A 445881-nucleotide genomic window follows, 5' to 3' on the forward strand; every position below is an offset into this window, starting at 1 on the left:
CCACCCGGCTCAATCGAGCCAATCCGCTTGCTGGCAATCGGCCAGGCCAGTTCCGTCACCCGCGCAATGATCGCCTCGACGAGCGTGAACAGTGATCCGTTGGCGTCCCATGTCCGATCCAGCGCCGTGCGGCAGGGCAGCACCAGCTTGGCATAGCGCGACACTGGGCTCATCCATTCATCGGTGATCAGGATGATCTGCGCCCGCCGCGCCGCCAGTTCCCCCGCAGCTTCGAGCAGGCTGGGATCATAGCGCCGCACATCGAACAGTATGGCCGTATCGCCGGGGCGCACGTCGATCATCTGGTCGGCGCGGGTGGCCGGGCGGCCGTCGAAGCGGCGCATGCCGGGGCGGATCAACCGCAAATGCGCTTCCATATAGCCGGCCAGGAAATCGGTGAAGCGGCCGCCGCCCAGATAGCATTGGCCCTTGGCCTCGGCGATGCGCTGGCACACCGCCTCGAATTCCGACGGCGGGATCAGCCCGGCAGAACCGCGTAGATTATCGGCGGCTTGGCTCACGAACCGATCGAGGAAATGATTGTCGCCACCGGCACCGACATTGGCCGATTGGCCGCGCTGCAAGGGCGATTTGGCGCGCTCCTCCAGCTCATCGCGCAAAGCGCGCTGGAAATCGGGATAGGATTTGTAGCCCAATTGCGAGACGAAACGCAGCACGGTGGCCGAGCTGGCGCCGGCCTGCTGGCCGAATTCGGCGACGGGGGCCAGGCCCAGTGTGGGATAGGCGCCGAGCAGGCCGCGTGCTGCACGCTTTTCGGCTGGGGTCAGCCGGTGAATGGCATCGTGAATGCGCGCCGCGACGCTTTTTCCCTCCAAGATCGCCCCCCGTTTTCTGAAATTCAGATTTCAGTATTGACAGATTTTGCAATTACGGAACACTTGATACAGAAGTTAATTGGCCACGCGTAGAGGGAAAGTGGACGTTAGCGCAGAAAAATCGGTTCGAGTTCTCAATGCGCGGGGGCAATCGCCCTTCGTCATCGTATGCGACCACGCCTCCAATCAGCTGCCGGCCAAATATGGCGATCTGGGGCTGAGCCATGCCGAGCGGGTCAGCCATATTGCCTGGGACCCTGGCGCGCTGGCGGTGAGCCGCGAGCTGTCGCATTTGCTCGATGCGCCCGTGGTGCAATCCACCGTCTCCCGGCTGATCATTGACTGCAATCGCGATCTGGACGCGCCGGATCTGATCTGGACGCTGTCGGAGGCAACGCGAATTGCCGCCAATGAGAAAGTCGATGCGGAAGAGCGGCAATACCGCATCACCCATTTCCACAAGCCCTATCACGCCGCGATCGAAACCCTGCTCGAAGCGCGCCGCCATGCGGGGCAGGAGACGGTGCTGGTCTGCATGCATTCCTTCACGCCGGTCTATCATGGCGTGGCCCGACCCTGGCCGATTGGGCTGATCCATGGCACCGACACACGCTATACCAAAGGGCTGTTCGATGCGCTCAAGGCCGAAGCACCGCAGCTGAATATCGGCTGGAACGAGCCCTATGCCGCGCTCAACGGCGTGACGCTGACGCTGGAAAAGCATGGCGATGGCCGCGGGCTCGACGCCACCATGATCGAAATCCGCAATGACGAAATTCTCGAACCCGCCGGCGTGACCCTCTGGGCCGACCGGCTGGCCCGTTGTCTTGAGGCCGCACGATTGGCGCGGAAAGAGGCGATGGCAGTCTAGACTCTACCGGGGCTAACAATCAGGGGACGTGATTATGGCTGAGACAAGGAAGGTCGGCAGTGTCGCCTATGCGACACGCGACAAGGATTATTTCGAAAAACGTGGGCTCACCCGCTATGCGGGCATCTGGTCGCTCTGGGCGCTGGGCGTCGGCGCGGTGATTTCCGGCCACTTCTCCGGCTGGAATTTCGGCTTCATGACCGGCGGCTGGGGCGGCATGGTCGTCGCCGCCGGCATTATCGCCATCATGTATCTGGGCCTGGTCTCATCCATCGCTGAAATGAGCCCGGCTCTGCCCCATACCGGGGCAGCCTATTCCTTCGCCCGCACTTCGATGGGCCCATGGGGCGGCTTCATCACGGGCCTGTTTGAAAATGTCGAATATGTGCTGACCCCGGCGGTGATCGTCACCTTTATCTCGGGCTATTTCGGCTCGATTACCGGGCTCGACACCGCCTATTACCCGATCCTGTGGATCGTGTTCTTCGCCATCTTCCTCGCGCTCAACATCTATGGCGTGGCGCTCAGCTACAAGGTCACGCTGGTCGTGACGCTGATCTCGCTGGCGGGCCTGGTGTTCTTCTGGTTCAGCGCCTTCCCCCATATCGATTTCTCGCGTTGGGCGCTCAATATCGGCGTCGGCCCGGATGGCGCTGCGGTCGAATTGCCCGAGGGCAATGGCTCGTGGTTCCCCTTTGGCTGGCAAGGTGTTTTGGCCACCCTGCCCTTCGCGGTCTGGCTGTTCCTTGCCATCGAGCAGGTGCCGCTGGCGGCCGAGGAATCGGTTGATCCCAAGCGCGACATGCCCAAGGGCATCCTGCTCGGCTTCTGCACGCTGTTGTTGTCAGCGTTCATGATCGTGCTGCTCAACCCATCCATTGCCGGCGTCGGCTCGTTCAGCCTGGGCTCCTCGCTCGAGCCGGCATTGCAGGGTATCCGCGCCATCTATGGTGACGCTGCTGCGCCGATCTTTGGCATCGTCGCCCTGATCGGTCTGGTCGCTTCTTTCCACACCATCCTCTATGCGCAGGGCCGGCAGGTCTATTCGCTCAGCCGGGCGGGCTATTTCCCCTCCGCGCTGTCGGTGACCCATCCCAAATACAAGACGCCACATGTCGCCATGGTCTCGGGGGCCCTTTTGGGCTTGGCCGTGATGCTGGTGATCTGGTTCGTCAATGGCGGTGGCGGTGCCGGCGAAACCCAGCTGGGCGATGACATTATCGGCTCGGTGCTGCTCAACATGGCGGTGTTCGGCGCAATGCTGAGCTACATCATGCAGGCGCTCAGCTTCATCATCCTGCGCCGCAACCTGCCCAATATCGAGCGGCCGTTCCGCTCGCCGGTGGGCATTCCGGGCGCTGTGCTGACCATCATCATCGCTGCCGTCACCCTGTTCTACCAGCTCCAGGACCCGAACTTCTTCAAGGGCGTGATCTGGGTCGTGCTGTGGTGCGCGGTGGGCATCGTCTACTTCGCCATTGTCGGCCGCCACAAGCTGATCATGTCGCCCGAAGAAGAGTTCGCGCTGGAACACAAGGCCATTGCGTAAGGGCTAGGTTCTACTCCCGCTCGCGATGCCGGAGGGGCATTGCGGGCGGGCAAGCCACAAAAACAAACGAGGGAAATATGGCCTATTCACTGGAAGAGCTGCGCGAGGATGTCGCTGCCGGCAGGATCGATACCGTGCTCGTGGCCTTCCCCGACATGCAAGGCCGCATGATCGGCAAGCGCTTCCAGGCCGAGTATTTTCTCGAAACCGCCCATGACGAAACCCATGGCTGCGATTACCTCTTGGCCGACGACATCGATATGGAGCCGGTGCCCGGCTATGAGGCAGCCAATTGGGCCAAGGGTTATGGCGATTTCGTCATGAAGCCGGACCTGACCACCCTAATGAAGGCCAGCTGGCTCGAAGGCACGGCCATCGTGCTGTGCGATCTGAGCGATCATCACCATCACGAACCCATTCCGCATTCGCCGCGCGCCATTCTCAAGGCCCAGATCGAGCGGCTCTCGGCCATGGGCTATACCGCCAATGCGGCGACCGAGCTCGAATTCTACCTGTTCGACGACGATTATCGCACGATCAGCCAGAAGGGCTATCGGACGGCCCAGACGGCGGGAGACTACATCCAGGATTACCACATCTTCCAGACCACCAAGGAAGAAGGCGTGATGCGCGCCCTGCGCAAGCATTTGCAGGCCTCGGGCATTCCGGTGGAGAGCTCCAAGGGCGAGTGGGGCCCGGGCCAGGAAGAGATCAACGTTAGATATTCGGACGCGCTGACAATGGCCGACCGCCATGTCGTGCTCAAGAATGCCACCAAGGAAATCGCCTATGCCCAGGGCAAGGCCGTGACCTTCATGGCCAAGTGGGATTATGCGCTGGCCGGCTCGTCGAGCCATATCCACATGTCGCTGGCCGATAAATCGGGCAAGCCGTTATTCGTCGATGGCAAGGACGAGCGCGGCATGAGTGCGCTGATGAAGCATTTCATGGCCGGGCAATTGGCCTATGCCCGCGACATCACCTATTTCCTCGCGCCCTATATCAATAGCTACAAGCGCTTTCAGGCCGGCACATTCGCGCCCACCAAGGCGATCTGGAGCCCGGATAACCGCACCGCCGGCTTCCGCCTCTGCGGCGAACATTCCAAAGCCATCCGCGTCGAATGCCGCATGGGCGGGGCTGACCTCAACCCCTATCTCGCCATCGCCGCGCTGATCGCCGCCGGCATCAAGGGCATCGAAGACAAGCTCGAGCTTGAACCCGCCTTTGTCGGCGACGCCTATGTGACCAAGAATCTGCGCGAAATTCCCAAGACCCTGCGCGAAGCCATCGAAACACTGCGCCAGTCGAGCATGCTCAAAGAGGCGCTTGGCGAACAGGTGATCGGCCATTACGTGCATACGGCGGAATGGGAACAGGCAGAATATGATCGCCGCGTGACCGATTGGGAACTCAAACGCGGGTTCGAGCGGAGCTAGCGCGATCCACCCAAGCCCGTCCACCCCACCGGGCTCTTCCTCGGGCTTGACCCGAGGACCACTTTGACCGCACGCCAGTCCACGAGTGACCCTCGGGTCAAGCCCGAGGGCGAGCGCGGTGCTGGGGCGGAACGGTGCCACAAGTTTTAGAGGCCAATAGCATGACCGAAACGATCAAAATCATCTCGCCCATCGACGGCTCTGTCTATGCCGAGCGCCCGCTCGCCAGCGGCGCCGAAATCTCGGCCGCCGTCACCCGCGCCAAGGCGGCACGACTGGGCTGGGGGGAGCTGACCATTGCCGAGCGCGGCAAGATCGTTTCCCATTTCGTCGATGCGCTGCTGGGTATGAATGACGAGATCGTGCCTGAACTGGCCTGGCAGATGGGCCGCCCGATCCGCTTCGGCGGAGAAAAGCGGGGCGTCGAAGAACGCGCGCGCTATATGATCGACCTGGCCGCCGAAGCCCTCGCTCCGGCCGAAAAGACCGGCAAGGAAGGCTTTACCCGCTATATCACCCGCGAGCCGCTGGGCACGGTCATGGTCATTGCGCCCTGGAACTACCCCTTCCTCACCGCGGTCAATTCCATCATCCCGGGGCTGATGGCGGGCAATGCCATCATTCTCAAACATGCCAGCCAGACGCTGCTGGCCGGCGAGCGCTTTGCCGCTGCCGCGCGCCAGGCCGGCCTGCCCGAGGGCCTTTTCCAGAACCTGGTGCTTGGCCATGCCGATACCGAAAAGCTGATCGCCTCGGGGCAGATCGACCACATCAATTTCACCGGCTCGGTCGAGGGGGGACGCCGCATTGAGCAGGCCGCTGCTGGTACGTTTGCGACATTGGGGCTCGAGCTGGGCGGCAAGGACCCCGCCTATGTGCGCGAGGATGCCAATGTGGCCAATGCAGTCGAAAACCTGGTCGATGGCTCGTTCTTCAATTCCGGGCAGAGCTGCTGCGGCGTCGAGCGCATCTATGTGCATGCCTCGATCCACGACGATTTCGTCGCCCGCTTCATCGACAATGCCAAGGGTTGGACGCTGGGCAATCCGCTTGATGCCGACACCATTGTCGGGCCCATGGCGCGCGGCAGCTTCGCCGATCACGTCCGCCAGCAGACCGAAGAGGCCGTGCGCGGCGGGGCGACGCGGCATCTCAATTCCAAACATGCGCTCGACAAACCCGGCTCGCCTTATCTGGCGCCCGAAGTGCTCACCGGCGTCAATCACCAGATGAGCGTGATGCGCGAAGAGAGCTTCGGCCCGGTCGTCGGCATCATGAAAGTGGCCGACGACGCCGAGGCCGTCACCCTGATGAATGACAGCCCCTATGGCCTGACCGCCTCGATCTGGACGCAGGATCTCGACACCGCCGCCAAGCTGGGCGCCAAGATCGAGACCGGTACGGTCTTTGCCAATCGCTGCGATTATCTCGATCCGGCTCTGGTCTGGACCGGGGTGAAAGACACCGGCAAGGGCGGCGGCCTCAGCGAAATCGGTTACGCGAACCTTAGCCAGCCCAAGTCGTTTCATCTGAAGCGGGTTTAATTCCGGGGAGCCCCCACCGCTCCCCGTCCATCGTCACCACCGGGCTTGTCCCGGTGGTCAATGCCGCCGCCAGCGCGATCCCGCGATGGATTGCCGGGACAAGCCCGGCAATGACGGCGGTGCAGGGGCCAGTGGCCCCCAAACAACGAGGCCCAAAATGACCAAAGCCAACTGGAACTACCCCACCGCTATCAAGTTTGGCCCCGGCCGCATCGCTGAACTGCCCGAAGTGCTGAAGGCCACCGGCATTACCAAGCCGCTATTCGTCACGGACGCCGGTCTCGTCAATCTGCCGGTGACGCAAAAGACCATCCAGCTGCTGAGGGATGCGGGCATTCCGGTGGGTGTCTTCGCCGAGGTGAAACCCAATCCGATCTCGGCCAATGTGGAAGCCGGCATCAAGGTTTTGCGCGAGGGCGGGCATGATGGCGTCATCGCCTTTGGCGGCGGCTCTGGCCTCGATGTGGGCAAGGTCATCGCCTTCATGGCCGGCCAGACCCGCCCGATGTGGGATTTCGAGGACATTGGCGATTGGTGGACCCGCGCCGATCCCAAGGGGATTTTCCCGATCATCGCCGTGCCGACCACGGCAGGAACCGGCTCGGAAGTCGGCCGCGCCGGTGTCATCACGGACGAAACGACGCATACCAAAAAGGTCATCTTCCACCCCCTGATGATGCCAAAGGTGGTGATTGCCGATCCCGAATTGACGGTGGGCATGCCCCGCTTCATCACCGCGGGCACCGGCATGGATGCGCTGGCCCATTGCCTCGAAGCCTATTGCGCGCCGGGCTATCACCCGCTGGCCGATGGCATTGCGGTGGAAGGCATTCGGCTGGTGTTCGAAAACCTGCCCAAGGTCGTGGCCGACCCCAACGATGTCGAAGCACGCGGCCATATGATGAGCGCGGCAGCCATGGGCGCCACCGCCTTCCAGAAGGGACTGGGCGCCATCCACGCGCTGAGCCACCCGGTGGGCGCGCTCTATGACACCCATCACGGCATGACCAATGCGGTGTTCATGCCCTATGTGCTGATGGTCAATAAGCCAGTCATCGAAGCCAAGATCGCCCGGCTGGCCGCGTATCTGGGCCTGTCGCCAACCTTTGAGGCGTTCCTGCACGCAGTGATCGGCCTGCGCCTGCGGCTCGACGTGCCGCATACCCTGGCCGAGTTCAAGGTGGATGGCAGCAAACGCGAGTTGATCGGGGATATGGCGATTGTCGATCCCACGGCGGGGGGCAATCCGGTGGAACTGACCAAGGCGCGGGCGCTGGAGATTTTCGATCGGGCGATGGAGGGAAGGGTTTAGAATACCCCCTCCTAACCTCCCCCTGATAGGGGGAGGGATCTCTCCACTCTTGGAACCTGATCGAGTTCTAGCCACAAGGCGGTCCCTCCCCCTGTCAGGGGGAGGCTAGGAGGGGGTATCCTCCTACCCCACAATCTCCCGCACCGTCTCCGCCGCGCCCACATCGAACAAACTATCGAGGTGTTCCACCACATCGGCGCCGAACACCTCATTGTCGGCCAGATCGTCGCCGAACACTTCGGTCAGCCCGACCAGCCCCTCATACAGTTCCTCCGGATCGCCGCCCGCGCCGGCAGAAATCGCCATCATCCGCATGGCGAGCGGGTCGCGCACGTCGATATTTTCGCCCTTTTCGTCAATGCCCATGACATAGCGCATCCAGGCCGCCACCCCGAGCGATAGCCGCTCGATGCTCTGCCCCGTGGCCAGCCGGTCGCGGATGGTGCCGAGCAGGCGCTGCGGCAATTTCTGGCTGCCATCCATGGCGATCTGCCAGGTGCGGTGCTTGAGCGCCGGATTGGCAAACCGCTCCAGCAATTGGTCGCGATAGGCGCCCAGATCCGTGCCGGGCATATCGAGCGTGGGCATGACTTCCTCAGTCATCAGCCCATGGATCAGCGCCACAAAAGCCGGATCGCCCATGGCGTCGGAGACATATTCGTGCCCCGCCAGATAACCGAGATACGCCATGGTCGAGTGGCTGCCATTGAGCATGCGCAGCTTCATGCGCTCGAAGGGCTCGACATCCTCCACCAGTTGCGCGCCGGCGCGCTCGAAGGCCGGGCGCCCATCGGGGAAATTGTCCTCGATCACCCATTGAGTGAACGGCTCGGTCATGATCGGCCAGGCATCCTCCGTCCCGATCAATTCGGCCACCGTGGCGCGGTCAGCATCGGTGGTCGAGGGCACGATGCGGTCGACCATGGTGCCGGGGAAAGCCACCTTGTCGGCAACCCATGCGCCCAGCGCCGCATCGCGCAGGCTCGCCAGCTTGCTGACAATGCGCTTCACCGTCGCCCCGTTGGAAGGCAGATTATCGCAGCTCATAACCGCAAAGGGGGTGATCCCGGCCGCATGCCGCCGCGCCAGGGCTTCCACCAGCATGCCGGGGGCCGATTTCGGCGCCGTGGGATTGGCCAGGTCATAGACGATATCGGGATGGCGCTGGTCGAGCTCGCCCGTTGCCGGATCGTGGCAATAGCCCTTTTCGGTCACGGTCAGCGAGACGATGCGGATTTGCGGGCTGGCCATCAGCGCCAGCAGCTCCTCGCGCTCAGTATTGGCGTCGAGCACTTTCAGGATCGAACCGATAACCCGCGGATGGGTACCGGCAGCGTCGCGCACGGCAATGGTATAAAGCCCGTCCTGCGGCTGCAGCGCGTCCTTGGTATCGGGGCGGCGCAGGCTGGCGCCGACAATGGCCCAGTCGGGCTGGTCCTTGAGCAGGTCGTCGACATAGACCGCCATATGCGCGCGATGGAAAGCGCCGATGCCCAGATGGACAATGCCGGGGGTGATCGCAGCGCGATCATAATCGGGAACGGCAACGCCCTGCTTGATGGCGGCGAGGCTGGTGGCGCTAAGGCGCGTCATGAAAGTCTCCGGCTCTAAATCGGCGTCACTATAGAGGCCTTCCATCTTGTATGGAAGATCATTGACGAGCTAATACCCGTCCTACACACGATGTCATCCCCGCGAAAGCGGGGACCTCCGTTCCCTCACAAACAGAGGTTCCCGCTTGCGCGGGAATGACACCGTGGGTAAGCCACTTGCAACAGGGTAGGAGAGGCGGTTTGGCACAGCAGCGTTTCGTCAGCATCGGGGAATGCATGATCGAGATGAGCGGGGGCGAGGATCGCCAATACCGCTTGGGCTATGCGGGCGATACGCTCAATACCGCCTGGTATATGCGGGCGCTGCTGGGCCAGGATTGGTCGGTCGATTATTTCACCGGCTTGGGCGAAGACCGCTATTCCGACGATATCCGCACTTTCCTGCAAGCCCATGATATCGGCACCAGCCATATCCGCACCGTCGCTGGGCGTCGCCCCGGCCTCTACATGATCCACCAGGACAAGGGCGACCGGCACTTCACCTATTGGCGCGATACCTCGGCGGCAAAGCTTCTGGCCGACGACAAGGAAGCGCTGCACACAGCGCTGAACGGCGCCAGCATGGTCTATTTCTCGGGCATCACCCTGGCCATCCTCGCGCCCCGCGCCCGCGGCCGGCTGCTGGGCGCCATCGTCAGGGCGCGCGACGCGGGCGCAAAGATCGTCTTCGACACCAATCTGCGCCCGGCCCTGTGGACCAGCCCACGCGTCATGGCCTCGGTGCTGACGGCCGCCGCAACGCTCTGCGATATCGTGCTGCCCACCCACACCGATGAAGCTCCGCTGTTCGGCGACAAATCGGTGGAGGAAACCGCCGACCGCTATCTCGAACTGGGCGTCGAGGAAGTCGTGGTCAAGGACGGCGCCGGCGAGGCGCTGATCGCTACCGCCAGCGAACGCGTCAAGGTCGCGCCCAAGCCGGGCGCCAAGGTGGTGGATGCAACCGGCGCCGGCGACAGCTTTAACGGCGCCTATCTCAGCGCGCGATTTGCAGGCAAGTCACTGCAGGAAGCCGCCGAAGCCGCGCATCGCGTGGCCGGCGTGGTCATCGGGCAAAAGGGCGCTTTGGTCGATCCGAAGCTGGTGCGGTAGAGCTCAAAACGCCCGGCCCCCCTGCTCCTGCATATAGGCCAGCTCCGCCGCCGAACTCTGCCGCCCCAGTGCCGCATTGCGGAACGGAAACCGGCCGAAGCGGGCGATGCAGTCGCGGTGACCGCTCATGAAAGCGAGTTGCTCGGCATCGCCCAGCGCCGTGAACAAGCGCACGCCCTCCTCCTGAATGACCAGCGATTCGGCATGCATGAAGGGCATGTAGAAGAAGGCTCGCCACGCCGGTTGCACCGCCTGATCGGCTCCGGCGGCGATGGCCTCCTGCGCCAGCACCAGGGCCATCTTGTCCTGCGCGAAAGCTTCGGCCGAACCGCGATGCAATTGCCGCGAGAACTGGTCGAGCACGATGATTTCGGCCAGCCGCCCTTCCGATGTCCGCCGCCAGGTCCAGGCTTCGCCCCGCGCCACTTCGGCATGGCTTTGCGCAAACGCCTGCGCCAAAACCGCGTCGAATTCGGGCTTGCCGCCGAACCAATCGTCCTTGCCATGGTCGATGAACCAGAAGCGGATGACATCGTGACTGCTGCGCATGACCTGCTCCCCTAAACCGTGATGATCGCCTTGATCAGCCCCTCGCGTTCATGCGCCCATTTGGGCAGATTTTTGGGCACATCGTCCAGACTCGTGGCATGCGTGGCCAACCGGTCGGTGGGCACCTCGCCTCGCCGGATCGCCGCCATGACATGCTCGAAATCCTCGCGCGTGGCATTGCGCGAGGCGCGGATGGTGAGTTCGCGCCGGTGGATTTCGGGGTCTTCCCAGCTGAGGGTCCCCTTAACCACGCCAACCAGCGTCAGCGCGCCCCCATTGCGGCAATAGTGGATCGCCTGGTTCATGGCCGGAATGGCGCCGGTAGCGTCAAACACGGCGTCAAAGCCGCTGCCCATCTTGGCCTTGAACGCCTCGCCCTCGCGATCCGCCAGCGAAGCCGCACCAAAGCCAAAGCCGCGTGCCGCCGCAAGCTTATCGGCGGCGGCATCGAGAATGGTGACATCGGCGCCGGCAATGCGCGCGAAAAACGCCGCGCCCAGCCCGATCGGCCCGCCGCCCACCACCAGCACACGCCAGCCCGGCTTGAGTTCGGTGCGCCGCACCGCATGGGCGCCAATGGCCAGAAATTCCACCATGGCCGCATCGCGCAGCGACAGATCGCCCGCCGGATACAGGTTGGCCTCGGGTATGACGATTTCTTCGGTCATGCCGCCATCGCCGTGTACGCCGAGCACGCTCAGCGTTTCGCAGCAATTGGTCTTGCCTTCGCGGCAGGCCGGGCAATGGCCGCAGGGCAGATAGGGGTTGACGACCACCGGATCGCCGTCGCGCAGGCTTGCCGCGCCATTGGCATCGAGCACCACCCCGCTCAGTTCATGCCCCATGATGCGGGGATATTGCAGGAACGGATGCTTGCCTTCGTAGATGTGATAATCGGTACCGCAAATGCCGATATGGCGGATGCCGACCCGCACCCAGCCGGGCTTGAGCGCGGGCCGTTCGATCTCGATCAATGCCAGTTCGCCCGGCGCGGCGCAGGAAATGGCTCGCATGTCTGGTTCTCCCACCTCATTGGCGGGAGAACTAACATGTTAGCCTAGGCTTCGACCACAATTTTCAGCCGATTGCCGAACGGATCCTGCGTTTCCACACCGCCATCCACCTCGGCAATCGGCGCATTGGCCGCAGCCAGCCGGCTCTTGACGCCATCCAGCGTCGCCGCATCCGGCACGACGATGGTGAACCAGCGCAGTCCGGCCGAGCCGGCTTGCGGCAGGCCGGCATTGGGACCGGACCAGATGTTGAAGGCAATGGTGTGGGGCATGTAATCGAGCCCGACATCACCCATGCCGAAGGACTGGATCAACAGGAAGCCGGCAAAGCCGATGACGTCGCGATAGAAATCCATCGCCATATGCAGGTCGTTGACATGGACATGCACATGCCCAATCCGCGTGCCGGCCGGCATGCGCAGCGCGAGCACGGGGTTCTCGCCCAGTTCCGCCAGCAGACCATCGAGATCAATGGGGTCGCGGCCCGAATGCGGCTTGCCCTCCTTGGTCACGGCATAATGCCCCTTGTCGGGATCGCTCAACGTGCCGCGCCAGGGCGTCTCGAAGGTGATTTCGATGCCATTGCCATCGAGGTCCCACAGGTAAATCGCCTCGGACACCAGATGGTCGGTGGGCGAAATCCGCACATTGCGCTGCAAGGCCCGCACCGCCATCTGCGCCAGATCGACGCGATGCAGCACATGAATGGCGACGTGATACAGCCCGATCGTATGGCGCTGGCTGGACCGAACGGCGCCGGTTTCGAGCACGATCAGCGGCTTGCCGCCGGCGCCGAGAGTGAGCTCATTGCCCTGTTCGGCAATGAGATCGAGCCCCACCACATCCTGCCAGATGGCAAGGGCGCGGGCCCGGTCGGTAACGGCGATATGGACCGGACCCAGACGAGTGGTCAGCGGCAGGACAGGCTGGGACCGAACATCGGTCTGGATGCTGGCATCGATCACGATGGCCTCCTTGCATGGATGATTGAGCCTAGAGATAGGCGCCCCCAAGCCCGCCGGGCATCCCCAGTTCATCGAACAGTGTGATCGGTCTGGCTACGGATCGACGATAATCAGGGGATTTCGATGTCCTCGGCCAGCTTGACCAGCTCAAACCGACTGGCGCGGATGTCCATTTCCATGTGCCAGATGCCGGGCACGGGAATGGTCAGTCCCTCGATACGCCAGACGCCGTCCTGTTCGATGGCCGCGCGCTTGAACGGTTCAATGCCCAAAGCGGGTTCGGACAGCGTCACCGAAACCTCGATTGGCGAGATCGGCAGGCCCTCAAGGTCGCTCAGCCAGATGTCCAGAGCCACCGGCCCCGCCTGCCCCGGCGTGAGGCTGACCATGGCCATGGTCTTGGCGTCCATCAGGTGAAGCATCAGTGGCTCAGCGGGAACACTCGCCTCGACCGTGGCGAGCGCCCGCGGCGGCGGCGTGAAACGCCAGCCGGCCACGAGGCCCAGAATGAGGAGGATCAGCAGCGCTTCGAGCACGATGGATTGGCGCAGCCGCTGCCGCGCACTGGCGTCGCCAGCCAGAGCCGGCTTGGTCAGCCATTGCCGGTTCCACAGCGCCAGGCCAAACAGCACGGCAAGCAGACAGAGTTTTGCGCCAAGGATCAGGCCATAGGGCGCCAGCCAGTGCGGGCCGGGCCAACCCATCTGGATCGCCGCCAGCGTCACGCCGGAAACCACGATGGGCGCCACGGCAAAGGGCACGAAGCGGGAGAATTGCGCCAGCCCATGGTCCGCCGCAACACTGCGCTCGCGCAGCAACAAAAACAGCGGCAGCAGCGCGCCGACCCAGAAGATAATGCCCGCAATATGCAGGAACACGGCTGGCCGGGTGAGCCATTGCGGGCTGGCGGCGCCGGCATGGCCGCTCAGCGCCAGCGCCAGTGCCCCAGTGATCAGCGCAAGCCAGGCAAACACCGCCGATACCTTGCCCCTAGGCATGCACAGCGCAACCAGCGCCAGCAGAAATCCGACGCCGATGGCGAGAACCGTCGCGCCATAGCTGGTGGCAAAGCCGGTCGCCAAAATGCGCTGATTGGCGGACAGCAGCGGCAGGCCCAGCGCGTCGAGCCCTTGCAGCCACAGGCTGAGTGCGGCAGCCGGCAGGCCGACAATAACCAGGCCAATGGCGGTCCTTTGCGCCCCCGGCGGCAGGCCCGCAACCGAACCGAACACCGCCCCGCCAATGCCGGCGAACAGAGCGATGAACAGCACCGCCTTGCTGGCCCACAGGATCACAGCGACAGCGGGATCACTCACCTCTGCCGCAGCAGCCCCGGTGATCGTGCCAATGGAAAACACCAGCGAGCCACCAATCGGGTGGCCATCGGTGGACACGACCCGCCAGCTCAGAACATGGGTGCCCTGGGGCAGTTCAGCCGGCAGCGTCACCGCCACAATTTCCCCGCCGGTCGTGTCGGCAAGCAGGTCGGTTTTGCCGCCAGCGCTGTCGATCAGGCTGATGGCGAGCGGGCTGACCGGCTCGTTGAACTGCAGCTGCACCGCCTGCGGGGCGCTATCCAGCACGGCGTTTTCGACAGGATCGGTCGATAGCAATTGCGCATGCGCCCAGGCCTGCATTGGCGCAAGCAGGGCCAGCAGCAGGCCGAAAACAAGGATGATCCGTGAATGGCGCATGGCGCACTCCATGGCTGAACTCTGAGAGCCCCGATCAGTCCCCTCCCCCTTGAGGGGAGGGCTAGGGTGGGGGTTCTGCGGCCTTCACAAACTCTTTGCCTATGGAGGTTTCAGAACCCCCACCCTCAATCCCTCCCCTCAAGGGGGAGGGAAGCGGAGCGTGGCTTGCCTAGCTCACCGTAAGACCTGAATGTCGAAAGATCTTAATGCCCCACCGCATCCGCCGGCAGCAGTTCCAAACTCGGTGCGGGCATTTCGGCATCCTCAGCGCCGGTCACATCGATCCAGGCTTCCTCGCCGCTGGCGCATTCCTGCACCACGGGGAAGTAGAACTGGCCCGGCTCCAGCGTGCTGGCAAAAGTGCCACGGAACAAGAATTCGTCGTAGAATTCGTTGGGCAGGCTGCCGCCCGACCAGACGATTTCCTTGACGCCTTCGGTGACGGTCGTGCCATGATTATCATAGCTGCCGGCATAGGGGCCGGTGATGGTTTCCAGCGTCCAGCCGGCATGCGGCATGGGCTTCACATTGTAAAAACCCTCGGGGATCTGGATGCGCAGCGTGGTGGTCGCCTCGGTGCCGCAGCCATGCGGCACGCGGACTACGGCCTTATAGGTGGAGCCCAGCTTGGCCTCTTTCACTTCGAGCGTGACATGGGCAAAGGCGGGCACGGACAGGGCCGCAAGGGTTGCGACGGCGACGGCCGCGCGAGCAAAAATACGGATCATGATGATTTCCAGCAAAATAAAATGGTCTGATTGGCAGCAAAGCTGCCGCTTGGGTCAGGCCAAAGCTGGCGGCGCGCGCGCTTGCCCGATATGGGCGGGCAGAGCGAAGGCATCGGGCGCGGGTCGTGGCACATAGGCGACGACTTCGCCAATGCGGATGATCCCGACATGCAGCACTGCCGGCTCCACCGCCGCCAGTTCGTTCTTGGCAATGCCGGAGGCGGCGCATTTGACCGCGACCGTGGTCTTGTTGCCGTCGGCATCCTGGGCCAAGGGCGCGCAGATCGACCAGCCGCTATCGGTTGCAAAGCCGATGCTGGCCAGATCGCGCTGCAGGCCGGCGGCCTGATGCAGCGGCGCCAGGAGCGTCAGCACATAGATGGCCAGCACCGCAAAAGCGGCGCCCATCTCACGTGCTATGGTCCTGTTGCGAAACGGCATGCAAACCTTCCCCCGTGGTAAGGCTGTAGCGCGGGGCTCGCTCTGCCACAAGGCTGCAGATGTCGCAGGTGGCCTCGCGACGTCAGCTGAGGATATCACGGGCCATTGGGTGTCATCCCCCGAGCAAGCCCGATATGGTCGCGCCTCGATTTGGAGCATCCGACACACTTATGGCCGACCTCGACACCCGTATCGCCACCCAGATTGCCACTGAAATTGCGGCCCGCCCGGCTCAGGCCCTGGCGGCCATCGAATTGCTGGATGGCGGGGCGACCGTGCCCTTCATCGCCCGCTACCGCAAGGAAGTGACGGGCGGGCTGGACGATACGCAATTGCGCCTCTTGGCCGAGCGGCTGGGCTATCTGCGCGAGCTCGAGGCGCGGCGGGCGACGATTCTGAAATCCATCGAGGAGCAGGGCAAGCTGACGCCGCTGCTCACCGCCTCGATCATGGGCGCGGCGACCAAGGCGGAGCTGGAAGACCTTTACCTGCCCTTCAAGCCCAAGCGCCGCACCAAGGCGGAAATCGCGCGGGAGCGCGGATTGGGCCCACTGGCCGAGGCGATCCTGGCCGACCGTCGCGCCGATCCGGTGGTGCTGGCGGCTGCCTATATCAACCCCGAAGTGCCCGGCACCAAGGAAGCGCTGGAAGGCGCGCGCGATATCGTCATCGAGGGCCTGACCGAGAATGCAGCCCTGCTCGGGCGGCTGCGCCAACATATGCGCGACAAGGCCATGCTGCGGGCGCGCGTCGTGACCGGCAAGGAAGAGGCCGGCGCCAAATTCTCGGATTATTTCGACCATTCCGAGCGCTGGACCAAAGTGGCCGGACACCGCGCCATGGCCATGATGCGCGGCCGCGACGAAGACATGCTCAGCCTTGAAATCGAGGTCGATGCGGATGTGACCGATCCGGTCAAGCCGGTGGAACGGCTGGTGATCGGTGCCCTTGAAGCCCAGGGCCCCGGCGCCGGCGATGCCTGGCTGCGCGAGGTCGCCAGCTGGGCCTGGCGCACGCGGTTGCGCGTGTCGCTATCGGTCGATCTGATGGTGGAATTGCGCGAACGGGCCGAGGTGGAAGCCATCGCGGTCTTTGCCCGCAATCTCAAGGATCTGCTGCTGGCCGCCCCGGCGGGCGCCCGCCCCACAATGGGGCTCGATCCCGGCATTCGCACGGGCGTCAAGGTCGCGGTGATCGACGCCACCGGCAAGGTGCTCGATACCGATACGGTCTATCCCTTCCAGCCGCGCAACGATGTGACGGGCGCGCAAGCCAGCCTCAAGCATTTGATCGCCAAGCATAAGGTGGAGCTGATCGCCATCGGCAATGGCACCGGCAGCCGGGAGACCGAAAAGCTGGTGCTGGACCTGATCGAGCGCCTGCCCACCCCCAAGCCCACCAAGGTAATCGTCTCGGAAGCCGGCGCCTCGGTCTATTCGGCCTCCGAACTGGCCGCCGCCGAATTCCCCAATCTCGACGTCTCGCTGCGCGGCGCGGTCTCCATCGCCCGGCGCCTCCAGGACCCCTTGGCCGAACTGGTCAAGATCGAGCCCAAGGCGATCGGCGTCGGCCAATACCAGCACGATGTCGATCAATACCGGCTCAGCCGCTCGCTCGATGGCGTGGTGGAAGATGCGGTGAACGCGGTGGGCGTCGATCTCAACACCGCCTCCGCCCCGCTCCTCGCCCGCATTTCAGGGCTGGGCTCATCGGTAGCCGAGGCCATTGTCAGCCACCGCGACGCCAATGGCCCCTTCCCCACCCGCAAGGCCCTGCTCGAAGTCCCGCGGCTGGGCCAGCGCACCTTCGAGCAATGCGCCGGCTTTTTGCGCATCAGCAATGGCGCCGAACCCCTCGACGCCTCCTCGGTTCACCCCGAAGCCTATGGCGTGGCCCGCAAGATCGTCGCCGCCTGTGGGCGCGACCTGCGCAGCCTGATGGGTGACAAATCGGCGCTGGCCGGGCTCGATCCCGCCCGGTTCGTTGATGACCGCTTCGGCCTGCCCACCGTGCGCGACATTTTCCTCGAGCTGGAAAAGCCCGGCCGCGATCCCCGCCCCGCCTTCAAGACGGCGACCTTTGCCGAGGGTGTCGATGACATCAAGCATCTCAAACCCGGCATGCAACTCGAAGGCACGGTGACCAATGTCGCCGCCTTCGGCGCCTTCGTCGATATCGGGGTGCATCAGGATGGGCTGGTGCACGTCTCCCAATTGGCCGACAGCTTCGTTAGGGACCCCCATGCCGTGGTCAAGGCCGGCGACGTGGTCAAGGTCCGCGTTGTCGAAGTCGATGTGCCCCGCAAGCGCATCGGCCTGACCATGCGCCGCGAGATTGACGTCAATGCCCCGCGCGACACGCCCCGCGACAAGCCGGTCCGCCCCTCGCAGCGTCCGCCGCAACAGCCGAGCGGTTCATTGGGTTCGCTCGGCGACCGCCTCAACGAGGCGATGCGCAAAAGGGAGCGGTGATCGCCACCATTCCGCCACTTGCACGTTCCCTCCTGCGTGTCCTGCCGCAGGGGCGGGCAAGCGCAAGGAGATTTTCTATGACCAAGATCATGTACACCGCCAGGGCCACCTCAACCGGCGGCCGTTCGGGCCATGGCAGAACCGATGATGGCGTGTTGGACGTGACCCTGACCACGCCCAAGGAAATCGGCGGCGATGGCGCGCGCGGCACCAATCCCGAACAGCTGTTCGCGGTGGGCTATTCGGCCTGTTTCCTGGGCGCCATGAAGGCGGCTGCCCGCAAGAGCGGCGACACCATTCCCGAAGACGCCAAGGTCACCGCCGAAGTCAGCTTCCGCGACCGCGACGATGGCGAAGGCTTCTGGATCCAGGCGGCGCTCAAGGTGGACGTGCCGGGTCTCGACAAGGCCAAGGTCGAGGACATCGTCAAGCGCGCCCATGTCATCTGCCCCTATAGCGAGGTCAGCCGGAAGGGGTTCGAGGTGGATTTGCAGGTGGTGTGAGCCACTGCCCTTCCTTCTCCCCTTGAGGGAGAAGGTGCCCGAAGGGCGGATGAGGGGTCGCTTTCTAGGCTTCCGGCATGGGATGACGCAGCACCCCTCACCCTGTCATTTCTGCTGAACGCAGAAATGCCGTCCCTCTCCCTCAAGGGGCGAGGGAAAGAAACAACGCCGGGGCTCTCACCCCGGCGCTTCCTTATCAGGCTACATTGAGCCCCTTGGTCAGTTCCAGCGCCTGCCGCTCGAACAGCCGGCGATAGATGCCACCCTTGAGCGTGATCAGCTTGGCATGATCGCCTTCCTCGACGATGCGGCCCTTGTCGAACACCAGCAGCCGGTCCAGCGCGCGGACCGTGGACAGCCGATGCGCAATCACCAGGGTGGTGCGACCGACCATCAGCCGTTCCATCGCCTCCTGAATCTGCACTTCGCTTTCGCTGTCCAGGCTCGATGTCGCCTCGTCCAGGATCAGCACCGGCGCATCAGCCAGGAACGCCCGGGCGATGGCGACACGCTGCCGCTCGCCACCCGAGAGCTTGACGCCACGCTCGCCCACCATGGTCTCATAGCCCTTGGGCAGGCTCAGGATGAAGTCATGCGCATTGGCCTGCAACGCCGCTTCCTCGATCTCGGCGCGCGAGGCGCCGGGCCATGCATAGGCGATGTTCTCGGCCAGCGTGCGATGGAACAGGATGGGTTCCTGCTGCACGATGGCGAGCTGGCTGCGCAGGCTCGATTGCTGCACATCGGCAATATTGACCCCATCGATGGTGATGGCGCCGCCATTGACGTCATAGAGGCGTTGGATCAGCTTGACGAAGGTCGTCTTGCCCGAGCCCGAATGACCCACCAGCCCGACGCGTTCGCCCGGCGCAATCTTCACCGAGAAATCGCGATAAAGCGGGGTGGCGTGCGAGCCATATTGGAACGTCACATGGTCGAAGGCGATGGCGCCTTCCCCGATCTTGATCTTGCCCGAGCCCGGCTTGTCGGCAATGCCATAGGGCTGCTTGTCGAGCGCGACCAGTTCTTCCATGTCATTGACCGAGCGCTGCAGGTTGCGGATATGCTGCCCCACATCGCGCAGATGGCCCTGCAGCACGAAGAACATGGTGAGCACAAAGGTGATATCGCCCGGCGTCGCCGCGCCCTGCTGCCACAGCCAGAGCGCCGTGCCCAGAATGGCGGTCTGCATCACGGCCATCATCAGGCCCTGCGCGCCACCATTGAGCGTGCCGCGCTGCCAGACGCGACGCGTGCGCTTGCGCCATTTGCCCACGACCCGGCCCAGAATGCCCTCTTCGCGCTGTTCGGCGCCAAAGGCCTTGACCACCGAATTGCAGCTGACCGCATCGGCCAAAGCACCGCCCATTTTGGTGTCCCAGGCATTGGCGAGGGCACCGGCCGGCGCGACGAAGCTCATGGACAGCCACACCGTGACAGTCACATAGACCAGCGAGCCCAGGCCGACGACCAGCCCCATGACCGGCCAGACCGCGCCAAGGATGACCGTGGCGCCGATCAGCATGACCAGCGAAGGCCACAGCGCCACCAGCAGCACGTCATTGAGCAGGTCGAGCGCGCCCGAGCCACGCGTGATCTTGCGCACCGTGGAGCCGGCAAAGCTATTGGCGTGCCAGTCCGAGGAGAAGCGCTGCACCCGATGGAAGGCATTGGTGATGACGTCATTCATCATCTGCAGCGTGAAGGCGATCAGGCTGAAGAACACGAATTGGCGCAGGATCACCGAAGCCAGGTACAGCGAAGCCATGATCCAGAACGCGCTCAGCGCCTGGGCCCAGAAGGCTTCGTTCTGCCCGCTGCCGGAGGCGACGGCGTCCACCAGCCGCCCCGCAAAAACCGGGCTGAAGGCTTCCGCCAGCGTCGCCGCGAGCACGAGCAGGGCAATGCCAGCCGCCCGCAGGGGTTGCTTGGCCCAATGATGGAACGTGAAGCCGAGCACATTGGCGAATGCGTCGGCGCGGAAATCGAGTTTCTTGCGACTCATGGTGGTGACCCGGACGCCAAGCGCGCCGGCCCTTATGTGAAAGTCATGAAAGGCACAGCCGGGAACGGGACAAATATTCCCGTCAGATCAGAAATGGCTGCGATGGAAAAACCGCGGGCGGCTGGCCTTGTCGGCGGGCCGCGGATGGCAGGGACCTAACGGTGTGCCATGCCAAGAGGGGAAGCGGTAAACGGTACTGTCATACGACGCCTCCCTTGTTTGTGATCTGAAGCGGTAGACGATTACTAGCCAAACCGTTCGGCTTTGCCAACCCGGTTTTTCACCCCATTGTGACGGCCCACCAAAAGCCGTTGCAAAGATGCCGCAGTCGAGGATGGGGCAATGGGCCATTCAGGTGAGCGAGCGATCACCGCACTCGCCCCCACCCCGATGCGTCCTCGGACCCGCCCCGAGGGAAGCGAAGGGATGGGGCTCGGGAGCTCCCAAAGGCTGAATCAACAAAGTTCCAGGGGTGGAGTTAAGCGAGCCGCGATCCGCCTCCCTCCCCCTTGAGGGGAGGGATTGAGGGTGGGGGTGCCGAGCTATCCAAGGCTATCGAACATTTGGAGGGCACAGCACCCCCACCCTAGCCCTCCCCTCAAGGGGGAGGGGACTGGATCGAGGCTCTCCCAAAACGTCTTCCTAAGCCGCAAACACCGTAATCGCACCGGGCCGGATGATAAAATGCGCCGGCGTCTCGGTGACAATGTCCCCATCGGTATTGATCTCGCGCGGCTCGCGCGTCCGAATATCGAATTCGGTGCTCTTGGAGGTCCGCACCTCGTCCCAGGCACCGTGCTGGCCACGCCGGAAGGCGCCCAGCATCAGCCCGAATTTCCAGACGTTCTTGAGCTCAAGACTATAGAGATCGAGATGCCCATCCTCGATCGTGGCATCCTCATGGATCACCGTGCCGCCGCCATAATGCACGCCATTGCCCACCGCGATCTGCAGCGTCTTGACCGTCACCGCCGCGCCATCGTCGCCGATGGTCTGCGCCCGGAACGGCCGCGCCGAGGCCAGCACCCGAATAGCCGCCAGCCCATAGCCGAGCTTCCCCCAACGTTTCTTGGCTTCCGGTGTCAGCCCACGCGCCAGATCGGCGCTGAGGCCAAGGCTGGCGACGTTGAAAAACGGATGGCCATTGACTTCGCCAAGGTCGATGCGGCGCTGATGGCCCGCCACGATAATATCGGCCGCCTTAAGCAGATCGTCGGGAATGGCCAGCGTCCGTGCCAGATCGTTGGCCGTGCCCATGGGCAGGATGCCCATCGGCAGCCCCGTGGCGAGCACGCCCTTGGCCGCTGAATTGATGGTGCCGTCGCCACCGCAGACAATGACCAGATCGGCCTCGTGCCGCCGCCGGGCGATATCGGCTGACACTTCCTCGGGCGTTTCGAAGCGCTCGACCACCACGTCGATGCCACCCGCTTCAAGCCGGGCAATCACGGGCTCCAGCGCCGCGCCGCCACGGCGGGATTTGGGATTGACCAGCATCAGGCCGCGACGGCGGGAAGGCATGGCAGCTGTCATCAGGCAAAGATCCGGTGGCTTGTGGGCAGGTGCTCTAAATGGTTGGCCCGGCGAAATGTCACAAGAGCCGGCACATTACCATTTGGTCATCCGAACCGGGCATGTGGGGACCACCCTCACGCAACATTTTTTCCTATATGGCTGACATTGCCCACAAAGCAGCGCTAGGCTCAGCCTTCAGCGATTCAAAAACCAAGAGGCTGACGCCCAATGAGCTCCAATCCCATCGATCCCGTCAAACTGGACAAGCTGGCCCAGGTGGCCATCAAGGTCGGGCTGCAATTGGCCGAGGGCCAGGACCTGCTGATGACCGCGCCGATGAGCGCAGCGCCGCTGGTGCGCCGCATCACCGAGCATGCCTATAAGGCCGGGGCGGGTCTGGTCACCACCATCTATTCCGATGAGGAAGCCACGCTCGCCCGCTACAAATACGCCAATGACAAGAGCTTCGACAAAGGCGCCGCCTGGCTCTATGCGGGCATGGCCGAGGCCTTCAAGGCCAATACCGCGCGCCTCGCCATTTCGGGCGATAATCCGATGATGCTGGCCGGCCAGGACCCCGACAAGGTATCCCGCGCCAACCGCGCCAATTCGGCCGCCTATAAGCCGGCGCTGCAGCTGATCACCGGTTTCGATATCAATTGGAATATCGTCTCCTACCCCAATGCGGCCTGGGCCAAGCTGATTTTCCCCAATGACAGCGAAGAGATCGCGGTGGGCAAGCTGGCCGACGCTATCTTCAAAGCCTCGCGCGTCGATGTGGACGATCCGATCGCCGCCTGGAAGGAGCACAATGCCAATCTCAAAAAGCGCTGGAGCTGGCTCAACGGCAAGAATTTCGCCTCGCTTAAATATTCCGGCCCCGGCACCGACCTGACCATTGGCCTGGCCGATGGCCACCGCTGGAAGGGCGGCGCTTCGGAAGCCAAGAACGGCATTACCTGCAACCCCAATATCCCCACCGAAGAAGTGTTCACCACGCCCCACCGGCTGCGCGTCGAAGGCACTGTCAGTTCCACCAAGCCGCTGAGCCACAATGGCACGCTGATCGAGGATATGCAGGCGCGCTTCGAGGGCGGCCGCCTGGTCGAGCTCAAGGCCTCCAAGGGCCAGGATATTTTCAACCGCGTGCTAGACACCGATGAAGGCGCCCGCCGGCTGGGCGAAGTGGCCCTCGTGCCCCATTCCTCGCCAATCTCGGCCTCGGGCCTATTGTTTTACAACACCCTCTACGACGAAAATGCCTCCAGCCATATCGCCATGGGCCAGTGCTATGCCGATTGCTTCGTGGGCGGGAAGGAGCTGACCCAGGAGCAGATTTTTGCCAAGGGCGGCAACACCTCCAACATCCATATCGACTGGATGATCGGCTCGGACAAGATCGACATCGACGGCGTCCACGCCGACGGCAGCAGCGAGCCCGTCATGCGCAAGGGCGAGTGGGCTTAAGCATTCGTTCTTTGGTGTTTGCGGCGGCAGACCCCTCACCCGTCTCGGCCTGATGGCCGATCCACCCTCTCCCTCAAGGGGAGAGGGGAGGCAATGTGCCTGGCCTAAGCTCGGAGCCCAACCTTCTCCCCTTGAGGGAGAAGGTGCCCGAAGGGCGGATGAGGGGTCAGGCGCTATCAAGGCGCATTGAGCGTCGGCCAAACACCGGAGATAGCGACGATGGACGCCACGCCCTAGAATGCGCCTACCATGCGCCTAGTCCACCGCATCTATCGTGCGATCTTTGCCCTGTCCCTGCTCATCGTCGTGGTGGCGGGCGGGCTAGCGCTCGATATCTGGCGCTATGCCGGGCAATCCTCGACCCAAAGGGCCGATGCCGCGCTCGTGCTGGGCGCCGCGGTATTATGGGATCGCCCCAGCCCCGTGCTGACCGAACGCTTGCGCCATGCCAAATCGCTCTATGACACCGGCCAGGTCAGCCATATCGTGGTCACCGGCGGGCGCAGCCCGGAGGATAAGCTCAGCGAAGCCGAAGCCAGCCGCAATTGGCTGGTCGCCAACGGCGTGCCGGCCGGCGCGATCATCGAGGAAAACCAGTCGCGCACCACGATCGAAAATCTCGCTTTCGCCGCTCCGGTGCTGACCGAAGCGGGGCTGGCCAGCGTCCTGATCGTGTCCGATCCGCTGCATATGCGCCGCGCCATGCTGATCGCCGGCCGGGCGGGTCTCAACGCCCACCCCTCCCCCACTCCGACCAGCCGCTACCTCAGTTGGGAGACGACCATGCCGTTTCTCGCCCGCGAAGTGTGGTTCATGGGGCAATATCTGGTGGCGGGGCTGTGAGTGACTCTCAATGCTAACAGTCCGTTAACCCAAACGGGCCCGATGTGATGGCAAAACGGTGGTGAGGAGACCCCAATGCGCATTCTCGATACCCATCTGCACCTGGTTTATCCCCGTCAGTTTTCCTATCCTTGGCTGGCCGGCCAGCCGGTGCTCAACCGGGAGTGGACCCTCGAGGATTACTTTGCCGAAGCCGTGCCGCTGGGCATCGAATCGGCGCTGCATATGGAGGTCGATGTCGCCGAACAGGACATGCTGGCCGAGACCGAATTCGTGCTCGCTTTGCCCCGCATTATCGGCGCCATCGCCGCCTGCCGCCCGGAAAACCCGGCCTTTGTCGACCAGATCGAGCGGCTGTCCGAACATCCCCATGTCAAGGGCGTCCGCCGGATCCTGCACGAGGCGCCCGATGATCTCAGCCAATCCGATCTGTTCGTCGAAAACATCCGCCACCTACCCGATTATGACCTGAGCTTTGACCTCTGCGTGCGGGCGGACCAATTGGGCATCGGCAAAATGCTGGTGGAGCGGGCGCCCGACGTCTCGTTCATCCTCGATCATTGCGGGGTGCCCGACGTCACCGGCGCCGGGCTCGATCCATGGCGCGCCGACATCAAGGCGATTGCCAAGCTGCCGAACCTCAATGCCAAAGTGTCTGGAATCATTGCCTATTCCGGCCCTGACTGGACGGTGCAAACGCTGCGCCCCTATGTCGAACACATCATCGAATGTTTCGGCTGGGACCGGGTGGTGTGGGGCTCCGACCATCCGGTGGTCACCAAGACCGGCTCGCTCACCCGCTGGGTCGAGGCCAGCCGCGAGATCGTCAGCGGCGCCACCGAGGACGAGCAGGCCCGCCTGTTCCACCGCAATGCCGAACGCATCTACAAAGCCTGAATTTTGCTGTGCCGCCTTGATGACGTCACCGGACCGTTGCAGTCTGGTTGGTAACAAGAACAGGGATCACACCCATGACATCCATCGCCGACCGCATCGCCGTTTCCACCTGGTCGCTACATCGCATTCTGGGCAGCATTTATCCCCACGACCTGACCACCAACGCCATCGGCCCCGAAGACCAGCGCTATGGCGACGGCGAAGAACCGCTCCTGGGCCTCCCATCGGTGCTGAGTAACCATGGTTATCACCGGCTGGAACTGGTGTCGTTCCACCTGCGCAGCCGCGATTCGGTCTATCTGGGAGAGCTGCGCGACCAGCTCAAAGTCTCCGGCGTGACGCTGCAGACGCTGCTGATCGATGCCGGCGATATCAGCCATCCCGAACATGGCGCGCGCGATACCAAGTGGATTGCCGGCTGGCTTGAAGTCGCCAACGAATTGGGCGCCGAGAACGCGCGGGTAATCGCCGGCAAGCAGAAGCCGACCCGCGATGCGCTGGACCGCTCGGTCAAGGCGCTGACCACTTTGGCCGACGGCAATGCCGGCTCCAAGGTGCGGCTGGTGACCGAGAACTGGTTCGACCTGCTGGCCGAGCCGGCGCATGTGCATTACCTGCTCGACAAGCTGGACGGGCGGGTCGGGCTCCTGGCCGATATGGGCAATTGGACCGGCCCGGAGAAATATGCCGATCTGCAATCGATTTTCGGCCGCGCCGAATTGTGCCACGCCAAGGCCAGCTTCATCGATGGCGATCTGGACGAGGCGGACTATGGTCTGTGCATCGCTGCCGCGGAAGAGGCCGGATACAAGGGACCCTATACGCTGATTTTCGACAGCGAAGTGCCGGGGGAATGGCACGGGTTGGCGGCGGAACGGGATTTTGTGACGACGCGGCTGGAGGCATAGCCCCACACTGGGATCGGAGTACCCCCTCCTAGCTCCCCCTGATAGCGGGTGTTTACTCGGGACTCGCCCCGCCCACGGTGTCACCCCGGCGCAGGCCGGGGCCCATCCTGAGATGCTGCGGCGACAAGGTGTGTGAGCGGGGCGCCGGGATGGTGCTTGTCAGGCGATCTGGCGGCGAGTTTGGACAGCTCAGGATGGGTCCCGGCCTGCGCCGGGATGACACCGCGTTCTTGAAGGCGTCCAAAGTAAACACTCCCCCTATCAGGGGGAGGTTAGGAGGGGGTATCCCCTATTCCAACGGCTTCAAATCCGCCAACAGCGTCGGGATTAGCTCCGTCACCGTGGGATGAATATGCACCGCATGCATCATCGTCTTGTAGCTGAGCCCCCCGCCATCAATTGCAGCAGCGAGTGCACGATCTCGTCTCCGCCGATGCCCAGGATCGAGGCCCCAAGCACCTGTTCGCTCTCCGCATCGACCAGCACTTTCATCAGGCCCTGGGTTTCCCCGCGCTCCTTGGCGCGGCTGACGCGTGACATGGGCATGGTGCCCATCAGCACTTTGCGGCCCAGCTTGCGGGCCTCGGCCTCGGTGATGCCGATCCGGCCCAGCGGCGGGTCGATGAACAGGCCATAGACCGGAATGCGATTGGCGATGGACCGGCTGCCGCCATCGATCACATTGTCCGCGACAATCTCGAAATCATTATAGGACGTATGGGTAAAGGCGCCGCGCCCATTGATGTCGCCCATGGCCCAGATGCCCTTGACCTTGGTGCGCAGGTGATCGTCGACCGGGATATAGCCGCGCTTATCGGTTTCAATGCCGGCGGCGGCAAGGTTGAGATCGGCCGAATTGGGAGTGCGGCCCAGAGCGATCAGCAAATGGCTGGCTTCGACCGAGGACAGCCGCCCACCGGTATCGAGCGAGAGCAGCACGCCATTGCCGGCCCGGGCCACCGCCTGCACATTGGTGTTGAACAGGAAGGTGACGCCATCGGCCTCGACGATTTCGCGGATCGAGGCCGAGATATCCTCATCCTCACGGGCGGCGGGGCGCGGGCCGCGCTCGATCACCGTGACCTTGGCGCCGAAGCGGGCATACATCTGGGCGAATTCGAGCCCGATATAGCTGGCGCCGGCGATGAACAGATGGCTCGGCAGCGTGTCGAGATCCATCATGGTCGTATTGGTAAGATAGGGGACTTTATCGAGGCCCGGCCAATCGGGAATGCTCGCCTTGGCGCCGGTATTGATGAAAATCTGCGGCGCGGTCAGCGTGTGGCCATTGACCGATATTTCAGTGGGCGAAACGAAACTGCCCGAACCCTTGATATAGTCGAGCATTTCGAGGCTCCCCAGCCAATCGGTCAGGCTTTTGACCGAGGCCCCCACCACCTTGTCCTTGCGCGCCTTGACCGCCTTCATGTCCACAGTGACCGGCCCTTTGACGACCACGCCGAAATCCTTGGCGTGGCGCGCGCTCCAGGCGGCGCGGGCACTGGCGACCAGGGTTTTGGTCGGCGTGCAGCCATCGTTGACGCAGGTGCCGCCCAGATGCTCGCGCTCGATCAGCGCGGTCTTGCGCCCCGTGCCGGCAAGCCTGGCGGCAAGGAAAGGGCCGGACTGACCGGCGCCGATAATGATGGCATCGAATTGTTCGGACATGGCCGCCGCACCCCCACAGTCGAGCCAAGCTTATGGCGGAGTTGGCAAAGACGCCAGTGGGTGAACGGGCCGGCAATCGTCGCTGGTGTGCGCTCAACGCTTGACGAACCGCCCCCAAACCGGCGAACACCGCCCCATGAGCTTGCTTTCCCTCAAAGACGTGACCAAGGCCTATGGCGGCGTTCCGGCCCTTAGGGGTGTGGACCTCGACATTGCGCCGGGCGAAATTCACGCGTTGATGGGCGAAAACGGCGCCGGCAAATCCACGCTGATCAAAATTCTGGCCGGTGTCGTTTCTCCCGACCGCGCCGCTATCAGCCTCGACGGCAAGCCAGTTCATATCGACAGCGCCCAGCAGGCCCATCGCCTGGGCCTGCGCTTCATCCACCAGGAATTCAACGTCGTCCCCGCCCTGTCGGTGGCCGAAAACATCTTCATGGGCCGCGCCTATCCGCGCCGCGCCGGCGTGTTCGTCGATTGGAAAAAGCTCAACACCGCTGCACAGGCAACCCTGCTCAAGCTGGGCATCACCCATATCGATCCCCGTCAGAAGCTCGGCACGTTGACCCTGGGCGATCAGATGCTGGTGCGCATTTCCAGCGCCTTTGTCGGCGAAGCCGGCGCTCCCGCCCGCCTTTATGTGCTGGACGAACCCACCGCTGCCCTCACGTCAGAGGAATCCGAACGCCTCTTCACCGTGCTCCGCGAACTCCGTTTGCAGGGCGCTTCGGTGCTTTACGTCTCCCATCGCCTCGACGAGATTATGACCATTTGCGACAAGGCCACCGTCATCCGCGACGGCCGCAGCGTCGATACCGGCAAAATCGCTGACATCACCCATGACGACCTGGTCGCCCTGATGATCGGCCGCCGCGTCGAGGAAGCCTATCCGCGCCAGCTCACCCCGCCGCAAGACCACATCATCTTCACCGCCACCAACCTCACCATTCGCGGTCGCCCCCCCATCTCCCTCGCGGTCCATGCCGGGGAAATCCTGGGTCTGGCCGGTATCGCCAATGCCGGTCAGCGCGAAGTGCTGCGCGCCCTGTTCGGCGACCTCGCCCCCGCGAGTGGCACCATGGGCCTGGCCGGTCACGCCTATCGCCCGCGCAGCCCCGCCGATGCCTGGCGCGCCGGCATTGCCTATATCCCGCGCGAGCGGCGCTCGGAGGGGCTGATCCTCTCCCGCCCGATTTTCGAAAACACCACCCTGCCCCACCTCAAGGCGCAAAGCCGCTGGGGCACCTTCCTCATGCCCCGCCGCGAACGCCGCCTCACCGAGGAACGCGGCCAGCTCGTCCGCCTCAAATCCGCCGGGCCGAACCAGCGCGCCCGTGAACTCAGCGGCGGCAATCAGCAGAAGGTGGTTTTCGCCAAGGCCCTGGTCGGCGATCCGCGCCTGCTGCTGCTCGACGAGCCCACCCGCGGCGTCGATGTCGGCGCCAAATTCGATATCTATAGTGTGATCCGCGAAATGGCCGCCCGCGGCATGGCGGTCATCCTGGTCTCGTCCGACCTGCCCGAATTGCTCGGCATGGCCGACCGCATCGCCGTGATGCGCGATGGGGCCATTACCGATATCGTCGCGGCATCAGCACTGAGCGAAGAAATGCTCATCAACCTCACCTATGGTCGCGCTCAAGGGTAACAGTGTGTTAACATTACTTCGCCGTTACGGCACGCTTATCGGCTGCGCAGCGATCCTGATTTTCTTCTGGGTCAGCCTGCCCGATACCTTCATGACCGCGCGCAACTGGCTCAATATCAGCCAGCAATTGTCCATGCTGATCGTGGTCGCCGCCGGCATGACCATCGTCATGGTGATGGGCGATTTCGACCTCAGCGTCGGCTCGATGGCCAGCCTTGCCGGCATTGTCGTCGCGGTGCTTTTCACCTTCGACATTCCGGTCTGGGCCGCGGTTTCCCTCGCTTTATTGGTGGGCCTGGCGGGTGGCGCCATCAATGGCGCACTGATCAGTTTCATCGGCATCCTGCCCTTTGTCGCCACCCTTGCCACCCTCACCATGTTCTCCGGCGCCGCCTTCGTCGTCAGCGGCGGCAAGACCATTTCGGGCCGCGCCATCCCCGAGGATTTTTCCCAATTTTCCCGTGGGGGCATAGGTTTAGGCGAATGGGGCGGCGTCGCCGTCAGCATCCCCAATCTCACCATCCTGGCCCTCGCCGTGGTCGTTGTGGTCTGGGTCCTGCTCGAGCAAACCACCTTTGGCCGCCGCCTCTATGCCATTGGCGGCAATAGCGAAGCCGCCCATTTGAGCGGCGTTGCCGTGCGCAAACTCAAGCTCATCGCCTTCGCCCTCACCGGCAGCACGGCGGCGCTCGCCGGCATCATGTATGCCAGCCGCGTCGCCTCGGCCAATCCCACCCAGGGCTCCAGCCTCATGCTCAACGCCATTGCCGGCGTGTTCCTCGGCTCGACCCTCAGCGAACACGGCGAGCCGCGCATTCTCGCGACAATTGTCGGCGTCCTCATCCTGGGCGTGCTCGACAATGGCCTGACCCAAATGAGCGTCGACAGCTATGTCAGGCAAATCCTGGTTGGCGGCATCATCATCCTCGCCGTCTCGGCCAGCTCCCTCACCAAGCGCCTGCGCAGCCGATGAGCCTTTTCCCCAACGAAGCGGCCCTCCGCCTGCTCGAAACCCGCCGCTCGGTGCCCACCAGCCAATTGGCCGAACCCGCGCCGAGTGATGCGGAACTCGCCCGCATCCTCACCATCGCTACACGCGTCCCCGATCACGGCGCGCTCAGCCCCTGGCGCTTCATCGTCTTTTCCGGCGACGCCCGCCACCAGGTCGGCCAGCGCCTCTCCGCTGTCTATCGCCTTGAAAAACAAGACATGTCGCCCGAGCGCCTCGAGAAATTCGCTGACATCATGACCCGCGTTTTCACCTATGCGCCGCTGGTCATCCTCATCGTCTCCAGCCCCGCGCCCGACGCCAAGATCGCCTTGCTCGAACAGGAACTCTCTGCCGGCGCCGTGGCCATGAACCTGCTCAACGCCAGTCATGCCAGCGGCTATGGCGCGATCCTTCTCACCGGCTGGGCCGCCGAAAGCCGCAGTGCCGCTGCTATCTATGGCCTAGCCCCCCACGAGCACATTGCCGGCATCGTCCATATCGGCACTGCCACAGATATCCCCGCCGACCGAGCCCGACCTAAACTGGCGGACCTGGTCACCCATTGGACCGCCCCGGAATGACACCGCGCGGCGGTTCAGATAAAGCAAATCCATCCGCGACCAACGCGAAAGTGCCTGCCATGACCTCCGCCGCCGTCACTGTCGAAGATGTGCGCGCCACCTATGGCACCAAAGCCGCGCTTGATGGCGTCAGCCTCACCATTCCGCGGGGCTCCAGCTTCGCCCTGCTCGGCCCCAATGGCGCAGGCAAAACCACGCTGGTCAACATCCTGTGCACCCTGCGCCGCCCCGATGGCGGCCGCGCCGTGGTCGCGGGGGCCGATGTCGTGCGCCAGCCGACCAAGGCCCGCCGCTCCATTGGCGTCGTGTTCCAGGATTCAAGCCTCGATGACCGCCTCAGCGCCTGGGAAAATCTCGAATTCCATGGCCTGGTCTATGGCCTTGCGCCAAAAGTCCGCCGGGAGCGCAGCGCCGCCGTACTGGCTTTGGTGGAACTCGAAGACTGGCGCGACGAGATCGTGCGCAGCTTTTCCGGCGGCATGCGCCGGCGCCTCGAAATCGCCCGCGCTTTGCTGCACGAGCCCGAAATCCTCTTTCTCGACGAGCCTACGGTGGGCCTCGACGCGCAGACGCGCCAGCGCATCTGGCAATATCTGGACCAGCTCCGCCGCGAGCGCGAACTGACGGTGCTCACCACCACCCATTACATCGAAGAAGTCGAAAGCGCCGACATGGTCTGCATCATCGACCACGGCAAGATCATTGCCCAGGCGCCGCCCGACGACCTCAAGGCACAGTATGGCACGCGCTGGCTGCATATCCTGCCCCGCGACGCCGCCGCCACGGCAGCAATCCTCGCGCGCTATCCAAATGCCCAGCCACTGGGCAGCCATAGCCTGGCCCTCCCCGCCGACGAGAATGCCGTCACCGACGCTTTTCTTGCCGAATTCCGCGACAGCCTGTCCGAAGTCCGCTTTCAGGAACCGACGCTTGAAAGCGTCTTCCTCTCCCTCACCGGCCGCGAATTGCGCGACCGGGCCGATGGCCAGCGCGATGCCGAAAAGGCCGCCGGCAAGCGCGGAGGCCGCCGATGAGCAGTCCCATCATTCTCATGCGCGGCGTCTATGGCGTCTGGCTGCGCGAAATCATGCGCGCCACCCGCGACCGCGGCCAGATGATCGGCGGCGTCAGCCGGCCATTGATCTGGCTGCTGATTCTGGGCGTCGGCCTCAATCCCTATTTTCGTGGCGAGGTCTATGGGGAGGTGCGCTACGTCATCCCCTATACCTATCTGCAGTTCCTCTTCCCCGCCGTCATCGTGCTCAACATCATGTATACCTCGATCCAGTTTGCCGTTTCGGTGATCTGGGATCGTGAATTCGGGTTCCTGCGCGAAGTGTTGGTCTCCCCCATGCCCCGCGCGCTGATCCTTCTCGGCAAGGTGCTGGGCGGCAGCACCGTCGCCATGATCCATGGTGGGCTCGTGCTGATCCTGGCCCGCTTTGCCGATGTCACGCTGAGCCTGGAACAAATGGCCATGGCGCTTGGCCTCATGTTCGTTCTGGCCTTTGGCCTCACCTGTTTCGGCGTGGTGCTCGCCGCCCGGGTGCGCAGCTTTGAAGGCTTTGGCGTTTTCTCCAACACCATCATTCTGCCGCTGTATTTCACCTCATCCTCGGTGTTCCCGCTCGATCCAGCGCTGACCCGCACCCAGACCGCCACCGCCTACCCCGAATGGCTGGTGTTCCTGGTGCAGATCAATCCGATCACCTATGCGGTCGATGCCCTGCGTGGCGTTGTCATCGGCTTCAACCAGTTCCCCGCCATCTATGGCCCCGCTGTCATCTGCACCATGGCCGTGGTGTTCTTCATCATGGCGCTGATCGATTTCGGCCGCTCATGACCGCCAAGCGCCCGCATCGCTGGCTGCAGGCCGGGCTCAATATCGCCTTCATCGCGGCTCTGCTCACCGCCATCAGCTTCCTGCCGCCCGACACTTCGCTGGCCGACAGGCAAAAAGCGGGTGTGCTCAAGGTTTGCGTGCCGGCAAGCTATCCCCCGCTGATCACCGGCAATCCGGCCGAGCCCGGTTACGATGCTGAACTGGTGGCGGCCATTGCTGGGGAGTTGGGCCTTAGGTTGACGCTCAACACGCTGCCAGCCATCGGGCAGGATTTCAATCCGCGCAACTGGTTCCTCACCCGGGCGCAATGCGATCTTGTCGCGGGTGGGGTGGCCGATACAGCGCAGACGCGCGGGTTCCTGCAGACCATTCCCACCGATGCCGAAACCGGCTGGGTCGGCATCTCGGCCAATGGCGCCATGCCTGCCTCGGGCAGCGCTGTCGGCGTATTGCCCGGCACGTCCGGCCTCGATCGCCTCGCGCTATCGACCTGGCTACGGCAGCAAGGCCTGCGCGCCCAATTGCTGCGCAGCCCGGCCCAACTCCAGTCCTCGCTCGAAAGCGGCGCCATCGACGCCGCCATCACGGAGCGATTCGTTGCGGGAACGATCGATTTGAAAGAAAATACGTTCGGATTGTTCTGGTTACCCGAAAGCATCTTTCCACATTATCGAATGGCGCTTGGCCTGTGGAAGGGTGATCAGACGCTCAAGCGGGCGGTCGCCAACGCGTTGGACAACCTAGCGAAAACCGGTGCTTTGACCGCCCTGGAAGAGCGTTACGGACTGGGCGGGACGATAGCTTCCGCCGCGGAATAATGTTCACGCATAGCACTTTAAGCGCCTAAATATGGCCACGAAACCGCCCTGCAGTGGACGGATTTGACCAAAGTGTCATTGTGCTTTCGTGCCGCATGTGTAACGGTGGCGCATCACAATGAACCCCAGCGTTAACCGACTGAAGGCTAACGCCTTTTCGCATTGTGCTTTACAACTCATTGGGAGGGTACCGTGCCTTTCAGATCCAAGCGGATCACCGCCCCCGTCGCCTTGTTTGCACTTGCCGCCAGCGTGTTGAGCGCTGGTTCGGCCATGGCTGCCGGCTTCACCGCCGAACAAGCCACCGCCGGTAAGACTGCATTCGATTCCAACTGCGCCCAATGCCACGGCTTCCAGCTCGAAGGGCCCGATGCTCCGGGCCTTGCCGGGCGTGACGTGATGCAGAATTGGGATACTGCCGGCGGGCTTTACGACTTCATTTCGGTCGCCATGCCCCCATCCGCGCCGGGCCTGCTCGGCGAAGAGACTTATGTCAACATCGTCGCCTATATCATGCAGTTCAACGGCGCCGCGCCGGGTGATACCCCGCTCGCAACCGGTGACGCGATGTACGAAGTTTCGCTCGCGACCGAAACGGCCGCCGGCGCTGCCAGCATGGCCGCTGCCGCAGCCGACGCCGGTGGGGCCGCTGCGCCCGCGGACGCCGCTGCTGCTCCTGCCGTGCCGCAGGCCTTTACCTGGGGCAAGCAGCTCCCCGGCGGCCTCGCGCCCGCCGACATGGCTCCCACGGCCGACGCCGCTGCGCCGACTGTCCCGCAAGCTTACACCTGGGGCAAGACGCTGCCCACGGCCGGCAATTAACAACAGTCAACTAAGGCGTGCGTGAAGCGCGCTGACATATGGAGGTATCGATGAAAATCGATCTGATGAAGTCTCTGCTGGTGGCAACGACCGCGTTTATCGCGCTGTCCGCCCCTGCGCATGCGCAGGGCGTCAAGGCGGATTATGTTCCAGTCACCGACGAGATGCTGGCCAATCCGCCGGCCGAAGACTGGCTGATGTTCCGCGGCGCCTATAACAACCAGGGCTATAGCCCGCTCGACCTGATCAACAAGGACACGGTCGGCAAGCTGCAGCTCGCCTGGGCCTGGCCGATGGCCGAAGCCGGCATTCAGGAAACCGCTCCGCTGGTGCATGACGGCGTCATGTTCCTGCAGACCAACAACAATATCGTCGAGGCGCTCGACGCCAAGACGGGCGACTTGATCTGGCAATATCGCCATGTTCTGCCCCAGCTCCCCACCTCGTGGAGCTACCAGATCAACCAGGCCCGCCGCCAGAAGAACTCGATCGCGCTGTACCAGGACAAGGTGATCCTGACCACGGCTGACGCCAAGATCGTTGTGCTCAATGCCGCCGACGGCAAGGTTGCCTGGGAAAAGCAGGTCATCGACTACAATCTGGGCTATAGCTACACCGTTGGCCCGCTGATTGCCGATGGCAAGATCATCACCGCCATTTCCGGCTGCTCGATCGCCGGCACCGCTGGCGGCTGCTACATCTTTGCCCATGACGTGAATACCGGCGACGAGCTGTGGCGCTTCAACACGATCGACGATCCCAACAACCAGGCCCAGCAGGACAGCTGGGGCGGCGTTCCCGCTGAAAACCGTTGGGGCGGCACGCCTTGGACCACCGGCGCTTATGATCCGGAAACCAAGACCACGTTCTGGGGCATCGGCATGCCCGGCCCGTATTCCGAACTCATCCGTGGTTCGGGCGACGGCTCGGTGCTCTATACCAATTCGACCCTGGCGCTCGACGTCGAGACGGGCAAGCTGAAGTGGTACTACCAGCACCTGCCGCGCGATAACTGGGATCTGGACAGCCCGTTCGAGCGTATCCTGGTCGACCAGGAAGTCGACGGCCAGACGCACAAGCTGCTGATCACCGCAGCCGGCAAGAACGGCATCGCTTTCGGCCTCGATCGCGACACCGGCAAGTATCTGTGGTCCAAGGACACGGTCGTCCAGAACGTAGTCACCGGCATCGACCCGAACGGCACCGTTCACATCAACGAAGACCTGATCTCCAAGGCTGTGGGCGAAGAACACCTGGTTTGCGCCTCGGTTTCGGGTGGCAAGCTCTGGCAGGCCGGCGCCTATAGCCCGCTGACCCAGGCTTACTTCGTACCCCTGACCGAAGCCTGCAACACCGTTGCTCCGACCCAGACTGAATTCACGGCCGGTAACGCCGTAGGCGCCGTCAAGTTCGGTCCGCGCGTGCTGCCCGAAGGCATCACCGATGCCGGCTTGCTGCAGGCTCTCAGCATCAATCCCACCCAGGGCGATTCCAAGTGGCAGGCGCGTGAGCGTCCATCCATGACCAGCTCGGTTCTGGCCACGGCTGGCGGCCTGGTGTTCGGCGGCGACGCTGCCCGCGAAGTCAAGGCATGGGACCAGGAAACTGGTGACGTGGTCTGGTCGCAGCGCCTCAATGCGCCGATCGGTGGCTATCCGATGACCTACGAAATCGACGGCGAGCAGTATCTGGCGGTTCCCACCGGCTATTCCAACTCGGCCAGCTCGATTTCCTCGGCCTTCCCGGAAATCCCGCTGCCCACCGGTTCGGGCAACTCGGTCTTCGTGTTCAAGCTGCCAAAGGCCGCAAGCTAAAAATCAAGCAAAGAAAGGGGCTTCGGCCCCTTTCGTCTTTCTAGGCGCTGCAGCGCCATTCGTGACGGGACGCCGGCCTTCCTTGGACCGCCAGGCGACCAAGGAGAATTCGATGCTTCGTTATCTCACCCTGGGTCTGGCCCTGCTCATGGCCGGTGGCGTCTATGCGCAGTCTTCCGGCATTCCGCCCGAAGAGATGGACAATTCGCGGCGGCTGGCCGGCGACGCCATCAATGTGTGCTTCGATATCACGAGCCTGGGCCGCGCCTTTGACGAAGACGTCGCCAAGGCGATTGGCGATGCGCTGTTCCTCGAGGTCAATGTCGTGGAAGGTTTTGGCGGCTTCCCGCTCAATGGCGATGGCTTTCTCGATGAACTGACGCTGGCCATGAACAATACCTGCGACATGTTCATGGGCGTTTCGGTTTCGACCAATTCTCCGGTGTCGGACGCCTTCGCGCTGACCCGGCCCTATGCCACCATTCCCTTCGTCTTCGTCGTCGCTGACCCCGATTGGCAGAAGCTGGGCGACATTCCCAAGGATCGCAAGCTGGGCACCGCCATGGCGAGCCTGGGCGAGATGAACTACATCACCTGGGCGCAGCAACAGCCTGAGGCCGAGCGCTGGGTGCGCTATCCCTATGCCAATTTCGACCTGATGACGACGCGCGTGCTCGACGGCACCATTGCCGGCATGGTGCTGTGGCAGCCCGCACTGGCGCGGCTGTTGCAACAGCGCCCTGACGCCGCCGCCCTGCGTGTCATCGCCAATGACCCCATTCCCGCTGCCGAAGTGCGTGTCGGGGCGCTGGTGTCGAGCCGCAACAGCTTCCTGCGCAGCCAGGTCGATCAGGCCATCGATGCGCTGGTCGCCGATGGGACTATTGCCGGGTTCCTGGAAAAATACGGCTATACCGGGCATGCCGGCGAATAGGCCTGCAGCGGAGACCTATTCGGCGAGTGGTGCAATCGGCGTGGTCCGCGGCATGCGGTTCCAGGCATCGAGCGCGGCAATCTTATAGGCCTCAGCCAGAGTGGGATAATTGAAGGTATTCTCGACAAAATAATCGAGCGTGCCGCCCAGGTTGAGCACGGCCTGGCCGATATGGATCAGCTCGGTCGCGCCCTCACCCACAATATGGACGCCGAGCAATTTGCGGGTGTCGAGCGCGAAGATCATTTTCATCATGCCCGACTGCAGACCCATAATGTGGCCGCGCGAGGTTTCGCGGAAGCGGGCGACGCCACATTCGTACGGCGTGCCGGCGGCGCGGACCTGCTGTTCGGTGAGCCCGATGGTGGAAATTTCGGGCACGGCATAAATGCCATAGGGGAAAAACTGCGGCGCGGGCGGCATGGCGGCACCGAAGGCGTGCAGCGCCGCGATCCGGCCCTGCTCCATGGAAGTGGACGCAAGCGAGGGAAAGCCGATGACATCGCCAGCGGCATAGATATTGGGAATCTGCGTCTGGAAGGTCGCCGGATCGACCTTGAGGCGGCCGCGGTCATCAGGAACGACGCCACAGGCGTCCAGCCCCAGATTGGCCGTGGCGCCGACCCGGCCGGCGGCATAGAGCAGCATGTCGGAGCGGACGCGGCGGCCGTCGGTGAGGATGGCAATGGCCCAGCCCTGTTCATCCAGCTCGACGCGATCGACCTTGGCGCCCAGGCGAATGGTCATGCCGCGCTTGCGCAAATCGTGGGTGAATTCCTCGATGATCTCGCGGTCGATGAAATCGAGATAGTTTTCCTTGGGCTCGATCAGCGTGACGGGCACGTCCAGCGCCGAGAAAATGGTGGCATATTCCATGCCGATGACGCCGGCGCCCACCACGGTAAGGCTGCGCGGCACGCGCGGCTCGGTGACCAGGCTATCGCTATCGAGCACCGAATGATCGTTGAAGGGGATATTGGCCGGCCGGTAGGGTGCTGTGCCCACCGCGATGACAGCGAAATCAAAGCTGAAGGCGTGATCCTCCCCGGCGTGGTCGATGACCGTGATGTGGTTGGCATCGGTGAACCTGGCCATGCCGCCGAAAGTGCGCACGCCATTGCGGGCGAATTGATGCTCGAGCACTTCGATTTCGTAGTCGAGCGTCATGCGCAGGCGGGCGCCGAGGTCCTTGCCCTCGATATCCTTCTTGACGCGATAGGCGAGGCCATAAAAGCCGCGCTCGCGCCAACCGGACAGATTGAGCACGGTTTCGCGCAGGGTCTTGGAGGGGATGGTGCCGGTATGGACGGACACGCCGCCCAGGCGGAGGCGGTTTTCCACCACCAGCACGGATTTGCCCAGCTTGGCCGCCTGAATGGCGGCGCGGCGCCCGGCCGGTCCGCTGCCGATGACGACGAGATTATAGTGCTCCAAGCCCCTGCCCCGATTTGGTGTGTTGGTCTGCCCTAGCGGAGGAGTGTGACACTGCGATTGCGGCAGTGGCAATGGCGGGGTGGGCAGAGCAGGGATGCTTGGATTACTTCCAACCCGGCGGCGGGCCCAGATCGGGCAATTCATAGAAGGCGCGCACCACGTCCCAGCCCTGCTGGGCGGTGTCGACCACAGTGAACAAGTCCGGATCGGTGGGGGCGATGGTGCCGGCTTCGGCCAGCGCCTCAAAATTGATCACCTTGCCCCAGAATTCGGCGCCGAACAGCAGCAGCGGAATGCGCTCCATGCGGCCGGTCTGGATCAGCGTGAGGGTTTCAAAGAACTCATCGAGCGTGCCAAAGCCGCCGGGGAAAATAGCCACGACCTTGGCGCGCAACAGGAAGTGGATTTTGCGGGTGGCGAAATAGTGGAAATTGAAGCTGAGCTCCGGCGTGACGAAAAGATTGGGCGCCTGCTCGTGCGGCAGCACGATATTGAGCCCGATCGATTGCGCGCCCAGGTCCGCCGCGCCGCGATTGCCCGCCTCCATGACGCCGGGACCGCCGCCGGTGACCACGACGAATTCCTTGTCATCCAGGCTATTGGAGGTCATGGCCGCCAATTGGGCGAAGCGGCGGGCTTCGTCATAATAGCGGGAGGCGAGTTCGAGATTTTTCTTCTGCGTCTCGTTCTTGGCGGCCCAGGCCGGCTTGCCGGGCTCGGGAATGCGGGCGCCGCCGAACAGCACAACTGTCGAATTGATGCCGTGTTCGCGCAGGCGGTGTTCGGTTTTTTGATATTCGAGCTGGAAACGGATGCCGCGGGTATCCTCGGAGGTGAGGAAATCATCATCGGCAAAGGCGAGGCGGAAGGCCGGGGACTGGGTCTGCGGCGTCTGCGGGGCCCGCTTGGAGGCGGCAACGTCCTGCTCGGATGTGCGCAAGGGGGTGGGGCGGCGTTTGGCCATAGGAGCTCCGGCAGGTGCAGTCCGATTCGATGGGACCCGGATTACCCCGCCCGGCCATGGCGGTAAAGCGCAAGCTGGCGGCGCACGGACTTGTCATCGGCCCGTAACATTGCCGGACCATGACTGCCGTCCAGCGGCGCGATGGCGCCATGGAGATTGCTATGAAGACGCTGAGCGCATTGCTGTGTACCGTTTCGCTGCTAACAATAATGCCCGCAATGGCGGCCGACTGGAGTATTGCCGAGGTTACCCCGGTATTGCAGACGCCCGTGCTGACCGAAGCGGATGCCGACGCCGATGCGGATGATCCGGCCATCTATGTGCATCCCACCGATCCGGCGCGAAGCCTGGTGGTCACGGCGGTCAAGAATGGCGGCATAAGGGTTTATGAGCTCGATGGCACGCTCAAGCAGACGTTGCTGCCGGCCGAGGATGGGCGGATCAACAATGTTGACGTGGTCTATGGCTTTGCGCTGGCCGATGGCAGCAAGGCCGATATCATTGTGGGGGCCGATCGCGGGCTCGATATCATTCGCGTCTATCGCATCGATGCAGACGCGACCGAGCCGCTGAGCGAGATTACCGATCCGGCAGCGGCGCGGGCTTTCCCGACGCGTTACCTGCCGGACGCGACAGAAACCGAAGACAATCCGGTGGATGACCAGAACACCGTCTATGGCCTGGCGGCGTGGCATGACACGGCCAGTGGCACAGTGTGGGTCGTGGGTACGCAGCGGCATCAGCCCACGGTTGGCGTGTTCAAGCTGGTGGCGACCGCCGATGGCGTGCATGCCGAACTGGATCATGATTTCCGCGCCCCGGCGACGCAGAACGGGCAGGACCTGTTCAGCGAGAATGACGACGATGTCTTGCTCGATTTCAGCCCGCAATTCGAAGGCAGTGTGATCGACCGGACGACAGGCGTGATCTATGCGGGTCAGGAAGATGTGGGCATCTGGCAGGTGCCGGTCAGCGGGGGCGAACCCAAACTGGTCTATGCCACGCGCGGCTCAACCAAGAGCCCGTTCAACAATCCCGATAGCGTCATTTCGCGCGATGTCGAAGGGCTGACGATCTATTACGGCGCCGACGGCGTCAAATATCTGCTGGCCTCGAGCCAGGGCGGCGCGCATGGCGAAGGCGGGGTGGCCGACGCACCCTATGACGACAGCTTTGCGGCCTTTGCCATCGGCGACACGCTCGAACTGCTCGGCTCGTTCCGGGTCGCGGCGGCGGGCGCAATGGATGCGGTGCAGGAAAGCGACGGCGCCGACGTGACCTCGGTGAGCCTGCCGGGGTTCGAGAATGGGCTGTTCGTCACCCAGGACGGCTATGCCGGCGACCTCAATGGGCTGGATGGCGAAGTTGCCTCGAGCAATTTCAAATTTGTCGACTGGGCTGAGATCGCCAACAGCTTTACCCCGCCGCTGGTGGTGACCCCGGCGGCGTTCGATCCGCGGAAGTAGGCACCGCCGGGCGCGACATGCTCGCCCGGCCACAATTGCGCGCGCTTTGATGGGTCATAAGCCTGCTGTGGGAGCAGGGGCGGAGAGCTTGGGCCAGTTTACGAGTTTGGAAGCGCGCATCGACGCGGCGGCGCATGCGGTGCTGGCGCGGCTGCCGCGTGGGCGGCTGACCGATGGGGCGGTGGAATTTCTGGTCTTCGGACTGAAACAGGCTTGGGCGTGTCTGTTTGGCGGGCTGATGCTGGGGATGATCCTCGTCACTCGGCTGTGGTGGCCAGAGGTCGGGCTGGCGCGTTACGACTTCTGGTTTTTGGCGGCGCTGCTGATCCAGCTTGGCATGCTGGTGTTTCGGCTCGAAACACCGAGCGAAGCCAAGGTGATCCTGATTTTCCACGTGGTGGGAACTGGCATGGAGCTGTTCAAGACGGCGGCCGGATCGTGGATTTATCCCGAGGAGGCGCTGTTCCGGATCGGTGGCGTGCCGCTGTTTTCGGGCTTCATGTATGCCTGTGTCGGCTCCTACATGGCGCGCATCCAGCGGATTTTCGACATCCGGTTTTCGCACTATCCGCCAGTCTGGGCGACCGTGCTGCTGGGGATGGCCATTTATATCAATTTCTTTTCACACCACTTCATTGTCGATTTGCGTTGGGTGCTGTTCGCGGCCGTGGCCCTGCTCTATTTCCGCAGTTCCATGCATTACCGGGTCTTCCGCTTCCGCCACCGCATGCCCATGCTGCTGGCGTTCCTGCTGGTCGCGCTATTCATCTGGATCGGGGAAAATATCGGCACCTGGTCGCGCGCCTGGATCTATCCCGACCAGGCGGATGGCTGGTCGCTGGTCAGCTGGAGCAAGCTGGGCTCGTGGTATCTTCTAATGCTGATCTCTGTGGTGCTGGTGACGTTGGTGCATCCACCCAAAGCCTATCAACAGAACAGCTGAGGCCTTGCCAAGGGCACATTTTATTCGCATATAGCGGGCGGGAGGTTGGCGCGGACGTGTTCCTCGCCAACCGGGTCAGGTCCGGAAGGAAGCAGCCCCAACGAGACCTTCACGGGTCGTTGCCAGCCTCCTACTGTGTTTTCCTGTGGCGTTCGGTTCGGTAAAGCCGGTATGCACTTTTGCTGGAAACGCTGCCATGCCTATGATGGCCAAATGGCTTCAGGCAGATTCCACTCAACCGATGCGGAAGGGCACGATGGCTGACGCTGCGACATCGCCCTATCTCGTCCTCGCCCGCAAATATCGCCCGCGTGACTTCACCACCCTGGTCGGCCAGGACGCCATGGTGCAGACGCTGGGCAATGCCTTTGCACAAAACCGCATTCACCACGCCTTTATCCTGACCGGCGTTCGCGGCGTGGGCAAAACCACGACGGCGCGCATTCTGGCGCGGGCGTTCAATTATGAAGATGCCAGCGGGCCCCACCCTACGCTTGATCTGAGCGTGGAGGGAGAGCATTGCCGCGCCATTATCGAGGGACGGCATGTCGACGTCATCGAGATGGACGCCGCGAGCAATACCGGCATCAACGACATCCGCGAAATCATCGACTCGGTGAAATACGCCCCGGCCTCGGCACCCTATAAGGTCTATGTGATCGACGAGGTGCACATGCTCTCCACAGCCGCCTTTAACGGGCTGCTGAAGACGCTGGAAGAGCCGCCGCCCTATGTGAAATTCATTTTCGCCACCACCGAAATCCGCAAGGTGCCGGTGACGATTTTGAGCCGCTGCCAGCGGTTTGATCTCAGGCGCATCACGCCCGAAATCATGTCAAGCTATCTCGAATCGATCCTGGCGCAGGAAGGCATCGGGTTTGAGCCCGAGGCTTTGGCGATGATCGTGCGGGCCGGCGAAGGCTCGGCGCGCGATAATCTAAGCCTGCTCGATCAGGCCATCGCCCATGGCAATGGCACCGTGACGGCAGCAACCGTCAAGGCCATGCTGGGGCTGGGTGACCGAGCGCGGATCATTGATCTGTTCGAAGAGGTTTTGGGTGGGCGCATTGGCGAGGCCATCGAGACCATGCGAGCGCTCTATGACATGGGCGCCGATCCGCAGACGCTGATTGCCGATCTGGCTGATTTCACCCATTTGGTGACCCGCATCAAAGTGGTGCCGGCGGCGGCCGAGGATATGTCGCTGACGCCCGACGAGCGGGTGCGCGGGGCCGAATTTGCCGGCAAGCTCTCGATGCGGGCGCTGACGCGTGCCTGGCAGATCTTGTTCAAGGGGCATGATGAGGTGGCGCGGGCCAATAATGGCTTGCAGGCCGCCGAAATGGCGCTGATCCGGTTGGCCTATGCTGCCGACCTGCCCAGCCCCGATGAATTGATCGCCAAGCTGGCCAACCAGCCGGCGCCGGCCCCTGCCCTGCCGCAGGGCAATGGCATGATGCCACGTGGGCCATCGGGCGGCTCCAATGCCCTGCGGGTGGAAGCGCCGCAGATTGTGCGGACGGAAGCGGTGGCGCCGCAGCCGGGGCAGCCGCAGGCTTCGTTGCAGCCGCAAGTGGCACCCAGGCCCATCGCCGCGCCGGCTCTGGCCAGCGTGGGCAGCTACAAGGATTTGATCGCGCTGGCGGGCGCCAAGCGCGACATTATCGTGCGCATGGCGCTGGAAGGCTCGATGCGGCCGGTTTCGTTCGAGCAGGGGCGGATCGAGGTGGCGTTGGCCGATGGCGCCGACCCCGGCATTATCGCCACGCTTTCGGCGCGGCTGCAGGCCTGGACCGGCGAGCGCTGGCTGATCACCGTTTCGAGCAAGCCGCCGGAGGGGCTGACCCTCAAGCAGGAACAGGCCAAAAAGGTCGAGGCCGCGCATGCCGCGGCCCATGAAGACCCACTGGTCAAAGCCATTCTCGAGACATTTCCTGGGGCCAAGGTGGTCAATGTGACCGTGCGCGAAGAGGCCGCCGCAGCGGCGCCTGACGTGCCACCGCCCCCACCAGAAGAGGACGACGAATGAAAGACATTATGGGCATGATGAAGGCCGCCAGCGAGATGAAAGGCAAGATGGAGGCCATGCAGGCCGACCTCGCCAATCTCGTGGTGGAAGGCCGCTCGGGCGGCGGGCTGGTGGTGGTTTCGCTGTCGGGCAAGGGCGACCTGCGCGGCGTCAAAATCGATCCGAGCCTCTTCAAGGAAGATGATGTCGAGGTGCTTGAGGATTTGATCGTGGCCGCGCATGCCGACGCCAAGACCAAGAGCGAAGCCGAGATGCAGCAGCGCATGGCGGAAGTGACATCGGGGCTGCCGATCCCGCCGGGCATGAAGTTTCCGTTTTAGAATTTTGGGCTTTTGTCTGCGCGTTCTTCGTTCTCCCCTTGAGGGGAGGCCTAGTGGTTGGACGGCATAGCGCCACGACCTCGTGGTTCGACGGGCTCACCATGAGGTCTACGCGCGGAGCCGTATTCACAGTAGACCTCATCCTGAGCTTGTCGAAGGATGAGGTCGTGGCAAGGAATGAGTGGAATGGCTTCCGGCGGACCCGAGATTGAACAATTGATCCAGCTGCTGGCGCGGTTGCCCGGGTTGGGGCCGCGCTCGGCGCGGCGGGCTGTGTTGCAGCTGATCAAGAAAAAAGAACAGCTGATGATCCCGCTCTCGGCGGCGCTGGACCGCGCGGTAATTGCCGTGCGCAGCTGCGAAGTGTGCGGCAATGTCGATACGGTCAGCCCCTGCTCGATCTGTGCCGATCCGCGTCGCAATGAGAGCGGCATGTTGATCGTGGTCGAGGATGTGGCTGACCTGTGGGCGCTGGAACGAGCCGGCGTTGGGGCGGTCAAGTATCACGTACTTGGCGGCGTATTGTCGCCACTTGACGGCGTGGGGCCGGAAGACCTGACGATTGAGGCGCTGCTGGCGCGGGCAGCGGAATTCCGCGAGATCGTGCTGGCGGTCAATGCGACTGTCGAGGGGCAGACCACGGCGCATTACATCACCGATAGGCTGGCCGGAGCTGGTGCCAAAGTCACGCGCCTCGCTCACGGCGTACCGGTGGGCGGAGAGCTGGATTATCTCGATGAAGGCACGCTAAGCCAGGCGCTCAAGGCGCGAACCGAGATTTAGGTGCCCCTCCCCCGAAGGGAGGGGTCTGAGAAGTCCGTGGCCGGACGCGAACGGTGCCTCTGGCCCGCTGTGCGCCGTCCTAGTGCAGGTCCTTTTCCGGGTGGAATTCGTCGCTGCCATCCCAAGGGGTTTCCTCGATGGGGCCAAGGTCATCCTCTTCGAAGAATTCTTCTTCCGGATCGCCTTCAATGGCCTGGCGGCCTTCCTCGTCGTCTGGGGAAAGCATGTCAAGGCGGCCGTCGGGATCGCGGTCGAGCGGGGCATCGAGATCGGCAAAGTCATTGGTGTCGTCGGCATTGGCGATCGTGGCGCTCAATTCATCGATGGCGCGATCGAGCTCGTCCAGCATGGCCGCCGGGTCCTGATCGCCCCAGTCGCCGCTTTCGCGAATGCTCGTTTCCTCGCGCAATTCGCGTAAGCGCGCCAGCCGCTCCATGGCCGGACGGTCATCGCCATAGAGCAGATCTTCGATTTCGCTCTGGCTGTAAGGCTGGGCGATGCCGGGCTGATCGGCATTATCGAAATTGGTCTGTTGCGGCACCATGGTGCCGTGATGGTCGTGATGCTGAGCCATTATCGTCTCCCATGTTGAACAGCTTGCGTGGCTGAATAACGCGGGGCGCCGCCAGAGGTTCGACAGAAATGCGATAAAGTCAGGAGAGGTCGCCGGGCTCCTCGCCGACAAGACGCAGCACGCGGACATCCTCGGAACCGCCATCCCAGCCGGCGGGGAGCTGCTTGCTGGATTTGGCGCCCAATTCGCGCAGCATTTCCACCTGTCGCACGACGCTGCCCTTGCCAGACAATTGCCCCTTGGCATCAGCAAAGCTCTGCTGGGCGCGGTCGATATGGGTGCCCATCTTGTCCATGGTGGCCAGGAACCCCACGACCTTGTCGTAAAGGCTGCCGGCGCGGGAGGCGATTTCCTCGGCATTCTGGTGGCGCTTTTCGATGTCCCATACATTGCGCACGGTGCGCAACACGGTCATCAGCGTCGTGGGCGTGGTCAGCATGACGCCCCGGCTCATGCCGAATTCCACCAATTGCGGATCGGCCTGCATGGCCGTGGCCAAAGCGGATTCGATGGGCACGAACATCATCACGAAGTCCATCTTGGACTGCGCGTGGCGCTGATAGGTCTTCTCGCCCAGAGTGCGGATATGGGTGCGGATCGAGGTGATATGGGCCTGCAAGTGCTGCTGGCGGGTTTCGTCCTCGCTTGATGTATAGGCCTCGAAGGCGGTCAGCGAGACCTTGGAATCGATGACCAGCCGATCATTATTGGGCATCAGCACTTCGACATCGGTGCGGACGCGCGAGCCGTCTTCGGCGGTGTGGCTCTGCTGGGTGACGAATTGCTCGCCTTCGCGCAAGCCGGAGCGTTCGAGAATCGTCGAGAGGATCATCTCGCCCCAGGCGCCCTGCGACTGCGCATTGCCCTTGAGGGCGCGGGTGAGATTGTTGGCCTCGGTGGTGATCTGGATATTGCTTTCGTAGAGCTGGCGGATCTGCTCGCCCATGGCGGAGCGATCCTTGATCATATTGCTCTGGAACTCGACGATCTTGTCATTGAGCGGCTTGAGCAGCACATCGACCTGCTCGCGGTTCTGCTTGGAAAAGGTCTCGCTATGGGTCTTGAGCACGTCGCCGGCGATGGACTTGAACTCGTCGGTCATCTGTTGACGGGCTTCGAGAAAGCGCGCGAGATTGGCTTCGGCTTGCTTGGCCTGCTCGGCCATGCGGGCACGCAGGGCGGACACTTCGGTCAATAATTCGGCAGTTTTCTCGCGTTCCCTATCGAGCAGGTCGACGCCTCGCTCGCGCTCGACGCGCACCTGATGGTCGAGCGCCTGGATGCGGGCATCGCGATCGGCCAGCTGGTCGAGAAAGCTTGTGCGCAACTGCTCGGCGAGTTGACCGGCGGCTTCGGACGCGCGCTGCGCACTGGCCCGCATGACGGCAACCAGCACCACCACGAGCAGCAACGCCAGCACAATGACCGCGCCGATGGCGGCCTGCGCCTGGGTCACGGGAAAATCGCCGACAAGAAAAAGCACATTATCCATGCCCCTCTTGTACCGCGATTCGCGCGTTCGCGGAATGTTCCAGCTCAGGAGGGGTCCCGGGGGAATTGACCGGCGCCCGGCAGGGCGGTCAGCCAATGCTCGCGGCGGATGATCCAACCTTCGCGGGAGGGCACAAACGGGCTGGGCACGGCGTCGAGGGAGCCCAGCACGATTTCGGCACGGTCGTCGGACAGATGAAAGACCGGCGCACCGCACTGGGGGCAAAAGCTGCGGCCTTCATAGGTGGCATAGGCGCCGGTAGTGGAAAATCGCTGCCGCGGCCAATCGGCATAGGCCAGAAACGAGCTGCCAGTTTCGCGCCGGCAATCGGCGCAGTGGCAGAGCCCGACCACATCGGGTTCGCCTTCGAGCTGATAGCGAACGGCCCCGCAGCGGCAGCCGCCGGCATAAATCGGGTTCATCGGCGCTCTCCTGTAACTGCATCGGCAACGGGCTTGGCGCAGTGCGGTTCCGCTCCGGAGTTGACCCAGGGGCGGAAAATACCATATCGAAAGGCAAATCCTGTTTCGCTGGACATTCACCCATGGCTATCCGCCCCATTCTTGTCATTCCCGATGCGCGCCTGCGCGCCGTTGCCGACCCCATCATCGAGGTCGATGACGAGATCAAGACGCTGGCCAAGGACATGCTCGACACCATGTATGACGCGCCGGGCATTGGCTTGGCTGCACCCCAGATCGGGGTGATGAAGCGCATCGTGGTGATCGATCTGGCCCCTGAAGGGGAGGCTCCTGATCCGATGGTGCTGATCAATCCCGAAATCACCAAGTTTGGCGAGGAAATGCAGGTGACCGAGGAAGGGTGCCTCAGCATTCCCGAGCTGTTCTACGAGGTGGAGCGGCCCAATGCGGTGACGGTGAAATATACCGATCTGGATGGCAAGGAAGTCACCAAGGATGCCGAGGGCAAGCTTGCAGTGTGCATCCAGCATGAACTCGATCACCTCGATGGCGTGCTCTATATCGATTATCTGAGCCGGCTGAAGCGCGATCGGGTGATCAAGAAGTTCGACAAGGCTGCCAAGCGGATGGCTGGGTAGGTCTTCTGCCCCATCAGTCGTCAACCCTCGCCCCTTGAGGGAGAGGGTGGATGGCGCGCAGCGCCAGACGGGTGAGGGGTTCTTTCTGACGTCTCTGCCCTGCCCTAGCGTCGCTGACCCCTCATCCGCCCCTACGGGGCACCTTCTCCCTCAAGGGGAGAAGGAAGAAAGCGAGTGACTATGCGCGTCGTATTCATGGGTACGCCCGAATTTTCCGTGCCCACGCTGACCGAAATCGTCTCGTCGGGCCATGAAGTAGTGGCGGTCTATACGCGGGCACCCAAGCCGGCGGGACGCGGGCAGGCTGAGCGCAAGTCGCCTGTGCATGAGGCAGCCGAAGGGTTCGGCATTCCGGTGTTTACGCCGAAGTCCCTCAAGGGGCTGGACGAGCAGGGCGTGTTTGCGCTGCATGATGCCGATGTTGCCATTGTCGTGGCCTATGGGCTGCTGCTGCCCAAGGCGATCCTTGAGGCGCCGCGCATGGGGTGTCTTAACCTACATGGTTCGCTCTTGCCGCGCTGGCGGGGCGCAGCGCCGATCCAGCGGGCGGTGATGGCGGGCGACGCGCAAACCGGCATCATGGTGATGCAGATGGACGAAGGGCTCGATACCGGCGCAGTCGCTCTGGGCGAGGTCATTGCCATTGGGCCGGACATGACTGCGGGCGAATTGCATGACCAGATGATGCGGGTGGGCGCGGACCTGATGGGCCGCGCGTTGGCGGCGCTGGAGCGGGGGAGCCTGGACTTCAAGCCGCAGCCTGAGGATGGCGTGACCTACGCCAAAAAGATCGAAAAGGCCGAAAGCCGGATCGACTGGTCGTGGCCGGCGGATGAGGTGCACAACCATATTCGTGGGCTCTCGCCGTTTCCGGGGGCCTGGTTCGAGGTGGAATTGGGCGGCAAGCCGGTGCGGGTCAAGGTGTTGCGCTCGAGCCTGGCGGAGGGCTCCGGCGCGCCGGGGACGGTGCTGGGGGATTTGACCATTGCCTGTGGCAATGGCGCGGTGCGGCTGGTGCAGGTGCAGCGCGAGGGTAAGTCGGCCATGGATACGGCGACGTTCCTGCGCGGCATTGGGACCATGCCGGGGATCGTCCAGTAGCCATGCCGCGCTACAAGCTCACCGTGGAATATGACGGCACCCCCTTCTCCGGCTGGCAGCGGCAGACGAGCCGACCGAGCGTGCAGCAGGCGCTGGAAGAAGCGATCGAGCGGTTTTCTGGCGAGGCCGTGACGACGCAAGCGGCGGGGCGGACCGATGCGGGCGTGCACGGGCTGGGCCAGGTGGTGCATTTTGACCTCAGCAAAGATTGGGACCCGTTCCGCATTCGCGAGGCGCTGAACTATCATTTGCGGCCCGATCCGGTGGCGATCATCGAGGCCGAGGCAGTTGGGGATGAGTTCGAGGCGCGGTTTTCGGCCAAGGCGCGGCATTACGAATATCGGATACTGAACCGGCGGGCGCCGCCGGTGATCGAGCGCAATCATGTGTGGCATTTGCCCATGCCGCTCGATGCCGACGCGATGGACTATGCCGCCGGGATGATCCTGGGGACGCATGATTTCACCACGTTCCGTTCGGCGGAATGCCAGGCCAAGTCACCGCTGCGCACGCTCGACGCCTTTGCGGTGCGGCGGGAGGCGGAGCATATCGTGATCACGGCCAGCGCGCGAAGCTTCCTGCACCATCAGGTGCGCTCCATGGTGGGCTCGCTCAAGCTCGTGGGCGAGGGCAAATGGAAGCCGCGCGATTTACGAGCAGCGCTGGATGCGCGGGATCGCCAGCGCTGTGGCGCCATGGCGCCGTCGGGTGGGCTCTATCTGACGCGGGTGGATTATTAGACCGCTGGGGCCGGCGGGACGAAGAGGATCGCCACGACGGCAAGCGCCAGAAACACGCCGACGGCTTGCGAAACGAACAGGATGCCGATCTGCAATGGCGTCAGGGTGACGATGAAGCGGCCGATATTGATGAAGGTCGCCAGCGCCAGGATGACCACCAGGGCCAGAATGACGACGCCCAAGGGGCCGAGCAGGGTGGAGAGCAGCAGCAGGACCGCCGAGGCCAGGGTGACCCAGTTGGACGCCACCAGATAAGGCACGAAGCCATCCTGCCGGCCCATCTGGCGCAAAGCGAGGAAGCCGGTGGCGGCTTGGGCTGCAAAAAGCACGGCATTGACCACGATGGATTGGGTGGCAGCGCCCGCGGGCAGTGGCACACCGATCAGCACCGGGCCGAAGCCAGCCAGGGCGATGGCAATGGTGGTGGCGATGAGGCTGCCGATCAGGCCGCGCTGGCTGAAATCAAACCAGGTGGGGGCCTGCCGATCGCCGGTCAGCAGGGCAAAACAGCCACGCGCCGCGTTCTTGAGTTCTTCGAGAAAGGTCGAGGTCGATTGGGCCAAAAGCTGTCTCGGATGCTAGATGGGAGGAGTGGCAGGGTTGGACAGCATGTAAAGCGTCACCGGCATGGCGACAAGCAGCAGGACGGTCAAAACTGCAAAGGCCAGGCTTATGCCTATGCTCCAGGGGGTCGCGACACGGGCCAGGCGATAGAGCAGATAGCCCAAAACGACCCAGAGCAGCACGAGGACTGGGCCGCCGATCAGCGAGAGAATCGCCCCTACGATCAGGTAGAACACCAGCACGTAAGTGCCCGGCACCATCAGATCGAGCATGGGCTGAGGGGATTTGAGCATCGCCTTGGTGCCCTGGATGGCGAGGGCCAGCGCGACCAGCGACAGGCCCTGCACGATGAGCGCACTGGCAATGCCCGTCAGGCCCGGCATGCCGATATTCATCGAGGCAAAGGCCACGGCGAGGAAGGCAAAGAAGAAATAGATCAGGATGGCCGTGACCAGCCCGGGGGCGGTGAAGGCGAAATGGCTGCGCCAATCGGCCTCTCCGCGGGTGATCTTGACCCAGCCGGCAAAAGCATTGGCGAGAGCGGCCCAGAGCTTCATGCGGCGGGCCCCGCGAAAAAGCGCGTCATGAAAGCGCGGTAGATTTCGGTAAGGCCCGTGAGGTCATCCAGAGCAATATGCTCGTCGGCCTTGTGCATGGATGGGCCGACCAGGCCACATTCGACCACGGGGCCATATTGCGCGATGAAACGGGCATCCGACGTGCCGCCGCCGGTCGAGAGTTCGGGGCGGCGGCCGGTGATCGACTCGATGGTCGCTGAAAGGGTTTCGACATCCGCGCTGAGCGGGGAGAGGAAGGAGCGGGAGGGCGTGCCCGAGACCTCAAAGCCAATCCTAGTGCCATTGGCGTCGACGCTGGCGATGCGGTCGCGCACCCATTCGGCCAGGGTCTGGGGTGTCCACAGATCGTTGTAGCGGATGTTGAAGCGGACGGTGCCGCGCGCCGGGATGACGTTCGAAATGGGATTGCCGACATCAATCGTGGTGACTTCGAGATTGGTCGCGGGGAAATGTTCGCTGCCCTGATCGATCTGCGTGTCGCTGAGTGCGATGACGATGCGGGCCAAAGTGGGCAGCGGGTTGTTGGCCTTGTGCGGATAGGCCACGTGCCCCTGCGCGCCTTCGACGGTGATGAGGCCCGAGAAGGAGCCGCGCCGGCCGATCTTGATACTGTCGCCGAGCAAGGTGGCCGAGCTGGGTTCGCCCACAATGGCGAAATCGAAGCTATGCCCCTGGTCCTTGGCCCAGGCCATGAGCTTGTCGGTGCCGTTGATGGCGTCGGCTTCCTCGTCATTGGTGATGGCGAGCATAATCGTGCCCACGTCGGCGGGAATGGATGCTGCGGCAGCGATGAAGGCGGAGATGCCCGATTTCATATCGGCGGCGCCACGGCCATAGAGCTTGCCATCGGCCTCGCGTGGGGTGAACGGGTCGGCGGTCCAATCTGCGAGTTCGCCGGGCGGCACCACATCGGTATGGCCGGCAAAGAGCAGGCTTCGGCCGCCATTGCCGCGGATGGCGAAGAGATTGTCGACGGGATAGGAGCCGTCGCCCTCAAAGCGCAGGTGGGCGGTGGTGAAGCCCAGGCTGCTGAGGGCCGTGTCGAGCACGTCCAATACGCCGGCGGGTTCGGGCGTCACCGAAGGGCAGGCGATCAGGGCTTTGAGAAGCTGGACGGGATCGTCCGCAGCAATGTCAGTCACGAGACAATCCCGTCTGTTGATGATCAGGCCGTAGCCGGATTGGCCACCGGGTCGGCGCCATATTCGTTGCTGCCGATAGTGCCGCGCAGGAAGCCCAGTTGCACCAGCATGTAAAGGGCATAGACGCCGATTGCCAGCAGCAGGATGGAGAACCAACCGGCGGGCGCAGGAACCATGACGCCATTGCCGATATCGCTGGCGGTGATACCGATGCCCAGGGTTTGCAGCACCGAGCTCAGCAACGAGAGGCCGAGCAGGATTTTGAGATCGAGGCCATTATTGCCGCGATCCTGCCGGCGCTTGAGCGACAGGCAATAGCTCGGATAGAGCAGCAACAAAGTGACCAGCAGCGAGCCCCAGCCGGCGCTGCTTGCGCTGGGCCCGAGGCCAATTGCACCCAGCAGCAGCGTCAACACGATGCCGGCAACGCCCAATATGATCACGCCGATCCACCAAGTCTTGCGCGACACGCGGCCCGCCGTGGTGGTGTAGAGTGCCTGGAAATCCATGATGTCCCCCTCAGAATCATCGGTCCGGGCGGAAATGCCCGGCCGGGGGAGTTTAATTCAGAGAGGGACGTGATTCCTAGTCGCGCAGCAATTCGTTGATGCCCGTCTTGGACCGCGTCTGGGCGTCGACGGTTTTGACGATGACGGCGCAGTAGAGCGAGGGGCCCGGATTGCCGTTGGGGAGGGGCTTGCCTGGTAGGCTGCCCGAGACCACGACCGAATAGGGCGGCACTTTGCCGATGTGGATTTCGCCGGTGGCGCGGTCGACGATCTTGGTGGAGGCGCCGATGAAGACGCCCATGGAGATCACCGCGCCCTCGCCCACGACGACGCCCTCAACGACTTCGGAGCGGGCGCCGATGAAGCAATTGTCTTCGATAATGACGGGACCGGCCTGGAGCGGCTCGAGCACGCCGCCAATGCCGACGCCACCCGAAATGTGGACATTCTTGCCGATCTGCGCGCAGGAACCGACGGTGACCCAGGTATCGACCATGGTGTTTTCATCGACGAACGCACCGAGGTTAACGAAGCTGGGCATCAGGATGACGCCCTTGCCGATATGGGCGGAGTGGCGGACGATCGCGCCCGGCACGGCGCGGAAGCCGGCTTCGCGGAAGTGGTTTTCGCCCCAGCCTTCGAATTTGGTGGGCACCTTGTCCCAATAGGACGAGCCGCCAGGGGCGCCTTCGATGAGCTTGTTGTCATTGAGGCGGAAGGAGAGCAGCACGGCCTTTTTGAGCCATTGATTGACCTGCCACTTGCCGTCGATCTTTTCAGCGACGCGGGCCTGGCCGCTATCCAGCAGGGCCAGGGCGGTCTCGACGGCCTCGCGGACTTCGCCTTTGGTGGCAAGGTTGATCTCTGCGCGGGCCTCGAAGGCGGCGTCGATTGTGGCGGCGAGATCGGCGTGGGACATCAGTTCATCATCCTGGTGGGCGTTTGGGCGGACCATAGCGGGGAGCGGGATGGTGTCAATCTCGGAGCGCTGGTTAGGCCCTTTTCCCGCCGCAAAGGGACGGCTAAACAATTGTGGCAGAACTACTTGCCCGAGGGAGCATGGCGTGAACAAACAAGCAGTGATTATTGGCGTGGCGACGGCTTTTGGACTGCTTGGGACCCAGGCGCAGGCCGCCCGCATCCATGCAGAGACGGCGCCAGCGCTGAGCGAGACCGATACCTATGCGCTCGAAACGGCGGCAGCGGCTTGCAAGGATGAAGATTTTAACGCGCTGATGGGGGCCATGGCGATTTCCGAGGCGGTGCGCCTCAAATATAGCGCGCCTGAGATCACCGTGGTGAAGGACGGGACGACAAGCACTGTAGCGAGCGGGGACTATGCCGATTTTCCGATCGGCATGATGGACTATTATTATGTCAGCCGCGCCTCAATGCAGGCCTGGGACAGCAATCCGGATGCCGAGCTGGAATATCTGGATATGGAATTCAACCAGAGCCAGTACAATCAATGGGCCGTGGAGTGGCAGCATGTCCGCTTCGACGGCAATTCGGAGGGCGGAGACGATCAGGGAGAGATCGTGGAACGGTTCGGCGAGCCGGCTGTGCTCAGCTTTGAGCCGTTTGATGGGTGCTGGCGGTTGGTCGAGGATTTTCGCGGGCAGGGTTGAGGCCCGGCGAGTCTACTGCGGGATTGGAGTACCCCCACCTAGCCTCCCCCTGTCAGGGGGAGGCTCTCTCTAAAGAGACGCTATTTCAGCTCGTTCTTGGGATAGACGCCAAGCACGCGGAAATAGTCGGTGAAGAAGCCCAGTTCCTCGAAGGCATGCTGCACGCCAATATCGGAAGGGTGGCCCTCGATATCCGCGTAGAATTGAGTGGCGGTGAAGGCGCCGCCGACCATGTAGCTTTCGAGCTTGGTCATGTTGATGGAATTCGTGGCAAAGCCGCCCATGGCCTTGTAGAGCGCCGCGGGCACGTTGCGGACGCGGAAGACGAAGGTGGTCTTGACGTCGCCGGGAGCCGCCTCTTTTTGCTCGCGCGAGAGCACGAGGAAGCGGGTCGTGTTGTGCTCGGCATCTTCGATATTGGAGGCCAGCACGTTGAGGCCATAAATCTCGCCAGCAAAGCGGGAGGCGATGGCGGCGACGGATTTGTCGGCCTTCTCGGCGACTTCGCGGGCCGAGCCGGCTGTGTCCACGGCGTTGATGGTACGGAAGCCATGATCAGAAATGAATTTGCGGCATTGGCCGAGCGCGACCGACAGCGACTGTACCGCTTTAATATCGTCCAGCGTGGCGCCGGGCACGGCGAGCAGGTTCATCTCGACGCGCAGATAGGTCTCGCCGATGATGAAAAGACCGCTCTCAGGCAGCAGATGGTGGATATCGGTGATGCGGCCATAGAGCGAGTTTTCCACCGGCACGACGGCAAAGTCGGCCTTGCCGTTCTGCACGGCGGCAATGGTTTCCTCGAAGGTCACGCAGCCGATCACCTCGTCATGGGGGAAGACATTGGCGGCGGCGGCGTGGCTGAAGGCGCCCGGCTCACCCTGGAAGGCGATCTTTTTCGTCATGACACTGTCCGTAGGTCTATCGGCTGATGGCTTTTGAACCCGGGCGGATCGGGTGTCAATTCGGCCATGGGCGGGGCGGCACACGCCAAGAGGGTGGAGGAATTGTCGCAACCGGGCTTTGCCCTGTTGCACCTCACGCCTTTTTGCGACTATCTTCCGCGCGCGTCGGGCCCCTCCGTTGAGGCGATTTCCTTGTGGGACAATCGAAAGTTGGGTGGCACGGCTGACGTCCGCAGGGGATGGACCGGCAGGAAGACCAAATGAATTCGTTCGAGCTTAACAAGATCATGGGCGCCGTTCTGGGCACCCTGTTGTTTGTCATGGGTGTCGGTCTCGTTGCCGAAGCCATCTATCACCCTATCGAAGATCGCGGCCCGGGCTATGCCCTGCCCGAACCCGAGCCGACCACGGCTGTGGCCGAAGCCGGCCCGGCCGAGCCGGAAGTACCCTTGGGGACGCTGTTGGCCAGCGCCAGTGCCGAGCGCGGCGCGGCGGCGGCGCGGAAATGCCAGTCCTGCCACAATTTCGGTGAGGGTGATCCCAACAAGACCGGTCCCCACCTTTATGACGTGGTGGGTCGCCCTGAAGGCAGCGTGCCCGACTTCGCCTATTCGGACGGGATGAAGGCGCATCATGACGCCGGCGACACCTGGACCTATGAAAATCTCAACCACTTCCTGACCAGCCCGAAGGACTATGTCCCCGGCACGAAGATGAACTTTGCCGGCGTGCGTACCCCCGAGGAACGCGCCGACATCCTGGCCTATCTGCAGACGCTGTCGGCCAATCCGGTGCCGTTCCCGGCGGCGGAAGAAGCAGCGCCGGCTGCTGAGGAAGCAGCCCCTGCGGCTGAGCCTGCTCCGGCTGCCGAACCCGCCCCTGCAGCAGAGCCCGCTCCGGCTGCCGAGCCTGCTCCGGCGGCTGAACCTGCTCCTGCGGCGCCTGAGGCCGGCGCAGCAACGGAAACGCCCGAGACCACCCAGCCGGAAACGCCGGTGGAAGGCACGCCGACCACCACTGCGCCACCGCCTGCCACGACGGCTCCGGCTCCCACGACCCCACCGGCGCCAGCTACGCCCTAAACGGCCATTTGCAGGCCAATCGATCGGGCCGCGCCAGATTCTGGCGCGGCTTTTTTCATGTCAAAGCCGGGAGGCCAAAATGCTGCTATTGCACCTTTCCGATGTCGACGAGGCGAGCTGGGCGGAAAAGCTGCGCGCGGCACTGGCGCCCTATCCCGTGGTGCGGCAAAGCGATGCCTTCGACCCCAAGGACATCCGCTATATCTTTGTGTGGAAGCCCAAGCCGGGGGCGTTTGACGGACTGACCAATCTCAAGGCCATTTTGTCGCTGGGCGCGGGCGTGGATGCACTGCTCAAGCATCCCAGGCTGCCAGATGTGCCGGTGGTGCGGTTTGTCGATGAGGACCTGAGCCAGCGCATGAGCGATTATGTGGTGGCCCATGTCACCATGCATCAACGGCTCTATAGTCGTTTTCGCGCGGCGCAACTGGCACGGCGCTGGGACCAGCTCTATCCGCCAGCTGCCTCGCAGACTGCCGTGGGCATAATGGGCATGGGCGTATTGGGGCAGGATGCAGTCAAAAGGCTCAAGCCGCAGGGCTTTACCCTGCGCAGCTGGAGCCGCACGCCCAAGGCCATCGAAGGTGTGGAGGGATTTGCCGGGACCGAGCAGTTCGATGCGTTCCTGGCGGGCACCGATATCCTAGTCAACCTGCTGCCGCTGACGCCCGAAACCACGGGCATTCTCAACTATGAGACCTTTGCCAAGCTGCGGCGTGGCGGACTCCATGGGGGGCCGGTGATCATTAACGCGGCGCGAGGCGGGCATCAGCGCGAGGCCGATATCGTGCGGGCGCTGGGCGATGGCACTTTGGGCGCGGCCAGCCTTGATGTGTTCGAGACCGAGCCGCTGCCGCAGGAAAACCCGCTCTGGGCAATCGAGAATTGCTACATTACTCCACATATTGCGGCTATTTCCAGCGAAACGGCCGGGGTGGCCTATTATGCCGGCATCATTGCCGCGCATGAGGCGGGCAAGCCATTGATCAATGTAGTGGATCGGACGCGCGGCTACTGACGCGATTGTTATCCACTGGATGGCCCGCGGCGGGTGGATTTGTTAAGCGCAACACGGTCTGTTGTCGTTCCGACATCGCACACAGCCAGGGGGCCGGATGAGCGACGCCACGCCGCAGCCGCAGAAGATCAAGTTCTATGACCGCCTGAAACTGGCGACCAAGCACCGGCTGGCCGAGCCGATACTGGGGCTGCTGTGCTTTCTTGAAGCCAGTATCTTGCCGATCTTTCCCGAGATCATGCTGGCCCCAATGATCATCGCCGACCGCAAGCGGGCGTGGCGGCTGGCGACGATCTGTACGGTGACCTCGGTGCTGGGCGGGTTGGCCGGCTATGCGGTAGGCTATTTCCTGTTCGATACGGTGGGGCGCGCCATTATCGCCTTTTATGGCGCCGGAGACGGCTTTGCCTCGCTGATGCAGAGCTTTAACGACAATGGCCCGCTGATGATCCTGATCGGCGCGATCTCGCCCATCCCCTACAAGGTGGTGACCATCACCAGCGGCGTGGCGGGGCTGGATCTGTGGACCTTCATTTTCTACGGGCTGGTCGGACGCGCCACGCGCTATTTCGTGCCCTGCGGGCTGTTCTACTTCTTTGGACCAGCTGCCAACCATTTCATCGAAAAGCACAAGGCGATTGCCGGCTGGGCCCTGGTGGCGCTGACCATTATCGGCTTTGCCGCGGCGCCACTGCTATTTCCGAAATCTGGCGTGGCCGAGGTGGAAAGCGTGGTGGAAGCAATCGATCATACGCTGGGGGATCTGACGCCGGAGGGCTAACGGATCCTATCGCTTGAGCTGCAGGCGCCAGTATTGGCCATTCAGGTCGGCGCCAAAGGAATGATGCGGCTCTTCGCGTTCGAGAATGAAGCCGGCCGCCTGGTAGATCTTGCGCGCGGCGGCGAGGCAGTCCTGGGTCCAGAGCAGGATGCTGGAATAGCCCGAGGCGCGGGAGAAGCGGATGGCTTCCTCGACGAGGCGCTTGCCGATGCCGTGGCCGCGGAAGGCGGGTTCGACATAAAGCATGCGCAACTGGGCGACCGCCGGATCAGCGGCTGAGGGCACGATAAAGAGCGAGCCGGCCACCTGCCCCGCCATTTCGGCGACCCAGAGCGATTTGGGTGGCGTGGCGGGTGCGGCTTCGTACTCGGCATAGATGCGGGCGATCAGGGTCTCGAACTCGCCATTCCAGCCTTGCTCGAGGTGATAGAGCAGGCCTTGGCGGTGGATCAGCCAACCCAGTTCCCCAACGCGGTGAGGGCGCAGGATGAGCGTCTCGGCAGGGTCGGGCTCAGCCAGGATAGTGTGGATGCGACGCATTGAATCCACCAAGTCGCGGCGGAGAAAATTGTCCAGCGGAGCGAGCAGTTCGGCGGCGGCGCCGTCACTCCATTCGTTGAGCTGACGATAGATGCGATCGCCATCGGCGGTCAGCGCCAGCGTGCTGGACCGGCGGTCATCGCTATGTGGCACCATGGCGAGCAGACCCTGATCGATCAGCCGCCAGACCAGCCGGCTCATCTGCCCGCGATCCATTCCCAGATCCGCAGCAAGGCCGGCGGACGTGGTTGATACCCGCTTGCCGATTTCATGGATCAGCCGTGCCTCGGCCAAGGGATGAGGGCTCTTGTGCATGCCCTCATTCAGCAGGCCGATAACGCCCGTATAGAAGCGATTAAACGCTCGGATGGTCGCGATCTGTTGGCTTTGGTCCGGCTGCTCAGCCATAGATTTGCTCCATGTCGATGAATGACATGGTCAAATAGTTCGTTGTCAAAGTCAACTAGTTTGCGGGATAGCGCTGCTTGAGCACACCATAGACGGCGCGGATGCCATGGTCGGTGCCGCCTTGGGGACGACCGGGGCGGACTTCGGGGGCCCAGGCCATGATATCGAGATGCACCCAGGCCTTGGCCTTGCTGACGAAGCGCCGCATGAACAGGGCGGCGGTGATAGAGCCGGCAAAGCCGCCGCTGCCGGCATTGTTCACATCGGCGATCTTGGACGACATCATGCCGTCATAGGGGGACCAGAGCGGCATCTGCCAGAACGGATCATCGGCGAGCAGGCCCGCGGCCATCAGGTCGCGCGCCAAGGCGTCATCGGTGGAATAGAGCGCGGGCAGATCAGGGCCGAGCGCCACGCGGGCAGCGCCGGTCAGGGTGGCCATATCGATGAGGAGGTCCGGGCTTTCCTCGTCAGCCAGGGCCAGCGCATCGGCCAGGATCAGGCGCCCTTCGGCATCGGTATTGCCGATTTCGACGGTGAGACCCTTGCGGGAGGTGAGCACATCACCGGGGCGGAAGGCATTGCCGGCAATGGCATTCTCGACAATGGGAATGAGCACGCGTAGGCGCACCGCAAGGCCAGCCGAGACGATGGTATGGGCTAGGCCCAGTACATTAGCAGCGCCGCCCATGTCTTTTTTCATCAGCAGCATGCCGCTGGCGGATTTGATGTCGAGCCCACCCGTATCGAAAGTGACGCCCTTGCCTACCAGGGTTACCTTGGGATCGGTGTCGCGGCCCCAACTCAGATCGAGCAGGCGGGGTGCCTGGGGCGCGGCGCGACCCACGGCGTGGATCATCGGGAAATTAGCGGCGAGCAGGTCATCGCCGACAACGGACGAAACGCTCATGCCGCGGGTGATGGCGAAGTCGCGGATGGCGGCTTCGAAGGCCTCGGGACCAAGATCGTTGGCGGGCGTATTGACCAGATCGCGGGCGAGCGTGGCGGCCTCGACGAGACGGTCGATCTCAGCCGTGTCGGCGCCATCAGGCGGGGTGAGATGCGGGGCGGGTTCGGCCTTGCGGTACCGGGCGAAGCGATAGGCGCCGAGACGAAAGCCGACTACGGCCAGGACCGGGTCGCCAAAGGCGCCTTCGAGTTGATAGTCGCCGGCCGGCAGCGTTGCGCCGGCCAGGCCCATGACCAGCGCAGAGCGGCTGGCGGGCTCGCCAATGCCGAACAGATAGCCAGTCACCGCGCCATCGTCGCCTGGCAGCGCCAGCAGGCGCCCGCGCTGGCCGGAAAAGCCGTTGGCCATTGCCCAGGCAGTCCGTGCCGGCGGGAGGTCCGCCGCAGCGAGTTGCCCCTCTTCAATGACGATGATGGGCAGGGATTGGGCGTGCGACATGGCGGGCTCCGGCAGGGATTTTCCGGTGCATTTGTAGCGGGCGGGCATGGCGGCCACAACGGCGGAAATGCCGCTTTAACGGGCTGTTAGGGTTAATGATTTATTGATTGAGGCGGGCGAGGCTGCCCGAGGAGTGCCTAGCGTGTTGTCGTCATTGTCCCCCTTGTTCAAGCCCTTGCGCATCGTGCTGCTTGCTGGCGCGGCCATGGTGGCAATTTCGGCCTGCGCCGCTACGAGGCCTCCCACGTCGGCGCTGGGCTATGCAGCGGGGCAGCCGCAATTGGGCATTGCCGAACTGACGACGCGTTACCGCGCCAATCCCAAGGACAAGGGCACAATCATCACCTACTCCGCCGCCTTGCGCGCTGCGGGGCAGAGCGGACAGGCCGTGGCGGTACTCGAACAGGGCGTCGGCACTTATCCCAATGACCCCGATATCGCCGTGGCCTATGCCAAGGCACTGACGGCGGACGGGCGGTTCGAGCAATCGCTGGGCGTGCTCGATCGCGTCATCCGGCCGGATGCGCCGGACTGGAATGCGCTCCTGGTCAAGGGGGCGGCAATGGACCAATTGGGGCGCAATGCCGAGGCGCGGCAAGTTTATGGCCAAGCCCTGGTCATGGCGCCGGGCGAAGCCTCAATCGAGGCCAATCTTGGCCTCTCCTATGCCATGACCAACGAACTCGGCGCGGCCGAACAGCATTTGCGCCGGGCGGTGCAGATGCCGGGCGCGACCAGCAAGATACGGCAGAACCTGGCACTGATCGTGGGCCTGCAAGGCCGGTTCGATGAGGCGCGCAAGCTCTATGCGGCTGAGTTGCCGCCCGACCAGGTCGAGAGCAACATGGCCTATGTGCGCTCGATGCTGACCCAGCAGAACCGTTGGGATGCGGTTGCGAAGAGTTAGGCCTAGCGCTTGACCAGACCTGTCGCTCCTTCACCCCTTCAGTGAGCGGACAAGATGAGCCCGACCTTTTCAGTCGGCTAACCCATACCGCCGCTTGCTGCGCCGCCAGGTCCAAAAATCTTGATCGCGGCCGGGGCCAGGATGACGATGAACAGCACCGGCAGGAAGAACAGGATCAGCGGTACGGTCAGCTTGGGCGGCAGGGAAGCGGCTTTCTTTTCGGCTTCCATCATGCGTGCTTCGCGACCTTCCTCGGCCATGACGCGCAACGCCTGGCCGACGGAGGTGCCGTAGCGGTCGGCCTGGATCAGCGCGGTCATCACCGAGCGCACATTATCGAGCCCGATGCGGCGGCCCAGATTGTCATAGGCGCGGGTGCGGTCTTCGAGGAAGGACAGCTCGGCCGTGGTCAGGGTCAGCTCTTCGGCCAGTTCGGCGCTTTGCTGGCCGATCTCCCGCGCGACGCGCTTGAAGGCGTGTTCCATCGACATGCCGGCCTCAACGCAGAGCAGCAGCAGATCGAGGCAATCGGGCCAGGCGCGGCGGATGGAGAATTGGCGTTTGCTCGTCGTGTTCTTGAGCAAAAGAATAGGCAGATAGGAGCCGACAATGCCCGCCCCGATCGAATAGACCAGGTTGAGATAAAGCGGGCGGCCGCCGGGTGCGAGCACCATCAGATAGAGCGCGGCGAACAGGAAGATACCGAGCGGCGTGGCAAGGCGCATGAACAGGAACGTGGTCAAATGTCCCTGCCCGCGGAAACCGGCCATGGCGAGCTTGTCGACGGTAGCATCGTCCTGAAATGCTTTTTTCAGGTCGAACCGCTCGACCACTTTTTTCATGTAGGACTTGGTTTCGCCGGCCCGCCTGATGGAGCCGCGCCCTTCCCCGCCATTGGAGGCAAGACCCCGCAACCGGGCCATTTCCTCCGCGCGCATCTTGTCGCGCTCCAGCGCCACCCGGCGAATGCGCGTCTTCATTTCCGATCTGACGATGAAGGACGAGCCGAAGGTATAGACGATGGCGGCGGCGGAGATGGCCGCCAGAATGGCGATGAGCGATTCCCGCTGGGTCAGCATTTCGACGATGTTCATGACATGCTCCCCGCGCCTAGAAGTCGAATTTGACCATGCGTTTCATGACGAAAATGCCTGCGGAGAGCATGATCGCGCCGATGCCCAGCCAGATATGGCCCAGCGACGTGGTGACCAGCGGCTCGAGATAGCGGGGCGACACCACGCTGACGAGAATGCCCACCACGAAAGGCAGAGAACCGATAATGCCGGCCGAGGCCTTGGCCTCGGACGACATGGCCTTGACCTTCTGTTTCATCTTCTTGCGGTTGCGCAGCACGCGCGCCAGATTGCCCAGGGCTTCGCTGAGATTGCCGCCGGCCTGCTGCTGCACGGTGATGACCACGACGAAGAAATTGACCTCTGGCAGTGGCACCCGGTCGAGCAGCACCTGGACTGCTTCGGTCATAGACATGCCGAAGGCCTGCTGATCGAGCACCCGGGCGAATTCGGATTTCACCGGGTCCTTGGCATCCTTGGCAACGACGCGGATGGAATCGTTGAGCGGCAAGCCGGTCTTGACGCCCCGCACAATGGCTTCAACGGCATTGGGCAGTTCGTCGAGGAACTGATCCTGATATTTGCGACGCTTGCGGCCGACATAGAAGCGCGGCAGCAGATAGGCGGCGGCAAGCGCGAAAATGGCGGCGAAATAGAACGGCACCTGCACCAGCACCAAAAGAACGAACAGCACCACACCAAGGATAATGCTGTTGCGGATGAAGGCGGCAGGTTTGATGGTCATGCCGGCCTGGAACAGCAATTGAGGCAGCGTGAGACGCTTCTTGGCGTTGAGCGCGTCAGTCTGGGTCTTGAGCGCTTGCTGCACACTCTTGCGGCGCTGATCGCGGCTGCGCGCCGCGTCCACCTCCAGGCGATTGACCCGCAGGTCGCCCTGAAACGCCTTGCGCCGCTTGTCCGCAGTGCTGTCGCCCAGCGCCGAAGGGACGAGGGCAAAGCCGGCGGCGCCAACGGCAACCATGGCCAGGATGATGAGCAGCAGCGTGGTCATGAATCCAGCAGCTCACGCTGTTCGATATTGGAGCGCTCGAGCGCTTCGACGAGATTGGCTTCCTCGTTGAAATAGCGGGCGCGTTCGGCAAATTGCGGCTTGGTGATGCCGGTCGAGCGATGGCGGCCCATCAGCATGCCAGACTGGTCTTCGCCCATGATGTCGTAGAGGAAGATATCCTGGGTGACGATGACATCGCCTTCCATGCCCAGCACTTCGGTGATGTGGGTGATGCGGCGCGAGCCGTCGCGCAGGCGGGCGGCCTGGACCACGACATCGATGGACGAGGTGATCATTTCGCGGATGGTGCGGCTGGGCAAGGAATAGCCGCCCATGGTGATCATGGATTCAAGGCGGGACAGGGCCTCGCGCGGACTGTTGGCGTGCAGCGTACCCATGGAGCCGTCATGGCCCGTGTTCATGGCCTGCAGCAGATCGAAGCTTTCGGGGCCACGGACTTCGCCGACGATGATGCGTTCGGGCCGCATACGCAGGCAATTCTTGATGAGATCGCGCATGGTGATCTCGCCTTCGCCCTCAAGATTGGGCGGGCGGGTTTCCAACCGCACCACATGGGGCTGCTGCAATTGGAGTTCGGCGGAGTCTTCGCAGGTGATGACCCGCTCGTCTTTTTCGATGAAGGCGGTGAGGCAGTTGAGCAAGGTGGTCTTGCCCGAACCGGTACCGCCCGAGATCAAGACATTGGCCCGAACCCGGCCCAGAATGCGCAGCACTTCAGCGCCTTCGGGGGAGATAGAGCCATATTTGACCAGCTGGGGCAGGGTCAGCTTGTCCTTTTTGAACTTACGAATGGTAAGAGCCGCGCCATCGATGGCCAGCGGCGGCGCGATGACGTTGACGCGCGAGCCATCCGGGAGGCGTGCGTCGCAAATCGGAGAGCTTTCATCAACGCGGCGGCCCACCTGGGACACGATGCGCTGGCACACATTCATCAGGTGAGCGTCGTCTCGGAAGCGTACATTGGTGAGCTTCACCCTACCGCCCACTTCGATGTAGCAACGCTGGGAACCATTGACCATGATATCGGCAATGTCGTCGCGCGCCAGCAAGGGCTCGAGCGGACCATAGCCCAGAACGTCATTGCAGATGTCCTCGAGCAGATCTTCCTGCTCGGCGATCGACATGATGATGGATTTGAGCGCGATGATTTCGGCGACGATGTCGCGAATTTCCTCGCGCGCCGCATCCTGATCCATGGTGGCGAGCTGGCTCAGATCGATAGAATCGATCAGGGCGCTGAAAATGGCCGACTTGGTCTGGAAATAATCCTTGTCGCGCTGCGTATCGATCGGGGTGCGGACGTCGACCACTTCCTCGCTCGTGCGCATGCGAGCCGACATGGCGTCGCTGTCAACGCCGCGGCGCGGGGCCGGGGTTTCCGCGCGAAGTGGCATGGCGGGCGCCGGACGCGTTTCAGCCAGGCCCGGCGTATTGCCACCAAATGTCGTGCGCTTGCCAAACATGTTCGTCCTATCCGGCTGATCGGAACCCGATCAAGCCCGCTTCTTGAGGAACGAAGGCAGCTTCATCAGGCTCGATGACTTGCCTCCGGCGTGCGACACCTGCCGGCCCGTCACCTGCATGCCGATGGCGCGGTAGATGTCGTTGATCTTGTTGTTGGCAGCGACCTCGGCGATCATCTGCCCATTGTTGGCGGCAGTGCCGAACAGGGCCGCATCGAACGGAATGGCACCCAGCAACTGGCATTCGACCGAAGCGGCGAATTCGACGGAGCTGATCTCGGGGCGGCGGGGCATGCCCACCTTGTTGAGCACCAGATTGGGCATGGCCTCCGTCGGGCGCAGGGCCTTGATGGTGTCAGCCAGATTCTTGGCATTGCGCAGATTGGCCAGGTCCGGCTCGGCTACGATAACCACTTCGTCGACGGTGGCCAGGGTATGGCGGATCCAGGCATTCCAGGCATGAGGAATGTCGAGCACCACGACCGGCATGGTATTCTGGCTCATCTCGATGATCTGCTCGAATTCCCGCTCTTCGAAATCGAAGGTGCGGTCGAGCGTGACGGGAGCGGTCAGCAAGTTGATGTGGTTGGCCGCCTTGCTCATCAGCCGATCCAGCATGGTCTGGTCGACCTTCTGGTTGGCGAGCACCGCATCGGCTAGGCCATGGGGTGGGTCCTGATTGAAATTGAGCCCTGCCGTGCCGAAGGCCAGGTCCATGTCGAGGATGAGGCTATCCTGACGCAGCGCAGTGGCAATGCCCCAGGCGACATTATGCGCCACGGTGGAGCCCCCTGCCCCACCCTTGGCGGAGACAAAGCCGATGGTACGGCCGATAGGAGCGCCCCCTTCGGCCGCGAACAGGTCGGTGATGGCCGAGACGATCTGCGCCGAGGTGGCGGGCAGCACCACATATTCGGAAACGCCCGAGCGGATCAGTTCGCGATAGAGCGGCACGTCGTTGACATGGCCAAGCACGATAAGGCGCGTGGAGGCGTCGCAGACTTCGGCCAGCCGCTCCAGCGCCAGCGGAATCTCGGACGGCGAGAGCGCGGTTTCCACGATGATCAGATTGGGCGTGGGGTTGGATTTGTAGGTTTCGACGGCGCCTTCGATACCCCCATTGTGCGTGGTCAGCGCCACCTTGGACATGCGCCGGTCATGAATGGCGCTTTCCACCAATTGGGCGGTTTGAGAATGCTCGCAAAAGGCCTGGATGGTGATGCGCGGAATCAGGCGGGCGCCGGCCGAAATTTCGGCCGCGGCTTCTTCGCTCTTGGTTTTTTCGGGAGAGAGAAAACTCATCGTACTAAACTCCTGGGGCCGCGCTCAATCGAGCACGAAGCCGACAGATCCGTTGAAACCGCCGCGCATTTCGATATCGCCACCGACGCCGTAATTGCGCTCCATGCGGCCGAGGAAAATGGCTTCGGCATCACTGGCTGCTTCGAACTTGTCGGTGGGCAGAATGGGCTGCTGGGTCATCGGGGCGGCGAGATAGGGCGTGACGATGATGACCAGCTCGGTCTGGCTGCGCTGGAAATTGCGCGAGCGGAACAGGGTGCCCAGAATGGGGATATCACCCAGGCCCGGCAGGCCCGAAATCTGCTGGCGCAATTTGTCCTGGATCATGCCGGCAATGGCGATGGTCTGGCCCGGGCGCAGCTCGATGGAGGTCTTGGCGCTGCGATTGTTGAAGCCAGGGACGGTTTCGCCGCCGATATTGAAGCCGGTCTCGGCGATTTCGGAAACCTCGGTCTCGACCTCGAGCCCCACCACGCCATTGGACTTGATAGTGGGCGTGAATTTGAGCTTCACGCCAAAATCCTTGAGCGTATAGGTGCGGTTATTGGTGGCCGGATCGATGGCGGAGAGAATGGGAATTTGCCCGCCGGCGAGAAATTCGGCGGGTTCACCGGAAATGGCGGTGAGAACTGGTTCGGCCAGGGTGCGGAGCGCGCCGCGCTGTTCGAGCGCCCGCAGCTCGGCCGTGAGCGAGACATTGCCGGCCGAAAAGCCACCCGTAACGCCATTGGGTAGGGTGGACTGCGTGCTGTTAATGCCGGCGTTGAAATTGCCGATGGAGAGACTGCCAGAGAGGTTGATGCCAAGCTGCTTGACGGTATCGCGTGACACTTCAGCCACGGTGACCTGCAGCATGACCTGCTGGGAGCCGGAAATGTCGAGAATATTGGCCACGTTCAGCGGATCGCCCGCAAACTGGATGGCCACCTGTTCGGCGCGCTGCTTGTCGTCGGTCGACAGCACCGTACCGGTGAGCACAACGCGGTTGGTCTCATCACCCAGCGTTACAGATTCAACGCGGATATTGGAGCCGGGAATGACGCGGGCCAATGCCTCCTGGAGGGCATTGCCGACCTGGGATGGCTCCTTGATGACGCGGATATCGAGCACGGAAATCGTGCGGCCCTGATCGTCAAGGAAGAAGATATTGGTATCGCCACCCGAAATGCCCTGCACGATCGCCCGGGTGCGGGTGCGCATGATGGCGGCAGCCACAGTGGGCTGGGACACCACCACTTCGGCCACACCCGCGGGCAGATCGACGATGATGGATTTGTTGAGGTCGAGTTCCATTTGCCGCGTGCCGCCGTAGGCGGCGGACGAGATGGTTATCTGCGCCTCCTGAGCAGCCGCCGGCTGAAGCAGAGTGGCGCCGGCCAACAGCGCCATGACGGCCGAAGCCAGGAACTTGCGGGGCAAAACGGAAATGGATGTGAGCATGGTTGCCTCTCGCCCTACTGGGGCAACACTTGCGGCGCGGTGACGCTGGCCGGCACATTGAGGGGAGGAGTGTAGACACTATCGACGGGGAAACCTGTGACGGCCGGCGGATTGAAGGCCTGGCCGCCGCTGGTCGAGCGCACGCTTTGTTCCCGGCCGAAGCGGATCAGCCGGATCGACTGGCTGCCGCCGGCATCGGCCACGCTATTGTCCTTGAAATCAACCACCGAACGCAGGGTCAGGCTGAGTTCGCCACGGGTGGCGGCATTGATCAGCACCTCAGCCTGGGGCGGCAGCAATTCGAGCGTGGCAATGGTGGCGTTGTCGAACACGACTGGCGTGGGCGAACCTGTTGGTGTCTGTCCGACTTCGGTGCCGGTGACGCCCATCTCGCCCAAGCGCTTGCCGATGGCGAGCACCCGCACATTGGAGAGGATGACTTGGGATTGTTGGCCCATTTCGGTGGCGGTGGTCAGCACCACATCGACATGATCATTGGGGACGACGAAGCCACCAGCGCTGGAGACCGCCGTGACGCCGACCGAAACGCCGCGCATACCCTGGCCGAGAACGGCCGAGAGATAGCCCTGGTCGGCGCGGACCAGCTTGGCCTCGCGGATCGGCTCGCCGGGAAAAAATTCGAACCGCACCACGGCACCCGTCAATTGAGCGGGAGCATCGGGCATGGCGGTGGAGGTGACGTATTCGGGGCGTACGGCGCCCTCGGGCCAATCCTGCCATTCTAGATTTTCTGCAGTGAGGCGCTCGCCAATACCAACGGCGGCACGCGCCACCAAAACCTGGGCCTTGGCCTCCTGCCGCACCACTTCGCTCACGACCTGTTCGGGCGCTGGGCCACCGCGGGTCACCAGAAATGCGGCCAGCCCGGCGGCGACCACCGCCACAAGGATCAAGATGAGACGCGCCGGCTTCATGCCACACTCCGCTTAGGGACAGAGCCGTTCTGGCCCAATTCCACAATTGTGAGTGTGAACCCAAAGGGTCAAAGTTTGGTTAACCGGACGTTTGCGAATTCAGTTAACGGGATGTAAATTTTAGCGAATTTGGTAATGAACTGGAAAGCCCAAGTATTGGGCGCGCGGGCTTATTGATCTTTGTTGATTCACGACCTGCAAATCCCATCGAGGGGCCGAGCGGGTGGCGCCTATGCGGCCAAGCGCTCGAAAATGACTGAATTGGAATAGGTCATGAGCCCGGCCACTGCGAGGGCAATGCCGTAGGGAACGCCGGATTTGCGGTCGTGCAGGCGTTCGAGCCAGCGATAGCGGGCAAGGAACGGGGTAAGTGGCATCTGGCGCAGAGCCAGGATCAGCAGCGTCAGCGCACCGCCCAGCATTGCGGCATAAAGCAGGTAGGGTAGAGTGAGGCCGAAGCCGAGCCACAGCGCCGTCGCGGCTGCGAGCTTGGCGTCGCCACCGCCAACCCAGCGCAGCGCGAAAAACGCAAAGCCAGCGACCAACACGATCAGCGCCGCGACGACATGCATGGCGAATTGCTGCAGTGGCAAATTGACGGCCATGGCCGTGATGCAGAAACCGACAACCAACAACAGTACGAGCTTGTTGGAGATGCGCATGGTCAACAGATCGGACGAGGCCGCGAAAGCCATGCCGAGCGGAAAAAACAGCAATGCAATCGTGGCCATAGGGTCGTCCTCAACGGGCGAAAGATATTGAAGCGCCGCCAAACCATGCCGCCAAGCATGTTAAAAAACGGCAAAAGAAAGGGGAAGCGTGAAACGCTTCCCCTTGACGCTAAGGCCGGTGACAGCAGGTATCGCTGGTTTCTTTAGCCGCCAGCGGCCGGCGGTGCTGCTGCGGGGATAGTCTTGTTGAGCTGACCGGAGATACGAGTGAAGAGATTGCTAAGGTCGGTACCAAGCGCAGTTGCAGCGACAATGATGCCAACAGAAATCAGTGCGGCGATCAGGCCGTATTCAATTGCGGTTGCGCCGGACTCGTCCTTGGCGAAACGTGCGAAAATAGTCATTCCCAGGCTCCTTTAAATAACGTCATCGGGTGACGCCGTCGTTCGACACGTCACACATCGAACATGAGGCAAAAACTAGTCGTGACTTGTTGCAATTGAGTTAATCGGCCAGAGAGTCAGAGAGTGATTTTGGCGCCGATTTCCGTATGATAATCAAAGCGTTAATTAAATAGATGGCATTTTACCTGTCGCCATGCCGTTGGGCGTCAGCAAGTATAGGACGCGGCTATACTTATTCGCCTCAAGGCCACATAGCATTGCCCGGCCATCAACTCCGCGCATGCGAGGAATGCCTGCCAAACCCTTGTTTTCCGGGTGTTTGTCAAAAAATTCACCATTCCGATGGAAACTGGCATTCGTCGCGTTCCCGATAGCCGGATTGTCCCATGCGTTTGCCCCCTGCTTTTGCCGCCCTATGTCTGTTGCTGGCCAGCCTGGGCAGCGTCCATGCGGCTGACGGGCTGCCGATCGAGGTCAATGTCAACATGGCGCGCGTCTTGCGCATCAGTTCGCCCGCCGCCACAGTGATCATCGGCAATCCCGGTATTGCCGACGTGACCATCCAGGACCCGCTGACGCTGGTGCTGACCGGCAAAAGCTATGGGCAGACCAATCTGATCGTGCTCGACGCACAGGGTAATCCGATTGCCGACACCATGGTCGAGGTGGCGCAGATGCAGGCGGGCGTAATGACCGTCTATCAGGGGCAGAACCGCACGACGCTTTCCTGCGCACCCACCTGCCAGCCTGTGATCATGTTGGGTGACGACAATTCCTTTACGGCGCAGGCCCTAGCGTCGTCTCAGGTCGTACAGTCTGCTGCGCAGTAGGCTTTTAACCGCGGCTTAACCTTCCACGCGAACGAGGTCGCCCGCGGGCGCCTTCGTAACCAAGGATTAGCCAAAAGCCCCTAGCCTGCGGCGACCAAACGCATGTGGGCTCATGATCAAGTCAATTGCATCCCTGCTCGGCAGAGCGTCGCCGAGGAAAAGATGGCGTGCCTTTGCGCGCCATGAGGATGCAACGACGGTGATCGAATTTGCCCTGCTGGCAATGCCGTTCTTCGCCATCATGACGGCAATCTTGCAAACCTCGCTGGTTTTCATGTCCGGCCAGATTCTGGAAAGTGCGGTGCAGGATGCCAGCCGGATGATCCGCACCGGCCAGGCCCAGACCCGCAAGGACACGCTCGCCTCCTTCCGCAGCAATGTGTGCGACCGGCTCTATGGGCTGTTTTCCGACTGTTCTGGCCTGCATGTACGGGTGTCGGTGGTGTCCAATTTTCAATCGGCAACGGTCGAGCCGCCGGTGGACTGGACCTGCAAGACCGAGGACTGCGGTTGGACCAAGGATGAAAACTATACTCCCGGCGCTGGATCAAACGTGGTTCTGGTGCAGGTCTATTACAAATATCCGGTGCTGCTGAACCTCAACTTCCTGGGCGGCTCGCTTGGCCTGTCCAATCTCCATGACGGGCGGCGCCTGCTGGGTGCAGTCACCGTGTTCCGCAACGAGCCCTTCACATGATCGGCGCCCGGCGGATGCTCAAACGACTGCTTCGGCGCTTCGCCAAAGCGCGGGGCGGTGTAGCGGCGGTGGAGTTCGCGCTGATCGTGCCCTTCATGTTGCTGGTCTATCTGGGCACGACCGAAGCCGGCGCCCTGATCACCATGGATCGCAAGGTGCAATCGGTTGCCGGCGCGGTAGGGGACCTGGTGGCCCGTGAGAACGGGACAATTTCCGGCGCCACATTGCAGGATTATTTCCAGGCTTCCTCGGGCATCATGACGCCCTACATTACGACCAACATCAAGCAGATCGTCACCTCGGTGAAGGTGGAGGATGACGGCACCACGGAAGTGGCCTGGTCGCGCGAATATCTCAACGGCGTCATGAGCGTGGGGACGACCTACCCGCAGAACCAGCCTTACGGCCGAGCCACCGCCATGGCCAGCATGACCGATATCGCCAAGGGCAGCTATGTCATCGTTTCGGAAGCCAGCTATAGCTACAAGCCGCTTTACGGTTTTGTCTTCGACCAGGCGGTCAATCTCTATCGGCAGAGCTTTTACGTGCCGCGGTTCGGTGAGCCAATCGTTCTGAACTAGCCGTTGCACCCGCCTTCGGCGCGTGGCAAAAGCCAGCCAGATTCCTTCCTCCTGGTGACCTTCCCATGACCGATACGCTCGTCCCTGTTTTTGACCTTGGCGGCGTGTTCGTCGACTGGAACCCGATGTATCTGTTCCGCAAGCTCTTCGAGAGCGAGGACGATGCGCTGTGGTTCCACCAGAATATCTGCACTCTCGACTGGAATCTGGAATTCGACGCGGGTGAAATCTATTCCGAGGGCGTCGCCAAGCTGATCACCCGCTTCCCCAAATATTGGCGCGAAATCCAGGCGTTCGACCTGCGCTGGAAGGAAACGCTGGGTGAATTCATCCAGGGCACGATCGACATTCATGACGAGCTGATCGAGCAGGAAGTCCCCACCTTTGCTATTACCAATTTCTCCTGGGAGAAATGGGTGAGCTGCCTGGGCGAATGGCCGTTCCTTGAAAAATTCGATGGCGTGATCGTCTCGGGTCTGGAAGGGTTGGTAAAACCCGATCCGCGGCTTTATCGCGTGTTCTGCGAGCGCTATGGCCTGGCGCCCGAAAGCTGCGTGTTCATCGACGACAGCGAGCCCAATATCACCTCGGCACGCAAATTCGGCATGCATGGGATCCACTTCAAGGACCCGGTCATGCTGCGCAAGGAACTGATCGCGCTGGGACTGCCACTCAAGGCGAAGTAGGCCCTCTTGCCTCTCCTCTGAGGGGGAGAGGCAAGAGGACAGCGCTTATTTCGTGCCGTACATGCGGTCGCCCGCATCGCCAAGACCGGGGATGATGTAGCCCTTTTCGTTGAGATGGCTGTCGATGGAAGCGGTGAAGACCGGCACGTCGGGATGGGTTTCACCGAAATGCTTGATGCCTTCGGGGGCGGCGAGCAGGCAGAGGAAGCGGATATTGTTGGCGCCGCGTTCCTTGAGCTTGTCGATGGCGGCGGTGGCCGAGTTGGCGGTGGCCAGCATTGGATCGACCACAATGATCAGGCGATCTTCCAGGTTGGACGGAGCCTTGAAGTAATACTCGACCGGCTCGAGCGTTTCATGATCGCGATAGATACCAATATGGGCGACGCGGGCGGCCGGGACCAGATCGAGCATGCCATCGAGCAGGCCATTGCCGGCACGCAGGATGGAGGCGAAAACCAGCTTCTTGCCCTTGATGGCAGGCGACTGCATTTCGGCCATCGGGGTCTCGATGGGGATCATCTCGAGTTCGAGATCGCGCGTGACTTCGTAGCACATCAGATGGGCGATTTCGCGCAGCAGGCGGCGGAACCCCGCGATGGAGGTCTCCTTGTTGCGCATGATGGTCAGCTTGTGCTGGATCAAGGGGTGATCGAGGACGGTCACGCTGCTCATTGGATCACCTGTTCTTGTCGGGTTAGAGAAAGCTTTTGCCATGACGGCCGGGTGCGAGGCCGAGCCAATGGGCAATGGTTTCGCCAATATCTGCGAAGGTGGAGCGAATGCCAATCTCGCCCGCCGACACGCTTGGGGAAAAGAGCAGAATCGGGATCTGTTCTCGCGTGTGATCGGTGCCGGGCCAGGTTGGATCATTGCCGTGGTCGGCCGTGAGGATCAAGAGATCATCGTCCCTGAGCTTGGCGATCAACTCGGGCAGGCGGGTGTCGAAATATTCGAGCGCCGCCGCATAGCCGGGCACATCGCGGCGATGGCCATATTCACTGTCGAAATCGACGAAATTGGTCATGATGAACGCGTTATCGGCAGCCATTTCCATGGCCTCGAGCGTCTTGTCGAACAATTGGGGCAGGCCAGTGCCCTTGAGCTTATGAGTGACGCCATGGGCGGCATAGATGTCGGAAATCTTGCCGATGGCGAAGACCTGGTTTCCGGCTTCCTTGTTGCGATCGAGCAAGGTCGGCTCGGGCGGAGCGATGGCAAAGTCGCGGCGATTGCCGGTGCGCTTGAAGCTCTTTGCATCCTCACCCACGAAGGGGCGGGCGATCACGCGGCCGATATTGAGCGGCGCGGTGAACTCGAAAGCGATCTGGCAAATCTCGTAGAGCCGATCGAGCCCGAAATGGCTTTCATGCGCGGCGATCTGGAACACGCTATCGATGGAGGTGTAGCAGATCGGCTTGCCGGTGCGGATGCTCTCTTCGCCTAACTCTGCAATGATATTGGTGCCCGAGGCATGCTTGTCGCCCAGAATGCCGGGCAGCTTGGCGCGTTTAATGAATTCTTCGATCAGCGCGGGCGGAAAGGTCGGCTCGGTTTGCGGGAAATAGCCCCATTCGAAGGGCACCGGCACGCCGGCGATCTCCCAATGGCCGGAGGGGGTGTCCTTGCCCTTGCTGACTTCGCGGCCCACGCCGAAGCGGCCGCCCTTGGGCGTGGCGGAGAGGTTGGGCGGCAGGGTGCCGGTCGAAAGCTTTATGGCTGCGCCGATGCCGAGGGCATCGAGGTTGGGCACGTTGAGCGGACCGGCGCGTAGGCCAGCGCGATCGGCTTTGCCCGCGGCGGCGTGTTCGGCGATGTGGCCAAAGGTGTTGGAGCCGGTATCGCCATAGGCGGCAGCGTCGGGCGCGCCGCCAATGCCGACGCTATCGAGAATGCACAGAATGGCGCGGGGCATGGGCTTACTCCGTTGGCGCGAGGCGCGCGGCAATGAGATCGTGGCGCGGGGCGGTGTCACCCAGGCGATACGCAGATTTGAGGCGCGCTTCGGCGTCGGCGGCAGAGGCCTCGTCGCGGGCGTGGATGCGGGCGATGGGGGTTTGTGCGTCGGCCTGAGTGCCGAGGCCAAGGAGACGGTCGAAGCCGACTGTGTGATCGATGCTGTCGCTGGGCATGGTGCGGCCGCCACCTAGCGCGACGACGGCCATGCCGACGCCTTTGGTGTCGATGGCAGCGATAGTGCCCTGCCCCGTCACGAAGACGTCGCGGATGATGGGGGCCGGGGCGAGATGGGTATCCATGGCTTCGACGAAATCGGTGGGGCCGCCAAGGGCCATGACCATTTTGGCGAAGCGCTCGGCGGCGCGTCCGCTATCAAGAGCGTCATCGACCAGCTTGCGGGCGGCGGGGACGCTCTCGGCAATGCCAGTCATGGCGGCGACTTCGGCGCAGAGGGCGAGCGTGACTTCGCGCAGGCGGGCGTCCTGATGCTTGCCGGTGAGGAAGTCGACAGCGTTGCGGACTTCGAGGCCATTGCCGGCGGCGGAGGCCAGCGGCTCGTTCATGTCGGTGATGAGAGCTGATGTTTTGAGGCCCGCGCCATTGGCGACAGTGACGAGGCTTTGCGCGAGATTCCTAGATTTTTCCAGCGTGGGCATGAAGGCGCCCGAACCGGTTTTGACGTCGAGGATCAGTGCGCCGAGCCCCGCAGCGAGCTTTTTGGAGAGGATGGAGGCGGTGATAAGGGAAATGGATTCGACCGTCCCCGTCACGTCGCGGATGGCGTAGAGCGTCTTGTCGGCGGGGGCGAGATTGGCGGTCTGGCCGATAATGGCGCAGCCGACCTCCTTCACAACCTTGCGAAACAGAGCATTGTCGGGGCTGGTGGTATAGCCGGGAATGGCGTCGAACTTGTCGAGCGTGCCGCCGGTATGGCCCAGACCCCGGCCCGAGATCATGGGCACATAGATGCCGATAGCGGCCAGGATTGGCGCGAGCATGAGGCTGACATTGTCGCCGACGCCGCCGGTGGAGTGTTTGTCGGCCACGGGGCCGTCGAGATCGGACCAGTCGAGCACGGTGCCGCTATCGCGCATGGCCAGGGTCAGCGCGACGCGTTCTTGCATGGTCATGTCGTTGAAATAGACGGCCATGGCGAGGGCGGCGGCCTGGGCGTGGGAGACTGTGCCGTGGGTGAAGCCATGGATGAAGGCGGCGATCTCGTCGGCCGAGAGGGCGTGGCCGTCGCGCTTTTTGGCGATGACTTCTTGGGGGAGGAAGACCATGGATGGCTCTTTTTGTTTAGGGGATACCCCCTAGCCTCCCCCTGATAGGGGGAGGGACAGATCGAGTTTGCGGCACAATCTCATACCAACCACCGCGCGTTTCCTCCCCCTATCAGGGGAGGTTAGGAGGGGGTATTCCGATGTCCGGACCTAAGCCCCGTACGGAATCCAAACGTTCTTGACCTGCGTCGCCTTGCTCAGGAAGTAATCGCCCTCGAAGCGCCGATCGGCCAGATCGTAATAGAGGCCGCGGCTGGTCCAAGTCTGCTTGAGATTGGTGATCGAGGCCTTCTCGACCATGGCGGAGGCTTCGGCAGAGCCTGCGAACCACAAGCCGTCGACGCCGTCATGCTCGGCCAAGGTCTTGGCGAGAGTGACGCTATCGCCGGTGACGATGTTGATCACGCCATTGGGCACGTCGGAGGTTTCGATGACCTGGTAGAGGTCGGTGATGGAGAGCGGCGATTGCGCCGAGGGCACCAGCACGACCGTGTTGCCCATGGCCAAAGCCGGGGCGATCAAGGCGATGGAGCCGAGCAGCGGGCGCGATGGCGGGGCGACAATGCCCATGACGCCGAGCGGCTCGACCATGGCGGCGGCGACGGCGCGCAGGGGCGGATTGTGGACCGCGCCATCATATTTGTCGGCCCAGCCAGCAAAGGCGAAGAGGCGTTCGACGGAGAGGGCGACTTCGTTGGTGCCGTCCTCGCCAGTCTGCCCCTTGATGCGGGCGGCAAATTCGTCGCGGCGGTAGTCGAGATTTTCGGCCAGGAAATAGAGGATCTGCGCGCGGGTATGGGCGGCAGTGGTCGACCAGCTCAGGGCAGCGCGGGCGGCTTCGACGGCGTTGCGAATGTCCTTGCGATTGCCTTCGCCCACTTCACCAATGGTCTGGCCTTTGGGGTCGAGCACGGCGCGATTGTAGGCGCTGTCGGGGCGGGATTGCTTGCCGCCGATATACATCTTTGCTGTCTGATCGAGATGGCCGCTATCGAGCGGGTTCTCGGCCTTGGCTGGCGCAGGCTTGGCGGCAGGAGCGGCTTTGAGCTCCTTTTCCCAGGCTGGTTTCAAATAGGCACTCATGCCTTCGCGGCCACCTTCGCGGCCGAAGCCGGATTCCTTGTAGCCACCGAAGCCCACGGCGGCGTCGAAATTATTGGTGCCGTTGATCCAGACCACGCCGGCCTTGATCTTGGGGGCGATGTCGAGGGCCAGATTGATATTCTCGCTCCAGATCGTCGCGGCGAGGCCGTATTTGGTGTTGTTGGCCAGCGCCACCGCCTCTTCAGGTGTGCGGAAGCTCATGGCGACCAGCACGGGCCCAAAGATCTCCTCGGCCACCAGGGTATTAGCGGGGGAGACATTGGTGACGAGAGCGGGTTTCAGGAAGCAGCCCTTGGCGGGGACCGGGCCATCGGCCTCGTAGACGACTGCGCCTTCGGCCACGCCGCGCTTCATCAGATCGCGGATGCGTTCGACCTGCACCGGGGCGACCAGCGCGCCGATGTCGATGGATTTGTCGAGCGGATCGCCGACGCGCAGGCTCGCCATGCGCGTCTTGAGCTTGGCGATAAAGCGGGTTTCGATGCTTTCCTGCACCAGCAGGCGGGAGCCGGCGCAGCAGACCTGGCCCTGATTGAACCAGATGGCGTCGACCAGGCCTTCGATGGCGCTGTCGATATCGGCGTCTTCGAAAACGATATAGGGTGACTTGCCACCCAATTCGAGGCTGAGGCCCTTGCCGGTGCCGGCCGTGGCGGCGCGGATGGCTTTGCCCACTTCGGTGGAGCCGGTGAAGGCGATCTTGTCGATACCGTCATGAGAAACAATGGCTTGGCCGGTTTCGCCCTGCCCCGTGACAATATTGACCACGCCCTTGGGCAGGCCGGCACGTTCGCAGATTTCGGCAAACAGCAATGCCGTCAGCGAGGTGAATTCGGCGGGTTTTAGGATGACCGTATTGCCGGCGGCGAGCGCGGGGGCGATCTTCCAGGCCAGCATCAGCAGCGGGAAATTCCACGGGATGATCTGGCCGCAAACGCCATAGGGGACGGCGTCGGGGAATTCGCGGGAGAGGTGCTGGGCCCAGCCGGCGTGATGGTAAAAATGCCGTGCTACCAATGGGATATCGACATCGCGGCTCTCGCGGATCGGCTTGCCATTGTCCATGGTTTCGAGCACGGCGAAGAGGCGGGAATGCTTCTGGATCGCCCGGGCGATGGCGTAGAGATACTTGCCGCGCTCGTAGCCGGAGAGGGCCGACCACGGTTTGAAGGCGGCGCGGGCGGCTTTGACGGCGGTATTGACGTCTTCGGTCGTGCCCTCGGTGATATCGGCCAGTTTTTCGCCATTGGCGGGGTTATCGCTGGCAAAGGTTTTGCCGGGTTTGGTCCATGTGCCGTCGATGAAATGGCCGAATTTGCGCCCGTGGCTATCGAGCCAAGCATTGGCCTGATCGGGGCCTTCGGGGGCCGGACCGTAGTCGAGGGATTGGAAGACTTGCGCGATCTTGTTCATGTCAAACCATGGGCTGGCGGTAGTCAGCCGCGTAATGGCCGGTAAGGCCGTGTTCTAGCTGACGCTCGATATCGGTTAACAGACTGCTAGCGCCGAAACGGAATAAATGGGGTTGAAGGTAACGCGTTCCGAGCTCTTCCTTCATCAGCGCCATGTATTTCAGCGCGTCGCCAGCCGTCGCGATACCGCCGGCGGGTTTGTAGCCGATTTCGATGCCGGTCTCTTCATTGAACCAACGGATCATGCGGATCATGGTCAGCGAGGTGACGAGATTGGCATTGACCTTTTCCTTGCCGGTCGAGGTCTTGATGAAGTCGGCGCCGGCCATCATGCAGACCAGCGAGGCTTTGGCGATATTGGTTTGGGTGGCGAGCTCGCCGGTGCCCAGAATGGTCTTGATATGGGCGTCGCCGCAGGCCTTGCGGAAGGCTTTGACCTGATCGTAGAGCGCCTGCCAATCGCCGCGCAAAACCATGCCGCGTTCGATGACGATGTCGATTTCCTTGGCGCCATCGGCGACCGATAGCTCGATTTCCTTGAGCTTGGTTTCGAGGGGGGCCAGGCCATGGGGAAAGGCGGTGGAGACGGCGGCAACCGGAATGCCGGTGCCTTCGAGGGCATTCACCGCAGTTTTGACAAAGCTATGATAGACGCAAACGGCGCCGGGCAGGATGCGCAGGCCGGGGATATCGAGCTTGTCGAGAATATCGGTGCGCAGGGGATGGCGCGCCTTGGCGCAAAGGCGCTCGACGCGGCCATCGGTATCGTCGGAATTGAGCGTCGTCAGATCGATCAGCGTGATGGCTTTGAGCAGCCAGGCTAGCTGATAATCCTTTTTGACGGTGCGGCGCGCGCCGATGGAGCCGGCGCGGCGTTCGAGCGCCGAGCGGTTCATGCGAACGTTGCTGACCCAATCGAGATCAAGCGGGAAGCCCGGATTGCGCTTGTGCGGGGTATGGGGCTCGGGGTTGTCTACAACGCGTAGGCTCATAGTTCCTCCACCAGCGCTGGTATGAGCTTTTTCAGCTTCTCTGCGCCTTGTACCGCCATGGTCTTGGTGTGTTCATGGCTGATTTTCTCGCTCGAGAGACCCGCGCCCATATTGGTGATGGACGAGCAGGCCCAGACCTTCATCCCCAGGAAACGCCCGAGAATGACTTCGGGTGCCGTGGACATGCCCACGGCATTGGCGCCCAGGCGAATGGCCATCTGGATTTCGGCGACCGTTTCAAAGCTGGGGCCAGAATACCACAGATAGATGCCTTCGCCGACCTTGATATCGAGGCGCTCGCCCAACGCAATCGCCTTGGCGCGCAGATCGGGGGCGTAGCAATCGACCAGGTTGACGAAACGGCGGTCGGTGGGTTCACCGATCAGCGGGTTCATGCCGGCATAATTGATGTGATCGGAGAGCAGCATCAGATCGCCGGGGCGGAAGCGCTCGTCGAGCGAGCCGGCCGAATTGGTCAGCAGCAGGGTCTTGGCGCCGATTTCGGCCATGGCTTCGAGTGCGGGGCGCATGGCGGCGGCATTGCCGTGTTCGTAATAATGCTCGCGGCCGGTGAGGATGGCGATGCGCTTGCCGCCCATGGTGCCGATGAGCAGGTCGCGGCCATGGCCGGAAACGCCGCCGCCGGGGAAGCCCTTGAGCTCGGAATAGGGAATGGTGACCTTGTCAGCCAAGAGCTCGCCAATGGCGGAGAGGCCAGAGCCGAGCACGATGGCGGCTTCGATAGGTGCCTCACCGGCGATTTTCTTGATGGTCTTGGAGGCTTTGGTCATGGTGTGCTCGTGATTTCGGGGCTTTTTCCCTCCCTCCCCCTTGAGGGGAGGGTCGGGGTGGGGGTGTCGGCGGTTCCACATACATTATGCGCGAGGATGGTCCGACACCCCCACCCTGTCCCTCCCCTCAAGGGGGAGGGGACGCGTGCTGATAGCGCTGTATCCAACTGCTCATTTTCCCAGGAACTCGGGGCCGAAGCTGTGCGGCAGCAAGTCGCCCAGCGTCATGACCAGTGGGGTGCCGTCGACGCCGTGGGAGATGACTTCGACATCGAGGTCAGCGAACTCGCGGATGCGTTGGCGGCAGCCGCCGCAGGGGGTGACCGGGGTTGTGCCAGGGCCGGTGACATAGATGCGCTTGATACGTTTGCCGCCGCCGGCAAGCATGGCGGCGATGGCGCTGGGTTCGGCGCAATTGCCGACGGGATAGGCGGCGTTTTCGACATTGCAGCCGGCATAGATCTTGCCGTCGTCAGCAAGAATGGCGGCGCCGACATGGAAGTTCGAATAGGGCGCATAGGCCTTGGCACGCACGGCTTCGGCGGCGTCGAACAGGGTCTGGTCGGTTGGCAACAGGGGCATGTCAGCGCTCCTTGGTATAGGCGACGCCGCCGGCCTTGGGGCCCACGGCCTTGCCGATGAAGCCGGCGAGCAGGATCACGGTCAGCACATAGGGCAAAGCTTGAATGGCCTGGACCGGGATTTCCACTCCGCCCAGCCGCGCGCCTTGCAGGCGAATCTGCAGGGCATCGAGGAAGCCGAACAGCAGGCAGGTGAACATGGCGGGCACCGGCTTCCACTTGGCAAAGATCAAAGCGGCGAGCGCGATATAGCCCTTGCCGGCCGTCATGTTGTTGCCGAAGCCGGAACCCTGGGCGATGGAGAAATAGGCCCCGGCAATGCCGCAGAGCAGGCCCGTGATGATCACCGCCTGATAGCGCAGCTTGACCACCGAAATGCCGGCCGTGTCGACCGCCTTGGGGCTTTCGCCAACGGCGCGCAGGCGCAGGCCGAAGCGGGTGCGATAGAGCACATAGGCGGTGACGGCCACCATGAGGAAGGCGATATAGACCAGGATATAGTGACCCGAAATCAGCTCGTAGTAGATCGGGCCGATGATGGGGACACCAGCCAATTCATTGGCGAAGGGCAGGTTGATGGGCACGAAGCGCCCGCCTTCGCCAAGCGGTGGCGTGCGGCCGCCCTGGGAGAACCAGGTCTGGCCGAGGAACGTGGTGAGGCCCGCAGCCAGCATGTTGATGGCAACGCCGGCGATGAGCTGGTTACCGCGCAGGGTGATGGCGGCAACGCCTTGCAGGAGTGCGGTCGCCAGCGACACGCTCATGCCGGCGGCAAGGCCGATCCAGGCGGAACCAGTGATGGCGGCGACGGCGCCGGCGGCAAAGGCCGCCGCCAGCATCTTGCCTTCAAGGCCAATATCGAACAGGCCCGCGCGTTCCGAATAGAGCCCGGCCAGACACGCCAAGAGGAGGGGCGTCGAGAGGCGGATAGTAGCGTCCAGAATGGAGAGGATGGCAGGAAAATCCATGTCAGCTCTCCGTCTTGGCGGTTGAGGCGGCGACGGCGTCGGCCTTTTGTTCGGGCGAAAACAGCATGAAGGCGCGTTCGAGCGAGGGGCGGAACAGGCCTTCCATGGCGCCGGTGAACAGGATCACCAAAGCCTGGATCACCACGATCATTTCGCGGGTAATGCCGGGGATGACGAATTGCAGTTCCTGCCCGCCTTGATAGAGCGCGCCGAACAGCACGGCGGCAAGCGCAATGCCGATGGGATGGTTGCGGCCCATCAGCGCCACGGCGATGCCGACGAAACCAGCGCCGGCGACGAAATCGAGCACCAGCCGGTTTTGCACGCCCATGACTTCATTGATCGCCACCATGCCAGCGAGCGCGCCGGAAATGGTCATGGTGATCATGATCATGCGGGAATTGGAAATGCCGGCATAGCGCGAGGCCGTGGGGTTCTGGCCGAGCACGCGCATGGCATAGCCGAATTTGGTGTGCCAGATCAGGATATAGACCCCGATCAGCGCCGCTATGGCGATAACGATGGACAGGTTGACCGGCGAATAGCCGAAAAAGCTCATGAACTGGCGCAGTTGCGGCACGCGACCGGCTACGTCGATGGTTTCGGACTCCGGGGCCATGGTGCTGGCGGGCTTGAGCACGCGATTGACCATGTAGACCATCAGCGCGGCGGCGATGAAATTGAACATGATGGTGGTGATGACCACATGGCTGCCGCGCTTGGCCTGGAGCCAGCCGGGCACGAAGGCCCAGAAGCCACCGACGGCACCGGCCGCGATGACGGCCAGGGGCATGGCGATCAGCCAATGAGTCTGGTCGAGCGCCAAAGCCACGACGATGGCGCCGAGGCCCGCGACATAGGCCTGGCCATCGCCACCGATATTGAAGAGCCCGGCATGGGCGGCAACCGCCACGGCAAGGCCGGTGAAGATGAAATTGGTGGCGTAATAGAGCGTGTAGCCGACGCCCTCGCCATAGCCGAAGGCGCCATAGATGATGACCTGGATAGCGTGGAACGGATTTTCGCCGACAAACAGCACGACCAGCCCGGACACGATCAGCGCCAGCAGCAGATTGATGGCAGGCAGCAGGGCGACGTCGGCCCAGCGGGGTATGGGTCTGCGGGCGCTCATTGTGTTGCCGCTTCTTTATTGTTGATGCCGGCCATCATCAGGCCGAGTTCGCCTTCGGTGGCGGTGGCGGGATCGGCTTCACCCACGATGACGCCGTCGAACATGACGATGATGCGATCGGCCAGGGAGCGAATTTCATCGAGTTCGACCGAGACGAGCAGGATGGCCTTGCCCTCGTCGCGCATCTTGATGATTTCGTTATGGATGAATTCGATGGCGCCGATATCAACGCCGCGGGTGGGCTGGCCGATGACCAGCACGTCGGGGTCGCGCTCCATCTCGCGGGCCAGCACGATCTTTTGCTGGTTGCCGCCGGAGAAAAGCGAAGTCTTGAGATTGATATTGGCGGGGCGGACGTCGAACAGTTTGACGTGTTCGGCGGCGCGCTTTTTGGCAGCGCCGATGTCAAGGAAAGGCCCCTGCCCGTAATCGGGACTGTTCTGGTAGCCTAGAATGGCATTTTCCCATTCGGAAAAATTGGTGACCAGCCCCATGCGCTGACGATCCTCGGGGACGTGCGCGAGGCCGGCGGCACGGGCGCGGGCGGCGCCGTCATCGCCCTTGAGCGAGAGGGCATTGCCATTGAGGATAACGTTACCCGATTTCTGGTCGCGCATGCCCGAGACGGCTTCTAGCAGTTCGGACTGGCCATTGCCGGAAACGCCGGCAATGCCGACGATTTCGCCGGCGCGGACGGAGAAGCTGACATCCTTGACGCGGGTAATGCCCATATCGTCCTTGACGACCAGGTTCTGCACTTCGAGCAGGGTCTGGCCGGGCTTGGCCTCGCCCTTTTCGACGCGCAGCAGCACGCGGCGGCCGACCATGAGTTCGGCCAATTGCTCGGGGCTGGTTTCGCTGGTCTTGACGGTGGCGACCATCTGGCCCTGGCGCATGACCGAAACGGTATCGGTGATGGCCATGATTTCGCGCAGCTTGTGGGTGATCAGGATCACCGTCTTGCCCTGTTCGCGCAGGGTGCGGAGCACGCGGAACAGATCGTCGGCTTCCTTGGGCGTGAGCACGCCCGTGGGTTCGTCCAGGATCAGCGTTTCGGCGCCGCGATAAAGGGCCTTGAGGATTTCGACGCGCTGCTGCTGGCCCACCGAGATATCCTCGATGATAGCGTCGGGATCGACCTCGAGGTCGTATTCCTGCTCCAGCCGATCCAGCTCCTTGCGGGCGCGATCCAGGCTTGGCTTGAGGAAACCGGAATCCTCGGCACCGAGCACGATGTTTTCGAGGACGGAGAAATTATCAACCAGCATGAAATGCTGATGCACCATGCCGATGCCCAGCGACAAAGCATGACTGCTGTCGGTGATGGCCTGCACCTGTCCATTGACGCGAATGGTGCCGCTATCGGCGGTGTAGAAGCCATAGAGGATGGACATGAGCGTCGACTTGCCGGCGCCGTTCTCGCCTACAATGCCGTGGATGGTGCCGCGGGCGATGGATAGATCGATGTCCTTATTGGCGTGAACCGCGCCAAATCGCTTGTTGATCTGCTCAAGCTCGATCGCCCAGCCATTGGCCGGCGCCGATGCAGCGGCCGTTTCCGGCCGCTGCGGGTTCATGTGATCACCACTCATCCAGCTATGCTTAGAGCGGGCAGGTCGAGTCGGTGGTGTAGTCGTGGACCTCGATCTCACCAGCGATGATCTTGGCCTTGTAGTCTTCGGCGGCGGCGATCATTTCTGGGGTCAGCAGGGCCTTGTTATTGTCATCGACGGCATAGCCGACACCATCCTGGGCCAGGCCCAGAACCGTGAGGCCGGGCTTGAAGGTGGCATCGTCTGCCGCTTCGGTCAGCGCGTTCTTGACCGCAACGTCGACGCGCTTGACCATGGAGGTCAGCACCGAGCCGGGCTGCAGATAGTTCTGGTTGGAATCAACACCGATGGAGAACTTGCCGGCGTCCTTCATCGCCTGCAGCACGCCCAGACCCGAACCGCCAGCGGCGGCGAAGATCACGTCGGCGCCGGCATCAACGCCTGCCTTGGCCAATTCACCGGCGGTGACGGGGTCATTCCAGGCAGCGGGAGTGGTGCCGGTGTAGTTTTCGATCAGCTTGATGTCGGGATTAGCCGCCTTGGCGCCCTGGGCATAGCCACAATAGAATTTGTGGATCAGCGGAACGTCCATGCCGCCGACAAAACCAACGGTGCCGGTTTCCGACTTGAGGGCGGCGAGCACGCCAACCAGGTAGGAACCGGTGTGTTCGTCAAAAATGATCGACTGCACATTGGGCGCATCGACGACGGTGTCGATCACGACGAAATTGGTGTCGGGGAATTCAGTGGCGACAGCGGTGAGCGCGGCAGTCCAGGAGAAGCCGGCCATGACGATGGGATTGGCACCCTGGCCGGCGAAACGGCGTAGGGCCTGTTCGCGCTGGGCATCGTTCTGCAATTCCAGATCCAGGAAGGAACCACCGGTTTCCTTCTTCCATTCTTCGGCGCCGTTATAGGCGGCTTCGTTGAACGACTTGTCGAACTTGCCGCCCAGATCGTAGATCACGGCCGGATCGGCCAGCGCCGCGCCGGTCAGCATGGCGCTCAGCGCGACACCGCCTGCAAGGGCCTTGGTGAACATGTTGAATTTCATGAATAGTCTCCCTGTCTCGCACATGAGCGATGGCGCTTGCAGCCAACGGACAATCCCTGTGCGCTAAAGGGGATACAATCGTGCAAATGCCCTGCCCGCAAGAGGGAAAAAGGCAATTTTTTCCGATTGGTCAAAATTTGGGCGCATAGTCCACAGGCTAGGCGGCGTGGGTGTTTGCGCCCTGTGCAGGGTGACGCCCTAGCCGGCGTTCAGCAGGGAGGCGAACAGGTCGGCAAGGTTGAGATCGGCATAGAGCACCGCCAGCACGGCAAGCGCAGCGATGGCGAACAGAGCGAGCGTGTCTCGTGTGGGGGCGGTCATGAATGCCATCTGGCTGGTATTTGAGGGACTTTGTTAGTCCTTCAGTAACCCGGAAACGCGGCGCCAATTGTGATCCTTTGAGGGCAGAACAAGGTGTGGTTAAGTTCAGGTTAAGGCAATCCGATCCGTTAACCAGACAAAGGAGGGTCAGCGTTTTGAAACCATTGGGGATCGCTCTGGCTGCAACCCTGATCATCGGGCAGACGACGTCAACGGTGACCGCCGATGATGCACTGATACGGCAATTAATACTGCTTAACCTCTCAATCAGAGTTGTGGACACCTGCAACCTAGGCACGGGCACCACGTATCGACAGACGTTGGTTGGCCTCTTGGCTGAGGTCGAACCGTATGCGGAACCTGACGATCTTCTGGGTACGCGCGCGGCGGCGCAAAGGGTGGGTTTCGATTGTTCGCCAGCCAACTTACACGTTCAGCGCGTGTTGCGTGGGATCGAGAACATCAAGACCAATACGCGCTAGTGCGTCGGCAGTGGCGTGACCTTGGCGCCCATGGCGGCGCCGAAGCGTTCGAAGAAGCCGTCGATGACCTTCTGGGCGGAATTGCCGATAATGGCCTTGCCCAGTTTCATGATCTGGCCGGAGGCGCCGCCCTGGGCGGTGAACACCAGGTCGGTTTGCTCGCCCGCATCGCTCAGCACGATGTCGGCGGCCCCTTCGGCGAGGCCGAGCAGGCCCCCCTTGCCCTTGCCGGTGAGGGTGTAGCTTTTGGACGGCAGGATATTGGACAGGGTCAGCCCGCCCTTGAACACGGGGTGGATGACGCCGAGATTGACCTTGATCTCGAGATCGAGGGTCTTCTCGCTCGACCATTCGATCTTGTGGCAGCCGGGAATGGCGGCCTTGAGCATGGCGGTGTCGTTGAGCGCTTCCCAGACTTCTTGCCGGGGCGCGGCGATGATATAGTGGCCGCCAAAATCCATTATCGCGCTCCTGCCGGAGGGGATGATCCGGCCGCCCCATTGTGGCCTGAATGCCCGTAGAAACAAATACTTGCCGGCATGGTGGCCCCGCCGTTTGACGTGCGGCTTTTTCGCACCAATATGGCCTAAATAGTTGTGTCGCAGATATGTGGCAATTGTCATCCTGCAGCACAGGGTCAATCTATGACCTGAAGGCACGCATTCCGCCGCATCGGCGTCAGATCACGGGGAGCAAAACATGGCCAACGAAGTCACATCAGCACCAGCAGCCACTCTAACTGAGAAGCCGCTGCAGTATCTGGATAAGGCGGTCAATGCGATCCGCGACCTGGGCATCTGGCCCGAGCAGCAGGGCGAGCAGCCGATCAACGGCCTATTGAGCCAGATCACCGAACTGGATGAAACACGCGTCGTGCTGATCGGCCGCACGCTGAGCCAGGCCAGCGCCTTTAACGAGGTGGTGCGCGAGCAGATCGCCGCCATGAAGATCGGCGAGCGCTATGAAGAGATCACCAAGGGGTTCGATTCCATCCGCGACGATGCCAAGGGCATGGTCGACCAGCTGGCCGACAACAAGATCGACCTGCTGGAGCGCGCCTCCAATGTATGGATGAAGGTCAGCCGCGGCGATATCGCCCAGCGCTTCAACAAGATTCGCGATGTCTATCTCGACGTCACCAAGGACACCAAGGACCAGATCGACCGCGAGCAGACCATTCTCGAGGCCTATCGCGATTTCCGCGGCGCGCTCAAGCAATCCGAAGTGATGGCGCTTGAAGTGCTGGGCACCGCCGAAAAGCGGCTCGAAGAGAAGAAGAATATCCTACAGACCGCGTCCTCGGCGGTTGCCGCCTATGCCGGCACGGCTCCGGCCGATCGGGCACGGCTCGAAATGGATCGCGACGAGAAGCTCCGCGAGATGCAGAACGAGGAAAAGCGCTACCAGATCGCCAAGGACCTCTCGGACAATCTGACCATTTCCTACAATACGTCCGAAGTGGTGATGGCGCGGCTGATGCAGACGACCAATGCCAAGGAACGCGTCTACCAGCAGTCGATCAGCTTCTTCTCGACCAATGAGACCGTGCTGACCGCGCTCAGTGCCTCGTTCACCGGCATGTTCGGGCTGCATGAATCGACCGAGACGCTCAATGCCATGAAAGAGGGAATGAGCAAGAGCCTCGAGACCCTTTCCGAGATTGGCGACAAGGTGCAGGAAGAGGCCGTCAAGGCCGGCTATGGCCCCACCGTGCGCGCCGATGCAGTCAAGAAGCTGGTGGATTCGGTAGTCAATTTCCAGGAAAAGAGCCGCACCATCATCAACGAGATGCGGATCGCCTCGACCAAGAATTCGGCCGAAATTCGCGATGCGGTGGAAGATGGCAAGCGGCGCCTGGCGGCTTTGGCGGCCGATGGCAATGCCCTGCTGCTCGAAACCAAGAACTGATGCGGGGCCTGCCCCATAGGTGAGCTCAGCCATGAGTGATGTGACAGCGAAGCCCGCTGCGCCCCTCGATGAAGTGATGCTGGCGATGGATGTGGTGGATACACTGCGCCACCGCCAGGATCTGGCCACGCGCGAACTCGACGGGATTACCCGTGAGGCGCAACTCATCGACAAGTTGCGGGATATCTATCACCAGCAGGGCATTGAAGTGCCCGACCATATCCTCAAGGAAGGCGTGGCGGCGCTGGCGGAAAGCCGGTTCGTCTATGATCCGCCCAAGCCGGGCTTTGGCACGTCGCTGGCCCGGCTCTATGTGGGCCGCAAGAGATGGGGCAAGCCGGCCATGGCCGTGCTGCTGGCGCTGGTGGTGCTGTGCATCGGCTATTTCGGCGTGTGGCGGCCCTATCAGGCCGGGCAGGCCGAGCAGGCACGGGTGGAACTGGCCCAGGGCCTGCCGGCGCAGATGGATGGCCTGTACCAGACGATTTTTGAAGAGACCAAGGTGCAGACCGCCGTGGTGCAGGCAGAGGCCATCCGCAGCCGCGGCAAGGCCTTTGCCGCCGAGGCGAACCGGGCCGGCGCCGAGCAGGCGGTGGCTGATCTGACGGCATTGCGCGACACCTTGCGCCAGCAATATACGCTGCGCATCGTCAACCGCCCCGATGTGCAATCGGGGTTCTGGACGACGCCTGAAGTCAATATCGACGCGACCAATTATTATGTCGTGGTGGAGGCCGTCGATCCGTCCGGCAATGTCCTGTCGCTGCCGATTCTCAATGAAGAGAACGGGCAGACCGAGACGGTCAATATCTGGGGCGTGCGGGTGCCCGAGGCGGTTTACAACGCGGTGGCCGCCGACAAGCGCGACGACGGTATCATTCAGGCCAATGAAGTCGGCCGCAAAGCCGATGGTTTTCTCGAGGTGGAATATAACATGCCCGTTCTTGGCGGCGCGGTGACCCGGTGGTGACGCAATGAGCCTGCGCGGACCCGAAGCCCTGGCCTCGCTCGACGAAGCCATGCGCGACATTCGTCGCGAAGAGGACGAGATTTCCAAGCGCCTGGCCCGATCGGCCGAGCGCGTGGGCAAGATCCGCGAGAACGAGGCCGAACTGTTCCGTCAATTGGCGCAGTTGCGGCTGGATCCCTCCATCCAGAGCGAGCTGGACGGTCGGATATCGGCGGCCGAAGCCAAGGCCCGCGACATGCTTAAGGCGCATGCGCAGGATTTGAGCCGAGCCGAGCAGGCAGCGGCCGATATCGATGCGGCTTTGGCCAAGCTGACCGGCGAGCGCGCCGCAGCGCTCAAGGAATTGGAAGGCCATCAGGCCGAGCTCAAGGCGCTGGGCGACAGGCTGACGGCGACCATTGCCCAGGAGCCGGCCTTTGCCGCCAAACGGCAGGCGGCGCAGGAGCTGGCCGATATCGCCAACCAATCCATGCGCAAGACCGAGCGAGCCGAGACCGACCGCGAGGACAAGGGCAAGCCTTATCGCGACGACCCGCTGTTCATGTATTTGTGGGAAGCCGGTTACGGCACGGCCAATTATCGGGCCAATAATCTGATCCGCTATTTCGATGGCCTGGTTGCCGGGATTGTCGGCTTTGCCAAGGCGCGGCCCAATTTTGCCATGCTGAACGAAATTCCGCTGCGGCTGCGCGAGCATGCCGAGCGGCAGATCGAGAGCGCCAAGGCGGCCGCAGCCGAACTCGAGGCGATGGAAACCGCAGCGATCGACGCAGCGGGCGGCAAGCCGATCCGCGCCGCCCTGGCCAGCGTGCAGGAGCGGATCGACGCCATCGATGCGCAGATCGTCGCCACGGAAGACCAGCGCGACCAGACCACGCAGACGCTGGGCGTATTGGCCGAGGGCAATAACCCGGCTTTTGAAAGCGCCCTGGCTGAATTGGCCAATGCGCTGGCGCGGGAGGACATCCAGACACTGCTGGCCGAAGCACGGCGGACGCGAACGGGGCAGGACGACACGATCGTGGCGCAGATCGACGATGCGCGGGCCCGGGCTAAGGACGAGGAAGACGAGACGCGCGACCAGAAAGAGCGGCTCAAGACCCTGGCGGCGCGGCGGCGGGAGCTGGAAGACATCCAGTGGGAATTCAAGAAGCAGCGGTTCGATGATCCGCGCTCGAGTTTCCGGGAAGACCGGCTGGTGGGCGATCTGCTGAATGATTTCCTGCGTGGCGGCATTTCGGCGGCGTCCTATTGGGACCAGTGGCGGCGCAGCCAGAACTGGAACAGCTCATCGGAGTGGGGCGGCGGCGCGGGCCTGCCTAATAATGGCCGGCAACGCGCCAGCACGCCTTGGCCACAGGGCGGCGGTTTTCAATGGCCGGATAACAGCTTTGGCGGCGGCAATAGCAGTAGCGGCAAGAGCAAGGGCGGCGGCGGCTTTGGTGGCGGCTGGGGCGGTGGCGGCAGTTCCAGCGGCGGCGGCGGTTTTTCGCGGCCGCGTACCGGATCGGTGGGGACGCGCAAGCATGGCGGGTTCACGACGGGCGGCGGGTTTTAGGGCTGCGTAGCGCCCTGCCCCGATCAATTGACTGGCGGGGAGGCCATCAATTCCCAGACATTGCCTTCGGTGTCTTCGAAATAGGCGGAATAGCCCCATTCCGATTGGGTGCCGGGGGTGATGACCGAGCCGCCGGCGACCAGGACACGGTCCAGGATCGCGTCGACCGCCTCGGCGCTGTCGGCCTTGTGGCTGAGCACGAAGCCCGGTGTGCCGGGGACGGCGACATCCTTGCCGGCGGTTTGGGCGATCTGTTCGCGCGGGAACAGCACGAAGGAAAAAGCATCGTCGAAGAAGAAGGCGACATGGTCCTCCCCGGCCCCGATCTGCTCATCGGCGATTTCGAACAGAGCGCGATAGAAGGCGAAGGCGCGCTCCAGCTCGTCGACGCCGATGGTGATGATGGAAATCGATGGCTTCATGGGGCGGCTCCGGATTGGTCGGCATGAATACCCGGCCGAAGAGTGATCGGCCGGGTACAGGGATCAGGACTTTGCCAGCAGATTGCGCAGCTTGCCAATGGCGGTGGCGCTATCCTCGCCGTAAGCGATAGTGCCCTGGAATTCGCCCTTGGTATCGAGCAGGAAGACCGAGGCGGTGTGGTCCATGGTGTAGTCATCGCCTTCGAGCGGGATTTTGGCGGCATAGACGCCCCAGGCCTTGACGATCTTGGCGATTTCTTCCGGGCTGCCGGTGACGCCGGTGATGCGATCGGAGACCCAGCTGACATAATCGCCGAGGATTTCGGGCGTGTCGCGCTCGGGATCGACGGTGACGAAATAGGCCTGCAGGTTCTTGCCCTCATCGCCCAGGGCTTCGAACCAGGTGGACATCTCGGCCATGGTGGTGGGGCAGACTTCGGGGCAATGGGTGAAGCCGAAGAACAGCGCCGAAGGATGGCCCTGGAACATGGTCTGATCGACGGGCTGGCCACGCTGATCGACCAGCGAATAGGTGCCCCCGCCAAAGCCGGTCGAGGCCGTGGCGGTGGCGCCGGGCTGGCGCAGCAGGAAGGTGGCGCCGGCCAAAAAGACGGCCATGACGGCAACGCCGGCCCAGAGCAGGATGCGGATGGTTTTGAGACTCATGATGCTTCCTCAATGACCGGCGTGATCGGCGGGCGCAGCGGCGGCCGGGCTCAGCACAGGCAATTCCAGCTCGACAGTGCCGGCCTTTTCAAAGGTCAGCGTCACCGGGATAGTTTCGCCTTCGACGAAGCGCTGGGTGATGCCCATGAACATCAGGTGCAAGCCGCCGGGGGAAAGCGTGACGGTTTCGCCCGGGCCGATCTCAAGCCCATCGGAGAGCTTGCGCATTTTCATCACGTCGCCCTGCATGGCCATTTCGTGGATCTGCACGTCGGGGGACGCGGGCGAGGTGACCGAGACGAGGCGATCGGCTTCGGCGCCGGTGTTCTCGATGGTGAAGAAGCCGCCGCCCACTGGGGCATTGGGCAGGGTGGCGCGGCTGAAGGGCTGGGAAATGTTGATGGGACCCAGATGGGTGGTGCCATCATGCGCGAAAGCGGGGACGGATAGGGCGAGGATGGCCGCGAGGGCGGCGGAGAACAGAATTCGGATCATGATGTGGGTTTCCGGAAAAAGATCAGCTCGATTGGCCCCGATGGGGCCGGTGGATCAGAGCTGAACCGGAGGCGCCCTCGGCCCGCCCGGCGCGATTTGGCGCGGCAGGAGGATTTTGGCGTGTTGAGTAATGCCCGTGGGGACAGCGGCGATGATGGGCGTGCCCAGATCGAGGCTGGCAAAAACCGGCAGGACCAGATCGTTCTTGCCGATGCCAGCGGCGGGGCATTTGGCGATGGTGATGTCGCTGTCGCCGCTGGTGTCGGTGGCGGAGCAAAGCACCCAGCCGGTATTTATCGTTTCGTAGCCGAGCTTGGCAAAATCGAGCTGGCTGGCGCGGGCCTGGTGCAGCGGGGCCAAAATGGTCAGCAAATAGATGGCCAAGACGGCCAGGGCCGTCCCGAACTCTCTTGCCATGCTGCGCCGCTGGATCATGCACTCAGTCCTATGAGGTCGGCCGGTTCGGCTCAACAGCAATATTGTCGCGGCTAGACGGCAGGGGAGTAAGTTTCGCTGCACAGCGCAATGAAGCTTTTCATGGCGGCGGAAAGCGGGCTGGATTTGCGGCGGGCGACGAGCAATTGGCGCAGGGCCCAGGGCTCGGCCAGGGGCGCACAGACCAGATCCGTGCCGGCGAGCAGATGCAGGCTGGTGGAGCGCAGGAAGCCGATGCCGAAGCCGGCTTCGACCATGCGGACCAGAGCGGGGAAGCTTTCGACGCGTACGCTTTCCGCGAAGGGTTTGCCTGCCTTGGTGGCGGCGTCGCCCAGCAGGCGATCGAGCGAGCCGGCATGGTGACTGCCGACAATGGGGTGGCTCAGCACGGCTTCGAAGGCAATGTCCTTGCGCGGCTCGATGCGGTCGGCGAGGGGATGGTCGGGCGGGGCGAGGACCCAGACGCGGTCATCTTCGAAGGGTTTGATTTCGAAGCGCGTGAAATCGTAATTGTCGGAGACGATGGCGATATCCGCCCTGCCCTCGTCCAGCGCCACCAGGCCCTTGGCAGCGCCCATTTCCTGGATATCGAGGGCAATGCCGGGATGCTTGAGGGCATAGCGGGCGAGCAATTCGGGCAGCCGGCCGGTGAGCGCGGCGCTGGTGCAGGCCAGGCGCAGGCTACCGCGCTGGCCGGAGCCGAAATCGGCCATGACGGCATCGAGATCGGCAATGGCGCGCAGCACGGTGCGGCAGCCATCGGCATAGGCGGCGCCGGCTGTGGTGAGCTTGACGCCATGGGCGGAGCGATCGAACAGCACCACGCCCAGCCGGCTTTCGAGATCGGACACGCGTCGGCTGACCGCGGAGGTCGCAATGCCTTCGCGCTCGGCCGCCCGGCCGATGGAGCCGGTTTCGGCCAACAGCAGGATGAGGCGCGCGGTGACGCTATCGAATGGTGCCATGTCATCTCCCCAGATGGGCGGCACCATAACCACACTTGGTCCTTTAGATCACGAGCAAGATGCCGCGGGTGAGATAGAAAATGCCGATGGCGGTGACGATCAGGCGGGTCCAGCGCTTGAAATTGGCGTCGGTGAGGTGTTGCAGCACCCAGTGACCGGCGCTGGTGCCGGCAATGGCGAAGGGCGCGGCCAAGGCGACGGCCGCCCATTCGCCGGGGGCGAGTACCATGGTGGCGTTCCAGTAGAAGATGATCTTGCCCGCGTGATTGACCACCTGGGCGGCGGCCTTGGTGGCGATGATGGTGCGCCGGTCCATGGGGGTGCGGATGAAGAACATATCGATGGTGGGCCCGGCGACGCCGACGGCGAGGTTAATACCGCCGCCGAGCAAGCCGCAGATGAAGGCGTGATGGGGCTTGGACGCATCGAGCGCCAGCCAGGATTGGGGAATCCAGAGCAGGATGGGCAAGAGGCCAATGGTGATGCAGACGGTGGCGAGATCCGGCGTGTAGCGGACGATGAAGAGGATGGCGGCGGCAGTCAGCAGGCCCAACGTCATAATGCCGAGCACGCGCCAATCGATATAGGCGCGGGAGAAGAAGGCGCGCGAGCCATTGGCGATGAGCTGGATAATGCCCTGGACGGCAATGGCGGTGCCCACGGGCAGGATGAGCAGGAAAATGCCGAGCAGGATCAGCCCGCCGGCCATGCCGAAAATGCCCGATATCATCGATGTTGCGAACACCGCCACCAGCATGGCGGCGCCAATGAGCAGACTCATCTGACTTTTCCCAATGTGGCACTGTCATGCGCTGATCGCGCAGACGACGCCATGACGGATGCGGCAAGAGGGGATGCCCATGACAAAGCGCCGCCTGTGCTGCGGTTATCGAACGGACGGACGGACCCCGAGACGGCTTCCGCCTCGTAAGGGATAAAAAATGAGACGAACGTCGCCTCGGGGTGCCGGGACTTTTTCGGACGGCGCGATCGCAGACCCCAGCGTTTGCCGTAGCGCCCGCCCGATTGCCTCGTCCGCTCGACCCGGAGCGGAGCGCGACCTCCCCTCCCCCGGCTGGCCTCCGGACGCTCGTCGCTGCAGCGCCGCCCGTATCCCGGAAGATGGAGGGAGTATGCGGGAGGTTTTGGGGAGGGGGATAAGTTTTTTTGGGGGAGCGGGGTGGGGTGCTGTTCGCTCCTCTGCCCCTGCAATGGCGGCAGTGTGTACCCGGACGCCTCTAAAATCACGGTGTCATTCCGGCGGAGGCCGGAATCCATGTCCGCATCTCTCCACGACCATTGGCGTTGATGGATGGTCCACAGCATGGATCCCGGCCTCCGCCGGGATGACACCGTGTGTGGTACGAGTCCCGAGTGAACACCCCGGGCCTGAACACCCACCCTGTATCGGGGCCTTGGAGCCAACACCCCTATTGCAGCGAGGGGAAATAGTCCTTGGCGGTGGGGGTGAGGAGTTCGGGGATGTCGCTGAGCTTGGCGGTCAGCAGGTCTTCGCTGCAGGCGAAGTTGACGTGGGGGAGGCCTTCGAGGGTGAAGAGCACAGCATCGCCGGGGACAAAGCGCAGGGCGAGGTTGGAGGCGATGAGGTCGTTGATGCCGCACTCGTCCTCGAATTGTTCGTCGCCGCTCGAGACGCGATGGGCAATGACATAGTCGATCAGCTCCTGATCGGCACCCCAGTAATAATCCTGCGGTGCCTGGCGCGCAGCCGCCTGATCGATCTCGCCATCGGCGCCGCCGACCTTCATGGTCGCCACCCAGCCCTTGAATATATTGGCCAGGGCAAAGGGCTCGCCGGTCCTGGTATCGACGATATGGGTGTCGCTGTGATTGTTGGGGTGGGCGCCGGTGCAATAGGTGCTGCCGGATTCCACCCAATTGAGCACAGTGGGCGACAGATAGGAGAGCACGATGCTTTCCTCGTCATACTGGCCCAGCGTGCCCTCGTTCAGGCCCAGGGAATATTCATTGGCGCCGAAGCCCGCATAGACCTGGGCCATGCAGTCGAAGGCGAAGAAACTGAGCGCGGCGTGGCGACGTTCCAGCGCCTCGTTGGCCTGTTGGGTCGAGGAGCCGTCGGACAGGGACAGGATGCGCGGAAAGGGGAATTTGGTGCGCGGATCGGTGACGTAGCGGAAGGTGGAGCCTTCCAGCGTTTCACTGGCGCCCTCCGCCATCACCACTTCCATCTTGGCGAATTCGTAGGGCGCGGTGTGGGGGGCGAAGATTGCGCCATCGCCGTAGAACAGCTCGAAGGTGCTGTCGCGCAGGCCATAGGGGGTGATTTCGGCAGCCTCGGGCAGCGTGCGACGGCCGATTTCGGTGAGGGTGATGGGCAGGCTCTTGGACTTGTCCGTGGGCGTCCAGTCGCCGGTGAGGCTGCCATCGCCGGAGAGCGTCACCGACCAGATGCCGCCGGTGGGCGGCACGACATCGCCATATTGGTTCTCGGTGCAGGTGGTTTGCGTGCAGGGGGCCTCTTCCAGCATACTGATCGCGGTGCCGACGCTGCCATTGGCGTCGAGCGGGATATCGCCGCCCTTGGCCAGGTAGCTGTAGCGGCCGGTCAACTGCCCGGCGGCAGGCGCGACCAGCTCGGCCACGATGTCGTGGCCGCCCAGCGTGCCCTTATAGGTGACGGCCTCAAGGGCAAAGACGGGCGTGGTGGCGAGCAGCACGGCGGCGAGAATGGCAAGACGCATGGAGGGACCCTCGGAACTGGTTTGGCGAGTTTAGCAGGGGTGAGACGTTCGTCAGCCCCTGCTCCTTGGGGTGGCTCGCTAATATTTGTTGGTGGGGGAGCCCCGATGCGCCTCCCTCCCCCTTGAGGGGAGGGATTGAGGGTGGGGGTGCTGAGGTCACAACACATATCGAGTATTTGGAGGCCGCAGCACCCCCACCCCCGCTTTTCGCTAGCGAAAAGCTGAGCCCTCCCCTCAAGGGGGAGGGGATTGGATTGGGGCTCCCGAGCCGTCTGCTATCAGGTGCTGGCGGCCTTGGCGTTGGCCTGGGAAACCAGTTCGTCGGGGATGTCGTCAAAGCTGGCATAGTTCATGTTGTAGAGCTTGGCGTAGAGGCCGTGCTTTTCCATGAGCTGGTCGTGATTGCCGGTTTCGATCAGTTCGCCATTTTGCAGTACGATGATGCGGTCGGCGCCGCGGATGGTGGCGAGGCGATGGGCGATCACCATGCCGGTGCGGCCTTCGAGCAGGGTCAGCAGGGCCTTCTGGATCTGCCGTTCGGTGTAGGAGTCGATATTGGCGGTGGCTTCGTCGAGCACCAGGATTTTGGCGTCGGCGACCAGAGCGCGAGCAAAGCTGAGCAATTGGCGCTGGCCGAGTGACAGGTTGGAGCCGCGCTGTTCGAGCACGGCATCATAGCCGCCGGGCATTTGCATGATGAAGTCATGCGCACCCACCGCCTTGGCGGCAGCGATGACGTCGTCACGGGTGGCTGATGCCTTGTTGTAGCGGATGTTTTCGAACACCGTGCCGGTGAAGAGGAACGGCTCCTGCAGCACCATGGCGACCTGCTCGCCCAGGGATTCCTGGGTGACATCGCGCACGTCATGGCCGCCCACGAGAATTTCGCCGGACTGCACTTCGTAGAAGCGGTGGACCAGGGACATGGCCGAGGTTTTGCCCGAGCCGGTGGGGCCGACCAGAGCAACGGTTTCGCCCGGATTGACCTTGAAGCTGACATTCTTGAGCACCGGGCGATCTTCGCGATAGCCGAAGGTCACGTCCTTGAACTCGACCGAGCCGTCCATGTCGCCGGTCAGCACCTTGGCGTCGGGCTTGTCTTCGATGGAGACCGGCACATCGAGCACTTCGGTGATGCGGCGGCCCGAGGTCATGGCGCGCTGCATGATGGAATATTGCATGGTGAGCGAGCGGATCGGATCGAAAAAGCGCTGGATATAGAACAAGAACGCCACAACGACACCGATTTCGAGCCCGCCATTGAGCACGAGCGAGCCGCCGACAACCACGACCACCGCCATGGCGATACCGGTGAGGCTATCGACGATGGGGACCATGACCTGGGCGAAGCGCGAGCCGGTCAGCTGGGTCAGAAGGTTGGTGTGGGCCTTGTCGTCATAGAGATCGAAATTGACCTTCTGGCGATCCAGGTTCTGCACGGTGCGCACGCCATGAATGCCTTCGGCCATGGCGCCGGCAGTGACCGAATTGGTCTCGTGGGCGGCCATGAAGGCGCGCTTGGCCGGGGGCAGCCAGAAGATGCGCACGATGAAGAGGATCGGCATGGTGGAGAGGGTGAGCAGGCCGAGCCGGAAATCGAGCGTCAGCAGCACGACGACAATGCCGACCAGCAGCACCATATCGCCGACCGAAATCACCGAGGTTTCGAGGAATTCCTGCATGGAATTGACGTCACCCTGCAGCCGGCTCATCAGGCGGCCGACTTCGGTCTTGTCCATGAAGCTGAGCGAGACGCGCTGGAGCTGGGCGAACATGGCGCGGCGCATGTCGAACAGCACGTTTTCGGCGACCTGGCCAACTTCGGTTTCCTGGATATAGGAGGCGCCGAAATTGAACAGCACGGCCAATGCGAAGGCAAAGACCGCCCAGCCCAGATTGGCAGCGCTGCCGCCCTCGGTCATGCCGCTATCGATGGCCCAGCCGATGATCAGCGGGATGGCCAATTGGGTGATGGTGAAAACCAGCACCGCCGCTACCGAGAGATAGATGCGCTTGCGGTAGGGGTGCACGAAAGCCCAGATGCGCCGGACCGTCTTGGGATCATAGGCGGCGCCGAAGACCTCTTCTTCGATGCGGTGGCTACCGACACTGGCGCGCGGGGGGCGCTGGCCGGGAAAGGCTGCAACTTCGCGTTCTTCGTCCATCACGCTCATTGTGCGGCGCTCCCGATTTCGACGTCATCTGTGGGGCGGGTCTGCAAGTCATAAAGCGCGCGATAGCGGCCGCCCTTGGCCAGCAATTCCTCATGGCTGCCGCGTTCGACAATTTTGCCGCCCTCAAGGAAGAGGATGGTGTCGGCATGGAGCAGCGAGGACAGGCGATGCGAGATGATCAGGGTGACCCGATTGCTCGCATAACGCCTTATGGCGCTGCGGATGCGGTGTTCGGTGCCCGCATCGATGGCGGCGGTGGAATCGTCGAACACCATGACGGCGGGCTTGAGCACCAGGCTGCGGGCAATGGCGAGGCGCTGGCGCTGGCCGCCGGAGAGGGAGACGCCGCGTTCGCCCACCACGGTATCGTAGTCGGTGGGCAGGCCCATGATGTAATTGTGCAATTGGGCGCTTTCGGCGGCCCGCTCGATCTTGGTTTCCTTGGCCCAGGGATCGCCATAGGCAATATTGTTTTCGATCGTGGTGGTGAAGAGGAAGCTGTCCTGCTGCACCACGGCCACGGCGCGGCGCAAAGATTGCAGCGTCACTTCGCTCACATCCTGGCCGTCGATGGTGATCTTGCCGCCGCTCAGATCGTAAAAGCGTGGGATGAGATGGGCGAGGGTGGACTTGCCGCTGCCGGGGGCGCCGACAATGCCGATGGTCTGGCCGGCCTTGGCCTCGAAGCTCACACCATCAAGGGTGGGATGGGTGGCGCCGGGATAGGTGAAATGCACATCGTCGAATTTGAGCGTGCCCTTGGTCACCTTGAGCTCGGTGGCGCCCGGTTTGTCGTCGATTTCCAGCGGCTCATCGAGAAAGGCAAAGAAGCGATCGCCGCAGGTGGAGGCGCGAGCGAAGGAATTGACCATGAGGCCAAGCTGGCGCACCGGCATTTGCAGGATGGTCATGAAGGTGAGGAAGCTGGCGAGCGTGCCCACGCTCATATCGCCCGCAATGACCTTGTTGCCGCCGAACCAGAGCACGAGACCCATGGCGGTGAAGAAGGATGCGGTCATGGCCGAGGTGTTGCGCACGCGCACGCCGACGCGTTCATGAGCCAACTCAAGCGCTTCGGCCGAGGCGACGTTGAACTTGGTCATCTCGAATTTCTGGCCGGAAAAGGCGCGGACGACGCGAATGCCGGCGAGGTTTTCTTCCATGACGCGGGTGAGGCCCGAGAGCTTTTCCTGCAGCACCAGCCAGGTCTTGCGCAGGGTGAGCTGGGCGACCGAAGAACGCCAGGCGACGAAGGGCACAAAGCTCAGGCTCAGAAGCCCCAGCAGCACATCGGTGGTGAGCAGCATATAGGCGCCGACCCCGATCAGCACCGAGAGCAGCACGACGCGCACCATGCCGGTGGCGAAGAACATGCGCACGCCATCCAGATCAAGCAGGCCGATGGTGATGAGATCGCCGGTATGGACCTTGTCGTGATAGGAATAGCTCAGGCGCTGGATCTTTTCGTAAAAGGCCAGGCGCAGCTCGTAGCCGATATAATGGCCCACCGATTCCGAATAATAGTTCTGCAGCAGCGTGAAGATGCCGCGCGCCACCGAGACGCTGAGCAGTAGGACTGCGCTCCAGATCAGGGCTTGCTGGGCATCACCGCCGCCCACAGCCAAAATGCCCTGCGCCTGATCGACCGCATGGCCCAATAGGCGCGGGATCATCAGCTGCAAGACCGAGGCCACGATGGTCGCGCCGACGGCGGCACTCGCCTGCCAGGGATGGCGGAAGGAGAACTTGGCGATCCGCAGCAGGGTTCCCTCACCCTTTCCAGCGTGAGCGGCGGCCACATGGGCCCGTGCATCGCCGCGTGATCGGACGCGGCCAGCCTTATTGGTGGTCAAGGAAGTATCCAGACTTCAATATATAAATGTGTGGGTCCAGGCGAATGCGGGAGAAACGCATATTCGGGACTAGGACAAATCAACTCGCACCAATAGAAAACGCTCATTCGCGCTGCCATTCAAGATCGAATCTAAGCAAAAAATGCAAAGTCTGACCCCGATGGCGCGCAATGGCGCCTTCATTGCGGCAGATTGAGCTCCGGATAGATCAAAGCGGAGCATTGCCGGTTATTGGCATCGAGCTGGGCCTGCTCGGCGGCGGTGACCTGGCCGGTATAGATGGCGTTCCACAAATCGTCTTTTTCCACGCCCTCAAGGCCGCATTGGCAATAGGTGACGCAGAGCGGCGCAGAGGTGCCGCCCGTGGTGCAGGTCTGCTGGCAGGATTTGAGGAAATCGGCACTGCGCATGGCGATTTCGGGATGGGTCAGCGAGGCCAGCGGGAACAGCACGGCGAGCAGCAGCGGCTGATGCAGCAGATAGATCAAAAGGCTCCAGCGGCCGGCGCCCGCCAGCGTGGTGGCGAGGCGGTTTTTGGGCTGGATCGCGGCGAGCTTGTCGGCCAGCGGGGAGGCCAGCAGCAGGCGGGTGGCGATGACGCCGAGCAGGACGAGGCCAAACCAGGGGAAGATGGGGACCAGATCATTGGCGGGCGGCGGGACGGTCCAGAAGCCGAGGATGGACCAGGTCTTGGCGTTGAACAGGGGATCGGCATAGGCGAAGTGTGCCCCGATCACGATGGCGGCGACTATAGCCACCAGCCAGAGCGGGGCGCGCAGGAAGGGCAGCGCCATGATGCTGAACAGCGCGATGGCATGCAGCACGCCGAAATAGACGAAGCTATCGGGGAAGGCGAACCAGGTGGCGATGGTGATGATGCCGGCGCCGGCGGCGACGAAGGCCCAGCGCTTCCAGAAGGCGCGCCAGCGGATGGCTCGGCCATGGCCGAGTACCAGCCCGACGCCGACGAGGAACAGGAAAACCGACAGGATGGTGCGGGCGATCACCACCCATTGCGGATCATAGCCGACATCGGCAGCGATGAAGCGGAAATAGCTGAGGTCCCAGCACAGGTGATATGCGATCATGGCGATGATGGCGACGCCGCGGGCGATGTCGATAATGGCAAAGCGCGGGCGGGCTGCCGGGGCGGAGATGGTCATGCTTGCCCTCGGGCAGTGTTGGTCGGGGCGTACAATGACCGTTGTGCTGCGCCGGTTCAATCGTGAAAGTCGGTGACCAGGCGGCTCCAGTCTTCACCTAGCAGGCCTCCCAGATAGACATCGCCGCGCCGGGCGGCATCGACAATGGCGGGATCGCGGGTGGAGATGCAGTAGAAGCCGCGGGGCACGAAGCTTACGCCCTTGCGGCGGCATAGAGCTTCCATGAGGAAGGGTTGCGCCATGCCCTGCACGCCCACGCAGCCGATTGAATCGGCATGGGATAGCAGATCGGCGATGATGGCGCCCTCCTGCCCCGGACGGCTCAAAATGTTGAGCAGGCGCGCCACCCCGCCGGGGCGGGCATAGAAGGCGCTGCAGCCGGCGAGCGTGCCAGTTCCGTCGCGCACCTGCCGCAGGGTCAGCGGGCCGGTAATGGTGTTGAGCGCGGCCATGTCGAGCATCCAGCCCAGTTCGGGGGCGCTCCAGACGGGGTGGACGGCGAAGCGTTCGACCAGAGCCGGTGCAGCGGCGATGAAATCGGTCCGCGAGATGGTGGTCCCCTGCCCGTCTGATGGTGGCACGAGGCTGGGCATGAGGCGGCGGAGGGCGGCGTCAATCGGCTTGGCGAGCAGGCTGGCGAGGCGCGCCAGGGATGGCGGGAGCCTGGCGGCGGCGCGGTTGGCGAACCAGGCGGCGGGGCGCAGGACATGGCGCCAATCCAGACTCTGGATGGGCAGGACGTGGCCGCCCACCGCCTTCCAGTGATCGGCGCTGAGCGGATTGGCGCTGTCGGAGAAACAGAAGGCCTGATTGCGGGCGCGGATGGTGAGCACCATATCGGCGCCGCCGCGCGTGCGCTTGGCCGGGTCGGTCATGTAATTGCTCATCAGGCGGCCGGTGAGGACTTGGCCGTTAACGCGGACCTGCATGGGGATGACCAGCAAGGCGCTGTCGATACTGCCATCGGCATCGCGATGGACGAGGCTCCCTTCGGTCTCGCTATAGAGGGGGAGCCGAAAAAGCTTTCCTCGAAATACGCAAGGAATTCGGGGCAGGGCGCGGCGCCCTTGCGGAAGACGCGCTGGAACAGGGCCGCCACCTCGGGCACGTCGGCACGCTGCATCGGCGTGATGGCTTTGAGGCGCGTCATGATGCCGGCCTGGCTCCGATCTGGTGCAGGGTTTCGGCGACGGTCTCGATGGCCAGATCGCGGCGGCGCACCATATCGAGCACCGCGCCGAAGCGGGCGGGCGAGCAGCCGATGGGGCTGGGATCGGGGCGGACATCGTGGGTGTAAAAGATCAGCCAGCCGCCGCTGCGTTGGAGGCCATCGAGCAGCAGGCCGATGCTGTCGAGATCACCCGACACATCGTACAGCTCCTGGGCATGCAAATGGGCCAGATCGATCCAGCCGCGATTAATGCCGGGCTGAATGCCGCGCAGGCCGGCGAATCGATGCGCCAATAGGCGCTTGGCATTGAGCGACACGACGCCGAACGGGTAGGCGAAGGAGGTCGGCGCCTGCCCGCTCAGCGCCGCGATTGCCGATGTATTGGCAGCAACATCGGCAATGAGTTGGTCCGGCGCAACGCGCTGGACATTGATGTGGTTGCTGGTGTGTCCCCCAATTTCATGGCGATTTCTCGCCAAATTTGCGGCCACATCTGGGCCGGCGATCAGCTGGCCATTTTCGAAATCGCCAGCCAGTCGATCGGCAAAATAGAAGGTGCCGCGGGCTTTATGGGCTTCGAGCAGTGGCGCGGCATTGGCGGCGGCGGAGAGGGGGAAATCGTCGAAGCTGAACGAGACCACGGGCCGCTCCAGCGCTAGCCGGAATGGCCGGAACGGCACGGCGCGGGCCAGCCGCCGCGAAGCGCCGGCCAGAGGATCGGTCCAATCGATCATGGTGTGGTCTCGTGCATGGGAATGACGGCGGGCGCGAGCCCCATGCCGCCCAGCATGGCGGCAAAGGCTTCGACAGTTCGCTCGGTGGTGAAATCGGCGGCGCGGCGGCGCAGGGCGGCGTGATCGACGGGCTGGTCGAGAGCTTGCAGAATGGCCTCGGCCAGCAAGGCGGGATTGCCGACCGGCACCAGGGCGTGGCCGGGGCCCAGGATTTCGCGCGGGCCATGGGGGTCATCGCCATGGCGCTGGGCCATGGATGTCCAGAAGGCAATCGCGTCGGCAATGGAGGAGAGATAGGCGTCGGGCGGCAGGCCCCATTCGGGCGGGGGCACGGGCTCGTAGTGATCGGGGAAGCCGATGACGTGCCAATCGACGATGACGAAAAGGCCCTGGGCGCGGGCGGCGGCGATATCGGTGTCGAGATATTGCGCCATCAGGACGGGATCGTAGCGCCAATGGCCGGGATGGACGCTGATGCGCACGCAATTGGCGCCCCAATCCTGGGCGACGACGCGATAATCATCGAGCGAGCGGCCGGCGCGGATATAGACGGGGTCGCCCATGGCAATGCCGCAGAGGCGCAGCGGGGCGTCGTTCCAGAGCAGGCGATGGCCGGAGATTTCGATGCGGGTTGGTTGCTGGGCGGGAGCCGGCGCTGCCAGCCCGGCGAGGCCGGCGAGCACGGCGCGGCGGCGCATGATCAGCGTCCCCGCCAGCGATTGACCAGCATGCCCAGAGCGCCGCCGAGCAGCAGGCCGGCGACCAGGCCGAGCGGCAACAGTACGCTGGGCTTGGGCGGGAAGCTGCGCTCGGAGGGGGCGACGGCTTGCGAGACGACTTGCGCATTGAGCGTATCGAGGCGCGCCTGTTCGGCGGTTTCGCGCGAGCGGAGCAGCGCATCCTGATAGACGGCGCGGCTGGCTTCGGCCTCGCGCTCGAGCTGGCGCAGGCGGATGCGCTTGGAGTCCGTGGCTTGCAAATTTGCGGTGGCGCTGTCGAGCCTTGTGCGCAGGGCGCTGGCATTGTCCTGAGCGCGCTGCAGCGTCAGATCGGCGGCGGTCAGCAGGCGCACCACTTCGGCATCGAGCGCAGCGCGGGCGCCGGTGACGCGTTGTTCGGCGACGATCAGGCGGGGATGCTGGGTGCCCAGGGTGGTGCGGAGGGCGGCGGCGTCGGCATTGGCGGTTTGCAACTGATCGCGCAGCCGGGTGATATCGGCCGAGCCCATGGCTTCTGGTGCGGCGGCGGCCTGTTCGGGATTGGCGGCCAGGGCCTGCAATTGATCGCGTTCGACGCGGGCGGCGGCCAATGCAGTGTCGGCGGCGAGCAGGGCCTGATTGGTTTGCCCGACCTCGCCTTCGAGCAGGGACTGGGCTGATGTTTCGACAATGCCATTGGCCGTCTTGAAGCGCTCGACGGCGTTTTCGGCAGTTTCCAATTCGCTGAGCAATTGGGCCAGGCGACCTTCGAGCGCACCGGACGCGCGTTCGGCCTGGGCGGCGCGCTGGGTTTCGCGCAGGCCCAGATAGTTTGAGACCACGGCATTGGCGATGGCGGCGGCCTTGGTGGCGCTTTCGGATTCGGCGTAGATATCGACCACATAGGTGCGATCGAGCCGCACGACATGGACGGCCTTGGAGAGGGCCAGAACGGCTTTGCTCAGATCATCGCGCGGGGCATCGGAGGCGCCGCCGGCAAGGCTGTCGAGCAAAGCGCGCAGCGGATTGGCGGGTTTGCCGACAAATTCTGGATCGTTCTGCAGCCCCAATTGGGTGGCGGCGGCGCGCAGCACCGAATCCGAGGCCATGACGCGGGCCTGGCTTTCGATCAGCACCACACCGGCATCGCCCGAGGCGGTGGAGGGGGTCAGGTCACGCTCCAGCACCTGCAGGTTTTGCGGATCGATGAAAATCTGCGCGCTGGCGCGGTAGCTGGGCGTCAGGACTTGCGGGGCGACAAGCGCGAGGGCAGCGCAGCACAGGGCCCCTGCCCCGGCCCAATAGCGGGCGCGCCAGAGCCGGCCGAGATGGTCACTGAGCGCGGGGGAAACCGAAGAGACCGGGCGTACAAGGGTGGCCGTTTCGGTAACGATGTCGGAGCGAAACATGGATGCCACCAGTATGTCATGGTTAATGCATGATTAAACTGGAGGCATTGTTGCACCGGAGCAGAGCAGTGAAAAACACAAGCTGGTCCGGCGGTTAATCGTGTTGTGTGAATGTACTTACGTATGCATCGGGAATGTTTCTGACCCGTGGGGGCGCAAGAGCCGAGCAAAGCGTGCGCATGGCGGCGCCAAGGCGCCCACCGCCAGCTTGACTGAACTCATTATATCAATCATTCTCGATATATGGAATCATCGCACGCCCTCGACGTTTTTGCCGCCCTGTCCCAGGGCACGCGCCTCGACACGTTCCGCCTGCTGATGGAACACGAACCCCAGGGCCTGCCGGCCGGCGAAATCGCCCGGCGGCTCGATGTGCCGCAAAACACCATGTCCACGCACCTGGCCATTCTGGCCCGGGCGGGGCTCATCGAATCCGAGCGCCACAGCCGATCCATCGTCTATCGGGCGGTGGTTGACCGGGTGCGGGAGATCGCGAGCTTCCTGGTGCAGGATTGCTGCGGCGGTCGAGCCGAATTGTGCGCCCCGCTCATCGCCGAATTCACCCCGTGCTGCGCGCCGGCCGATCGCCGCCCCGAGGCGGGATAAATGGTGGATTTGCCGCGCCGTCTGGTTGCCGAAGCGCTCGGCACGGCACTGCTGGTGGCGACGGTCGTGGGCTCGGGCATCATGGCCGAGACACTGACCACCGATATCGCCCTGGCGCTGCTGGCCAATACCATTGCCACCGGTGCCATCCTGGTGGTGCTGATCACTATTCTCGGGCCGATTTCGGGCGCCCACTTCAATCCGGCGGTGTCATTGGTCTTTGCCTTGCGGGGAGACCTGCCGCGCCGTAACGCCGTGCTCTATGCCATTGTGCAGGTCGCGGGCGGCATTGTCGGGGCAATATTGGCGCATGCCATGTTCGCGCTGCCGCTGCTGCAGGCTTCCAGCACGGTGCGCAGCGGGGCGGCGCAATGGCTTTCCGAAGGGGTTGCGGCGTTCGGGCTCGTTGCAATTATCCTGGCCGGCATCCGGTTGCAGCGAAGCGCCGTTCCGATGCTGGTCGGGCTCTACATCACCGCGGCCTATTGGTTCACGGCGTCGACCTCATTCGCCAATCCTGCCGTGGCTATCGCCCGCGCGTTTACCGACACCTTTTCGGGTATTCGTCCAATTGACTTGCCGGGCTTCATTCTGGCGCAACTCGCTGGCGCCCTGGTCGCGCTAGCGCTGATGAGCTGGCTGCTGCGCGGTCTGGTCGGAGACGCCCTCCCCATCCATGTGGAAGAACAATCATGACCGTCACCATCTACCACAATCCCGAATGCGGCACGTCGCGCAATACGCTGGCGATGATCCGCCAGTCCGGGGTCGAACCGATCGTGATCGACTATCGCAAGACGCCGCCAGCGCGCACGAGGATCCGCGAACTGGTTTCCGCTGCCGGCCTGACATTGCGCCAGGCGATCCGGCAGAAGGATACGCCCTATGCCAAACTCGGCCTGGCCGGCACGTCCTTGTCGGATGAGCAATTGCTCGACGCCATCGCGGCGCACCCCATCCTGCTCAACCGCCCCTTTGTCGAGACCCCGTTGGGGACACGGCTGTGCCGGCCTTCCGAGTTGGTGCTGGATATTCTGGAGAATGCCGATATCGGGCCGTTCACCAAGGAAGATGGCGAGGTAATCATCGACGCTGAAGGCAAGCGCGTAACCGGGAGCGGGTCGGCTTGAAGTCGATCTAGAACATTATGACCGTGGCCACTTCTTCGCCGTCCAATGCCGCGGCCATCTGGGCGCTCGGGGTCACCCAGATCATCGGCTATGGCACGCTCTACTATAGTTTCAGCATCCTGGCGCCCGGCATCGCTGCCGAGTTCGGCGTGGCCATCGAGTGGATCTACGGCTGTATTTCGCTGGCGCTGCTGGCGGGTGGGCTGATCTCGCCCTATGCCGGCGGACTGGCGGACCGGCATGGCGCCGGGCGGGTCATGGCGGCGGGTTCGGTCGGTGCAGCGGCGGCGCTGATCGTGTGTGCGCTGGCGGGGAACGCCTTCGCCTTCCTCGCCGGCATGATCCTGGTCGAGCTGGCTTCCGCCTTCGTGCTCTATTCGACGGCTTTCGCCTTTCTCGCCCAGAGTACAGGCCCCAAGGCGCAGCGCAGCATTACCTATCTGACGTTGATCGCCGGCTTTGCCTCGACGATCTTCTGGCCGCTGACCAGCGCCATGCTGGGGGCCATGGACTGGCACCAGGTCTATTTGGTGTTCGCGGGCTTGAACCTGCTTGTCTGCCTGCCGCTGCATCTGTGGCTGTCGCGGTTTTCGCGGCTGGCCGCCGCGCGGATGCCGCAGCCGGCCGCGATTGGCGGGGTGGAGAACCCGGTCGACCAGGGCCTGGTCTTTGGCCTGGTGGTGCTCGGCTTTTCTCTGGCGGGGTTCATTTCGGCGGCGATCCTGTTCCATATCGTGCCGATGCTGGGCTCGCTCGGACTGGGCAATGCGGGGGTGCTGGTGGCTTCGCTGCTGGGGCCGGCGCAGGTGGCAAGCCGGCTGATCAATATGACATTGGGCAAGGAATTGCCGGCGACGGTACTTTCGATCATTTCGGCGAGCATGATGCCGCTGGCGCTGACCATCCTGGCGCTGACGGCGCCATCGATCGCCGGCGGCATCGGTTTTGCGGTGATCTTTGGCATGGGCACCGGGCTGTTCAGCATTGTATCGGGCACATTGCCGCTGGCGCTATTCGGCAAGGCCGGTTTCGGCCGGCGGCTGGGCTGGATCAGCCTGGGCCGGCTGGCGCTATCGGCCATCGCGCCATTCGCTCTGTCGGTCGCGCTAGGCGCTGTCGGACCAAAGCCCTCGATATGGGTTCTGGCAGTGGCGGGATTAGGATGCGTGGCGGTGTTTGGGGAAATCTGGCGCCGTTGCCGGCAGCCCCAGCGCGTGGCCGTCGTCTGACCCCGGCTTAAACGTCCAGATCGGACAGCACCGACAGGAAGGCTTCGCCGTAGCGGTCGAGCTTGGCCTGGCCGACGCCGGGCAGGTTGAGGATGTCGTGCAGGTGGCGCGGGCGGGCCAGGGCCATGGCGCGCAAAGTGGTGTCGTGGAAGATCACGTAGGGCGGCACGCCCTGCTGCTTGGCGATGCGCAGGCGCTCGTCGCGCAGGGCATTGAAAATGGTCATGGCGGGTTCGGCCAATTGCACGGCATTGCTGAGGCGCTGGCGCACTTCGGCAGCCTTTTTGGGGCGATCCTTGCGCAGCGTCACCACGCGCTCGCGCTTGAACACGGCGCGGGCGCCCTCGCCCAGGGTCAGCGCGCCATGGGCGGCGTGATCGACGACGACGAGGCCAGAGGCGGTGAGCTGGCGCAAGACCGATTGCCAGGTTTTGTTGTCGAGGTCCTGCCCTTGGCCGAAGACGGCCTGTTTGTCATGGCCGAAGCGTTCGACCTTTTCGGTGGTTTTGCCGACCAGCACATCGATGACATGGGCGGCACCGAAGCGCTGGCCGGTGCGGTAGATGGCGGCCATGGCCTTGATGGCGGCTTCGGTGCCATCCCAGCTTTCGACGGGGGAGCGGCAGGTGTCGCAATTGCCGCAATTGCCGGCATGGCCTTCACCGAAATGGGCGAGGATGGCCTTGCGGCGGCATTCGGCGGTTTCGCAGACGCCGAGCAGCGCATTGAGCTTACTATGTTCGACGCGCTTGACCTCGTCGGGGGCATTGCCCTCGTCGATCATGCGGCGGCGCTGCACCACATCGGCCATGCCATAGCTCATCCAGGCTTCGGCGGGTTGGCCGTCGCGGCCGGCGCGGCCGGTTTCCTGGTAATAGGCTTCGATGGAGGCCGGCAGGTCCATATGGGCGACATAGCGCACATCGGGCTTGTCGATGCCCATGCCGAAAGCCACGGTGGCCACCATGCAGATGTTTTCTTCCTTGAGGAAAGCATCCTGATTGGCGCTGCGCCGCTCGGCCGAGAGCCCAGCATGATAGGGTAGAGCCGGAATGCCCTTGCCCGACAGCCAATCGGCAATGTCTTCGACCTTGGCGCGGGAGAGACAATAGACGATGCCTGAATTGCCCTTGTGGCCGGCAAGGAAGGCCAGCAATTGCTCGCGCGCCTTGTCCCGCTCGATGATGGAATAGGAGATATTGGGGCGATCAAAACTGGTCGAGAAGACCTGGGCGCCTTCGAGGCCCAGCCGCTCGATAATGTCTTCGCGCGTGGTCGGGTCGGCCGTGGCGGTGAGGGCGATACGCGGCACGCCGGGGAAAAGCTCGGTGAGTTGCGCCAGATCACGATATTCGGGGCGGAAATCGTGGCCCCATTGGCTCACGCAATGGGCCTCGTCGATGGCAAAGAGCGCGATATCGAGCCCTTCGACCATATTGCGGAAACCCTGGGTCGCGACGCGCTCGGGCGCCACATAGAGCAGGTCGAGTTCGCCGCGCCGCAATTGGCCGCGAACCTGGGCGGATTCCTCCTGGGTCATCGCCGAATTGAGGGCGGCGGCGGCGACACCGGCCTGGCGCAAAGCCTCGACCTGGTCGCGCATCAGAGCGATGAGCGGAGAGATGACAATGCCGACGCCGGGGCGGCAGATGGCGGGGATCTGGTAACAGGCCGATTTTCCCGCGCCAGTGGGGAAGAGCACGACGGCGTCGCCCCCGCCCACTACGTGGCGGACCACATCTTCCTGTTGGCCGCGGAAGCTTTTGTGGCCAAAAATATCGCGTAGCACATCGAGCGGGTCGCGGGGGGCGCCCCGGCCTACCGCGCCAAACAGGTCGATGCTCGAATCCAATGCGCTCACCCGGTTCTTGAATCACAGCCAAGGGGTGAGCCGCAAGGCAATCACGCGGCTGCGCTGGGGAAAGGGTCAATTCGCCTACTGGCGCGGCAGCGGTTTGCTGAGGAAGGGGGAATTGCGCAAGACGAAGCGCCAGGGGGTTTCGACGCCTTTGGTGATGCCGATGCGGGGGCCGGTGTTGATTTCGGCGGGTTCACCGGGGAGGAGTTGGAAGGGTGGCGTATCGAGGGGCATTCCATTGTGGGCGATGGTGACGCCCAGGGCCTGGCAGAGCTTGCCGGGGCCGGAGCAGAGTTGGCGGGTGGGCAGGCCGCCGCGGCGTTCGGACATGAGGTGGGCGCCGTGCGTGGGCTCGAGCGCGCGGATCAGCACGGCGCTGCCCGGCTGGCAGACGAAGTTCAGGCACCAGTGGATGCCGTAGATTTTGTAGACATAGGCATGGCCAGGCGGGCCAAACATGGCCGCATTGCGCGGGGTCGGGCCGTTGAACGTGTGCGAGGCCGGGTCGGTCTGGTCATAGGCCTCGACCTCGACGAGGGGACCGCCGACGCCGTCGACCAGGAGAATTGTGCCGATGAGGTCGCGGGCGACGTCGAGGACGGGGCGGTCGAAGAAGGTGGTTGAGATAGGCTGCATCAGTAGACCTCATGGTGAGCTTGTCGAACCACGAGGTCGTGCCCGCATCGTGCCACGACCTCGTCCTTCGACAGGCTCAGGATGAGGTCTACTGAGAGTGAGTCGATCCGAGCTCGCAACGGTTCACTGAGCTTTCCTAATCCACCCGCCCGCGGGCGTCGACATGGACGGTTTCGACCACCTGATTGCCGGAGATCAGCGTCACGCTGTCGAAGAGGTTCGACACCACGCAGGCGTGGTTGGGGATGATGCGGAGCTTTTCGCCGATGGCGGGTTTGGTGGGGCAATTGGTGAGGTCGATGGTGCCGTGCTCTTCGCTGAGGCCCACGATGACGGCGTCGGGATAGGCCTCGATCAGGCCGAAGCCGGTCATGCCCAATGTATCGCTGGTGAGGGCCTTGGAGCCGGCGTCGATGATGGCGCGGTTTTCGGTGGGGCGGCTGACCACGGTGGCCAGGACCGTCAGGGCGCAGTCGGCGAAGCTGCCGACATTTTTGGCGACCTGGAAGCGGTCCATATAGATATAGGTGCCGGGGCGGTGTTCGGTGGCGGCGATGACCTCGTGGGCGCGCCAGATATCGGGTGTGCCGCCATTGGAGATGACTTCTGGTGGCAGATTGGCGGCGGTGAGGGCCGCCTTGGCGTCGGCCAGCCATTTTGCATTGGCTTCCACCTGGCCGGCGGCGGGATAGGTCATGAGGCCGCCGAAATGGAGGCCCGGCGATGCGGCGATTTTTTGGGCCAGCGCGACGGCTTCGGCGGGTGATTGCACGCCGCAGCGGCCCATGCCGGTATCGCATTCGACCAGCACGGTCAGCGGCTTGGTTGCGCCGGCAAAGGTTGCGGAGAGACTGGCGACGGTCTGGGCGCTGTCGGCGGTGACGGCGATGTTGATGCGGGCAGCCAGGGCCTTGAGGCGGGCGAGTTTGGCGGGGCCGATAATGTTGTAGGGCAGGAAGATTTCGGTGATGCCGGCATCGGCCATCACCTCGGCTTCGCCCAGTTTTTGTACGGTAATGCCCACCGCGCCCAGCTCGATCGCGCGCTTGGCGAAGCGGGGCAATTTGTGGGTTTTGATATGGGGGCGGAGCTTGAGGCCATGGGTGTCGGCATAATCCTGTACGCGCTTGAGATTGGCCTCGACGCGGTCGAGATCAATCAGGACGGCGGGTGTATCGAGTTCGGCTATAGCGCTCATTTGCCCCTCAGAACTTCATCGACGAAACGCAGATTGCCGGCGGTGAGGCCGGCATCGACGGTCAATGTGGTGCCGGTGATGCCCGACGCCGCATCGGAGCACAGGAAGATGGCGGCATTGGCAACCTCCTGCGGCAGGACCATGCGGCCCAGCGGATAATGGGGCAGGACATTGTCGAGCACGGTCGGGTCGGCGGCGAGGCGATGATCCCAGGCGGGGGTGCGGACGGAGCCGGGGCAGATGGCATTGGCGCGGATGCCCTGGGCGCCGCGTTCGACGGCCAGCGCGCGCGCATAGGCAATGAGCCCGGCCTTGGCGGCGGAATAGGCGGGGTTGCCGAAATGGGCGAGCCCGTTGACCGACGAGATGAAAACCAGGCTCCCTGCCCCGCGCTGCGCCATGGCTGTGACGATGGGGTCGGTCATGGCATAGGCGCCATTGAGATTAATGGCGATCTCGGAGGCCCACACATCGTCGTCGAGATGCTCGAGGGATTCGGCGCGGGTGAAGCCGGCATTGGAAACGACCGCATCGGGGGCGCCGTGTTCGGCAATGTAGCGCTCGATGGCCGCCCGGGTGGCCGCGGGGTCGGAGAGTTCGAACAGCACCTGCCCGGCGAGGTCGAGCCCGGCGAGCAGATCCGCATCGCGATCGGCGCCGATGACATTGGCCCCGGCAGCGCGGAAGCCGGCGACCATGGAGCGGCCAATGCCGCCGCCGGCGCCTGATATCAGCACGGTCTTGCCGTCGAGACGAAAGGGGGAAGCGCTCATGGCGTCAGGGTCCCTTATAGGCGACACAGTCGATTTCGACCTTGCAGTCCACCATCATATGGCTCTGCACGCAGGCGCGGGCGGGCGGATGCTCGCCGAAATAGCTCTTGTAGATGGCGTTAAAGCTCCAGAAATCGCGCGGATCATCGAGCCAGACGCCGCAGCGCACGACATGTTCGAGACCGAAGCCGGCTTCGTCGAGAATGGCGATGACGTTCTTGATGGTCGCATGGGTCTGCTCGACAATGCCGCCATTGATGATCTCGCCATCCTTCATGGCGACCTGGCCGGAGACATAGAGCCAGCCGCCCGCTTCCACGGCCCGGGCGAAGGGCAGGTTCTGGCCGCCCGCCCCGGACTTTTCCGCACCATAACGTTTGATCGGCATGAAGAGGCTCCCTTGCTGGATTTTCTGAAAGGCAATTTCACTGCTGACGACTTTATCGACCCGAAACCGACATTTCTCGTGTAAAATGACGGCGCGAATGTAAATTTCTTACGTGATTGCTGGTTATGCCTTGTGCTAGCTTGGCATGGCAGCGCCCCGGTGGGGATGCTCTTTTTATTGTCATTTTGCGAGTTCCAAGTGCGCGTCTTTACCGCCGCCCTGGCCACCGAGACCAATACGTTTTCGCCTATAGCGATCGACAAGCGCGCTTTCGAGGCCTCGCTTTACGCCAAGCCGGGCGAGCATCCGGCGACGCCGACGCTGTGCAGCGCGCCGATCACGGTGGGCCGCGAGGTCTGTACGCAGCTGGGCTGGACGCTGATCGAGGGCAGCGCCAGCTGGGCGGACCCGGCGGGGCTGGTGGCGCGCACGACCTATGAGGATTTGCGCGACGAAATCCTTGACCAATTGCGAGCGGCCATGCCGGTGGATGGTGTGGTGCTGGGCCTGCATGGCGCCATGGTGGCGCAGGGCTATGACGATGTCGAAGGGGATTTGCTGGCGCGGGTGCGCGAGATTGTGGGGCCGGATGTGCTGGTCTGCGCCGAGCTTGATCCGCATAGCCATCTCACCGCCAAGCGGGTGGCGGCGGCTGATTTTTTCGTGGTGTTCAAGGAATTTCCCCATATCGACTTTGTCGATCGGGCGCGCGATCTGTGGTCGATCGCGGTGCGGGCGCTCAAGGGCGAGATCAGTCCGGTGATGAGCGTGTTCGATTGCCGGATGATCGATGTGTTCCCCACCTCCAAGGAGCCGATGCGCAGCTTTGTGGATCGGCTCTATGGGCTGGAAAAGAGCGAGGCGGGCGTGCTGTCGCTGTCGGTGGTGCATGGCTTCATGGCGGGCGATGTGCCGGAAATGGGCACCAAGGTCATTGCGGTGACGGATAACCAGCCGGAGACCGGCGCGGCTTTGGCGGAAAAGCTGGGGCGCGAGCTGTTTGCCATGCGTGGCACCTTCATGGTCGCCCAAGTGGATGAGCATGTGGCGGTGGATGTGGCTGTGGCCGCGACCAAGGGGCCGGTGGTGATTGCCGATGTATGGGACAATCCCGGCGGCGGGCCCGCGGGGGACGCCACGGTGATCCTGGGCGAGCTGATTGCGCGGGGCGTGACCGACGTGGCAGTGGGCACGATCTGGGACCCCATTGCGGTGCAGATCTGCATGGCGGCGGGCGAAGGGGCGGAAATCGCACTGCGTTTCGGGGCCAAATCGGCGCCGGATACGGGCTCGCCGATCGACAAGATCGTCACGGTGCGCAAGCTGGTGCCCAATGCCGAGATGCGGTTTGGCGAGAGCTTTGCGCCCTTTGGCGATGCGGCCTGGATCAGCTTTGACGGGATCGATGTGATCCTTAATTCGACGCGGGCTCAGAGTTTTGATCCGAGCCTCTTTTCAGCCATGGGAATCGAGCCGACATCGCGGAAGATATTGCTGATCAAATCGACCAACCACTTTTACGACTCGTTCTCGCGGATTGCGTCGGAGATTGTCTATTGCTCGGCGGGCAAGCCTTACCCCAATAGTCCGGCGACGACGCCCTATCGCAAGGCGCGGCGGGATATTTGGCCGATGGTGGAGAACCCTTGGGGGTGAGACCTTTCCCTTCTCCCCTTGATGGAGAAGGTGCCGCGTAGGGACACCGAATTCGCGAAGGCGAATTTCGGTTGGGATGCGGGGTCTCTTTCTACGCTTCTGGCATGGGATAACGCAGAACCCCTCACCCTCGAAAATCCGCTGAACGCGGATTTCCTATCCCTCTCCCTCAAGGGGAGAGGGGAAGAAAGATCACTCCTCGGCCCAATTGCCGTACATGATCGGCATCAGGCCCGCGAGCGCGCTGAAGCGGGTCCAGCTTTTGCGGTCGGGGAGGGTCCAGCCGGCTTCGGCGACGGCGGAGAGGCGGGGGAAGACCAGGCGGTCGAAAATGGCGCGGTCGGTCATGGATTCGCTCCAGATGCAGGCTTGCACGCCCAGCAGATGCTTGAGCTGGTGTTCGGTCCAGCCTTCGCGCGACTCGAATTCGTAGGTTTCCTGCGGGCCCGACCAGCCGGCCCAACCGGCGCCGGGTTCGGCCCAGGCCTGGCCATTGGCCATGTCGAGATAATAGCGCTGGCCGGGGGAAACGACCATGTCATAGCCGCGTTCGGCCAGGGCCGCGTTGATCTCGACATTGCGCCAGCCGATCAGGAAGGTCTTGGATTTGTCGACCTTGTCGCCATGGCCGGCTTCTTCCCAGCCGCCGGTAATGGCGCCCTTGGAGGCGATGATTTCGTGCACGCGGCGGATGAATTCGGACTGCAGGAGCGCGGTGGGCGAACCCTCGATTTCGTCGGCGCCGTGGTGATTGCCCAGGACGTTGAGCTGGGCTTCGTGCTTCTTGCGCAAAGCCGGGCCGCCGAGCTTTTCGATCATGTCCAGCGCCAGGGGCGAACCGGACCAGGCGGCGAGCGGGACTTCGTCGGCGCCCAGATGGAAGATACCGGCGGGGAACAGTTCGAGCACCTCGTCGATTACCTTTTCCATGAAGGTGTAGACCGGCTCATAGGCAGGGTTGAGGCTGTTATTGGGGAAGCCCTGCACCGATTGGTATTCGCCGATCTCGTTGGGATCGCGCAATTGCGGGAGGGATTGCAGCACGGCATAGGAATGGCCGGGCACGTCGATTTCGGGGATCACGGTGATGGCAAGGCTATCGGCCAGAGCCACGATTTCGCGCACGACGGGTTTGGAATAATAGCCGCCGGTCGGCTGCGGGCCGGAGCCCAATAGCGGCGGCAGGGCCTTGCCGTGGCCGCGCCAGGCGCCGATTTCGGTCAGTTCGGGATAGGCATCGATTTCCAAGCGCCAGGCTTCGTCTTCGCTGAGGTGCCAGTGGAACTTGTTGAGCTTGTTCCAGGCCATGAGCCTGATGAGGCGGCTGACTTCGGCACCGGTATAGAACTGGCGCGCCACGTCGAGATGGCAGCCGCGATAGGTGAAGCCGGGCTCGTCGGTGATAGTGCCGCCGGTGGGGAAGAGGAAGGTCTGGGGGTAGAGCTTGGCGCCGCGCAGGATGTGGCCCAGGGTGACCAGGCCGTAGAACATGCCCTGGCGGGTGGTAGCGGAAACGGTGGCGGCATTGTCGGCGAAGCTGACTTCATAGGCTTCGGCGCCGAGGCCCAGCTTGTGCACGATCTGCACCGGCATGCCGGCTTCGGAGGCGGGGCGGACGATGGCTTCGACGGGGAAGAGGTCGGCGACCAGGGTTGCGAAGGCGGCGGCGGCTTTGGACGCATCCTCGCCCTGCGGTTGCAAGTCGAAGCCGGGCGGGACGATGCGGGCGCCGGTGGTGGCGACGGATTTGGGCCAGGGGATGATCGAGACGGGAACCGGCGCCTTGGCGGGCACCTTGAACTTCGCCGCGCCCTTGAGCAGCGGAGAATTGTGGCCCTTGCCCTGGGTGGGGGCGGTGGGCAGGGTGATGATGGTGCCGTCGGCGAGGGCCACATAGCCGGAATTGGCGCCGTCGCTCCAATGGCGCAAGCCATAGGAGAGGCCGCGGGCAATGGCTTTCCAGGTTTGGCCGGGTTCGAGCACGAGGCCGTCGGGGGGCGCAATCAGGGTGTGGTTGGAGAGGCGCTTGAGCAGCTTGCCGTTTTCGAGCGTGGCGTGCGGATCGATACGGGCGGGGCCGGAAAAGCCCAGTGTAAAGTCCTTGAGCGCGGTGTCGCCATTATTGGTGAGCTCGATGCCGTAAGCGAGGCTTTCGCCTTCGCTGGCAGGGGTCCAGGTGGTTACGAGCGACAAAGAATGGCCGGCAGTCATGGCATTATCCCGATGGCAAGGAGTGGAAGGAAAGCTCAGTCCCCGAGAGGCTGGGCGTCGTCGCCGTCGCGATTGACGACGAGCTGATGCTTGATGCGCCGCATGCTGGCGACGGCGGACGGGCCAAGGCGGGTGGCGACCGTCTGGGCCAGCACGTCGACCGTGGCCAAAAAGGCGTAGCGGCCGGGCGTTGGGCGCAGGATATCGATGTTCTCGTGCCAATTGACCGGCAGCAGGATGTCGGATTGGGCCGAGACCATGGAGGATGAGCGGGTGACCACGATGCGGGTCAGGCCATATTCACCGGCCACGGTGAGCGTCTTGGCCAGCTGCGCATTATTGCCGGAAAGCGAAAAGGCGACGATGACCGTACCGGGCGGGGCGGAGGCGGCGCGCATCATCTGCAATTGATGATCTTCGGTGGAGGCGACCCGCAGGCCCAGGCGGAACAGGCGCGTTTCGATTTCGCCGGCCATCATCGAGGAGGCGCCGCCCGAGCCGAAGGCCAGCACGAAATTAGACTTGGCAATGGCTTCACCGGCGCGTTCGACGGCAGCGAAATCGAGATGTTCGAAGGTTTCGTAGATGATGGACTGGATGCCGTTGACGACGCCCTGGGCGATTTCGCGCACATTGGAGGGGCTGGCGGCGGGCGAGAAATAGCGCTGCCCGACAAAGCGGGACTGGGCCAGCCGCACCTTGAAATCGGCATAGCTGTCGCAGCCCAGACGCCGGCAGAAGCGGGTGACGGTGGGCGGGGAGACATCGGCCTGCGCCGCCAGATCGACGATGGACATTTTGAGCACGCTGTCGACATCGGCGAGCACGATCTCGGTCAGAGCGCGCTCCGACCGCGTGAACGCGTTCTTTTCGGTCTGCAACAGACCGACGATATCCAACATGCTGCTCTCCCCCGACTCTTAAAGGCCTCTCAGTAAACGGCCAGGCCCTTTTCGTCGAACAGATGCGCCTGATGAATGGCAAAGCCCATTTTGGTGGGCTGGCCTTCTGCCACTTTGGGGTCGCCTTCGAACAGGGCGACGAAGTTTTCTCCGGCGGGCAGGTTGGCGTAGCTGACGGTGTGGATGCCCAGATGCTCGACGATCTTGGGCGTGATGGTGAGGGCGAAATCGCCGCCCTCCAGCGTCAGGTGCTCGGGGCGGATGCCCAGCGTGACCGACTGGCCATGGATTGCCTTGGACTGGCGCGGCAGGGCGATGGTGCCCAATTCGCCCAGATCGACCGTGACGGTCTCGCCATCGGCCGAGGTCACATTGCCGTTGATGAAATTCATCTTGGGGCTGCCGATAAAGCCGGCGACGAAGATATTGTCGGGCTTGTGATAGAGCTGGAGCGGGGAGCCCACCTGGGCGATCACGCCGGCATCGAGCACGACGATCTTGTCGGCCATGGTCATGGCCTCGACCTGATCGTGGGTGACGTAGATCATGGTGGAACCCAGGCGCTTGTGCAGTTCCATCAGCTCGATGCGCATTTCCGAGCGGAGCGCGGCGTCGAGATTGGACAAAGGTTCGTCGAACAGGAAAATCTTGGGCTGGCGCACGATGGCACGGCCGATGGCAACGCGCTGGCGCTGGCCGCCTGAGAGCATGCCGGGGCGATGTTGCAGGCGCGGCTCGAGCTGCAGCACCTTGGCAGCGGCATGCACGCGCTTGTCGACTTCGGCCTGGGGCAGCTTTTCGACGCGCAGCGGGAAGGCAATGTTTTCGTAGACGGTCATATGCGGGTAGAGCGCATAGGACTGGAACACCATGGCAATGCCGCGCTGCACGGGGGGCAGATCATTGACGACCTTGCCGCCAATGGAAATCTCGCCGGCGCTGACATCTTCGAGCCCGGCAATCATGCGCAGCAGGGTGGATTTGCCGCAGCCGGAGGGGCCGACAAAGACGACGAACTCGCCCTCGGACACCTCGAGGTCGATCCCCTTGATGATTTTGGCTTCGTTGAAGCTTTTCTCAAGGTGCTTGAGGCTGAGCTGGGACATGGCGTTGCGTCTCCGGGCGGCGGGGCGGTTCCCGCGGGCGGGTAGAAAGGGTGTCGGGATGGCCGCCGCCCGAAGGCGACGGCCGAACTTCAGGCTTACTTGTACTGCTCGAGTTCGCCGGCAGCCGTGGTGAGGGCAGCGGCGGGCTCGGCGGCGCCGGTCACGACGGACTGCACCATTTCGATCATCACGTTCTGCAGGCCGACATAGTCGGTCAGCAGCGGCTCGGGACCACCGAATTCGATGCCGTCGAGGAAGGGCGCCCAATAGGGCTTCTCGGCGAGCAGTTCGGCGGTCTGGGGCTCAAGCGGGCGGAGCGGGGTCAGGCCCTGGGCCATTTCGGCAGCCCATTGGCGTTCGCCCGAAGTCAGGTATTTGGCAAGGCTGGTGGCCTGCTCTTCAACGCCCGAGCCCTTGAACACGGCCAGCGAGTCGGTGATCAGCAGGGTGCCCGGACCCTTGGCGGATGGGCCAAGCGGCAGGGCGGCAACGCCCCAGTTCATGCCGGCTTCGGTGGCCAGATTGGCGGCGTTGGGCGAAGCATGGATCATGCCCAGCGTGCCGTCGAGCCAGATGGCGCGCACTTCGTTCTGCTCGTACGCGGTCGGGCCTTCTTCGGAATAGGCCGAGATGTCCTTGAGCGCGGTGAGGGCTTCCAGGTTCTGCGGCGAGTCGAGCACGATATTGCCATCGGCATCGATGACCTGGCCGTCATTGGTGTAAACCCAATGGAGGAACTGGTGCATGGTGTTGTCGAAGGTCTTGGCGACGACGCCGAAACCGTCAAAGTCGGTATTGTCTTCGATCTGCTTGGCGAAGGCGATCTCTTCCTCCCAGGTCTTGGGCGGGACCTCCGGGTCGAGCCCGGCAGCCTTGAAGACATCCTTGTTCCAGTAGAAGGCCTTGGTCGAGAAGGCGACCGGGACGCCCCACTGGGTGCCGTCGAAGGTGACGGTATCGGGCACGTAATTGTAATAGCCGGCCTTTTCCTCGTCGGTCATCGGCACGGGGACGATGAGATCGTTGAGGGCGAACTGCTTGAGGGTGCGCGAGCCGACATAGGCCAGCGCGACGGGCGTGCCGGCGGCAGCGAGCGTGGTCACCTTATCCTGGCACTGGCCCCAGCCCACGACTTCGGGCACGACCTTGAAGCCCGGATTTTCGGCTTCCCATTCCTTGAAATAGTCGGCGTAGCCTGCCGTGAGTTCGTCACCGCAGTTGATGAAGCTGATTTCCTTGACGTCCTGGGCGAATGAAGCGGGTGCCGAGGCCGCCAGGGCCAGCAGCGACACCGCGATTAGGCCGGTCGTTTTTTGCACTTTGTAGTCTCCCTTGTTGCACGCCCCGAAGAGCGCCTTCCCTCGGAGCAGGACCGAAATCCCGCTCCAAACTTGACAGCCTGACGGACCCTTCTTCCGCCCGGCCTTCCCCTATTGCTTCACGGCACCGGCGGTGAGGCCGGCGACGAGATAGCGCTGCAGGAACACGATGACGATCATGACCGGCAGGATTCCGACGAAACTGGCCGCCATCAACTCGTTCCACTGCACTTCCTGCTTGCCGAAAAAGGCGAAGAGCCCAACCGGCAGCGGCATGAATTCAGTCCGGGAATTGAAGGTCAGCGCGAAGATGAATTGCTGGGCATAGGCGCCGATGAAGGTCATGATCGCGACCACGACAATGCCCGGCATAGCCAGCGGCAGGATGACCCGGCGCAGGGTATATAGGCGGGACGCGCCATCGACCCAGGCGGCTTCGTCCAGCTCGCGCGGAATGCGCATCATATAGGTGCGCAACAGCCAGATGGACGAGGGAATGAGGAAAGCGGCGCCCGGCACGATCATGGCCCAATAGGTGTTGAGCAGCATCAGCTGTCGCATCAGGCGGAACAGCGGGATCAGCAGCACGGCGCCCGAGAACATGTTGACGGCCAGGAACATGCCCAGCAGGAGCCCGGACCCGGCAAACTGGAAGCGGGCAAAGGCATAGGCGGCCGGCACCACGATGATGACGACGATCAGCGTCACCACCGAGGAGATGAAGAAGGAATTGAAGATGTGCATGCCCAGCATGGGCACCGAGCGCCACATCTGGAAATAGGCGTCGAACGAGCCGTTCTGCGGAATGAAGTTATAGGGCGTGGAGAACAGCTGGCTCAGCGGCTTGAGCGAGACCAGGAAGCCTTCGATGAAGGGGGCCAGCACAAAGAACAGGAACACGGCCATGCCGGCATAGAGGGCGACGACCTCATACCACTTATAGCGGTCGATCATAGCCTTGGTGGAGCGGGCGCGCGGGCGGGTGGTGACCTGCGCCATGGCGCTAGCACTGGTGGCCAGGGGATTGGCGCCCGGGGGCAAAGCGGAGCTTGAGTTATCGGCACTCATTTGGCTTCTCCCTGCGAGAGTTTGCGGACCGCCCGGAAATAGACGAGGCAGAAGATCGACACGAAAATGCAGATCACCACGGCGCGGGCGGCGCCTTCGCCATATTTGCGGGAGCCGATGGCCGTCTTGTAGGTATCGATGATCATGGTGGTGGTGGAGCCGGACGGGCCGCCCTGGGTCAGGATCCAGATGATATCGAAGGAATTGAAAGTGGCGATCAGGCTGAGCAAGCTCATGGTCAGCATGGCCGGCATCATCAAAGGCAGGGTGATGCGGCGGAAGCGATAGGACCGGGATGCACCATCGGTCCAGGCGGCTTCATAGAGATCCTTGGGAATGGATTGTATGGCGGCCAGCAGATAGATGGTGACCATGGGCACCCCGATCCACACATCAGTGACGATGGTGGCCCAGAAGGCCGAGCTACCTTGCGCCAGGATCGGCCATGGCTTGCTGATGATGCCGAAATTCTGCAACAGGCCGGAAATCATGCCGAACTGGCCGTTATACATCCAGCCCCACATGAAAATGCCGATCGCCATGGGCACGATCCAGGGCGGCATGGTGAGAATGCGGAACACGGTCTGGCCGGGGATGGCGGCATTGAGCAGGGTAGCGCCCAAAGTGCCGATGATCATCTTGGTGGCGACCGAGAAGAAGGTCCAGATGAAGGTGCGCAGGATGACTTCAGTGAAATTGCCGGCGCCGAAAATGCGTTGATAATTGGCCCAGCCGACGAAATCATAGGTCGGGCGGAGGGCCGCATTGGTGAAGCTGAGGACCACCGTGTCGAACAGCGGATAGGCAACGATGATCAGGATGTAGATGAGGGCGGGAGCCAGTAAGGCCAGAGCGAAGAGGGAAGCGCTGCGAGTACCGGTCATCTACCTGCTCCTCAGCTCGCTCGGCCTAAAGCCGCATCGAATTGTTGCCAGATGGGCGTCATGTCCACCACCGATCGGCTCGCCATCGCCTTGTCCATGGAGAGCGCCAAGAGGCCCGCCTCCAATGCGTCCGTGACCGAGACCGGCAGGGGCGCGCCGTCCACGATATGCTTGAGAATATCTTCGGCCATCTGCTCGTCGGCGCCATAGTGCTGGCTGAGGCCGCTGGTCTTGTAGGTCGTGTCAACGAGGCGCTCGGACGTGCGCGAGTCCGTGACACGCAGGAAATTGCGGATGAAATCGCCTTCGGCCATGCCCTTGGCTCCCATCACTGCGAAGCGGCGGAAATCGTCTGGCACGTTCAGATTGGTATGAAAGGTCAGCGCGGCGCCATTTTCATATTGCACCATTGCCGTCTGGAAATCGATGATGTCGCCATCGCTGTCGAACACCTTGTCGCTACCCTGCCAGCCGGAGGGCTTGCGATGGTAGACTTCCATGTCGTTGATGCCCGTAACCTGGGGCGCATTCTTGGGCACGAAAGTGCGGCGGCCGCCAAAGCTGGAGACATATTTGGGGCGGCAGCCCATGACGCCATTATAGAGATCGAGATCATGGCAGCATTTTTCGAGCATGAAGCTGCCCGAATATTTCTCGTAGCGGCGCCAGTCGCGCATGAAGAAAGCGCCGTGATAGGGCGGGATATGCTCGGAGGCCTCGATGGAGGTGATGTCGCCCAATTGGCCCTCGGCCTGGGCCTTGCGCAGGTCCACATAGAGCGGGGCATAGCGCAGCACGAGACCGACCATCAGATTGTCGGAGCCGTATTGGGCGATCAGCTCGGCCAGCGCCATGGTGTCTTCGACTGAGGTGACCACCGGCTTTTCGGTGAAAATCTTGAGGCCGCGTTCGAGCCCGATGCGGATATGGCCGAGATGGAGGTGATTGGGCGAACCGACCATCAGCAGGTCGAGCTGCTCATTGTCGAGCATGGCCTCGAGGCTATCATATTGCTTGCCGACATTGACGCCGTGCTCGGTGGCATAGGGCAGGCCAGCCGGGGCGGGATCGACATAGCCGACGATGTTGAAATCGTCGCGCGCCACGGAGAACACCCGTGCCAGATAACCCAGACGATAGCCCAGACCGATAATGCCAACCCGCATAGATATACGCCCATCCTGTTCCCGCCATTCTCTGTTGGACTGGTCGGGTTTTCTGTAAACTATTTTCAAGATTAGGATCGTTCCGAACAGGATGTCAACACGAATCCGACACATCCACAATACCAATCTAGACCGCAGGTGGGCTTGCCCAAACCGGCGCCATTCTGCTGAAAACCTGAGCGATTTCACCGATTTTTCCGCATTTTTCGCTGTGGACAAGCGTGCCGGAAAAAGGCAGCATGCTCGGATTGGTATCTATGTACGTGCCTCAAAGCGGGCTTCGCACGGATGTCAGAAATGAAAATTTATAACAGAGTCAGGCAGAATCCCCGGCATTTGCCGCAGCGGCCTGCCTGAGGCCCGGGAGAGAGCCAGATGAGCCACACCACCAACCCCTTCCCCCATGACCCCGACCGCGGCGCGATCTGGACCATGCTGGTCGAGCGCGATATCGACGCCTTTGTCAGCGCCGACTGGAGCATGGTGGATGGCGACTTCGTGCGCGAGGGATTTCTGGGCATCAATGGCGGTGGCTCGGACAATCCCGATAGCTGGAAAATCGGCTTCCCGACGCTGGAGGCCTATCGCGACGAATGGCTGCGCCAGGCGGCAGAAAGCCAGAAGGTAAAATACGCGGAGGATCAGCGCCTCGCCATTTTCCGCAACACGACGCTGCAGCATATCGAGATCAATGGCGACATCGCCATCGCGCACAAGAAATTCGACGGCACGATCGCGCTGGCCGATGGCCGCAAGGAAATCATGAACTGGCAGACGCTGTATTTCTGCCGCAAGGTGGCCGGCGCCTGGAAGCTGACGGGCTTTGCCGGCTACCTCCCCTTCCCCATGGGCACTCCGCGAAAAGGCTGAACGACAATGGGGGGATGGAGCGTTCAGCGGCTGACCATGCTGGTGTTTTTCCTGCAGCCGATCGCGTTCGGCTCGTGGCTGCCGCGGATTCCGGATGTGCAGCAGGCGCTGGGGCTGGGGCCGGCGGCTTTGGCCTTTACGCTATTGGGCCTGCCCTGCGGCACGCTGCTGACGCTGCCCTTTGCCGGGCCGCTGGTCGGCAAGATCGGACCGCGGGCGGCAATTCTCTACGGCTTTTTCTTCTACGCTATCGCGGTCAGCCTGCCAGCCTTTGCGCCCAATCCGACGCTGCTGTTCGTGGCGCTGATGCTGGCCGGCTCGTCGATCTCGTTTCTTGAGCTGGGCCTCAATGTGCAGGCCGATGCGGTGGAGAAATCCACGGGCTCGCTGATCATGACCAAATCGCATGGTTTCTGGTCGGTGGGGATCATGGTGGGGAGCCTGATTGGCTCTGCGCTGGCGGCGATTGGGCTGGCGCCGCATTGGGCGATTTTGCTGGTGGCGGCGATCAATCTGCCGCTGGGCGTGATCGTGGCGCTGCTTCTGCCTCTGGTCGCGCCGGAAGGCGAAACGAAGACCGAAGGACAGCGCTCGGCCTGGGCCATGCCGAGCTGGGCGCTGCTGGGCATCTGCTTTTTCGTGTTCGGCATTACCATGACCGAGGGGGCAATGGCCGATTGGTCGGCGGTGTTCCTGCGCGAAGCGTTGGGCGCCGATGGCGGGCTGGCCGGTCTGGGTTATTCAGTGTTCGCCTTCATGGTGGCCACCGGGCGGTTTGGCGGGGACACGCTCAAGGCGCGGTTCGGGGCGGTCAATACGGCCCGCATTTGCGGCACGCTAGCATTGGCGGGGGCGGCGATCCTGTTCATTGCGCCCAATACGATTGCAGCCCTGTTCGGCTTTGCCATCATTGGCTTGGGCGTTTCGGTGGGCTTCCCACTGGCGGTGACAGCGGCGGCGAGCCTGACCGATCGGCCCTCCTCGTCCAATGTGGCGGTCTTGTCCTTCGTGGCGCTGTGCGGGTTCCTGATCGGCCCGCCGGTGATCGGCTTTATTGCCGAGCATGCCAATATGCGGCTGGGCCTGTTGGCGCTGGTGCCGGTGCTGCTTGTGAGCCTGCTGCTGACCGGGCGGCTGATGGTCAAGCAGCGGGCGGCGGATCACAATCCTGAAGCGGAAATTCCTGGAGTTCTTTGAGATGCGCATTGCCGTTGCCGGGCTGCATACCGAATGCAGCACCTATAATCCCGTGCTGGCGCGCGAGGCCGATTTTCGCGTATTGCGCGGCCCCGGCATGCTCAAGGATGCCTATTTCGATTTCCTGACGCATTTTCCGGCCGAGTTCATCACCATCCTGCATGCCCGCGCCATTGCCGGCGGGCCGGTGGAGCGCGGGATTTATGAGCGCTGGAAGGGTGAGATTCTTGAGGGGCTGAAGCAGGCCTTGCCGCTGGATGGGGTGTACCTCGCCATGCATGGCGCCATGTTTGTCGAGGGCATGTTCGACGCCGAGGGGGATTTCATTGCGGCGGTGCGGGCAGTGGTCGGGCCGGATGTGCTGATTGCGGCGAGTTATGATCTACATGGCAATGTCAGCCAGCGCATTGTCGATAGCCTGGATATTTTCTCCACCTATCGCACGGCGCCGCATATCGACGTGCCGGACACGATGCGCCGGGCGGTGACCATGCTGGTGCGGGCACTGCGGAGTGGGCAGCGGCCGGCCATCGTCTGGGCGCCGGTGCCGGTGCTGCTGCCGGGTGAGCGAACCAGTACTCAGGACGAGCCGGCGCGCAGTTTTTATACGCAATTGCAGGAGACCGAGGACCCGACCGGCATCTGGGATGCTTCGTTCCAGGTTGGCTATGTCTGGGCGGATGAGCCGCGGGCGACGGCTTGCGCGGTGATTACCGGCACGGACCGGGCGGCCATGGAAAAAGCTGCCTCGGCTTTGGCGCAGAATTATTGGGATATTCGGAGCGAGTTCGTCTTTGGCACCAAGACGGGCAGTATCGAGGAATGCGTTGATTGGGCTGTGACGTCGGTGAGTGGGCCGGTGGTGCTGGCGGAGTCGGGGGATAATCCGACCGGCGGCGGGGTGGGTGACCGGGCCGAAGTGCTGGCGGCGCTGATTGCCCGGAATGCGCAGGGCGTGGTGTTTGCCGGCATTGCCGACAGGGCGGCGACCGAAGCGGCTTATGCGGCGGGTGTCGGGGCGAAAGTCCAGCTCAAGATTGGTGGGAGTCTTGATCGCAGCAGCGTGCCGGTCACAGCGGAAGCCGAAGTGGTGTTCCTGCTGGAGACGGGTGAGGAGCGGCTGCGCGAGGCGGTGGTGCGGATTGGCGGGATCGATCTGGTGCTGACGGTGCGCCGGCGGCCATTTCACAATATTCCCGATTTCACGCGGCTGGGGCTTGATCCGCGGACGGCGAAAATTGTCGTGGTCAAATCAGGCTATCTGTCGCCCGATCTGGGGCCGATCGCCAATCCGAGCCTGATGGCGCTATCGCCGGGCGTGGTGGATCAGTTTGTCGAGCGGCTGGTGCGCAACCATAAAAGCGTCGCGCAATATCCGTTCGATAGGGAATTTGCCTATGCGCCGACGCCGATCTGGTCGGCACGGGCTTAGGCTGAAGCTGCGATCTGCCTCCCTCCCCCTTGAGGGGAGGGATTGAGGGTGGGGGTTCTGTATTCTCCACCGGCATCAAGTATGTTGGGGCCGCAGAACCCCCACCCTAGCCCTCCCCTCAAGGGGGAGGGGACTGGACCGTGGCTCCCCTAAGCCGCAGCCGTGCTGCTCTGCGTCCGCAGGGGGATGCAGAGCGGGCGGCCGTGGACGGGGTCGGTGATGACCATGGATTGCACGTCGAAAACGCGGGCGATGGTGGCTTCGGTCATCAATTCCTCGGGCGTGCCGGAGGCGGCGATGGCGCCGTCGCGCAGGAAGACCAAGCGGTCGGCATAGCGGGCGGCCAGGTTCAGATCGTGCAGGACGAGCACGACGGTGCGGCCGAAATCGGCATTGAGCTGACGCACGAGATCGAGGCAATCGAGCTGGTGCGCCATGTCGAGGTGATTGACCGGCTCATCGAGGCAGACCACATCGGTTTCCTGCGCCAGCACCATGGCGATCCAGACGCGCTGCAATTGACCGCCCGAGAGCGAACCGAGGCGGCGCTTGCGCAGATGATCGACGCCGGTGCCGGCCATGGCGCGATCGAGCGCCGCGGCATCGTCACCGCTCCAGGGCTGCATCATGGATTGATGCGGATAGCGGCCGAGGCGGACCAGCTCTTCCACCGTCATGTCGTCGGGCGCTGAGGGGCTTTGGGCGAGCAGCCCAATCTGGCGGGCCAGCATGCGGTCATTGAGGGTGGAAATATCTACATCGCCGAGCCGCACTTGGCCGCCGCTGGGCTTATGCAGGCGGCGGATGGCGCGGAGCAGCGTGGACTTGCCGCAGCCATTGGGGCCGGCGAGCACGGTGATCTTGCCCTTGGGGATGGGCAGGGACAAGGCGTTGAGCACGCTGATAGGGCCATAGGCCAGGCTGAGATTGTCGACCGAAATGCGGGTATCCATAGCGCTATCCGTCATGGCGTTGCCTGCCCATCAGCAAGAAGAGGAAATAGGGTGCGCCGATAACCGCAGTCACCGTGCCGGCGGGAACTTCGATGGGGGCAAAGGCCACCCGGACGATGAGATCGGCCGCGACCAGCATGATGGCGCCGAGCAGGAAGCTACCCACAAGACCGGCATAGACATTGCGGCCGACGAGGAGCCGCGCCAGGTGTGGCGCCATCAGGCCGATAAAGCCGACGCCGCCGACAAAGGCCACCGACACGGCGGTGAGCGCGGCGGCCAGCGCGAAGATCAGCACGCGAAAGAGCGGCAGATCGAGGCCGACGCCGCGGGCGGAGACTTCATCGAGATCGGCCGGGGGCAGCTTGCGGGCGGCGATGAGCGAGAGCAGCAGTAGCGGCAGCATGGCGAGGGCGGTGACCTGGATTTCGCTCCAGTTGATTTCGTTGACCGAGCCGGCAATCCAGCGCGCCGCCTGGCTGGTTCGATAGATGGGGCCGATCAGCATCATGACGATGGTGATGGCCTTGGCGACAGCGGCGATGGCAATGCCGAACAGCAGCAGGCGAATGGCCGAGGAGGCCTGACGGCCCGAGAGGATGAAGACCAGCGATATGGCGGCCAGCGCGCCCAGGGTCGCGGCGACCGGCTGGTAGGCGATGGAGGTGACCAGCGCATTGGATTCGTCGGACAGCAGGGCCAGGAAAATGACGACGCCCAAGGCTGCGCCATCGATGACGCCCAGCACGCCGGGGGAGGCCAGCGAATTGCGGGTGATTTTTTGCAGCAGGAAGCCTGCCGCCGCCATGCCGCCACCGGCAAGGGCCGCGATGACGACGCGCGGCAGGCGCAATTGCAGCACGATGAGGTTCTGGGTTTTCTCGCCGGCGCCGAGGATGACCCTGGTCACCTGATCGAGCGGAATCCAGGTGGAACCGAAGGCGACGCCGCTGAGCGCGAGCAGCACGAAGGCCAGCGCCATGAGGCCGAGCGCCGCCGGCGCGCGGGCCGGGGCGAGATTGGAGGTGAGGCCGCTCATGCTGCCCTCCGCTTGAGCAGGACCAGAAGGACCACGCCACCCACGACAGCGGTGATGGCGCCGACGGGGGCTTCGACCGGGTAGATGATGAAGCGCGCGGCGACATCGGCTAGCGTCGCATAGATGGCGCCGAGCAGGGCGGCGGCGGGAATTTGCCGGGCATGGCGCAGGCCGACAAGGCGGCGCGCGGCATGGGGCACGACGAGGCCGACAAAGGTGACGGGGCCGGCCATGGAAACAGCGGCGCCGGTGAGCAATGCGACCGACACGAAACTGCCGCCGCGCACCAGAGCCAGCGGTACGCCAAGGCTGGTGGCGGTGGAATCGTCGGCCTGCAGCGCATCCAGCGCCCGGTGCAGCAGCAACGCCAGTGCGGCGCCGATGAGGACGATGGGTGCGCCGGTCTGCGCCAGGGTCATGGGGCGATCGACGAAGGAACCCGAGAGCCAGAACAGCAATTGCTGCAGTTGCGCTTCATTGGTGGTGAGGATCATTTCGACGATGGAATGGCCAAGCCCGGCAATGGTGACGCCGATCAGCACGATGCGGATGGGCGACAGCCCCCCTGCCCCCGCCGCGATGGCAAAGACCAGAAAGCTGGTCAGCAGGGCGCCCAAAGCTGCCGACATGGAAAGCCCGAGCAGCGAGCCGACGCCAAAAGCGGTGCTGGCAACCACGACTGCCAGGGAGGCGCCGGCATTGAGGCCAAGCGTGTCGGGCGAGGCGATGCGGTTGCGCGACAGGGTCTGCACGATGACGCCGGCAATGGCGAGCGCGGCACCGACCAGTGGCGCGAGGACCGCGCGGGGCAGCCGCAGATTGGAGATGACCACAGCGGTTTCCGAGCCGTCAAAGGCGAACAGCGCCTGCCAGACCTGATCGAGCCCATAGAGCTTGAAGCCCAGCGTCAGGCTCATCAGCATGGCGGCGAGCAGGGCAATGATGAGCCCCACCCAGATTGCCGGAAACGGCAGGGCGGCGAGCACGGGACGGGAAGAGGCGTGGGCGAGGTCGGACAGGGGAAAAGACCAATAAGCTGATATTGACAGTCATACTAAATTCTGACTGTTTGCCCAGACCATTTTCTGATCCCTCATGTCAAGATTTAGGATTGTCATGTCCACTCTTCGCAACACATTCGCGGCGATGGCCTGCGCCGCCATTCTGGCACTGGCGCCGGGCGCCCTGGCCCGCGAAATCACCCACGCCATGGGCACAACCGAGGTGCCGGACAGTCCGCAGCGGATCGTTATCCTGACCAATGAAGGCACCGAAGCGCTGCTGGCCGTGGGCATCAAGCCCGTTGGGGCGGTGCAGTCCTGGGTGGGCAATCCCTGGTACGATCATATCGCTGATGACATGACCGATGTCACCGTGGTCGGCGAGGAATCGGCGATCAACCTCGAAGCCATTGCGGCGCTGCAGCCGGACCTGATCATCGGCAACAAGATGCGCCAGGAGAAGATCTACGATCAGCTCTCCGCGATTGCGCCGACCGTAATGTCCGAGCGCCTGCGCGGCGACTGGAAGGTCAATATGGCGCTTTACACCGAGGCGGCCGGCAAGGGCGAAGAGGGCAAGGCGGCGCTGGCGGCCTATGACGAGCGCATCGCCAAGATCGCCGCGGAGGCCGGTCCGCTGCTCGAGGAGAAAGTCTCGCTGGTGCGCTTCATGTCGGGCATGACCCGCATCTATTACAAGGACACTTTCGCCGGCCTGATCCTGAGTGAAATCGGCTTCAGGCGCCCTGCGTCGCAGGACAAGCCGGAATTTGCCGACGATGTGGGCAAGGAACGCATTCCCGATTTCGACGGCGATCGCCTGTTCTACTTCGTCTATGAAGTGGGCGATGGCGTTGCCGAGAAGGTGGCGGCGGAGTGGACCGCCGACCCGCTGTGGCAGAACCTGCCCGTGGTGAAAGCCGGCAGGGCCTATGCCGTTTCCGACACGATCTGGAATACGGCCGGTGGCGTCATCGCCGCCAACCTGCTGCTCGACGATGTCGAAAAACATTATGGGCTGGCCTCCACCCGCTAGAAATCCCTGGCCATCCGCGGCAAGCGGGTGGCCGTTTTTTATTCTATTTTGAGCTGATCCATGTTGAAGCACCTGTTCTCTGCCGGCCTGTTTGCGGCCCTGATGCTATCGAGCGCGCAGGCGCGGGAAATTACCCACGCCATGGGCGTGACCGAAGTGCCCGACCAGCCGCAGCGCGTGGTGATCCTGACCAATGAAGGCACCGAGGCATTGCTGCATCTGGGCGTGGTGCCGGTCGGGGCGGCGCAGAGCTGGGACGTTGACCCGTTTTACGACCATCTGGTGCCACTGCTGGGTGACGCGGTTTCGCTGGGCACCGAGACGGCGATTAATCTTGAACTGGTCGCCTCGCTCGAACCCGACCTGATCATCGGCACCAAGGTGCGCCAGGAAAAAATATATGAGCAGCTTTCGGCCATTGCACCGACGGTGATGTCGGAAACGATCGGGGAAAGCTGGCTCAAGAATTATCAATTCTATGGCGAGGTGCTGGGCCTGGGCGACAAGGCGGCGGCAAATGTCGCGGCGCTGGAAGTGCGCGCCAAGGAACTGGCGGCAGCCATTGGCGATGGTGTGAATGAAGAAATTTCGCTGGTGCGCTTCTCGCCGTCGCGCACGCGGCTTTATTTCCGCGGCAGCTTCCCCGGCGTTGTGCTGGATCTTGTCGGATTCAAGCGCCCGCCGGCGCAGGATCACACCGAGACCTTCACTGAGGTGCAGAAGGAACGCATCCCCGAAATGGCGGGCGATCGCATTTTCTACTTCTCCTCGGACAACGACAATAGTGAAGACAAGGCCAATATGGACGAGTGGCTGGCCGATCCGCTCTGGCTCAACCTTGAGGCGGTGAAGGCGGGCAAGGCGCAGCGCGTGGGCGAATTGGCGTGGAATGCCGGCGGCGGCATTTATTGCGCCTATATGATGCTGGACGATCTGGCCGATATCTATGGCGTGACCCTGCCGCCGCTTGGCCAGTAAATGGTTCGCCTGTTCTGCACCGATCTGGCCATTGCCAAAGGCGAACCCCAGGAGGGTATGGGGGCGCTAGCCGAGCGGCATTTGTTCATCCGCTGGCCCAAGGGCAAATGGCGGCGGCCGCGCTATATGGCCGCCGACATGAGCGAGGCGCTGCAAGGCGCCATGAAGGCGAGCATGGGCCATGGCCGCTATGTCGGGCTGGTCGATAGCGGAGACGGGACGGAGCTGGAGCTGCTGTCGTTTCCCGATGGACGGCGCTATGTGCCGGCCGATCAGGCGGAAGCGGCCGCGCTGGTTATCGCATGGGGCGAGGGGCAGGCGTTGCCGGGGGACGTGTTCGAGCGGCAGGTGATCTTGTGCTGCACGGACGCCAAGACCGATGCCTGCTGCGCGCGCTATGGTTTTCCGGTCTATAAGGCCCTGGCGGCGAGCACCGATGCGTTCGATGTGCTGCAATGCACCCATATCGGGGGGTGCCATTTTGCGCCCTCGGTGATCGTCATGCCCAATCGGGACCGCTATGGGCGGCTGACGCCGGCCGATGTGCCGGCCTTTCTCGATGCCCTGTCACGCGGGCAATATTTCCTCCCCGCCTTCAAGGGGCGCAATGGGTTGGATGAAGCACGGCAGACTGCCGAGATTGCGGCGATGCGCTGGGCCGAGGGGCATGGCTATGCCCAGGCCCAAGTGCAGTTGGATGAAACGGCCGATATTTCGGTCGATGACATGGATGTGCGGTTTAGTGTTGCGGGCATTGCGCTCAGCGTGGCGCTGACGCGGACGCAGTTCGACGTGCAGGGCAATTGCCGCGATATCGAAGCCGAGGCGTTCAAGCCGGTGGGGCGCTGGACCGTGAGCGGCGTCTCCGCCCGCTAATCTTGCGACTATTACGCAGCGGGCAAATCGCATTATAGTTGCCTCATCGAAACGATCAGGCCGCCTGTATCAAGGCAGGTGCTGACATTGTTGTTTGCCGAGAGGAGGGTCCGGCGACGCGTCAGGCCGCAAGCTTGCCGACCGCTATTTCTGATCAGCCGATTTTTTGCCAACAGGCCAGCCATTGCACTGACGAGCCGGCCCATAAACCAGACGGTGTCCAGCCATGACCGCTCCCGCCGCCAAGCCCGAATGGGCACAGAGCAAACACGACAAAGCCAATGCAGCGCGGATCGCGGCCGGTGAGAAACCGCGCCGCCGCCGCTGGCCATGGATCCTGCTGGCGCTCGTGGTGCTGGCGATAGTCGCCTTCATCGCGTTCAACATGCTGCAGCCGCCGCCCGAAGCGCCGGTGGAAACCGCTGCTGCCGAGACGGTGATGCAGGTCACCACATCCGAGGTCACCAGTGTGGCGCCGCAGACCCTGGCGCAGCAGGTCAAGGTCACCGGCTCGCTGGGACCGCAGCGGCAGACGCAGGTGGCCTCACAGGTTTCGGCGCGCGCCGTGGCCGTGATGGCGCGGCCGGGCGATGCGGTTAACGAGGGCGATGTGCTGGTGCAGCTCGATACCGAAAGCCTGCGCATCCAGCTCGACCAGCAGACCAGCACGGCGGCGGCTACGCGGGCCCAACTGGTGCTGGCCGAAAGCCAACTCTTGCGGACCACCGATCTGATCGAGCGCGGCTTAACCGCTTCGTCGGGGCTGGAACAGGCGCAATCGAGCGTTGATGCCCTGCGCGCCAATCTTGCGGCGCTCGAGGGTCAGGTGGAAGCGGCGCGCATTGGCGTGCAGAACGCCACCATCAAGGCACCGATGACCGGCATCGTTTCGGAACGCAGTGTCGAGCCGGGTCAGATGGTGGCGCAGGGCACGGCCGTTTTCACCATCGTCGATCTCACCACGATCGAGCTGACGGCAGCAGCGCCGGTCAGTGCCGGGGCATTGGTCAAGCCCGGGCAGAGCGTCGCCGTATCGGTGGAAGGCATTGCCAATCGCACCTTCGAGGGCAAGGTGGAGCGGGTCAATCCGGTGGCTGCCGCCGGCACGCGGACAATCCCGGTCTATATCACGCTGGACAATGCCGACGGGGTGCTGCGCGGCGGCATGTTCGCAGTCGGCCAGATCACGGTAGTCGAACAGCCCGATGCGCTGGCGCTGCCCAGCGGGGCAGTGCGCGAGGATGCCGAGGGCTTTTATGTGCTCAAGGTGGAGGGGGACAGTGTTGTTCGCCAGGGCGTGGAAAAGGGCAGCGAGTGGAGCGCGGGACGACTGATCGAGATCACTTCGGGGATCAGCGCCGGCGACATCATTGTCACGGCCGTGCTGACCCAGCTGGAGCCGGGCGATCGCATCGAGATGGTGGAGAACTGATCCATGTTCCTCACCCGTATCAGCGTCAATCACCCGGTCTTTGCCACCATGATCATGGTGGCCATGCTGGTGTTCGGCATCTACTCCTATCAGCGGCTGCCGATCGAGCAATTGCCCAATATCGACTTCCCCGTGGTCGCCGTGGTGGTCAGCTATCCCGGCGCCTCGCCGGAGGCGGTGGAAAACGACATCGTCAAGCCGATCGAAGAGGCGGTGAATACGATTGGCGGACTGGATAATATCCAGTCCACTTCGCAGTCCGGCCAGGCCATGGTGCTCATCTTTTTTGATATGAGCGTCAATTCGCAGGCCGCGGCGCAGGATGTGCGCGACCGGCTGGCGACTGTCGAGGCGGGTTTCCCCGACAATGCGGGCGATGCCCAGGTGTTGCGCTTCGATCCGGCCGAATTGCCGGTGATTTCGGTGGCGGTCAGCTCGCAAACGCTGTCGCCGCGCGACCTGACGGCGTTGACCGAGGATGTGATCGTCGCCCGGCTGTCCAATATTTCCGGGGTCGGCCGCGCCACCGTGGTGGGCGGAGTGCCGCGCCAGCTCAATGTGCTGGTCGATCCGGACAAGCTCAACGCGTTCAATGTGGGCGTGAGCCAAGTCATCCAGGCGCTGGATCAGGAAAACCAGAACCTGCCGGCGGGCTCGCTGACCCAGGGCAACCAGGTGCAGTCGATCCAGGTCGAGGGCCGGATCGAGCAGGCCAATGATTTCCTCGACATCATCGTGGCGCGCCAGGGCGGCCAGGCGGTCTATCTGCGTGACGTGGCAACCATCGAGGATGGCCAGGCCGACATTACCAGCATGGCGCTGCTCAATGGCCAGCCGGCTCTGGCCATCGATGTGGTCAAGACGCAGGGCGCCAATACGGTCGGCGTGGCCGAGGATGTGCGCGCGGCGATCGCCCGCATGCAGGCCGATGAATTGCCGGACGATGTGCGGCTCGAAATCGTGCGGGACAATGCCGTGCCGGTGGAAGATTCCTTCCATGCGGTGCAGAACATGCTGATCGAAGGCGCGGTGCTGGCCGTGTTCATCGTCTTCCTGTTCCTCAATTCGTGGCGCTCCACCGTCATCACGGGGCTGACGCTGCCGATCTCGATCATCGGGGCGATGATCGTGCTGTATTTCCTGGGCTTCACGCTCAACATGATGACGCTGATGGCGCTGTCGCTGGCGGTCGGCATTCTGATCGACGATGCCATCGTGGTGCGCGAGAACATCATGCGGCACCTGCATATGGGCAAGTCGCACCGGCAGGCGGCGCTCGATGGCACCAATGAAATTGGCCTCGCCGTGCTGGCGACCACGCTGTCGATCGTCGCGGTGTTCCTGCCGGTCGCCTTTATGGAAGGGATTTTGGGGCGCTTCTTCCTGCAGTTCGGCGTCACCGTTTCGGTGGCCGTGCTGATCTCGCTGTTCGTCGCCTTCACACTCGATCCGATGATGAGCAGTGTCTGGTACGATCCGGCTGCCCATCCCGATGCCAAGCGTGGCCCTATCGGCCGGGCGGTGGCGCAGTTCGATCGCTTCTTCCAGTGGATCGGGGAAGGCTATCGGGGCGTGCTGCGCTGGTGCCTCAAATTCCGCAAGACGACGCTAGCCATTGCGGTCGCTTCGTTTATCGGCACGTTCTTCCTGTTTCCGCTGGTGGGCGTCGAATTCGTGCCGGCGACGGATAATGGCGAATTCCAGGTCGATATCGAAACGCCGACGGGCTCGTCCATCGACTACACGGCCAGCAAGGTCCGCCAGATCGACGCGACGCTCAAGCGCTTCCCGGAAGTTGCGGGCACCTATGCCACGATCAATGCGGGCACGACGACGGGCGACAACAAGGCGACCATTGTCGTGACCATGGTCGAAAAGGCCGAGCGCAGCCGCAGTCCGGTGCAGATGACCGAGCCGGTTCGTCTGGCGCTGCAGCAAATCCCCGGTGTGGAGACCAGTGTGGGTGCCGCAGGCGGGTTGGGCGGCGGGGTTTCGGCGCCCATTTCGATAATCATGTATGGCGACAATTTTACCGTGCTCGACCAATTGGCGCGGCAATTGATGGCCAAGCTCGAGGCGATCGACGGGCTGATCGACGTCAAATCCAGCCTCGACGATGCCCAGCCGGTGCTGGGCGTGCGGATCGAACGGGACCGGGCCAGCGATCTTGGCGTCAACCTGCAACAGATCGGCGCGACGCTCGGGCCCATGCTGGGTGGGGAGGAAGTGACCGACTGGACCGCGCCCAATGGCGACAATTATACCGTGACCGTGCGGCTGCCCGAATGGGCGCGTGACGATGTCGAGACGCTGGGTTCGCTCCCCATCACCCAGAGCGGGGCCACCGGCTCCAATGCCATGGTGCGGCTCGACCAGGTGGCGCAGATCGTGCAATCGGAAGGGCCAGGGGAAATCCTGCGGCGGGACCTGTCGCGGCAGGTCAGCGTCACGGCCAACCTGTCCGGGGTGGAACTGGGCTCGGTGACGGCGGCGCTGCAGGCGGCGGTGGATAGTGTCGAAATGCCGGTGGGCTACCGCACCTCGATGGGCGGTGACGTGGAGGAACTGAACGAGACGGCGGGGGCCGCCGGATCGGCGCTGCTGCTGGCGGTGATCTTCATCTATCTGGTGCTGGCCAGCCAGTTCGGCAGCTTCCTGCAGCCCATTGCCATCATGGTGTCGTTGCCGCTGGCGTTGATCGGGGTGATGCTGGGGCTATTGGTGGGCGGCTCGACGCTCAACATGTTCTCGGCCATCGGCTTCATCATGCTGATGGGCCTCGTGGTCAAGAACGCCATCCTGCTGGTCGACAATGCCAACCAGCATGTGCGCGAAGGCTGGAACCTCTATGAGGCGCTGGTCGAGGCGGGGGCCACCCGTTTCCGGCCGATCATCATGACGACGCTGGCGATGATCTTCGGCATGCTGCCGCTGGCGCTGAGCCTGCATGAAGGCAGCGGGCAGAATGCGCCCATGGCACATGCGGTGATCGGGGGGCTGCTGAGCTCGACGGCGCTGACGCTGGTCGTGGTGCCGGTGATGCTGACCTATATCGACAGCTTCAGCCACTTTACCCGCCGGTTCCTGCCCAAGGCGCCGGATGATGCGGAAGCCAAGCACGCACCTGCGGAGTAATGGCTAGCCGTCGTCGCGCCCGAAACGTGACGGCGGCACCGCGCCCGTCCCCTCCTCGCGGTCGCGATAGAGGGCGGCGCGGGCCAGGAGCATCAGCGTTACCGGGGTGGTGACCGAGACGAAAATGAAGATCAGCACTTCATGCACCGACAGGCGCTGGCCGGTGATGGTGAAATAGAGCACCGAGCCGAGCAGGATGAACCCCGTGCCGAGACTGGTGCCCAAAGTGGGTGCGTGCACGCGTTCGTAAAAGCTGGAAAACCGCGCGAGGCCAATGGCGCCCACCAGGGTCAGGAAGGCGCCGGCCAATACGCAGATACCGACCAGAATGGCCAGCCAGAGCGGCAGATCGTCGGGGATCATTCGATCACCTCGCCACGCATGAGGAATTTGGCCAGCGCCACGGTGCCGACAAAGCCGAGCAGGGAAATGATCAGCGCGACCTCGAAATAGACCGAGGTGCCATAGCGAATGCCGAAGACGACCAGCAGCAGCATGGCGTTCACATAGAGCGCGTCGAGACTGACAATGCGGTCCTGGGCGCGGGGGCCCTTGATGACCCGGTAGATGGTGGCGACCATGGCCAGAGCCAGCATGACCTGGGCCGTCGTCAATGTCCAAAACAGGATGGCAGCGCTCATTGGAAAATCTCCAGCAGCAGCGCCTCGTAGCGGTGCTTGATGGTGTCGATCCATTCCTGCTCGTCGATCAGGTCGAGCACATGCACCAAAACGGTGCTGCCGACCGGATCATATTCCAGCCAGGCGCTGCCGGGCGTTGCCGTGACGATGCAGGACAGCACGGCGAGACCGCTTTTGTCCTTGAGCTCGAGCGGCAACAGCAGGAAACCGGATTTATGCTCGTCGCGCCGGCCGCGCAGGATGATCCCGGCAACCGCCAGATTGGACCGGGCGACATCGGCCAGCACCAGAACGATCAGCTTGACGATCTTGCCGGGGCGGCGGATTTTGGGGCGCTCAGGTTGCAATGCCGCCATGGCGTGGGTGGCGCCGAAGGCTATGAGGCCGCCGAGCAGGATGTGGCCGAGGCCGAGCGATTGCTGCAGCAGCAGCCACATCAGCAGCAGGCCAACAAAGAGCAGCGGATAGGGCAGAACGCGTTTCATGGCTTGGCCCCTAGGTCGACCACGACTGGAGCGCCCAGCACATCGGCGATATAGCCGGCGGGGGCATGGAGGGCATTCGCGGCGGCTTCGAGATAGGTCATGATCGGGCCGGCCAGCACGACCATGACGACGCAGAGGCCGAGCAGGACAACGACCGGCAAAATTTCGATGACGCGCACGGCGGCCGGGCCTTCCGCGACCGTAGCCCAGAAGGTGTTGATACCGGTGCGGGTGAGGGCGATCAGTGCGGCAAAGCCGGAGAAGATCAGGAGGCCCGCCAGCCACCAGGCCGAGGCGGAAATCTCGTTGACCGTCGCCAGTCCCTGCGGATTGAACATGGGCGAGATCATCGCGAATTTGGCAATGAAGCCCGAGAGCGGCGGCAGGCCCGAGAGGACCAGGGCGCAGACGGCAAAGCTGATGCCGAGCACGGCAAGTGCGCCGGGAATGACGACGCCGACCTCCTGCTCTTCGTCTTCCTCGTCATCGTCACCATAGGCTTCCATGGTGACGGCCAGAATATCGGCGCCTTCGACGCGGATGCGTTCGAGCAGCTCAACGAGGAGGAACAGCGCCGAGATCGCCAGGGTCGAGCTGACCAGATAGAACAACGCGCCGCTGACCACCCCGGCATTGCCGAAGCCGATGGCGGCGAGCAGCGTGCCGGAAGACATCAGCACGAGATTGCCCGAGAGGCGCGCGGTGGACTGGGCGGCGAGGGCGCCGATGGCGCCATAGGCGATGGTGGCCATGCCGCCATAGAGCAGGAAAGCGTGTCCGAAGCCGGCCGAAACGCCGGCCTGATCCCCGAAGACCAGGAGGGACAGCCGTAGCACCGCATAGATGCCGACCTTGGTCATGATGGCAAACAGCGCCGCGACCGGAGCGCTGGCCGCGGCATAGGTATTGGGCAACCAGAAGCCGAGCGGCCACATGCCGGCCTTGACCAGGAAGGCAATGCCCAGAATGCCGGCACCGGCTTCGAGCAGGCCGCGATCGGCATCGGCCACGTGGGCCACGCGGGCGGCGATGTCGGCCATGTTGAGCGTGCCGGTGACGCCGTAAATCAAAGCCGCGCCGATCAGGAACAGCGAGGAGGCGGCCAGATTGATGGCGATATAGTGCAGGCCGGCGCGAACGCGGGCCGAACCCGAACCGTGCAAGGCGAGGCCATAGGAGGCGGCCAGCAGCACTTCGAAGAACACGAAGAGATTGAACAGATCGCCGGTGAGGAAGGCGCCGCACAGGCCCATGAGCAGGAATTGGAACAGAGTATGGAAGCTGGGGCCGACGGCATGCCAGCGGGCCAGCGAGAAGGCCAGAGCGCAAAGGCCCAGAATGGCGGTCAGCAATACCAACAGCGCCGAGAGCCGGTCGGCCACGAGCACGATGCCGAAGGGCACCGGCCAATTGCCCAGCGGATAGGTGGCGTTGCCGACCCCGCCCGCCTGCCCGGCTTCGGCGGCGTGACGCACCAGCAGGATGGCGAGGATCAGCAGCAGCACAGTGGAGGCGAAGTTGATCGCGGCTTTGACCGGGCGCAGCCGGTCATCGATGAACAGCAGGATGGCCCCGGTCGCCAGCGGCAACAGGATGGGCAGGATGACGAGGTGGTCGAGCAGAAAATGCATCAGCGTTCCCGCCCATCGACATGGTCGGTGCCGGTAAAGCCGCGCGCGGCCAAGAGCACGACGAGGAAGAGCGCCGTCATGGCAAAGCCGATGACGATGGCGGTGAGCACCAGGGCCTGGGGCACCGGGTCGGTGTAATTGGCAGGGTCGACCAACCCGCCCTCGACCACGGGCGCTGCATCAATACGGAGGCGGCCCATGCCGAAGATGAAGAGATTGACCGCATAGGAAATCAGCGACAGTCCCACAATGACCTGGAAGGTCCGGGGGCGCAGCAGCAGCCACACCCCGCAAGTGGTGAGCACGCCGATGGCGATGGCCAGGATCAATTCCATCAGCGGACCTCCTCCGGCTTGGGCGGCGCTTCCTCGCGCACCACGGCCGGCCGCCGCGAGACGCGGGGAGCGCGGACCGATTGGTGGGCGAGCGCGATCAGGATGAGGACGGTGGCACCGACGACGAGGGTAAAGACCCCCAGATCAAAGATCAGCGCGGAGGCCATGGGCACCCGGCCGATAAAGGGGATTTCGGCATATTGGAAGGCCGTGGTCATGAAGGGATAACCGAACAGCCAGGAGCCCAGGCCCGTGGCCAGCGCGATCAGCAGGCCCATGCCGATCCAGCGGATGGGCAGGATCCGCAGGCGTTCTTCCACCCAGCGGGTGCCGCCGGCCATATATTGCAGGATGAAGCCGATGGACATGATGATCCCCGCGGCGAAGCCGCCGCCGGGCTGGTCATGGCCGCGCATGAAGATATGCAGCGCCAGCACGATGATGACCGGGAACAGCCATTGCATGATGACGGCGGGGATCATCAGATATTCGTTGATCGTGTCGCCGGAATTGCGATCGGGACGCTGATCGTCGAAGGCGTTCTGGATGCGTTGCTGCTCGGGCTTTTCGATGGAATCGGAAGCCGGACGGAAGCGGCGCAAGAGGGCGAAGACGGTGAGCGCCACAATGCCGAGCACGGTGATTTCGCCAAAGGTGTCGAAGCCGCGGAAATCCACCAGCATGACATTGACCACATTGGTGCCGCCGCCGAGCTTGTAGGAATTTTCGAGGAAGAAGTCGCCAATCCCCTGCCCTGCGGGCCGCGTCATGATGGCATAGGACATCAGCGCCATGCCGCAACCGGCCACGATGGCGAGGCCCAGATCTCGGATGCGGCGGAAGCGGGCCTTGCGCGAGAGCGTATCGTCGCTGTCGAACTCGACGCGCTTGGGCAGCCAGCGCAGACCGAGCAGGATCAGCACCGTGGTGACGATCTCGACCAGCAATTGGGTGACCGCCAGATCGGGCGCGGAGAACCAGACAAAGGTGATGCAGGTGACCAGCCCCGCGCCACCCAGCAACACCAGCGCCACCAGACGGTGGAACTTGGCCTGATAGGTCGCGGCAATGGCGCAGACAATGCCCACGCCCCAGACCAGCGCGAAAGCCGGATCGAACGGGGTGGGCGGCAGGGCCAATTGCCCGACGCCGGCGGACAGGGGAATGGCGGCAGCGATGACGGCCAGGGCCACCAGCAGAGCCAGTTGCGGCTGCAGGCGGCGCGTGCCGAGAAGTTTTTCCAGTGCCTTGGCCCATTTCCAGGAAATGGTGACCAGCACGCGCTCGAAAATGCGCTGCCCCTTGAGATTGCGGATCAGCGGGGGGCCTTCAATGCCGCGCGCCAGATATTTGTAGAGCGCCAGATACAGCAGCACGCCGCCGACCAGGGCGATGGCGCTCATGGCGAGCGGGATGTTGAATCCGTGCCAGATCGATAGGCTGTAATAAGGTGTGTCGGGGCCGACCACCGAGACTACGGCTGCGGCGAGGAATGGCGCGATGGTGATGCCAGGAATGATGCCGACCAAGAGGCAAAGCAGGACCAGGATTTCGATGGGCCGGCGCATCAATGCGGGCGGCTCATGCGGCACGCGATCAAGCCCCGTCGGGGCGGGGCCGAAGAATACGCCATGCACGAAGCGCAGCGAATAGACGACGCTGAACATGCCCGCGATGGTGGCGCCGATCGGCAGGGCCAGATTGACGAAGGGATTGGCGTCGCGCAGGGCCGTTTCGGTGAAGAACATTTCCTTGGAGAGGAACCCGTTCAGCAGCGGCACGCCGGCCATGGCGGCGCTGGCAACCATGGCCAGGGTCGCCGTGAACGGCATGAAGCGGAAGAGGCCGCTGAGCTTTCTGATGTCTCGCGTGCCGGTCTCATGGTCGATAATGCCGGCGGCCATGAACAGCGAGGCCTTGAAGGTAGCGTGATTGGCGATGTGGAAGATCGCGGCCACGGCGGCCAACGGACTGCTCATGCCCAAAAGCGTCGTGATCAGGCCCAGATGGCTGATGGTCGAATAGGCGAGCAGGCCTTTGAGATCGGTCTGGAAGATGGCGATATAGGCGCCCAGCATCAGCGTGGTGAGGCCGGCAAAGGTGACGATCCAGAACCAGGCATCGGTGCCCGCCATGACCGGCCAGAAGCGGACCAGGAGGAATACGCCGGCCTTCACCATGGTGGCCGAGTGCAGATAGGCCGAAACCGGGGTGGGCGCTGCCATGGCGTGGGGCAGCCAGAACTGGAAGGGGAATTGGGCGCTTTTGGTCAGGGCGCCCAGCAGCACCAGCAGCAGAGCCGGCACATAGAGCGGGTGCGATTTGATGAGATCGCCCGAGGCCAGCACGACATCGAGATCGTAGCTGCCCACGATATGGCCGATGATCAGCATGCCCAGCAATAGGCCCAGCCCACCCAGCCCGGTGACGGTCAGCGCCATGCGGGCGCCGTCACGGGCCTGAACCAGGTGAAACCAATAGCCGATCAGCAGGAACGAGGTGATGCTGGTGAGTTCCCAGAACACCACGAGCTGCACGAGATTTCCCGACAGCACCACGCCCAGCATCGAGCCCATGAAGGCGAGGAAAAACGCGAAGAAGCGCGGCACCGGGTCCTTGGGGGACATGTAATAGCGCGCATAGAGCACGACCAGGAGCCCGACGCCGGTGATCAGCAGGCAGAACAGCCAGGCAAAGCCATCGATGCGGAAGATGAGATTAAGGCCAAGCTCGGGAATCCAGGAGATTTCCTGGCGCAGCACGCCGCCATCGGTGACCTGGGGATACAGCCAGATGGTAACGGCGAGGCCAAATATAGCGACAGCGGCGGAGAGCCAGGCTTCGGCATTGCGCGCAGATTGCGGCAACAGGGCCGCCACAAGGCTGGCAATGAAGGGCACAACAACAATTGCGATCAGGAATATCGAAGACGCCATTGTCGCGTGGCACACTCATGAAAAAGGTGGATGGGACGGCTCCGGGCCGCAGGTTCTTGTTTCGCCTATGAATCTACTGCCGCGCAACTCCCAAATTTGTCGCGGCCGGTTTTTCTTTTGTGCGGCGCGGCGCCATAAGATCGGGGCAAGATTGCGCTTACCTTGCAATGCACCGGCTGGCGGCGCATAATCGGGGACGTTTTCAGCCATCATTGGCGACCTGATGCTGCCGGCATGCCGGTTGTTTAGCGATCCTTAAAACTTGCGAACGTTCTCGACCCCGCAGTGCATCTTGCCGCGGGGAACCTGCCGGGCATTCCGGCGCGGCCCTTGGCAAAGCGCCATGGACCAGCCGATCGTCACACAACAGCGCTGCGGGTAGCCGCACGGCACCCATTGGAGTCCAAGCCGACATGCACAAATTCAAGATCGGTGAGGTCCTCGACCTTCTGCCCAGCCATGGCAGCAGCTCGCGCCGGGCCGGGGAATGCAAGATCGTCGCCCTACTGCCCTTTGAAGGCCACGTCGTGCAGTACAAGGTGCAGGCCAAGACCGAGAGCCATCTGCGCATCGTCAGCGAGAGCGATTTGCGGCCGACCCAGTAGGCCTCAGGACCAGTCGGTATTCGGCTGATGCTGGCCTGCAGAAAATGCAGATATACGGGATATTAAGCCCAATCATCCGATAGTGGCCCTCGGGCCGGTTTAAGCGCGCCCATATTGAACTGGGCGGGCTTGGCCTTGCCGCGTTTTGCGACATGGCAGGCCAGCCGCGACGATTGCGCCGCGGGCGATTGCTAAAATTGCGCGCGGGGATTTGGGGAAATGCAATTCATTTGAGGGCTAGCTGACAAGCGCGTTGCGGGGCATCGGCCAAAATCCTGCTCACACATGCGCATCGCGACCCCTCGGGTGAGTTTCTGAGAGTGAGTTACTGATCGAATGCGCCTCATTATCGGCATCGTTATCGTCATCGGCAGCGTGCTGGGTGGATTTGCAGCCATTGGCGGCCACATGGCCGTGCTGTTTCAACCATTCGAATTCGTGATCATTCTGGGCGCGGCCATCGGCGCCTTCATCATCGGCAATACCGGGCCGGTGCTGAAGCAGACGCTGGGCTCGCTCGGCACCCTGTTCAAGGGCGCCCGCTATAACAAGGCGGCCTATGTGGAGCTGCTGGGCATGCAGTTCACCCTGTTCAAGCTGATCCAGGCCAAGGGCGTGCTCGCTATCGAGCAGCATATCGAAAATCCGCGTGAATCGACGCTGTTCAACCGCTTCCCCACCTTTGCCGGCAATCACCACGCGGTGGAATTCGTCTGCGACTACATGCGCATGGTGACCCTGGGCACCAACAACGTGCATGAAATGGAAGCCTTGATGGATGAGGAACTCGAGACCCATCATCAGGAGCGCCACCGGGTGGTCGGGGCCGTGCAGGCGCTGGCCGACGGCACGCCGGCATTGGGCATCGTTGCGGCCGTTTTGGGTGTGATCCACACCATGGGCGCGATCAGCGAGCCGCCTGAAGTGCTGGGCCATATGATTGGCGGCGCCCTGGTGGGCACGTTCTTTGGCGTGTTCGTGGCCTATGGGTTTTTTGCACCCTTCGCCCAATCGCTGCGCAATATCTATGAATCGGAAGACAAGTATTTCTTGTCGCTCAAGACGGGGCTGCTGGCCCATGTCGCCGGCAATCCACCGGTGATGGCGATCGAATTTGCCCGCAAGATGCTGATGTCGGAAAATCGGCCGACCTTTGCCGAAGTGGATGCCGCAACGGCCGCCCTACCGGCGGCGATCTAGGCGGAGACATAAATGGCCGATTACAGCAACCGCCCGATCATCATCAAGAAGGTCAAGAAGGTCGCACACGCCCACCATGGCGGCGCCTGGAAGATTGCCTATGCGGATTTCGTGACCGCGATGATGGCCTTCTTCCTGCTGCTCTGGCTGATCAGCATGACGACGCCCGAGCAAAAGCAGGGCCTGGCCGATTATTTCGCGCCGCCCAATATCAGCGCCAGCAATAGCGGCTCGGGCGGGGTGATGGGCGGTACGGCCATGGACAGCGCCGGCGCGCAAATGTCGGGCAGTGTCTCGACCGAGGCCAAGGCCGATGCGCCCAAGCCGCAGGACAGTGTGGAGAGCGGCGCAGCAAACGCGTCTAGCCAGAGCCAGGCGCAGGCCGATATCAAGGCCAGCCAGAGCCGGGCCTTTCACAGCGCCGCCGCCAGCATCAGGCAGGCCTGGCAGGCTATGCCCGACATTACCGAGATTGCCGACAATCTGCTGGTCGAGGAAACGCCGGAGGGGCTCAATATCCAGATCGTGGATCAGGAAGGCCGCCCGATGTTCCCCGAAGGCTCGAAGTTTCCCTTCGAGCTGACGCGCAAGGCCATAGCCGCGATCGCGCCGATCCTGCAGCAATTGCCCAACCAGATCAGCATTTCCGGGCATACCGCCGCCGGCGGGGTGTTCAGCAATCCGCGCTATGGCCCATGGGACCTGTCGAGCGACCGCGCCAATGTGGTGCGCTCGATCCTGAGCGAATTCGGGCTGGCCGATGACCGTATCGAAGCCGTCACCGGCCGCTCGACCTCGGACCCGTTCTTTCCCAACGATCCCTATATGGCGGCCAATCAGCGGGTGAAGATCACCGTGCTGTATGACGCGCCGCCGGTGCCGCCGGATATGGCGTTTTAAGAAGCAGTCTGGCGGATGGTTCGTCCGACCTGTTGGAGCGCGGCGAAGGCTGTCAGTCGCCGTTCGTGCCAGGCGGCTAGGTCAGGACTGGGCCGATAGGTTTCTCCGATTTGCGACATGGCGTGCATGGCGGCACCGATATCGGCATAGCGCCCGGCGGCCACCGCGCCCAGGATGGCAGAGCCCAGCAGCACCGGTTCTTCGGACTGCGTTGCGGCGATGGTGATGCCGGTGGCGTCGGCCAATATCTGGCGGACCAAGGCGCTCTGGCCGGCGCCGCCGCTGATGACGATGGTGTCGATGGATGTGCCCTGCTCCGCCATGGCGGCAAGGATCTGGCGGACGCCATAGCCTAGACCGCTTATACCGGCGAGATAGAGGCCGACCAGGCTATCCATGCTGCGGTCCATGCCGAGGCCCGCGATCACAGCCTTGGCTTCGGGGTCGGCGAAGGGCGAGCGATTGCCCAGGAATTCGGGCACGACGTGGATGTCGCCAATCAGCGCGGGTGCGGATGCGGCGCCGCCCCGGCGCTGGGCTTCTTCGGCGAGCCAGGCGACCAGCGACAGGCCCGCGGATGCAGCGGTCCGGCTGGCTTCGGGCGTGGCGGGATGGAATTGCGTCAATTGCTCGATGGCGGCGCCGGCAGCCGATTGCCCGCCTTCATTGAGCCACAGGCCCGGCATCATGGCCGAATAATAGGGGCCCCAGACGCCGGGGACGAAACTGGGTTGGGCTGTGGTGGCCATGGTGCAGGCCGAGGTGCCGAACACATAGGCCATGCGCGACTGCACATCGCCCGCCCCGCCCCGCGCGCCCACCGTGCCGATGCCGCCGGCATGGGCGTCGATCAGGCCAGCGCCGACGGCAATGCCTGACGGAAGACCCATAGCCTCAGCTGCGATAGGTGACAGCCCTTGCCCTAGCGCCGTGCCGCCTGGCACGACTTGGGTGCCAATGCGGGCAAAGCCTTCAAGAGCAAGACTGCCGAGGCCAATGGTCTCGAAATAGCCAGCCTCCCAACGGCCTTCATGGCCCAGATACGTCCATTTGCAGGTCAGCGTGCAGATGGAACGCGCCAGGCTCCCGGTGGCGCGCCAGGTCAGATAGTCGGCCAGATCGAAGAATTGCCAGGCGGACGCAAAGGTCTGCGGCATGTGCTCGGCCAGCCAGAGCAGCTTTGGAGTTTCCATCTCGGGCGAGATGGTGCCGCCGACATAGTCGAGCACTGTGTGGCGCGTGGCATTGATGCGCTCGGCCTGGCCGAGGGCACGGTGATCCATCCAGACGATGATATTGCGGTCGGGATCGCCGGAGGCACCGACGGGTAGTGGCTTGCCGCCTTCGCCCAGGACGACGAGCGAACAGGTGGCGTCGAAGCCGATGCCATGGATGGAGGCGGGATCAATCCCCGCAATGTCGATCGCCTCACGCACACTGGCGCAGACGGCTTGCCAGATATCCTCGCTGGACTGCTCGGCAATGTCGCCGGCTTCCAGATAAAGCGCGATATTGCGTTTGGCCGAAGCCAGCATGATGCCATCGGCGTCGAACACCCCGGCCCGGGCGCTGCCGGTGCCGACATCGACGCCGATAAAGTGTTCGGCCATATTTTTTACAGATCCGTGCTGTGGGGCAGAATGACGAGGTCGCGAATGGTCACGTTGCGGGGCCGCGTAAGCATGAACATGACGGCGGCGGCGATCTCGGTCGGCTCGATCAGCCCGCCGGCGGCGAGGGTTTCATCGAGCTTTTCCTTGGGCCAATCACTGAGCAAAGCCGTCACCACCGGCCCCGGCTGCACCGCGCCGACGCGGATGCCATGCTTGAACACCTGGCGCCGCACTGTATGCACGAAGGCCTGCACTGCGTGTTTGGAGGCGGTATAGATCGGCTCCCATACGACTGGCACCATGCCCGCTATGGAGCTGGTGACGATGATATCGCCGGTCTTGCGCTCGACCATATGCGGCAGCACGGCGTGGACGGTTCGGAACACGGCATTGATATTGAGGTTGAGCATGCGGTCCCAGGCATCGGGATCGCCATCGACCACTTCGCCGCCGATATAGGAGCCGGCATTGGCGTGGAAAATGTCGAGCTTGCCGGCTTTGTCGAGAATCGCGGGCAGCATGCCGGCAACGCTGGCCGGCTCGGTCAGGTTGACGACCAGCGGGATGGCCTGGGGGCCGAGTTCAGCGCAGATTTCGCGCAGCCGATCTTCGGCGCGATCGACGAAGAAGACCTGGGCGCCGGCCCCCACCAGGGCTTTGGCGCATTCCAGCCCGATCCCCGAGGCGGCGCCGGTGATCGCGGCGACTTTTCCTGACAAATCCTGGTCCATTTTCGTGTCTTTCAATGCTTTGGGGAGGGATGGCCGCTCAGGCGCGGCCATGGGAGGCGCGCGAACGGCGGGCCAGGGAGTCGACGATAACCGCGATGGCAAGGACGCCGCCGGTGATCATGTAGCGCAGCGAGGAGCTGAGATCGAGCAGGGTCAGCCCGCTGGCGATGGACTGGATGACGATGACACCCAGCAGGGCCGAATAGGCGCTGCCCCGGCCGCCGAAGAGGCTGGTGCCACCGATCACCGCTGCGGCGATGGCGTTGAGATTGACGTCGCCCGTGCCCGCCTGCTGGCTGGCGGAGGCGAGCCGGGAGGCGGCCAGAATGCCGCCCAGGGAGGCGAACATGGCGCAGAACACAAAGGCGCTCGTATAGATCGCCTTGACGTTGATGCCGGCGCGGCGGGCGGCTTCGCGATTGCCGCCAACGGCGGTCATGGAGCGGCCCCATTGGGTGCGGGTCAGCGCATAATTCATGCCCACGACCAGCACGACGAACAGCCCGAACATCCATGGCACGCCACGCGCCTGGTTGAGATAGGCCACGGCCAGTTCGAGCCCGATGGTGACCACGGCGGCGCGCAGGATGACGCCGGTGAGTGAGTGGGCGGAGAGCCCCGCAGCCCGGCGCCGGGCGGCCGTGCGATAGCCGGTGATCAGCATGGCGAGGCCGGGCAATGCCGCCAGGGCATAGGAGGCCCAGGCCGGCATGGTCAGCAATTGGCCGAAATTCACCAGCGGGGAGCCATAGGGCAGATTGATCGAGCCCGTACCGCCGAGCAGGTAAAGCTGGAGGCCCAGCACGGCGAGCAGGCCCGCCAGAGTGGCGACGAAACTGGGCATACCGAAGCGGTTGTAGAGTTGGGCATAGAGCAGGCCAATCAGCCCGCCGACGACGATGGCGGCGAGAATGGCGAGGGCCACGGGCCAGCCTTGATTGACCCAAAGCACACCGAGCAAAGCCGAGGAAAAGCCGCTGACCGAGCCGATGGACAGATCGATTTCGCCCACCATCAGCATCAGCACTACGCCCAGCGCGATGACGCCGACAGTGGAGGAATCAAAGAGCAGATTGACCAGGTTCGCGCTCGACAGGAAGACCGGGTTGAGCGCGGTGAAGACCGTCCAGATGACGATGAGGCCCACCACTACCGGCAGCGCACCGAGATCGCCGCTGCGCACCCGATCCCAAAAGGCGCGGATAGCGCCGCTGGCGCCTTCATCATGCCTGACCCGGATGTCGGCGCGATCGAGCGGGGTGGGGTTTTCCGTGCCGGTCATGGCCGTGCCTCCTCGTTAGTGCGTCGGCCTGCGCGGCGGGATACGGAATTGTCGGAGGCGCCGGTGATGGCGCCCACCAGGTCCGCATTGGAGGCATCGGGGTAGAAGACACCGCTATTGCGGCCCAGCCGCAGCACGACGATGCGGTCGGCGACGGCGCGGACGTCTTCCATATTATGGCTGATCATGACAACGCCCAGTCCCCGATCGCGTACGCGTTCGATGAGGTTGAGCACTTCGGCCGTCTGGGCCACGCCCAGGGCGGCGGTGGGTTCGTCGAGCAGGATGAGCTTGGGGTCGAGCAGCAGCGAGCGGGCGATGGCGACGGTCTGGCGCTGGCCGCCCGAAAGGGACGCCACGGCTTCGCGAACGCTGGGGATGCGCGCGGAAAGTTCGTTGAGCAGCTTCCAGGCGCGGATTTCCATGGCCACTTCGTCGAGCTGGAGCGGGTTGATCTCCTTGCCGAGGAAAATATTGGCGACGACGTCGAGATTTTCGCAGAGCGCCAGATCCTGAAACACGGTGGCGATGCCCAGCGACAAAGCCGCGGCGGGATTGGGCAGGCTCACCTCCTTGCCGCCGAAACTGATGGTTCCCGAGCTCGGGGCGTGTACGCCGGAGAGGATTTTGACCAAGGTGGATTTGCCCGCGCCATTGTCGCCCACCAGGGCCACGACCTCGCCGGCATTCACATCGAGGTCGATATCGGTAAGGGCGGATACGGCGCCGAAATTCTTGGAAATGCCGCGCAGGCTGAGCACCGGCGCCTGGGAAATATCTGTCATGGCTGGGCCTCAATGGGGAGCCGAAAGTCGATCCGCCCGGCCCCCCGGGATGAGGGCCGGACGGGGTGATTACTGAATGATCCCAAGGGCTTTGCAACCCTCGACATAGCGATCGACGCAGAGCAGGTCGGCCGCCACGATATTCTTGTCGATGATCTCGGCCTTCAGGTTCTCGGCAGTGACCACGGCCGGGGTGAAGAGCTGGGAGGGCGTGTCGTAAAGGCTCATTTCGGCCTTTGGCGTCTCGCCCTTGAGCAATTGCACCGCGACATTGGCGGCGGCGGCGGCGACGATTTCGCTGGGTTTGGAGATGGTATTGTATTGATCGCCCGCGATAATCAGCTGCAGGGCGGCGATGGTGGCGTCATTGCCGGTGACCGGGGGAACGGGGTCGACGCCGGCCGCTTTGAAGGCCGCGATAGCGCCGCCGCCAGTGCCGTCATTGGCCGCGACGACGCCGACGATCTGGCTGCCGAAGCGGGTGATCTGGCCACTGGCCCATTGCTGGGCCTTGGGCGGAGCCCAGTCCGGAGTGTCGAATTCGGCCAGGGTTTTGTAGCCGCTTTCAGCCAGACCAGCATGAATGCCGTCCTTGATCAGGCCGGCTGCGGCATCGGTCGGGGAGCCGTTAATCTGCAGGATTCCGCCGCTATCGGGTAACACACTGTTAGCTTTGAGATGCGCAACAAGCGATTCAGCGATCGCTTTGCCAATGCCTTCGTTGTTGAACGAGACATAGAAGTCGGCCTTGGCATCGGGGATGGGTCGATCATAGGCGATGACCTTGACGCCCTGGCTTTGGGCCAGCGAGACGAGCGAGGCGGCGGCGGCGGAGTCGACGGGGTCGAGCACGATGACCTTGGCGCCCTGGGTGATCACCGAATTGAACTGCTGCTGCTGTTTGGTCGCGTCGGCATCGGCGTTTTGATAGATGACCTTGCAGGTTTCGCAGAGCTTTTTCATCTCGGCGATGAAGCCGGGGGAATCGTGTTCCTCGTAGCGGGTCGAGGCCTGGTCGGGCATCAGGAAGGCGACAGTGGCATTGGCGATATCGGCGGCCTGGGCGAAGGCCGCCGTGCTGCCGAGCAGAAACAGGGCGGATGCCGCTGCGCTGCGTTTCCATGCGAATTTGGTCATGTGGTTTCCTCCATTTGCAGCCTTGGGCTGCGGATTTTTGAGACACGTGTTTGCTATCGCGGGGCGGTTAGAGCGCGCCCGCGTCTGGTCGTTCGGCAATATGGTTCTTCCTCCCTTGGTCCTCCGGTGATCAGGCGGCTTCGGCCGCTCTTGCATTGGCCGCCAGCAAGGTCCGGAAGCGGGAGGGCGGCATGCCCTTTTGCGTCAGGAACTGGCGGTTGAAATTGGACAGATTGTTGAAGCCCACCGCGTAGCAGATCTCGATGATGGGCATGGCCTCGTCGCTCATCAGGAGCTGGCAGGCCAGGTTAATGCGCAGCCGATTGACATATTGCACCAGCGCCATGCCGGTATGGCGGCGGAAGCTGCGCGAGAAGGCGCTGGCGCTTTGCCCGGCAATGGCGGCCAGATCGCTTTCGTTGAATGGCTCGGTGAGATGGCCCCCGATATGGGCCAGAACCTTGTTGATGCCCACCGACATATAGCCGGAGGGGTCGGGCAGATAGCGGGAGCTGGCCAAAGTCCTGATATCGCTGGCCCGGCTCAGGGCGCCCATGACGCCGATGAACAATTCGATGCGCCGCACGCCCTGGGCCTCGATCAGCTCTTCGAGAGCCGGGGCGATTTCGGCGGCGGTTTGCGGGGAGAAAAGAGCCCCGTGCCGGCTGCGCTCGAGCACCCGCTCGAAGGCGCCGAGCTCGGGCAAGACCTTGATCGTATTGCCGATGAAATCTTCGGAAAATTGCACGATGCGGCAGCGCAGCGGAACACTGGCGCCATCGGGCAATTCGCTGACCCAGTTATGCGGCAGGTTGGGACCGGTCAGCACCAGATTGCCCGGCTCGAATTCGCCGATGAAGTCGCCGACGAAATAGCGGCCACGGGTGGCCACGACGTGATGCAGCTCATATTCGGGATGAAAATGCCAGCGGACGGTGTGAAATGGATAGCCGTGCGACCAGGCCTTGAAGGACTCGCCGCGCCGGATCTGGACGACTTCGAGATCAGGTTCCATCCGTCTCTCCCCTGGCCTGCCAAAAGAAGCAACGCCGCTAGCAGGCCGGTTTGCCCGGTTCTCTGCATATTGGGAGCTTAGGCCCGCAAGGTCGCCGCCGCCACCACAGAGCAGGCGTCTCACCGATACTTTTTTGACCTTTATGGCTGCCAAACTGCCCCATGATGGTGGGTCAGGCCGTATTCCGGTACCGTTGGCGAGCCTCTTGACACTGCAAAATCAAAACTGCTAATGCGTAACACCAACAGCTAATACGAATTAGCGGATTGAGGAGATGGATGTGTCCGCATCGCGGCGGTTGACCCAGAGAGACATTGCCCAATTGGCCGGCGTCAGCCAGGCAACGGTGTCGCTCGTGCTCAACGAAGCCAAGTCCGCGCAGGGCCGTATTCCGCCCGAAACGCGCGAACGCGTGCTCAAGGCCATTCGCGATACCGGCTATGTCGCCGATCCGATTGCGCGCAGCATGGTCAAGGGCGCCAACCGCATTCTGGGCGTCTTTACCTATGAGCCCGCTTTCCCGATTGCGCAGGCCGACTTTTATACTCCGTTCCTGATGGGGATCGAGGAAGCCGCCGAAAGCCTGGGCTATGATCTGCTGCTGATGACCGCTTCGGCGCGCGACAATAGCGGCCGCAAGCGCATTTTCGGCGAGAGTGGGCGGCTGCGGCTGGCCGATGGCTGCCTGATCCTGGGCAGCCAGTTCGATCGCGATGAACTGGCTCAGCTGGTTGCCGGGGATTATCCTTATGTCGCCGTGGGCCGGCGCGATGATGCCGGCGGGCCGGTGCGCTATGTCGGCGCCGACTATATTGCCGCGACCAAGACCCTGGTCGACCAGGCGCTGGCCAAGGGGCACCGGCAGTTTGCCTTTATCGGCACGACGGGTCCGGCCGAATCCATCGCCGACCGCTGGCATGGCTTCCAGAGTGCAATCAAGGGCAGGGCCGAGCTGGTCCATGTCGATGCCATCGAGAATGGCGACCCGGCACGGCAATTGGCCGAGGTTCGCGCCAGCGGCGCAACGGTCGTGTTTTTTGCCGAAGTGCTGGAAGCCGTGGCCTTCGACAATTACGCCCGGGCACAAGGCGTCAAAATCCCGAGCGATCTTTCCATCGTGGTGCTGGGCAGCGGCACGCGCACCCACACCCTGCGGCTGCACCGCGCCTTCACCTGCTACGCCATTCCCCGCGAGGAAATGGGCAGGCAGGCGGCCGCCATGCTGGTGCAGACCCTGCTCGACCCCAGCCAGGTGCCGCAAGTGCTGCTGACCTGCGAAATCGTGGCGGGCGAAACGCTCGCTCCTCCCAATGCAAAGAAAGACAGTTTGAAGTGACAGAATACAACGCGGATATCCTGGTGGTCGGCGGCGGGCTTGGCGGCGTGGCGGCAGCTTTGGGCGCCTTGCGCAATGGGCGCAGTGTCATCCTCAGCGAGGAGTTCGACTGGATCGGGGGCCAGCTGACCAGCCAGGCCGTGCCGCCGGACGAGCATACCTGGGTCGAGCAATTCGGCATCACCGCCAGCTATCGCGCCCTGCGCACCGGCGTGCGGCAATATTATCGCGACCATTATCCGCTGAGCGAAGCCGCGCGGGCCGATCTGACACTCAATCCGGGCGACGGCAATGTCTCGCGCCTGTGCCACGAGCCGAGAGTGTCGCTGGCGGTGATGGAAGCCATGCTGGCGCCCTATGCGGCGGGCGGCAAGCTGACGATTTTGAAGCCCTATGTGCCCATTGCCGCCGACGTGGACGGCGACGTGGTGCGGGCGGTTACCCTGCGCCATCGCGACACCGGCCGCACGGTGACCTGTTCGGCGCGCTATGTCATCGATGCGACCGAATTGGGCGACCTGCTGCCGTTGACCGCGACGGAATATGTCACCGGCTTTGAGGCGCAGTCCGAAACCGGCGAACCCAGTGCGCCGGCCGAAGCGCAACCGCATAATCAGCAGGCCGTTTCGATCTGCTTTGCCGTCGACCATGTGGATGGCAACCATGTCATCGACAAGCCGGCGCGTTACGATCACTGGCGGCAGGTGGCGCCCGCATTCTGGGGCGGACCGCTGCTCAGCTGGGACTCGCCCAATCCGCGCACGCTGGAGCGCAGCCGGCGGTTTTTCGATCCCAATCCGGTCGACAATGCCACCCGCGAAGTGGCCGACCAGCGCGCCAGCGCAGGCGACATGAGCCTCTGGATTTTCCGCCGCATTGCCGCGCGGCACAATTTCCAGCCCGGCGCCTATGCCAGCGACATCTGCCTCGTGAACTGGCCGATGATCGACTATTTCGAAGCCCCAATCATCGATGTGACGCCCGAGCAATATGCCCAGCGGCTGGCCGATGCGGCGAGCCTGTCCTATTCCATGTTCTATTGGATGCAGACCGAGGCCCCTCGCCCCGATGGCGGCCAGGGCTTCCCCGGCCTGCGGCTGCGCGGCGACATTACCGGCACCGAACATGGCCTGGCCATGGCGCCCTATATTCGCGAAAGCCGCCGTATCCGGGCCGTGACCACCGTGCTGGAGCAGGATTTGTCGCTTGCCGTGCGCGGCGATCGTGGGGCGGTGCATTATCGCGACAGCATCGGGGTGGGCATGTACCGCATCGACCTGCATCCCTCGACCGGTGGCGACAATTACATCGATGTGGGCGCCTGCCCGTTCGAAATTCCGCTGGGCTCGCTCATTCCGCGCCGCATGACCAATCTGCTGGCGGCGTCCAAGAATATCGGCACCACCCACATCACCAATGGCTGCTACCGGCTGCACCCGGTGGAGTGGAACATCGGCGAAGTGGCGGGAATGCTGGCGGCGCATTGCCTTGACACCGGCCAGACCCCGCATGGCGTGCAGCAAGACGACAAGCGGCTGGCCGAATTCCAAAGCCATATCGAGCACCAGGGCGTGGAACGCCGTTGGCCCGATATTTCCGGCTATTAGCTAATACGCATAATCAGGGAGGATCTTTTATGCGCAGGACTATGCTGAAAACCACATTGGCCGCTCTGGCGGTGACGACGGGGCTGGTCGCCCCGGCCCTGTCGCAGGAATTGCGGATGGCGATCTGGAGTGCCAATGAGGCTCATCTGGCCTTGTTCAACGAGATCGCCGACGAATTCGAGGCCAGCCATCCCGGCGTTACCGTCACCTATGATTCCCTCGCATTCGAAGGCTATGTGACGACGCTGACCACCCAGATTGCCGGCGGCAATCCGCCCGACCTGGCCTGGCTGTTCGACACGACGGCGCCCGATTTCATGGCGGCCGGCGCGCTCTATCCGCTGACCGACACTTTCGCCAAGACCGAAGGCTATGACATTGCCGACTTCCCGCCCGCCACACTGACCGCCTGGTCGCGCGATGGGGTGCAATATCTTTATCCGTTCTCGACCTCGCCGTTTGGCGTGTTCGTCAACAATGACATGGTCAAGGCGGCAGGCGCCAAGACCCCGGCCGAGCTGATCGCGGCCGGGGAATGGACCTGGGACAATGCCATTGCCACGGCGGCGACGGTTGCTGCCACCGGCAAGCAGGGTCTGGTCGTCCGCGATTTCGACTTCAAGATCTGGGAAAACCTGGCCGAGATCTATGCCGGATGGGGTGCCCATCCCTGGTCGGAAGATACCAAATCCTGCGCGTTCAACAGCCAGGAAATGGTTGATGCCATGACCTTTATCCATGACGCTATCTTCGTGAAAAAGGCCATGCCCGGCCCCGGCGTTTCGGCTGACTTCTTTGCCGGCGACGCGGCGATGACCACGACCCAGATCAGCCGCGCTTCCTTGCTGCCCAAGGACGACAAGGCGTTTGATTGGGACCTGGTGCCGCTGCCTTCTGGCCCGATCGGGGAATATGCCTGGGTTGGCCGGGCCGGTATCGGCGTGCTGGCCAATGGCAAAAATCCCGAGCTGGCGGCCGAATTCCTCGCCTTCTTCTCATCCAAGGACAATGTGGCAAAGCTGGCCCGTTTCTTCCCGCCGGCCCGGCAGAGCCTGCTGACCGCCGACGTGCTTTCGGCGGCCAATCCGCTGCTGACCAAGGAGCAGATCGAGACCGTGGTGATCCGCGGTGTCGCCACCGGCCAGTCCACGCAGCAGGTGCCCAATTTTGCTCAATTGCAGCAGACGGTCCGGGCCGGTCTTGATGGGCTGTGGCAGCCAGAGGCGGATATCCCCGGCGTGCTGAATACGCTGTGCGATCGGCTCAATCCGCTGCTGGCGGCGAACTAAATACGCACTCGTCTCCCTTCCCCCTGTGGGGAGGGATCAAGGGTGGGGGTATAGTTCCGCAGACACTGCGTTTGTGACTCACCCCCACCCCCTGCTTTTCGCCAGCGAAAAGCTGAGCCCTCCCCACAAGGGGGAGGGAGAAGGAAGTTAGGTATGAGCATTGCCCTCGATACATCGCAGGCGCGGCGCAAGCGCGGGTTCTGGACCATGGCGCGGCGCGATGCGGCCACCGGATATCTGTTCATCGCGCCGCAGCTGATCGGCATCGTCATCTTCGTGCTGATCCCGCTGGGGCTGGTGTTCTGGTATTCGCTGCATGAATGGAACGTGCTGGCGGGCTCGTTCCGCTTCACCGGCGCGGCCAATTACGAGAAGCTGCTGAGCGATCCGGCCATTGGCGAAGTGATGAGCGTGACCGCCGTGTTCTCGGCGGGGCTGGCGCTGCTCAATATGAGCCTGGCGCTGGGGCTGGCGCTGCTGCTCAACCAGAAACTGGCGTTCATGACAGTGTTCCGCACGCTGTTCTTTTCGCCGGTCGTGGTGTCGCTGGTGGCCTGGACGATTGTCTGGAGCTTCCTGCTGCAGAGCAATGGCGGCATTAATGGCCTGTTGCAGATGATTGGCGTGGAAGGCCCCAATTGGCTGCGCAATCCGACCACGGCGATGATCTCGGTCATTGTCGTGCAGGCGCTCAAGAATGTCGGGCTCAACATGATCCTGTTTCTGGCGGCGCTGCAGGGCGTGCCGCGCGAGCTGTTCGAGGCTGCGCGGGTCGATGGCGTGCCGCGGTTCAAGCAATTCTATCGCATCACCCTGCCAATGATCAGCCCGACCATTCTGCTGGCGTCGATCGTGACCATTGTGGGGGCGCTGCAGGTATTTGCGCAGATCATGATCCTGACCCAGGGCGGGCCCGGCTTCTCGACCACGGTTCTGGTCTATTACCTCTATCAGCAGGCCTTCCAGTTTTACCTGTTCGGCTATGGCTCGACGCTGTCCATCGTGCTGCTGGTCATTGTCGGCGCGCTCACCTTCATTCAGTGGCAGTTGCGCAGAAAGTTCGTGTTCTATGAAAACTGAGCTCAGCCCCCGCGCGCAGGCGCTGGCCTATTTGACGCTTTGCGTGCTGCTCATCCCCTTCGTCTTTCCGACCTGGTGGATGGTCACTTCATCGGTCAAGCCGGTCAGCCAGATCTTTGCCTTTCCGCCTGATATCTGGCCGCGCGCCTTTGATTTTTCGTCCTATTCGGACGTGTTCAAGATTCAGCCTTTCGCGCTGCAATATTGGAATTCGGCCTATATCGCTGCCATCGTCACCGTGGGCACGATGATCGTGGCGTCGATGGCGGGCTATGCCTTTGCGCGGATCAAGTTTCCCTTCGCCAATGCCATTTTCATGGTGGTGCTGGTGGGGCTGTTGATCCCGTCCGAGGTGACGCTGGTGCCGCTGTTCCAGCTGTTTTTGAAATGGGGCATGATCAATACGCATTGGCCGCTGATCCTGGTGCCGATCTTTGGCGCCCCGGCGGTGTTTGCCACTTTCATCATGCGCCAGTTCTTCATTTCGCTGCCGGTGGAGCTGGAAGAAGCGGCGCGCGTCGATGGGTTGGGGCGGTTCAAGATTTTCTGGACCATCGCCCTGCCGCTGGCTCGCCCGGCTTTGGCTGCCGTCGCCATCTTCACGTTCCTCGGCAGCTGGAACCTTTATCTCGAGCCGATCGTCTTCATCTCGAGCGCCGACAAATTCACCCTGCCCCAGGCGCTGACGCAATTCACCGACGCCTATGGCGGGCCGATGTGGAACATCCAGCTCGCCGCCGCGACCATGACGGCCATTCCGGTCCTCATCGTCTTCATCGTCGCCCAGAAGCAGTTCGTCGAGGGCTTGGCTCATACCGGGCTCAAAGGATAATTCAATGGCACCCGTTACCCTTTCATCCGTCAAGAAGAGCTATGGCGAAGTCGCCACCATTCATGGCGTCGATATCGACATTGCCGATGGCGAATTCGTCGTGCTGGTCGGCCCGTCCGGCTGCGGTAAATCCACCCTGCTGCGGATGATTGCGGGGCTTGAGACCATTACCGGCGGCGAGATTTCCATCGGTGGCCGGGTGGTCAATGAGCTGGAGCCCAAGGACCGCGACATTGCCATGGTGTTCCAGAATTATGCGCTCTATCCGCATATGACGGTCGCCAAGAACATGGCGTTTTCGCTCGAGCATCGCGGCGGCAGCAAGGCCGAGATTGCCGAGCGGGTGAGCTGGGCCGCCGATATTCTGGGGCTCAAGCCGCTGCTGGAGCGGTTCCCGCGCCAGCTATCGGGCGGGCAACGTCAGCGTGTCGCCATGGGCCGCGCCATTGTGCGCAATCCGCAGGTTTTCCTGTTCGACGAGCCGCTGAGCAATCTCGACGCCAAGCTGCGCGTCGTCATGCGCGGGGAGATCAAGGGCCTGCACCAGCGGCTGGGCGTGACCACAGTTTACGTCACCCATGACCAGGTCGAGGCCATGACCATGGCCGACAAGATCGTGGTGATGAATGCCGGCCGCGTCGAGCAATTCGGCGCGCCGCTTGATCTCTATGACCGGCCGGCCAATCCGTTTGTGGCGGGCTTTATCGGCTCGCCGTCGATGAATTTTATCGAAGGCCAGCTCACGCCTGATGGCTTTGCGGCCAGGGGCGTCGTGCTGCCCCTGCCGCCCGGCCCGATTGCGGGCGAGGCGATTTATGGCATCCGCCCCGAGCATTTCGAGCTGGTCAGCGATGGCCTGCCCGCCAAAGTGCTGCTGGTCGAACCCATGGGGTCGGAAACCCAGGTCACCATGACGATTGGCGAACATCAGGTGATTGGGGTGTTCCGCGAGCGGCTGCGGGCCGCGCCGGGCGCGACCATCCACGTCGCCCCGCAATTGAACGCTGTGCATCTCTTTGACGCGGCGAGCGGCAAGCGGTTGAACTAGGCTATAAGCCTTATCGTCCGAGGGGACGAAACAGGGATTAGCTATGCCATTTAACGACCTTACCCATCCAGCGCTCGATGCCTATCGCAGCGCAGTGCAAGTGCCTGCCGATTTCGATGCCTTCTGGGCCGGGACGCTGAAAGAGGCCCGCAGCTTTGGCGGCGAAGCGGTGCTGGCGCGGCTTGATTCCCCGCTGCGGCTGATCGAGGCCTATGACGTGTCGTTTCCCGGCTTTGGCGGGCATCCGATCCGTGGCTGGCTGCTGCTGCCGACCAAGCGGCGCGATCCGCTGCCGCTGGTGGTGCAATATGTGGGTTATGGCGGTGGGCGCGGCTTTGCCCATGAGTTGCTGCACTATGCAGCGGCCGGCTTTGCCTATTTCCGCATGGATACGCGCGGCCAGGGCAGTGGCTGGAGCCCGGGGGAGACACCCGATCCCATCGGTAGCACGCCGCAAATTCCCGGCATGATGACCAAGGGAATTTTGAACCCGGCCGATTATTACTATCGACGCTTGTTCACCGACGCGGTTCGCGCGCTCGATGCGCTGCTGCCGCTGTCGTTTATCGACCCGGAGCGCGTTGGGGTGACCGGCGGCAGCCAGGGCGGTGGCGTGGCTCTGGCAGTGGCGGGGCTGGATTCCCGGGTCAAGGCGCTCTCGACCGATGTGCCGTTCCTCTGCGATTTCCCCCGCGCCGTACGCATTGCCGCGCGCGACCCCTATGGCGAAATCGCGCGGTTCCTTGCGACCCATCGCGACAAGAGCGATGCCGTATTCGACACGCTGCGCTATTTCGATGGCGTGTGCTTTGCCGAACGCGCCCGGGCGCCGGCACTGTTTTCGGCCGCGCTGATGGACAATGTCTGCCCACCCTCGACGGTCTATGCCGCTCACGCCGCCTATGGCGGGCCCAAGACCATGGTGGATTACGAATTCAACGACCATGAAGGCGGCGGGCCCTATCAGCAATTGCGGCAGTTGGCGTGGTTGCAGGAGGCGCTGGGGGTCTAGCGGGCGGGCGAAGCAGAGTTCCTTGTCTTCTGGGGTGCGGTCGCGGCATAGTCATGGCGCATATCGCACACCAGGAGAGGAAACTACGATGGGACTGTTCGACGATATCAAGGCCAAGATCTTTGGCGCCCCCAAGCCCGCAGCGCCGGTGAATACGACAGCCGCGGCGGAAATGGCCAAGTCGATCGGCCTGGCCGCCGCCAATCGGGTCGGCGCCTCGGTCGCGGGCGCCCCAGCCAAGCCGGCTGCCGCCCCGTCGGCAGCCGACACCCTGGTTGCGCAGGCAGCGCCGAGCGCTGCCCCGGCTCCCGCCGCTCCCAAAGTCGCGCCTGCCGCGGCCAGCGATGTGGATGTGGCGGCAATCCTCGATGCGGCAGTGGCCAAGAGCGGGCAGAAGCTCGACTGGCGCAAATCCATCGTGGACCTGCTGAAAGCGCTGGGCCTCGACAGCAGCCTATCGGCCCGCAAGAAGCTGGCGGCGGAACTGGCCTATAGTGGCGACACCGACGATTCCGCAAAGATGAATATCTGGCTGCACAAGCAGGTGCTGCAAAAGCTAGCCGCCAATGGCGGCACGGTTCCGGCCGATTTGCTGGATTAGACTTTTCGCCGCTTGCGCGATTACCTCCGTTCATCGTCATCACCCGGCTTGTCCGGGTGATCCATGCTACAGCGCACGCCGAGACATGGATTGCCCGGACAAGCCGGGCAATGACGATGGAGGGGTGGCTTGGGAGAGTGCCGAAACATCCTCAAGTGACACGCCCGCCCGTTTTCAGGCGACGTGGGACCGCCAGGCGATAACGCCTTCGGTGCGGGCCCGTACTTCCGGCGAGGCCAGGCACGTGGCGACGGCTTCGTAGCCGGCAGCGCCGGGATACGGCGCGACCAAGGTCGGCGGGTTGTGATTGGCCGGGCAGAGCACGATGGCCTCATCCGCACCCACTGCAGTCAGATCGAGAATGGCGCAGGAGCGGGTCATCAGGAAAAGCGGCCGCGCCTCGGGTCCACGGCGTCGCAAATGGGCGATCACCGCTTCCTGCGTGGCCTGATCCAGCCCCTGCTCCACCATGTCGACGACCAGAACCACCGGGCCTTCGATTTCGAGCCCCACGATGAGCGCGGTGAGCGCCGCTGATGGCGTGGCCCCATCCTCGGTTAGCCAGGCCAGAGCCTGCTCGACGCTGGCGTTCAAAGCTGTGTCTTTGGCCAGATGGCTTTCGGCCGTCTCGCCCGCGATGAGGCGATCCAGCCCGAGAAAAGCCGCGCCGGGCGTGGTTGCGGCAATGGCTTGAGCCAGCCGCGTCTTGCCGCTGCCCAATGGGCCGATGATGTAGGTGAGCGGCTTGATGGCTGCCAGTTCGAACCGCTCACCGCCCCAGGGCCAGGGCAGGTCGAGGGCGATTTCGATTTGGCTGGCCGGGCGCAATAGAGCCGGCAATTCCCCGGCGGCCGGGGCCTGTCCGCGGGCCAGATCAGCCCGGAGATTGCGGACTTTGTCGACCGTGCCGGCAAGCTGGCGCAGGCGGCTTTCGAGCGCGGCCTGGTGCGCAGCCAGGGCTGGTTCGAGGCAATCGGGCTCGCCATTGAAGACCTGGGCCACCTGAGTGAGGCTGAGACCGAGGGAGCGCAAGGCGGCGATTTCAGCGGCCTGGGCCATTTCGGCTGGCCCATAGGTGCGCCAATTTGCTGCTGTGCGGACCGGCGCCAGCAGACCGCGTTGTTCGTAAAGGCGCAGGGCCTTGGTTGATACGCCGAGCCGGCGGGCGGCTGCGGCGGCGTTGATAAATTGGGCGGAAGAGCTCACGACTCACCTCGCTATTGGCTGACCGCACCTGTTTGGGCCCGGTCCCAAGGGCCGGGTCAATAGGATTAGCGAGTGGGCCGCGACGCCTAGTGACCGACCGGGCCGGTGAGGTGGCGGTAGGCGCCGTGCCAATAGAGCAATGGCTGGGCTTCGCCGCGCACGGTGATGGCGCGGACGCGGCCGATCAGGATTGAATGGGAATGGCGGTCGATGGCTTCGTCGAGCTCGCAATCGAGCACGGTCAGCGCATCGGATAGGGCCGATGTTCCGGTGACCAATTCCTGCCAATCGGCGCCTTGGTAGCGCTCATTTCCCTTCACCCCGCCGCGGCCGGCGAAGCGGTCGGCGATGTGTTGCTGATCGTGCGCCAGCACGTTGACGGCAAAGGTGCCGTAGCGCTGCAGCACCGGCCATGAGGACGAATTGCGATTGAGGCTGACCAGCACCGAGGGCGGCTCGATCGAGAGCGAAGAGACCGAGGTGGCGGTGAAACCGGTCCGGTCCTCGCCGCGGCCCACCGTGATGACGCTGACCGCGCCGGCAAGATGGCGCATGGAGTCCTTGAACTGACCGACGTCTACGGCAAGCTGCTGCGGTGGCGCAAAGCTGGCGAAATCCAATATCGACATCGAAACGTCCTCTCTATTCTGCGGCCATTGCCGGGATTGAAACCGCCGCCAGATGCGGGGCACGAAGGGGAAGATTTGCAGTGCGGGTGGCGGCGGCTTCGGCCAGCAGCCAATCGCGGAACAGCGCCACATGGGGCAGCCGGGCCTTGTGCGGCGCGGCGGCGAAGAAATAGGAGAACTCCACCGGCTGGGGCGCGCCGAAGGGCGAGACCAGCCGCCCGGCGGCCAGATCGGCCTCGACCAGCCGCAGTTTGCCCAGGCCAACGCCCTGCCCAGCCAGAGCTGCGTCGAGCAGCAGGGAAGATTGGTTGAACCGCGTTCCCGGCTCCCCCAGGCGCAGGTCGACGCCATGGGCGCGCAGCCAAGATGGCCAATCGGGGCAGGACGCATCGCGCTCCGGGCCATCTTCGTGCAGGAGCGGCACGCCGAGCAGGGCATGGGGCCCGCGGGAGAGGCCATGCTGTTCGGCAAGGGCGGGGCTGCAGACGGGCAGCACGGCTTCGGAAAAGAGTTTGTCGACCGTAAGGCCGGGATAGGCACCAAAGCCGTAGCGGATGACGCAATCGGTGTCGTCGCGGGACGGATCGACCAGCTTGACCGAGGCATCGAGCAGCACTTCGAGATCGGGCGCGCGCCGGCGCAGCGCCGCGAGGCGCGGCACCAGCCATTTGCTGGCAAAAGAGGGCGCCACCGAAATCCTGATCGGCGCGGCTTCGCCCGCCGTGGTCAGGCGCGCCATGGTATCCAGCACGCGATCGAATGCATCGGTGAGGCCGGGCATCAGCGTCTTGCCCGTATCGGTCAGCTCGAGCTGGCCCCGATTGCGCAGGAACAGGGTCTGGCCGACATAATCTTCCAATAGGCGGATCTGCTGGCCGATGGCGGCGGAGGTGACATGCAGTTCATCGGCCGCGCGGGTGAAACTCAGATGGCGCGCCGTGGCGACAAAGGCCCGCAACGAGGTCAATGGGGGCAGCCGCGCCAGGGTTGGCGGCATGGATCGGACACGGGGGCGCGCTGCAATGTTCATGCACCCATAGCACCACAAAGGCGCGGCCAAGCACGAGAGCGGGCTTTGCAAATGCAGCGCGACCCAGACAAATTTCCTCGCCGCCAGCAGGGGTTCGCTAGAACACAATCCTAAAAACTCAGAATGTCTATCAATCTAGTAGAATTGAAGATGCTGCCGACTGCGGCAGTTCGGGTCCGGCTTGGGGCCGCGCTTTGGTGGCCAGGGCGACCACAACAATTTCTATCGGCAACGCATAATAGTCCTTTCTGGACTGCGGCGCGGCGGGCGGCGAGCTTGGCTTGATCAAACCGCTTTCGCCAGTGCGGAAGCTGCCGAACAGGATTTGGAATGGCCAAGGATAAAATTTTTCTCATTGCCCCGGCTTCACCGACCCCAAGCGGGACGATGGCCCGTTCATCTGCCCCTATTGCAACCAGATCGAGGGCATCCTCGCCAGTTTTCCCGAATTGGCCACCAAGCTCGAGGTCACGCGCCTGCCGTTTCCCCGGCCGCGCCAGCCGGTGATCGATCTGATCGGCGAGGATAATCAGGGCCTGCCGGTGCTGGTGCTTGGCGATAATCCTCCGGCCGACGCCAAGGTGGTAGGCGGTCAATATTTCATCAATGACACCAGCCGCATTCTCGCGCTGCTGGCCGAGCGGCACGGCTTCCCCAAGGTGCATTGATGGGCAATCCGCCCTGCCCCGGCTAGTCGCGCAGCAGGGGCAGGAGTTGGTCACCCTGCCGCTTTATTTCGGGCAGGTAGGGCGTGTCGGACAGCACGAATTGGGTGATGCCCAGATCGCGGTATTTGCGCAGCGAGCGGGCGACATCTTCGGCTGAACCGACCAGCCAGGTGGTGCCGGCGCCACCGCCGCCATATTTGCCGGGCGCGGTATAGAGATTGTCGTCGAGCACGTCGCCCTGGCTGTGCAGGTCGAGCAGCCGCTGCTGGCCGACGGCGGTGGCGCGCTTGTGGTCGTTCCAATTGGTGCCGCTGCCGGCGGCCATGGCGGCAACCTTGGCCTCGGCATCGGCCCAAGCCTCAGCCGTCGTGTCGCGCACGAGTGTGGTGATACGCAGCCCGAATTCGAGCGGCGGCAGGTCGCGGTCGAGTGTCTTGCTCAGGCCCTTGAGGCGTTCGATGCGCTCGCGCACACCATCGAGCGGTTCGCCCCAGAACAATTGGACATCGGCCTCGGTCGCCGCCACCCGCTCGGCCGCTTCGGAAGCGCCGCCGAAATAGAGTTTGGGGTGCAGCCGCTCGCCACGCGCGGCAATGCGCGGCACGACAGTGGAGCCGGCAACGGCAAAATGCTCGCCGTCAAAGCTGACATTCTCCTCGCGCCAGAGGCGACGCACCAGACGCATGAATTCCCTGGTGCGGGCATAGCGATGGGCCTGGTCGCCCTCGGCGTCGCCATAGGCGGCCAGATTGTCCTGGCCCGAGACGATGTTGATGCGCACGCGGCCGCCGGTCAGGTGATCGAGCGTTGCCGCAGCGGAGGCGAAATTGGCCGGCCGCCAATAGCCGGGCCGGATGGCGATGAGCGGTTCGAACGTGGTGGTGCGCGCGGCCAGCGCCGTGGCCAATGTGAACGTATCCGGGCGGCCCCAGCCGGTGCCCAGCAGGGCGCCGGTCCAGCCATGGTGTTCCAGCGCTTTGGCGTGGCTGGTCAGGGTTTGCAGGCTATTGTGATCGGCGGTTTCGGCATCGCCGCGGTGGCCGGCTTTGACGTCATTGGGGATGTACCACAGGAATTCGGATGTGCCGGTCATGCTGGGATTTGCCGCTCCAAAGTATCGGGCGCGCAGGCTAGCTGAGGGCGCCGATGCGATCCCGTCATTTTGGCTAGCGGGCGCACGAAGCGTTGCTTTGCGCTGGTGGGCAATCTTTGTGGGCAGCGAATTGGGCAACAACCGGCTCTATAAAGCGGCAAGTGGAGCATGGGGGCATCGAGCCGGCGAGCTCGGAGAAAACATCCATCCAAGCAGTTGAAACTTGGGCGCCGGACGTGCAGTTTTCCGCGCCTGTTCCGGAGATAAGCCGGCCCCACAAGGAGAAGATTCATGAAACTCTTGAACGTGCTGATCGCCGCCGGCTTGCTGGTCACCGCCACGCCGGTATTCGCCCAATCGGCGCTCGACGCCGTCAAGCAGGCGGGCGTGTTACGCATCGGCACCGAAGGCACCTATGCGCCCTTCACCTTCCACGATGCCAGCGGGGCGCTGGTGGGCTTTGACGTTGAAATCGGCCGCGCCATTGCCGCGCAGATCGGCGTCGAGCCTGAATTCGTCGAAGGGCCATGGGATGGGCTGATCGCCGGGATCGACGCCAATCGCTACGACGTGGTCATCAACCAGGTCGGCATCAATGCCGAGCGCCAGGCCAAGTATGATTTCTCCGAGCCCTATATCGCCTCCAAGGCGGCCCTGGTGGTGCGCGCCGACAATACCGATATTACCAGCTTCGAGAGCCTTAAGGGCAAAAGCGCGGCCCAGTCGCTGACCAGCAATTTCGGCAAGCTGGCCGAACAATATGGCGCGACCTTGGTGGGCACCGAAGGGTTCGACCAATCCATTGCGCTGGTCATCCAGGGCCGTGCCGATGCCACCATCAATGACAGCCTGTCCTTCTTCGACTTCAAGAAGCAGCAGCCCGACGCCAATGTGAAAGTGGTCGCCACCGCCGCCGATGCCGATTTCTCCGGTGTGCTGCTGGCCAAGGGCAAGCCCGAATTGCTGGCCGCGATCAACGAGGCGCTGGCCACGATCAAGGCCGACGGCACTTATGCCGAAATTTCCCAGAAGTATTTTGGCGAAGACGTCTCGCAGTAAGCGCCTGAACGCGTAGTATCCCGAAGGACCGGCCGATGATCGACCGGTCCTTTTGCATGACGGAAATCGCCTGATGCCACACTGGCTTTCCCTGATGATCGAAGCGCTGCCCTCCCTGCTGTGGGCATGCCTGCTGTTCACGGTGCCGCTGACGCTGTTGTCCTTTGCGCTGGGATTGGCCGTGGGCTTCCTCGCGGCGGTGACGCGGCTCTTTGCACCCTGGCCGCTGGCGGCTTTGGTTCGCTTCTATGTTTGGATCATCCGGGGCACGCCGCTGCTGGTGCAATTGTTCCTGATCTTTTACGGCCTGCCCAGTGTCGGCATCGTGCTCGATGCCTTTCCGGCGGCGCTGATCGGCTTCACTCTCAATGTCGGGGCCTACACCTCGGAAATCATCCGTGCCGTGTTGCTCGCCGTGCCCAAGGGGCAATGGGAAGCGGCCTATTCCATCGGCATGACCTGGCCGCAGGCTATGCGCCGCACCATCCTGCCCCAGGCCACGCGAATTGCCGTGCCGCCGCTGTCCAATACGTTCATTTCGCTGGTCAAGGACACCTCGCTGGCCGCCGCGATCACCGTGCCTGAGCTGTTCCGCGCCGGGCAGCGCATCGTCGCCACCAGCTATGAGCCGCTGATCCTTTATGTCGAGGTGGCGCTGATCTATCTGGTGGTCAGCTCGGCGCTGTCCAGCCTGCAGGGGCGCCTCGAGCACCGGTTTTCGCGCTATGGCGGCTCCATCGAGGCTGCGTCATGATCACGCTGAGCGACATCCACAAAAGCTTTGGCGACAATCACGTGCTCAAGGGCGTCAGCGTGGCCGTGCCCGAGGGCGGCGTGACGGCGCTGATCGGCGCCTCAGGCAGCGGCAAGAGCACGCTGCTGCGCTGCGTCAACCTGCTCGAAATGCCGCAATCGGGCGAGGTCCGCATCGACGATGCGAGAATCCAATTTGCCCCGGGCAATAAGATCAGCCGCGACGCCATCTTGGCGCTACGTCGCAAGACCGGCATGGTGTTCCAGAATTTCCAGCTGTTTCCGCACCTGACGGCGCTAGAGAATGTCATGGAGGGCATGCTGGTAGTGCTCAAATGGCCGCGCGAACAGGCGCGCAGCCGAGCCCTCGAACTGCTCGAGAAGGTGGGCATGACCGCCAAGGCCGATGCCTGGCCATCCAGCCTGTCCGGCGGCCAGCAGCAACGCGTCGCCATCGCCCGGGCCCTGGCGCCCGCGCCCAAGGTGCTGCTCTGCGACGAGCCGACTTCGGCGCTCGATCCACAACTGGCCGGCGAAGTCGTGGAGGTGCTCGCCCAGCTCGCCCGCGAGGGCACGACCATGCTGATGGCGACGCACGACTTGCGTCTCGCCGCCACCATTGCCAGCAATGTGGTGTTTCTCGAAAGCGGTGAAGTGGTGGAAGCCGGCCCGGCCAAATCAGTGTTCGGCAGCCCCAGGGACGAGCGGACGAAACGCTTCATCTCCACGCTGACCGCGCAGCATCCGGAACTCGGCGGCAACGCGCCGAAGGGGCCCTAAGGCCGCTAAAGTCGGAAAATTGTCAGTGAGAAAAGTGGCGCGCCCTAAGAGATTCGAACTCCTGACCCCCAGATTCGTAGTCTGGTGCAAGTCATTGATTATACTCATGTTTTGAGCAAATACCTGTATTTGGTCACGTTGAATTTCAATGGCTTAGCTTTCACCTGCAAACCAGAATACGCCCAAGCGAGTCTGGCACCGCACCAGATTTAAGCGCCTATCTGAACTTTTCCACTTGATCATTTAAGCGCTTTCGCCTATTGATTGGACATCGGCGCAGGGCCGGTGTTGGAGAGAGAAGATGGCGGTCACGAGTTTCCACAAGCCCACGGGTAAGTATCTCACCAGTTTCGGCAAGGATGCGAAGCCCGGCGACATGCCGACGATATCCGTGTGGAGCAAATCGAAGCTTCACCGCTACGGCTGGGCCAAACCGAACGATGGCAAGGGCGAACCGAAGATGTGTGAGTTTACCACCTACCTGCTTGGTGAACCGGTAGCCATTAGCGAGTGGGGTGAGCCTCTCTTTGAGTTGGATGCCTGTGCTCGCGCCTGCGCTATCGACTACGACGGGCAGCCTACCGCCGAGCGCGTGATGGAGTTGCACGCGCTGCCGACGCCAGATGCTTCCAACTTCGCATCCTACGCATAACAGGAGACGACATGAGCGACCTCAAGACAATCAAGATAGCAGGCGTCGAGCAGTGGCGCGAATACGACTTCGGCGGGCGAACCTACAGGATCGACCAGCCCGCAGAGGTGGCGTTCCGCGAGGGTGGCCAGACGCACCGCGTCACCGACGCAGATGGCATCGTTCACTGCGTCCCGGCTCCCGGCGTAAACGGGTGCGTGGTTCGCTGGATGGGCGCCGTCATCGCATAGAGCCACCACGCCGGAGGCGAGCGGGCTGCCCCGCAGAAGGAGAGAACGATGTACGAGATGCGCGAGAAGGACGGCCACGCGGTTGTGGTGGACCACAACGGCAAATCTATCGTCGATATCGTTGAGCAGTTTGACGAGACGATGGGCTGCAATGTCCTGACGCCGGTGTTCACCCCTGACATGGCATTCAATGTGGTGCGCGCGCTCAACGGCTACGAAGTAAAGGTTCGGTTGGTGGTGGATGCAAGCGGCGCAATTAAGGCGCTGTCTCGCGAGTGGGAGGAAGTAGGATGAGCAGTTCGCATATCATCGTGGTGGCACGTAACCATGTTACCGGCGCCGTGGAGTTGCCGCTGGGCGATACGACGCTATACGGAGGCGGTAGCCTTGTTGAGGATCCCCGCGGCATCGGCAGCGAGGATTCTGTGCTCGAGCATTGTCGCAAGCTGTATACGGAAGACTGGGTGCTGTCCCTCTACCGTCCATATGGCGGCCAGTACTCTGGCGCCAAGCCATCACCACCCACATCGACCTAGACCAACCCACCACCTAGAACCCTCAACCCCTGCCCGTCTGGACCACGGGCCACGCGATGATGATGGAGAGAGATGATGACCGAACAGGCCATGACAAGAAACCTTACCGCGTATGAGGCGCAAGTCCTCATTGGGACATCCATCTCGGGATGCAATATGCCTCCGGACAGGTTTTTCGATTTGACGGCTGCATGGTCGAAGTTGTTCGAGTCCGGCCTTATAGACCGCAGAGACGGACTGGCGATTGCTACAGATGCCGGGCGAGATGTCATATCCTGGATGCTGACAGCCGGACGGAGGATTTGATGGTCGACCTAAACGAGAACGGCAAAATGGTGGAAGGCAAGTTGAACGCTGCCGGATACGGCCTGCGCGATGCCAACCTGTCCATCGGCGGCATGATCGATCTCGGTCTGGTCGATGAGCCGATCCGGCTGACGGCCGAAGACTTTCGCACGGTGATGGATGGCATGGCGTCCCCGCCCAAGGATTGGCGCGCACCCAGCCGCATCGGCTTCGCCGTGCCCGCAGGGAAACGGGCGCACAAGACATGGAAGCGCCGCAAGGCGAGTGGGAGGAAGTGAAATGAAAACAGCTAAACCGGACGAATCACCGCCAACCGCGCTTCAGCGGCGCGAAGAGCAGGTTGCCCGCATTCAAAAGGCCGCAGGCGCAGCGGTGATTAAGAGCTACAGCCCACGAGACGTCGAAATGGACGTGGGAACTGTGGTGTGTGCGTTGCTGGATCGAATTGAAGCCCTAGAGGGGCGGGAAGCCGGGAGTGGGAAGTGATGGGCGGCAAGATGAACTGGAACGGCTCCGCAGGCGGTGCCATGGGCGGAAACGGCGTCCTCATGATCGGCGAGGACTATGTTGGTCACTTTTACACGGACGCCAGCGAGGGCATTGACGCAGATCAAGTGCTTTCCGACATTGCGCACCGCTACAACGTGTATGAGGACTTGCTCGATGCGCTGAAGGAACTGGTCGAGCACTTTGATGACGATGTGATGGGCCACAAGCGCAAGGATCAGGCGGAGATTGTCATCGCTCAAGCCGAAGGTCGATTCAAAGCATGACCCCACTCCCCCGCACCACCACACCCACACCACCCGCACGCCGTATGCGCCTCGCCCCAGGCGAACTCCCCATGACCGCAGCGCAATACCTGCTCTGGCGCGCTCGCCGCCGGCCGCGCCCCATCGATGTGCCCACACCCGCCAACGCCACAGCCGCAGTCACGAAGCTGCAGGGCGCGCCGTTCTGGCGGGATACGGTTGAGGCGGACGGCGCGGGTGACGTGGATGATGAGGTCGACGCTGCATACCTGGCAGCCATTTGTATGGCCCCAGCCGTGGTCGGTACAGCGCCGGGCCAAGTGCCTATGGAAGTGGCGCGACGGCTGCATTGGGCTGGGTTGATCCGTAAACAGAATTAAGCGTTTTCGCTTGAAATGGAGATTAGCATGTTCGTGGTATTCGATCTGGACGGAACGCTGGCTGACATCGGCCACCGAGTGCACCACGTTCGTGGTGGCAATCGGAACTATGACGCCTTCTTCGCAGAGTGCATCAACGACCTACCGAATGTTCCTGTTGTGGCAGCGCTCAACGCCCATTGGGATGCAGGACACCGTGTCGAGATTTGGTCAGCACGCTCGGACAAGGTTCGCGCCGAGACGGTCGATTGGTTGATCGCTCAGAAGATCGACCCACGCCTGTTGGTCAACATGCGGCCCGCAGGCGACAGCACGCGCGATGTTGAGCTCAAGCGCTCCTGGCTGCATGCCCTGCACCCCGATGAGCGACCCGACCTAGTCTATGACGACCGGCAGTCGGTCGTCGATATGTGGCGCGCCGAGGGGCTGGCTTGCTTCCAGGTTATCGCCGACTGGGAGACAGATGCGGCGCAGATCATCCCGCCGACGCAGGATCCGCTGCTAACGATTATGGTGGGACCGTCGGGTGGCGGGAAGTCCAGTTGGATTGCAGCGGCACGCCGCCCAGAGGAAGTCATCTCGAGCGACGCTTTGCGCTTGCTGTACACCGGTGGCGAGGGCGACCAGTCGAGAAACGAAGACGTGTTCGTCGCGCTCCATCGGCTTGCACGTGCGCGGCTTGAGTGCGGATTGCCGGTGACGATCGACGCAACCAACCTGCGCCGCAAGGACCGCTTGGCATGCGTTGCTCTGGCGCCGGCAGGAGTGGGCGTTCGCTATGTCGTGGTCAACCGCCCAATGGCGTTGAAGGTCCGCGACGCAGGCCGCCGTGCTGGCGTGGTCATGGCTGACGGCAAGTCGCTCATCGAGGCCCATGAGCAGCGCTTCCAATCGCAGTTGAAGGACATCTTGCGCGGCGACGGCCTGCCCCAGGTCACTGTGGTCGACGCCCGCATAACCGATCTGCAGGTGGCAGCATGAGATTCACGGGCGAAGATGTGCGGGCTTATCGCGACGAACACCAGTGCGGGGTATTCGAGGCCAAGGCAGCGCTCCGAAAAATCGAGATCGACACTCGTCTGCACAGTCTCATGCGTCACGCCAAAGGAGAGATGCGAGAGCTTATCGACATTGTTCGGGAGATGAACCGTTGACCCACCCTACCATCCGCCACCTAGACGACGTCTTGCCATCGATCGTCGGCCGCTCGGAATTTGTTCACGCGCATCGCGACGGCTATTCCGTGATCGACCACAACTTCGCCTTGGTGGATAGCTTCGACGATCCTATTCGACTGGAATGCCGCGGCATCAAGTTTGCGCCTTCCGGCGAGATACTGGCGCGCCCTCTCCATAAGTTCTTCAACATCAACGAGCGGGAAGCCACACAGGCGCACGTTCTGGACTTCAACCAGCCCCATACCATCACCGAGAAGATGGACGGGTCGATGATCCACCCGGCCATCGTCGACGGGGCACTGGTGTTCATGACACGCATGGGGCGCACGGACCACGCGATCAAGGCTGAGCGGCTGATTGACGACCACTTGGAGGCTGTGTGCTCGTCGCTGCTTTTTAATGGCGCAACCCCCATCTTCGAATGGACGGCGCCAGACAACCGCATCGTCGTACGCTACTCGGACTCGCGCCTCACGCTGCTTGCCATCCGCGAGACGGTGTCCGGATGCTACCTTCCGGCCGGTGAGGTGGAGGATTGGGCTGCCGACATGGGTGTGGCTCCAGTTCCACAGATGGCTCCAGGTTGGACCACCGGCGCCGAGTTCGTCGACTTCGCCCGTGCAGTCACCGGCAAGGAAGGGTTCGTTATCCGCTTTGCCGACGGTACGTGGGTGAAGGCCAAGGGCGATGATTACGTCCTCAAGCATAAGGCCAAGGAATCGATCCTGCAGGAGAAGAACGTACTGGCATTGGTACTGCGTGGTGAGCTCGATGACGTTATTCCACTGCTGGAGACTGAAGACCGCGCTGCGGTGGAAACCTACCGAACAGAAGTCGAGGCTGGCATACAACTCAACGCGCGATTCATTGCCGACCATGTTGCTGCCGGCGCAACGCTCGACCAGAAGACATTCGCCGTGGCGCACCTGCTATCCGTCGCACCCGAGCGCAAGGCTCTATGCTTCCAGGTCCGCGCAGGCACTGACGCCACAGAGGCGGTCAAGGGCGCATTATTGAAGGCGGTTGGTAGCCAGACAGCCGTCGATGCCACCAGGCACTTGCACGGCGCCCGTTTCGAACTCTAGCCAATACCACCCCGCACCCGCTCACAAGGCGGGTGCTTTTATTTCCGCTACCCATACCAACTATCCTCCCACACAGTGACCACCTTCTGGCGTGGCCGCCGCACCAGTAGCCGCCCAACATCGGCGGCCATGGGCAGGCGAATGCTCACCTGCACCCACTCACCCTTCCCACACGCAGAGCACCAACGGAACATGCCGTAGGCCGGCGTCTCTGGCGGATAGACCGTCACTAGGTCTGTGGCGAGGTACGCGCGCTGCCTGCGACACAGGGCGCAGCGCACCACGAACATCCTGTTATCGGCAACCAGATCGGCCAGCGTCACCTTTTCCAGGGTACGCCGCGAAGGCGTCATGCTCATTTCTTGATGGGGCGCCGAGTGCCGAGGGCGCGCTTGATCTCGGCTGCGCTGTAACCCGTCACCTGACGGATGTCTGCTGCGTCCAGTCCAGTCTCAGCCAGCCGTCGGATGTTCGCGGCTGGTGATGGCTTGATAGCAATGCTCAGCATTGTTGTTCTCCTTTCGTTCTGGTTATGCCACCAGTGCGAATTGGAGTCCAGACCTCTCCCAGCGCCTCGTCCGGGAGAGCCGCATTTGCCCTTCTATCAGTGCCGAGTTGGCGGGCAGAAGTAGACTACAACCTTGCGGTCGGACAGGTCCGGATCTTCAGGGAAGCTCATAACGGCAATGCGTGCTGTTGTCGGGCGCGTCTCGGACGGCGGCTGCGTGTCTTTAGGTGATTTCATGATTTCGTTCCAGATTTGGCTTGCTACGGCCGCTCCGATCAGCGGGATCGGAACCGGGGGTTAGCAACCTGCCTGGAAGACAAGCCGACACACTTTTAAGGATGAATCCTCTGGACATGGCGTGCCGCCCCCGGTATAGACGATACCGAGTTGCAGCGACCGCCAAGTCGCTACTTCTGCGCCTACGAGCCCGCCAAGGCTCTTGCGCTTCAGCAGAGAACCCCGCCAAGGGTATCCGCTTATTCCAGGTCAGGGTTGCTACGCCCGACCACAGCATACATGACCTACAATTAATGCATAGCTAAAAGCTGCCCTAACGGGCCGCTCCTGCTATTTTATTGCGTTGACGCGGAACTCGTTCTGGGGTTGAGGCCCTCCCCGCCCACTCAAGTAGGTCTCGCAACAGGGCATCCGACACGTGCGCATGCAACAGTGCATCAACTCCGTCGGTCTCAGTCATGTGGGTAGATTGAATTAGGCTACTAAGAAGCACCGCGGCTTCCTCATTCAGACGATCGATCTTCATTGGCATCTCAACTTAGTGGCGCCGGAACGGCCGGCAGCCGGGGGTTGAGAACATGCCGAAGAGACATGCCGATGGTTTTTGGCGCGGCGTTAGCCGCAGCTTGGACATGGCGCATCGCCCCCGGCCAAATGCCAGGACGGTGCGCACGCCAATGCGCAACCTGACCCACGAGGGGCATAACTTCGGCAAGCGACGACGCCTCTCGCTCACTGCCTATCTTCGGTCCGGGTTCTCACGCCCAAGCGTTGAATGGCAGCCAGGAGAGGCATACGCAAGTGGTATGGTTGGCTGTCGGGTAACAGATGCGTGCAGAGCGTCTAAGGGGTGCCTGTGCGCTTCCGCCATTTATCGGCCCATTGGCTGTGCGGTTCCCCTGAGTCGCCCATACCTTCGGAGTCCTCACAGTCTTCGCACTCCACCTCCCACAGGCAGAATTTTATCGTTGTATCCATGTCGATGCGAGCCGTGACCAACGTTCCGCCGCCTTTGATTGAAGTCATGTGGGCAGTCTTAATTATTTCACGAAGGATTTCTGAAGCTTCGTCATGGCTCTTTGCGCGGTAGTGACAGGAATGGCAGGCTGAAACTATTATTGGAGGGATTTCTATTGGATCATCAGAAATAGGCACGCGAGGCACTGTTATCATGAAGGCCTGCTGCTGTTATCGCCCCCGCGAAGTGATCCCATACGTGTGGGTATTTCTGGGGTAGTTAACAAGACAGGAACACTGTCATGCAAATGACATGTACGTGCGAACGCCCCAACCTTGAGGAAGGGGCGTTATGTGGTGGCGGTAAGCATGCCTATGGGTAGCGCCTTGTTACTGATACCTTAATCTGCGTAGCATACCGCAATGATGCACTATCGGGTATCACCAACCACCAAAAAGAACCTCATCAGCCCGAGCCTGCAACTCGGTCACCGTGCCCACATTGTGCAACACAACATCGGCATCAACACCTTGTTCAGAGGCGTGCCCGCCTGCAATGCCACCGCGACCCGTAATGGATAGCACCACACCGCCGACCTGGCGCACCATTTCCGCCTCGTTGTCGAATCGACAATCGTCGCACACGACTCGCCCGCCGTGGTCCAGGATATTGTTTGCCGTCGCGGACCATAGGCCAGTCCAGAACTCCTCGCCGATGGTGTCGCGCCCAAACTGAGTGCCGAGCTGCTGCATGAAGAACCGCGGCGTCTTTCCTTGAAGGATGGCGCATGGAAGTTCTTTGAGATCGCCTTCGATATGCGCTTCACCCAGACCAATGGCGCGGGCCATCGCTTTCAGCGGCCCGGCGAACTTCACCCGCGTGTAGCCGTGGCGCTCGATCAGATAGTCGGCAAGCGTGGACTTGCCGCTTCCTGCTAGGCCCGTGAGCGCGACGACCTTTGGCAGCTTGCCGTTGTCATTTGCAGCGGTGAGCGGCGGAAGGTGCCATTGTTCCCAGGCTCGGTCGTTCATTCGAGATGGCCGCGTAAAGGTGTTGTCGCCGGCCTGAGCGGCATCCGAGCTTGACACGCGGACATATCCGCCAGCCTTGGCGGCGCTGTTGTAATCAGGTGCGAACTCTACTCGTCCGACCGTCATTCCGTTTTCTGGTACGAGCATCTTCAATGCCTCCTCGTTTCCACTAAAGACCAGTATGTGGCCAAGTACTCCGCCTCCGCCTGTTCCGGCGTCCAGAACTGCAGTGTCACGCCCAGCCCAACAGCCGGGATATTCCACGGCTTGGAGGGTGGGGTCATGTTTTGGGTCATCTCGTCGACGAGGATACGGCTATCTGCATCATGAACGTGCGCCGACAACACCGGCTGCAAACCGAACCGCTCCGCAACGGCGAGCCAGACGCGCTGTTCCGCATCCTTGTACCCCGGAAGGAAAGGCTTCACCGGGCGCGGCACGTCGACCAGATAGGTTTCCGGATCGTCGTGGTGCAGCGCCTGTTCCGCCTCGTCATGCATTCCTTGCGCAATGAACCAGCGGGCCATCAGGACGGCATGTTCTGCCACCGAGTAGAAGCGCAGGCAGTGGCCGGCATATCGGCACTGCATCGCTAACGAGTGGGCGATATCCTCGATAAAGATTTCGGCCGCGCGTGGATCCATCGGCCAGAACTGGCGGCCGGTGAATGTCTGCATCCAGTCGCCAGTTCTATTGCCGTCCGTATATGATGCAGCGTTATTGCCGTCCGTATATCGCTCCCGCTCGGGTGCATTGTCGTTGCTGGCCTGCGTATGCTCCCGTGCGGGGGCGTCGACCGACCATGCCGGTACAGTCCAAGTAGGCTCCGCGCTCCTCACGTATCGCATCACACCGCCTCCTTACCGCGAGCCGCAGCCCACCAGGGCTTGAACAGTGACCACCACTCCTTGTCGGCCACAGCCGCACGCAGACCGGCCGCGATTCCGGCTGCGGCCAGCCAGACGATTGCCACTGGCAACAGGGCCAGCACGACGACTGCGGCGAGTCCGGCGAACAGCCAGGCCACGATGGCGCGCAGGGTTTTTGATTTGATGTTCCAGATCATGCGAGCAACACCGCGGCAAAGAGGAACCAGCCCCACCCTTCCTGCCCATTGGCGCCAAGGGCGATTGCCCCGATGACGCACAGGAGTGCAATACCATTTTGAATTGTCATGCTGCCACCTGCCCGCTGGGGCGCAAATCGGCAAGCCGCGATGTCTTAAGGACTTCCAAGTCGAGACCATCATCCAAGATGATGCAATCGATGTGCTTCTGAAGGCGCCGACCCAAGTGGTTGGCCATCTCAGCCAAGTGCATCCGTACCTCCCGGCGCAGGGGGCGGGATGACTTCAGCACCAGGACGTCGCCGTCCTCTGGCACCAGCTTGCGCACTTCGATTTCCAGTTCGTCGATGTTCATTCTGCAGACTCCTCTCTGCGGCGCTCACGGGCGCCATTCACCATTTCCAGTTTCGCGTTACCGCGATTCACAAGCGCTGGCACTCCAGTTGCGATCATCAACCGCGCTTCGTGTTCCATCGGGCCAAAGCGGTCGGTGAGGACGGCGCCGCGTTCTAGCGCCGCCATCTTCTTGCTCTTGGCGATGTCGAAATGTACCCACGACGCATCCATGCCGCGTAGCAAACGGACATCTTCCGGATAGCGTGCGTCTTGTCCCGTGGCTGCGGACAGCGGACGCTGAAGCCACTTGCGTTGCACTCCAATGGCGTCGACCATATCGAACAATTCGTCGAGCGTGTCGGCCCACATATGGCACATGACCATTCGGCCAAAGCCGGCTTCCATGTCGTCTACATAGACGCTCATGATTGCGGCCTCCCACTGTCGCCATACTGCTCCGCAACCCGCCAGACATTGGCGACCGGGTACTTGAAGACCGTCCCATCAACCGCGTAGACGCAGAAGAACGGCCCCTTGGTGTAGGTGTTCTTTGCCTCGTGCTCGATAACCTGGCTCGTCTCCGTCAGACTGATCTTGACTGTGATGCTCACACCGCCACCTCCATCTTGCCGTTATCATTCGCGGCCACAGGGCGGGCCAGCATCGGCAGAGAGACAGTCAGGCGGTCCACCTCCCCGAACTCACGATGCAGGGTTATGGCGACGGCTGTACGGGGTGACGTGAAGCCCATACCAGCGTGCCATGCGTCTTTTGCGGCAAGGGTGTTGAAGCTCTCCACCTTGACGCCATTGGCCACGCGCGCACGGTCGTGGTGGATATGGCCAGTGAATCCGTACCGAAACTCGGTCTCGCCCCACTCGCGCGACCAGTTGGTCGCCATGAAGCCCGCTAGGTCGGCCATCTTGAGCATGTCGCCATGCGTGGCACCGATCATCACCTTTCCGAAGCGCCGCATGAAGAATCGGCTCGGGTCGGTGTCGATCGTCACGCGCGGCTCATTGCGGAAGTGCGCCGCAATGGAGATGGCAAGCATCAGGCTGGTTTCGTCGTCGTGGTTGCCTGGCAGCTTGCGATAGGTCACATGGCCATGCTTCTGCAGGGCCAGTTCGATCATCTCGACCACGAGCTCGTAGCCGACCTGTAGCACGCGGGCGTACCGCGTATCGACGTCCAGCGGGTTGCCAGAGCGCGCCGTCTGGTTGCGGCTGTTGTCCGCGTGAAAATAATCTCCAACATCCAGGAGGATGGCGGTCTGGCTAGGTGCGGCACGTCCGACGAGGTTCTGCACCGCGCCGCGCAATTGGTCGCGACCAATGTTCACGTCGTAATCGACGCCAGTTTCCTTGGCCCAGGCATATAGACCGAGATGGACATCAACGATCGGATAGACCGTCAGTATGTCGGCAAGCGTATGCGCCGGAGCAGCGGTTAGTACGGCTGGCACATGGTCGGCGAACACAGCTTCGATGGCTGCCCGCAGATCATTCGGGCGGTTGTCGGCAGATGTCTTCTGCCATTGCTGGATCACACGCCCCTCGGCGTCGACAAGAGCCGACACGCCCTTGACGCTGTGGCCGGCGGGAACCTCCCACACTTCACCCGGAGCCTTGGTCTGCTTGATCCACGAGCCATCGTCCGCCTTGCTGGCGATCGACTTAATCGCATACCCCGGTAACGTCTCCTGCGGCCCCATCAAGCCGCGCTCTGCAGCATGCCGAAGCCGGTTCTGCAGCGTCTGGCGGGCAATGCCGAGCTCCGCAGCTGCCGCTGACTGGTTGTCGAAGTTGGCGCGGTAGGAGGCCACGGTTTCGATGAGGGTTTCGTGGGGGATGGTGGTCATAGTGTTCCTCGGATTGCGGCTGCGATTTTGGAGCCAAGAGGCGTTCCATAGTCAGAAATCATCGCGCAACGCTCACGCTCTGCGGCGATAGCTCCGGCGAATGCCGCCCGCAAAGCTGTATTCATCTCCGGCTCGCCGGCGGCCATGTACCCCATTGAGCCTTGGCAGGCCGCTGCCCACACATCTTCTGGAATGTCTTTCGGTCGGGTCATGCTGCCTTCTTCTCCTCAACCACGGCAAAGCCGGGAATGGTGCGCACGCCCGAACGGGCGGCCTCGTCGGCGATTTGCTGGCACAGGGCGGTGAACAGTTCGGGCGAGCGCTCGTACGCCCAGCCCAAGGCAGCCTCTTCGTCTTCGAGGCGGGCCACCCACTTGGTCCGCAGGCCAGTACCGGTAGTCGCGGCTTTTTCACTGCGCGCGGCGAACCGCTCCGCCTCCTTGGCGAAGCCAATGATTTCCTCGGCACGCTCTCGTTCTGCCAAATTCCCCGCACTGGCCTGCATCGCAGCCGTGGCTTCGGCTTGCAGAGCCTGCGCCTCCCGGCGAGCTTTGTCGGCCGCTGCGGCGGCAATGCGCTGCTGTTCAACGCGCCATGCAGTGAGCAGGACGCCGAGCGCATCCTTGCCCATGGCGACCTTGCCCTTCTTGGGCTGGACGTAGGGGTTGTACTTCGACTGGATGGCGTCGATTCGCGTGTCGAGTGGCGCCTTCTCCGCGACCCGCAGCGCTTCGGCTTCCTTGCCAGCCTCATGCAAGCCATCAAACAGAGCCGTGATGGCCTCCGCCATTTCCGGCGTGGTGATCGGTTCGCCGTCAGCGAAATTCTTTGCTTCTTCGTACAGGTCGTCGATCTTGGCGAAGGCGTCTGCCGGGTCGATGATAGGCGGGCCGCCGTTTGAGCCGCCAAGGACGGCTACACCCAATGGTTCAGCGGGCAAGCTCATGGACGCCCCCCAATGGCCCGTCCTTCAGACCGGGCGACGGCACGCTCATATGCTGCGGATGGGATGGTCATGCTGCGACCTGCTCGTCGGCGATGTAACCCAGGCGTGCAGCCGTATTGTAGAGGATGTCCCGCAGCGGCCCGGTAGCTCCGTACTTGTCGCAAGCCGCGCCTAGACGCATGCAGGAATCTTCGCCTCGCTCGCTTGCGGCCTTCCAGTCAAAGAACATCTCGACCACATCGAACAGGTCCATTCCAGAAATGCCGTTGGGGTAGTGTTCCGGGTGATGTGAATTGTTCGCTCGATGGTGGTCGATCATCTCACCAAGCATGCCAGTGCGCCGCTTGTATTCAGGCGTGCCGAACTGCGCAGGCCCTTCAGCGTCGATGACCGCTTGCATGCGCTCCAGCGGCTCCATTTCGATCGGCAAGAACTTGCTAGCGTCGTGACGATCGCCGCGTTTGATCATCTCAATGGCAACTCCGCCAAGAAGCTCACGAACGCGCGCGATGTGCTTGTGTGTAACGATTTGAGCCTTGGTCATATTCAATCTCCCCAAAAACGAAAAAACGCCCCCACCATTTCTGGTGAGGGCGCGATATCAACTACGACCCAACAGGCCGCAAATCTGTTCAGCAGGCACGATGAAGCCAATACCCGTAGCCGACACACCCACACCCAAAGGCAGGGTCAGAAGCGCGACATTGATGCCAATGACTTCGCCTGCGGAATTAAACGCGGGTCCACCACTCATTCCAGGCAGAATGACCATGTCTACGGGGGCAACACCAAGCCAATCGCTGCGCTTGGTGGCGGGGCCAACAATATGGCCATAGGTGGTGACGAACTCGACGGATAGCGGGTTGCCGCGCGCCGTAACTTCCTGCCCGACTTTGAGCGGAGCGCAGGACAGTGGTGAGGATGACAAGCCGGCGGGCGACGTGCGCAGCAGTGCAATGTCGCTGGCAGTGCTGGACCACAGGACTTCGGCGTCTCGGTACGTGCCGTCGTCTAATTTCAGGCGCACAGCGGCACCTTCGCGGGCGACGTGCGCAGCAGTGAGGATCAACCCGTCACCGATATGAACGCCGGAGCCGTGGCCCTTCTCTAGTTCCACCTTGACGGTGGACGATGGGATTACTGGTGGCTGTGCGTACAGGACGTTGGCCAGGGCAAGCACAATCAATGCTGCGACCGAAGGCAGGGTCACGGGAAACCACCACTGGTCCCATATGGGTGTAGCCACAAAGCTCGTCTTGCTATAAGCCATTCACGGTCTCCCAAAGGGGCTTAACTGTGAATAGCATGCGCCTAAATAAGCGAATGCGCTTATTGTAAATGTGCTATGGATGGCGATTTAGAGGCTTGCGGACGGTGCAAATCAAGGATTCGTTATGTGGTGCGCGACCTCGGCGACGTTGACGGTCGCTCCAACATACGGTCAATCCGCCCGTTCATGTTGGCGATTTGCGTTCCAACCTGCTCGATTGCACTCATGATCTGGCCGGTTTGCTCGCGCAACCCTTCCTTGCTCACATAGGTGGCGCTCACGTGAAGCTGATGCGCATGCAACTCCGTGCGAATTGTACTCGCAAGAGCCACGGCTGCTTCCCCGCGAATGTTTGCCTCTGACCTAACGTCCTTAATCAGGCCCCACATGCGCCAGAAGCCGCCGATGAAAAGGCCAAGAACGACAAGGCAGGCGCTCACAATTTGAAGAACTACACCCCAATCCATTACGCACCACCCCGCAAGCCAGAGTCGCGCTCGGCAATATAACGATTGAGTTCGGCGTGCCGCTTGGCGCAGTCCACCAGCGACAACCTATCGCGCCCCCAGTACCGTTCAATATCGCGCTGCGTCATGCTGCCCTCCGGCAAGCCTGACGGCGGCACGCACTGCTGAGTTGCATACGAATCCGGCGCGGCAAGTCGCGGTCGGTCAGGTGGCGCCACCAATGCGGTTGATCCTGCGCACGCTGTCAGCGCCAAGGCCAACACGATCAGCATTGGGATCGATATCAGCCTCATGGGACTGCTCCTGTAGTTGTCGTTCCATTTCGGATAGTTCACTGCGCAACTGCGCAATCCTTGCCGCCTCGTTAGCCTTGGCCTTGTCGTTGGCCTGCGCCTGGCGGTCGAGCTCAGCCATGCGCAGTTTTTGGAGCTCGTTTTCCCGCTCCGTGTACTTCTGCGACCACTCTACCGTGGCTTGTTCGTACCCCTGCCCGCGCGCGTACCAGTAGGCACCGCCCACGGCGCCAAGGCCCAGCAGGGCGACAACCGCCCACGCCGCGAGCGTACTGCCGCCCAGGAGGCTGGCTATGATTTTGATCATGCGGCTTCTCCGTCGGGTGGTGCCGTTGTGGTAACGGTGGTGGTTGCGGTCGTGATCGCGGCGTCGGGTGGCAAACCAGCCGACACGGCGATGTCTGTCGCATCGACAATGGCCTTGCGCTTGTTTCCGTCGTCCCAGACCGCCCCGAACACGTAGGATCCAAGAGTGGAGCCGGCCAACAGGATGAGCCCGTTCGCTATGTCTCTATGCAGGATGGTGTCATTACCCCAGATGGTGAGGTAGCCGACCACCAGGGCGCAAAAGATGAGGACGCCAGCAATGGCTATCCGGCGCCTCCACCATTCGAAGTCAGCAGTGGCGAATGTTACCGCAGGCGTGCGGGTTCGACGTGCCATTAGACGGCAGCCGCCTGGAAGTGCATGGCGTCAGCCTTGCTCCAGAGACCGCCCCACACCCAACCTTCGCGCGCAAAGATGTCGACCACTGCCTTGGGCATCATGCCTTTTTCCGGATCGTACTTCACACCAAAGCCGTTGCGGGCAGGGTCAAGATCGATAGCCGCTGCGAAAGCGTGGACCGACAGTCCGTTCTGCCCGCGCTTCTTGCGGAAGTTGTCTACGCCACCAAACAGGTGCATGCGCGCGGCTTCGATGTTGGCTTGCGTGCCGTAGTTCGTCTTGATCGCGGTGAGCGCACGGAGAAGGCTTGCCGCACATTTCTTGTGTACAGTGATCTTGCGGACGGGGTCGTTAAGCTTGCCGTCGCCATTGCCGTCCCACGCCAGGACCATTGCGTAGGGCGGGACGATCGTCGTTAGATTTTCGGCCTGCCACTTAGGGTCGCGAGCGCCATCGTTGTTGGAATCGGGATTGCCATAGAAGGCGTACATCCCGGCCTTGTTGGGCCAGTTTGCCATGGTAGGCTCCTCAATATGGGGGTTAGAAGGTCGTGAGTCAGTGCCGGCTGGCCGAGCTACGCGAGATGATGTGGGAACTTTGAGCCGCTACCCTGCTTGTTGGGATAGGAGGCTCAAATGCCGAAGAAACTAGAAGTCCGCGAAGGCGACCGAATACAGGTCTGGCTAAAGGTTGCGCGGGTGGCCGATGAGCTGGATATCGCTGGCCGGCAGATCGTGACGGTTGAGCTTGTGGGGCAGCGGTTTACGGCGGCGCTGGAGCATTTCAAGGCGGGTAGAGTCGAGAGGGGGAACAACTGGCCGAATTGAGAGAAAGACAGATTACCGGGTTCAGCGAGACAGATTTCGACCCATTGCAAAAAAAGATGAGACACCAGATATTAGTTGTCACACTCATGAGGGGATCAAGATTTGATGCAAAACGAAGCGGCGAAGGTCGCCAAAGCCATCGAGCTTGCCGGTGCCGGTACCACTGACGCGGAGCGCTATGCCAAGGCCGCCCTTGCTGCGTTAAGAGACGGAGACAAGGTGGGTGATCTGCTTCAGGTTAAGAAGATCGATAGGGATTATATTCTAGACAGCCTGTAAGAGCTCAGCCACACCGAACCCTTCTGCACCCATGTTGTTACCATTGTAGAAGCAAAGGGTCCGCCCCCCGGCATGCACAAGTCTGGGGTAGCAAAGGTGGCGCGAGTCGAACCCTTCGGAAGAAAGCTCAAGCCCGAAATTTTCGTCACGGCGCTCCCACCTAACACCATCGACTGAGAACGCCACGCCAGGGAAATAGTCTTCCCCGCCTTTGGTGCCCTTGGTGTAAAACATCATATAGCCGCGGCCGTGCCGGTAAACGGACGGCCGCCCGATCCGATACTCATCACCCTCATTATCCACGCATAGCGTGCCAGGTCGAGTGAAGGTAAGGCCATCTGGAGATGTTGTCGCCCAGATATTATACTGCGGGAAGGGCTTGCCTGCGATTAACTCCCATCCGTCACCCACTGCATACCACACTCGCCACTCGCCGTTTTCCTGAAGAGCGGTGTGTATGGCTCGGATCGCTGTAGCACCGTGCACTCTATCCATCACCGGCGCTTCAGAGAGACGCTGAAAAGTCTCTCCGTTGTCCGAGCTTTCTGCCGCTCCTGAGAACGCGAGAAACTTAGCTCGTTTAACCAGTTGAAAACCAACATAGTACATACGGAGCTTAACGCCCACTCTTACCACATCGCCCAAGATTACGCCGTTGTCATCAAAACAACCGTCCCTTCCCCTGTCGAGGACTGGCCTTTTGGAGACTCGCAGCACTTTCTGAGGGTCGCTCGCGCTAACGTCAACATAACCGATACGGCTTATACCTTCGCCGTCTCGGAATCCCGCATATACACGAATTTCATCTTCGCGAATCGCGTATGGCGTCGGAGTTAGCGCGGAGTCAACCGCCCAAGGCAATGAGCCATCTTGAGCAAATACATGGCCAAGCTTGTTCCATTTGAGCGTCATGTTCGCTTTTAGGCCGGTCGCAGTTTTTTTTCAAGCTATTGACGGCTAGAAGCTTCTAGCAGTCTCATGCAGATACCCAGCGCCAAATTCTCTAAGCGTGAGTGTGTAAGTAGGGCCGATTGCCCCGCTGACACTTCCCCTTAAAAACCCAACCCCCGTGCTCCCGCTCGCCAACGTAACGGTCCCAGCGCCCTTGTTGATGAAGATCACCTCCTGACCGAAAACTGCTCCCACTGCGCTAGCGACGGAAACTGTAGTTGTATAGACAAAAATGGGCGCAACTGGATACTTCAACAGGTCGATCGCCGTAACGCCATCAGCATTAACAAAAACCTTGGACGGACTCCCTTTGGCGATCATGTTTGGCGTATGATTGCGAAAAAACTTCGACACATTGAATGCGTTGTCCCCAAGCTTAGATGGGGTTTCGCCGTTCTCAATTATGTAACCGACCGTCTTCGTCGGCCCGGCAGCATTGTCCGCATAAAAGGTGTTGCCCTCGATGTCGCAGTTGGACACAAAGATTCCGGCGAATGTTGCTGTGCCGCTATCCGAGTATTGAAAGTAGCTATCCTTGATCTTCACACCGGAAAGAACGATCGAATTCTTGTCAGTGTTGATGTTGCGGAATTCGCACGAATTCACTTCACAAAAGGTGCCATCGATATACAAAGGGCGTTGTGAACGATCAGACCCACGCTCGAAGAATCCGCACCGATTGAAGCGAATACCCACACCGCCGACCTTGACGCCGTAGTCGATATTGGCTTCTGGTACGCCTGTCTCGATTGACGCCCACTCGACCGAATTCAACCCAAAGACGCAATCATTGAAGTCTATGGAAAGCCCGTTGATAACGTCGATCGTTGGAAATTCGGTATAATGACCCTCAGGTAGCCAAGGTTCAGGCGGGTACTCACCGCACTCAAAGTGTGCCCCATTGAACACCACATTGTTGGTATTCGTATCAAGGTACATCATGAATTCAGTGTCTTCGATGTGCAGGCGATCGAACACAAGAATGTTGCTCGATCCGCCACCACCGGCACCGGTAATAAAAAGCGACGCCGCTACACCCTTGGTCCCGCACTTGATAATTGATAGACCGCTGATCTTCATGTCCTGCATGTAGTCGAACGTCAGGCCATAAAGTGGAAAATCTTGGATTACGACATCATCGATCTGACCATCCCACCCACCGCGGCTCAGGCGGATACCAGACCCCGGACTGGAAAGTGCGGCGCCCTCTGCGATGATCTTGAAATCCCGCATGGTTGTCCCTGGTGCGTAACTGCCGGGGGCGGCACCGAAATCAAGCGCATAAGTGCTCGGCACCTCAGAGACGATCACAGACCCATAGCGATAATAGGTCGATGCCGGCCATTCAAACTGGCTCACTCTCTCGCCAACTAGATAGACGGGGTAGGTGCTACTAATCTTGGTCGTGATACGAGTTGACCCAGACGGAATGATAACGCCGATTCCGCGAGGAAATGCATAGTCGACGCACGCCTGAAACGCGGCAGAATCATCAGTGGTGCCATCGCATTTGCAGCCGAACTGGCGAAGGTTGACCATCCCGCCTTCAGATATTTCCCACCAGCCACCGTTACCGGCGTTGGTTGATCCGTCTGGCATGAAACGATCAGTTGATCGGATTTTTCCTGCATGGCTTGGCTGAACGGCGACTCGGCGATATAGGGATCGCCCGCCATCACCACCTGCATAGTAGCCGGTCAGTTCTATGGACTTTACGGCCAAATCGACAGTTGCAACTTCAACGCCGGCCTTGGAGTTATAGCGCGCCACCACGACGGTTTCTGCAGCGCCTTCGGCGGCATCGCGGGCCGCCTCAGCTGCCGCCTGGGCACTGGCTGCGTCGGCAGCACTCTGGGCTGCCGCGGCCGCGGCGCCTGCATCGATCAAAAGCTGATACTGGTTGGTGTCGTTCAGGTAGAACATCACCATCCCGGTCCACTCGCCGGCGGTAAGCGGGTTGCCCGCAAGGTTCACAACGGAGCGCGCGGCCCCACCCGAAATGGACAGCGTTAGGGCGCTTGTATTCGGAGTGACCACCTTGGCGAAGAAGATTTCAGTGGACGCGGGATTGACGCCTGCGCCAACGGCGCCAGTCTGCACCGTGCCAGAGCCCGACAGCACGACCTGGGCAACCGTGTCCGGGAAACCGCGTTCCCAAACCCAAGCAGCAGCTACCCGACTGTAGTAGCCATTCTTCGTCGCATCGGGATCATCGAGAACGATGCCCATGTAGCTTTCGGTGGGCGGCGTAACACCAGACAGCGCTGCGAACGTGTTGCGGGTTACCGAGAGGCCGCCACTGTTCTGAATTTGCTTTAGCAGTGCGCGAATTTCTGGCTTCTTTGGTTCCCAGTCGCCGCTGCTGGGGACTGACGGGGTATTCCAGTCGCGATAAACTTGATCGATAGACAGTGCCACTTCGGGGGCTCCAAATAAAAAGGGCCGCCCTAAAGGCAGCCCTGTGTTTCTGTGAATTTGGTTAGCTGGCGAAACTAAATCGCCTCGCCTTGGAAATATGTGGTAAGAACGCCGCCGGAGATTGTCTTCGTCCCCGCCCCTGCACCCGAATACCAAATCGTGAAAACATCGGTGCCGTTAGCGCTCACCACACAAGCGCCTTTTAACGTCGAATATTGCAAAATCTCACTTAGATCGAGGTACCTGTGGGGTGATCCGTTTTTGTAAACGACCAACTCATGTAGCGCCCCAACTGTGACCCCGGCGGTTACCTGCGCGCTTGCAGAAATGCGGTACCGACCCGCGGGAGGTGTCCAGGCGCTTGACGAAAAGTATGGCCCATCATCCCACTCTTCGGTGGAAAAGGTGAGTTGGGTTGCGGTGGCGCTTGGGATGCCTGCCTGATCGATAGCGTTCTTGTTGGCAGAGAAACTGACAGGCGCACCCGATGCGGGTGCGGCCCATGTCGGAGCGGTAGCGCCAACGTTCATGGTCAAGACCTGACCGGCCGATCCTTTGGATAACCGCACAGGGGTATCGGCAGCGCTAAAGTAGACGATGTCGCCTTGAACAAAATTCAACGCCTCAAGGGCAGTCAGGGTTGCGCCCTGCGCCTGGACATCAGTTCCGGGCACGAGAGACAGCGCCACCCGCATCGCTGCGTAGTTCGCCGCTTGATTGAATGACCTGGCGTTGGCCGACATGTCCATGATGTCGGAAACCTGGATGGTTACAGCACCGGTCTTGCCAGCCACGGAGAGCACTGCGTCGGTGTAGTCGGCCTTGAACCAATTGGCTGCGAATACTGTGGTACTGGCGTTATCGGTAATCGCTATCAGTCGATCGTTGAGCGCAAACGCAATACCGCCAACAGTGCCTGCAACCGACACGATGTAACTATCGCCCGCTTGCGCAACACCGGAGCCAGGGAATGCGCCCGTAGAGGCATCCCATGTACCTTTCAGGATTACCGCTGCGTCGAGTGCATTGACCCGAGTCTCTATAGCGTCAAGATCGACCGACTGGGTAACGGATATGTGTCCCAGTTTGGTGGAATGCGCCGTAAGGAACGATGCAGTTGTTCCAGCGAGCACAGCCGAATACGCCTGAACATCGACGCCGATCTCCAGGTTGACTGCGGCCTTGAACGCTGCCTCGTTTGCTGCAGCCATAATGCCGCGCATGAAAGCAGACAGCAGCGTTGGATCGATTGTCCAAGTAACCCCAGACCCAGAGACGACAATGTCGCCCTTATCACCGTCGGCGACGGACGGGCCGACTGGCCCAGTCTCACCCTGAATGCCTTGCGGGCCAGGGGCAGTGACCTCGATGACCGTTCGCTCGGCGACATGAACCTCTACAAGGTCTGTCATTCTGCGGCCTCAAATTGGTTCTGGTAGACCCGGATACCGCCGGTCAGGATTGTCTGCAGGCACCCATCAGGGGCCGTGATCCTAACCGCATATGTTGCATCGTTTATCTTGGGAATATTGTCAGTGGTGTTTGGCGTGCCGCCTACAGAGTTTCCATCAAGATGGAACTCGATAAGCCCCGACAACGCCGTAATGGCACCAGTCAACTCGACGCCCCCGGCAGCTATGCTGCCGAGAGCTTTATTGTAGGATGCAGGCCAGGTGATTGCCATTTCTGCTGTGTAACCAGTCAAGTTCACAACAACGTTGTCCGCCTTGTAAACCAAAGACAAGTCAAAGCAGTCGCCGCGGGTTAGGCTGGCGCTATAAGTCGCTCGATCTGTAATTTTCCTAACCCCTTATGTTACGACAACCGCGCCAGTTGGCACCGCAGAGGAAGATCCGCTGCCGCCATTTATGGCGACGACCCAGTAGTACCGGGTGCCTGCGGTTTCGGTCCTGGTCACAGAGAAATCGACGCCGGGCGAACCATATTCGGTCTGCACGAGCACCGAGCTGCCAAACACATTCGTGGTGCCGCGATAGATTCGGACACCGACTGAGTTGGAACTGGCGGAGTGCGTGGCGTTGATCGTGACAGTACCTGCGCCGCCCGCTCCCGACACGCCGGTAGGCGCAGCAGGATTGCTGATGTCTGGGGTAGCCGTTATATCGACGATATCTGTGTAGTCGCTATAGACCCCACCAGGAGACCTTGTGCGGGCGCGTACCTGATAAGCCGCCCCCGATGTGACAACTGTGCTTTGTGCAAAGCCTTGACCGTCAGTTACCGCCATGTTGCTCCATGCGGGCTCTCCGGCAACTCGGTACTCGACCTCCTGTGACAAGCTGGTGCGGGATGGTTCAGTCCATGTTGCTGGCAGGTATGGACCAACGGGCGATCCATCGATGATCAGGTTGGCAGCCGAGACATTGAAGTCCTCCGGCGGCACCAAGGCAATCGGTTCAGATGTATCTGGCGGAGATGCCGGCCCACTGCCTTCCTCCGTCGCTGCATCCCAACTGTAGGCGGAAGCACCTAGCGAGGTCACCGAAAGCTGAACACCGGACAAGTCGTCCAGTATCTTTACCGATTGGACAAGGAACGAGGTGTCGATACCCAGAGGCCCAAACTTGATGGTGACCGTTTCTTCGCCGAGAGCGTTCAGCCCATAGAAATTGGTGACGATTGTACCGACCCAAAGCGGATTGCTCTTGGCGGTGTGTATCTTCGCCAGCCGCCGCGCCTGCCCATGGTAGGGCACCATCGGCAGGTCTAGTTGCTCGGAGAGCACCCTGCCGCGTAGAGCGATGTTGGACTCATCAAGCCAACGCTCTCCCTCGCTATCCAGGTAATCCTGCGCCGGATCGACGTAGGTGATATTGAGTTCATTGAAGGCCGCGAGCGCCGATTGACCTTGGCGAAAATCTCCACTGATGATGTGACCTAGACTGGAATCCAGCGTCAGTGTTGGGGCAACCCACTTGCCGCCACGGATAGCCATCTTGCCTGCGCCGTTAATGTAGAGATCGGCGTCGCAGGCCTGACACATCCTCAACAGGACGGTGCGCATTTCCTCGTTGAGGGCGTAACCACCAGCCAGACGGTATCGCTTGTCCGAGCCACCCGCCTTAAGCGGTACCAACTCATCACAGAGGTTCGCGAATGCTTGAAATGACGCCAGATCAATCTGGCTCTCGAGCTTCCCCGCACCAACGGGGAAACCCGCACCATCAACGCCGGTCAAATAGTCATAGATGCAATCGGCTGGGTTGTCGGAGAAGATACGAGCGCCGGTGCGAACCGACTTGACCAAGGTGGCGTCCATGACGACGCGGACGCCAGGGTTGCCTTGGGGGTAAACCTCACCGATCTTGTCAGATGGAACCTCGTAAAAAATAGCGAGGCAATTGGCTACGCCGCGAAGGCGATGATCCGCTGTTACCTCTGGAAAGGCGCTGTCGAGGGCGGCATGGACAGTTTGTGAGGCAGTGCCTGTCTTGAAGTAAACACGGGCAACATATTGCTCGGTGGGGGATCCGCCGCCACCGGGGCCTGCGCTTCCCGATGGCGTATAATGGTATGGCGCTTCGACAACGTAAGAATTGGCATCCACTGTAACCAGCTGATCATTAAGCCAAATTTCACGTATGGCGGAGATTTCACCCTCATTGAGGGTAATACCGGAATAGAGGTATCCGTCTTTGTTTTCGAAGAACCAAAGCGCGCCGCCAACCTTGACGCGCCCATAAAAACGCCAACGCGGCCCAACCGACTGCCGAACAGTGGCCTGCCGTTCCTGCGCCTGCGGCGTATTTGGTTTGGGTGCAAACGCCGCGGTAAGGAGGGACGCCCCCAATAGGGCGGCGCCAATCAGTGCAGAGCCAACCAGCGTGGCACCGATACCGGAAATCGCACCGCCCCAGCCAATATTGACCAGGAAGGCGACACCAATGGAAAGGGGGTCTTGCGGCGGACGACTAGTCTGCGCCTCCCACTGTCGCGGGGGCCAACGGAACCACGTCATGAATGGACCACGCTCTCAAAATTCTGGGATTTGTTAGGAAGGTGACGCCGGTTTCTGAGCGCGCGGCCCAGCAAGCCTTGCCGGTGACGCGGCCAGTGCAAATGGCGCCGTAGGGGCGTCCGCCGACAGCGATGAGGCCGAAATCACCAGTGTTGGGAGAAGCGGTGCGCATAGCTCCCGCCTCGCGGGCAATACGGGTCACCAAGCGCTGTAGGCCGCGGTGTTGGAGCAGGACTGCATCTTTTTGCTCAGCCGTCCCGTAGGCGCCCCGCAGCCAATCGGCTGGGTCGGTGCCGTGAACGCGGAGCCACCAATCAGCGAGCATCAGGGAGCAGTCATCTCGACCCCATTCGAATGGCCGAGATGACTTCGCAATGAGGAAGGAAGTGAGGACGCGCTTGGTATCGGGCCGGTCGGGTTTGGCGTTCACCGCAATCACCCCCTCAGCCAATTCACAGTTTTGTAGAGCAGCGAGGCCATGAACTCGAAGCCACGGTCACCAGGCCAGCGAGCACGCTGATCGGTATCTGTGTAGAGACCCCAAGGCGCCCGCACCCGATCCACGAATAGCGTTTCGGCCGAGAGCGTGATCGATTGGTCCTTCACGCCTGCCACAAACGACAGCGTGTCCATCGTTCCGGCCCAGATGGCGATCGGCGTATCGAGCGCTGTGTAGGCAGAACTTAGGAACTGGAGGTGGACGGCGCAGGGCCGACCAGTAACCTCCGCCGCCGAATTGACAGCGATTGAAAGCAGGTTTGAGTCGACGCCCGACAACTTGAAGGTGGTCTGGGGGGCGCCGAGGCCACGACTTTGCTCGAGCCCAGAGACGGACCCCATCTCGCCGAAGCCCTGCCATTCATGTCCGCCGGCGGCAAGATAGCCATGGCCATCCCAAAAGCGCTGCGTTCCTGAGGCAAACTGAAATTCAAATAGCGTTGCCGCCTGCACGCGGTGCCCCGCGGCAAGTTCTGAAACGGTGAGGGGCAGCATTTAGCCTCCAAGGGGCTACTCGGAGCGCCCTAGCGCTTCCGTCAAATTCAGTTCGACTTCGCCAAACCGGCCCAGCCGTAACGGCATGCGGCCCATTTCATCAGTGTCCAAGACCCAGATGCTTTTGGCATCGAAGTCCACCGTGTCATCGACATCGACCGCAGCACGGAGCGGCGGCTTGAAGGTGATGTCGATGAACTCTTCCGTGGTGCCGGCTAGTTCCCAGTCGGTGACTATATGCAGCCATTCGTTCACACTGAAGAACACGCCGGCGGTCATCGCCCCCGCAAAGTCTGAGGCCAGGACGCGAACCGATGTTGCACCACGTGGTGCTGCGACTTGTACGGCGGACGTTGGCTGCGCGAGCGCATAGCCAGTGCCGTCACTAAAGAACGCGCCGTCGCTGTGTGGAACGCTGTCGCCAGGATAAGATGCCCCGATACTGCGACGGCCAATCCTGTACTGATCGCAAATTCTTGCGCGCAAATAATTAAATCTGCCGTCAAGCTTGGCGTTTACGGCCCGCCATGCACGCGCACGACCCACCGTGTTGATCGGCAAGATAATGCGCCACTTCCAAATGGATGTGAGCGGCGAGATTACCTGCTCCATGCCATTCAGCGCGACACCGCCGCTCCTGGTATTTGGCACCAGGAGCGGGTCGGTTCGGTCAGATATTGGAAGGCCAGCCAGCTCAATAATTTCGGGCATTACGCTGTCTTCTCTGTTAGGAACCGTATCTGGCCTGATACTCGGTGTTTGCCATTGGCGACTGCTGTAGGGAAGTCCGCACTGCAGCCCCGCCGATGCCGGGCGCGGCCTTGGCAACGCGGTCGTCGGCAACGCTAGTGACGAACGGCATGAGGCTGCCGCTGTTATCTACATCGACCCCGACGGAGATGCGGAGGCCTTGCTGACTGCGGCTGGAAACCGCCCCAGGTGAGCCGACATAACCGCCGTTGGCACAGCCCTTGGCTAGCCGTGACAGGTTGCCGACACCGAGACGTTCGGTTTGAGCTTTGGTGAAGACGTACTCCCCACGATGAACCACGCCAGCTGGTTCATTCTTGCCACCTGCCCCGGTGTATCCACCGCCGGCAAAGCCGAACAAGCCGCCAAGCGCGCCAAGCAGGCCGCCCCCGCCACCAAAGCCGCCAAGCAGGGCGTTGATCCCGATCTGAATGACCGAGTCCAGGATGCTTGCCATGGCGTTGCTGAGTGCATCCGCAGCGGACTTGCCTTCGCGCAGGTCAGAGATAAATCCCTGGATTGCCGACTTTCCCGCCTCGCCGAAGTCGGCGGCGATTTGCTTAATCTGCTCTTGGCTCTCGGCCAGTTTCGCCGCCTCAACGGAGGCATTGGCATAGCCAGTAGCCAGCTCGTCAATGGTGGCTTTCAGGGCTGGCGTAAGCTCGATGCCGGCCGCAGTCGCTGCGGTCTGAAGCTCCTGCGAAACCCGCAGTTTCTCAACTGCGAAGCCGTAGTCGTTGACCAGAGGATTAAGCGTTGCCTGAAGTGCTGTCTTTTCCTGCAGCAGGCGGTTTTCTTCGGCCTGCTTTTTGAGGATATCGTCCAGCTTTTCGCCGGGAGACGTTTTGGAGCCTGAGCCTTTTTTGTCAGATGCGGGGATCTTGTAGTCCGACAATGAAACCGGCTTAACGACAGCGGACGGCTTGGGTCGATTTGCCAACTGCTCCGCGCGCTGGCCTTCGATATTCGTACGAGACGTTTCACCTCGCTGCGCGGCCGCAACAGCCGCTGCAGTTGCAACTGCCTCACTGCGGACAGCGAAGAGCGCGGAAACCAAACCGCCGAGTTGCCCGATCAGCGGCCCGAAGTCCCCCGCCGCACCGATTGCATTGATCGCCTCTGCGGCGGTTTCAGCTGTGCCTTTCCCTTCCAGCAGCTGCTGGATGAAGTCGTCAACGACTGGCTCAAGCGCACCAAATTGGCTTGCACCGTTCAACGCAAACGAGGCTAGTGCTTGTTCGGCTTGCGCCGTGGCTAGTTCCGCGTCACTGACTGAAGCGCCGTAGCGATCGAAGCTGCCTGCGACAGAGTCTACGGCACTGCCGATGGCCTCGAATTCGCGGACTGTTCCGGCCAGAAGGTCGTCGCCGAACTCGTTTCCGACGCTACTAATGAAGTCCAGAAAGCGATTGATTGCTGGTGCGTTTGCATCCGCAGCCGTGCCAGCGCCTTCGATGGCGTTGGAAAGTTGCTGCAGCACGCCAGCGATGCGCGTCGAAGCGCCTGTCGCCGTATCAAATTTGCCAGCCGTGTCGATAAGGACGTTTTGCAGGCGGATAAAGCCCTGAGAAACAGTGAGTTCCGCGCCGGCGACCTTATTGGTGAGGATTGAAGAGCCGGCCTCGAACGAGCGGAAGAACGCCTCGCTTGAGACCTTTCCGTCCACAACCAACTGGCGGAGCTTGGCAACAGAACCGCCAGCCTCCTCCAGCCCTGCGGCGGCCGCCTGCGCAATTGGCAAAGCGCCTTCCAGGATAGAGTTAAACTCTTCGGCACGAACGATTCCACCGCCGAGTGTTTGGCTCAACTGCAGCAGCGCGCCGGAGGACTCCGCGGCGGACTTACCAGACACGCGGAGCGCCACAGCCACCTTGTCGGTAAAGCCCAGTAACTCCTCAGTCGAAACACCCAGTTCCTTCTGAACTAGGGACGCGCGGCCATACAATTCAACCAGAGCCTCAAGTGGCGCGGCATTGCGCTGCGCGCTCTTGAAGAGATCGTCGTAAACGTCGGTCAGAGCTTGACCCGACAACCCGGCTACTTTCAGGCTGTTTTCGATCCGCGTCGAGGCGTCGATTAAAGTCTGCGCACCGCGAATTGCTGCGGCACCGGCGAACGCGGTGGCGATGCCGCGGCTAAAACTGTTGAAACTGTTAGAGACGTTGCGATTCATCGCCGCAAATCGCGTCTCAATCGACTTCGCGGACCTACTTGAAACGCCAACTGCGCGCTTCATCTCGCGCTCGTAACCGGCGATTCTGGCCTCTAGCGAGACCAGCAGAGTTTGGATAGTATCTGCCACGGGGCGCCTCGCTGTGGGGCCGGCAAGCGGCGGATTTAATGGGGACGCAAAAGACGCGGCGCTACTGCGATGAGCACGGCAAAGTCCTTGCCGAACGCCAGACGCCGAACCATGTCCTCCACCTGTTGCTGGCAGTGGTAACAGTTGGCTTCTGGATTCCGGTTTGGATATTGCTGGCGCTCTTTGGGAAGTCGCCGTGGCGCTGCCCTGTGTGCGGCGAGCGTACTAGCTGGCGTTAGCCACCATCGCGTAGAACTCGTCTGCCGACGGCGCTTCTGGCTTCTCGTCTGATGAGTTGGCGGCCTTGTAGCCATCCACCATGGCAGTGAATTCCCAAAGGGACATGGCGTCCATGTCGCGCGGAGTCATTCCGAGGATGGGACACCATCCGATAAAGGCGGACCAGGCGATTCTTCCGTCTCTGGATTCTTCACCTGATCCGCTGGATTTTTTCCCACGGGGTCTTCGGGGTCGCCGACCAGCGCTTTCATTAGGATAGCCTGGGCATGCAGGCGGCTTTCAAGTAGCGGGCGGTTGTCAACATACCGAACGCACAGCAGGTGCGCGTCAGTTGGCTTCATGCCGCCACCGATAAGACCGAGGCGCATAACTTCCCGAATGTCGTCTATCTTCCAGTCTATACCGGCAAGACGCTGCAATACCCGGTTAGGCCCGGCGTCGCACTTGTCCTGCAACTCGCGAAGCTGGCCGATAGGGAGGGCGAACTTGTGCCGCCCATCCCCCCAGTCTAGGTCGATCGAGCTGTCGCTCATCTAGCGCTCCTCTCGCTGTTCACTAGGCGGCGGCGGGAACGGATACGACCTCGCCGTTGCTGGCAATTTCAACTTCGATTTGGGCGAGTTCGCCGATGTTGGCAGTAATGTTGAACGCCGTCAGAATGGCGCTCATGGCGTAATGTCGGCCGCCCTGTGCAACTGGCTTGTCGATCTTCACGCGAATGTTTTTGGCGGCGCCAGAAAGGAACCACTCTTCCCAGAGGTCGAGGCTTTCCGTGGCCAGAGTACCTGACCCCGACACGCCGGCGGAAAGCGCAGAAACGACGCGCTCAGTCCATACCGCAGCGTCTTCGTCGTCGCAGTCCGGCACGTTGAAGTCGTTTGATTCAGCGGAAAAGTTGATGCCCTTGGAAGTCAGTGCGCATGGCGCGACAAAGACTTCTGTCGGCGTGGTGCCATCGCCAAGTTGGATCAAGAATTTGCTACCGAGGACAGTAGTTGGGCGTGCCATTAAAATGGGCCTTTCAAACGAAAAAGGCCGCCCGATGGGCAGCCGCTATGTGGGGGTAAAAGTGCCGGGAGGCGCTAGTCCGCGGGCTGTGTTAGTGCCCGGAACGTTAGGACCACGTGACTGGTAAGTCCGTCAGGGTCGTTCAGATAATCGGCACGTTCAATCTCGAGCAGTTCAAGCGTATGGCCGACGAGCGGAAGTTCGGTGTTGTGCAGTCCTGCCCTAATGGCAGATGCGATGCGCTTTGCCTCGGGCCAGCCGACGGCACGAGACCAGATATGAACGGTCAACGACACGTCGCTGCCGTCGTAACAGTCCGCTTGGTTCGGCAATACCGAACCAGTGCCAAGATGCACGTATGGGAAGACCTTTGTGGCCGGCACACGGTCGTAAACGCGTGTCCCGGATTCGGTATTCAGCGCTTTAATGGCGGCCACGAAGGCACCCTGCAATGCGAGGCTAGGGTCAGTTGACATCAAACACCTGCTGCGGTGCGGGCCGCCTTACGAACTGCCGAGGTGGCACGGCTCTTGGCGCGCTTCTTGACGGCGCGATAGGCTGGCCAGAAGAATTGCTGGTCCGGCATGTTCGCCGTTCCATGCTCAACCGCCAGCGAGTAATCGTACCCGTTGCGTGTGGTTGCCTCGCCGCCCGCCCTGACTACCACCGACAAATCATGCTTGCCCGGCTCCTGCCGAATACTAGCAACCAGGTCACCGTCGTCTGTAGGCGCAAGCGACTTGGCTAGCGCCACCATTTCAGTGGCCGACTTCTCCAATACACCGCGGATTTCCACCCGCGTTGCCTTAGGGATAGCGCGCAGCTTTTTTTCAAGGGAGGACAGCCCGAATATCTTAGCCATCCGCCACACCAATCTCGACGTCAAAGTCGATGTAATCTCGACGGGGGCGGTGAATAGCGGTGCGGATTGAGTACACTGCGCCGGAGCGCGCGTCGACAAATCGCCAACCGGGGGTAATGGCTGCAGCGGCGGCACTGTATCGGGCTGTCACGATATAAGTGGCAACACCCTGCAGCCTACCAGCAATGACGGCCTCACCGCCCCTGCGAACCTCTACTGCGGCTGGGTGCTTTTGCGTTCCGACCCAGACGCCCTCCAAATTTCCATAGCCATCGTCGATTTCTTCGCGAGACTGGGCAATGAGAACTTCCCTAAGGGGTCCGGCTCCTGTCTTTTGCGCCATCATCGCCCCCTATTTCCACTGCCCTGCCAGCCGCTACCGCTGCATCGCCGCACTCACGGCGCACAGTTTGATTTCCTGGCTTGAACGCCAGCGTGACCTTCCCGAATTTCTCCGGAGGATCCCAGTCGAAGTTTTCAGTGAAGCGGACTCGCACAAGCGGCTCCTGTGACGCCTAGCGCCGATTATCGAGATTTGATTTTGATCCGGACGGACTCGTCCATGGTGCGATTGCCGGAAGTCACCACGCGATTGGTAAGCGTGTACGAGACACCCTCGGCACCACCGGAAAGCCAAACTTTCGTGGCGGTGCCTGACTGCTCATCGCTGTCGATCACGAGCGCGCCGTCAGCCAGCAGCCAGGTCGAGGTGACAATCGTGTCGCCACTCAGCCTGGCCGCCCAGTTAAGGTCGTAGTCCAGCACTTCGTTCGGGTCTTTTGCATCCCAGGATAGGCTCATAGGTCACCCTGTACGGTTCGCACGGCGGCACTCACCGCGGCAGTGCGGCGCTCTGAAGCGACACTGGCTGTTCTTTTTTCTTTGGCGGTGACGGCTGCGCGGGGCATCGCGGCTGCGCTTGCGTTTCGCCTGTCGGTGCCAATTATGGCCAGTCTGACCGTGTTGATGGCCGTGGCAACACGCACTGAAGCGGTAAACACACCACCACCGATGGAGCGTAGGAGACTGACCAGCGTCGATGACGCTGCGGCCACAGTGAACGCCACGGCCTTGCCCACCAGAGCCGCGCTGTGTGTGGAAACTGCAACGGCAGAGCACACCGATCTGACTGCCGAAACACCGACCGAAACAGCCGTTGTGACGACCACATGGTAAGCATTCGAGACAAACGCTGTAACGACAGTGCCAAAGCCGAGCGAAACAGCCTTGCCAACCGACTTGGTAGCGAAAACCAGCGTGCCGGCAGCAACCTGCGTCGCATGGGCAGATGATTTCGCCACCGCCGCAACGCCAGAGACCGCCACTGACAGGTTTTTCCCTGTCCTTCGTCCCCAAGCAGCCGAACTCGCCACGGAAGCCGTGACGGTCACCAGGAACGCGCGCAATGCGCTTACCGTGGTGACAGTTGTGCCAGAAAAAGCACGGATTGCAGAAACCGCCTTCATCGTGGCCGTGGAAGTCGATGCGGTGACAGATATTGTTCGCACAAGCGCGCGAAGGTTTTGAATTGCCACGGCGCTAGCCACCGTGAACGCCAAGACTTTAATTATGGAATTGGCGCGACCGACAGCGCCCGCAATGGACACATACGTCGCCTTGCTAGCTACTTTTCTAGCCGTCACAACGCCAACAGATGTCGCAATCACATGCCTACCGATTATGCGGAGCAATGCTAATGCGCCACCGCACACAGCAGCTACCGTCTTGCCAGCACTTCGCACCACAGATACCGAACTGGTCGCGCCAGCCGTTACCGATTGGTTTGTTGTAGATCCAGACGACGCAGGTGGCACCGAAAAGCTGATCGCGCGGTATTCAAGGCCGCCCACCCATGTCCATGTCGGCATGGTCTGCGCACCAGACGCCAACCCATCACGGGTAGCGATGTAGTGCGTACCGTCTGTGCCGGTCGTCGTAAAAGTGTACTCGCGCTCAGTCCAACTGTTCGCGGTAAACGTCGCTCCGGTTTTATCGTTCGGTTGGTATCCAATGACGACGCCAACGCTGCCGGTATCGGTGACCGTCAACGGCGGCCCTGGTAGGGTCGTGGCACTCGCTGTGCCCGTCACGTTGGACCAGTCCTTGGTCGCTGCGCCGCCTGGGAACCGCATAATCACGGCGGAGATCAGGTCTCCAACTGTCAACCCGCCGAAGGTAATTGTTGGCGCGACTTCGCTGCCACCGGCGGTTTTCTCCAGGATCGAAATCTTGGTGTTTTGTCGGGTCTTTACGTAACTCTGATCAGCCGAAAATGTCGTTGCATCCCGTAGACTCGATGCGAAGATGATAAGGAGATCACCAGCGGACACCCCTACTGGCAGAGCCGGAGTGATCGTATCTGTTGCTGCTACAGCCGCTTTATTGGTTCTGGATCCAATGGCCCCAAATGATACGGCCACTGGATGCTACGAGAACGTGGTATTCAAGGTGAAGGCAATGCTGTCACCGCTAGCGAGGTTAATCACCGAGAAGTCACCCCAGATGTCCATGTTCCCACCTGTCGGTGGCGAGCCCGTGCCAGCTGCGTCGAACAGGCCGATTTCCGTGATGGCTCGAGCGCCGGCAGCAGTAATCGTCCCGACCGCGCGTAGTGTGTCGCTAGTCACGGTAGTGGTCTGTTGCGACATAGTGGCGGCCGCGCGTGCCTCTGTCGTGGTCGTCGTGGTGACCACGTTGGCTGTGGCTGCCGCACCAGACCCTGTGCCCCACTGGAGATACCAGGACGCTGCGGCCAGAAGTAATGTGAAACGGGCGAGCCCGGCATTCTGGACGCGAGCGACCATTTTAAATCCTTGTGTCTAGCGCTTGTTTTGGCCGGGATGGCGGATATTCCACCACCACTGCAAAATTGGGTTTCGGTGATAATAAGCCACCGTCCCAAGGTCTTCCCGGCTGCCGTCGGCGCGCGTGATAACCGCTGAAATTGTCGCTTCTTTTGGCTTCGCGTGCGCGATCAAGCCGCCAGTGATGGCCATGGTTTTCTCCTCAGAAAATGGTGGGTGGGTTAGCTCCAGATGAAACGGTCTTTGCAGTCCGTCTCGTCTTCCTCGAACTTTCGCCACACGCGCCATGGCGCGATGAGGTGCTTCACTGAGATTGGAAGCTCCTCTAGCTTTTGATCGGTCGATGCCTCGCGATTTTCGTAAAGGTGACCAGTCACAAGAAGGATGGCCGCTTTGATCGCCGAGTTCACGATTATCGCCGTCTCATCGTAGTCGTCATCACCCTCCTCGGGCAGAGCATTGTCAGCAGGAAGAACAGGCCTGTCCAATGTCTCAATGACCAAGGATTCTGCGGCGGCCAGATAGATGGCGATCTCCGCGTCTTCGTCGTCGAACGAGACGCGGAGATGCTTTTTAACGAGCGGCAATTCAAGAAGTGGCATTGCTGCTCCTGTCGTGTAGTTAGGCTGCGATAACGGCTGCCGTCGGCGCGCTGGTGGCCGAGACGTTGCCCTTGTCGTTGGTCGCGGTCACGGTCACGGTGATGACCTTGCCGATGTCGGCAATGACGGGAACGTAGGTGGCGCCCGTGGCTCCGACGATCACAACGCCGGCTGCTTTCCACTGGCGGGTATAGGTGGGCGATCCGCTCCACGTTCCGGTCGTGGACGTCAGCGTCTGCCCAACCTGAGCCGCGCCCGTGATTGCCGGAGCAACAGTGTTGGCGGGCGAGCCAATTCCGTTCACAATACCGGCGCCAATGTAGCTGGCTACGCGGCGCTTACGAGTCTTTGTCGACAGCATCTGGCTTAGCCTTTTTCTTTGGTGCGGGAACCGCAATTGGCTCAACCGCAGGCTCCACAGACTCAACAAAATCTGGCGCCGCCTTGACGGTGTCGCCCTTGATTTCAACGAGGCCAAGTGCCTTCAATTCGTACGCCGCGCCAGTTTCGACATCGAATGCCTTGCTGCGCTTCGTCTTGAGTTCGCCATGCCAAAATGTGCGCAATGGCTGCACGGATACGTCGGACATCTCATCCTCCATGAAAGAGTGAGGGGGCGCAGGAGCGCCCCCGCGTCAATTAAGCAGGATTGACATCGCCGGTGACGAAAGCTTCGGGGCGGTACACGGCCAGGCCAAGACGCTCTTCCGCGCGGATGGTGAACATGTTCTTCTCGAAGTCGTCGACGTTCTCGCTCGAGAGCAGAACTTCGATTTCCATGCGGTCGAAAATCTGCGCGGCGTACGAGAATGCTCCAGTCAGGAAGTCGCCTGCAGCCATGGCCTGGGTCGACACGACCGGCAGGTTCCATAGGGTCGGCGTCAAGCTGCCCTGCGGATTGCCGATGATGTAGTTTTCACCGGCGTCCTTGGTGAGTTCGATTTTGGCCCAATCAATCGGGTTTAGAACGAACGCAGTCGCAGGATACTCGGCCAGAATGACCTGGAGAATAGCAAGGCGCAGCCGGTCGATAGCGGTTTCGCCTGCAGGCGTGAAGGCTGGGGCGAACGCAGTGGCCTGCGGCACGATGCCGAGGATGTTCTGGCCCACGCCCGAACCGTTAAGAAGCTGGTTCTCTTCGACGAACTTCAGGCCGTAGCGGGCGCGACCGTCGATATAGCTCTTCAGCGCCGGGGCGTCGTCGAGAATCTGGCGCGAGGCCTTGAACAGGTGAGCCAGCGTACGAACCGGTGCAGTCGCCATATCGAAGGTCAGGTCAGAATAGGGCTTTGCAGTCGTTTCAGCAACCGGAGCTGCGGCGTTCGTGTAGCCCGTTTCCTTGACGTACTCGACGCTGTTGGACGAGGTCTGGCCAGGGAGCAGCAGATCACGGATGGTAAGCTGGCGCTCTGGAAGACCAAAGATGCCAGCCACGCGTGCGCCGGGGATCAGCGACGTGCCAGCCGAGCGACCCGCACCAACAGTGGTGTTGGCCGAGGTAATGGCAGCACGATCAGCGGTCACCTTGATAGCGCCGCGCGATGCGCCAGTCAGATTTCCAGCCTTGTAGGCGGCAGACTCAATGACCATGTCGCCGAGCGACTTGTAACCGTCTTCGACGGCTTCCTTTTCGCGAGCTGCACGCTTCTCGAGGTCGCCCAGGCGGGTGGTGACATCGCCGAGTTCGGAAAGCGCCTTGTCGGTGGCTTCCTTGAGTTCGGCGGTCACAGTGCCACCAGCCTGCACCTTGGCGGTCAGGTCCGCGCCCAGGTTCTGGACGGTTTCCTTGATAGTCGAAAGCGATGCGCCCAGCTCACCAATCTTGGTGGCCAGGTCAACAGTAGGTTCAGCCATGATGGCTCCGATGATTTAGGGGGTTTTGGGGAAGGCTTTTGCTTCAGCCAGCACTCGGTCGATGGCCGCCAAAGCAGCGGCGTTTTCCGTCTCGTCAGGATCCCCCTGATCGGTCTTGAGGTAGAGCCGAGCGGCCCGCTCTGCCTCCGAGTTCGATGCGCCCACAAGTCCCTTGAGGCCGTGTTCGAACTCGCGTTTCGTGATCGGCTCGCCCGAGCGTAGTTTCGCGCTCAAGAGTTCAGCCGATCCATTCTTGGATGCGTTGTCCGCCTTGATTTTGCGGACTGCGGCAGGCGTGGTTTCAGCACCGAACCGGGCCAGCGTCTGGTCCAGTGTGGCGATGCTATCCGCCATGCCTCGCTTCAGGAGTTCCTTGGCGCCGAACACCCTGCCCTTGCCGAAATCGGCAAGCACTGTCTCGACGGAAACGCCGCGGCCTTCCGCGACTTCGGCCACGAACAACTGATAGGATTCGTTGACGCGAGCCTGGACAAATTCCAGGGCGTCCTTGGGCATGGGCTCGGTCTCGTTGCCTTCCACCTTCTCGGGTGTCGAGGCAATGTAGGTGCGCTTAACACCAGCCTTTTCCAGTGCTGCCGAGATTTCCTCGTGCACCGTGTACACGCCGATTGAGCCGGCACGCCCGGATGGCGTAACCACGATCTCATCAGCCTGGCTGGCGATCCAGTAGGCAGCACTTGCCGCCATGGAGTTCACATGCGCGACAATCGGCTTGGAGCCGCCACGCAGGGAGCGAATTTCAGCCGCCAGTTCCATCGTGCCAGGAACCGAACCACCTGGGCTGTCGATTTCCATGACAATGGCCGAGACGTCATCGTCTGCCAGCGCAGCGTGCAGCGCACGGGTGAGCGAATGATAAGAGGTGCCACCCGAAAGGTCGGACATCATGGTCATGCGCTGCGAGAGCACGCCGTACACAGGGATTAGCGCCACGCCCTTGGGCGACGCCGCTTCCTGTGCCTTCTGCCCGCCACCGATGCGCAGAGCGACTTCCTCGGGGGTGTAAACCCCGCCATCCGCCTTAAAAAGCAGGAAGTCGGTCACTGCGGACAGTTTTTCGCGGTCGAGCGCCCACGGCTCCGCCGCGAAGGCAGAGAGAATATGATGATACTTCATGTGGATTCCCTATGCCGCTGCCGGCTTGGGCGCGGTGACATTGAGGTTGGCAGGCTTGGCCTCACCAACCTTAGCCAGTGGCTGCATGGTGCCGTTGACGATGGACTGGTTGCCGCCTTCGATCTTGGCCTTGTCCTCGTAGGAACGAGCCTCATCGACGGTGTAAATGCCGGCCCCGACCATCTTGGACAGGAACTCGGCGCGCGCGGCGCTATCGCCCCGAAGGAGTCCTTCGAGCGAAAACTTGACCGAAGTCGTTTTGCGCTCAGCAGCCGTCATCAAATCACGACGTGCCGCGGCTTCGATGCTTCGCAGCATCGGAGTGAGGCAGGTTTTGGTGAATTGCAGGATCAACTGCTCGATACCGGAGCCCCAGGTGGTGGTTCCGTTCGCAGCGTGCCCGATCATGACGGGCGGCACGCCAAAAATGCGGCAAATCTGCTCGACGCTGAACTGGCGCGTCTCCAGCATCTGCGCATCCTGCGGATTTACCGTCAGTTGCTGGTACTTAAGCCCGGCCTCGAGCACGGCAATCTTGCCGGCGCGCTCCGAGCCCGCAAACTGCCCAAGAACTTCACCAAGCTGCTTGCGCTGCTCTGGCTTTAGGATTTGGTCGCTGGAAAGGATGCCGGCCGCCTGCATACCACCAGCAAACATCTTGCCGGCAGTTTTTTCGGCCGCCATGGCATTGCCAAGCGTGTTGCGAACCACACCGATTGGTGAAAGGCCGCGGTCGCAGCCAGGAAGAATAGCCCCACGCACGTGGAACATGTTCTTTTCGCTAATACGGCGCTTTTTGCCGTCCTCGGTGAACTCGTAATAGCGTTCATTGCGAGAATTGCGGCAAACGTCGACGCAAAGCGGGTGCAGCGGGTTCAGGGCGACCAGGCGATCACCAATCATCTTCTTTTCGGCGAAGAAATTTCCGTCCAAGCACAGGCAAATGGCCGCCATGGACCAGAAATCTGGCGCCGTGTCGTCCATATTGGGCATATCGTGCAACAGATCGTAGAGATCGGTGCCTTTGGCGAGAGTTACGCCGTCCGCACCGTACACAAGGCACGGGAGCGTCTTAACCGAGTTGGCGATAAGGTTTACGCAGGCCCAAACAGCATCAAGCGCCAGTGCTGTGTCGTAATTTACCGTCTCTCCGCTGGTTGTGCCGAGGCCAAAAAAGCCCCGCCAAAACGCCCCATCGGTGAGCTTGATGGGCCTTCCAGCCCATCGGTCAAAAAAGCCCATCAAATCACCATTATGGGGTTGGAAAGGAAGTCGTCGATGCTGCCCTGCGGTGCCGCCGGGGTGTCACAGGCCACGCCCACAGCCATCGCCGCGGCAACTGCCGGATCGATGCGCACCGTGGCTTTGCTTTTGTTGAACCACTGGTTGCCCATGAGCGGGTCGGTTTCGATGTGCACGCCCATCAGTGCGGTAAGTGTCACCGGGGACCGACGAATACGCACACGCTCTTCCAGGATTAACTCCTCGAGCTTGGCGACCGAGCCAGGCATCCAGTGGCCAAGTGGTGCGGGCAGGTCAGCAGCCTTGGCCGCCTCGACCTTAGCTTCGCTTGGCTTCGCGCGACGCTTGCCGCCCTGCGGGTGAGCAACCGTGACAAACGACAGCCCATAGTTGTCGAGTTCTTCCTGGAACTTGTCATAGCTGTACTTGTCGTAACCGAGCTCGCCGATGCCGTGGCTGGCGTCGACCCGTGCGAAGTGCGCAGCGACGTGGTCAAACCGCACTCTGCCGCCTTCCGGCGCGTTGAGGTACGGCTGGCCCGGAATGTCGTTTCCGTCAGCGTCTTTGTGGAAGGACTCCGACCACAGTCGATATGGCACGTGGTCGACCTTGGAACGTTCGTCCATGGTGTCGCCAGGCGTCCAGCTTTCGGCCCATAGGTCATAGGTAGGCAGGTCCGCTTCCGTGCCATCCGCTTTCTTCACCCGCTTGACGCCGGTCTCGATACAGAACGCCGCGGAAGTCAGATCCTTAGTCCCGCTAAGGTCCAAACCCGCACCATTTATGATTTTGCCTGCGTGCTCCACGTACGGATCGAAGTCGGCCATCACCTTTTCAAGGAGTGGTCGCGGGATCCATGCTGTGTCGGACTCGGTCCACACGCAAAAGTGCAGACGCAGAATACCGTTGCGCTTCGAGGGGATGTCCTTGGCCTGGGCGACGACGCCCTCAAGGTATTCGTACTTGAGGATGACGCCGAGCAGCGGGTTTGCCTTGATCCAGCACGACGGGTCAGTGAGCGGGTCGTCGTCTTTGTCGAGGGCGCACACGTAGGAAAAAGTGTCGTCGCTGCCGTCCCATACTTCACCAACATAGGTAAAGTCATCGTCCGGCGTTTGCGTACCTGCCGCCACTTTGACGGCGTGCTGGTGTTCAGCCCAGCAAATGCTGTTTCGATCCGAACCGGAGTTCGTGATCATCAAAAGCAAAGGTGAGCGTCGGAATTTGAAACCGCGCTCGAGCATTTCGATCACATCGCCATTGGGATGTTCATGCAGCTCGTCGCAGAGGGCAATGTACGGTCGCGGCCCGCTCGACGCGCCTTCGCGCGAAATCGGGCGAAAGAACGAATCCCGGTAGCGCAGGTTCCAAACTGGGTTACCGCCAGACTTCTCCACCCGGCTTGCCAGAGCGGGAGACTGATCGACCATGGCTACGGCGTCACGGAACAGGACCATGGCTTGGGCCTTGTCCTTGCCGGCGGCATAGACTTCGGCGCGCTCCTCGCCATCCAGCATCATGCCAATGATGCCGATGCCACCAGCAAACGGACTCTTGCCGTTGCCTTTGCCCTCTTCGCCATAGTAGCGGCGGAACCGGCGCAGCCAGTCACCCTCGGGCGTCTGCTTCTGCCAGCCGAACAGCGACCCGACCTTGAACTTTTGCGAGGTGTGCAGCAGGAACGGCTTGCCTTCGAACTGGCCACCGTTGAGCTTCAGCACGTCCTCGAAAACCGAAATCTTCTTGAGTGCCAGAGACAGGTTGAATCGCAAACCGCGCTTGTGTCCCTCTGCGCGATCCTGCTTGTGACGTCTGCACGAATTACGGACGTGCGGCCCCGCAACGATCTGGCCCGACAGTACGGCCTCTGCATACTCATCCACCGGCCCAGTCGGGTACGGCGGATCAATGATGTCGCCGCTAGGCGCCGCGGAAGTGCGCCTCGGCTGGGTCTTCTTGATCGTCACCTGGCGGTACCCCAGCCTTTGAGGCGTCGGCAGGCGTCGCTCCCATTTGGCCGTAGCATTGCCGAAGTAGATTGAGCGCCTGCACGCCGCAGTCCTCGCCGGCGATCATGCGCCCACGAATGTTGGCGGCGATCGCTAGGAATCCTCGGTGTGAATTATTGAGCCAAGGCACTTCTGCGACGATTTCTCGCCATGCCTTTTTGGCGTTGTCATTGAGCCAATCGAACGGCTCACCAATGTCGGCAAGCCCCGCCGGCTCATTGCGGCCAACGAAGCGCTCTTTGTGGGCGACATCAGCGCCTGTGGCACGTGCCTTGGCGCGCGGAATTCGCGGCTTGGCCATGCGAAATGCCTTGTGTTCTTAAGGGGTTGGTAGTATGGTTTTGAAGTGACCCCTCGAAGGCAAATTGCCTCGGGCGCCACGCTTCAAACAACATCGCACTCAACATTTGAATGGGAATTATGTACGCCGTGTGGGACCGGCGGTATGGGTGAACGAAGGTCTTACGACTTTCGACCACCCCCCGACCTCACCGAACCACCACAGGGAACGGCACGACCGTCGACTGCTCACCGAATGAGAGTTGATCGAGAGGCACAAGGATGACAGCGCATTGCTTGTCACCGAATTGGTTGATGCCATTGAACTGCGCGCCCAATGCAGGCACGCCACTCACGAACAGATCAACCTTGCCCTTGTTGTCACGTCTAAGTTCGATGTTAGTCATGTGCTTCTCCTCGCACGCTAGATGGGCCAGCCATCTGGCCCGAAGTTGATTGTCGTCTTGCCGTGATCCTCTAGCTTCCCGTCCCTATCATGGTGGGCTTTGCATAGGTTCTCGAATGGGCCATCCCAGAAGCGCGCTATGTCGCCACGATGCCCACCATCAGCATGGTGCACCACTGTCGCCACCTCTACCGTCTCGGATAGCAGGCAGCGCTCGCATAGGGGCTGTTGGGCTAGCAGGTGGGCGCGTAGGGCGCGCCACCTGGCCGTGTTGTAGAGGCGGCGATAGGCAGTAGCCTCTGCGCTGCGTTGATCACCCGAAGACAACGTCCACCTGATCGCCACGCAGCCAGCGGATGAGCCGCTTAAGGTTGGTGAGGGTCATGGCCGCCACTCATCGTCGAACCGCACAGCAACGGACGGCAGTTCGATCACGTCCAGGTCGCCACTGCTGTTGCAGTAGGTTGCGGTGACATCGCCGCAGCAGTCGCACACATCGATAACGGTCATTGGTGGACCGCCAGTAAGCAGGCGTACCACCTGCCCCTCGACGAAGATGTCGTAGGCGTCGATGACACGTTGGTTGTGGGTCGTGACCATGTAGACTCCTCAGCGGTGGAAAGAAATGGCAAGGGTGGCGGGGATCGAACCCGCAGCCTCCGGTTTTGGAGACCGGCGCTCTACCTTCTGAGCTTCACCGATTATGGAGCGGGAAGTGCGGACTCGAACCGACTTCATGGCGGCTATTGCAAATTGCCCACCTGAAAGCGCCGACCCAGACGCCATCTACCCGCATTCAAAAAGATGGTCCCCAGCCCATGCGTCCATGGGCGCCGCCTGTTAATTCAGGTCGGATGGGTGAGCTTCTATGAGAGGCTTTGGGACCTATTATGGAGCGAGGAGTGGGGCTCGAACCCACCACATTCTGGTTGGAAGCCAGACATTCTACCCCTGAATTGCCCTCGCAATGGGTTGCCCGTTGGGCGAAACTGCGCCGGGCTCAACTCCGTAGAGGAACCCGGCTGATCAACCGTCGCAGGAGGAGGCTGCGCCAGTGATGAAGTAGAAGCAAGGTGGACTCAAACCACCACGTCCGGACAGCGCTCGTCAGCGCGCTGCTATCGCCGGCGCAATATCTTTCTGCCATTGCTTCATGTAGTTACCCGGATCATTCAGAGGTGGCGCCTTGGCGTTACCGCCAGTCCCGCCACATGACGCCGGGTCGGTCTGTGACCGATACCGTGGAGTTGCAGCTACGCTGCACTACCTACTTAGAAAGGTTGCAACTCCACGGAATGCGGCGCTATGCGGCGAACTTTCTTTTATTTTCTGCAAGATTGTCGTTTGCGGCCGCCAATTTCCGCCAACCCTGCCTTTCCATTGTCCGGCGGTGGCCCTTGTCACCTAGTTCCGCAATGGCCTTCGCCGACATCGCGGACTTGATCACAGCGAGGTGCTGAGGCTCTGCATCGCGAATGGCTGCCTGCCAATCGGCGTGGTCCCGCATGGCCATGAACTCATCTGTCCAGCTTGGCGCGCCGCCTTTGCCCGACGAACCGATCTTCATTCCAATGAACTGGTCGGAATATCGCGCCGTACCGGAAGCTAGGCCGGGTGGGCAAAAGGTGACGGGTGGAAGGACAGGCGTATTGGAGATGGCCTTAGCGAGGTTGGCCCTGGACTGCTCTGCAGTGAATGACTTGCCCTTGCGGCGATCTCGGATTGTAGGGATGTACGCGCGGTGCGGCACACACAGGCGTCCTGACAAGGCTGCGTTGCTAATCGTGACCACAGCCGCACCGGTGCCACCATGTGACCCGCCCAGCTTCTCGGTTGTGCCCAGCATTGCGCCTGGCCGCATCACGACCTTCTTGAGCTCCACACCGGTGGCACCATTGACCATGGCTTGCTCGGTCTGCGTGCCGTCACTGAATTTCAGCTTGCCGATCTCAATGATGGCGCCGTTCTTGCCACCAACTCGCTTGACCGCTCCAACCTTCACCTCGTGCATGATCTTGGCAATCGACGGCGTGATTTCGAGCAGCAAGTCCTCGGCCATGGCTTCGGGTTCGTCGTCGCCGTCGAAAGTGCCGTCAGGAATGACGGTCGACGGATCCGTTGACCAACTGGACTGCAGCGGGTCGGGTGGGCTGTCGGGTCGGTTGCGGAACTCGAGCACAGCGGTAAGGGCGTCGGCGAGGGAGCCGCGTGCCATCTTGACGTTGTCGTTTGCCGGCTTAGTCATGATTGTCGTTGACCCCGCGAAGTGACGTCCAGAACATTTCTTCCTGCTCGCTTGGGAGCATACGGCCGTCGGCGCCTTGTGTGCGTCTGCCCCATGTCAGCATACCGGTAAGAGGGCCATAATCGCGGTCGTCATTATGGTCCTTCTGGCTGAGGTTGGAGCGGTCGTCTTTGCGTGCTGTGGTCATGGCGTGGCTCCAAAGATGGCAGTTTTGATCGCTTGGCCGAACTCACGGATCGACCTATCGACGACGAAGGCCCTGCGGCGTTGCAGCCTGATTCCGATCTCAATTCCGGCCTCTTCGTGAAGCCGTCGTTGCTCATCAGGGCTAAGGCATCCGCCCTTTGCCGCCTTCTGGCGGATTAACCTTCCCCACTCGCTCGTCACTTCGTTTCCTCCAGGGCTGCGTCGATCATGGCTTGCCAGACGGCCGTAGCGCTGTGCGAGCCGGGTTTGTAATCGGGCGGAAGTCCGTTACCCATCAGATCGGTCGGATCCCGCATGGCCACCAGCGCCGCTTTCACGGCCTCATACAGGTCGACCTCGCCATCAATGATGATCTTCGTGCCGTCCATGTCAGACGCATAAAGCGAAGCCTTGTTCTCGTGGATTTGGCGAAACAGGTCGTCCGCCAACGCCCGCGCCACTCGCTCAATCATGTTCATGCGACTGCTCCATCAGTGAATCCAACGGCCTTGCCATCAACGGTGACGAGGTAGGTGTCCCACCCAATTCGATCGTCGACGGTGTACGGCTCGACCAGAACGTCGTGAATGTCCAGAGGCGGGAACCAGGGCAGCGCATCTGCCTTCAGCAGAACTGTTAGCGCCTCTTTCGTGCCGTTAAACTCGACGACCGTATCCATTGAATCGGCAAGACTGCCGCGGTGCCATCTGAACTTCACTTCGCATCTCCCGGTAGACGTGCATGAAACCCGATGGGGTTTGGCTTCTGGCGAACTATCACCGCGAACTTGTTCTTGCCGTTGCTGTAGGTGACCTTGGCCGACGGAGTGTCGGTGTGGATTGTGCAGGTGGCGCGGGATAGTTGGTTGCCCCAACCGTCTACGAAGGTGCTCATGCTGCTTTTCTCGTCGGATGCTGGCTCTGCTCAACTATCGTCTTGGCCAAGATCACGCACTGCAGAGCATATGCCTTGTCCCCGGTTGTTCCGCCCGCAGCAATGCGCGCCACCATGAAACGTGCAGCCAGATCAATTGTTATGGTTTGGACTTCATCCAATGCCACAATCACGCTGCCCTCCTCGTTTCGTTGTTGTTTGCTGCCAGCCATTCCGTCACCAGCGCCACGACGTCGGACGCGCCCTGCTCGATCGTCTTGCCGCGGACCAAGTGGACCGGGTGGCCCAATGATGCGAGCAACGGGTGGCGCTTCTTCTGGTCGGCGCTTACGGGCGTCTTTGGCCCCTTCAATTCGATCAACAGCAGCCGCCCGTTGGCGGCATAGATGCGCAGGTCCGGCTCTCCGGCTGCGATTCCTGTCGCCTTGGCTATAGTGGCCTGCTGAGGTGAGCGGCGGGCTGAATTGAAGTCCCCTGCCAGGGTGAACGTGACTTCTGGGCCAGCCTCGTCGCCGTATCCAGGCAGCGCACGCAACCTGCGCACGGCTTCGGCCTGCACTTCCCATTCCAGCGGCCCAGCCTCGACCAACTTCGTCTTGGTCACCTTCGTGCCGTTGGCAAGTCGGGTGGTGGTGCGGGCTAGGCGGGTTCTCATGCTGCCACCTTCTGCGCACGGAGTTCGGCAACCTCAGCGCGCAGCTCGTCCCGCTGGCCGAGCAAATGCTTGATCACCAGGTCATGCCACGCTGCAGGCAGAAACTCCTGCGCCTGGTGCTCGTGGATCCAGCGACACTCACCGCCTGAGTGCCGGAACGACGCCTTAGCCTCCTCGATCGAGTAGCGTCCGGCCTGATCGCGAATGCCGGTGTAGCCGCAATGGTCTGGGCGCTCGTATAGACCGCGCTTCATGAGCAGGTAGTGATTGCCTTGTGTGGTCATGCTGCAACCGCAACTGGCGTAGCAACACGCTCTGCTTCGTCGGCAAGTCGGTATGCCAGCGCCATCGAACTTCCGACAGGGTGATAGCCGCAGAACTGGTCGATGGCTCCGCCCTTCTCGTCGACAGGGCTGCGACCGTCGCTCAGGTCGTACTTGTCATCTTCCGACCAGCCGCAGTCGACGCAACCACGTGGCCCGTAGATGACACCCACGCCGACGTCCGCGCTGTCCTGCCACGTCTCACCGCCGCACTTCGGACAGCACTCGTTGCTTCGATCGTGATACGACATAGCCACAGCCCTCCAACTCCGAATAGGATGCGCTTATTCACTCGGCGCGTCAACCAAAATAAGCGAAAGGGCTTATCGCCAAACTAGCCAAAATTAGGTCAATCATACTGACTTAACGCGAAAGCTCTAAACACCTTCACTTTCGCGCGCACAAGTATGCGCAATCCCTATAGGTGATTGCGCACTTGCGCACTTGTGGAACGAAATCACTTGCGCGCCACTTTCGCAGGGAATGCGCACTTACTTTCGCAGGCACAAATAGTAACCACTAGGGGCAAAAAAAGAGGGTGACCGAAGCCACCCTCTGCATATTTTTAGGCAGCCACTCGCGCCTGATACTCCGCCGACCGGATGAACACCGCATCCTTCCTTGATATCGGATCACGCTCTCGCACCTCGACCAGTGCGCCCTCCTTCAGCATGGCCCGCAGCACGCCAGTCACGCGCGACCGGCAGCCCTTGTCATCTATGTCAAGCCCAAGGGCGTATGCCACAGCCACGCCGGCCCACGCCTTGGCATTGGCCGCTGGCTTGAAGTCGCCGTTGTCGAGTTGCGTCTTGATGTGACGCGTCTGCTCCTCGGTGAGCGACCCAACGATTTCTTCCGTGCCTGGCCATTTGAACTCGGTCACCACTGGTGCATGATCCTGCTTGCTGAAGCCCAGATTGCCATCCCCGCCATTGCCTAGCGCCTGACCGACCAGATGCCGCCAATCAGCTTTGTGCGTGAGCGGCGTCAGGTTGGACTTGCCGTAGGTGATGGAGAAGAAGCCAAACCGATCCATCGGGTTAAGCCCCGCTGCAACAGCCTGGTCTTCAGACATGCGGTTGAGTACCCGCACCGACCGCGCCGCGCCGATCAGAGACACGGCGCCGCGAGCATCTTCCACTGTCGACTCCCGTCCATCCTGCTGCTTGCGCAGGTGATGGACGATATCGATGGAGCAGTTCGTTCGGTCTGCAATGTGTGCCCACAGCTTGGCCACCTTATCGATCGCGCCGTTGTCGTTTTCGTTGACACCATGGGTAGACACGAACGGGTCGACGATCATCACGTCGATCTGGTTCTGCAGGATTTGCGCTACCACGGCCTCGACGATCGGTTCGTTTATCTTGACGCCCTTCTTGTCGTCGTGGGCAATTACCATCTCCTGCTCGCGACCTGTGTCCAGGAACAGCCAGCCGTTGATGTCGTCTGGCTTCAACCGGTAGTGCAGGCATGCCGCCATGATGCGTCGTTCGAGTTCGTCGCGCGGATCCTCGGCGTTGAACAGCCAGACGCGCAGCCGGTCCTTCGGCTTTGTGCCTGCAAGCGGCCTTCCCGACGTCATGGACAGGGTGTCGACGATACTATTGGCCGTCTTGCCCAGGCCGCCAGGCGCCACCGTGACCGAGACGTACTTCCGGATGTAGTGCACCCCGAACGCGAAGCTACGCCGTGGCAGGATCTTGGGGTCGATCCAGTTGAAGGGCGTGGCGGCGAACTGTTTTGGCTGTTTTGGCTGATCCTGTACGGGTTCAATTGGGGTGGGTGTGGCTTCTGGCTCCCGTTCGGGTGCAGATATACGCTCGTGCGTATCCGGCGCTGATATACGCTCCTGAGTATTTTCCTGTGCCGCAGCCGCCTTGCGGCGTCCGTTCTCAATCATGCGGGTGACGTCGACCAGTCGGGTGTTGTCCTCCTGGTGTGTGCCCCGCTCTGGAATGCGGCGTGGCTCCTTTTCACCAGAGTCCAGCCCTCGCTTGATCTTGCGGCGCGTCTCTGGCTCTCCGTCGGCGGCAAGTACACCATTGGCCTGCGCCGCGCGGAAGAGCTCTGCTTCGGCATCGCCACGCGATAGCGCGCCTGCACCGACCAACTGGCCGAGCGAAAACGCGGACGCGTTCAGTTGATAGCCGCGGCCGCCCTGCCCCGTGTTGGCCAGCTTGTTCATCTCTGCCTCGACGGCAGCGTTGACGTATGGCTCGTGGGCGCCTGGCCGGTAGGTGTATTCACTGGAGGGACCAAAGTCCTCTCGTTCTGGTGGCATGACCAAGTCCAGCAACCACTGTGGCGCTTCTACGATAGGTGCTGCAGGGTCGTCGTCGGAGTACGCCCGACCATCAGCCATGACCGAGCCGGCGGCTATGACGAATCCGCCTTCCCCGCGCACGTCAACGCCACGACCGATATCGCCACGGTTTTTGACGCCGTCCGCGTACCGCCAGTAGTAGTGCTTGCCGCCACGCGGAGTGGTGACGATCGACGTCTCAGGCAGAGCGCCGTGCTCTTCCTGCATGGCGTCCAGCCATTCGAAGCCGTCGATTACCGATCCGTCATCGAGTGTCTTCTTGTCGACGTCGAGCACCCACACGCCAGTCTTGATGCCGGTCGGAATGCCCACCATGGCCTGGGGATAGCGCTTCCATAGTTCCCGTGCCACCCGCTCACTCAGTGTGGCCCCACGAAAGCCGTTTGAGACCAGGGGCGACTTAGCCTTAAGTACTTCAAACTCGCCAGTCTTCGGGTCGTACCTGCCCGTCTCCTCGTCGGCGTTTCGGCACGGGAAGACTGGCCACTGGCCACCGATGTAGTCGAGCGCTAGGTCGAGTGGGGTCATGCTGCCTCGCGGGTGGTGGTGGCCTGTCGAGCAGGCATATGCATCGCAATGCGCCGACCCAGCCACGTGAACTTCGGCACGGCCCAGCTATTGCCGAGGGCTTTGTAGCGCGGGCCGTCGGGCGACGTGGGTTTGCCGCGCCAAGGGATGTCGGTGTAGCCGTCGGGGAATCCCTGCAGGCGCTCGCACTCGGTGGGGGTTAAGCGGCGTACGGCGGAGGAGCCCTGATACATTGCAACCCCATCCGACTTGCTCTTATCCAACATCGGGGTGATGTCAGATGGATTCATGCTCTGTGTGGATGACGCCTTTGACTGAAAAGCTAGAACATGAGGTTTGTCACCACCGCCTGTGCTGGCGCGCAGTGCGGTAGCGACCTCACCACCCAACTCCGCGGTTGCACCGCCGTCGCGGCCACGTAAAGCCACCGTCAGCGCAGAGGAGACGACAACATCACCGCCCTGGTTGCCGTTGGATGGGCCGGCCGCCATGATTGGCTGAGCAACATCAACGATGCGCGCCTTGTAGTCCTTGCCGCTGTTCTGGGGCATGATTGAATAGACCACGGAGGATGGCACAAGATGGCTGTGCCCATGGTTCATGTCCTGACCGGATGCGCCCTGCAATCGACCATACGACGCATCGATCGTAGCCACGGTTTGGTGGACGAACGTCTCGCTTTCGAAGTCCAGACGCCCAACCGGGCCGCCATGTGAGTTCAGTGCCGCTGCAACATCAATGGGGCCGGAGGTGCGGTTGCCTCCGTAGGCAACCGCACCTCCCGATGGCACGGAGGACTCGACGAGTCCGCCGTCTAGGTCGAAGTCTGTCCCGAGTCCGCCGCCGCCCTTAGTGCAAGCGCTAATTGTGGGGGCAACGTTTTTCCGCGCTTCTCGGCTCGGCGCAGGATTCCCCTGCATGCCAACGCGCTCAAAAAGAACCGCGACGGGATCGGCCCCTCTTCCAAAATCTGCGACAAGGAGCACACGGCGGCGTCGTTGGGCCAGTCCATGATATTGTGCGTCCTGGATACGCCAGGCGGCACGACCTTTGGGTCCAGAGACCATACCCGCGTTGGGCCAGGAAAGCGTGTGTCGTCCCTTTTGCTTGCTCCACTTCCAATGGGCGTCGGACTTTCCGTCGACGGGCTGGGGGCTTGGAATGAGGGCATCATCTGCGCCGACAATCCCTGCCAAGAAACAGCCAAAGGCGTTGTCGGGGGTGTTGAGCCATCCGGGGACGTTCTCGACGATGGCATTTCGAGGGTCAATTGCATGGAGCGCTCGCATGTATGAGAGGGAAAGGTTGCCGCGTGCGTCCTGCATGGAATTGCGCAGTCCAGCGACGGAGAAAGCCTGGCACGGCGGGCCGCCGCACACGATGTCGACCTTGTGGTGGTACTGCGACCAGTCGTGCGCCGTCATGTCGCCAACGTTCGGCACATCCGGGTAGTGGTGCGCCAGCACGGCAGATGGGAACTTTTCGATCTCAGCGAAGGCGACGGCCTTCCATCCCAGCGGACCAAAAGCTACAGATGCGGCTTCTATGCCGCTGAACATGGAGATGAAGGTAATGGGGTTGTTGTCATTTGCTGGGCTCAACATCAGAATGGCGCCCCCGCATCGACAGCCTTGCGCACCCCATCGCCGCACGCTGACCACAGCGAGCGCACGAACTCCTCGATCACCTCGACGGTCCACTCGCCCATGTCGGGGCCGTACTCCTCAATGAACGGCCCGACGGCATCGATGGCGTAGTCGACCGCGGCGCGCTCGTAGCCGTTCCAGTTGCTGACGTCCTTGATCTTGGTAAGCATGGCCATGCACTCCGGGCAGAGAAAAAGCGGGTCGCGTCTGGGGTCGCCGATGCCGATGCCGTGGGCATGGCGGCCGCAGGTGAGGCAGGCGGTTGGGTAGCCCGTGCTGTCGGCTGTAGGGCGGAAGGGTAATACCTGGGCGGTGGTCATGCAGCGCCTGCTAACGGCAGGCCGTTGTCGTTGGCGGGCACATGGTCCTTCCAGTCAAACCACTGGATATCCGGCCTGCCCTCGTGCCGCTTGTCCCAGACGAACCAGGCGTGACACACGGCTGAACCCGCCTTCGGCCCGGTCCAGCCAGCGCGGTGCATCATAGGAAGGCGTCGGCTTGAGACGTGCACCCTTGCCAAAGACCCGGACTGAAACCACGGCTTGCGGGCGCCGCCCTCAAGGAACGCCAACCGTAACAACATGGCTACGTATGGCGCATGCTCGAGCGCAGTGTCGACGAACTCGCGCGCCAGCCGGAATGGCGGGTTGGTGATGACTGAAGTGATGTGAGGAGGAGTCTCTTTCTGCTTCAAGAAATCCGCAACACAGGAGTCAGGACATCCACGATCCACGAGATCATCAGCGCGAACCCGGAACCCCGCAGCCCGCAACGGCAGGACAATAGCCCCATCCCCGCAAGCAGGCTCCCATACGATGCCGCCAGGCAGCCACTTTCGTTCAATGGCCAGCAGCGAGGCGACGGCCTCGGGCGGGGTGGGGTAGAAGTCGTCACCTCGATCGGCGTGGCTATGGGAGCCAACCCCTGCAATCATCGCCATCACTCCGCCCCCTCCAACTTTTCTTTCCTCGCGGGCAACACCAGCGCCACGGCCTCTTCGATCGTCACTTCCGGCTGCACACTTTTATCGCGCAGCATGTCCACATACGGGTGGTCACCGGGGCGGCGGGCATAGGCCATCTTGCCGTGAGTTGGGCAGTAACTGCCCTTGGTACGCGGCAGGCCACAGAACATCTGGGCTGAGCCGGAAGCTTCGCCGACGGGCCAACAACACTGCTTCCTTGTCGGTGACGCCACTGGCGGTCCCAACGGCGCCCACGTTTCCGGCGCAACAACACGCCCTGTCTGGAAGGCCGTGTTGCGGGGCGGGGAGTACCCGCCGATGGACATGCGGTGGCGGTGAGCAACACCAAGAACCGCATTGCGGGTCGTGCCCAGCTTTGTAGCTATGGCTTCGGCGGTCAGACCGTACAGCGCTTTGATTGCTGCGGCTCGGCCGTGAGTGTCGAGATCGGCCCATATGGCTCGGCGTGGGGATGGAAAGTTGTGGTGATGGGTCATGCCTGCACCTGGCCGTCGAGTTCAGCGTGATAAGCCCGCACGATCCGCGCCACGAAGTCGGTGGGGGATTCCGTCGGCGCCGGACGCAGGCATACATAAGCCCCCACTTTGGCTGCTGCGTCTTTGTTTAAGCGAAAACGCTTATGACGGTACGAAGAAAAAGAAATCACGTTATCCATTTGCTGACTCCTGTGAGGCCAACCGCGCCGCCCACTGGCGCACGCCGTGCATTACTGTTGTGTGGTGAAAGCCGCCAAGACGGCGACCAATCTCAGAAAACGCGGCGCCTCTCTGGCTCAGGCGAAACCACAGTTCTTGCCGTGCTACGACTATCTTCCGGGCGCGGGTGTCCGTGGCCAAGTCACGAGCGTGCAGCCCGTGGCTGGCGCAAATGGCATCGACCACAGGCCGCCACGACGTCACCATGCGAACCGGGCGTTGCTTGCGCTTCCGACGCTGCGCTGCATTGGCGCGACGTGCCATCCTATCTGCCAAAACATCGGCCAGGAGTGTGGCGCGAGGCAAGTTATCGGCCCGTAGCGCGCCTTCGATGTGGAATTCTAGCGTTGAGGCGCAGGTTTCTGCGGCCCAGCGACGAATGCGGATGCGATCTGTTGGGGTCATGGCTGCTGCACAATCTGACGTAGTATAGCCTTCACATCATCGATGCTGTGGGCAGCATCAATCGCGGCCAGCATGTCTTCTCGTGCGACTATGCGGCGAGCCTGTAAGAGACCGATCTCCAGCGATTCACGGTAGTGGCGAATGCGCTCTACTTGCGTTGGCACATGGGCCGACTGCACAATCTCAAGATCATCGGAGCGCCAGAATTCGGACCCCTCCCCAACCGGAAATACCAAATCGCACGGATAGCCGTGGTCATCATCCTGAACAACGCCAACCACAAAGTTTTCGCCGATGGTGAAGGGAAAACTGCGCCAAGTCGAAATGTCCTCGTCGTATGCGTTTCGGTGTGCAAGCACCTTAACGGTATCGCCAACCTTGATGGTGCTCATGCTACTCTCCTCGCCGTCAGTTCAATCTCAACCGGCTCCGGCTGGTACGCCCTTGCTTCGGCCGCCAGCCGGCGCAGCAAGCGGGCTTTCCACCCCCTTGCACGGGAAGCACGAAGGTCTAGTTCGTCGGGGGTAGCGGTCATGGCAGCAGCGCCGACGAGTTTTGATAGTCGATCAGCAGTTCCGCATATTCAGCCCGCGCGGTTGCCAGTTGCTCACGCAACTCTGCAACTTCGGCGGCGAAGCAGTAGAGCATCTTGTTGCCGATGGAGTCCTGCCACGGCTCATCGTAGCGGAACACGTGCGATCCGTCGTCCCACATGACGTAGCGGTACTTGCCGCCCTCTACTGCCACATCAAGCCGCACCTCACCTCGCACGCCTTCCAAGTTTATCGCATCCATCACGCCGCCCTCCTATCCGCTGCAGTTGGCACAACCGCGCGTTCGATCCACTTGCCTCCTTGTTTCGCCAACTCCAAGGCTACCTGACGCCAGTTGCCTTGGGCGTCGCATGTCCATTTCGTGGTCATCTGTTCACCTGTTCATCAGGTTCCAAACCGAAGCGGCGACAAAGCTGCATGGCGTAGGTGGAGCCGAGCGAAAATGCGTCCATAACGCCAACCCAACGGGGATGCTTGGCGCCCTTCCGGTGAGCACGACTTCTGGCATTCCGAACCGCTCGCTCAAGCAAGGTGTCGTCGGGGATTTCGCTGACATCGGTCATGGCGCGTAATCCGACATGCTGATGGGGAGCAGGACCAACGGCACCTGCTTAACCTCGGCCCACGGATATAGCTTGGCGATGACGCGCCGGGTGATGGTCTCGTCACTGTTGCACTGCGGTGCCGCGCCTGTGAGTTGGCCCTTGCGGCGCCGCGTTTCTGGCTGCCAAAAGATCAGTCCGCGCTCCGGGTGGACGACCCACCACCTGTTGCGGATGACGTCGCAATGTCCTTTTACATCCATCACATTGGTCTCCGGAAGGTACACCAATCGCGGGTCGTCTTGTTCGTAGCTCATGGCTTTCCTCGCCCCTGAATTTCGTCGGCTACAACCTCAAGCGCTTCGATCTGCGCCTGCATTTCGATGTGGTCTTTCTTGGTCAGCCCAGCGTCGGTCATACGGCCTTCCATGAGGCTTTCGACCACGGTCATGATGTGGCCGACGCACGCTTCCCGCTCTGCCGCGACAGCGGCAGTGATGGCGCGTGCGATGCCTAGCCACGGGTCGTCAACGAACGATGCGTCAAGCGACGTGAACCACGCCTTCTCCGCAGCATCCCAAGCCTCTTGGCTCACATCATCGGGCCTCACGACACCACCCCCAAAGCACGGGCCACGGCCTGCTCACACTGGCGGCGCACGGCCTGCCGGTGCCATGTCTTGGGTCGGCTGTGCGGCTTAGCCTTATGGTCCGGGCGCGGGAATGGGGTTGCTGATTGGGCGGTCATGGTGTGGCCTCGGCTGGAAGTGCGGCGTGAAGCTGGGCAAGCCATGCGTTGCGCTCGTCAGTGCGCTCGACTTCCTTGGCTTGCTCCTTGGTGTGGTAGGCCATGTTTCGTTCGGCCTCGGCAACTTCGGCGACGAACCAATCCTCGGTAGTCCGCGCTGGCGGGTAGTACTTCGTTGGGAAGTCGCTGCAGTCGAAGTCGCGTGACTGCCGCAACTGGTCGAGCATGAACTCTTTCAGCCCCTCCGGAGCGCCCTGCCACTGCACCGTTTCGGCGATCATCGCGTTGTAGCGGTTGCGCGTTGCCGTGTTCCGCTCGACGACGGCGACCTTTGCCTTTTCGTTTTCGGCGTTCCACGCCGCAGCCTGCTGCTCACGCTCCTCTGCGGTCATCCCGACCAACAGTTGCAACCTAGCCGCTGCCTCTGTCCGGCGCGTTGAGCTGTGCGTAGATGGTTCAAAGCGTTCCGGGATTGGGGCATTGTGCGGCTCGTCGCGCATCATAATGAGCGCGCCCATGCCTCGGGCGCACGACAGAGCAAATTCCCTGAGAGTCGTCACGCTGCCGTCTGCGACACTGGCTGTAAATCCTGTTGGCATCTTTAACCTCCATACGCCTAGCGGCGATTCCATCTACCGAATATATGCGCATATTCCTTTCGCCTATGCAACACAAAATAAGCGCTTTCGCCTAAATGGTGTCAGAAGGGAATTTCGTCTTCTAGGAATGCCTGCGCTGCGGCGCGAAGGCGTTCTTTTTCCTTTGCGGCATTGTCATTCGCGGCGGCCCGGCTGCGGCCCAGGATGCTGGCGAGGTTGCCTTTGGGTTCGTTGTCGTTGGCAGGTGCGGGCAGGTCCGTGACGTAACCGCCCTCACCCACCCGATACCCAACGATGTCGGGATACTTCGGGTTTTTTGTATAAGACAGTTGGATTTCCGTCGTGGACATCAGTTCGCCTGCCCGTTCCAGGAACTCGTCAACCGACTTGGGAAACGGACGCTTGCCCTGGTGCAGAGTCCAATGCCGATCGCTGTCGCCTCGAGCGTAACCATCGTGTTCCGGGCAGAACCATTTGTTGACCTTCCGACCCGCCACCTCGAACGTGGCTTTAACCGTCGGCGGCTTGGCCGGATCCTTTGGTGGGTGGTAGGCGTAGGCCCGCCCGACAACTTCCGACCACGGCTTTTCGGTCGACAACACAGGCGTGGCGTCAGCGGTTGCCGTCAGCTTCGTTTCTTCGCTTGGCGGGAACTGATACCCGCAGCACGGGCAGACCATAACCGAGATGTGCACGAGCTCGTCGCACGTGCCAGTTCCGACAGGGTTCGGGCACATTTTCACGGGTGCTTCGCCGGAGCCTTTGCCAGGTGGCTTTGGGTCGACGCGATCAACCGGCCCATGGCGGCGCACGAGGCCAGCGAAGTCCAGCACCAGGGCAGACGGCTTGGGACTGGCCGCAATGGCGGCCAGTCGGTCCTCCACTGTGTCCAGCGGCATGCCGGGCGCATACAGCGGACGGGTCGCCCGCCCTGCCATCTGCAAATAGAGCGACGCGGAAAGCGTTGGACGCAAAAATGCCAACAGGTCCACACCTTTATGATTGAAACCTGTAGTCAAAACTGAGTTGTTGGTCAGCGCCCGGATTTCGTATCGCTTGTAGGCTTCAAGGATTGCGCGGCGCTCCCCCTTCGGCGTCTCACCGGTGATAGTTTCGCATGTGATGCCGTAGCTGCGGATTTCGTCGCGGACGTGCAGGGCATGGTCGACACCAGAGCAGAAGGCCAGCCACGATCGCCGGTCCTGCCCCTTGGCAACAATCTCGGCTACAGCAGCGCGCGTGATCTCATCCTTGTCGACGGCTGCCTGCATCTCGCTTTGCTTGTAGTCGCCACCAAGCCGATGGACGCCAGACATGTCAAAGCTCGTGGCCGTCGGCTTGCTGGAAAGCGGAGCGAGATAGCCGTCAGCGATACCGCGCCCGATGTCATAGTCGTAGACGACGTCATCAAACAAAGCATCATCGCCCTCGGTGAGCTTGCCACTGTCTAGCCGAAAGTCGGTCGCAGTATAGCCAAGGCACTTCATGTCAGGGTTGATCGCTCGAAGCGCGGCAATGAATTTGCCGTACATCGTGTTGGCGTTCGGAGGCACCAAGTGAGCCTCATCGATCATCAGCACGTCGATCCAGCCGATCTGCACGGCCTTGTTCCAAACGGTCTGAATGCCGGCGAAGATGATTTGACTGTTGCTGTCGCGGCGTCCGAGGCCGGCAGAATAAATCCCGGCAGGACAAAATGGCCACATAGAAACGAGCTCGAGGTAGTTCTGCTCGATGAGTTCGGCGACGTGCGTGCAGTTCATGATCCGCAAGTCCGGCCAGTTGTCGATCAGCCGCTTCTTGATACTGGCAGCGACATAGGATTTCCCCCCACCGGTGCATATGACTACGAGCGGGTTGCCGGGTTTGTCTCCCCAGTAGTCGAAGACGGCTTCCTCAGCCTCGGCCTGGTAGTATCTGGCTTCCATCATGCGTCGCCGTTCTGAAGGCTGTAGGACTTAGTGACGAAACCGAGAGACCTGTCCCCGCGGATGTGCGGCTTCCACCACCGTAGTCCAGACGACTTAGCCTTGAAGTGGCCGCGGACAAAATGCGCCCGCTTGGCGCAATGACCAGCGCTCGACTCGTCGCGAAGCGGCATCGCTGCCGACACATCAAGGTCGCAAATCCGATACGATAGAAGCTGGCGTTTGCCCGCCTTTCGCATCTTCATCTTGGACGGTTCAACGATCTTGGTCGCCCGCCGACTGTTCAGGAGCGCCAGAGTGGCAACCAGGAAATTAACCTCGCCCGCCCAATCGGCAACGCCGCTGGTGCGGTATTGCTCATAGCCGAGCGAGCTGCGACCGGATTTCGCGTGCGCAGCGACCACCGTCGAGAAGGGGCTTTCGTACGGCGCGTATCGCTTTTCACCGCGATCATTTTCCAAGTCTATGATCATGGAGAAGCCGGCGGCAACTGTCGGCTGCCCGTTGGCACTCCAGAACAGGTGCGCGTCAAAAATGCTGTGCTCTGGATTGCGGGCATGCAGCAGGAAACCCACCCGCTTGGCCATGCCGCGATCGGCTCCGATCCGGACGAACTCCTGGCGGTGTGCGTCAGCTACCTCGATCCACACAGCTTCGTATGGCAGGCGGCAAATACCGATCGTCTTCGCCAGTGCTGGCTCGCCCTGATGCCACGCCACTTCGCATGCAGCGCTCGCAAAAGCCTCGGTCAGGTCGAACCTGTGAGCCTCATGGATATAGCGGTCCAGGTCGGCCATGGCCTTACCAGCCTGCACTTGCACGCCCTTACTCGAAAGAACCTCATCAGCCAGCATTTTGTCCTCCATCAATCCAGATTTCGCCCGTGGCATGCATTTTGTAGGTGACGGTTTCCAAATCCTCATCCGCATCGATTTGCTCACCAGCGACCAAGCCCGGCAAAGTCAGGTGGGACGGGCAGCCTTCCGCTTGGGCTTCAGCCGACAGCGGGGTATTGAAACGGCCGCACGCCCAACTGCCACCCTCGGTGGGGGAACTGTAGAGACAAGTTCTGCAGTTGGTCCGCGCCGGTGCATGTTCGTGGCAAATGGGCCGATGACGACACCAGCCGCAGGCGAAGGCCATCTTGGCGTTCGGATCCTCGTGCAACTTGGCGGGCGGGTCGTTCGCATCAATGATGCGCTGCGCCCTGGCAAGCAACCTGATGACGTACTCGACGTCCAGATTCACTCGCTCGGCGTAAATCTCATCGGTGTCCTTATTTACCGCGACATAGATGCCCCGGTCGCGGCCGCGCAGGTACATGTAGGTCATCAACTGACCAAAATGGAGCGGTTTGCTCTTGCGCAACTTGTCCTTCTTCAGGGCCGCAAACGACTTGGCGTTGTGACTCTTGAATTCTCCGACATGAATTTTTGACGGGGCTTCGGGCAACCCGACGATCTCGGCATCCAGTTTGCCGCGGACGTGCGAGCCGCAGGCTGTCACTGTGATCTGGCGGCCAGTGGATTCATCTACGTCAACCACTTCGCAGCCTATGGCGCGCAGATCGGCAATGACGCGGTCTTCCTCGACCAGGCCGGTTGCGAACAAGCGCAACCGCTGACCTTCAAACTGCTCTGGCTCCGATGCCCACCTAAAGCTGTAAAATAAGGCGCGCTCACACTCTTCGGCCAGCGTGCCAATGGATATGGTGCGGCCTTCGTAGTTGTCGCGGCTCGCCTCATACGCGGCATAGATCGCGCTCACCGTGGGCGAGATGGGTGTGGGAAGTGGGGTCAAAGGTGATTGCTTTCGTCCTGAAGTCGGCGCTGCAGGTCGAGTAGGCGCGCCGGGTGGCAGTGAATGGTGCCGTTGACGACAAGAAAGTCCGGGCTAGGCCTCTGGTAATGACGGACGTTTTGGCGATGCCCCTGCTTTAGGCGCCGGCGGGCGCGGCTTGGCGAGCGAACCCAAGTCCAATCCTCGGCCGGGACGGTCAGATGCCAGCTTGTCACTACAGGCATGCCGCGGAACTGCATCACCCGACGGCGCCCTCCGGCGCCGCCTCCTGGTTGTCGTTGGCAGGGAACAGGGTAGATTCATACGCACGGCGTGCTGCGCTAGGGCTGTAGAATTTTGGGTATGCTGTTCGCTCCAACGTGGTGATGGCATCGACCGTGTCGCCACGCTTCAGTTGGTCAAGTGCTTCGCGCACCAGATCCAATGTTTCGTCGTTCTTGCGTCCCATTTTCTTCTCTCCTCAAATACGCTGCGGCATCAGTACGAACGTCTTGTTCGGGTCGTCACAGGTGACGAGCGCCGGCGACAAGCCATCGGCCAGATGGAAGGTGACCCCCGCCCCGCCTGCGGCACGAAGGATGTCGCTGACGTAGCTGCAGTTGAAGCCAATAGAGACGTCGCCCCCTTCGTAGGTGGTGACCACCTCGTCGGTGGCCTCGCCGTGGTCTGGATTGGTGACGGCCAGCTCTACGCGCCCTCCGCCAGCCGTGAACTTCACAGACTTGCCGCCACGCTCCGACGCGATGGTGGAAACTCGATCCACGGCCGCCGACATGGACGGACGATCGAACTGGACGGCGCGCTCGTTGTTCTTGGGGATGAGCCGTTCGAGCTCCGGGTACGGCGTGTCGATCAGCTTGGACAGGATGGTCGTAGAGCCAAACTCGATCTGCACCTTGTCGCGCGAGACTGCTAGGGTGACATCACCATCGGGGATGACACCGATGGTCTTGAGCGGGAAGTTGACCGCTTCGAAATCTGGCACGGCTTCGCCGGTGATGCGGGCCAAACGGTGACCGTCGGAGGCCGTGGCGCGTGCCTTCCCCTGGAAGGACTCCAACTGTACGCCATGCATAAAGGTGCGGTTGTCGGACTGGTTGGTGGCGAAGGATGTGTCCTTGAACAGCGCGGCAAGATTGATTGCGAATGGCTCGCTTAGCTTCCCGCCTTTGAGTGTTGGGAAGCTGTCGACCTGCAAGGTTGGAAGCTTGAAGCGGCTGCGGCCAGACTTGACGTGCAGCGTCTCGCCTTCGCGTTCAAGCGCAACTTGCCCATCGGCGAATTTGCGCACGATATCCAGCAAGGTCTTTGCGGGTGCGGTGAACGGCTCAGCGTCGCCGTCGCACGGAATCGAGGTGGTGATTTCAATGTCTAGGTCGGTGCCCCGGACAGTAAGCTGGCCGTCCTTGGTGGATAGGTGAACGTTTGCCAGGATCGGGTATGTATTGCGATTTTCGATAACTCTGCCGACGGCGGTCAGGGCGCGAACAATATCGGCCTTGTCGACGTGCAGGGTCGTGGCGTCCGGAGACGCGGCTTTGGCCTTGGCCATGATTGCTCCTCAGCATGGATGGGGAAGGTGCGGGCGCCGTAGCGCCCGCTGGGGGTTAGGCCGTGAAAAAGCCGCCGTAGTAGAGCGGTACGAGCCAAATGGCGGAACCTAGGATAGAATATCCGACGTTGTGTGTGCCCGTGCGCGGCTTGCCGTGCATCGCCAGGTTGATGCCGACGCTAAGCGCGATCAGCACAATGATGGTGATCTGTGGCCAGCCCATCACGCTGCCTTCTTCGTCCAGGGCTTGCTGTCCGCAGGCTTGGCAGCCGGCGCTGCAGCGGCTGCGGGACGAGCATTGTCGTTCGCCGCGGCAGGCTTGGCGCCACCCTCGATAACGCCGGGCTCTGGCACCGGCTCCTTGGCGTCGTCGTCGGTGTAGAACCAGCGTTCGATCTGGTTCTTGTCCTTGTACATGCCGCCCTTACCGTCCGGCTTGCCCTTCGCAATACCGACCTTGGCAACGAAAGGCTTGAACAGGATTTCGTCGGTGTCATCGGGCTCGGCTTCACCGACTGCGCGGCAGAGACGATCGAACTGGGCCTTGCCGTAGCCGAAGCCCTTGTTGACGACCTTGCCGTCGGCGTGATCGATGGTCCAATAGAACCACAGCTTGCGTCCGGCAAACTCTTCCGGCTCGATGACGTCGACCACAAGTTTGGCCTGCGTGCCCTTCTTGTCCTGGGTGTCTTCCAGGTCGCATGCGCTCACTTCCAGGCGGGCGAACATTTCAGGGAGCAGTTCAAAACTGCCGCCCTGGTTCTCCGTGGCTTCGACGTCGACTTCGTACTTAAATCCGAATTTTGCCATTGGTGGCTCCTCAGTGGTGGTGGGTAAATGGTGGCCAGCCGCAGAGCGCGGCTGCCGATGTTAGTTTGCCAGCGCTACAAACTTGGCAGGCAGCGCGAAGCTGTTCTGGCCGGGCGTGAGGCCGGGGAACACAACCTGCGCGTGGCCGTCGGTGGTGTAGGCGGACAGCCGGCCGGTTGCGGTGAAAGTGACGGTGGCGCCGACGGGGATGGATGGGGCTAGAGCGTATTCCGCCCCGTCCCGATATCGGTTGTCGCCATCTTCGTCGTCGAACTCGATGTAGCCATCGGGGTAAGCAGCGGTGACTGTGTAGGTGTTCCCCATAACGATGCACGAGCCGTCGCTGTCGTTCACGGAAACCACCCGATCCCCGACCTTGAACTTCGCCGGCGGACCGGCGGGTTCAGGGGTGACGGGTTCAAAGTGACGGGCGGAAATTCCATTGGCACCACCGTGATCGGCCTTTGTCACGCCAATGCGCGGCACGCCATGCGGGTCGTAGTAGGCGATGATGTATTCCTTGCCGACAGTAAAAGCTCCGGGATAGTCCTCGACGCATCGCACCTTCTGGCCAACCGTATAGGCAGGCGTTGCAGTTGCTTCCGCAACAGCAACTGGTGGAAGGTCGTCAGCAGCGCGTACCTGGTTGGGTGTCAAAATGGCTGGTTCGACCCACTCGGCGACGAGGTCTTCTGGGCGGTCCTCGCCGTAGCGTGTCAGCCACAAGCCGTTCGCGGTGTAATGGTCTTTGTGGCCGTCCAACCTCCCCCCAAAGGCAGACGTATCACCATGTGTGTCGGTCCAAGGAATTTCGGTGACTTCCATCGGCCCAACCTTCCGCCCGTCGCGGGTGCGGTAGAACTTGCCGGATTCGATGGTCAGGGGTGCGGGTTCGAAATTGCCAGGGCAATACGCGCCGTCCGACTGGCCGTTGTCGTTGCCGTCACGCAGCCATTCGACACGCTCGTATTCGCCATCGAATGCAGCGGTGATTGTGGCAATGGCTCCGGCGTTGGCGGCAAGCCCGCGCCCGCCGATGTAGCGGACACGGTCGCCAGTCTTCAGTGGCACCCAAGCGCTTACCTGCGCCACATCTCCGCCAGTATAAGCGGTTTCGCTTGTTTCGGGGCAAATGTTGTCGTTAGCTGGCAGTGCGGTCAGATTATCTTTCGGCTGCCACAGCTTGCCGTACTGCGGCTCGTCATACTTCACGAACCGCAGCCCTTTCGCTTTATCGACGATGACACCCTCGTCACCTCCGTCGTCGCGCACTCTGGCGCCAATTCCGTACTTTGCCATGCTCGTCTCCTCTATGCCGCTTCTTCAGCGGGTTCGTCGTCTTCAGCCACAGCCGACACCGTGCCGCCGGGGAAATACTGCGAGAGAACCTTAAACCCCTCGCCTTCCTTGAACGGCAGGATGGGCTTGGTGATCTTCAGCCTGTTGCCGGCAATGAACCCAGGTCGCTCCTGGACGGCAATCTGAATATCGCCAGAGCCGGCACCTCGCTTGTTGACCTTCTTGAAACCGCCTTCTTCCTTCTGGATCGAAACCCGCTGGTGCAGGAAACCGATCAAATCGCTGGCGTCGACAACCGCTCCAATGGCGTCGTCCCGAAGGTTCGGCATGTACCGCGGGTACGAATCGGTGAGCACGCCTGGCACCGTCTTGGCCTTCACGTGGCCGATGAGGACCACATAGAACCCGGCCCGCTTGAGGCGTAGGCACAACTTCATGAACTCGTGCCAGATTTGCTGTGAGGCAGCATAGCCGCGACCAAATCCGGGATCCTCGATGTTCGACCAGCCATTGCGCTTGCACGCCTCGGCGTTGATCAACAATTCGAGGCCGTCGAGCGCGTCCAGCACGAATGTGCGCTGCTCGTGTTCCGCCTCGAGCATCCACTCGATCTGTTCGGCCACGTCGGTATAGGACTCAGACACACCGAACGACATCATACTGACGCCTTTTGGCGCCTGCTCGCCGTCACCGGTGCGGCAGTAGTACGGTGCCGGAAACTCGCTCGCCAGCGTAGTCTTGCCGTTCTTTGCACCTGCGTAGAAGGTGCAAATGGGCGGGTCGGTATCCTCCGCCTTTTTCAGATTGGACCAGTCCAAAGCCATGGGTTTCTCCTCAGAAAAGGTTGACGATGAGCGCTGCAATCCCGATCACAAGCACCCAACAAATCGCGGCAAGGCCAATGACGACCAGGCCGCGACTGAGGCGCGAAATGTGGGTGGCGAGATAAACGGTGCTGAATGGATAGTAATAAGGCCCACCCATCACGCCACCTCGTCAAGTGCGTCGCGGATGGTGGTCAGCGTCGCGATTGCGGCGGTGAGTTCGGCGGAATTGAAGTTCGATCTAACCCGCGGGAAGATGCCGCTAGCTGACTTGAAGCCGAGCAGCACGAGCGAACCGTCGTTAGCTGTCCGGTCGACCAGAATGTCGCCATAGACGCCCGGCACGATTTCCTTGCGGGTGACGGTGCGGACGGGGCCTGCGTCTTCCCATAGGGCGACGAGGTTACTGTCTGGATGCCCGCCACCCGCACAAATACCGTTGTCTTGGTACAGATACATCTGTCCGAGAGACCAATGACAAGTCTCGCTTGGCGATTCCGCAAGCTTAGCAGGCCCAACCTTCCGACCATCCCGCGTCTTATAATACCGTCCTGCCTCAAGCTTCATTTCCGGCCTCCCTTCCTCGGCACCGCCCACTCGGGCATTCGTGCCACCACTTCCTTGTCTGGCTCTCCCGGCACGCGCATAATGCAGCGCACCTCAACTTCGTCTTCATGCCTGCTAACTGCAGACTCCCCGTAGTCAGCACGCATGGGGCCTCCTCGTATGCGCTTACACTTCTGGTATGACGAATAGAATAAGCGGATTCGCTTGCAGGACGCAACAACATTATGCGCTTATTTGTTGTTGACACCGTAACTCAATAAGCGTAAACGCATTGTGGGAACAAAAACAATGGCAGGCCGGCGGACACCGGCGCGCCCTATAATAGGACGGACGATTATGGCCACCACAAAGACGCCAAGCGCAGAGCCCACCACAGTAGAAAAGAAGACCCGCGTGCGGTCTCCCCGCCAGCTAAGCGGGCCGAACAAGCATACGGCTCGGCAGATACAGCTTCTGCGCAAGCAGGCCGGATTGACCCAGGCTGAACTCGCTAAAAAGGTTGAGGTCGCCCAGGCCACCATATCCAAGTGGGAGCTCGGCATTGACCTGCCCGGCGCAACGCAGGCGTCACGGCTGGCACTGGTGCTCGGCGTTACTCCAAACGAATTGCTTGGCATTGGCGCCATGACCGACATGCCTGCCGGCCGACGTGTGAAGGTCATTGGTGAGATTGCAGCCGGCGTCTGGCGCGAAACCATTGAAATGTCAGACCAGTACGACGTGCTGGTAGCAGTGCCGAAGAAGTACGAGCACGTGCCGCTGCAGGGTTTTGTCGTGCGCGGCGAGTCCATGAACAAGATTTATCCGGATGGATCGATCGTCTATGTCGCGCCCATTCACGCTGTTGAAGGCTGGCCGCGCTCTGGGCAGGTCGTGATGGTGATGTCGCACGAGCACGGCATGACCGAAGCCACGCTGAAAGAGTTTGTCATCGACGAAAAAGGCGGCAAGTGGCTCTGGCCGCGTTCCGACCATCCGGAGCACCAGGCTCCGGTCGACTACAAGAGCAGGAAGGGCGAAGTCCACATTACTGGCGTGGTTGTCGCCGCCCTGGTGTTTGCTGACTAGTACTGCGGGTAAGCACGGCAAGAGGGCGGCCTTCGGGTCGCCTTTTTCTTTTGTTTAAGCAAGCGTATTCGCTTATTTTCTTCTTGACCAAACAATCGTATGCGCTTATTCTATTCTCAAGAGAAAAGGAAATAAGCCATGCGTACACGTGCAGGACTAAGCCCAAGCCGAGTTGGTGATCTGATGCGGGACTTCGCCGCCACGTTGGCGTTCATTGCCTTGCTGGCCGCCATCTTTGTTGGCGCATTCGGCGTAGCGTGATCGGACCCGTTGCTACTTTAGGTAGCAACCGGCCTGCTCATGGTGAGCGGGGTTTTTGATCGAGCTACGGCTTCGTTCAATTTGGTTGACCTCCCCTGTAAACTGGCCGGGCTACGGCCCGGTCTTTTTTTGGAGATTTTAGCATGACCACCCCAGCAAGCCGCGTGACGGCGGAGAAGAGTGAAGTGCATACAGGACACACCGAAGGACCATGGCACGGTGATGGGGAGCCGGTCTCCCATCCCCATGATGCCATGATCGTCATTTATCGCGAGGACGGGACAGAGATTGGGTTTGCCCACTCGCGAGAAGATGCCCGGCTGATCGCCGCCGCACCTGATCTTCTGGAGGCGTTGCGCGATTATCTTTTTGCGGAGGAAATAGACGATCCGTCGGTTCGTCAAAGCGAACTGGCGGTCGCCCGTCAGGCGGCGGAAACCGCAATCGCCAAAGCTGAAGGCCGCGCATCATGATCGGGGCACTAAGAATTTCCAGCAATAAACTGGTGCCAGACGGTACGCAGATTTGGTTGCAAGGCAAGGAAGTGGTGGACGTGACCACGCAAGAACGCTCTGCCTTTTACGCAATGTTTGGTCTGATGCGTGTGCCGTCTCTCAAAGCTGATGGAGTGATGCTTTCGCCGGCCGACTATGAAGGTTTCACCGCAACGATCAAAGCCGATGGCCGCTCATGACCAACTCAATGGATAAGACTGCAAGCCGGGCGACCTGTACCTGCGCTGAGGTAGCCGGTGAAAACCCCGATTGCGCTATTCACGGCATCGCCGCTGTCATAAGCGACCTTCGGCAGCGCAGTGATGGCGCTTCGCACTCCGCTGCCGACTGGCTGGAACAATACGCCGATGACCGCAGGCATTCCCTCCGCTCCCTCTCGTCAGATAGCGTATCGGACGGAAGCAAGGGGGTGAGCGAGATTGTCCGGGAAATCGAAATATTGCTCGATAACTGCCATGTGGTCGAGGACATAGATATAGCCGCGCAACATGAAGGGGTGCTGGTCTTGGTTCGCATCCTCTCCGCCATCGCCCTCGACAGCGGTACGGGTGGGCAACAGCCGGTGGCGTGGCTGCACGTCCTCCATAAGGGAGATGGCGGTCCAGAAGAGGTTGTATCGGTCGAAACGAGCGCTGAGGATGTGTTTGGCGTTCAAGGGCGCGACTACGATCCCTCCTATTTCACGATATCCACACCCCTCTATCCCTCCCTCACAGATCCCAAGGCAGGGGTGGTGAGCGAGGATATGGTGGAGCGTGCCCTAGACGCGTTTGACAACGCTGACGACACTTTCACCAGGGAAGGCACTCTAGAAGCGTTACGCGCCGCCCTAACCGCAGCCCTTAATGGTGACAAGCCATGAGGGAGATGGACACGGTTACCTGGGCTGTTATTTCGCCGCCCAATCACCGCTCAAAGCGGAGATATGTCGACCATTCCTCCCTGAGCTACACGAGGAAGGGTGCAATTGAACGCCATGTTGGCCCCTACAATATCCTGTGGGCCGAGCAGCGGAAGAAGGGTTGGACAGTCGAGCGCATCGCCCTCATGGGCCTTGACGATTACCGGAGGCTTCATGACCGCGCCGCCCTCCCCAACACCACAGGAGAGGCGGAATGAGCAAGAACCTTGGCGTGATCGTGGAGTGGGCTAACCCAGATTGCTGGCGGGTCATCATTGACGGAAAGATCGTCGGGTTCGCAAATCGCATGGACAATGGCGGATGGGGCGCATTCGATCCTGGAGACCAGCGCATAAGCCCTCAACACTTCGGCAAGCCCATGGCTGTCGGCAAGCACTTCCTCGCCCTTATCACCGCAGCGGAGGGACGGGAAGATGAGTAAGCCGGATTGGTGCCCTCAGGAAGTTTGGGACGAGGCGGAAAAGCCGGAGCTCAGGATTGCGATTGACTACGAGGCTGGGCAGCTTTGGGACGTTCGCCCGACTATCGCCCGCGCCATCCTCGCCGCTGAAAAGCGCGGGGAAGAACGCGAACGGGAAGCGTGTGCGCAGGTGGCATCAGGCGGATATTCTGACAAGGCTACATCTCCATTTGGGCAGGGCCGAGTTGCCGCCTCTGCCGCCATCCGCGCTAGGATCACGCCATGAAAGCCGCAAATGATAACAAGCGCCCGGTGGTAGGCATGGCGTGCAGCCAGGATGACGTGCCAGACTTTACACAGCTGGTTTACGTCATCAGGTGCTGCAACTGCGTCAAGATTGGCTACTCATCGTGTCTGTGGCGTCGCGAAGCCGAGATACGACGGCTCATGTTGGAGCCAACCACTACGCTGGCCAGTTTTTTAGGCGGCCCATACTTAGAAACTCTGCTTCATCGTCACTTCATCGAGTATCACATCGAGAATGAGTGGTTCGAGATTTCTGGACCACTGAAGGAGTGGGTTGACGCAGGCTGCCCAGATGACTTGCCGCGCATCCTCGCAGAACGGAGCAGCGCAGCATGAAGCCCGCCAATGACAACTACCCAGCCGTGCTCACGCGCAGCCTAGCCGCACAGATGTGCCAGTTGACTCCGTCTGGCTTTGACGGGTGGGTGCGCCGCGGTATCGTGCCGCCGGCGATTATGGGAACGCGACGCTGGAGTCGCGACGCCATACTAAAGGCAATCGCCGGAACGGCGATCGACGTTGAAGCGGATCCGATGGAGCAGTGGGAGCGCGAAAATGCACGCAAGGTATAAGGGCGTCAATCGCGTCAAGAAGACCCTCGCCGACGGCACCGTCAAACTGCATTTCTATCACCGCGCCACCGGAACGAAGCTGGAGGGGCAGCCAGGCACGGCTTCGTTCGCTGCTTCGTTCGCTGCGGCCGGAAAACTCATCGTCAACCGACAGGAAGGTACACTGTCCGGTCTTATCCGCGACTTCGAAAAGACGGCCAAATGGCGCAAACTGGCGGAGAGCACACAGAAGGAATACCGCCGCGTTTTCAAGTTCTGGGACGGAAAGTATGGCACCGTGCCGTTGGCTACGCTGTCCCACAAATCGTTCCGCCAGCGGGTGCTGGAGTGGCACGACGAGTTTTCCGAGGACAAGCCGCGCGAGGCGGACAACCGCGTGACGATCCTGGCGCGCATTCTGTCGTGGGCCGCGACTGACGCCGACCTGGCCAAGAATGTTCTCGAGACTTTTGACCGGGCCTACGATGGCGATCGGTCGGACATGATTTGGCTGCCCGATCATGTAGAGGCTTTTATGGGTGCGGCCGAACCGGAGATGCAGCTTGCCATGGTGCTAGCCCTCCATACCGGGCAGCGGCAGGCGGACATCCGAAAACTGGCTTGGACGCAGTACGACGGAAAGACCATTGCGCTCCGCCAGGGTAAGACTGGGCGCGAGGTTCGCGTGCCGTGCACCGTGGCGCTCAAGAAGACGCTGGACGCTGCGCCACGCCGGGGTGCGCTGATCCTGCTCACCAAGACCGAACGCGCGTTCCAGAAGCGCTACTTCGCCGAAAAGTGGGACGATGTGTATGTCGCGGCCAAGTTGCCAGGGGTTGGTGATGAGGGTGCAGGATTGGCGGCAGACCCGAAACTGCGGCTGCACTTCCACGACATCCGCGGCACGACCGTGACGATGCTGTTCGAAGCCGGATGCACCGTCGCCGAGGTGGCGTCGATCACTGGGCACTCGCTTCGGCGAGCTCAGGAAATTCTGGACAAGTATCTGTCGCGGACCAGCGGCATGGCGACGAACGCGATTGCGAAGTTTGAGGCGGGGATGGCGAAGGGGGCGACAGAGTGACTCGATATCACATGGTAAGCGGCGGTGCGGGTTCATGGCTTGCCGCAAAGGTAGACATGGCGGCACATCCATCGGACGATCATCGATTTGTCTTCGCGGATACGCTCTACGAGGATGCCGATTGTTACCGCTTTCTCATCGAAGGTGTTGCCCATCTATTGGGACGCAGGCTCAATTGGCCAATCCCGAGCGCCGACGACTTCCCAGACTACCGGGTAGAGGGCGAGTTCGACATTGCGACATATGCCGGCAACCCGATTTGGAGAGCGTTCCTTGCCGATCTGCGCGAACAAATTACGTCGGCTCTGCCGGAGCTAGTTTGGCTGGCTGACGGCCGGGACCCATGGGAAGTTTTCCGCGATGGCAGGTTTCTGGGCAACAGTCGAATCGACCCGTGCTCCAAATCCCTGAAGCGAGTGATGCTAGACGCCTACAGAGTTGAGAACTGTGATCCTACCACCTCTGTATTTCAGATCGGCATTGGGCCGCATGAGGCCCACCGATACCATCGCCTCGCCGCCCGCATGGCAGCGGACGGGTGGAAGTATGAGGCGCCGCTTCTTGGCACCAGAGAGGGAGAGTTCGGCCCATTCGGCTACCTCTCTGACGCTGGCATAGATCGACCTCGGCTCTACCGCTTGGGCTACATGCACAACAACTGCGGCGGCTTCTGCATCAAGGCGGGCCACGCCCACTACCTGAATCGCCTGCGTCAGCAGCCGGAACGGTTCGCCTATGACGCCATGATGGAGCAGAAACTGTCCGAGTTCATCGGCAAACCAGTCTCAATGCTTACTGACCGCAGCGGTGATGGTTCGAAAAAACTTCTTACCCTCTCCAGCTTCGCCGCGAGCGTAACTGCCCAGACCGAGTTCGACTTCCTTCCTGGCGATAGCGGCTGCGGCTGCATGATCGACATTCCAGCCAATGACAACGAAACCGCAACCCCAGAAAGCGACGCAGCATGACGCAATTAAGCACTACAGAAGCGCCGACCATCCGTTTTGACATCTTCATCGCTGGCGATTACGCGCAGGCAAAACAGGTTTGCCGAGAATACTGCTTCGATGTCGGCCTGTGCGTCACCGTCGAGCCAGCAGACTATATCTACACGGGTGGCGAGGAGAGCGGCGTTCGCGTCGGGCTCATCAACTACCCTCGCTTCCCCGGCACAGCAGAATCGCTCAACGCTAAAGCGGAGGGACTGGCAACTCTGTTGATGGAGCGCATGTGCCAGCATTCTTTCTCGATCGCTGGCCTAGCAACGACCACCTGGTATTCTCGCCGTCCTGCCGCTTAAACCAGAACATTTAGCGCACGGATTTTGCAAACCATCTGCAAACCGTGCGCAGCGCCTACCGGACTATCATTGATTTTATTGATGTTTTTGGCGCGCCCTAAGAGATTCGAACTCCTGACCCCCAGATTCGTAGTCTGGTGCTCTATCCAGCTGAGCTAAGGGCGCGCAAGCCGTTTTGGTAACGGCAGCTATCAGCGAAGCGGCCCGGAGGCGGCTTCCTGCTGAAGCGAGCGAACCCATACATGGCTGCTTTGGCGTTGGCAAGCGGGCGGTTGGCAGAATTTGCCCAGACTGTGGAAATCAGTCGGCCCGCAAGGCCGCGGGCAGCACGATATCAAAGCGCGTGCCCTGGGGCTGATCGACAAAGACCAGCCTGCCGCCATGGGCCTCGGTGATTTCGCGTGCAATGGCGAGGCCCAGCCCGGTGCCGCCGGCGCGGGCCGAGCCCTCGAAGGCGACGAATAGATTGTCGCGCGCCCGGGGCGGCAGGCCCGGACCATTGTCGCTGACCGAGATGGTGGTTTCCCCGGCGCCGGTTTCGACCGAAATGGTGACTTCGGGCGTGGCAATGGTGCCCGCATTGGCGGCTTCGAGTGCCTCGCGGGCATTCTTGAGCAGGTTGAGCAGCACGCGGGCGAGCTGGCCGGCATCGACATTGAGCACCAGATCGTCGGGCACGCCGTTGTTAAAGCCGATATGGGGATGACCCACCAGCCGCGCGTCAAAGGCGGCGTCCTCGACCAGCGCCTTGATGCCGGTGGGCGCCATGACCGGGGGCGAAGCCATTTCGCGGCCATAGTCGAGCACCGATTGGGCAAAGCCGATGGCTTTGTCGAGTGTGGTGACGAGGCGCGGGGCCAGCCGCTGCACTTTGGGATCATCAAGCGTTGCCACCTGGTCCGACAGCAATTGCGCCGAGGTGAGGGTATTGCGCAGATCGTGGTTGATCTTGGCGACGGCGAGGCCCAGATCGGCCAGATGGCGGCGCTGCCGCAGCATGGAGAAGATGTCACTTTCCATGGCCGCCAATTCGCGCTCGACCACGCCGATTTCGTCGCGGCGATTGGAGGGAACGATGATGAGGCTCGCATTCTCCGGGGCCTGCCGATAGGCCAGCATGTTCTGGGTGAGACGCAGCACCGGATCAATGAACAACCGGCTGACCAGGAGATAGAGCGTGACGGCGGTCAGCGCGGCGATGACCAGCGAGATAAGCACGATATTGCGCGAATATTCGAGCATGTCCTGCCGCAACGGCCGCTCGGGCATCAGCAGTTCGACCTGGCTTTCATCCAGGTTCCCCTCGCCCACAATGCGCAGCGTGCGGCCTGGCCCGGCAAAGAGCGTGTCGAGGGCGCCCATGGTCAGGGTCATGATATCGCGCTGGCGCATATCGGCGGTGGTGACCACGTCGGGGGTGACGGGATTGGCCAGCTCGATCAACTGGCTCTGGCCCTCGCGGCGATAGACGATGGCATTGGCGCCGGCCGAGGTAAGGAGACGATCGGTGAGGCCGCGCGGCAGGGCCATGACATCGGGCACGGCATCGAGCACGCGGGCGGCGACCACGCCGACGCGCAGGCGATCATCGAGCCAGCTGGCCCGAAAATTGGCGAGCGAAGGTAGATAAACAACCACCTCGACCGCCAAGATCACCACGATGATGGTGGCGATGAGCTTGATCGAGAGGCCGGAGAACCGGCGGGGCTTGAGACTGCGTTCGGCTGTCATTGCAAACCATTATAGGCAAGGACGAGAGGGCTGTAACCCCCGGCCGGGACTGCTCAACCCAGCAATTTGCGCAGCGCTTGGCTGCGTTTTCCCCAGGTGGTGGGCTGCCGGGTGGCGAGGAAGGCCTCGCCCAGCTGGGTCAGGACCGCGGCAAGGCTGGGATGAGGCAGGACCAGTTCGGCCAAAGCGCTTGCCGGCATGCCGCGCTCCATGGCCAAAGCCAGCATGGCGATGACTTCGCCGGCGCCGGGGCCGATAATGGAGGCGCCCAAAATCTTGCCATTGCGGCTGGCGAGCAGCTTGGCCGCGCCATGGGTCTGGCCCAGGGCCCGCGCCGCGTCGTTCTCGGCAAAGCTGGCGCGCAGCACCAAGGTGCCCTCGGGCAATGGACGCTCGCCTTCGACAAGGCCGATGGAAGCAAGGCCGGGCGCGGTCTGGATGAAGCTGGGGATGGCCTGGCTATCGAGTCGGCTGGCGCCGGTGCCGAACAGGCCATCGATGATGATGGCGCCATAGCGGGCTGCGGCATGGGGCTGCCCCTGCCCCGCAGCGCCTCCAACGGCGCTGATGCGGGTATTGGTGGTGCGGCCGTCCGGGTTGAGCTGGAGAAAGGCAGGCCGCGTTTTGTCGAAGCGCACTTTGGCGCGATCGAGCCTCAACCCAGCCAGATCGGGCAGGCGACCCATGGCGACCAGCACATGGGAGACATCAAGGCTGTGCGTGCTGCCATCGGCATGGGTGAGTTCGACACCGGTACCCTGGCGGCGCGGCAGAATCGCCGAGACCGTGGCGCCCTCAACGATCTCGGGGCCTTCCTCAGCCAATTGGCGCAGCAGGATGGCAACTTGCTCGCGATCGAAGCCGGACAGGATTTCGCCCTGGGGCACGAGCGTCACCATGGCGCCGAGCCGGTGATAGGCTTGAGCCAGTTCGATGGCGCTGGCATCGCCGCCGATCACCACGAGGTGGCTGAGCTTGCGGGAATTGCCGGCAATGGTGTCGGGGGTGAAATAGGCGATCTCATTGAGGCCGGGAATCGCCGGCACAATGGGCTTGGCGCCGGTGGCCAGAATGACATGGCGGGGACGAAGGGTTGCGTCGCCGAGCTTGAGCGTCTGGCGACCGGTGAAGGCGGGCTGGCCGGTGCGGTAATCGATGCCGAGGGCGATAAGCCGCTCTTTGGCGTCGCGCGGGGCGGTGCTGGCGGCAAGCGCTTTGGCATGCTCGCCAATAGCCTTGAAATTGGGTTTGGGTTCGGCATGGGCCAGGCCCAGCGCTCCGGCCGTGCGGATATCCTGGGCGCGTGCGGCGCTGGCGGCGAAGGTGGCGGCAACCAAGCGCCCCTGGGCGGGATCGCCGGCTTCCTCGGCGCCGCGATCGATCAACAGGACGCTGGCGCCCAGCCGCCTGGCGCGCAAAGCAAGGGCAATGCCGAGCGCGCCTGCACCGATGATGCAGATGTCGGGATTTTGGAGGTCTGCCATGGACTGCCGGGCAAAAGAAATTCGTTGCAGACTTATGCGGCGATCCGGCAGGGAAGACAACCGCCAAGCAAGAGGCGGGAAAGCAGCGCAGGCGCGTTGACTTGGCCCCAGCTTTTCCCTATAGACCCCACCAACCCGCACCGTCGGCGCCTGGCGCATGATGAGTGTCCGATATTCTTGCGAAAGCAACGACCAAACAAGAGGAACCGTGCCCCGCGCGGTCTGATGTCATGAAGCGTACATACCAGCCCTCCAAGCTCGTGCGTGCCCGTCGTCACGGTTTCCGTGCGCGTATGGCCACCAAGGACGGCCGTATCATCCTGAACCGCCGCCGCCGTGACGGCCGCAAGAAGCTTTCGGCCTAAGGCGCTCTGGCCGGATGACGGCCATGAAGCAGCCAGAAGGCGCCTTGCGCCGGCTGACCAAGCGAAGCCAGTTTCAACGGGCCGCCCGGGGCAATCGCGCCGGGCGTTCTGCGTTTGGGTTGCAGGCTATCGCCACCGATGCACCCGAAGCGGGCATTGGTTTTACCGTCACCAAGAAGACGGGCAATTCTCCCCAGCGAAATCGTATAAAGCGCCGACTTCGCGCGGCTGTGACAGCATGCGCGCGTGACTTTGTGCCCGGCCATGACTATGTGCTGCTCGGGCGCACCGAAGCGCTGAGTGAACCCTTTGCCAAGCTGGTTGCCGATCTGGGCGCCTTGATCGTGCGTGTGCACGAACCCAGATCGAGTGAACAGCGCCATTCTCCCGGCCGCGGCGGCCCACGGAAACCGAGACAATGACTGACAATCGCAACATAATCCTGGCCATCGTGCTCAGCATGGTCGTGCTGTTCGGCTGGCAATTCTTCGTTGCCAAGCCGCAACTGGACCGCGCCCAGCAGGCCCAGGAACTGGCCGCCCAGCAAGCCCAGCAGGATGCTGCCCTCGCCACCCCGACTACGACTTCGGATGGTGCCGTGGTGCCGGCCGCCACGGGCGCACCGACCTATACCGATCGCGCCACGGCCATTGCCGCCACCCAGCGCATCCAGATCAACACGGCCGACCTCGAAGGCTCGATCAACCTGACCGGCGCGCGGCTCGACGATCTCGAGCTCAAGCTCTATCGCGAGACGGTTGATCCGGAATCCCCGATCATTACGCTGCTGACCCCGGCTGGCGTGGCGCATGCCTATTATATCGAAGAGGGCTGGATTCCGGCCAATTCGGCCAATGTTGCGGTACCGGACAATAATTCGGTGTGGACGCTCGATGGCGCCAATAGCACGCTGACCGAAGCCACTCCGGTTACCCTCAAATTCGACAATGGTGCGGGTCTGATCTTCCGCCGCACCTTTGCTGTCGATGCCCATTACCTCTTCACCGTCACCCAGAGCGTGGAAAATACCGGCGCGGGTGACGTGGCCCTGTTCCCCTATGCCCGCGTTGTCCGCCACGACACGCCCAAGGTGCAGAATTTCTTCATCCAGCATGAAGGCCCCACCGGCGTGCTGGGCTCCAACAATCTGGTCACCCGCAAATATTCCGACATGCAGAAAGATCAGATGATCGATCTGCCGGCGACGTCGGGCTGGCTCGGTTTCACCGACAAATATTGGGCCACGGCCGTTCTGGCCAAGCCCGGAGCGCCGCTCAATGCGCGCTTCTCCTGGTCCAACCCGACCGGCACGCGCGACGTGTACCAATCGAGCTATGTCGAGACAACGCCGGTTGTCGTTGCCGCCGGCGCGACCGTGACCAATGAGAGCTACATCTTCGCCGGCGCGAAGGAAGAAGCGGTTCTGTCGACCTATCAGCAGCAATATGGTTTTGACCGCATCGATCTGATGATCGACTGGGGCTGGTTCCACTTCCTGACCTGGCCGATGTTCAAGCTGCTGACGTTCCTCAACGGCATTATCGGCAATTTCGGTCTCGCCATTCTGGCGGTGACCATCATCATCAAGGCGATCTTCTTCCCGCTCGCCAGCCGGTCCTATGCCTCGATGGCCGCCATGCGCCGCGTGCAGCCTGAGATGAAGTCGATCCAGGAACGGTTCAAGGAAGACCGCCCGGCCCAGCAGCAGGCGATGATGGAGCTTTACCGCAAGGAAAAGATCAATCCGCTCTCGGGCTGCTGGCCCATCCTGATCCAGATCCCGGTGTTCTTTTCGCTCTACACCGTCATCTTTATCAGCCTTGAAATGCGCCATGCGCCGTTCTTCGGCTGGATTCAGGATCTGGCGGCGCCCGATCCGACCAATATCTTCACCCTGTTCGGCCTGATCCCGTGGGATCCGACCATGGCGCCGTTCGTTGGCAGCTTCCTGCATCTGGGCGTGTGGCCCGTGATCATGGGCATCACCATGTGGGTGCAGATGAAGCTCAACCCGCCGCCGCCCGATCCGACCCAGGCGATGATCTTCAATTGGATGCCGGTGATCTTCACCTTCATGCTGGGCACGTTCCCCGCTGGTTTGGTGATCTACTGGGCCTGGAACAATACCCTGTCGGTCACCCAGCAGTGGTTCATCATGAAGCGCCATGGCGCGGAAGTGAACCTGTTCGGCAATATCATCGACAGCTTCAAGCGCAAGCCCAAGCCGGCCGAGACGACCAAGTCCTGATCGTCAGCAGAGCCAAACCATGCTACTGCCCGCCGGAAGCCTCCGGCGGGCAGTGTTTTTGAGTGAGACCGAAATGAGCGAAATCGACTATTCGCCCGATATGATCGAACGCGGCCGGCTGATGTTCGCGCGGCCGTTCCTGTTCACCAAGGGCTGCGTGCGCATTGCCGACCTGCCCCCGATGGACCGGGTCGAGATCGCCTTTGCCGGCCGCTCCAATGTGGGCAAGTCGAGCCTGATCAATGCGCTGGTCGGCATGTCGGGCCTCGCCCGCACATCCAACACGCCCGGTCGCACCCAGGAGCTCAATATCTTTGAGAGCCAGAGCGAAAACCTGCGCATCGTCGACATGCCCGGCTATGGCTATGCCAAGGCCCCCGAAGACAAGGTGCGGGCCTGGACCAAGCTGATTCACCAATATCTCACCGGCCGGGCCACGCTGCGCCGGGTCTATGTGCTGGTCGATGGCCGCCATGGTCCCAAGGACAATGACCTGACGGTGATGAACGAGTTGGACGGTGCCGCCGTCAGCTATCAGGTGGTGCTCACCAAGGCCGACAAGCCGCTCAAGCCGGAGCTGGACAAGGTCATTGCCGCGACCAAAGCCGCTATCGCCAAGCGCCCCGCCGCGCATCCGCAGGTCATCCTCACCTCGAGCGTCAAGGGCGACGGTTTGCGCGAGCTGCGGACTGAAATTGCGATGCTGCTGGAGAGCTAAGGGGCTCTACCGCCCCACGAAAAACTGCCCGATATAGCCTGCCACATCCTTGCTGTCGGAGGGCGTCGCGACCGAGGCCACGGCCTTGTCCACCAGCGCGTCGGGCGCCTTGCCGCGCCGGAGTTCGGCCAGGGCGATAGTGTAGTCATCGAGGAATTCGGGATGCGGCTGGAAGCTTAGCGCCGCGCCATTGCGATAAGCGAGGCCCGCATTGGGCGTGAAATCGGAGGCCAGGATCACCTCGGCGTCCTTGGGTGGCACGATCACCTGATCCTGGTGCGAGCAGGCCACCGACAAAGCAGCGGGCGCCGCGCGCATGAAACCGGGGCGGCTGGTTACCGCATAGGTGTGGCGGCCCAGGCCCCAGCCCTTGTCGGACTTGCGCACATCCCCGCCCAGCGCATCGGCCATGATCTGGTGGCCAAAACAAATCCCCAGCATGGGCGTGCGCGCTTCATAGGCCCGGCGAATGAAATCGCGCAGCGGATCGAGCCAAGGCAGATCGTCGTAGACGCCCGCCGCCGAGCCGGTGATGACAATGCCTTCCACCGGACCCAGTTCAGGGAACGGCGCGCCATCGGACACCGCCACCACGTCCTGGGAAAACGCCTGCCCGCTCTGGTCGAACATGCGCTCGAACATTTTGGCATAGGGCCCGAACTGGCCGCGCAGCGGCACAGGCACGTCGCCGGTCTGGATGATGGTGAGTTTCATGGGATGCGCCACCGGGAGAGGTTTGCTCCCGCATAGCGGAAAAGGGCGGAGTGCTGCAACAGCAACCTCGCCACGACCTCGTCCTTCGACAAGCTCAGGATGAGGTCTACTGGTTGGTACGCGATCTAATAGTAGACCTCATGGTGATCCTGTCGAACCACGAGGTCGTGCCTCTCACGCCGCCTTGGGCGTAAACTTCAGCGCGACGCCGTTGATGCAATAGCGCAGGCCGGTGGGGGCCGGGCCGTCGTTGAAGACGTGGCCCTGGTGGCCGCCGCAATTGGAGCAGAACACCGCGGTGCGGCTCATGCCGAAGCTGCTGTCGGTGACCGAGCCGATGGCGCCGGTGATGAAGGTGTAAAAGCTGGGCCAGCCAGTGCCGCTGTCGAATTTGGTTTCCGAGGCGAAGAGGGCCTGGTCGCATCCCGCGCAGGAGAAGGTGCCGGCGCGGTGCTCGTCATTGAGGGGGGAAGTAAAGGGGCGCTCGGTGCCTTCGTGGCGCAGCACGTCATAGGCTTCGGGAGAGAGCCTGGCTTTCCATTCTTCATCGCTGAGCTTGAAGGGGAAATCGGCCTCGGCGGCCATGGACGTGCCCATGGGGCGGAACAGCGCGATGGCAGAGAGAGCGGCGATAGCGCCGCCGCCGAGCAGGAGATTGCGACGATCGACGGCCATTTTTCTGGTCCCTGATTGGGTGCCCCGCGCCGTGCCGCTGGCGGAGCGGCAGGCGCGGGGCAGTTGACGGCCATTGTAGAACCCGGGAGGGGCGATGGCACGTCAAGGTTTGGTGAAAGGCGCGCGAGCCGCGCCGTTCTGAAACGCTATTCGCAGTGGCGTTGGCAAAGGTTACGACTTGGGGGTCAGAACCTTGTCGATGACGTGGATCACGCCATTGGACTGGATCACGTCGGCAATTGTGACATTGGCCACGGTGCCGTTTTCGTCGGTCACGGTGACCTTGCCATCCTTGGCTTCGAGCGTCAGCTTGCAGCCGCCGACCGTATCAACCACATGCTTGCCGCCATCGGCCTCGACCATCGAGATGATATCGGTGGAGAGCGCCTTGGCCGGGATCACGTGACAGGTCAGGATCTTGGTCAGCATGTCCTTGTTTTCCGGCTTCAACAGCGTCTCGACGGTGCCGGCAGGCAGGGCATCGAAGGCTTCATTGGTCGGTGCCAGCACGGTGAAGGGGCCGGGGCCGGAGAGGGTCTCAACCAGGCCCGCTGCCTTGACGGCGGCAACCAGGGTGGTGTGATCCTTGGAATTCACCGCATTTTCGATGATGTTCTTGGTCGCCAGCATGGGTGCGCCGCCAACCATCGGATTGTCCTGGGCGAAAGCGGCGGAGCCGGCGATAGCGCTGACGGACATGATGGCGGCAAGCGAAAGAGCGCGCAGAGAGAGTTTCATTTAGTTTGTTCCTTCCTCATTTTTCGTTCCCTTGATCGGCTGGGATATGAGGAGGTACGGAAACCCGCGAAAATAAGTTTCAGCTAAATCTGCTGCACGGCGCCCTTGGCGACGATCGGGCCGGTTGGCGCACCGCTGGGCGAGCCGCCCTTGGGTTCGAGCGTAATGGCCAGCACGGAGCCGGCACCCCAGCCCGCCATGACTTCGGGGGCAATCGAGACGGTGCTGCGCTGATTGGCCGGAATGACGCCCATGGAGACGGGATTATTGCCGCCCTGAATGGCCCAGAGTTCGAAATCCTTTTCCGGCACGGCATCGCCCGAGAGCGCGGTCAGCCGGACCTGGCCGGTGCCGTCATACAATGCGACGAATTTGACATTGCTGCCCTCTTCCTCGAGCGCGGCGACCAATTGGGTGGTCAGACTCGAGACATCCGGGCGGGGCTGCAGCAGGTTGAAGCCGATAGCGGCCACTGCGATGGCCAAGGCGCCAGCGGCAATGCCGCGCCAGACCAGCAGGCTTTCCCAGAAACCAGATTTGGCGGGAGCCCTGGTATCGCCAAAGGCGCGTGCCTCGATGCCGGCCCAGAGCCGGGCGGGCGCGGGGACGTCCTCATAGCCCTCATTGAGGGCGGAAAAACGGGATACCCAGAAATCGCGTTCGGCGCGCAGGGCCTGATCGTTCTCGATCAGCCGATGCACGCGGTCATGCTCGGATGGCGAGAGCAGGCCGAGCACGTATTCGGCGACCAGGGCATTGCGCCCGCCATCGCCCCCATCCATGTCATCGCTCGTGCTCATGCCGTCAGACACTCTCTTAGCTTCAAAAGGCTCCGGCGGAGCCAGGTTCGCATCGTATTCAAAGGCACGGCATAGCGCTGCGCCAGCTCGTCATAGCTGTAGCCATCCAGATACGCCCCCCGCACGGCCTCGGCCCGTTCGGGCTCGAGTGTGGCGAGGCACCGCTCGATCCGCCCACGCTCCTGGATATCGGCCGTCGCCCGTTCCGGTGACGGGCCGGCATCGGGGATTTCCAGCGCCACGTCGATATCGTCGGCCCTGGGCCGACGGGCGCGCAGAATGTCGAGCGCATGATTGCGCGCCACCGCCACGAGCCAGCTGATCGGGCTAGTATCGCCCGCCACATAGCGGTCGGCCCGTTGCCAGATTTTGACATAGACCTCCTGAACAGCCTCTTCGGCTTCCGATCGGTCTTTCAAGATACGCAGCACGACCCCGAAGAGTTTCGCGCTGGTGCGGTCATAGAGGGAGCGGAAGGCGGCGCGATCCCGCAGGGCGCAGCGCGATATCAGGTCGGCGACCTCCTGGCTGGGGGCCTGCATGGCCATGAATTTCGTGCCTCCTCCGCAGCGAACGGGATGGCGCTTGTGCCGCGCCCTTGTCTGATCGCTCCACAACGCTACAAATTGAACAATGGATCAATGCCTGTTTACGAGCACAAGCGTCTTTTCCTTTGCATCAGCATGCTCTAGACCCGTGCACGTCTTTTTATAGCCGCTTTGCGAGGGGATTGGGTCTGCCCATGACACAGGATACGCCTTCCACCGACCGGTTCTCCCACGATGCTGGCATTCTTGCGCAGGCGCTGCCCTATATGCAGCGCTATGAGGGCAAGACGGTCGTCGTGAAATATGGCGGCCATGCCATGGGCGATGCCCAGCTGGGCCAGGCCTTTGCCCGCGACATCGCCCTGCTTAAGCAGTCCAAGGTCAATCCCATCGTGGTGCATGGCGGGGGGCCGCAGATTGCCTCCATGCTGAAAAACCTGGGCATCGAATCCAAATTCGAGGGCGGGCTGCGGGTCACCGATGCGCGGACCATGGAAATCGTCGAAATGGTGCTGGCCGGCTCGATCAACAAAGAGATCGTGGCGCTGATCAATGCCGAAGGCGAATGGGCGATTGGCCTCTGCGGTAAAGACGGCAATATGGTGTTTGCCAAAAAGGCCGAGAAGAAGGTTAGAGATCCCGGCTCCAATATCGAACGTGCGCTCGATCTGGGTTTTGTGGGCGAGCCCGTCGAAGTCGATCGTACCCTGCTCGACCTCTTGGCCCGTTCCGAGATGATCCCGGTGATTGCGCCGGTGGCACCGGGCCGCGACGGCAATACCTATAATATCAATGCCGATACCTTTGCTGGCGCCATTGCCGGTTCGCTCGGCGCCAAGCGCCTGCTGTTTCTGACCGACGTGCCCGGCGTGCTCGACAAGGATGGCAAGCTGATCCCCGAGCTCTCGGTGCGCGAGGCCAAGGAGCTGATCGCCGATGGCACGATTTCGGGCGGCATGATCCCCAAGGTCGAAACGTGCCTCGAAGCGCTCGACAATGGCGTGGAGGGTGTCGTGATCCTCAACGGCAAGATGCCCCATGTGGTGCTGGTCGAGCTGTTCACCGAGTTCGGCGCCGGCACGCTGATCGTGCGCTAACCTCTCCCCAACGGGACAAGAAAAAGGCCGCCCATTGGGCGGCCTTTGTTTTTACGCCTCGATCGGGACATGCCGGGCGGGAGCACCCTGGCCATGGCCCTGCCCGCCGCCGCTTTTGAAGAAGGGCACCAGCAACAGGACCAGCAGAAAACTGGCCACCTGATACCAGAGGGCAAAGCTGGCGGCGTCGGTAAAGACCGCGTGGGGGGCATTGCCGGCGGCAAAGCCGGTGGCGAGCGAGCCAAAGAACATTTCGCCGACCAAGGCCACGCCCAGCGCACCGCCCACCTGCTGGAATGCCTGCAGCGCACCCGAGCCGGCGCCCGCATCGCGATGGGGCACATTGCGCAACACCAGTTGGAACAGCGAGGAGAAGCCCAGGCCCAGCCCGATACCGGCCAGCAAGAGTGGCGGCAGGAAGCTCCAGTGATTGATACTGTCGCCCGACCCGGCAATGATGAAGTGCAATGCGCCAATGCCACCAGCCAGCAAGGCCCCCGAGGCCGCCAGCCGGCCACGCAGATAATGCGAGCCGAAGCGGCCGGCGATCAGGGAAGCAATCAATACGCCGACCGAGAAGGGCGTGTTGGTCAGACCCGATTCGAGCGGGGTGAAGCCGAAGCCCGACTGCAGGAAGATCGAGATCACCATGAACATGCCCGGAATGCCCGAGGCAAAGACGGTGATGACGAAGGCGCCGAACATGAAATCGCGGTTGGCGATGAGATCGAAATTGAGCAATTGCGGCAGGCCGGCCTTGGCACGGGCGCGGGTCCACAGCACGAAAGCCACCAGCAGCACGAAGCCGGAGGCGATCATGGCGAAAGCCCAGAGCGGCCAGCCATAGGCGCGGCCTTCGATGATCGGGAAGACGACGCAGACCAGGCCCAGGCCGAACAGCACGATGCCCACGAAGTCGTTCTTGAGCGCAGAATGGCCGGGCAGGCGCGGAATCAGGAAATAGCCGGCAATGACGGCGGCGATGCCGACTGGGATATTGACGAGGAAAATCGGCTGCCAATCCATGCCGAAGAGCTGCGCCGAAATCAGCACACCGCCCAGAATGGGACCGCACACCGCGGCAAGCCCGGCCGACAGGCCGAACAGCGAGAAGGCCTGGCCGCGTTCATGCGGGGGGAAGGTGACGGTGGCGATGGCCAGCACCTGCGGCGTCATCATGGCGCCGGCCAGGCCCTGGATCACCCGGGCAATGATGAGAAATTCGATATTGGGCGAGAGCCCGCAGAGGGCGGACGCGGCGGTGAAGCCGGCAACGCCCCAGAGGAACATATGGGTGCGGCCCACAATGTCGCCGAGCCGGCCAAAGGGCAGCAGCCCCAGCGCGAAGGCGAGCACATAGGCGGCGATAACCCATTCGATCTGGCTATCGGTGGCGCCCAGCCCCTCGCGCATCGAGGGCAGAGCGACATTGACGATCGTCACATCGATCAGGTTCATGAAATTGGCGATGAGCAGAATGAACAGGGCTAGCCAGCGGCGCGGATCGGGCGCGGCATGGGCTGGATGTTGGGCGGGAGAAGACATGACAGTCATCCTTGAGGAGAAACGGAGTTGAGTACGAAGGCGCGCTCCAACTCGCCCAGAACCTGGTCGAGCGAGGCGCGGAATGAAGTCCACTGACGCCAATAGTCGGACAAGGCGCCGGTGGTGATCAGGGCTGCGGCCGCTGGATCAATGTCGTTTCGGAACGAGCCGTCTTCGACACCGCGGCGAAATATTTCGACAAATTGCAGCCGCCAGAAATCGTAGAGCGGGGTGATGATCTCGGCGATGACCGGGTCGCGCCGGGCGCGCTCCACCATCTCGGTCAACACGATGCTGAGGTCGGGCATGTCATTGACGATTTCGCGGAAGTCGTCAAATTCCAGCCGCAGCACTTGCAGCGCCGTCTTGCCCTGGCGGTTCTGCCGCAATGCCTGCGCCTTGAAATCGTCGCGCAGTGTCTCGGCGACCAGCGCGATCAGCGCCTCCTTGGAGGGCACATGATAATGCAGGGTCGCGACATTGATGCCGACGCGGGCAGCGATATCGCGGGTGCGCAGGCCCTCAAGCCCTTTTTCGACGATAATGGCCCGCGCCGCCGCCGCAATGGCTAGCCGCCGGTCATCGCCGCTTTCGCGCCTGGCGCTGATCTGTTCCACACTCATAGGCTCATCCCGAGATTTCGCGGACGGCTATAAACCTGTTTTGAGTACCAATCAATCATTTGATTGAGAATATTTGGTGACGCTCGGACCGGGCTGCTAGGCGTCCTTTCGAATCAGGCGGTCAATGCCGCTTGCACGGCCTTGGCCACGTCCTCGGCCGGCGCGGAAGAGACGACTAGCATGTCGCCCTCGCCTCGATAGCGCCCAAAGCGCTGGCGGAACTTGCGCGTCTCACTTTCCCGCTCAAGCCCAAAGCCGCGCTTGAGCTGGCGTTCCACCACCAGCTCTGTGGCCTGATCGATATCGAGCGACGGCAGCAGGGTGATGCCATAACCGGTGCCAACCAGTGCACGCGCTTCGGCGTAGTCACTCGACTCCACTTCGGCCGCCAGAAAACCCGAGGCTGTCACGAACACCAACGGCCCCTCGGTTCGTGCCACCAGCCGCTGCGCCAGCAGCAGGTTTTCGGCCCGATATGCCGCGTAGCTGGTCTGGCGAATGAAGCGGCCGATCTCGGCAATCTGCTCGCAAAACTCCAGATCAAGATCGATCAGCGGCCAGTTTAGCCTGCCCGCCAGCACGCGCCCGAGGGTGGACTTTCCGACCCCACCCGGGCCGAGCAGGAAGATGGTCTCGCCGGCGCGCCATGGCCGGCGAATGTCGATGTGTGGTGGCGGATTGGGAATCATGGGAGGCAAGGTGCCAGGATATCGGGGCTCCCGCACCCCCACCCTTGATCCCTCCCCACAAGGGGGAGGGAGACGATGGGGCCGAGAGGGCTGGGCTTGCGCCTCCCTCCCCTTGATGGGGAGGGAACGAGGGTGGGGTGATGAGAGCCCCTAGGCCTTGGGTTGGCCTAATTGCTCGGCATAGGGCGAGCCGCCGCCCAGGCTGTCATTGGTGTGTTCGATCAGCAGGTCGCACAGGCATGCCGCGTCGGTGCAGGCGTCGCGGTCTTCGATGAAGCTTCCGTAGCGTGGCGGATTGGCGTGATTGGTTTCGGTGCCGGTGGCGTTTTCATAGGCATAGACCGAGGCCATATCGTCCAGCCGCCCCATGCGCCAGAGGTTCGAATTGGCATCGCCGATCGAGTCACACATTAGGATATGGGCTGGAATGGTGGGCGCGTCGCAGCTGATGTCGGACAGCACGTCGTCATAGAACTCCTCCATTTCGGCGATGCGCTTTTCGACCGCGGGCATATCCACATTGCAGGATTGGGCGAAAGCCAATTGGGGAACGGCGAGGAGCAGCAGCGTGAGAGGCAGGCGCATCGGGCTATCCTTGTTGGCGCAGGGCCGTTGATATTGGGGACGAAGTTAGTGGCATATTGTGGCGCTTTGTTCAGCCCCCACACCAATATTTCCATGGCGGCAAGTGGGCTGCGGACGCTTCGGCCCGTGCTGACCTTGACAAGCAGCCGATCTGCGAGCCCCTCTGCGCCAGACCATCGGAGTGCCCATTATGCAGGACTATGTCCGCCGCATCCTCACCTCATCCGTCTATGAGGTTGCCGAGGAGACGCCGCTTGAAAAAATGCAGCTGCTGTCGGCGCGGCTGGGCGCCGAAGTGTTGCTCAAGCGCGAGGATATGCAGCCGGTTTTCTCCTTCAAGATCCGGGGGGCGCATAACCGCATCGCGCAATTGAATGCCAGCGAGCGCGCCCGTGGCGTGATCTGCGCCTCGGCGGGCAATCACGCGCAGGGCGTGGCGCTTTCCGCCACCAGGCTGGGCATTCGCGCTGTCGTGGTCATGCCCACCACCACCCCCGCCATCAAGATCGGCGCCGTGCGCCGGCTCGGGGGCGAAGTCGTGCTGTTCGGCGATGGCTTCGACGCGGCCCGCGCCCATGCGGCGGAGCTGGCCGAGCAGCATGGCTATGTCGTGGTTCACCCGTTCGACGATCCTGATGTGATTGCCGGCCAGGGCACGATCGGCATGGAATTGCTGCGCCAGCATCCGGGCGAACTGGGCGCCATCTATGTGCCGGTGGGTGGTGGGGGCCTCGCCGCCGGCATTGCTACCTTCGTCAAATTCCTGCGCCCCGAAATCAGGGTGATTGGGGTCGAGCCGGAAGAAGCCGCCAGCATGAAGGCGGCCATCGCCGCGGGCCATCCGGTGGCGCTCGACCAAGTGGGGCTGTTTGCCGATGGCGTGGCCGTGCGCGAGGTGGGCACCGAGACTTTCCGGATCTGCCGCGAACTGCTCGACGACATCGTCACTGTCACGGCCGATGAAATCTGCGCCGCCATCAAGGATATCTTTGATGACACGCGGGCGATTGCCGAGCCGGCTGGTGCGCTGGCTCTGGCGGGCCTGCGCAAGCAGGTCGAGCAGGGTGCGGCCCCGGCTGGCGCGCTGGTCGCCATCAATTCGGGCGCCAATGTCAATTTCGACCGGCTGCGCTATGTGGCCGAACGGGCCGAAATCGGCGAGCGGGCCGAGGCGCTGTTCTCGGTGGAAATTCCCGAGCGGCCGGGCAGCTATCGGGCCTTCATGCGCCTATTGGGCCAGCGCTCGATCACCGAATTCAACTATCGCTTTGCCCATGACAGCACGGCCAAGATTTTCGTCGGCATCAAGCTGAGCCGTGGCGATGCGGAAAAGCACGAAATCATCAGCCTGCTCGAAGAGCATGGGCATGGGGTGATCGACCTGACCGACAATGAAGTGGCCAAGCTGCATGTCCGCTACATGGTGGGCGGACGCGTGGCCGATCTCGAACATGAAACGGTCTATCGCTTCCAGTTTCCCGAACGGCCGGGCGCGCTGCTCAAATTTCTCGAAGGGCTGCATGATGGCTGGAATATTTCGCTATTTCACTATCGCAATCACGGCGCCGATTATGGCCGCGTGCTGATCGGGGTGCAGGTGCCGCCAGAGACACGAGCCGATTTCATCGCCCATATCGAGGCTATCGGCTTTCCCTATTGGGATGAAACCGACAATCCGGCCTATCGGCAGTTTCTCGATCACGAACGCGCATAACGATCGGGTTTGTCACACAATCGTCGCGGCTATTATGCCGGGATAAACCAGTAATGGGCTTTGCGGGCGCATTTCCGCCCATAATCGATTGCAATGGAAGCACTTAGAACCCATCTGCACGACAAGTCAGCGGTTCCTCGCGGAGCCGGTCACCATAAACAATATCGACAACAAGCCGGAGACGACGATGAGGATAACCAAGAGCGTAAGCCTGATGCTGCTGGCCGGTGTGGCCAGTGTCGGGGTGGTGCAGCCTTCCATGGCGCTGGAGGCCCAGGCTTTCCTGGATCGCGTCACCCTGGTCTACAAGACCATTGGCTATGACCTCAGCTTCGGCGAAGGCCGGGTCGAGGGCGACAGCGTGATCGCCACCGGGGTCAAGGCTGGCATTGCCGGGCTCGACACGTTCGATCTTCCCACCGAAATCACCTTTTCCGGCATTACCGAGCGCGACGATGGCGGCTATCTGGTGGATGAAGTTTCCATCCCCGATGTCGATGCCGAGTTCGCCAAGAAGCCGGCCGGTCATGTGACGCTGTCCGACATCAAGCTTGAGGGCCTCTATCTGCCGGGCGGGGAAACCGTGCCGGCCGAGGCGCTGCTGCAATTGGTGACTTCGGTCAGTACCGGCCCCCTCTCGGTGACCCGTGATGGCCAGGAGGTTTTCTCCTATGCGTCCTTCCTCGCCGGCTCGACCTTTACCCCGGCACAGGGCGAACCAATCACCGACCTGACCTCGCAGATGGCCATTACCGGGCTCAATGTCGATCTCTCCACCGTCAAGGAAGAAGACCCTTCCGCCGGTGCGGTCATCGAAGCGCTGGGCCTTGAGAGCCTGTCAGGCGATATCAACCAGCACCTGACCTGGTCGATGGCCGATGGTCACATGGTGATGGACCAGTTCCTGCTCGATTTCGCCGATGTGGGCGCGCTCGACATCAATCTCGATGTCACGGGCCTGACCCCGGCGGCGCTCGAGCAGCTTTATGCGATGCAGGCGGCCGCTGCGGTGAGCGACCCGACCAGCGAAGAAGCCCAGTCGGCCCAGATGATGGCCGGCATGCAGCTGATGCAGGCGATTTCCATCGTCTCGGCCAAGGTGCGCTATGATGATGCGTCGCTCGCCGGCAAGCTGCTGGATTTCTTCGCCAGCCAGTCGGGCGGCGATCGCGCCACCTTCGTGGCCGGCATCAAGTCCATGCTGCCCACGCTGATCGACCAGAGCGGCATCCCCACGCTCAAGGATGTGGTGGTGCCCCCGGTTTCCGCGTTCCTTGATGATCCGCAGAGCCTCGAAGTGACCGTGCAGCCAGAGAACCCGACCACCCTACTGGTGCTGACCGCCGCTGCGGCCAACCCTGCCGGGCTGATCGCCGCGCTGGGCCTTGCCATCACCGCCAACGAATAATCGCTTCGGGCGGTCCGTCCAACGGGCCGCCCAAATCGTCCTAGGTGAAACCGTCACGGTTTTGCACTATATTGGCGGCATGAATGACATGACGCTCCCCGCCGCACGCAGCCTTTCCCACATTACCGATTGGGTCTTTGACCTCGACAACACGCTTTATCCGCGTGAGTGCAATCTGTTTGCGCAGATCGATGTGCGCATCACCCATTATGTGATGGACCTGACCAAGCTGGATTTCGAGGCGGCACGGGCGCTGCAAAAGACCTATTATCGTGATTTCGGCACCACGCTGAACGGGCTGATGCTGCAGCACGAGGTCGATCCCGACCATTTCCTCGCCAATGTGCATGCCATCGATTATTCCCCGGTGGCCGAGCATCCCGATTTGGTGGCGGCGATCCGCGATTTGCCGGGCCGCAAGTTCATCCTCACCAATGGCGATGTCGGCCATGCGCGCGCGGTCCTCGCCCGGCTGGGGGGCAGTGACCTGTTCGAGCATGTCTACGATATCCGCGCCATGACCTATGTGCCCAAGCCGCACCGCGAGGCCTATGCCGGGTTCTTCGCCGCCCACGGGGTCGACCCGACCAGCGCGGCGATGTTCGACGATCTGGAAAAGAACCTGGTCGTGCCGCACGAAATGGGCATGGCTACCGTCCAGGTGGTTGCCGGGCCCGACTATGCCCATGAGCAGGTCGACGCGTGGGAATTGGGCCGTGGCGACAGCGCGCATGTGCATCACGTTACGGATGACCTCGCGCGGTTTTTGCGCGAGCGGCCGTAAGGGGCACGACCTCGTGGTCGACAAGCTCACCATGAGGTCTACTTCTAGATCGTAGATGCAGTCCCACTCTCGATGTCACCCCGGCGCAGGCCGGGGCCCATCCTGATATCGGCCCGCTGCCGCAAGGTGTGTGGACGATATCGTAGGCCTGTTCGGCGATCTGGCGGCGTGCTGCACCATCTCGAGATGGGCCCCGGCCTTCGCCGGGGTGACACCGTGGTTGGGACAGGCCTCCAACCCCTACATATTGTTCAGGTGCAGAATATTGCCGTCGGGGTCCTTGAACCAGACCATTTTGAAATCGCCGGCAATGTGGATATCGCCGCGCAGATCCATGCCTTCGTAATGCTCGAAGCTGACGCCGCGGGCGCGTAGATTGGCGACGATGTCCTCGATTTCGTCGCCCACGCCCCAGACCACGGCATTGGCCTTGTTGGTGCCGGCGAAGTCGGATTTGTAAACCACCAGCCCGGTCTTGCCGGTCTTGAATTCCATGACCATGTCGTCGGACTGGATCAGGGTCAACCCCAGCACATGCTCATAGAAATGCCGGGCGCGGGCCATATCGGTTACCGCCACGATGGCGGCCGAGTCGAAATCCTTGAGCATGACGAACTCTCCGTGATTGGCTATGCTGCTCCAACGCGCCGCCCAGACTTGGGTTCATTCCCCGGCGCACCAGCCATGAAGACAATTGGATAGATGCGCCCGCGACGGAGCGGCGCAGAGGAGCTGCAGCATGGAATATCGTCGTCTTGGAAAATCGGGCCTCAAGGTCAGCGAAGTCTCGCTTGGTTCCTGGGTCACCTTCGGCAAGCAGGTCGATGAAAAGGAAGCCATGGCGCTGATGGGCCTGGCCTATGATGCGGGGATCAATTTCTTCGACAATGCGGAAGGCTATGAGGCCGGCGAATCCGAAGCCCTGATGGGCGCGGCGCTGGAAAAGCTCGGCTGGGGGCGTGACACTTATGCGGTCTCCTCCAAAGTGTTCTGGGGCGGGGAAAAGCCCACCCAGAAGGGTCTGTCGCGCAAGCATGTGACCGAAGCCTGCCACGCCGCCCTCAAGCGGTTGCGGGTCGACTATCTCGACCTCTATTTCTGCCACCGCCCCGATATCGATACCCCGATCGAGGAAACCGTGTGGGCGATGCATAACCTGATCACCCAGGGCAAAATCCTCTATTGGGGCACTTCGGAATGGAGCGCCCAGCAGTTGACTGAAGCCTGGGCCGTGGCCAAGGACCTCAAGATCACCCCGCCGGTAATGGAGCAGCCGCAATATAACCTGTTCACCCGCCAGAAGGTGGAGGGCGACTATCTCCCGCTCTATGACCTGATGGGCCTGGGTACGACCATCTGGTCCCCGCTCGCCTCCGGCGTGCTGACCGGCAAATATAATGACGGCATCCCCGCCGATAGCCGCATGAACCTGCCCGGCTATGAATGGCTCAAGCACAGCTGGGAAAGCGAAGACGGCAAGGCAAAACTGGTCAAGGTCAAGCAGCTTGCGGAACTCGCCAAGGAGATCGGCCTGCCGATCCATCACCTGGCGCTGCTGTGGTGCCTCGACAATCCGCATGTCTCGACGGTCATTCTCGGCGCGTCGCGCAAGAGCCAGCTGGAGGATAATCTGTCGGCGCTGGACGCCAAGGGCAAGCTGACCCCGGACGTGATCGAAAAGATCGAGACGATCATGGGCAACAAGCCGGCCGCGCCGCAGCGATATTAGGCGCCTGCCATCAGTGGGCCTCAGGGTGAGGCCTACTGTGGCCTCCCTTTGCAACACACCACCTTTTTCCATTCCCCGCGGCGTTCTATCATTCCCTCATGACCGACCTTCCCGGCCGCAAGCCGCCGCCTCATCCCGAAACTGCTCCCACTTTCCGCGAACGGCTGGAAAATCTGCGCCATCTCGGGCGTCTGGTCTCCCAGATCTGGCGCACCAGCCGGCCGTTGACCGCGGCCAGTATCGGGCTGCGGCTGATCGCTTCGGTGCAGCCCATCGCCATGCTTTACGTTGGCAAGCTGATCATCGATGAGGTGGTGCGGCTGACCAGCCTCTCCGCCCCCGGCCCCGGCTTTGCCGAATGGTGGGCGAGCGGCGCGCTCACCACCATAATCGGCCTCCTGGCGCTTGAGCTGGCGCTGGTGATCTTCTCCGACCTGCTCGCCCGCGCCACGGGCCTTGCCGACGCCGTGCTGTCGGAGCTGCATTCCAACCAGGTCAGCGTGGAGCTGATGACCCATGCCGCCCGGCTCGATCTGATGCATTTCGAATCCGCCGAATACCAGGACCGGCTGGAGCGCGCCCGCCGCCAGGCGGCCGGCCGCAATGCCCTGCTCAGTCAGATGTTCGGCCAGGCGCAGGATATCATCACCGTGGCGACGCTGGCGGGTGGCCTGTTCTTTTACGCGCCCTGGCTGATCCTGCTGCTGCCGCTCAGCTTCGTGCCCGCCGTGTGGGGCGAAAGCCGCTTCAATACCCTGGCCTATTTCATGAACCGCTGGCGCACGCCGGAGCGGCGGGAGCTCGAATATATCCGCTATGTCGGCTCCAGCGCCGATACGGCCAAGGAGATCAAGCTGTTCGGGCTGGGCGCCTTTCTGATCGAGCGGTTCAAGAGGCTGGCCCACACGATCTTTCTCGAAAATCGCCGGCTATCGACCCAGCGTGCCGGCTGGGGCGCTGTGTTTTCCTCGATCTCGGCGCTGACCTATTACGGGGCCTATGCCTTCATCGTCTGGCGCACCATTATCGGGGATTTTTCCATCGGCGATCTGGCGTTCCTGTCGGGCTCGTTCCTGCGGCTCAATGGCCTGTTCCAGAAAATCCTGCTCGGCTTCACCCAGATTGCCGGGCAGTCGATGTATCTCGATGATCTGTTCTCGTTCTTCGAGATCGAGCCGACCATTCTGCCGCCGGCCCATCCCAAGCCCTTCCCCCAGCCCATCGCCCAAGGCATCGTTTTCGACAATGTCGGCTTCCGCTATCCCGACACCGAGACCTGGGCCATCCGCGGGTTGTCCTTCACCCTTCATGCCGGAGAAACCCTGGCGCTGGTGGGCGAAAACGGGGCGGGCAAGACCACCATCGTCAAGCTTTTGACCCGGCTCTACGACCCCGATGAGGGGCGCATCAGTGTCGATGGCATTGACCTCAAGGACATGCGGATCGAGGATATTCACGCCCATATCGGGGTGATCTTCCAGGATTTCATCCGCTATAGCCTCTCCGCTCGTGAGAATATCGGGGTGGGGCGGATCGATGACCAGCACGATATGGACCGCATCGAAGACGCGGCCGAGCGCAGTCTTGCCGATCAGGTCATCACCAAATTGCCCGGCGGCTATGACACCCAGCTGGGGCGCCTGTTCAACAAGGGCCGCGATCTCTCCGGCGGCGAATGGCAGAAGGTCGCCATTGCCCGCGCCTATATGCGCGATGCCGATCTGATTATTCTGGACGAACCCACAGCGGCGCTGGATGCCAAGGCGGAGGCCGAAGTGTTTTCGCGGTTCAAGAGTCTGGCCAGCGGGAAGACCGCCGTGATCATCTCGCACCGGTTTTCGACGGTGCGGATGGCGGACCGGATATTGGTGCTGGAGAATGGCGCGATCCTGGAGTCCGGCTCGCATGAGCAATTGGTGGCGCTGCGTGGGCGCTATGCCGAGTTGTTCGAGTTGCAGGCGGCGGGGTATCGGTAGGGCCCCTACCCCACCCGCACCAGCACCCGGCCGTTGACCTTCCCGGCCAAAATCCGTTGCGCCGCCCCGGGCAATTCCTCAAGCCCGATTTCCTCGACCAGTTCCTCATAGCCCGCAAAATCGAACAGCTCACCCAGCCTGTTCCAGGCCGCCACTCGCGTCGCATAGGGCTGCATGACGCTATCGATGCCAATCAACGTCACCCCGCGCAGGATGAAGGGCAAGACATTGGTTTCAAGCTCGATGCCCCCGGCATTGCCGATGCTGGCGACGGCACCGCCGTAATTGACCTGCCGCAGCAGCTTGCCCAGTATTGTGCCACCGACATTGTCGATAGCCGCCGCCCAGCGTGCGCTTTCGAGCGGCTTGTCGGCACCGCCGAGAAAGGCACTGCGGTCGATGACGCTGGACGCGCCCAAAAGGCGCAGCGCACCGGAGAGTTCCGGACGTCCCGACAGCGCGGCGACCTGATAGCCCAGCCGGGCCAGTATAGACGTGGCGATCGAACCGACCCCGCCGGCCGCGCCGGTCACCAGCACTTCCCCGGCATCGGGCCGCAGTCCAGCCGCCTCCAAGCGGTCGATGGCCAGCATAGCCGTCAGCCCGGCCGTGCCGGCGATCATGGCCTGGCGGGCGGTCAGCCCATCGGGCAATGGCACGAGCCAATCGGCGCTGACACGGGCGCGCTCGGCATAGCCGCCCCATTGGGCTTCGCCTACGCGCCAGCCCGTCAGCACGACGGCCTGGCCGGGCGCATAGCGGGGATCAATGCTCTCACGCACCATGCCAGAAAAATCGATGCCGGCGACATGAGGATAGGTCCGCACCAGCCCGCCCGCGCCGGTCAGGCACAGGCCATCCTTGTAGTTGAGGCCCGCCCATTGCACGTCGATGGTCACATTGCCGTCGGGCAGGCGCGCCTCATCCACCTGCTGAACCGATGAACTGATCCGCCCATCATCCGCCTTTTCAGTCACCAGAGCGCGAAAGCTCATCGACCGCCTCCCCAGGCATTGTTGATTAATGGCACCCTGACACGTTCGCGGCGGGCGCCACAAGCTGGTGCAATAGCGCAAAGCGCCTTATCTCTTTGTTCAGCAAGCCCCCAAAGAGTGTTTCCGTGACCGCTACACCCAGTGACAGCCAGATCGCCGTGATCGCCGAAACCTATCGCCTCTTGGGCGACCCTACCCGGCTGCGGGTGCTGCTGGCGTGCCTGAGCCAACCCATTGCCGTGGGTGATATCGCCAAGGCCGTCGCCGCCTCCCCCTCGCTGGTCAGCCATCATCTGCGCCTGTTGCGCGGTGCGCGGCTGGTGCGCGGCACGCGCCGCAACAAGCAGGTGTTCTACGCGGCGGCGGACGATCACATTGCCCGCATGCTGGCCGATATGATCGAGCACGTCATGGAGGAGCATGGGCCGGGTGAGGCCGAGGACGACCGCGACACCTGACCGCAGTGTCGGCCCGGCATCGCGCTTGATTTCTACATATGAACATGTATTCATATGAAGACGAAATGAGGAGCATTGCCGATGGCAGGCACAGGACCGGCCCATAATCCGGGCATTCATGATCACGCCGAGCACGATCATGACGACCACGACCACGCGGGGCATAACCACGCTGCGGCCGGGCACGATCACGCGAGCCATGGCGATCATGACCATGCGGGCCACGATCATAGCCATGCGCCTACGGTCAGCGCCGGCAATGAAAAGGTCGTGCTGATCGGCTTTGTGCTGACGGCAACCTTCATGGTCGCCGAGGTCGTAGCGGGCGTGCTCTCCGGTTCATTGGCGCTGATCGCCGATGCCGGGCATATGCTGACTGATGCCGCCGCATTGCTGCTGGCCTGGGCGGCGTTCCGCTTTGGGCGCCGGGCTTCCGACAGCAAGCGCAGCTTTGGTTATATGCGGCTCGAAGTGGTGGCCGGGCTGGTCAATGCGCTGGCGCTGTTCGCGCTCACGGGCTGGATTTTGTATGAGGCAATCCAGCGTTTCATGACGCCCCACGAAGTGCTGGCCGGGCCGATGTTCATCGTCGCCGTGCTGGGGCTGTTCATCAATATCGCGGTGTTTTTCGTGCTGTCGCGGGGCGACAAGGAGCATGTCAATATTCGCGGGGCCATGCTGCATGTGCTGGGCGACCTGCTCGGCTCGGTCGCCGCCATCGCCGCCGCCATCGTGATCTGGCTGACCGGCTGGATGCCGATCGATCCGATCCTGTCAGTGTTTGTGTGTCTGTTGGTGCTGCGCAGCGCCTGGAAGCTGTTCCGCGGCTCGCTGCATATCCTGATGGAAGGCACGCCGGGCAATGTGGCCATCGAGGATCTGGAAAAGAGCCTGCTGGCCGCCGTGCCGGGCCTCAAGGCGGCGCGCCATATCCATGTCTGGTCGATCACTTCGGGCAAGCCCGTGGCGACGCTGGAGATCGTTTTGGCGCCGGGAGCGGATGCGGCGGCGACGACGCTGGCGACCAAGCAGGCGCTGCTTGGGGATTACGGCATTACCCATTCGACCATCGAGATCGTGTGGGAGGAGGGCAAGCCGGGTTGCGCATTGGCGGCGGATGGGGTGCCGTAGGGCCTAGAGCCCACCCACACAGGCATATTTCAGCTCGGTGAATTCCAATATGCCGTGCGCAGACCCCTCGCGGGAATTTCCGCTTTCCTTGACGCCGCCGAAGGGGGCCAGTTCGGTGGAGATCAGGCCGGTATTGATGCCGACCATGCCATATTCCAACCGCTCCATCACCCGGAACAGCCGCGCCGCGTTCTGGGAATAGAAATAGGCTGCGAGCCCGGTTTCGGTGGCATTGGCCGCGGCGATCACTTCGTCCTCAGTGGTGAAGCGGAACACCGGCGCCACTGGCCCAAACGTCTCCTCCTGCGCCAGTTGCATATCGCCGGTTACGCCGGTCAGCACCGTGGGTTCAAAGAAGGTCTGGCCTAATTTGTGCCTTTTGCCGCCCAGCGCGATTTCGGCGCCTTTGGCGAGGGCATCGGCAATGTGCGTTTCCACCTTCTCCACCGCATCTTCGGTGATCAGCGGCCCCTGCACCACGCCTTCGGCGAAGCCATCGCCGACCTTGAGCGCGCTCACCTTGGCGATGAGCTTTTCGACAAAGGCGTCATGCACCTTGTCCTGCACATAGATGCGGTTGGTGCACACGCAAGTCTGCCCCATATTGCGGAATTTGGAGAGGATCGCGCCCTCGACCGCCGCGTCGATATCGGCATCGTCGAACACGATGAATGGCGCATTGCCGCCCAGTTCGAGCGCCACTTTCTTGACCGTTCCGGCGGCCTGCCGCATCAGGATTTTGCCCACTTCGGTCGAGCCGGTGAAGCCCACCAGCCGCACTTTGGGATGGCTGGTTAGTACGCCGCCGATGGCAATGGCGTCGCCGATGATGACGTTGATGGTCCCGGCCGGAAAGCCGGCACGCTGGGCGAGTTCCGCCAATGCCAGCGCCGTCAGCGGCGTCTCGGGCGCGGGCTTGAGAACCACGGTACAGCCAGCGGCCAGTGCCGGCGCAACCTTGCGGGTGATCATCGCGGCCGGGAAATTCCACGGCGTGATCGCTGCCACCACGCCGATCGGCTGGCGCAGCACCATGATGCGGGCATCAGCGCGGTGCGAGGGCAGCAATTCGCCCGCCACGCGCTTGGCCTCTTCGGCGTAGAATTCGATATAGGAGGCGGCATAATCGATCTCGCCCAGCGCCTCGGCAAAGGGCTTGCCCTGCTCGCTGGTGAGAATGGTGGCGAGATCTGTGCGAGCAGCCATGATCAGCTCGAACCATCTGCGCAGCACGGCGCTGCGGTCCTTGGCCGTTCGGGCGGCCCAGGGGTGGAACGCCTTGGCTGCTGCGTCCACGGCAATCGTTGCTTCCGCCGCGCCGTGATTGGGCACGTGGCCCAGGATTTCGCCATTGGCCGGATTGGTCACAGCCAGCGCCGCCTCGCCGGTAAACTGGCCATCGATGAAGCTCTGCGACCGCAACAGGGTCGGATCGGTCAAGGCGCGCATGGGGGACTCCTATTCGATATTGGCGGCGACGAGGGCGTTGGTGAGCTTGTCCAGGCCCTCGGCCAGCACGGCGTCGGAAATGGTCAGCGGATTGAGAACGCGGATGGTGTTGCCATGGATGCCACAGGACAACAAGACGAGCCCATCCTCCAGCGCCGCCGCGATTACCCGCTTGGTCGCCGCCGCATCTGGCTTGCCCTGCCGGTCGAGGATGTCGAAAGCGATCATGGCGCCGGGGCCGCGGATGGCGGTGATGGGCAATGCATCCTTGCGAATGACGATATCGCCCAATGACTTACGGATGATGCTACCCAGCTCATCGGCGCGCTGCAGCAGGCCTTCCTCGGCGATGATATCGAGCACAGCCAGCGCCGCTGCGCAGGCAATCGGGCTGCCGGCATAGGTGCCGCCCAGCCCGCCGGGCTCGGCCGCATCCATGATGTTTGCCTTGCCGATAACGCCCGACAACGGGAAGCCGCCAGCCAGGGATTTGGCCACCGTCACTAGGTCCGGTTCGACGCCGGAATGCTCGATGCCGAACATTTTTCCGGTGCGGGCAAAGCCGGTCTGGACCTCGTCGGCGATCAGGATAATGCCGTGGGTGTCGCAGGTTTTGCGGAGGGCTTTGAGCAATTCGGTGGGAGCGGGCAGGAAGCCGCCTTCGCCCTGGACGGGTTCGATGATGATGGCGGCTACATCGGTCGGCGCAATGTCGGCGCGGAACAGGGTTTCGAGGGCTTTGAGGGTGTCGGCGGTGCTGACGCCATGGCTCTCGGCGGGGAAGGGCAGATGGTAGATGGCGGGTGGGGCGACGCCGAATTTGACCTTGTAGGGGGCGACCTTGCCGGTCAGTGCCATGGTGAGGGTGGTGCGGCCGTGAAAGCCGCCGCTAAAGGCGATGACGCCGGGACGGCCGGTGGCGGCGCGGGCGATTTTTATTGCGTTTTCAACGGCTTCGGCGCCGGTCGAGAGCAGGATGGACTTGGCCGGCGCTGCGAATGGGGCCAGCGCATTGAGCCGTTCGCAGAGTTCTACATAGGGCTCGTAGGGCAAAATCTGGAAGGCGGTGTGGGTGAAGCGGTTGAGCTGGTCGCGGACGGCCTTGAGCACTTTGGGGTGGCGGTGGCCGGTGTTGAGCACGGCTATGCCGCCGGCAAAATCGATGTAGCGTTTGCCCTCAACGTCCCAGATTTCGGCGTTTTCCGCGCGCTCGGCATAGATGGGAAAGGCATTGGCGAGGCCGCGGGGAATGGCGGCGATGCGGCGCGCCTGGAGACCGGCATTGGATAGCATTTTGAGTCACTCACACGGCGAATTGGTGAGCGGACTGTTAGCGTTGAGCATGACATTGGGGTAGCAGATTGATTTGGGCAGAGTGGTGCATTAAAGCTTCCACTCATGAGCGAAAAGCTGTCCCTGCCACCGCTGATCATGCTGCGCGCCTTCGAGGCGGTTGCCCGCATGGGCAGCATGCGCAAAGCGGCCGACGACATCGGGGTGAGCCATACGGTGGTCAGCCGGCATGTGCGCAATCTGGAACATTGGCTGGGCCAGCCTTTGGTGACGGCGACGCCGCGCGGGGTGGTGCTGACGACGCAGGGCGAGACGCTGTTTGCCGCCACCAATCGTGCCTTCCGCATCATCGCCAATACGACCGCAGAATTGCGTCCGGCGTCGCGGCGGGCGGGGTTGCGCATCTGGTGCATGCCGGGGCTGGCGACGCGCTGGCTGACGCCGCGCCTGTCGCAGATCGAGGCGGCGATGGGGGACGTGGACATCAGCTTGCGGGCGATTGATCGGCTGCCGGATTTTGCGGCGGGCGAGGCTGACCTGATGATCGGGTTCGGCTCGTTCGACCGGCTGCCCACGGGCGCGGAACGGCTGATCTCGCCGCGCATGTTTCCGGCGGCCAGCCCGGCCTGGATTGCCCAGCATGGTGCGCCGGCCGATCTGGCCGAGCTGTCCCGCGCGCCGCTAATCCACGAGGAGAGCCGGCAGCAATGGACGGACTGGTTCGAGGCGATGGGGTTTGCGCTGCGGAGCGAATTGCGCGGGCCCCGGCTGTGGGATGCCAATCTGGGGTTTGACGCGGCGCTGGCCGGGCAAGGGATTGCGCTGGTGACGCGGTTGACCGCCGGGGCCGAAATCGACGATGGGCGGCTGGTGGAGATTTTGACCAGCAAGGTGCGGCTGGGTGGGTATTATCTGCTAGCCTCGCCGCAGCGGGCGGGGGATGCGGTATTGGCGCGGTTCGAGCGGTGGCTGGAGGAGAATTTGTCGCTGGATTAGCGAGGCCCGCGCGCTCATACGCGAGCGTGTGATTTTCGCTCCCGCACCGCTCCTGTCCACCCCGCTTTGACAAATTGTTCGGCTTGACGAAGCGGGCTCACAAACCGAGCTTAGGGGCACCTTCCCCCAAAATATCGCAGCATCATGACCATCTCCGCCAAGCCCGTTATCGGGGTTATTTCCAACCATGTCGTCGAGGATGAAGGCGCCTATATCGTCAAGGCGCGTTATGTCGACGCCGTTGCGCGCTATGCCGATGCGGTGCCGCTGATCTGTCCCAGTGTGGAGGATGTCAGCGATGCGGCGGCTATTGTGGCGCGGCTCGATGCCATTCTGCTGACCGGGGCCACGTCCAATATCGAGCCGGGCCGCTATGGCGCGGCGAGCGGACGGGCGCCGTTTGATCCGGCGCGTGATGGAATGGCGGCGGCGCTGATTGCGGCGGCGATGGCGGCGGGCAAGCCGGTGTTCGGGATTTGCCGGGGCCTGCAGGAAATCAATGTGGCGCTGGGCGGCACGCTGGTGGACCAGCGTGATGGGACCAACCAGGAATTGGCGCATCATGCGCCGGATGGCGTCGATCTGGATGCCATGTTTGCTCATGGGCATAGCGTGGACGTGGTGCCCGGCACGCCTTTGGCGGCGATTGCGGGCGAAGGGTCCTTTGCGGTCAATAGCGTGCATTTCCAGACCATTGGTGCCATGGGCAAGGGGCTGGTGGTCAATGCGCGTGCTCCCGATGGGGTGGTGGAGGCCGTGTCGTCGAGCGGGACGGCGGCGCCGATTCTGGCGGTGCAATGGCACCCGGAATGGCGGCCGGAGGGTAGGCCGCATGATCTGGCGTTTTGGCGGAATGTGGGGGACGTGGCTCGGGCGTATATGGGGCGGTGAGGTGTCGCTGACATAGCCCCAAACGCGGTGTCATCCCGGCGCAGGCCGGGACCCATCCTGAGGTATCGCAGTGCGCCGCCAGATCGACTGATGTTCGGTCGGCGGGTTGTTCGCACACCTTGCGGCAAGCGGCACCATCTCGAGATGGCCCCCGGCCTGCGCCGGGGTGACACCGTGGTTGGAGCTTCGTCGTTCAATAAGAATCCATTATCGATTGAATTTTGAATCGGAATTGGACAGGGGCGCTGGAAGGCCTTTGATTGGGGCGTCCAACCAAGTTATGGCCATTATGTCCGACAAGAAATTCTATCTCAAATTCGTCGATGCCAATGTGAAGGGCATCATTACGCTTTATTGGGACCATGCCCCCAAGACCTGCGAAGCCCTGTGGAATGCGCTCGAAACGCCGATCCAGTGGAAGGCCACCCACGCCATGTTCTCGGGCCCCGAGATCATGATGGGCCTGCCCGAAACGCATCGCAATTTCGACCCCACCGCCCTGCCGCCGGAAAACCAGACCATCATTCCCGAAGTGGGCGAGCTGCTCTGGTATTATCAGCCCAAGAACTTCTTCAAGATCGACCCGAGCGAGTTCTGGGAGATCGGCATGTTCTACGGCGTTGGTGGCCGCACATTCGGCCCCACGGGTTGGATTCCGTGCACCTATTTCGGCAAGATGACGGAAAATCTGGAAGCCGTTGCCGAGCAGTGCCGCCTGATCCGCATTGAAGGCGCCAAGACCGTTGAAATCGGCCGCCTCTAAGACAGTCGGCCGGGCGAGGGCCCGGCCAAATTTCAGCAAGGGAACGCAAATGAAAGCAACACTCGGTACGGCCGTTCTGGGCCTCTCGGCCCTGCTCGGCACCACTGCCTTCGCGCAGGACAATACGCTCACCATCAATTCCTTCGGCGGCGCGTATGAAGAGGCGCATCGCGCCTGTGTCATCACCCCGTTCGAGGCCGCCACCGGCGCCAAGGTCAATGTCGTCACCGCCTATTCGGCCGACGCCTTTGCCCAGCTGCGCGCCCAGAAGGCAGCGCCGCAATTCGACGTGATCCATTTTTCGGGCGGCCAGGAAATCGTTGCTGCAGCTGAGGGGCTGCTGGCGCCGATCGACAAGGCGAGCCTGAGCAATGCCGCCGATCTCTACGATTTCGCCAAGGCGGACCTGGCCAATGGCCAGGGTCCGGCCTATTCCATCGCCGCGATTGGCCTCGTGTTCAACACCGAAGCGGTGCCGGCTGCGCCCACCAAATGGACCGATCTGCTCAACCCTGAATATGGCGAGCATCTGGTGCTCACCGACATTTCCAACGGCTATGGCATGCTGAGCTTTCTGATGCTCAACCAGGTCGAAGGCGGGGATCTGAGCAATATCCAGCCGGGGCTCGATGCCGTCGGCAAGCTGCTCGATGCCGGTGCGGTGGTCGTCTCGACGTCGCCCGAAATCCAGCAGGAATTCGCCCAGAACGACGCCTGGATCGCGCCTTATGCGTCCGACTATGCGTTCACTTTGCGCAAGGCGGGCCTGCCCTCCGGGTTCGTGCAGGGCGAAGAAGGCACCCCTGCGAGCTATATCACGGCAAATCTGGTGGCCGGCCGGCCGAACAATGAACTGGCGCTGAAGTTCATCGATCTCGAAATCTCGGCCGAGGCCCAAAAGTGCTTTGCCGAAGCGCTGCGCTATTCGCCCACCAATGCCAAGACCGAACTGAGCCCCGAAGTCGCCGCTGACGTGGCCTATGGCGAGGCGGGCGTGGCCGGGTTGATCCGGTTTGATCCGGCAACCATCGAAGCCCATCGCACAGCTTGGGTGGAAGAGTGGAACAAGGCGATCGCCCGCTAGGCGAGACAGATATCGGGGCTCCCGACAAAGGGAGGCCCGAATGGCTCTGCTGACGCCTGCCACGTCGGCATGACACGATCCGGGCGAGGCACTCCCTCGCTTGCCCGGATCGCAGGGCCTCTTCACCCCCAACATGAAGAGGCCCGCCCCTTTTTCTCTGTTGCCGCCGCGGTGTCATCCCCGCGAAGCGGGGACCTCCGTTCAGCGGTGCAGAAGAAGAAAACGGAGGTTCCCACTTTCGCGGGAATGACCCGGAGATGTTAGATGGCAGGCACGACCTCGTGGTTCGACATCCTGAGCGTGTCGAAGGATCACCATGAGGTCTACTGATGAAGCGCGACCCAAGGAAAACTGCACTTGATGAATGACCGCACAGAAAACCTGCTGCTGGCCCTGCCGGGACTTCTGCTGCTGGTGCTCGCCTTCTTTCTGCCAATCGGGCAGATGCTGGTGCTTTCGGTGACGGGGCCGGAAGGTCCGCTGGCACCGTTTGCGCGGTTTTTGAGCGATCCCTATTATCTGGGCATTCTGTGGCGCACGGTGCGCCTGTCCTTCCTCATTACGCTGATCTGCGCCGCGATCGGGTTTCCGCTGGCCTATATCATGACCAAGGTGGGGCCGAGGCTGCGGCTATGGTTGGTCGTCATGGTCATCCTGCCGCTGATGACCAGCGTGGTGGTGCGCACCTTTGGCTGGATGGTGCTGCTGAGCCGTAGCGGGCTGATCCCCGAAATGCTGCGCGATATGGGCCTGGTGGGCCGCAATTTCGCTCTGATGCAGACCGAGACCGCCATTGTCATCGGCATGGTGCAGGTGTTGCTGCCCTTTATGGCGCTGTCGATTCTCGGGGTATTGACCCGGATCGATGGGCGGCTGGAAGAGGCCGCGCGCACCATGGGCTGCTCGTTCCTCCAGACTATTCGCATGGTGGTTTTGCCGCTGGCTTTGCCGGGGATCGTGGCGGGATCGCTGCTGTGTTTTACGCTCTCGGCCAGTTCCTTCGTCACGCCGAACCTGCTGGGTGGCACGCGCATTCAGGTGCTGGCGGCCTCGATCTATAAATCGGTGACGACGACGCCCGACTGGCCCTTTGCGGCGGCGCAGGCGGTGATCCTGTTTGCCGGGATCGCATTGGTGCTGGTGCCCTATATCAAGATGACGGGGGCCAAGCATGGTTAAGTCGGTTCCCACCTGGCTGCGCGTCCTGAGCGTGGTTTTCGTCGTGCTGACCGCGTTGATCCTGCTGGCGCCGCTGATCGTGGTGGTGGCCGTTTCGGTATCGGAAAGCCAGTTCATCGCCTTTCCGCCCAATGGGCTGAGCCTGCGCTGGTATCAACAGGTGCTGTCGTCCAACGCCTATCTTGGCGCGGGGTGGATCAGTATCCAGATCGCTGTGATGGTCACGGTGCTGGCGACGCTGATCGGGGGCGCGGCGGCCATTGCCATCCATCGCCGGCAATTGCCGTTTTCCGATGTGCTCGGCACGGTGTTCCTGTCGCCGCTGGTATTGCCCACCATCATCTATGCCATCGGCATGCTGATGTTCTGGAGCTCGGCCTTTGGGCCGGTGTCGCCGGTGACGCTGGCGCTCAGCCACACCATCATTGCCCTGCCCTATGTGGTGCGCACGACGCTGGCGGTGCTGGCCGAGTCCAATCCGTATCTGGAGGAAGCGGCGCGGACCATGGGCGCCAACCGGCTGCAGCGGCTGTGGTTCGTCGTCGTGCCGCAATGCATTCCGGGGCTGGCGGCGGGGGCGTTTTTTGCCTTCAATATCTCGTTTGACGAGGCGGTGCTGTCGCTGTTCCTGCGCGGGCCGACGCTGACCACCCTGCCCGTGCAGATTTACGGCCAGATCGAATTCTCCCCCGATCCATCGGTGGCGGCGGTGTCCACCATCATGATTGCCCTGACTGTGGTGTTGATCTTCGTGATCGACCGCATGCTGGGGCTGACCAAATTTGCGAGTGCCTGACCCATGGCCAATGTGCGCCTGACCTCGATTCAGAAATCCTTCGCCAAGACCGCGGTGTTGCATTCCATCTCGCTCGATATCGCCTCGGGCGAGTTCATCAGCCTGCTCGGGGCTTCGGGGTGCGGCAAGACCACCCTGCTGCGCATCGTGGCGGGGCTGGAAAGCGTCACCGCGGGCGCGGTGGAAATCGATGGCCGCGATGTGACGGGGCTGCCGCCGGAAAAGCGGGACATTGCCATGATGTTCCAATCCTATGCGCTGCTGCCGCATTTGAGCGTGGCGGAGAATGTGCGCTTTCCGCTGCGCATGCGGGGCATTGGCAATCGCGAGGAGCAGGCCGAACAGGTCAAGGCGGCGCTCGAAACCGTGCAGTTGGGGCATCTGGCCGAGCGCAAGCCGCGGCAACTCTCGGGCGGGCAGCAGCAGCGCGTGGCGCTGGCGCGGGCCATCGTTTCCAAGCCCAAGGTTTTGTTGCTGGATGAGCCGCTGAGCAATCTCGATGCCCGCCTGCGCGAGGATATGCAGGTGGAACTGATCGAAATTCACCAGCGGCTGGGGCTGACCACGATTTTCGTGACGCATGACCAGGAGGAGGCGCTGAGCCTGTCCGATCGGATCGTGCTGCTCAATGCCGGGCGGATCGAGCAGGAAGGCACGCCGGCGCAGATTTATAGCCAACCGGCGACGGGGTTTGCGTCGAATTTCATTGGGTCGGCGAATCTTTTGCCCGCCGAGATCGTGGAAGGGCCGGATGGCCCGGTGGCGCGTTTTGGCGATGGGCAGGAACTGGCTTTGGCCAAAAGTGAGACGGCGCGGGGGACTGCGACGGTCGCTTTGCGGCAGGAGGATTTGAGCCTGTCGGCCGAGGGCAATGGCCCCAAGGCCAAGGTGCGTACGCGCGTGTTTCTGGGGGCGCGCAATCGCTATGTGATGAGCCTGGCCGGTCATCCGCTGCGGGCGCTGACCGCCAATGATCTTGATTTTACCGATGGGCAGGAGGTGAGCCTCGCCATCGATCCCGCACGCATCCGCATCATCCGCGACTAACCGGAATTCCCGACATGACTTATGAAACCCGCCTCTTCATCAATGGCGCCTATATGGCCGGCAATGGGCCGGCTTTGCCGAGCCACGAGCCGGCGACGGGCAAGCTGCTCGCCGAGGTCGCCTCGGCCGATACGGGCCAGGTTGATCTGGCTGTCACCACCGCCCATGCGGCTTTTGCCAAATGGGGCAAGGCTACGCCCAAGGAGCGCAGCCGGGCGCTGTTGCGCATTGCCGACGCCATTGAGGCGCGGGCTGACGCCTTGGCCGACGTGGAATCGGTCAATGCCGGCAAGCCCTGGCGCTATGTGAAGGCGGGGGAATTGGCCAATGTGGCCGATGTGTTCCGCTATTTCGGCACGGCGGCGCGCAATGTGCCGGGCACACCGGCCAATGGTTTTCGGTCGAGCCGCCATACGTCGATCCTGCGGCGCGATCCGCTGGGCGTGATCGCTTCGATTGCGCCGTGGAACTATCCGTTGCTGATGGCGGCCTGGAAGATCGCGCCGGCTGTGGCGGCGGGCAATACGGTCGTCATCAAGCCATCGGAGAATACGCCGCTGAGCCTGTTGTTCCTGGCCTCGATCCTGGCGGAATTCCTGCCCGAGGGGGTGGTCAATGTGGTGACCGGCGATGGCCCCAATGTGGGGCAGACGCTGATCACCCATCCCCTGGTGCGGATGATTTCGCTGACGGGCGATGTGCGCACGGGCCGCGCTGTGCTCAAGGCGGCGGCGGGCGACAGCATCAAGCGGACGCATCTGGAATTGGGCGGCAAGGCGCCGGTGATCGTTTGTGCCGATGCCGATGTGGACAACCTGGTCGAGACGCTGCGCGAAGCCAGTTTCTACAATGCCGGGCAGGATTGCACGGCCGCTTGCCGGATTTTCGTGGACCAGAGCATTGCCCAGGAGGTGACCGACAAGCTTTCGGCCATGATCGGGAGCCTGGTCTATGGCGCGCCCGAGCGTGACGATGTCGAGTTTGGTCCGCTGATCACGGCCGCCCAGCGCGAGCGGGTGGCCGGGTTTGTTGACCGGGCGCGGCAGGCTGGCGGCGATATCGTGGCTGGGGGCAAGACGCCTGAGGGCGCGGGCTATTATTATGAGCCGACGCTGGTTGCGGCGCCCATCACGACCGAGATCGTGCAGAAGGAAGTGTTTGGTCCGGTGCTGACCATTACCGCTTTCGACAATCCCGAGACGGCTTTGGGCTGGGCCAATGCGTCCGAATACGGGCTGGCCTCGTCGGTCTGGTCGCGGGACAGCACGCTAGCGATGAACCTGACCAATCGGCTGGAATATGGCGTGACCTGGGTCAATACCCATGGCGTGTTTGCCACCGAGATGCCGCATGGCGGGATGAAAAATTCGGGCTATGGCTCGGACCTCTCCATGCAGTCGCTGATCGATTATACGCAGGTGCGGCACATTATGGTGGCGTCGTAGGGCAACCTCCGGATGGCCGCCGCTTCCTCCCCCATCGTCATTGCCCGGCTCGTCCGGGCAATCCAGCGATGCGGCGGCATCCCATGGATCACCCGGACGGGCCGGGTGGTGACGGGGAGGAGAGATCGCATCCTCGCTCAAGCACCTGCAATTTCCGCTCCTAAGAAAAAGCACCCGAGATATGGCCAAGTCTGATAGAGGAAGCGCTATGCGCATCCTCGACATGACGACCTTTGTCGCCTTGGCGCGGCACCGCCATTTTGGCCGTGCTGCCCAGGAATTGCATACGACCCAACCCGCCATTTCCATCCGCCTGGCCGCGATGGAGCAGGAATTCGGCTGCAAGCTGATGCATCGTACCGGCCGCGATTTCTCGCTGACACCGGGCGGCGAGCGGGTGCTGGAGACATTCCGGACGATCCTGGCCTCCTATGACAATCTCAAGCATGAGCTGGCCGACGAGAACACCCACGCCGCCAAGGTGGTGCGGATCGGGGCTATCGACTCGGTGTCATCGACCTGGATGACGCCGTTTGTGGAAGAGCTGCATGATGCTTTCCCCACGCTCAAGATCGAGCTGACGGTGGAGGGCACCAAGAGCCTCGTCGAGGGGATGAACAAGGGCGAGTTCGATGTGATCTTTGCCGTCGATCCGGCTATCGGCGACAATTTCCGCAGCTTTACGTCCTGCGTGCTGCAGATGACCTGGGCCGGCTCGCCCAAGATCATCGATCCGGACCGGACCTATAGCGTGGACGATCTGGCTGACATGCCGATTATCACCTTTCCCAAGGACACCCCGCCCTATCGGATGATCGCGCCCTATTTCCAGGACGAGCAGGTGCTGGCGGGCAAATTGACCAGTTCCAATTCGCTCTATTCGATCATCAACCTCTTGATCGACGGGTTCGGCGTGGGTGCCATTCCCACGGTGACGATCAAGCGGGAGCTGAAGATGGGGCTGTTGCATCCCATTCGGGTGACCAAGCGCTTCCCCCCATGCCGATTATCGGCACCTATCAGGCGACGACCGAGACCGATCTGATCCGGCGGGTGGTGGAACAGGCAAGGCTGAGTGCGGCACTGTTTTGTGCGACGGTGGATCCGAGCATGGCCTGGGTGGATTGATGTTTGGCCCTTGGGGACCGTTCGTTGCTTGTGCCGTGTTGGTAATGGCCCTCGGCGCAAGCCCGAGGGAGACGCGGTGATTGTTGATGCTCTTAGTAGCTGTCTTATGCAGGCAGGGATTTGAGCCCTAAGCCCTGCCCCGCCGGTCCCATAGCACATAGCCAAACGCGGCGATCAGCATGGCTGAGAGGGCGAACCAGGTCAGGGCGTAGATCAGGTGATTGTTGGAGAAGGTGAGCACGGTGAGGCCGCCGATGGGATAGGCGTCGCTGTCGCGTTCGGCGTCGAGGAAGAAGGGGGCGATTGGGGATAGATTTTTTGCGGTGGCGATGGCTGTGACGTCGCGGGAGAACCAGCGGTCGGATGCCGGGTCGTTGTTGCGCAGGAAAGCGCCACCGGGTTCGCTGACGCGCAGGAGACCGGTGATGGTTACATCGCCTTGGGGAGCGTCACGGGTGGCGGGGTCGCGGCGGTCGGGCGGGACGAAGCCGCGGTTGACCAGGACGGTGCCGTTTTGGGTGACCAATGGGGTCAGGACCCAGAAGCCGCCGCCATAGGCGGTGACGGCCTGGACCAGGGTTTCTCTTGTGTTGTCGAAATGGCCGGTGACGCTGGCGTGGCGGTATTCGTCGGCGTCGGGATTAAAGCTGCTCCAGAAGGCCGGGTCCCCGGCGTCGATGGGGTCGGCGTGGACCCTTTCGTCGACGGCGGCGATCAGGGCGGTTTTCCAGGCCAGCCGCTCGAGCTGCCAGACGCCCAGGGCGGCGAAGCCGAGGGCGCCCAGCAGGGCGATGGTGCCGATGATCGTGAGCGCCCGGGGTGAGCGGGGGCGGCGCTCTGCCTGGTCGGTCATGGCTACATCAGGTTGACCGGGTCCATGGTGTGGCCGGGCATCATATTGGTGTTGAGGTGGTACATGACCCAGAGCGAGCCCGAGAGGGCGATGACCACGACGATGATGGTGAAGATTGCCGCCATCATGGTCCAGCCGCCTTCCGAGCGGGTGTTCATGTGCAGGAAATAGATCATGTGCACCAGGATCTGCGCCACGCCGAAGGCCATGATGACCAGGGTGGTGATCATGGAGTCAGCGATGACATTGCCCATGACCAGCCAGAACGGAATGGCGGTGAGGATAACCGAGAGGGCAAAGCCGGTGAGATAGGTCTTGCGGGTGCCATGGCTGTGGCCATCGCCGGTGACGCTCGGATTGGGATGGGCGTGGGCGGCCTGGGCCGGGGTGACGTGATCGTTCGTGCTCATCGCAGCATCCCCATGAGATAGACGACAGTGAAGACGCCGATCCAGATGACGTCGAGGAAGTGCCAGAACATGGAGAGGCACTGCACCCGGACCTGATTGGCCGGGACCAGCCCGCGCTGGCCGATCTGCACCATCAGCGTCACCAGCCAGATGATACCGAAGGTGACGTGCAGGGCATGGGTGCCCACCAGCACGAAGAAGGAGGACAGGAAGGCGCTGCGCTGCGGCACGGCGCCCTCGTGGATCATGTGGTAGAATTCGTAGAGCGTGAGCGCCAGGAACACGGCGCCCAGGAGGCCGGTAATGGCCAGCCAGAGCTGGGTGGTGCCGCGCTTGTTCTGCTCCATTTCCAGCATGGCAAAGCCATAGGTGATGGAGGAGAGCAGGAGCGCGGTGGTGCTGACGGCAACCAATGGCAGGTTGAACAGATCGGCCGGGGACGGACCCGCCGCGAAATTGCCGCCCAGCACGCCATAGATGGCAAAGAGGGTAGCAAAGATCAGGCAGTCGCTCATCAGATAGAGCCAGAAGCCCAGCATGGTCGAGGCATGAGGGGGATGCTCATGCGGCTCGAGATCGTAGAAGGCGACCGCTTCGTCCTGAGCGGTATCGACATTGGTGCTCATGTTACTTCCCTGCCCCCAGCAATTGTGTGCGGGCGGTCTCGGTGGCGACGACATCTTCGACCGGGATGTAGAAATCGCGGTCATAATTGAAGGTGTGGAAGATCGCGACGGCCAGGATGCCGACAAAGCTCAGCACGGCCAGCCACCACATATACCAGATCAGCGCGAAGCCCAGCGCCACGCTGAGGCCCGCCAGCACGATGCCGGCCCAGGTATTGCGCGGCATGTGGATGGCGCGGAAGCCTTCCACCGGGCGCTGTGCATTGCGCTTTTTCATATCGGCCCAGGCGTCATTGTCGTGGATCACCGGGGTGAAGGCGAAATTGTAGGCCGGGGGCGGCGAAGAGGTCGCCCATTCGAGCGTACGGCCATTCCAGGGATCGCCCGAGGTGTCCCAATCCTTGTTCTTGCCGAGGATGGAAACGGCGAACTGAATGATCATGGCGCCGATGCCCAGGGCAATGACAGCGGCCCCGATGCCGGCAATGATGAACCAGATCTGCAGCGAGGGATCATCGAACGTGCGCAGGCGCCGGGTGACGCCCATCAGGCCCAGCACATAGAGCGGCGCGAAAGCCAGCCAGAACCCCACTACCCAGAACCAGAAGCTGAGTTTGCCCCAGAACTGGTTGAGCTTGTAGCCGAAGGCTTTTGGCCACCAGTAATTGATGCCGGCAAAGATGCCGAACAGCACGCCGCCAATGATCACATTATGGAAGTGGGCGACGAGGAAGAGCGAATTGTGCAGCACGAAATCGGCGGGGGGAACCGCCAGCAAGACGCCGGTCATGCCGCCAATGGTGAAGGTGATCATGAAGGCAATGAGCCACATCATGGGCAGCTCGAAGCGGATGCGGCCCTTGTACATGGTGAAGAGCCAATTGAAGATCTTCGCCCCGGTGGGGATGGAGATGATCATGGTGGTGATGCCGAAGAAGGAATTGACGCTCGCCCCCGACCCCATGGTGAAGAAGTGGTGCAGCCAGACCAGGTAAGACAGGATGGTGATGACCACGGTGGCATAGACCATGGAAGTGTAGCCAAACAGGCGCTTGCCCGAGAAGGTCGAGGCGACTTCCGAGAAGATACCGAAGCAGGGCAGGATGAGGATGTAAACCTCGGGGTGACCCCAGATCCAGATGAGGTTCACATACATCATCGGATTGCCGCCGAAGTCGTTGGTGAAGAAATTGGTGCCGACATAGCGATCGAGCGCCAAGAGGGTCAGCACCGCCGTCAGCACCGGGAAGGAAGCGACGATCAGCACATTGGTGCAGAGCGAGGTCCAGGTGAAGACGGGCATTTTCATCATGCCCATGCCGGGGGCACGCATCTTGACGATGGTGGCGATGAGATTGACGCCGGAGAGCGTGGTGCCGACGCCCGCCACCTGCAGGCCCCAGATGTAATAATCCACCCCTGAGGCCGGACTATATTCGATGCCGGACAGCGGAGGATAGGCGAGCCAGCCGGTCTGGGCGAATTCCCCAACGAACAGGCTCATCATGATCAGCACGGCGCCGCCGGCGGTCATCCAGAAGCTGAAATTGTTGAGGAAGGGGAAGCTGACGTCGCGCGCGCCGATCTGCAGCGGCACGATATAGTTCATGAAGCCGGTGATCAGCGGCATGGCCACGAAGAAGATCATGATCACGCCATGGGCGGTGAAGACCTGATCGTAATGGTGGGCGTTGAGATACCCTTCGGAGCCACCAAAGGCCATGGCCTGTTGCAGGCGCATCATGATGGCGTCGGAAAAGCCGCGCAGCAGCATGACCAGACCCAGCACCATATACATGATACCGATCTTCTTGTGGTCGACGCTGGTGAACCATTCGGTCCAGAGGTACCCCCAGAGCTTGAAATAGGTCAGCGCGGCGACCAGGGCCAGACCGCCCAAAGCCACCACGATGAAGGTGACGACCAGGATGGGCTCGTGCAGCGGCAGCACTTCCCAGGTCAGGCGGCCGAAAATGAAGGTCCAGAATTCGTTGTTCATAGTGTGCTCGCCGCACTGGTGGTTGCAAGAGATGCGGTCTGGCCAGCCAGCCAGGACATGGCGGCCGCTGCGGCCGGCGATTGCAGCAAGGAGGGGGAGACAGGCCGACGCCTGTGACCATGGCCGGCTTGGGCGCGGAGAGCGCGGGCAGCTTGGCCGTCATGGCGATGGCTTCATCGACCGAGCAGAGCGCGGCGACATAAGTCTTTTGCGGACCGAGCGCCGAGCGGTTGCGCGTGCCGCCGCCATAGAGGGCGGGGGCGATATTGTCGACACCGGCAAGGCCCAGTCCACCGCGGTCGTCGATCGACATTATCTCGCTCATGCACATCTTGTCGAGCTCGACGCACATATTGACGATGGCGGTATAGAGCCCGTTCTCGACGCCGGCAAAATGGGTGACGGGAACTTTTTCGGTGGGCTTTTCGAGTTCGAGATAGAGCTTGCGATCGAGCTGGGCATCGGCGCCGCGCACATTGGTGACCCATTGGTCGAACCCGGCAGTATCGACGCCGCGGAATTCGAAATGCATGCCGGAAAAGCCGTGCCCGCTGTAATTGGCGGAAAAGCCCTTGTAGCTGCCGGGCTGGTTGACCACGGCATGAAGCCGCGTCTGCATGCCGGGCATGGCGTAGATCTGGCCGGCCAAAGCGGGGATGTAGAAGGAGTTCATCACCGAGGAGGAGGTCAGCGTGAAGCTGATCGGGCGATCGACCGGGGCGACCAGTTCGTTGACGCTGGCGATGTTGTATTGCGGGTAGATGAACAGCCATTTCCAATCGAGCGCCACGACTTCCACCTCGAGCGGGGTCATGTCGGCGGTGACCGGCTGGCCGGGGGCGATGCGGCCCAATTGGCGATAGGGATCGAGCAAATGGGTGCCCACCCAGGTGACGGCGCCCAGGCAAATGATGATGGCGAGCGGGGCGGCCCAGATCACCAGTTCGAGATGGGTCGAGTGATCCCAATCGGGCTGGTAATCGGCATGCTCATTGCCGTGCCGGTATTTGCGGGCAAAGATCACCACCAGCGCCAGCACCGGAATGATGATCAGCAGCATCAGGAAGGTGGCGATCAGGATCAGGTCGCGCTGCTGGGCGGCGATATCGCCGGCGGGGGCGAGGACCACTGCATTGCAGCCCGCGAGCATGGCGGCGAGGGGAAACAGGAGGGCAAGTTTGATCAGACGAGACACTTGGGCGTTCCTCGATGAGGTTTCGCAATCTTCGTCGCCCTATGCCTGTCCAGCGACAAACGCCATCGGGCATTTTGTCCACTCCCGTTCCGGAGTAGAATAGGGCAAGGGAGAGCTTAACCGTATTGCATTGCGCCGCAAAGAGCCCTGCTCGAAACGGCCGAAGATTCGACAAAACCCCAATCAAATCAAGGCAGTGAACCAGATGGCCGCTTCGTCCTCAACCATCCCGGAAACGAGCGCCGAGCACGATGCCCGCGTCACCAATGCCCATCACCGGCCGGTTCATGCGGGGGAAATCGCCATCGGTGTGATCATCGGTCGCACCTCCGAATTCTTCGATTTCTTCGTCTATGCCATTGCTTCGGTGCTGGTGTTTCCCGCCGTGGTGTTTCCCTATGTCGATCCGCTGACCGGCACGCTGCTGTCCTTTGCGGTGTTCGCTTTGGCCTTTGTCGCCCGCCCGATCGGCACGGTGATCTTTTCGGCGGTGGACCGCAATTATGGCCGCGGGGTGAAGCTGACCATTGCGCTGTTCCTGCTCGGTATCTCGACCGTGGCCGTGGCCTTCCTGCCCAGCGACAGCCAGGTGGGGGCCTTTTCGGTGGCTATCCTGATGCTGTTCCGCTTTGGCCAGGGTATTGCGCTGGCCGGCACCTGGGATGGGCTGGCCTCGCTGCTGGCGCTCAATGCGCCGCCCAATCGGCGCGGCTGGTATGCCATGGTGCCGCAATTGGGCGCGCCGATCGGGTTGATCGTCGCCTCGGCGCTGTTTGCGTTCCTCGTCAGCTCGATTTCGGCCGAGGACTTTCTGGCCTGGGGCTGGCGCTATCCGTTCTTCGTGGCCTTCGCCATCAATGTGGTGGCCTTGTTCGCGCGCCTGCGCATCGTGGTGACGCCCGAATATACGGGCCTGTTCGAAAGCGGCGAGCTGGAGCCGACCCGCATTCGCGATACGGTGCGCAGCGAGGGCCGCAATATCGTGATCGGGGCCTTTGCGCCGCTGGCGAGCTTTGCGCTGTTCCACATGGTCACGGTGTTCCCGCTATCCTGGGTGTTCCTCTATACCGATGAATTGCCGGCGCGGTTCCTCGTCATCGAGGCGACATCGGCCGTGGTGGGGCTGGCGGCCGTGGTGCTGTCGGGGGCTTTGGCCGACCGGGTCGGACGGCGCTGGCTGCTGGGGGCTTCGGCGGTGGGCATTGCCATCTACAGCGTCTTCGCGCCGCTGCTGCTGGGCGCGGGGGACATGGGCGAGATCATCTATATGGTGGTGGGCTTTATCCTGCTCGGCCTGTCTTTCGGGCAATCCTCGGGGGTCGTGGCGGCCAATTTCACCAAGCTCTATCGCTATACCAGCTCGGCGCTGACCTCGGACCTGGCCTGGCTGTTCGGCGCCGGCTTTGCGCCCTTCGTGGCGCTGGCGCTGTCGAGCCAGTTCGGGCTGATTTCCTCGGGCGCGTATCTGCTGTCGGGGGCGATCTGCACGCTGATCGCGCTGGGGCTGAACCGGCAATTGGCGGGGCAGAATTAGGGCCTTCAATCTGCACCCTCCCCGGCGGGGAGGGTGTCGCGCTCGTGGGTGGGCTCAGATCACCGGCTTGCCGCCGGTGACGGCGATGGTGGCGCCGCTGATATAGCTGGCGTCATCACAAGCCAGCATGACATAGGCGGGGGCCAGCTCCCTGGGCTGGGCGGGGCGGCCCATGGGGACCTGCTTGCCGAACTGGCTGACCTTTTCGGGCGGCAGGGTGGAGGGGATAAGCGGGGTCCAGACCGGGCCGGGCGCCACGGTATTGACCCGGATGCCCTTGCTGGCCAGCAATTGCGCCAGCCCGCCGCCGAAATTCTGGATGGCGCCTTTGGTGGTGGCATAGGCCAGCAATTGCGGACTGGGCGTGTCGGCATTGACCGAGGCCGTATTGATGATGGCGCTGCCCGGCGCCATATGCGGCACCGCTGCCTTGGTCAGGTAGAACATGGCGGACAGGTTGGTCGCCAGGGTCAGCTCCCATTCCTCGTCGGGAATTTCCTCGATGGAGTCAAAGCTGTTCTGGTGGGCGGCATTGTTGACCAGGATATCGATGCGCCCGAAGACGTCGACCGCCTTGCTGACGATATCGCGGCAATGCTGGGCCCTGGAAATATCGCCGCCCAGCAGCAGGCACTTGCGGCCGGCCGCTTCCACGAGGCGCTTGGTTTCGGCGGCGTCCTCGTCTTCGCTGAGATAGGAAATCAGCACATCGGCGCCTTCGCGGGCATAGGCCAGCGCCACGGCCCGGCCGATGCCGGAATCCCCGCCGGTGATGATGGCCTTCTTGTCCTTCAGCTTGCCGCTACCCTCGTAGCTATCCTCGCCATAATCGGGCACCGGATCCATGGCGTCGCTATAGCCGGGAATGGGCTGGGGCTGGTTGGGAAAGGGCGGCGTGGGGAAGTTTTCGGACATGATCATTCTCCATGTGGGGGAGCAAAACCAACGCCGTTTTTGTGGATAGGTTCACGGGCCGTTGCGGGTGCAAGCGGGGGCGGCAGGGAGGTAACGCAGGTTAGTGCGGGCCCAACGGCCGATGAATTGAGCGGCCGTGACATTCGCTAAAGCCCCAGCGCGGCTGCCGCCATTTGGGCGATTGTGAGCTCGCGCGCCTCCTGCCCGCCGCCTTCTCGTTCCATGGTCCAGACAGACTTCAGGCCTGCATAGGCCAGGATCCACTTCAACACACGCTTCGGGTCAAGGTTCGCGTCCCTTGCGACGATGTCGATCCGCTGCTCCAGCCGACCAGCTTCTGTGGCGATCTTGGCTTCGGGATGGCAGAACAGGTTGGCGTAGTCGAAGGCCCGTTCGCCGAGCAGCCCTTTCGGGTCGATCGCGAGCCAGCCACGCTCATCCCCGTCGAGAATATTGCCATGATGGATGTCGCCATGTAGTGGCACGACGTACTGGGGCATAGCCAGAAGTTCACGTGCCGCCGCTGCGGACTTTGTTAAAACGCCTCCCAATCGCGTCGCCGCAGGCTCAAGCTGACGAAACCAGATCGCCATCGGATACAGCGTTTCCGGCGGCATGTGGTTCCTCGCGGCGTGCAGCTTCGCCACGACTGCGCAGATGATCCCCGTCGCCTCATCGCCCCGGCCTGAGCGTTCCATCTCGATGAGGCTTCTGTGCCCACTGAGACGCTCAAGCAGCAGGCCGGAATCTTCATGGGCGAATACGCGAGCAGCACCGTTGCCGGCATACCAGGCCATGAGGTGCGCGCCGTTGAGCTCTTCCTCGGCCGTGGCGATCTTCAACATCGCTGGCACGCCTTCCCTTTGCACCGGCAGCAAGAGGCTGCTGTGCGTGCGGATGGCTTCACCTTCTGGCACCAAACCCCAGCGTGACAGCCAAGGTTGGAAGACCTCTTCCGACACCATGACGAGATATCCCGAATTCCAACGATCGTGCGCGCGGACTCTATCCGCGGGCAGGCACTCGGGGAAAGCTAATTGGCGCGGCAGCCCACGCGCCGGGCCAGCCGCCCGCCGCTAATGCCCCGTCTTGGCGTGGGGTTCGGCGACGGGCTTGGATTCGGGGGAGCCGCGTTGGCGCAGCCAGACCGAGAGCAGGACCAGCACGGCGGTGGAGAGGAATTCGGACTGCCAGTTCTGGAAGGATTCGAACCACAATTGCGGATCGGCCAGATATTGCCAGGCGGTCTGGGCGGCCTCGCCATGCAGCAGGGCTTCCTCATTGGCGGCGGCAGTGCTTTGCAGCCAGTGCAGCAGGAAGGAGAGGATGAACAGCGCCAGCAGCGCCAGGCCAAGCGATTGGGAATAGAATGCGCTCCACACCCCGCCGGCGCGCACCGGCCAGGGGGCTTTGGGGTCCTTGCGCTTTTTGGCCGGATCGGCATCTTCGGGATTGGACTTGTCGGGGTCCTTGGATTCCGAGGAGCCGCGCTGGAACAGCATGATGGTCATCAGCACATAGGCCGACATCTGCAGGAATTCGCTCTCCCAATTTTCAAACAGCGGCGAGAGGAAGGCGGGGCTGGCGAAATAGGATAAAAGCCCGATATCGGGGGCATCATGGCGGGTCAGTTCGGCATTGTGGTCGAACCAGCCGGCGATCAACATGCCGCCCGTGCTGAGCACGAATATGGCGAGCAGGGCCAGCGAGAGCCCGTTATCGCGAATAAAACGCATCATCTCCTCTCCTTGACAGCTAAGTAGCTGATCAACGCCCGCCCAGGTGGCGCGGTTCCGCCGGTGGTGAACCGGCTGTGGGTTATCGGCTGGCGGGAGGCAAGCGACATAATCCCGACACGAATTGTGGCTCCTTTGCGGCAGGCACATGGGTCGTGCCAGGGACGCTGCAGCCTGCCGCATCCTTTTGGTTTTTGAGGAGCTTGATATGACGAGACTGGCTATCTGGGGCATCGCCGCGCTCATGGTTCTGGCGGCGGGGCCAGCTCATGGCGCGCCGGCCTATTCGTTTGGCGACGACAAGGGCGATTACAGCAATGACGGGGAATGCGATGACCCGCGCTTCGACGGGCCGGGCATGACCGCCACGGACTTGCTCAGCGACGACGTGCTGCATGATGCCAGTGATTGCGAAGCCGCTTTCAAGGCCGGCCAGTTGACGATCCGCGGCGTAGCCGAGGATGGCAGTATCGATTTCGGCGACGACAAGGGCGAATATGCCAATGACGGGGAATGCGACGACCTGCGGTTCATCGGCTCGGGCATGACGGCGACCGAGCTGATCCAGGACGATATCATGCATGACGCGACCGATTGCCGGACGGCCTATGAAGCCGGTAAGCTCAAGCTGAACCGCGGGTAAACGCGGCGGGCGCCAGCGGCAGACCGCGGCTGAGGAGGCCAGATGGGCGGGCATTCGGGAACGGTTTACTCCCTCAGGATCGTTGCGGCGATCCTGATCGTGACGCTGGCCTGGGACGCGCTGGACCCCTGGGCCGGCCCGTCGCCATTTTTCGTGCTGGCCTCCTATTTCCTGTTGGGCTTTGTCTGCGCCGCAGCGTTTCCCGGCCAGGTCTGGTTCGGCATTGCTGTGGCGGTGGCGGCCGCGATCGGCTTTGAAGTGCTGCAATTCCTGGTGCCGCTCCGCGATGTGCGCGGCATCGAGCTGATCGGCAAATGGCTCAGCGCCTCGGGCGGGGTGATCCTCGAACTCATTCTGGTGCTGGCACGGGAACTGCGGCAGCGCAAACGGTGAGCGGAAGGCCGTACCGTCAGCTCATGGCGGTACGATAGATTTGCAGGACATCATCCACGGCCATGGGGCGGGGATTGTTGTCCATCAGGCGGCGGATGGCGTGGGCTTCTGTGGCCCATTCGGGCAGGGCTTCAGCGGTGGCGCCATGGCGGGACAGCTGCATTTCGATGCCCAGCTTGCGGCAGAAATCCATGGCGGCGGCGAGGATTGCCTGGGTGCCATCGGCCGGTGGGAGGCCGAGCAGCCGGCAGATCTCGGCGGTCTTGTCGGGACGGGCGGGGGCGTTGAAGGCCAGCACGTGCGGGAAGATGATGGCGTTGGCCAGGCCGTGGGGCAGCTTGAGGCGGGTGCCCAGCGGATAGGCCAGGGCGTGGCCGGACGCGGTATTGACGGGGCCCAGGCACACGCCGCCGTAATAAGAAGCGAGCATCATGCCGGCGCGCGCTTCGGTATCGGCGCCATCGGCCACGGCGCGGGCGAGATATTTTCCCACTAGTTCGATGCCAAGGGTTGCATAGCCGTCGATCAGCGGGTGGGCCTTGATATTGGTGAAGGCCTCGACGCAATGGGCCAGCGCATCGACGCCGGTGGCGGCGGTGACGGCGGGCGGCACGGAATAGGTCAGCTCGGGATCGAGAATGGCGATATCGGCCAGCATGAACGGGCTTTCGACCGCCAGCTTCGCCAAGGTCTGGGGATGGGTGACCAGCGCGCGAATGCCGGCTTCCGAACCCGTGCCGGAGGTGGTGGGCACTTGCGCCAACGCCGTGCGGCGGCCTTCGATCTTGCCGACGCCGACGACGTCAGGCACCGATTTGTCGCTATCCCAGAGCACGGCGACCAGCTTGGCCACATCCATGACCGAGCCACCGCCCAGCCCGATGACCAGATCGGGCCGGAAGGCGCGGGCCGCGGCTAGCGCCGCTTCGACGGCCGGCAGGTCGGGTTCGGGCGGCAGGTCGATGAAGGTCTCGAGCGCGCCAGTAAGGCCGATGCGGTCGACAAAGCCGACAGTGGGCGCCATGGCGACGATGAAGACGCGGCGATAGGGGGCCGCCCAATCGGCGAGGCGCGCGACGGCGCCGGCACCGATTTCGAGCCGGGCGGGCTGCAGCAGGGTGATCGGCCGGGCCATGGACAGGGTAAGTTCAGACATGGTCCTGTGCCTCGAGTTCGGCCATCTGGCTCCAGACTGTGTCGAGTTCGGCCGGGGCGAGTTCGACCAGCGGCGGACGCACGCGGGTCCAGCCGGGATGATTGCGGCGGCGGGCCAGCATGGCCTTGATGGTGGGCAATTGCACATAGGCGTTGGAGAGATCGCGCCAGGCGTTGATGCGCTCCTGCGCCTTGTCGACGCGCGCCGCTTCAGCCGGGTCATGCCAATGGTCGAACACCACGCGCAGATGCTTGCCGATGAGATTGGAGCTGGAGGTGATGCAGCCCGCGCCGCCCGAGCGCAGCAGCGGCAGCATGAAGGGATCGGCGCCCGCGAGCACCGAGAAATTGGCGAAGCTGGAGGCAAAGGCCTGCATGCTGTCGAGCTTGCCGGAGCTGTCCTTGATGCCGACCACAATGCCGGGAAAGGCTTCGAGCAAGCGGCCGACCAGGTCCAGCGACAGCCCGACCTGGGCGATGGGCGGGATGTGATAGAGCACGACGCGCAGATCGTCGCGGCCGACGCCTTCGATGGCTTCGGCATAGAATCGGAACAGGCCCTCGTCGCTGACGCCCTTGTAATAGAAGGGGGCAGCACGACCGTGGCCTTCACGCCCGCCTCGACGGCATGGCGCATCAGGGTGACGGTATCGGCGACATTGGTCTGGGAGGTGCCGGGCAACAGGCGCTGCGGATCGATGCCGGCGGCGATGACCCGCTCGAGCAGGGCCTGGCGCTGGGCGATGCTGAAGGAATTGGCCTCGCCCGTGGTGCCGAGCAGGGCGATGCCGTCGCAGCCATCCTGCAGGAGGGCATGGCAATGGGCGGCGAAGGCTGTGTGATCGGGCGTGCCGTCTTCAAGGATCGGGGTGGCCGAGGCGCAGAAGACGCCGCTAATGGGGAGATTGCTCGTCGGATTGGTCACTTGTTTCCCCCGGCCAGGCGGCGCGCATAGGCGATGGCTTCGTTCATATTGGTGTGGTTGGCCTTGCCGGTGCCGGCAATGTCGAAGGCGGTGCCGTGATCGACCGAGGTGCGGTCGATGGGCAGGCCGAGCGAGACATTGACGGCGGTATCGAAGGCCACGAGCTTGATGGGGATGTGCCCCTGATCGTGATATTGGGCGATCACCAGATCGAAGGCGCCGTTATAGGCGCGGTGATAGACGGTGTCGGCGGAGATGGGGCCCTTGACGTCGATGCCCTCGGCCTGCGCCATGGCCACGGCCGGCACGACCTGTACATCATCCTCGGTACCGAAGAGGCCGCTTTCCCCGCAATGCGGATTGATGCCGGCGACTGCGATGCGCGGCCTGGCGTAGCCGATGCGCTTGAGGTGGTCATTGCCGGCGCGGATGGTGGCCAGGATACGCTCGGGCGTGGCGCGATCGATGGCGGTCTTGAGCGACACGTGGGTCGAGACGTGAATGACCTTGAGGCGTTCGGAGGCCAGCAGCATGAAGGCGGATTTCTGGCCGGTCAGCGCCGCCAGCATGCCGGTGTGGCCATCATAGTGATGGCCGGCCAGGTTCAGCGCTTCCTTGTTGATGGGCGCGGTGACGATGCAGCCGATCGTGCCGGCCTGGGCGTCGCGCACGGCTTTTTCGATGAAACGGAAGGCGGCGTCGCCGGCGCGGGGATCCAGTTTCCCCCAAGGCAGCGGGCCGCCCTCGATCGGCAGGTCCTCGACCAGGCCATCAAGATCGATCGCGGCGCCGGTCGCGGCGACGGCAAGGTCCAGCGTGGCGCGATTGCCATAGATGCGGGTGCGGGCGCGGTCGGCAGGCGACATTTCCGCCAAGGCGCGGATCGCGATTTCGGGCCCGACCCCGGCGGGGTCACCCATGGTAATGCCAATCAGCTCGCTCATGCTGCGTCTCCGTCGATCCAGCCCTTAGGCAGCCGGACATATTTGATGGCCCGCCGGAAATAGGTATAGGCGAGATGGATCGCGCCATCGCCGTCTTCCAGCAGATAGGGGTAGGATAGTTCCTTGTTGCGCCCATCCACCGAATTGTTGGAGAGGCACGTGCCGGGACTGTCATCGACGATGCGGCGCAGCGGGAAGGTGCGGCCGCCATCGGTGGAAACGCATAGGGTCATTGGCGCGCGGGGCACGCCCCAGATGGGGGCACAGCCGCCACTGGCGTCGGGACGATCATCGCCCTCCTCGATCTCGTCATAGAGCGAGGTGCGGCGGTCACTCGATGTCGCAGCCGAGACCGGATTGCACAGCATGGCCAGGCGCCCATCGGCGAGGCGAATGACGTTGATGGAGGAATTATTGTTGGGCACGTCGGTGGGCTCGGGCGCGGACCAGGTCACCCCGCCATCGCGGCTTTCCGAGCGATGCACGAAATCGGACTGACGGCGGCGGTAGAAGGCGGCCATGTGCTGGCCCTCGAGCGGCACGATGGTCATGTGCACCGAGCCGATCGAGCCGGGCACTTCGCTCAGCGTCCAGGTGGCGCCATCGTCGTGGCTCACCGCGACCCCGGCGGTATCGTGGCTGCCGTTCCAGCGCTGGCCCGGGCGCGGAATGCAGCGGAAGACCGGCATCATCCAGGCGCCGTCGGCGCGCCGCACGAAACGGCCGCGCACGAAGGTGCCCAGGGGCAGATCGAGAATGCGCGGTACGCCGCCGCTGAGCACGCCATCGGTCAGCGTAATCTGGCGGGCGCGCAGCAGGCATTCGTCCTGATTGCCGGAGGGCTGGGCAGTGTGGAACAACTGCCACTGGCCCTGCCCGTCCCGCGTCAGCACCGGGTTCTGCTCGCTGCGGTCTGGATCATCGCTCAGCCGCATCGGCGCCGACCAGCGATCGCTGCCGGGAGCCAGGGTGCAGCCGAAAATGGAAATATCAGACTTGCCCTCGAGCGTGCCGCCAAACCACAGGCAGGCCAGGGTGCCGTCGTCGAGGCGCTCGATGAAGGCGGCGTGATTCTGCACCATGGGCGAAGGCAAATAGGCCGCCTGCAGGCCTTGGCCGGCCGGCTCGATCTGCCCTGTCATGCGCGCCGCGATCTCGTCTGGAGTCATGTCTCTCCCCGCCTCCTGGTTGCCGCAAACTTGCTGGCTGGCGCAATGTTGTCAAGTTATTATTCCGGGTATGTAATCCAAAATTGCGCGGCTGGTTTTGTAATTATCTTTTATTTTCAACGTGTTAAATTCTCACCTCTTTGCGTAATCTGGCATTTTCTGATTTTTGTTTGACAACTCCCGGGTGTCGCTAGATAGTGCCGGCCACGGGTGGACCGGCTATGCTGGCGCCCTGAGGAAACGGGTGGGCGCTCCGCAGCGGCGTTCACGTCTGGATCAGCTGCAAGGGAGGTAGAATTGATTTTCAAACAGCTTCTGGTCGCCGGCTTGCTGGCTTCGGGCGCCATTGCCCCGGCCATGGCCCAGTCCAATACCGACATTACCGTGGTGCTTAGCGAGGAACTCGACCTGGTCGATCCCTGCATGGCCACGCGCTCCAATATCGGCCGCGTCATCCTGCAGAATATCAGCGAGACGCTGACCGAGCTGGACGTGCGCGGCGACAAGGGTCTGATGCCCCGCCTGGCCGAAAGCTGGGAAGACAAGGGCGATGGCACCTGGCAGTTCAAGCTGCGCCCGGGCGTGACCTTCTCGGACGGCACCGCGTTCGACGCCAATGACGTCAAGCACTCGTTCGACCGCGTGTTCTCGGACCAGATGAGCTGCGAAAGCGCGCGTTATTTCGCCGATACCGACCTGACCTTCACCGTGGTCGACGACACCACGATCGACGTCAAGGCCGAGCCGGCCCAGCCGATCCTGCCGCTGCTGATGAGTCTGGTCACCATCGTGCCGTCGGAAACGCCGATGGAATTCGTGCGCGACCCGATCGGCACCGGTCCCTATGTGATGAGCGAGTGGACCGCCGGCCAGCAGATCGTGCTCGATCGCCGCGACGATTATTGGGGTGAAGCCCCCGCGGTGACGAAGGCCACCTATCTGTTCCGCTCCGAGCCTGCCGTGCGTGCCGGCATGGTTGCGGCGGGCGAAGCCGATATCGCGCCGCAGATCACGGCGGAAGTGGCTGACAACAAGGCCACCGATTTCAGCTATCTGAATTCGGAAACCGTCTATCTGCGCATCGACAGCCAGGATGCCCCGACCAATGATCTGCGGGTCCGCCAGGCACTGAATGCCGCCATCGAGCGCGAAGCCTTTATCGGCACCGTGCTGCCCGAGGGGACCGAACTGGCTGTGGCCATGGTGCCGCCGACCACTTTGGGCTGGAACCCCAACCTGTCGCCGCCGGCTTTCGATCCGGAACTGGCCAAGAAACTGCTTGCCGAAGCCAAGGCCGACGGCGTGGATACCAGCCTGCCCATTGAAGTCGTGGCACGCACCGAGAACTTCCCCAATGTGACCGAGGTCGCCGAGGCCCTGGTGCAGATGCTCAACGAGGTTGGCTTCAACGCCACGCTGCGCATGGTGGAAGTTGCCGAACACGAGCAGTATTATTCCAAGCCCTATCCCGAAAGCACCGGCACCCGTCTGGTGCTGGCGCAGCACGACAATAGCCGCGGCGACCCGGCCTTCTCGATGTTCTTCAAGTATGACAGCAAGGGCACCCAGTCGGGCGTCAACGACCCCAAGGTGGATGACCTGATTGCCCGCGCTTCGGCGGCAACCGGGGACGAACGTGCGGCCCTGTGGTCCGAACTGTTCGCCTATGTCCATGACGATATCGCTGCGGATGTCCTGCTGTTCCACATGGTTGGCCTCAGCCGCGTCAGCGAGCGTCTGGACTTCACCCCGACCATTGCGACCAACCAGCAGCTGCAGCTGTCGGAGATCGGCTTCAAGTAAGCCTGTCTCAGGTTCATAATCAGGCGATGCCGGGCTGGTCCCGGCATCGTGTCACTTGTCAAACCGGATTAGCGGCCATGACCAAACTGATCTCGCAGCGGGCCATTGCCAGCCTGTTGTCGCTCCTGGGCCTGCTGGTGCTGGTCTTCTTCCTGTCGCGCCTCACCGGTGACCCCGCGGCCCTGTTTCTGCCGATCGACGCCACCGAAGAGATGAAGGCGCAGTTTCGCGCGCTGAACGGGCTCGATCTGCCGCTGTTCGAGCAATTCGGCCGCTATGTGTGGGATTTCCTGCATCTGGATTTCGGGCAATCGCTGCGCAAGGCGCGCCCCGCCATCGAAGTGGTGATGGAAGCCTATGCCTGGACGCTGCCGCTGGCGCTGATCACCATGACGCTGGTGGTGATTGCTTCCATCGTGCTGGGCGCGCTGGCTGCCTTCAATGTCGGCGGGTTTTTCGACCGGCTGGTGTCCATCGTTTCGCTGGTCGCCGCCTCGGCGCCCGACTTCTGGATCGCCATCGTCGCCATCGTGATCTTCGCGATCAATCTGAGCTGGCTGCCCACCTCCGGGGTCGGCACGCCCTGGCACTGGATATTGCCGATCGCAGTGCTGTTCATCCGCCCGTTCGGGCTGATCGTGCAGGTGGTGCGTGGCTCGATGCTGGGCGCGCTGTCGGCGCCCTATGTCAAGACGGCCCGCGCCAAGGGCGTGCGCAATTTGCCGATCATTTTCGTACATACGCTGCGCAATGCCATGCTGCCGGTGATTACCGTGATCGGCGACCAGGCCGCTGCTATGCTCAATGGCGCGGTGATCGTCGAGACGATTTTCGGCTTTCCGGGCATCGGCAAGCTGATGATCGATTCCATCCTGCAGCGCGATTTCAATGTCGTGCTGGCCGCCATCATGGTCACCGCCATCGCCATTTTCCTCATGAACATCCTGATCGACCTTGCCTATGGCCTGCTCGATCCGCGCATCCGGCGTTGAGGCGCAAGACCATGTCCGATCTGTCCACTGCCATTCCCCCTGCCCCTACAAAGAGCCGCGCCGCGCCGCTGCTGGCCATGTTGTGGCGCGACAAGCTGGCCTTTGTGTCAGCCATCGTGCTCATCATCATCGTGCTGTTCGCGCTGCTGGGCCCGGCTTTACTGAGCGATCTGGCGACCAGCCAGAACCTGCGCGGCCGCAATAGCCCGCCCTTCGATCTGGCGCGGGGCTGGGCTTTTGTTTTGGGCGGCGACTCGCTGGGGCGGCCCATGCTGGCCCGGCTGATCGTTGCCGCCCGCAGCACGATGCTGGTTGCCGCCGGCACGGTGCTTGCCGCCATGGTGGTGGGCGCGGTGCTGGGCCTGTTGGCCGGCTATCTGGGCAAGCATGTGTCGCAGGCGATCATGCGGCTGGCCGACGTGATCATGTCGTTTCCCTCGCTGCTGATCGCGGTGATCGTGCTCTATGTGCTGGGACCCTCGATCCCCAACATGATCCTGGTGCTGGCCATTACCCGCATTCCGATCTATCTGCGCACCACGCGCGCCGAAGTGCTCGAAGTGCGCCAGCGCATGTTCGTGCAGGCGGCGGTGGTGATGGGCGCCTCCAATGGCCGCATCATCCTGCGCCATATCCTGCCGGTGGTGGCGCCGACACTGGTGACCATCGCGACGCTGGATTTCGCCTTCGTCATGCTGGCCGAATCCTCGCTGTCATTCCTGGGCATCGGCATCCAGCCGCCCGACATTACCTGGGGCCTGATGGTTGCCCAGGGCCGCCCCTATCTGACGACCGCCTGGTGGCTGGCCTTCTGGCCGGGGCTATTGATCGTCATCACCACGCTGTCGCTGAACCTGTTGTCCAACTGGATGCGCGTGGCGCTCGACCCGTCCCAGCGCTGGCGGCTGGAAGCCCGGAGCACCAAAGATGAGTAACGCCCTGCTTGAAGTGCGCAATCTATCGGTCGATTTCCACACTGCGCGCGGCACGGTGCATGCCGTGCGCGATGTGTCCTGGAGCATCAATCGCGGCGAGACGCTGGCCGTGCTGGGCGAAAGCGGCTCGGGTAAATCGGTCTCGGCCTCGGCGGTGATGAATATTCTCGATATTCCGCCCGCCCAGATCATTGCCGGGGAAATCTATTTCGAGGGCCAGAACCTGCTCGCCATGAGCAATGAACAGCGCCGCGCCATCAATGGCAAGCGCATCGCCATGATCTTCCAGGACCCGCTGAGCCATCTCAACCCGGTCTATCCGGTGGGCTGGCAAATCGCCGAGATGATGACGGCGCATGGCCGTCCGATGAGCGAAGCGCGCGCCCGCACGCTGGACCTATTGAACCGGGTTGGCATTCCCGAACCGCACAACGCGGTGGGCAAATATCCGCACCAATTCTCCGGCGGGCAGCGGCAGCGCCTGATGATCGCCATGGCGCTGGCGCTCAAGCCCGATATCCTGATTGCGGACGAGCCGACCACGGCGCTCGACGTGACCATCCAGGCCGATGTGCTGGCTCTGCTCAAGGAATTGCAGGCCGAGACCGGCATGGGCCTGGTGCTGATCACCCATGATCTGGGCGTCGTCGCCGAAATCGCCGACCGCGTGGTGGTGATGAGCCAAGGGCAAATCGTCGAACAGGGCTCGGTGCGCGATGTGTATCACGCGCCCCAACATGCCTATACGCAAAAGCTGATCGGATCGGCGCCAGGCAAGGGGCAGATCAAGACGCTGCAACCCGACCTGCCGCTGCTGCTCGAGGCCAAGGCCTTGTGCAAGACCTATGGCCGCTTCACCGCGCTCAAGGATGTGTCGCTGACCCTGGCGCGCGGGCAGAGCCTGGCCGTGGTGGGGGAGAGCGGATCGGGCAAATCGACGCTGGCGCGTGCCATCCTGCGGCTCGAAACCGCCGATAGCGGGGCCGCATTCTGGAAGGGGCAGGACCTGCTGGCGATGAGCCCCTCGGCACTGCTGGGAGTGCGCCGGCAGATCCAGATGGTGTTCCAGGACCCCACCCAATCGCTCAATCCGCGGATGTCGGTCTATCAGCTGATTTCCGAAGGCTGGGACATTCACCGGCTGATGCCGGACCGCAACCAGCGGCAGGTGCGGGTGCGCGAACTGCTCGAGCAGGTGGGGCTGAGCGCCGAACATGCCAGCCGCTATCCGCACCAGTTTTCGGGCGGGCAGCGCCAGCGCATCGCCATTGCACGGGCATTGGCGCTCGAACCCGAACTGATCATCTGCGACGAGGCCGTGTCGGCGCTCGACGTGTCGATCCAGGCGCAGGTGATTGCGCTGCTCGATGATCTGCGCGAGCGGCTGGGCATTTCATTCCTGTTCATCGCCCATGACCTAGGCGTGGTGCGGGATTTTGCCGATACCGTCATCGTCATGAAGGCGGGCGAAATCGTCGAGCGGGGACCCACCGAGCAGATTTTCAGCGCGCCGAGCCATCCCTATACCCAGCGCCTGCTGGCGGCGGCGCTCGATCCGGACCCGGACGTGCAGGCGCAGCGCCGCCTTCTTGCTACGGCGCAGGCATGACGCGTCTGGTTATCATTGCCGACGATCTGACGGGCGCGCTCGACGCCAGTGCGCCCTTTGCCATGCGGGGATTGTCGACGGTGATCGCGCTGGATGTGGCGGGCTTGCCCGAGGCGCTGGCCAGCGGCGCCGAGATTGTCGGGGTATCGACCGACAGCCGGGAGATTGCGCCGGAGGCGGCGCGGGCGGCTGTTGCCGATGTGGTATCGCAGCTGCCGCCGGGCGTGCCGGTTTTCAAGAAGATCGATTCCCGGCTCAAGGGCAATATTGCCGCCGAGCTGGACGCCATTCCACACCGCAGCAGCCTCGTTGTCCCGGCTATTCCGGCCTTCGGGCGCTGGGTGCGTAAGGGGCAGCTGGGCGGGTTCGGGCTGGATGAACCGATCGATGTGGCGGCGCGGCTGGGGACGCATGCGGCCACGGCCAGCATTCCCGATGCGGCGAGCCAGGAACAGATTGCTGCGGCGCTGCGAGCGCAGGAGCATGACCTGCTGATCGGCGCGCGGGGGCTGGCGGAGGCGCTGGCCGAGCAATGGTCGGACAAGGCTGTGCCGGCGCCGCAGCTGGCGCCGGATGGGCCGGTCATCTGCGTGATCGGCTCGACCGATCCGATCACCGTGGAGCAGGCCGAAACCCTGCGCAAGCGTTATCCGGGGCTGGCCTATATCGCGGCGCCGAACGGAATTGCCGCGGAGCTGGTTACCGGGCGCCTGACGCTGTTGCAGGCAGTAGCGGGTGCGGAGCCGGCGGCGCCGGCAGTGGTTGCGGTCAATCTGGCGCGGGTGCTGCAGGAGCTTAGGCCGGCAACGGGAACGGCTTTGGTGCTGTCGGGGGGTGCGACCGCGCAGGCGATCCTTGAAGCGCTGGGCATCGGGCTGATTACCCTAGTCGGCGAGGCGCTGCCGGGGCTGCCTATTGCCCGGGCCGGCGGTTTCACGATAATCACCAAATCGGGGGGTTTTGGGGACAAGGACACGCTGGTCCGCCTCCTCGCGTCCTCCGGCGGGCACGAATGGGAGTGACACAAACCGTGATGTCAGATGGTCTCAACGTCAGACGCAGCCTTTCTGACGCGGTCTTCGACCGGATCCTGCGGGCCATCAAATCGGGCGCCTATGGCGTGGATGAACGCCTGCCCACCGAGCATACGCTGGCGGCCGAATTCCAGGTGTCCCGCCCCGTGGTGCGCGACGCCCTGCAGCGGCTGCGCGACCAGGGCCTGATCTATTCGCGGCGCGGCGCGGGCAGTTTCGTGCGCGACCATGGCCTGCGCGAACCGCTGGGCTTTGGGCAGATGGAGAACCTGTCCGACCTGCAGCATTGCTACGATTTCCGCCTCACCATGGAGCCGGAAGCCGCCGCCATGGCCGCGCATCGCCGCACCGACCGCTCGCTGCAGGACATCAAGGCGGCGCTCGACCTCTTGCGCGACGCCACCAATCGGCAGGCACACCGGGCCGATGCCGATTTCATGTTTCATCTGGGCATCGCCAAGGCTTCCGCCAATCCCTATTTCGCCACCGCTATGCAGGCGCTGGAAGAGCATATCGCGGTGGGCATGCGGTTTCACGGCATGTCGCTGCGCAGCACCAGCGACGGGCTGAACCATGTGTTCATCGAACATACGGCGATCTTTGAAGCCATCCGGCTGGGCGATGCCGAGGGTGCCCGCCAGATGATGAAAACTCACCTGACCGGCTCGCGCGATCGCCTGTTCGAGCCGCGCCAGGGGCGGGTTTAGCTGGCGCCTGGATGGCGCCAGCCAGGGCTCAGGCGACCTTGCGATAGCGTTCGGCCGGGGTGCCGCTGATATTGGGACCCATGCTGAGGCGGGCGGTCTCATAGGCTTGCCACAGCGACAGATCGCCCAGCGGCGGGACGGTGACGGCTTCCTTGCGATCGAAACCGATCAGCGCCGCATCGACCAGATCGTCGACTTCCATGACATTGGGCAGATTATCGACATCGACGCCCGAGCGATCCCAGATCGCGGTGCGGGTGGCGGCGGGAACCACGGCCTGCACATAGATGCCCTTGGGGCCGACTTCGGCGGCGAGGCCCTGCGAGAAGGTCAGGATATAAGCCTTGGTGGCGGGATAAATGCCGGGGAAATATTCAGGCAGCAGGGCGGTGGCGGACCCGACATTGACGATGCTGCCATGGCCGCGTTCGATCATGCCGGCCACGGCGGCCGAGGCGAGCAAGGTGGGCGCCGTGATATTGAGCTGAATCAGCCAATCGAGGTCGGCGGGCTGGGTGGTGGTGAAGGTGCCCGGCAGGCTATCGCCGGCATTGTTGACGAGCAGGTCGATCGGGGCGCCAGTGCGGAGGCGATCGGCGATCGTTTCCAGTTGGGCGGCGTCGGTGAGGTCGGCCGTCAGGATTTCCACTTTGATGTCATGGGCGCTGGTGAGTTCGGCTGCCAGCTGTTCGAGCTTGGCCGTGGTGCGCGCCACGATGGTCAAATCATAGCCGCGGGCGGCGAGGCGGCGGGCATAGGTGGCGCCGATGCCGGCCGAAGCGCCGGTGATGAGTGCGGTGGACATTTGAGTACCTGTTGTAAACTGGGTTGATCGATGCCACATAGATGACGACCATCATCCTGATTGTCAAGATGATGGCCGTCATCTAATTTTTGCGGGAGTTTTGAACCATGGGGACCAGCCAGCAACAGAAGGCGCAGAGCCGGAAGGCCATCGTGGATGCCGCCGCGCATTTGTTCCGCGAGCGAGGCGTGGACGGGGTGAGCGTGGCGCAGGTGATGGACGCCGCGGGGCTGACGCATGGCGGGTTTCCGCGCCATTTCGCCAGCAAGCAGGACTTGCTCAACGAGGCGCTGGCCGACGCGCTGGCCAATGACGGCGGCTTTGTGCCGGCCGGCGACATAATGGCCTTTGCCAGCCAATATCTGACCAAGCAGCATCGCGACAATCCCGGCGATGGCTGCATCTATGCGACGCTGGGCACCGAAATCGCGCGGGGGCCGGCCGAGACGCGCCATGTGCTGAGCGACATGATCCAGAAGCAGGTCGATGCCTTTGCCGCCGGCGGCAAGGCGGAAAGCACCAAGGCCATCGGCAGTTGGGCGGCGATGATCGGCGGGCTGATCCTGGCGCGCGTCGCCGACAATGAGGCGCTGTCCGAAGAAATCCTGCAGGCGACGCGGGACTTCGTCGGCGTGTGAGGCGGGCGCGACAAATCGACACTTTTGCGGCAAATCGCCGGCTCTCACGACGGGGATGCCAGCGCCATAATGGCTCCAGTGCCCTGAAAACCTGACCCCCGGCGATCAAATTTGCCGCGGTGTGCAACCTAAAAGCCGGGTCCGCAACACGGCGGAACTGTGGCCGGGCCGACGCGTTGCGTCCTTGTCAGCAATGCGAGGAGACGGCGGATGGCGCGAGGTGAAAACGCTAGGGGTGCTGCATTTTGGTGGGCGATGCTGGTCGCCACCATCATCCTGATCTTTGGTTTGCCGATCGCGGCCGGCGGCGTCTGGCTGATCGCCTTGGGTGGGTCCTGGTATTATTTGCCGGCCGGGATTGGCCTGCTCGCGACAGCCATCTTGCTCTATCGGCGGAGCAGCGCGGCGATCTGGGTGTATCTGGTGACCTTTATCGGCACGCTGATCTGGGCGCTGTGGGAGGCCGGGTTCAATGGCTGGGCGCAGGTGCCGCGGCTGGTGGCGCCAAGTGTGGTGCTCATTCTGGTGCTGACCACCCTGCCCGAGTTGCGCAAGGGCGATTGGCCTTTACGCCGTGGCATGGCCGCTGCGGCGGTGACGATTATTGCGGGCCTCGGCGTGGTTGGCATCAGCCAGAGCGGCGTCGGGCGACTGATGGCGCAGGAGAATGCGCCGGTGATCGAAACGCCGCCGGCTGAGGCCGCACCGGCGCTGCCCGATATTGCCCCGACGGCGGCAGCGACACCAACTTATGTTACGCTCGAGACCGGGGTGGATTGGCCCGCCTATGGCGGCACGCATAAGGCGACGCGCTATTCGCCGCTCGAGCAGATCACCCGCGACAATGTAGGCCAGCTTGAACAGATCTGGGAATTCCGCACGGGGGACCTGCCGACCGATGACGAGGCCTTTGGCAACCAGAATACGCCAGTCAAAGTGGGTGACCGGCTTTATCTGTGCTCGGCGCTGAACAAGATCACGGCGCTCGACGCGGCGACGGGCACGCAGTTCTGGACCTATGATCCGGTCGTCTCGACCGACGCCATTGGCTACAATGCCTCGTGCCGGGGGCTGGTCTATTTCGAGGACCCGACCGCACCGGCGGACCAGTTGTGCGCGACGCGCGTGGTGAACCTTACCCATGACGCGCGCATGATCGCCCTCGATACCGAGACGGGACAGCCCTGCCCTGACTTTGGCAATGCCGGTATCGTCAACCTGCTCGAAGGCATTGGCGATACGGCGCCCGGCTTTTACGCACCGACTTCGCCGCCGACGCTGGTGCGCGATGTGCTGGTGGTGGGCAGCCAGGTCAGCGACGGGCAGACACGCGAGGCGCCATCGGGCGTGATCCGCGGCTATAGCGCGGTAACTGGCGAGCTGGAATGGGCTTGGGATATGGGCCGGCCGGGCGAAACTGGGGCGCCGCCCGAGGGCGAAGTCTATACGCCGGGCACGCCCAATGTGTGGACCATTGCCTCGGGCGATGACGAATTGGGGCTGGTCTATCTGCCGATGGGCAATTCGGCCGTCGACTATTGGGGCGGCGACCGGTCCGAGGCGGAAAACACCTATTCGACCGCCATCGTGGCGCTGGATGTCGAGACCGGACAGGTGCGCTGGCATTATCAGACCGTGCATTACGATGTGTGGGACTATGACTTGGGCGGGCAAGGCACGCTGGTGGATTTCCCCACCGCCGATGGGCCCGTTCCGGCCATCATCATGCCCTCCAAGCAGGCGCAATTCTATATCCTCAACCGGGAAACCGGCGAGCCGCTGGTCACCATCGAGGAGCGTCCCGCGCCACAGGGCGGCGTCGAGCCGGAGCGGCTATCGCCGACCCAGCCCTATGTGACGGACTTCCCCAATCTGCTCAAACCCGAGCTGACCGAGGCGGATATGTGGGGCGCGACGCCGCTCGATCAGCTGTGGTGCCGCATCCAGTTCCACCAGGCGAGCTATGCGGGCGTCTACACTCCGCCCACGGTCGACCAGCCCTGGATCCAGTTCCCCGGCTACAACGGCGGCTCGGACTGGGGCGGGGTGGCGGTCGATCCGACCAAGGGCATCATGATCGCCAATTACAACAACATGCCCAATTACAACCAGCTGGTGCCGCGCGAAGAGGTGGACGCACTGGGCGTGTTGCCGATCACCGATCCGAACTATGATCCGGATACCGAATCCGGCTCGCATGGCAGCCTCAGCCCGCAGGCGCTGACGCCCTATGGCATCAGGGTCAATGCCGGCTGGCGGGTGCCGTTCACGGGCCTCCTCTGCAAGGAGCCGCCCTATGGCGGGATTGCGGCGATCGATCTCAATACGCGGCAAGTGCTGTGGGACCGTCCGTTCGGGTCGGCCCGCAAGAATGGTCCCTTCGGCATTCCCTCCATGCTGCCGGTCGATATCGGCACGCCCAATAATGGCGGTGGGGTGATCACGGCTTCGGGGCTGTTCTTCATCGCGGCGGCGACCGACGATATCCTGCGGGCCATCGATATCGAGACTGGCGAGGAAGTATGGCAGGTGGTGCTGCCGGCGGGCGGGCAGGCGACGCCGATGACCTATGAGGCCGGCGGCCGCCAGATCGTGGTGATCAATGCGGGCGGGCACGACTTCATGGAAACCCCGATCGGGGATTATTTCATCGCCTATGCGCTGCCCCAGCAGGTCGAGTAAGGCCATGAGCATTCCCCGGCACCAGGCCGGGGAATGCCGACCCGGATTTGATGAACAAGAGGGTGCTTGATGGTTGCTGGCGCGGCGTTTTCCTATTCGATGAGCTATTGCGGCAGCCCGCCCGTGCTCGACACGCTGTGGACGCGCTGGAATTTCGATCCGGTTCTCATCGCTGCTCTGGTGGCTTGCGCTTTGCTGGGCATGGCGCTGCTGCGGGGGGCCGGTGACCGGCGGCAGATCGCGTTTGCGCTGGCGTGGCTGGTGGCCGTTGTGCTGTTCGTTTCGCCGCTCTGTGCGCTGACCATTGCGCTGTTTTCCGCCAGGATTGTCCACCATGGCCTGTTGATGATGGCGATGGCGCCGCTGCTGGTGCTGGCCATGCCGCGGGGGTGGAGATCGCCACTGGGTCTGTTGCCGGCGCTGGTGCTGTCCAGCATCATGCTGTGGCTCTGGCATGTGCCGGATTTTTACGTGGCCACGTTCCAACATCCCGCGATCTATTGGGCGATGCAGGTGAGCTTGCTCGGTTCGGCCTGCTGGCTGTGGCTGGCGCTGTTGCGCGGGCCGGCGCTGTTGTCGGGCGGGGCGGCGCTTGTGTCATCGATCCAGATGGGGCTGCTGGGGGCACTGCTGGTGTTTGCGCCGCAGCCGCTTTACCTGCCGCACCTGGCGACCACTTCCACGTTCGGGTTGACGCCGCTCGAGGACCAGCAATTGGCCGGGCTGATCCTGTGGGTGCCGGCCAATGTGCCGCTGCTGATGCTGGCTTTGTGGCGATTGCTGGAAAGCCTGGGCGGCAAGGTCACTCATGCTCAATGACTGGCTGAGCGTCGTGCTCAAAGCTATTCATATCGGGGCCATCGCCTTCTGGTCGGCGGGACTGATCGCCCTGCCCTTCATGTACCGGCAACGCGCCGGGCTCGAGGACCGCGCGCTATACCGGCTGCATGCCTTTACGCGCCGGCTTTATGTGGGCGTGGTGTCGCCTGCCGCCTTCCTTGCCATCGGCTCGGGCACGGTGCTGATATTCCTGCAGGGCACCTACGAGGCCTGGTTTTCGGCCAAGCTGGCACTGGTGGCGGTGCTGGCGGGCATCCACATTTTTTCGGGGCTGATGGTGCTCAAGCTGTTCGAGCCGGACGGGCGCTATCCGGCGTGGCGCTTTGCCATGGTGGTGCCGGGGACACTGCTGGTGATCAGCTCGATCCTGATGCTGGTGCTCGGCAAGCCCACGCTGACCATGTCGAGCGAGATGGCGGCGTTCTTTGCGCCCGGCGCGCTGTCGAAAATGGCCGGCGGGCTTATTGGCGGGTGGATATGAGCAGGCCCACGCCATGATCGAACACCAGCTTGCCGCCATGCCAGCCGGCAAATCCGGTGGCCACACTGGCCAATGCGGACAGCGCCAGGCCATTGGGCAGGATCTGCTCGGGCCAATAGAGGCGCAGCCCGGCATTGGCGCCGGCCACGGCCAGCAGCACCATGGCGGCCACGGCGTGGTTCCAGCTGGCGACGCGCACCCTGATGCCGGGCACGGCCAGCAATTCCGCCGTGCCCACAATGGCTGCCAGCACGCCGAAAATGAAGGCGGCGCTGGCCGACCAGAGGCCGACATCGACCCAGAACGGATCGCCGGTCCACCAATAGATCAGGTCGATCCCCAGGGTGCAGATGACCAGAGCAATGGGGAAATGCACCAGCATGGCATGGATGGGGTGGCCGGCAACGGCGATGGCCGAGCCGATATCCTTTTCGGCCACGGCGCGAATGGCGGGATTGGGATGATCGGCGCGCGCCTCGGGCGGGTTTTCCCCGGCCGCCGTTTCGCTGATCTCCTCGTCGGTTTCCTGCACCATCTAAAAGCCTCCGGGCCGAAACTGGTCCTGCTTGGCGCAACGTGTGTCGCCCTGTCCGGTTGCAGCGGCGCCTTGTCGGCGCTCGATCCGGCGGGGCCGCGGGCGCAGAATTTGGCCACGCTGTGGTGGATCATGCTGGCGGGTTCGGCGGTGCTGTTCGTGCTGGTGATGGGGCTGTTGGCGCTCTCCTATATCAGGCCCGAATGGCTCTCCCGGCTGAGTGCCGCGCAGTGGATTGTCGGCGGGGGCCTCGTCCTGCCGCTGCCCATTCTGATCCTGCTGACCGGCACGGCCCTGGTGCTGGGGGAGCAATTGCTGCCCAGGGGCGCGGCGCCAATCTCGGTGGAAGCCCATGCCGAACGCTGGGCCTGGCGGTTTGGCTATCCCGGCAGTGACCTGACGGATGACGGCACGCTGCATATTCCGGCGGGGGAGCCCGTCGATGTCATGGTGACCACAGCCGACGTCATCCACTCCTTCTGGGTGCCGCGGCTGGGCGGCAAGATCGATGCGATCCCCGGGCGGCGCAATGTCATCCGGCTGGAAGCGGACGCGCCCGGCATCTATTGGGGCATTTGCGCGGAATATTGCGGGCCGGGCCACGACAGCATGATGTTCCGGGTGGAGGCGCATCCGATGGCGGAGTATCGGCGACTGCGCGAGGGGGCCTCATGAGCGCGCCGCTATCGCCCATTGCCCTCCACAAGCAGCTGTCGCGGATCTGGGGGACGCCGCCGGGCTGGGGGCGGCTGTCGAGCGTCAACCACACCATTCTGGGCAAGCGCTTCATGCTGGTGGCGCTGCTGTTCTTCGCCATTGGCGGGCTATTGGCCATGCTGATCCGGGCGCAGCTGGCGACGCCGCATAGCGCCTTTATCGGGCCCGACATCTACAACCAGCTCTTCACCATGCATGGCACGGTGATGATGTTCCTGTTTGCCATTCCCATGTTCGAGGGCCTGGCCATTTATCTGCTGCCCAAGATATTGGGCGCCCGCGACATGGCGTTTCCGCGCCTCACCGCCTATGGCTTCTGGTGCTATGTCATGGGGGGAAGCATTCTGATTGTCGCCATGCTGGCGGGGGTGGCGCCCAATGGCGGCTGGTTCATGTATACCCCGCTGTCCTCGCGGCCCTATACCCCGGGCATCAACGCCGATGTGTGGCTCCTGGGCATTACCTTCGTCGAAATCTCGGCCGTGACCGCCGCCATCGAGATCGTGGTGTCCATTCTCAAGATGCGGGCGCCGGGCATGGCGCTGGCGCGCATGCCGCTGTTCGGCTGGTACATGCTGATCACGGCGGGCATGATGGTGGTGGGTTTTCCCCCGCTGATCCTGGGCTCGATCCTGCTCGAGCTGGAACGGGCCTTCGGGCTGCCGTTTTTCGATCCGGAGCGCGGCGGGGATCCGCTGCTGTGGCAGCACCTGTTCTGGCTGTTCGGGCACCCGGAAGTCTACATCATCTTCCTGCCGGCGGCCGGGGTGCTGTCCACCATCATTCCGGTGTTCGCGCAGCGGGCCATATTGGGCTATCGGGCGCTGATCGCGGCCATCGTGGCCATGGGGTTCCTGTCGTTCGGGCTATGGGTGCACCACATGTTCACCGTGGGCATTCCGCATCTGGCGCTGGCGTTTTTCTCGGCGGCGAGTGCTCTCGTGGCCGTGCCGACGGCCATCCAGATTTTTGCCTGGATCGGGACCCTGGCCAGCGGGCGGCCGCGCTGGGACGTGCCCATGCTCTATGTCGCGGGGTTTTTCGCGGTTTTCGTCATGGGCGGGTTGACCGGGGTGATGCTGGCCATGGTGCCCTTCAACACCCAGGCCCATGACAGCTATTTCGTCGTGGCCCATCTGCATTATGTGCTGGTGGGGGGCTTTGTGTTCCCCATGCTGGCCGCGCTCTATTATTGGCTGCCCCATATTACCGGGCGGCAGAGCCTTTACCGCCTCTCGGTGCCGGCGTTCTGGCTGATCCTGATCGGGTTCAACGCCACGTTCTTCTTCATGCATGTGACCGGGCTGATGGGTATGCCGCGGCGCATCTCGACCTATCCGTCCAATTGGGGCTGGGACTGGCTCAATCTGCTGTCCTCGGTCGGCAGCTTTATCCTGACCATGGGGTTTGCCCTGGTGCTGGCGGACCTCGTGCTGCAGCTGCGGTTCGGCAAGCCGTTCCGGCGCGATCCCTGGCGGGCGGCAACGCTCGAATGGGCGATGCCCACTCCGCCGCCGCATTATGCCTTTGCCGCGCTGCCCCGGATCGAGCGCCGGGCCGACCAGTTGCGCCCCGCGGAAATCGGGCCGGTGCTGGCGCGCGGCGACGGCTATTTGGGCTTTGCGCGCGATGGGCAGATGGAAACTCTGGGCGTGGACATGGTCAGCGGCGAGGTCGAGCATGTCATCGTGCTGCCGCACCCGACCTTTCTGCCGCTCTGGACGGCTCTGGCGACGGCCGCGTTTTTCCTGGCCCTGCTGTTCGGGCAATATTGGCTGGCGCCGCTGGCCGCCGTGGTCGTGGTGGCATTGTTCCTGTGCTGGCCAAGCCGGCTCGGCCGAACAGATGACCTGGGGCCGGTCGATATCGGGCGGGGGGAAACCGCGCCCTATGATGGCGAGGCCAGCGGCAATATCTGCGTGCTCGCCAACCGGACGGCGCTGGTCACCAATGGGACGCTGTTCGCGTCGTTGCTGTTCGGCGGCCTGTTCCTGGCCGTGGTGGCGCCCAATTGAGCGCCATGCCTGCCGCAGGCTTATCGGTCACCAGCGCCGTGCTGGCCGGTGCCGGGGCGATTGCAGGCGGGGCTGCCGGCTACCTGGCGCGGCGGGCCAATCGCGCGGGCCGTTCGCCGGTCGCTTGGCTGGCCGCCGCTATTGTCACCCAGCTTTTCGCGGCAGTGATGCTGGCAACGATGATGGGCGGCATGGGCGATCTGCGCCAGCATGCGCGGCTGGCGGTAATCTTTGTCACCATGGGATATTGTGCGCTGCATTGCGCCATCGGTGCGCTGATGGCCGGGCATGCCATCTGGCGCTGGCGCCAGGGCTATGTCTCGGCCCGCCGGGCCACCGACCCGGAACTCGCCATGCTGTGGAACCTCTATGCAGCGGCGGCCATCGTGCCGGGCCTGTTGCTGACCTTGCTGCTGGGGGCGATGCAATGAGCGGGCAAAGCCGCCGCGCGCTGTTGCTGCTATTTGCCGGCTTTTCGCTGTGGGCGCTGGCCTTTGTCGTATTTTACGCGCTGCAGGCGTTGGGCTGCGCTTATGGTTGGCCGCAGCATCGCCTGATCCTGATCTCAGCCTATCTACTGGCGATATTGGCCATGGCCTGGTTGGCCTGGGCCACGCCGCATTGGGCAGGCGACAAGGGCGTTTTGCCGATTGCCGCAAAATGGGCCAACCGGGCAGCGCTGGCCGCAACAATACTGATTTTGCTCCCGGTTAGCTTCGCTTCCGCCTGCATTTGAAGCGGGCTGATATGGCCCCCGTGTCGGCCAGCCACAAATTCATATTGTAGTACTATTGGGAAATGTGGTTATTCTGGTGGGGAGGGTCTGGGAGGAGCCTCCATGCATCGGAATACTGTGCGAAGTGACGGCCGCGTGCCGCTCGCTGCCGCAGATGCATAGCTACATTACGTGCCAATAGGGGGAGTGTTGTGGCGTTATTGGAAATCAACAAGGTGACCAAGGAGTTCGGCGCGATCCGGGCCCTGTCCGATGTCAGTTTCTCGATCGAGCCGGGCGAGGTGGTCGGGCTGATGGGGGATAATGGCGCCGGCAAATCGACCCTGGTCAAGATCATCTCCGGCATCTACCAGCCCACTTCCGGCTCGCTGGCCTTTGAAGGCGCGAGCGCCCATATCGGCAGCCCCGGCGAGGCCCGCAAGCTCGGCATTGAAACGGTCTACCAGGACCTGGCGCTGGCCGACAATCTGACTGCGGCACAGAACATCTTCCTGGGCCGCGAGCTCAAATACCATGTCGGCCCGTTCCGCTTCCTGCGCCACAATGCGATGAACCAGCGGGCGGCAGAATTGTTTGCCGAGCTCAAATCGGAGACCCGCGCCGACGATTATGTGCGCCAGATGTCGGGCGGCCAGCGGCAGGCGGTGGCCATTGCCCGCACCAGGCTGGCCGACGCCAAGGTCATCCTGATGGACGAGCCCACGGCGGCCATCTCGGTGCGCCAGGTGGCCGAAGTGCTCAACCTGATCCACCGGCTCAAGGATGCCGGCATTGCGGTGATCCTGATTTCCCACCGCATGCCCGACGTGTTCGCCGTCTGCGAGCGGGTCATCGTCATGCGGCGCGGTACCAAGGTGGCCGACAAGCCGATCGGCCAGACGTCGCCCGAAGAAGTGACCGCGCTCATTACCGGCGCCAAGGAAGCTGCATGATGGCCAATATCGATACGCAGGGCTTTTCCAATGTGCGCCGCACGCGCTTCTGGCAGAAGGGGTTTCTCGCCAGCCAATCGGCCTATGTGCTGGGCGCGCTGATCGTCATCATCGTGGTGATGAGCCTGCTCTCGCCCAATTTCCTGACCGCGGGCAATATTTCCAATATCACGCGCAATTTCTCGTTCATCGCCATCGCCACCTTGGGCATCACGCTGGTCATCATCACCGGGGGGATCGACCTTTCGGTCGGCTCCACCATGGCGCTGTCGGCCACGGTCACCTCGCTCATCATGGGGGCGCTGGCGGGGGCGTCCTTTGCCCTCTTTCCCGGTGGCGCGCTGATCCTGGCGCTACTGGGCGGGCTGGGCGTTGCCGCGCTGATCGGGCTATTGAACGGCTTTGCCATCGCCAAGCTGAAGCTGAGCGCCTTCGTGACCACGCTGGGCACGCTCTCGATCGTGCGGGGGCTGACTTATGTGGCCACCTATGGCCGCGGCACGTTTCCAGCGGGGCCGGACAAGGACCTGTTCCTATTGGTCACGGCCGGCAAGCTGTTCAACGTGGTGCCGATCGCCTTCATCTATCTCATCATCTGCGCCATCGCCATGTGGCTGGCGCTCACCCATACCGCCTGGGGGCGGCATGTCTTTGCCATTGGCAGCAATGAAAGCGCGGGCCGGCTGACCGGCGTCAATGTCGATCGCGTCAAGATCCAGGTCTATATGCTGTGCGGGCTGGCGGCGGGCTTTAACGGCATCATCATTTCGGGCTGGCTCGGCTCGGCGCCGGCAAACCTGGCCACCGCCTATGAGCTGACCATCATCGCCGCCGCCGTGATCGGGGGCGCCAATTTGGCGGGCGGCGTCGGAGGCGCGGCCGGGGCCATTATCGGCTGCGTGCTGATCGAGGTGATCCGCAATGGCCTGGTGCTGGCGCGGGTCGATCCATATTGGCAACAGACATTGGTGGGCTGCATCATCGTGGCGGCCGTGCTGGTGGATCGCCTCCGTTCCATGCGGAACGGCTGAAATCGCCGTCGCGTGGCGAGGAGGTCGCGCGGCGGTGTAGGGAGGCCGGCAGAATTCTCTGCCGGCGAAAGTGACCGGATATCCGGTTTTTGGGAGGACAAAAATGAACAAATCTATTCTCGTGCTCGGCACGATCGCGTCGCTGCTGCTGGGCGGCACCGCCTTTGCCCAGGACAGCCTGGTTTTCGCGGTGGTTCCCAAGGCGATGAACAACCCGTTCTTCGATCTGGCCCGCGATGGTTGCGAAGCCCGCGCCAAGGAATTGGGCAATGTGACCTGCACCTATATCGGGCCGGTGGAACACGAAGCCGCCACCCAGGCGCAGATCATCGAAGACCTGATCACCCAGGGCGTCGACGGGCTGGCCATCTCGGTGTCGGACATTGCGGCGGCCACCACCGTCATCAACCGCGCCGTGGAAGCGGGCATTCCGGTCATCACCTTTGACAGCGATGCGCCCGATAGCCAGCGCTCGGCCTATGTGGGCACCGACAACAAGCAGTTCGGCACCGCGCTGGGCGAATTGCTGCTGCAGGTCAAGCCGGATGGCGGCACCTATGGCATGATTTCGGGTGGCGCTGCTGCGCCCAACCTGGCCCTGCGTGTCGATGGCGTACGCGAAGCCCTGGCCGGTTCGGCCTGGACCGAAGTGCCGGGTTCGCCGACCTTCTCCAATGACGATATTGCCCTTGCCGTGCAGCAGATGGGCGATCTCAAGACCGCCAATCCCGATATTGACGCCATCGTGCCGGTTGGCGGCTGGCCAATGTTCGCCCCCGACGGCTGGAAGAACTTCGTGGATGGCTTCAAGGCCGATGTCGACAGCAAGGCGCTGGCCCTGGTCGTCGCCGACACCCTGCCCCAGCAGCTCCAGCTCCTGAGCGAAGGCTATGCGCATGGCCTGGTCGGCCAGCGCCCCTATGAAATGGGCCAGGTCGCCATGGACACGCTGCTGGCGCTGACCAAGGGCGAGACGGTGGAAGACATCATCTATACGGGCGTTGATGTCGTGACCGCCGAGAACGTGGCCGACTTCCTGAAATAGGCACGTCACGCTCAAATGCGGGCCGCCAGAACCCGGTTCGGCGGCCCGCATGCTGCTTGCGCTATCGCCCGCCGCCGTCAGCGGCGTGGCGCAGCCCCCTGTTGCGGAGCCGGCCGGCGGGCAAACACTTCCTTGGCGGCGAAAAGCCCGTTCAGCGCGGCCGGGAAGCCGGCATAGACGGCCATCTGCATGATGATCTCGGTGATTTCATCATGCGTCAGGCCGACATTGAGGCCCGCCTCGATATGCACTTTCAATTGCGGGGCGGCATTGCCCATGGCTGTCAGCGCGGCAATGGTGGCGATTTCGCGCGCCCGCAGATCAAGCCCGGGACGGCTATAGATGTCGCCGAAGGGAAATTCGAGCACATAGCTGGCAAAGTCGGGCGCGATGTCTGCCAGGGACGCCAGGACCTTCTCCCCGGCTTCGCCATCGATCTCAGCGAGCGCGCGCCGGCCGCGTTCCAGCCGGCTTTCGCCGACGCTGTGGTGGTGTTGCGTCATAGTCCTTCATCCTCTGTTCCAGGCCGGCATATCCGGCAATCTTGGTGTCGAGGGCGAGAAGCGAGGCCTGAAGTTCGGCCAGATGGGTGCGGACACGCTCACGGTGCTGTTCCAGCAATTCGCGGCGCTCCGCCTCTGTACTGACGCCGCGTTCCCGCAAGGCTGCATAGCGCAACATCTCCCGGATCGGCATCCCGGTCGTGCGCAGACGGCCAAGAAATTCGATCCAGATCAGGATTGATGCGTCGTAGTCCCGCTGGCTCGATTGGTCCCGGTCGGCATAGGGCAGCAGCCCGATCCGCTCATAATAGCGGATGGTATGGGCCGACAATCCCGACCGCCTGGCCAGTTCCCCGATCTTCATGAGCACCCGTTCTCGTCACGACGCAGAGACAGATACAAGTTAGAGCGCACTCTAAGTCAAGGGGCATTTCGTGTCACTGGTGGGCGGCGCGCCACGAGCCAGGCGCCGGGGTTGTTTGCAGAACGCCGGCGTGCGGGCCGCCGATCCTTTTGCGGCGCTGGACGGCAGCGAGCGGTGATGCTGCGTGCTATCACCACCTGCTGGCGAGCTTGACGTGATCAATCTGAGCCTTGCTGGTTCTGATACGCGGCAACAGCCGGGGTGCCCATCAAAGGGCGCCGCGCGATAACAATTTGGGCTTGACCAATACCCCCGGCAGGGCATCGCCCGACCGGCTGAAGGACCAGCGCGCAGCTTCGGGCGCAATCGCCGTCAGCTTTTGCCTCTGCCTTTGGAGGGCAGCGCTCTATCCAGCTGAGCTACGGGTGCATCCGTGCGGCGGGGCGGACCCCGGCTGAACGGGGTGCAAACTAGCTAAAGAGTGGGAGCCGCGCAACGGGGGTGAGCAAGAAATCCGGTGCTTGCAAGCATTGGGGGTTCTAATCGGTCGTGGCGCCCCTCCAATCGACATCTCACTCATAGTTGGCACTTAGCCACACTTCACCTCGCCCTTTTTAAGGCGGTGTTCAGTCGGAGGGCATCTCGGCATCTTTGCCGGGCCAAGCTCCCATGGTCATTGCCTGGATTATCCAGGCAAATTGGTTGCGGTCGCAGCCGCTGAAAGAAGGATCGCCCGGACAAGCTGGGCTATGGCGATGACTGGAGGCGGCAATAGCGTAAGCGGGGGGCCCTCGAACTGAACATATCCTAGACGGAGAGGACGCGCGCTTGCGCCGGGCAGGCGCTGTCCGCTGCGTTGTCGCCCACTTGCCCCGCCATCTCTCTGCCGTCCTGCCATTGCGGAGGGATGGAGGTGGGGCAGAGCTTTTCGCCAGTCTGGCGTTCGTGGCAGGCGCAGCACCCTCATCCTGACCTCCCCGCCAGGGGAAGGAAATTGGATCGGGGCTCCCGCGACCCGTCGGAACAGGGCGCCCCCGCTCACGCCCCTCCCCCGATTTCGCCATCAAGCCGCCCTGATTTGTCCTTATCGCGCTAGGGGCCTGGATGGCTGTGCGGGTGGTTTTGCCCGTGGCGCCGGGTTTATGGTTAAAATCGTAACCATTTTTTCAGGCCGGCACTCTATCGCGCCTCCTATGGAAACGGTCTAGGATGACCTTATGGCAGATGCACAGATGTTTGGGATGAAGGCGATCGGCGCGGCGGCCATGCTGGCGCTTGTGGTTTCGGGCTGCTCGATGGGGTCGCTCAAGCCTGCGCCCGGCCCGGCGACGGCGGCCATTGCAGCGCTGGCGCCCACGCAGGCGGGCCATGTGCCCAAGGCCGATGCCGTGCCAATGGCGCCGCAGGCGCTGGGTTATGCGGCCAGTGGGAGCCTCGATGGGCTGATCGCGCATTATTCCCAGCAATACAGCGTGCCCGAGGCCCTGGTACGCCGCGTGATCGTGCGCGAAAGCAATTACAATCCGGCGGCGCGCAATGGACCCTATTACGGGCTGATGCAGATTTCCCACGCCACCGCCAGCGGCATGGGTTATCGCGGCTCGCCCGGCGGGCTGCTCGATGCCGAGACCAATCTGCGCTATGCGGTGCGCTATCTGGCCGGTGCCTATGTCACGGCGCGCGGTAATCATGACCAGGCCGTGCGGTTCTATGCTGGCGGCTATTATTACGATGCCAAGCGGGCGGGGCTGTTGGCGCAATCCGGGCTGCGCTGATCCGTCTCATACCCACCGGCCATTCCGGCGCAGGCCGGAATCCATTCTAACGAACGACAGATGCGGTGTGCCTCGCCTTCAGCATGGATTCCGGCCTGCGCCGGAATGACATTGTGGGTGGGGTAGTTTCGAGCAGACACCGCATGCCGCCGTCCATCACTCCCGTTGCGCCAGCAATCTTGCGATCTGCGTCGCCAGATCGGTCTGCTGATAGGGCTTGGCGAGCCGGGGCAGATCGGTGCTGGTGCCGCTGGGCAGGTCGGCATAGCCGGTGGCGAGCAGGATCGGCAGGTCGGGGCGCAATTCCCGCGCCTTGCCGGCCAGCTCCACCCCGGTCATGCCAGGCATGGCATAATCGGTGATCAGCATATCCACCTGTTGGCCGCTGCCCAGGATTTCGAGCGCCTGCTTGCCCGAATAGGCTTCGAGCGCGGTGTGGCCGAGATCTTCCACCATATCGACGGTGTTCATGTTGATCAGCGCATCGTCATCGACCACCAGAATGGTGGAGGCGGGGGCATCGGTGCGTTCAGGCGGCATTTCGCTGACCTCCGTGACGGGTGAGGTGGAAACCGGCAGCCAGAGTTCGGCAGTGGTGCCTTCGCCGGGTGCCGAGATCAATTTGAGGGCGCCATCCAGCTGCACGGCCAGGCCATGCACCATGGAGAGGCCCAGCCCAGTCCCCTTACCCAATTCCTTGGTCGAGAAAAACGGCTCGATGGCGCTTTTGAGCGTTTCGGCATCCATGCCCGAACCGGTATCGGCCACGCCCAGGCGCAGGAAGGGGCCGCTCAGGCCCAGCCGGCTATCACTGCCATCCATCTGGTTGAGCGAAATGGTCAATTCGCCGCCCTCGGGCATGGCGTCGCGCGCATTGACCGCCAGGTTCAAGATCGCCAGTTCGAGCTGGTTGGGATCGACCCGGGCCGGCGGCAGGTCGGGCGCCAGGTCATAGCGGATGGTGACGATGGTACCCAGCGAGCGCTCCATCAGGCCGCGCATGCCCTCGAGCAATTGGGCCAGGTCCGTCGGCTCGGGCGTCAGTTCCTGCCGGCGGGCGAAAGCCAACAGCCGCGCCGTCAGCGAGGCGCCGCGCTGGGCGCCCTGGAGGGCGCCGTCGATGAAGCGGCGAATCTGCGGATCGTCGGGCAGCCGCTTGCGCAGCAATTCGAGATTGCCCTGCACGGCGGCCAACAGATTGTTGAAATCATGTGCCACCCCGCCGGTCAGCTGGCCGATGGTCTCCATCTTCTGGGCATGGCGCAATTGCTCCTCGGCGCGGTGGCGGTCGGTAATGTCGCGGAAAAACGCTGCCCCGCCCACGATCTGCCCGTCGCCGCCGCGCAGCGGGGCATGCTGGCTTTCCAGCATCACCTGCCCCGCGGCAAGGGTGGTCAATTCGATTTCCTCGATCGGGCCGGAGACGCCGGCAAGCGCGTCGCGCAGCCGCGGCTCGATAATGTCGCCCTGTTCGCGGCTGAACACATCGGTCAGCGGCCGGCCCAGCACGGCGGGCGAAGGGAGCCCGAAAATGCGTTCCATCACCGGGTTCCAGATGGTGACGCGGAAATCGCTGTCATAGGCGACAATGCCGGCCGGCACGCTGGTGAGCAGCAGGCCCGACAGCGCCCGCTCGCCGCGCAGCGCCTGTTGCGTACGCTCGCGCTCGGTGGCCAGAGCCAGCATCAGCTTTTCGCGCTCCGCCTCGGCATTGCGGCGGGCGGTAATGTCGGAGACGACGCCCACCAGGGTCTCGGGCCGCCCATAACGGTCGGGCAGCACGCGGGCGCGGGAATCCAGCCAATGCTCTTGGCCATTGGGCCAGATCACGCGATATTCGATGACCAGATCGGCCCCGGTGCTGATCGAATCGTGCAGCGCCCGCTGCACCCGCTGGGCATCGGGCGGGGCAATGGCGGCAATCAGATCGGCATAGAGCAGCCTCTCATCGGCGGCCCTGCCATAGCAGGCCTTGAACTGTTCGGAGCCGTGCAGCACCTGCTCGGTAATGTCGAGCTCCCACGAGCCCATGCGGCCGGCCAGCAGCGCCGTCTGCAGGCTCTGTTCGCCCTCGCGCAGGTCATCCAGATAACGGCGCGCTTCATATTGCCGGCGACGGCCGCGCAGCGCATTGCCCACCACATTGCTCAGCGCCTGGGGGTGGAAGGGCCGTTCGAGAAAAATCACATTGCCCAGCCGCGTCTCGAGCCCGTTGTCGAGGCCGGCAGGAATGCCCTCGTCGCGGCGGGTCAGCACGATAAAGGGAAAATCGGACCAGGAAGGTTGGTTGGCGACCCATTCGAACAGCGGCCGCAGATTGTCGCCATGCAGGGTTTCATCGGCCAGCAGGGCCACCCCGGCGCCCTTGTGCAATTGCTCCACCAGCGGGTCGACATGGGTGAAAGTTTCCGCCGTCCAGCCGGCATTTTCCAGCAATTGGCTGGTCTGGGCGCCGTCACCATCCGTCAGGATCAATGCCCGTTCCGAACTGATCACGCCGACAGGCCCTCCGCGGCGCGGAGCATAGCCGTGGCGCAGCCGCCCCGGGCGGAGCGGCAAAGCCCGGCCGGGTTCTGCAGATGGCGCGGAATGCGTCGAACCATGTCGCCCAAAAGGCTTGCCCATACCAAAACAGCGGACCACCACAGCGATGATGGCGTAAAGCCAGCCAACGCCACAAGCCGGTTTTGGTTGCAGGGTTAAATGACCGGCAAGGCTTTTGGGCGGGAACAAACTCCCTTAAAGTCCGCTCGCTTTACGGATCGGGAATCGCTTCATGCATCTGCTGCTCGTCGACGGCTCGGGTTACATCTTCCGCGCCTTCCACGCCTTGCCCCAGCTCAACCGCAAGTCGGATGGGCTGCCGGTCGGCTGCGTCCAGGGCTTTTGCAATATGCTCTACAAGCTCACCGAGGATCTCAAGGGTGAGGACGAGCCCACCCACATGGCGGTGATCTTCGATTATTCGAGCAAGACCTTCCGCGACGATATCTACCCCCAATACAAGGCGCAGCGCCCGCCCGCACCCGAAGAGCTGGTGCCGCAATTCCCCCTGACCCGCGCCGCCACCCGCGCCTTCGGCATTCCCTCCATCGAGATGGAAGGCTGGGAGGCCGATGACATCATTGCCACCTATGCCTGCAATGCGCGCAAGGCGGGCGGCAAGGTCACCATCGTGTCCTCGGACAAGGATCTGATGCAGCTGGTGGAGCCCGATGGCTCGATCCGCATGCTCGATACCATTCCCCGCCCTGGCCAGCCGCCACTACGCTGGATTGGCGTGGAGGAAGTGTTCAACAAGTTCGGCGTCGGCCCCGACAAGGTGATCGACGTGCAGGCGTTGTGCGGCGACAGCGTCGACAACGTGCCAGGTGTGCCGGGCATTGGCGTCAAGACGGCGGCCGAGCTGATCAACCAATATGGGGACCTCGAAAACCTGCTCGCCCATGTCGACGAGATCAAGCAGAATGCCCGCCGCGAAAAGCTGCGCGAACATGCCGAGCTGGCCCGCATTTCCAAGCGCCTCGTGACCCTGGCGCAGGATGTGCCGGTGGCGCTGGACCTGGGCGCCCTGGCGCGCCAGCCGATCGCTCCATCAGAGCTCTTTCCCTTCCTCAAGGCGATGGAATTTGCCACCATAACCAAGCGCCTGGCCGGCCTGCTCGACGCCAATCCCGACGACTTTGCTGCCGATCCGGACATCGCCGCCAAGCCGGTGGCCGCTGTCGGTTTCGACAATACCGCCCGCGCCGAGGCTCGCGCGGCCCGCCAGGAGGCCACCGGCCGGGCCGGCAATGCCACTGTGCTGCACGCCGCCGACATGCATGCCCGGGTCAAGGCCATTCCGTTCAATCCGGATGCCTATGAGATCATCCGCGATGCCAGCGCCCTGCAGCGTTGGCTCGACTTGATCGTGAGCAATGGCCATGTGGCCACCGACACCGAATCCACCGGGCTCGACAACCAGACCGCGGACCTGGTCGGGATTTCGTTTTCCGTTGCCCCCGGCACCGGCGCCTATCTGCCGCTCGGCCATATCGAGGGCAATGACGACATGTTCGGCGGCGGGCGCGTCGAGGGGCAGATGGATATGCGCGAGGCGCTGGACATGGTGCGTCCCATGTTTGCCGACCGCTCGATCCTCAAGATTTTCCACAATGCCAAATACGATCTGGGCCTGCTCGCCCGCTATGACATTGCGGTCAATTCCATCGATGACACGCTGCTCTTGAGCTATTCGCTCGATGGCCCGCAATTCAACACCATGGCCGAATTGTCCGACCACTGGCTGGGCTTTGCCGGTATTCCCATCAAGGACCTGTTGGGCAGCGGCAAGACGCAGAAGACCTTTGCCCAGGTGCCGCTGGCCGATGCCGCCCGCTATGCCGCCGAGGACAGTGACATCACCATCCGCCTGTGGCAGGTGCTCAAGCCCCGCCTGGCCGCCGAAAACATGACGGCGCTCTACGAAACCATCGAGCGCCCGTTGGCCCCGGTGCTGGCACGCATGGAGGGGCGCGGGGTTTCCATCGACCGCCAGATTCTCTCCCGCCTGTCCGGTGAATTCGCTCAGCGCGCCGCCGCCTTCGAGGCGGAAGCCTATGAGCTGGCGGGGCAGAGCTTTAATCTCGGCTCCCCCAAGCAATTGGGCGAAATCCTCTTCGACAAGATGGGGCTGGATGGCGGCACCAAGACCAAGACCGGCGCCTGGGCCACCGGCGCCGGCGTGCTTGAGGAACTGGCGCTCAAGGGCGTGCCGCTCGCCCGCACCATCGTCGATTGGCGCCAGCTCACCAAGCTGATGGGCACCTATACCGATGCCCTGCCCCACTATATCAACCAGCGCACCGGCCGGGTTCACACCACCTATTCCCAGCACTCGGTGCTGACCGGGCGCCTCTCCTCCAACGATCCGAACCTGCAGAATATTCCGGTGCGCACCGAGGATGGCCGCAAGATCCGTAGCGCCTTTGTCGCCGCCCCCGGCAAAATCCTGGTCTCGGCCGATTATTCGCAGATCGAATTGCGGGTGCTGGCCCATATCGCCGACATCCAGGCCCTCAAGGACGCCTTCGAGGAAGGGCTGGACATTCACGCCATGACGGCGAGCGAAATGTTCGGCGTCCCCGTCCAGGGCATGCCGTCCGACGTGCGCCGCCGCGCCAAGGCGATCAATTTCGGCATTATCTACGGCATTTCTGCCTTCGGCCTCGCCAATCAGCTGAGCATTCCGCGCGGCGAGGCGGGTGATTACATCAAGACCTATTTCGAGCGCTTCCCCGGCATTCGCGACTATATGGAAGAGCAGAAGCGGCGGGTAAAAGCCGACGGCCATGTCAGCACGATCTTCGGCCGCAAGATCAATTTCCCCAATGCCAATTCGCACAATCCGAGCGAACGCAGCTTCGTCGAACGCGCCTCGATCAACGCCCCTATCCAGGGCTCTGCCGCCGACATCATCCGCCGCGCCATGATCCGCATGGAACCGGCCTTGAAGAAAGCCGGCATCGAAGCCGACATGCTGCTGCAGGTCCATGACGAACTGATCTTCGAAGTCCCCCTGGGCACCGAGAACACCGCCATGCCGGTGATCAAGACGGTCATGGAAGGCGCAGCCGAACCCGCCGTTCGGCTAAACGTGCCGATCCAGGTGGACGCGCATGCCGCGCATAATTGGGACGAGGCGCATTGAGGGACGCCTCATGGTAAACACTTTACTAAGCAATAGACTCCATCATCTTTGATTAGCTGATTTGGAGCGCGATTATGGACTCGACATATCACCTGACGGGCGCGCCCAAACCCACTCTCAAGCGCTTCGCTGACCTCGATGGCCCGGACTACTTTCCCACGCCAAGGTGGGCGACGCACGCCTTGGTTGCCAACGAGAAATTTGACGGTGATATCTGGGAATGCGCCTGCGGAGACGGCGCCATGTCTAAGGTACTGGAGGGCGCGGGGTACGATGTATATAGCTCTGATCTATATGCCCGCCCTTACGGCGAGTCTGGGAAAGACTTCCTGACCACCCAACGAAACGCTTCAAATATCGTAACAAACCCGCCTTACAACAGTGCAGAGGGGTTTGTTAAAGCGGGGCTAGAAAAGGCCGAAAAAAAGGTGGCCCTTCTCCTAAGGCTTGCTTTTCTAGAGGGAAGTAACCGCAATAGAACTATTTTTAACGTAGCGCCGCCGACGCGCGTTTGGGTCTTTAGCGAGAGAATTACGTTTTATCCCTCGGGCGCTACAATCGCGGGTTCCGGCACAACGGCATATGCTTGGTTTGTTTGGGACAAAGCCAACCTGGGCCAAACGGAGCTTCGTTGGTTCGACCCAGGTTTCAAAGCTCGCTACGCTTAGGGCTTAGCCTTTTTTCTTCCCTGCTCAGTAATTCGAAGTCTACCCTTACTTGGAGCGGTGAGGTACCCGTCGGCGATAAAGTTGCCCGGCGTTTTGTGATGGGACTTGATGTTTCTTAGGCGCTGCTCCCAAATTGCCTCGCCGGGCCGGGTTACAGAGGGCGTTAGATCATTGGTGGTTAAACTGACGTGATCAGGAACTCTCTTTCGAAGATGCGCTAACGTCGCGTCACCGCTCGGAATAGCAGACAGAACTTTTAGGACTGCTTCAGCAATCTCGTTCTCGGTTGTATCCGACATTTTTCCCCCTCTCGACCAACACTCTATATTTGCTGTTGTTAGTACGATTATCAAACCAAAAGTGATTTCTTCAAAATCAAAGTAAACCTTCTGGGATCGGGCGGCACATCCTTGCTACTCATGGGTATAGCCGGTTCGGACTTTTCCTCAATCGCTCCCCACCTACGGTGTCACCCCGGCGCAGGCCGGGGCCCATCTCGAGATATCACCACACGCCGCCAGATCGCCTGATGCGCCCCCTCGTCACCCACACACCTTGCGGTTGCAAGGCACCTCAGGATGGGCCCCGGCCTGCGCCGGGGTGACACCGTAGGTGGGGTGACGTTGGTGGTAGAAGAGTGGTGGGCAGGTTGGCGACCCCTCACCCTCAACCCTGCCCACTAATCTCCCACCACAGATCCGCCCAATCCGGATTGCGTTCCTCGATCAGCCGCTCCTTCCAGTCCCGTTTCCACTCCTTGATACGCTTTTCGCGGAGGATGGCCTGGTCGATATCCTCATGCGCCTCGAACCAGACCAGCCGCTTGCATCCGTGCTCCTGGGTAAAACCAGGTAACAGACCCTGGCGATGTTCATAAGCACGCCGGACGAGGTCATTGGTGACGCCCGTATAGACCGTGCCATGCTTGCGGCTCGCCATGATGTAGACGAAGTAGGTTTTGCCCATGGGATGAGAACAACACGGGGCCTCAGTTTTGTCACCGCCCCAGCCCCAAACTCGATGTCACCCCGGCGCAGGCCGGGGCCCATCTCGAGATCGTGCAACGCGCCGCCAGATCGCCTGGTGAGCACCTTCCGGTCATCCACACACCTTGCGGCCAGGGTAGTATCTCAGATGGGCCCCGGCCTGCGCCGGGGTGACACCGTGGGTGGGCGGATATTTAAGCAAAGCGATCTCGCGTCTGGGGTGGCATAGTGAGCAAACGCCGCTAAACTTCGGGTCACGTCACAACCCTTCCCCTCACATCCCCCCATGACCCCACCGCTCTTCATCATCACCGGCGCCATGGCGGCCGGGAAATCCACGATCGCCGAGGCGCTTGCAAAACGCCTGCCCAAATCCGTGCACCTGCGCGGCGACATCTTTCGCAAGATGATCGTCAATGGCGCGGCCGAGATGGGGCCGGTGCTGGACGATGAGGCGCGGCAGCAGCTGGATTTGCGGCAGCTTCTCGCGACGGATGCGGCGCGCGCTTATCATGCGGCAGGGTTTGCTGTGGTCTATCAGGATATCCTGATCGGGCAGGATCTGGTGGCGGCGGCGGAGCGCCTGGCCGATCTCGCGCCGCAAGTCGTGGTGCTGGCGCCATCGGTGGCGACCTTGGCGCAGCGGGATCGGGCGCGGGCCAAGACCGGCTATGGCGAAAATTTTCCGCCCGATATTCTGGCCGAGGCGCTAACGCGCGAGACGCCGCGCCTCGGACTATGGATCGATAGTTCGGCTATGAGCGTCGAGGACGTGGTCGACGCCATTCTCGGCCACACTTAGCCGCTATTTATTGGTGCGGCCGCGATGGCGCGGATTGATGCTACCATCGCTTTCGGTGCCGTTCATCACATCGCCCTCGACGGTGGAGCCGCCCTCCTCGTCCTCGAAAATCGTCTCCTCCTGGTCGATACCGGCCGTGGTCTGGCCGATGCCCGGATTGCGCTTGAGGTCGAGATCGTTGGGTTTTGAGGTCTTGGGATGATGGTTCATGGCTCTTGCTCCATGCTTGGCCCTCATTGGGCCAACCGGCGAGGGCGCGAGAAGTTCCCCAAAAGCCGATCACATCGGGAAACCCTTGGCGCCGCGCCCGCGTTGGTCCCGATAGCCAAGGAGGACCATCATGGTTCAGCAAAGCACAACCCAGCCGCGCGGCACCGAGAAGACCACCGGCGCCACCCGCGAACAGCAGAAGGCCATTATCGAGGGCCGAGAAAAGACCAGGGGCGCCCCGGTCGATCCGCACGAGAAATCCATGGCCGAAGCGCGCAGCGAACAGGAACAGCCCGCCGGGGAATACGAAATCTCCCACGGCGACCGCTCGATCCGCCGCGGCGCCAACCAGGAAAGCGAACATATGAAACGGCGCAGCGATAATTAGCGGCGCGTGACACTCACCAGTCGCCCCATGCCGCCCGGCGGAATGGCTAGCGTGATCACCACGCTGGCTGCCGCGACGATTTCGGGCGAGCGCTCGGCCCATTCGACCAGCACGATGGCATTGGGATTGTCGAGCAGACCCAGCTCGTCCACCTCGCGCGGATCGACCAGCCGGTAGAGATCGGCATGCAGCACGGGCCCCTTCGGCGTGTCATAGGGCTGCACCAGCGCAAAGGTGGGCGAGGGCACGTCAAGCGCCGGATCATTGGCGAGGGTGCGGATAATCGCGCGGGCCAGAGCGGTTTTCCCCGCCCCCAGATCGCCCTCAAGAATGACCAGATCGCCCGGTGCGAGCGTCGCGGCCAATTCGGCGCCAAGGGCTGAGGTCGCGTCGTCATCGGGGAGCAGCCGCTCCATTATTCCGCCACGCCCGCCATGGCGCTGTCGCGGGGCAGGTTGACGATGATGCGGCTGCCGCGGGGTTCGCGGCGTTCGGCCGAGATCACCCCGCCATGCAGGTTGACGAAGGTCTTGACGATGGCCAGACCCAATCCCGCGCCGCGCTGGCGGCCGCCGGCGGGGGCGTCCAGCCGGGTGAGGATGGCCGATTTCATCTCATCGGTGAGGCCCGGGCCTTCATCTTCGATGATGAACAGCATGCGCTCGGCGCGATGGCTGACGGTGAGCCGGATTTCCCCGCCCGGGGGGGAGAAGCGGGCGGCATTGGACAGCAGATTGTACAGCACCTGCACGATGCGCGTGCCATCGGCGATGAAGGGGGGCAGGCGATCCTCGATGTCGACCACCAGGTTAATCGGCTTTTCGCCCGAGACTTCCGGGAATGTCGCCGACAGCCCGGCCCGCGCCTTGTCGACCAGACCATGCACATCGAGCAGTTCGGGCCGCAATTCGGCAATGCCGGCATCGACCGAAGCGAGGTCCAGGATATTGTCGATCAACACGCCCAGCGTGACGGAAGAGGCGCGGATATAATCGATATAGGAGCGCTGCCGCTCATTGAGCGAGCCACCCTCGCTGCCCGCCAACAGGTCGGCAAAGCCGATGATGTTGGTCAGCGGACTGCGCAATTCATAGGAGACATTCTCAACGAACGCGTCCTTGAGCACGTCGGCAGCCACCAGCGCATCGTTGCGCTCCTTGAGCACCTTGGAATAGGAGGCGCTTTCGGTGACATCGAGGAAGGTCATCATGGTCTGCCCATCGGGCAGGCGGGTAATGGCATAATCGAGCAGCCGCCCATCGGAGCGGTTGAGCCGCCCGGTCTGGTCGGACCGGGTGGGATTGAGATCGATGATGCCGCGTTTGAGATCGCGCCAGATGCTGGCGCCATCCTCGGGAATGGCGCGGCCCGAGGCTTCGGCGATCTGGTCGATATGGGGGTTCTGCCCCAATTCGTTCATCGGCAGCTTCCACAGCGCCGATAGCCGCGGATTGGATAGCGTCAGCCGCCCATTGGTGCCGAACACAGCGACGGCTTCGCTCAACGCATTGATGGTTTCGCGCTGCACATTGGTGAAGGCCTTGTTGGTGCTTTCGAGCTTGAGCCGTTCGGTCAGGTCTTCAAACACATAGATCACCCCGCCATTGGCGCCGGCGGGTGCCGAAATCACCTTGATGGTCCGGCCATCGGGCAGGTGCCAGGGCTCGTTCTCATAGGCAATGGTGCGGCTATAGGATTGCAGATGCTTGGTCCGCCAGGTCTGGTAATCCACCTGGCTGGGCAGCATGCCCTCGGTGCGCAGTTTGTCGAGGATTGCCCGTTCATCGAGCCCCAGCACGAGGAAGCCGCCATTGAGGTGCCAGAGATCGGCATAGGCCTGATTGAACTGCACCAGTTCGCGCCGGCCATTGAAGATGGCAATGGGAGTAGCCAGCGCATTGATGATGCCCCCGATCTGGGCGACACCCGGATCGGCCGGCACGACAGCCGCCTCGAGCGGCCGCAAATAGCCGGCGCGGCCGCCATTGATGGCAAATTCGACCAGCTCGAACCGGCCCTGGCCGGGCCAATCCACGCTCACGCGGGCGGGCTTGTCGGCGCCGGCACAGGCGGCGAGGTGGGTTTTGAGCGCGCCGTTTTCGAGCAATTCGGCGGGGGCAGCTTCGCTGCCGGATTTGTTCAGCGCCTTGGCGAGGCTGTGATAGGCCGGATTGGCAAAGATCAGTCTGTCATTGGGCCCGCGCAGGAAAGCGGGCTGGCTCAACAGCGACAGGATGGCGCGCACGCTATCAGTATCGCTCATCATGGCATTGGCCGCCGCGGCCTGTTCGGCGCTGGGCTGCAGGAATGCGGGGCGCAGGCGCAGCGCAACGCCGCCGCCCAGCACCCAGCCATTGGCGCGGATCAGCCGGCCGTCAATGGCGGTGAGGCTGGCGGAAAACGCCTGGCCATGCACACGCAGCGCCTCGAGCGATTGGCCGAGCTGCTCGGCATCGTAATTGGCCAGCCAGGAGTGGAAATTGAGAATGCTTTCGGGCTGCCGCCCGGTGGGCACGACGGCCGAGGTCTGCCCGAGGAATTTGGGCGTGCCGCTGGCATTGTCGGTCCACAATATGGTGACTTCGCGCGTGCCCGAGAGCAGGGCTTCATATTCGTCGACCAGCGCGCGCAGGCCCGCAATCTGTTCGGCGGCCTTGCGGCGGGCCTTTTTGCCATCGGCCTGCATGGTGCGCAGCACGGCCATGGCGAGCAGGGCAAAGGCGCCCGCGCCCACGGCGATGGCCAGCGGCGCCGCGCCGGCAAGAGTGGCCGTCGTCGGGCTCTGGGCCAAGGCGGGTACGGCTGTTGCCAGCGTCATAGGGGCTGCGGCCAATCCGCGGAATCCCCAATGCTTCCGGAAACGATCCGGCGCCATGCGCTACCCTCGTGTTTGTTGACGTTCTGCCAAGTCCGCCCAAAAGCGGTACGCTTGCACTAGAGGGGCGACGCAAGCGGAACCATCGGTTCCCGCCACCCCGAACCGGCGGCGTGTCCCCGCGCCCCCGAATCACCCTGACCATACCGGCACGGTGAATCGGCTAAAAGAGTCTTAATGGACCTGCCCTGCCGACAAATGGCGGATATCGCCCCTTGACGGGGAACGAAGCAGAAACAAAAACGCCCGCAGCCAAAGCCGCGGGCGAAATGCCGAAAGGGCAAAAAACTCAGTAGCGGTATTCGCCGGACTTGAAGGGGCCGTTTTGCGGCACGCCGATATAATCCGCCTGGGTCTTGCTCAGCTTGGTCAGCTTGGCGCCCAGCTTGGCCAGGTGCAGTTCGGCGACCTTTTCGTCGAGATGCTTAGGCAGCACATGCACCTTCTTTTCCAGCTTTTCGCCATTGGTCCAGAGTTCGATCTGGGCCAGCGTCTGGTTGGCAAAGGAGGCCGACATGACAAAGCTGGGGTGACCGGTGGCATTGCCCAGGTTGACAAGGCGCCCCTCGGACAGCAGGATCAGGCGCTTGCCATTGGGCTGCTCGATCAGGTCGACCTGCGGCTTCACATTGGTCCACTTGAAATTGCGCAGGCCGAGCACGTCGATCTCGTTATCGAAATGGCCGATATTGCAGACAATGGCCATGTCCTTGAGATTGCGCATGTCGTCGATCATCAGCACGTCGCGATTGCCGGTGGCGGTGACCACGATATCGGCGCGATGAGCGGCGTCTTCGAGGGTTACGACCTCAAAGCCTTCCATGGCCGCCTGCAACGCGCAGATCGGGTCGACTTCGGTCACCAGCACGCGAGCGCCGGCGCCGCGCAGCGATTCAGCCGAACCCTTGCCCACATCGCCATAGCCGCAAACGATGGCGACCTTGCCGGCCAGCATCACATCGGTGCCGCGACGGATGGCGTCGACCAGCGATTCACGGGTGCCATACTTATTGTCAAACTTGGACTTGGTGACCGAGTCATTGACGTTGATGGCCGGGAAGGGCAGCTCGCCCTTGGCATGCAGCTGATAGAGCCGCATCACGCCGGTCGTGGTTTCCTCCGACACGCCGCGGATATTGGCGCGGATGGTGGAGAAGAAATTCGGCGACGTCGCCAGGCGCTTTTTGATGGTCGCAAAGAAGATTTCCTCTTCCTCATTGCCCGGCTTGTCGAGGAAAGAGGCGTCCTTCTCGGCCTTGGCGCCATTGAGAATATACATGGTGGCATCGCCACCATCGTCGAGGATCATATTGGGGGTGAGCCCATTCCCCCAATCCATCATGCGGTCAGTAAAGGCCCAATATTCTTCGAGACTCTCGCCCTTATGGGCGAACACCGGAATGCCGGCGGCGGCGATGGCGGCGGCGGCATGGTCCTGGGTCGAGAAAATATTGCAGCTGACCCAGCGCACCTGGGCGCCCAAAGCCACCAGCGTCTCGATCAACACCGCGGTCTGAATGGTCATGTGCAGCGAGCCGGCAATGCGCGCACCCTTGAGCGGCTGGGCGGCGGCATATTCCTCGCGGATGGCCATCAGGCCGGGCATTTCGATTTCGGCGATCTGGATTTCCTTGCGGCCGAATTCGGCGAGGGAAATGTCCTTGACCGCATAGTCGGTCGATTTGGTGGTCATGGCGGGCTCCGCTTGGGCACAGGAATTCTTGCCTTTGCTATAGCCAAGGCGGCGGCCGGGATCAACCGGATATAAAGATAAGTTTATATCTCGTAGGTCTGGGGCTCCCAACACCCCCACCCTTGATCCCTCCCCACAAGGGGGAGGGAGACGCTAGACCCACGCTCACGGGCCATCTCCCAAATTTTGAGAGGCAGTGGCCGGACTTCCCTCCCCCTTGTGGGGAGGGATTGAGGGTGGGGGTTGCTGCAACGCATGCAGGATCAAGGTCATCACCCCATCGATATTGCGCATCACCTCAAAATTGCTGACGTGGAGAACCCGGTATCCCTCACTGCGCTGGCAAAACCTGCTAACAGCATTATTCGAACTGAGTAATCGAACAATGGCTATGCCCAAATTGAGACAAGTCTCGAGTTTCTCGCGCGCCCTGGCACTTGCGGGCTTATTGTTCCTTTCCGGCTGCTCTCAACCGCCTGATGAACCGCATAGTCTATATTTTGGGCGTTTGATCGCCCATGTTCAAACCGGCAAAATTAACCGCGCCGATCTGTTAAGCCCGCGCCAGCCAGACAGCGAAGCCAATATAGTGCGGGATCTCATGGCTGATGGATTTGAAACTCGGGTGTTTCAGGATAGCCACCCTGAACTTATGGAACACGTCACTTGCGACGGTGTTCAGTACAGGGCAGTGAGAGGCTTTGAGAACGAAGGCTACTCACAGCGCTTTTTCTGGGGAAACCCGCTATCCACCAACTACGCCATAGATGTCACCGTGACCGGTAACTGCAACCTGATTGAGGTCTTCGGTGGCCGAATGGACCTTTGGTGACCGTTGCCCATGAAAAACGGGCGGACAGTTGCTCACCCCGCAGCCCCATCGCTATCCTCGTCGAACCCATTATTCACCAGCTCGACAATCGCCTCCAGCGCCTCGCGCGCCTGCTTGCCGCTGGCTTGCACCAGGATCGTGCTCCCCGGCCCGGCGCCCAGCATCATCAGGCCCATGATGGAATTGCCGGCCACCGAAGTGCCGTCCTTGATGACGGCAATGGTGGCGTCAAAGCATTCGGCGGTGCGCACGAAGCGGGCCGAGGCGCGGGCGTGCAGGCCCTTGCGGTTGACGATGGTCAATTGCTGGGCGACGGCCCGGCCGGTGCTGGCAGCATCCATATGGGTCTACCCCGCGCTCAGGATCGAATTGGCGACGGTGATATATTTGCGGCCCGCTTCCTGTGCCAGATTGACCGCTTCCTTGATGCTCATGTCGCCACGGACGCGGCCCAGCTTCACCAGCATGGGCAGGTTGACCCCGGCGATCACTTCCACGTCGCGGTTCTGCATCACCGAGATGGCAAGATTAGACGGCGTGCCGCCGAACATGTCGGTCAGGATGATGACGCCCGAGCCATTATCGGCCTTGTCGACGGCGGCCAGAATGTCGTTGCGGCGGTTTTCCATATTGTCGTCGGGACCAATAGCGATGGTTTCGCAATAATCCTGCGGGCCGACGACGTGTTCCAGTGCCGACTTGAACTCATTGGCGAGCGCACCATGCGTCACCAGAACCAGACCGATCATGCAACGTCCCCAGCCTGCCGAGATGCGCCTGCGTCGTGGCGCCGACGGCATTCCAGTATTGTCTGCCCCCTGCCCGCGCAAGGCCTTGTTTGGATAGCGCGCGAAGCCGAACCCGGCCCGAAGGCGCGAGTGAGGGGCAGTCTTGCCCCGGAGCGACAGGGATTCAAGTGGTTTTTTGTCACGGCCGGCCCACTAGCGGGTCCAGCGCGGCCAGAGCCTCACTTACCAACAGCATTTGATGGTCAAGTCCGATCAAGCCGGCCTGCGGCACCGGCGCGCGGGGCACAGAGAGCCCCAAAAGTTCGGTCGTGAACGCATCGGATTCGGGCATGCGGAGCAGCTCGGGCACCAGATCGATCAGCAGGTGCAGCGGCACCGGACTGCGATGGGACCGGGTGAGAATGCCGCGCCCGCGCAGCTCGATCAGCCCGGCAATCGGGGCGGGAGCGGCCATTGTGAGCCCTTCTGGGCCGGCACTGAGATCGACCCGATCATCGGAGACCAGCGCCGCGTCCAGCCCCCGCGCCGCCCAGCGGTCGAGCAACGCCAGAGCCAGCAGCGATTTGCCGGAACCCGAGGGTCCGCGCAGCAGCAATCCCGCGCCGCCCAGCACGACCGCGGTGCCATGAATATTGAGGTTTTGGCGCATGGCGGAGTCTCATTTGCGGGCTCGGGGCAACACAATCGTGAACACGGCGCCCGAGCGATCCTGCCGGTTGGCGGCTCGGATCGTGCCTTTATGGGCGTCCACGATCTGTTTGGAGATGGACAGACCCAGCCCCGAATGATCGCCAAAGCTCTCGGTATCGGGCCGGTCAGTATAGAAGCGCTGGAAGATTTTGCCGAAATCCCCGGTAATGCCGCGCCCCTCATCCATTACCGTTATGGTGACATCGTCGGCGTCGGTGGCCAGCGTCACGGTCACCACGCCCCCTTCTGGCGAGAAGGACACGGCATTGTCGATCAGATTGGCAAAGACCTGGGCCAGCCGGCTTTCATGGCCATTGACGATGGCATTGCCCTTGCCGCTGCGCTTGCCCAAAACCACGGTGACATTGCGGCCCAGCGCCATGTCCTTCTGGATGCCGACCATGACTTCGGCCAGTTTTTCCACATCGATGCGGTCCGAGCTTTCGCGCGCCAGTTCGGCATCGAGCCGGCTGGCGCTGGAAATATCGGTGATCAACCGGTCGAGCCGCTTCACATCGTGCTGGATAATGGCGTTGAGCCGGTCGCGATCCTCGGCCCGCTTGGCCAGCGGCAGGGTTTCCACTGCCGACCGCAGCGAGGTCAGCGGGTTTTTCAGTTCATGCGCCACGTCGGCAGCAAAGCGCTCGATGGCCTCGATGCGGTTATAGAGCGCGTCGGTCATGCGCCGCAGCGCACCCGACAGATGCCCGATTTCGTCGGGACGATCGGAGAAATCGGGGATTTCGGCGCGGGCATTGCCGGCGGTCTGCACCCGCTCGGCGGCTTCGGACAGGCGCCGCATCGGCCCGGCAATGGTGCCGGCCAGCAGCAGCGACAGCGCGATCTGCACCGCCGCCGCGATCATGGCGATGCGCAGAATGCCCCAGCGTTCCTGCGACACGATGGAATCGATGTCGCCCGGCGCGGTCGAGAGCAGGATAGCGCCCACCACGGCGCGCACGCGCTGCACCGGTACGGCGACCGACACCACCAATTGGTTCTGCCCATCGACGCGTACGAAATCGGCCGGGGCACCCGCCAGCGCCGAGGCGACTTCGGGATAGCGCATGCCCTCGTCGACGCCATATTCCTGATATTTCGGGAAATTGTCGCCCGGCACCCAGGCCAGCACCGCATTCCACCAATGCCAGAGGAAGAAATCATCGTCCTTCTTGGTTTCGATGATCTGCCGCATCACCTCGCCGCGCGCATAGATATTGTCGCTATCGAGGATCATCAGCCCGCCCTGATCATAGATACGGGCGCGGGTGCGGGTTGGCGTGATTAGGTTACGCAGCAGCGGCGCGACCCGCTCGGGGCTGATCGGGAATTCCAGCGAAGGATCGAAATAGGACAGCGAGGACACTGTACCGTCGCCCTGCAATTCCAGCAACCGGTCCGGATTGACCGAAATGACGTCACTATCCACCGTCGCCGAGGCGGCGACGGCGGCGGCGATGATTTCGCCCTGCACGCGCAGCGATTGCACGCGAGCGTCGATCAGGCCGGCCCGCCATTGGTTGAGGTAGAGGATGCCCACCACCAGCACCAATAGGCCCGCCAGATTGAGCACGATGATGCGGCGGGTGAGGCTGGAAAAAATCGTGAAATCGAGAAAGCGGCTGATGCCGCTGGCCAGCCGATAGAACGGGGCTAGCACCAGCCGCCAGCGATGGGTGCGGCGCGGCGCGGCCGGCTGGTCCTGCTCGGGCTCGGGCATGGGGGTGGCCTTGCCGGGCGCCTTGGCGTCCGGCTTCTCATCCATATCGGGGTCGATGATGGCCACTTGGGTGCTTATTGCTCCTTGAAGCGATAGCCGACGCCATAAAGCGTCTCGATCATTTCGAAGTCGTCGTCGGTCGCCTTGAACTTCTTGCGCAGCCGCTTGATGTGGCTGTCGATGGTGCGATCGTCGACATAGACTTGATCGTCATAGGCCGCATCCATCAGCGCGTTACGCGACTTGACGACGCCGGGGCGAAGCGCCAGCGCCTGCAGGATGAGGAATTCGGTGACAGTCAGGGTGACCCGCTGGCCCTTCCAGGTGCAGGTATGGCGTTCTTCATCCATCACCAGCGAGCCGCGCTCGATCAGCGCCTTGCCCGGCGAGGATTCGCCTGGTGCGCCGGCAGGGGCAGAGGGATCGCGCGGGGCCGAGCGGCGCAGGATGGCCTTGACGCGCTCGACCAGCAGGCGCTGGCTGAACGGCTTGGTGATGAAATCGTCGGCGCCCATCTTGAGGCCGAACAGTTCGTCGATCTCTTCGTCCTTACTGGTAAGGAAGATCACCGGCACATCCGACTTCTGGCGCAGGCGGCGCAGCAATTCCATGCCATCCATGCGCGGCATCTTGATGTCGAGGATGGCAAGGTCCGGCTTGTCGGTGGTGAGACCTTCAAGACCCGATGCACCATCGGTATAGGTGGCGACCTGATACCCTTCGGCCTCCAGCGTCAGCGACACCGAGGTCAGAATATTGCGGTCGTCATCTACCAGGGCAATCTTGGGCATGAGCTGCCTTTCTTGTTGTGACGCGTGTGGCCGGCCAGAACTATAGCCGGTTCGGCCTCGCGTTGCAGGCGACAATTACGCATTAAATAAGGCGCGGCCAAGTCTTGCGCAATGGAAGCTGCTTTCGCCATGCGGATGCAACTTCCGTCTTACGACCCATTTCGGGATGGTTGCCCCGCTATGCTCCACCCTAATCTAGGCGCCATTGAGGGCCGCATCATGGTGTTGCGGCGACCCTTGGAGAGTAAGCCAGATGAGTGTGTTCGACCATAGCGCCCTGCGAGACCGGATTGGCGCGGCAGCCGCTTCGCTGTCCCTCAACGACATCGCCCCGGCCCTGGTCGCCCGCGCCGTTGCCGATGGCAGCGCCGTATTGACGGCCGATGGCGCCGTTTCGGTGCGCACCGGCGCCTTTACCGGCCGCTCGCCCAAGGACAAGTTCATCGTGCGCGATGGCCTGACCGAAAACAGCGTCTGGTGGGATAATTCGGGCGCCATGAGCCCGGCCCATTTCGATGTGCTGCTGGCCGATGCGCAGGCCCATCTTGCGGGTGGCCCGCTCTACCGGCAGGACCTCCTGGCCGGGGCCGATCCGCGCCATCAATATGGCGTGACAGTGCTGACCCCCAGCGCCTGGCATGCCCTGTTCATCCGCAATCTGCTGATCCGCCCCGGCGAGATGGTGGAAGCAGCAGCCAATCCGGTGGCCGTCACCATTATGCATGCGCCCGAGTTCAAGGCCGACCCGGCCCGCCATGGCAGCCGCACCGATACGGTGATCGCGCTCGACATGAGCCGCAATATCGTGGTGATCGCCGGCACGCTCTATGCCGGGGAAATCAAGAAGAGCGTGTTCAGCCTCTTCAACTTCCACGCGCCGCGCCAGGGCGTGCTGCCGATGCATTGCTCGGCCAATCTCGGGGTCAATGGCGAAAGCGCATTGTTCTTCGGATTGTCGGGCACTGGTAAAACCACGCTCAGCAATGCCCCCGATCGGCCGCTGATCGGGGACGACGAACATGGCTGGAGCGAGGACGGCGTTTTCAACCTCGAAGGCGGTTGCTACGCCAAGACCATCAAGCTCAGCCCCGCGGCAGAGCCGGAAATCCATGCCGCGACCAAGCGGTTTGGCACAGTGCTGGAAAATGTCATTCTCGATGCTAACAGTCTGCCAGCATTTGACGACATTAGCCTCACCGAAAACACCCGTGCGGCCTACCCAATTCACGTGCTGCCGGCCATCGCCAAGGGCAGCGTGGGCGGCACGCCGCGCACCGTGGTCTTCCTCACCGCCGACGCTTTTGGCGTGCTGCCGCCCATCGCCCGGCTGACGCCGGAACAGGCGGTCTACCATTTCCTTTCGGGCTACACCGCCAAGGTTGCCGGCACCGAACGCGGCGTCACCGAGCCGCAGGCCACCTTCTCGGCCTGTTTCGGCGCCCCGTTCATGCCGCTGCATCCCACGGTTTACGGGGCCATGCTGGCCGAAAAACTCAAGGAAAGCGGGGCCTCCGCCTGGCTGATCAATACCGGCTGGACCGGCGGCGGCTATGGCCTGGGCAAGCGCATCGACATCGCCTCGACACGGCGCCTCTTGACCGCTGCACTTAATGGCGAGCTGGATAGCGCCGAGATGCGGACCGACGAGCTCTTCGGCTTCGCCGTGCCGGTTGCGGTCCCCGGCATCAACCCAACGCTGCTAACGCCCCGCGCCACCTGGGCCGACGCCGAAGCCTATGACCGCCAGGCCACCCACCTGGCCGGCCTGTTCCGCGCCAATTTCGAGAAGTTTGGCACCGGCGCCGATGCTGCGCCCGGACCAAGGATGGCGCAGGCGGCGGAGTAGGGTTTCGTTCAATCGATGTAAGAAAGGGCGCCTGCGGGCGCCCTTTTTGTTTGTGTGGGCCACGGCAGGAGGCCCGGAAAGCCGCGATCTACGACACTTATCCCCGCACCTAAATCTTCAGGCACACTTCACGTTCGATCAACGGCGATATTGGGACGCATTCCGCAAAGCCCACAAGGCTCGAGCGGCGGACCTCAGCGCATCAGTTGGGGGAATAAAAGATATGCGAGCCGATTTCGGCGACCGCATTATAGGTATTGGCCCAGGACGGGCGCACTGCGGTGGTGTGATAGTAGAGCGCGGAACCCGGCACGGCGCCGACATTCTCGCCCAGGGCGAACTCGGCATAGACCTGCTGCGCCAGCTCCTTGGAGCGGCCCCAGGCGCGGCGTTCGGCCGGGGCGTCGTCGCGACCGTCGCAGGCAAAGGTGAACTGGCAGCGATAGCGGCCCTTATTGGCGTTTTGGTAGATGACGCCGCAGAGCGTGGACGGGAACTTGCCCGACCGCGCACGGTTGACGATGACATTGGCGACGGCGAGCTGGCCGGCTTCGCTTTCGCCGCGAGCCTCGTGATAGATGGCCTGGGCCAGGCATCCGCGCTCGGTATTGGCATGGTCGAGCCGCTGGCCGGTGGTCTGGTAGCCGCTTTCAACATAGGCAGCGAGCACGGAGGGGCTGAGCGCCCGCTCGGTGGGAGCGCTGGAGGTCGCGAAGCTATCAATGGCCGAAAGCGCACCATTGCCGCCAAACGAGCCGCGGGCGATGTAGCCCAGCAGCACTTCGGAATTGAGCTCAGGCTGCGGCAGGGCGGCGTTGACGTCGAAATCGCGCAGCGCCTGCTGGCGGGCGACGTAATTGGACAGGAGCGCTGCGGTCAAAGGCTGCTGGCCGGGCTCAAGCGGCGCCATGGTGGCGCCGAGCGCCGGCTGGGCGCGCAGCGCTGCCAGATCGGCCGGCACATCGAGCGGGGTGACGTCGGCGACGAGCAGGTTTTCAGCGTGAGCGGGAACCAGGGTGACGAACAGCACGAGCGCAACCGCGCACAGGACCAGTACATGCGAAACCGCACGCACAGCGATGACCTGCCAGGTTTGCGTCAATGCCCCGTCCTTGCCCCTGAGCCCGTCCGGCCGTTTCCGGCGGGCCTTCGCATTCATCCGTTCCGTCGTTGCGGACCGGCTTCGTCTGATAACGAGCCGCACCCTAACCGGGCTTGGCTCGGCTGGGAAGCCAAAATTTACCGCTGGTTAACCATAGCCGTTAGCTTCTTAAAGTAGGGTTAATCCAGCCGGCACGACTTGAAAACCCTTAGCGTACAAAGGCTTGGGACGTAACAAATGGGAGTTTAAGCAGATCGATAAAAGTTTACGGGCTTCGAGCACCCCAAAACTATTAACAACCGGTGGGCCCGGGCCGGCTCAAACAAAAGGGCCCCGAGCGAGACTCGGGACCCTTGGGCGGGCTCAAAGGCAGATGCGATCAGCGCGGCGCGAAGGCCGCCAGCCGGACCTGATCGAGGCTCTCCATCACGGCAATGCCGAGGGCACGCAATTCGTCATTGGGGTGGACCAGATCGGGCACCATGACGGTTTGCATGCCAGCGGCATGGGCCGCGCGGACCCCGGCATGGCTGTCTTCGAGCGCCAGGCATTGCGCCGGATCGATACCCAACCGCCGCGCCGCCGTCAGGTAGGGCTCGGGATGGGGCTTGGGATTGACCACATCGTCGCGAGTCACAACCGTCTGGAACAGATCGAGCAGGCCCGCCGCTCCCAGATGGGTATGGGCATGGGGCGTGCGCGAGGAGGTGGCGACGGCAATCGGGATTTTCCGCTCGACCAGTTCGGCCAGAAATTCGCGGGCGCCTTGCTTGACCGGCACGCCGGCATGGGTGCGCTCGCGCATGCTGACGCGGCAGCGTTCGTCGAACAGGCTGTAGGGAAAGGACACGCCATAGGCTTCCAGCAGCAGTTGATTGGTGCGCTCATGGCTGGAGCCGACCATGGAACTATGCACCACATCGGTCATCTCGAAGCCCAGATCGGTGCAGACTTCAAAGACGATGGTCTTGAACACCGCTTCGGTATCAAGCAGCGTGCCGTCCATATCGAAGATGGCGGCCTGGAAGGGCGCGAGGCGCAGGATGTCGCTCTGGGATGTCATTAGTGGGCATATAGGGCGATTTGCCGGCTTGCGCTAGGCGGGCAAACGAAAGGCTGGGTTGCGCACTGGCGCCGGGGCGGGCCAATTGCTAGCTTTGGCCCATGCCCGCATTCAAACCAGCCACAGACCACGAAACGCTCGGCGACGCGTTCTTTGACCGCGTCACCCCCGCCGATTTTCCCCAGACCATATTGCGCCATCGCGACCAGCGCTGGGCCAAGCGCATGGGCCTGGACGGGCTCAGCGACGAGCAATGGATCGCCCATTTCGGCCGCTTTGCGCCCCTGCCCGGCTCGCTCAACCAGCCACTGGCGCTGCGCTATCACGGCCATCAATTCCGCAGCTACAATGCCGATCTGGGTGATGGGCGCGGCTTTCTGTTTGCCCAGGGCTATGACCATAGGGATGGGCGCCTGCTCGATTTCGGCACCAAGGGCAGCGGGCAAACGCCCTGGTCGCGCGGTGGCGATGGGCGGCTGACGCTGAAAGGCGGGGTGCGCGAAGTGCTGGCCACCGAAATGCTCGAAGCGCTGGGCGTCTATACGTCCAAGAGCTTTTCGTTGATCGAAACTGGGGAAGAGCTCTACCGGGGCGATGAGCCCTCGCCGACGCGGTCGTCAGTGCTGGTCCGGCTCAGCCACAGCCATATCCGCATCGGCACCTTCCAGCGCCTAGCCTATCTCGAGGACTATGACGCCATCGGCCAATTGGTCGATTACACCATCGCCCATTATTATCCCCAATTGGCGGACGCCACTGACAAGCCGGCAGCCCTGCTTGAGGCGGTGGTCGCGGCCGTGGCAAAACTGGGCGCGCAATGGATTGCCGCCGGGTTCGTGCATGGCGTGCTCAACACCGACAATATCAATGTCACTGGCGAGAGTTTCGATTATGGGCCGTGGCGGTTCCTGCCGACCTACGATCCCGATTTCACCGCCGCTTATTTCGACGAGAGCGGGCTTTATAGCTTTGGCCGGCAACCCGACACCTTGGCCTGGAACCTGACCCGGTTGGCCGAGTGCCTCGTGCCGCTGTCCAGTATCGAGGCATTGGAGCCGGCGCTCAATACGATCTGGCCGCAATTCCGCGCCGCCCTGCCCGCCGCCATGCTGGGCCGCCTGGGACTGAACCCACGCGATGTAGAGAGCGACAGCGCGTTCATCACCGCGCTGTTCGGCTTCCTCAACCAGTCGCAGGCGCCCTATGAGCAATTCTTCTTTGATTGGCGCGGCGGGGCGCTGAGTGCCAAGCGAGCAGCTTCCAGTCCGTCAGCCGAGTTTTATGCAACAGACGCGTTCCGGCCGATTGCCGACGCGTTGGAAGGCTACACAGCCAGCGACAGGGTCAATCTCGATCATCCCTATTTCGCCCGGACCAAGCCGCGCACCATGCTGGTGGAGGATGTCGAGGCGATCTGGGCGCCGATTGCAGAACGCGACGATTGGGGGATATTTGCCCAGGCACTGGCTGAAATCGCCGAGATGCGCGATGCCTATGGCGTGGCGAGCTGAGGAGGATTGTTGATGAGCCTATATGAACTCGATGGCGTCGCGCCGCGGCTCGATCCCGATGTCGCCTGGATTGCACCGACCGCCGTGCTGGTGGGCGATATCGTAGTGGGCGTCGATGCGGGCATCTGGTTTGGCGCGGTGGCGCGCGGCGACAATGAAACCATCACCATCGGCGCGCGCAGCAATGTGCAGGACAATGCGGTGCTCCATACCGATATGGGCTTCCCGCTGACCATCGGGGAGGGCTGCACCATTGGCCACAAGGCCATGCTGCATGGCTGCACCATTGGCGACAATACGCTGATCGGCATGGGCGCTACCGTGCTCAATGGCGCCAGGATCGGCAGCAATTGCCTGATCGGAGCGGGCGCCCTGATCACCGAGGGCAAGGAAATTCCCGATGGTTCGCTCGTGGTCGGCGTGCCGGGCAAGGTGGTCCGGGCGTTGGACGCGGAAGCCATTGCCGGGCTGACCCGGTCGGCCGATGGCTATGTCAAGAATGCCCGCCGCTTTGCCACGGGGCTCGCCGACGTGACCGGCCGGCCATCCGACTTCGAGCCGGCATAGGGGCGAAAAGCTTGAACGACACGCAGACACGCCAGCAGGCGATCCTGGAACTGGCCCGGCTCGAAGGGCGGGTGCTGGTCGATGCCCTGGCCGAGCGCTTTGCCGTGTCGGTGCAGACCATCCGCAAGGATCTCAACCAGCTCTGCGACCAGCGCCTGCTCAAGCGCATGCATGGCGGGGCTGTGCTGCCCTCGGGCATTGAAAACCTCGAATATGAGGCGCGGCGGAACATTGCGGCCGCGGAAAAGCAGGCCATAGGCAAGGCGGCCGCCGCGCTCATCCCCAATGACGCCTCGCTGTTCATCAATATCGGGACGACGACCGAGGCGGTGAGCCAGGCCCTGCTCGATCATTCGGGCCTGTTGGTCATCACCAACAACATCAATGTCGCCAACCGCATGCGCATCTATCCCCAATTCGAGGTGGTGATTGCCGGCGGCGTGGTGCGCGGCAGCGATGGCGGCATTGTGGGCGAAGCGGCGGCCGGCTTTTTCTCCCAATTCAAGGTCGACTACGCTGTCATCGGCGCCTCGGCGCTGGACGAAGACGGCGCCCTGCTCGATTTCGACTATCGCGAGGTCAAGGTGGCGCAAGCCATCATTGCCAATGCGCGACACATAATCCTGGTCGCCGATGCCGGTAAATTCGCCCGCACCGCGCCGGTCAGGATCGCCCGGATCGACCAGATCGACACGTTCGTGACCGACCGTAGCCCCTCCCCGGCCTTCACTGCGCTATGCGCGGCGGCGGGGACGATCCTCGTGGAAACCGGGTAAATACCGAAGCCGAGTTTAGCCCGCCGCTAACCACAAGACGATAGAGCTGGCGCGGGGTAGGCAAACATAAAGGTTGTGCCGCCAGGCTCATCCTGCCCGGACAGAAGACCGGGAGGCGGGTGATATCGGTGGTGAATTCAACTGCATCGCAGGACAATAGGCTGAGCTGGCTGCGCCCCATTGCCATTCCGGCCGTGATTGCGCTGATCGTGCTGGTTACCGGCGGGCTGTTCCTCGACAAGCAGACCAGCATTCTCGCCCGCGAGAGACTGCGCGCGGATGTGCAGGCCGAGCTTTCCCTGGTCCGTGCCAAGCTCGAAGGCAATATCAACGGCAATATCCAATTGGTGCGTGGGCTGGTATCGACCCTCGCCACCGAACCGGGAATGGACCAGGCCCGCTTTGCGGCGCTGGCGTCGAGCATCCTGGCCGAGCGCAGCCAATTGCGGCTGGTGGCTGCGGCGCCGGGCCTGGTGGTCACCATGGCCTATCCCATGGCGGGCAATGAGGCGGTGATCGGGCTCGATTATGTGCTCGACATTGCCCAGCGCGATGCCGTGCTGCAGGCCCGCGACACCGGCCGGCCGGTCTTGGCGGGGCCGGTGGATCTGGTGCAGGGCGGGCAGGGTTTTGTCGGCCGGTTCCCCGTATTTACCGGCAATGGCACGGAGCGCCGCTTCTGGGGCGTGGTGTCGGCCGTGGTCGATATGGACCGGCTCTATGTCGAGAGCGGATTGCTTGCGCCCTCGTTGGGCAGCGATATTTCCATCACCCGCCGGGATGCGCGCGGCGTGAAAGGCCAGCGGTTTTTCGGACCGGACCTCGATGGCCAGGATCCCGTGCTGTCCACCGTCACCTTGCCGTCAGGTTTCTGGGAGGTCGCCGCCCGGCCAAAAGGCGGCTGGACCAGTGATTCCGGCATCTGGGTGCTGCGCGGCACATTGATCGTCGCGGGGGCGCTGATTCTGTTTCCCATTCTCATCACCGGACGGCTGATCGGCGAGCGGCAATTGCATATCCGCGTGCTCAAGCAGCGCGAAGCCGAACTCGAGCGGCTGTCCCACCGGCTCGCTCTGGCGCTGGACAGTTCGGAGGTCGGCGTCTGGGAAATGGATATGGCGACCAGGGACCTCGTCTGGGACGAACGGATGAACGAGCTTTACGGCCTGCCCAAGGACGGGGGGCCGCGCCATTTCAAGCATTGGAATGCGGCGCTGCATCCGGCCGATTTCGCGGCGGCGCAGACCGATTTTTCCAAGGGCATGCGCACCGGGCAGTATAAATCGGTGTTCCGCGTCACCTGGCCGGACGGCACTGTGCGCACCATCAAGGCCATCGGCGCCGTCTATAGCGAGGCCGGCAGCAATCCGCGGCTGGTGGGGGTCAATTGGGACATTACCGAGGACGTGGCTCGCAGCGAGGATTTGCGGCGCACCAAGCTCCTGACCGAGGCGCGCAACCGGGAACTCGAGGCCGCCAAGAGCCGCATCGAGCACAATGCCTTGCATGACAGCCTGACCGGACTGCCCAATCGGCGCTATCTCGACGACATCCTCAAGGCCAATGCGGGGGATGGCTATGCCGGCAGCGGCAGCATTGCCCTGCTGCATCTGGATCTCGATCGCTTCAAGCAGATCAATGACACGCTGGGCCATGCGGCGGGCGACGCCATGCTGGTGCATGCCAGCGCCGTGCTGCGAGCCAATTGCCGCGCCAGCGATTTCGTGGCGCGGATCGGCGGCGACGAATTCGTGGTGGTCTGCCCGGCTGCCGATGGCGACCAGTATCTGGGCATGATGGCCGAGCGGATCGTGGCGCAGATGCGCAAGCCGGTGAGCTATCAGGGCCACCAATGCCGGTTCGGCGTCAGTATCGGCATTGCCGCCGAGCATGGGCCCGACATCGACGTGGGCCGCCTGCTGGTCAATGCCGATATCGCGCTCTATCGCGCCAAGGGGCGCGGCCGCAACCGCTTCGAATATTTCTCTGAAGCCCTGCAGGCCGAGGTGGTGCATACCAAACGGGTGGCCGACGAAATCCTGAGCGGGCTCGAGCGCGAGGAATTCATCGCCTTCTATCAGCCCCAGTTCGACGCGCGCAGCCACGACCTGGTGGGCGTGGAAGCCCTGGTGCGCTGGCGCCATCCGGTGCTGGGCCTGCGCGCGCCCGACGCGTTCCTCGCGACGGCGGAAGACCTCAATGTCATGGCAACAATCGACCGCATCGTGCTTGAACACGCGCTGGCTGACCTCGACCGCTGGGAGAGCATGGGCCTCAAAGTGCCGCGCGCCTCGGTCAATGTGTCCCACCGCCGCCTGCATGATGACGCGCTGATCGAGAGCCTCGAAAAGCTGCATATTCCGCCGGGACGGATTGCGTTCGAACTGGTGGAATCGATCTATCTCGACGAGGACGATGCGGTCATCGCGCACAATATCGACCAGCTCAAGGAATTGGGCATCGAGATCGAAATCGACGATTTCGGCACCGGCTATGCCTCCATCGTGTCACTGCAAAAACTGCGCCCGGCCCGGCTCAAGATCGACCGGCAATTGGTCGATCCAATCCTGGACGATATCGGGCAGCGCCAATTGCTGGCCTCGATCGTCGATATCGGCAAATCCATGGGCATCGAAGTGATCGCCGAGGGCGTCGAGAGCATGGCGCATGCCGCGATCCTGACCGAACTCGGCTGCGATATCCTGCAGGGCTATGCCTTTGCCCGCCCGATGAGCCGGGATGATCTCGAAGTGTTCCTGGGCGAGCAGCGCTGGCGCCGCGCCTCCTGAGCGGAGGGGCGGCGCCGGGGATCAGGAGGCCAAGGCGGCCTTTTTGGCGATGCGTGCGCGGATCGATTCGACGTCGGATTTGGGCGTCGCGGCGAACAGGGTCTTGGTATAGCTGTGCTGGGGATTGCCAAACACGTCCTCGCGGCTGCCATGTTCGACGACATCGCCGAAATACATCACCATGACCTCGTCGGCAATATAGCGCACGACGCTCAGATCGTGGCTGATGAACACATAGGTCAGCCCGAATTCGTCCTGCAGATCCTTGAGCAGGTTGAGAATCTGCGCCTGCACGGAGAGATCGAGCGCCGATACCGGCTCGTCGAGCACCAGGAAACTGGGGTTGAGCATCAGCGCGCGGGCAATGGCGATGCGCTGGCGCTGGCCGCCCGAGAACATGTGCGGATAGCGATTGAAATGCTCGGGTCCCAGCCCGACCTTGAGCAGCATGGCCATGGCGCGTTCGCGCCGCTCGGCAGCCGGCATCTTGGTATTGAGCAGCAGCGGCTCGGCCAGCACGTCGCCGATCTTCTGGCGCGGATTGAGCGAGCCATAGGGGTTCTGGAACACGATCTGCACCTTCTGGCGCATGTCGTGGGTGACGTGGCCGGCATCGACCGGCTTGCCATCGATCAGGATTTCGCCCGCGGTCGGCGGATCGATCAGCGTGATCATGCGCGCCAGGGTGGACTTGCCGCAGCCGCTTTCACCGACCACGGCCAGAGTGCGACCCTTGGCGAGCGAGAAATTGACGCCCTTGACGGCATGCACGACCTTGGCCGGCCGCAGGAAGCCGCCGGAGGAGGTGTAATCACGGGTGAGATTGCGGACTTCGAGAACGGGTGCAGTCATCATGCCACTCCCGGCGCCGGTTCGAAGACGAAGTCGGACACCGTGGGCAGGCGATCGCCCACCGCGTTTTCCGGCAGCGCCGACAGAAGCGCCCGCGTGTAGTTGGATTTGGGGTTCTCGAACAGGGAGAGCACGTCGGCCTCCTCCATCTTGTGCCCCTTATATTGCACGATGACCCGGTCGGCCGTTTCGGCCACGACGCCCATATCATGGGTGATCATGATCAGGCCCATGCCGTGTTCGGCCTGCAGCCGAACCAGCAGATCGAGGATCTGCTTCTGGATGGTCACGTCGAGCGCGGTGGTCGGTTCGTCCGCGATCAGCAATTTGGGATTACAGGAAATAGCCATGGCGATCATGACGCGCTGGCATTGCCCGCCGCTCATCTGGTGCGGGAAGGCATTGAGCCGGTCCGCACCGTCCTTGATGCCCACCAGATGCAGCAATTCGACGGCGCGCTGCCGCGCCGCACGGCCGCTGAGCCCCAGATGTTTGGACAGCACTTCCTCGATCTGGAAGCCCACGGTGAAGCAGGGATTGAGGCTGGCGATCGGCTCCTGGAAGATCATGGCAATGTCCTTGCCGATGATCTTGCGCTTGTCGGCCGGCGACATGGCGAGCAGGTCGAGGCCTTCGAACTCCATCTTGTCGGCGGTGACCGTGGCGGTGCTGGGCAATAGCCCCATAACCGCCAGCATGGCCACCGATTTGCCAGAGCCGGATTCCCCGACAATGGCGAGGACTTCGCGGGCGTCGACCGACACATCGATCCCATCAACAGCCTTGAACAGGCCGACCGAGGTATCGAAGGAAACGCTCAGGTTCTTGATTTCGAGCAGGGGCATGTCTCAGCTCCGCTTGAGCTTGGGATCGAGCGCATCGCGCAATCCGTCGCCGATGAGGTTGATGGCGAGCACGGTGATCAGGATCGCCAGACCCGGGAAGGTCACGACCCAGGGTGCGCGCAGGATGAATTCGCGGGCCGAGGCCAGCATGGTGCCCCATTCGGGAGTCGGCGGCTGCGCACCCATGCCCAGGAAGCCCAGCGCGGCGGCTTCGAGAATCGCATTGGAAAAGCTCAGCGTCGCCTGAACGATCAGCGGCCCCAGGCAATTGGGCAGGATGGTCACCAGCATGAGGCGCAAGTGCCCGGCGCCCGAAAGGCGGGCGGCCGTGACATATTCGCGGTTTTTCTCCGCCATCACCGCGGCGCGGACCAGGCGGGCAAAGTGCGGTTGCAGCACCAGCGCAATGGCGACCATGGCGTTGAACAGGCCCGGCCCCAGAATGGCCACCAGCACCAGCGCCAGCAGTAGAGACGGGAAGGCCAGGACGATGTCCATGACGCGCATGATCATGGCGTCGATCCAGCCACCGAAATAGCCGGCCAGCACGCCCAGGATCACGCCGACAAACAGCGCGCCGCTGACCACGAAAAAGCCGATGAACAGCGAATAGCGGGCGCCATGGATCAGCCGGGACAGCATATCGCGGCCCACCGGATCGGTGCCCAGCAGGAAGCGCGGGTCGCTACCGGCATCCCAGAACGGGGGCTTGAGGATGGCGTCGCGATATTGCAGGTCGGGCGAATAGGGCGCCAGCAGCGGGGCAAAGATGGCGATCAGCACCAGGAGTGCAAACACCACCAGCCCGATGACGGCGCCGCGGTTGACGGAAAAATAGTGCCAGAATTCGCGCAGCGCGGCAGCACGGTCGGGCTTGGCGGGGACGATTTTTGGAGTCTGGGTCATCTTACTGCACCCTGATGCGCGGGTTGATGACGGCATAGAGCAGATCGACCAGCAGGTTCACCGCCATGACGATGAGCGCGATCAGCAAGAGCCCCGATTGCACGACGACATAGTCGCGCTTGGAAATGGAATCGATCATCCATTTGCCAATCCCCGGCCAGGAAAAAATAGTTTCTGTGAGGATGGCGCCGCCCATGAGCAGCCCGACCTGCAGGCCAATCGTGGTGACCACCGGGATCAGCGCATTGCGCAGAGCATGCACATTGACCACGCGACGGGGCGACATGCCCTTGGCGCGAGCGGTACGCACATAATCTTCGCCCAGGATTTCGAGCATGGCCGAACGGGTCTGCCGCGCGATGACCGCCAGGGGAATGGTGCCCAGCACCACTGCCGGCAGGATCAGATGGCGCAAAGCCGAAACGAAGGCCGGCCAATTGCCGTAGAGCAGGGTATCGACCAGCATGAAGCCGGTAATGGGGCGCAGGAAGAAGGAGAGCGCGATGCGTCCCGAAACCGGCGTCCAGCCCAGATAGCCGGAAAAGAAGATGATCAGCAGCAGGCCCCACCAGAAGATGGGCATGGAGTAACCGGTCAGCGCCACCCCCATGGTCAATTGATCGAACCAGGAGCCGCGCTTGACAGCGGCAAAGATGCCGGCGGGTATGCCGATGATGACCGCCAGGAACATGGCGACCAGGGCCAATTCGATCGTGGCGGGGAACAGGGTCATGAATTCGGTGATGACGGGGCGCTTGGTGGCCAGCGAGACACCGAAATTGCCCTGCAGGACGCCGCCCAGATAATTGAAATATTGCTGCCAGATCGGCAGATTGTAGCCGAACTGTTCGCGCAGGATTTCGTAGCGCTCCGGCGTCACGCCATGCTGGCCAGCCATGGCCAGGATGGGGTCGCCCGGCAGCACCCGGACAAAAGCGAAAGCACAGATGGAAATGCCGATAATGGTCGGCACGATCAGCGCAAGCCTGCGCAGAATGTAATTGAGCATGCGGGTCTTTACCCTAATGCGCCGCGCCGGCAAACCGGCAGGGTGCGCGTTTCCTGTTGTGGCGGGGCAATTGTCGGGGTGCCGTTGGCCGGCGCCTCCTTACCCTGCTCTAAAATGAAAGGGGAGCCCCGCACCGGTAAAACCGGCGTGGGACTCCTTGGATTTACGTGGCCTCAGCCTTACTCGGCGACGTCGACGCCGTCAAAGCGGTGAATGCCAAGCGGGTCCATCTTGAAGCCGATGACGCGCTTGTTCATGGGCATGAACACTTTCGAGTGAGCCAGCGTCAGGGCGGGCTCTTCGGCCTTGAACACTTCCTGGGCCTTTTCATAGAGCGCGGTGCGCTCGGCCTGGTCGGGAGTGGTCTTGGCCTTCTGGATCAGGTCTTCGAATTCCTGGTTGCACCAGCTCGAATAGTTGGACACGCCAATGGCCGAGCAGGAGAACAGGGTGGCGAAGAAGTTATCCGGATCACCATTGTCGCCGGTCCAGCCGATCTGGAACGGACCCTTGCGGTCGGGCTGCTTGCCGCGCTCGCGATATTCGGTCCATTCGTAAGAGACGATATTGGCGGTAACGCCAATCGCCGCCCAGTCGGCCTGGATCAGTTCGGCAACGCGCTGGGCGTTGGGGTTATAAGGACGCGACACGGGCATGGCCCAGAGATCGGTGGTCAGGTTGGTCACGCCGGCTTCCTCGAGCAGCTTCTTGGCGGCTTCCGGATCATATTTGTCGGCGGGGATATTGTTGTTGTAGCTCCACATGGTGGGCGGGATCAGGTTCTTGGCGTCCTGGCCAGCACCCTGGTACACCGCCTCGATGATGGCAGCCTTGTCGACGGCCATGGAGAGGGCCTTGCGCACGTTGACATTGTCGAACGGCGGCTCGGTGGTGTTGTAGGACATGTAGCCAATATTGAGGCCTTCCTGCTCCAGCACCGTCAGGTTCGGATCAGCCTGCAATTGAGCGATATCGGCAGGCGCCGGGTAGGGCATGATATCGCATTCGCCGGCCAGCAGGCGCTGGGCACGCACCGACGGATCAGTGGTGATGGCGAAGATCAGATCGTCGATCGGCTGCTTGCCGGCCCAGTATTCGGGGAAGGCCTGGTAGCGGATGACGGTATCGAGCTGGTAGTCCGAGAAGACGAACGGGCCGGTGCCGATCGGCTGGGTCGAGAAGGCGGCCAGATCGCCGGACGCTGCGAGCTGATCGGCATATTCCTTGGACACGATGGACGCGAAATCCATGGCCAGGTTGGCGATCATCGGGGCATTGGGCTCGTTGAGCACGAACTTGACGGTCAGATCGTCAACCTTGACGATTTCCTTGATATATTTGGGCATGTCCATGCCCTGGAAATAGTCCCAGGTCATGCCTTCGAGATAGGCGAACCACGGATTGTCTTCCTTCCACTGGCGCTCGAAGCTGAAGATCACGTCGTCAGCGTTGAGATCGCGGGTGGGGGTGAAATAGGACGTGGTGTGGAACTTGACGCCGGGGCGAAGCTTGAAGGTGATCTCCTTGCCATCCTCGGACGTGGTCCAGCTTTCGGCCAGCCCCGGCTCGATGGCGGTGCCGCCCTTTTCGAACTCGACCAGGCGATTGTAGATGGTGCGCGAGGAGGCGTCGAAATCATTGCCGCCGGTGGTCGGACCGGGATCGAAGTGAGCAGGCGAAGCTTCCGAACAGAATACCAATTGCTTGGCCTGGGCAGCGCCCGCGGCCAGCGCCAGCATGGCCGAAGCCGCCAGCAGGGTGGTCATCAATTTCATGATTGTTGTCTCCCGAGAAAGTTTTTTGCGCGTTCGGTTTGCCGGCCGAAGCTTGGGCGCCAACAAAGCGTAGAATTTAGGGGAGCGCAATGGGTCAGTTTGACCATTTGGTCAATTCGATGACGGTCCGGACGCCATTCCACAGTATTGGACGGTTTTATTGCGATCCGTTCGGCTGGCCCGGCGCCGCTTGACGCCCCGCAGGAGGGAGTGATCCAACAGGATATGACCAGTTCAATCGCCACAATCGCCCTGCTCGTCGCAGAATATGATGAAGCCATAGTCTTTTACCGGGACCAGGCCGGTTTTGCCCTGCTTGCCGATACCGATATGGGCGGGGGTAAACGCTGGGTCCTGGTGGCGCCGCCAGGTGGAAACGGCGCGCGGCTGCTGCTGGCCCGCGCCGATGGTCCCGAGCAGCGTAAAGCCATCGGTAACCAGACCGGCGGAAGGGTCATGCTGTTTCTCGAAACTGACGATTTTTCGGGCACCCATGCCGCCATGGTGGCGCGCGGCGTGCGCTTTCTCGAAGCGCCCCGGCATGAGCCTTATGGCAGTGTCGCCGTATTCGAAGACCTCTATGGCAATAAATGGGACCTTATCGAGCCCAGGTCCTAGCCTCAGGCGTTTTGCGCACCACCTATACAAGGCGGCGAACGGAAAGCCGCCCAACGCGTTTAGTCAGCATCATAACAGGAGAAGACCTATGGATCGCCGCCCGCTCGGACGCAGTGAACTTGTCATCGAACCGCTCGTGCTGGGCGGCAATGTGTTCGGCTGGACGGTCGACGAGAAACAGGGCTTCGACATTCTCGACGCCTATGTCGATGCCGGCTTTACCGCCATCGACACGGCCGAAGGCTATCCCAATTGGGTGCCGGGCAATCCCCCCGGCATGAGCGAGACCATTATCGGGAAATGGCTCAAGGCGCGCGGCAATCGCGACAATGTTCACATCATCACCAAGGTCAATTCCGGCAAGGTCAAGAACGGGCTGAGCGCAGACAATATCAAGACCTCCATCGAAGCCTCGCTCAAGCGCCTCCAGACCGATTATGTCGATCTCTATTTCAGCCACTGGCCCGATCCCGATGCCAGCCACGAGGAAACGCTGGGCGCCTATGATATGCTGATCCGCGCCGGCAGGGTCCGGGTGGTGGGGGCGTCGAATTACACGCCGCAAATGATCCGGGATGCCGAGGAGATTTCGGTGATCAAATCGCTGCCGCGCTACGAAGTGCTGCAGCCCAAATACAATCTCTATGACCGCGCCGATTTCGAAGGCGAGTTGCAAAAGCTCGCCATCGAGCAGGAAATCGGCACCATCGTTTATTATAGCCTGGCCGCAGGGTTCCTGACCGGCAAATACCGCTCCAAGGCGGATCTGGGCAAAAGCCAGCGCGGTGGCGGCATCGAAAAATATCTCGACAAGAAGGGCGAAGCGATCCTCTCCGCACTCGACAGCGTCGCCAAGGCCAATGACGCCACACCGGCCGAAGTCTCGCTGGCCTGGCTCGTCGCCCAACCCGGCGTCAGTGCCCCCATCGCCTCGGCCACTTCGGTGGACCAGGTCAAAAGCCTCGCCAAGGGCGTGCGGCTGAAACTGAGTGATGCGGATTTGAAGACGCTGACCGAAGCTGGGAAGTAGCAGGCTGCGGCTGGTCGTGCCAGGCACGCGGTGTCACCCCGGCGCAGGCCGGGGCCCATCCCGAGATGGCGCCCCAGCCGCAAGGTTTGTGAATGCCCCGTGATCATCAGGCGATCTGGCGGCGCGTTGTACTATCTCGAGCTGGGTCCCGGCCTGCGCCGGGATGACACCGGGGTTGGGGCGGTCGCCTGCCCTAACCATCCCCCGATATCAGAGCCTACCACTCAAACGCCGGCCCACTCACCCGCGCCCCCAGCAAGAACACATCCGCCATCAGCCGCAGGGGCGCGGCATCGACGTCGGTTTCGTGCCGGTCCAGCAGCGTCGCGAAGCGCTCATACATCAGGCCATATTCGTCGTCGCCATGCTGGAGCACCAGCTCGTCATTGACGCGCAGGCTGCGGCCGCCATTTTCGAGCTTGAGCACGTCGCCGCCCATGGTTTCGAAGCGGATGGTCCAGATTTCTCCGCTCTCTTCGAGCCAGTTGAACCCGGCCGACAGGCTGGGCTTGTGCAATTGGCCCGACTTGAAGACGATCTCGACATCGACCGGGGTCTGCCGGTTGGCCGGGAAAGTCAGCTTGCTCGATTCCACAAAGACCGGGAAGGGCATGACCTTGGTGAAGATCGACATGGCATTGATGCCCGGATCGCAGACACCGAACCCGCCCGGCTCCCAGACCCAATCCTGCCCCGGATGCCATTTGCGCACACTTTCGCGCCAGTCGATGCGCACCGATTTAACGCCGCTTTCGGCCAGGATATCGCGGGTGCGATCCACCGCCGCATTATATTGGGAATGCCAGGTCTGATAGAGTACGCGGCCCAGCCTTCCGGCATAGGCGACCAGATCGTCCAGTTCGGAAATCGTGGTGGTGGGCGGCTTTTCCATCATCACGTCCTTGCCGGCCTCGAGCGCCTCGCGGACATATTGATGGCGGATGCCGGGGGGTGTGCAGATCGAAACCAGCGACACCTCGGGCAGGGCTTCGTAAAGCTCGGCCGGGGTCTTGAACACGGGCAGGCCATTATGGCCCACGCCGCGTGTCGACACGGTCGCCGCCAATTCGAAATCCTCGGACCTGTCGATAACGGGCAGGTGCTGATCCTGGGCGATCTTGCCCACACCGATAACAGCGATTTTGCGTTTGGCCATGTCGATTTCCCCGAGCCGCTTTTTGCGGGGTGTTTAGAGCAGAGACCGGGCGGACCGCCAAGGTCTGTCGCCATAAAAGTATGATTTTTATTGCGGCTGTGGCTCCGAAGGCTCCCAGAGTTCGATCTGATTGCCCTCGGGGTCGTGAATGCGCGCAAAGCGTCCGGTCTCGGGCGTGTCCCATTCGTCCGGCCGCGTCTCGACGGCAATGCCTTCGGCCCGCAACTGCGCCATCATGCCATCCAGGTCATCGACGCGGAAATTGATCATCCATTGCTTGTCGGCCGGAAAATAGGTGCTCGCCTGCTTGAACGGCGCGAAGACGGTGAGCCCGGCATCCTGGTTCCAGAGTTCGGTCACGCCCAGATGTTTTTCATACCAGGCGGCAAGCGCCGGAGTATCATGAGACCGGAAGAAAATGCCGCCAATGCCAGTCGTTCTTGCCATAACTCCCTCCTATCGGATCAGGATTGCGCGGAAGTCATTCACATTGGTGCCGGTCGGGCCGGTGACCAGCAGGTCGCCAATGGCGGCGAAAGCGGAATAAGCGTCGTTATTGGCCAGAGCCACCAGCGGGTCGATGCCGGCATGGCGCAGCCGCGTGGCGGTGCCGCCATCGGCAAAGGCGCCGGCATTGTCCTCGGAGCCGTCGATCCCGTCCGTGTCGGCGGCAACAGCCGAAATACCCTCGACCCCATCAATGGCGATGGCGAAGGCGAGCAGGAATTCGGCATTGCGCCCGCCCCGCCCCTTGCCGCGCAGCGTCACCGTGGTTTCCCCACCCGAAAGAAGCACGACGGGCTTGTTGAACGGACGATTACGCACGGCGATTTCGCGGGCCATGGCGGCGTGAACCTGCGCCACGTCGCGCGATTCGCCCTCAATGGAATCGGACAGGATTGCCGCTTCGATGCCTTGGGACCGCGCAATGTCGGCGGCTGATTCCAGTGACAGGGCCGCCGAGGCAATGGTGCGCACGGTATGTTGCGCGAATACCGGATCGCTGGGCAGGGGCGCAAGATTGTCCTCACCGGCCAGCAGCGCCTGCGCCGCTGGCGGCAGCTGGAGCCGATAGAGATTGGCATATTTGCGCGCCAGTTCGCGCGTTCCGGGCAGGGCAATGGTCGGGCCGGAGGCGACAATGGCCGGATCATCCCCCGGCACGTCGGACACGACCAGCGTTGCCACCCGGGCCGGCGCGCAATGCGCGGCCAGGCGCCCGCCCTTGATGGTCGAGAACTGATTGCGGATCAGGTTCATCACCCCGATCGGGGCACCCGAGGCCAGCAGCGTGCGGTTGATTTCCTGCTCGTCATCCAGCGTCAGGCCCAGCGCCGGCGCAGGCAGCAGCGAGGAGCCGCCGCCCGAAATCAGCGCCACGACCAGATCGTCGGCGGACAGGCCAGACACCGTCTCCATGATCCGCCGCGCCGCGAGAAACCCTGCCTCATCGGGCACCGGATGGGCCGCTTCGACGATTTCGATGCGCTCGCAGGTCTCGCCATAGCCATAGCGCGTGACCACCAGCCCGCTCAGCGGCCCGTCCCAGGCCGCTTCAAATGCCTTGGCCATTTGCGCGGAGGCTTTGCCCGCGCCGATGACCAGAGTGCGCCCGACCGGCTTGGGCGGCAGATTGAGCCGCACGGCCAAAGCGGGTTGCGCCTTGGCGACAGCGGCCTCAAACAACGATTGAAGTAGGATGCGATCCATGGGCTGGGTTGCGACTCGATACGGCCAAGGGTAGCCAACTTGTGGCGCAGCCATTTGGAGCTGTCCAGTTATGCGCTGTCAAACGACGGACATAGAATGCCGATAGCGGCTGGCAGGCGCTGATTGCAAAGGGGCAAAAATGACTGAACGATACGCGATTTATTTTGCCCCTCCGGCCACGGGGAGCCTGTGGGAACGCGCAGCAACCTGGCTGGGCCGTGACGCCGCCGATGGCGACCTGTTCGATGGACCGGTGGCCGGCATCGATCGGTCACGCCTGCTCAATCTCACCCAATCGGCCAATCGCTACGGCTTTCACGCCACGATCAAGGCGCCGATGGCGCTGGCCGATGGCGCCACCGAGGCCGATCTGCGCGCTGCCCTCACAAGCTTTACTGCCGAGCATGCCCCCTTCTCTATCGGCAAGCTCAAGCTGGCCTCGCTCGATGGTTTTCTGGCGCTGATTCCCGAAAACCCCAGTGAAAAATTGCAGGACTTCGCCGCCCATGTGGTGGAAAGTTTCGAAGTATTCCGCGCGCCGATGAGCGTGAAGGATCGCTCTGCCCGCCTCGGCAAGGGCCTGACCGAGCGGCAGGTGGAACTGCTCGATGGCTATGGCTACCCTTACGTGTTCGAGCAATTCCAGTTCCACATGACGCTGACCGACCGGCTCAGCGCGGAAGACGCCACCGATATCGCCAAGGCCGCCACGACCTGGTTCTCGCCCATACTGGATGATGAAGTGGTGATCGATAGCCTCTCGCTGTTCGTCGAGCCCGAGAAAGGCCGGCCGTTCCGCCGCGTCGCCGAATTTGCGCTGGGAGGCAAGGATTGATGGAAGGGCAAGTCTTGCGCAATGCCAGGATCGTGCTGGCCGACGAGGTGATCGAGGGCAGTGTCGCCATCGCGGATGGCGTGATCACCGCGATCGACAGCGGCCCCAGCCAGACCGGCGAGGATTTCGCGGGCGATTACCTGATCCCGGGCCTGGTCGAACTGCACACCGACCAATTGGAAAGCTATTACCGTCCCCGCCCCGGCGTGTTCTGGGATCCTTTAGCCTCCTTGCATGCCCATGACGTGCAGATTGCCGGCTCGGGCATTACCACGGTGTTCGACGCGGTACGGATCGGCTCGGATTTCGATCTGCCGACCATGGGCGAGCATGTCGACAAGCTGGTCGGCGCCATTCACGCCGGCCGCGCCGGCGATTGGTTGCGGGCCGAGCATTTCATCCACCTGCGTTGCGAATTGCCCAGCCACGACCTGCTCACCCAGTTCGAGACCTATGCGGCCGATCCGGCCACGCGGCTGGCCTCGGTGATGGATCACACGCCAGGCCAGCGCCAGTTCGGCTCGCTCGAAGATTACAAGCGCTTCTACAAGGACAAGATGGGCCGCACCCAGGCCGAGCTGGATAGCTATATCGCCGCGCGTCTCGGCGAGCAGGCGCAATATTCGGCGACCAATCGCCAGACTATTGTCAGGCGCGCCGCCGAATTGGGCCTGCCGCTGGCCAGCCATGATGATGCCACCCTAGCCCATGTCGAAGAGGCGCTGGCCGATGGCGTTGCCATTGCCGAATTTCCCACTACGCTCGCCGCAGCCGCTGCCGCCCATGATGCGGGCCTCGCCATCCTGATGGGCGCGCCCAATGTGGTGCGCGGCAAGTCCCATTCCGGCAATATCTCGGCGACCGATCTGGTGCGGGCCGGGCTCCTCGATATTCTGAGTTCGGATTATGTGCCGTTTGCCCTGTTGCAGGCGGTTTTCATCCTGCCCGAACGGGTTAAGGGGCTCAGCCTCTCCCAGGCATTGGCCATGGTCACCCTCAATCCTGCCAAAGCGGCGGGGCTTGAGGATCGCGGGCAGATCGCCATTGGCAAGCGGGCGGACCTGGTGCGGGTGCGCCGGGCCGGACCGCTGCCCGTCGTGCATGGCGTCTGGCGCGAGGGCCACAGGGTCAGCTAGGCCAAGGAAATGAACTACTTGGGCGCCAACGCGTTGTGTTTGAACAACAAGCGTCAAGCGTCCGGAGTTTTCATGAATCGCAATGGTCTTTATGCCGTGATCGCCATCCTGCTGGTCGCGGTGGTAGCTTTTGCCATCTATACCTATCAGCAGCAGAACCGCCCCGGCGTCGAGGTTCGGCTGGACGAACAGGGGATTTCCATCGATGGCAATGGCTAGCGATTATGACCTCGCCCCGCTGCGCGACACGCTGATTGCGGCGATTGCGGGGGAACTGGCCCGGCAGGACGCGCGCAATGTCGATGTCGCGGCCCTGGCCGATGCGATCATGACAGCGATCAATGCGCCCCCGGCTCACGATGCCGAAGAGGGCAAGCGCCCCGAGGACCTCAACGCCACCAATGACGATTGAGGCAAACAAAAAGGCATTCCCATGAGCGGGAATGCCTTTTTTGTTTTTAGTTTTCGTGAAGCTGAATTCAGGCCGCGTCGGCGCTGCCCTTGCGGACGGCCTGCGACACGGCAAAATGCGCCTTTTCGACGGTTTCGAACTGCTGGCCATCGATAGCGAAAGCGGGCAGGCGAACGGCGAGGAAGCGATAACCCGCTTCATGCGGCACGACGACGCCCAAAGGCTCGCCGCCCACTTCAATGACGATAGGCTTGTGGGCCTTGGCCCGATCTAGACTGTTTTCCTGCATCAGTGGATGCTCCACTTGGCGTCGACTCGTTCACCACCCTGGAGGTTGGTCCGTGTGGACCACCGGGGTGAATCAGCAACGCTGGGGTTCTATCGGTTATTTGAGACGAGGTTGTGACGAGGTCACATTCGTTTGGAGCGACAGATCCGTTGCCAGCGTTTTGAGGCTTGCATGGAAATACGTACATTCGCGCAGCCAGCATGGATGGTGAAGGTATTGAATGATGTCATCTTCAGTCCTCTCCTGCGGGTTGAACGATAAGGCCGCCGGGGCTCTGCCAGCGGTGAAGGCAAGATAGGAGCGTTCGAGGCAGATTTCCAGCCCGGGCAACGCCATAGAATGACGATTTCTGAAAAAAGCCTACTCGACTTTGGGCGCAGAACGAAAACTGGTGTGGTTTTGTCATATTATGACAGAGCAATGACACCACCACCATGCTTGCAGTGGCCGTGACAATCTGGTGATGTCCGCCCCCGATAGATGATCGCTGCCCGCCAGGGGTGGCCAGAAGGGATGCCGCGTGCCTGACGACGATATGCCGGCCGAACCGGCGGCCAAGCGGGGCGTCAAGCCATCCGGCAAGCCGACGCTCAAGACCATTGCCGAATTGACCGGCTTTGCCGTGACCACCGTGTCGCGCGCGCTCAACAATGCGCCCGAACTGGCGCAGGACACCCGCGACAAGGTGCAGAGGGTGGCCGCCGAAATCGGCTATCTCCCTGACCGCGCCGCTTTGCGGCTCAAGACCGGCCGCACCAATGTGCTCTCGCTGGTGCTGGAGCCGGACGAGCAGATTTACGGCTTTGGCACCTCCATCGTCAGCGGGTTGACCGAGGCGATGCGCAACACGCCCTACCACCTGGTCATCACCCCGCTGTTCCGCAATGTGTCGCCGATGGAGCCGATCCGCCATATCGTGCGCAATCGCATGGCCGATGGGGTGATTTTCTCCAAGGCCGAAATCTATGACGAGCGCGCCCGCTTCCTGCTCGACAATGATTTCCCCTTTATCAGCCATGGCCGCAGCCGCTGGCCCGATGCCCATCCCTGGGTGGATTTCGACAATGAGGCTTTTGCCTATGGCGCGGTCAAGCGCCTGGTGCAGAAGGGCTGCCGGCTGGTGTCCATCGTGCTGCCCGACAGCGCCCTGACCTATACCGAACACCTCAAGGCCGGCATTGCTCGGGCGGCCGGGGAAGCCGGCATCGCCTACGAATTTGCCGCCGACATCAATCTGGGCAGCCCCACCGACGCCATCCGCACCCATGTCGCCAAACGCGCCCGCCGCCCCGACGGCGGCCCCGACGGCTATGTCTGCGCCTCCGAGATTTCAGCGCTGGCGGTGATCGGCGCGCTGAACGAAGCCGGCAAGACCGTCGGGCAATCCGCTCACGTGGTCACCAAACAGGCTTCCCAACTCTTTGCCCAGTTCCAACCGGGCGCAGAAACGGTCTTTGAGGATTTCACCAAGGCTGGCCACAGCCTGGGCACGCTATTGCTGCGCAGGATCGGCGGGGAGAGCGCGGACACTCTCACCGCGCTCGATTTGCCCCGGTTTGATTGGGACTAGCTAACTAACCACCGGCCCTCCCTCGCCCCTTGAGGGAGAGGGACAGGTTATTCTTCGTCCAGAAGAATAATCAGGGTGAGGGGTACTGCGCTCTCCCATGCCAGAAGTGCAGAAGGCCCCTACCGCAACCATCCCTTCGGACTGGGATGCAGTTCCATCTGCCCATCCTTGGTCGCCTCGTCGATCTGCGCGATCTCGTCCGCGCTCAGCTCCAGATTATTGAGCACGCCCAGATTGTCCTTGAGCTGATCGAGCGTGCGCACGCCCACGAGCGCCGAGGTCATTTCCTTGCGTCGCAGCGCCCAGCTCAGCGCCAGTTGCACCATGGACTGTCCTCGCGCCCGGGCAATGGCGCCCAGCTTGTCCACCGCCTCCAGCACGCGCGGCTCGACATGGCTGGCGCGGAGCGTCGTATTGCTCGATGCCGCGCGAGTGCCTTCCTTGGCGCCACTGTTATACTTGCCGCTCAGCACGCCCTGCGCCAGCGGCGAAAAGGCGATGATGCCGATGCCCAATTCACCACAGGCGTCGATGGTGTGGTCATTCTCGATCCAGCGATTGAGCACAGAATAGCTGGGCTGATGGATGGTGGTGGCCACGCCCATTTGCTTCAAAATCCGATGCGCCTCGCGCGTTTCGGCTTCGGGATAGCTCGAAATGCCGACATAGAGCGCCTTGCCTTGCCGCACCACCTGGGCCAGCGCGCCCACGGTTTCCTCGAGCGGGGTATTGGGATCGTAACGGTGGGAATAAAAGATATCGACATAGTCGAGCCCCATGCGCTTGAGGCTCTGGTCCAGGCTTGCGATCAGATATTTGCGGCTGCCGAATTCGCCATAGGGACCGGGCCACATATTGTAACCGGCTTTGGTCGAGATGATCAGCTCATCCCGATAGGGCCGGAAATCGCGCGCCATGACCTGGCCGAACAGTTCCTCGGACGAGCCGGCGGGCGGCCCGTAATTATTGGCCAGGTCGAAATGGGTAATACCCGCATCGAACGCATGGCCCAGGATTTCCATGGCGCCGGGATAGTCCCGCGTGCCGCCGAAATTCTGCCATAGGCCCAGGCTGATGACCGGCAGCTTGAGCCCCGAGCGGCCCGAATGGCGATATTGCATGCTGTCATAGCGTGCCGGATCGGCCCGATAGGTCATGACGTCCTCCTGAGAATTTGCGATTTGCCCATGCGTGACGGGCGGCGCGACGAGTGGTATGAGCGGGGCCATGTGCCCCCCGATAATACGCCTATGTTCAGTCTGCCCCAAGCCAATCAGCCATACAAGGTGATGGCGATCTATAAATTTGCCGACCTGCCCGACTGCGCCGAATTGCAGCCCAGGCTCGCCAAATTCTGCTGCGGGCTCGGCATCAAGGGCACGCTGATCCTGGCGCCCGAGGGCATTAACGGCACCGTGGCGGGGACTGTGGACGCCATTGACGCGCTGGCCAGCTATCTCTCGGACGGCCCCGATTTTGGCACCCGCCTCATCGGCGCCGAGATCAAGTTCTCGACTGCCGCCACCATGCCCTTCCTGCGCATGAAAGTGCGCCTCAAGCCCGAAATCGTCACCCTGCGCGCGCCCGAGGCCAATCCGGCCAAGGCGGTGGGCACCTATGTCGAGCCGGAAGACTGGAATGGCCTGATCGAGCGCAATGACGTCGTGTTGGTGGATACCCGCAATGATTACGAAGTGGGCCTGGGCACGTTCCAGCGCGCGCTCGATCCCGCCACCAAGAGCTTTACCGAGTTCAAGGACTATGTCGAAACCCATCTCGATCCGGCGCGCGACAAGAAGGTCGCCATGTTCTGCACCGGCGGCATTCGTTGCGAGAAGGCATCGTCGTACCTACTGAGCAAGGGCTTCGAGGAAGTGTTCCACCTCAAGGGCGGGATCCTGAAATATCTCGAAACCGTGCCCGAGGATCAAAGCCGCTTTGCCGGCGAATGCTTCGTCTTCGACGAGCGTGTCTCGGTCGGCCATGGCCTGGTCGAAGGCGACGCGACTTTGTGCCGGGCCTGCCGGCATCCGCTGACCGCAGCCGACCGCGCCGATCCAAAATACCGCGAAGGCATTGCCTGCCCCCATTGCAGCGATGACCTGGCAAAGCATGCCGCTGCGGCCGAACGGCAAAAACAGATGGACCTTGCCCGCCAGCGCGGCGGCGCCCATCTGGGCGACGATGCCGCCCAAGCCGCCACCCGCGCCCGGGCCCGCAAACGCGCAGAAGCGGAAGCCTCGCGCGAGCGTAACAAGGCGGGTTGAGCCCGCTTCCCCATCGCAAAATGCAATGCTAGGCTAAAAATTACTCGCAATAGCTCCAGCCGCATAAGCATTCCCGATGGACCTCGACCAGCTTCGCACTTTTGATCGCATCGTTCGCGACCAGAGTTTCACCAAAGCCGCCGCGTATCTGCACATCACCCAGGCCACCGCTTCGATGCGCATCCGCGCCCTCGAGCAGCTATTGGGCGTGACACTGTTCCAGCGCGGCCGCACCGTGACGCTGACCGATCAGGGCATGACCTTCCTGCCCTTTGCCCGCCGCATTATCGGCACCGCGCAGGAAGGCCGCGAGGCGCTGCGCCGGGTCGAGCGCGGCCGTATCGCCATTGCCTCGCTACGGAGTCTGGTTTCCCCGCTGATCACCGAGGCATTGCTGCGCTTTCAGCAGAAATATCCCAGCGTCGATGTGGTGGTGCATGAGGGCAGGCAGGCCCAGATCGCCGCCATGCTGCACGAGCGGGACGCTGAAATGGGCATATTGTGCTGGCCCAATATCGATCCGCTGATCGTGGATCTGGTGCCGCTGGTCATCATGCGCGAACGCGTGCCGCTGGTCGTGGCGCCCGAAATCGCCGCACGGCTGCCCGCTCAATTCAGCATCGAGGATGTACTGGCTTTGGTGCCCCGCGTGATCTCGCTGCGCTGGTGGCAGGCCGAGCCCGAAACCGCCGCCGCTCTGGTGCGCCTCGCCAAAACCAGTGTCGAACTCCCCACCGGGCCGGCCCGACGCCTCGCCATCAAGGGCGAGGGCCTGGGCTTTTTCGTCAGCTCGGCCGTGGCCGACGATATCGAGGCCGGGCGGCTGGTCGAAATCGCCCCGCCGGATTTTGAGCCGCTACACCGCGACACCGCCATGGTGGTCCGCTCGCTGGCGGCGCTCGATCGCGACATGCTGGCCGATTTCATCGCCGAGATCGCGCTGGAATGCGCCAAAGTGGGCGTCATCCTCGACAACCGGCTGGCCACACTGAGCAACAAGGTCGCCTAGGACCAGAACCGCAGCAACGCCGCACGCCAATCGGCGGTGGCGTCCAGATTGGCGCAATGCCCGCCATAGGGCAGGTCCACAATGGTGAGATTGTCCCGCGCGCCGATGCGCGCCAGGGCCGGCCTGAGCGCAAGATTGACTGCGCGGTCGCGCCCGCCGACCAGAACCAGCATTGGTCCGGTAAACCCCGTTACGGCATGGGTCAGATCATAGCGGCTGATACTGGCGGCGATTGTCGCAATTGTCTGCGGGTCGATGGCTTCGGCCATAGCGGCAATGACCTTGCGCGCCGGCTGGTCGCTCGTCGTCGACCAGGCCGTCAGCGCTGCCAGACATCGCGGACCAAGCAGAAAGTGGATCGGCGGCAGGATCCGACCCAACGCCAGCGGCAGGTTCAGCGAAAAGGCCGTGCCGAACATGGCAAGCGTTTTAAACCGCTCCGGCGCCCGCGCTACCAGATCGAGTGCCACGATGCCGCCCAGCGAATTGCCCACCCAATGGACCGGCCCGAGTTGGGCGTGATCCAGCATGGCGACCAGATCATCGGCCAGCGTCGGGATGGCAAAACTCCGGCTATTGCGCGTGGCCGGAACGCCCGATTGCCCATGGCCGCGCAAATCGGGCACCAGCACGCGAAAGCCTTGCGCCGCAAAGAATTCGGCATCGGCAGCAAATTGCAGCCCGCTCGCCGCCAGCCCATGGCAGAGCACCAGGGGCTGGCCATGCGCTGGGCCATGCAGGCGATAGGCCAGCGGCGTGCCGTCCGCAGCGCTCAGAATTCGAACAGAGATCAGCCTTCTCCTGCGCTGGGTTCAGCCCAGCCGGAATCTGTCACGCCCTAGCAGCACCGGCAAGTCAGGCATTGCCGATCAATATACCCGCCGCGAACACCAGCGAGCCGCCCAGCACGACCTGCATGACGGCGCGCCAGAACGGGGTCTGCATATAGCGGTTCTGGATGAAGGCGATGGCCCAGAGCTCGATCAGCACGATGGCGATGGCCAGTGCGGTGGCGGTGAAGAAATCGTGGATCAGATACGGCAGAGCATGCCCCAGCCCGCCCACGGCGGTCATGATGCCGGCGGCCAGCCCGCGCTTAACCGGCGAACCGCGTCCGGTCAGCTTGCCATCGTCGGAGGCCGCTTCGGTAAAGCCCATGGAAATGCCGGCGCCGATGGCCGCGGCCAGACCCACCAGAAAAGTCTGATGCGTATCGCCGGTGGCAAAGGCCGCGGCAAAGACCGGTGCCAGGGTCGAAACCGAGCCATCCATCAGCCCGGCCAGACCCGGCTGCACATAGGTCAGCACAAACTGGCGATGGTTTTCGCTTTTTTCGACATCGCGCCCCTCGGCGCCCAACACGGCTTCATCGATCCGGTCGGCGGCATCGGCATGGCGGCGTTCCTGCGCGGCCAGATCACCGAGCAGCTTGCGTGTGCCAGCATCGCTGACCTGCTTGGCCGCTTCCATATAAAAGCGATAGGCGCCCTCCTCCATCTCCCAGACCTGCTGGCGCACGGCCTCGAGCGTGAGGTTTTTCAGCAGCCAGATCGGCTTGCGATTGATGAAGCCGCGCACATGCTCGCGCCGGATCGGCACCAGCCTTTTGCCGAAACGTTCGACATAAAGATCGAGCAGGCGGCGGCGATGCTCGTCTTCCTCGGCCGCCATGCCCTCGAACAAAGCCGCCGAGCCGGGATAGGTCGGTGCCAGACGCGTGGCGAATTCGGAATAGATGCTGCCATCCTCTTCCTCTGCCGCAATTGCCAGAGCCAGGATTTCGCGTTCGGAAAGGCTGGAAAAAGAGCGGCGGGCATCGGGCAGCAGGGAAAACATGACGCGTCTCGTTTAGAATGGTTCTAAACATTGTCTAGAACCATTCTAAACTGATGGCAAGTCTCGCGACCGCTATTGCAGCATGGATTGCTGGGCGAAAATCGCCGCCATTGCCCCGCTGGAAGAGGCCAATGTCACGCTGGCCACAGGATTGGCGAGGTCGCCGGCAGCATAGATGCCTTCCATTGATGTCTGGCGGCGATCATCGACCTTGAGGAAGATCCCAAGCGGCGCATCGACCGTTTCCAGCCCCAGTGTTTCATGCAGACTAGCAGAGGGTTGATTGCGCGGATGCGCGAACAGCACATCGACCGACGCCGTGCGGCCGGTATCGAGATGGATCGCGCTCAAACGGCCATTGTCATGCGCGATGCTTGCCACTCTGCCGTCGATCACCGGCACATTGCGCCGTGCCAGACCCGCCCGCGCCTCGGCATCCAGTTCATGCCCATTGGCGAAGAGGGTCAACTTGTCGGTCCAGTCGCCAAACAGCGAGATGGCATGCAAGCTATGCGGCCCGGAATAGACCAGGCCCCAATGCTGGCCCGCCACTTCGAACCCATCGCAATAGGGGCATGGCACGATCGATTTACCCCAGCATTCGGCAAAGCCGGGAATGACTGGCATCTCGTCGGCCACGCCATAGGTCAGCAGCAGGCGCCTCGCCTTGAGCGTTTCGCCATCGTCGGTGCGGACGGCAAAATCATCCACCGCACCGCTGACACTATCAGCCCGGGCATTGACTAGCCGCACCGTTGGATAGCGCTCAAGCTGCTGACGGGCGGCCGCCAGGATATCGGCGGGCGGTTTGTGGTCGTGGCCGAGCAGGCCATGGGAATGGCTGGCAAAGCGATTGCGCGGCAGGCCGGTGTCAAGCACGGTGACCTTGCGCCGCGCCCGCCCGAGCTGGAGAGCCCCGGCCAGGCCGGCAAAGCTGCCGCCGATGATGATGACGTCATCCATGATGATCTCCACAAGATAGGCAGGGGTGCGACGTCGGACGCGCACGTTTCATGTAACTTTATTTGTTACATTAAGCCTGCGGAGTCAAGGTCGGTTCCGTCGCTGGCGATTTGCGGCTAGGATCGCGCTAGTTTCCGCTGGAGTAGTCCATGAAGATCCCACTCGCCGCCGCATTGCTGCTGCTCGTCGCCGCATCGGCAGCCTTCGGTTTCGACAGCAGGACGCAGGGGATCATCGACCAGTACAAGCCCGGCAAGCTGATCCGCCTTGCCGATGTGGCTCACCTGATGGCGGCCAGCGAGCGCTGGTGCTATCTCGAGCAGGACGGCACCTGCTCATGGTCCGATATCTATCTCGATGTGGGCAAGAGCGGCGCCGAGTTTGAAATCGGCAATGCCTGGAACGAGGATGTCGACATCGCCTTTACCGATCGCGGCGAGTTTCGCGATGGCCGCTATATCTGCGAAACCGGCACCGACTGGGTGCCCAATATGCGCGCCACCAGACGTTCGGACGGCAACGTGATCGGCGGCCGTGAATTGGCCCAACTCAAGAGCGAAATAGCCGACCTGCGCTCAGAGGACAGCCAGGATTGCTTTGACTACGTCTACACTTCCGCCGATGCAGAAAACCAGACGATCACGCTGACCCAGCGTCAATACATCAACGACGTGCACGAAACCGGCAAGGACACCGAGGTGACGGTCCATTTCGACGCAGTTGCAGCGCAAGCACTGACCTATCGCTGGTAAGGTCGAACGGTTAACTCTGCGCACCAAGAGCCGGACCGTTTCGTTGATCAAGCAGGACATGAATTTGCCAAGACTGACCGTCGCGTTTCTTGCCTGGGCCATGCTTTTGGCCGGCCTGACGCTGCCGACCTTCGCCCCTGAGATTTCCAACACCGCAATCCTGGTGCTGATGTCCATTGCGCTGCTGCATCTGATCTGGGTGCCCGAGCGCAGGCAATTGCTGCGTCAGCCGGCGGGCTGGATGCCGTTGCTGGCCGGCCTATTTTTGTTCATTGCCTTCAGCTTGACAGCTAAATCACCGCTGCACGTCGCTGCATTCCTGGCCCTGGTCCACCTTTACATGGTCGTGCCAATGGCCGGCTTGCTGACCCGGCTGGGCGACGCATTGACCCTCGATCGCATCGGGTTATTTGCTCTCGCCGGAACGGCCGGGGGCGCTATCGCCGCGGCCATCGATGTTTTCGTGCTCGGATCGGCGCGCGCTGGCCTGGTCAACAATCCCATCCATCTGGCCGCCTTGGGGCTGGCGCTTGGCTTTGTGTCCTTGATCGGCATCTGGGGAACAGGCCGGCTGCGCACCATATTCCTGCTTGGCCCCGTGCTCGGCATCGTGACGGTCTATCTGACAGGGTCACGCGGGCCAACGGTGGCTGCTGCGCAGATGCTGCTGGTGGCGGCGGCCGCCATCTGCTTTTCCTGGTTGCCGGCCCGCACCGCCCGGCGGGTCGTCGGCTCCAGCATTGCAATCCTTGCATGCATTGTCATATTTTTCCTGGTCACGGGGGTGGCTGACGAGCTCACCCCAACCGGCCAGATTTTGTCCTTGCTGCGGACCGGGGTGACCAGCGACACCTCGACCGCCGAGCGGCTGATAATGTACCAATCGGCCTTCGATGCGTTCCTTGCTTCCCCGCTCACGGGCTACGGCCTGCTCGACTATCCGGCAGCGGCCGCCGCACACGCCCCGCCAGGCGTAGCCTTCCCGGTCTATGCCCATCTCCACAATGACATCGCCGATTTCGCTGTGGCCGGCGGATTGTTTGGCCTGCTGGCCTATGGGCTATTCCTGTTCGCGCCGCTCATGGGCGCCTTGCGCGCACGCGGCCCATTGCGCATCCCGCTGCTCTATCTCGGCGGCGTTACCACGATCGGCTATTTTTCCATGGGCATGACCAACGCGGTGATTGGCTTGCGCTGGCAAGATATCGTATTGGCGAGCGTGCTGGCGCTCATTGTGACGCTGTCCACCCGTTCGCAAGGACCTCAAGCATGAGCGCAAGCTCGATCCATATTGCCCTGACCTTCGATGACAATTTCTGGGCGCCGGCCTATGCCACGATGCGATCGGTATGCCTGTTCACCATGCGTCGTAGCGATTTGGTGTTTCATCTCTGCCATCGCACGCTGACGCCCGCGCATGTCGCAGACCTCAAGACCATTGAAGGCGAATTTGGTGTTACCCTGGTCTGGCATGATCTGGATGGCTCCGCGCTGTTTCGCGACGTGGCCGCCCGCATGCCAGTCAACAAGCGGCTGAGCAATATCGTCTATGCGCGGCTGATGATCGACAAATTGATCGGCCCCGATGTCGCACGCGTGCTCTATCTCGATTGCGACATGCTGGTGCGCGATAATATCGAAAAGCTCTATGACGTGGACATGGAAGGCCGCCCCGTCGCGGCGGTCCGCGACTCCATTGGCGCCTTCATCACCGGCGGGCGGGACCTCCGCAATAATCGCGATATCTTTGATCCGGCTTATGCCTATTTCAATGCCGGCATGGTGCTGATCGACGTCGCCAAATGGCGCGAGGCCGATATAATCGGGCGGCTGGAACAGGCGCTCAAGGATGGCGTGATGGCCCGCATCTACTACGACCAGGATTTCCTCAATCTGGTGTTTCAGCGCAATTGGCTGCAATTGCCCTGGCGCTGGAACACGATCGACGCTCGCCATGCCCATGAGGGGCTCGACCCGGCCATCCTGCACTATACGGGCGAAGCCAAGCCCTGGGGCATTTTCTCGGGCATGCTGCAAAGCGTGGCCTTTGCCCGGCTCTATCGGCATGTGATGACCAATGAACTGTTCTATCGCTTTGCCCGCCATCGCTGGAAGCGCTGGTGGAAGAAGCGACTGGGCCTGGGCAAATAGGCTAGCCGTGCACGATCCCTTCACGGGTGCAGAGTTCGGCCAGCGCGCTGCCAGGCCCGGGCGGTGGCATATCGGCCCGACCGCGACGGGTCAGCTGGCTGCGCCAAATGTGGACCGCCAGTGTATCGGGCTCAATGGCCGCATCAATGCTGGACCCGGGCTGCATCAGGGCGGGGATGCCCTCATAGGGGATTGGGTAGAATACACTGCTGGGCCGCACCAAATGCTGCAGTCCGCGCTGGCGCACATAGTGGGTCAGTGCAAAAGGCCCCGTCGCGCCATATTGCATATCTTCGGGCGCGATTTTTTCGCCCATGAGGCGCCTTGCGGCGACTTCCAGCCGCCGGAACGGGGGTAGATGTGGCTCGAACAGCGGACGCTTGGTATCGGTAAAAATGGCGAGCAGATCATCAAGCAGCGGTGCATCCGCCGGAATATGCAGCACCGCGCCATTGACCGAGCCGGGGCGCTCATAGGCCATAAGATAATCAGGCGGCCCCTCGATAGGGCGTACGCAATAGACGTCGAGATCCGCATAGACCCCGCGCCCCTGCCGCAGCAGGCTCATGCGGAAATAGTCCGAGAACACGCCAGGCGTGCCCTTCCCCTTGTAGAAAACCAGCTTATCGCGCGGCAGCACTTCGGCAGCGTCCATCGCCACCGCGCCCTTGGGCAGGCCGGGCACGGGGTCGAAGGAATAGACCTCGACGCGATGACCGTGGCGGCGGAACGAGGCGATGGACAGCGCTTCGAGCCAACTCATCGGGCCGTGCCAGAAGCTGACAATGGTGGGCAGGCTCATTGCTTGGGCTCCGGGCCGAACACATCGGCGAAGGTCTTGATCATCAAGGGGTCCCGCACATGCAGCTTGGGGTCGAACACGATCTTTTCGGTGCGATCCCAATACCAGGAATGCGATATGCCGATGAAGTGGTAGCCGTAAAAGCGGTCGGAGGAACCTGATAGATTAAGCCAGCCCTTGACCTGATGGGTCCAGGGCTGGGCGCGCCAGCTGGCAAAGAATGCCCTGCCCGGCGTCAGCGCCCATTTCTTGCCGCGGTCGCGGGCGGCGACACCCTTCTTGCGGATGACGAAGTGGCGATGGCGCGGCGGCCCGTCCTCCTCCCGCGCATTGAGCACCCAGACCCGGTTGAAGCGCAGCAGCCCGAAGGGAGAGCGCTCGACCGCCTTGAACACCGATTTGCGGAAGGGCGACATCACCAGCTCGTCCACATCGACATTGAGGATGGACCGCGCCTGCATGGCATATTTGCGGAAGAACTGAACGAACAGGGTCGGCTGCGCAAACTGTGGCCAATGCCCGCCGAACTTGTGCTTGGTATAGACATCGCCCATCGAGCCGTATCGATAGGGCCAGGGAATGACCAAGAATTTCTTGAGCCCTTCGACGGCAGAGAGAGTTCTGCGAATGTCGTCAAGGCCGTATTCCGTCGAGCCGTTGTCGTAGACGACTACAGCGGTGGCGCCATGTTCCCTAACGTAAAAGCGCGCCCAATCGGCAATCCATTGGAGATCGTTGTCTTTGTTGATGGTGAAAATGGCTCGATCGCCGGCAAGCGCCTGGCTCTGGTTCGGCTGAATGGCCAGTTCGAACTGCTGATCGCCAATGCTGAGCCGCAGATGGGTGTCTGCTTCAGGCAATTTTGCGCGCAAAATAATGGCTTGCACGCCATGATATACCTTGGGCCGAACCTGTATGCCACTTTGCACGCCTTCGACCACCAGCTCATCAATGTACGGTTTTAGGTTGAGCGCCATGGGCCCCAACAGATAGACGTGCTTGCCACGATGATCGCGGAACACGTCATAAAACACCGCCCAGTCATCGAACCGGTCATAAAAGCTTTGGGGCCGCTCCAGCTCGGGCCCCAGCGGCAGGCGCCGGAGCGATCCTGCTTCGGACAGCAGGACTGGGGAGGACGCGGCAATGGTCGCGTCGGATTGCGCAATGTCGATAGCCATGCCGTGCCATAACCCACCACAAGCGGCTAGGCTAGCGGGAACCCGTCTAGTGCTGCTGGCTGGCCAGCCAGTCGGCGTCGGGTTCGATGGGGGTGATGATGTCGAGCAAGACGCCATTGGGGTCAGCAGCGATGAAATGGCGCTGGCCGAAAACTTCGTCGCGCAGCGGCTGCGCGATGACCACGCCGGCACCGTGTAGGCGCTCATATTCTGCCCCCGCGTCTTCGACTTCAAAGCTCAGGATCAAGCCCGTTGTCGGCATGCGGCCAATTTCGGGGATGGTTTGGTGATCATAGGCGATGACGGCAAGCTCGATATGCTCCTTGGCAGTGGAGCGCATATGCACATACCAGTCGCTGTCGAAGACGGGGGCGAAGCCGAGATGGGTCTGGTAGAAAGCCGCAGTCGCCGCAACGTCTTCGACCTGGAGAAGCGGATAGGCATTGAGCATTTTCATGATGAACATCCTTGCATGGGACGAAGTTTACGTGCAATCTGTCTGTAATATCACCTAACATACAGGCTGTACGTATGCAAGAGCGCCGAAGCCAGGCCGAGCGACGCAGCGGCACCCGGGCCGCCCTGGTCAGCGCGGCCCGCGCCCTCTTTGCCCAAAACGGCTATGCCGGGACGGGTACGCCGGAAATTGTGCAGGCGGCCGGGGTGACGCGCGGCGCGCTCTATCACCACTTTGCCGACAAGGCGGCTTTGTTTGCCACCGTGGTCGAGGAAGAGCATATGCTGCTGGCCATGGCGATCAATGCCGCCACCGAGGGCGAGGACGAGCCGGGGCCGGTCAAGGCGCTGATCGCGGGCGGGGATGCGTTTCTCGATGCCATGCAGGACCAGGGAAGGCGGCGCATCCTGCTGGTGGATGCGCCGGCCGTGCTCGGCCGGGCAATGGTGGACGAGATCGATGGCCGCCACGGCCTGCGCACCCTGGTCGATGGCGTGACGGCGGCGATGGAGGCCAAGGCGATCCGCGAATTGCCCGCACTGCCGCTGGCACATCTGCTCAATGCCCTGTTCGATCGGGCGGCGCTGGCTCCGCCCGAAGAGGTCAGCGATTATCGCAAGGCCATCAAGGCCATGATCCGCGGGCTCAAGATTTAGGGCGTTCCAGGCGCTCAACGCGGCCTGCCAATTGCTGCACCGCTGCGATCAGCGGTGCGATAAAGGCGTCATAGCGCAGGCCCTCCTCGCTTTCGGCATCAGCAGGATCAGCCTTCACATGGCCGGCAAAATCCGCGCAGCCCGCCGCCTCGAGCGCCGATTGCACCTGCTGCGCCAAGAGCCCATAATGGGTTCGGCGGCCGGGCCGCACGGCGCCCTCTTCCACCCCGCCGGCAATCCAGCGATATTTCACCGGCTGCAGTGACAGGATGAAATCGAGGCCGAGGTCGCTGGGCGCAATATCGGTTTTCTGCCGCGCGTCCGAAGTCTGGATGGCGCCCGTTGCCGACCAGACCGAAGCCCAGCGCGCACCGCTGGCGCCCAGCGTCACCGCATTGTCGGCGGCAGGCCGCACGGACGCGGCAAAGCTGGCGACGCCGTTCGCTGCGTCAATGGTCACAGCATTGATCCAGCTCGAGCCATCGGCGCTGACCTTGAGCCGCCAGTGATCGTCCCCGGCCAACCCCATTTCGGCGCGACCCGACCAATTGCTCTGGAACAACAGGCTTGCCGTATCGCCGGCAGAAGCTTTGTTGAGCTTGAGCTGATGGCCATTGCCGGCATGGTTGAGCAAGGTCGCCGGGCTGGAAACCGCCAGCCGGTTGGTCGCATCGGCGGAGGCATTGATGCCCAATTGCGGCAGGCCCGAGCCGAGCGAGGCCAGCGGCACCCAGTCCCCCGCGTCGAACACATAGAATGTGCGCTCGGCTTTGACATAGACCTGCCAGCCGGCGGCCGGATCGTAGAACATCCAGGCGCCGGACTGGAATGCGGCGATTTCATTGGCATGGCCCGCCCAGACCCCCGTCGCAGAAACTGGCACGATATAAGCCTCTCCCGCGAGTGGGCTCACGGGCGGCGTCGCCACTGCCCCGCTTTCGACAATGGGCTGGACCAGCGCATCGAGCGCCTGGATCGCCTCGTTATGTGTGACGTGTTTCTGGGCCTGCTGCGGCATGATGAGCGGCAATGACAGGCGCGGGCTTTGATCCATGGGAAAACTCCTTTGCCGGCCAGTCTAGGCCGGTCGGCAAAGGCGGGGATAAGGGGGAGAGATCCCGTCCTACGCTGCAGCCAGCGGCGCCGGCCGTCGCATTGTCGTCACCACGAAGGTCACGATAAACGTCGCTGACATCAGCAGTACGATGGTCGGCGCGGGCGCCGAGTCGATGAAGAAGCTGGCATAGATGCCGACCAGCGAGGACACCACCGACACCGTCACCGCGATCAGCATCATCGGCGCGAAGCGCTTGCTGATGAGATAGGCTATGGCCCCGGGCGCCACTAGCAGCGCGATCACCAGCACGATGCCGACCGCGGTCAGCGCCGCGACGATGGTCAGCGAGAGTAGCGCCAGCAGCCCATAATGCAGCACGCGCACCGGCAGGCCGATGGCCCCAGCCTGCTGCGGATCAAAGGTGAAGAGCAGCAGGTCACGCCATTTGGCGAGCACGATCGCCGTCACCACCAGCGCAATGACACCGGTCTGGATCAGGTCCCCAGTGCTGACGCCCAAAATGTCGCCGAACAGGATATGGTCGAGATGCACATCGGTCTGAATCGAGGTGTAAAGCACGATGCCCAGGCCAAACAGGCCCGAAAACACCACGCCCATCACGGTGTCTTCCTTGATGCGGCTGTTTTCCTTGAGATACCCCACCGATAGGGCGCAGCCCATGCCGGCGGCAAAGGCGCCGATGCCCAATGGCAGACCAACGATATAGGCCAGCACCACGCCGGGCAGCACGGCATGGGAGATGGCGTCGCCCATCAGCGACCAGCCCTTGAGCACTAAAAAGCAGGAGAGCAAGGCTGTAGGGATGGCGACCATGACGGCAATCGCCATGGCCGAAGTCATGAAGGGAAAGTGGAACGGCCAGAGCGCGTAGACGAGGAACTCGTTCATTTGGCGATTTCCTCGGCGGTGCGGCGCTTGGCAGCCAGCAGGCCATGCTTGGGCGCAAAGAAGAAGGCGAGCAGGAACACCCCGGTCTGCAGCACAACGATGACGCCGCCCGTCGCCCCATCAAGGAAGAAGGAGATATAAGCGCCGAAGAGGCTCGACAAAGTGCCCACCGCCACCGCAATCAGGATCAGCCGCGGAAAGCGGTCGGTGAGGAGGTACGCAGTGGCCCCCGGCGTTACCACCATGGCGATGACCAGGAATGCCCCCACCGTCTGCATGGCCGCGACGGTACAAGCTGCCAAAAGGGTGAAAAAGATCACCCGCAGCACCGGCGGATTGAGCCCGATGGTGCGGGCGTGGCTTTCATCGAAAAAGGTGACCATCAGATCCTTCCAGATCACCAGCATGATGGCCAGCGTCACCACGGAAATGATCACCAGCTGCAGCGTATCCTCGGGCGTCACCGCCAGGATATTGCCCATGACAATGGTCTGGATATTCACTGCCGTCGGCGACAGCGAAATCATGAACAGGCCCAGGCCAAAAAACGCGGTGAAGATCAGCCCGATCACCGCATCTTCCTTGAGCTTGGTGCGCTGGGTCAAAAACAGCATGGCCCCGGCCGCCAGCCCGCCGGAAAAGAAGGCGCCCAGCGAAAAGGGCAGGCCCAGCATATAGGCCCCGGCCACGCCGGGGACGATGGAATGGCTCAGCGCATCGCCAATCAGCGACCAGCCCTTGAGCATGAGATAGGCCGAGAGGAACGCGCAGACGCCGCCGACCAGGGCCGAAACCCAGATGGCGTTGATCATGTAATGGTAGTTGAAGGGCAGCAGCAGGGTTTCGATCATTTTTCGACCGGGTCCGACTGCCGCGTTTTCATCTTGCCCTCTTCGCCATACATGACCAGCGGGCGTTCATCATCGGTCAGCACCGAGATATGGCGCGGATCGTCGTCATCATGCAGGTCCGAGCCGGCCAGCACGAAATGGCGCAAGGCGCCGCCAAAGGTGATTTCGAGCCATTCGCGGGTAAACACTTCCGCGGTCGGGCCGGAGGCCAAAACCGTGCCCTTGACCAGCACCGTGCGGTCGCAGAATTCGGGAACCGAGCCTAGATTATGGGTCGAGACCAGCATGACCTTGCCCTCATCGCGGAGCGCGCGCAGCAGGGCGACGATAGAATCCTCGGTCTTGACGTCAACGCCGGTAAACGGCTCGTCGAGCAGGATGACCTCGCTTTGCTGGGCCAGAGCCCGGGCAAGGAAAACACGCTTTTTCTGCCCGCCGGAGAGTTCGCCAATCTGGCGGTGGCGGAATTCGAGCAGGTTCACCCGCTCCAAGGCCTCGGTCACCATCTGGTGGTCGATGGCGCGCGGACGGCGCAGGATGTTCATGTGGCCATAGCGGCCCATCATCACCACGTCTTCCACCAGCACCGGAAAATTCCAGTCGACATCTTCGGATTGGGGCACATAGGCGACGAGATTGCGCTTGAGCGCCTGCCCGCCGGGCACGCCCAGAATTTCCACCGATCCGGCGGCCAGCGGCACAAAGCCCATAATGGCCTTGAACAGGGTGGATTTGCCCGAACCATTGACCCCAACCAGCGCGGTGATCGAGCCGCGCGGGATGGAGAAGCTGGCATGCTTTATCGCGGTCGTCCCGTTACGGTAAGCGACGGTGATGTCGCTGACCGCCAGGCCCGGTTGCTGGGCGGCATTCATGGCTCGAGGCCCTTTACGATGGTGGAGGTGGTGACTTTGAGTAGATCGATATAGGTCGGCACCGGGCCATCGGCTTCGCTGAGCGAATCCACGTAGAGCACGCCGCCATATTTGATGCCGGTTTCGCGCGCCACCTGTTCGGCGGGCTTGGAGGAGATGGTGGATTCCGAAAAGATCGCCGGCACGTCATTGGAGCGCACTTCATCGATCACATGGCGCACCTGTTGCGGGGTGCCCTGCTGGTCGGCATTGATCGGCCAGAGGTAGAGTTCCTTGAGCCCAAAATCGCGCGCCAGATAGCTGAAGGCGCCTTCCGAAGTCGCCAGCCACCGCCGCTCCTCGGGGATCGCGGCAAGAGCCACGCGGATCGGCTCGACCGTCGCGGTAATCTCCGCCGAATAAGCGGCGGCATTGGCATTATAGGTCGCTTCATTAGCCGGATCGGCCGCGACGAACGCCTTGCGGATGTTCTCGACATAGATCAGCCCATTGGTGGGCGACATCCAGGCATGGGGGTTTGGCTTGCCCGCATAGGGTCCCTCGCCAATGCCCATCGGGTCGACGCCCTCGGTGACCACCACATTGGGCACATCGCCCAGATTGGCGAGGAATTGGGCGAACCATTGTTCCAGGTTCAGCCCGTTCCACAGGATCAGATCGGCATCCTGCGCCGCAATCAGATCGCCGGGGGTCGGCTGGTAATTATGAATCTCGGCGCCGGGCTTGGTGATCGACACCACATCGGCCGCGTCGCCGGCAACGTTGCGCGCCATATCGGCGATGATGGTGAACGTAGTGACGGCTTTCAGACGATCCTGAGCGGAAGCCGGCAGCGAGGCGAGGACAAAAGCGGACACAGCAAGCACACAAAACAAGCGACGACGCATCGGGCACTCCAGAACGGGACCCCCGATCAATAGTGCAATTGCAAATCATTCGCAACAAAGAAATGCGACCGGCCCACGCCATTCAAAGACGAACGGCTTAACCTGAGAACTGTCAGACACTACGATACCGGCGCTGCTCCGATCTGTTGCATAAGACCCAAAAGGTCCGGCTGCCCGCGCTCCTCGACGATCTTGCCATTGGAAACGCGGTAAAAATTCACCGCCTGGACGGCGATCGATCGCCCGGTGGCGGGAATCCCAAAAAAATCGCCCTGGTGCGTTCCCCGCATGGTGAAGCGCGCTGCAATCCGCATATCGCCGGCTCCCAGCTCTTCGGCAATTATCTCTTCCAGCGCCCATTGGATGTCGGGGAAACCGCTGCGCATCATCCCGATGATGGCAAGATAGCCGCCAAGGCCGTGCATGGGCTCGCGCTGGTTCGGGACGTGGAAGATTGCCTCACTGGCGATCAGCGCATTGCCGAGCGTCTCGTCGGCCGTGTTGATGAACTCGACGAAGCGCCGCATGAATGCGTCGGCAATGGCAGACATGATATCTCCGTTAAAAATCGTTGGCGCGGTCGGCCGCCCGCACGCCAGGCGTTTCGTCCCAAGCTCGGGTCACCGCGAACGCGTGCTAGGTGGTCAGGACAACGATCTTTCCGGCCGCCTGGTTTTGCTCCATCCAGCGATGGGCCACGACGACGTCGCCGAGCCGGGCGCTGGGGCCAAGCGGCACTTTCAGCTTGCCGGCCGCAATGTCTGCCAGAATGCTGTCGAGCGGCATTGCCATGAACTCGGGCACGCCGCCCGAATAGGTGGTCAGCCGCACATAATTGGGAATGACATCCATGGGCGCAAAATTGTCGAAGGCCCAGCGGTCGCCGACCATGCCGGCCATGCAGACGGCGCCGCCCGGACGGGCGCAGAGGAGGGAATCGGCCAGGGTGCCTGTGCCCACCAATTCGAGGACCTTATCGACTTTTTCGGTGCTGGCGCCCAGATGCCCATCATCCACGACAGCCTCGTTGGCGCCGTGCTCAAGCAGAAGAGCCGTACGCGTTGCCTGGCGCGTCGTGCTCAGCACATAGGCGCCGTGGTTGCGAGCAAGGCCCGCCGCGGCAAGGCCGACCGAAGTCGAGCCGCCTCGAATGAGCAAGCGTTCACCGGGCTGCAGGTCGAGTGCCTTGAACACCGAACCCCAGGCGGTCTGGAACATTTCGGGGACGGCTCCGATAATTTCCCAGGGCAGCTCGGATGAGAATTTTCGAATCTGGTTGGCCGGCACGCAGGTGAATTCGGCATAGCCGCCATCGAACTGCCGGCCCATGCCGCCCATCACGGTGGCAATCGTATCGCCGACCGCAAATTCGCCACCAGGGGCGTGCTCGACGACCCCCACGGCCTCGATGCCCAGAACACGTGGGAACTGAACGTCCGGGGAATGTCCCTGGCGAGTGAACAGCTCGGATCGGTTGAGCCCGAAGGCCTTTACCTTGATCAGAACCTGGCCGGGCTTGGGCACCGGGACCGGGATGGTCTCAATGTGGAGGACTTCTGGGCCGCCGGGGCCCCGCATCACGGCTGCTTGCATCATCGACATTGGGCTACCTGCCTGCGTTCAGGCACGCCAGGACCAGCGCGGGTGCCATTTGCGTTGAAAGAGCGCCGAGCAGCCCCCGCATGACAGCTTTGGAGTTCAGCGCGGCGAACACCGCAGCTGCGGGCATCAATCTCTTGTACATCATCGGCACCTCTTGCGAGGCCCAGACATAGCGCGCTGCCTTTTGGTTCGGTATTGGGCTATAAGTTGGTTCAATCGTGCGTGGGAGTTGGGAATGCAGGAGCTGACCGAACTGGAGACCTTTGTTGCGACGGCGCGGCTTGGCAGTTTCGCTGCGGCCGCACAGCAACTCGGCATCTCTGCCACCATGGTCGGCCGCCGTATCCAGAACCTTGAAGACCGCTACGGCGCTCGCTTGCTCGAGCGGACGACGCGGGTTCATAAGCTGACAATGTTCGGCACGCAGTTTCTGGAGCAATCGATCCGCATTCTCGATGAGCTTGCGGTCCTTGATGAATTGTCCAGTCCGGCTGCCGCGCTCAAGGGGAGCCTGCGCATCTCGGCCCCAACCACGCTGGGCGTTACGACACTGGGACCGGCAATCGCCGAATTTGCCAGGGCCCATCCGGCACTGTCGGTGGAATTGTCGCTGTCGAACCGGCGGGTAGATCTTGTCGCCGAGGGCTATGATCTGGCGATCCGTGTCGGCGATCTTCCCTCGTCCACGCTGGTGAGCCGGCGCATCGGCACCTATCGCCTCATCTGCTGCGCCGCACCATCGTGGCTGGCCCTGCATGGGCGACCGGCTGCGCCCATGGATCTGGCCACGGGCGGCTGCATCGTGAACAGCAATTTCAACCCGCCCGATGTCTGGCACTTCACCGGTGCCAAGGGCGAGGCGATTGCCGCCAGGATTTCGGGCGCCTTGCAGCTGGATAGCGACGAAGCACAGCGGATCATTGCACGGCAGGGCGGCGGCATCGCCTACCTGCCGGCCGATCTGGTGCGGCCAGACCTGCAGGATGGCAGCCTGGTCCAGTTGCTAGAGGACTTCGGCACGGATTCCATGTCCATCCATGCGATCTACCCGTCGCGCCGGCTGCTGCCCAAGCGCGTTGTCGCGGCGATCGATGCACTTGCCGCAGCGCTCAGCCGCAGCGACTTTGCGATCTCCCGGCGATGACTCAGGAGCGCGCCTCGAAGTCCGATTAGGGCCTGGTGTGAGGACTGGACCCACTTCAGGTACGTGCCGCCGCATTGGCCGCGAGGCTTGCCGGCATCGCCCCAGTGCCGCGGGAACACCGACATAGCCTTGAGCGCGCGAACGCATTAATGAAGGCGCGCGGGGGCACGCGGTCTTCGCCAAATGCAGGGAATGCCATGTCCGTCCAGAGCCAGGCCAAGCGCCTTACCACGCGCGATATACGGGCCAAGAAGCGCAGCGGCGAGAATCTCGCCATGCTCACCGCCTATGATTATGTGACCGCGGCCCTGCTCGATCAGGCAGGAATCGATATCCTGCTGGTCGGCGACAGCCTGGGCAATGTGGTGCTGGGACATGAAACCACCCTGCCCGTCACGCTGGACGACATGATCCGCCATGCGGCCGCCGTGCAGCGCGGCACCAATCACGCGCTGGTGGTGTGCGACCTGCCCTTCGGCACCGCGACCGACCCCGACACAGCCTTGCGCAATGCGGTCACCCTGTTGCAGCAGACCGGGGTCCAGGCCGTCAAGATCGAGGGCGGGGCAGCAGCCGCACCGACCGTTTCCCGGCTGGTCGGGCAGGGCATTGCCGTCATGGCCCATATCGGGCTGACGCCGCAATCGGTGCATCAATTGGGTGGCTATTACCGCCATGGCAAGCAGGAGAAAGAGGCGCGCGAGCTAATCGCATCGGCCAAGGCGCTGCAGGCGGCGGGCGCCTTTGCCATCGTGCTGGAATTCCTTGTGCCGGAACTCGCCGCCGAGATTACCCAGCTGCTGGACATACCCACCATCGGCATCGGCTCGGGTGCCGATTGCGCCGGGCAGGTGCTGGTGATCAACGACCTGATCGGGCTGAGCGTCACCCCGCCGCCCGGCTTTGCCAAGCCGAAAGCCGATGTCGCTGCGATTGTCCGCGCCGCCGCCACTGCCTATATCGCAGAGGTCAAAACTCCAAAGGACCCCTCCCTTGGCCAGTAACATCCTCATCGCCGTCACCGGCAGCATCTCAGCCTACAAGATTGCCGATGTCGTCTCCGCCCTCACCAAGCAGGGCCATCAGGTGCAATGCATCCTGAGCGCCAGCGCGCAGCAGTTCATCACCCCCTTGGTGCTCGAAACGCTGAGCGGGCGGCCGGTCAAATCGGACCTGTTCGGCGCCGATATTTCGGGCACCGAGCATATCGATCTGGCGCGCTGGGCCGATGTCTTTGTCGTGGCCCCGGCCACGGCCAATGTGCTGGCCAAGCTGGCGCTGGGCCTGGCCGATGACCTGCTGACCACGGTGGCTCTGGCTACCAGGGCACCCATGCTGATCGCGCCGGCCATGAACACGGTGATGTGGGAGCATCCCGCCACCCAGGGCCATCTGCAAACGCTGCAGCAACGCGGCGTCGGCGTGATCGATCCGGCTGCCGGAACGCTGGCCTGCGGCGAAGTGGGGATCGGCAAATTGGCCCCCATCCCCGCCATTGTCGCGGCCATCGAAGCGGCCCTGGTTCAGCCTGCCACCGATCTTGCCGGCACAACGGTGCTGATCACCGCCGGTCCCACCACCAGCCCGATCGACGCGGTGCGCTATATTACCAATCACTCGACCGGCCGCATGGGCGCGGCCATGGCCGAGGAAGCGCTGCGGCGCGGCGCTTCGGTGCGCTATGTGCTGGGCATGGACAAGGGCGTGGTGCGCCCGGTTCCGCCCAGGGACAGTGCCAGCCGCTTCACGCTGGTCGAGGTGCAAACCGCCGAGGAGATGGCCCAGGCCGCGCTGGGTTTCCTGCCGCAGGTCAATGGCGTGATCGCCACCGCCGCCGTGCTGGATTATCGCGTGGCCACCCCGTCGACCAATAAGCTCAAGCGCGCCAGCGAGGCCGTGGCGCTCGATATGGTGCCCTCGGTGGACGTGCTGGGCGCCTTGAAGGACGCTGCCACCAGCCAGTGGTTTTTGGGCTTTGCCGCCGAAACCGATAATGTCGAAGCCAATGGCCGCAAGAAGCTCGAGGGCAAGAAACTCGATTTCCTGTTTGCCAATCCCGTCGCCCGCAGCGGGGAAACCAGCGCCACCGGATTTTCCGTGCCCACCAATGGCGGCACCTTGTTCCGCGCCGGGGGCGAGGCGCTCGCCCTGCCGGTGATGAACAAGACCGAGCTCGCCAAACGCCTCTGGGACCTGATTGCATGATCACCATATTGCGCACCATCGCCGAGGTCCGGGCCTGGCGCGACAGCCTGCCCAGCACGGAGAAACTGGGCTTCGTGCCGACCATGGGCGCGCTCCACGCCGGCCATATCAGCCTGATGGAGCTGGCCCGCCGCCATGCCGACCGCACCATTGCCAGCATTTTCGTCAACCCGCTGCAATTCGGGCCCAATGAGGATCTGAGCAAATATCCCCGCCCCATCGAGCAGGATCTCGCTCTACTCGAAGCGGCGGGCGTCGACGCGGTGTTTCTGCCGCCGGTGCATGAGCTCTATCCGCCGGATGCTTCCACCTTCGTCACCGAGGACAGCGTTTCGAGCCATCTCTGCGGCGCGGTGCGGCCCGGCCATTTCCGGGGCGTCACCACGGTGGTGCTCAAGCTCTTCAATATCGTGATGCCGGATCTGGCCGTATTCGGCCAGAAAGACGCCCAGCAATGCGTGGTGATCGAGCGCATGGTGCGCGATCTCAACCTGCGCGTGCAGATCCTGCGCGGCCCCATTGTGCGCGAGGCCGATGGCCTGGCGCTGAGTTCGCGCAACATCTATCTCGAACCCGCCGACCGCCAGGCCGCCCCGGCGATTTTCAGGAGCCTTGAGGCAGCCCGCAAAGCCTTCGAGGGCGGCGAACGCGACGCCGCCGCGCTCGCTGCCATCGGTCGGGCAAGCCTGGCCGGCGAGCCGCGCATCTCCCCGCAATATTGGGAAGTGCGCCACCCGCAGAGCCTTGAACCCATTGCAACGATCGGCGCCGAAGGCGCTCTCCTTGCCGTCGCCGCGCATCTGGGCAATACGCGGCTCATCGACAATCTGTTGCTGGGCTAGCGGCGAGCCGCCATCAGCGCGTCGACGCGATCTCGTAGATGCGCTCGATATCGTCCAGCGCCAGATGGGCCGCCAGGATCCCGCCGGCGGTTGCCCAGACGGTGTCGGACACGCCATAGACATGGCCGGCTTTGGCCACGGCCAGGTTCTGCCAGAGCGGATCGCTCAGCCAGTTCTGTTCTTCCTCGAGCGCCAGCCCGTCGCCGGTTTCGTAGGAGAAATACAGCAGCCGGTCGCCATCGAGTTCGGGAATGCGTTCCTTGGTGATCGGCTCGGCCAGGCCGGGCTTGTCCTGGGCCTGCGGCCGGCCGAAGCCGATATCGCGCAGGATGGAGCCCGAGAAACTGTCATTGTCATAGGCGTAATTCTGCCCGGCGATGAAGCGCACCAGCCCCACCTTTTCCGCGCGGCGCTCGCCCAGGGCGGCCTGGATGGCGGTCACCCGACGCTGGTAATCGGCCAGCGCCACTTCGGCTTCCGCGGTCTTGCCGGCGGCCTCGGCATAGACCGCCAGGTTTTCCCGCCACTGGCCGGTAATGTTCTCGACAAACACCGTGGGGGCGATGGCCGAAAGCTGATCGTAGATCTTTTCGTGCCGCTTCTTGTTGCCGATGATCAGGTCGGGCTGCAGCGCGGCGATGGTTTCCATGTCCGGCGCCAGTTCCTCGCCAACCAGCGTTGTATCGGCCAATTGGGCCGCGACATGGTCGAACCATGGATTGGCATTGGCCGAACGCACCGCGCCGACCGGCACGATGCCCAGCGCCAGCAGGTCCTCGGTCGCCTCATTGGTGAGGGCAACGATGCGCAGCGGCGCGTCGGGCACAGTGGTCGTGCCCATGATATGGGTGACGTCGCGGCCAAAGGCTGTGGGCGCGAGCAGGGTCAGCATGGCCGGGATGGCCAGAAGCGAAAACAGGCGGCGAGTGATCATCTTTGGTCCATAAAAATGACAATAGAAGTCATGTTTGGACATCAATCCTGCGGCAGCGGTGAAGTCAAGCCGTCTCGCGCCGCCGCAGCCGCCGCATGATCGGCACCATGGCCAACCCGCCCAAAGCCGGCACCACGGCCAGCGCCAGCCAGGGAATGGCCGCCGCCGGCGAGGGCACGAGCGATAGATCGAGAATCGGCCCGAGCAGCACATTGCCCACCAGCACGGCGAGCCCACCCATCGAGGCCAGCGCACCGTAATAGATGCCGGTCGGTCGCCCTTTTGCAAAGCGGGGGATAATGTCCATGGCGATGGGCTTGACGATCATCTGCCCCAGGATCAGCAGCACGACCATGGCGATGGCCGGCAGCAGCCGCAGCATGCCGGGCGGCGCCGGCAGCGTGGCGCACAAGGCGGTAACGCCAAAGGCCAAGGCCATCAGCAGGAACCCGGTGGACAGGCTCGCCGTCCAGTTGATCTTCTGCGCCAGCCGCGCAATCGGCATTTGCAGCACCACGATCATCACCGAGGCGATCATGAACAGCGGCGCCAGGTCCATATCGGTGCCCCCGGCCCGGGTCACCTCGACCGGCAGGGCAAAATAGAGCTGGTTATAGCTGAACAGAAATCCCGCATGGGCCAACGTGAAGGCGAGAAACAGCCGGTCGGTAAAAGCATGCCACCAGACGCCCTCCTGCTTGAGCACCGGCATTGTGTCCGCCCGTGGCAGACAGAGATGCAGCACGATATAGGCCAGAAGGAACACAGCGGCGCCGGCAAAGGCCATGGCCTGAAAGCCAATGCCCAGCAGCAAGGCCCCGAGCAACGGCCCGACCACCGCGCCCAGTTCGCCCCACACCGCCAGCCGCGCAAAAAACTGCACCCGCGTGCCCTTGCCACGGCGCGCCGCTTCCTCGCCCACCTGGGCGGCCAGGGTCGATATCGCGGGCGAAAACAACGAACCGGCCAGCCCCGTCAGGCAAGCGCCGATCAGCACGGTTATGAAATTATCGCTCAGGCCCAGCGTGACGAAACCCACCACCCGCAGCATACAGCCGAGCAGGATCAGCCGCCGGGCGCCCAGCTTGTCGGCAAAGCCACCGCCGATGACGTAAAGCCCCTGCTGGGAAAAGGTCCGCAGTCCCAGCACCAGCCCGATGGCGGCGCTTTCGAGCCGCAGGTCGTCGCGCATGAAGGCCGCCAGAAACGGCACCACCATGTAGAACCCGACCATGAAGATGAACTGGTTGGACAGCAGCAGAAAAGGGGCAATGGGCACGCGGCTACCAGGCTGGGCGGATCACTATCGCCCAGCCATGGCCGATTGCCGGCGCGCGAACAAGGCCAATTGCGTCAGGCCGGGCTGGCTTTGGCGCCCTCGCCGTCCAGGTCGTCATCATCCGGGCCACCAGCATAGGCCGCCGAGAGCTGGCGGTAATATTTCGAGCGCAGCGCCAATATGGTCACGACCACGCCCACCATGCCGGCCAGCGTAAACACCAGCGCAATGCCCCGCGCCGGCCCGGTGCCGAACCAGCCGCCAATGGCATCGGCGCCCGCGCCATCGGTCATGAATGGAATAACGACGAATTGGGTCAGCGGGCCGATCAGGAAAGCGGTCAGCGGCGAGGCCGATTGTTCGACCGATTGGGCAAAGCCGAAAACCCGGCCTTGTCGTTCGAGCGGCACTACCTTTTGCAGCGTTGTGTGTTCGGCGGCCTCGGCATAGGGCCCCAGCAGCATCCAGATGAAACAGCCGCCCGCCAAAAGCCAGATCGAGGGCTGGATGGTGAAGACGCAGCACACCGACCAGGTGATCAGATTGACCAGCAGCAGCGTGCGCAGCGGATTCCTGCCCAGCCCGGTTTTGGCAATGATGATGCCGCTCAGGATGAAAGCGGTCGAGAGCACGCCGAACAGCAGGCCCCAGACCTGCACCGACACCAGCGACAGGCCATAGGCGTCGAGCAGCGCCATGAATATGCCGCCCAGGAAATTGTTGAAGGTGGCAAAAAAGATCAGTGCGAACAGGCCCGGCACGGCGGCGATTACCGCGATCGTGCCCTTGATATCGACCCGCTTGGGCTCGACCGGTTCGCCCGGCACGGCTTCCACGCGCCCCTCGTCGATCCGCACCGGAAACAGATGGGCGAAGGTCAATAGCGTCAAGACCAGCGCCAGCGCCAGCGTCGCCACCATGCCGCCCCAGGCCACCAGGAACCCGCTGATCACCGAGGTGGTCAGAAAGCCGATGCCGGTGACCATGCCGACCAGCCCATTGGCCTTGTCGCGGCGGTCCTCGGGAATAAGGATGGTGACCAGGGTGGGCAATGCGATGGAGCGGATATTGCCGGCAATGACGCCCAGCATGACCAGGAGCACCAGGATCCAGAGCTGGGGACCATAGGGATTGGTGAAGGCCTCGGCCGGCGAGAGCAGCACCAGCGCCAGCGATACGGCATAGAAGGCCGCCGACACCACGCTCGAGCCCAGCATGGCGAGCTTTTTGGGATTGTGATCGACAATGCTGCCCAGCCAGAAGCCGAACCCGGCGGTGAACACCAGATAGACGCCGGCAATCATGCCGGTGGCGAACACCGATTGGGTCTCGATATAGACCCAGAAGGTCAGTGCGAACCACACGGTAAAGTTGGTGACGTTGGCAATCAGATTATTGCCCAGCAGATGATAAAACGGGGTCATCGGCGCCTCTCCTTGCCGGCGCGGCAGGCTAAGACGGCGCGGCGCGATGCTCAACCCCATTTACCCGCGCTCGTAACAAGAGCGTAAGCATTGCTGGTGCATTGATCGTGCCTGGCCGTCCGGCCGTCGTACCACCCGGAGCTTGCATGCCTCTTCATCGCCGCCTGATGGCCATCCTGGCGCTGGGCGCCGCTTCTGTCGGCCCCGCGCAGGCGGCAAATTTCGACCTCTATGGCGCGGCACCCGCTGAATTGGCGCCGATCCAGCCGGAAGCCGACTTCATCGTCATTCTCGGCCTGGGTGTGGGCACGGCTGCCGCCTATGAGGGCGCCTCGGACTATACGATGACGTTCAAGCCCATCATCAAGGTCGAAAAGCTGCAATGGGGCTGGATCGATATCGACGGCGAGAAAAGGCCCGGCGGCTTCAAATTCTCGCCTTCGGCCGGCTATGAAGGCGAACGCCGTAGCGAAGACCATGCGGCCCTGACCGGGCTCGATGATGTCGGCGCCACTTACGCGCTGGGCGCCCGCATCGGCTATGAATTCGTGTTCGACGACACGCTCTCGGCCGAAATCTATGGCGCGGCGCGCTATGCCTTTGGCGGCGCCAGGGGCTGGGTCGGGGAAGCCGGCGTCGATATCACGGCCAAGCTCACCCCGGAGCTCGAGATTGTCGGCGGTCCCGTCGTCAATTTCGCCTCGGAAGGCTACATGGACACCTATTTCGGTGTCACCCCGGCCGAATCAGCCGCATCGGGCGGACGCCTCGAGGCGTTCGATCCCAGCGGCGGCGTCAAATCGGTGGGGGTCAAGCTCGAGGCGCGCTACGAATTCGTGCCCGACACCTTTGTCAGCCTCAACGCCTCCTATAGCAGGTATGTCGGAGACATCAGCCAGTCGCCCGTGGTCAAGGCCGGCAGCGAGCAGCAGTTTACCGTCGGACTAGGCCTGGCGCGGCGCTTCTCGTTCTAGGCTTGCTGCGGAACGCCAAACCGGCAGACCGGCACGCCGGGCACCGCGACGCGGAATTGCACCACGCCGTCGCGCCCCTCGGCGTCACTGCCTGAATTGAGGCTGGTAACAAAGATCGTGCGCATATCGGCCCCGCCGAAACAGGGCATGGTGGGGTGGGCCAGCGGCAGGTCGACCCAGCCGGTCAGCGTACCATCGGGGGCAATGCGGTTGATGCGGCTGCGGCTGGGTGCGGCCGACCAGTAAAAGCCATCCATATCGCAGGCGGCCCCATCGGCACGGCCACTGGCCTCGTCCCGGTCGCGCAGCCGGCGGCGATTGGCGATGTGCCCGGTGCCGGCATCAAAATCCCAGGCATCCACCCACATCTGCCCGCGCGAATCGGAGTGGTAAAGCGTGTTCGCTTCCCGGTTCCAGGCCAGCCCGTTGGCAATGGTCACCCCGCTCGCCAGCACACTGACTTTGCCCGCTTGCGTGACGCGATAGAGCCGCCCTTCCGGCTCGCCGGGACTGCCAAAGTCCATGCTGCCGACATAAAAGGCGCCGTCCGGCCCCACCTTGCCGTCATTGAACCGCATATTGGGCTTGGCATGCTCGACCGCGGCAAGCGGCGTTCTTGTGCCGGTGGCGATATCGACCAGCTCAATTGTGCGCCGGAACGCCACCACCAATTGACCGGGGCCGGCGAGGCCAAAGCTGCCCACCGGCTCGTCAAAGCGTAGCGCCTGCCGCGTGCCGTCGCCTAGCGACAGGGCATGGATCACGCCCGCCTCGATATCGCACCACCAGAGCCGATTCTGTGCAGCGTCCCAGACCGGGCTTTCGCCCACGCCGAAGCGCTCGCGCACCAGAAATGTCACCGGCCCCAGGGCCAATTGCTCACGCGCTGTCTCGCTCACGGCATACTCCCGATTCGGGCCAGGCGCCCCCATGACGCTATCTTGCCTCAAGACCCGATTAGTCATACCAACTTTTGCACCACTCAATCGGCAATCGTGCCACGCCAACACTTTCCGGCGCGCATAAGGGCTTCGGTTCCATGTCCCGCATCCTGCTCACCGGAGCCTCCGGCTATCTGGGAACACAGCTTCGCCCGGCGCTTGTCGCGCAGGGCCATGCCGTGCTGGCCACCGATATGCGCCCCGCACCCGATGGCACTGATATCGCGCTTGCCGATCTGGCCGATGCCGCAGCCATTGACGCGCTGATGGCGCAGCAGCCCGATGCCGTACTGCATCTGGGCGGCATGGCCAATGAGGGCGACTGGGACCTGATCCTGCGCGCCAATATCATAGGCTGCTACAATATTTTCGAAGCCGCCCGCCGCCATGGCGTGCGCAGGGTGATCTATGCCTCGTCCTATCACGTGGCCGGTTTCTACCCCACGGCGCAAGCGCCGCTGCCGGTGGATGTGCCTTTTCGCCCCGACACCCTCTACGGCGTCTCCAAGGCCTTCGGGGAGAACCTGGCCCGGTTCTATTTCGACAAATACGGCATTCAGTCGCTGTCGATCCGCATCTGCTCCGCCCATAGACCGAAAACGCCGCGCGAATCCCGCAATTGGTGCGATCCCACCGATCTGGCCCGCATGGTCGGCCAGGCGCTTGCCGTGGACGAGCTGGGCTGCCAGACCCTTTATGGCATCTCGGACAATCCTGGCGCTTTCTTCACCAACCCGCCCGACAACGCGCTGGGCTGGGCGCCCCAGGGCAGCTCGCTGCTGCACGATTTCCCCAATCCGCGTGCGCCGATCGATCTCGAGGATCCGGCCAATATGTTCCTGGGCGGCGGCATGGCCCGCCGCGTCATAGAATGAAGCCGGTGCAGCACAAGAAGGTCGGTTTCAAGGAGATCGCGCTGGCGGCCGATGTCGCCATTTCGACCGTGTCGCACGTGCTCAATGGCACGGCGCCGATCTCGCCCGAAGTCCGCGCCCGCGTGCTCGATGCTGCCGGCCAGCTCGGCTATCTCGCCAAGCGCCGGGAAAAAGCCTCCATTGCCGTGCTGCGGTCCATTCTTTTGGCCGTGCCCAGCGATACGCTGCCGCACAATGAATTCAACCTCTTCTCCTGGACGCTGCTCAGCACGCTGATGCGCGAATGCGAGCGGCGCGCCATTCGCGTCGTGCCCATCGAAATCGACCGCCCTGACATCAGCGGCGATAGAATCGTCGCCGAGGCGCGCACCGCCGAGGTGGACGGCATATTGCTGCTCAGCGAAGACCGCCGCGACGTGCTGCGCGATATCGCGGCCTCGGAAATTCCGGCCGTACTGATCAATGGCGAAGATCATGAAATGCAGATCGACAGCGTCACCCCCGGCAATCGCTTTGCTGCGCGTTACGCCACCAATTGGCTGATCGAAGAGGGGCACCGCTCGATCTTGCATCTGACCTGGGAAGGCCGCTCGACCATTCGCCGCCGCCGCGACGGTTTCCTCGACGCCTTCCGCGCCAATGGCCTGCCGCTCGACACCGCCCATATCCACCTGGCCGAAGGCTTTTTGCCCGATCAGGGCGAAGCCGCGCTCACCGCCTGGCTCGCCGAGCATAATGGCCTGGGCGGAATCACGGCCATTTTCTGCGCCGCCGACAACCTTGCCCTGGGCGCTCTCGCCGCGCTGAGCAAGGCCGGCCTCACGCCGCCCCGCGATGTCTCCATTGTCGGCTTTGATGGCGTCGCCATCGGCGAATTGACCACGCCGGCCCTCACCACGGTCAGCGTCCCCCTCGAACATATGGGCACCGCGGCCCTGCATCTGCTCGAACAGCGCATCGTCAACGCCGCCCAACATCCCCCCGCCCACCGGCTCGAACTGGGGTGTCGGCTGACCATCCGCAATAGCGCGAGAAGGCTGGGTTAAGCTCGATCTGCACCCTCCCCCTTGCGGGGAGGGCTGGGGAGGGGTCGGTTGGCCCCGATGTCAGTGGCTCCCCCTCACTCTTCCCCAAACAAATCCGCCATCAATTGCCGCCGCGCCATTTCCAGCGCCCCGGCCAGCCCGGCCCGCGCCCCGGTATTGCTGGCGACAATCGGCACCGGCCGCTCAAAGCGCGCTGCCAGTTCTGCCTGCACCCGCTCGATCAATTCGGGCCGCGCCCCAACGCTGCCGCCCAGCACCACCAATTCGGGATCAACCAGCGCAATCAGCGACACGATCCCCAGCGCCACATGCCCCGCCAACTCATCAATTGTCTGCAGCGCTCTGGTATCGCCCGCCGTGGCGAGGTCAAAAATCGCCCGCACCGACACATCCGCCGCGCCGCCGCGCCGCGCAAAAGCCTCGCGAATGCCGGCCTCGCCCACTATGGTTTCAAAATGCCCCTGCGCCAGCGAGCGCGCCGTGGTGCGATGATCGGGCAGTGGCAGATAGGCGATTTCCCCCGCTCCGCCATTGGCGCCGCGCAGCAGCCTGCCATTGACCATCAGCCCCGCGCCGACCCCGGTGCCCAAAGCCACAAAGGCGATATCGCGCTTGCCCTGACCACTGCCGCTGGCAACCTCCCCCAGCAGCGCCAGATTGACGTCATTCTCGATCGAGACCGGGCAATTCAGCGCCTTAGTCAGCCGGGCATGCAGATCAACCGCCTCGAGCCCCGGCAGATTGGCGGCCAGGTTCAAAATCCCCGTCGCCGGATTGACCGCCGCCGGCACGCCCACGGCACAGGCCTGCACGCGAAAGCGCTGCACTCCGGCGGACCGCGCCAGCGTCTCGGCCAGATCGACCACTTGCCCCACCAATTGATCGAGCCCGCCCACAGCCGTCGGCACCACGGTTTCAGCCAGCACAGCCCCGCGCAGATCGACCAAAGCCGCGGCAATCTTGGTGCCCCCGATATCAAAGCCCAGCGCCAAAGCCGCATCGGGCCGCAGCGCATAGCTCAGGCTCGAACGGCCCGGCAGGCCATTGAGCGGGCCGGCCACCTGCACCAGCCCGCGCTGTTCCAGCACCGACAGCAATTCGGACACGGTCTGTTTGGAGACCCCGACCCGTTTGGCGAGCGCGGGGCGTTGCAGCGCGCCGGAATCGATCAGCACCTCGACCAATTGGCGCAGATGGCGCGGCGGCGAATCTGAGGCACGTGCCTTGGCCGAACCGGATACTGCCCGCTGCCGCTCCCTAGGCGCTTGATTTATCTGCCAATCTTCCATTCAAGATATACTCCGTCCCCTCCATTGGCCGGCATAATGCCATTCGTGCAATTTTTTTCTAGTTGATTCACCGGCCAAGTGACGCAATTATACCAATGCAGCAACCTAAAGCGCCAGAAAGACGATGAAATCGCGCTGGCCCCGGATGCTTCACTGATTGGAGGATCACACTCATGCAATTATTTTCATCATTGTGATTCTGCTCCTGCTTAATTGACAGGCGGGGCATCGCGCCTCGCCGAGGGAACCCAGATCATGTTGGGGGAGGATTGAGACGATGAATTCCAAGAGATGGGTTGCAGCTTTGGCAACCGGCATCCTGTGCACGAGCGGGCTGACCAGCTTCGCCTGGGCATTCCAGGAAGCCCCAATTCTGGCCGAGCAGGTCAAGGCCGGCACGCTACCGCCAGTCGACGAGCGCCTGCCCACCAAGCCCACCGTGGTCAATGCCCTCGAGGTTGGCCAATATGGCGGCACCTGGCGCCGCGCCTTCAGCGGCCCGGGCGATCGCTGGGGCCCCACCAAGCTGATGGAAGAACGCGTCCTCAAATGGACCGCCGATGCCGATGGCGGCGCCGTGCTGACGCCGGGCTATATCGAAAGCTACACCGTCAACGAGAATTCCACCGAATTCACCTTCACCCTGCTCGACGGCCTCAAATGGTCCGATGGCGAGCCGGTGACCACCGAAGACGTCGCCTTCTGGTACAATGACATCTTCCTCAATCGCAAAATCGTGCCCACGCTGGAGCCGACCTTTGCGCCGGGCGGCGTGCCGCTCGAACTCGAAGTGGTTGATGCGCGCACCTTCAAGGTGAAGTTCGCCCAGCCCTATGTCTATTTCCTGCAAATCCTGGCCAAGGACTCCACCGGGGAGCCGAGCCTGGATCGTCCCAGCTTCCTCTTCCCCAAGCATTATCTGAGCCAGTTCAACAACAATTACGCCAGCGACGAGGAACTGGCAGCAGCCGCCAAGAAGTTCAACGTCGCCGCCTGGACCGATCTGTGGGGCTCCAAGGGCGCCGTCACCGCCTGGTGGTCCAATCCCGAATTGCCGGTGATCACCGCCTGGAAGATCGAAACCCCACCGCCGGCCGATACGGTGGTGATGGTGCGCAATCCCTATTATTACGCCGTCGATCAGGAGGGCAATCAGCTCCCCTATATCGATCGCATCGAGCACCGCCTCTATCAGGACCCCGAAACGCTCAACCTGATGATCGCGCAGGGCCAGCTCGATATGCAGGATCGTGGGCTGACCCTCACCAATTTCACCTTCTACAAGGAAAACGAAGCGCGCGGCGGCTATCACACGGTCAATTGGAAGGACACCAATATCTGGTCGCTGGTGCCCAATATGACCGTCAAGGATGAGGTGCTGGCAGCCCTGTTCGCCGACGAGAAAGTGCGCGAAGCCTTCTCCATCGCGGTTGATCGTGAGCTGATCATCGAATTGACCCAGTCGGGCATGGCCCAGCCGATCCAGGCGGCGCCGGTGACCGGCACGCAATATTACAATGCGGAACTGGCCACCCACTGGACCGACTATGATCCAGACCTGGCCAATCAATTGCTCGACGAAGCGGGCCTTGATCAACGCGACGCCCAGGGCTTCCGCCTGCGCCCGGATGGCAAGCGCTTTAGCCTCGTGGTCGAAACCAGCGACGCGGCCCATGCCAAGACGCTGGAATTGCTGACCGAAAACTATGCCCAGGTGGGCATTGAAATGCTGCCCCGCGTCATCGACCGCACCCAGTGGGACAATAACCGGGCCAATAACGACTTCCAGATGCACTGGATCCCGTTCGACCGCATGACCTTCCTGCCCGCCGATCCACGCCGCCTGATGGGCTGGGACGGTTACGGCAACGAATATTTCAAATGGTACAGCACGGACGGAGCCGAAGGTATCGAGCCGCCCGCCGACGACCCGGTCCGCGAGATCTGGGCCCTCTGGGACAAGGCCTCACAATCGGCCTCGATCGAAGAAGCTGATGTCTCGGTCAATGAAATGGCCCGCATCTTTACCGAACAGGGTTGGGTGATCGGGGTCTATGGCGAAGGCCCGGTGGTCAATATCGTGGGCAACACCATGCAGAACGTGCAGCCCGATCTGGTGCAGGACGACATTTTCCGCGGCATTGGCCTGGCGCGCACCCAGCAGTTCTGGCTCAAGCAGCCCTGATAGACGCAAAGGCGCGCGGAGCCCCAGGCCCCGCGCGCCATCTCGGCCCTACGACCCGGACTCCAAGCCGGGCCGTGGCGTGCCGGCAAGGGGAGAGAACTGCAGTATGATTGCCTTTATCGGGCGGCGCGCGCTTCTGGCGATACCGACGCTGATCTTTATTTCGTTCATATCCTTCGTGATCATCCAGCTGCCGCCGGGCGACTACGTCACCTCCTATGCGGCCCAGCTGCGCCAGCAGGGCGACTATATTTCCATCGCGCAGGAAGCCGCCATGCGGCAGAATCTGGGGCTCAATGACCCCATTCTGGTGCAATATTGGCGCTGGATTTCCAATATCGTGTTCCGCGGCGATTTCGGCCATTCCCTGGAATGGAACGCGCCGGTGGGCAGCCTGATCTGGGACCGCCTGGCACTGACACTCGCCATTTCCTCGCTCAGCCTGGTCTTTACCTGGATCATCGCCATTCCGGTCGGCGTCTATTCGGCCACGCGGCAATATTCCATTCTCGACCACCTCTTCACCGTCTTCGGCTTCCTCGGCAAAGGCGTGCCCGATTTCCTGCTCGCGCTGATCCTGATGTGGATCGGCTTCATGTATCTGAATATCGATGTGGGCGGGCTGTTCTCCCCGCAATATCAGAACGCCCCCTGGAGCTGGGACAAACTCGTCAACCTGCTCTCCCATCTGTGGATTCCGCTGGTTGTGCTGGCGACAGGCGGCGCGGCTGGCCTCATCCGCGTCATGCGCGCCAATATGCTCGACGAATTGGGCAAGCCCTATGTCGAGACCGCCTATGCGCAGGGCCTTTCCGAGCGTCAGGTGGTGTGGAACTACCCCGTGCGCGTCGCGCTCAATCCCTTCATCTCCACCGTCGGCTGGTCGCTGCCCGCCCTGTTCTCGGGCGACGTGATCACCGCCGTCGTGCTCAACCTGCCCACGACCGGACCTTTGTTGCTACAGGCCCTCAAGATGCAGGACATGTATCTGGCGGGCAGCTTCATCCTCATCCTCAGCGTCTTTACCGTGATCGGCACGCTGGTCTCCGACATCCTGCTGGCGTGGTTTGACCCGCGCATCCGCTACGCGTGAGGAGTGCGCCCATGACCGATTCCGCCCTCGACACAACCAAAGTCCGCGACCACAAGGAAGACCTGTTCACCGCCAAGCCCTGGCAGCTGGTCTGGCGCCGCTTTTCCAAGCATTTGCTCGCGGTCATCTCGCTGTGGTTTCTGATCCTGCTGGCGCTGACCGCAATCTTTGCCGATCAGGTGGCGCCCTATGACCCGTTCAAGGTGCAGCGCCTGCGCACCCTGGCGCCGCCGACCGGTATCCACCTGTTCCACGAAGGCCAGTTTGTCGGCCCCTTCGTCTATGGCCTGTCGCGCGAACGCGATCCCAATACCGCCCGCGTGCTCTACGAAACCGACCCCGACAAAGTGCTGCCGATCCAGCTCTTCTATACTGGCGACGACTACAATTTCCTGGGCCTGTTCAAGTCCAATATCCACCTGTTCGGCGTCGACGATAGGCGCGAGCAGATCAACCTGCTCGGCACCGATGATCTGGGCCGCGACGTCTTCTCCCGCCTCATGCATGGCGGACGCGTCACGCTCTCGGCTGGGCTTGTCGGCGTGATCTTCGCCTTCGTGCTCGGCCTCACCCTGGGCTCGATCTCGGGCTATTTCGGCGGCTGGATCGATAGCTCCATCCAGCGCCTCATGGAATTCATCCGCTCCATTCCCACCATCCCGCTCTGGATGGGCCTGGCCGCTGCCCTGCCCATCGCCTGGGACCCGATCTTTGTCTATGTGCTGATTACATTGATCCTGGCGCTGATCGGCTGGACCCATCTGGCGCGCGTGGTGCGCGGGCAATTCATGGCCATCCGCAACGAGGATTTCGTGATGGCGGCCCGCCTCGCCGGCGCCTCGGAATACCGCATCATCACCAAGCATATGCTGCCCTCGATGACCTCCTATATCATCGCGGCGCTCACGCTCGCCGTGCCCGAAATGATCCTGGGCGAAACCGCGCTCAGCTTCCTGGGCCTGGGCCTGCGTCCTCCCGTCGTCAGCTGGGGCGTGCTGCTGCAGGATGCGCAGAATCTGCGCTCGATCTCGATGGCGCCCTGGCTGCTTTCGCCGGGCCTGGCGGTGGTGCTCACCGTTTTGGCCTTCAATTTCCTCGGCGATGGCCTGCGCGACGCGGCCGATCCTTATGGGCAATAGCATCATGACCAATTCCATGCCTGAAAACCGGCTGCTCGAACTGGACAATGTGCAGGTGCAGTTCCCCATGCGCGAGGGCCTGGTCAAGGCCGTCAATGGCGTCTCCTACCATGTCAACAAGGGCGAAGTGCTGGGGATTGTCGGCGAAAGCGGCTCGGGCAAATCCATCACCGCCCGCGCCATCATGCGGCTCCTGCCCAAGAACGCCAAAGAGACCGGCGGCAGCATTCGCCTGCGTCCCCGCACCGGGGAAGAATTCGAGCTCTCCGCGCTCGACCGCAATAGCCGCGCCGTGCGCCAGGTGCGCGGCAATCATATCGGCATGATCTTTCAGGAGCCGATGACCGCGCTCTCCCCGGTCCACACCATCGGCACCCAGATCATGCGCACCGTGCAATTGCACAAGGGACTGAGCAAGGCCGATGCCCGCGCCCGCGCCATCGAGCTTCTGGCAAAAGTGCAGATGCCGCGCCCCGCCCAATTGGTCGACGCCTATCCGCACCAGCTTTCGGGCGGCATGCGCCAGCGCGCCATGATTGCGCTGGCCATTTCGTGTGACCCGAGCCTGCTCATTGCCGACGAACCGACCACTGCGCTCGACGTCACCACCGAGGCCCAGATCATTGAATTGCTCAAGGAGCTCAAATCCGAGCTGGGCATGGCCATCGTCTTCATCACCCACAATTTCGGTGTCGTCGCTGATATCGCCGACCGCGTTTCGGTGATGTATCTGGGCCGCATTGTCGAAACCGCCGATGTCGACGACATTTTCTACGCCCCCAAGCATCCCTATACCCAGGCGCTGCTCCGCTCCATTCCGCGCCTTGGAGTCGATCAGGGCCGGCGCCTCCCCACCATTCCGGGCATGGTGCCAGATCCGTTCAGCGTGCCCAATGGCTGCGCCTTCAACCCGCGCTGCATCCATGCCGTGCCGGGACTGTGCGACACCAAAGTGCCGCCCGAACTGCGCTTTGGCAGCCAGATGTCGCGCTGCCATATTGCCGAACAATTCGCCCAAACCGAACAGCAGGAGCCAGCCCATGTCTGATCCCGGCCCGGCCCTTCCCGATGACACGCTGATCTCGGTGCGCGGGCTCAAGAAATATTTCCCCATCCATGCCGGCTGGCGCAAACGCCATGTCGGGGACATCAAGGCCATTGACGACGTTTCCCTCGATATCAAAAAGGGCGAAACTTTCGGCCTGGTCGGGGAAAGCGGCTCGGGCAAATCCACCGTCGCAAGATTGATGCTGCGCGCCTATAGCCTCACCGATGGGCAAATCCTGTTCCGCCGCGCTTCGGGCGAAGTGGTCGATATTTCCAGCCTCTCCGAGCGGGGCATGCGCGAAATGCGCCAGGAAATGCAGATGATTTTCCAGGATCCCTATTCCTCGCTCAATCCGCGCATGACCCTGCTCGAACTGGTGGGCGAGCCCATGGTCATCCATGGCGTGGGCAATCAGGCGCAAATCCGCGACCGGGTGGCCGAATTGCTCAGTGTGGTTGGTCTGCGTCCCGAATTCCTCACCCGCTATCCGCATGCCTTTTCCGGTGGCCAGCGCCAGCGCATCGGCATTGCCCGGGCCCTGGCGCTCAATCCCAGCTTCATAGCCGCCGACGAAGCCGTCTCGGCGCTCGACGTGTCAGTTGCCGCCCAGAACATCAACCTGCTGCAGGATCTGCAGGAGCAGTTCGGCCTCACCTATTTGTTCATCACCCACGACCTGGGCATGGTCGAACATATCGCCGACCGCATCGGCGTCATGTATCTGGGCCGCATCATGGAGATCGCGCCCACGCACGATCTCTTCAGCAAGCCGCTCCACCCCTATACCGAAGCGCTGATGGCCGCCGTGCCGCAACCCGATCCGCGCGGCAACCGCACCCGCAAGCGCGTGCCGCTCAAGGGCGAAATCGCCAATGCCGCCAATCCGCCCTCCGGCTGCCTGTTCCATCCCCGCTGCCCCTATGCGCAGGAGCGTTGCGCCAGTGAAGAGCCGGCCCTGCGCGCCCTGCCATCGGGCCGCCAGGTGCGGTGTCACTTTGCCGACGAATTGAGCCTGACTGGCGCCGTTGCGGCCGCTCAACGTTAACAGTCCGCTAACCAAATCGGGTCCTATGTCAAAACCGCTTCTCATCCTCAACCGTGGCGAAAGCCTCGCCGCCTGGGCCCTGTCGCCGGTCATGGCTACGCCCTTTCCGGGCCTTCCCGCGCCCGCCGAAGACAAGCAAAACTACAAATATATCAATGGTTTCGTCGATGTTGGCGACCTGCCCTGCCGCGTCGCCACCTGGCGCGATGTCGCCACCCGCACTGTCACGCTCGACACCAGCTGGCCGGTCGAAAGCCTTTACCTCCCCGGCGCCAATCGCCGCGTCGAATTCAGCCAATTCCGCTCCACGCCAACCCGTTTGGCCCGCTGGTGCCGCACCAGTCTGAGCGCCCCGGTCGACCGTTATTGCTCCTTCCGCCTCTCGACGCGGGGCGGCGTACATATCTGGGTCGATGGCGAAATAGCTGCGCGTTTTGAACCCTTTACCCGCAATTCCACCGAGCAAAGCGTCGTCCACCTGCCCATCAAGGCGGCTGGCAGCGATATCATGGTGCTCACCGAAGACATGGCCGAGCGCGACACCAATTGGTTCTTCGAACTCACCCTGCTCGACGACGTCCCCCTCGCCGTCCACCTCCCCGGCGCCCCCGCTGACGCCCACCTCGACAGTCTCAAGGCATTGGCCGCAGAAGTCCGGCCAGCCGGGGAATTTACCGGCCCAAACAACCCGCTGGTGCTCGAATTCGACACGCCGGCAACCCTCGCCGTCGCCATCCACGCAAAGGTCGGCTCGACCTCGCATGCCAAGCACACCATGCTCGACCGCACGGTGACCCTCAACGCCGGCGAGACAAAAGTCACCCTCTGCCGCGGCGACGACTTGCCCGAGGGCTATCACATTCTCGATCTGACCTTCATCGTCGATGACACCCGCGTCTCCCGCCAGATCGCCTGTGCAATCATCCATGACATCGCCCCCCAGCCTCGCCATGCCGACATTGCCGATCGCAAGCGCGAAGCGCTGCTGCACAGTGCCCGGGAAGGCGAAATGCGCATGGGCACGGCGCTTGCCATGCTGGCTGCGGGCCTGCCACCCGACCAGCGTTTCCGGGACATTGTCGAAGAAACGCTGACCCTTATCGAGGAGCGTTGGGACTGCGCTGATTTCGTCAGCGTGCCCCTGCTCTGGGCCTATGCGCGATATGCCGCCCAATTCCCCACCGACCTGCGCACCCGGACTGAAACGGTGTTGCTCAATTTCCGCTATTGGGTGGATGAGCCGGGCAATGACGTCATGTGGTTCTGGAGCGAGAACCATGCTTTGTGCTTCCACGTCTCCCAGCTCATGGCCGGCCAGATCTTCCCCGATGGCCACTTCACCGCCGCCAATCGCAACGGAAACGAACAAGCCCGCCTCGCCGCCGAGCGGCTACATTCGTGGTTCGACGCAGTCGAGGCCGAGGGCCTCGCCGAATGGAATTCGTCGGCCTATTATCCCGTTGATTTCATCGGTCTTTTGGCCTTGGTCGAATTCGCTCCCACTGACATTGCCACACGTGCCCGCCGCGTCACCGACCGCATCTTCACCATGACGGCGCTGCACACTTTGGGCGGGGTTCCCGCCGGCAGCATGGGCCGCGCCTATGACAAGGAATTGCGCGCCGGTCCGCTCACTGAACTGGCTCCCTTCGCGACGATCGCCTTCGGCAAAGGCTGGCTCAACCAGGGCGTCGCCTCGCTCCCCCTCTTCGCCGCCGGCAGCTATCTGCCGCCCCCCGAACTGAACGAACTCGCCTGGCCCGAGCCGGGCAGCGCCGTCACAGCGCATTACACCCAAGGCTATGACCACGCCACCCACCTCTCGCTGTTCAAAACTCCCGCCGTGCAACTCTCGAGCAATGCCGGCGCCAAGCCGGGCGGCTACGGGCATCAGCAGCATGTCGTTGACGTGCTGTTCTCCGCCCATCCGCTGGCCCGGAGCTGGATCAACCATCCCGGCGAAGACGATCCCTGGGGCAGCCAGCGCCCTTCCTATTGGGCCGGCAATGGCGTGCTCCCCCGTGCCGCCCAGCACGAAAACATTGCCCTGCTGCTCTACGATCTGGGCAGCAATCCGCGCCTCGATTTCACCCATGCCTATGTCTCGCAGGCGGGCGTCGAAGCCCATCTGATCGACGGTACCCTGATCCTGCGCTCGGGCAATGGCCTGCTGGCCTACAAGGCCACCGCCCCGCTTGAGCCGATCACCAAAGGCCCCAGCAAGGGTCGCGAATACCGCTGTTATGGCAAGGTCATGGGCTGGATGGCCCTGGTCGCCGAAGGCGACGACATGAATGCCTTCGCCCGCCGCATTGCCGGGCTAGACCTGAGTCTCGACGGCCGTCACCTGACACTCAAGGGCTTGCCCAGCGGCAGTATCGAGCTGGATTGGAATGCAGGACTATCGGTGGACGGCAAAGCCGTGACGCATCCCAATATGAGCATCGAGCCCCTGATCCAACGACGCAAACTCAGCGAGACGATGGCGGGGTAAAGCCCCCCGCTATTTCGGCCCCGGGTCCATCAACACATGGACCCGGTCCGCCCCCAATCGCGCCAGCTTCAGCATCAGCGCCTTGCGCCGTGCGGGGGCCATGGGCGTGTCGGGACTATCGCGCAGGATCGCCCCGTCATGCCCATCGGCCACGATCAGCCCCTCGCTTTCGGGAAAAATCCCGGCATCCAGCTCTGGCGGCTTGGCGAAGAAGAACCGGTCGGAAAATTCCCGGTATTCGTGCCATTTCTTGTCGACCTGGAAATCGACGAGGCTCGACTTGATCTCGACGATCCAGATTTCTCCCTTGGGCCCCACGCCCAGCACATCGGCCCGCCGGCCGCTGCGCAAGGTTACCTCGGCATAGCAGGCCATGTCGTAGGTTTCGCGCAAGAGCCGCATCACACCGCGCTGCACGCGCAGCGCGGTGGCCGACTGGCGCAGGTCGACAATGGGCGGCAGCTCAGCCATGGGGCGGTACGGGCTCGGGCGGCAGGCCATGCGGATTGTCCACCTTGCGCGGACCCAGGGCGAAGCTGGCCGCCCACAGCCCGGCCACCAGCAACGGCAGGCAGATCAGGTAGGAATTGCGGATGCCCAGATATTCGGCAACAAAGCCCAAGAGCGGCGGCGCGAGGAAGAACACCACGAAGCTCACCTGCCCGAGCGCCGCGACATTGACCGCAGCCGGCCGGTCGGTGCGCTGCGCCGCCGCCGAAACGGCCAGCGGATAGACCGCCGAACAGCCAATGCCCATCAGCGAAAAGCCGGCCAATGCCACCCAGGTCTGGGGCGCCAGCCCCACCATCAGCACGCCGATCGCCGCCAGCACCAGCAGCACCATGGCCACATTGCGCGGACCATAGCGCGCCACGACCGGATCGGCGGTGAGCCGCATCGCCGCCATGAAGAAGGCGAACAACGTCAGCCCCATGCCGCCGACGAAGGGCTGCGCCGAAAACACGTCGCGCATATAGATGGCCGACCAGTCGATGCCCGCGCCTTCGACGAGGAAAGCGGCAAAACCGATAATGCAGAGCGGCACCAGACCCCAATTGGGAAAGGCGATGCGGTGCGCGCCGGCGTCGTGGCCCTGACCCTTAGGCTTGGGCGCCGCCACCATACCGAAAAACATGTAGCCGCCCACCAGCACGACGATCACCGCGATGATCCCCATATGCCATTGGGCGCTGAGCCCCGATTGGCGGATCATGGCGCCGAACAAAGCCGTGACGAAGAAGCCGACGCTCCAGAACCCATGCGCGCGGTTCATGTAGCGCTTGCCGCTGGCCGTTTCGAGCCGGTCGGTCTCAACATTGAGATTGATTTCGAGCGCCCCGGACAAGAGCCCGGTGAAGAACATCACGACGAACACCGCTGGCGCAACCGGCAACCAGGGGATCAACGCAAACAGCAGGGATGGCCCCAGCACAGTGACCAGGGCAGTGGTGCGCGGCCCGACCTTTTCGATCACCGGGGAGCCAAAGGTCAGCGAAATCAGCGAGCCGAGTGACATGCCGATCATGGTGAGGCCCAGCTGGCTTTCCGAAACCCCCAGGTGGGTCTGGATATCGGGCAGTCGCGCCATCAGGGCGCCGGTGGTGATGGCAAACAGGAAAAAGCCCGCATAGATGCGGTATTGAGGCGCGATAATCATGGGGTCACGGTCGATCTGATAGGTTTGGGGCCCAGGGCCGAGGCGGCGAACAGGCTCAACGCGACGAGCGGCAGCCCGATGCCAAAGGCCCAGCGGATGCCGAAATGCTCGGCGATATAGCCCAGCAGCGGCGGCCCCAGGAGGAAAGCGACAAAGGAAATCTGTGCCAAAGCCGCCACATTGACGGCGGCCGGCCGGTCGGTGCGCTGCGCCGCCGCCGACATGGCGAGCGGGAAAATAGCACTGGTACCTACGCCCATCAGCGCTAGGCCCACATAAGCGGCCCATTGTGCGGGAGTGAAAAACACCAGCAGCGTGCCGATGCCCAGAATGGTCAGCAGGCCCCGCGCCACGATCACCGGGCTCCAGCGCTCGACAAAACTATCGGCGAAAAACCGCGTCACCGCCTGCGCGCCGGCGCCCAAAGCCACCGCGAAACCAGCCCAGAACGGGGCCGCGCCAAACACGTCGCGCATATAGATGGCCGACCAGTCGATACCGGCGCCCTCCATGATCATGGCCGACAGGCACACCGTCACCAGCACGAGAATGGCCAGGGTCGGGCGGGCAAAACGCGGCCCCGGCTCGGTGCTGCCGCCGGTGCGGTGCTCGGCCGGCTCGAAGCGTCCCAGGAGCACGGCCGTCGCCAGGGCGATGACCGGCACCATGATCAGCAGATGCAATTGCGGCGACAGCCCGGTCTGGGCGATCAGCGAACCTACCAGCCCGGCGCCAAAAATGCCGAAGCTCCAGAAGGCATGCGAGCGGTTCATGATGCGCCGGCCGATGGCATGTTCCACCCGGTCGGCTTCGAGATTGACGATGATTTCCACCGCGCCGATGGTCAGCCCGACCGGCACCAACAGTAGGAACAGCATGAGCGGCGTGGTCGCCCAACTGGCCAAGGCGTAAAACGCGGCCAGCAACGGCAAAGCCGTCAGCAGCGTACGGCGATAGCCGATGCGCTCGATGATCGGGCCGGCAAAGGTCAGCGAGATCAGCGTGCCCATGGCCGCCCCGATCAGCGCAAACCCCAGCGCGCCTTCGCCCACGCCCATGGCGCGCTGAATATCGGGCAGGCGGGGATACAGGCTCCCCATGCAAAATGAATAAACAAAGAACGCCCCATAGACCTTGATCTGGGGCGGCAGCTCAATGCCGAATCTCATAATAAAAGCTACTCGCAAACAGAAGCGAGGCGCACGCTAGTGCATTTCGCCATGGAGTAAAATAGGGCCTGCAAGCGCTTTAGCGACATTATTGTAACGTTGCAACTCAATCACAGCGCCATTGTGGCGCTCACTGATGTCCCGGCCGCTCGCCCCGGAACAGCGCCCCGTGCTCACCCATTAATTTGCCGATCCGATCGGCCACCGCGCGCACGGCAGGGGTGTGGCGCTCCTCATGATGGCTGACCAGCCATTGGTCGGTTTCGAGTTCGGTGACCAGCGGCGCCACGCGGATCAACCTTGGATCGCTGTCGCCCACGAAACACGGAAACACCGAAAGCCCGGCCCCGGCTGCCACCAGTTCGCGCACGCTCATCGAATCATTGCCGCGCACGGCGATGCGGTCGCCATGGCGCGCCTGCATCCAGCGAGCCGATTGGGTCTGGGCGCCATCGCCGGCAATGCCGACGAAATATCCGGCGGCAATGCCATTGACCAGGTTGAGACCCGAATAGAGGCCATAGGCCACCTTGCCGATCAGCCGCCCGGCCAGCCATTGCTCGGAGGGGCGCTGGTTGCGAATGCCCAGATCGGCATTGCGCCGGCCGATATCGATCTTTTCATTGGCGGTGACCAGTTCGAGCCCGAAGCGGTCCTCCACGCTCCACAGCGTGCCGATATGGGAGCCGAGAAAGGCCGAGGTCCAGGCGCCGGCCGAGACTCGCACCACCCGCTCGCCGATCGCCCCCTCCTTCCAGCGCTTGAGCGAGAGCATGGCCGTCTCGACATCCTCGGCGCGGGCCAGCAGCGCCTCGCCGGCCGGGGTCAGGCGATAGCCGGTTTGAGAGCGGGCAAACAGCGGCTCGCCCAATTGGCGTTCGAGCGCGGTGATGCGGCGACCCAAAGTGGCGGCGCTCAGGCCGGTCGTTCCCGTGGCGGCGCTCAATCCGCCCAGCCGCGCGACGTCTAGGAACAGCCTCAGATCGTCCCAGCTGAAATCCATTTTTCATTTCTGCAAAGTGCGTTGCGTTCTTGAGCATAGCGGCTGGCCGCGAATTTGCGCAAGTATGGCTGCAACGGCACCGCAAGAGGAGCCGAACGAAAATCAAAACAGCCAAATCTGCAAAGCCGGTCGCCACGCCACCGGCCACGGGTTCGGCTTTGCCTGAAAGGTACCTTGCAATGCTGCAAACTCTGCTCCGCCGCGTCCGCGCCGTCTGGCAGGACCATGTCGCCCTGCGCACCCTGCGCGGCATGGACGACCGCCAGCTCGCCGATCTGGGCACCAGCCGCGACTGCCTCGCCGATTTCGTCCGCACTCACGCCTGTCACTAAGGAACCCATCATGACCTTCTCCAAATTCCGCTCCATCGGCCGCTCCGGCATCAAGCCCAGTGCCATCGGCATGGGTTGCTGGGCCATTGGCGGCCCCTTCCTGCTCAATGGCAAATCCGATGGCTGGGGCGATATCGACGATGCCCAATCGGTCCGCGCCATCCAGGTGGCGCTCGAACTGGGCGCGACCCTGTTCGACACCGCCGACGCCTATGGCACCGGCCACAGCGAAAGCGTGCTCGGCCGGGCTTTGGCCGGGCGCCGCAGCGAGGCGGTCATTGCCACCAAGTTCGGCTATACCTATGATTCCAGGGCCAAGGCGCTGCTCGCCACCGATGTGAGCCCAGCCTATGTGCAATGGGCCTGCACCCAATCGCTGGCCCGGCTGGGTACCGACTATATCGATCTGCTGCAGATCCATGTCGGCGAGCTGGCCGACGCTGCGGCCGACGCCGCCGGCGAAGCGCTGGAACGGCTTGCCGAGAGCGGCCAGATTCGCGCCTGGGGCTGGAGCACCGACAATGCCGCCGCGGCCGCCCGCATGGTCAAATTCCCCCATTTTGCCGCCGTGCAGCAGGAATTGAGCGTGTTCAAGGACGGGCCCGACATGCTCGAGCTCTGCGCCGAACAGAACCTTGCCAGCCTCAATCGCTCGCCTTTGGCCATGGGCATGCTGACCGGCAAATTCACCACCGCTTCGGTGCTGCCAAGCTCGGATGTGCGCGGCGCCGGGCATGAATGGGTGCGCTTCTTCAAAGATGGCAAGCCATTGCCCGAAGCCCTGGTGAGGATCGAGGCCATTCGCGAGTTGCTGACCAGTGGCGGGCGCAGCCCGGCGCAGGGCGCGCTGGGCTGGATATTGGCCCGCTCGCCCCACACGCTGCCCGTCCCGGGCTTTAAATCCGAGGCGCAGGTGCGCGACAATCTGGGCGCGCTTGAAAAGGGTCCGCTGCCCGCCGCCACCATGGCCGAAATCACCGCCATCCTGGATGAGCTCGCAGAGCCTGCCCTCGCCTGAGCGCAAAAACGGAGCACCACAATGCAACACAATATCCTGGGCCCATTCGGAAAGGTCAGCCGCCTCACGCTGGGCGGCGGCGGCATCGGCATGGTCTGGGGCCCCGCCTCGGAAGAGGACGCGATCGGCACCCTGCACCATGCGGTCGAGGCGGGCATCGATCTCATCGACACCGCACCCGGCTACAAGACCTGCGAAGATATGATCGCGAGGGCTTTTGAGGGCCGCATTCCGCAGGGCGTGCGCATCACCACCAAATACGGCCTGGGCAACCCACAAGCCGCCGAGGTCTATCCTCGCCTGCGTGCCTCGCTCGAAGCCAGCCTGGCTGCCATGCGCATCAGCCAGGCCGACATGATGCTGCTGCACACCGAAATCCGGCCCGACGATTTCGTCTATCCCAATAATGATCGGCCGCGCGACGAACGCTCGACCAGCCTCAGCCTCTATCGTGACGCGGTCGTGCCCGCCTTCGAGCGATTGGTCGCAGACGGGCTGATCGCCACTTGGGGCATTACCGGTTTCAACCATACCGGGGCGACCATCGACGCGATTTCTTCCGGCACACGGCCTGCCGCTTTGCAGGCCATCGCCAACCTCATGGATAGCGCCGGGGAAATGAACGGCACCGGCACACCCGGAAGGCCGCGCGATATCATCGCCGCCGCCAAGGCCAATGGCGTTGGGGTCATGGGCGTGCGTGCCGTGCAGGCTGGTGCTTTGACCGCGGGCCTTGACCGGCCGATCACCGATGACCAGCGCGCCACTGGCAATGACTTCGATCGCGCCGCGCCCTATCGCGCGCTGTGCCAGCGATGGGGCGAGGATCCCGCCATCATTGCCCATCGCTATGCCTTGGGCCTGGACGGCGTCGATACGCTGGTGCTGGGCGTCAAAACCGTTGCCGAACTGGAACAGGCGCTGGCGGCGGAGCGGGCCGGCCCGCTTGAGCCCGATCAGGTCGCGGCCATCGATGCGCTCGGCCTGCGCTCGGCATAAAAAAACAGGCCGCTCCGGCTGGGGCGGCCCATTTTCATAGTCAATTATGTTGCGATCAGATCTGTTCGATGCAGACCGAAGTGGTCCCGCGATTGCGGAAACCGAGCTGGCCGGCAGCGGCCTTGGACAGATCGATGATGCGGCCGCCGATATATGGACCACGATCGTTGATGGTAACCTGGATTTGCCGGCCGGTGCGCTGGTCGGTGACGCGCAACTTGGTGCCGAAGGGAAGGGAGCGATGGGCCGCCGTCATGGCGTTTTCGTTGAAGGTCTCACCCGATGCGGCCTTTTTGCCATTGAAGCCAGGGCCATACCAGGAAGCGCCGCCGCATTGGGCATAGGCTGCAGTGGAAAGCGAGAGCAATGCTGCAGCAATTGCGGCGGCGGAAACGACTTTTCTAATCAAGCTGAAAAACTCACGTAGTTACGGTGAGCAATCGATTAATGGCCCCGCCCGGCCATAATGTGGGCATCAACCCCAGGACTGGCCTCAAAGCACCTGCTGTTGCGCATATGCCGCAGGATTCCGCGCTGCATTGACGCCCTATTGGCGAGTTTTGCGCCGCAATTGCAGGAAATGAATCCTCGATTCGCCGATCTGATAAAACACAAGACGAGGATTCCATCCAATACAGGATTCATCTTGCCCGCTGTGGCCGATGGGTCACGGTTCCATGCCTTATGCCGAAAAATCGCATTTTCACGAAGGTTCCGGCAAGAATTCGGGAGATCACAAGGCAGAAAAGGAGGTAATGGGGCGAGAAAAAGGCAGGTTTTGTGCCGTTTTGGGCCTGCCCGGCTGGTGCCCTGCACCATTCCTCTCCCCGCCGCATCTCCCTCGGGCCCGACCCGAGGGCCACTCGCCGCTTGTGCCGGATTGAGAAAGGCCCTCGGGTCGAGCCCGAGGGAAACTCGATAATATTGGAAGCAACAGTGGCATGCACTAACTCCCCAACCCCACGGTGTCGGGAGATAGCGAAGAACCTCACCTTATCCCTCTTATCCCCACCCCCATCACCTCATGCCACTATCCCTCCCATCACCCCGCCAGAGCGCGGTCATGACGAGTGGATGGGCTGGGTGAATGCCGTGGGTTGGAGGTCGCTCCGGCCACGCAGAGGTACGACGGCTCGCCTCATAACAAGGCAAGCTCATCCGGCCCTGTGAAAAATCCCGGCGCGATGGCGAGGCCGACGTTTCACCATCTACCAAACCCTAGAGACGCCGGTCTCGCCATCGCCGCTCAACCAGCAACCGGAAGCCCCGCTTTCCGGCGCTTTGCCACGCCTGCCGTCCATGCCCTCCCCAGCGCATCACCTATTTTGTCCAGCCATGGCGATAGCGGGCGTCATGCTGTCGAATTCTGTCAGCGTCGAGCGTCATAGCAGCATTATCCACTCTTCATCACAGGACTTCGCCATGCCAACCGATCTGACTTCGACACTCATCCTGCTCGCCCGCCTGCTGCTGGGCGGCGCCTTTCTGGTTTTCGGTCTCCGCAACATTACCAATATCGGCCCGCTCACCGCCGGCCTCACGGCACGCGGGCTGCCGCTGCCCCGCATTGCCGCCATTATCGGGGTGGCGCTGCAGATCATCGGCGGGGCGCTGACCGCGATCGGGCCATTCGGCGCCTGGGGTGGTGCCGGCCTGATCCTCTTCGTCGTGCTCGCCACCGTGCTGTTCCATAATTTCTGGGACTATAAGGGCGCCGACCGCGCCAACCATGTCAATGCGACCATCATGAATGCCGGACTGGCCGGCGCGTTCCTGCTCATCATTGCGATCAGTCTCTGATCGGCGGCTCGATATTCAATTTTGAATGGAGAATGATCAGTTTTCGCGAAGTTACTTCATTCTCGAATGACTGCATGATCCGGCCAGTTCAAGAGAGGATGTCGCCATGACCAGCCAGACCGCTTCCACTGCTCAATACACACTAGCCGACGCCGTGCTGCTGCAACGTCTCGAAGGGCTCGCCGCGCTCGTTCTGGGCGTGGCGATCTATGCCTGGCTTGGTCAATCCTGGGTGATCTTTGCCGTGCTGTTCCTCGTGCCGGATCTTACCATGTTGGGCTATGTCCGCTCGGCGCGGTTCGGGGCACTGATCTATAATCTGGGCCACACCTATGCCGCGCCGGCGCTGCTGGCTCTGGCCGGATTGGCTATCGGTCCGCCGGCCTATGGCCTGGCCGCGATATGGGCAGCCCATATCGGGGCCGACCGCCTGCTGGGCTATGGCCTCAAGCTCGAAAGCTTCGAGGCCACCCATCTTGGCCCGATCGGCAAGGCGCGCAATGCCCGCTAAATCAGGATTTTGCCACGCGATAATCCATATGGGTGGTGAGCCGCGTTGCGCGGGCGCCGATGGGTTCAAGCGTGGCGGTCAGCCCGTCCCACAGCCGCTCACCGCGGCCCAGAACGACCGGCGCGATCTGCAAGTGCAGCGTATCGATCGCGCCCATATTGAGATAGTTCCGCAGCGTGGTGACGCCGCCGGCAATTGCGACATGGCGGCTGCCCGCCGCTTCCCGCGCTCGATCCAATGCGACCTCGGGCCCCTCGGTCACAAAGTAAAATACCGTGCCGCCCTCCATTTCAATCGGCGGGCGCGCGTAATGGGTCAAGACAAATACCGGGGCGTGATAGGGCGGATTTGGACCCCACCAGCCCTTCCACTCGATTTCCCACACATCGGCGCCCGGCGCGGCAAACATGTTCCGGCCCATGATGAAGGCGCCATACTCGGTAATGGCATCGAGTTCGGCCCGGTTATTCTCGGCGTCCTCAAACATCCACCGATGCATGGGTTCACCCTTGATGTCGCCGAAGGGCTTTTCCCGGCTCTGATTAAGGCCGGTGCCGAAACCATCGAGCGACAGACTCATGTGGGCACGAACTTGCTGGGCCATTTCCCCCTCCATTACTTAACTTACGGCTTAAGCATTAAGGCGGCAAAGCAGCTCTGTCAAGCGAGGGCTTAACCATCAGCGCTTCGAGCGCGGTGTCAGCCCATAGAGGAACAATTGCTCGAGATAGCGCGCCGCATCTTCAAAGCGACCTTCCCCGCCCCGCGCCGGGCCGAGCACGGCCCGCACCTGCACGTCGAAATCGGCATAATGCTGGGTGGTCGCCCAGATCGAAAAGATCAGATGATAGGGATCGGTCCGCGCGATGCGGCCCTGATCCATCCAGGTGGTCAGCACGGCCGCCTTTTCATCAACGAGATTTTTGAGATCAACCTCGATCATCTCGATAATGCGCGGCGCGCCCTGCAGCATTTCATTGGCAAACAGCCGGCTTTCGCGCGGAAAGTCGCGCGCCATTTCGAGCTTGCGCCGAATATAGGAGCGGATTTCGGGGAAGGGATCGCCGTCAGCATCCATTTCGCGCAGCGGCGCCAACCAGGTAACCAGCAATTCGGAGATCAGGCGGCGATGAATCTCTTCCTTGCGCGGGAAATAGTAGAGCAGGTTCGGCTTGCTCATGCCCGCCACCTCGGCGATCTGGTCGATCGTGGCGCCGCGGAAGCCGTGCAGGGAAAAAACGTCAAGCGCCGCCTCCAGGATAATGTCCTGTTTCTCCCGCTGAATCCGGGTCAGCGGCCGGGGTTTTTCCTTTGGCTGCGTTGCTGCTTTCGCCGCGGCCTTGTTCTGGCGTTTGGCGGCGGCGGGCGACGGAGAGCTTTTCAACTTGATCGGCGGCATTTTCGCCTTGCGGGAAGTTTTGGGAGTGCTAACATTTTTCCAACTGGTCAAAATTCTTGGTAACGCGTTCCCACGTCAAGAGCCAAAAAACATGACCAATAACGTCATATAAGAATTCGGGAGCGAGGCTATCGTGTCCACCTCAACAAACAATGCGCCAAACGATCTGAGCGCTTTCTGGATGCCGTTTACGGCCAACCGGCAATTCAAGAAATCGCCGCGCATGTTTGTGGCGGCCAAGGACATGCATTACACCACCTCGGACGGACGGCAGGTGCTCGATGGCACCGCCGGGCTGTGGTGCGTCAATGCCGGCCATGCCCGCCCGCTGATCGTGGAAGCCATCGCCAAGCAGGCCGCCGAGCTCGATTATGCGCCGGCCTTCCAGATGGGCCATCCCAAGGCATTCGAATTGGCCAACCGGTTGGTCGATATCGCGCCCAGGGGGCTCGATCATGTGCTGTTCACCAATTCGGGGTCTGAGTCGGTCGAAACGGCTCTCAAGGTGGCGCTTGCCTATCACCGTGTCAAAGGCGATGGCAGCCGCTTCCGGCTGATCGGCCGCGAGCGCGGCTATCACGGCGTCAATTTCGGCGGCATTTCGGTGGGCGGCATTGTCACCAACCGCAAAATGTTCGGCACGCTGCTGACCGGCGTCGATCACCTGCCGCATACCCATAACCTTGCCAAGAACGCCTTTACCAAGGGCGAGCCCGAGCATGGCCTGGATCTGGCCGATGAGCTCGAGCGCATCGTCACCCTCCATGATGCCTCCACCATTGCCGCGGTCATCGTCGAGCCGGTTGCCGGCTCCACCGGCGTGCTGATCCCGCCCAAGGGCTATCTGCAGCGCCTGCGCGACATCACCAAAAAGCACGGCATTCTGCTGATCTTTGACGAGGTCATCACCGGCTTCGGACGTCTGGGCACCCCATTCGCCGCCGACTATTTCGGCGTCACGCCCGATATCATGGTCACCGCCAAGGGCCTGACCAATGGCATCATCCCAATGGGCGCCGTGCTGGTTTCGCCGGAAATCCACGATGCGTTCATGGGTGGACCCGAGCATGTCATCGAGTTCTTCCACGGCTATACCTATTCGGGCAATCCGGTGGCCTCGGCCGCTGCGCTCGCAACGCTCGAAACCTATAAGCAGGAAGACCTGCTGACGCGCGGCGCCGAGCTCGCGCCCTATTTCGCCGATGCGCTGCACTCGCTCAAGGGCGAGCCGCATGTCATCGATATCCGCAATATCGGGCTGGTCGGGGCCATCGAGCTTGATCCGATTGCCGGCTCGCCCACCAAGCGCGCCTTCTCGGCCTTCCTTGCCGCCTATGAAAGTGGCTTCCTGATCCGCACCACCGGCGACATCATTGCGCTCTCGCCCCCGCTGATCATTTCCAAGGGCCAGATCGACGAATTGATCGACGGTATTCGCACCGTGCTGCGGGGGATTGCATAATGAACATTATCGAAAACGCCGTTGCCGGAAAACGCTATGTCTCGACTGGCCGCCGCGTGCCGGTGTTCAATCCGGCCACGGGCGAAGTCTCCGCCGAATTGCCGCTATCGACACTGGGCGAGCTCAACGACGCTGTCGCTTCCGCCAAAAAGGCGCAGGTGGCCTGGGGCAATACCCCGCCGATGAAGCGCGCCCGCGTCATGTTCAAGTTCAAGGCGCTGCTCGATCAATATGCCGATGACCTGGCCCGCGAAATTTCCCGCGAACATGGCAAGGTGCATGACGATGCTTTGGGCGAAGTGGCCCGCGGCATTGATTGCGTCGACTTTGCCTGCGGTATTCCCCAGCTGCTCAAGGGCGAATTCAGCCGCAATGTCGGCCCCAGCATCGATTCCTATTCCGATCGCCAGCCGCTCGGCGTGGTTGCTGGCATCACCCCGTTCAACTTTCCCGCCATGGTGCCGATGTGGATGTATCCGGCGGCTATCGCCTGCGGCAATGCCTTCATCCTCAAGCCCTCGGAACGCGATCCCAGCGCCTCGATGCTCTCCTGGAACCTCTTCATGGAAGCCGGGCTTCCCGAGGGCATTCTCAACGTCATCCACGGCGACAAGGAAATGGTTGACGGGATTTTGGACCATCCCGACATCAAGGCCGTCTCCTTCGTCGGCTCGACCCCGATCGCCGAATATGTCTATCAGCGCGGCACCAAGGCCGGTAAGCGCGTGCAGGCCCTGGGCGGCGCCAAGAACCATATGGTCATCCTGCCCGATGCCGATCTCGACCAAGTTGCCGATGCCCTCATGGGCGCCGGCTATGGCTCGGCCGGCGAACGCTGCATGGCCATTTCGGTGGCTGTGCCCGTGGGCAAGGAAACCGCCGATGCGCTGGTCGCCAAGCTCAAGCCGCGCGTTGAATCGCTCAAGATCGGCCCGGCCACCGACAAGGACGCCGAAATGGGTCCGGTCGTCACCAAGATGCATCGCGACAAGATTGTCGGTTACATTGATTCCGGCGTGGAACAGGGTGCAGAGCTGGTGGTCGATGGCCGCGGCTTCACCTTGCAGGGTTATGAAGGCGGTTATTATGTCGGCGGCACGCTGTTCGACAATGTCACCCCCGATATGACCATCTACAAGGAAGAGATCTTCGGCCCCGTTCTGTCGGTCGTTCGCGCCGAGAACTACAACGACGCGGTCAAGCTGATCAACGACCACGAATATGGCAATGGCACCGCCATCTTCACCCGCGACGGCGACGCTGCCCGCGAATTCGCCGACAAGATCGAAGTGGGCATGGTGGGCATCAATGTGCCCATCCCGGTGCCGGTCGCCTACCACTCCTTCGGCGGCTGGAAGCGAAGCCTGTTCGGCGATCACTCCATCTACGGCCCCGAAGGCGTCCACTTCTACACTCGTCTCAAAACCGTCACCACCCGCTGGCCCGCCGGCATCAAGGGCGGCGCGGAATTCTCGTTCCCGAGCGTCAAATAGTCTCTCGTCCATAGGAAGTGCCCATGTCTGCCCCCGGAGAAAACCTCAAGATCAATGGCGACCGTCTGTGGGACAGCCTCATGGATATGGCCAAGATCGGCCCGGGTATTGCCGGCGGCAATAATCGGCAGACGCTGACTGACGAAGATGGTGAGGGCCGCCATCTGTTCCAGCGCTGGTGCGAAGCCGCGGGCCTCAGCATGGGCGTCGACAAGATGGGCACCATGTTCGCGACCCGCGCCGGCAGTGATCCCGATGCGCTGCCGGTCTATGTCGGCAGCCATCTCGATACCCAGCCCACCGGTGGCAAATATGATGGCGTGCTGGGCGTGTTGGCGGGGCTCGAAGTCATCCGCTCGATGAACGATCTGGGCATCAAGACCAAACACCCCATCGTCGTCACCAATTGGGCCAATGAGGAAGGCGCGCGCTTCGCGCCGGCCATGCTGGCCTCGGGCGTGTTCGCCGGCATGCATAGCCTCGACTACGCCTATGGCCGCAAGGACATGGACGGCAAGACCTATGGCGACGAACTCCAGCGCATTGGCTGGCTGGGGGCCGAAGACGTCGGCGCGCGCAAGATGCATGCCTATTTCGAATATCACATCGAACAGGGTCCGATCCTTGAGGCCGAGAACAAGCAGATCGGCGTCGTCACCCATTGCCAGGGCCTGTGGTGGCTCGAATTCACCCTGACGGGCAAGGAAGCCCATACCGGCTCGACCCCCATGGCCATGCGGGTCAATGCGGGCCTCGCCATGGCGCGGATCATCGAGGCGGTGCAGGTCATTGCCATGGAAAACCAGCCGGGTGCTGTGGCCGGTGTGGGCCAGGCGAAATTCTCGCCCAATTCGCGCAATGTGCTGCCCGGCACGGTGGTGTTCACCGTCGATCTACGCACGCCCGACCAAGGCAAGCTCGATCGCATGCGCGCTGCCATCGAGGCCAAGGCCGCCGAAATCGCGGCTGAGCTGGGCGTTGGCTGCTCGGTCGAAGCCGTCGGGCATTTTGATCCCGTCACGTTCGATCCGACCCTGGTCGCTCGCGTCCGCAAGGCGGCCGAGGATCTGGGCTATAGCCATATGAACATCATTTCCGGCGCCGGGCACGATGCCTGCTGGGCCGCCAAGGTGGCGCCCGCCACCATGATCATGTGCCCCTGCGTCGGCGGGCTCAGCCACAACGAAGCAGAAGAAATCTCCAAGGAATGGGCAGCGGCCGGTGCCGATGTGCTGTTCCACGCGGTCGTCGAGACGGCGGAGATCGTGGAGTAACGCCTTTAATATAGTCATCTGACCGCGCCCCCATTCTGAGGGGAAGAAGGGGCGCGGGACGTGCATTTCAGAGGGAACGGAAATGAGCAAAGTCATCAAGAACGGCACGGTCGTCACCGCCGACCTGACCTACAAGGCCGACGTCAAGATCGACGGCGATATCATCGTCGAGATCGGCCAGAACCTGTCCGGCGATGAAGTGCTCGACGCATCAGGCTGCTACATCATGCCCGGCGGCATCGATCCGCATACCCATCTCGAAATGCCCTTCATGGGCACCTATTCGGCCGATGATTTTGAATCCGGCACCCGCGCGGGCCTGGCTGGCGGCACCACGATGGTGGTCGATTTCTGCCTGCCCAATCCCAATCAGAGCCTGCTTGAGGCCCTGCAAATGTGGGACAATAAGACCGGCAAGGCGTCAGCCGATTATTCCTTCCACATGGCAATCACCTGGTGGGGCGAGCAGGTGTTCAACGAAATGGCCGAAGTGGTCGATCGCGGCATTACCAGCTTCAAGCATTTCATGGCCTATAAGGGCAGCCTGATGGTCAACGACGACGAGATGTTTTCGTCCTTCCAGCGCTGTGCCGATTTGGGCGCGCTGCCATTGGTGCATGCGGAAAACGGCGACGTGGTTGCCGCCATGACGCAAAAACTACTCGAAGCGGGCAATAATGGCCCCGAAGGCCATGCCTATTCCCGCCCGCCGGAAGTCGAGGGCGAAGCGACTAACCGCGCCATCATGATTGCCGATATGGCCGGCGTGCCGCTCTATGTGGTCCATGTCTCGTGCGAGCAGGCCCACGAGGCCATCCGCCGTGCCCGGCAAAAGGGCATGCGCGTTTATGGCGAGCCGCTGATCCAGCATCTGACACTGGACGAGAGCGAATATTTCAACCCCGATTGGGACCATGCCGCCCGCCGCGTCATGTCGCCCCCTTTCCGCAACAAGAATCATCAGGATTCGCTCTGGGCCGGTCTGCAATCGGGCTCGCTCTCGGCTGTCGCCACCGATCACTGCGCCTTCACCACCGCGCAGAAGCGCAATGGCGTGGGCAATTTCTCCAAGATTCCCAATGGCACGGGCGGGCTCGAAGACCGTCTGCCGGTGCTGTGGACCAAGGGGGTCAATACCGGCCGGCTGACCATGAACGAGTTCGTCGCCGTCACCTCGACCAATATCGCCAAAATCCTGGGCCTCTACCCCAAAAAGGGCGCCGTGCTGGTAGGCGCCGATGCCGACCTCATCGTCTGGGACCCGGCCCGCAAAAAGACCATCACCGCCAAAGCCCAGCAATCGGTCATCGACTACAATGTCTTTGAAGGCTTCGAATTGACCGGTCTGCCCCGCTATGTGCTCAGCCGCGGCAAGGTCTCGATCGTCGAAAACGAGATCAAAGCCGAACCGGGCCATGGCAAGTTCGTCGGCCGTGAGGCCAAGAACCCGGTCAACCGGGCGCTGAGCCAATGGAAAGACATCGTCGCCCCGCGCAAGGTCGAACGCACCGGCATTCCGGCGACGGGGGTTTGATGATCCGCTTCCCCCACCACTTCCCGACCTGTTGAGAAAGGCCTGCCCTTGTCCGTGACGACCGATTCTTCTGCCGCCATCACCGACAAGGCTCCGCCCAGGGCGGTGGTTTCCGCCGCCGGGCTCGGCCTCACCTTCAAGACCAATGACGGGGACGTCGTTGCGCTCAGCGACGTCAATCTCTCCATTTCCAAGGGCGAGTTCGTCTCTTTCATCGGCCCCTCGGGCTGTGGCAAGACCACGTTTTTGCGCACCATTGCCGATCTCGAGCAGCCCACTTCGGGCACGCTGACCATCAATGGGCAGACGCCGGAAAATGCCCGTAGGGATCGGGCCTATGGCTATGTGTTCCAGGCACCCGCGCTTTATCCCTGGCGCACCATCGAAAAGAACGTGGCGCTGCCGCTCGAGATCATGGGCTATAATCAGGCCCAGCAGGCGGAGCGCATCAAGCGCACCATGGAGCTGGTGAACCTTTCCGGCTTCGAGAAGAAATATCCCTGGCAGCTCTCGGGCGGAATGCAGCAGCGCGCCTCGATTGCGAGGGCGCTGGCCTTTGACGCTGACCTATTGCTGATGGACGAGCCGTTTGGTGCGCTGGACGAAATCGTGCGCGATCACCTCAATTCCGAACTGCTCAAGCTGTGGGAGCGGACGCAGAAGACGATTTGTTTCGTCACCCACTCGATTCCCGAGGCGGTTTATCTCTCGACCAAGATCGTGGTGATGTCGCCGCGCCCTGGCCGGGTGACAGATGTGATCGAGAGTACGCTGCCGCGAGAGCGGCCGCTCGATATTCGCGAAAGTCCGGAGTTCCTCTCGATTGCCGCTAGAGTGCGCGACGGACTGCGTGCGGGGCACAGCTATGATGAAGTGTAGCTTCATCTTCCGGGTCTGGTTTTCCATACTGGCCGTGCTGCTCTGCACGGCGGTTGCCTCGGCGCAACCGGTCGGCGGAGGCATTGACAAGGCTAGCGACGGTCCGTTCACTGGCCTGCTGTTGGTAACTGACAATCTGGACTGGTACGACATGTTCCAGCGTCCCGAACCGCCATCATTTGAGGCCAAGCAGCATTTCGTCCCCGGCGAAAAGGGCTCGCTTGCCATCATCTTCAGCAATGCTGAACCGCGCGACGGCACAGTGCGGGTGATGTGCGACATCAGCACCCGCAATCCCGAGGGTAGCCGGCAAGTGGCGGCTGACCAAGTCTGCTACGAGGGACCATTTTATGGACCTAACATTCTCCATCCAGCCCTGCTGGAGCTGAAATTCGAAATGGGCGACGAGGAGCCAGCAGGCGAGGCTGGCTTCTCGGTAACTTTGCGGGATGCGCATTCTGGTCGTTCCGTGGATCTGGATGTCTCATTTACACAGGGATCAGCCCGATGAGGCGCACGCTCCCCATCCTCATCGTCCTTTTGGCGATTCTCGCGATCTGGTATGCTGCTGCCATCGGCATGAATGCCCAATGGCAGAACGATGTTTATCGACGTGGCGACATCACCAATGTGCCCGCCACCCAGTTCGTGCTCGACACCTGGAACCAGGACAAGCCGGTGCTGCCGACCGCCCATCAGGTGTTTGGCGAGCTGTGGAATTCGACCGTACTCGTCGCGCCCAACAAGCCGCGCAGCCTGTTGTTCCATGCCTGGGTCACCTTCTCGGCCACCGCGCTCGGCTTTGCCATGGGATCGGTGCTGGGCATCTTGCTGGCCGTGCTGATCGTGCACAATGAGGCGATGAACCGCTCGCTGATGCCCTGGATCGTGGCCAGCCAGACCATTCCCATCCTGGCGCTGGCGCCGCTGATCGTGGTGATCGGCTTCAATATATTCACCGGCACATTGGGCGTTCCGACCGATCCGGCGCGGCTGATCAGCAAGGCGATCATTTCGGCTTATCTCAGCTTTTTCCCGGTCGCGGTGGGCATGGTCAAGGGGCTGCGCAGCCCCGAAGCGATCCAGCTTGATCTGATGCACACCTATAATGCCTCGCCCAGCCAGACCTTCTGGAAGCTGCGCTGGCCAGCGTCGGTGCCCTTCCTCTTTGCTTCGCTCAAGGTGGGCGTGGCGGCGAGCCTGGTCGGTGCCATCGTGGGCGAATTGCCTACCGGGGCCGTGGCCGGGCTCGGCGCGCGGCTGCTGGCCGGCTCCTATTACAGCCAGACCGTGCAGATCTGGGCGGCGCTGGTCGCTGCCTCCATTCTCGCTGCCATTCTGGTACTGGCCGTCGCCCTGGTGGAACGCCTCGTCAACAAGAGCATGGGGGCGCGACCGGCATGAGCCAGCTGCAATTCTATCTGGCGCTTGTCGTGGGTGGCCTTTGTGCCACGGCTCTTGCCCTCAGCTTTGCCACGCCCTTTGAAGCCGGGCTGCTGCTCAAGGCGTTCCTTGCTTTAGGGACGCTGTCGCTGATCCGCTTTTTCGTGCCGCTCGGGCTATGGGCCGATGGCGCCTTTGCCGTGCTCGGGGCGGCCGCCCTGCTCACCAGCATTGGCGTCTTTACCCCTGCGCCCGCATTCTTCTGGATGGCGCTGATTGCGGCGTGGCTGTTTGCCTGGCTGTTTGTCGAACGTCTCTCCAAGGCCATTGCACCGGGCTATGCCGACAATGCCGGGCTGGGCCTGCTCATTCCCGTCGTCTTCGGCCTCACCATCCTGGTTGCCTGGGAGGTCATCACCCGCGCCGGCAATGTGCCGCAGGTCATCCTGCCGCCGCCATCGATGATCTGGACGCGCATCACCAATTCAGTGCCGACACTGCTGGCCGATTTCCAGCAGACCTTCAAGGCCGTGCTGATCGGCTATGCTTTGGGCTGTGGGCTGGGTTTTATCGTCGCCATTCTCATCGACCGCTCGCCCTTTCTCAAATCGGGGCTGTTGCCGCTGGGCAATTTCGTCTCGGCGCTGCCCATTGTGGGCGTCGCGCCCATCATGGTCATGTGGTTCGGCTTTGACTGGCAATCCAAGGCCGCGGTCGTTGTGATCATGACCTTTTTCCCCATGCTGGTGAATACCGTGGCCGGGCTCAATGCATCCTCCGCCATCGAGCGCGACCTGATGCGCACCTATGCTGCCGGCTATTGGCAAACCCTTATGAAGCTGCGTCTTCCCGCTGCGGGGCCCTTCATATTCAACGCCCTCAAGATCAACTCGACTCTGGCCTTGATCGGCGCAATCGTAGCGGAATTCTTCGGGACGCCCATTGTGGGAATGGGTTTCCGGATCTCAACCGAAGTCGGCAGAATGAATGTCGATATGGTGTGGGCCGAAATCGCGGTGGCGGCTGTCGCGGGATCGGTCTTCTACGGGGTGATTAGCCTGATGGAACGGGGCGTCACCTTCTGGCATCCGTCTGTGCGCGGTGCATAGGCGGGGCAAAACTCAGGGGAAAGTCGACTATGAAGAAACTTCTTATCGGCACGATGGCAGGCGCAATGGCGCTGGCCGTAGCGGCAGGCGGGGCCCAGGCGCAGGAGAGCGTGACGCTCCAGCTTAAATGGGTCACCCAGGGGCAGTTTGCCGGCTATTACGTGGCCCAAGCCAAGGGGTTCTATGACGAAGAGGGCCTGACCGTCGAAATCAAGCCGGGCGGGCCTGACATTGCCCCCGAGCAGGTGATTGCTGGCGGTGGCGCCGATGTCATCACCACCTGGATGGCGGCGGGCCTGGCTGCCCGCGAACGCGGCGTGGCTTTGGTCAATATCGCCCAGCCGTTCAAGCAATCGGGTCTGTTACTCACCTGCCGCAAGGATGCAGGGGTGGAAACCACTGCCGACTTCCCGGGCAAGACGCTGGGCGTGTGGTTCTTCGGCAATGAATATCCCTTCTATGCCTGGATGGCCAAGCTGGGCCTTTCCACCGAAGGGGGCGCCGATGGCGTCGAAGTGCTGAAGCAAGCCTTCAACGTCGACCCGCTGATCCAGAAGCAGGCCGCCTGCATCTCGACCATGACCTATAATGAATATGGCCAGGTGCTGAAGGCCGGCCTGACGCCCGAAGAACTGACCGTCTTCAACTATCGCGATGAAGGCGTGGGCATGCTCGAGGACGGGCTCTATGCGCTCGAGGACAAGCTGGCTGATCCCGCCTTTGTCGCCAAGATGACCAAATTCGTCCGCGCTTCGATGAAGGGCTGGGAATATGCCCGCGCCAATCCGGAAGAAGCCGCCCAGATCGTGGTCGACAATGACTCGACCGGCGCCATGACGCTGGAAGACCAGATCTATCAGGTCAGCGAAATCAACAAGCTGACCGAAGGCTCGACCGGCGTGCTTGACGAGGCCGATTACCAGCAGACCGTCGATACGCTGCTCTCGGCTGTCTCGCCTGACAATCCGGCCATTACCAAGGCGCCCGAAGGCGCGTTCACACATGCGGTGACCGACGGGCTGTAAGCCTTGGATATGAGAAATGGGGCGGGGAGTGATCCCCGCCTTTTTTGTTAGTTAAACACTCGCCGGCATTTGAACTGGCCAAACTCGACCCAGCCGGTGGCGAGCACTTCGCCCTTAAAGCTCACCCAGCACTCGTCCAGCGACACGGGCGAGCCAGCGCCGGTCAGCAGCACCGCATTGCCATGCCGCACGGCATTGGCCTGTTGCGCATCGAGGCGAATTTCCGGCAGATCGGTGAAGCCAGCCGAAACGCTTTTCAGCAGAGCGTCGCGCTCACCGATATCCAGCGCTTCGAGTTGTTCAATGGTCAGTGCATCGGCATCGTTGAACGGACCGACGGCAGCTCGATGCAGCATCGAAACATGGCCGCGCGTGCCCAGCGCCTCGGCGATATCACGCGCCAGTGAGCGCACATAGGTGCCCTTGCTGCAGGTGACTTCGAGCACGGAGTGCTCGCTGCCATGGGACACGAGGACTATGTCATCGACATCGATTTCGCGCGGCGCCAGTTCCACCGCCTCGCCGGCCCGGGCCAGATCATAGGCACGTTCGCCATCGATCTTGAGGGCCGAAAAGATCGGCGGGCGCTGCAGGATCGTGCCGGTAAAGCTTGGCAGTACGGCCAGCAAAGCTGCCTCGTGGGGCCTCACATCGGAGGTCGCGACCACGCTGCCTTCGGCGTCGTCCGTGGTGGTGGCGCTGCCCCATTGAATGGCGAAGCTGTAAATCTTGGTGCCGTCCTGCACCTGGGGCACGGCCTTGGTGGCTTCGCCCAGGGCAATCGGCAAGATGCCGGTCGCCAGCGGGTCGAGCGTGCCGGCATGGCCCGCCTTGGCAGCGCTGAACAGCCAGCGCACCTTGCCCACAGCTTGGGTCGAGGTCATGTCGTAGGGTTTGTTGAGAACGACCCAGCCCGAAATCGCGCGCTTGATGCGCTTGGGGGCACTCAATCTTGGCTCTCGTCCTCGTCGCCATCCAAATCGCGCTGCACGCGGTCCGAGCGCAGCAGGGAATCGATGCGGCCGGCTTCCTCGAACGTATCGTCAACGTAGAAGCGCATTTCGGGGGCGAATTTCATGTTGATCTGCGGCGCGACGCGGCCACGGATAAACTTGCGATGCCGGTTCAGCGCCGCGACGATTTCCTCGGCATGCATGCCGCCTAGCGGCATGATATAGGCATTGGCAATCTTGAGATCGGGAGTCATGCGCACTTCGGGCACGGTGATGACCGAGCCGCGCAGGGCGTCGTCCTCGACATCACCGCGGGCGAAGATCGCCGCCAGCGCGTGGCGGACGAGTTCGCCGACGCGCAGCATGCGCTGGCTGGGGCCAATTGGCTTGTTATCTTTGCTCATGGCGAGGCATTAGGCCCTCGTCGCGCGCCCGTCAATCCGCCAGTGTCAGGCTGACTTCGGCCTGCAGCTGGCGCGAGCGTTCTTCCACCACATTGGTGGCGACCGGCCAGGTGGCCGGCTTTGAGGGATCGAAGGCCGGGCCGCGCCACGTCTGGTAGAACACTGCAACGCCCTTGGCGCTTTTGCGGAAGCTCATCACGGCAATTTCGCCGCGGCCGGCCAACCCGCTCAGGCCATCGAAAAAGGCGCCGCAGGCAAAGCCGAGCGGAGCCAGATTGTCGCCGTCATCCTGGCCGAACTGGAAGAAGGCCATGGCATTGGGCTGGCAGCTCTGGCCATAGCCGGCCATGACGCTGCGCCGAAAGCCGACCAGCGTGCCGCTGGTCTGTTCCTGCAAATGGGCGCCATAGGCGATTTTCCAATCGGCCTCGGTTTCGCCCTTGGGCCGAATGTCCAGCCGCACCTGGCCGTTCTCAACACTGTAGCTCAAATCGACCAATGGCTTGATATCGCTGCCGCCGACATCGCCGGCATTGAGCCAATCGGGCATGGGCATGGCGAGGCGCTGTTCGGGAACGTCGAGCACCAGCTTGCCATCGGCCGCGCTCAGCGCCGGCTCACCCGCGTCCTGGGCCCAGGCCGGTGCGGCCAGCAGCAGTGCGGCGGCAACCAGCAAGAGTGGTTTGGTAAAAGACAAGAGGGCAACTCCTCACCCGTATTGGCGCGCGATGGCCGCGCCTGCCCCCGCTGGGCGCCGCCTTTGCCCACGATTAGGGGGCAAGCGGGTTCGAGAGCAAGAGGCAAGGTAATTGCTAGTGCCGAAGGGCGGCGAGGTGCTGTGTTGGCGCAACACTCTGGGAGGCGATCAGGCGCTTTGGCTGCGACCGACGCCGCGCGGCCCTTCTGGCAACAGGCGATGGGGCGGCTGGTGCCCATCCATGAAGGTGCGGATATTGACGATGACGGTCTCGCCCATTTCGATACGGGCTTCGAGCGTGGCCGAGGCCATATGGGCGGTCAGTACCACCTTGTTGTCTTCAGCAAGCGCCAGCAGGCGCGGATCGATACCGTGCTTGTTCTCGAACACGTCCAAGGCAGCGCCGCTCAGGTGGCCATTCTCGATCTGGCTCACCAAAGCTGCTTCATCGATCAGTTCGGGCCGGGACACATTGACCACGAAACTGCCCGGTTTCATCGCTGCAAGCCGTTCGGCCGAGAGGATGTGAAAAGTCTCGCGGGTGTGGGGCGTATGCAATGATACGATATCCACCGCCGCCAGCATGGCGTCCAGATCATCCCAATAGGTGGCTTCGAGCGGCGTTTCGATAGCTGGGGGGCGGCGGTTGCGGGAGAAGTAATGGATATTGAGGCCAAAAGCCTTAGCCCGCTGGGCGACGGCGGTGCCGATACGGCCCATGCCGACAATGCCCAGGGCCTTGCCGCGCAGGCGGTGGCCCAGCATGGAGGTTGGCGACCAGCCGGCCCAGACCCCATCGCGCACCAGCATCTGGGTGCCCTCGACCAGTCGGCGGGGCAAAGCCAGCATCAGCACCATGGCCATGTCGGCGGTGTCTTCGGTGAGCACGCTTGGCGTATTGGTGACGGTCAGCCCCGCCGCCAGCGCGGCTTCGACATCGATATTGTCCACCCCATTGCCGAACTGGGCGATCAATCGCACCGATTTGGGCAGGCGGGCGACCAGGTCGGCATCGATGCGGTCGGTGATGGAGCTGACCAGCACATCCTTGCCGGCAAGCCCCTCGATAATGTCATCGGCGGTGAGCGTAACGTCAGCGTCATTGACGTCGGTTTCGAACAGCGTCGCCATGCGCGCCTCGATGGTTTCGGGCAGTCGCCGGGTGACGAGAATCTTGGGTTTGGAGCTGGTCATCAAGTTCCGGAGCGCGGCTGACTGGGCTTGTGGAAAACCACGCCTTCAGCGACCATTAAGGATCATGGCGTAGTGATAGGGCAAATCCAGATCTTCTGCAAAGTCATGTTTGACGAGACCACTGGCGCCCTGCGCGTCCGCCATATCCGATCCTCCCAAAGCCTCGTCCTTCGCATTGTTATGGTGTGCCTGGCGCTGCTGGCGATGATATGCGCCACGCCGGCCTGGGCGCAGGCGGACAATCCAAGCGGGCTGCCCCTGCCCCGTTTTGCCACCACCCGCTCCACGCCGATCAATGTGCGCGTCGGGCCCGGCACCAAATATGAAGTCTCCTGGACCTATCTCAAGTCCGGAATTCCGATCGAGATCATCCAGGAATTTGACACCTGGCGGAAGATTCGCGATGTGGATGGCGACGAGGGCTGGGTGCATCAGAACCTGCTTTCGGGCACCCGCGCCGGCTATGTCACGCCGATCATGGCCAATAGCGAGATTGCCCTGCGCAGCGACAAATCCGACACGTCCGGCGTGCGCGCCCAGCTCGGCCCGGGCCTACGGGTGCAGATCAAGGAATGCGACGGGGAGTGGTGCGAGGTCAGCGCGGCCCAGCCGGGCAATGAACATCGCTCCTATTCGGGCTATCTGCGCCAGGAAGAAATCTGGGGCGTCTACCCGGACGAATCGTTCGACTAATCCAATTCGGCGACTGCATTGGCAGTCTGGCGGGCAATGCGGGCCTCCTCGCCCTGTTTGGGGCAGGAAGCGCAATAGGCTTTGGGCTCGATCAGATAATCGAGGCAACAGCCCTTGCGCGTCACGATGACTACCTCGCGACCTCCGCCCACGCCGATCCGGTCTAGCCTGCCCTGGCCGGCCAGCCCCAAAGCCGTCAACCAAAGCTGGGCGTAATCCTCCGCCATGGCCGCAGTGACGCCGGGCTGCCATTGCGGCAGCCGGGCGATAATCGAAAGCATGCGATCGGCCATCAGCCTCCGTGCGGGCAGCGGCTTGAGCTTGACGAGAGTATTGATCTCTTCCAGCAGGCTGGCGCAGAACGGGCGCAGCGCTGTCGCCGCAATGGCAATCAATTGCTCTGGTGTGCCCGCCTGTTGCGGACCGGCAGGCAGGCGGTAGCCGTCGGCATAGATACCATGGACGCGCTGCGACAGCTGTCCGAGATCGGGCATGCTGGAGTGGATATGGGCGGCGATGACAGCCAGATAGGCGGGCTGCCACAAAAAATTCGTCCACAGCCGTACCGCCCAAAAGGCTGGCCCCGCCTTGGGGTAGGTTTCGGCCAAATGTTGATAGAGCTGGCCCAGTACCGCGCTATTGTCGGCGCCGGGCCTGTACCAGCCGGGGCGGTGCCCGCCCGGCGCGCCTTTCATAAAGCCGGTGACCCGCGCAGCCGTGGCAATGAGCTGCGTGGTCTGGCTCGAAACATCGTCGGCGGCAAAGAGATAATTGCGGGTCGTCACTGCGGTGACAGCGTCAGGCGGCTTTCGCCGCCGCAATAGTGGCACGCACGGCATCCTCATCGGTCACGGTGATCTCGTATTCACGCTCGATCGCCGTGCCACCCATGCCGACATGGGGATTGCGGAACGCCATGCCGCTCTTGAGCGTCTTGAGCGCCGCAAAATGCATTTCATCGACACCGGTGGCGCGCCGTACCTGGGCGATATTGCCTTGATCCAGCGCTCCACACGCCATGACCACGATACGGCCATCGGCAATGGCGGCGGTATCCTTGAGGATATCGATGCCTTCAACAGCCGTGTCGCGTTGCCCGCTGGTCAACACGCGATCGACGCCGGCCCGGACGAGGGCCTCGATGGCGGCGCGATAGTCGCGCGTCATGTCGAAAGCCCGGTGACAGGTGACCTTCATAGGCCGGGCGGCGTCGACCAGCGCCTTGGTGCGCGCTTCGTCGATCTCGCCATCGGCAGTGAGGCAGCCGATGACCACGCCGACCACACCCAGATCGCGCATGGCCTTGACGTCTTCGATCATGCTGGCGAATTCGAGTTCGGAATAGAGGAAGTCGCCACCGCGCGGGCGGATAATGACATGGAAGGGAATGGTGCCCACACGCAGGGCTTCGCGCACCACGCCGAGGCTGGGTGTCAATCCGCCTTCGAGCAGGCTGGCGCAGAGTTCCACCCGGTCGGCGCCGGCCTGCTGGGCGGCAACCAGACCATCAATGCCCTCGACGCAGATTTCGATCTTGAACGGGTGGTGCGGCATCATTGGTCTCCTATTGGTATGCATTGGTAGCCGCCAACTCGCTGAGCAGCAAGGAGATTTCGGACCGGGATTGATGCCTATATTTTGAGCATAGGTAATAGTGCGCTGTGGATATTGACGAAGCATCAACACATGCGGCGCAGGCTTTAGCCAGAAATCACGTGCTGGGAGGCTTATTATGCGGTCCCGTTTTGTCTCGTGGGCTCGCGACGACCGGGCGACCTCCGCTGTGGAGTTCGCCATTCTGACGCCGGTTTTCCTGTTGCTGCTGACCGGCATGCTGGCCTATGGCATTTATTTCGGTGCTGCTCATTCCTTGCAGCAATTGTCCGCCGATGCGGCGCGGACGGCGATTGCCGGGCTCAATCAGACCGAACGCAACCGCCTGGTCGGGGAATTCCTCGACCACAATGCCGCCAGCTACATGCTGATCGAGCGCTCCCGGCTGACCTATACGATTGGCGACAGCACGACCGATCCCAACCAATATCGCGTCACCCTGCGCTACGACGCTTCGGACCTGCCGATCTGGAATCTTTATGTGCCGCTGCCCCTGCCCAGCCAGGTGATCGCCTATAGCTCGACGATTCGCCGGGGCGGTATATGAAACTTTGGCGGCGGTTCTGCGCGGACCAGCGCGGCAATATGGTCGTGATGTTCGCGGCGGGCTTTGTCGTGGCCAGCGTGGTCGCCGCCATTGCGGTGGATGCGGCGGGGATTTACCACGAGCGGCGGGCCATTCAGAACGGCGTGGATTTGGCGGCCCTCGCGGCAGCCAACAATCCCGCCGCTGCCCAGAGCGTCGCCTATAGCGCCCTGATGGATGCCGGCCTGATGAGCGCCGGCTCGCAGGCGGGCCTCGTGGTGGTGACAGGCAATTATAACCCCAATCCGGCAGTGGCGGTCGAAAGCCGCTTCGTGGCGAATGCTACTCCGGCCAACGCCGTCCGAGTTTCGTTCAGCAAACCGGGCACGCTGTATTTTGCCAATGGCTGGGCAGAGCCGCCGACACTCGGCGCATCGGCCACGGCAACGGTGACCCCACAGGTGGCTTTTTCTGTGGGGTCGCGGCTGGCGAGCTTACAAGACGGCCTCGCGAATGCGGTATTGAACACTTTGCTCGGCACTAAGATTTCGCTGACTGCACTGGACTACAATGGCTTGGTTGGCGCGCAGGTCGATGTCTTCAGCTTTCTCGACAAGCTGGCTCTTAAGCTCGGCGTTAGCGTGGGAACATATAATGACCTATTGGCCAAGACCGCCAATCACGGACAATTGGCAGCTGCATTGGCCGATGTGCTGACAGGCGTGCAGCGCACTGCCATGCTCAAGCTGGCCAATACAGCCGGGCACAATGGTACTTTGCCGATCGGCAAGCTGTTGCAACTGGGCGGGCTGGGTGACTTCGATATTGGCACCGGCGCGGCCAACGGTCTTTTCACCAAGATTTCGGCGTTGGACCTGCTGTCGGCGAGTGCTGCCATCAGTGATGGAACGCATCAAGTCCACGTCCCCTTGGGACTAAAGATACCCGGCCTGCTGAGTGTCGAGCTTGATTTGGCAGTTGGGGAACCGCCACAGGGCGGCAGCTGGTATGCCATTGGTCCAACCGGCACTGTGGTGCGCACGGCGCAGGTGCGTCTGCTGCTGAGTGTAAGCGTGCTGGGCAATAGCGGCGCGCTACTGGGCCTCCCTATCCATCTCCCACTTTACTTGCAGGTCGCGCAATCGGAGGCAGTTGCCAGTACCGCGTCCTGCCCTACCGGCAACAATGTGTCGGGATCAGCCACAATCCTGGTACGGCCTGGCGCATTGCGCGTGATGATCGGAGAGGTGAACACCTCCACCTTTGGCAATTTCGGGACGACGCCAGCAGTAGGTCTCGCCAAACTGGTCGAGGTCAAGCTACTCGGGCTCACCATCCTGCAGGTGCTCGCGTCATCGGTGGTGGAGATCGCCCAGACGACACCTATTTCGCTCAGCTTCACACCAGCCGAAATTGCCGCCGGCACGGTAAAGACCGCCAAGGTCACAACAGTGGTTACATCGCTCGTCAACTCCCTGCTGGGCAATCTCAACCTGCAGGTCCCCATACTCGGACTAGGGCTCAATATCTCGGGCATAGCCGTCCTGCTCAAATTGGCCCTTAGCCCGGTAGCAGGGTTGCTCGATGGGCTGCTCGCCGGACTGCTGGACACCTTAGGCCTGTCAATCGGCGAGGCTGATGTGCAGGTCTATGGCGTGCGTTGTACGCAGCCCGTGCTGGTCGGTTGATCCCAAAGCCCCTCGCAAATCTCCGCCGCGCCTCCCCCTTGACATCATCGCCTAGTGTGCTACAAAACTAACACACTACACAGGCATAACACATGGATGATTTTCACACCAGCCAGCCGATCTTCGTGCAGATCCGGCAGCGGCTTATCGAGATGATCCTGCGCGGCGCAGCGGCGGAAGGGGATGCCCTGCCATCGGTGCGCCAGATAGCCGGGGACCTTTCGGTCAATCCGTTGACGGTCACCAAGGCATTCGAAGCGCTGGTCGATATCGGGGTGGTGGAAAAGCGAAGGGGACTGGGCATGTTCGTCAAAACCGGGGCGCGGGCCGAGCTGCTCGCCCATGAACGGGACAAATTCCTCAGGGAAGACTGGCCCCGCATCGCCGCTCAAATTGCCGCGCTCGAACTGGATGCGGCCACTCTGCTTGCAAAAACTCCCACTCCTCCCGCACAAGGGCTGATCAAAAATGACTGATCTTTCCGCTTCGGTCGAACCCATCGTCTCTGCTCGTGGCCTGCGCAAGAAATTCGGCGGCAAGGAAATCCTGCATGGGCTGGATTTCGATATTCCGCCCGGCCGCATCTATGGCCTGATTGGCCATAATGGCGCCGGCAAGACCACCACGCTCAATGCCATGCTGGGCCTGACCAATTGCGAAGGCACCATTCGCGTGCTGGGCGAAGACCCCTTTGCCAGGCGCGCGAAGCTGATGGAGAATGTCGCCTTCATCTCGGATGTGGCCAGCCTGCCGCGCTTCCTGCGAGTGCGGGAGCTGTTTGCTCTGCTCTCCAACATCCATCCCAATTTCAGCCAGGCCAAGGCGCAGAGCTTCCTGCAAGGCACCGACATCAAGCCCGACATGAAGATCAAAACCCTGAGTAAGGGCATGATCGCACAGCTGCATCTGGCCGTGGTGATGGCGATCGACGCCAAGCTGCTGGTGCTGGATGAACCCACGCTGGGCCTCGACATCACCTATCGCAAACGCTTCTACCGGCGGCTGCTGGAAGATTACATGACGGAAGAGCGCACCCTGCTCATCACCACCCATCAGGTGGACGAGATCGAGTTCATGCTCTCCGACATCATGTTCATCCGCGATGGCGACTTGATCCTGCATATGCAGATGGAAACGGTGAATGACAAATTCACCCAGCTGGTGGTCAATGACGCTGCCACCCAGGAACAGGCGCGGGCGCATGGGCCGGTCTATGAAGAAACCCGCTTCGGGCAGACCGTGATGATCTTTGACGGGGTCGATCGCGCCGTACTCGAACCCTTGGGCAAGCTGTCCACCCCGACCTTGTCGGACCTGTTCGTGGCGCTGATGCAGCGGCCCACCGCCAATCCGGAGCCCGCCCAATGAAGGCTTTCATTGCCCTGGTGCGACGCGAGTTCATCGAGCACAAGGGGGCCTTTCTCTATGGCCCGCTGCTGCTGGTCGTGCTGCTGTTCGGCGCGACGATCCTGGCCTTTACCGTGGGGCGCGTTGACGCGCGGTTCTCGGGGGCCATGTTCACAATCGCTCCACTGCGCATTTACGAGCTGGGATTCCTGGGCTTCGGCATGGCCTGGTCGCTCTATCTGATCGCCACGCTGTTCTTTTATTGCGCCGACGGCTTTGCCGCCGACAAGCGCAATAATTCCATGCTGTTCTGGAAATCCATGCCGGTCACCGATTTCAAGGTGCTGCTCAGCAAGCTTGCCGCCGCCATCACCATCCTGCCCGGCACGGTCTATGGCGTGGCCCTGCTCAGCGGGCTGCTGCTCTATGGCGTGGCGTTCGTCACCACGCTGATCAACGGCACCGGCAGCTTTGCCGCGCTGGGCAGCATTGCAGCGGTTTATGGGCATGTGGCGCTGGCGATCCTGGTCACCATGATCTGCGGCCTGCTCTGGTATCTGCCATTCATGGCGTTGGTCGGTGCGCTGGCCACAGCGATCGGCCGCTGGGCAATTCCGGTGTCGCTGCTCCTGCCATCCATCGGGGCCATGCTCGAATGGGTGACCCTGGGGGGCTTACACCCCTTCACCACGCACACCTGGGACTATATGGGCTATCGCACCACTTTCCCGCTGACCGAGGACGGCTATATCGACGTCTGGTTCCTGGGCAAGGAGCCCTTCAACGCGATCAGCTATACGACAGACCTGATCGCCCGGATGGATTGGGCGCAGGTGGGCATTGGCGCGGCTTTTGCATTGGCCTGTCTTTATGTCGCCAGCGAATACCGGCGGCGGAGCAATGCCAACGGATAAGACCTGAGGCCACATACGAAAGAGCCCCCGCAACACGCGGGGGCTCTTTTCTTTGCGATTGGGGGCAATTATCTAGCCCTCGATCTCTTCCCGCAGCATTTCGAGTTCCAGCCATTGCTCTTCGGCCGCTGCGCGCTTGGCTTCGGCGGCTGCCAAAGCCTTGGACTTCGCAGCGAAGCCCGCGGGGTCTTTGGCATAGAGGCTGCCATCGGCGAGCGCGGCATTGAGCGTCTTGATCTCGGCCTCGAGCTTTTCGATATCCTTGGGCAGGGTTTCGAGCGCGTGCTTTTCCTTGAAGGAAAGCTTGCGCTTGGCAGTGGCGGCACTAGTTTGGGCCAGGGCCGTCTTGCCGGCGCGGTGCGCCTTGGTGATGGCGGCGCGCGCGTTGACGCCTTCGCCGCGTTGGATAACCATGTCGGAATAGCCGCCGGCATATTCGGTCCACACGCCCTCGCCTTCAGCAATGATCACCGAGGTGGCGACACGATCGAGGAAGTCACGATCGTGGCTGACCACGATGGCGGTGCCGGAGTAATCCGAGACCATTTCCTCGAGCAGATCGAGGGTTTCGAGGTCCAGATCGTTGGTCGGCTCGTCCAGCACCAGGAAATTGGAGGGCAGCGACAGGGCGCGGGCCAAAGCCACCCGGGCTCGTTCCCCGCCGGAGAGCTTGCCGATCGGGGTATTGGCCTGTTCGGGGGTGAACAGGAAGTCCTTCATATAGCCCACCACATGGCGCGCTTCGCCATTGATGTGGATGGTGTCACTGCCCCCGCCGGTCAGGGCGTCCTTGAGGCGGGTTTCGGGCACGAGCTTGGCGCGGCCCTGGTCGAGCATGGCCAGCTCCAGCGCTGAACCCAGCTTGATCTTGCCGCTATCGGGCTCAAGCAGTCCCGTCAACATCTTGATCAGCGTGGTCTTGCCCGCGCCATTGGGCCCGACAATGCCGATGCGGTCGCCGCGCAGCACGCGGGTCGAAAAATCATTGACGATGACGCGGTCGCCATAGGTCTTGCTGATATTTTCGGCTTCCACCACCAGCGCGCCCGAGGTGCGGCCTTCCGATACATTCATATTGACCGCGCCGGTCACACGGCGCTGTTCGCGCCGGTCCTGCCGCAGATTGCCCAGGCGTTCGAGGCGCCCGACATTGCGCTTGCGGCGGGCGGTGACGCCGTAGCGCAGCCAATGCTCTTCACGCACGATCTGGCGATCGAGCTTGTGGCGGTCGCGCTCTTCTTCTTCCAGCACCGTGTCGCGCCAGGCTTCAAAGGCCGAAAAACCCTTGTCGAGCCGGCGGGTGACGCCGCGATCGAGCCAGACGGTGGCGCGGGTCAGATCGGAGAGAAAGCGCCGATCGTGGCTGATCAGCACCATGGCCGAGCGCAGGGAATTGAGTTCCGCCTGCAGCCATTCGATGGCGGGGAGATCGAGATGGTTGGTGGGCTCGTCCAACAGCAGGATATCGGGCTTGGGTGCCAGCACCCGCGCCAAAGCCGCACGGCGGCCTTCGCCACCCGAGAGGTTCTTGGGGCTTTCCTCGCCGGTCAGGCCCAGCGAATTGAGCAGATATTGCGCACGATAAATATCGTCGCCCGGCCCAAGGCCCGCTTCGACATAGGCAAGCGTGGTCGCAAAGGCCGACAGATCAGGCTCTTGCGGCAGGTAACGCACGGTGGCGCTGGGCTCGACAAAGCGTACGCCGCCATCATGCTGCACATCGCCGGCGGCAATCTTGAGCAGGGTCGACTTGCCCGAACCATTGCGGCCCACCAGCGCAATGCGCTGGCCGGGCGAAACGATCAGCTCGGCGCTTTCGAGCAGCGTGGTGCCGCCGAAGGTCAGGTGAATATTCTGGAGCGATAGAAGTGGTGCAGCGGCCATGGGGATCCCGATTTCCGGCCCGGATAGAGCACAGGCAGCCTGCCAGATCAATGCGCGCAAAAAAGGCTGGTCAGGGCGTTGAGGACCCTGACCAGCCCGGGGAGACGGTAGCAGCAAGCCCCGTCGTGCCGCTCGCAGCGCCGGCGGGCCTACCCCTCAGGCCAGTGTCAGCGCGCTTGCGATGACTGGAGAAAACCATATCTAATCATGACTGTCAAACTCATATTTATAGGATTTGTCGCTGAACGCAAAACGCCGCCCCGGCGGACCAGGGCGGCGTCATGACAAGATAAAAGGCCAAATTATTCGGCGGGGGCCATCATGGCTTCAATGACATTGAGGCCGAGGCGGTCGCGGATCGAGCGCTTCTTGCTGGCCAGATCGGCAATGGTATATTTCTGCAGCACGGTGAAGAAGGCACCCAGCGCCTCGCGCAGCGCGCCATTGAGATCGCATTCCCCGATCAGCGGGCAATCGGCGCCATCTTCGAAACATTCGGCCAGGGCAAAATTTTCTTCGGTGAGGCGGATGGTGTCGAGCAGGGTGATCTGTTCGGCGGGCTTGCCCAGCTTGATGCCGCCATGGCGGCCGCGCACGGTTTCGATCAGCCCGTTTTCGACCAGCGGCTTGATCAGCTTGAACAGGAACAGCTCGGAAATGTTGTAGGCCTTGGCGATATCGGCGACGCGGCTAAGCCCGGGCTCGTTGACAGCGCAATAGACCAGGGCGCGAATGGCATAATTGGATTGACGCGTCAGTCTCACGGATGAACCTTTCTGCCGAGTCGGAACCCGGATCGTATGGTCTGCGGCGGCCAAAAATGGCAGGCAGTCAGGGCGTTAACGGTGCTGCAAGCACACTTGATCTGCTCGCCAGCTTATAACCATTCTAAAATAAGTCAACTAAACCTGAACGATCAATTCAACTTTGTGTCGCGCGGCGCAACGCTGGACAGCGGCTTAAATTCCTCCTATGAATTTAATAGGGGCAGGGAAGGATAATCGTGAGCAAGACCATCACGCGTGCAATGCTCAGCGAAGCTGCAGCTCGAAAGACCGGCATTTCCAAGCATGAAGTGGCTGCCATTGGCGAAGCCATGTTTGCCCTGATCGGGGAAGCGCTGATGGCGGGCGAAGGCGTCAAGCTCACGGCCTTCGGCTCGCTTCAGGTCCGGGCTCGCGCGGAGCGGCTCGGCCGCAATCCCCGCACCGGCACGGAACATCGGATTTCACCGCGCCATACGGTGGTCTTCACGCCCAGCATGCAATTGCGTGACCAGCTCGACCTGGCGATCAGCAATGCCGCAGCCAAACCAAGCCCGCGCAAGCGGAACTGGGACGCCGAAGCCGCCCATCCGCGCTGAAACCAAGTCTACATTCAGGAATCTGTGAGAGTGATGCGCCCGGCGCTCGCCTAATGGGCCTGCGCCAGGTTCGCGATATCGGCCAGGCTGAAGCCGGCGGCAGAAACCGCGCAGGTGGTCGCCACCACGATGATTGCTGCGATCAGGCCATATTCGATGGTGCTGATACCGCCATCATCACGCAGAAAACTGGATATGGCCGAGATCATGGGCAGTCGCCTTCCGCACGCAATATCAATGGGCAGAGTTTGCCGGACAAGGGCTGAACCCAATCTGAACAGCAGGACACTTTTTCACAGCGGGGGACAGGGCGTCTTGCGAGCGCCAAAATAGGATAGACCGCTGAAATATCTGCTATTTTTGGTAAGCTCGGGCGCAATCCGGCAGTGCAAACGCGGTGTTAACCAAGCCCGTAAAGGTTAATGAACGCTTTACGTGGCGCCGGGCGGGCGATGGCTGCAAGCTGGTGTCGAGCCCGGAAGAATCCGGGAACGCCCACGAGAGGGTGACCCCCGCCGCAACACGGTCGCCCTCTCGGTTCCCTCCCGTGCTCAAGGTTACCCCCATGCCCCTCTACAAGGTAAAACTGCGGTCCGGCGAACTCATCACCATCGAAGACGGCCGCGACCTCACCACCCTCAGCAAGACGTTGCGCGAACATGGCTTCCTGCAGGTGGAACGCCGCGATTCCGATTATGCCCCGGCCAAGATGACCCTAGTGTCCCTGATGGAACACGCGGTCAATTCGATCGAACGGGACTAGGATCAGTCCTGGGCTTCCGGCACCTTTAGAATGACCGTCTCATCGGAACCGATGGCTCGGCCGTCGTGGGTTTTGACCTCGAGGTGAACCGGCCGGCCGGTTGCCCGCTCGACCAGAACCGAATGTTCTTCCTGTGGCGCGAACAGGTGCCGCTCGCCGAATTGGCGGAGCGCGACCATCAACGGGAACAGATCTTTGCCCTTTTCCGTCAAGAGATAGTGCATGCGCGTACCACCCTCGGCGGCGGGGGCAAGCTCCAGAATGCCGCTATCGACCAGCGTCCGCAGGCGTTCGGCCAGGATATTCTTGGCGATGCCGAGGCTTTTCTGAAACTCGCTAAAGCGCGTCAGGCCGTCGAAAGCGTCACGCACGATCAGCAGCGACCACCAGTCCCCGATCACATCCAAAGACCGCGCGCTGGGGCAGTAATCGCCTTTCAGACTCTTGCGAGCGACCATGGCCTAGCTCCGCTTGTGCAAATTTGGTTGCATTATTAAACCTGCCCTGCTAGCCGATCATTGGTTTTATAATTAAACTAATGTCCGGAGTTTGCAATGACGATCAGGCAAGACGCGGCGCCTTTTGGTGCCGTGGGCGAAAATGCATGCGTCCAACCGGTGTTGACGCGCGCCACCGTGTTCCTCTTTGCGCTGGCGAGCGGGCTGGCCGTGGCCAATGCCTATTTCGCTCATCCATTGCTGGATGTGATGGCCGACGATCTGGGGCTCTCGCGCAGTATTGCGGGCCTAATCGTGGGGACAACGCAGCTTGGCTATGGGCTGGGTCTTATTCTCCTCGTGCCGCTGGGCGACCTGGTCGACCGGCGCAAGCTGATCGTAGCGCAGTCGCTGCTCTCGGTCGTGGCATTGCTCTGTGCCGGCTTTTCGACATCGGCGGCCATGTTGCTGGGCTCGATGGTGAGCGTGGGGTTTCTCGCTGTGGTAACCCAGGCTCTGGTCGCCTATGTCGCGAGCCTGGCGCGGCCGTCCGAGCGAGGGCATATCGTCGGCATGGTCACGAGCGGCATCGTACTCGGCATTCTGCTGGCGCGCAGCGTGGCCGGGACGCTGACCGACCTGTCAGGCTGGCGCATCGTTTACGTCGCCTCCGCACTGCTGACGCTCCTGATCGCGCTGCTGCTATGGCGGGCCTTGCCGCGGCAGACCAGACCGCCTCCGCGCCTGTCATACCGGGCGCTTATCGTGTCGCTGGCGACGCTGTTCGTCGAGGAGCCAGTGCTGCGCATCCGCGCGGTGATCGCCATGCTGATCTTTGCCAATATCACGACGCTGCTGGCGCCACTTGTGCTGCCGCTGACCGCGCCGCCCTTTTCCATGTCGCACACGCAAGTGGGCCTGTTCGGCCTCGCCGGAGCGGCGGGTGCGCTTGGCGCCATGCGGGCAGGCCGTTGGGCCGATCGGGGGCATGGCCAGGCCGTCACGGGGATTGCACTGGGGCTGATGCTGTTCGCCTGGTTGCCGATGGCCCTGCTGGATCACTCGATCCTGTGGCTGGTCGCCGGAGTTCTGATCATCGACTTTGGCCTCCAGGCCACCCATGTCACCAATCAGGGCATGATCTATCGCGTGCGGCCGGAGGCGCAGAACAGGCTGACGGCGGTCTATATGGTCTTCTATTCACTGGGCAGCGCGCTGGGTTCCTCGACATCGACGATCATCTATGCCCATGCCGGATGGACTGGCGTCTGTCTCTCCGGCGCGGCGATCAGCCTTGTGACCATCGTCTTCTGGGCCCTGACCTTGCGCGCAACGCCACTAGCGGCAACGCAGCGCGTGGCGTGAACGGCCATTGCTTGACAGGTCCGGCGCCGCCTCAATAAATTGGCGGCGCGCAGTCTTGCGCCGCCAAACCGTCTAGAGGTTCCGATGCCCCGATTCACTTCTCACGAAAATCACATGCGAAATTCTGAGAAGATGACGGTTCATGCGCACCTTGAATCTGGGCATTCTGGCCCATGTAGACGCAGGCAAGACTAGCCTTACCGAAAGACTGCTTTTTAATGCCGGGGTGATCGACAAGCTTGGCAGCGTCGATTCCGGCAATACCCAAACCGATAGCCTCGCCCTTGAGCGGCAACGCGGCATTACCATTCGGGCCGCGGTGGTTTCGTTCATGCTGGGCGGGACAAGTGTCAATCTGATCGACACGCCCGGCCACCCCGACTTCATTGCCGAAGTCGAACGGGTGCTCGAATTGCTGGATGCTGCCGTGGTGGTGGTGTCGGCCGTCGAAGGCGTGCAGGCGCAGACGCGCGTGCTGGTGCGGGCGCTGCGGCGGCTTGGCGTGCCGATAGTGTTTTTCATCAACAAGATCGACCGTCTCGGCGCGCAATATGAGCGGGTGCTGGCTGAAATCGCCCAGCAATTGCCAGTTCGGCCCATTGCCATGTCGGACGTGCTCGAGGCCGGCAGCAAGGCTGCGCAGGTACAAATGCGCGATCTATGGCATGCACGCTCGAGTCTATGCGAAACACTGGCCGAGAATGACGAAGCCCTGCTGTCCGATTACGTGATGGCGCCGCACTTGGTAACGGCGGCGCGGTTGAAAGCCATCCTGGCCGGGCAGATCGCTGATGGCCTGGTGCAACCCGCCTTTGCCGGTTCGGCAACAACCGGGATCGGCGTGCCGGCCCTGACCGAGGCCATCGAAAGCCTGCTGCCGGCCCGCTTGCCGGACGCCGGTGGGGAGGTCGCGGGCAAGATCTTCAAGATCGAGCGAGGCTGGGGCGGTGAAAAACTGGCCTATCTGGCACTGCAAACGGGCACGGTCCATACGCGGGATCATGTCGAGCTGCCTGGTGGCGCCGAGCGGGTCACGGGCATCGAACTATTCGAGGATGGCCGGGTTCACACCGTGACGACTCTTGTAGCCGGGCAGATCGGCCGCATCGCTGGCCTCAAGACGGCCAGAATCGGCGATGCCATCAGCAAGGGCCTGCCCGGTGGCAACCGCGCCTATTTTTCGCCACCCACGCTTGAAACCCGGGTGATGGCACAGCGTCCCGCCGACAGTGCGGCGCTGTGGCTGGCGCTGGGCCAATTGGCCGAACAGGACCCCTTGATCAACCTGCGCCGCAATGAGGATGCCAACGAGGTTTTCGTCTCGCTCTATGGCGAGGTACAAAAGGAGGTCATCCAGGCCAGCCTGCTGGCCGATTTCGGGCTTGAGGCCAGTTTTGCCGAAAGCACTGTGATCTGTGTCGAGCGGTTGATCGGCACGGGAGAGGGGTTGGAAATCATGTTCAAGGAACCCAATCCCTACATCGCCACCGTCGGACTGCGGATCGAACCCCGACCGGCGGGCGCCGGGAACAGCTTTGCGCTGGAGGTCGATCCGGGGCATATGCCGGCCAGTTTCTATCGCGCCGTGGAGGACGGGGTGAGCGAGACGCTGCGGCAGGGCCGGTACGGCTGGCAAGTGGTGGATTGCCACGTCGCCATGATTGCCGCCCGGCATCGCGAGCCAATGAGCGTGGCTGCCGATTTCCGGCAATTGACGCCGCTGGTCCTGGCGGCGGCCCTGTCGGCAGCACAGACCCAAGTGTGCGAACCGATCAACCGCTTCCATCTCGAGGCTCCTGCCACAGCACTGAGCGGTCTGCTCACGCTATTGGCCCGGGCCGGCGCAGTCGTGGCGGAGACGGTGATCGCAGAGGGGGTCGTGCACGCAACCGGCACGCTGGCCGCCGCGCAATTGCAAGGCGTGCAGCAGCAATTGCCAGGGCTGACCAGCGGGGCCGGCGTGCTGGAAGCCAGCTTCGACCATTATGCGCCCGTGCACGGCAAGCCGCCGACCCGCCCGCGATCGGGAGGCGATCCGTTCAACCGGACGGAATACCTGCTCCGGGTGCGGCGGAACCTCGCCCTTACCCCTCCGGGCTAGCAGAGGATATTTGCAATGGTTTGACCGCCCGCACACGTGGCGGTCAAACCAGGTCACAAAGCGGACCATTCTGCGTGAGGCATCCCGTGTAGCGCTTCTTTTTCCAGGCGCCACCGGATTCGTCATGTTCATTTTCCTATATCCTATAGATTTAGTGGATATTAGAATTTACCGTTCTACTTGACCCTAAGTTGAGCGGATGGACCATGAAGCACCTTTCCCGATATCTGGCCGTAGTGGCGGCGATGATCATGCCGGTGGCGAGCGGAAACATCGCCGCCCGGGCCCAGGAGCCCGCCCCCTTGCTGGCCACGGTCCCGCCGGGCACCAAGCTGGTGGTTGGCGACCCACAGACTAAGGTCGCCCTGCAATTGTCCGGGCTGATCGACGAAATTCCCTTCGAAATCGAATGGACCAATCTGAGCGGCGGCCCACAGACCTCCGAAGCCTTCCGGGCGCGGGCGCTCGATGTCGGCTCGGTCGCCGAAATTCCCTCCATCTTTGCCAATTGGAATGATCTGCCGGTCCGCAACATCGCTTATCGCGAGCGCGAAGACCCTATCGGTCATCCGATCTATCGTTTCGGCATCGCGCCGGGCGTGGAGGTCAAGACGCTGGCGGACTTCCGCGGCAAGCGCATCGCCTTCAGTCCCGGCCAGGCGCAAGGCGCGCTGGTGCTGCGGGCATTACAGGCGGCAGGTCTCGCCAAGACCGATGTGACGCTGGTAGAACTGCCCAGCACCGGCGACGCCTATCCGATCGCCCTGGCGAGCCATCAAGTCGATGTCGCCCCGATCGGCGGCGTTCTGATCCGGCGCTATCTCAATCAATATGGGGCCGACGGCGCGACCGTGATCGAACACGGCCTGCGGGACGATCCCAGCCATCTCTATGCCCCCCAATGGGTGCTCGATGACCCCGCCAAGGCCGCAGCGCTGGCCGTCTATGTCGAGTTCTGGGCGCGTGCCACGCAATGGGTCAACGATAACCCCGAGGCCTGGGTCGAGGGCTATTACGTCAAGGACCAGGGGCTGAACCAGGAGGACGGCGAATATCTGGTCGAGCTGACGGGCAAGCAGATCGTGCCCGCCAACTGGGATGAGGTGGTCGCCCGGCACCAGAAGACCATCGACCTGCTCGCCACCGAGCTCGGCTACGAGCCCTATAGCGCCGAGCAGATTTTCGATCGCCGTTTCGAGCCGCTGGGCGCAACCGCGCTGGCCGCACGCTGACGGCACAATTTTACTCAGGAGATCCATCATGACCTATCTGGGCAGCATCGATGGCCGGGGACCCAAGCTACTCGAGCGCGAGGGAGCAACCAACCGGCCCGCACCAAGATCGTTTGAACCGCGACATGCCGGAATTGCGCCGGCCAGCACGACACGAAAGCGGCGCCGGCTGGGGCCTGGGCCCGCCATTCCCTTCGGCCTGCAGATCGGGCCGCTGGTGCTGGTGCTCATCTGGGTGGCAGGATCTGGGCTGAGCCTGATCGATCCGCGTGTGCTGCCTTCGCCCTGGGCGATTGCCAGCACCTTTGGCGAGCTGATTGCCGATGGCCGGCTGCAATCGAACTTCCTGACCTCGTCGGTTCGGGCGCTGCTCGGGCTGGGCTTCGGCATCGCCATCGGGCTGCTGCTGGCCATTGCCTCGGGCCTGTCGCGGGTGGGTGAGGCGCTGATCGACGGGCCCATCCAGATCAAGCGAGCCGTGCCGACCCTGGCCATGATCCCGCTGCTGATGCTGTGGCTGGGCATCGGGGAGACCATGAAGGTCACCATCATCACCCTGGGCGTCATCGTGCCGATCTATATGCATACTCACAACGCGCTGCGCGCCATCGACGAACGCTATGTCGAGCTGGCCGAGACCCTGCGCATGAGCCAGCGCGACTTCCTGTTGCAGGTCGTGCTGCCCGGCGCCGTGCCCGGCTTCCTGCTGGGGCTGCGTTTTGCCGTTACCCTGTGCTGGGTGTCGCTGGTGGTGGTCGAGCAGATCAATGCCACGAGCGGGCTTGGCTACATGATCGAACTCGCCCGCAGCTACGGCCAGACCCAGGTCATCATTGTCGGTCTGGTCGTCTATGCCTTCCTTGGTCTTGCCTCGGACGGAATTGTCCGCCTCCTCGAAAAAAGGTTGTTGTCATGGCGCCGCACGCTCGCTCATTGAATGCCGTTGAAGTTCGCCGCCTGACCCGCCGCTTCGGCCAGACCACTATTCTCGACGATGTCGATCTTGATATCGCGCAGGGCGAATTCGTCGCCCTGCTTGGCAAGAGCGGCTCGGGCAAAAGCACCTTCCTGCGGGCACTCGCCGGGCTCGATTACGAGGTCGAGGGGACGGGAACGCTGCACACGCCGGACAAACTGTCGGTAGTGTTTCAGGATGCCCGGCTGCTGCCCTGGCGGAATGTTATCCAGAACGTCACCCTCGGCCTGCGCGGCGCGGGGCAAGAGGCCGGCCGCAAGGCACTAGAGGAGGTGGGCCTGGCGGGACGCGAAACAGCATGGCCGATGCAGCTCTCGGGCGGCGAGCAGCAGCGCGTGGCACTCGCCCGTTCGCTGGTGCGCGAACCGGCTCTGCTATTGGCCGACGAACCGTTCGGCGCGCTCGATGCGCTCACCCGGATCAAGATGCACGATTTGCTGCGCGAATTATGCGCCCGCCATCGCCCGGCCGTGCTGCTGGTGACCCATGACGTGGACGAGGCCATCTCGCTGGCCGACCGCATCCTGGTGCTCGATCAGGGGCGGTTCGTCGAGGACCTGCAGGTGGACCTGCCCGGCCGCCGCCGGCATGGCGATGCGCGCTTCGGCGCTATCCGGGCCCAATTGCTGTCGCGGCTCGGCGTCGATGTCGACGACCGCAACGCCGCCTAAATTTTGAGGGAGATGAATATGGCTAAGCAAAGACAGATCAAGCTCGGCGCCTTCATCATGGCGACCGGACATCACGTTTCCGCCTGGCGGCACCCGGATTCGCAAGCCGATGCCGGGCTCAATATCGACCATTACAAGGAACTGGTGCAGACGGCGGAGCGGGGCACGTTCGACCTGGTCTTCGTCGCCGACAGCCCGGCCGGCTGGGATCGCACCAAGGACCCCGAAGCGCTGCGGCGCTCGAGCCAGGGCGCCCATTTCGAACCGGTGACGCTGTGGGCCGCACTGTCCCAGGTAACCAGCCATATCGGCTTTGTCGCCACCGCCTCCACGACCTATGAAGACCCCTATCTGCTGGCGCGCAAATTTGCCTCGCTCGACTATATCAGCAAAGGGCGGGCGGCCTGGAACGTGGTCACGACGGGCGCCGATGTGTCGAACAACTTTTCCATTCCCGGCCATCCCGCCCATGCCGACCGCTACAAGCGGGCCGAAGAATTCGTCGATCTGGTCAAGGGCCTGTGGGATTCCTACGAGGACGATGCCTTTATCCGCGACAAGCAGAGCGGCATCTATCTCGACCCGGACAAGGTGCATCAGCTCAACCATTCCGGCACGTTCTTCACTGTTAGCGGCCCACTCAATGTCGGGCGCCCGGTACAGGGCTATCCGGTGATCGTGCAGGCCGGGGCGTCCGAGCCCGGGCGGGAACTGGCGGCGCGCACCGCCGAAATGATCTTTACTGCCAACCAGACACTGGAAGATGCGCAGGAATTCTATGGCGATGTAAAGGGACGGCTGGCGCGCTACGGGCGCAGCCAGGAAGACCTGCTGATCAGCCCTGGCATTTTCCCGGTGCTGGGTGGTACCGAGCGGGAGGCGCAGGACAATTACGATTACATCCAGTCCCTGATCCACCCATCGATCGCCTGGAGCATCCTGCAGCGGCACTATAAGGGCGTGGATCTCTCGGGCTATTCACTCGACGACCGCGCGCCGCCATTGCCGGCCGACACCGAGCTCAACAAGAGCCGGCTCAAACTGGTGACGGACCTGGTCGAGCGCAACAATCTGACGCTGCGGCAATTGTATCTCGCCGTGGCGGGGGCGCGTGGCCATCGGACGGTGGTGGGTACGCCCGAGCAGATTGCCGACGCCATGGTGGAATGGTTCGAGAACGGGGCCGCCGACGCCTTCAACATCATGCCGCCCATCCTGCCGACGGGTCTCACCGATTTCGTCGACCAGGTGGTCCCCATCCTTCGTCGCCGCGGCCTGTTCCGGCATGAATATGAAGGCACGACCTTACGGGAAAATTTGGGCCTTGCCCGTCCGGCCAATAGTTTTGCCGTGGCACGTGACCAGCGGGAAGCCGGCTAGGAGCGAGCGCCCCGGGGATGCGGGGCGCTCCTTTAGTCAGGCGAATAGCGCCGGAGCGTTTTCGGGCGGCGGCACGCTATCGCTCATCTGATCAAGCTGGCAGAGGGCCGCCTGCAATTGATCGACCGAGACGGTGACGCCGGCCTTGGAGCGGCGCAGCCCTGGGGCGCCACGCACCGCATTGACGTCGGACAGCCAATAGGCCAGCAGCGCCCGGCGCCGGCTCAGCGTCAGACTGGCATCGGAGACGATTTCACGCGGATGATAATAGCCAACGAGATCGGCCCGGCGCACATCGAGATCATCGTCGAGCATGAAGGCTGGATTGTTCATCGTCAGTCCCTCACATGCAGTCGCATCAGCGCGACTGGCCTGTGCAACTCGGCCCTGAACCGGGCCAGATCGGGGTTCCATGCCAAGCCCATGGCGGCGTAGTCGAAGCGCGATGATGTCCTTAGATCTTGTGTTTCCATAGCATTTTCACCAATTCGCAGTGCACCTCAAGTGCAGGGGGATCAGCGTCGAAACCATGTCGACGAGGATGAATTAGGAGCGCGGCGAGCTTGGTTCAAGATGCCACACCCGGCTCTCGTGCCGGGAACTTCTCGCGCCGCCGGCAATTACCTGCCGATGGGCGAGAGGATCAATAGATGACGACTCCCAACGATCTCAGTGACAAGGCATTGGCGGTCTTCGCCTTTGCCGTCTATCACCAGCTCGGCAGCGGCGATGCGGTGACGGCTATCGTGGCTGCTGACGATGCCGGGCACCGGGTTGATCCGGAGGCAGTGGCGGAGCTGGAGCGGTACGAACTGGCGCAGCGCCATGACGGCAAGATCACCTTCACGCCGGCGGGACAGCTCATCCTGAGCCAGATTCTGGATCGCATCCGCGGGCGCTACTGACCCCTAGAGCTGATCGGGATGCGGCCGCTTGGTCTGCCCGACCAAGCGCGCCAGTTCGGAAAAGCTCGCCGGATCCGAGGCCGCCCGATCATTGGCCAGCAGCAGCAATCTTGGCGCAAAAGCCACGGCCTCCCGCTCGGCACTGCTGAGTTCGTCCATGCGATCGTCGCCTACCGCGATCTGTTCGGCGCGGCGCAAGGCCAGGCTCATTTCTTCCCGGCTCAACACGCCTTTCTCCACCAAGGCATTGTTGATGGCGGCAAGAGCCAGATAAAGGCCTTCCAGCTGCAGGTTCGCAATGTTCATTGGCGGCGTCCATTCTCGGCATTGCGCGGCCGCGGTGGCGCCTTGCCATCATGCTTGCCGGGATTGGGACCAATATCGTGGCGCGGCGGATTAGCGCCGCCCGGCTTTTGGTTGTGGTGGAAACCGTCCTCCGTTTCGGGATGCGGATCGGCGACATCCCGATCCGGCCCGGCGGTTCCTGACCCTGTCGGCAGTCCATCGCGGCTCATTTTGTACCTCCTCGTGTCGTTGCATAACCTTGATGGCCTGCGCCGGTTCCAACCAACCTGGGTTAAGCGCGTGAGGCGGGCCCGGCCAGAGAGCAACCGGATGACATGGCTGGCGTTGGTCGGCGGTTCACTGGATGACAGAAATGCGCAAACCCTCGACCCGCCCGGAAACCGACAGCACCATAACCGAACTCGGCCGCGGCAAGGCCGAGCGCGTCGTGCTGGGCAGCAAGCCTTATGGCAGCATGGTGCGGATCGTGTTGGCAGTGCTGGTCTTCGTTCTGGTGTTCGGCACCATATTCTTCCTCGCCCAAGGATAAAGCTACATCTGCCCCAGCGCGGCGCGGCGGAGCACATCGGCGTGGCGGCGCAATTCCTGGCCCTTGCGGGCGAAATCGCGGGCGCTGTGGCTGCGGCCGGCGGCGTCGGAATCGCGGGCAAGGCGATCAATCAATTGGGCGCGTTCCTCAACGATGCGCAGCGCGATCCGCACGGCTTCGTCGAGCGCGCCCTCCTGTTCCTTGGCCAAAATGTCGGCGGTGAAGGCATGGCCGACCTGGCAGCGGAAGCGCAATGGGCCGGTACGCACCTGTGACAGCACGCCCCCGCAACTGGGGCAGGACAAAGCCACCGGATCGGCAAAGGTTTCGATATCGGCCGTCAGGCAGGGCCGGCCCAGGGCAATATCGATCTCGAGCAGCACGGCATCTGGCACGGGGAGATTGGGCCCGGGCGGTTCGGCGAGCAAATCCGCGAGGGCTCCACCCAATCGTCCGGCGGGGGCGCGATAGTCGATGGCGCTGGCGTCCAGCGCACCAATCGGCATGTCGGCCGCGACGGCGTCATTGGGGTTCTGCACCATGGTGGTGCCGCCGCAGCGCTTGAGATCGGCAAGGCCGGCCGCCCCGTCATTGAGCCGGCCGCTGAGCACGACGCCGATGGCGCCACCGCCATAAGAAGCGCCAACGGATCGCAGCAGCGGGTCGATGGCGGGACGGGACAGATTTTCACGCGGACCCCGGCCGAGCCGGATCACTCGATCCAGCACCAGCAGGTGCCGGTCGACCGGCGCCACATAGACGCAGTTTTCGGCAATTGGCTGCTCGTCCTCGGCGGTCAGCACGGTGCGAGGCCCGGCAGCGCTCAGTGCATCGGCCAGAAAGTTGCGGCCTTCGGCGCCGATATGCAGGACCAGGAAGAGTGGCGCCGAGACGGTATCGGGCAGGTCCTGCAGGATTTGCCGGATGGCGGGCATGGCGCCGGTCGAGCCGCCGATGGCGACGGCGCGGCGTGGCGGGGAGGTTGAAACCGGGGCGGAGCTCACGGCCGCGCCAGCAGGACGATGAACACCAATGCCACGGCGATAGCCAGAACCAGCGCCGCATAGATGAAGCCGCCGGCCAATTCATGCCCCTTTTCCGGTGGTGCTGGGGTAGCAGCAGCGTCCATGGCGCGCTCCTGCGCCGTTGGCGGATTGCCGGCCGCCTCGGCATCGCTGCCCAGGGGCGCGGCCGCAGGATCGGGCATGGCGACCTTTTCGCCGGTCTGGCCAGCGTCGATGCGATCGCGGATCTGCTCACTTGTGGGTGCTTGCATATTCGATGAAGCAGCAGAGAGCGATCTGGTTCCTTGCATCGGTCACGGAACGCGGATGGCTTAATATGGGTTAACGGAATTGAACGAAGCGCCAGGCAGCGGGTTGCGTTTCGGAGGAGCGGCGGGCGGGCCGCGCTGGCGGCAATCGACGCCAGGCTACACAGGCGGGTGGAGCACAATGGAAGACGTAGCAGATCTCAATGGCAAGCGGATCGTCGTCGTCGAGGACGACTTCTTGTTGGCGACCGATATCTGCCGCGAATTGCGCGATCTTGGTGCCACCGTGCTGGGCCCGGCGCCCACTCCGTTTTATGCCACCCAACTCATCGGGCGCCGCAAGATCGATGCTGCGGTGCTGGATATAAGGCTCCATGGCACCAATGTGTTCGGCGTGGCCGAGCTGCTGCAAAATCAGGGTGTGCCAATCCTGTTTGCAACCGCTTATGACCGCCAGGCGCTGCCGGCCCGGTTCCGCGACGCTTCCTTACTGGAAAAGCCGCTCGATTGCAAAAAACTGGTGTCGGAAATCGTCGCCATGACACGTCGCCCGGCCACCCGGCTGTCCAGCGCGATGCCCGCACCGGCCGTGGCGCCGGCGCGGCAAGCGCCGGCCCAGAATTTTGCCCGGGCACTGGCCCGCACGCTGCGCCCTAGCCAGGGGCTAGATAGCTACCGTCAAACGCGGCAATGGCGGCCAGGCCCGGAAAATTCAGAATTCTGACTTCGCCCTGCGCCATGGTGATCAGGTTTTTCTTGCGCAATTGCTGGATTGTGCGGTTCACGTGAACTGTGGACAGGCCCAGCGCCTCGCCCAGTTCAGCCTGGGTCAGGGCAAGCTGGAAGCGCGCATCGTTCTGGCTGACGAGGCCCACTATTCTGAGCCGGCTGTACATTTCACACAGGCAATGGGCCAGGCGCTGTAGCGCATCGCGCGCACCCAGGCTGATGACCAGTTCGCGGCCGCAAGCCTGCTCTATCGATGCAGCACGCATGGTGGCCACCACGATATTGGGCAGTTTATCGCCCAGAGCCGAGAATTGCTCCAAATTGATCTTGCCGATCACCGCCGGACCCAGGCTCATCACGCATTGGCGCACGGGGCTTGAGGACAGAAATCCGAAATCGCAGAAATCGCCGGGCACCACAAATCCGGTCATCTGGCGGCGCGCATTGTCCAGCACCCGGTAATGGCAAGCCAGCCCTTCCAGCAGGACCACGGCCTCCCGGCTGGGCACACCGTCCTTGAGAATTTCGGAGTGGGAGGGGACGTGAGAGATGTCGTGCACGAGAGCGACAAAGGCCGCGAGCTCGTGCGCTTGCAGTGGATAAAGCGCCTTGAGACGGCGGATGAAGACGTTCAGCGCGCTATCGGCCGATGAAGCGGCGGGTTCGACAAAATCCTCTAGGGTGACAACGGGTTGAGTGGTCATGGAGCGGTAATCGTATCGTGCGGTCGGTCAAAGCGCGCCAGGGCGGCCAGCAATTGATCGGTATCGGTCGGCTTGCCGACCGAAGGGAGATGGGCAAACTCGGGCGGCAGATCGCGGGTTCCATAGCCGCTACACAACACCACGGCGACACCCTTGGCCAGCAGCGGGGCGACCAGATCGAGCGCCATGCCATCCAGCAATTGCACGTCCAGCACAACGGCATTGGCAGCAAAATCCGGGCTTTCGAGGGCCGTCTTGATTTCCGATACGCGCCCCATGACGCCCACAACATCCACCCCGCGGCTGCCCAGCTCGTTAGCCAGGTCGCTCGCCAGCAGGTATTCGTCTTCACAGATCAGAACGCGGAGATCGCCATGGGGCTGGGTCATGTTATTCCTTCGCGAAAACCATATCAGGTCCGTTCGGGCACACAGCTAACATAGGTTAAGTTGTGCGATTCAGGTATGGCGGGCCTGTAGTAATCGCTCGATCGTCGCGGCGAGATTGCGGGGATCGACCGGCTTGGCGACCAGGGCACCTGAGGAGAATTCCTCCGGCAGGTCGGCTTTGGCGTGGCCGGTTGAAACGATGAACGGAATACCCGCCTGGTTAAGCCGTTGCACCAGGGTCGCGCTGGTGCCTGCGCCCAGCTTGTAGTCCAGCAGCGCGATATCGACCTGCTCGTTGTCCAGCAAGGCCTCTGCCGCTATCACACTCGCGGCCGGGCCGACCGGCACATGGCCGGCCGCGCCCAGGATCGAGACATAGTCCCGGGCGATCAGCCATTCGTCTTCAACGATGAGGACGCGGTATGACGCCATCGCGATCACCTTGAGTCAGGCAGCTTGATGCGCACGATCAGCCCGGCCGGGTCGAAGATGGTCTCGACCGTACCACCATGGCGATAGCCGATCTCGCCTTCGAGCAGCGAGAGCCCGAAGCCGGTGGCAGAGGGCGGACTCACTGCGGGGCCCTCATGTTCCTGCCATTCGATGAACAGATCAGGGCCGGTCTTGTTCCAACTGACGCTGACTGTGCCATTGGGCATGGTCAGGGCGCCATATTTGGCGGCATTGGTCGCCAGTTCATGCAGAACCATGCCGAGCGAAAGCGCCTGCTGGGCGTTCAACCGCACATCCGGACCGCTGCTAGTGAAATGCTCCTGGCCGAAATGCTCGGTCTCGTCGCGCAGGATATCCGCCAAGGCTACCTCGGACCACTTGACCCGCGACAGCGCACTATAGGCGCGCGCCATGGCGCGCAGGCGGCCCACCAGCGCATCATGGGCCGGGTGATCGGGTGCGCCATCCAGCGTGCTGTTGACGATGCTAATGACCACCGCCAGCATATTCTTGACCCGGTGATTGAGTTCGGAAATCAGCACCTGCTGGTGTTCTTCCGCCTCTGCCAGCGTCGTCACATCGGTCAGCGAAACCACCACGCCCTGAATAGTCTTGGCCTCTTCGCGATAGGGCATGAGCCGCACGAGATAGTGGCGCCGCTCGCCATCGCGCGGCAGCTGGTGTTCGATGAGTTTGCCGGTGGCGAAAACCTGTTCGATATGGGCCTTGAGATCAGGATACTCGAGGCGATTGGCCAGGTCGGTCAGCGGCCGGCCGACATCGCTGACGCGCAGGTTGAAAAAGGCCGAGGCCGCGGGGGTGAAATTGCGGATCACCAGATTGCGGTCGAGAAAGACCGTGGCGATCTGCGCGCTTTCGAACAGGTTCTTGAGGTCGTTATTGGCCCGGTCCAGTTCCTCCACCTTGCCGATCAATTCGGTATTGATGGTGTTGAGCTCCTCATTGAGGGACTGCATTTCCTCCTTGGAGGCTTCCAGTTCCTCATTGGTGGACTGCGCCTCCTCGTTGACCGAAACGAGTTCTTCGTTGGACGACTTCAGTTCCTCAACTGCTGTTTCATATTCCTCGATGGTCGATTGCAGCCGCTCCCGGGTGTCACGTAATTCGCGATCCAGATCGAGCAGACCATCGACGCCCTGGCTCGCCACGTCGGTGTCCGATCTCGTGCGCGCCGGGCCGGTGACGTTGAACAGCACGAGATAAAGCGGCTCGCCATTGCCGCGCTCGAGCATCGGCTCGACCGTTATGGTGACCAATTGCACCCGGCCCGCGTCGTCGTCGAGCGGTAGATCGGGCTTGATCACGGCGCGTTGGGCTTCCACCGCCTCGCGCAGGGCCGAGCGCAACTCGAGCCGCAGGTCGCGGCGCGCCATGGTCAGCAACTGACGGCTGGGCGCGCCGGGCGAGGGTTCGAGGAAGCGCCCGGTTCGCGCGGAGTAATAGACCACGTCGCCATCACCATTGACCACGACATGGGGCGGGGCGAACCGTTCCAGCACCTGGGCTTCGACCGCCTGGCGCAGGGGATAAGTGGCCTGCGCCGGCCGTTCCCGCCCGCCCGGAAACAGGCCGGTCCGGCTCTCACCGACCAGGCTGAGCAGGCGCGGCGCCGGCTGGACATGTTCGCGCGCCTGAAAAATGCGCTGCTTCTTGTCGATCAGCGCGAACAGGTCGCCATGCTGGCCAATACCTTCGGAGGTGCCGAGGAACAGATAGCCGCCAGGGCGCAGGGAATAGTGAAAGGTCGGGATGACGCGGCTTTGGATATCCGGGCCGAAATAGATCAGCAGGTTGCGGCAGGACACCAGATCCATGCGCGAGAACGGGGGGTCCCGGATGACGCTGTGCGGGGAGAAGATACACAGCTCCCGCACGTCATTACTGAGCACGTAGCTGGCGCCATCGAGGTGGAAGAAGCGCTGCCGGCGCTCCGGTGACAGGCCGCCCAGCAAGGCTTCTGGATAGCGCGCCAGCCGGGCCACCGACAGGGCCGCCTCGTCGATATCGGTGGCGAAGATTTGCACCCGCGGCGGCGGCGAGGATATCTTGTCCATATACTCGCGCATCAGGATGCCGATGGAGAATACTTCCTCCCCGGTCGCGCAACCGGGCACCCAGACGCGGATGGTGTCGCCGGCCGTCTTGCCTTCGAACAAGCGCGGAATGACGGTTTGTTCCAGCAGCTTGAACGCATCGGCGTCGCGGAAAAAATTGGTGACGTTGATCAAAAGATCGCGGAACAGGTTCATCACCTCGGGCGCTTCGCGTTTGAGCAACTCCACGTAGCCTTCGAGCGACGTCAATTGGCGCACCTGCATGCGACGGCGGACGCGGCGCAGGAAGGTCTTGGATTTGTAGCCGGAAAAATCATGCCCGGAATGGCTGCGCAGCACAGCGTAAATCTCGGCCTTGGCCCGCTCGATGGCGCCTTCCTGCTGCTCGCCTTCATGCAGGGTCAAGTTTTCGAGCACATCGAAGCTGGCGGCATAGTCGATCAGCTTTTGGCCCATTTCATCGGCCTTGGCCTCGATATCGATGAGCCCGCTGGAAATGGCGCTTTGCGGCATGGAGGGCGTGGTGGGACCATATTGGTCCGCAGTCTGCGCTACGGTCAAACCGCCGCGCTCCTTGATCGCCTTGACGCCCAGCGTGCCATCGCCATCGCCGCCGGACAGCACTATCCCGATGGCATATTCCCCATATTGGGTGGCCAGCGAAGCAAAAAAGATATCGATCGGCTTGCGCTCGCGATGCACCGGATCGGGTTCGCGCAGGCGCAGCAGCCCATCATCGATAGTCACGATGCCGTTGGGCGGCATGACATAGACCGTGTCGGGTTCGACTAAAGCATCCTGCTCCACCACCCGCACCGGCATGGCGGTAAAGCGGGCGATGACTTCGTGCAGCAAGCTCTCGTGCTCAGGGTTGAGGTGGGTGACCACCACAAAGGCCATGCCGCACCGATCCGGCAGACCCTTGAAGAAACCCTCCATGGCGGCAATGCCGCCGGCCGACGCACCGATGCCGACAACAGGAAACTTCTGGGCATCGGTCATCGGGCTATCCTGCTGGGTCTCTTCGTTCATCACCTCATTACGCTACACGAGGCAAACCGCCGACGCGACTGCCGCGCGCATTTTGCCATCGACAAACCGACATACGGGTTAGAAATCCGGCGCGGTCGCTGGCCGCGCCGGCTGTAGCTTATTGCGCCGCCATGGCGTCGATTTCCTGCTTATGCTGTTGCAGCGTGGGGAGGGTATTGGCCGCGAAGACCTTGAGCGCGGAATCCGCACCGCTGGTGGAAAAGCCCTCGAACAGCGCCACCGCCTCGTCATGCGCCGCGACCTGGGCAGCAATGTAAGCCTGATCAAACGCCTCGCCCTCGAGGCCCGAAAGCTCATCCAACTTGCTTTGATGGGCCGGCTGCAAGCCCGGCGCCGGACTGATGCTGTCGGATTGGGCGGCCGCATTCATGTCCTCGGCGGCTTTGCCATGATCGTCTATCATGTGCTGGGCGAAGGCCTTCACTTCGTCGCTGCTGGATTTTTCCAGCGCCAGGCGGCTCGTTTCGATCTCCAGCATGTTCGAAGATGCGGCCATGTCGGCAAATTGCTGCGGATCGGTGATCGCCGCAGGAGCGGTCGCGGCTGGTGCGGCGGGCGCGGTCTGCGCATAGGCGGCGGTGGTCCCCAGCAGGGAAGCCGTCAGAAACAGGGCCTTGAGCATTTTGTTCTCCTCTGGAAAGCAGGAAAAGCCGGATCACGGGGCAACAGTTCCGGCCGCTAATGTGGGTTAAGGGCGAACTTTAGTCAGGAGTTTGCCATTGCAGCGCCCGGCGGGCCTGCGCCTCGTAGCGGACGATGAGCGGCTTGATACGGCGCTGCTCATCTTCGCCGTTGCGGGCAAGCGCCATGGTCCATAGACCGATCTGGAATGCCAGATAGCATAGTCGATTGGCGGCGAGGAATTCTGCGCTGAGCGGGCGGCCGATGCGGGCGGCGAGGGCATCTGCCAGTGCCGCGCATTGCGCTGCCGATAGATCCAGCTCCACCCCGGCGGCGGCGAGGTCCCAGGCGATATCCTGGCAGCCGAGGAGGTCGTGGCTGGCGTGGTGGTCGAGCCCATCGAGCTTGGACCAGCCGTCCGGGCCGTGCACCCATTCCCAAGCATGCAGGCGATTGTCGGTTTGGCAGGGCACGGGGGCGAAACGGCCGGGATCGCCAAGGGCGGTGCGAACGGCATCGGCGGCGGCCTCACCCCAGTGCTCCCCGAAATTATGGATCGCCATGGAGAACAGCGTGGGCAGACTGGCGCCGGGGCTGTCTGCTGGCCGGCCGGCCCGGAATGCCAGATAGTCCAACACGCGGTCCATGGACGGCACCGACGTCGTGGGCTGCGCTTCCAGCCAAGGGGTGATCAGAAAGCCATGACATAGTCCTGCCGGCGCCGGGGCGAAACCGGCCTGGGCCAGTTCGTCCGCCAGCTTTAGTTTGGCCTGCCCGCTGGAGCCGACCCCGACGAATTTTGCCAGCCAGCGCCGGCCATTAGCCATTGCCAGGAATTTGCGTTTTTCCATAGCCGGATCGGCCGGCGGCCAGAGTTCCAGCGGTTCGGCGCGCAAAGTCCGCCATGTCCCTCCGGACAGATCCCGCAACGGCGCCTGCAATGGACCTACGATGGTGGCGAGCCAGTTTTCCAGTCGGTGCTCGGGGTGGGGAGCATTGAAGACCAGTTGATCGAACGAAACGTAGTGTTTGCGCGCCCGGGCCCAGCGCTGCCGGTGTTCATCACGGGCCGCAGAGCCAAGCGCACCATCATGGCTGGGGAAAAAATGGATGCGCTGTTCGGCAATGCCATGTTCGACCAGCCAGTCGGCGACACCATTGAAGGAGCTGCCGGACAGGCCGGGGCCCTCATCGACGATTGCGTAATCGCCCCTGCCCGCCAGGAGCCGTTTGGCCAGGCTTGGCCGAATGGCGAGGTGGCGATCGAAGGGATGGCCGGTGGGCCGGACGCTAAAAATTTCACGCGCACCAAGCGTCGCCGCCACCATAGCCGCCAGCCCTACCCCTATGCTGCGAATGCCGATGACGGTGGTGTCCGGACGCAATCCAGATTGCCGCGCCGCCGCACTAAAGGCCTCCGGGTAGAGTGCATAGAAGGCATAGCCTTCGGCCTGTTTGGTGCGGATCGTACCGGCGCCGGACAGCAGGTCCAACGCGGTGCCGTCTGGCAGCGAATGCATATTGGTGAAGCCACT

At 62.4% G+C, this 445881-nt stretch carries 464 protein-coding genes, 2 tRNA genes, 1 other RNA gene and 5 pseudogenes (2 of these 472 only partly in view); 202 read left to right on the top strand and 270 right to left on the bottom strand.

What is annotated here, in order from left to right; translation table 11 throughout:
* Positions 1–836, bottom strand: partial view of a MurR/RpiR family transcriptional regulator gene (locus tag N8A98_RS05825; RefSeq protein WP_113123990.1) — the 5' portion only. The gene continues 10 nt to the left of window position 1, outside the view; 836 of the gene's 846 nt are visible here — the first part of the coding sequence; the start codon lies at positions 834–836; the stop codon falls past the left edge of the window.
* 100 nt (positions 837–936) lie between these two features.
* On the opposite strand from N8A98_RS05825, the gene N8A98_RS05830 reads away from it, so the two are divergent.
* The 5 genes from N8A98_RS05830 to N8A98_RS05850 all read left to right on the top strand — a co-directional run bounded on the left by N8A98_RS05830 (position 937) and on the right by N8A98_RS05850 (position 7551).
* Positions 937–1707 (top strand): N-formylglutamate amidohydrolase, encoded by a 771-nt coding sequence (locus N8A98_RS05830; RefSeq protein ID WP_262169884.1) that lies wholly within the window; start codon positions 937–939, stop codon positions 1705–1707.
* Positions 1708–1741: 34 nt separating this feature from the next.
* A complete protein-coding gene (locus N8A98_RS05835; protein ID WP_262169886.1) occupies positions 1742–3256 on the top strand; it encodes an amino acid permease in 1515 nt (504 codons plus the stop codon).
* Between the two features lie 77 nt (positions 3257–3333).
* Positions 3334–4695 (top strand): glutamine synthetase family protein, encoded by a 1362-nt coding sequence (locus N8A98_RS05840; RefSeq protein ID WP_262169888.1) that lies wholly within the window; start codon positions 3334–3336, stop codon positions 4693–4695.
* A 161-nt stretch (positions 4696–4856) separates the two neighbouring features.
* Positions 4857–6239 (top strand): aldehyde dehydrogenase family protein, encoded by a 1383-nt coding sequence (locus N8A98_RS05845; RefSeq protein WP_262169890.1) that lies wholly within the window; start codon positions 4857–4859, stop codon positions 6237–6239.
* Between the two features lie 157 nt (positions 6240–6396).
* Entirely contained in the window at positions 6397–7551 is a 1155-nt protein-coding gene (locus N8A98_RS05850; protein WP_262169892.1) for an iron-containing alcohol dehydrogenase, read from the top strand.
* Between the two features lie 123 nt (positions 7552–7674).
* Here the strand turns inward: N8A98_RS05850 and N8A98_RS05855 are convergent, their stop codons facing one another.
* Positions 7675–9144, bottom strand: a complete 1470-nt coding sequence (locus tag N8A98_RS05855; RefSeq protein ID WP_262169894.1) for a mannitol dehydrogenase family protein — start codon at positions 9142–9144, stop codon at positions 7675–7677.
* A 200-nt stretch (positions 9145–9344) separates the two neighbouring features.
* Between N8A98_RS05855 and N8A98_RS05860 the strand changes: the two genes are divergently transcribed.
* Entirely contained in the window at positions 9345–10256 is a 912-nt protein-coding gene (locus tag N8A98_RS05860) for a sugar kinase (RefSeq protein WP_262169896.1), read from the top strand.
* A gap of 3 nt (positions 10257–10259) precedes the next feature.
* Here the strand turns inward: N8A98_RS05860 and N8A98_RS05865 are convergent, their stop codons facing one another.
* The 6 genes from N8A98_RS05865 to N8A98_RS05890 all read right to left on the bottom strand — a co-directional run bounded on the left by N8A98_RS05865 (position 10260) and on the right by N8A98_RS05890 (position 15646).
* Entirely contained in the window at positions 10260–10805 is a 546-nt protein-coding gene (locus N8A98_RS05865; RefSeq protein ID WP_262169897.1) for a DUF924 family protein, read from the bottom strand.
* Positions 10806–10816: 11 nt separating this feature from the next.
* Positions 10817–11818 carry a zinc-binding alcohol dehydrogenase family protein gene (locus N8A98_RS05870; RefSeq protein WP_262169899.1) on the bottom strand — a complete coding sequence of 334 codons (1002 nt, stop codon included), beginning with the start codon at positions 11816–11818 and terminating at the stop codon, positions 10817–10819.
* Positions 11819–11862: 44 nt separating this feature from the next.
* Positions 11863–12783: a VOC family protein gene (locus N8A98_RS05875; protein ID WP_262169900.1), complete on the bottom strand. Its 921-nt coding sequence runs from the start codon at positions 12781–12783 to the stop codon at positions 11863–11865.
* A 110-nt stretch (positions 12784–12893) separates the two neighbouring features.
* Positions 12894–14477, bottom strand: coding sequence for a copper resistance CopC/CopD family protein (locus N8A98_RS05880; protein ID WP_262169901.1), 1584 nt, complete (start codon positions 14475–14477; stop codon positions 12894–12896).
* Positions 14478–14680: 203 nt separating this feature from the next.
* Positions 14681–15205: a YcnI family copper-binding membrane protein gene (locus N8A98_RS05885; protein WP_262169902.1), complete on the bottom strand. Its 525-nt coding sequence runs from the start codon at positions 15203–15205 to the stop codon at positions 14681–14683.
* 54 nt (positions 15206–15259) lie between these two features.
* Positions 15260–15646, bottom strand: a complete 387-nt coding sequence (locus N8A98_RS05890) for a hypothetical protein (protein WP_262169904.1) — start codon at positions 15644–15646, stop codon at positions 15260–15262.
* A gap of 170 nt (positions 15647–15816) precedes the next feature.
* Here N8A98_RS05890 and N8A98_RS05895 point away from each other — a divergent pair, with 170 nt between their 5' ends.
* Together N8A98_RS05895 and N8A98_RS05900 are read left to right on the top strand one after the other, a co-directional pair.
* A complete protein-coding gene (locus tag N8A98_RS05895) occupies positions 15817–18117 on the top strand; it encodes a Tex family protein (protein ID WP_262169905.1) in 2301 nt (766 codons plus the stop codon).
* A 77-nt stretch (positions 18118–18194) separates the two neighbouring features.
* On the top strand, positions 18195–18620 hold the full coding sequence (locus tag N8A98_RS05900) for an organic hydroperoxide resistance protein (RefSeq protein ID WP_262169907.1): 426 nt from the start codon (positions 18195–18197) through the stop codon (positions 18618–18620).
* A gap of 196 nt (positions 18621–18816) precedes the next feature.
* Here the strand turns inward: N8A98_RS05900 and N8A98_RS05905 are convergent, their stop codons facing one another.
* Together N8A98_RS05905 and N8A98_RS05910 are read right to left on the bottom strand one after the other, a co-directional pair.
* Entirely contained in the window at positions 18817–20625 is a 1809-nt protein-coding gene (locus N8A98_RS05905) for an ABC transporter ATP-binding protein (protein WP_262169909.1), read from the bottom strand.
* 642 nt (positions 20626–21267) lie between these two features.
* Positions 21268–22158 carry a lipid kinase gene (locus N8A98_RS05910; RefSeq protein ID WP_262169911.1) on the bottom strand — a complete coding sequence of 297 codons (891 nt, stop codon included), beginning with the start codon at positions 22156–22158 and terminating at the stop codon, positions 21268–21270.
* A 210-nt stretch (positions 22159–22368) separates the two neighbouring features.
* On the opposite strand from N8A98_RS05910, the gene N8A98_RS05915 reads away from it, so the two are divergent.
* From N8A98_RS05915 to N8A98_RS05930, 4 genes are all read left to right on the top strand, one after another.
* Positions 22369–23607 (top strand): aminopeptidase, encoded by a 1239-nt coding sequence (locus N8A98_RS05915; protein WP_262169913.1) that lies wholly within the window; start codon positions 22369–22371, stop codon positions 23605–23607.
* Between the two features lie 249 nt (positions 23608–23856).
* Positions 23857–24450 carry a YdcF family protein gene (locus tag N8A98_RS05920; RefSeq protein WP_262169915.1) on the top strand — a complete coding sequence of 198 codons (594 nt, stop codon included), beginning with the start codon at positions 23857–23859 and terminating at the stop codon, positions 24448–24450.
* Positions 24451–24525: 75 nt separating this feature from the next.
* Positions 24526–25347, top strand: coding sequence for an amidohydrolase family protein (locus tag N8A98_RS05925; protein ID WP_262169916.1), 822 nt, complete (start codon positions 24526–24528; stop codon positions 25345–25347).
* Positions 25348–25421: 74 nt separating this feature from the next.
* Positions 25422–26255 (top strand): sugar phosphate isomerase/epimerase family protein, encoded by an 834-nt coding sequence (locus N8A98_RS05930; protein WP_262169919.1) that lies wholly within the window; start codon positions 25422–25424, stop codon positions 26253–26255.
* Positions 26256–26544: 289 nt separating this feature from the next.
* Here N8A98_RS05930 and N8A98_RS05935 read toward each other — a convergent pair.
* Positions 26545–27923, bottom strand: a pseudogene (locus tag N8A98_RS05935) (FAD-containing oxidoreductase).
* Between the two features lie 136 nt (positions 27924–28059).
* On the opposite strand from N8A98_RS05935, the gene N8A98_RS05940 reads away from it, so the two are divergent.
* The 9 genes from N8A98_RS05940 to N8A98_RS05980 all read left to right on the top strand — a co-directional run bounded on the left by N8A98_RS05940 (position 28060) and on the right by N8A98_RS05980 (position 37374).
* Positions 28060–29571 carry a sugar ABC transporter ATP-binding protein gene (locus tag N8A98_RS05940; protein WP_262169921.1) on the top strand — a complete coding sequence of 504 codons (1512 nt, stop codon included), beginning with the start codon at positions 28060–28062 and terminating at the stop codon, positions 29569–29571.
* Positions 29572–29575: 4 nt separating this feature from the next.
* Positions 29576–30544: an ABC transporter permease gene (locus N8A98_RS05945; protein WP_262169922.1), complete on the top strand. Its 969-nt coding sequence runs from the start codon at positions 29576–29578 to the stop codon at positions 30542–30544.
* Positions 30541–31143: a nitroreductase family protein gene (locus N8A98_RS05950; RefSeq protein WP_262169923.1), complete on the top strand. Its 603-nt coding sequence runs from the start codon at positions 30541–30543 to the stop codon at positions 31141–31143. The genes N8A98_RS05945 and N8A98_RS05950 overlap by 4 nt, the downstream gene beginning before the upstream one ends.
* 59 nt (positions 31144–31202) lie before the next feature.
* Complete coding sequence (locus tag N8A98_RS05955; RefSeq protein ID WP_262169924.1) at positions 31203–32177, top strand: ABC transporter ATP-binding protein; 975 nt, start codon at positions 31203–31205, stop codon at positions 32175–32177.
* Positions 32174–32986 (top strand): ABC transporter permease, encoded by an 813-nt coding sequence (locus tag N8A98_RS05960; RefSeq protein WP_262169926.1) that lies wholly within the window; start codon positions 32174–32176, stop codon positions 32984–32986. Before N8A98_RS05955 ends, N8A98_RS05960 begins: the two co-directional genes overlap by 4 nt.
* Positions 32983–33804, top strand: coding sequence for a substrate-binding periplasmic protein (locus N8A98_RS05965; protein ID WP_262169928.1), 822 nt, complete (start codon positions 32983–32985; stop codon positions 33802–33804). The genes N8A98_RS05960 and N8A98_RS05965 overlap by 4 nt, the downstream gene beginning before the upstream one ends.
* 192 nt (positions 33805–33996) lie before the next feature.
* Positions 33997–34626 carry a c-type cytochrome gene (locus N8A98_RS05970; protein ID WP_162740336.1) on the top strand — a complete coding sequence of 210 codons (630 nt, stop codon included), beginning with the start codon at positions 33997–33999 and terminating at the stop codon, positions 34624–34626.
* 50 nt (positions 34627–34676) lie between these two features.
* Positions 34677–36440 (top strand): pyrroloquinoline quinone-dependent dehydrogenase, encoded by a 1764-nt coding sequence (locus N8A98_RS05975; protein ID WP_262169930.1) that lies wholly within the window; start codon positions 34677–34679, stop codon positions 36438–36440.
* 112 nt (positions 36441–36552) lie between these two features.
* Positions 36553–37374 carry a substrate-binding periplasmic protein gene (locus N8A98_RS05980; RefSeq protein ID WP_262169932.1) on the top strand — a complete coding sequence of 274 codons (822 nt, stop codon included), beginning with the start codon at positions 36553–36555 and terminating at the stop codon, positions 37372–37374.
* Between the two features lie 15 nt (positions 37375–37389).
* Here N8A98_RS05980 and sthA read toward each other — a convergent pair whose 3' ends face one another.
* Both sthA and N8A98_RS05990 read right to left on the bottom strand, forming a co-directional pair.
* Positions 37390–38808 (bottom strand): Si-specific NAD(P)(+) transhydrogenase, encoded by a 1419-nt coding sequence (gene sthA / locus N8A98_RS05985; protein WP_262169933.1) that lies wholly within the window; start codon positions 38806–38808, stop codon positions 37390–37392.
* A 103-nt stretch (positions 38809–38911) separates the two neighbouring features.
* The gene (locus N8A98_RS05990; protein ID WP_262169934.1) at positions 38912–39772 is read right to left on the bottom strand and encodes an LOG family protein; all 861 of its coding nucleotides are present in this window, start codon (positions 39770–39772) and stop codon (positions 38912–38914) included.
* A 161-nt stretch (positions 39773–39933) separates the two neighbouring features.
* On the opposite strand from N8A98_RS05990, the gene N8A98_RS05995 reads away from it, so the two are divergent.
* The 6 genes from N8A98_RS05995 to recR all read left to right on the top strand — a co-directional run bounded on the left by N8A98_RS05995 (position 39934) and on the right by recR (position 45313).
* Positions 39934–41238, top strand: coding sequence for a phytase (locus tag N8A98_RS05995; protein ID WP_262169935.1), 1305 nt, complete (start codon positions 39934–39936; stop codon positions 41236–41238).
* An 88-nt stretch (positions 41239–41326) separates the two neighbouring features.
* The gene (locus N8A98_RS06000; protein ID WP_262169937.1) at positions 41327–42181 is read left to right on the top strand and encodes a DUF817 domain-containing protein; all 855 of its coding nucleotides are present in this window, start codon (positions 41327–41329) and stop codon (positions 42179–42181) included.
* A gap of 39 nt (positions 42182–42220) precedes the next feature.
* Positions 42221–42316: signal recognition particle sRNA small type (ffs, locus tag N8A98_RS06005), an RNA gene on the top strand.
* A 121-nt stretch (positions 42317–42437) separates the two neighbouring features.
* Positions 42438–44210, top strand: a complete 1773-nt coding sequence (locus N8A98_RS06010) for a DNA polymerase III subunit gamma/tau (RefSeq protein ID WP_262169938.1) — start codon at positions 42438–42440, stop codon at positions 44208–44210.
* Positions 44207–44530: a YbaB/EbfC family nucleoid-associated protein gene (locus N8A98_RS06015; RefSeq protein ID WP_262169939.1), complete on the top strand. Its 324-nt coding sequence runs from the start codon at positions 44207–44209 to the stop codon at positions 44528–44530. The genes N8A98_RS06010 and N8A98_RS06015 overlap by 4 nt, the downstream gene beginning before the upstream one ends.
* Before the next feature lie 186 nt (positions 44531–44716).
* Complete coding sequence (gene recR, locus N8A98_RS06020; RefSeq protein WP_262169940.1) at positions 44717–45313, top strand: recombination mediator RecR; 597 nt, start codon at positions 44717–44719, stop codon at positions 45311–45313.
* 79 nt (positions 45314–45392) lie between these two features.
* On the opposite strand, the gene N8A98_RS06025 is transcribed toward recR, so the two are convergent.
* From N8A98_RS06025 to N8A98_RS06035, 3 genes are all read right to left on the bottom strand, one after another.
* Positions 45393–45887 carry a hypothetical protein gene (locus tag N8A98_RS06025; protein ID WP_262169941.1) on the bottom strand — a complete coding sequence of 165 codons (495 nt, stop codon included), beginning with the start codon at positions 45885–45887 and terminating at the stop codon, positions 45393–45395.
* A 79-nt stretch (positions 45888–45966) separates the two neighbouring features.
* Positions 45967–47379, bottom strand: a complete 1413-nt coding sequence (locus N8A98_RS06030) for a DNA recombination protein RmuC (RefSeq protein WP_262169943.1) — start codon at positions 47377–47379, stop codon at positions 45967–45969.
* Positions 47380–47423: 44 nt separating this feature from the next.
* Positions 47424–47801 (bottom strand): GFA family protein, encoded by a 378-nt coding sequence (locus tag N8A98_RS06035; protein WP_262169944.1) that lies wholly within the window; start codon positions 47799–47801, stop codon positions 47424–47426.
* A 122-nt stretch (positions 47802–47923) separates the two neighbouring features.
* Between N8A98_RS06035 and def the strand changes: the two genes are divergently transcribed.
* From def to truA, 3 genes are all read left to right on the top strand, one after another.
* A complete protein-coding gene (gene def / locus N8A98_RS06040; RefSeq protein ID WP_262169946.1) occupies positions 47924–48439 on the top strand; it encodes a peptide deformylase in 516 nt (171 codons plus the stop codon).
* 180 nt (positions 48440–48619) lie between these two features.
* A complete protein-coding gene (fmt, locus tag N8A98_RS06045; protein WP_262171899.1) occupies positions 48620–49540 on the top strand; it encodes a methionyl-tRNA formyltransferase in 921 nt (306 codons plus the stop codon).
* Between the two features lie 2 nt (positions 49541–49542).
* Entirely contained in the window at positions 49543–50280 is a 738-nt protein-coding gene (gene truA / locus N8A98_RS06050; protein ID WP_262169947.1) for a tRNA pseudouridine(38-40) synthase TruA, read from the top strand.
* Here the strand turns inward: truA and N8A98_RS06055 are convergent.
* From N8A98_RS06055 to dapD, 5 genes are all read right to left on the bottom strand, one after another.
* Positions 50277–50843, bottom strand: coding sequence for a hypothetical protein (locus N8A98_RS06055; protein WP_262169949.1), 567 nt, complete (start codon positions 50841–50843; stop codon positions 50277–50279). The genes truA and N8A98_RS06055 overlap by 4 nt on opposite strands.
* Positions 50844–50858: 15 nt before the next feature.
* Positions 50859–51401 carry a hypothetical protein gene (locus N8A98_RS06060; protein WP_262169950.1) on the bottom strand — a complete coding sequence of 181 codons (543 nt, stop codon included), beginning with the start codon at positions 51399–51401 and terminating at the stop codon, positions 50859–50861.
* Positions 51398–52564: a succinyl-diaminopimelate desuccinylase gene (gene dapE, locus N8A98_RS06065; RefSeq protein WP_262169952.1), complete on the bottom strand. Its 1167-nt coding sequence runs from the start codon at positions 52562–52564 to the stop codon at positions 51398–51400. Before dapE ends, N8A98_RS06060 begins: the two co-directional genes overlap by 4 nt.
* A 23-nt stretch (positions 52565–52587) precedes the next feature.
* Positions 52588–53073: a DUF805 domain-containing protein gene (locus tag N8A98_RS06070; protein WP_262169953.1), complete on the bottom strand. Its 486-nt coding sequence runs from the start codon at positions 53071–53073 to the stop codon at positions 52588–52590.
* 76 nt (positions 53074–53149) lie between these two features.
* Positions 53150–53992, bottom strand: a complete 843-nt coding sequence (gene dapD, locus N8A98_RS06075) for a 2,3,4,5-tetrahydropyridine-2,6-dicarboxylate N-succinyltransferase (RefSeq protein ID WP_262169955.1) — start codon at positions 53990–53992, stop codon at positions 53150–53152.
* Between the two features lie 145 nt (positions 53993–54137).
* On the opposite strand from dapD, the gene N8A98_RS06080 reads away from it, so the two are divergent.
* Entirely contained in the window at positions 54138–54701 is a 564-nt protein-coding gene (locus N8A98_RS06080; RefSeq protein ID WP_262169956.1) for a hypothetical protein, read from the top strand.
* Between the two features lie 80 nt (positions 54702–54781).
* On the opposite strand, the gene N8A98_RS06085 is transcribed toward N8A98_RS06080, so the two are convergent.
* A complete protein-coding gene (locus N8A98_RS06085; RefSeq protein ID WP_262169958.1) occupies positions 54782–55606 on the bottom strand; it encodes a prephenate dehydratase in 825 nt (274 codons plus the stop codon).
* A gap of 260 nt (positions 55607–55866) precedes the next feature.
* Here N8A98_RS06085 and N8A98_RS06090 point away from each other — a divergent pair, with 260 nt between their 5' ends.
* The 3 genes from N8A98_RS06090 (at position 55867) to N8A98_RS06100 (ending at position 58487) form a co-directional block, all read left to right on the top strand.
* On the top strand, positions 55867–56688 hold the full coding sequence (locus tag N8A98_RS06090; RefSeq protein WP_262169959.1) for a c-type cytochrome: 822 nt from the start codon (positions 55867–55869) through the stop codon (positions 56686–56688).
* 79 nt (positions 56689–56767) lie between these two features.
* A complete protein-coding gene (locus N8A98_RS06095) occupies positions 56768–57706 on the top strand; it encodes a 2-hydroxyacid dehydrogenase (RefSeq protein WP_262169961.1) in 939 nt (312 codons plus the stop codon).
* Between the two features lie 97 nt (positions 57707–57803).
* On the top strand, positions 57804–58487 hold the full coding sequence (locus N8A98_RS06100) for a YqaA family protein (RefSeq protein WP_262169962.1): 684 nt from the start codon (positions 57804–57806) through the stop codon (positions 58485–58487).
* A gap of 6 nt (positions 58488–58493) precedes the next feature.
* Here N8A98_RS06100 and N8A98_RS06105 read toward each other — a convergent pair whose 3' ends face one another.
* Together N8A98_RS06105 and N8A98_RS06110 are read right to left on the bottom strand one after the other, a co-directional pair.
* Complete coding sequence (locus N8A98_RS06105; protein ID WP_262169964.1) at positions 58494–59435, bottom strand: bifunctional helix-turn-helix transcriptional regulator/GNAT family N-acetyltransferase; 942 nt, start codon at positions 59433–59435, stop codon at positions 58494–58496.
* Between the two features lie 55 nt (positions 59436–59490).
* Entirely contained in the window at positions 59491–60843 is a 1353-nt protein-coding gene (locus N8A98_RS06110; protein ID WP_262169965.1) for a leucyl aminopeptidase family protein, read from the bottom strand.
* Positions 60844–60988: 145 nt separating this feature from the next.
* Here N8A98_RS06110 and N8A98_RS06115 point away from each other — a divergent pair, with 145 nt between their 5' ends.
* Complete coding sequence (locus tag N8A98_RS06115; protein WP_262169967.1) at positions 60989–61750, top strand: tetratricopeptide repeat protein; 762 nt, start codon at positions 60989–60991, stop codon at positions 61748–61750.
* Positions 61751–61827: 77 nt separating this feature from the next.
* Here N8A98_RS06115 and N8A98_RS06120 read toward each other — a convergent pair whose 3' ends face one another.
* From N8A98_RS06120 to N8A98_RS06155, 8 genes are all read right to left on the bottom strand, one after another.
* Complete coding sequence (locus N8A98_RS06120) at positions 61828–62844, bottom strand: type II secretion system F family protein (RefSeq protein WP_113122647.1); 1017 nt, start codon at positions 62842–62844, stop codon at positions 61828–61830.
* 16 nt (positions 62845–62860) lie between these two features.
* Positions 62861–63835: a type II secretion system F family protein gene (locus tag N8A98_RS06125; RefSeq protein ID WP_113122646.1), complete on the bottom strand. Its 975-nt coding sequence runs from the start codon at positions 63833–63835 to the stop codon at positions 62861–62863.
* Positions 63832–65319, bottom strand: a complete 1488-nt coding sequence (locus N8A98_RS06130; protein ID WP_262169970.1) for a TadA family conjugal transfer-associated ATPase — start codon at positions 65317–65319, stop codon at positions 63832–63834. Before N8A98_RS06130 ends, N8A98_RS06125 begins: the two co-directional genes overlap by 4 nt.
* Positions 65320–65349: 30 nt before the next feature.
* Entirely contained in the window at positions 65350–66621 is a 1272-nt protein-coding gene (locus N8A98_RS06135; protein ID WP_262169971.1) for a CpaE/TadZ family protein, read from the bottom strand.
* Positions 66622–66645: 24 nt separating this feature from the next.
* Positions 66646–68061 (bottom strand): type II and III secretion system protein family protein, encoded by a 1416-nt coding sequence (locus tag N8A98_RS06140; protein WP_262169973.1) that lies wholly within the window; start codon positions 68059–68061, stop codon positions 66646–66648.
* Positions 68062–68075: 14 nt separating this feature from the next.
* Positions 68076–68996, bottom strand: a complete 921-nt coding sequence (cpaB, locus tag N8A98_RS06145) for a Flp pilus assembly protein CpaB (RefSeq protein ID WP_262169974.1) — start codon at positions 68994–68996, stop codon at positions 68076–68078.
* 230 nt (positions 68997–69226) lie between these two features.
* Positions 69227–69727 (bottom strand): A24 family peptidase, encoded by a 501-nt coding sequence (locus N8A98_RS06150; RefSeq protein WP_262169976.1) that lies wholly within the window; start codon positions 69725–69727, stop codon positions 69227–69229.
* A 143-nt stretch (positions 69728–69870) separates the two neighbouring features.
* Complete coding sequence (locus tag N8A98_RS06155) at positions 69871–70071, bottom strand: Flp family type IVb pilin (RefSeq protein WP_262169977.1); 201 nt, start codon at positions 70069–70071, stop codon at positions 69871–69873.
* A 386-nt stretch (positions 70072–70457) separates the two neighbouring features.
* Between N8A98_RS06155 and N8A98_RS06160 the strand changes: the two genes are divergently transcribed.
* The 4 genes from N8A98_RS06160 to N8A98_RS06175 all read left to right on the top strand — a co-directional run bounded on the left by N8A98_RS06160 (position 70458) and on the right by N8A98_RS06175 (position 72865).
* Positions 70458–70901: a pilus assembly protein N-terminal domain-containing protein gene (locus N8A98_RS06160; RefSeq protein WP_262169979.1), complete on the top strand. Its 444-nt coding sequence runs from the start codon at positions 70458–70460 to the stop codon at positions 70899–70901.
* A 199-nt stretch (positions 70902–71100) separates the two neighbouring features.
* Positions 71101–71598 carry a TadE/TadG family type IV pilus assembly protein gene (locus N8A98_RS06165; protein WP_262169980.1) on the top strand — a complete coding sequence of 166 codons (498 nt, stop codon included), beginning with the start codon at positions 71101–71103 and terminating at the stop codon, positions 71596–71598.
* A 14-nt stretch (positions 71599–71612) separates the two neighbouring features.
* Entirely contained in the window at positions 71613–72179 is a 567-nt protein-coding gene (locus N8A98_RS06170; protein ID WP_262169982.1) for a TadE/TadG family type IV pilus assembly protein, read from the top strand.
* Positions 72180–72244: 65 nt separating this feature from the next.
* Positions 72245–72865: an HAD family hydrolase gene (locus tag N8A98_RS06175; RefSeq protein ID WP_262169983.1), complete on the top strand. Its 621-nt coding sequence runs from the start codon at positions 72245–72247 to the stop codon at positions 72863–72865.
* 45 nt (positions 72866–72910) lie between these two features.
* On the opposite strand, the gene upp is transcribed toward N8A98_RS06175, so the two are convergent.
* From upp to N8A98_RS06240, 13 genes are all read right to left on the bottom strand, one after another.
* Positions 72911–73540 (bottom strand): uracil phosphoribosyltransferase, encoded by a 630-nt coding sequence (gene upp / locus N8A98_RS06180; RefSeq protein WP_113122636.1) that lies wholly within the window; start codon positions 73538–73540, stop codon positions 72911–72913.
* 22 nt (positions 73541–73562) lie between these two features.
* Entirely contained in the window at positions 73563–74780 is a 1218-nt protein-coding gene (locus N8A98_RS06185; RefSeq protein WP_262169985.1) for a phosphopentomutase, read from the bottom strand.
* Between the two features lie 4 nt (positions 74781–74784).
* On the bottom strand, positions 74785–76107 hold the full coding sequence (gene deoA / locus N8A98_RS06190; RefSeq protein WP_262169987.1) for a thymidine phosphorylase: 1323 nt from the start codon (positions 76105–76107) through the stop codon (positions 74785–74787).
* Positions 76108–76257: 150 nt separating this feature from the next.
* Positions 76258–78624 (bottom strand): aldehyde dehydrogenase family protein, encoded by a 2367-nt coding sequence (locus tag N8A98_RS06195; protein ID WP_262169988.1) that lies wholly within the window; start codon positions 78622–78624, stop codon positions 76258–76260.
* A 1-nt stretch (position 78625) separates the two neighbouring features.
* On the bottom strand, positions 78626–79615 hold the full coding sequence (gene deoC / locus N8A98_RS06200) for a deoxyribose-phosphate aldolase (protein WP_262169990.1): 990 nt from the start codon (positions 79613–79615) through the stop codon (positions 78626–78628).
* Complete coding sequence (locus tag N8A98_RS06205) at positions 79612–80406, bottom strand: purine-nucleoside phosphorylase (RefSeq protein WP_262169991.1); 795 nt, start codon at positions 80404–80406, stop codon at positions 79612–79614. Before N8A98_RS06205 ends, deoC begins: the two co-directional genes overlap by 4 nt.
* Before the next feature lie 171 nt (positions 80407–80577).
* The gene (locus N8A98_RS06210; protein WP_262169993.1) at positions 80578–80988 is read right to left on the bottom strand and encodes a cytidine deaminase; all 411 of its coding nucleotides are present in this window, start codon (positions 80986–80988) and stop codon (positions 80578–80580) included.
* Position 80989: 1 nt separating this feature from the next.
* Positions 80990–81955, bottom strand: coding sequence for an ABC transporter permease (locus tag N8A98_RS06215; RefSeq protein ID WP_262169994.1), 966 nt, complete (start codon positions 81953–81955; stop codon positions 80990–80992).
* A 1-nt stretch (position 81956) separates the two neighbouring features.
* Complete coding sequence (locus tag N8A98_RS06220; RefSeq protein ID WP_262169996.1) at positions 81957–83087, bottom strand: ABC transporter permease; 1131 nt, start codon at positions 83085–83087, stop codon at positions 81957–81959.
* The gene (locus tag N8A98_RS06225) at positions 83084–84664 is read right to left on the bottom strand and encodes an ABC transporter ATP-binding protein (protein WP_262171900.1); all 1581 of its coding nucleotides are present in this window, start codon (positions 84662–84664) and stop codon (positions 83084–83086) included. The genes N8A98_RS06220 and N8A98_RS06225 overlap by 4 nt, the downstream gene beginning before the upstream one ends.
* Positions 84665–84689: 25 nt before the next feature.
* Positions 84690–85694 carry a BMP family lipoprotein gene (locus N8A98_RS06230; RefSeq protein WP_390888804.1) on the bottom strand — a complete coding sequence of 335 codons (1005 nt, stop codon included), beginning with the start codon at positions 85692–85694 and terminating at the stop codon, positions 84690–84692.
* Positions 85695–85892: 198 nt separating this feature from the next.
* Positions 85893–86015 carry a hypothetical protein gene (locus N8A98_RS06235; protein WP_262169997.1) on the bottom strand — a complete coding sequence of 41 codons (123 nt, stop codon included), beginning with the start codon at positions 86013–86015 and terminating at the stop codon, positions 85893–85895.
* Between the two features lie 478 nt (positions 86016–86493).
* Positions 86494–86958, bottom strand: coding sequence for an SRPBCC family protein (locus N8A98_RS06240; protein ID WP_262169998.1), 465 nt, complete (start codon positions 86956–86958; stop codon positions 86494–86496).
* 238 nt (positions 86959–87196) lie between these two features.
* Here N8A98_RS06240 and N8A98_RS06245 point away from each other — a divergent pair, with 238 nt between their 5' ends.
* Genes N8A98_RS06245 through N8A98_RS06255 form a run of 3 tightly spaced genes read left to right on the top strand, consistent with a single transcriptional unit; the run spans position 87197 to position 90933 of the window.
* Positions 87197–88405: an RLV_5639 family protein gene (locus N8A98_RS06245; RefSeq protein ID WP_262170000.1), complete on the top strand. Its 1209-nt coding sequence runs from the start codon at positions 87197–87199 to the stop codon at positions 88403–88405.
* A 31-nt stretch (positions 88406–88436) separates the two neighbouring features.
* A complete protein-coding gene (locus N8A98_RS06250; RefSeq protein WP_262170001.1) occupies positions 88437–89375 on the top strand; it encodes a DUF6384 family protein in 939 nt (312 codons plus the stop codon).
* A 4-nt stretch (positions 89376–89379) separates the two neighbouring features.
* Entirely contained in the window at positions 89380–90933 is a 1554-nt protein-coding gene (locus N8A98_RS06255; protein WP_262170003.1) for a coiled-coil domain-containing protein, read from the top strand.
* A 23-nt stretch (positions 90934–90956) separates the two neighbouring features.
* On the opposite strand, the gene N8A98_RS06260 is transcribed toward N8A98_RS06255, so the two are convergent.
* The 14 genes from N8A98_RS06260 to N8A98_RS06325 all read right to left on the bottom strand — a co-directional run bounded on the left by N8A98_RS06260 (position 90957) and on the right by N8A98_RS06325 (position 105841).
* Positions 90957–91355, bottom strand: a complete 399-nt coding sequence (locus N8A98_RS06260) for a VOC family protein (RefSeq protein ID WP_113121276.1) — start codon at positions 91353–91355, stop codon at positions 90957–90959.
* Positions 91356–91418: 63 nt separating this feature from the next.
* Positions 91419–92021 carry an SCO family protein gene (locus tag N8A98_RS06265; protein WP_262170005.1) on the bottom strand — a complete coding sequence of 201 codons (603 nt, stop codon included), beginning with the start codon at positions 92019–92021 and terminating at the stop codon, positions 91419–91421.
* 9 nt (positions 92022–92030) lie between these two features.
* Positions 92031–92516: a copper chaperone PCu(A)C gene (locus N8A98_RS06270; RefSeq protein WP_262170006.1), complete on the bottom strand. Its 486-nt coding sequence runs from the start codon at positions 92514–92516 to the stop codon at positions 92031–92033.
* A gap of 54 nt (positions 92517–92570) precedes the next feature.
* Entirely contained in the window at positions 92571–92951 is a 381-nt protein-coding gene (locus N8A98_RS06275) for a hypothetical protein (RefSeq protein WP_262170008.1), read from the bottom strand.
* Between the two features lie 53 nt (positions 92952–93004).
* Positions 93005–93916: a LysR family transcriptional regulator gene (locus N8A98_RS06280; protein ID WP_262170009.1), complete on the bottom strand. Its 912-nt coding sequence runs from the start codon at positions 93914–93916 to the stop codon at positions 93005–93007.
* A 43-nt stretch (positions 93917–93959) separates the two neighbouring features.
* Positions 93960–94697 (bottom strand): TSUP family transporter, encoded by a 738-nt coding sequence (locus N8A98_RS06285; RefSeq protein ID WP_262170011.1) that lies wholly within the window; start codon positions 94695–94697, stop codon positions 93960–93962.
* 649 nt (positions 94698–95346) lie between these two features.
* On the bottom strand, positions 95347–96639 hold the full coding sequence (locus N8A98_RS06290) for a hypothetical protein (protein WP_262170012.1): 1293 nt from the start codon (positions 96637–96639) through the stop codon (positions 95347–95349).
* A 278-nt stretch (positions 96640–96917) separates the two neighbouring features.
* Entirely contained in the window at positions 96918–98813 is a 1896-nt protein-coding gene (locus N8A98_RS06295) for an ABC transporter ATP-binding protein (RefSeq protein ID WP_262170014.1), read from the bottom strand.
* Positions 98810–100666, bottom strand: a complete 1857-nt coding sequence (locus N8A98_RS06300) for an ABC transporter ATP-binding protein (protein ID WP_262170015.1) — start codon at positions 100664–100666, stop codon at positions 98810–98812. Before N8A98_RS06300 ends, N8A98_RS06295 begins: the two co-directional genes overlap by 4 nt.
* 179 nt (positions 100667–100845) lie before the next feature.
* The gene (locus N8A98_RS06305) at positions 100846–101829 is read right to left on the bottom strand and encodes a heparan-alpha-glucosaminide N-acetyltransferase (protein WP_262170017.1); all 984 of its coding nucleotides are present in this window, start codon (positions 101827–101829) and stop codon (positions 100846–100848) included.
* Positions 101830–101885: 56 nt separating this feature from the next.
* Positions 101886–102758, bottom strand: a complete 873-nt coding sequence (locus N8A98_RS06310; RefSeq protein ID WP_262170019.1) for a GNAT family N-acetyltransferase — start codon at positions 102756–102758, stop codon at positions 101886–101888.
* A 217-nt stretch (positions 102759–102975) separates the two neighbouring features.
* Positions 102976–103734 (bottom strand): polysaccharide deacetylase family protein, encoded by a 759-nt coding sequence (locus tag N8A98_RS06315; RefSeq protein ID WP_262170021.1) that lies wholly within the window; start codon positions 103732–103734, stop codon positions 102976–102978.
* On the bottom strand, positions 103731–104432 hold the full coding sequence (locus tag N8A98_RS06320; protein ID WP_262170023.1) for a cellulase family glycosylhydrolase: 702 nt from the start codon (positions 104430–104432) through the stop codon (positions 103731–103733). Before N8A98_RS06320 ends, N8A98_RS06315 begins: the two co-directional genes overlap by 4 nt.
* Before the next feature lie 2 nt (positions 104433–104434).
* Entirely contained in the window at positions 104435–105841 is a 1407-nt protein-coding gene (locus N8A98_RS06325) for a GumC family protein (protein WP_262170024.1), read from the bottom strand.
* 243 nt (positions 105842–106084) lie between these two features.
* Here N8A98_RS06325 and N8A98_RS06330 point away from each other — a divergent pair, with 243 nt between their 5' ends.
* Genes N8A98_RS06330 through arsK form a run of 4 tightly spaced genes read left to right on the top strand, consistent with a single transcriptional unit; the run spans position 106085 to position 108806 of the window.
* A complete protein-coding gene (locus N8A98_RS06330; RefSeq protein ID WP_262170026.1) occupies positions 106085–106447 on the top strand; it encodes an ArsR/SmtB family transcription factor in 363 nt (120 codons plus the stop codon).
* Positions 106448–107143, top strand: a complete 696-nt coding sequence (locus N8A98_RS06335) for an aquaporin (RefSeq protein WP_262170028.1) — start codon at positions 106448–106450, stop codon at positions 107141–107143.
* Positions 107140–107577, top strand: coding sequence for an arsenate reductase (glutaredoxin) (gene arsC, locus N8A98_RS06340; protein WP_262170029.1), 438 nt, complete (start codon positions 107140–107142; stop codon positions 107575–107577). The genes N8A98_RS06335 and arsC overlap by 4 nt, the downstream gene beginning before the upstream one ends.
* A gap of 17 nt (positions 107578–107594) precedes the next feature.
* Entirely contained in the window at positions 107595–108806 is a 1212-nt protein-coding gene (gene arsK / locus N8A98_RS06345; RefSeq protein ID WP_390888805.1) for an arsenite efflux MFS transporter ArsK, read from the top strand.
* Between the two features lie 7 nt (positions 108807–108813).
* Here the strand turns inward: arsK and recQ are convergent, their stop codons facing one another.
* The 5 genes from recQ to N8A98_RS06370 form a co-directional block, all read right to left on the bottom strand.
* The gene (gene recQ, locus N8A98_RS06350; RefSeq protein WP_262170032.1) at positions 108814–110658 is read right to left on the bottom strand and encodes a DNA helicase RecQ; all 1845 of its coding nucleotides are present in this window, start codon (positions 110656–110658) and stop codon (positions 108814–108816) included.
* An 84-nt stretch (positions 110659–110742) separates the two neighbouring features.
* Positions 110743–111300 carry a DNA-3-methyladenine glycosylase gene (locus N8A98_RS06355; RefSeq protein ID WP_262170034.1) on the bottom strand — a complete coding sequence of 186 codons (558 nt, stop codon included), beginning with the start codon at positions 111298–111300 and terminating at the stop codon, positions 110743–110745.
* Between the two features lie 136 nt (positions 111301–111436).
* The gene (locus N8A98_RS06360) at positions 111437–112498 is read right to left on the bottom strand and encodes a D-TA family PLP-dependent enzyme (protein ID WP_262170035.1); all 1062 of its coding nucleotides are present in this window, start codon (positions 112496–112498) and stop codon (positions 111437–111439) included.
* Positions 112495–113271, bottom strand: coding sequence for an SDR family oxidoreductase (locus tag N8A98_RS06365; RefSeq protein WP_262170037.1), 777 nt, complete (start codon positions 113269–113271; stop codon positions 112495–112497). Before N8A98_RS06365 ends, N8A98_RS06360 begins: the two co-directional genes overlap by 4 nt.
* Positions 113272–113275: 4 nt before the next feature.
* Positions 113276–113659, bottom strand: coding sequence for a RidA family protein (locus N8A98_RS06370; protein WP_262170039.1), 384 nt, complete (start codon positions 113657–113659; stop codon positions 113276–113278).
* 198 nt (positions 113660–113857) lie between these two features.
* Here N8A98_RS06370 and N8A98_RS06375 point away from each other — a divergent pair, with 198 nt between their 5' ends.
* On the top strand, positions 113858–115315 hold the full coding sequence (locus N8A98_RS06375; RefSeq protein ID WP_262170040.1) for a M81 family metallopeptidase: 1458 nt from the start codon (positions 113858–113860) through the stop codon (positions 115313–115315).
* 192 nt (positions 115316–115507) lie between these two features.
* On the opposite strand, the gene N8A98_RS06380 is transcribed toward N8A98_RS06375, so the two are convergent.
* The 7 genes from N8A98_RS06380 to N8A98_RS06410 all read right to left on the bottom strand — a co-directional run bounded on the left by N8A98_RS06380 (position 115508) and on the right by N8A98_RS06410 (position 123971).
* On the bottom strand, positions 115508–117526 hold the full coding sequence (locus tag N8A98_RS06380; protein ID WP_262170042.1) for a beta-N-acetylhexosaminidase: 2019 nt from the start codon (positions 117524–117526) through the stop codon (positions 115508–115510).
* A gap of 35 nt (positions 117527–117561) precedes the next feature.
* Complete coding sequence (locus tag N8A98_RS06385) at positions 117562–118428, bottom strand: MurR/RpiR family transcriptional regulator (RefSeq protein WP_113121356.1); 867 nt, start codon at positions 118426–118428, stop codon at positions 117562–117564.
* Positions 118429–118457: 29 nt separating this feature from the next.
* On the bottom strand, positions 118458–119534 hold the full coding sequence (locus N8A98_RS06390; protein ID WP_262170044.1) for an ABC transporter ATP-binding protein: 1077 nt from the start codon (positions 119532–119534) through the stop codon (positions 118458–118460).
* A 95-nt stretch (positions 119535–119629) separates the two neighbouring features.
* Positions 119630–120832, bottom strand: a complete 1203-nt coding sequence (locus tag N8A98_RS06395; RefSeq protein ID WP_262171903.1) for an extracellular solute-binding protein — start codon at positions 120830–120832, stop codon at positions 119630–119632.
* 132 nt (positions 120833–120964) lie between these two features.
* Positions 120965–121852, bottom strand: a complete 888-nt coding sequence (locus N8A98_RS06400) for a carbohydrate ABC transporter permease (RefSeq protein ID WP_113121418.1) — start codon at positions 121850–121852, stop codon at positions 120965–120967.
* 65 nt (positions 121853–121917) lie between these two features.
* On the bottom strand, positions 121918–122805 hold the full coding sequence (locus N8A98_RS06405; RefSeq protein WP_262170045.1) for a carbohydrate ABC transporter permease: 888 nt from the start codon (positions 122803–122805) through the stop codon (positions 121918–121920).
* A gap of 11 nt (positions 122806–122816) precedes the next feature.
* Positions 122817–123971 carry a Gfo/Idh/MocA family protein gene (locus tag N8A98_RS06410; RefSeq protein ID WP_262170047.1) on the bottom strand — a complete coding sequence of 385 codons (1155 nt, stop codon included), beginning with the start codon at positions 123969–123971 and terminating at the stop codon, positions 122817–122819.
* A gap of 375 nt (positions 123972–124346) precedes the next feature.
* On the opposite strand from N8A98_RS06410, the gene N8A98_RS06415 reads away from it, so the two are divergent.
* Genes N8A98_RS06415 through N8A98_RS06425 form a run of 3 tightly spaced genes read left to right on the top strand, consistent with a single transcriptional unit; the run spans position 124347 to position 127470 of the window.
* The gene (locus tag N8A98_RS06415; protein WP_262170048.1) at positions 124347–124841 is read left to right on the top strand and encodes a hypothetical protein; all 495 of its coding nucleotides are present in this window, start codon (positions 124347–124349) and stop codon (positions 124839–124841) included.
* A 36-nt stretch (positions 124842–124877) separates the two neighbouring features.
* Positions 124878–126038, top strand: a complete 1161-nt coding sequence (locus tag N8A98_RS06420) for an MFS transporter (protein ID WP_262170049.1) — start codon at positions 124878–124880, stop codon at positions 126036–126038.
* Between the two features lies 1 nt (position 126039).
* Positions 126040–127470: a M81 family metallopeptidase gene (locus N8A98_RS06425; RefSeq protein WP_262170050.1), complete on the top strand. Its 1431-nt coding sequence runs from the start codon at positions 126040–126042 to the stop codon at positions 127468–127470.
* Positions 127471–127619: 149 nt separating this feature from the next.
* Here the strand turns inward: N8A98_RS06425 and N8A98_RS06430 are convergent, their stop codons facing one another.
* The 3 genes from N8A98_RS06430 to N8A98_RS06440 are packed head-to-tail and all read right to left on the bottom strand — an operon-like array spanning position 127620 to position 130415.
* Positions 127620–128423, bottom strand: coding sequence for an ABC transporter ATP-binding protein (locus N8A98_RS06430; protein WP_262170052.1), 804 nt, complete (start codon positions 128421–128423; stop codon positions 127620–127622).
* A 4-nt stretch (positions 128424–128427) separates the two neighbouring features.
* A complete protein-coding gene (locus N8A98_RS06435; protein WP_262170053.1) occupies positions 128428–129462 on the bottom strand; it encodes a FecCD family ABC transporter permease in 1035 nt (344 codons plus the stop codon).
* On the bottom strand, positions 129459–130415 hold the full coding sequence (locus N8A98_RS06440; protein WP_262170055.1) for a FecCD family ABC transporter permease: 957 nt from the start codon (positions 130413–130415) through the stop codon (positions 129459–129461). The genes N8A98_RS06435 and N8A98_RS06440 overlap by 4 nt, the downstream gene beginning before the upstream one ends.
* A 163-nt stretch (positions 130416–130578) precedes the next feature.
* Here N8A98_RS06440 and N8A98_RS06445 point away from each other — a divergent pair, with 163 nt between their 5' ends.
* The 5 genes from N8A98_RS06445 to N8A98_RS06465 all read left to right on the top strand — a co-directional run bounded on the left by N8A98_RS06445 (position 130579) and on the right by N8A98_RS06465 (position 137920).
* Positions 130579–131499, top strand: coding sequence for an ABC transporter substrate-binding protein (locus N8A98_RS06445; RefSeq protein WP_262170056.1), 921 nt, complete (start codon positions 130579–130581; stop codon positions 131497–131499).
* Between the two features lie 60 nt (positions 131500–131559).
* Positions 131560–132477 (top strand): ABC transporter substrate-binding protein, encoded by a 918-nt coding sequence (locus N8A98_RS06450; RefSeq protein WP_262170058.1) that lies wholly within the window; start codon positions 131560–131562, stop codon positions 132475–132477.
* On the top strand, positions 132478–133353 hold the full coding sequence (locus N8A98_RS06455) for a sucrase ferredoxin (RefSeq protein ID WP_262170060.1): 876 nt from the start codon (positions 132478–132480) through the stop codon (positions 133351–133353).
* 226 nt (positions 133354–133579) lie between these two features.
* A complete protein-coding gene (locus N8A98_RS06460; protein ID WP_262170062.1) occupies positions 133580–134785 on the top strand; it encodes an efflux RND transporter periplasmic adaptor subunit in 1206 nt (401 codons plus the stop codon).
* A 3-nt stretch (positions 134786–134788) separates the two neighbouring features.
* Positions 134789–137920: an efflux RND transporter permease subunit gene (locus tag N8A98_RS06465; RefSeq protein WP_113121369.1), complete on the top strand. Its 3132-nt coding sequence runs from the start codon at positions 134789–134791 to the stop codon at positions 137918–137920.
* Positions 137921–137923: 3 nt separating this feature from the next.
* Here the strand turns inward: N8A98_RS06465 and mnhG are convergent, their stop codons facing one another.
* The 6 genes from mnhG to N8A98_RS06495 are packed head-to-tail and all read right to left on the bottom strand — an operon-like array spanning position 137924 to position 143948.
* Positions 137924–138283, bottom strand: a complete 360-nt coding sequence (mnhG, locus tag N8A98_RS06470) for a monovalent cation/H(+) antiporter subunit G (protein WP_113121370.1) — start codon at positions 138281–138283, stop codon at positions 137924–137926.
* Positions 138280–138561, bottom strand: coding sequence for a K+/H+ antiporter subunit F (locus N8A98_RS06475; protein WP_262170065.1), 282 nt, complete (start codon positions 138559–138561; stop codon positions 138280–138282). The genes mnhG and N8A98_RS06475 overlap by 4 nt, the downstream gene beginning before the upstream one ends.
* On the bottom strand, positions 138558–139046 hold the full coding sequence (locus tag N8A98_RS06480; RefSeq protein ID WP_262170067.1) for a Na+/H+ antiporter subunit E: 489 nt from the start codon (positions 139044–139046) through the stop codon (positions 138558–138560). Before N8A98_RS06480 ends, N8A98_RS06475 begins: the two co-directional genes overlap by 4 nt.
* A complete protein-coding gene (locus N8A98_RS06485; protein ID WP_262170069.1) occupies positions 139043–140677 on the bottom strand; it encodes a monovalent cation/H+ antiporter subunit D in 1635 nt (544 codons plus the stop codon). The genes N8A98_RS06480 and N8A98_RS06485 overlap by 4 nt, the downstream gene beginning before the upstream one ends.
* Positions 140677–141012, bottom strand: coding sequence for a Na+/H+ antiporter subunit C (locus tag N8A98_RS06490; protein ID WP_262170071.1), 336 nt, complete (start codon positions 141010–141012; stop codon positions 140677–140679). The genes N8A98_RS06485 and N8A98_RS06490 overlap by 1 nt, the downstream gene beginning before the upstream one ends.
* Positions 141012–143948, bottom strand: coding sequence for a monovalent cation/H+ antiporter subunit A (locus tag N8A98_RS06495; protein ID WP_262170073.1), 2937 nt, complete (start codon positions 143946–143948; stop codon positions 141012–141014). Before N8A98_RS06495 ends, N8A98_RS06490 begins: the two co-directional genes overlap by 1 nt.
* A gap of 413 nt (positions 143949–144361) precedes the next feature.
* Here N8A98_RS06495 and N8A98_RS06500 point away from each other — a divergent pair, with 413 nt between their 5' ends.
* The 3 genes from N8A98_RS06500 to N8A98_RS06510 all read left to right on the top strand — a co-directional run bounded on the left by N8A98_RS06500 (position 144362) and on the right by N8A98_RS06510 (position 146653).
* Positions 144362–144553 carry a hypothetical protein gene (locus N8A98_RS06500; protein ID WP_262170075.1) on the top strand — a complete coding sequence of 64 codons (192 nt, stop codon included), beginning with the start codon at positions 144362–144364 and terminating at the stop codon, positions 144551–144553.
* Between the two features lie 336 nt (positions 144554–144889).
* On the top strand, positions 144890–145753 hold the full coding sequence (motA, locus tag N8A98_RS06505; RefSeq protein ID WP_113121375.1) for a flagellar motor stator protein MotA: 864 nt from the start codon (positions 144890–144892) through the stop codon (positions 145751–145753).
* 12 nt (positions 145754–145765) lie between these two features.
* Positions 145766–146653, top strand: coding sequence for a flagellar motor protein MotB (locus N8A98_RS06510; RefSeq protein ID WP_262170078.1), 888 nt, complete (start codon positions 145766–145768; stop codon positions 146651–146653).
* On the opposite strand, the gene N8A98_RS06515 is transcribed toward N8A98_RS06510, so the two are convergent.
* The 6 genes from N8A98_RS06515 to N8A98_RS06540 all read right to left on the bottom strand — a co-directional run bounded on the left by N8A98_RS06515 (position 146650) and on the right by N8A98_RS06540 (position 153216).
* Entirely contained in the window at positions 146650–148263 is a 1614-nt protein-coding gene (locus N8A98_RS06515; protein ID WP_262170080.1) for an FGGY-family carbohydrate kinase, read from the bottom strand. The genes N8A98_RS06510 and N8A98_RS06515 overlap by 4 nt on opposite strands.
* Positions 148264–148268: 5 nt before the next feature.
* A complete protein-coding gene (locus N8A98_RS06520; RefSeq protein ID WP_262170082.1) occupies positions 148269–148997 on the bottom strand; it encodes an SDR family oxidoreductase in 729 nt (242 codons plus the stop codon).
* A 37-nt stretch (positions 148998–149034) separates the two neighbouring features.
* Positions 149035–150279 carry a sugar ABC transporter permease gene (locus N8A98_RS06525; protein ID WP_262170084.1) on the bottom strand — a complete coding sequence of 415 codons (1245 nt, stop codon included), beginning with the start codon at positions 150277–150279 and terminating at the stop codon, positions 149035–149037.
* Positions 150276–151064 carry an ATP-binding cassette domain-containing protein gene (locus N8A98_RS06530; RefSeq protein ID WP_262170086.1) on the bottom strand — a complete coding sequence of 263 codons (789 nt, stop codon included), beginning with the start codon at positions 151062–151064 and terminating at the stop codon, positions 150276–150278. The genes N8A98_RS06525 and N8A98_RS06530 overlap by 4 nt, the downstream gene beginning before the upstream one ends.
* A gap of 69 nt (positions 151065–151133) precedes the next feature.
* On the bottom strand, positions 151134–152201 hold the full coding sequence (locus N8A98_RS06535) for an ABC transporter substrate-binding protein (protein ID WP_262170088.1): 1068 nt from the start codon (positions 152199–152201) through the stop codon (positions 151134–151136).
* Positions 152202–152331: 130 nt separating this feature from the next.
* The gene (locus N8A98_RS06540; protein WP_262170090.1) at positions 152332–153216 is read right to left on the bottom strand and encodes an AraC family transcriptional regulator; all 885 of its coding nucleotides are present in this window, start codon (positions 153214–153216) and stop codon (positions 152332–152334) included.
* A 280-nt stretch (positions 153217–153496) separates the two neighbouring features.
* On the opposite strand from N8A98_RS06540, the gene N8A98_RS06545 reads away from it, so the two are divergent.
* The 8 genes from N8A98_RS06545 (at position 153497) to N8A98_RS06580 (ending at position 162021) form a co-directional block, all read left to right on the top strand.
* The gene (locus N8A98_RS06545; protein WP_262170091.1) at positions 153497–154552 is read left to right on the top strand and encodes a LacI family DNA-binding transcriptional regulator; all 1056 of its coding nucleotides are present in this window, start codon (positions 153497–153499) and stop codon (positions 154550–154552) included.
* Positions 154549–156159, top strand: coding sequence for an FAD-dependent oxidoreductase (locus N8A98_RS06550; RefSeq protein WP_262170093.1), 1611 nt, complete (start codon positions 154549–154551; stop codon positions 156157–156159). The genes N8A98_RS06545 and N8A98_RS06550 overlap by 4 nt, the downstream gene beginning before the upstream one ends.
* A 29-nt stretch (positions 156160–156188) precedes the next feature.
* On the top strand, positions 156189–157448 hold the full coding sequence (locus tag N8A98_RS06555) for an ABC transporter substrate-binding protein (RefSeq protein ID WP_262170095.1): 1260 nt from the start codon (positions 156189–156191) through the stop codon (positions 157446–157448).
* Positions 157449–157601: 153 nt separating this feature from the next.
* Positions 157602–158528, top strand: coding sequence for a carbohydrate ABC transporter permease (locus tag N8A98_RS06560; protein ID WP_262170096.1), 927 nt, complete (start codon positions 157602–157604; stop codon positions 158526–158528).
* Entirely contained in the window at positions 158518–159360 is an 843-nt protein-coding gene (locus N8A98_RS06565) for a carbohydrate ABC transporter permease (protein ID WP_113121387.1), read from the top strand. Before N8A98_RS06560 ends, N8A98_RS06565 begins: the two co-directional genes overlap by 11 nt.
* 4 nt (positions 159361–159364) lie before the next feature.
* Positions 159365–160408 (top strand): ABC transporter ATP-binding protein, encoded by a 1044-nt coding sequence (locus N8A98_RS06570; protein ID WP_262170099.1) that lies wholly within the window; start codon positions 159365–159367, stop codon positions 160406–160408.
* Positions 160409–160451: 43 nt separating this feature from the next.
* Entirely contained in the window at positions 160452–161420 is a 969-nt protein-coding gene (locus N8A98_RS06575) for an acetylxylan esterase (protein ID WP_262170100.1), read from the top strand.
* 88 nt (positions 161421–161508) lie between these two features.
* Positions 161509–162021, top strand: a complete 513-nt coding sequence (locus N8A98_RS06580) for a DUF3597 domain-containing protein (RefSeq protein ID WP_262170101.1) — start codon at positions 161509–161511, stop codon at positions 162019–162021.
* Positions 162022–162195: 174 nt separating this feature from the next.
* Here N8A98_RS06580 and N8A98_RS06585 read toward each other — a convergent pair whose 3' ends face one another.
* The 3 genes from N8A98_RS06585 to gcvA form a co-directional block, all read right to left on the bottom strand.
* Positions 162196–163227, bottom strand: a complete 1032-nt coding sequence (locus N8A98_RS06585) for a MerR family transcriptional regulator (RefSeq protein WP_262170102.1) — start codon at positions 163225–163227, stop codon at positions 162196–162198.
* 86 nt (positions 163228–163313) lie between these two features.
* The gene (locus N8A98_RS06590; protein WP_390888806.1) at positions 163314–163856 is read right to left on the bottom strand and encodes a flavin reductase family protein; all 543 of its coding nucleotides are present in this window, start codon (positions 163854–163856) and stop codon (positions 163314–163316) included.
* A gap of 13 nt (positions 163857–163869) precedes the next feature.
* Positions 163870–164886, bottom strand: coding sequence for a transcriptional regulator GcvA (gene gcvA, locus N8A98_RS06595; RefSeq protein WP_262170104.1), 1017 nt, complete (start codon positions 164884–164886; stop codon positions 163870–163872).
* Between the two features lie 330 nt (positions 164887–165216).
* Between gcvA and N8A98_RS06600 the strand changes: the two are divergent.
* A pseudogene (locus N8A98_RS06600) lies at positions 165217–165554 on the top strand (DUF3088 domain-containing protein).
* A 22-nt stretch (positions 165555–165576) separates the two neighbouring features.
* Here N8A98_RS06600 and N8A98_RS06605 read toward each other — a convergent pair.
* On the bottom strand, positions 165577–166647 hold the full coding sequence (locus N8A98_RS06605; RefSeq protein WP_262170106.1) for an LLM class flavin-dependent oxidoreductase: 1071 nt from the start codon (positions 166645–166647) through the stop codon (positions 165577–165579).
* Positions 166648–166938: 291 nt separating this feature from the next.
* Here N8A98_RS06605 and N8A98_RS06610 point away from each other — a divergent pair, with 291 nt between their 5' ends.
* The 13 genes from N8A98_RS06610 to N8A98_RS06670 all read left to right on the top strand — a co-directional run bounded on the left by N8A98_RS06610 (position 166939) and on the right by N8A98_RS06670 (position 174358).
* A complete protein-coding gene (locus N8A98_RS06610) occupies positions 166939–167706 on the top strand; it encodes an amino acid ABC transporter substrate-binding protein (RefSeq protein ID WP_262170108.1) in 768 nt (255 codons plus the stop codon).
* A gap of 73 nt (positions 167707–167779) precedes the next feature.
* Positions 167780–168460, top strand: coding sequence for an amino acid ABC transporter permease (locus N8A98_RS06615; protein WP_262170110.1), 681 nt, complete (start codon positions 167780–167782; stop codon positions 168458–168460).
* Positions 168457–169239, top strand: a complete 783-nt coding sequence (locus tag N8A98_RS06620; protein WP_262170112.1) for an amino acid ABC transporter ATP-binding protein — start codon at positions 168457–168459, stop codon at positions 169237–169239. Before N8A98_RS06615 ends, N8A98_RS06620 begins: the two co-directional genes overlap by 4 nt.
* Positions 169240–169540: 301 nt before the next feature.
* Complete coding sequence (locus N8A98_RS06625; RefSeq protein ID WP_262170114.1) at positions 169541–169891, top strand: hypothetical protein; 351 nt, start codon at positions 169541–169543, stop codon at positions 169889–169891.
* An 11-nt stretch (positions 169892–169902) separates the two neighbouring features.
* Positions 169903–170121 carry a hypothetical protein gene (locus tag N8A98_RS06630; RefSeq protein WP_262170116.1) on the top strand — a complete coding sequence of 73 codons (219 nt, stop codon included), beginning with the start codon at positions 169903–169905 and terminating at the stop codon, positions 170119–170121.
* Positions 170122–170169: 48 nt separating this feature from the next.
* On the top strand, positions 170170–170415 hold the full coding sequence (locus tag N8A98_RS06635) for a hypothetical protein (protein WP_262170118.1): 246 nt from the start codon (positions 170170–170172) through the stop codon (positions 170413–170415).
* Complete coding sequence (locus N8A98_RS06640; RefSeq protein WP_262170120.1) at positions 170412–170657, top strand: hypothetical protein; 246 nt, start codon at positions 170412–170414, stop codon at positions 170655–170657. The genes N8A98_RS06635 and N8A98_RS06640 overlap by 4 nt, the downstream gene beginning before the upstream one ends.
* Positions 170658–170962: 305 nt before the next feature.
* Entirely contained in the window at positions 170963–171241 is a 279-nt protein-coding gene (locus tag N8A98_RS06645) for a hypothetical protein (RefSeq protein ID WP_262170122.1), read from the top strand.
* 1 nt (position 171242) lies between these two features.
* Positions 171243–171449, top strand: a complete 207-nt coding sequence (locus tag N8A98_RS06650) for a hypothetical protein (protein WP_262170124.1) — start codon at positions 171243–171245, stop codon at positions 171447–171449.
* A complete protein-coding gene (locus N8A98_RS06655) occupies positions 171449–171736 on the top strand; it encodes a hypothetical protein (protein WP_262170126.1) in 288 nt (95 codons plus the stop codon). Before N8A98_RS06650 ends, N8A98_RS06655 begins: the two co-directional genes overlap by 1 nt.
* A gap of 71 nt (positions 171737–171807) precedes the next feature.
* Complete coding sequence (locus tag N8A98_RS06660; protein ID WP_262170128.1) at positions 171808–172095, top strand: hypothetical protein; 288 nt, start codon at positions 171808–171810, stop codon at positions 172093–172095.
* A 27-nt stretch (positions 172096–172122) separates the two neighbouring features.
* On the top strand, positions 172123–173076 hold the full coding sequence (locus N8A98_RS06665; protein WP_262170130.1) for a phosphatase domain-containing protein: 954 nt from the start codon (positions 172123–172125) through the stop codon (positions 173074–173076).
* A gap of 169 nt (positions 173077–173245) precedes the next feature.
* On the top strand, positions 173246–174358 hold the full coding sequence (locus tag N8A98_RS06670) for an RNA ligase (protein WP_262170132.1): 1113 nt from the start codon (positions 173246–173248) through the stop codon (positions 174356–174358).
* A 355-nt stretch (positions 174359–174713) separates the two neighbouring features.
* On the opposite strand, the gene N8A98_RS06675 is transcribed toward N8A98_RS06670, so the two are convergent.
* From N8A98_RS06675 to N8A98_RS06755, 17 genes are all read right to left on the bottom strand, one after another.
* Complete coding sequence (locus N8A98_RS06675) at positions 174714–174866, bottom strand: hypothetical protein (protein WP_262170134.1); 153 nt, start codon at positions 174864–174866, stop codon at positions 174714–174716.
* Between the two features lie 1635 nt (positions 174867–176501).
* Positions 176502–177239 carry a deoxynucleotide monophosphate kinase family protein gene (locus N8A98_RS06680; RefSeq protein ID WP_262170136.1) on the bottom strand — a complete coding sequence of 246 codons (738 nt, stop codon included), beginning with the start codon at positions 177237–177239 and terminating at the stop codon, positions 176502–176504.
* A 2-nt stretch (positions 177240–177241) separates the two neighbouring features.
* On the bottom strand, positions 177242–177769 hold the full coding sequence (locus N8A98_RS06685) for a hypothetical protein (RefSeq protein ID WP_262170138.1): 528 nt from the start codon (positions 177767–177769) through the stop codon (positions 177242–177244).
* 170 nt (positions 177770–177939) lie between these two features.
* Positions 177940–178158 carry a hypothetical protein gene (locus N8A98_RS06690; protein ID WP_262170140.1) on the bottom strand — a complete coding sequence of 73 codons (219 nt, stop codon included), beginning with the start codon at positions 178156–178158 and terminating at the stop codon, positions 177940–177942.
* Positions 178159–178264: 106 nt separating this feature from the next.
* Positions 178265–178513, bottom strand: coding sequence for a hypothetical protein (locus N8A98_RS06695; RefSeq protein ID WP_262170142.1), 249 nt, complete (start codon positions 178511–178513; stop codon positions 178265–178267).
* Positions 178510–178920, bottom strand: a complete 411-nt coding sequence (locus tag N8A98_RS06700) for a DUF4031 domain-containing protein (RefSeq protein ID WP_262170144.1) — start codon at positions 178918–178920, stop codon at positions 178510–178512. The genes N8A98_RS06695 and N8A98_RS06700 overlap by 4 nt, the downstream gene beginning before the upstream one ends.
* A complete protein-coding gene (locus tag N8A98_RS06705; protein ID WP_262170146.1) occupies positions 178917–179105 on the bottom strand; it encodes a hypothetical protein in 189 nt (62 codons plus the stop codon). Before N8A98_RS06705 ends, N8A98_RS06700 begins: the two co-directional genes overlap by 4 nt.
* A complete protein-coding gene (locus N8A98_RS06710) occupies positions 179102–180355 on the bottom strand; it encodes a helix-turn-helix domain-containing protein (RefSeq protein WP_262170148.1) in 1254 nt (417 codons plus the stop codon). Before N8A98_RS06710 ends, N8A98_RS06705 begins: the two co-directional genes overlap by 4 nt.
* Entirely contained in the window at positions 180352–180567 is a 216-nt protein-coding gene (locus N8A98_RS06715) for a hypothetical protein (RefSeq protein ID WP_262170149.1), read from the bottom strand. Before N8A98_RS06715 ends, N8A98_RS06710 begins: the two co-directional genes overlap by 4 nt.
* Positions 180564–181301, bottom strand: a complete 738-nt coding sequence (locus tag N8A98_RS06720) for a hypothetical protein (protein WP_262170150.1) — start codon at positions 181299–181301, stop codon at positions 180564–180566. The genes N8A98_RS06715 and N8A98_RS06720 overlap by 4 nt, the downstream gene beginning before the upstream one ends.
* A gap of 67 nt (positions 181302–181368) precedes the next feature.
* The gene (locus tag N8A98_RS06725; protein ID WP_262170151.1) at positions 181369–181845 is read right to left on the bottom strand and encodes a DUF5662 family protein; all 477 of its coding nucleotides are present in this window, start codon (positions 181843–181845) and stop codon (positions 181369–181371) included.
* Between the two features lie 57 nt (positions 181846–181902).
* Complete coding sequence (locus N8A98_RS06730; protein ID WP_262170152.1) at positions 181903–182571, bottom strand: S1C family serine protease; 669 nt, start codon at positions 182569–182571, stop codon at positions 181903–181905.
* Between the two features lie 122 nt (positions 182572–182693).
* Positions 182694–183038, bottom strand: a complete 345-nt coding sequence (locus N8A98_RS06735; protein ID WP_262170153.1) for a hypothetical protein — start codon at positions 183036–183038, stop codon at positions 182694–182696.
* A complete protein-coding gene (locus N8A98_RS06740; protein ID WP_262170155.1) occupies positions 183038–183166 on the bottom strand; it encodes a hypothetical protein in 129 nt (42 codons plus the stop codon). Before N8A98_RS06740 ends, N8A98_RS06735 begins: the two co-directional genes overlap by 1 nt.
* A gap of 76 nt (positions 183167–183242) precedes the next feature.
* On the bottom strand, positions 183243–183638 hold the full coding sequence (locus N8A98_RS06745) for a hypothetical protein (RefSeq protein WP_262170156.1): 396 nt from the start codon (positions 183636–183638) through the stop codon (positions 183243–183245).
* Positions 183635–183994: a hypothetical protein gene (locus N8A98_RS06750; protein WP_113122361.1), complete on the bottom strand. Its 360-nt coding sequence runs from the start codon at positions 183992–183994 to the stop codon at positions 183635–183637. The genes N8A98_RS06745 and N8A98_RS06750 overlap by 4 nt, the downstream gene beginning before the upstream one ends.
* The gene (locus tag N8A98_RS06755) at positions 183994–184515 is read right to left on the bottom strand and encodes a M15 family metallopeptidase (protein ID WP_262170158.1); all 522 of its coding nucleotides are present in this window, start codon (positions 184513–184515) and stop codon (positions 183994–183996) included. The genes N8A98_RS06750 and N8A98_RS06755 overlap by 1 nt, the downstream gene beginning before the upstream one ends.
* Before the next feature lie 117 nt (positions 184516–184632).
* Here N8A98_RS06755 and N8A98_RS06760 point away from each other — a divergent pair, with 117 nt between their 5' ends.
* Both N8A98_RS06760 and N8A98_RS06765 read left to right on the top strand, forming a co-directional pair.
* On the top strand, positions 184633–184824 hold the full coding sequence (locus N8A98_RS06760; RefSeq protein ID WP_262170160.1) for a hypothetical protein: 192 nt from the start codon (positions 184633–184635) through the stop codon (positions 184822–184824).
* A gap of 102 nt (positions 184825–184926) precedes the next feature.
* Positions 184927–185103 carry a hypothetical protein gene (locus tag N8A98_RS06765; protein ID WP_262170161.1) on the top strand — a complete coding sequence of 59 codons (177 nt, stop codon included), beginning with the start codon at positions 184927–184929 and terminating at the stop codon, positions 185101–185103.
* On the opposite strand, the gene N8A98_RS06770 is transcribed toward N8A98_RS06765, so the two are convergent.
* From N8A98_RS06770 to N8A98_RS07060, 62 genes are all read right to left on the bottom strand, one after another.
* Positions 185089–186015 carry a glycoside hydrolase family protein gene (locus N8A98_RS06770; protein WP_262170163.1) on the bottom strand — a complete coding sequence of 309 codons (927 nt, stop codon included), beginning with the start codon at positions 186013–186015 and terminating at the stop codon, positions 185089–185091. The genes N8A98_RS06765 and N8A98_RS06770 overlap by 15 nt on opposite strands.
* Positions 186016–186060: 45 nt before the next feature.
* Positions 186061–188472 (bottom strand): glycosyl hydrolase family 28-related protein, encoded by a 2412-nt coding sequence (locus tag N8A98_RS06775; RefSeq protein WP_262170164.1) that lies wholly within the window; start codon positions 188470–188472, stop codon positions 186061–186063.
* A 74-nt stretch (positions 188473–188546) separates the two neighbouring features.
* Positions 188547–189884 (bottom strand): hypothetical protein, encoded by a 1338-nt coding sequence (locus tag N8A98_RS06780; RefSeq protein ID WP_262170166.1) that lies wholly within the window; start codon positions 189882–189884, stop codon positions 188547–188549.
* Complete coding sequence (locus tag N8A98_RS06785) at positions 189881–190216, bottom strand: hypothetical protein (protein WP_262170167.1); 336 nt, start codon at positions 190214–190216, stop codon at positions 189881–189883. The genes N8A98_RS06780 and N8A98_RS06785 overlap by 4 nt, the downstream gene beginning before the upstream one ends.
* A gap of 66 nt (positions 190217–190282) precedes the next feature.
* Positions 190283–192451: a phage tail protein gene (locus N8A98_RS06790; RefSeq protein ID WP_262170169.1), complete on the bottom strand. Its 2169-nt coding sequence runs from the start codon at positions 192449–192451 to the stop codon at positions 190283–190285.
* The gene (locus N8A98_RS23360; protein WP_390888807.1) at positions 192405–192890 is read right to left on the bottom strand and encodes a DUF6950 family protein; all 486 of its coding nucleotides are present in this window, start codon (positions 192888–192890) and stop codon (positions 192405–192407) included. Before N8A98_RS23360 ends, N8A98_RS06790 begins: the two co-directional genes overlap by 47 nt.
* Positions 192887–193444: a hypothetical protein gene (locus N8A98_RS06795; RefSeq protein WP_262170170.1), complete on the bottom strand. Its 558-nt coding sequence runs from the start codon at positions 193442–193444 to the stop codon at positions 192887–192889. The genes N8A98_RS23360 and N8A98_RS06795 overlap by 4 nt, the downstream gene beginning before the upstream one ends.
* Before the next feature lie 15 nt (positions 193445–193459).
* Positions 193460–194155 carry a hypothetical protein gene (locus N8A98_RS06800; RefSeq protein ID WP_262170172.1) on the bottom strand — a complete coding sequence of 232 codons (696 nt, stop codon included), beginning with the start codon at positions 194153–194155 and terminating at the stop codon, positions 193460–193462.
* Positions 194156–194171: 16 nt separating this feature from the next.
* Positions 194172–196496 (bottom strand): tape measure protein, encoded by a 2325-nt coding sequence (locus N8A98_RS06805; protein WP_262170173.1) that lies wholly within the window; start codon positions 196494–196496, stop codon positions 194172–194174.
* A 225-nt stretch (positions 196497–196721) separates the two neighbouring features.
* Positions 196722–196865, bottom strand: a complete 144-nt coding sequence (locus N8A98_RS06810) for a hypothetical protein (protein ID WP_262170174.1) — start codon at positions 196863–196865, stop codon at positions 196722–196724.
* Positions 196862–197269, bottom strand: coding sequence for a gene transfer agent family protein (locus tag N8A98_RS06815; protein ID WP_262170175.1), 408 nt, complete (start codon positions 197267–197269; stop codon positions 196862–196864). Before N8A98_RS06815 ends, N8A98_RS06810 begins: the two co-directional genes overlap by 4 nt.
* A gap of 22 nt (positions 197270–197291) precedes the next feature.
* Positions 197292–197708: a phage tail tube protein gene (locus tag N8A98_RS06820; RefSeq protein ID WP_262170176.1), complete on the bottom strand. Its 417-nt coding sequence runs from the start codon at positions 197706–197708 to the stop codon at positions 197292–197294.
* A gap of 110 nt (positions 197709–197818) precedes the next feature.
* Positions 197819–198181, bottom strand: coding sequence for a DUF3168 domain-containing protein (locus N8A98_RS06825; RefSeq protein ID WP_262170177.1), 363 nt, complete (start codon positions 198179–198181; stop codon positions 197819–197821).
* Between the two features lie 38 nt (positions 198182–198219).
* Entirely contained in the window at positions 198220–198606 is a 387-nt protein-coding gene (locus tag N8A98_RS06830) for an HK97-gp10 family putative phage morphogenesis protein (protein ID WP_262170179.1), read from the bottom strand.
* On the bottom strand, positions 198599–198952 hold the full coding sequence (locus tag N8A98_RS23365) for a head-tail adaptor protein (RefSeq protein ID WP_390888808.1): 354 nt from the start codon (positions 198950–198952) through the stop codon (positions 198599–198601). Before N8A98_RS23365 ends, N8A98_RS06830 begins: the two co-directional genes overlap by 8 nt.
* Before the next feature lie 179 nt (positions 198953–199131).
* On the bottom strand, positions 199132–199407 hold the full coding sequence (locus N8A98_RS06835; protein ID WP_262170180.1) for a phage fiber-tail adaptor protein: 276 nt from the start codon (positions 199405–199407) through the stop codon (positions 199132–199134).
* The gene (locus N8A98_RS06840) at positions 199404–201026 is read right to left on the bottom strand and encodes a hypothetical protein (RefSeq protein WP_262170182.1); all 1623 of its coding nucleotides are present in this window, start codon (positions 201024–201026) and stop codon (positions 199404–199406) included. The genes N8A98_RS06835 and N8A98_RS06840 overlap by 4 nt, the downstream gene beginning before the upstream one ends.
* A gap of 6 nt (positions 201027–201032) precedes the next feature.
* Positions 201033–201410 (bottom strand): hypothetical protein, encoded by a 378-nt coding sequence (locus N8A98_RS06845; RefSeq protein WP_262170183.1) that lies wholly within the window; start codon positions 201408–201410, stop codon positions 201033–201035.
* Between the two features lie 15 nt (positions 201411–201425).
* Positions 201426–201602: a hypothetical protein gene (locus N8A98_RS06850; RefSeq protein ID WP_262170185.1), complete on the bottom strand. Its 177-nt coding sequence runs from the start codon at positions 201600–201602 to the stop codon at positions 201426–201428.
* 29 nt (positions 201603–201631) lie between these two features.
* The gene (locus N8A98_RS06855; RefSeq protein ID WP_262170186.1) at positions 201632–202012 is read right to left on the bottom strand and encodes a head-tail connector protein; all 381 of its coding nucleotides are present in this window, start codon (positions 202010–202012) and stop codon (positions 201632–201634) included.
* Positions 202013–202031: 19 nt separating this feature from the next.
* Positions 202032–202373, bottom strand: a complete 342-nt coding sequence (locus tag N8A98_RS06860) for a hypothetical protein (protein ID WP_262170188.1) — start codon at positions 202371–202373, stop codon at positions 202032–202034.
* The gene (locus N8A98_RS06865; RefSeq protein ID WP_262170189.1) at positions 202351–202602 is read right to left on the bottom strand and encodes a hypothetical protein; all 252 of its coding nucleotides are present in this window, start codon (positions 202600–202602) and stop codon (positions 202351–202353) included. Before N8A98_RS06865 ends, N8A98_RS06860 begins: the two co-directional genes overlap by 23 nt.
* A 49-nt stretch (positions 202603–202651) precedes the next feature.
* A complete protein-coding gene (locus N8A98_RS06870; RefSeq protein ID WP_262170191.1) occupies positions 202652–203866 on the bottom strand; it encodes a phage major capsid protein in 1215 nt (404 codons plus the stop codon).
* A gap of 15 nt (positions 203867–203881) precedes the next feature.
* A complete protein-coding gene (locus N8A98_RS06875; protein ID WP_262170193.1) occupies positions 203882–205003 on the bottom strand; it encodes a S49 family peptidase in 1122 nt (373 codons plus the stop codon).
* 9 nt (positions 205004–205012) lie between these two features.
* The gene (locus tag N8A98_RS06880) at positions 205013–206245 is read right to left on the bottom strand and encodes a phage portal protein (RefSeq protein ID WP_262170194.1); all 1233 of its coding nucleotides are present in this window, start codon (positions 206243–206245) and stop codon (positions 205013–205015) included.
* A complete protein-coding gene (locus N8A98_RS06885; protein ID WP_262170196.1) occupies positions 206245–208212 on the bottom strand; it encodes a terminase large subunit in 1968 nt (655 codons plus the stop codon). Before N8A98_RS06885 ends, N8A98_RS06880 begins: the two co-directional genes overlap by 1 nt.
* On the bottom strand, positions 208166–208555 hold the full coding sequence (locus tag N8A98_RS06890; protein ID WP_262170197.1) for a hypothetical protein: 390 nt from the start codon (positions 208553–208555) through the stop codon (positions 208166–208168). Before N8A98_RS06890 ends, N8A98_RS06885 begins: the two co-directional genes overlap by 47 nt.
* Before the next feature lie 187 nt (positions 208556–208742).
* Entirely contained in the window at positions 208743–208940 is a 198-nt protein-coding gene (locus tag N8A98_RS06895) for a hypothetical protein (RefSeq protein ID WP_262170198.1), read from the bottom strand.
* 380 nt (positions 208941–209320) lie between these two features.
* Positions 209321–209539, bottom strand: coding sequence for a YodC family protein (locus N8A98_RS06900; protein ID WP_262170199.1), 219 nt, complete (start codon positions 209537–209539; stop codon positions 209321–209323).
* A gap of 291 nt (positions 209540–209830) precedes the next feature.
* A tRNA-Gly gene (locus N8A98_RS06905) sits at positions 209831–209905 on the bottom strand.
* Between the two features lie 337 nt (positions 209906–210242).
* Positions 210243–211184 (bottom strand): hypothetical protein, encoded by a 942-nt coding sequence (locus tag N8A98_RS06910; RefSeq protein WP_262170201.1) that lies wholly within the window; start codon positions 211182–211184, stop codon positions 210243–210245.
* The gene (locus N8A98_RS06915; protein WP_262170202.1) at positions 211177–211371 is read right to left on the bottom strand and encodes a hypothetical protein; all 195 of its coding nucleotides are present in this window, start codon (positions 211369–211371) and stop codon (positions 211177–211179) included. The genes N8A98_RS06910 and N8A98_RS06915 overlap by 8 nt, the downstream gene beginning before the upstream one ends.
* A 196-nt stretch (positions 211372–211567) precedes the next feature.
* The gene (locus tag N8A98_RS06920) at positions 211568–211849 is read right to left on the bottom strand and encodes a hypothetical protein (protein WP_262170203.1); all 282 of its coding nucleotides are present in this window, start codon (positions 211847–211849) and stop codon (positions 211568–211570) included.
* Positions 211846–212088 carry a hypothetical protein gene (locus tag N8A98_RS06925; protein WP_262170205.1) on the bottom strand — a complete coding sequence of 81 codons (243 nt, stop codon included), beginning with the start codon at positions 212086–212088 and terminating at the stop codon, positions 211846–211848. Before N8A98_RS06925 ends, N8A98_RS06920 begins: the two co-directional genes overlap by 4 nt.
* Positions 212085–212264, bottom strand: coding sequence for a hypothetical protein (locus N8A98_RS06930; protein WP_262170207.1), 180 nt, complete (start codon positions 212262–212264; stop codon positions 212085–212087). Before N8A98_RS06930 ends, N8A98_RS06925 begins: the two co-directional genes overlap by 4 nt.
* The gene (locus N8A98_RS06935) at positions 212261–212437 is read right to left on the bottom strand and encodes a hypothetical protein (RefSeq protein ID WP_262170208.1); all 177 of its coding nucleotides are present in this window, start codon (positions 212435–212437) and stop codon (positions 212261–212263) included. The genes N8A98_RS06930 and N8A98_RS06935 overlap by 4 nt, the downstream gene beginning before the upstream one ends.
* Positions 212434–212919, bottom strand: coding sequence for a VRR-NUC domain-containing protein (locus N8A98_RS06940; RefSeq protein WP_262170210.1), 486 nt, complete (start codon positions 212917–212919; stop codon positions 212434–212436). Before N8A98_RS06940 ends, N8A98_RS06935 begins: the two co-directional genes overlap by 4 nt.
* Complete coding sequence (locus tag N8A98_RS06945; RefSeq protein ID WP_262170211.1) at positions 212916–213203, bottom strand: hypothetical protein; 288 nt, start codon at positions 213201–213203, stop codon at positions 212916–212918. The genes N8A98_RS06940 and N8A98_RS06945 overlap by 4 nt, the downstream gene beginning before the upstream one ends.
* Positions 213200–213493 carry a hypothetical protein gene (locus N8A98_RS06950; protein WP_262170212.1) on the bottom strand — a complete coding sequence of 98 codons (294 nt, stop codon included), beginning with the start codon at positions 213491–213493 and terminating at the stop codon, positions 213200–213202. The genes N8A98_RS06945 and N8A98_RS06950 overlap by 4 nt, the downstream gene beginning before the upstream one ends.
* 314 nt (positions 213494–213807) lie before the next feature.
* Positions 213808–216093: a bifunctional DNA primase/polymerase gene (locus N8A98_RS06955; RefSeq protein WP_262170214.1), complete on the bottom strand. Its 2286-nt coding sequence runs from the start codon at positions 216091–216093 to the stop codon at positions 213808–213810.
* The gene (locus N8A98_RS06960; RefSeq protein WP_262170215.1) at positions 216090–217697 is read right to left on the bottom strand and encodes a DNA cytosine methyltransferase; all 1608 of its coding nucleotides are present in this window, start codon (positions 217695–217697) and stop codon (positions 216090–216092) included. The genes N8A98_RS06955 and N8A98_RS06960 overlap by 4 nt, the downstream gene beginning before the upstream one ends.
* A complete protein-coding gene (locus N8A98_RS06965; RefSeq protein ID WP_262170217.1) occupies positions 217697–218059 on the bottom strand; it encodes a hypothetical protein in 363 nt (120 codons plus the stop codon). Before N8A98_RS06965 ends, N8A98_RS06960 begins: the two co-directional genes overlap by 1 nt.
* Positions 218056–218679 (bottom strand): hypothetical protein, encoded by a 624-nt coding sequence (locus N8A98_RS06970; RefSeq protein ID WP_262170218.1) that lies wholly within the window; start codon positions 218677–218679, stop codon positions 218056–218058. Before N8A98_RS06970 ends, N8A98_RS06965 begins: the two co-directional genes overlap by 4 nt.
* Entirely contained in the window at positions 218679–219200 is a 522-nt protein-coding gene (locus N8A98_RS06975) for a GcrA family cell cycle regulator (RefSeq protein ID WP_262170220.1), read from the bottom strand. Before N8A98_RS06975 ends, N8A98_RS06970 begins: the two co-directional genes overlap by 1 nt.
* The gene (locus N8A98_RS06980) at positions 219197–219379 is read right to left on the bottom strand and encodes a hypothetical protein (protein WP_262170221.1); all 183 of its coding nucleotides are present in this window, start codon (positions 219377–219379) and stop codon (positions 219197–219199) included. The genes N8A98_RS06975 and N8A98_RS06980 overlap by 4 nt, the downstream gene beginning before the upstream one ends.
* The gene (locus tag N8A98_RS23370; RefSeq protein ID WP_390888809.1) at positions 219372–219824 is read right to left on the bottom strand and encodes a helix-turn-helix domain-containing protein; all 453 of its coding nucleotides are present in this window, start codon (positions 219822–219824) and stop codon (positions 219372–219374) included. Before N8A98_RS23370 ends, N8A98_RS06980 begins: the two co-directional genes overlap by 8 nt.
* On the bottom strand, positions 219821–220216 hold the full coding sequence (locus N8A98_RS06985; RefSeq protein ID WP_262170222.1) for a hypothetical protein: 396 nt from the start codon (positions 220214–220216) through the stop codon (positions 219821–219823). Before N8A98_RS06985 ends, N8A98_RS23370 begins: the two co-directional genes overlap by 4 nt.
* Before the next feature lie 139 nt (positions 220217–220355).
* Positions 220356–220619 carry a hypothetical protein gene (locus tag N8A98_RS06990; RefSeq protein ID WP_262170223.1) on the bottom strand — a complete coding sequence of 88 codons (264 nt, stop codon included), beginning with the start codon at positions 220617–220619 and terminating at the stop codon, positions 220356–220358.
* Positions 220620–220743: 124 nt separating this feature from the next.
* Positions 220744–220941: a hypothetical protein gene (locus N8A98_RS06995; protein WP_262170225.1), complete on the bottom strand. Its 198-nt coding sequence runs from the start codon at positions 220939–220941 to the stop codon at positions 220744–220746.
* The gene (locus N8A98_RS07000) at positions 220938–221237 is read right to left on the bottom strand and encodes a hypothetical protein (RefSeq protein WP_262170227.1); all 300 of its coding nucleotides are present in this window, start codon (positions 221235–221237) and stop codon (positions 220938–220940) included. The genes N8A98_RS06995 and N8A98_RS07000 overlap by 4 nt, the downstream gene beginning before the upstream one ends.
* Positions 221234–221515, bottom strand: a complete 282-nt coding sequence (locus tag N8A98_RS07005; protein WP_262170228.1) for a hypothetical protein — start codon at positions 221513–221515, stop codon at positions 221234–221236. The genes N8A98_RS07000 and N8A98_RS07005 overlap by 4 nt, the downstream gene beginning before the upstream one ends.
* Positions 221516–221663: 148 nt before the next feature.
* Positions 221664–222170 (bottom strand): hypothetical protein, encoded by a 507-nt coding sequence (locus N8A98_RS07010; RefSeq protein ID WP_262170229.1) that lies wholly within the window; start codon positions 222168–222170, stop codon positions 221664–221666.
* Between the two features lie 197 nt (positions 222171–222367).
* Positions 222368–224197 (bottom strand): DEAD/DEAH box helicase, encoded by a 1830-nt coding sequence (locus N8A98_RS07015; protein ID WP_262170231.1) that lies wholly within the window; start codon positions 224195–224197, stop codon positions 222368–222370.
* Positions 224194–225048, bottom strand: coding sequence for a hypothetical protein (locus tag N8A98_RS07020; protein WP_262170233.1), 855 nt, complete (start codon positions 225046–225048; stop codon positions 224194–224196). The genes N8A98_RS07015 and N8A98_RS07020 overlap by 4 nt, the downstream gene beginning before the upstream one ends.
* Positions 225038–225994, bottom strand: coding sequence for a PD-(D/E)XK nuclease family protein (locus N8A98_RS07025; RefSeq protein ID WP_262170235.1), 957 nt, complete (start codon positions 225992–225994; stop codon positions 225038–225040). Before N8A98_RS07025 ends, N8A98_RS07020 begins: the two co-directional genes overlap by 11 nt.
* Before the next feature lie 238 nt (positions 225995–226232).
* The gene (locus N8A98_RS07030; RefSeq protein ID WP_262170236.1) at positions 226233–226442 is read right to left on the bottom strand and encodes a hypothetical protein; all 210 of its coding nucleotides are present in this window, start codon (positions 226440–226442) and stop codon (positions 226233–226235) included.
* Positions 226443–226454: 12 nt separating this feature from the next.
* Complete coding sequence (gene dnaN, locus N8A98_RS07035) at positions 226455–227546, bottom strand: DNA polymerase III subunit beta (protein ID WP_262170238.1); 1092 nt, start codon at positions 227544–227546, stop codon at positions 226455–226457.
* A 55-nt stretch (positions 227547–227601) separates the two neighbouring features.
* Positions 227602–227769 (bottom strand): hypothetical protein, encoded by a 168-nt coding sequence (locus N8A98_RS07040; protein ID WP_262170239.1) that lies wholly within the window; start codon positions 227767–227769, stop codon positions 227602–227604.
* A complete protein-coding gene (locus N8A98_RS07045) occupies positions 227769–228356 on the bottom strand; it encodes a hypothetical protein (RefSeq protein WP_262170241.1) in 588 nt (195 codons plus the stop codon). Before N8A98_RS07045 ends, N8A98_RS07040 begins: the two co-directional genes overlap by 1 nt.
* Positions 228357–228416: 60 nt before the next feature.
* Entirely contained in the window at positions 228417–229655 is a 1239-nt protein-coding gene (locus tag N8A98_RS07050; protein WP_262170242.1) for a hypothetical protein, read from the bottom strand.
* An 11-nt stretch (positions 229656–229666) separates the two neighbouring features.
* Positions 229667–230479 (bottom strand): ATP-binding protein, encoded by an 813-nt coding sequence (locus tag N8A98_RS07055; RefSeq protein ID WP_262170244.1) that lies wholly within the window; start codon positions 230477–230479, stop codon positions 229667–229669.
* A 159-nt stretch (positions 230480–230638) separates the two neighbouring features.
* Positions 230639–230938 carry a hypothetical protein gene (locus N8A98_RS07060; RefSeq protein ID WP_262170245.1) on the bottom strand — a complete coding sequence of 100 codons (300 nt, stop codon included), beginning with the start codon at positions 230936–230938 and terminating at the stop codon, positions 230639–230641.
* A 444-nt stretch (positions 230939–231382) separates the two neighbouring features.
* On the opposite strand from N8A98_RS07060, the gene N8A98_RS07065 reads away from it, so the two are divergent.
* The 11 genes from N8A98_RS07065 (at position 231383) to N8A98_RS07115 (ending at position 237453) form a co-directional block, all read left to right on the top strand.
* Complete coding sequence (locus N8A98_RS07065) at positions 231383–232114, top strand: LexA family protein (protein WP_262170247.1); 732 nt, start codon at positions 231383–231385, stop codon at positions 232112–232114.
* A gap of 138 nt (positions 232115–232252) precedes the next feature.
* Positions 232253–232375: a hypothetical protein gene (locus N8A98_RS07070; RefSeq protein WP_262170248.1), complete on the top strand. Its 123-nt coding sequence runs from the start codon at positions 232253–232255 to the stop codon at positions 232373–232375.
* A gap of 143 nt (positions 232376–232518) precedes the next feature.
* Positions 232519–232848 carry an XkdD/Y8K6 family phage-associated protein gene (locus N8A98_RS07075; protein WP_262170250.1) on the top strand — a complete coding sequence of 110 codons (330 nt, stop codon included), beginning with the start codon at positions 232519–232521 and terminating at the stop codon, positions 232846–232848.
* A complete protein-coding gene (locus N8A98_RS07080; RefSeq protein ID WP_262170251.1) occupies positions 232845–233069 on the top strand; it encodes a P-loop NTPase family protein in 225 nt (74 codons plus the stop codon). The genes N8A98_RS07075 and N8A98_RS07080 overlap by 4 nt, the downstream gene beginning before the upstream one ends.
* An 8-nt stretch (positions 233070–233077) precedes the next feature.
* Positions 233078–233752, top strand: a complete 675-nt coding sequence (locus N8A98_RS07085; RefSeq protein ID WP_262170253.1) for a hypothetical protein — start codon at positions 233078–233080, stop codon at positions 233750–233752.
* 253 nt (positions 233753–234005) lie between these two features.
* Positions 234006–234233 (top strand): hypothetical protein, encoded by a 228-nt coding sequence (locus N8A98_RS07090; protein WP_262170255.1) that lies wholly within the window; start codon positions 234006–234008, stop codon positions 234231–234233.
* 261 nt (positions 234234–234494) lie between these two features.
* On the top strand, positions 234495–234854 hold the full coding sequence (locus N8A98_RS07095) for a GIY-YIG nuclease family protein (RefSeq protein ID WP_262170256.1): 360 nt from the start codon (positions 234495–234497) through the stop codon (positions 234852–234854).
* Positions 234851–235090 (top strand): hypothetical protein, encoded by a 240-nt coding sequence (locus N8A98_RS07100; protein WP_262170258.1) that lies wholly within the window; start codon positions 234851–234853, stop codon positions 235088–235090. The genes N8A98_RS07095 and N8A98_RS07100 overlap by 4 nt, the downstream gene beginning before the upstream one ends.
* The gene (locus N8A98_RS07105; RefSeq protein ID WP_262170259.1) at positions 235074–236153 is read left to right on the top strand and encodes a tyrosine-type recombinase/integrase; all 1080 of its coding nucleotides are present in this window, start codon (positions 235074–235076) and stop codon (positions 236151–236153) included. Before N8A98_RS07100 ends, N8A98_RS07105 begins: the two co-directional genes overlap by 17 nt.
* A gap of 11 nt (positions 236154–236164) precedes the next feature.
* Complete coding sequence (locus N8A98_RS07110; RefSeq protein ID WP_262170260.1) at positions 236165–237121, top strand: hypothetical protein; 957 nt, start codon at positions 236165–236167, stop codon at positions 237119–237121.
* Positions 237118–237453, top strand: a complete 336-nt coding sequence (locus N8A98_RS07115; RefSeq protein WP_262170262.1) for a hypothetical protein — start codon at positions 237118–237120, stop codon at positions 237451–237453. Before N8A98_RS07110 ends, N8A98_RS07115 begins: the two co-directional genes overlap by 4 nt.
* An 88-nt stretch (positions 237454–237541) precedes the next feature.
* Here N8A98_RS07115 and N8A98_RS07120 read toward each other — a convergent pair.
* From N8A98_RS07120 to N8A98_RS07130, 3 genes are all read right to left on the bottom strand, one after another.
* Positions 237542–237618, bottom strand: a tRNA-Arg gene (locus N8A98_RS07120).
* 135 nt (positions 237619–237753) lie between these two features.
* Positions 237754–239184 carry a sensor histidine kinase gene (locus N8A98_RS07125; protein WP_262170263.1) on the bottom strand — a complete coding sequence of 477 codons (1431 nt, stop codon included), beginning with the start codon at positions 239182–239184 and terminating at the stop codon, positions 237754–237756.
* 53 nt (positions 239185–239237) lie between these two features.
* Positions 239238–240668, bottom strand: coding sequence for an FAD-dependent oxidoreductase (locus tag N8A98_RS07130; protein ID WP_262170265.1), 1431 nt, complete (start codon positions 240666–240668; stop codon positions 239238–239240).
* A 230-nt stretch (positions 240669–240898) separates the two neighbouring features.
* Between N8A98_RS07130 and rpmH the strand changes: the two genes are divergently transcribed.
* The 4 genes from rpmH to yihA all read left to right on the top strand — a co-directional run bounded on the left by rpmH (position 240899) and on the right by yihA (position 243999).
* Complete coding sequence (gene rpmH / locus N8A98_RS07135) at positions 240899–241033, top strand: 50S ribosomal protein L34 (RefSeq protein WP_035097870.1); 135 nt, start codon at positions 240899–240901, stop codon at positions 241031–241033.
* Positions 241034–241056: 23 nt separating this feature from the next.
* Entirely contained in the window at positions 241057–241455 is a 399-nt protein-coding gene (gene rnpA, locus N8A98_RS07140) for a ribonuclease P protein component (RefSeq protein WP_262170267.1), read from the top strand.
* Positions 241452–243281: a membrane protein insertase YidC gene (yidC, locus tag N8A98_RS07145; RefSeq protein ID WP_262170269.1), complete on the top strand. Its 1830-nt coding sequence runs from the start codon at positions 241452–241454 to the stop codon at positions 243279–243281. Before rnpA ends, yidC begins: the two co-directional genes overlap by 4 nt.
* Positions 243282–243354: 73 nt before the next feature.
* Positions 243355–243999 (top strand): ribosome biogenesis GTP-binding protein YihA/YsxC, encoded by a 645-nt coding sequence (yihA, locus tag N8A98_RS07150; RefSeq protein ID WP_262170270.1) that lies wholly within the window; start codon positions 243355–243357, stop codon positions 243997–243999.
* 6 nt (positions 244000–244005) lie between these two features.
* Here the strand turns inward: yihA and N8A98_RS07155 are convergent, their stop codons facing one another.
* From N8A98_RS07155 to N8A98_RS07175, 5 genes are all read right to left on the bottom strand, one after another.
* On the bottom strand, positions 244006–244713 hold the full coding sequence (locus N8A98_RS07155; RefSeq protein ID WP_262170272.1) for a type 1 glutamine amidotransferase: 708 nt from the start codon (positions 244711–244713) through the stop codon (positions 244006–244008).
* Positions 244714–244887: 174 nt separating this feature from the next.
* On the bottom strand, positions 244888–245388 hold the full coding sequence (gene msrB / locus N8A98_RS07160; protein ID WP_262170274.1) for a peptide-methionine (R)-S-oxide reductase MsrB: 501 nt from the start codon (positions 245386–245388) through the stop codon (positions 244888–244890).
* Between the two features lie 171 nt (positions 245389–245559).
* Positions 245560–246126 (bottom strand): fasciclin domain-containing protein, encoded by a 567-nt coding sequence (locus tag N8A98_RS07165; RefSeq protein WP_262170275.1) that lies wholly within the window; start codon positions 246124–246126, stop codon positions 245560–245562.
* Positions 246127–246209: 83 nt separating this feature from the next.
* Complete coding sequence (locus tag N8A98_RS07170; RefSeq protein WP_262170277.1) at positions 246210–246926, bottom strand: anti-sigma factor; 717 nt, start codon at positions 246924–246926, stop codon at positions 246210–246212.
* Complete coding sequence (locus N8A98_RS07175) at positions 246923–247474, bottom strand: sigma-70 family RNA polymerase sigma factor (RefSeq protein ID WP_262170278.1); 552 nt, start codon at positions 247472–247474, stop codon at positions 246923–246925. The genes N8A98_RS07170 and N8A98_RS07175 overlap by 4 nt, the downstream gene beginning before the upstream one ends.
* 194 nt (positions 247475–247668) lie before the next feature.
* On the opposite strand from N8A98_RS07175, the gene argB reads away from it, so the two are divergent.
* Positions 247669–248571, top strand: a complete 903-nt coding sequence (argB, locus tag N8A98_RS07180) for an acetylglutamate kinase (RefSeq protein ID WP_262170280.1) — start codon at positions 247669–247671, stop codon at positions 248569–248571.
* A 51-nt stretch (positions 248572–248622) separates the two neighbouring features.
* Here the strand turns inward: argB and N8A98_RS07185 are convergent, their stop codons facing one another.
* The 4 genes from N8A98_RS07185 to N8A98_RS07200 form a co-directional block, all read right to left on the bottom strand.
* Positions 248623–250116 carry a DHA2 family efflux MFS transporter permease subunit gene (locus N8A98_RS07185; protein ID WP_262170281.1) on the bottom strand — a complete coding sequence of 498 codons (1494 nt, stop codon included), beginning with the start codon at positions 250114–250116 and terminating at the stop codon, positions 248623–248625.
* Positions 250117–250121: 5 nt separating this feature from the next.
* Positions 250122–250739, bottom strand: a complete 618-nt coding sequence (locus N8A98_RS07190; protein ID WP_262170283.1) for a TetR/AcrR family transcriptional regulator — start codon at positions 250737–250739, stop codon at positions 250122–250124.
* Between the two features lie 113 nt (positions 250740–250852).
* Positions 250853–251428, bottom strand: a complete 576-nt coding sequence (locus tag N8A98_RS07195) for a shikimate kinase (RefSeq protein ID WP_262170284.1) — start codon at positions 251426–251428, stop codon at positions 250853–250855.
* Positions 251429–251578: 150 nt separating this feature from the next.
* Entirely contained in the window at positions 251579–252013 is a 435-nt protein-coding gene (locus N8A98_RS07200) for a hypothetical protein (protein ID WP_262170286.1), read from the bottom strand.
* 190 nt (positions 252014–252203) lie between these two features.
* Here N8A98_RS07200 and ilvA point away from each other — a divergent pair, with 190 nt between their 5' ends.
* The 3 genes from ilvA to N8A98_RS07215 all read left to right on the top strand — a co-directional run bounded on the left by ilvA (position 252204) and on the right by N8A98_RS07215 (position 255919).
* On the top strand, positions 252204–253727 hold the full coding sequence (gene ilvA, locus N8A98_RS07205; RefSeq protein WP_262170287.1) for a threonine ammonia-lyase, biosynthetic: 1524 nt from the start codon (positions 252204–252206) through the stop codon (positions 253725–253727).
* Between the two features lie 187 nt (positions 253728–253914).
* Positions 253915–255135, top strand: coding sequence for an aq_1923 C-terminal domain (locus N8A98_RS07210; RefSeq protein ID WP_262170289.1), 1221 nt, complete (start codon positions 253915–253917; stop codon positions 255133–255135).
* An 88-nt stretch (positions 255136–255223) separates the two neighbouring features.
* A complete protein-coding gene (locus tag N8A98_RS07215; RefSeq protein WP_262170291.1) occupies positions 255224–255919 on the top strand; it encodes a pyrimidine 5'-nucleotidase in 696 nt (231 codons plus the stop codon).
* Positions 255920–256159: 240 nt separating this feature from the next.
* Here the strand turns inward: N8A98_RS07215 and N8A98_RS07220 are convergent, their stop codons facing one another.
* Positions 256160–256528: a VOC family protein gene (locus N8A98_RS07220; protein WP_262170292.1), complete on the bottom strand. Its 369-nt coding sequence runs from the start codon at positions 256526–256528 to the stop codon at positions 256160–256162.
* Between the two features lie 130 nt (positions 256529–256658).
* Between N8A98_RS07220 and N8A98_RS07225 the strand changes: the two genes are divergently transcribed.
* Positions 256659–257648 carry a potassium channel beta subunit family protein gene (locus N8A98_RS07225; protein ID WP_262170294.1) on the top strand — a complete coding sequence of 330 codons (990 nt, stop codon included), beginning with the start codon at positions 256659–256661 and terminating at the stop codon, positions 257646–257648.
* A gap of 98 nt (positions 257649–257746) precedes the next feature.
* A complete protein-coding gene (locus tag N8A98_RS07230; RefSeq protein ID WP_262170295.1) occupies positions 257747–259624 on the top strand; it encodes an ABC transporter ATP-binding protein in 1878 nt (625 codons plus the stop codon).
* Positions 259625–259629: 5 nt separating this feature from the next.
* Here N8A98_RS07230 and N8A98_RS07235 read toward each other — a convergent pair whose 3' ends face one another.
* Entirely contained in the window at positions 259630–260619 is a 990-nt protein-coding gene (locus tag N8A98_RS07235) for an acrylyl-CoA reductase family protein (RefSeq protein ID WP_262170297.1), read from the bottom strand.
* Between the two features lie 125 nt (positions 260620–260744).
* On the opposite strand from N8A98_RS07235, the gene N8A98_RS07240 reads away from it, so the two are divergent.
* Entirely contained in the window at positions 260745–261077 is a 333-nt protein-coding gene (locus N8A98_RS07240; protein WP_262170298.1) for an ArsR/SmtB family transcription factor, read from the top strand.
* Positions 261078–261158: 81 nt separating this feature from the next.
* A complete protein-coding gene (locus N8A98_RS07245; RefSeq protein WP_262170299.1) occupies positions 261159–262208 on the top strand; it encodes a cation diffusion facilitator family transporter in 1050 nt (349 codons plus the stop codon).
* 3 nt (positions 262209–262211) lie between these two features.
* Here the strand turns inward: N8A98_RS07245 and N8A98_RS07250 are convergent, their stop codons facing one another.
* Positions 262212–263657, bottom strand: coding sequence for an NAD-dependent succinate-semialdehyde dehydrogenase (locus N8A98_RS07250; protein ID WP_262170300.1), 1446 nt, complete (start codon positions 263655–263657; stop codon positions 262212–262214).
* A 9-nt stretch (positions 263658–263666) separates the two neighbouring features.
* A complete protein-coding gene (gabT, locus tag N8A98_RS07255; RefSeq protein ID WP_262170302.1) occupies positions 263667–264950 on the bottom strand; it encodes a 4-aminobutyrate--2-oxoglutarate transaminase in 1284 nt (427 codons plus the stop codon).
* Between the two features lie 105 nt (positions 264951–265055).
* Here gabT and N8A98_RS07260 point away from each other — a divergent pair, with 105 nt between their 5' ends.
* From N8A98_RS07260 to N8A98_RS07300, 9 genes are all read left to right on the top strand, one after another.
* Positions 265056–265946, top strand: a complete 891-nt coding sequence (locus tag N8A98_RS07260; protein ID WP_262170303.1) for a LysR substrate-binding domain-containing protein — start codon at positions 265056–265058, stop codon at positions 265944–265946.
* A gap of 144 nt (positions 265947–266090) precedes the next feature.
* The gene (locus N8A98_RS07265) at positions 266091–266837 is read left to right on the top strand and encodes a gamma-glutamyl-gamma-aminobutyrate hydrolase family protein (protein WP_262170305.1); all 747 of its coding nucleotides are present in this window, start codon (positions 266091–266093) and stop codon (positions 266835–266837) included.
* A 289-nt stretch (positions 266838–267126) separates the two neighbouring features.
* Entirely contained in the window at positions 267127–267600 is a 474-nt protein-coding gene (locus N8A98_RS07270; RefSeq protein ID WP_262170306.1) for a DUF3830 family protein, read from the top strand.
* Positions 267601–267649: 49 nt separating this feature from the next.
* Positions 267650–268684: an ABC transporter substrate-binding protein gene (locus N8A98_RS07275; RefSeq protein WP_262170308.1), complete on the top strand. Its 1035-nt coding sequence runs from the start codon at positions 267650–267652 to the stop codon at positions 268682–268684.
* A gap of 360 nt (positions 268685–269044) precedes the next feature.
* Positions 269045–269863, top strand: a complete 819-nt coding sequence (locus tag N8A98_RS07280; RefSeq protein WP_262170310.1) for an ABC transporter permease — start codon at positions 269045–269047, stop codon at positions 269861–269863.
* The gene (locus tag N8A98_RS07285) at positions 269856–270659 is read left to right on the top strand and encodes an ABC transporter permease (RefSeq protein ID WP_262170311.1); all 804 of its coding nucleotides are present in this window, start codon (positions 269856–269858) and stop codon (positions 270657–270659) included. The genes N8A98_RS07280 and N8A98_RS07285 overlap by 8 nt, the downstream gene beginning before the upstream one ends.
* 3 nt (positions 270660–270662) lie before the next feature.
* Positions 270663–271706, top strand: a complete 1044-nt coding sequence (locus N8A98_RS07290) for an ABC transporter ATP-binding protein (RefSeq protein ID WP_262170313.1) — start codon at positions 270663–270665, stop codon at positions 271704–271706.
* A 14-nt stretch (positions 271707–271720) separates the two neighbouring features.
* On the top strand, positions 271721–273151 hold the full coding sequence (locus tag N8A98_RS07295; protein WP_262170314.1) for an aminobutyraldehyde dehydrogenase: 1431 nt from the start codon (positions 271721–271723) through the stop codon (positions 273149–273151).
* A gap of 208 nt (positions 273152–273359) precedes the next feature.
* A complete protein-coding gene (locus N8A98_RS07300; protein WP_262170316.1) occupies positions 273360–274196 on the top strand; it encodes a LysR family transcriptional regulator in 837 nt (278 codons plus the stop codon).
* Between the two features lie 210 nt (positions 274197–274406).
* Here N8A98_RS07300 and N8A98_RS07305 read toward each other — a convergent pair whose 3' ends face one another.
* From N8A98_RS07305 to cyoA, 5 genes and pseudogenes are all read right to left on the bottom strand, one after another.
* Positions 274407–275132: an SURF1 family protein gene (locus N8A98_RS07305; RefSeq protein WP_262170317.1), complete on the bottom strand. Its 726-nt coding sequence runs from the start codon at positions 275130–275132 to the stop codon at positions 274407–274409.
* A gap of 2 nt (positions 275133–275134) precedes the next feature.
* The gene (gene cyoD / locus N8A98_RS07310; protein WP_113122152.1) at positions 275135–275542 is read right to left on the bottom strand and encodes a cytochrome o ubiquinol oxidase subunit IV; all 408 of its coding nucleotides are present in this window, start codon (positions 275540–275542) and stop codon (positions 275135–275137) included.
* On the bottom strand, positions 275539–276168 hold the full coding sequence (gene cyoC / locus N8A98_RS07315; RefSeq protein ID WP_113122153.1) for a cytochrome o ubiquinol oxidase subunit III: 630 nt from the start codon (positions 276166–276168) through the stop codon (positions 275539–275541). The genes cyoD and cyoC overlap by 4 nt, the downstream gene beginning before the upstream one ends.
* 1 nt (position 276169) lies before the next feature.
* Positions 276170–278167, bottom strand: coding sequence for a cytochrome o ubiquinol oxidase subunit I (gene cyoB / locus N8A98_RS07320; RefSeq protein ID WP_262170320.1), 1998 nt, complete (start codon positions 278165–278167; stop codon positions 276170–276172).
* A 91-nt stretch (positions 278168–278258) separates the two neighbouring features.
* A pseudogene (gene cyoA, locus N8A98_RS07325) lies at positions 278259–279362 on the bottom strand (ubiquinol oxidase subunit II); the annotation flags it as partial.
* Between the two features lie 205 nt (positions 279363–279567).
* On the opposite strand from cyoA, the gene N8A98_RS07330 reads away from it, so the two are divergent.
* Positions 279568–280896 (top strand): MFS transporter, encoded by a 1329-nt coding sequence (locus tag N8A98_RS07330; RefSeq protein WP_262170321.1) that lies wholly within the window; start codon positions 279568–279570, stop codon positions 280894–280896.
* Between the two features lie 54 nt (positions 280897–280950).
* On the opposite strand, the gene N8A98_RS07335 is transcribed toward N8A98_RS07330, so the two are convergent.
* The 3 genes from N8A98_RS07335 to N8A98_RS07345 all read right to left on the bottom strand — a co-directional run bounded on the left by N8A98_RS07335 (position 280951) and on the right by N8A98_RS07345 (position 283547).
* Positions 280951–281811, bottom strand: coding sequence for an SDR family oxidoreductase (locus N8A98_RS07335; protein ID WP_262170323.1), 861 nt, complete (start codon positions 281809–281811; stop codon positions 280951–280953).
* 146 nt (positions 281812–281957) lie between these two features.
* On the bottom strand, positions 281958–282776 hold the full coding sequence (locus N8A98_RS07340) for an aminoglycoside phosphotransferase family protein (RefSeq protein ID WP_262170324.1): 819 nt from the start codon (positions 282774–282776) through the stop codon (positions 281958–281960).
* 111 nt (positions 282777–282887) lie between these two features.
* Positions 282888–283547, bottom strand: a complete 660-nt coding sequence (locus N8A98_RS07345; RefSeq protein ID WP_262171905.1) for a DUF6766 family protein — start codon at positions 283545–283547, stop codon at positions 282888–282890.
* A 208-nt stretch (positions 283548–283755) separates the two neighbouring features.
* Here N8A98_RS07345 and N8A98_RS07350 point away from each other — a divergent pair, with 208 nt between their 5' ends.
* On the top strand, positions 283756–284190 hold the full coding sequence (locus N8A98_RS07350; RefSeq protein ID WP_262170326.1) for a hypothetical protein: 435 nt from the start codon (positions 283756–283758) through the stop codon (positions 284188–284190).
* 42 nt (positions 284191–284232) lie between these two features.
* Positions 284233–284583, top strand: a complete 351-nt coding sequence (locus tag N8A98_RS07355) for a hypothetical protein (protein WP_262170327.1) — start codon at positions 284233–284235, stop codon at positions 284581–284583.
* Between the two features lie 16 nt (positions 284584–284599).
* On the opposite strand, the gene N8A98_RS07360 is transcribed toward N8A98_RS07355, so the two are convergent.
* The 4 genes and pseudogenes from N8A98_RS07360 to N8A98_RS07375 all read right to left on the bottom strand — a co-directional run bounded on the left by N8A98_RS07360 (position 284600) and on the right by N8A98_RS07375 (position 288776).
* Positions 284600–285739, bottom strand: a complete 1140-nt coding sequence (locus N8A98_RS07360) for an iron-containing alcohol dehydrogenase (RefSeq protein ID WP_262170328.1) — start codon at positions 285737–285739, stop codon at positions 284600–284602.
* Positions 285732–286663, bottom strand: a pseudogene (locus tag N8A98_RS07365) (dihydrodipicolinate synthase family protein). The gene N8A98_RS07360 and the pseudogene N8A98_RS07365 overlap by 8 nt, the downstream one beginning before the upstream one ends.
* The gene (pdxA, locus tag N8A98_RS07370; protein ID WP_113122163.1) at positions 286660–287607 is read right to left on the bottom strand and encodes a 4-hydroxythreonine-4-phosphate dehydrogenase PdxA; all 948 of its coding nucleotides are present in this window, start codon (positions 287605–287607) and stop codon (positions 286660–286662) included. The pseudogene N8A98_RS07365 and the gene pdxA overlap by 4 nt, the downstream one beginning before the upstream one ends.
* The gene (locus tag N8A98_RS07375) at positions 287604–288776 is read right to left on the bottom strand and encodes a sialidase family protein (protein ID WP_262170330.1); all 1173 of its coding nucleotides are present in this window, start codon (positions 288774–288776) and stop codon (positions 287604–287606) included. The genes pdxA and N8A98_RS07375 overlap by 4 nt, the downstream gene beginning before the upstream one ends.
* Before the next feature lie 357 nt (positions 288777–289133).
* Here N8A98_RS07375 and N8A98_RS07380 point away from each other — a divergent pair, with 357 nt between their 5' ends.
* From N8A98_RS07380 to N8A98_RS07405, 6 genes are all read left to right on the top strand, one after another.
* Positions 289134–290579: an ABC transporter substrate-binding protein gene (locus tag N8A98_RS07380; RefSeq protein ID WP_262171907.1), complete on the top strand. Its 1446-nt coding sequence runs from the start codon at positions 289134–289136 to the stop codon at positions 290577–290579.
* 77 nt (positions 290580–290656) lie between these two features.
* The gene (locus N8A98_RS07385) at positions 290657–291571 is read left to right on the top strand and encodes an ABC transporter permease (protein ID WP_113122165.1); all 915 of its coding nucleotides are present in this window, start codon (positions 290657–290659) and stop codon (positions 291569–291571) included.
* Positions 291572–291582: 11 nt separating this feature from the next.
* Positions 291583–292506 carry an ABC transporter permease gene (locus tag N8A98_RS07390; RefSeq protein WP_262170332.1) on the top strand — a complete coding sequence of 308 codons (924 nt, stop codon included), beginning with the start codon at positions 291583–291585 and terminating at the stop codon, positions 292504–292506.
* Positions 292499–294115: an ABC transporter ATP-binding protein gene (locus N8A98_RS07395; protein ID WP_262170333.1), complete on the top strand. Its 1617-nt coding sequence runs from the start codon at positions 292499–292501 to the stop codon at positions 294113–294115. The genes N8A98_RS07390 and N8A98_RS07395 overlap by 8 nt, the downstream gene beginning before the upstream one ends.
* Positions 294112–295137 (top strand): four-carbon acid sugar kinase family protein, encoded by a 1026-nt coding sequence (locus N8A98_RS07400; RefSeq protein ID WP_262170335.1) that lies wholly within the window; start codon positions 294112–294114, stop codon positions 295135–295137. The genes N8A98_RS07395 and N8A98_RS07400 overlap by 4 nt, the downstream gene beginning before the upstream one ends.
* A gap of 11 nt (positions 295138–295148) precedes the next feature.
* On the top strand, positions 295149–295856 hold the full coding sequence (locus N8A98_RS07405; protein WP_262171908.1) for a FadR/GntR family transcriptional regulator: 708 nt from the start codon (positions 295149–295151) through the stop codon (positions 295854–295856).
* A 28-nt stretch (positions 295857–295884) separates the two neighbouring features.
* On the opposite strand, the gene N8A98_RS07410 is transcribed toward N8A98_RS07405, so the two are convergent.
* Positions 295885–296661: an SDR family NAD(P)-dependent oxidoreductase gene (locus tag N8A98_RS07410; RefSeq protein WP_262170337.1), complete on the bottom strand. Its 777-nt coding sequence runs from the start codon at positions 296659–296661 to the stop codon at positions 295885–295887.
* A 107-nt stretch (positions 296662–296768) separates the two neighbouring features.
* Here N8A98_RS07410 and N8A98_RS07415 point away from each other — a divergent pair, with 107 nt between their 5' ends.
* The 4 genes from N8A98_RS07415 to N8A98_RS07430 all read left to right on the top strand — a co-directional run bounded on the left by N8A98_RS07415 (position 296769) and on the right by N8A98_RS07430 (position 301302).
* Complete coding sequence (locus tag N8A98_RS07415) at positions 296769–297299, top strand: TetR/AcrR family transcriptional regulator (RefSeq protein WP_262170339.1); 531 nt, start codon at positions 296769–296771, stop codon at positions 297297–297299.
* Positions 297300–297509: 210 nt separating this feature from the next.
* Positions 297510–299981 carry a membrane-bound PQQ-dependent dehydrogenase, glucose/quinate/shikimate family gene (locus N8A98_RS07420; protein ID WP_262170340.1) on the top strand — a complete coding sequence of 824 codons (2472 nt, stop codon included), beginning with the start codon at positions 297510–297512 and terminating at the stop codon, positions 299979–299981.
* Between the two features lie 69 nt (positions 299982–300050).
* Complete coding sequence (locus tag N8A98_RS07425; RefSeq protein ID WP_262171910.1) at positions 300051–300800, top strand: cytochrome c oxidase assembly protein; 750 nt, start codon at positions 300051–300053, stop codon at positions 300798–300800.
* On the top strand, positions 300790–301302 hold the full coding sequence (locus N8A98_RS07430; protein ID WP_262170342.1) for a CopD family protein: 513 nt from the start codon (positions 300790–300792) through the stop codon (positions 301300–301302). The genes N8A98_RS07425 and N8A98_RS07430 overlap by 11 nt, the downstream gene beginning before the upstream one ends.
* Here the strand turns inward: N8A98_RS07430 and N8A98_RS07435 are convergent.
* A complete protein-coding gene (locus tag N8A98_RS07435) occupies positions 301283–301837 on the bottom strand; it encodes a DUF2231 domain-containing protein (RefSeq protein ID WP_262170344.1) in 555 nt (184 codons plus the stop codon). The genes N8A98_RS07430 and N8A98_RS07435 overlap by 20 nt on opposite strands.
* Positions 301838–301909: 72 nt before the next feature.
* Between N8A98_RS07435 and coxB the strand changes: the two genes are divergently transcribed.
* The 7 genes from coxB to N8A98_RS07465 all read left to right on the top strand — a co-directional run bounded on the left by coxB (position 301910) and on the right by N8A98_RS07465 (position 308313).
* Positions 301910–302512 (top strand): cytochrome c oxidase subunit II, encoded by a 603-nt coding sequence (gene coxB, locus N8A98_RS07440; RefSeq protein ID WP_262170345.1) that lies wholly within the window; start codon positions 301910–301912, stop codon positions 302510–302512.
* Positions 302509–304569 (top strand): cytochrome c oxidase subunit I, encoded by a 2061-nt coding sequence (gene ctaD, locus N8A98_RS07445; protein WP_315974534.1) that lies wholly within the window; start codon positions 302509–302511, stop codon positions 304567–304569. The genes coxB and ctaD overlap by 4 nt, the downstream gene beginning before the upstream one ends.
* Positions 304566–305000 carry a hypothetical protein gene (locus N8A98_RS23290; RefSeq protein WP_315974535.1) on the top strand — a complete coding sequence of 145 codons (435 nt, stop codon included), beginning with the start codon at positions 304566–304568 and terminating at the stop codon, positions 304998–305000. The genes ctaD and N8A98_RS23290 overlap by 4 nt, the downstream gene beginning before the upstream one ends.
* Positions 304997–305305, top strand: coding sequence for a hypothetical protein (locus N8A98_RS07450; protein WP_262170347.1), 309 nt, complete (start codon positions 304997–304999; stop codon positions 305303–305305). The genes N8A98_RS23290 and N8A98_RS07450 overlap by 4 nt, the downstream gene beginning before the upstream one ends.
* A 191-nt stretch (positions 305306–305496) precedes the next feature.
* Complete coding sequence (locus tag N8A98_RS07455; RefSeq protein WP_262170348.1) at positions 305497–306237, top strand: ATP-binding cassette domain-containing protein; 741 nt, start codon at positions 305497–305499, stop codon at positions 306235–306237.
* On the top strand, positions 306234–307268 hold the full coding sequence (locus N8A98_RS07460; protein WP_262170350.1) for an ABC transporter permease: 1035 nt from the start codon (positions 306234–306236) through the stop codon (positions 307266–307268). Before N8A98_RS07455 ends, N8A98_RS07460 begins: the two co-directional genes overlap by 4 nt.
* Before the next feature lie 103 nt (positions 307269–307371).
* Entirely contained in the window at positions 307372–308313 is a 942-nt protein-coding gene (locus tag N8A98_RS07465; protein ID WP_113122179.1) for a sugar-binding protein, read from the top strand.
* Positions 308314–308390: 77 nt separating this feature from the next.
* Here the strand turns inward: N8A98_RS07465 and N8A98_RS07470 are convergent, their stop codons facing one another.
* A complete protein-coding gene (locus N8A98_RS07470; RefSeq protein ID WP_262170352.1) occupies positions 308391–308816 on the bottom strand; it encodes a carboxymuconolactone decarboxylase family protein in 426 nt (141 codons plus the stop codon).
* A complete protein-coding gene (locus N8A98_RS07475; RefSeq protein WP_262170354.1) occupies positions 308752–309180 on the bottom strand; it encodes a MerR family transcriptional regulator in 429 nt (142 codons plus the stop codon). The genes N8A98_RS07470 and N8A98_RS07475 overlap by 65 nt, the downstream gene beginning before the upstream one ends.
* Positions 309181–310490: 1310 nt before the next feature.
* Between N8A98_RS07475 and N8A98_RS07480 the strand changes: the two are divergent.
* A pseudogene (locus N8A98_RS07480) lies at positions 310491–310955 on the top strand (transglycosylase SLT domain-containing protein); the annotation flags it as partial.
* Positions 310956–311111: 156 nt separating this feature from the next.
* Here N8A98_RS07480 and N8A98_RS07485 read toward each other — a convergent pair.
* Entirely contained in the window at positions 311112–313451 is a 2340-nt protein-coding gene (locus tag N8A98_RS07485; RefSeq protein ID WP_262170355.1) for a PAS domain-containing protein, read from the bottom strand.
* Between the two features lie 280 nt (positions 313452–313731).
* Between N8A98_RS07485 and polA the strand changes: the two genes are divergently transcribed.
* On the top strand, positions 313732–316647 hold the full coding sequence (polA, locus tag N8A98_RS07490) for a DNA polymerase I (RefSeq protein ID WP_262170356.1): 2916 nt from the start codon (positions 313732–313734) through the stop codon (positions 316645–316647).
* Positions 316648–316721: 74 nt separating this feature from the next.
* Positions 316722–317315, top strand: coding sequence for a hypothetical protein (locus N8A98_RS07495; RefSeq protein WP_262170358.1), 594 nt, complete (start codon positions 316722–316724; stop codon positions 317313–317315).
* Positions 317316–317981: 666 nt separating this feature from the next.
* On the opposite strand, the gene N8A98_RS07500 is transcribed toward N8A98_RS07495, so the two are convergent.
* Positions 317982–318281 (bottom strand): GIY-YIG nuclease family protein, encoded by a 300-nt coding sequence (locus tag N8A98_RS07500; protein ID WP_262170360.1) that lies wholly within the window; start codon positions 318279–318281, stop codon positions 317982–317984.
* Positions 318282–318587: 306 nt separating this feature from the next.
* On the opposite strand from N8A98_RS07500, the gene N8A98_RS07505 reads away from it, so the two are divergent.
* On the top strand, positions 318588–319103 hold the full coding sequence (locus N8A98_RS07505) for an AAA family ATPase (protein ID WP_262170361.1): 516 nt from the start codon (positions 318588–318590) through the stop codon (positions 319101–319103).
* Between the two features lie 3 nt (positions 319104–319106).
* Here N8A98_RS07505 and N8A98_RS07510 read toward each other — a convergent pair whose 3' ends face one another.
* Positions 319107–319313, bottom strand: a complete 207-nt coding sequence (locus N8A98_RS07510) for a hypothetical protein (protein ID WP_262170363.1) — start codon at positions 319311–319313, stop codon at positions 319107–319109.
* 130 nt (positions 319314–319443) lie between these two features.
* Between N8A98_RS07510 and N8A98_RS07515 the strand changes: the two genes are divergently transcribed.
* Positions 319444–319701, top strand: coding sequence for a hypothetical protein (locus N8A98_RS07515; protein WP_262170364.1), 258 nt, complete (start codon positions 319444–319446; stop codon positions 319699–319701).
* On the opposite strand, the gene tsaE is transcribed toward N8A98_RS07515, so the two are convergent.
* The 3 genes from tsaE to ahcY form a co-directional block, all read right to left on the bottom strand.
* Positions 319698–320117 carry a tRNA (adenosine(37)-N6)-threonylcarbamoyltransferase complex ATPase subunit type 1 TsaE gene (gene tsaE, locus N8A98_RS07520; RefSeq protein WP_262170366.1) on the bottom strand — a complete coding sequence of 140 codons (420 nt, stop codon included), beginning with the start codon at positions 320115–320117 and terminating at the stop codon, positions 319698–319700. The two genes, N8A98_RS07515 and tsaE, sit on opposite strands and share 4 nt — an antisense overlap.
* Positions 320117–322519: a sensor histidine kinase gene (locus N8A98_RS07525; RefSeq protein WP_262170368.1), complete on the bottom strand. Its 2403-nt coding sequence runs from the start codon at positions 322517–322519 to the stop codon at positions 320117–320119. Before N8A98_RS07525 ends, tsaE begins: the two co-directional genes overlap by 1 nt.
* A 346-nt stretch (positions 322520–322865) precedes the next feature.
* Positions 322866–324269, bottom strand: coding sequence for an adenosylhomocysteinase (gene ahcY / locus N8A98_RS07530; RefSeq protein ID WP_262170369.1), 1404 nt, complete (start codon positions 324267–324269; stop codon positions 322866–322868).
* Positions 324270–324654: 385 nt separating this feature from the next.
* Between ahcY and N8A98_RS07535 the strand changes: the two genes are divergently transcribed.
* On the top strand, positions 324655–325101 hold the full coding sequence (locus N8A98_RS07535; protein WP_262170371.1) for a hypothetical protein: 447 nt from the start codon (positions 324655–324657) through the stop codon (positions 325099–325101).
* Positions 325102–325133: 32 nt separating this feature from the next.
* On the opposite strand, the gene N8A98_RS07540 is transcribed toward N8A98_RS07535, so the two are convergent.
* The 5 genes from N8A98_RS07540 to N8A98_RS07560 all read right to left on the bottom strand — a co-directional run bounded on the left by N8A98_RS07540 (position 325134) and on the right by N8A98_RS07560 (position 329051).
* A complete protein-coding gene (locus tag N8A98_RS07540; protein WP_113121099.1) occupies positions 325134–325442 on the bottom strand; it encodes an HPr family phosphocarrier protein in 309 nt (102 codons plus the stop codon).
* Positions 325443–325448: 6 nt separating this feature from the next.
* The gene (locus tag N8A98_RS07545; protein ID WP_035102102.1) at positions 325449–325850 is read right to left on the bottom strand and encodes a PTS sugar transporter subunit IIA; all 402 of its coding nucleotides are present in this window, start codon (positions 325848–325850) and stop codon (positions 325449–325451) included.
* Positions 325851–326028: 178 nt separating this feature from the next.
* Positions 326029–326499 carry an HPr kinase/phosphorylase gene (locus N8A98_RS07550; RefSeq protein ID WP_262170375.1) on the bottom strand — a complete coding sequence of 157 codons (471 nt, stop codon included), beginning with the start codon at positions 326497–326499 and terminating at the stop codon, positions 326029–326031.
* A gap of 9 nt (positions 326500–326508) precedes the next feature.
* Complete coding sequence (locus tag N8A98_RS07555) at positions 326509–328305, bottom strand: sensor histidine kinase (RefSeq protein ID WP_449240173.1); 1797 nt, start codon at positions 328303–328305, stop codon at positions 326509–326511.
* Positions 328306–328334: 29 nt separating this feature from the next.
* Positions 328335–329051, bottom strand: a complete 717-nt coding sequence (locus N8A98_RS07560) for a response regulator transcription factor (protein ID WP_035102101.1) — start codon at positions 329049–329051, stop codon at positions 328335–328337.
* Between the two features lie 253 nt (positions 329052–329304).
* Here N8A98_RS07560 and pckA point away from each other — a divergent pair, with 253 nt between their 5' ends.
* On the top strand, positions 329305–330897 hold the full coding sequence (gene pckA / locus N8A98_RS07565; protein WP_262170380.1) for a phosphoenolpyruvate carboxykinase (ATP): 1593 nt from the start codon (positions 329305–329307) through the stop codon (positions 330895–330897).
* A 202-nt stretch (positions 330898–331099) separates the two neighbouring features.
* Here pckA and N8A98_RS07570 read toward each other — a convergent pair whose 3' ends face one another.
* Both N8A98_RS07570 and N8A98_RS07575 read right to left on the bottom strand, forming a co-directional pair.
* The gene (locus tag N8A98_RS07570) at positions 331100–331999 is read right to left on the bottom strand and encodes a cell wall hydrolase (RefSeq protein WP_262170381.1); all 900 of its coding nucleotides are present in this window, start codon (positions 331997–331999) and stop codon (positions 331100–331102) included.
* Between the two features lie 379 nt (positions 332000–332378).
* On the bottom strand, positions 332379–333062 hold the full coding sequence (locus tag N8A98_RS07575; RefSeq protein WP_262170383.1) for an HAD family hydrolase: 684 nt from the start codon (positions 333060–333062) through the stop codon (positions 332379–332381).
* 101 nt (positions 333063–333163) lie between these two features.
* On the opposite strand from N8A98_RS07575, the gene N8A98_RS07580 reads away from it, so the two are divergent.
* From N8A98_RS07580 to N8A98_RS07595, 4 genes are all read left to right on the top strand, one after another.
* Positions 333164–334573, top strand: a complete 1410-nt coding sequence (locus N8A98_RS07580) for a protein adenylyltransferase SelO (protein ID WP_262170384.1) — start codon at positions 333164–333166, stop codon at positions 334571–334573.
* 12 nt (positions 334574–334585) lie between these two features.
* Positions 334586–335140: a gamma carbonic anhydrase family protein gene (locus N8A98_RS07585; protein WP_262170386.1), complete on the top strand. Its 555-nt coding sequence runs from the start codon at positions 334586–334588 to the stop codon at positions 335138–335140.
* Positions 335141–335151: 11 nt separating this feature from the next.
* Positions 335152–335916, top strand: a complete 765-nt coding sequence (locus tag N8A98_RS07590; protein ID WP_262170388.1) for a DeoR/GlpR family DNA-binding transcription regulator — start codon at positions 335152–335154, stop codon at positions 335914–335916.
* Between the two features lie 128 nt (positions 335917–336044).
* A complete protein-coding gene (locus tag N8A98_RS07595; protein WP_449240169.1) occupies positions 336045–338705 on the top strand; it encodes a bifunctional diguanylate cyclase/phosphodiesterase in 2661 nt (886 codons plus the stop codon).
* 21 nt (positions 338706–338726) lie between these two features.
* Here N8A98_RS07595 and N8A98_RS07600 read toward each other — a convergent pair whose 3' ends face one another.
* From N8A98_RS07600 to N8A98_RS07620, 5 genes are all read right to left on the bottom strand, one after another.
* Entirely contained in the window at positions 338727–339557 is an 831-nt protein-coding gene (locus N8A98_RS07600) for an ABC transporter ATP-binding protein (protein WP_262170391.1), read from the bottom strand.
* On the bottom strand, positions 339557–340402 hold the full coding sequence (locus N8A98_RS07605; RefSeq protein WP_262170393.1) for an ABC transporter ATP-binding protein: 846 nt from the start codon (positions 340400–340402) through the stop codon (positions 339557–339559). The genes N8A98_RS07600 and N8A98_RS07605 overlap by 1 nt, the downstream gene beginning before the upstream one ends.
* A gap of 3 nt (positions 340403–340405) precedes the next feature.
* A complete protein-coding gene (locus N8A98_RS07610; protein WP_262170394.1) occupies positions 340406–341308 on the bottom strand; it encodes an ABC transporter permease subunit in 903 nt (300 codons plus the stop codon).
* A gap of 1 nt (position 341309) precedes the next feature.
* On the bottom strand, positions 341310–342317 hold the full coding sequence (locus N8A98_RS07615) for an ABC transporter permease subunit (RefSeq protein ID WP_262170395.1): 1008 nt from the start codon (positions 342315–342317) through the stop codon (positions 341310–341312).
* A gap of 179 nt (positions 342318–342496) precedes the next feature.
* Positions 342497–344092, bottom strand: a complete 1596-nt coding sequence (locus N8A98_RS07620; RefSeq protein ID WP_262170396.1) for an ABC transporter substrate-binding protein — start codon at positions 344090–344092, stop codon at positions 342497–342499.
* Between the two features lie 225 nt (positions 344093–344317).
* Here N8A98_RS07620 and N8A98_RS07625 point away from each other — a divergent pair, with 225 nt between their 5' ends.
* Positions 344318–344710 (top strand): VOC family protein, encoded by a 393-nt coding sequence (locus tag N8A98_RS07625; protein WP_262170397.1) that lies wholly within the window; start codon positions 344318–344320, stop codon positions 344708–344710.
* Positions 344711–344798: 88 nt separating this feature from the next.
* Complete coding sequence (locus N8A98_RS07630; RefSeq protein WP_262170398.1) at positions 344799–345740, top strand: aldo/keto reductase; 942 nt, start codon at positions 344799–344801, stop codon at positions 345738–345740.
* A gap of 217 nt (positions 345741–345957) precedes the next feature.
* On the opposite strand, the gene N8A98_RS07635 is transcribed toward N8A98_RS07630, so the two are convergent.
* The 3 genes from N8A98_RS07635 to N8A98_RS07645 all read right to left on the bottom strand — a co-directional run bounded on the left by N8A98_RS07635 (position 345958) and on the right by N8A98_RS07645 (position 348606).
* Entirely contained in the window at positions 345958–346896 is a 939-nt protein-coding gene (locus tag N8A98_RS07635) for a Gfo/Idh/MocA family protein (protein ID WP_262170399.1), read from the bottom strand.
* 87 nt (positions 346897–346983) lie between these two features.
* On the bottom strand, positions 346984–347343 hold the full coding sequence (locus N8A98_RS07640) for a VOC family protein (RefSeq protein WP_262170400.1): 360 nt from the start codon (positions 347341–347343) through the stop codon (positions 346984–346986).
* Positions 347344–347352: 9 nt separating this feature from the next.
* Complete coding sequence (locus tag N8A98_RS07645; RefSeq protein WP_262170401.1) at positions 347353–348606, bottom strand: glycerate kinase type-2 family protein; 1254 nt, start codon at positions 348604–348606, stop codon at positions 347353–347355.
* A 139-nt stretch (positions 348607–348745) separates the two neighbouring features.
* On the opposite strand from N8A98_RS07645, the gene N8A98_RS07650 reads away from it, so the two are divergent.
* The 4 genes from N8A98_RS07650 to N8A98_RS07665 all read left to right on the top strand — a co-directional run bounded on the left by N8A98_RS07650 (position 348746) and on the right by N8A98_RS07665 (position 350989).
* Positions 348746–349441 (top strand): DUF1045 domain-containing protein, encoded by a 696-nt coding sequence (locus tag N8A98_RS07650; protein ID WP_262170403.1) that lies wholly within the window; start codon positions 348746–348748, stop codon positions 349439–349441.
* The gene (locus N8A98_RS07655; protein WP_262170405.1) at positions 349441–350577 is read left to right on the top strand and encodes an alpha-D-ribose 1-methylphosphonate 5-triphosphate diphosphatase; all 1137 of its coding nucleotides are present in this window, start codon (positions 349441–349443) and stop codon (positions 350575–350577) included. Before N8A98_RS07650 ends, N8A98_RS07655 begins: the two co-directional genes overlap by 1 nt.
* A gap of 72 nt (positions 350578–350649) precedes the next feature.
* Positions 350650–350796 carry a hypothetical protein gene (locus N8A98_RS07660; RefSeq protein ID WP_262170407.1) on the top strand — a complete coding sequence of 49 codons (147 nt, stop codon included), beginning with the start codon at positions 350650–350652 and terminating at the stop codon, positions 350794–350796.
* Positions 350783–350989, top strand: coding sequence for a hypothetical protein (locus tag N8A98_RS07665; RefSeq protein WP_262170409.1), 207 nt, complete (start codon positions 350783–350785; stop codon positions 350987–350989). Before N8A98_RS07660 ends, N8A98_RS07665 begins: the two co-directional genes overlap by 14 nt.
* A gap of 67 nt (positions 350990–351056) precedes the next feature.
* Here N8A98_RS07665 and N8A98_RS07670 read toward each other — a convergent pair whose 3' ends face one another.
* A complete protein-coding gene (locus N8A98_RS07670) occupies positions 351057–351278 on the bottom strand; it encodes a hypothetical protein (RefSeq protein WP_113121079.1) in 222 nt (73 codons plus the stop codon).
* A 520-nt stretch (positions 351279–351798) separates the two neighbouring features.
* Between N8A98_RS07670 and N8A98_RS07675 the strand changes: the two genes are divergently transcribed.
* Complete coding sequence (locus N8A98_RS07675; RefSeq protein WP_262170411.1) at positions 351799–352848, top strand: LacI family transcriptional regulator; 1050 nt, start codon at positions 351799–351801, stop codon at positions 352846–352848.
* A 119-nt stretch (positions 352849–352967) separates the two neighbouring features.
* Here N8A98_RS07675 and N8A98_RS07680 read toward each other — a convergent pair whose 3' ends face one another.
* On the bottom strand, positions 352968–354005 hold the full coding sequence (locus tag N8A98_RS07680) for an aldo/keto reductase (protein WP_262170413.1): 1038 nt from the start codon (positions 354003–354005) through the stop codon (positions 352968–352970).
* Between the two features lie 93 nt (positions 354006–354098).
* Between N8A98_RS07680 and trhO the strand changes: the two genes are divergently transcribed.
* Both trhO and N8A98_RS07690 read left to right on the top strand, forming a co-directional pair.
* On the top strand, positions 354099–355115 hold the full coding sequence (trhO, locus tag N8A98_RS07685; protein WP_262171911.1) for an oxygen-dependent tRNA uridine(34) hydroxylase TrhO: 1017 nt from the start codon (positions 354099–354101) through the stop codon (positions 355113–355115).
* A 76-nt stretch (positions 355116–355191) separates the two neighbouring features.
* A complete protein-coding gene (locus N8A98_RS07690) occupies positions 355192–356124 on the top strand; it encodes a LysR family transcriptional regulator (protein ID WP_262170414.1) in 933 nt (310 codons plus the stop codon).
* On the opposite strand, the gene N8A98_RS07695 is transcribed toward N8A98_RS07690, so the two are convergent.
* From N8A98_RS07695 to N8A98_RS07705, 3 genes are all read right to left on the bottom strand, one after another.
* Entirely contained in the window at positions 356121–356834 is a 714-nt protein-coding gene (locus N8A98_RS07695) for an alpha/beta fold hydrolase (protein WP_262170416.1), read from the bottom strand. The two genes, N8A98_RS07690 and N8A98_RS07695, sit on opposite strands and share 4 nt — an antisense overlap.
* 145 nt (positions 356835–356979) lie before the next feature.
* Positions 356980–357960, bottom strand: coding sequence for an iron exporter MbfA (gene mbfA / locus N8A98_RS07700; protein ID WP_262170417.1), 981 nt, complete (start codon positions 357958–357960; stop codon positions 356980–356982).
* A gap of 72 nt (positions 357961–358032) precedes the next feature.
* The gene (locus tag N8A98_RS07705; RefSeq protein ID WP_262170419.1) at positions 358033–358923 is read right to left on the bottom strand and encodes an NAD(P)/FAD-dependent oxidoreductase; all 891 of its coding nucleotides are present in this window, start codon (positions 358921–358923) and stop codon (positions 358033–358035) included.
* 149 nt (positions 358924–359072) lie between these two features.
* On the opposite strand from N8A98_RS07705, the gene N8A98_RS07710 reads away from it, so the two are divergent.
* From N8A98_RS07710 to N8A98_RS07720, 3 genes are read left to right on the top strand one after another with little or no spacing between them, the layout of a single operon-like run.
* The gene (locus tag N8A98_RS07710) at positions 359073–359675 is read left to right on the top strand and encodes a hypothetical protein (RefSeq protein ID WP_262170421.1); all 603 of its coding nucleotides are present in this window, start codon (positions 359073–359075) and stop codon (positions 359673–359675) included.
* Positions 359676–359733: 58 nt separating this feature from the next.
* Positions 359734–360948 carry an O-antigen ligase family protein gene (locus N8A98_RS07715; RefSeq protein WP_262170422.1) on the top strand — a complete coding sequence of 405 codons (1215 nt, stop codon included), beginning with the start codon at positions 359734–359736 and terminating at the stop codon, positions 360946–360948.
* Complete coding sequence (locus tag N8A98_RS07720; RefSeq protein WP_262170424.1) at positions 360945–361826, top strand: glycosyltransferase family 8 protein; 882 nt, start codon at positions 360945–360947, stop codon at positions 361824–361826. The genes N8A98_RS07715 and N8A98_RS07720 overlap by 4 nt, the downstream gene beginning before the upstream one ends.
* Before the next feature lies 1 nt (position 361827).
* Here N8A98_RS07720 and N8A98_RS07725 read toward each other — a convergent pair whose 3' ends face one another.
* The 3 genes from N8A98_RS07725 to N8A98_RS07735 are packed head-to-tail and all read right to left on the bottom strand — an operon-like array spanning position 361828 to position 364266.
* Complete coding sequence (locus N8A98_RS07725) at positions 361828–362628, bottom strand: hypothetical protein (RefSeq protein WP_262170425.1); 801 nt, start codon at positions 362626–362628, stop codon at positions 361828–361830.
* Positions 362625–363809 (bottom strand): glycosyltransferase family protein, encoded by a 1185-nt coding sequence (locus N8A98_RS07730; protein WP_262170427.1) that lies wholly within the window; start codon positions 363807–363809, stop codon positions 362625–362627. The genes N8A98_RS07725 and N8A98_RS07730 overlap by 4 nt, the downstream gene beginning before the upstream one ends.
* Before the next feature lie 46 nt (positions 363810–363855).
* Positions 363856–364266, bottom strand: a complete 411-nt coding sequence (locus N8A98_RS07735; protein WP_262170428.1) for a VOC family protein — start codon at positions 364264–364266, stop codon at positions 363856–363858.
* Positions 364267–364340: 74 nt separating this feature from the next.
* Here N8A98_RS07735 and N8A98_RS07740 point away from each other — a divergent pair, with 74 nt between their 5' ends.
* Positions 364341–364922 carry a TetR/AcrR family transcriptional regulator gene (locus N8A98_RS07740; RefSeq protein ID WP_262170430.1) on the top strand — a complete coding sequence of 194 codons (582 nt, stop codon included), beginning with the start codon at positions 364341–364343 and terminating at the stop codon, positions 364920–364922.
* Here the strand turns inward: N8A98_RS07740 and N8A98_RS07745 are convergent.
* The 7 genes from N8A98_RS07745 to N8A98_RS07775 all read right to left on the bottom strand — a co-directional run bounded on the left by N8A98_RS07745 (position 364912) and on the right by N8A98_RS07775 (position 371097).
* Complete coding sequence (locus N8A98_RS07745) at positions 364912–365976, bottom strand: DUF2793 domain-containing protein (protein WP_262170431.1); 1065 nt, start codon at positions 365974–365976, stop codon at positions 364912–364914. The two genes, N8A98_RS07740 and N8A98_RS07745, sit on opposite strands and share 11 nt — an antisense overlap.
* 69 nt (positions 365977–366045) lie before the next feature.
* Positions 366046–366888, bottom strand: coding sequence for a metal ABC transporter permease (locus N8A98_RS07750; protein WP_262170433.1), 843 nt, complete (start codon positions 366886–366888; stop codon positions 366046–366048).
* Complete coding sequence (locus tag N8A98_RS07755; RefSeq protein ID WP_262170434.1) at positions 366885–367739, bottom strand: metal ABC transporter permease; 855 nt, start codon at positions 367737–367739, stop codon at positions 366885–366887. The genes N8A98_RS07750 and N8A98_RS07755 overlap by 4 nt, the downstream gene beginning before the upstream one ends.
* The gene (locus N8A98_RS07760; protein ID WP_262170436.1) at positions 367736–368614 is read right to left on the bottom strand and encodes a manganese/iron ABC transporter ATP-binding protein; all 879 of its coding nucleotides are present in this window, start codon (positions 368612–368614) and stop codon (positions 367736–367738) included. Before N8A98_RS07760 ends, N8A98_RS07755 begins: the two co-directional genes overlap by 4 nt.
* Complete coding sequence (locus N8A98_RS07765) at positions 368611–369501, bottom strand: metal ABC transporter substrate-binding protein (protein WP_262170437.1); 891 nt, start codon at positions 369499–369501, stop codon at positions 368611–368613. The genes N8A98_RS07760 and N8A98_RS07765 overlap by 4 nt, the downstream gene beginning before the upstream one ends.
* A 119-nt stretch (positions 369502–369620) precedes the next feature.
* Positions 369621–370052 (bottom strand): ester cyclase, encoded by a 432-nt coding sequence (locus N8A98_RS07770; protein ID WP_262170439.1) that lies wholly within the window; start codon positions 370050–370052, stop codon positions 369621–369623.
* An 85-nt stretch (positions 370053–370137) separates the two neighbouring features.
* Positions 370138–371097 carry a zinc-binding alcohol dehydrogenase family protein gene (locus tag N8A98_RS07775; protein ID WP_262170441.1) on the bottom strand — a complete coding sequence of 320 codons (960 nt, stop codon included), beginning with the start codon at positions 371095–371097 and terminating at the stop codon, positions 370138–370140.
* A 241-nt stretch (positions 371098–371338) separates the two neighbouring features.
* On the opposite strand from N8A98_RS07775, the gene N8A98_RS07780 reads away from it, so the two are divergent.
* The 4 genes from N8A98_RS07780 (at position 371339) to panC (ending at position 375294) form a co-directional block, all read left to right on the top strand.
* Entirely contained in the window at positions 371339–372247 is a 909-nt protein-coding gene (locus N8A98_RS07780; RefSeq protein ID WP_262170443.1) for a LysR family transcriptional regulator, read from the top strand.
* Between the two features lie 197 nt (positions 372248–372444).
* The gene (gene panB / locus N8A98_RS07785) at positions 372445–373251 is read left to right on the top strand and encodes a 3-methyl-2-oxobutanoate hydroxymethyltransferase (protein ID WP_262170445.1); all 807 of its coding nucleotides are present in this window, start codon (positions 372445–372447) and stop codon (positions 373249–373251) included.
* Positions 373241–374452, top strand: coding sequence for a bifunctional phosphopantothenoylcysteine decarboxylase/phosphopantothenate--cysteine ligase CoaBC (coaBC, locus tag N8A98_RS07790; protein ID WP_262170447.1), 1212 nt, complete (start codon positions 373241–373243; stop codon positions 374450–374452). The genes panB and coaBC overlap by 11 nt, the downstream gene beginning before the upstream one ends.
* Entirely contained in the window at positions 374449–375294 is an 846-nt protein-coding gene (gene panC, locus N8A98_RS07795; RefSeq protein ID WP_262170449.1) for a pantoate--beta-alanine ligase, read from the top strand. The genes coaBC and panC overlap by 4 nt, the downstream gene beginning before the upstream one ends.
* Before the next feature lie 13 nt (positions 375295–375307).
* Here panC and N8A98_RS07800 read toward each other — a convergent pair whose 3' ends face one another.
* The 3 genes from N8A98_RS07800 to N8A98_RS07810 form a co-directional block, all read right to left on the bottom strand.
* Positions 375308–376228, bottom strand: a complete 921-nt coding sequence (locus N8A98_RS07800) for an ABC transporter substrate-binding protein (RefSeq protein ID WP_262170451.1) — start codon at positions 376226–376228, stop codon at positions 375308–375310.
* 64 nt (positions 376229–376292) lie between these two features.
* Positions 376293–377507: an MFS transporter gene (locus N8A98_RS07805; RefSeq protein ID WP_262170453.1), complete on the bottom strand. Its 1215-nt coding sequence runs from the start codon at positions 377505–377507 to the stop codon at positions 376293–376295.
* Positions 377508–377581: 74 nt separating this feature from the next.
* Positions 377582–378931 carry an MFS transporter gene (locus N8A98_RS07810; protein ID WP_262170455.1) on the bottom strand — a complete coding sequence of 450 codons (1350 nt, stop codon included), beginning with the start codon at positions 378929–378931 and terminating at the stop codon, positions 377582–377584.
* A 146-nt stretch (positions 378932–379077) separates the two neighbouring features.
* On the opposite strand from N8A98_RS07810, the gene N8A98_RS07815 reads away from it, so the two are divergent.
* On the top strand, positions 379078–379905 hold the full coding sequence (locus N8A98_RS07815; RefSeq protein ID WP_262170457.1) for a MipA/OmpV family protein: 828 nt from the start codon (positions 379078–379080) through the stop codon (positions 379903–379905).
* Here the strand turns inward: N8A98_RS07815 and N8A98_RS07820 are convergent.
* A complete protein-coding gene (locus N8A98_RS07820; protein WP_262170459.1) occupies positions 379902–380804 on the bottom strand; it encodes an SMP-30/gluconolactonase/LRE family protein in 903 nt (300 codons plus the stop codon). The genes N8A98_RS07815 and N8A98_RS07820 overlap by 4 nt on opposite strands.
* A 140-nt stretch (positions 380805–380944) precedes the next feature.
* Here N8A98_RS07820 and N8A98_RS07825 point away from each other — a divergent pair, with 140 nt between their 5' ends.
* Both N8A98_RS07825 and N8A98_RS07830 read left to right on the top strand, forming a co-directional pair.
* Positions 380945–381721, top strand: a complete 777-nt coding sequence (locus N8A98_RS07825; protein WP_262170461.1) for an NAD-dependent epimerase/dehydratase family protein — start codon at positions 380945–380947, stop codon at positions 381719–381721.
* Positions 381718–382767, top strand: a complete 1050-nt coding sequence (locus N8A98_RS07830; RefSeq protein ID WP_262170463.1) for a LacI family DNA-binding transcriptional regulator — start codon at positions 381718–381720, stop codon at positions 382765–382767. Before N8A98_RS07825 ends, N8A98_RS07830 begins: the two co-directional genes overlap by 4 nt.
* Before the next feature lie 74 nt (positions 382768–382841).
* Here N8A98_RS07830 and N8A98_RS07835 read toward each other — a convergent pair whose 3' ends face one another.
* Positions 382842–384056 carry an ROK family transcriptional regulator gene (locus tag N8A98_RS07835; RefSeq protein ID WP_262170465.1) on the bottom strand — a complete coding sequence of 405 codons (1215 nt, stop codon included), beginning with the start codon at positions 384054–384056 and terminating at the stop codon, positions 382842–382844.
* A gap of 277 nt (positions 384057–384333) precedes the next feature.
* Here N8A98_RS07835 and N8A98_RS07840 point away from each other — a divergent pair, with 277 nt between their 5' ends.
* From N8A98_RS07840 to N8A98_RS07865, 6 genes are all read left to right on the top strand, one after another.
* Positions 384334–386241: an ABC transporter substrate-binding protein gene (locus N8A98_RS07840; protein WP_262170467.1), complete on the top strand. Its 1908-nt coding sequence runs from the start codon at positions 384334–384336 to the stop codon at positions 386239–386241.
* A 106-nt stretch (positions 386242–386347) separates the two neighbouring features.
* Positions 386348–387334, top strand: coding sequence for an ABC transporter permease (locus tag N8A98_RS07845; protein WP_262170469.1), 987 nt, complete (start codon positions 386348–386350; stop codon positions 387332–387334).
* Positions 387335–387345: 11 nt separating this feature from the next.
* On the top strand, positions 387346–388473 hold the full coding sequence (locus N8A98_RS07850; RefSeq protein WP_262170471.1) for an ABC transporter permease: 1128 nt from the start codon (positions 387346–387348) through the stop codon (positions 388471–388473).
* Positions 388474–388477: 4 nt separating this feature from the next.
* Complete coding sequence (locus tag N8A98_RS07855; RefSeq protein ID WP_262170473.1) at positions 388478–389521, top strand: ABC transporter ATP-binding protein; 1044 nt, start codon at positions 388478–388480, stop codon at positions 389519–389521.
* The gene (locus tag N8A98_RS07860) at positions 389514–390566 is read left to right on the top strand and encodes an ABC transporter ATP-binding protein (protein ID WP_262170475.1); all 1053 of its coding nucleotides are present in this window, start codon (positions 389514–389516) and stop codon (positions 390564–390566) included. Before N8A98_RS07855 ends, N8A98_RS07860 begins: the two co-directional genes overlap by 8 nt.
* Before the next feature lie 25 nt (positions 390567–390591).
* Positions 390592–393060, top strand: a complete 2469-nt coding sequence (locus N8A98_RS07865) for a hypothetical protein (protein ID WP_262170477.1) — start codon at positions 390592–390594, stop codon at positions 393058–393060.
* Between the two features lie 9 nt (positions 393061–393069).
* Here N8A98_RS07865 and N8A98_RS07870 read toward each other — a convergent pair whose 3' ends face one another.
* The 4 genes from N8A98_RS07870 to N8A98_RS07885 all read right to left on the bottom strand — a co-directional run bounded on the left by N8A98_RS07870 (position 393070) and on the right by N8A98_RS07885 (position 396889).
* Positions 393070–393531, bottom strand: a complete 462-nt coding sequence (locus N8A98_RS07870) for an MmcB family DNA repair protein (RefSeq protein ID WP_262170479.1) — start codon at positions 393529–393531, stop codon at positions 393070–393072.
* Positions 393524–394717, bottom strand: a complete 1194-nt coding sequence (locus N8A98_RS07875) for an MFS transporter (protein WP_262170481.1) — start codon at positions 394715–394717, stop codon at positions 393524–393526. Before N8A98_RS07875 ends, N8A98_RS07870 begins: the two co-directional genes overlap by 8 nt.
* Positions 394714–395886: an MFS transporter gene (locus N8A98_RS07880; protein WP_262170483.1), complete on the bottom strand. Its 1173-nt coding sequence runs from the start codon at positions 395884–395886 to the stop codon at positions 394714–394716. Before N8A98_RS07880 ends, N8A98_RS07875 begins: the two co-directional genes overlap by 4 nt.
* Before the next feature lie 130 nt (positions 395887–396016).
* The gene (locus tag N8A98_RS07885) at positions 396017–396889 is read right to left on the bottom strand and encodes a LysR family transcriptional regulator (protein WP_262170485.1); all 873 of its coding nucleotides are present in this window, start codon (positions 396887–396889) and stop codon (positions 396017–396019) included.
* Between the two features lie 179 nt (positions 396890–397068).
* Here N8A98_RS07885 and N8A98_RS07890 point away from each other — a divergent pair, with 179 nt between their 5' ends.
* From N8A98_RS07890 to N8A98_RS07900, 3 genes are read left to right on the top strand one after another with little or no spacing between them, the layout of a single operon-like run.
* Positions 397069–397221, top strand: a complete 153-nt coding sequence (locus tag N8A98_RS07890; protein ID WP_262170487.1) for a DUF1127 domain-containing protein — start codon at positions 397069–397071, stop codon at positions 397219–397221.
* Positions 397222–397231: 10 nt separating this feature from the next.
* Entirely contained in the window at positions 397232–398239 is a 1008-nt protein-coding gene (locus N8A98_RS07895; RefSeq protein ID WP_262170489.1) for an aldo/keto reductase, read from the top strand.
* A 21-nt stretch (positions 398240–398260) separates the two neighbouring features.
* Positions 398261–399238 (top strand): aldo/keto reductase, encoded by a 978-nt coding sequence (locus tag N8A98_RS07900; protein ID WP_262170491.1) that lies wholly within the window; start codon positions 398261–398263, stop codon positions 399236–399238.
* A gap of 55 nt (positions 399239–399293) precedes the next feature.
* On the opposite strand, the gene N8A98_RS07905 is transcribed toward N8A98_RS07900, so the two are convergent.
* Positions 399294–399647 carry a septal ring lytic transglycosylase RlpA family protein gene (locus tag N8A98_RS07905; RefSeq protein WP_262170493.1) on the bottom strand — a complete coding sequence of 118 codons (354 nt, stop codon included), beginning with the start codon at positions 399645–399647 and terminating at the stop codon, positions 399294–399296.
* Between the two features lie 1013 nt (positions 399648–400660).
* Between N8A98_RS07905 and N8A98_RS07910 the strand changes: the two genes are divergently transcribed.
* Together N8A98_RS07910 and N8A98_RS07915 are read left to right on the top strand one after the other, a co-directional pair.
* Positions 400661–401038, top strand: a complete 378-nt coding sequence (locus N8A98_RS07910) for a DoxX family membrane protein (protein ID WP_262170496.1) — start codon at positions 400661–400663, stop codon at positions 401036–401038.
* A gap of 106 nt (positions 401039–401144) precedes the next feature.
* Positions 401145–401549 (top strand): DUF4260 domain-containing protein, encoded by a 405-nt coding sequence (locus N8A98_RS07915; RefSeq protein ID WP_262170498.1) that lies wholly within the window; start codon positions 401145–401147, stop codon positions 401547–401549.
* A 1-nt stretch (position 401550) separates the two neighbouring features.
* On the opposite strand, the gene N8A98_RS07920 is transcribed toward N8A98_RS07915, so the two are convergent.
* Both N8A98_RS07920 and N8A98_RS07925 read right to left on the bottom strand, forming a co-directional pair.
* Entirely contained in the window at positions 401551–402153 is a 603-nt protein-coding gene (locus N8A98_RS07920; protein ID WP_262170499.1) for a dihydrofolate reductase family protein, read from the bottom strand.
* Positions 402154–402228: 75 nt separating this feature from the next.
* Entirely contained in the window at positions 402229–402948 is a 720-nt protein-coding gene (locus tag N8A98_RS07925; RefSeq protein WP_262170500.1) for a TetR family transcriptional regulator C-terminal domain-containing protein, read from the bottom strand.
* Between the two features lie 181 nt (positions 402949–403129).
* Between N8A98_RS07925 and N8A98_RS07930 the strand changes: the two genes are divergently transcribed.
* The 9 genes from N8A98_RS07930 (at position 403130) to N8A98_RS07970 (ending at position 413107) form a co-directional block, all read left to right on the top strand.
* Positions 403130–404410: an omega-aminotransferase AptA gene (locus tag N8A98_RS07930; RefSeq protein ID WP_262171913.1), complete on the top strand. Its 1281-nt coding sequence runs from the start codon at positions 403130–403132 to the stop codon at positions 404408–404410.
* Complete coding sequence (locus N8A98_RS07935) at positions 404410–405903, top strand: CoA-acylating methylmalonate-semialdehyde dehydrogenase (RefSeq protein WP_262170501.1); 1494 nt, start codon at positions 404410–404412, stop codon at positions 405901–405903. Before N8A98_RS07930 ends, N8A98_RS07935 begins: the two co-directional genes overlap by 1 nt.
* Before the next feature lie 23 nt (positions 405904–405926).
* Positions 405927–407177 carry a Zn-dependent hydrolase gene (locus N8A98_RS07940; protein ID WP_262170503.1) on the top strand — a complete coding sequence of 417 codons (1251 nt, stop codon included), beginning with the start codon at positions 405927–405929 and terminating at the stop codon, positions 407175–407177.
* Between the two features lie 82 nt (positions 407178–407259).
* Positions 407260–408711 (top strand): dihydropyrimidinase, encoded by a 1452-nt coding sequence (gene hydA / locus N8A98_RS07945; protein ID WP_262170505.1) that lies wholly within the window; start codon positions 407260–407262, stop codon positions 408709–408711.
* Positions 408712–408765: 54 nt separating this feature from the next.
* A complete protein-coding gene (locus N8A98_RS07950; protein ID WP_390888810.1) occupies positions 408766–409590 on the top strand; it encodes an ABC transporter ATP-binding protein in 825 nt (274 codons plus the stop codon).
* Positions 409577–410101, top strand: coding sequence for a hypothetical protein (locus N8A98_RS07955; RefSeq protein WP_262170507.1), 525 nt, complete (start codon positions 409577–409579; stop codon positions 410099–410101). Before N8A98_RS07950 ends, N8A98_RS07955 begins: the two co-directional genes overlap by 14 nt.
* Positions 410098–410994 carry an ABC transporter permease gene (locus tag N8A98_RS07960; protein ID WP_262170508.1) on the top strand — a complete coding sequence of 299 codons (897 nt, stop codon included), beginning with the start codon at positions 410098–410100 and terminating at the stop codon, positions 410992–410994. The genes N8A98_RS07955 and N8A98_RS07960 overlap by 4 nt, the downstream gene beginning before the upstream one ends.
* A 245-nt stretch (positions 410995–411239) precedes the next feature.
* Entirely contained in the window at positions 411240–412082 is an 843-nt protein-coding gene (locus tag N8A98_RS07965) for an ABC transporter permease (RefSeq protein WP_262171916.1), read from the top strand.
* A gap of 29 nt (positions 412083–412111) precedes the next feature.
* Entirely contained in the window at positions 412112–413107 is a 996-nt protein-coding gene (locus tag N8A98_RS07970) for an ABC transporter substrate-binding protein (protein WP_390888811.1), read from the top strand.
* Between the two features lie 47 nt (positions 413108–413154).
* Here the strand turns inward: N8A98_RS07970 and truB are convergent, their stop codons facing one another.
* The 4 genes from truB to N8A98_RS07990 all read right to left on the bottom strand — a co-directional run bounded on the left by truB (position 413155) and on the right by N8A98_RS07990 (position 416355).
* Positions 413155–414057, bottom strand: a complete 903-nt coding sequence (gene truB / locus N8A98_RS07975; RefSeq protein WP_262170510.1) for a tRNA pseudouridine(55) synthase TruB — start codon at positions 414055–414057, stop codon at positions 413155–413157.
* Positions 414054–414464, bottom strand: a complete 411-nt coding sequence (gene rbfA, locus N8A98_RS07980; RefSeq protein ID WP_035103809.1) for a 30S ribosome-binding factor RbfA — start codon at positions 414462–414464, stop codon at positions 414054–414056. The genes truB and rbfA overlap by 4 nt, the downstream gene beginning before the upstream one ends.
* A 31-nt stretch (positions 414465–414495) precedes the next feature.
* Positions 414496–415161: a hypothetical protein gene (locus N8A98_RS07985; protein WP_162740144.1), complete on the bottom strand. Its 666-nt coding sequence runs from the start codon at positions 415159–415161 to the stop codon at positions 414496–414498.
* Between the two features lie 168 nt (positions 415162–415329).
* Positions 415330–416355: a 2-hydroxyacid dehydrogenase gene (locus N8A98_RS07990; protein ID WP_113121029.1), complete on the bottom strand. Its 1026-nt coding sequence runs from the start codon at positions 416353–416355 to the stop codon at positions 415330–415332.
* Positions 416356–416535: 180 nt separating this feature from the next.
* Here N8A98_RS07990 and N8A98_RS07995 point away from each other — a divergent pair, with 180 nt between their 5' ends.
* A complete protein-coding gene (locus N8A98_RS07995; protein WP_113121107.1) occupies positions 416536–417048 on the top strand; it encodes an SH3 domain-containing protein in 513 nt (170 codons plus the stop codon).
* Here the strand turns inward: N8A98_RS07995 and N8A98_RS08000 are convergent.
* A complete protein-coding gene (locus N8A98_RS08000) occupies positions 417045–417878 on the bottom strand; it encodes a siderophore ferric iron reductase (RefSeq protein WP_262170515.1) in 834 nt (277 codons plus the stop codon). The two genes, N8A98_RS07995 and N8A98_RS08000, sit on opposite strands and share 4 nt — an antisense overlap.
* Positions 417847–418605, bottom strand: a complete 759-nt coding sequence (locus N8A98_RS08005) for a copper homeostasis protein CutC (protein ID WP_262170516.1) — start codon at positions 418603–418605, stop codon at positions 417847–417849. Before N8A98_RS08005 ends, N8A98_RS08000 begins: the two co-directional genes overlap by 32 nt.
* A gap of 175 nt (positions 418606–418780) precedes the next feature.
* On the opposite strand from N8A98_RS08005, the gene N8A98_RS08010 reads away from it, so the two are divergent.
* From N8A98_RS08010 to N8A98_RS08030, 5 genes are all read left to right on the top strand, one after another.
* Positions 418781–419209, top strand: coding sequence for a TadE/TadG family type IV pilus assembly protein (locus N8A98_RS08010; protein WP_262170518.1), 429 nt, complete (start codon positions 418781–418783; stop codon positions 419207–419209).
* Positions 419206–420876, top strand: a complete 1671-nt coding sequence (locus N8A98_RS08015; RefSeq protein ID WP_262170519.1) for a TadG family pilus assembly protein — start codon at positions 419206–419208, stop codon at positions 420874–420876. The genes N8A98_RS08010 and N8A98_RS08015 overlap by 4 nt, the downstream gene beginning before the upstream one ends.
* A gap of 92 nt (positions 420877–420968) precedes the next feature.
* Positions 420969–421352, top strand: coding sequence for a GntR family transcriptional regulator (locus N8A98_RS08020; protein ID WP_262170521.1), 384 nt, complete (start codon positions 420969–420971; stop codon positions 421350–421352).
* A complete protein-coding gene (locus N8A98_RS08025) occupies positions 421345–422244 on the top strand; it encodes an ABC transporter ATP-binding protein (RefSeq protein ID WP_262170523.1) in 900 nt (299 codons plus the stop codon). Before N8A98_RS08020 ends, N8A98_RS08025 begins: the two co-directional genes overlap by 8 nt.
* On the top strand, positions 422241–423137 hold the full coding sequence (locus tag N8A98_RS08030; RefSeq protein ID WP_262170524.1) for a hypothetical protein: 897 nt from the start codon (positions 422241–422243) through the stop codon (positions 423135–423137). The genes N8A98_RS08025 and N8A98_RS08030 overlap by 4 nt, the downstream gene beginning before the upstream one ends.
* Positions 423138–423209: 72 nt before the next feature.
* Here the strand turns inward: N8A98_RS08030 and N8A98_RS08035 are convergent, their stop codons facing one another.
* Both N8A98_RS08035 and rirA read right to left on the bottom strand, forming a co-directional pair.
* Positions 423210–425021: an ABC-F family ATP-binding cassette domain-containing protein gene (locus N8A98_RS08035; protein ID WP_262170526.1), complete on the bottom strand. Its 1812-nt coding sequence runs from the start codon at positions 425019–425021 to the stop codon at positions 423210–423212.
* Between the two features lie 302 nt (positions 425022–425323).
* Complete coding sequence (gene rirA / locus N8A98_RS08040) at positions 425324–425785, bottom strand: iron-responsive transcriptional regulator RirA (RefSeq protein ID WP_262170527.1); 462 nt, start codon at positions 425783–425785, stop codon at positions 425324–425326.
* Positions 425786–426024: 239 nt separating this feature from the next.
* On the opposite strand from rirA, the gene N8A98_RS08045 reads away from it, so the two are divergent.
* Positions 426025–426384 (top strand): HU family DNA-binding protein, encoded by a 360-nt coding sequence (locus N8A98_RS08045; protein ID WP_262170529.1) that lies wholly within the window; start codon positions 426025–426027, stop codon positions 426382–426384.
* 50 nt (positions 426385–426434) lie between these two features.
* On the opposite strand, the gene N8A98_RS08050 is transcribed toward N8A98_RS08045, so the two are convergent.
* The gene (locus tag N8A98_RS08050) at positions 426435–426593 is read right to left on the bottom strand and encodes a Flp family type IVb pilin (protein ID WP_113121019.1); all 159 of its coding nucleotides are present in this window, start codon (positions 426591–426593) and stop codon (positions 426435–426437) included.
* 356 nt (positions 426594–426949) lie between these two features.
* Here N8A98_RS08050 and N8A98_RS08055 point away from each other — a divergent pair, with 356 nt between their 5' ends.
* Positions 426950–427147, top strand: a complete 198-nt coding sequence (locus N8A98_RS08055; protein WP_113121018.1) for a hypothetical protein — start codon at positions 426950–426952, stop codon at positions 427145–427147.
* A 2-nt stretch (positions 427148–427149) separates the two neighbouring features.
* On the opposite strand, the gene N8A98_RS08060 is transcribed toward N8A98_RS08055, so the two are convergent.
* Positions 427150–427605, bottom strand: a complete 456-nt coding sequence (locus N8A98_RS08060; protein ID WP_262170530.1) for a winged helix-turn-helix transcriptional regulator — start codon at positions 427603–427605, stop codon at positions 427150–427152.
* 96 nt (positions 427606–427701) lie between these two features.
* On the opposite strand from N8A98_RS08060, the gene N8A98_RS08065 reads away from it, so the two are divergent.
* From N8A98_RS08065 to N8A98_RS08090, 6 genes are all read left to right on the top strand, one after another.
* On the top strand, positions 427702–428949 hold the full coding sequence (locus N8A98_RS08065) for an MFS transporter (RefSeq protein ID WP_262170532.1): 1248 nt from the start codon (positions 427702–427704) through the stop codon (positions 428947–428949).
* Positions 428950–429091: 142 nt separating this feature from the next.
* Complete coding sequence (locus tag N8A98_RS08070; protein WP_262170533.1) at positions 429092–431050, top strand: elongation factor G; 1959 nt, start codon at positions 429092–429094, stop codon at positions 431048–431050.
* A 245-nt stretch (positions 431051–431295) separates the two neighbouring features.
* Positions 431296–432282 carry an ABC transporter substrate-binding protein gene (locus N8A98_RS08075; RefSeq protein ID WP_262171919.1) on the top strand — a complete coding sequence of 329 codons (987 nt, stop codon included), beginning with the start codon at positions 431296–431298 and terminating at the stop codon, positions 432280–432282.
* A 28-nt stretch (positions 432283–432310) separates the two neighbouring features.
* Complete coding sequence (locus tag N8A98_RS08080) at positions 432311–433219, top strand: ABC transporter permease (protein WP_262170535.1); 909 nt, start codon at positions 432311–432313, stop codon at positions 433217–433219.
* Positions 433195–433929, top strand: a complete 735-nt coding sequence (locus tag N8A98_RS08085) for an ABC transporter ATP-binding protein (protein WP_262170536.1) — start codon at positions 433195–433197, stop codon at positions 433927–433929. Before N8A98_RS08080 ends, N8A98_RS08085 begins: the two co-directional genes overlap by 25 nt.
* A gap of 18 nt (positions 433930–433947) precedes the next feature.
* Entirely contained in the window at positions 433948–435309 is a 1362-nt protein-coding gene (locus N8A98_RS08090) for an LLM class flavin-dependent oxidoreductase (protein WP_390888812.1), read from the top strand.
* A 36-nt stretch (positions 435310–435345) separates the two neighbouring features.
* Here N8A98_RS08090 and N8A98_RS08095 read toward each other — a convergent pair whose 3' ends face one another.
* Complete coding sequence (locus N8A98_RS08095; RefSeq protein ID WP_262170540.1) at positions 435346–435642, bottom strand: hypothetical protein; 297 nt, start codon at positions 435640–435642, stop codon at positions 435346–435348.
* 317 nt (positions 435643–435959) lie between these two features.
* On the opposite strand from N8A98_RS08095, the gene N8A98_RS08100 reads away from it, so the two are divergent.
* Positions 435960–436214, top strand: coding sequence for a hypothetical protein (locus N8A98_RS08100; RefSeq protein ID WP_262170541.1), 255 nt, complete (start codon positions 435960–435962; stop codon positions 436212–436214).
* Between the two features lie 3 nt (positions 436215–436217).
* Here N8A98_RS08100 and N8A98_RS08105 read toward each other — a convergent pair whose 3' ends face one another.
* Together N8A98_RS08105 and N8A98_RS08110 are read right to left on the bottom strand one after the other, a co-directional pair.
* Complete coding sequence (locus N8A98_RS08105) at positions 436218–436520, bottom strand: hypothetical protein (RefSeq protein ID WP_113121008.1); 303 nt, start codon at positions 436518–436520, stop codon at positions 436218–436220.
* Positions 436517–436729 carry a hypothetical protein gene (locus N8A98_RS08110; protein ID WP_262170543.1) on the bottom strand — a complete coding sequence of 71 codons (213 nt, stop codon included), beginning with the start codon at positions 436727–436729 and terminating at the stop codon, positions 436517–436519. Before N8A98_RS08110 ends, N8A98_RS08105 begins: the two co-directional genes overlap by 4 nt.
* A 143-nt stretch (positions 436730–436872) precedes the next feature.
* Between N8A98_RS08110 and N8A98_RS08115 the strand changes: the two genes are divergently transcribed.
* Positions 436873–437049 carry a hypothetical protein gene (locus N8A98_RS08115; protein ID WP_262170545.1) on the top strand — a complete coding sequence of 59 codons (177 nt, stop codon included), beginning with the start codon at positions 436873–436875 and terminating at the stop codon, positions 437047–437049.
* Between the two features lie 2 nt (positions 437050–437051).
* Here N8A98_RS08115 and N8A98_RS08120 read toward each other — a convergent pair whose 3' ends face one another.
* Positions 437052–438053 (bottom strand): chemotaxis protein CheB, encoded by a 1002-nt coding sequence (locus N8A98_RS08120; protein WP_262170547.1) that lies wholly within the window; start codon positions 438051–438053, stop codon positions 437052–437054.
* The gene (locus N8A98_RS08125; RefSeq protein ID WP_262170549.1) at positions 438050–438325 is read right to left on the bottom strand and encodes a hypothetical protein; all 276 of its coding nucleotides are present in this window, start codon (positions 438323–438325) and stop codon (positions 438050–438052) included. Before N8A98_RS08125 ends, N8A98_RS08120 begins: the two co-directional genes overlap by 4 nt.
* A gap of 178 nt (positions 438326–438503) precedes the next feature.
* On the opposite strand from N8A98_RS08125, the gene N8A98_RS08130 reads away from it, so the two are divergent.
* Entirely contained in the window at positions 438504–439046 is a 543-nt protein-coding gene (locus N8A98_RS08130; RefSeq protein ID WP_262170550.1) for a response regulator, read from the top strand.
* Here the strand turns inward: N8A98_RS08130 and N8A98_RS08135 are convergent.
* From N8A98_RS08135 to N8A98_RS08160, 6 genes are all read right to left on the bottom strand, one after another.
* Positions 438976–439755, bottom strand: coding sequence for a Crp/Fnr family transcriptional regulator (locus N8A98_RS08135; protein WP_262170552.1), 780 nt, complete (start codon positions 439753–439755; stop codon positions 438976–438978). The two genes, N8A98_RS08130 and N8A98_RS08135, sit on opposite strands and share 71 nt — an antisense overlap.
* Positions 439752–440144 (bottom strand): response regulator, encoded by a 393-nt coding sequence (locus tag N8A98_RS08140; protein WP_262170553.1) that lies wholly within the window; start codon positions 440142–440144, stop codon positions 439752–439754. Before N8A98_RS08140 ends, N8A98_RS08135 begins: the two co-directional genes overlap by 4 nt.
* Before the next feature lie 69 nt (positions 440145–440213).
* A complete protein-coding gene (locus N8A98_RS08145; protein ID WP_262170555.1) occupies positions 440214–440576 on the bottom strand; it encodes a response regulator in 363 nt (120 codons plus the stop codon).
* A gap of 5 nt (positions 440577–440581) precedes the next feature.
* Positions 440582–443704, bottom strand: a complete 3123-nt coding sequence (locus N8A98_RS08150) for a CheR family methyltransferase (RefSeq protein WP_390888813.1) — start codon at positions 443702–443704, stop codon at positions 440582–440584.
* 118 nt (positions 443705–443822) lie between these two features.
* Entirely contained in the window at positions 443823–444347 is a 525-nt protein-coding gene (locus N8A98_RS08155; RefSeq protein ID WP_262170556.1) for a DUF4142 domain-containing protein, read from the bottom strand.
* Between the two features lie 79 nt (positions 444348–444426).
* Positions 444427–445881, bottom strand: the 3' portion of a protein-coding gene (locus N8A98_RS08160; protein ID WP_262170558.1) for a hypothetical protein. The gene runs 270 nt beyond the window's last position; the window shows 1455 of its 1725 coding nt (coding positions 271–1725); its start codon lies off the right edge, out of view; its stop codon occupies positions 444427–444429.

It is taken from the genome of Devosia neptuniae (assembly GCF_025452235.1).
In the GTDB taxonomy this organism is placed as follows: Bacteria; Pseudomonadota; Alphaproteobacteria; order Rhizobiales; family Devosiaceae; genus Devosia.

What these genes read in the sequence shown, in the direction of transcription:
- N8A98_RS06455 (WP_262170060.1), top strand. Translation starts at nt 132,478, where the DNA reads ATGGTTCGCCTGTTCTGCACCGATCTGGCCATTGCCAAAGGCGAACCC.
- N8A98_RS07765 (WP_262170437.1), bottom strand. Translation starts at nt 369,501, where the DNA reads ATGCGTCGTCGCTTGTTTTGTGTGCTTGCTGTGTCCGCTTTTGTCCTC.
- N8A98_RS07060 (WP_262170245.1), bottom strand. Translation starts at nt 230,938, where the DNA reads ATGTATCTGTACCAAGACAACGGTATTTGTGCGGGTGGCGGGCATCCA.
- N8A98_RS06510 (WP_262170078.1), top strand. Translation starts at nt 145,766, where the DNA reads ATGGCCGATTACAGCAACCGCCCGATCATCATCAAGAAGGTCAAGAAG.
- N8A98_RS06955 (WP_262170214.1), bottom strand. Translation starts at nt 216,093, where the DNA reads ATGACCCCACTCGACCTAGCGCTCGACTACATCGGTGGCCAGTGGCCA.
- N8A98_RS06260 (WP_113121276.1), bottom strand. Translation starts at nt 91,355, where the DNA reads ATGAAGCCATCGATTTCCATCATCACCATCGGCGTCGACGAGCTGGAG.
- N8A98_RS07270 (WP_262170306.1), top strand. Translation starts at nt 267,127, where the DNA reads ATGTCCGACAAGAAATTCTATCTCAAATTCGTCGATGCCAATGTGAAG.
- yidC (WP_262170269.1), top strand. Translation starts at nt 241,452, where the DNA reads ATGACTGACAATCGCAACATAATCCTGGCCATCGTGCTCAGCATGGTC.
- gabT (WP_262170302.1), bottom strand. Translation starts at nt 264,950, where the DNA reads ATGCTATCCAATGCCGGTCTCCAGGCGCGCCGCATCGCCGCCATTCCC.
- rnpA (WP_262170267.1), top strand. Translation starts at nt 241,057, where the DNA reads ATGAAGCAGCCAGAAGGCGCCTTGCGCCGGCTGACCAAGCGAAGCCAG.
- N8A98_RS07660 (WP_262170407.1), top strand. Translation starts at nt 350,650, where the DNA reads ATGAATCGCAATGGTCTTTATGCCGTGATCGCCATCCTGCTGGTCGCG.
- N8A98_RS07620 (WP_262170396.1), bottom strand. Translation starts at nt 344,092, where the DNA reads ATGAAATTGATGACCACCCTGCTGGCGGCTTCGGCCATGCTGGCGCTG.
- N8A98_RS07350 (WP_262170326.1), top strand. Translation starts at nt 283,756, where the DNA reads ATGACGAGACTGGCTATCTGGGGCATCGCCGCGCTCATGGTTCTGGCG.
- N8A98_RS06460 (WP_262170062.1), top strand. Translation starts at nt 133,580, where the DNA reads ATGACCGCTCCCGCCGCCAAGCCCGAATGGGCACAGAGCAAACACGAC.
- N8A98_RS06310 (WP_262170019.1), bottom strand. Translation starts at nt 102,758, where the DNA reads ATGCAGGTCCGCGTTAACGGCCAAGTCCTCACCGGCCGCCTGATGAGC.
- N8A98_RS07500 (WP_262170360.1), bottom strand. Translation starts at nt 318,281, where the DNA reads ATGGGCAAAACCTACTTCGTCTACATCATGGCGAGCCGCAAGCATGGC.
- deoA (WP_262169987.1), bottom strand. Translation starts at nt 76,107, where the DNA reads ATGGTCTTCCTCCCCCAAGAAGTCATCGCCAAAAAGCGCGACGGCCAC.
- N8A98_RS06245 (WP_262170000.1), top strand. Translation starts at nt 87,197, where the DNA reads ATGGCCAACGAAGTCACATCAGCACCAGCAGCCACTCTAACTGAGAAG.
- N8A98_RS06405 (WP_262170045.1), bottom strand. Translation starts at nt 122,805, where the DNA reads ATGACCGGTACTCGCAGCGCTTCCCTCTTCGCTCTGGCCTTACTGGCT.
- N8A98_RS06225 (WP_262171900.1), bottom strand. Translation starts at nt 84,664, where the DNA reads ATGAACCCGCAGCGGCCGGAAACGGCCGCTGCATCGGCGCCGGCCAAT.
- N8A98_RS07850 (WP_262170471.1), top strand. Translation starts at nt 387,346, where the DNA reads ATGACCGATTCCGCCCTCGACACAACCAAAGTCCGCGACCACAAGGAA.
- N8A98_RS07130 (WP_262170265.1), bottom strand. Translation starts at nt 240,668, where the DNA reads ATGGCAGACCTCCAAAATCCCGACATCTGCATCATCGGTGCAGGCGCG.
- N8A98_RS06335 (WP_262170028.1), top strand. Translation starts at nt 106,448, where the DNA reads ATGGTGGATTTGCCGCGCCGTCTGGTTGCCGAAGCGCTCGGCACGGCA.
- N8A98_RS07605 (WP_262170393.1), bottom strand. Translation starts at nt 340,402, where the DNA reads ATGCCCCTGCTCGAAATCAAGAACCTGAGCGTTTCCTTCGATACCTCG.
- N8A98_RS07275 (WP_262170308.1), top strand. Translation starts at nt 267,650, where the DNA reads ATGAAAGCAACACTCGGTACGGCCGTTCTGGGCCTCTCGGCCCTGCTC.
- N8A98_RS06830 (WP_262170179.1), bottom strand. Translation starts at nt 198,606, where the DNA reads ATGGCTAAGATATTCGGGCTGTCCTCCCTTGAAAAAAAGCTGCGCGCT.
- N8A98_RS06525 (WP_262170084.1), bottom strand. Translation starts at nt 150,279, where the DNA reads ATGACCGGCACGGAAAACCCCACCCCGCTCGATCGCGCCGACATCCGG.
- N8A98_RS06380 (WP_262170042.1), bottom strand. Translation starts at nt 117,526, where the DNA reads ATGACTGCCGGCCATTCTTTGTCGCTCGTAACCACCTGGACCCCTGCC.
- N8A98_RS06425 (WP_262170050.1), top strand. Translation starts at nt 126,040, where the DNA reads ATGCGCATTGCCGTTGCCGGGCTGCATACCGAATGCAGCACCTATAAT.
- N8A98_RS07690 (WP_262170414.1), top strand. Translation starts at nt 355,192, where the DNA reads ATGGACCTCGACCAGCTTCGCACTTTTGATCGCATCGTTCGCGACCAG.
- N8A98_RS07585 (WP_262170386.1), top strand. Translation starts at nt 334,586, where the DNA reads ATGAGCCTATATGAACTCGATGGCGTCGCGCCGCGGCTCGATCCCGAT.
- N8A98_RS07845 (WP_262170469.1), top strand. Translation starts at nt 386,348, where the DNA reads ATGATTGCCTTTATCGGGCGGCGCGCGCTTCTGGCGATACCGACGCTG.
- N8A98_RS07560 (WP_035102101.1), bottom strand. Translation starts at nt 329,051, where the DNA reads ATGCCCAAGATTGCCCTGGTAGATGACGACCGCAATATTCTGACCTCG.
- N8A98_RS06895 (WP_262170198.1), bottom strand. Translation starts at nt 208,940, where the DNA reads ATGACTAACATCGAACTTAGACGTGACAACAAGGGCAAGGTTGATCTG.
- N8A98_RS06575 (WP_262170100.1), top strand. Translation starts at nt 160,452, where the DNA reads ATGCCATTTAACGACCTTACCCATCCAGCGCTCGATGCCTATCGCAGC.
- N8A98_RS07495 (WP_262170358.1), top strand. Translation starts at nt 316,722, where the DNA reads ATGGACTCGACATATCACCTGACGGGCGCGCCCAAACCCACTCTCAAG.
- N8A98_RS07860 (WP_262170475.1), top strand. Translation starts at nt 389,514, where the DNA reads ATGTCTGATCCCGGCCCGGCCCTTCCCGATGACACGCTGATCTCGGTG.
- N8A98_RS08090 (WP_390888812.1), top strand. Translation starts at nt 433,948, where the DNA reads ATGGCTAAGCAAAGACAGATCAAGCTCGGCGCCTTCATCATGGCGACC.
- N8A98_RS07395 (WP_262170333.1), top strand. Translation starts at nt 292,499, where the DNA reads ATGAGTAACGCCCTGCTTGAAGTGCGCAATCTATCGGTCGATTTCCAC.
- N8A98_RS08130 (WP_262170550.1), top strand. Translation starts at nt 438,504, where the DNA reads ATGGAAGACGTAGCAGATCTCAATGGCAAGCGGATCGTCGTCGTCGAG.
- N8A98_RS06305 (WP_262170017.1), bottom strand. Translation starts at nt 101,829, where the DNA reads ATGACCATCTCCGCCCCGGCAGCCCGCCCGCGCTTTGCCATTATCGAC.
- N8A98_RS06910 (WP_262170201.1), bottom strand. Translation starts at nt 211,184, where the DNA reads ATGACTAAGCCGGCAAACGACAACGTCAAGATGGCACGCGGCTCCCTC.
- N8A98_RS07075 (WP_262170250.1), top strand. Translation starts at nt 232,519, where the DNA reads ATGACCACCCCAGCAAGCCGCGTGACGGCGGAGAAGAGTGAAGTGCAT.
- N8A98_RS07285 (WP_262170311.1), top strand. Translation starts at nt 269,856, where the DNA reads ATGGTTAAGTCGGTTCCCACCTGGCTGCGCGTCCTGAGCGTGGTTTTC.
- N8A98_RS08025 (WP_262170523.1), top strand. Translation starts at nt 421,345, where the DNA reads ATGACTGATCTTTCCGCTTCGGTCGAACCCATCGTCTCTGCTCGTGGC.
- N8A98_RS07865 (WP_262170477.1), top strand. Translation starts at nt 390,592, where the DNA reads ATGTCAAAACCGCTTCTCATCCTCAACCGTGGCGAAAGCCTCGCCGCC.
- N8A98_RS07290 (WP_262170313.1), top strand. Translation starts at nt 270,663, where the DNA reads ATGGCCAATGTGCGCCTGACCTCGATTCAGAAATCCTTCGCCAAGACC.
- N8A98_RS06750 (WP_113122361.1), bottom strand. Translation starts at nt 183,994, where the DNA reads ATGGCACGTCGAACCCGCACGCCTGCGGTAACATTCGCCACTGCTGAC.
- N8A98_RS05870 (WP_262169899.1), bottom strand. Translation starts at nt 11,818, where the DNA reads ATGCGAGCCATTTCCTGCGCCGCGCCGGGCGAACTGGCATTGATCGAG.
- N8A98_RS06415 (WP_262170048.1), top strand. Translation starts at nt 124,347, where the DNA reads ATGAGCCACACCACCAACCCCTTCCCCCATGACCCCGACCGCGGCGCG.
- N8A98_RS06815 (WP_262170175.1), bottom strand. Translation starts at nt 197,269, where the DNA reads ATGAGCGACAGCTCGATCGACCTAGACTGGGGGGATGGGCGGCACAAG.
- N8A98_RS05955 (WP_262169924.1), top strand. Translation starts at nt 31,203, where the DNA reads ATGACCTCCGCCGCCGTCACTGTCGAAGATGTGCGCGCCACCTATGGC.
- ahcY (WP_262170369.1), bottom strand. Translation starts at nt 324,269, where the DNA reads ATGACCACCAAATCGACCGACTATGCGGTCAAGGACATTTCCCTCGCC.
- N8A98_RS06790 (WP_262170169.1), bottom strand. Translation starts at nt 192,451, where the DNA reads ATGACGTGGTTCCGTTGGCCCCCGCGACAGTGGGAGGCGCAGACTAGT.
- N8A98_RS07670 (WP_113121079.1), bottom strand. Translation starts at nt 351,278, where the DNA reads ATGCAGGAAAACAGTCTAGATCGGGCCAAGGCCCACAAGCCTATCGTC.
- N8A98_RS23365 (WP_390888808.1), bottom strand. Translation starts at nt 198,952, where the DNA reads ATGATGGCGCAAAAGACAGGAGCCGGACCCCTTAGGGAAGTTCTCATT.
- N8A98_RS06730 (WP_262170152.1), bottom strand. Translation starts at nt 182,571, where the DNA reads ATGGCTTATAGCAAGACGAGCTTTGTGGCTACACCCATATGGGACCAG.
- N8A98_RS06975 (WP_262170220.1), bottom strand. Translation starts at nt 219,200, where the DNA reads ATGACCCATCACCACAACTTTCCATCCCCACGCCGAGCCATATGGGCC.
- N8A98_RS06535 (WP_262170088.1), bottom strand. Translation starts at nt 152,201, where the DNA reads ATGACCAAATTCGCATGGAAACGCAGCGCAGCGGCATCCGCCCTGTTT.
- N8A98_RS07855 (WP_262170473.1), top strand. Translation starts at nt 388,478, where the DNA reads ATGACCAATTCCATGCCTGAAAACCGGCTGCTCGAACTGGACAATGTG.
- N8A98_RS07880 (WP_262170483.1), bottom strand. Translation starts at nt 395,886, where the DNA reads ATGAGATTCGGCATTGAGCTGCCGCCCCAGATCAAGGTCTATGGGGCG.
- dapD (WP_262169955.1), bottom strand. Translation starts at nt 53,992, where the DNA reads ATGTCCCACGCCGATCTCGCCGCCACAATCGACGCCGCCTTCGAGGCC.
- N8A98_RS08080 (WP_262170535.1), top strand. Translation starts at nt 432,311, where the DNA reads ATGACCTATCTGGGCAGCATCGATGGCCGGGGACCCAAGCTACTCGAG.
- argB (WP_262170280.1), top strand. Translation starts at nt 247,669, where the DNA reads ATGACACAGGATACGCCTTCCACCGACCGGTTCTCCCACGATGCTGGC.
- N8A98_RS05890 (WP_262169904.1), bottom strand. Translation starts at nt 15,646, where the DNA reads ATGCCGTTTCGCAACAGGACCATAGCACGTGAGATGGGCGCCGCTTTT.
- fmt (WP_262171899.1), top strand. Translation starts at nt 48,620, where the DNA reads ATGCGCGTCGTATTCATGGGTACGCCCGAATTTTCCGTGCCCACGCTG.
- N8A98_RS06320 (WP_262170023.1), bottom strand. Translation starts at nt 104,432, where the DNA reads ATGCGCCGCCGCGCCGTGCTCGCCGGCCTCGCCGGGCTGGCAGCGCCG.
- N8A98_RS05940 (WP_262169921.1), top strand. Translation starts at nt 28,060, where the DNA reads ATGAGCTTGCTTTCCCTCAAAGACGTGACCAAGGCCTATGGCGGCGTT.
- N8A98_RS07335 (WP_262170323.1), bottom strand. Translation starts at nt 281,811, where the DNA reads ATGTCCGAAAACTTCCCCACGCCGCCCTTTCCCAACCAGCCCCAGCCC.
- N8A98_RS07030 (WP_262170236.1), bottom strand. Translation starts at nt 226,442, where the DNA reads ATGGGACGCAAGAACGACGAAACATTGGATCTGGTGCGCGAAGCACTT.
- N8A98_RS07200 (WP_262170286.1), bottom strand. Translation starts at nt 252,013, where the DNA reads ATGCGCCTGCCTCTCACGCTGCTGCTCCTCGCCGTTCCCCAATTGGCT.
- N8A98_RS07420 (WP_262170340.1), top strand. Translation starts at nt 297,510, where the DNA reads ATGGCGCGAGGTGAAAACGCTAGGGGTGCTGCATTTTGGTGGGCGATG.
- N8A98_RS08135 (WP_262170552.1), bottom strand. Translation starts at nt 439,755, where the DNA reads ATGACCACTCAACCCGTTGTCACCCTAGAGGATTTTGTCGAACCCGCC.
- deoC (WP_262169990.1), bottom strand. Translation starts at nt 79,615, where the DNA reads ATGAGCCTACGCGTTGTAGACAACCCCGAGCCCCATACCCCGCACAAG.
- N8A98_RS07095 (WP_262170256.1), top strand. Translation starts at nt 234,495, where the DNA reads ATGAAAGCCGCAAATGATAACAAGCGCCCGGTGGTAGGCATGGCGTGC.
- N8A98_RS05925 (WP_262169916.1), top strand. Translation starts at nt 24,526, where the DNA reads ATGCGCATTCTCGATACCCATCTGCACCTGGTTTATCCCCGTCAGTTT.
- N8A98_RS07890 (WP_262170487.1), top strand. Translation starts at nt 397,069, where the DNA reads ATGCTGCAAACTCTGCTCCGCCGCGTCCGCGCCGTCTGGCAGGACCAT.
- N8A98_RS06450 (WP_262170058.1), top strand. Translation starts at nt 131,560, where the DNA reads ATGTTGAAGCACCTGTTCTCTGCCGGCCTGTTTGCGGCCCTGATGCTA.
- N8A98_RS07345 (WP_262171905.1), bottom strand. Translation starts at nt 283,547, where the DNA reads ATGCGTTTTATTCGCGATAACGGGCTCTCGCTGGCCCTGCTCGCCATA.
- N8A98_RS06715 (WP_262170149.1), bottom strand. Translation starts at nt 180,567, where the DNA reads ATGACCCGACCGAAAGACATTCCAGAAGATGTGTGGGCAGCGGCCTGC.
- N8A98_RS06940 (WP_262170210.1), bottom strand. Translation starts at nt 212,919, where the DNA reads ATGAGAACCCGCCTAGCCCGCACCACCACCCGACTTGCCAACGGCACG.
- N8A98_RS06085 (WP_262169958.1), bottom strand. Translation starts at nt 55,606, where the DNA reads ATGACGAAAAAGATCGCCTTCCAGGGTGAGCCGGGCGCCTTCAGCCAC.
- N8A98_RS08085 (WP_262170536.1), top strand. Translation starts at nt 433,195, where the DNA reads ATGGCGCCGCACGCTCGCTCATTGAATGCCGTTGAAGTTCGCCGCCTG.
- N8A98_RS07220 (WP_262170292.1), bottom strand. Translation starts at nt 256,528, where the DNA reads ATGCTCAAGGATTTCGACTCGGCCGCCATCGTGGCGGTAACCGATATG.
- N8A98_RS06315 (WP_262170021.1), bottom strand. Translation starts at nt 103,734, where the DNA reads ATGATCGATTGGACCGATCCTCTGGCCGGCGCTTCGCGGCGGCTGGCC.
- N8A98_RS06035 (WP_262169944.1), bottom strand. Translation starts at nt 47,801, where the DNA reads ATGAACCCGATTTATGCCGGCGGCTGCCGCTGCGGGGCCGTTCGCTAT.
- N8A98_RS06060 (WP_262169950.1), bottom strand. Translation starts at nt 51,401, where the DNA reads ATGAAGCTCTGGGCCGCTCTCGCCAATGCTTTTGCCGGCTGGGTCAAG.
- N8A98_RS06265 (WP_262170005.1), bottom strand. Translation starts at nt 92,021, where the DNA reads ATGAGTCTCAAAACCATCCGCATCCTGCTCTGGGCCGGCGTTGCCGTC.
- N8A98_RS08100 (WP_262170541.1), top strand. Translation starts at nt 435,960, where the DNA reads ATGACGACTCCCAACGATCTCAGTGACAAGGCATTGGCGGTCTTCGCC.
- N8A98_RS08150 (WP_390888813.1), bottom strand. Translation starts at nt 443,704, where the DNA reads ATGAACGAAGAGACCCAGCAGGATAGCCCGATGACCGATGCCCAGAAG.
- N8A98_RS06215 (WP_262169994.1), bottom strand. Translation starts at nt 81,955, where the DNA reads ATGGATTTTCCTGCCATCCTCTCCATTCTGGACGCTACTATCCGCCTC.
- N8A98_RS06175 (WP_262169983.1), top strand. Translation starts at nt 72,245, where the DNA reads ATGACCGATACGCTCGTCCCTGTTTTTGACCTTGGCGGCGTGTTCGTC.
- polA (WP_262170356.1), top strand. Translation starts at nt 313,732, where the DNA reads ATGCATCTGCTGCTCGTCGACGGCTCGGGTTACATCTTCCGCGCCTTC.
- N8A98_RS06780 (WP_262170166.1), bottom strand. Translation starts at nt 189,884, where the DNA reads ATGACAGACCTTGTAGAGGTTCATGTCGCCGAGCGAACGGTCATCGAG.
- N8A98_RS08105 (WP_113121008.1), bottom strand. Translation starts at nt 436,520, where the DNA reads ATGAACATTGCGAACCTGCAGCTGGAAGGCCTTTATCTGGCTCTTGCC.
- N8A98_RS06920 (WP_262170203.1), bottom strand. Translation starts at nt 211,849, where the DNA reads ATGAACATGATTGAGCGAGTGGCGCGGGCGTTGGCGGACGACCTGTTT.
- N8A98_RS08050 (WP_113121019.1), bottom strand. Translation starts at nt 426,593, where the DNA reads ATGATCTCGGCCATATCCAGTTTTCTGCGTGATGATGGCGGTATCAGC.
- N8A98_RS07580 (WP_262170384.1), top strand. Translation starts at nt 333,164, where the DNA reads ATGCCCGCATTCAAACCAGCCACAGACCACGAAACGCTCGGCGACGCG.
- N8A98_RS07885 (WP_262170485.1), bottom strand. Translation starts at nt 396,889, where the DNA reads ATGGATTTCAGCTGGGACGATCTGAGGCTGTTCCTAGACGTCGCGCGG.
- N8A98_RS07300 (WP_262170316.1), top strand. Translation starts at nt 273,360, where the DNA reads ATGCGCATCCTCGACATGACGACCTTTGTCGCCTTGGCGCGGCACCGC.
- N8A98_RS08095 (WP_262170540.1), bottom strand. Translation starts at nt 435,642, where the DNA reads ATGAACAATCCAGCCTTCATGCTCGACGATGATCTCGATGTGCGCCGG.
- N8A98_RS07215 (WP_262170291.1), top strand. Translation starts at nt 255,224, where the DNA reads ATGACGCTCCCCGCCGCACGCAGCCTTTCCCACATTACCGATTGGGTC.
- N8A98_RS07010 (WP_262170229.1), bottom strand. Translation starts at nt 222,170, where the DNA reads ATGATGCGCGACGAGCCGCACAATGCCCCAATCCCGGAACGCTTTGAA.
- N8A98_RS06645 (WP_262170122.1), top strand. Translation starts at nt 170,963, where the DNA reads ATGGTCGACCTAAACGAGAACGGCAAAATGGTGGAAGGCAAGTTGAAC.
- N8A98_RS07175 (WP_262170278.1), bottom strand. Translation starts at nt 247,474, where the DNA reads ATGGCCATGCAGGCCCCCAGCCAGGAGGTCGCCGACCTGATATCGCGC.
- N8A98_RS06385 (WP_113121356.1), bottom strand. Translation starts at nt 118,428, where the DNA reads ATGTTGGATATCGTCGGTCTGTTGCAGACCGAAAAGAACGCGTTCACG.
- hydA (WP_262170505.1), top strand. Translation starts at nt 407,260, where the DNA reads ATGAGCAAAGTCATCAAGAACGGCACGGTCGTCACCGCCGACCTGACC.
- N8A98_RS08055 (WP_113121018.1), top strand. Translation starts at nt 426,950, where the DNA reads ATGCCCCTCTACAAGGTAAAACTGCGGTCCGGCGAACTCATCACCATC.
- N8A98_RS07375 (WP_262170330.1), bottom strand. Translation starts at nt 288,776, where the DNA reads ATGACTCCAGACGAGATCGCGGCGCGCATGACAGGGCAGATCGAGCCG.
- N8A98_RS06985 (WP_262170222.1), bottom strand. Translation starts at nt 220,216, where the DNA reads ATGAGCACCATCAAGGTTGGCGATACCGTTAAGGTGCTTGCACACCGA.
- N8A98_RS07355 (WP_262170327.1), top strand. Translation starts at nt 284,233, where the DNA reads ATGGGCGGGCATTCGGGAACGGTTTACTCCCTCAGGATCGTTGCGGCG.
- N8A98_RS07110 (WP_262170260.1), top strand. Translation starts at nt 236,165, where the DNA reads ATGGTAAGCGGCGGTGCGGGTTCATGGCTTGCCGCAAAGGTAGACATG.
- N8A98_RS07635 (WP_262170399.1), bottom strand. Translation starts at nt 346,896, where the DNA reads ATGGCCAAACGCAAAATCGCTGTTATCGGTGTGGGCAAGATCGCCCAG.
- N8A98_RS07020 (WP_262170233.1), bottom strand. Translation starts at nt 225,048, where the DNA reads ATGCTGGCTGATGAGGTTCTTTCGAGTAAGGGCGTGCAAGTGCAGGCT.
- N8A98_RS07800 (WP_262170451.1), bottom strand. Translation starts at nt 376,228, where the DNA reads ATGATCACTCGCCGCCTGTTTTCGCTTCTGGCCATCCCGGCCATGCTG.
- N8A98_RS06475 (WP_262170065.1), bottom strand. Translation starts at nt 138,561, where the DNA reads ATGAGCGCTGCCATCCTGTTTTGGACATTGACGACGGCCCAGGTCATG.
- N8A98_RS06270 (WP_262170006.1), bottom strand. Translation starts at nt 92,516, where the DNA reads ATGATCCGAATTCTGTTCTCCGCCGCCCTCGCGGCCATCCTCGCCCTA.
- N8A98_RS06580 (WP_262170101.1), top strand. Translation starts at nt 161,509, where the DNA reads ATGGGACTGTTCGACGATATCAAGGCCAAGATCTTTGGCGCCCCCAAG.
- N8A98_RS07225 (WP_262170294.1), top strand. Translation starts at nt 256,659, where the DNA reads ATGGAATATCGTCGTCTTGGAAAATCGGGCCTCAAGGTCAGCGAAGTC.
- N8A98_RS07740 (WP_262170430.1), top strand. Translation starts at nt 364,341, where the DNA reads ATGCAAGAGCGCCGAAGCCAGGCCGAGCGACGCAGCGGCACCCGGGCC.
- N8A98_RS06420 (WP_262170049.1), top strand. Translation starts at nt 124,878, where the DNA reads ATGCTGGTGTTTTTCCTGCAGCCGATCGCGTTCGGCTCGTGGCTGCCG.
- N8A98_RS06630 (WP_262170116.1), top strand. Translation starts at nt 169,903, where the DNA reads ATGAGCGACCTCAAGACAATCAAGATAGCAGGCGTCGAGCAGTGGCGC.
- N8A98_RS06970 (WP_262170218.1), bottom strand. Translation starts at nt 218,679, where the DNA reads ATGGCGATGATTGCAGGGGTTGGCTCCCATAGCCACGCCGATCGAGGT.
- N8A98_RS06275 (WP_262170008.1), bottom strand. Translation starts at nt 92,951, where the DNA reads ATGATCCAGCGGCGCAGCATGGCAAGAGAGTTCGGGACGGCCCTGGCC.
- N8A98_RS06205 (WP_262169991.1), bottom strand. Translation starts at nt 80,406, where the DNA reads ATGACCAAAGCCTCCAAGACCATCAAGAAAATCGCCGGTGAGGCACCT.
- N8A98_RS06690 (WP_262170140.1), bottom strand. Translation starts at nt 178,158, where the DNA reads ATGATCTGGAACATCAAATCAAAAACCCTGCGCGCCATCGTGGCCTGG.
- N8A98_RS06090 (WP_262169959.1), top strand. Translation starts at nt 55,867, where the DNA reads ATGAATTCGTTCGAGCTTAACAAGATCATGGGCGCCGTTCTGGGCACC.
- def (WP_262169946.1), top strand. Translation starts at nt 47,924, where the DNA reads ATGGCTATCCGCCCCATTCTTGTCATTCCCGATGCGCGCCTGCGCGCC.
- N8A98_RS07265 (WP_262170305.1), top strand. Translation starts at nt 266,091, where the DNA reads ATGACCATCTCCGCCAAGCCCGTTATCGGGGTTATTTCCAACCATGTC.
- N8A98_RS07835 (WP_262170465.1), bottom strand. Translation starts at nt 384,056, where the DNA reads ATGGAAGATTGGCAGATAAATCAAGCGCCTAGGGAGCGGCAGCGGGCA.
- N8A98_RS07730 (WP_262170427.1), bottom strand. Translation starts at nt 363,809, where the DNA reads ATGGCTATCGACATTGCGCAATCCGACGCGACCATTGCCGCGTCCTCC.
- rpmH (WP_035097870.1), top strand. Translation starts at nt 240,899, where the DNA reads ATGAAGCGTACATACCAGCCCTCCAAGCTCGTGCGTGCCCGTCGTCAC.
- N8A98_RS06490 (WP_262170071.1), bottom strand. Translation starts at nt 141,012, where the DNA reads ATGGAATTGATCCTGGCCATCGCCATCGGCGTGCTCACCACTTGCGGG.
- N8A98_RS07965 (WP_262171916.1), top strand. Translation starts at nt 411,240, where the DNA reads ATGGCGCTGATTGCGGCGTGGCTGTTTGCCTGGCTGTTTGTCGAACGT.
- N8A98_RS07725 (WP_262170425.1), bottom strand. Translation starts at nt 362,628, where the DNA reads ATGAGCCTGCCCACCATTGTCAGCTTCTGGCACGGCCCGATGAGTTGG.
- N8A98_RS06515 (WP_262170080.1), bottom strand. Translation starts at nt 148,263, where the DNA reads ATGGCCGAACACTTTATCGGCGTCGATGTCGGCACCGGCAGCGCCCGG.
- N8A98_RS07000 (WP_262170227.1), bottom strand. Translation starts at nt 221,237, where the DNA reads ATGAGCTACGAACAAGACGACCCGCGATTGGTGTACCTTCCGGAGACC.
- N8A98_RS07515 (WP_262170364.1), top strand. Translation starts at nt 319,444, where the DNA reads ATGGTTCAGCAAAGCACAACCCAGCCGCGCGGCACCGAGAAGACCACC.
- cyoD (WP_113122152.1), bottom strand. Translation starts at nt 275,542, where the DNA reads ATGAGCACGAACGATCACGTCACCCCGGCCCAGGCCGCCCACGCCCAT.
- N8A98_RS07080 (WP_262170251.1), top strand. Translation starts at nt 232,845, where the DNA reads ATGATCGGGGCACTAAGAATTTCCAGCAATAAACTGGTGCCAGACGGT.
- N8A98_RS07090 (WP_262170255.1), top strand. Translation starts at nt 234,006, where the DNA reads ATGAGCAAGAACCTTGGCGTGATCGTGGAGTGGGCTAACCCAGATTGC.
- N8A98_RS07510 (WP_262170363.1), bottom strand. Translation starts at nt 319,313, where the DNA reads ATGAACCATCATCCCAAGACCTCAAAACCCAACGATCTCGACCTCAAG.
- N8A98_RS06565 (WP_113121387.1), top strand. Translation starts at nt 158,518, where the DNA reads ATGAAAACTGAGCTCAGCCCCCGCGCGCAGGCGCTGGCCTATTTGACG.
- ctaD (WP_315974534.1), top strand. Translation starts at nt 302,509, where the DNA reads ATGAGCGCGCCGCTATCGCCCATTGCCCTCCACAAGCAGCTGTCGCGG.
- N8A98_RS05835 (WP_262169886.1), top strand. Translation starts at nt 1,742, where the DNA reads ATGGCTGAGACAAGGAAGGTCGGCAGTGTCGCCTATGCGACACGCGAC.
- panB (WP_262170445.1), top strand. Translation starts at nt 372,445, where the DNA reads ATGTCCGTCCAGAGCCAGGCCAAGCGCCTTACCACGCGCGATATACGG.
- N8A98_RS08110 (WP_262170543.1), bottom strand. Translation starts at nt 436,729, where the DNA reads ATGAGCCGCGATGGACTGCCGACAGGGTCAGGAACCGCCGGGCCGGAT.
- msrB (WP_262170274.1), bottom strand. Translation starts at nt 245,388, where the DNA reads ATGGCCGTCGATCGTCGCAATCTCCTGCTCGGCGGCGGCGCTATCGCC.
- N8A98_RS07665 (WP_262170409.1), top strand. Translation starts at nt 350,783, where the DNA reads ATGGCAATGGCTAGCGATTATGACCTCGCCCCGCTGCGCGACACGCTG.
- N8A98_RS08030 (WP_262170524.1), top strand. Translation starts at nt 422,241, where the DNA reads ATGAAGGCTTTCATTGCCCTGGTGCGACGCGAGTTCATCGAGCACAAG.
- N8A98_RS06650 (WP_262170124.1), top strand. Translation starts at nt 171,243, where the DNA reads ATGAAAACAGCTAAACCGGACGAATCACCGCCAACCGCGCTTCAGCGG.
- N8A98_RS06845 (WP_262170183.1), bottom strand. Translation starts at nt 201,410, where the DNA reads ATGGTCGCTCGCGTCCAGAATGCCGGGCTCGCCCGTTTCACATTACTT.
- N8A98_RS05895 (WP_262169905.1), top strand. Translation starts at nt 15,817, where the DNA reads ATGGCCGACCTCGACACCCGTATCGCCACCCAGATTGCCACTGAAATT.
- N8A98_RS07545 (WP_035102102.1), bottom strand. Translation starts at nt 325,850, where the DNA reads ATGATCGGTCTGGTTCTGGTGACGCATGGTGCGCTCGCCAATGAGTTC.
- N8A98_RS05880 (WP_262169901.1), bottom strand. Translation starts at nt 14,477, where the DNA reads ATGCGCCATTCACGGATCATCCTTGTTTTCGGCCTGCTGCTGGCCCTG.
- N8A98_RS07405 (WP_262171908.1), top strand. Translation starts at nt 295,149, where the DNA reads ATGTCAGATGGTCTCAACGTCAGACGCAGCCTTTCTGACGCGGTCTTC.
- N8A98_RS07715 (WP_262170422.1), top strand. Translation starts at nt 359,734, where the DNA reads ATGAATTTGCCAAGACTGACCGTCGCGTTTCTTGCCTGGGCCATGCTT.
- N8A98_RS05840 (WP_262169888.1), top strand. Translation starts at nt 3,334, where the DNA reads ATGGCCTATTCACTGGAAGAGCTGCGCGAGGATGTCGCTGCCGGCAGG.
- rbfA (WP_035103809.1), bottom strand. Translation starts at nt 414,464, where the DNA reads ATGAGCAAAGATAACAAGCCAATTGGCCCCAGCCAGCGCATGCTGCGC.
- N8A98_RS06355 (WP_262170034.1), bottom strand. Translation starts at nt 111,300, where the DNA reads ATGCAGCCTATCTCAACCACCTTCTTCGACCGCCCCGTCCTCGACGTC.
- N8A98_RS07915 (WP_262170498.1), top strand. Translation starts at nt 401,145, where the DNA reads ATGACCAGCCAGACCGCTTCCACTGCTCAATACACACTAGCCGACGCC.
- N8A98_RS07390 (WP_262170332.1), top strand. Translation starts at nt 291,583, where the DNA reads ATGTCCGATCTGTCCACTGCCATTCCCCCTGCCCCTACAAAGAGCCGC.
- N8A98_RS07245 (WP_262170299.1), top strand. Translation starts at nt 261,159, where the DNA reads ATGGCAGGCACAGGACCGGCCCATAATCCGGGCATTCATGATCACGCC.
- dnaN (WP_262170238.1), bottom strand. Translation starts at nt 227,546, where the DNA reads ATGGCCAAGGCCAAAGCCGCGTCTCCGGACGCCACGACCCTGCACGTC.
- N8A98_RS06255 (WP_262170003.1), top strand. Translation starts at nt 89,380, where the DNA reads ATGAGCCTGCGCGGACCCGAAGCCCTGGCCTCGCTCGACGAAGCCATG.
- N8A98_RS06025 (WP_262169941.1), bottom strand. Translation starts at nt 45,887, where the DNA reads ATGGCTCAGCATCACGACCATCACGGCACCATGGTGCCGCAACAGACC.
- N8A98_RS06745 (WP_262170156.1), bottom strand. Translation starts at nt 183,638, where the DNA reads ATGATCAAAATCATAGCCAGCCTCCTGGGCGGCAGTACGCTCGCGGCG.
- N8A98_RS07535 (WP_262170371.1), top strand. Translation starts at nt 324,655, where the DNA reads ATGGCTATGCCCAAATTGAGACAAGTCTCGAGTTTCTCGCGCGCCCTG.
- N8A98_RS07575 (WP_262170383.1), bottom strand. Translation starts at nt 333,062, where the DNA reads ATGACATCCCAGAGCGACATCCTGCGCCTCGCGCCCTTCCAGGCCGCC.
- N8A98_RS08020 (WP_262170521.1), top strand. Translation starts at nt 420,969, where the DNA reads ATGGATGATTTTCACACCAGCCAGCCGATCTTCGTGCAGATCCGGCAG.
- N8A98_RS07910 (WP_262170496.1), top strand. Translation starts at nt 400,661, where the DNA reads ATGCCAACCGATCTGACTTCGACACTCATCCTGCTCGCCCGCCTGCTG.
- N8A98_RS07555 (WP_449240173.1), bottom strand. Translation starts at nt 328,305, where the DNA reads ATGGATGAGAAGCCGGACGCCAAGGCGCCCGGCAAGGCCACCCCCATG.
- N8A98_RS07630 (WP_262170398.1), top strand. Translation starts at nt 344,799, where the DNA reads ATGGATCGCCGCCCGCTCGGACGCAGTGAACTTGTCATCGAACCGCTC.
- N8A98_RS06695 (WP_262170142.1), bottom strand. Translation starts at nt 178,513, where the DNA reads ATGAACATCGACGAACTGGAAATCGAAGTGCGCAAGCTGGTGCCAGAG.
- N8A98_RS07380 (WP_262171907.1), top strand. Translation starts at nt 289,134, where the DNA reads ATGGCCCAGTCCAATACCGACATTACCGTGGTGCTTAGCGAGGAACTC.
- N8A98_RS07995 (WP_113121107.1), top strand. Translation starts at nt 416,536, where the DNA reads ATGGTGTGCCTGGCGCTGCTGGCGATGATATGCGCCACGCCGGCCTGG.
- N8A98_RS07775 (WP_262170441.1), bottom strand. Translation starts at nt 371,097, where the DNA reads ATGATGCAAGCAGCCGTGATGCGGGGCCCCGGCGGCCCAGAAGTCCTC.
- N8A98_RS06210 (WP_262169993.1), bottom strand. Translation starts at nt 80,988, where the DNA reads ATGCCCCTGTTGCCAACCGACCAGACCCTGTTCGACGCCGCCGAAGCC.
- N8A98_RS06185 (WP_262169985.1), bottom strand. Translation starts at nt 74,780, where the DNA reads ATGCCCCGCGCCATTCTGTGCATTCTCGATAGCGTCGGCATTGGCGGC.
- N8A98_RS05885 (WP_262169902.1), bottom strand. Translation starts at nt 15,205, where the DNA reads ATGATCCGTATTTTTGCTCGCGCGGCCGTCGCCGTCGCAACCCTTGCG.
- N8A98_RS06855 (WP_262170186.1), bottom strand. Translation starts at nt 202,012, where the DNA reads ATGCCACTTCTTGAATTGCCGCTCGTTAAAAAGCATCTCCGCGTCTCG.
- N8A98_RS05900 (WP_262169907.1), top strand. Translation starts at nt 18,195, where the DNA reads ATGACCAAGATCATGTACACCGCCAGGGCCACCTCAACCGGCGGCCGT.
- N8A98_RS08125 (WP_262170549.1), bottom strand. Translation starts at nt 438,325, where the DNA reads ATGCAAGCACCCACAAGTGAGCAGATCCGCGATCGCATCGACGCTGGC.
- N8A98_RS06950 (WP_262170212.1), bottom strand. Translation starts at nt 213,493, where the DNA reads ATGTCGTATCACGATCGAAGCAACGAGTGCTGTCCGAAGTGCGGCGGT.
- N8A98_RS07280 (WP_262170310.1), top strand. Translation starts at nt 269,045, where the DNA reads ATGAATGACCGCACAGAAAACCTGCTGCTGGCCCTGCCGGGACTTCTG.
- N8A98_RS06995 (WP_262170225.1), bottom strand. Translation starts at nt 220,941, where the DNA reads ATGACCGATGTCAGCGAAATCCCCGACGACACCTTGCTTGAGCGAGCG.
- N8A98_RS07170 (WP_262170277.1), bottom strand. Translation starts at nt 246,926, where the DNA reads ATGAGCACGAGCGATGACATGGATGGGGGCGATGGCGGGCGCAATGCC.
- N8A98_RS07165 (WP_262170275.1), bottom strand. Translation starts at nt 246,126, where the DNA reads ATGAAACTCTCTCTGCGCGCTCTTTCGCTTGCCGCCATCATGTCCGTC.
- N8A98_RS06615 (WP_262170110.1), top strand. Translation starts at nt 167,780, where the DNA reads ATGCCACACTGGCTTTCCCTGATGATCGAAGCGCTGCCCTCCCTGCTG.
- N8A98_RS06130 (WP_262169970.1), bottom strand. Translation starts at nt 65,319, where the DNA reads ATGTTTGGCAAGCGCACGACATTTGGTGGCAATACGCCGGGCCTGGCT.
- N8A98_RS05865 (WP_262169897.1), bottom strand. Translation starts at nt 10,805, where the DNA reads ATGCGCAGCAGTCACGATGTCATCCGCTTCTGGTTCATCGACCATGGC.
- N8A98_RS07125 (WP_262170263.1), bottom strand. Translation starts at nt 239,184, where the DNA reads ATGACAGCCGAACGCAGTCTCAAGCCCCGCCGGTTCTCCGGCCTCTCG.
- N8A98_RS06410 (WP_262170047.1), bottom strand. Translation starts at nt 123,971, where the DNA reads ATGCGGGTTGGCATTATCGGTCTGGGCTATCGTCTGGGTTATCTGGCA.
- N8A98_RS06495 (WP_262170073.1), bottom strand. Translation starts at nt 143,948, where the DNA reads ATGGCGTCTTCGATATTCCTGATCGCAATTGTTGTTGTGCCCTTCATT.
- N8A98_RS07475 (WP_262170354.1), bottom strand. Translation starts at nt 309,180, where the DNA reads ATGAAGATCGGGGAACTGGCCAGGCGGTCGGGATTGTCGGCCCATACC.
- N8A98_RS07415 (WP_262170339.1), top strand. Translation starts at nt 296,769, where the DNA reads ATGGGGACCAGCCAGCAACAGAAGGCGCAGAGCCGGAAGGCCATCGTG.
- N8A98_RS07680 (WP_262170413.1), bottom strand. Translation starts at nt 354,005, where the DNA reads ATGACCTATCGGGCCGATCCGGCACGCTATGACAGCATGCAATATCGC.
- N8A98_RS06100 (WP_262169962.1), top strand. Translation starts at nt 57,804, where the DNA reads ATGAGCGACGCCACGCCGCAGCCGCAGAAGATCAAGTTCTATGACCGC.
- N8A98_RS06860 (WP_262170188.1), bottom strand. Translation starts at nt 202,373, where the DNA reads ATGCTGTCGACAAAGACTCGTAAGCGCCGCGTAGCCAGCTACATTGGC.
- N8A98_RS06930 (WP_262170207.1), bottom strand. Translation starts at nt 212,264, where the DNA reads ATGAGCACCTTCGTAGACGGTTGGGGCAACCAACTATCCCGCGCCACC.
- N8A98_RS07235 (WP_262170297.1), bottom strand. Translation starts at nt 260,619, where the DNA reads ATGAGCTTTCGCGCTCTGGTGACTGAAAAGGCGGATGATGGGCGGATC.
- arsK (WP_390888805.1), top strand. Translation starts at nt 107,595, where the DNA reads ATGACCGTGGCCACTTCTTCGCCGTCCAATGCCGCGGCCATCTGGGCG.
- N8A98_RS06890 (WP_262170197.1), bottom strand. Translation starts at nt 208,555, where the DNA reads ATGGCCAAGCCGCGAATTCCGCGCGCCAAGGCACGTGCCACAGGCGCT.
- N8A98_RS06195 (WP_262169988.1), bottom strand. Translation starts at nt 78,624, where the DNA reads ATGAACAAGATCGCGCAAGTCTTCCAATCCCTCGACTACGGTCCGGCC.
- N8A98_RS07970 (WP_390888811.1), top strand. Translation starts at nt 412,112, where the DNA reads ATGAAGAAACTTCTTATCGGCACGATGGCAGGCGCAATGGCGCTGGCC.
- N8A98_RS07295 (WP_262170314.1), top strand. Translation starts at nt 271,721, where the DNA reads ATGACTTATGAAACCCGCCTCTTCATCAATGGCGCCTATATGGCCGGC.
- motA (WP_113121375.1), top strand. Translation starts at nt 144,890, where the DNA reads ATGCGCCTCATTATCGGCATCGTTATCGTCATCGGCAGCGTGCTGGGT.
- N8A98_RS06325 (WP_262170024.1), bottom strand. Translation starts at nt 105,841, where the DNA reads ATGTTTCGCTCCGACATCGTTACCGAAACGGCCACCCTTGTACGCCCG.
- N8A98_RS07155 (WP_262170272.1), bottom strand. Translation starts at nt 244,713, where the DNA reads ATGAAACTCACCATCATCCAGACCGGCGACGTGCCTGTGCCGCTGCGC.
- N8A98_RS07015 (WP_262170231.1), bottom strand. Translation starts at nt 224,197, where the DNA reads ATGATGGAAGCCAGATACTACCAGGCCGAGGCTGAGGAAGCCGTCTTC.
- N8A98_RS06135 (WP_262169971.1), bottom strand. Translation starts at nt 66,621, where the DNA reads ATGAGTTTTCTCTCTCCCGAAAAAACCAAGAGCGAAGAAGCCGCGGCC.
- N8A98_RS07450 (WP_262170347.1), top strand. Translation starts at nt 304,997, where the DNA reads ATGAGCGGGCAAAGCCGCCGCGCGCTGTTGCTGCTATTTGCCGGCTTT.
- N8A98_RS06900 (WP_262170199.1), bottom strand. Translation starts at nt 209,539, where the DNA reads ATGGTCACGACCCACAACCAACGTGTCATCGACGCCTACGACATCTTC.
- N8A98_RS07920 (WP_262170499.1), bottom strand. Translation starts at nt 402,153, where the DNA reads ATGGCCCAGCAAGTTCGTGCCCACATGAGTCTGTCGCTCGATGGTTTC.
- N8A98_RS06660 (WP_262170128.1), top strand. Translation starts at nt 171,808, where the DNA reads ATGACCGCAGCGCAATACCTGCTCTGGCGCGCTCGCCGCCGGCCGCGC.
- N8A98_RS07040 (WP_262170239.1), bottom strand. Translation starts at nt 227,769, where the DNA reads ATGGGCTGGCCACAGATCACCATCATTGTGCTGATCGCGCTTAGCGTC.
- N8A98_RS06915 (WP_262170202.1), bottom strand. Translation starts at nt 211,371, where the DNA reads ATGACCACAGCACGCAAAGACGACCGCTCCAACCTCAGCCAGAAGGAC.
- N8A98_RS08070 (WP_262170533.1), top strand. Translation starts at nt 429,092, where the DNA reads ATGCGCACCTTGAATCTGGGCATTCTGGCCCATGTAGACGCAGGCAAG.
- N8A98_RS06755 (WP_262170158.1), bottom strand. Translation starts at nt 184,515, where the DNA reads ATGGCAAACTGGCCCAACAAGGCCGGGATGTACGCCTTCTATGGCAAT.
- N8A98_RS06485 (WP_262170069.1), bottom strand. Translation starts at nt 140,677, where the DNA reads ATGCATTTTCTGCTCGACCACCTCGTCATCCTGCCCATCCTGTTGCCG.
- N8A98_RS06850 (WP_262170185.1), bottom strand. Translation starts at nt 201,602, where the DNA reads ATGGCCATCACTGGCGGCTTGATCGCGCACGCGAAGCCAAAAGAAGCG.
- N8A98_RS06125 (WP_113122646.1), bottom strand. Translation starts at nt 63,835, where the DNA reads ATGACCACGCTGCTGCTCATCATCCTGGCCATGGTTGCCGTTGGCGCC.
- N8A98_RS06015 (WP_262169939.1), top strand. Translation starts at nt 44,207, where the DNA reads ATGAAAGACATTATGGGCATGATGAAGGCCGCCAGCGAGATGAAAGGC.
- N8A98_RS05930 (WP_262169919.1), top strand. Translation starts at nt 25,422, where the DNA reads ATGACATCCATCGCCGACCGCATCGCCGTTTCCACCTGGTCGCTACAT.
- N8A98_RS07085 (WP_262170253.1), top strand. Translation starts at nt 233,078, where the DNA reads ATGGATAAGACTGCAAGCCGGGCGACCTGTACCTGCGCTGAGGTAGCC.
- N8A98_RS06665 (WP_262170130.1), top strand. Translation starts at nt 172,123, where the DNA reads ATGTTCGTGGTATTCGATCTGGACGGAACGCTGGCTGACATCGGCCAC.
- N8A98_RS05910 (WP_262169911.1), bottom strand. Translation starts at nt 22,158, where the DNA reads ATGACAGCTGCCATGCCTTCCCGCCGTCGCGGCCTGATGCTGGTCAAT.
- mbfA (WP_262170417.1), bottom strand. Translation starts at nt 357,960, where the DNA reads ATGTTTTCCCTGCTGCCCGATGCCCGCCGCTCTTTTTCCAGCCTTTCC.
- N8A98_RS07925 (WP_262170500.1), bottom strand. Translation starts at nt 402,948, where the DNA reads ATGCCGCCGATCAAGTTGAAAAGCTCTCCGTCGCCCGCCGCCGCCAAA.
- N8A98_RS07655 (WP_262170405.1), top strand. Translation starts at nt 349,441, where the DNA reads ATGGAAGGGCAAGTCTTGCGCAATGCCAGGATCGTGCTGGCCGACGAG.
- N8A98_RS06590 (WP_390888806.1), bottom strand. Translation starts at nt 163,856, where the DNA reads ATGTCGATATTGGATTTCGCCAGCTTTGCGCCACCGCAGCAGCTTGCC.
- N8A98_RS07780 (WP_262170443.1), top strand. Translation starts at nt 371,339, where the DNA reads ATGCAGGAGCTGACCGAACTGGAGACCTTTGTTGCGACGGCGCGGCTT.
- N8A98_RS06105 (WP_262169964.1), bottom strand. Translation starts at nt 59,435, where the DNA reads ATGGCTGAGCAGCCGGACCAAAGCCAACAGATCGCGACCATCCGAGCG.
- N8A98_RS06155 (WP_262169977.1), bottom strand. Translation starts at nt 70,071, where the DNA reads ATGACTATTTTCGCACGTTTCGCCAAGGACGAGTCCGGCGCAACCGCA.
- N8A98_RS06760 (WP_262170160.1), top strand. Translation starts at nt 184,633, where the DNA reads ATGCCGAAGAAACTAGAAGTCCGCGAAGGCGACCGAATACAGGTCTGG.
- N8A98_RS06500 (WP_262170075.1), top strand. Translation starts at nt 144,362, where the DNA reads ATGCACAAATTCAAGATCGGTGAGGTCCTCGACCTTCTGCCCAGCCAT.
- recR (WP_262169940.1), top strand. Translation starts at nt 44,717, where the DNA reads ATGGCTTCCGGCGGACCCGAGATTGAACAATTGATCCAGCTGCTGGCG.
- N8A98_RS06560 (WP_262170096.1), top strand. Translation starts at nt 157,602, where the DNA reads ATGAGCATTGCCCTCGATACATCGCAGGCGCGGCGCAAGCGCGGGTTC.
- N8A98_RS08065 (WP_262170532.1), top strand. Translation starts at nt 427,702, where the DNA reads ATGACGATCAGGCAAGACGCGGCGCCTTTTGGTGCCGTGGGCGAAAAT.
- N8A98_RS07815 (WP_262170457.1), top strand. Translation starts at nt 379,078, where the DNA reads ATGCCTCTTCATCGCCGCCTGATGGCCATCCTGGCGCTGGGCGCCGCT.
- N8A98_RS05995 (WP_262169935.1), top strand. Translation starts at nt 39,934, where the DNA reads ATGAAGACGCTGAGCGCATTGCTGTGTACCGTTTCGCTGCTAACAATA.
- N8A98_RS07190 (WP_262170283.1), bottom strand. Translation starts at nt 250,739, where the DNA reads ATGAGTGTGGAACAGATCAGCGCCAGGCGCGAAAGCGGCGATGACCGG.
- N8A98_RS06770 (WP_262170163.1), bottom strand. Translation starts at nt 186,015, where the DNA reads ATGACGCTCAAATGGAACAAGCTTGGCCATGTATTTGCTCAAGATGGC.
- N8A98_RS07385 (WP_113122165.1), top strand. Translation starts at nt 290,657, where the DNA reads ATGACCAAACTGATCTCGCAGCGGGCCATTGCCAGCCTGTTGTCGCTC.
- N8A98_RS06980 (WP_262170221.1), bottom strand. Translation starts at nt 219,379, where the DNA reads ATGGATAACGTGATTTCTTTTTCTTCGTACCGTCATAAGCGTTTTCGC.
- N8A98_RS06635 (WP_262170118.1), top strand. Translation starts at nt 170,170, where the DNA reads ATGTACGAGATGCGCGAGAAGGACGGCCACGCGGTTGTGGTGGACCAC.
- N8A98_RS06160 (WP_262169979.1), top strand. Translation starts at nt 70,458, where the DNA reads ATGCGTTTGCCCCCTGCTTTTGCCGCCCTATGTCTGTTGCTGGCCAGC.
- N8A98_RS06720 (WP_262170150.1), bottom strand. Translation starts at nt 181,301, where the DNA reads ATGAGCTTGCCCGCTGAACCATTGGGTGTAGCCGTCCTTGGCGGCTCA.
- N8A98_RS07540 (WP_113121099.1), bottom strand. Translation starts at nt 325,442, where the DNA reads ATGGATGCTGCCAGCACCGGCCGGGCCGTCGCCCAGCAATTGACCATC.
- N8A98_RS08075 (WP_262171919.1), top strand. Translation starts at nt 431,296, where the DNA reads ATGATCATGCCGGTGGCGAGCGGAAACATCGCCGCCCGGGCCCAGGAG.
- N8A98_RS06880 (WP_262170194.1), bottom strand. Translation starts at nt 206,245, where the DNA reads ATGGGCTTTTTTGACCGATGGGCTGGAAGGCCCATCAAGCTCACCGAT.
- N8A98_RS05855 (WP_262169894.1), bottom strand. Translation starts at nt 9,144, where the DNA reads ATGACGCGCCTTAGCGCCACCAGCCTCGCCGCCATCAAGCAGGGCGTT.
- N8A98_RS06445 (WP_262170056.1), top strand. Translation starts at nt 130,579, where the DNA reads ATGTCCACTCTTCGCAACACATTCGCGGCGATGGCCTGCGCCGCCATT.
- N8A98_RS06605 (WP_262170106.1), bottom strand. Translation starts at nt 166,647, where the DNA reads ATGACCGGCACATCCGAATTCCTGTGGTACATCCCCAATGACGTCAAA.
- N8A98_RS07185 (WP_262170281.1), bottom strand. Translation starts at nt 250,116, where the DNA reads ATGTCTTCTCCCGCCCAACATCCAGCCCATGCCGCGCCCGATCCGCGC.
- N8A98_RS07825 (WP_262170461.1), top strand. Translation starts at nt 380,945, where the DNA reads ATGTCCCGCATCCTGCTCACCGGAGCCTCCGGCTATCTGGGAACACAG.
- N8A98_RS06330 (WP_262170026.1), top strand. Translation starts at nt 106,085, where the DNA reads ATGGAATCATCGCACGCCCTCGACGTTTTTGCCGCCCTGTCCCAGGGC.
- N8A98_RS07615 (WP_262170395.1), bottom strand. Translation starts at nt 342,317, where the DNA reads ATGCTCAATTACATTCTGCGCAGGCTTGCGCTGATCGTGCCGACCATT.
- N8A98_RS07770 (WP_262170439.1), bottom strand. Translation starts at nt 370,052, where the DNA reads ATGTCTGCCATTGCCGACGCATTCATGCGGCGCTTCGTCGAGTTCATC.
- N8A98_RS06875 (WP_262170193.1), bottom strand. Translation starts at nt 205,003, where the DNA reads ATGAAGTATCATCATATTCTCTCTGCCTTCGCGGCGGAGCCGTGGGCG.
- N8A98_RS05915 (WP_262169913.1), top strand. Translation starts at nt 22,369, where the DNA reads ATGAGCTCCAATCCCATCGATCCCGTCAAACTGGACAAGCTGGCCCAG.
- N8A98_RS06990 (WP_262170223.1), bottom strand. Translation starts at nt 220,619, where the DNA reads ATGGATGCGATAAACTTGGAAGGCGTGCGAGGTGAGGTGCGGCTTGAT.
- N8A98_RS06520 (WP_262170082.1), bottom strand. Translation starts at nt 148,997, where the DNA reads ATGGACCAGGATTTGTCAGGAAAAGTCGCCGCGATCACCGGCGCCGCC.
- N8A98_RS06610 (WP_262170108.1), top strand. Translation starts at nt 166,939, where the DNA reads ATGAAACTCTTGAACGTGCTGATCGCCGCCGGCTTGCTGGTCACCGCC.
- N8A98_RS07935 (WP_262170501.1), top strand. Translation starts at nt 404,410, where the DNA reads ATGAACATTATCGAAAACGCCGTTGCCGGAAAACGCTATGTCTCGACT.
- N8A98_RS07895 (WP_262170489.1), top strand. Translation starts at nt 397,232, where the DNA reads ATGACCTTCTCCAAATTCCGCTCCATCGGCCGCTCCGGCATCAAGCCC.
- N8A98_RS07735 (WP_262170428.1), bottom strand. Translation starts at nt 364,266, where the DNA reads ATGAAAATGCTCAATGCCTATCCGCTTCTCCAGGTCGAAGACGTTGCG.
- N8A98_RS07430 (WP_262170342.1), top strand. Translation starts at nt 300,790, where the DNA reads ATGCTCAATGACTGGCTGAGCGTCGTGCTCAAAGCTATTCATATCGGG.
- N8A98_RS07505 (WP_262170361.1), top strand. Translation starts at nt 318,588, where the DNA reads ATGACCCCACCGCTCTTCATCATCACCGGCGCCATGGCGGCCGGGAAA.
- N8A98_RS07340 (WP_262170324.1), bottom strand. Translation starts at nt 282,776, where the DNA reads ATGGTGTCGGAAGAGGTCTTCCAACCTTGGCTGTCACGCTGGGGTTTG.
- N8A98_RS06625 (WP_262170114.1), top strand. Translation starts at nt 169,541, where the DNA reads ATGGCGGTCACGAGTTTCCACAAGCCCACGGGTAAGTATCTCACCAGT.
- N8A98_RS06140 (WP_262169973.1), bottom strand. Translation starts at nt 68,061, where the DNA reads ATGCTCACATCCATTTCCGTTTTGCCCCGCAAGTTCCTGGCTTCGGCC.
- N8A98_RS05920 (WP_262169915.1), top strand. Translation starts at nt 23,857, where the DNA reads ATGCGCCTAGTCCACCGCATCTATCGTGCGATCTTTGCCCTGTCCCTG.
- N8A98_RS07465 (WP_113122179.1), top strand. Translation starts at nt 307,372, where the DNA reads ATGAACAAATCTATTCTCGTGCTCGGCACGATCGCGTCGCTGCTGCTG.
- N8A98_RS07810 (WP_262170455.1), bottom strand. Translation starts at nt 378,931, where the DNA reads ATGACCCCGTTTTATCATCTGCTGGGCAATAATCTGATTGCCAACGTC.
- N8A98_RS07900 (WP_262170491.1), top strand. Translation starts at nt 398,261, where the DNA reads ATGCAACACAATATCCTGGGCCCATTCGGAAAGGTCAGCCGCCTCACG.
- N8A98_RS08115 (WP_262170545.1), top strand. Translation starts at nt 436,873, where the DNA reads ATGCGCAAACCCTCGACCCGCCCGGAAACCGACAGCACCATAACCGAA.
- N8A98_RS06810 (WP_262170174.1), bottom strand. Translation starts at nt 196,865, where the DNA reads ATGACTCCGCGCGACATGGACGCCATGTCCCTTTGGGAATTCACTGCC.
- panC (WP_262170449.1), top strand. Translation starts at nt 374,449, where the DNA reads ATGATCACCATATTGCGCACCATCGCCGAGGTCCGGGCCTGGCGCGAC.
- N8A98_RS06290 (WP_262170012.1), bottom strand. Translation starts at nt 96,639, where the DNA reads ATGCGTCTTGCCATTCTCGCCGCCGTGCTGCTCGCCACCACGCCCGTC.
- N8A98_RS08035 (WP_262170526.1), bottom strand. Translation starts at nt 425,021, where the DNA reads ATGGCCGCTGCACCACTTCTATCGCTCCAGAATATTCACCTGACCTTC.
- N8A98_RS07425 (WP_262171910.1), top strand. Translation starts at nt 300,051, where the DNA reads ATGGTTGCTGGCGCGGCGTTTTCCTATTCGATGAGCTATTGCGGCAGC.
- N8A98_RS07230 (WP_262170295.1), top strand. Translation starts at nt 257,747, where the DNA reads ATGACCGACCTTCCCGGCCGCAAGCCGCCGCCTCATCCCGAAACTGCT.
- ilvA (WP_262170287.1), top strand. Translation starts at nt 252,204, where the DNA reads ATGCAGGACTATGTCCGCCGCATCCTCACCTCATCCGTCTATGAGGTT.
- N8A98_RS06700 (WP_262170144.1), bottom strand. Translation starts at nt 178,920, where the DNA reads ATGAGCGTCTATGTAGACGACATGGAAGCCGGCTTTGGCCGAATGGTC.
- N8A98_RS06555 (WP_262170095.1), top strand. Translation starts at nt 156,189, where the DNA reads ATGCGCAGGACTATGCTGAAAACCACATTGGCCGCTCTGGCGGTGACG.
- N8A98_RS07305 (WP_262170317.1), bottom strand. Translation starts at nt 275,132, where the DNA reads ATGACCGACCAGGCAGAGCGCCGCCCCCGCTCACCCCGGGCGCTCACG.
- N8A98_RS08010 (WP_262170518.1), top strand. Translation starts at nt 418,781, where the DNA reads ATGCGGTCCCGTTTTGTCTCGTGGGCTCGCGACGACCGGGCGACCTCC.
- N8A98_RS05960 (WP_262169926.1), top strand. Translation starts at nt 32,174, where the DNA reads ATGAGCAGTCCCATCATTCTCATGCGCGGCGTCTATGGCGTCTGGCTG.
- N8A98_RS07650 (WP_262170403.1), top strand. Translation starts at nt 348,746, where the DNA reads ATGACTGAACGATACGCGATTTATTTTGCCCCTCCGGCCACGGGGAGC.
- N8A98_RS07065 (WP_262170247.1), top strand. Translation starts at nt 231,383, where the DNA reads ATGGCCACCACAAAGACGCCAAGCGCAGAGCCCACCACAGTAGAAAAG.
- N8A98_RS06965 (WP_262170217.1), bottom strand. Translation starts at nt 218,059, where the DNA reads ATGACCACCGCCCAGGTATTACCCTTCCGCCCTACAGCCGACAGCACG.
- N8A98_RS07470 (WP_262170352.1), bottom strand. Translation starts at nt 308,816, where the DNA reads ATGACGCAACACCACCACAGCGTCGGCGAAAGCCGGCTGGAACGCGGC.
- N8A98_RS07960 (WP_262170508.1), top strand. Translation starts at nt 410,098, where the DNA reads ATGAGGCGCACGCTCCCCATCCTCATCGTCCTTTTGGCGATTCTCGCG.
- N8A98_RS07055 (WP_262170244.1), bottom strand. Translation starts at nt 230,479, where the DNA reads ATGGCTTTGGACTGGTCCAATCTGAAAAAGGCGGAGGATACCGACCCG.
- N8A98_RS06680 (WP_262170136.1), bottom strand. Translation starts at nt 177,239, where the DNA reads ATGCTCGTACCAGAAAACGGAATGACGGTCGGACGAGTAGAGTTCGCA.
- cpaB (WP_262169974.1), bottom strand. Translation starts at nt 68,996, where the DNA reads ATGAAGCCGGCGCGTCTCATCTTGATCCTTGTGGCGGTGGTCGCCGCC.
- N8A98_RS07045 (WP_262170241.1), bottom strand. Translation starts at nt 228,356, where the DNA reads ATGGCAAAATTCGGATTTAAGTACGAAGTCGACGTCGAAGCCACGGAG.
- N8A98_RS07640 (WP_262170400.1), bottom strand. Translation starts at nt 347,343, where the DNA reads ATGGCAAGAACGACTGGCATTGGCGGCATTTTCTTCCGGTCTCATGAT.
- gcvA (WP_262170104.1), bottom strand. Translation starts at nt 164,886, where the DNA reads ATGAACATTGCAGCGCGCCCCCGTGTCCGATCCATGCCGCCAACCCTG.
- N8A98_RS07525 (WP_262170368.1), bottom strand. Translation starts at nt 322,519, where the DNA reads ATGACGCTGGCAACAGCCGTACCCGCCTTGGCCCAGAGCCCGACGACG.
- N8A98_RS07400 (WP_262170335.1), top strand. Translation starts at nt 294,112, where the DNA reads ATGACGCGTCTGGTTATCATTGCCGACGATCTGACGGGCGCGCTCGAC.
- N8A98_RS07830 (WP_262170463.1), top strand. Translation starts at nt 381,718, where the DNA reads ATGAAGCCGGTGCAGCACAAGAAGGTCGGTTTCAAGGAGATCGCGCTG.
- N8A98_RS06480 (WP_262170067.1), bottom strand. Translation starts at nt 139,046, where the DNA reads ATGAAACGCGTTCTGCCCTATCCGCTGCTCTTTGTTGGCCTGCTGCTG.
- N8A98_RS06030 (WP_262169943.1), bottom strand. Translation starts at nt 47,379, where the DNA reads ATGGATAATGTGCTTTTTCTTGTCGGCGATTTTCCCGTGACCCAGGCG.
- tsaE (WP_262170366.1), bottom strand. Translation starts at nt 320,117, where the DNA reads ATGGAGCGGCTGCTCCCCGATGACGACGCGACCTCAGCCCTTGGCGCC.
- N8A98_RS06795 (WP_262170170.1), bottom strand. Translation starts at nt 193,444, where the DNA reads ATGCTGCCCCTCACCGTTTCAGAACTTGCCGCGGGGCACCGCGTGCAG.
- N8A98_RS06170 (WP_262169982.1), top strand. Translation starts at nt 71,613, where the DNA reads ATGCTCAAACGACTGCTTCGGCGCTTCGCCAAAGCGCGGGGCGGTGTA.
- N8A98_RS06230 (WP_390888804.1), bottom strand. Translation starts at nt 85,694, where the DNA reads ATGAAATTCAACATGTTCACCAAGGCCCTTGCAGGCGGTGTCGCGCTG.
- N8A98_RS07750 (WP_262170433.1), bottom strand. Translation starts at nt 366,888, where the DNA reads ATGAACGAGTTCCTCGTCTACGCGCTCTGGCCGTTCCACTTTCCCTTC.
- N8A98_RS06150 (WP_262169976.1), bottom strand. Translation starts at nt 69,727, where the DNA reads ATGGCCACGATTGCATTGCTGTTTTTTCCGCTCGGCATGGCTTTCGCG.
- N8A98_RS08015 (WP_262170519.1), top strand. Translation starts at nt 419,206, where the DNA reads ATGAAACTTTGGCGGCGGTTCTGCGCGGACCAGCGCGGCAATATGGTC.
- N8A98_RS05950 (WP_262169923.1), top strand. Translation starts at nt 30,541, where the DNA reads ATGAGCCTTTTCCCCAACGAAGCGGCCCTCCGCCTGCTCGAAACCCGC.
- N8A98_RS06655 (WP_262170126.1), top strand. Translation starts at nt 171,449, where the DNA reads ATGGGCGGCAAGATGAACTGGAACGGCTCCGCAGGCGGTGCCATGGGC.
- N8A98_RS05845 (WP_262169890.1), top strand. Translation starts at nt 4,857, where the DNA reads ATGACCGAAACGATCAAAATCATCTCGCCCATCGACGGCTCTGTCTAT.
- N8A98_RS06295 (WP_262170014.1), bottom strand. Translation starts at nt 98,813, where the DNA reads ATGAGCGTGATGGACGAAGAACGCGAAGTTGCAGCCTTTCCCGGCCAG.
- N8A98_RS06620 (WP_262170112.1), top strand. Translation starts at nt 168,457, where the DNA reads ATGATCACGCTGAGCGACATCCACAAAAGCTTTGGCGACAATCACGTG.
- N8A98_RS07990 (WP_113121029.1), bottom strand. Translation starts at nt 416,355, where the DNA reads ATGACCAGCTCCAAACCCAAGATTCTCGTCACCCGGCGACTGCCCGAA.
- N8A98_RS06640 (WP_262170120.1), top strand. Translation starts at nt 170,412, where the DNA reads ATGAGCAGTTCGCATATCATCGTGGTGGCACGTAACCATGTTACCGGC.
- N8A98_RS06465 (WP_113121369.1), top strand. Translation starts at nt 134,789, where the DNA reads ATGTTCCTCACCCGTATCAGCGTCAATCACCCGGTCTTTGCCACCATG.
- N8A98_RS08155 (WP_262170556.1), bottom strand. Translation starts at nt 444,347, where the DNA reads ATGCTCAAGGCCCTGTTTCTGACGGCTTCCCTGCTGGGGACCACCGCC.
- N8A98_RS06530 (WP_262170086.1), bottom strand. Translation starts at nt 151,064, where the DNA reads ATGACAGATATTTCCCAGGCGCCGGTGCTCAGCCTGCGCGGCATTTCC.
- arsC (WP_262170029.1), top strand. Translation starts at nt 107,140, where the DNA reads ATGACCGTCACCATCTACCACAATCCCGAATGCGGCACGTCGCGCAAT.
- N8A98_RS07070 (WP_262170248.1), top strand. Translation starts at nt 232,253, where the DNA reads ATGCGTACACGTGCAGGACTAAGCCCAAGCCGAGTTGGTGATCTGATG.
- N8A98_RS07250 (WP_262170300.1), bottom strand. Translation starts at nt 263,657, where the DNA reads ATGCGCGCCTTGACCGATCCGACCCTGTTGCGGTCGCAGAGCTTCATC.
- N8A98_RS05975 (WP_262169930.1), top strand. Translation starts at nt 34,677, where the DNA reads ATGAAAATCGATCTGATGAAGTCTCTGCTGGTGGCAACGACCGCGTTT.
- pdxA (WP_113122163.1), bottom strand. Translation starts at nt 287,607, where the DNA reads ATGAGCGAGCTGATTGGCATTACCATGGGTGACCCCGCCGGGGTCGGG.
- N8A98_RS06220 (WP_262169996.1), bottom strand. Translation starts at nt 83,087, where the DNA reads ATGAGCGCCCGCAGACCCATACCCCGCTGGGCCGACGTCGCCCTGCTG.
- N8A98_RS06710 (WP_262170148.1), bottom strand. Translation starts at nt 180,355, where the DNA reads ATGACCACCATCCCCCACGAAACCCTCATCGAAACCGTGGCCTCCTAC.
- N8A98_RS06370 (WP_262170039.1), bottom strand. Translation starts at nt 113,659, where the DNA reads ATGCCGATCAAACGTTATGGTGCGGAAAAGTCCGGGGCGGGCGGCCAG.
- N8A98_RS06735 (WP_262170153.1), bottom strand. Translation starts at nt 183,038, where the DNA reads ATGGATTGGGGTGTAGTTCTTCAAATTGTGAGCGCCTGCCTTGTCGTT.
- N8A98_RS07330 (WP_262170321.1), top strand. Translation starts at nt 279,568, where the DNA reads ATGGCCGCTTCGTCCTCAACCATCCCGGAAACGAGCGCCGAGCACGAT.
- N8A98_RS06120 (WP_113122647.1), bottom strand. Translation starts at nt 62,844, where the DNA reads ATGAACATCGTCGAAATGCTGACCCAGCGGGAATCGCTCATCGCCATT.
- mnhG (WP_113121370.1), bottom strand. Translation starts at nt 138,283, where the DNA reads ATGATCCCCGACGATCTGCCGCTCTGGCTGGCCATTCTGGTCGGTATC.
- N8A98_RS07100 (WP_262170258.1), top strand. Translation starts at nt 234,851, where the DNA reads ATGAAGCCCGCCAATGACAACTACCCAGCCGTGCTCACGCGCAGCCTA.
- N8A98_RS06365 (WP_262170037.1), bottom strand. Translation starts at nt 113,271, where the DNA reads ATGAGCGCTTCCCCCTTTCGTCTCGACGGCAAGACCGTGCTGATATCA.
- N8A98_RS06960 (WP_262170215.1), bottom strand. Translation starts at nt 217,697, where the DNA reads ATGTTGAGCCCAGCAAATGACAACAACCCCATTACCTTCATCTCCATG.
- cyoB (WP_262170320.1), bottom strand. Translation starts at nt 278,167, where the DNA reads ATGAACAACGAATTCTGGACCTTCATTTTCGGCCGCCTGACCTGGGAA.
- N8A98_RS07705 (WP_262170419.1), bottom strand. Translation starts at nt 358,923, where the DNA reads ATGGATGACGTCATCATCATCGGCGGCAGCTTTGCCGGCCTGGCCGGG.
- N8A98_RS06570 (WP_262170099.1), top strand. Translation starts at nt 159,365, where the DNA reads ATGGCACCCGTTACCCTTTCATCCGTCAAGAAGAGCTATGGCGAAGTC.
- N8A98_RS05850 (WP_262169892.1), top strand. Translation starts at nt 6,397, where the DNA reads ATGACCAAAGCCAACTGGAACTACCCCACCGCTATCAAGTTTGGCCCC.
- N8A98_RS06870 (WP_262170191.1), bottom strand. Translation starts at nt 203,866, where the DNA reads ATGGCTGAACCTACTGTTGACCTGGCCACCAAGATTGGTGAGCTGGGC.
- N8A98_RS07410 (WP_262170337.1), bottom strand. Translation starts at nt 296,661, where the DNA reads ATGTCCACCGCACTCATCACCGGCGCTTCGGCCGGCATCGGCGCCACC.
- N8A98_RS08140 (WP_262170553.1), bottom strand. Translation starts at nt 440,144, where the DNA reads ATGACCCAGCCCCATGGCGATCTCCGCGTTCTGATCTGTGAAGACGAA.
- pckA (WP_262170380.1), top strand. Translation starts at nt 329,305, where the DNA reads ATGAGTGTGTTCGACCATAGCGCCCTGCGAGACCGGATTGGCGCGGCA.
- N8A98_RS08005 (WP_262170516.1), bottom strand. Translation starts at nt 418,605, where the DNA reads ATGATGCCGCACCACCCGTTCAAGATCGAAATCTGCGTCGAGGGCATT.
- N8A98_RS06070 (WP_262169953.1), bottom strand. Translation starts at nt 53,073, where the DNA reads ATGGATTTCCAGGCACTCTACACCACCACGGCGGGCCGCGTGTCGCGC.
- N8A98_RS07840 (WP_262170467.1), top strand. Translation starts at nt 384,334, where the DNA reads ATGAATTCCAAGAGATGGGTTGCAGCTTTGGCAACCGGCATCCTGTGC.
- N8A98_RS05965 (WP_262169928.1), top strand. Translation starts at nt 32,983, where the DNA reads ATGACCGCCAAGCGCCCGCATCGCTGGCTGCAGGCCGGGCTCAATATC.
- N8A98_RS07720 (WP_262170424.1), top strand. Translation starts at nt 360,945, where the DNA reads ATGAGCGCAAGCTCGATCCATATTGCCCTGACCTTCGATGACAATTTC.
- N8A98_RS07050 (WP_262170242.1), bottom strand. Translation starts at nt 229,655, where the DNA reads ATGGCAAAGTACGGAATTGGCGCCAGAGTGCGCGACGACGGAGGTGAC.
- N8A98_RS06835 (WP_262170180.1), bottom strand. Translation starts at nt 199,407, where the DNA reads ATGAGCCTATCCTGGGATGCAAAAGACCCGAACGAAGTGCTGGACTAC.
- N8A98_RS07360 (WP_262170328.1), bottom strand. Translation starts at nt 285,739, where the DNA reads ATGTCTGAACTTACCCTGTCCATGGCCCGGCCGATCACCCTGCTGCAG.
- N8A98_RS07600 (WP_262170391.1), bottom strand. Translation starts at nt 339,557, where the DNA reads ATGACTGCACCCGTTCTCGAAGTCCGCAATCTCACCCGTGATTACACC.
- N8A98_RS07610 (WP_262170394.1), bottom strand. Translation starts at nt 341,308, where the DNA reads ATGACCCAGACTCCAAAAATCGTCCCCGCCAAGCCCGACCGTGCTGCC.
- N8A98_RS06435 (WP_262170053.1), bottom strand. Translation starts at nt 129,462, where the DNA reads ATGAGCGGCCTCACCTCCAATCTCGCCCCGGCCCGCGCGCCGGCGGCG.
- N8A98_RS07710 (WP_262170421.1), top strand. Translation starts at nt 359,073, where the DNA reads ATGAAGATCCCACTCGCCGCCGCATTGCTGCTGCTCGTCGCCGCATCG.
- N8A98_RS07870 (WP_262170479.1), bottom strand. Translation starts at nt 393,531, where the DNA reads ATGGCTGAGCTGCCGCCCATTGTCGACCTGCGCCAGTCGGCCACCGCG.
- cyoC (WP_113122153.1), bottom strand. Translation starts at nt 276,168, where the DNA reads ATGAGCACCAATGTCGATACCGCTCAGGACGAAGCGGTCGCCTTCTAC.
- N8A98_RS07955 (WP_262170507.1), top strand. Translation starts at nt 409,577, where the DNA reads ATGATGAAGTGTAGCTTCATCTTCCGGGTCTGGTTTTCCATACTGGCC.
- N8A98_RS06010 (WP_262169938.1), top strand. Translation starts at nt 42,438, where the DNA reads ATGGCTGACGCTGCGACATCGCCCTATCTCGTCCTCGCCCGCAAATAT.
- N8A98_RS06685 (WP_262170138.1), bottom strand. Translation starts at nt 177,769, where the DNA reads ATGCAGACATTCACCGGCCGCCAGTTCTGGCCGATGGATCCACGCGCG.
- N8A98_RS07940 (WP_262170503.1), top strand. Translation starts at nt 405,927, where the DNA reads ATGTCTGCCCCCGGAGAAAACCTCAAGATCAATGGCGACCGTCTGTGG.
- N8A98_RS07875 (WP_262170481.1), bottom strand. Translation starts at nt 394,717, where the DNA reads ATGATTATCGCGCCTCAATACCGCATCTATGCGGGCTTTTTCCTGTTT.
- N8A98_RS06280 (WP_262170009.1), bottom strand. Translation starts at nt 93,916, where the DNA reads ATGGCACCATTCGATAGCGTCACCGCGCGCCTCATCCTGCTGTTGGCC.
- N8A98_RS06235 (WP_262169997.1), bottom strand. Translation starts at nt 86,015, where the DNA reads ATGACCGCCCCCACACGAGACACGCTCGCTCTGTTCGCCATCGCTGCG.
- N8A98_RS05980 (WP_262169932.1), top strand. Translation starts at nt 36,553, where the DNA reads ATGCTTCGTTATCTCACCCTGGGTCTGGCCCTGCTCATGGCCGGTGGC.
- N8A98_RS06725 (WP_262170151.1), bottom strand. Translation starts at nt 181,845, where the DNA reads ATGACCAAGGCTCAAATCGTTACACACAAGCACATCGCGCGCGTTCGT.
- N8A98_RS07755 (WP_262170434.1), bottom strand. Translation starts at nt 367,739, where the DNA reads ATGATCGAAACCCTGCTGCTGCCCTTCAACTACCATTACATGATCAAC.
- N8A98_RS06095 (WP_262169961.1), top strand. Translation starts at nt 56,768, where the DNA reads ATGCTGCTATTGCACCTTTCCGATGTCGACGAGGCGAGCTGGGCGGAA.
- N8A98_RS06110 (WP_262169965.1), bottom strand. Translation starts at nt 60,843, where the DNA reads ATGTCGCACGCCCAATCCCTGCCCATCATCGTCATTGAAGAGGGGCAA.
- N8A98_RS07930 (WP_262171913.1), top strand. Translation starts at nt 403,130, where the DNA reads ATGCCGTTTACGGCCAACCGGCAATTCAAGAAATCGCCGCGCATGTTT.
- upp (WP_113122636.1), bottom strand. Translation starts at nt 73,540, where the DNA reads ATGAGCAGCGTGACCGTCCTCGATCACCCCTTGATCCAGCACAAGCTG.
- N8A98_RS07195 (WP_262170284.1), bottom strand. Translation starts at nt 251,428, where the DNA reads ATGATTCCCAATCCGCCACCACACATCGACATTCGCCGGCCATGGCGC.
- N8A98_RS06740 (WP_262170155.1), bottom strand. Translation starts at nt 183,166, where the DNA reads ATGACGCAGCGCGATATTGAACGGTACTGGGGGCGCGATAGGTTGTCG.
- N8A98_RS06240 (WP_262169998.1), bottom strand. Translation starts at nt 86,958, where the DNA reads ATGGATTTTGGCGGCCACTATATCATCGCCGCGCCCCGGCAAGAAGTC.
- N8A98_RS07550 (WP_262170375.1), bottom strand. Translation starts at nt 326,499, where the DNA reads ATGCGCCAAAACCTCAATATTCATGGCACCGCGGTCGTGCTGGGCGGC.
- N8A98_RS07435 (WP_262170344.1), bottom strand. Translation starts at nt 301,837, where the DNA reads ATGGTGCAGGAAACCGACGAGGAGATCAGCGAAACGGCGGCCGGGGAA.
- N8A98_RS23370 (WP_390888809.1), bottom strand. Translation starts at nt 219,824, where the DNA reads ATGACCCCAACAGATCGCATCCGCATTCGTCGCTGGGCCGCAGAAACC.
- N8A98_RS06400 (WP_113121418.1), bottom strand. Translation starts at nt 121,852, where the DNA reads ATGGCGCAGGTCACCACCCGCCCGCGCGCCCGCTCCACCAAGGCTATG.
- N8A98_RS06390 (WP_262170044.1), bottom strand. Translation starts at nt 119,534, where the DNA reads ATGTCCCAGCTCAGCCTCAAGCACCTTGAGAAAAGCTTCAACGAAGCC.
- N8A98_RS06430 (WP_262170052.1), bottom strand. Translation starts at nt 128,423, where the DNA reads ATGGATACCCGCATTTCGGTCGACAATCTCAGCCTGGCCTATGGCCCT.
- N8A98_RS05905 (WP_262169909.1), bottom strand. Translation starts at nt 20,625, where the DNA reads ATGAGTCGCAAGAAACTCGATTTCCGCGCCGACGCATTCGCCAATGTG.
- N8A98_RS06675 (WP_262170134.1), bottom strand. Translation starts at nt 174,866, where the DNA reads ATGCTGAGCATTGCTATCAAGCCATCACCAGCCGCGAACATCCGACGG.
- N8A98_RS08145 (WP_262170555.1), bottom strand. Translation starts at nt 440,576, where the DNA reads ATGGCGTCATACCGCGTCCTCATCGTTGAAGACGAATGGCTGATCGCC.
- N8A98_RS06945 (WP_262170211.1), bottom strand. Translation starts at nt 213,203, where the DNA reads ATGACCACACAAGGCAATCACTACCTGCTCATGAAGCGCGGTCTATAC.
- N8A98_RS05990 (WP_262169934.1), bottom strand. Translation starts at nt 39,772, where the DNA reads ATGGCCAAACGCCGCCCCACCCCCTTGCGCACATCCGAGCAGGACGTT.
- N8A98_RS06540 (WP_262170090.1), bottom strand. Translation starts at nt 153,216, where the DNA reads ATGGAACCTGATCTCGAAGTCGTCCAGATCCGGCGCGGCGAGTCCTTC.
- N8A98_RS07460 (WP_262170350.1), top strand. Translation starts at nt 306,234, where the DNA reads ATGATGGCCAATATCGATACGCAGGGCTTTTCCAATGTGCGCCGCACG.
- N8A98_RS06250 (WP_262170001.1), top strand. Translation starts at nt 88,437, where the DNA reads ATGAGTGATGTGACAGCGAAGCCCGCTGCGCCCCTCGATGAAGTGATG.
- N8A98_RS07745 (WP_262170431.1), bottom strand. Translation starts at nt 365,976, where the DNA reads ATGGATCAAAGCCCGCGCCTGTCATTGCCGCTCATCATGCCGCAGCAG.
- N8A98_RS06865 (WP_262170189.1), bottom strand. Translation starts at nt 202,602, where the DNA reads ATGTCCGACGTATCCGTGCAGCCATTGCGCACATTTTGGCATGGCGAA.
- N8A98_RS06360 (WP_262170035.1), bottom strand. Translation starts at nt 112,498, where the DNA reads ATGAGCGCTATAGCCGAACTCGATACACCCGCCGTCCTGATTGATCTC.
- N8A98_RS06800 (WP_262170172.1), bottom strand. Translation starts at nt 194,155, where the DNA reads ATGCCCGAAATTATTGAGCTGGCTGGCCTTCCAATATCTGACCGAACC.
- trhO (WP_262171911.1), top strand. Translation starts at nt 354,099, where the DNA reads ATGTTCAGTCTGCCCCAAGCCAATCAGCCATACAAGGTGATGGCGATC.
- N8A98_RS07115 (WP_262170262.1), top strand. Translation starts at nt 237,118, where the DNA reads ATGACGCAATTAAGCACTACAGAAGCGCCGACCATCCGTTTTGACATC.
- truA (WP_262169947.1), top strand. Translation starts at nt 49,543, where the DNA reads ATGCCGCGCTACAAGCTCACCGTGGAATATGACGGCACCCCCTTCTCC.
- N8A98_RS08060 (WP_262170530.1), bottom strand. Translation starts at nt 427,605, where the DNA reads ATGGTCGCTCGCAAGAGTCTGAAAGGCGATTACTGCCCCAGCGCGCGG.
- yihA (WP_262170270.1), top strand. Translation starts at nt 243,355, where the DNA reads ATGAGCGAAATCGACTATTCGCCCGATATGATCGAACGCGGCCGGCTG.
- N8A98_RS07105 (WP_262170259.1), top strand. Translation starts at nt 235,074, where the DNA reads ATGCACGCAAGGTATAAGGGCGTCAATCGCGTCAAGAAGACCCTCGCC.
- N8A98_RS07260 (WP_262170303.1), top strand. Translation starts at nt 265,056, where the DNA reads ATGAGCGAAAAGCTGTCCCTGCCACCGCTGATCATGCTGCGCGCCTTC.
- N8A98_RS07625 (WP_262170397.1), top strand. Translation starts at nt 344,318, where the DNA reads ATGACCAGTTCAATCGCCACAATCGCCCTGCTCGTCGCAGAATATGAT.
- N8A98_RS07760 (WP_262170436.1), bottom strand. Translation starts at nt 368,614, where the DNA reads ATGAATGCCGCCCAGCAACCGGGCCTGGCGGTCAGCGACATCACCGTC.
- N8A98_RS06285 (WP_262170011.1), bottom strand. Translation starts at nt 94,697, where the DNA reads ATGAGTCTGCTCATTGGCGCCGCCATGCTGGTGGCGGTGTTCGCAACA.
- N8A98_RS07645 (WP_262170401.1), bottom strand. Translation starts at nt 348,606, where the DNA reads ATGGATCGCATCCTACTTCAATCGTTGTTTGAGGCCGCTGTCGCCAAG.
- N8A98_RS07210 (WP_262170289.1), top strand. Translation starts at nt 253,915, where the DNA reads ATGAGGATAACCAAGAGCGTAAGCCTGATGCTGCTGGCCGGTGTGGCC.